The organism is Paramixta manurensis (assembly GCF_013285385.1).
Classification (GTDB): Bacteria; Pseudomonadota; Gammaproteobacteria; order Enterobacterales; family Enterobacteriaceae; genus Paramixta; species Paramixta manurensis.
Genome location: NZ_CP054212.1, coordinates 229,583 through 687,874 on the forward strand (window position 1 = coordinate 229,583; position 458,292 = coordinate 687,874).

Genomic DNA, 458,292 nt, shown 5'->3' on the forward strand with positions numbered 1-458,292 from the left:
CGTATAAGCTGGCGCGCAGCATCGCCTTCAAACACGCAATGTGTGATCAGCGTTTCGACATTCACCGGATAACCGGCCATTTGGACCAAAATAGCTTCGCGCTCCGGCGTTTGCTCTTTGGTCTCCGCCGTTAAGAGCTCACTGCATAATTTTCGGGCGCTGGTGTACCAGTTAGTGACGCTGTTTTCCAAAATATTCCGCATTGAGACCGGTAGGATCAGGCTGTGGACCAGGCTGCTACAAATAATCGCCACCGTAATCTCTTCAATACGCGACACCACGGTGTAGGTGATCGACAGCGGCGTATCTACATCAGGAAAGCCCATGATTGCGGCGCTGTATCCCGCCAGCATAAAAACGTAACTTTTTGGGGTCCGGTCATGCAGAGAAAAATAGAGACACACGGCTACCCAAATCGAGACACACAGGCTAAATAAGACCGGATAGAGCACGGTGGCGGGGTAAATCAGAAAGATAAACAGGCCGCCGAGCACGGTACCCAAAAAACGAAAAATCGATTTGGAAACCGTAGAGGATGAGTAAAGCTGTGAGGCTACATAAACGGTAGTGAGCGACCAGGCCGGCTTATCAAAGTTAAGCTCCAGCGCAATGTAAAAAGCGAGAAACGCGGCTAAACATGTTTTGAGTGAAAATAACACCGCACTCTTTGACAACCACTTCATACCGAACGAACCCATTATGCGGCCTTTTTTCTCATCATAACGGAAGTCGTCGCGTCAACCAGTTTAATTTTTTATACAAATTATTAAGACGCTAACGATTTGCCGGTCGCTTGGGTGTAACGCTATCCTGTTGGTTTTGCCAAGAGGGATTTAACCGTTTCGGTTGAGCCTCTCTCTGACGGAGACAAAACATGGCAGCAAACGGTGTAAAGTGGGCGCCCTGCGGGTTGCTATTGGCGTTGGGTATATTTAGCGCGACGTCGGCGCAGGCGGCCACGTATGGCGAACAGTTGGAAGGGTTTCACTACCCTTTTCCGCTGCAACATTTTTCTTTTCAATCACAGCAGCAGCCGCTCAGTATGGGGTTTATGGATGTGAAGCCGACTGCCGCTGCCAATGGACATACCGTGGTGTTAATGCACGGCAAGAATTTTTGCGGCGCGACATGGGAAGAGACCATCAAGGCGTTGAGCGCTCACGGTTATCGGGTAATTGCGCCGGATCAGATTGGGTTTTGTAGTTCCACTAAGCCGGCTAATTATCAGTACAGCTTTCAGCAACTGGCTACTAATACGCACCAGTTATTGCAGCATCTGGGCATTAAAAAGGCGATGATTGTCGGCCATTCAACCGGCGGCATGTTAGCGACACGTTATGCCTTGATGTACCCGCAGCAAACCGAAAAGCTGGTGTTAGTGAATCCAATAGGTTTGGAAGACTGGAAAGCGAAAGGGGTGCCGTATCGTACCGTTGACCAGTGGTACCAACGCGAGCTTAAGCTTTCGGCGCAGAGCATTAAGCAGTATGAACAGCAAACCTATTATGTTGGGCAGTGGAAACCGGCGTATGACAAATGGGTGGATATGCTGGCCGGGTTGAATAGCGGGCCGGGTCATCAAAAGGTGGCGTGGAATTCGGCACTCATCTACGACATGATTTTTACGCAGCCGATTTATTATGAGTTCGCTCAGATTAGCGTTCCGACGACGTTAATGATCGGTACGTCGGACACGACTGCGATTGGTAGCGATATCGCATCGCCGGCGGTGAAGGCCCGGCTTGGTCACTATAATGTGCTGGGTAAGCAGACGGCGAAAATGATTCCGCATGCGCGCCTGGTTGAGTTTCCCGGTATGGGGCATGCGCCGCAGATGGAAGAGCCGGAGAAGTTTAATCAGACTCTGCTGTCGGAACTGGCAGGCACGGCGCAATAGGGTATTGGAAAGGGCGCGAAAGCGCCTTATTCCAGTTGGTTAGCATTTTTTATCCGAAGAGTAATGCTTTCAATTAATTCTGCGAGGCTGGCGTAGCTTTCATAGGCCTCATCAATGGCAATACGATCGCGAGCTTCCCATCGTTCTGAAGACATATCGTAGACAAATAAATCCGTTCCCGTTGAGCCAATCAAAAGCAATGAAGCGCTTTCTTTTGTATTTGGCTCGTTGGTTCGGGAAGCACCATTGTTATATTCAAAGAAATTATTATGTTCATTTCGATAGCTGCGCAAACCGTAGATAGAAAAACCATCAATAGAAAAACCATCGATTAATGCCATAAGAGCTAGATACTGCTGCCAAAAGTCATCTAAATTAGCTCCGGTCTCCTCAATAGCCATCAGCGATGTGTGTTTGCCTGTATTGCCAGGATTAGCCGGATAACCCAACGTTTTTGCAATTATTTTTAATTCTTCGGCGACGCTAGCTAACGTTTTCTTCACCATTATCTTCATCCTTATGGATAGATCACGCCTTTGGGAATAGGCCATAAAACCTCTGTTTTCCCTCCAGCCGTCATCGCGCGAGAAATTTTTTGTTGCGCTGTTGTAAACATAACATGTTCGGGCGATTTTTTGATTAAAACAAGATTGCCGAAAGCGTTGGTTCCACTATCATCCAACGGGAACTTATGATGAACCTCCCAGTCAATAGGGTTATTCCCGTCACGCATTCTTTTAATATCGTCATTGCTAAGTTTCTTATGAACCTGTGGATTTTACGCTATGAATTTAAGAAACTTTTTACGCTCTCTGTCAAATTCACGCCTAAGCATGAGACGTTCCTCAGCAGGACGTTTGATATAATACATTTTCACTACCTCAATATTTTGCAGTAACGTCTTTTCTCCTTTATAACTCCCCAAAAAATGCTTTAATTTTTCCAATTCAGTAATCGATGCAGGGTGTACAGCGAGCCGTCCTGCTGCCAGTAAACTGCTCAAGGCTATCAGAGAGCCAGCCGTTTGTTGATTCAGAACTTGATCAAACCCTGCTGCGGCCTCACCGCCTAACTGACGGGCGGTTTCGGCGTACATCTGTGGATTCTGATGATAAATGCCGCCTGCGGCTAACAGGCGACCGGCCATTTTACTATTAATGGCGTTAAACGTTTGTGGTGACGAGGCCTGTTGAGGAGAAAAGTCTGATGTGGAGGCAGAACCGTAAGCGTAAACGGTAAATGATGTCGCCTGCGGCTTGCCGCCATGATGGCGATAGTCGCGACAAGCCACTGAATCACGATACGCCCGAATAATATGATCCGCGCCGCTTAATTCGAATAACCAGGGATGCCGACAAATCAACTGCCCCTGATCATCAATATAAAACAGCCGACCGGGCGCACTATAGCGATCAAGCATAATAACCTGACCGTGTAACACCATTCTTTTAAGACGTTCTTGCGCCAGTTTCCCGCCAGCAGGCTGATGAAGAGTTGAGAGTGATGAATACCGATGACGCATAGCGATAATATGAGGGCTGGTATTCTCATCGAAAAACTCATAATGATCGCAAATATAACGCCGTGCGATAATAGGCTGCGTGATTAACGCATAGCGCTCCGGCGCAAGATTATCACGTGGTAGATAAAAAAGATCACACCCAGGCAAACTGACGCTCATTACCGGTTCCTTTTGGCTGCGCTCAGATACAGGTATATTATATTTTTTCTATCGCTTTAGTAAGCCCAATTTTTATTAATAGAAAACGTTACGCTAATGGCTATTTAATAAAAATCCATTATTATGCGGAATAAATAAATCACGCCAGATGATAAGTTATTCTCAATACTACTCTCCGCCCAACGATTTGCGAAACCTTACGCCGATCGCTATGCTTTTAGCGCCCTAAACATTCGCTATTTCCTCCGTTTTCCAACCAAGGCACCGATCCTATGTCAGAAAAAAAGCCCATGCCGGTGTTTGACGGCCATAACGATCTCCTGCTGCGTCTTTGGCTACATGCGGCGACTACGCCACCTGAACAGCCCTTCTTTAACGGAGAGGCGGGCGGGCATATCGATTTTCCTCGTCTACGCCGCGGAGGAATGGTTGGCGGTCTGTTCGCAGTGTTCGTGCCACCGGCAGACTATGTGGCCCAGGCGCGTAAAGAAGCAGTGGGCAACCATCAACCGCTGGCCATCGTCGAAGCGCAGATCGCCATTTTACAGCGTCTGGAAAGCGCCGCTGAAGGACGCGCGAAAATTTGCCGCACGGTCGCAGAGATTGAACATTGCCTGGCAAATAATATCCTGGCAATGGTCATGCATATTGAAGGCGCGGAGGCATTAGATCCGGAACTGAAATTGTTGGACAGGTTCTGGCAACTCGGTCTACGTAGCCTTGGGCCATTTTGGAATACACCTAACCAGTTTGGTGTTGGCGTCAGCGGTGGCTTTCCCGGCTCGCCTGATAGCGGTGAAGGATTGACCGCCGCCGGGCGCGCGTTGCTACAACGCTGCAACCAGCTTGGCATTATGATTGACCTTTCCCATATGAATGAGAAAGCGTTCTGGCAAACGGCGGAGATTAGCCAGGCGCCGCTGGTGGCGACGCATTCCAATGCCCATGCTTTATGTCCACAGCCGCGCAACCTAACCGATCGGCAATTAGCAGCGATCGCCGCCAGTGATGGTTTGGTTGGGGTAAATTTCGGCACCGCCTTTCTGCGCGCCGATGGTAAACGGGACGGTAACACGCCAATAACAGAAATTGTAAAACATCTTGCCTGGCTGATCGATAAACTGGGCGAAGATCGTGTGGGTTTCGGCTCAGATTTTGACGGCATTAATGTGCCGGATGAACTGGGCGATGTTGCCGGTTTACCCTTGTTATTACAGGCTTTAACACAGGCAGGTTTTAGCGAGGCCGTTATCGAAAAGCTGGCGTGGCGTAACTGGTTACGCGTACTGAAGCAGACGTGGGGAAGGTAACATTTTTTTCTCCTGCCGTCCTCAGGCGTTGCTATGATTGTTACTCTGCTGCAACATCCTCGCTCATCAACGGGCCGATGTTGCTCGTGAACCGCGTCTGAAAGCGTACCTCGCCGACAGATACGTTATTTTTACCGCAATGAGGAGAGACAATATGAAGTGGACCAAACCTGAGTTTGTTGACCTGCGTTTAGGCTTAGAAGTAACCCTTTACATTTCTAACCGCTAATCTTCCATGCCCACAACTACACTGTGGGCATGTTTCTTTTTATCCTTTCGGTTTTCACATGCAGATTAAAGTTCTTGGTTCTGCCGCAGGTGGAGGTTTCCCACAGTGGAACTGCAACTGCAAAAATTGCCAGGGCGTGCGTAATGGCACGCTAAACGCCTCCGCGCGCACGCAATCATCCATTGCCGTCAGCGATAACGGTCAGGACTGGGTGCTGTGTAACGCCTCACCGGATATTTGTCATCAGCTTCGCGCGGCGCCGGAATTAAATAAACCCGAAGTGCTACGCGGAACCGGTATTGGCGCGATTATCCTTACCGATAGCCAGATCGATCACTGTGCCGGGTTGCTTAATTTACGCGAAGGGTGCCCGCATCAGGTCTGGTGTACCCCGGAAGTGCATGAGGATCTCACCACCGGTTTTCCGGTGTTTACCATGCTGTCGCACTGGAATGGCGGCCTGGTGCATCATCCGATTGTGCCTTCTGAGCCATTCAGCGTCTCGGTGTGCCCAACTATTCGTTTCACCGCCATTCCCTTACTTAGCAACGCGCCGCCCTATTCGCGCTATCGCAACCAGCCGCTGCCAGGACATAACATTGCGTTATTTATCGAAGATACCGCCAACGGCAAAACAGTGCTGTATGCGCCGGGCCTCGGCGAGCCGGACAACCACCTGATGAAGTGGCTGGAGAAAGCGGACCATCTGCTGATTGATGGCACGGTATGGCAGGATAACGAACTGGCGAATACCGGCGTGGGCCACAACACCGGCAAAGATATGGGGCACTTAGCGTTAGCGGAAGAGAATGGCTTAGTCAAACTGCTGGCCTCGCTACCGGCGAAGCGCAAGATTCTTATTCATATTAACAACACCAATCCCATCCTTGATGAAGACTCTGCCGAACGTCACATGCTGACGCGCCAGGGCATTGAGGTCAGCTGGGATGGAATGATGATTAACACCCAGGAATAGCCAATGAAACAGTCGCAACCGCTGTCGCCCGCCGAGTTCGAACAGGCCTTACGGGCAAAAGGCGCTTATTACCATATCCACCACCCGTACCACATCGCCATGCATAACGGTGAGGCGACGCGTGAGCAAATTCAAGGCTGGGTTGCCAACCGTTTTTATTACCAAACCAGTATCCCGCTAAAAGATGCGGCAATCATGGCGAATTGTCCGCACCCGGAAGTGCGCCGCAAATGGGTGCAACGCATCCTCGATCACGACGGCCAGGGAAATAACGATGGCGGTATCGAAGCCTGGCTACGGCTGGGCGAGGCGGTAGGGCTGGCGCGCGAAACTATCTTGTCGGAAGAGAGGGTGCTGCCGGGAGTTCGCTTTGCCGTCGATGCCTATGTCAATTTCGCCAGGCGTGCAAACTGGCAAGAGGCCGCCTGTAGTTCATTGACCGAACTGTTCGCTCCGCAAATCCATCAGGCACGGCTGGATAGCTGGCCGCAACACTATCAGTGGATTGAAGCGGAAGGCTATGGCTATTTCCGCAGCCGCCTGAGCCAGGCCAACCGCGATGTAGAGCACGGGCTGCAATTGGCGTTGGAGTATTGCGATAGCGTAGAAAAGCAGCAACGCATGTTAGAAATCCTTCAGTTCAAGCTCGATATTCTATGGAGCATGCTGGACGCAATGACCATGGCGTATGAACTGAAACGGCAACCGTATCATACCGTGACGCAACAGCCGGTATGGCACAAGGAGAGGTTACTGTGATGGAGATAACTTCGCAGCAGTTACCGGCGTTTCGCCGTGGTTTCCGGTTGCAGTGGGAGCAGGCGCAAAATAGCCATGTGATGCTTTATCCGGAAGGGATGGCGAAACTGAACGAGAGCGCGGCGGCAATTTTACAGTTGGTGGACGGCAAGCGCCGTATTGCTGACATTATTGCCGAACTGGAAGCGCGTTTCCCTGATGCGCAGGGCATCGGCGACGATGTAAAAGAATTTTTTGGTCAAGCTTATGAACAGAAGTGGATCATTTTCAGTGAGTGAACAAAAGCCGACGGTTAATCCCCCGCTCTGGTTACTGGCGGAGTTAACCTACCGTTGTCCGCTGCAATGCCCCTATTGCTCCAACCCGCTGGATTTCGCGCAGCAGGATCAAGAGCTCACCACCGAACAGTGGATCGCGGTGTTCAAACAGGCGCGCGCGATGGGCAGCGTTCAGCTCGGTTTTTCCGGCGGTGAGCCGCTGGTACGTAAAGATTTGGCGGAGTTGATCGCCGCTGCGCATGATATGGGGTTTTATACCAACCTGATTACCTCAGGCATTGGTCTGACCGAGAAGAAGCTGGATACTTTCGCGCAGGCCGGGTTGGACCATATTCAGATCAGCTTCCAGGCCAGCGATGAAACCTTAAACGCGGCGCTGGCCGGTTCGGCGAAGGCGTTTCAGCAAAAACTCGCCATGGCGAAAGCGGTGAAAAAACATGGCTACCCGATGGTGCTTAACTTTGTTTTGCACCGCCATAATATCGATCAGATCGATCGCATCATCGAGCTCTGCATCCAGCTTGAAGCCGACGATGTAGAACTGGCGACTTGCCAGTTTTATGGTTGGGCGCAGCTTAATCGTGAAGGTTTGCTGCCAACCCGCCAGCAGATTGCTAACGCGGAAGCGGTGGTGAAGGACTATCGCGCAAAAATGGCGGAGAGCGGTAACCTGGCCAACCTGTTGTTTGTCACGCCCGACTATTATGAAGAGCGGCCAAAAGGCTGTATGGGAGGGTGGGGCGCGATTTTCCTTAGCGTGACACCAGAAGGCACTGCGCTACCTTGCCACAGCGCCCGCCAGTTGCCGGTGGCGTTTCCGTCGGTGCTGGAGCATGACTTACAGCACATCTGGTATGAATCTTTCGGCTTCAACCGCTATCGCGGCTTTGACTGGATGCCGGAGCCCTGCCGTTCTTGTTCGGAAAAAGAGCAAGATTTTGGCGGCTGCCGTTGCCAGGCATTTATGTTGACCGGTAATGCCGACAATGCCGATCCGGTCTGCTCGAAATCGCCACACCACGGTAAAATCTTGGCGGCGCGTGAGCAGGCGAACTGCACCACGATGCAAATTAACCAACTGCAATTCCGTAACCGCGTTAATTCTCAATTGATCTTTAAGGGCTAAGATGTGCGACGCAGCGGATGAGGCGCAGTTAACGCTGGCAAACGGTCTGCGGGTACATCTGCATCACCAGCCACACGCGCCACGCGGCGCGGCATTAGTACAGATTGATGCCGGTAGCCACCATGAACCGGAAGCCTGGCCTGGTCTTGCGCACCTGTTGGAGCATATGGTGTTCAACGGCAGCGCGGCCTTTACTCACCATGCTCGTCTTATGGCGTGGGTACAGGCGGAGGGGGGGCGGGTCAACGCCACCACGCAAGCGGCCTCAACCGCTTTTTTCTTTGAAGTGTCGGCGGATAAGTTGGCCGATGGCGTGGCCCGCCTAGTGGATATGCTGGCGGCTCCGTTGCTGACGGAAGAGGCGTTGCGCCATGAAGTGACGGTGATCGACGCCGAGTATCAACTGCTGAAAAACCACGCGGAAACCCGGTGTGATGCGGCAACCGATTACGCCTTTGGCGCGCTACCGGCTATGCGGCGTTTTCATGTCGGCAATCAAGCGAGCTTTGGCGATGATATTCCCGCGTTGCGCCAGGCGTTATGGCATTACCACCAGCGTTTTTACCACGCGGGAAATATGGTTTTGTGGCTTCAGGGGCCGCAATCCTGCGCCGAATTGGCGGCGTTGGCGCAGCAGTTCGGGAGCGCGTTTGCCGCCAGTGCGCCACCCGCCGCGCCGTTCGCGTTGCCCGGGCCGATTAATTTACCCTATGGTTTTGCGCTTGCGTGCGCGGAAGGCGCAGCCTGTTTACGCCTGAGCTTTTGGCTTAGAGAGTGGAACGCGCGCGATGCCGAAGCGCTGATGCTGTTGCAGCAACTGGCGCTTGATGAATCTCAAAATAGCCTGCTGGCGGCGCTACGCGCTGCCGAACTCTGCGAAGAGATTCGTCTGCTTAACCCTTATCGCACCGCTCAGGCCGCTATTGTGACGCTGGAGTTCAGCCTTACCTCGCCCGATTACGCGGTGGCGCGTACTACGGAAGCCTGGTTTCTACATTGGCTGGCAATGTTACCCGCACTCTCATCCGCCCGGTTGTTACATTACGCGAGCCTGGCCCGGCGCGCTTTTTGGCGCCTGCCGCCGCTGGAACAATTGCGGCAGCGGGCGATGGGCTTTCCGCCACCGGCTAAAGCGGATGACATCCTGCTGAGTTGGTCGCATTTATTGCCGCAATTGACGGAGCGACAAATGACGCGTCTGTGGAGCGCGGAACAGGCCGCCACGCAGGAGGTGGAAACGCAAGGCTTTCGGCTACCAATGCGTGTGCTAGAGGAAACGCCCGCCAGCCTGCCTGTTCCGGTGCCGACGCTGGGCTTTTTTACGCCCGGACGCGCGCTAACGCCACCGACGTTACCGGACGCTTCGGTGCCATTAACCGCGATTGAGGTGCCAGGCGATCAACCGGTATTACTGCTACGCCCGGCGTTTGGCGCCATGGTTAGCGATGCGCAAGGGTATTTGATGCAGACGGCGTTACGCAGCGTGGCGGGCGACATACTGCATCGCGGCGGCCAGTTGCTGATGGCGGAACATCAGGGCGTTTGGTATTTCCAGATACGCGGCGAAGCGGCGTTATTGCCGGTTGCGCTGGCGGCCGCTATTGAATCATTAACCGCGTTGTCCGGGGCGGTTTACGCACAGGGTGAACGCGCCTGGCGGCGAGCGCAACGCGCAGATGTCTCGATTCGCGCCCTGCTTAGCCTGTTACCGCGCGTGCTCAGGAATGAAACACATGATGGCCCGCCGCTTGACGCTTTGCCACAACGCGGATGGGAGGCCTGCCTGGCTGGCGGTGATGATGCGCTGCGACAGCAACTGGCGCACCTGCTTTCACGTTTTCCCGGTCAAATAAATCAGCCGCAGGCCACCACTGCGATCCCGCCACCGGCAGGGCAACAACACTTGTTACCGGCGGTAGAGGGAGACGCGGCGTTATTACTGTTTTGCCCGCTAGTGGAAAATACCGCTGCCTGTCTGGCGGCATGGCGTCTGTTGGCCCTGGTGTACGAGCCGCTGTTTTTTCAGCGCCTGCGTGAGCAACAACAAGTGGGCTACGTGGTCAGTTGCCGTTTTCATCAAAGCGCCGATCGCGCGGGGATTTTGTTTGCGTTGCAATCGCCACGCTATGGTATTGAAGCGTTGCTGGCGTTTATCGAGCGCTTTTTGGCTGAGGTCACCCACGATCTTGAGCGCTTAAGCGAGGCGGCGTGGGAACAGAAACGCACCACGCTGCGTAATGCCTTGCGTGCTACAGCGGCAGATAGCTTAACGCGCGCCAGGGAATACTGGCAGAGAATGCGGCACGACACGCCTTCGATTAGCGAGGTGCAGCTTGCGCAATGCGATCGGGCCCAACTCCTGCATTACCACCAGCGCTTACGTGAACAGCCTGAATGCCGCGTGCAATTGGCCAGCGCGCCCGGTTTCTTACCGTAGTTTTCAATCGCGTGTGATTCCTTCTGATATTTCTGGATAAGCAAAGGACGATTGGTGGAGCGTGCAGAATTTCACCTCGATCGTGTCAAAAAACCAGATACACATCACATTTTTATCACGCTATTTCCTTACCTTCCGTCAGTAACTAATTATTAATCAAATGGTTAATCTTGCTTCCGTTTCGCTTGTGTGTACTTAGTGTGTAAAATTACACAGTGATCACACTTCCTCTGCGTGCCGCGTGCTTTAATTCTCTTCACATCGACACAGGAGAATAACCATGAAACATCTGATGATTTGCTGCGGCGCAGGCGTTGCCACCAGCACCGTGGCATTAAATAAACTCCAGGACTATCTGAAAAAAGAAAATCTGTTGGATAAAGTGCGTATTTCACAAGGGACGGTTGCTGAAGCCAAAACCCGCGATGATCTGGACTTCATCGTCTCCACCTCGCCAGTGTCGCTTTCTGTACCGGTGGTCAACGCGCTGCCGTTATTAACCGGAATGGGAACCGACGCGGTGTTTAGCCGTGTAAAAGAGTTAATTCTCGCCGAGGGTTAAGCCATGTTTATCATTGATTACATTGTGAATTTAGGGGCATCGGTCATGATGCCGCTCATATTCATTATCCTCGGCGTGATCTTACGCTTGCCGCTGACGAAAGCGATTAAAGCCGGGTTGATGGTGGGGATTGGTTTTATCGGCCTGAGTATCACGGTCAACCTGATGGTTGACTCACTGACGCCCGTCAGCCATGCCATTGTTGAGCGTTTTGGTCTTAACCTGACGGTATTGGACGTGGGTTGGCCAGCGGCTGCAGCGGTGGCGATGGGGACACGCGTCGGTGCATTAGTGATCCCGGTCTGCGTGGCGATTAATGTACTGATGTTGTACACCAAAACCACCCGGGTGCTGAACGTAGATATTTGGAACTTGTGGCATCATGCTTTTACCGGATCGCTGGTCACCATCATTACCAATAGCCTGTGGCTTGGCGTTTTCGCCGCCGCGCTGAACTGCATTATCACGATGGTGATTGCCGACCGTACCAGCGGCGATGTCGAAAAATACCTGAATCTCCCCTCTATCTCGGTGCCGCATGGTTTTTCTGCCTCATTTGTTCCTGCGGCTTGGCTGGTCAACGTCATTGTCGATCGCATACCGGGCGTACGCGATATTAAAATTGATACCGAAGTGATTCAGAAACGTTTGGCGCTGTTGGGCGATCCGGCCTCGCTGGGCGCGATTATTGGCGCACTGTTGGGGATTATTGCCGGTATTGAGGTTAAGGCGATTCTGCAAACCGCGATTACGATGGCGGCAGTAATGACCATTATTCCACGCATGGCGAAAATGCTGATGGAAGGGGTTTATCCGATCAGCGAACGCATTCAAGAGATTGCTCAGTCTCGCGCTGGTTCATTCGGGAAAATCGCTATCGGGCTTGATTCGGCGGTCAGCGTTGGGCATCCGGTTACCTTATCGGTTTCTATGTTAATGATCCCGATTATGCTGGTGCTGGCGGCTATCGTGCCGGGTAACCAATTCCTGCCTTTCGCCTCGCTTACCGGTCTGCCGTTCGCCTTTGTGTTGGTTACTGCGGTTTGCCGTGGCGACATGTTCCGCACCTTACTGACCGGTTTGCTGACCCTGAGCCTGGCGCTGTTAATTGGCACCAGTCTGGCACCGATTGTCACCAGTACGGCGGTCAGTACCGGTTTCTCATTACCGCAGGGCACCACCAGTATCAGTAGCGTGGATTATGCCGGTGCGATGCTGCCGTGGGTGATTATCCAGAGCTTCTACTTTAAAGCGATTGGGGTCGGTATTCTCACCCTGTTTACCGCGGGTTTGATGGTGTGGAACCGTCGCAAACTGGCGCAGGAAAATGAACAGATGGCGGATGCCGCCACGCAAACCGAGAAATAATATGTTTAGCGCAAATCGAGTGTTTACCGTAACTCAGGCCATCAGTCGGAACGACTTACTCAGCCAACTGGCGGATAGCCTGCAGGCCGATGGGCTGGTGAAAGCCAGCTTTCTGGAAGGCGTGCTGGCGCGGGAAAAAATCTATCCCACCGGTATTTATATGGAAACCCATAGCGTCGCCATTCCGCACACCGAGTTTGAACACGTCAATCACACCGGGTTCGCGATTGCTATCAACCAGGCTGGCGTGGAATTTCATCGCACCGACGAGCCTGAAGCGGTGGTGGTACCGGAGGTGGTGGTTATGATGGCCATCGCGCCGGATTGCGAAAAGGTGGCGATTATCCAATCGTTGTTTGCGTTACTGGCGGAAAGAGAGCGGGTTAACGATATCTGCAAAATGACGCCGGAGGCGATTGCAAAAGTGTTCACTGGCGCGGTTGTAACGAGCTAGAATACTCGGGTTATGCCTTCGCACGTGAAGCCGGCGCCGGAGCCCGAGGAGTCCAGGATGTTACGAATCAGCGATGTGATTGAGTTAGCGATGGTGAGTCGTAAAACCATCTATAACGCTATCAACAGCGGGCGGCTGAAGTATCAGTTGGTTGCGGTGGATAACCGTCAGGTTCGTATGTTTCGCGAGGAAGATGTTTTTGATGCATTTCCTCGCGCTAACCGTGGGATGACGCGCGAACAGGAAGTGCAGGCGCTACGCGAGGAAGTGGCCTCGCTGAAGTTTGCATTGTCCGAACTGCAAAAAGCGGTCGATGCGATGGACCCCGCCAGCCAATATGAAATGACCAGCATTAGCGGTCAGGTAAAAAAAGCGCCCGATCAAAAGTAGCGGGCGCTAATTTGTCCTACAGCAGGTTATTTTCCGCCAGTTCGAGCGCAAAGTAGCTGAAAATAATATCCGCACCGGCACGTTTAATCGCGCCCAGGCTTTCCAGTATTACATCACGTTCGTTAATCGCGCCAGCCTGACCGGCGAACTTAATCATCGCGTACTCTCCGCTTACCTGATAAGCCGCCAGCGGCAGTTCAGTACGATCGCGAATCTCACGCAGAATATCCAGATAAGCGCCGGCAGGTTTTACCATCAGTGAATCCGCGCCTTCGGCGGCATCAATTAATGACTCGCGAATGGCTTCACGGCGGTTCATCGGGTTCATCTGATAGGTCTTACGATCGCCTTTCAGCGCGGTGCCTGCCGCTTCACGGAACGGGCCGTAAAATGAAGAGGCAAACTTGGTGGAGTAAGACATGATGGCGGTATCGGTAAAGCCGGCTTCATCCAGCGCACGGCGGATTGCCGCAACCTGGCCGTCCATTGCGGCAGACGGGGCGATAAAATCGGCGCCAGCATGCGCGGCGACCACCGCTTGTTTTCCGAGGTTAACCAGAGTGGCATCATTATCCACGCCATGATCGCAGAGAACGCCGCAGTGACCATGCGAGGTGTATTCGCAGAAACAGGTGTCGGACATGACGATCATTTCCGGCACCGTCTCTTTACAGATGCGCGACATACGCGCCACCAGCCCATTTTCTTGCCAGGCATCGCTACCGGTAGCATCGGTATGGTGCGAAATGCCAAATGTCATCACGGAACGGATACCGGCTTTGGCAATGCGCTCAATTTCGTATGCCAGGCGTTTTTCAGGAATCCGCATCACGCCGGGCATCGCCTCGATTGGCTTATAATCATCCACGCCTTCTTCAACGAAAATAGGCAGCGCCAGATCATTGAGGCTTAAAGAGGTTTCCTGGAACAGGCTGCGTAGCGCGGCGCTTTTGCGCAGCCTTCTGGGGCGGTTAATCAATGAGAAGTCAGACATAATGGTGGCTATTGTGAAGAAAAAAGTAGCGTTAAGTTTACTCTTTTTTTGCCCGCGAGGTTGAACCATTGAGGGCAACAAGATGAACATTAATGGCTTTTTGCGTTGCGATTTGTGTCGCCATCGCGCCCGGCCAACGAGCGCGATGGGCGGTGAGAAAGCTTATTCGTTGATGTCTGGATGCTGCTGAATCAGATGCTTACGCTTCTCTTCCAGACGAGCGATCTCGTCATTAATATCTTCGATCTTGCTTTCAATATTGTCGTGATGCTCCTGCAAAATTTCCCGAGCTTCTTCAATATCCGAGGCTGCCGGCGTCGCGCCTTGCAGCGGTTTATTCGCCGTCTCTTTCATCATGACGCCGGTAATCAACCCGATAACCGCAAACACCATCAGGTAATAAGCGGGCATATACAGGTTGTTAGTGGTTTCTACCAGCCAGGCGATCACGGTAGGCGTCAGACCCGCCACCAAGATGGAGATATTAAACGCGCTGGCTAAGGCGCTGTAGCGGATATGGGTGGGGAACATCGCCGGTAACGACGAAGCCATGACGCCAGTAAACGCGTTGAGGATCACCGCCATAATTAACAGACCGGCGAAAATCAGCCCGATGACGTTGCTGTTAATCAACATAAAGGAGGGGATGGAGAACAACAGCAGCGCAATACTACCGATAATGACAAACGGACGGCGGCCGAAACGGTCACTCAGCAAACCCATTACCGGTTGAACAAACAGCATACCCAGCATGATGGCGATGATAATTAATACGCCATGGTCTTCCGAGTAATGCAGGTTATGCGACAGATAACTAGGCATATAAGTGAGCAACATGTAGTAGGTCACATTGGTCGACACCACCAGACCGATACAGGCCAACAAACTTTTCCAGTGACGTGTCGCAATCTCTTTAAACGACACTTTCGGCCCTTCGCGCAGACCTTCGCGATCGCCTTGCTCCAGTTTATCGACATGCTGTTGGAAGGCCGGGGTTTCTTCTAGCGCATGGCGCAGATAGAGCCCGATAATCCCCAGCGGCAGCGCAAGGAAGAACGGCAGGCGCCAGCCCCAAGCGAGGAAACGTTCTTCACCAATGATGGTTGAGATCAGTACCACCACGCCTGCGCCCAAGACAAAACCGGCGATGGAACCGAAGTCGAGCCAACTGCCCATAAAGCCGCGCTTACGGTCAGGTGAGTATTCGGCGACAAAGATTGACGCCCCGGTATACTCTCCGCCCACCGAAAAACCCTGTGCCATTTTGGCGAGCAGCAGCAAGATTGGCGCCCAGATACCAATGGATGCATGGGAGGGAATTAAGCCGATACAGAAGGTACTGATCGACATAATGACAATGGTAATCGAGAGGATTTTTTGGCGGCCATATTTGTCGCCAAGCATACCGAAGAACAGCCCGCCAAGCGGACGGATTAAAAAGGGAACAGAGAAGGTTGCCAGTGCGGCAATCATCTGTACGCCAGGATCGGCGCCGGGGAAAAAGACCTTACCGAGTGCATAAGCCACAAAACCGTATACACCGAAATCAAACCATTCCATCGCGTTGCCCAGAGATGCCGCGGTAATGGCTTTACGCAAACGCGCATCATCAATGATGGTGACATCATCTAACGCGATTGGCTTTACACGCTTCCTACGTAGCTTCATATAAATCGCCCTGTATTTTCTTACCGAAAAAGAAAAGTCCTCAAGGTCGCGGACCGATAGCTGAACCGAGTCAGACCGCGGCGTTGAGAAAATTAAACATAGACCACACGGGTCATCGCAAAAGAGCACATATTAAATAATTCCGTCAGGTAACGGATGCCCTTTCGCCACATAGTATATCGTCTGAGCACCCCTAATGTCATTTTTAGGCTGGAAACGCGCTGCCATGCGGGATGAAAACGGGGTAATTCGGCGCTTATCGCTATTCTGTTATGTTGCTGGCGCACGGCGTTCGCCGTCTGTCGATGGTGCAACGTTGCCTTTTATTTGTGCAGTCGTAGCGCCCGTCAGCCACCGGCCGTTGTGGTTGTTCGCGGGTTATATCTGGTGCTCCATCTTGTATCCATGTCGGTATCCACCTGCCCTGGCGCGGAGATCGGGCGCTTTTTTTACCTCGCTTTTCTCATTCTGGCCTGCTTTATGCACAGAGGTGGGTAACCCTCTCTGATTGATAAAGGTGCGCGCTAATGCAGGAGATACTGGATTTAGAAGCCACTGAACTGGCCCGGTTGATACGCCAACGCGAATTGTCCGCCAGCGAAGTTACGCAAGCCTCGGTTGCGCGTATGCAGCAACTGGAACCGACACTACACGCTTTTTGTACCCCAACCACCGAACAGGCGCTGGCGGATGCGCGAGCGCTGGATGAGAAACTGGCGCGTGGTGAGGCGGTTGGGCCATTGGCGGGGGTTCCGCTGGCGGTGAAAGATCTGATTTGCACCGCCGGGATAAAGACCACCTCTGGCTCGTATCTCTATCGTGATTTCGTGCCGGAAGAGGACGACATCGTGGTGGAGCGGGTTAGAAAGGCGGGCGCGATTATTCTGGGGAAAACCACCGCGCCTGAATTTGGCTACAGCGGCGTAGGGCATAACCCGCTATTTCCCTCACCGCGTAACCCGTGGAATACCGATCTGACGCCGGGCGGCTCAAGCGCCGGTTCTGGCGTGGCGTTGGCGGCTCGCATGTGTCCGCTGGCGCTCGGCAGTGATGGCGGCGGCTCGGTGCGCATTCCGGCGGCGCACTGCGGGATTTATGGGTTTAAGGCTTCAATGGGGCGCGTGCCGCTGTACCCCGGTTGTCGTGATGAGCGCTACCCTGGCGTCTCAAGTTGGGAGTCTTTAGAACACATTGGGCCGATGACGCGGACCGTTAGCGATGCCGCGTTGATGATGGCGACCATTGCCGGGCCGGATATGCGTGATCGTCACTCGATTCCGGCCGGAGATGTGGATTGGCAGGCGGCGACGAAGCGCGATATTAAAGGGCTGCGCATCGCCTATAGCGCCGACTGGGGTTACGCCGCCGTCGACCCGGAAGTACGGAAGATTGTCGGTAACGCGGCACGCGTCTTTGAGCGCGACCTGGGCTGCATTGTCGAAGAGGCTGATCCTGGTTTTGACGACCCTTCCGAGGCGTTTGCCGCACTGGTCGCGTTGGATACTGACTTGGCCGGATTACGCCGCCGGTTGCCGGAATACGGCAGCAAAATGTCGCCGCATTTGGTGGCGATGTTGAACCGCCACTGGCGTGCGGAAGAGTTCACCAACGCTATCACCACCCGTAAAGCGGTGGTGAATAGCCTGTGGCGTTTTATGCAGCGCTACGATCTGCTGTTGACCCCGACGCTCGCCACACCGCCGTTTCCTCTCAATATGCAAGGCCCGGAAATCATCGACGGACGCATGGTCGGCAGCCATCAATGGCTGGCGTTCTGCTTTCCGTTGAATTTAACCGGCCAGCCCGCCGCGTCGGTACCGGCAGGTTTTACCGCTTCAGGATTACCGGTTGGCTTACAACTGGTGGGAAGGCATTTGGATGATGCCACCGTGCTTGCCGCTAGCGCGGCATTTGAGCGCGCGCAGCCGTGGGGCGCTCATAAACCGGGCGTGCTTTAACGCACGCGCAACCGTTGACTCATTGACCTGGAATTCACTATGAAAGCAGATAAACAATCGAAGCTGGAGCAGGAGTTTGAACACGGACCGGTACCGCTCAGCCACCGTCATTCGACGCGCTCTGTTTCCGCCGTCTGGTTTGGTTTCCCGATGATCCTCACCAATGCGTTGTTTGGCGGCATCATCACTTGGCACCTGGGATTCTGGCCGGCGATTTACGCCATTTTGCTCGGTAACTTGGTGCTGTTTGGCTACGTGGGCGCGCTGAGCTATTTTGCCGGGAGTACCGGCCTGAACTTCGCCTTACAGGCGAAACGGACCTTCGGTAGCAAAGGTTACATTTTGGTCTCCGGCTTTTTATCGACGGTGGTAATTGGTTGGTACGCCTTCCAAACCGGCCTGACCGGTACGGTGATCCATGAAACGTTTGGCTGGAATGAGCTCGGCGTGAGCGCGTTCGCGATGGTGCTGTATATCGCTATCACTTTCCTTGGCGTGCGAGCGCTCTCCATGTTGGGCATGATTGCCGCGCCGATGTACGTGATCCTCGGGCTGGTGGCGCTGTGGTTAATTGCCGATAGCCACGATCTGAGCCAGATAACCCAATGGCACGGCAGTGAAGCCGTCGCCGGTGGAATGACCATTGGAACCGCCGTGACCATGGTGATTGCCGGTTTTGCCGATTCGGGTACCATGACCGCCGATTTTACCCGCTGGTCTAAAGACGGTAAGTCGGCTGTGATTGCCGCCTTCTCCGCCTTTCCGTTAGCGAATGTGATCTCCTATCTGTTTGGCGTGGTGATTGTCGCGGCAGGCGCCGCCGTCGATCCGCTGCAAAACGGCGGCAACTTCCTGCCGTTACTGATGGGCCATGGCCAGGCATTGTCGGCGATTGCTTTCCTGTTTGTGTTTATCAACCTGGGGTCGGTCTGTACGCATTGCCTGTATAACGGCGCGGTCGGTTTCAGCCATTTGTTCGGCAGCAAAATGCGGCTGTGGACGGTTATCCTTGGCGTCATTGGCGGCGCGCTGGCGCTGGCAGGCGTTTGGCACTACTTCCTGAACTGGCTCAGCCTGCTGGGCGTTGTGGTACCGCCGTTTGGCGCGGTAATGATTGTCGATTTGATTTTTATGGAGCAATACAGCCGTCTGCGTCAGGTACAAACATTCCGTGGTAGCGCCTTTGCCGCCTGGGCGGTGGGAAGCTTGTGCGCCGTGGTTGCTCATGTTTGGTTCCCGGCATTTGGTGAAGCCATTATCGGCCTGCTGACCGCCGCGTTGGCTTATACCGCACTGGTTAAACTCAACAGCAAAGTGCCGATGATGGCGCCAGGAGAAGAGAACAATGTCTGAAGGCTGTATTAATTCAACGCCCTATCGTTGGCCGTTTGACGGACAGTTTCGCGCCGACAATACCGCCTTGATCATTATTGATATGCAGACCGACTTTTGCGGCACTGGCGGCTACGTTGATACCATGGGTTATGATATTGCGCTAACGCGCGCGCCCATCGCGCCGCTACGCGCGGTATTACAGAGTATGCGCGCCGCAGGGTTTCCGGTGATCCATACCCGCGAAGGGCATCGGCCCGATCTGAGTGATTTACCGGCCAATAAGCGCTGGCGTTCACGACGTATCGGCGCGGAAATCGGCGTTGCCGGTCCGTGTGGGCGTATTTTAGTGCGCGGCGAGCCAGGATGGGAAATTATACCGGAGCTGGCGCCGCTGCCCGATGAGGTGGTGGTGGATAAACCCGGTAAAGGTTCGTTCTATGCCACCGATTTGGATTTGATTTTACGCACCCGCGGGATCCGTAACCTGATTCTGACCGGTATTACCACGGATGTGTGCGTGCATACCACGCTACGTGAAGCAAACGATCGGGGGTATGAGTGCCTGGTGCTGGAGGATTGCTGTGCCGCGACCGAGGTGGCGCATCACCGTGCCGCGATCAGTATGATCCATATGCAAGGCGGTATTTTCGGTGCCGTGGCGCAGTCGGCGGCGCTGCTGGATGCGCTGGGCACTTTGCCGACGGTGTAACGTTGTCGCTCGCTGTTGCCTATCAATCCGGCGTGCCCGGCGGCAGCGAGCCCTTTTTCGTAAGCCATGCCATTAAGGCTGCGCTATTCAGTGGGCGCGCATACAAGTAACCCTGAATATAATTTACCCCGTGGTTTTTCAAATACTCGAATTGCAATGGGGTTTCCACACCTTCGCCCAGCACCTCTAACGCCAGTTTATGACTGAGAGAGATGATGGCATCCAGCACCGGCGTTTCCCCCTCCAGCGACTCGATTGCATTGATAAAACCGCGATCGATTTTTAGGTAGTCGAGTTGGAAATTTTGCAAATAAGAGAGCGAGCAGTGACCAGTGCCGAAATCATCAATCGCCACCCGGATCCCTTCACGACGCAGCGTTGCCAGCTTATTGGCGACCTCCGGGCCTTCATGAATTAGACTACGCTCGGTCAATTCCAGCGTGATGATCATCTGTTTTTCCCGTAACCGCGCGGCAAATTGACGAATATCAGCCAGAAAATCAGGATGTTGAATATGCTCAGCCGCCACGTTGACGCCAAGATGAAAACCTGGCGCGACGGACCAGGTTTGTGCTTCATCGGCGATGATATTCAGTAGGTGGCGAGTGAGTGGAATGATCATGCCCTCGGCTTCGGCAGCGGCAATAAACATGTCCGGGCGGACCTGACGGCCATCATGGCGCTGCCAGCGCAGTAGTGCTTCCACCCCGGCGCAGCGTCTTTCCTCAACCTGCCAGACCGGCTGGTAATGCACCAAAAATTCACCGTTACGTATGCCTTTACGCAGCTCATCGCGCCATGACAGACGGTGTTTTAGCCAGTTAACGGCCAGCAACATGCAGAGCAGCGAAAGGATGATCGCCAGCGGTAAAAAAATGAAAAAAGCCTGACGCCAGTTTTTGAGGGCTTCAGCCTTCGACGAAGTGACGCTGACGCTAATCGGAAAACGTTGTGATTCGGCGCGGTAGGTAGAGCCAGAGAACAGCAGGTTGTCATCTGGTTCGACGTGGCCGGTTTGAATGGTGTAACCGCCGTTAACGCGCAACGTCAGTTGGTAACCGCGCTGAGCGCCGATGGCGCGCATGAAATCCATCAAATATTGCCCTTCAACCACCACATACACACCCTTCGAGGAGGGGAGTTGGTGCATGAACAACACTGCCGGACGATGGGGAACGCCGTAAGTTCCCCCGATGGAATACATCCAGTCATAAGGATGGGCAGGCATTTTCCCCAGAACCATCTGTGAGAGCGTGCCGGGGTTACGTCCAAAGGCGGAGGAGCAAGTGACATTGGGGCCGGAAAAGGTGCCTACCGCGCGGAAATAGGCCGACAGCGAACCGAGCTGTTGGATTTTGCGCATGGGATTCACGCACTTGTCATCAGTGTATTGCTTGAGTTGATTAATCATATCCCAGGCATTCTGGGTAACGGTTTCCGTTTGGGTAAGCAACGCGTCTGCCGCCGCCACTTGCTGGCGTTTTACATTTTGCTGTGCTTCAAAAAAGGTAAACAGTAAGCCCAAAACCAACGGTAACAGACCGGCAATTAGCAGTAATAACCCGCTGCTTTCGCGTTTGGTATGAGTATGAGCCACAGGTGTTCTCCCGAAAAGGGCAGGCCGTGGAGGCGGCCGGTGTTTCTTTATTATTACTGTCAGAATAGCATGCGGTTAAGGCGCACAAACATTATTCGTTTTTGCGCCAGGGGGGATGTTTTATGTCAATCTTTTAGCAATTTACCGCAATTTAGCCTTTCCAGCGTGAGGCGCGGATCAACGAACAGAAGTTACCCGCGACGAAATCGGGCTCTTTATCCGCAATCACGTCGGCCTTGACGTTACCAAAGGTGGTCTGCGGTTTGTGTTTAATACCGTCATAGAAGGCCTGAATAATGTCCTCTTTAAAGGCGGGCGTACGCGGATGGGCGGCAACGATTTGTTCACGCTCCGCTTCATCAAACTGGTGGTAGTTAATGCCCAACACGTCCATTTCTACACCGGCGGTTACCAGCGCGATTTCCGGCGCCATAAACTCCGGAATACCCGGCGTGGTATGCAGTGCGATCGCGGTCCAGACCTTATCAATATCTTGCTGCGCAATGCCATATTGCCGCATAAAGTCTTGTGCGGCGTTGGCGCCGTCAACCTCAAACCGTTTGTCGCAACTACAGTGCTGATGCGTTAAGCCCATATCGTGAAACATGCAGCCGATATATAACAGTTCCGCATCGGTCTTCAGCCCGCGATGCTGCCCTGCCAGCGCGGCAAAATAGTAGACGCGGCTGGAGTGATTAAACAGTAATTCAGATTCGGTATCGCGCACCAATTCTGTGGCTTCGCGCGCCATTTTACTTGCGGGAATGCGGATGCCGCGAATGTTCGGACTCATTATTTTCTCCTTCGGGGTTGACGTCATCCAGCATAAAAATCATCCTGTATGTCTTCAATGATAGGTTAAAGATGATTAGCGACATTTCGTTGATTTGCGACACTGGAATTTCTGATGCTAAAAACCATCGCGCTACTTGCCGTGCCTGGCGTACAGTTGCTGGATATTGCCGGCCCGTTAGATGTGTTTGCCGAGGCAAACCGCTATATGCAACGTGACATCTACCGATTGATAGTGATTGGTTATGATCAAGCGGCGATCGTGTCGTCATCGGGAGTGAAAATCGCGCCGGATATGACTCTCGCCGAAGCTAAAACCCACCATTTTGATTCATTTCTTGTCGCTGGCGCGCCAGCGGAACAGCAACCGGCGGCAGATGCCGGGCTTCAACACGCGCTACGCCAGGTTTGTCAACAAAGTCAACGCTTTGGATCGGTCTGCAGTGGCGCTTTGCTATTGGCTTCAACCGGGCTGTTGGATGGTCACCGCGTCACCACTCACTGGGCGGTGGCGGATACGCTGGCGGCCCGTTTTCCGGCGGTGAGCGTCGATACGGATGCGATTTACGTTTGTGACGGCCCACTGCGTACCGCCGCAGGCGTAACCTCTGGCCTCGATCTGGCGCTAAAAATGGTGGAAGAAGATTTGGGTCGCGAGGTCGCGATGGCAATTGCCGCCAGCCTGGTGATGTTTTTCCGTCGGCCGGTTGGGCAATTACACTTTAGCCGCCGGGGAGAGACGTCGTTAGCGGGGCGCTCTTCATTACAGGAGTTACAGCGCTGGGCGGTGGCAAATTTGGAACAGGTGCCGAATGTTAAGGCATTGGCGACGCATATGAACCTGAGTACTCGCCATATAACCCGGCTTTTCAGGCAGGCGCTGGACATTACACCGGCACAATGGCTGGAACGGGAGCGGCTGGCAACCGCGCGCCAGATGCTGGAGACGGGGGAACTGGCGACCAAGCAGATTGCCGCACGCTGCGGCTACTCCAGCGTGGACATTCTACGTCGCGCTTTTGTGCGTCAACTGAAGACCACGCCGGGGGAATACCGAAAATATTTTCGCCAGCAGCCGTAATGACCGCTGGCGCGTCTATTCGCTAAAAAATGTCTGTTTCAGCGCCAGTTCAACGCCACGCAATTCCGCCAGCCCTTTTAGCCGCCCAATCGCGGAATAACCAGGATTGGTTTTTTTGCCTAAATCATCCAGCATCTGGTGACCGTGATCCGGTCGCATCGGAATAGCGCGCGTCTCACCCTGCTGACGACGGCGATGCTCTTCCGCCAGAATGACCTTGATTACGCTGACCATATCCACATCACCAGCCAGATGCGCGGCTTCGTGGAAGCTTTTTGGGTTGTCTTCTCGTTGTGTCGAGCGCAGATGGGTAAAGTGGATACGGTTAGCGAAGGTTTCCGCCATGCGGACCAAATCATTATCCGGGCGTACACCGTAAGAACCGGTGCAGAAGGTGAAGCCGTTATGCCGCGAGTCGACGACTTCCGCCAGCCACTGCATGTCATCAATGGTCGAGACAATGCGTGGCAGGCCGAGAATCGGGCGCGGCGGATCGTCAGGATGGACGGCTAATACCACGCCAACCTCCTCGGCAACCGGCACAATGGCGCGTAAAAAGGTTGCCATATGTTCCCGCAGCCTGGCGTGATCGATACCTTGGTATTGCGAGAGCTGCGCCTGGAACTGCTCCAGCGTATATCCCTCTTCCGCACCGGGCAGCCCGGCAATAATATTGCGGGTCAGGGTGGTGATGTCAGTTGGCGTCATGGCGGCAAAATAGTCCGACGCCGCCGCCCGTTCTTGCGGGTCGTAATCCTGCTCCGCGTTCGGACGTTTTAAAATATGCAGTTCAAACGCGGCAAACGCCACCGCGTCAAAACGTAAGGCTTTCGCGCCGTCCGGCAACGTCCAGGCCAGATCGGTACGCGTCCAATCCAACACCGGCATAAAGTTATAGCACACCGTATCTACGCCACAGGCGGCAAGGTTACGAATTGATTGTTGGTAGTTGGCGATATATTTTTTATAGTCGCCACGCTGGGTTTTAATCGATTCATGTACCGGGATACTTTCCACGACTGACCAGGTTAAACCTTTTTCGGCCAGCAAAGCCTGCCGCGCCTTTATCTCTTCCACCGGCCAAACGTCGCCGTTAGGGATGTGGTGTAGCGCGGTAACAATCCCGGTTGCGCCCGCCTGGCGGGCGTCGTCCAGTGAAACCGGGTCGTTAGGGCCATACCAGCGCCAGGTGTGTTCCATAGGGCTACCTCAATTATCGGTTGTTCTGTTGCGGCCCACAGCCAGGGCCAGTGGATCCAGCATAATTACAATGCGTAAATAATAGGGTGATCTCGGTCTCAGCTTACGGCATGGCATTGCTGATTACCGCCGAGAAATCAGCTACTTGTTTACCCGAGGCCGTCCATCGCCTAGCAGAATCGCCAGCTTACCGCCGCCTGGCGTCGTTTCCATCAGAATCTTGCAGACGCTGGTCAGCGGTACCGATAGCAACATGCCGATCGGGCCGAGCAGCCATCCCCAAAAGATCAAGGATAAAAAGACCACCAGCGACGATAAACCTAATCTGCGTCCCATCAGGCGCGGCTCAAGAAAATTACCAAACACCATATGAATGGCACCGAATAGCGCCGCCACCAGTAAGGCATCATAGATATTGTTGAGAACCAACGCTTGAACAAAAGGCGGAATGCCAGCGATGATCGGCCCGATATTGGGAATAAAGTTGAGGATAAACGCCACGACTCCCCATAGCAGGGCAAATTTTATGCCCAACAGTTGCAGCACCAGCCAGACCGCCAGCCCGGTAATCAGGCTGATCAGCGTTTTTAGCGCCAGATAGTGCGTGACGCCTTTTAACGCTTTGTGCAGCCCGGCAATGCGTATTTTGGGGTTGATTAACGCGTTGCGGAGCTTATACGGCAAATGACGGACTTCGATCAGCATAAAAATCACCGTCATAATCAGTAGCAGTAAGTTAGTCATGGCGCCGGAAAATTGCGTTAAAACGGTGGTGGCAACGTCCATCACCGAGTTAGGATCGAGCCGGTCGACTAAAGCCTGCGGCGAGATATTGAGCCGAATATGCGTTGCCAGATGTTGCACCACGGTCAGTTTTTGCTCCAACATGACGCGGATTTGCGGATAAAGCTCGGTAAACTCATTCACCGAACTGGCCAGCATCGCGACCAGCATGGTGATGATAATTAACACCACTATCATCACCAGCGCGATTGAGACGCCCCGCCGTAATCGATGCCGCATTAAGATCGTCACCAGCGGGTTCAGTACAATGGCGAGGAAACTGGCCAGTAAAAAGGGAACGATAATTTCTGAAGCCGCACGTATGCCTGCCAGAATGACCACTAACGTTGCCATTTTTAGCAACATATTTTGGCCTATTTTTTCTTGCTGCGGTGCGGTCATGTCTTCTCCTGCTCATCTCTTTGGAAATAACAGTGTAGTTGCTGCCAGCGCAACGCCCTGATTTTAGGATTGCAGGAGAAGACTAACGCGTGGAACGGGTGAGTAAGGCCAACGCCAGTAACATGACACTCAGGCTGATAGCCATGGCGAGGCAAGCCATCGCCATACCTTGCCCGACCGAGCCCTGCTCAAATTGCCGCCAGATAAAAATAGAGACGGTTTGCGTACCCGCCGGAGCCAATAACAGAGAGGTCACCAACTCGCGAGAGGCGACGGCAAACACCATCATCATTGAGGCCAGCAGGCTGGGGAAGACCAGCGGCAAGATAATCAAACGTAGTGCTTGAGAGGCGCTGGCGCCATGCACACGCGCCGCAGGCGCCAGCGTCGCGCCGAGCTGTTTTAAGGCACTGCTAACGTAACGGACTGGCCACGGCAGAAATAGGCAACAGTATGAAAGCAGCAAAATCAGGCCGCTGTTATACGGTGAAATTGGCCAGAATGGACGATTCCACAGCAGAATCAGCCCCACGCCAATCACAACCCCAGGTAATGCCGCAGGCAGCAGAGCCAGCGCATCGATTGACGCCACTCCACGTACCTTTTTTTCCGCCACCATCCAGGCAATCAGCAGCCCTAAAAAGCCGGTGATGATCGCTGCGCCGAGCGCCAGGCTCAGGCTAGTACCCAGCGCCGAAAGCGCTTCGCCGCGCCATGCGAATAGCGCGCTAAAATGGCGTAGCGTCAATTGCGACAGATGTAGCCCGCCGGAAAGCGTTGCCAGAAAAGCGGTAATCATCATGGAGGCAATCGGCAAAACGAGGGTAATCAACGCGACGGCGCTAAAGATCAGTAATAACGGAATACGCCATCGACCGCCGCCGACATGTTGTTGCGGCATCGGCTTACCGGTGATGACCGTGACATCCTGCTGGCCGGTGAGGCGGCGTTGTAGCATAAACGCCGCCAGCGCCATCAGCATCAGTAACAGGGAGAGGATCGAGGCGCCGGAGAGATCGATCGGCCAGTCGGCGAGCTTCTCTTCAATGGCGACGGTCAGTACCGATACGCCAGCGCGCGAGCCGATGGCGGCGGGAACGCCATACTCTTCAACCGCCAGTGTGAAGGCCAGTAGCGCTCCGGCGACCAGCGCCGGTAGCGACATCGGCAAGGTGATATGCCAAAACGCACGCCATGGCGTGGCGCCATGCACACGGGCGACATCGGCCAAGCGTTGCCCACCTGCCAACATACTGCGTGAAACGGCAAAATACACCACCGGGAAAATATTGAAGGTCATGACCAGCACCATGCCAATACGACTAAATAAAATGTTGTTAGTTTCCAGACCGGTGAGTTGTTGCAGGTAACCGTTTTCCTGCAACGCCAGCATCCACGAGAGTGCTGAAATATAGGGCGGTGTCAGAAACGGGATCAAAAACAGGATGTCCCACAGGCGCGCCGCCGGTGGCGGCATCTGTGCGCGTAGCGCGCCAAGCGGCACACCGATCAGCAAGCTCATTGCCGCCACGCCGACGCCGCTACTTAGGGTGCCAAACAGCAGCGTGGGCAGGCGTGGATCCTGTAAGGTGGCAGGGAAGGCGCTGAGTATGCCGCGTAGCGATCCTTCGCCCAGCGCCGGGAACAATGCCTGTAGAAAAATAAATAACAGCGGCAGCGCGACCAGTAGCGTGAGTAACATTAAGGTGGTCGCTGGCAGCGCGTAACGTTTCACGCAGTTTTCCTCCGCCGGGTTTAGTGAGTATTAAACAGGGCATTAAAGCGCTGTAAAATTCCGGCGCGTTCGGAGGTACCATCGCTTTTCGCGGGGAGTATCTTCAAATCGCTAAACAGCGGACGTTTTGCCTGAATGTCGCTGCGTGCCGGCATCAGCCAGGCATCGGCCACCTGCTGCTGGCCTTCCGCCGACAGAACATAGTCGATAAAGGCTTTGGCCTGCTCGGCATGAGGGGTGCTTTTTAGGATCATCATCGGGCGTGGCGCAACTACGGTGCCGCTGGCGGGGAAAATCACTTTTACCGCTTCGCCGTTGGCAATATTGTTATAGGTTACGTAATCCACCGCGCCGAATACCGCCGCTTTCGCACCTTGTAACACCGGCATAACCGCTTGCGCGTTAGGGCCGGAAATAACCATACCGTTCGCTTTTAAGTCGGAAAAGAGTGTCCAGGCCCGATCGCCGAGGCTGTTTTGCAAACCAATCAAGAGATCGAGCGAGGCACCGGATAGGGCCGGATCAGGCGTGGTGACCTTATCTTTGAACGGCGCGCGGGTTAAATCACGCCACTCTTTCGGTTCTGGCGTACCGCTATTGCTGTTCCAGACAATCCCCAATGCAGAGATGCCCTGAGCCACATAGTCGGCGGTTTTAAACCTCTCGGGAACATGAGCGGCGTTCGGGCTTTGATACGGCATCAGCCAGCCGCGCTGCTGTAAATCTTCTGCCGTATCCCATGAGGCGGAAATTAAAATATCGGCCTGTGGGTTGGCTTGTTCAGCCTCGAGGCGAGCCATCACTTTGCCGGTGGTGGCCTGGAAGATATTGACCTTAACGCCGGTTTTTTTCTCATAACCGGCGGCTAAGTTTTTCGCCAGCGAACCAGGGCCAGCGGTATATACCGTCAACGCCTCGGCGTTATTCATCATCATCGCGGAAGTAAAAATCATGGCGGCGAGAGCACCTGTTTTACGTAATTGACCGGAGCGCATGGGGTTTCCTCAGAGCAGTGAGTAATGGAATCAATACGACCGTGTGCCAGTTGAACGATACGGTCCGCCATTAGCGCGGCTTCCTGCCTGTCGTGAGTGACGTAAACGGCGGTAATCCGTAACTGACGCAACAGTGCGGACATTTCCTCGCATAGTGATTGGCGTAGGAAACTGTCGAGGTTGGAAAGGGGCTCATCAAATAACAAGATTGCGGGTTCGCCGACGATGGCTCGCGCCAACGCGACGCGCTGTTGTTGGCCGCCGGAGAGATGCGCCGGTTTACGTGTGGCAAGGTCTGCCAAGCCCACGCGGCTCAGTGCATGTTCAACGCGCTGACGTTGTTCTTTCACCGGCAGGCGGCGCATACGCAGGGGAAAGGCGACGTTTTGCGCCACCGTCATATGTGGCCAGAGCGCGTAATCTTGAAACACCATACCGATATTACGCTGTTCGGGCGGTACCAGGTTGTGTGCGCTCGCTACGCGACGATCGCCGAACCAGATCTCGCCGCGCTGAGGTTGCAGCAGACCGGCCAGCAGTTTTAACAGGGTGCTTTTGCCGCAGCCGGATGGCCCCAACAGAGCAACGGTCGAACCGGCTTCAATGGTTAGCGAGAGGTTATCCAGCAGCGGCTGATCACCGAACGACCAACTGAGGCTACTGAGCATAATGGCGGTAGAGGCGCGCGTCATCGCCAGGCGCTCCGGCGTGTTAAAACCGAGACGCGACGCTCGCCCACCGTGACAGAGTATTGGCGGGTCATCAGATTGTTATCCTCTTTGGGATTTATTAGGCGCGAGTGTAGGCAGGTTTTATGACGAAGAGATGACGATAAAAGTCTGAGAGAAGAGAGGCAGCGCGTTACAGGACTGTGCGGCGCTGCCGGGGCGTATCAGGCGCGATGCCGTTATTTCAGGGTAATGGTATTAATCACATTCTCGGCGTCGGTTTGCGCCTGTTGCTGATTATCTGCCGGTAGCGTGATTTGCAGCGTCACCAGCTTACCATCGACCTTCGCCAGCACCACCGAAGACCAGGCGGTTTGGTTATTGGCGGAGATCACCGTATCCAACTGCTGCGCCTGCTGGCCTTTCAGAGTAATACCTTTGTTGGTCACCACCTGCAATTGCGGGTCACGATTGCGCTGTTGCTGCTCAAGGCGTTGCGCCAGCGTATCCAGGCCTTCATTGGTGTTATCACCTTCAATCACAATCAGTGCGCGCTGACCGGTTTCATCGGCATAGACATGCATGTTGTTCGCCTGGGTACCCAGTTTGCCGCTTTTGTCAGACATACCGGCAGGAAGGGTAAAGCTTAACTTGCCATCCATTAACGACACGGTCTGTGTTGACTGGCTGGCGCTGGCGCCGTTGTCACTGGCCGCGGCTTTATCATCTTTTCCATCGCAGGCAGCCAAACCGACCACCAGTAAACCGACTCCAATATATTTCGCTAAATTACGCATCAGGATCCCTTTATCTATTCGCGTACGGATTTTTAGGCCTCAATACAAACTGAATCAGTGAGTAAAATCAACCCAATCACTGTGTCAGGATCTTAGCCTGCCCTGATGCGTTTCACCATGTGCAATTAACAGAAATCAGGCGTGGCGGAGACGTTGCGGCGTTCCGCAATACGTTTCAGGGTTGCATTTAGCAGCACGCCATAGGCGGGCAGGAAGAAAATCATGCAGATAAGCACCTTGAAGCTGTAATCCACCAGCGCAATTTCTACCCAATTTTGCGCCATAAAGGGATCGGGGCTTTTATAGAAGGCGATGAAGAAGAAGGCCAGCGTATCGCTGATATTGCCAAGAAACATCGCCGATGCCGGCGCAACCCACCACTGCGGTAATTTACGCAGGCGGTTAAAGACATGGACATCCAGAATCTGACCCAGCGCGTAGGCCATGAAGCTGGCGCAAGCGATACGCGCGACAAATAAATTGACCTCGCGTAGGGCGGCGAAGCCCTGCCATTCACCCTGATAAAACAGTGCGGAAATCGCATAGGAGATAAATAATGCCGGGATCATCACCGCAAGAATGATACGTCGCGCCAGCGGCGCGCCAAAAATACGCACGGTTAAATCTGTCGCCAGAAAAATAAACGGGAAGCTGAACGCGCCCCATGTGGTATGGAAACCGAAGATCGAGATCGGCAGTTGCACCAGATAATTACTGGAGGTAATGACCAGCACATGGAATAACGAGAGCCAAACCAGCGCATGTAAGCGCTGACGCGGGGTAAACGGAATCATGATATCGCCTTTTTAAAGTGGGGTGAGGGAACCCGGATTAAAAACCTGTTGCGCCGCACTGTGGCCAAGCCAAGGCGCGTAAGCCGCGGCATCTTACCCTGTTAGCGGGGCAATGCAACGGTTAATTTTAACGCAAACGTTATCGGCCTGCATAGCTTGCGCAACCGACGAGCTGGCGTAAAATAGCCTGCAATAACGTTTTGCGCGACAGAGAGAATTATGAGCGACATTTTCGCCAATCCCGACCAAACCCTTGATGCGTTAGGCTTACGGTGCCCGGAGCCGGTGATGATGGTGCGCAAGGCCGTGCGGCATATGCAAGAGGGGCAAACTTTGCTAGTTATCGCCGATGATCCGGCGACAACGCGTGATATTCCCGGTTTTTGCCGTTTTATGGAACACACGCTGGTGGCCCAGGATACCGGGCAAACGCCGTATAAGTATCTGCTGAAAAAAGGGACCAGCACGTTGTAATCCCCGCCGTAGTGGTCGGTCTCTCCCGGCACTACGGCGGCTGATTTAGCGCTTATGCAGTAACCGTAACGCATTCGCCGTCACTAACGCGGTGGCGCCAGAATCTGCCAACACCGCCAGCCACAGCCCGGTAATCCCTAACAGCGTGGTGATCAGGAACACACCTTTTAAGCCAAGGGCAAGGGCGATATTTTGTCGAATATTGGCATGCGTCGCGCGTGATAAACGGATCATAGCGCTCAGCCCGGTTAGCCGATTATGGGTTAAAGCGGCATCAGCCGTTTCCAGGGCGACATCGGTACCGCCTCCCATTGCAATGCCAATGGTCGCCGCTTTCATCGCGGGCGCGTCGTTAATTCCGTCACCGACCATCGCCACCGCATAACGCTGATTCATCTCATTCACCGCCTGCACTTTATCCGCTGGTAGCAGACTCGCGCGAAACGCCAAGCCGAGTTGCCCGGCAATCGCTGCCGCCGCGCGTGGGTTATCGCCGGTCAGCATCACGCCGGTAATCCCTAAGGCGTTGAGTTCGGCAATCGCTTGCTGTGCATCGGCACGTAGCGTATCGCGCAGCGCAATGATGCCAATGGGCTGATCGTCCTGCACCACCATCACTACCGTTTTGCCGTCAGATTCCAGCGCGCTAATTTGGTGTTGCCGCGCGCTTTCCAGCGCCTCCCACTGCGTGGGCGCTATGATGCGGATTGCATGCCCGTCCACCCGCGCCTCAACGCCACGTCCGGGTAATGCCCGCTGTGCCGTCGCCTGAGGAAGAGGCTGATTTAACTGTGCCGCATGCGCCACAATCGCGCGCGCCAACGGATGTGAGGAGCCGCTTTCAACGGCGGCGGCACGGAGTAACACCGCATCTTGCGACTCATCAGTCCAAATCATCACATCGGTTACCGTTGGTTTGCCTTCGGTCAGAGTACCGGTTTTATCAAACGCGATATGACGCACCGCGCCGAGGCTTTCCAGCGCCGCGCCGCCTTTAATCAACGCGCCACGCCGGGTGGCGGCCGCCAGACCAGAGGTGATGGCCGCCGGTGTCGAAATCACCAACGCGCAGGGACAGCCAATCAGCAACAGCGTCAGGCCTTTATAAATCCACGCAGACCAGGCCGCGCTGAAGAATAGCGGCGGGATCAGCATCACTAACAACGCCATTAGCATGATGGCGGGCGTGTAATAACGGCTAAAGCGATCCAGAAACCGCTCTATCGGCGCTCGGTGCGTTTCGGCTTCTTCAATCAGATGTAAAATACGATCAATCGCGTTCTCGCCGGGCCGCGAAACCACCTTCATTTGTACCAAGCGATCAACGCTGGTGCATCCCGCCGCGACGTTATCGCCACGTTGGCGCTCAACCGGTATGGATTCGCCGGTTAATGCACTTTCATCGAAGCTGGCAGCGTCTGAAAGCAGCGTTGCATCGGCGGGTAAACGCGCGCCGGGGGCGACTTCAATCACATCGCCGGGCTGTAATTCCGCCGCCGCCACGTCTTCACGCCGCCCTTGCCGTAACCGAACCGCAGTGTCGGGCTTTAAGGCCATCAAGGCGGTGACGCCACGCCGTGCCCGACTCGCGGCAAATGCTTCAAGCCGTTCACCCAGTTGAAACAGAACCAATACCATGGCGGCTTCGGCGGTTGCGCCAATAAACAACGCGCCAACGGCGGCGATAGTCATTAAGGTTTCGATGGCGAAAGGAGAGCCGCTACGGATTGATTTAAGCGCGGTACGCGCCGGTGACCAGACGCCGACCAGGGTGGTAATCAGGAACGCTATCTGCCCGCCATCGGCAGTGATATGGCTCACCAGCCAACTCGCGAACACCAGCAAGACCAGTAACACCAGCGCGCGGTTTTCTTGCCACAAGCTGGTTTCCGCTGTGTTGGCCGTTTCGCCGCTGGCGGTCAGCGCAAAGCCAGCCTGTTTCACCGCCTGCTCAATGTCGTGACGAATATCTTCCTGTGCCTCAACCACCAGTTTTTCGGTGGCATACAGCACTTGCGCATGGGTGGTGTGGGCGAGTTTACCGACGGCAGTTTCAATTTTGCGGGCGCAGGCGGGGCAATCCATACCGCGAACCTGCCAGCTAAAGCGATGGGTGGCGCGCGGTATGTCGCCTTCGTCGTCGGGATCATCGCCCGAGGTGCAGCCGCCGTCGCTGCAACAGGCGGCGTCACTGCTGACGCTCACCGTTGATAAAGGGGTAATTTTCCCGATAACCGGGCGGGCCGGCGTGGTGCAACAGCCGGGTTGTTTAATTGCCCGGCGCTGGCTGCAGCCACAGGATTGATGTTGGTGCATAAAGCCTCCCGATGAGAATACGCGGTAATTGGCTACCGCTGACGCATCTTACACTCTGGAGTCCAGTCCAGAGTCAAGCGGCGTTTTCTCATCGGAAATTTAACGCGTCCTAAAACAAGTACAGCGAACGCACAATCATAAAATGCCCGGCGAAGTAACAGGCGGCGACAATCGCGCTATCGGCGGCGAAACGGCGGCGATAATGGCTAACAAACCAGACAATATTGGCTAAAAGTAACAATCCTGCGCCGACCACCAGCGAAAAACTGTAATCGGTCGGGCGGAAGTAATATTGTTCGGCGGCCAGCCAAACCATCACCAGTGTCATACCGATAAAGGTACAAATCGGCCAGCGTAGCTCTTCCAGTCGCGTCCAGAGGACGGCAATGACCAGCACGCCGATAATCAGCATGATCAGTGGGATCGGCCAGAAGAAACTCAGCGTCATGTTGCTGGCAAAACTGATGGTATACAGCAAGTGAGAAAGGAAAAACGCGCCAATAGCGTACAGCAAGCGCTGTCGCGGCAATAACGTCAAGGCATCGCCGATCAACGTGGCGAGGAGGCCCAGCAGAATCAGATAGTCAGTAGTATGCAAGGCTGGCGCTTGCCATGCCCAAGCCAATAAGAGCAACAGGGTCACGGGCTTAAACAGCCAGCGCTGCCACTGTGGACCACGATAGGAGGCGTCAACGTACAGCCAGCCGGAAAAAAGTACTGCCAAAAAAGACCACAACATAGTTTTTCCTTTTTCTTGTACCCGCCCGCTCAGACCAGCGTCCGAATACTTCAAGGCGTATAAGGTTACATTTCCTGAAAAGTCGATCTCAGTTTAGGTTACGGCTTTGCGATGTGACAATGGGAGCGCTCTGGTTGTATCCTTTCGGCCGGTTAAAATGTGTTAACGCGAAAACCGAGGAGAACGAGAGAAAATATGAGCAAGCCACCGCTAATTTTTTTTATCGTCCTGGCGATCATTGCCGTGCTTGCCACGCGCCAGTTTATTAAACAGCGGCGTGAAACGGCGGTGAACGATGCTTCGCCGGTACGTTCGTTGCCGGTTGAGGTGAAAACCAAACGGGAGTTCCCGTTCCCGAACCGGCGCACCCGGCAGCGAGAGGTGATTGCCGGTGAGACGATGCGCTACGAGGCTTGGTTTCATCCGTTAAACGGCGCGGGCGATTTTAAGCTTACGCTGAGTGCTAACGATTATCACCAAATGGATAAGGGCGTGAAGGGGGAACTGAAGGTGCAGGGTACGCGGTTCGTCTCTTTTACCCCACGTTAGGTTGGGAGCCCACGGGGCGATGTTGGCATCGCCCCGTGGGTTATTCATCGTTTACGACGGATTCTGTTTCTTCTGCCAGGCCAGCAATTCAAACACACCGAAGAAGAAGATCTTTGCTTGGGTAAACGCGCTCAGTTTTGGCGCATCCTTTGGCTGGGTAGCGCGTAACAACACTAATTGCAGTCCGTGCATCACCACCATGAAAAACAGTGCCACATCAATGAAGTACTTCAGCGGTTTGGGAAAGGGGTGCACCAGGTTCAGTAACAGAAAGCCCCATACAAACAACATCAGCACACGTCCAAGATTAAGCCACATCTTCCTTCTCCTGCTCGGTGCGTAGATATAAGCGGTAGGCGACCTGCCCGGCAATTTTCTCACGATGTAAATGCCAGCCAACCGGGACCGGCGGATTGCCGCTTTCGACTTCGCTTTCAATGTACACCAGCGCTTCATCCGCCAGCCAGCCATTCTGCTCTAGTAGCATTAGCGTTTGCGCCAGCAGCCCTTTACGAAAGGGTGGATCGATAAACACGATGTTATAGGGTGAGCCGGTTTGCGCCAACCAAGTGAGGGTATTGGTATGGATAACCTGCGCATTTTCCGCCTGCAACGTTTGACGGTTTTTCTCTAATTGTTGCGCCACCGGGCGTTCCAGCTCTAACAGGGTTGCGCTGGCGGCATGGCGCGATAACGCTTCGAGCCCAAGTGCGCCGCTACCGGCGAAGCAGTCGAGACAACGTGCCTGTTGGATATCCGGCGCCAGCCAGTTGAACAGGGTTTCACGCACCCGGTCAGTAGTGGGGCGTAAACCGGCGCTATCGGGCACGGGCAATTTTCGACCACGCCACTGTCCGCCGATAATGCGAATCTGTCCGGCGGCGTTTCCACGGGGTTTTTTATTCATCTTGCTCACAACTCGTCATAATTTGTTGCGTAGTTTAACGGGCGAAAGGGATTGAGGAAACGTTAAAAAGGAGGCGGGTGTGGCGCTGACGGGAAAGTGTTAGACTACCAAGCCGCGTGCCTTTATTGTTCGTGTTCCCACAATGTTTAGGCGAATCAAACGATCGCGGCGCTAAATTTTATCATTAATTTATTTTCGCAGCCCGGCGGATGAAATGGCCGGGTGTTAGCCATCGAGGAGTGTGGTTGCACAATGGCAAAAGATAAAAAACGTGGCTTTTTTTCTTGGCTGGGCTTAGGGCGTGACGAGACAACCGTGCCGCCAGCAGAACAAAAAGAAGCGTTGCAGGAGCAGCCTGAACAGGCATCGGAGGTTGAAGCGCTCCCGCCGGCCGAAACGGAGCGCCCCTCTGCTGAACCGATCGCTGATGAGAGCCATGAGAGCGTTGAAACCACGGAAACCGCCGTTCACCAAACGCAGCCGGAGGCAACGCCCGCGCCGGAGCCGCTAGTTGTCGACAGCGTGGCGGACATCCTTCCTGAGGATGAGGCGCCGCAGGCCGAGGTTGAAGAACCGCCGATTGAGATTGATGAGATCGCGGAAGAAGCGCCGTTAACCGCCGAAGCCGAAGAAGAGACGTTTTCCGTGGTGGACGAGCAACAAGCTGATGAAGCAGAAAGCGTCACGCTTGTCCCACCGCAACAGCCAACGCAAGAACAAGAGCGGCCTACGAAAGAGGGCTTTTTTGCGCGCCTGAAACGCAGCCTGGTTAAAACACGCCAGAATCTGGGTTCCGGATTTATCGGATTGTTCCGCGGTAAGAAAATCGATGACGATCTGTTTGAAGAGTTGGAAGAGCAGTTACTGATTGCTGATGTTGGCGTTGAGACGACGCGTCGCATTATCACCAACTTAACGCAACAGGCTAACCGTAAGCAGCTACGCGATGCGGAAGCGTTGTATGGCTTATTGAAAGCGGAAATGTCCACCATCCTGGCAAAAGTGGATGCGCCGCTCTCGGTGGCGGGTAAAGCGCCGTTTGTTATCCTGATGGTTGGGGTGAACGGAGTGGGGAAAACCACTACCATCGGGAAATTGGCGCGCCAGTATCAGGCGGAAGGTAAATCCGTGATGCTGGCGGCGGGCGATACGTTCCGCGCGGCGGCGGTTGAGCAACTCCAGGTGTGGGGGCAACGGAATAATATTCCGGTGGTGGCGCAACATACCGGCGCGGATTCGGCTTCAGTGATTTTTGATGCGATACAGGCGGCGAAAGCACGCGGCGTAGATGTTCTGATTGCCGATACCGCTGGGCGGTTGCAGAACAAGTCACATCTGATGGAAGAACTGAAAAAGATCACCCGCGTGATGAAAAAGCTGGACGTTGATGCACCCCATGAGGTGATGTTAACCATTGACGCCAGTACCGGGCAAAACGCCATTAGTCAGACCAAATTGTTCCATGAAGCGGTTGGACTGACCGGTATTACGCTGACTAAGCTTGACGGAACCGCGAAGGGCGGGGTGATTTTCTCCGTGGCCGATCAGTTCGCCATTCCGATCCGTTACATTGGCGTCGGGGAAGGTATCGAAGATTTACGGCCATTTAAGGCTGACGATTTTATTGAGGCACTGTTTGCCCGAGAGGACTAATTAGGATGATTCGCTTTGAAGAGGTCAGTAAGGCTTATCTCGGCGGTCGGCAAGCGCTACAGGGCGTAGATTTCCATCTGCGTCAGGGGGAAATGGCGTTTCTGACCGGACATTCCGGGGCAGGGAAAAGTACCTTGCTGAAGCTAATTTGTGGTATTGAGCGCCCTAGCGCCGGGCATATCTGGTTTAGCGGTCACGATATTAGTCGCCTGAAAAATAGTGAAGTACCGTTCCTGCGTCGCCAGATCGGTATGATCTTTCAGGATCACCATCTGCTGATGGATCGTTCGGTATATGACAACGTGGCGATCCCGCTGATTATTGCCGGTGCCAGCGGCGAAGATATTCGCCGTCGGGTATCGGCCGCATTAGATAAAGTCGGTCTGCTCGATAAAGCGAAAAGTTTCCCGATCCAGCTCTCCGGCGGTGAACAGCAGCGTGTAGGCATCGCTCGCGCGGTGGTCAATAAACCCTCGGTACTGTTGGCGGATGAGCCTACCGGTAACCTTGACGATGCATTGTCGGAAGATATTTTGCGGCTATTTGAAGAGTTTAACCGCGTCGGCGTCACGGTATTAATGGCGACGCACGATCGTGGCCTGATTGCGCGGCGTAACTATCGCGTCATGTCATTGAATCAGGGGCGTCTGCACGGAGGCACTCATGGTGAATAAACGTAATAAACGCGCGCCGGCGCCCAAAACGCGCCAACCGTCGAAAAGCAAGGCACTGAAGGGCGGCTGGCAAGAACAGTGGCGCTATGCCCTACGCGGCACGCTGTCTGATATGTGGCGTCAACCGCTGGCCACGCTGTTAACGGTGATGGTCATCGCGATTTCTCTGACCTTACCCAGCGTCTGTTATATGGTGTGGAAAAACGTCAGCCAGGCCGCAGCGCAGTGGTATCCGGCACCGCAACTGACGGTGTATCTCTCCAAGACGCTTGACGATACGGCGGCGGAAAATGTCATTGCCGTATTGAAGAAAGAGGATGGCGTCGACAAGGTCAATTATCTGTCGCGTGAGGAAGCCTTGGGCGAGTTCCGTAACTGGTCCGGCTTTGGCGGCGCGATGGATATGCTGGAGCAAAATCCACTGCCAGCGGTGGCGATCATTACGCCCAAACTGAACTTCCAGAACGATAAAACCATGCAAAGCCTGCGCGATCGGGTGCAGAAAGTGGATGGCGTGGATGAAGTGCGTATGGATGATAGCTGGTTTGCCCGCCTGGCGGCGCTGACCGGCTTGGTGGGGCAGGTGGCGACCATGATCGGTATTTTGATGGTGATCGCGGTCTTCCTGGTGATCGGTAACAGCGTGCGGCTGAGCATCTTCGCCCGCCGTGACACCATCAACGTGCAAAAACTGATTGGCGCGACCGATGGCTTTATTCTGCGCCCGTTCCTCTATAGCGGCGCGATGTTAGGTTTTTGCGGTGCGGTATTATCGTTAATTCTTTCCGAAGTGCTGGTGTTCCGGCTGGAGTCGGTGGTGGCGCAAGTCGCGTCGGTATTTGGTACCACCTTTACCTTAAGCGGCTTGTCATGGGACGAGAGCCTGCTGCTGTTGCTGATTTCGGCAATGATTGGTTGGGTTGCCGCCTGGCTGGCGACGGTACAACATTTACGTCGATTTACGCCACAGTAACCCACAGCAACGTTTTTTTGGTATAATCTTCCTCTGCTGCGTGAATGATGCCGCAGAGGACGTTTTCTTTGAATTCCCTCCCTCCGGCATTACTCAGTATTTCACTACCTGTTGTGTATAAAATATTCACCGTGTAAAATGAACTTGTGGATAACTTTATCATCAAAGTAGCACAGATAGCTTTCGAATAATGTCTGTGATTCACGTAGTGTATTCGGCTGCGTAATGGAATCGCGCGGCAACACTGTCTTAAACATGTGAGGGTTTGAATGACCAAAGAAATGCAAACTTTAGCTATTGCACCTCTGGGTAACCTGGAATCTTATATTCGGGCTGCCAACGTCTGGCCGATGCTGTCGGCAGAAGAGGAAAAAGCGCTGGCTGAACGGCTGCATTACCAGGGCGATCTGGATGCGGCTAAGACGCTGATCCTGTCTCACCTACGCTTTGTTGTTCATATTGCTCGTAACTATTCCGGTTACGGCTTACCGCAGGCGGATTTGATTCAGGAAGGGAATATCGGCCTGATGAAAGCGGTGCGTCGTTTTAATCCTGAAGTGGGCGTGCGTCTGGTTTCTTTCGCCGTGCACTGGATTAAAGCCGAAATTCACGAATACGTACTGCGTAACTGGCGTATTGTGAAAGTGGCGACCACGAAAGCACAGCGTAAGCTGTTCTTTAACCTGCGTAAAACCAAGCAGCGTCTAGGTTGGTTCAACCAGGATGAAGTGGAAATGGTGGCGCGTGAGCTGGGCGTAAGCAGTAAAGACGTGCGCGAAATGGAGTCACGCATGGCCGCGCAGGATATGACCTTCGATCCCACGCCGGATGATGAAGCTGGTGAAGGCCGTTCGATGGCGCCCATGCTTTATCTCCAGGATAAATCTTCTGATTTTGCCGATGGTATTGAAGAGGATAACTGGGAAAGCCATGCAGCGGATAAGTTAAGCGATGCAATGCAGGGGCTGGATGAACGTAGCCAGCACATTATCCGCGCACGCTGGCTGGATGACGACAATAAAATTACCTTGCAGGAACTGGCCGATCAGTACGGCGTTTCCGCAGAGCGTGTGCGTCAGCTTGAGAAGAACGCCATGAAGAAACTGCGAATGGCGATTGAAGCCTAACAACCCGCAGGGTTGAAAACAATGAACCGGAGCCATTGCGCTCCGGTTTTTTTATGCCTTAAGCGTCGGCTGCGGCAAGCTTAACCCCAAACGGTCGCGTAGCGTTCCAGGCGGGTATGCTTGATGAAAGACGCCGCGCTGCTGCAACAGCGGCACAACCTGCTCGGTAAAGCGCGTAAAATCGCCAGGTAGCAGCGGGAACATCAAATTAAAACCATCGGCGGCACCGGATTGAAACATCTCGGTTAAGCGGTCGGCGACGAACTCGGCATTACCGGCGACCGTCCACGCGCTGTCGCTTTTCAACAGGCGACGCCCCAATTCACGGATGCTCAACGTCGGATCATATTGCCGGACTTGCTCAAGATGGGTGCGAATGCCATCGAAATTATCGCTTTCCGGCAGCGGCGGGAGTGGTTGATCCGGATCGAACTGGCGCAGGTCGAGGCCGGTATAGCTGGAAACTAAATCAATGGCCATCTCATCCGGTACCAGGCCATCAATGAGCGCCTCACGCTGCCGCAGCTCTTCATCACTCTCCACCACAATCGGCAGTACGCCAGCAATAATCTTAAAGCTCTCTGGCGTTCTACCTACTTGTGCCAGCCGATGGTTAATATCCGCCCGATAGGCCAACCCTTCCTCGATAGTGCGCACAAAGGTGAAATGGAGATCGGCGTAACGGGTTGCCAGGGTTTTACCGGCTTCGGAGGAACCGGCCTGGACGATCAGCGGCTGCCCCTGCGGCGGACGCGGTACAGTGAGCGGCCCACGGACGTTGAAAAAATCACCCTGATGGTGGATGGGGTTAACCTTATCGGCTGCGGCAAAATGGCCGCTCTGCTTATGGTATAAAATGGCGTCCTCTTGCCATGATTGCCACAGGGCGGTCACCACACGGATAAACTCATCGGCACGCTGGTAGCGTTCATCGTGCTTAGGAACCGTGGTCAGGCCAAAGTTCGCCGCCTCTTCTGCCTGCCAGGATGTGACGACGTTCCAACTGGCGCGCCCGTTGCTGAGGAAATCGAGCGAGGCAAAATAGCGGGCGATATTATAGGGCTCATTGTAAGAACTGGAGGCGGTCCCCATCAGGCCGATATGTTTGGTTACCGCCGCCAGCGCCGAAAGTAATGTTAAAGGCTCCAGACGCGCATTGGCATAGTGCGTTACGCCACTGGGGATCGAGTCCCAAATCGCGACGTGGTCGGCCACGAAAATGGCATCCAACTTGGCGGCTTCCGCTTGTCGGGCGAGATCGGCATAAAAATCCAGGGTAAAAATTTCTTTCTCCGGCGCATCCGGATGCCGCCAGGAGAAACGATAATCACCCTGCGGATTATAGAAAAATAAGTTAAGAATCATTGAGCGAGCGGACATGGCATAGCCTCCGGGATTCACGATTTACTGATATGTGCGGCAACCCACGCAGCGGCGGCTTTTTCCGGCGCGACATGGTCAATATCAACCTGCTGATTAAGCTGGCGTAAATCGTCATTAGTGAGTTTGGCGGAAACCTGATCCAGCACTTCACGGATGTGCGGCGTCAGGCTGGCCTTACGCGCCAGCGGCGTGACGTTTTGCGCGGGCTGTTCATGCCGGTCATCCTCCAGCACTACCCAATTCTCTTTCGAGAGCAGACCCTGGGTTGAGATCACCAGCGCCACATCAATTCTGCCGCTATTCAGTGCCAGGCGGGTTAATGGCCCGGCAATATCCAGCGCGGTAAATTGTTTGAAGCGGATACCGTATACCTTTTCATAACCTGGCAGCCCGAGCGCGCGGGTTTTCAGTTCCGGCGGGCCGCCGATAATCAACTTGCCAGCGATTGGCGTCAGATCGGAGATTTTTTTCAGGTGATATTTTTGGGCGGTGGCGGCGGTCACCGCCAGGGTACTGATCGAGCTGGCGGCAGAAGGGGTCAGTAGCGTTAACCCGGTCGGCAAGGTTTTTTGCAGCGCCTGCGTTATTTGGTTGCTATTGGTGGCGGGCGTTTGCGGCGCATAGTAGCTCAGTAGCGAGCCAATATACTCCGGTACGATATCAATCTCGCCGTTTTGGAGAGCGGGTAGCATGATTTCGCGGTTGCCGAGGTTAAGCCGGGTTGCTACCTCGGTGCCGCTTTGTCGCAAGGCGGTAGCATAGATATTGGCAAGGATGAGCTGCTCAGAAAAGTTGGTTGAGCCGATGGTGACTTTTTCCGCCTGAGCAAACCCGCCGCTAAGCCCCAGTAATAACAGCGCAATCAACGGGCGCTGGCTAAATTTTCGCAATCTTTGAAAAGGCAATGTCATGGGTGATCCTTATTAGTTGAGTAAGCGCTCGCTAAGCCGCAGGGGTATCGGTTTTCAAAGCAAAGGCCGGGAAAAGTTTTTTCTGTCCGTGCGCCAGCAACGCTTCGCAGCACAGCGCCAATAGCGTAACCGCCAGTGAACCTGCCAGCACTTGCGGGATATCGCGTTGGCCCAACCCATCAATTAAGAAGCGCCCAAGTCCGCCTAATCCGGCGTAGGCGGCGATAGTTGCGGTGGCGATCAGTTGAACCAGCGAGGTGCGTATACCGGCAAAGATCAGCGGCAGCGCTAACGGAATTTCCATCTGCCACAGCCGTTGGGCGGCGGTCATGCCCATGGCCCGCGCCGCATCACGTAGCTGGGAATCGACTTGATAAACGCCCGCCCAGGCATTGGTCAAAATGGGCGGAATGCTGAGCGCCACCAAAGCGATAAAAACCGGCATATCGCCATATCCAATCAAGATAATCGACAGCAGTACCAGCCCGAGCGAAGGGATAGCGCGCCCCATATTAAACAGGTTGATCACCCAAGCTGCGCCACGGCGGCGGTGGCCGAGAAAAATACCTAGCGGCAAGGCAATTAAGCTGGCGATCAGCATACTGATTGCTACATACCAAAGGTGCTCCGCCAGACGGGGTAATAACCCATCGCTGCCGAGCCAGTGATCACGTACCTGTAGCCAGAGCCAGAGGTTGCTCAGTAACGTCATGTCCGGCTCCAGGGAGCGGCAATCCGCCCGAGCATGACGAATAATCCATCCAGCACGGTTGAAATCACCACCGTAAGCACCAGGCTAACCACGATCGGCGTGGCGAAACTGAGCGTAAAACCGGTCAGTAACAGTTGCCCTAATCCGCCCTGACCAATCAGCGCGGTCACGGTCACTAACCCGACCAGCGTCACCGAGGCGATACGTAGCCCGGCCAGCAGCGCCGGTACTACCAGCGGTAACTCAACGTCGAAAAAACGAAATAACCGCGTATAGCCCTGCGCGCGTGCCGCCTCCAGCACCAGCGGCGGAAGCTGAGATAAGCCGGTTAACACATTGCGGAGTAAGATCAACAGCGAATAGAGGGTGAGCCCAATCACCGAGGTGGTTTTTGACAACCCGGTGAGCGGCATCAGTAAGATAAACAGAGCCAGCGAAGGAATGGTAAACAGCAGCCCGGAAAGATAGAGCAGCGGCTGGGACAAGGCGGGCCAGCGTAGCGTCAGTAAAATAAACAGCAGCGTCAGCAGCGTACCAAACAGTAAGGCCAACCCAACCAGTTGTAGATGGTCAAGCAGCAAGGCGCCAATGGTGGCGCGGTTATCCATAATCCACTGCCAATCCATCAGCTTACCGCCTGTGGACCGTTTAACGAGTGACGTAGCGAACCGGTTGAGATGCCACCTTGATAGCGTCCCTGTTCGTCCAAATGCAACAGCAGGTCGGTAGGCGTGTGGACCAGTGCGGCTAACGCCTGGCGCAGCGTATCGCGCCCGCCGATGGTGTGGCTAACGGCGAGACGTTCTCCGTGCACGGAGAGCCAATAGAGCGGGCGTTGCTGCTGATCGATCACTAACCGCCACGCGCTGGGCAATGTTGGCCATGCCGTTTCAATGGGGCGTAGCGCTTCGTCGACCAGCGGCACATCATGGCGCGGTAAATGGGTGACCTGAAGCAGCCCAAGTCGTTTTAGCGTGGGGTCCGGGCCAATAAAACGTTCGACAAACGCGTCGGCTGGCGCCGCTAAAATACGCGCCGGGCTGTCGTACTGCACCAATTCGCCGCCATGGCGAAAGATGGCGATATTGTCGCCCAGGCGTATCGCTTCATCGATATCGTGCGTAACCAGAATAATTGTTTTATGTAAACGCTGCTGTAAATCCAGCAACTCGCCCTGCAGACGCTGGCGAACGACCGGATCGACTGCGGCAAAGGGTTCATCCATTAACAGAATCGGTGGGTCGGCGGCTAAGGCACGCGCCAACGATACCCGTCCCTGTTGCCCGCCGGAAAGCTGATGGGGATAGCGATCTAACATCGCGGTTTCCAGCCCCATCAATGCCACCAACTCCTCAATCCGTTGTTTTATCCGCGCGCGCTTCCAGCCTAACAGCCGGGGAACCGTGGCGATATTCCCGGCGACGGTTCGATGGGGGAACAGTGCGGCGTGCTGCATCACAAACCCAATGCGACGGCGAAGCGTAATGACGTCGCTTTGCTCAACCGGTACCTCATTAATCAGTACGCGTCCTTCATCCGGCAGATCAAGCTGATTAATCATGCGTAAGGTGGTGGTTTTACCGCAGCCGCTTGGGCCGACGAATACGCAGAACTCTCCCTGCCGAACATTGAGTGAAAGGCGATTAACGGCGGCATGTTGGCTACCGGGATAGCGTCGGGTGAGGTTTTCTAAACGGATCATGACTGCGCCTGCCTGGAGTTACATAAGAGCGTGAAGTCGCGCGCTATCGTAGGCGGCGCCCGGTTAATCAGCATTGAGTGGGTCGATTAGAGCAAAGATGTTTTGGTGGGGAAAATGACAAAAAGAGATAAGTTTTGCCGCCAGCGGCAATAAGCCGAGGCGCGATTGCGTTCCTGTTTTAGCTGCTCAACGTTTCTCTTTATTTGGCTTTATTTCAGTCTTTTCTGCGGCTTATTAGCTGAGTTACTAATGTAATCCTCTGTTTTACCGTTTATTATTTCGCCCATCGGACGTTTTATATCCAACCGCGCCGGTCCCCGGAGTGGGGCGAATAATAAAAGGACTTGTTATGCACCGCCGCATCACAGCACAGCTTCCGGTCGACGGGCTGCTTTTCTGGAAACTGGAGGGCACCGAGTCGCTCTCGGCCCCGTACGCCCTGACGGTTACCCTGCTGGGCAGCGACGCGCGCATTGAGCGTAAGGCGCTGCTCGGCCAGCCGGTCACCCTGACCATCCCCACGCAGTCGCTGCTCAGCGAACGCTACCTTAACGGCAAAATCACCCGCGTGGCGGTCAGCAGCCGTGAGCTCTCCGGCACGCGCTACGCGGTGTATGAGCTGACGGTGGAGCCGGACGTGTGGCCGATGCTGCGCGACCGCAACCTGCGCATCTTCCAGGGCCAGACGGTGCCGCAAATCATCAAAACGCTGCTGGGGGAGTATAACGTCACGGTGGAGGACCGGCTGACCGGGCAGTACCGCCTGTGGGAGTACTGCGTGCAGTACCAGGAGAGCAGCTTCGCGTTTATCAGCCGGCTGATGGAGCTGGAGGGGATTTACTACTTCTTCCGCCATGAGCAGGAGCGTAACGTGATGGTGCTGGCGGATTCGGCGCAGCAGCACCGTCCGTTTGCCGGTTACGAAAGCATTCCTTACCACGTGACGCCGTCGGGCGGGACGACGGATGAGGAGGGCATCGGGCGGTGGTCGCCGGAGGACCGGGTGACGCCGGGGATTTACAGCCTCGACGACTATGACTTCCGCAAGCCGAACGCGTGGATGCTGCAGGCGCGGCAGAACCCGGCGTCGCCACAGCCGGGGCAGACAGACGTGTACGACTGGCCGGGGCGTTTCACCGAGCACGGACACGGCGAGTTTTACGCGCGGATACGGCAGGAGCAGTGGCAGGCGGAGCATCAGCAAATCAGCGGCGTGGGCACCGCCATGGGGCTGGCGCCGGGGCACACCTTCACGCTGGTGAACGCGCCGTACCCGGGCGACAACGGCGAGTACCTGATAACCTCGGCGACCTACGGGTTTGAGGAGAACCGCTACGCCAGCGGCGGGGAGGGGACGACGGCGCACGAAACGACGTTTACGGTTATCCCGTCGGAGGTGACCTTCCGGGCGGCGGCGAAGACGCCGTGGCCGAAGACGCACGGCCCGCAGACGGCGAAGGTGGTGGGGCCGCAGGGGGAATCCATCTGGACGGACAAATACGGTCGCATCAAGGTGAAGTTTCACTGGGACCGTCTGGCGAAGGGTGACGACACCAGTTCGTGCTGGGTGCGGGTGTCAAGCGCGTGGGCGGGCCAGGGTTTCGGCGGGGTGCAGATACCGCGGGTGAACGACGAGGTGGTGATAGACTTCATCAACGGAGACCCGGACCGCCCGCTGGTGACGGGGCGGGTGTACAACGAGGCGAGCATGCCGCCGTGGTCGCTGCCGGCGGCGGCGACGCAGATGGGTTTTCTGAGCCGGTCGAAGGACGGAACGCCGGAGAACGCCAACGCGCTGCGCTTTGAGGACAGGAAGGGGGCGGAGCAGGTGTGGGTGCAGGCGGAGCGGAACCTGGACACGCAGGTGAAGCACGACGCGAGCCGCAGCATCGGGAACAACCACACGCACTTTGTCGGCGCGAATGAAGAGCAGCGTGTGGTGGCAAATCAGATGCAGGCGGTGAAGGGCGGTCGCGAAATTCTGACCGGTCGGGGCAAGCTGGACGCGGCGGTGGAGGAGTACGTGCTGGCGTCGGGCACCACGCTGCGGCTGGTGTGCGGCAGGAGCGCGATAGAGCTGCAGGCGGGCGGTCAGATAAACCTGGTGGGGACCGGCTTTAACCTGTTTGTGGAGGGGGACGGGCATATCACCACCAGCGGCGGCAGGCTGCACCTGAACACGGCGGGGGCGAAGCCGGGAACCGGGGCGCCGGGCGATGGTCATAAAGGGGATATTCAGGCGGCGGTGGCGTCAAAATTTACCCCGGAGAAGCCGGGGAAAGCGGTAGCGGCTCCTGCGCCGGCGGCAGCGCCTGCTCCGCAGAAAGCACAAGCGGCAAAAGCAATGCATAAGAAGCTGGATGATAAGGTGGTCAAAGCTATTATGAAATCAGAGGGGGAGACACATGTGCAGGGGGGAATTCCCGAAGCTTACGGTTTCCGCCGGGGTTTTGGACCAGCATATAATGAGGTGATGGCGGCGAGAAATAAATATGGTGTAGGCAGTGATGAGGAATTTGCTGTCGTTTCAAAGCATATGACGAAACGCGCTGTAGAGGCCGGTGCATTAAATTTTACCGATCCAGGTAAACAAGCTGCCGTAATGTCATTAGCACATATGCGCGGTGCCGGAGGCGCACAGGCGGTGTTAAACTCAATGAAAACAGGCGAAATCGTTAAGTCGGCAAAACTGTCAAATGCCGCAAAAGAGTATCTGGAACAGTTGAGCAGTGATGATTTTCAGCGTCAGCTAATCAAAGCACGTGAGTCATACGACGATACCGTTTATGGCGATACGATGACAAAAGTTAATGGTGTGAAAATGACATGGAGAGAGGCGTATGGTAAAGGACTTTCAACCCGTTATAACGAAGAAGCTGATAAGTTTCTTAAGTTATCAAATCAGTAGGCTGAGTAACTCAATGGAATATAAAGCGTTACGGGTTTGTTTATTATTATGCTCGCTGGCTTCTCCAGGCGTTTATGCTCAGCCTTATCAAGGTTTATCTGCGTTCTCCACGCCCGAAACCGGGGTAAATATTTTTAATGAACCCGGTTTAAGAGCTGATATTAAGGTACTTTTAAAAGAAAATTATCATCAATATATGGGTAACTTTGAGGCGTTTGCCGATCCGATAGTATTGGATGATGGAGGGTTGCTGATTGATGCCTGGCTACGCCATTTGCGCCTGCAGAATGCTTCCGCATTGGTAATTCGACCTGACGGGAGGCTTTATACCGCATGGGTGGTGCCCGATAACGCGAAAATTATGTATTTCACCAACGATCATAATATGAAGGGTATTCAGCCTGATATTGCTGAATGGGCGAAGCGATTCGAGGATATTTCTTTTCAGGACAGGGAGAGGCCGAAACCTTTTGTAGATGTTGTTCCCGATACTCGCTATTTCAATTCGTCAAATTTTTTAGTTAGAGTGAGATTAGTTTGTTCAGACCGATATAATATTTGTAACCAAGCTACCTATGTGGGGAAAAGTAAGAATGATGGCTCAACCGTTGCTTTAATGGGAGAGTCTATACGCAAGGATTGTGGGGAAACTGCCTGCCCGATAGAATCATACCGATTTGAAAATAAAAACACCCATAAGACCTATGTGATAGACGTAAAAGACTCAAGCTTAACCATTAGCACTAATGGTAATGTACTGGTACATGAAAAAGGAAGATTATCTGATAAATCCGAATAACAGGAACGAATGAAAGATGTTCACTATTTATTAGGTTCAATGGATTCGATGTCTGTTGATAGTGTTAAATTAAGAGAAAAAGAGGTGTCGTAAGCTGATAGAAAATAATTTCGTGCTAAAAAGATATTTAAAAGGATAATTGAATAGAGTGAGGGACTGCTTAGAGGCTGATTTATAATGAAAAAATATTGTGCTTTGCTTTTTTTATATTATTGGTGGTGGGGCTTCCTCTTAAGGCTAAAACATCGTTTGAAGGTGAATGGCGTGGCCATGTTGAAGAAACAGAGCAGAATACATCCTCTTCCATTTTTACTCTTCAATTAATACAATCTGGTAAATATGTTACCGGAAGATACTGTTATGTTGGACGGTCTGGAGCAAAAGAAGATTGCACCACTGATCGTGATAACTTGCATGGTATAATTAGTCAAGATAATCAGGCGTTGTTATCATTTTACTCACCTTCGGGGTTGGATATGGGGAGAGTAAAATTAATATTGTTGGAAGGGAGTATGACATGGGAAGTGCTTAACTATCCTGATCAAAGTGTTTTTTATTTTCCAATAAAATATACATTAAATTTTTATGGCAGCGCCAATATATAAAATGCTCCTATAGGATAGTACTATGAAGATTATTATAGCGGGTAGATTTGAAATCCTGACCGATAAGAATAAGCTGAATGCGGCAATGGTGTCGAAGTCTACATCTTAAATGAAAAGGGATAGTAGTAGCAATTTTAACCGATCTAATCGCGTAGATCGATGCTCTCGAGTGGTGTTGAAATGATGATAATGAAAAATATTTCCTTAGCTTTTTTATTTTTAATGCAGCCACTAATAGCAATGGCTGGCGATGCTTTTACCGGGCAATGGAAAGGTGACGATCTTAATCCTGCTACAGGAGAGATCGAAACATCTATGAATTTGTGGCTACAGGAAAAGGGGGCACATATTGTTGGGCGTTATTGCTTGATCTACAATAGCGGCGGTAAAATTGATTGTACTGATAATGATGAAAATAATATTCGGGGTGAGGTTGTTAATAAAAATACGGTTTTGATTAGCTTTAACTCATGGTTCGGTGGTCGGCCGGGTAAGGCAACGATAACATTGAAAGAAGATAAGGCGTTTTGGAACAAGCTGTCATTTTCTGATGGTGATAAAATATATGTTCCAAATCGGTTTATTCTAAGTAAGATCTCCAATGAATTCTCAAATGAGACTAAACAATATAAATTTAAAGCTGGAGATTATACGGCTAATATTATCAGCCCTTGCATGAGTAAGTTCACAGATTGTGATCGTGTAACCTTAATTCTTATTGGCCCTAACAATTCAGTTGTCAGATTAACTGGAACATCTATCAAAGAAAAGCAGAGTGAGGAAATAACGTATAAGTTTGAAAATTCGGAACAAGGAACTTACGTTGTTATTCATGGAGATACACTCTCGATAAAGAATAAAGGAAGTGCTGATTTAGTTCTTAAGGGCGAGTGGATAGGGAGATGACTATGTATACCAAAGCGTTTCTGGCATTATTATGCACGCTGGCCTCTCCAGGCGTTTATGCTCAGCCTTATCAAGGTTTATCTGCGTTCTCCACGCCCGAAACCGGGGTGAATATTTTTAATGAACCCGGTTTAAGAGCTGATATTAAGGCGCTTTTAAAAGAAAATTATCATCAATATATGGGTAACTTTGAGGCGTTTGCCGATCCGAAAGTATTGGATGATGGAGGGTTGCTGATTGATGCCTGGCTACGCCATTTGCGCCTGCAGAATGCTTCCGCATTGGTAATTCGGCCTGACGGGAGGCTTTATACCGCATGGGTGGTGCCCGATAACGCGAAAATTATGTACTTCACCAACGATCATAATATGAAGGGCATTCAGCCTGATATTGCTGAATGGGCTAAGCGATTCGAGGATGTTTCTTTTCAGGACAGGGAGAGGCCGAAACCTTTTGTAGATGTTGTTCCTGATGTTCTTTATTTTCACTCGCCCAAATTCTCAGTGAAAATTATATTTAGTTGTGGTGATCGATATCATATTTGTAATAATGTCGCTTATGTGGAGAAAAACAAAAGTGGCGGCCTTATAGTTGCTGTTATCGGGAAGGCTATACGTGATACTTGTGATGCCGTTGCTTGCCCGGTAAATTATTACCGATTTGAAAATAAAAACACCCATAAGATCTATGTGATAGACGTAAAAGACTCAAGCTTAACCATTAGCACTAATGGTAACGTACTGGTACATGAAAAAGGCAAATTATCTGATAAACCCGAATAACAGGAACCGGTGAAAGGAGGTCGTTTTACCGACCTTTAGAAAGTCCAAATCCCAATCCATAGCAACGTGTTGCGCCGTTGAATCACCGTGGTTCAGTACAGACAACGGCGACCAGAAGATCATAAAACCATCCTGAATGCCGGGAACCTGCTTCCGGCCGCACGCAAAGCAAGAATTTACACTTCGCTCTGGTAAACCCAACCGTCGGCCTGAGCGCGAAAACCACAAGCCTGCATAAAGGCGGCAATCACCTCCTGTGCCGCGCTACCATCATCCGCGACCCACCAGTGCGTGATTGACGGGTTCTGCGCTAACGCATCTTCCAGTAGATATTGCCCAACGCCGCGCCGCCGCGTAACTTCCCGCACCGTTAGATCATACAGCTTGCCCTGTGTCCCGCTGAGCTCCATACGCAACGCACCGAGCAGGCGCTCATTAAACCGTGCCGCATAGAGGCGGTGCGTGTCATCCAACTGGCGTTCAAGTTTCTCTATATCGGCTTGCGGCCAAATTTTCTGTAAATCAATACGGTCCTGAGCGCTAAATTGCCGCAACGGAATAATGGTGAGTTTCATCGTGTCGCCTGAACAAATTTCAAAGGCATATTGTAGCGAAATTGAGCGGGTTTTAGCGTGTAAGTTTTTCTGTACGAAAACAAGGCGAACTGTTTTTTGCAGCGGTCATTTTCCGAGTAAACAATTAAGTTAGTGAAAAATACTAGCATAACCCGCTAGCCTGGTGGCGAAATAGCCACCATTACTACCAGATAATTATGCTGTTCAAACCGCCGTTTTTTGAAGATGTCAGTTGATTTACAGAAGAAAACTCCTGTTTAATGGACTGAAAAATAAAGCCTTATCCATAAAAATAGTCGGATTATTTTCTTAACTCATTATTCCATAATAAGTTTTAGGTATTTTCCGATCAAAAAAATCAACACCGCAAACCACAACGACATAACAGATGGGGAAGTTCGGATGAAAATCAGTAAAGGTAGCGCGTTTCTGGCGGGATGTGTTGCGCTGGCTCTGGGTCATGCCGCAATCGCAAAAGATATTAAGGTCGCCATTGTGGGCGCCATGTCCGGCCCGGTCGCGCAATATGGCGATATGGAGTTTACCGGAGCGACTCAGGCGATTGCCAATATTAACGCTAAAGGCGGCGTGAACGGCAATAAGCTGGTGGCGGTAAAATATGATGACGCTTGTGACCCGAAACAGGCGGTCGCGGTTGCGAACAAAGTGGTGAATGATGGCATCCGCTATGTGATCGGCCACCTTTGCTCCTCTTCTACTCAACCGGCTTCCGATATTTATGAAGATGAAGGGGTGTTGATGATTACCCCAGCCGCTACCGCGCCGGATCTGACGTCACGTGGTTATCAATTAATTATGCGCACCACCGGGCTGGACTCCGATCAAGGGCCGACGGCGGCGAAATATATTCTCAGTAACATCAAGCCGAAGCGCATTGCTGTGGTACATGATAAACAGCAGTACGGCGAAGGCCTGGCGCGTTCCGTACAGGCGAGCCTGAAACAGGCTGGCGCCAATATTGTCATGTTCGAAGGGATCACCGCCGGTGATAAAGACTTCTCCACTCTGGTGGCGCGCCTGAAAAAAGAAAATATCGATTTTGTCTATTTCGGCGGTTACTACCCGGAAATGGGGCAGATCTTACGCCAGGCACGCGCTGCCGGTATGAACACCCAGTTTATGGGGCCGGAAGGCACCGGAAACGCCTCGCTGTCTAACATCGCTGGCGCCGCGTCGGAAGGGATGTTGGTGACATTGCCGAAACGTTATGACGAAGTCCCGGCGAACAAACCAATTGTTGATGCCATCAAGGCCAAGAAACAAGATCCTACCGGCCCGTTCGTTTGGACCACCTACGCCGCACTGCAATCGCTGGCAACCGGTATGGAGCGCAGCAAGAGTGAAGAGCCGGAAGCCATCGCTAAAGATCTGAAAACCGGCCAGCCGGTACCGACTGTGATGGGTAACCTGAGCTGGGACCAGAAGGGCGACCTGAAAGGCTTTGAGTTCGGCGTATTTAAATGGCATGCGGACGGCACCTCAACGGCGGTGAAATAAACCAGGCCAGTTTTCTTGCCCGGTTGATGGCGGGCGGCGCTTGTCGTTGTTTGGTATGAGCGCCGTCTTAGCAACCGGCCTGCGACAATGACGTCTGGTGGAAGTGCTCATCAGGCGTTTTTTGTTCCTTCCGCCAGCGGAAGGATTTGTAAGGGTTCAAAGGTATGTCCGAGCAGTTCCTCTATTTCCTGCAGCAAATGTTCAACGGCGTCACGTTGGGCAGCACCTATGCGCTGATCGCCATCGGTTACACCATGGTGTACGGCATTATTGGCATGATCAATTTCGCCCACGGCGAAGTGTATATGATCGGTAGCTACGTCTCATTTATCGTGATCGCCGCACTAATGATGATGGGGATTGACGTCGGCTGGCTGCTGATTGGCGCCGGTTTTATCGTCGCGATCGTCATTGCCAGCGCTTACGGTTGGAGCATTGAGCGGGTGGCGTATCGCCCGGTACGTTCTTCTAAGCGCCTAATCGCACTGATTTCCGCCATCGGTATGTCAATCTTTTTGCAAAACTACGTCAGTCTGACACAAGGTTCACGTGATTTGGCGCTGCCTAATTTGTTTAACGGCCAGTGGACGCTGGGCGAAAGCAACGGTTTTGCCGCCACCATCTCCACCATGCAAGTGGTTATCTGGCTGGTGACCTTCGTTGCCATGCTGGCGCTAACGCTGTTTATTCGCTATTCGCGCATGGGCCGCGCCTGCCGCGCCTGCGCAGAAGATTTGAAAATGGCTAGCCTGCTGGGCATTAATACCGACCGGGTGATTTCGCTGACCTTTGTGATTGGCGCGGCGATGGCGGCGGTCGCCGGCGTATTGTTGGGGCAATTTTATGGGGTGATTAACCCCTATATTGGCTTTATGGCGGGAATGAAAGCTTTCACCGCGGCGGTATTGGGCGGCATTGGCAGCATCCCCGGCGCGATGGTCGGTGGCCTGATCCTTGGGGTGGCTGAAGCGTTAACCTCTGCCTATTTAAGTACCGAATATAAAGATGTGGTCTCCTTCGCGCTGCTGATAGTGGTGCTGCTGGTGATGCCAACCGGCATTCTCGGTCGCCCGGAGGTGGAAAAAGTATGAAATCGATTAATCTGCTTAATGCGGTGATTTCAGCGTTGATGCTGCTGGTCTTAGCCGCGTTTTTTATGGGCATGCAGCTCGATCTTGATGGCACCCGCTTGGTGGTAAGCAACGCTGGCAGCGTTCGCTGGAACTGGATTGCGGTGGGTTGCGCGGTGGTCTTTTTCTTCCAGCTATTGCGCCCGCTATTCCAACGCGGCCTGAAAAAATTCTCTGGCCCATCGCTGGTGCTACCGGGTTTTGATGGCTCAACGCCGAAACAGAAACTGCTTGCGCTGGTGATGATCATCGCGGCGGTGATCTGGCCGTTTTTGGTGTCTCGCGGAACGGTGGATATTGCGACGTTAACGCTGATCTACGTCATGCTGGGATTAGGTTTGAACGTGGTCGTCGGGCTTTCCGGGCTGCTGGTATTGGGGTATGGCGGGTTCTATGCGATCGGCGCTTACACTTTCGCCCTGCTAAACCACTATTATGGGCTGGGTTTCTGGCAGTGCCTGCCGTTGGCGGGTTTAGTCGCCGCGTTGTTTGGTCTATTACTTGGCTTTCCGGTGCTGCGCTTGCGTGGTGATTACCTGGCGATTGTGACGCTCGGTTTTGGCGAAATCGTACGAATTTTGCTGCTGAACAACACCGATATTACTGGCGGCCCAAACGGCATTAGCCAAATCCCGAAACCGACCTTCTTCGGTATGGAGTTTAACCGCACTCCACGCGATGGCGGCTGGGATACCTTTCACCACTTTTTCGGTCTGAAATATGACCCCAGCGACCGCATTATCTTCCTCTATCTGGTGGCGTTATTGCTGGTGGTGCTGACGCTGTTTGTGATCAATCGCCTGCTGCGTATGCCGCTGGGGCGAGCGTGGGAAGCGCTGCGCGAAGATGAAATTGCCTGTCGTTCGCTGGGCCTAAGCCCAACGCGTATTAAGCTCACCGCGTTTACCATTAGCGCAGCATTCGCCGGTTTTGCCGGTAGCCTGTTTGCCGCACGCCAGGGCTTTGTTAGCCCGGAATCCTTTACTTTTGCTGAATCGGCGTTTGTGCTGGCTATCGTAGTTTTAGGCGGAATGGGTTCGCAATTCGCGGTTATCCTGGCGGCGATTTTGTTGGTGGTTTCACGCGAGCTAATGCGTGACCTGAATGAGTACAGCATGTTGGTGCTGGGCGGATTAATGGTGCTAATGATGATTTGGCGTCCGCAAGGTCTGTTGCCGATGCAGCGTCCGCATTTGAAGTTAAAGCGCGATGCTAAAGGAGAGCAGGCATGAGTCAGCCTTTATTAGCCGTTAATGGCCTGATGATGCGTTTTGGCGGCCTGTTGGCGGTGAATAACGTCGAACTGTCGCTGTATCCGCAAGAAATTGTCTCGTTGATTGGCCCGAACGGCGCGGGGAAAACCACGGTTTTTAACTGCCTGACCGGTTTCTACAAGCCAACCGGCGGCTCCATCACATTAGGTGAGCGACAAATTGCAGGGTTGTCCGGGCAAAAAATTGCCCGCATGGGCATTGTGCGAACCTTCCAGCATGTGCGCCTGTTCCGCGAAATGACGGTGATTGAAAACTTACTGGTAGCGCAGCATCAGCATCTGAAGAGCGGCGTCTTCTCTGGCTTGCTGAAAACACCGGGCTTTCGTAAAAGCGAGGGCGAGGCATTAGATCAGGCGGCAAAATGGTTGGAGCGCGTCGGGCTGCTGGAGATGGCAAACCGGCAGGCGGGCAACCTGGCATACGGTCAGCAGCGCCGTCTGGAGATTGCGCGTTGTATGGTGACCCGTCCGGAAATTCTGATGCTGGATGAACCGGCGGCGGGGTTAAACCCGCGTGAAACCCACGAACTGGATGAGTTGATTGCCGAGTTACGTCGCGAGCATCGCGTCTCGGTGCTGTTGATCGAGCATGATATGAAGCTGGTGATGGGGATTTCCGACCGTATCTATGTGGTGAATCAGGGCATGCCTCTGGCGAATGGCACCCCGGAAGAGATTCGTAATAACCCGGATGTGATCCGCGCATATTTAGGTGAGGCGTAATATGGCAAATCCAATGTTAACCTTCAGTAATGTCAGCGCGCATTATGGGAAAATTCAGGCGCTGCATCAGGTTAGCCTGCATATTAATCAGGGCGAGATCGTGACGCTGATCGGCGCTAACGGGGCGGGGAAAACCACGCTGCTGGGAACGCTGTGCGGCGAGCCGCGTGCGACAGAGGGCACCATTACCTTTGACGGCCAGGAGATTACCGACTGGCAAACCGCGCGTATTATGCGCGGAGCGGTGGCGATTGTGCCGGAAGGGCGCCGTGTATTCTCACGTATGACGGTTGAGGAGAACCTGGCGATGGGCGGCTTCTTCGCGAGCCGTTCACAATATCAAGAGCGGCTAAAACGTGTTTATGCGTTGTTTCCCCGGCTGGATGAGCGGCGAGTTCAGCGCGCCGGTACCATGTCCGGCGGCGAGCAGCAGATGCTGGCGATTGGTCGCGCACTGATGAGCCAACCGCGTTTGCTGCTGTTGGACGAGCCGTCGCTTGGCCTGGCGCCGATTATTATTCAGCAAATTTTCGACACCATCGAACAGTTGCGCCGTGAAGGGATGACGATTTTCCTGGTCGAACAAAACGCTAATCAGGCGTTGAAACTGGCCGATCGCGGTTATGTGCTGGAAAACGGCCATGTGGTGCTGTCTGACAGCGGCGAAGCGCTACTCAGCAATGAGGCGGTTCGTAGCGCTTATCTTGGCGCCTAATCCACCGGTCATTTCTCATGCTGCTGTGTAAATCGGCTGGCAGGAAGGTCGGTTTTTTATAGTTTTGCGCTGAAGCGCATCTGGCTGTACAGCTAGTCAGCGGGATAAAAATGTGAAAACATCCGTTTAGGTATTTATTATCTGTTACGTATAAAAGGAACTTATATGATTAACCGGATAACCGTTCTGTCATCCTCCGGAAGTGATTCGCTCTTATTCTGGAAGTTTAAAGGCGAAGAAAAACTCTCCACGCCCTTTCGCTTTCAGATTGATTTGTTGAGCGAAGATTTCACTCTCGATCGGCAAAAATTGCTGGGCCAGAATATAACTGTGGTGATCCCGGCACAACCAGCGGCCGAGCGCTATCTGAGCGGTAAAGTCACGGCAATTTCGGCGAGGTCGGAAGAGCTGGATGGCACGCGCTATATGGTGTACCAGGCGACCCTTGAACCGGATTGCTGGCCAATGATGCGCGATCGCAATTTCCGCATTTTCCAGCAGCAGAGCGTTCCGGATATTGTCAGCACCCTATTTTCGGAATACCAGGTAAAGATTGAAAGTAAACTGACGCGCAGCTATCGCCAGTGGGATTACTGCGTGCAGTACGCCGAAAGTAGCTTTCATTTTATCAGCCGGCTGCTGGAGCTGGAGGGCATTAGTTACCTATTCCGTCACAGCAAAGAGGGGCACACGCTGGTGCTGATGGACGATTATGCACAGGCGGAAGCATTTCCAGGTTATGAGGTAATCCCGTGGCATGCGCAAAACGGCGGCGTGGTGAACGAAGAAGGCGTCAGTCAGTTACTGGCGCGGCATATCGTCACGCCTGGTCTTTACAGTACCGATGATTATGACTTTCGTAAACCCCATGCCTGGATGCTGCAAACCACACAGAATCCCGTTTCGCCGACACCAGGGAAAATCGATGTTTATGATTGGCCTGGCCGTTTTGTCGAGCATGGCGATGGTGAATCTTACGCCCGTATCCGCCAGCAATCCTGGCAGGCGGAGCAGCAGCAAATGCAGGGCCGTGCCACTGCGACCGGAATTGCACCAGGACACACCTTTACGCTGATCCGCTCACCGAATGAGGCCGACAACACTCAGTGGCTGGTAGTGGCCGCGCGTTATGATTTTGCCGAGAACCAGTATGCTTCCGGCGATGTCGGGGAAACGCAACAACGTATCGACTTTACCGTCATTCCGGCAACAACCCAGTTCCGACCAGCCTCGGTCACCGACTGGCCACGAACCTATGGGCCACAGACGGCAAGGGTGGTGGGGCCTGAAGGTGAGTCGATCTGGACGGATAAATATGGCCGCGTCAAAGTGAAATTCCACTGGGATCGGCAAAGTCAGGGCGATGAAAACAGCTCCTGCTGGGTACGCGTCTCCAGCGCTTGGGCCGGGCAGGGCTACGGCGGAGTGCAGATCCCGCGTGTTGGTGACGAAGTAGTGGTCGATTTTATTAACGGCGAGCCAGACAGGCCGCTCATTATTGGCCGTGTTTACAACGAAGCCCGCATGCCGCCATGGGCGCTACCAGCGGCAGCTACGCAGATGGGTTTTATCAGCCGTTCCAAAGGCGGTTCGCCGGATAACGCCAACGCCCTGCGCTTTGAGGACAAACCTGGTGCCGAGCAACTGTGGTTGCATGCCGAGCGCAATATGGATACTGAAGTCGAAAATGACGAAACCCATGATGTCGGCAGCAACCGCACCAAAACCGTTGGCAAAGACGAAACAAGCCACATCAGGCAGAACCGGACTCACACCGTCGATGGCAATGAAACGATTACTGTGGGTCAGGATCGAAGCAAGACCATCAACGGGAATGAAACGACTACGGTGCAGCAGAATCGCACCGAGAACGTGGAGGGGAATGAAAGCCTGAGCGTGGCACAAAATCGTGATGAAACCATCACCGGTAACCATACCACGACGGTGAAAAGCAACAATACCGGCACCGTGGAAGGCAATCAGATGCTGACGGTAATACAGGATCGCACGCGCAGTGTACAGGGCAGTGAGAAAGTCAGCGTCAGCCAAAACCGCTCCCTACAGGTGACCGGCAACCAGACGCTGGACGTCAGCGGTAACCGTAGTGTCACCGTCAGCAGCAATGAAACGTGCACGGTGGCACAAAAACAGGAGGTGAATATTGGTGCCGGGCGCACGTTAAGTATCACCGGCGACGACACCCGTTTTACGCAAGGCAACGTGGTCGACAGCGCTACGGACACTTTCCACATCAACGTCGGCGAGAGCGGCATCCTGATAGATAAGGGAAGTGTGGAGATCGCCGCAGGCGGAGCGACCATCACAATTAATGCTACCGGGGTGACGGTCAATGGCAAGAAAATCCAGCTGAATGCCTGATAGGGAAGCCATGATGAACGCATCCAAAAACCCCTGTCAAAAAGTGATGAGCGAGCTGGAGTTAAGCTGGCTGGATGCCAGTGAGCATGCCGCCAGCCGGCTGTTTATCTGGCGCGTTCCGGCGAATGGCGAATCACTGCTGGACGGCTTTTTTGCCCTGCAACAGCACCCACAAGGGCGTTCATTGCCCGATCTGTTCCTCAGTATTAACACTCCTTTTGAAACCGGATACGGCTACAGCGACGCGTTAAGTCGCCAATTTGTTGAGCAATATGAAGCCACGCCCGATGCCGCTTTCTGGAACGCTGACCTCTGGTTACCCTGTTACAGCGCCGGACAGTTACGTGACTTGTTGCAGAATTTCGCTGAACAGTTCGCCAACGATTTCCGTCATTTGGTGTTGGTGTTGAAACCCTCTGCCGTTAGCGATGAAAGCGCGATGTTACGCTGGCTCAATAGCTGGCTGGAACAGGGCGTAGCTGCGCCCCGACTATTGTTGATTGACACCGTTGAACAGCCGATATGGCAACCGCTGCATGCCGCGAATCCACGTCATGTCTGGCTGATTGAGGATGAGATTGATGGAATGAGGGTGATGCACCAGACCGCGCAGCAACAGACTGATACCGATGTAGACCGCTTGCTGTTCCGTCGTTATCTGGCTGATGCCATGTTACTGCTGGAAAAAGGCAGCGCCGCGCAGGTAGCGGCACGCGGCAGCCTGGCGCTGACTATTGCCCGGCACCGCAGCTGGGCGGACCAGCAAGCGATGATACATAACCTGATTGCCGGCGGCTGGCTCAAAGGCGGCGATCGTGCGCAGGCGGTGGAACATTACCGACAGGCGCAAAATATCTCTGCCGAGGTGCCCGACGCAAGTATAAAAGGGCAGTTGCGTACGCAAAGCACCTTTGGCGAAGCGGGCGCTTGGTTCTCCGGTAAAGCGTATTTACAGGCAGCGAAAATGTATCGGCAGGCGGCGACAGAGGCGCAGGCTATCCCGCATCCTGTGTTTGAGATGGAAGGCTGGCGGATGTGCGGTTTTTGTCTCTGGCTGTGCGGGCATCGCTCAATGGCAATGGAGGAATACGCTCGCGCTATTCAGGCGGCGAAGCCGGTGCCGCTTCAGGAACGCGGGCAGACCACACTTCCGCTGGTATTCCAGGATTTACTGCGTATGTATGACAAACGGAGAACCGAAGCGCTTGAAGCCTGTGCCGCGCGCTGGCAGTCGGATAAGCAACAGCTTATTGCGCAGGCAGAAGCACTACTGCCGCCTGGGCCAGAGGTCGAACAGATACGGCAGGCCGACAGCTGGTTGCAACTACAACTTGAGACGACCTTTATGCGGATGCGTGAAGAGCGTGAAAACATTATCCGTCGCGGCGACGAGAGCTTTCGCCGCGTTGTCCTATTGGCGCGGGATAACCTGCATCCGTATTGGAGCGGCCTGCCGGATATTGCCCATCCATTTGATGCGCCACCCAACGAATGGCAACGTCTGCCCGCCTGGGGAGAGGGGGACGTATCGTTAACTGACTTTGCAGGAAGCAACCCTCTATGAGAAATCGCATTATCACTATTGTTGTCATCACCGTGCTGGCGCTGCTCTTTTTAAGCCTATCTGAGAGCGATCTGGCGGTCGAGGGTCGTACTTTCCTGCGTGCGCTGTTGCGCGCGATATTCTGAGGTTAAGTGATGCACTCTGGCGCCCATTTCGATCCCCAACTCGGGCTGGATATACACACCTATCCGTGGCCGTTGCCAACTCCACATATCGGCATCGTTTTTGATGTTTTCGACTATCTGCCACTGATTGGCACCACGGTTCACGTCAACAGTATCAAACGCGCCAGCGCTGGAACGAGCGGAATGGCGGTGCATATTCCTGTGGGTGGGGCGTGGCTCCCACCACTGCGCGCGCCGGGGGGCCCGCAGATTGACGACGAGCTGTTTATGGGCAGCAAAACCGTCTCGGTGGACGGCGAACCGTTTTCCCGCATTGGTATGCCGGTACTGAGTTGCAACATTATTGGTCTAATCCCGCCGCTTCGCCTCAAACGTACCACGAAATCGAAACCCCTTTCGCTGACGTTGCCGCTGACCTTTAACCTGGCGTTGCCCAATAATGTTATCGTCGGTGGGCCGCCCACTATCAACCTGATGGCGTTATTGATGCGTGCCGGGTTAAGTGGCCTGGGAAAAGGGTTTAAAAAACTGAAAAAAGGGCCACGGTGGCGGCTGTTTATGCAACGCTTCCGCAAGCTGCGCCAAAAGTTGTTCCGCAATATGGACCCCGGCTTCCTGAAATGCAGGGTGTTGCGCGCCGAGCCGGTGGATATTCGCGATGGTAGCGTCAGCTTGGATCAGCTGGATTTCTATCTGCCCGGAAGAGTGCCGCTGGAATGGACGCGCAGCTACACCTCATCCAATACAGAAATGGAAGGGGTATGCGGCTACGGCTGGTCAACCCCGGCAGATACCCGCCTTGAGATACTTATTGATGAAGGTGTTGCCCTGCTGACCCAGGCGGAAGGGATGACGCTGTTTACCGAATTGCCGCGGGCGAATGGCCGTGAACATGCCGTTACCGGCCTGCCGGACGGGAGCCGTCTGTGGTGTGAAAAGCACGGCGGTGAAGCGTATTGGCGAATCGAACAGGAGAGCGGACCAGAGCTGCATTTCAGCGGTAAACCAGGCGAGCTACCGGTGTACAAATTGGTGGATCGTAACGGTAATGGCTGGGAATTTGCCTGGAGCGGCAGGAAATTGCAGCACATTCGCGAGTTCAGTCACGCGGGGAGCACCGGACGCGAGATCCTCGTTTCTTGGCAAAACGATCGGCTGTTGGCGCTGCGTTTGCGCAATGCGCTGGATGGAGAGATTACCCCGCTTACCCGCTATGAATATGATGCAGACAACCAGCTTAGCGCCGAAGTTGATGCGCTTTCGCACCCGCGCCGCTTCTTCTGGCAGCAGCGTTATCTGGTAAGCCATGTGGATCGCAACGGCCAGGGATTTCATTACCAGTACGATGAAGCTCGGCGGGTGATTCATGCCTGGGGCGATGGCGGCGTTTGGGATTACCGCTTTGCCTGGCACGAGTTGCTTAATGAAGTGGAAATTTTCGATTCGGCAGGCTATATCTCGCGTATTACCTTTGATGAGAATGGCTTACCGATAGCCGAAATCGATCCTGGCGGCGGCAATACGATCTTTCGCTACGACGATTTTGGACGTACGGCTGAACTGGTGGAACCGGATGGAAGTACCTGGCGTTGGGAGTATGACGAACGGGGGCAGATGGTTGCCGAACACCTACCGGATGGTAGCATTGTGCAGGCGAGCTACGATGATTGGGGTGAGCTGATTGCGGTAAGTGATGAACAGGGCGCCAACTGGCGTAAGCAGTTCGATAACTGCGGTAACCTGGTCGCAGAAATTGATCCAACGGGCGTGACGTCGCGTTATCAATATGATGCGTTCGGCCAGTTGAGCTCGTCCTTGGTTCCTGGTTCTCCGCTAACCCATTATCACTACGATCGTTTCGGTTTTTTAAGCGCTGAACGCCCTGTAGACGGCGGAGTAACCCGCTTTCGTTATTCAGTACGCGGTACGTTGCAGGAGCGTATTGACGCCGATGGCGGCATAACCCGCTTCCACTGGGATATGAAAGACCGGCTGGTCGCCACCGTTGACCCGGTGGGAAATGAAGTGCGCGTCAGCTATGACCGGGAAGACGAACCGCTGCAATTTATCGACGAGCAGGGGCGCGTGACGCGTTTTCGCTATACCGGCACAGGAATGCTGGCGGCCAGTGAGACACCGGATGGCGCGGTGTTGGGTTATCAGTACGATGCAGAAGATCGTCTGGTAACGGTAACCAACCAGAATGGTCAACACTGGCAGTTCACCCGCGATGCGCTGGGCCGTGTCACGGCGGAGAGTGATTACTGGGATCAGATAACGCGCTATGGCTGGGATAGTGCCAGCCGGTTGATCAGCCGCGAAGATCCGCTCGGTCGTGAGGTTTGCTACGGCTATGACAGCGCGGGACGACTGAGAGAGCGACGTAGCAGCGATACTTTACAGGCGACGTTTCATTATGATCCATGCGGACGCATGGTGTTATGCGAAAATCCGTGGCGGCGACTGGCGTGGCGCTACGACAGCGCCGGGCGATTGCTGTGCGAGGAGCAGGACAGTTTCCAGCTTCGTTACGGCTACGACGAGCGCGGGTTGCTGGTCTCGCGTGAGAGTGACGGCGGCCACCGGGTGCGTTATGGCAGAGATGAACATGGCAGGTTGAGCGAGGTGCAACTTAATGATGATGCACCTATACGCTTCCGCTACGATGACTGCGGGCGCAAAGTCAGCGAGCAACTTTCCAGCGAGGTTGAGCGCCAATATGGCTACGACCATTGCGGACGCTTAACGTCACAGCAGGTGCTGCGAAACGATCTACCACTGTTCGCCAGCGGCTTTGCTTACGATCGCACAGGCAATCTGACGCTGCGTGAAGACACCCAGTGGGGCAGCGATCGCTATACCTACAATCCAGTAGGACGTCTGGTGGCGCACACCGCACCGGACGAGGTGCTGCGTCAGTTTGTCTATGATGCGGCGGGCAATCAGTTACACACTCAGATCCGCAATGTAGATGACAGTGCAGGCGGCTGGTTCCGCGAAGGACTCCACCAACAGACACGCTATGTGTTTGACCGCGCTGGCGAATTGCGTCAGCGCATCCATAAGGAGGGTGAAAAAGAGGATTTCATCTGGGATGATAACCGCCAGTTGATTGCTGTTCGTCAGGGTAATGCGCTGGTGCGTTATGGTTATGATGGTCTGGGAAGACGGGTTTTCAAACAAACCGCCAGTGAAACGCGCTGGTTCTACTGGCAGGAAGATGCGCTGGCGGGCGAGGCGGTCACCCTTACACAGGAGCCGCTGGTGGCTCTGAGCATCTTCGATACCGGCGGGCGGCTAAAGCGGCAGAAAGCGCAGGCGCAAATATTTAACACCATGCGTGAGTATCTCTACTACCCCGGCAGTTTCAGGCCTCTGGCACTATTGACGCAAGAACACGGTCAGAAACAGAGCTGGCACTATCACTGCGATCCAAACGGTGCGCCGGTACGGCTGACGTCACCGGGCGGGGAGATTGTCTGGGCGGAGAAAAGTGGCCCATGGGGTGAAAAAGGCGAGATCGGTACCTGCCAAATCGATAATCCGTTACGCTTCCAGGGACACTATTTTGATGTCGAAACCGGCCTGCATTACAACCGCCATCGTTATTACGACCCGGTGATTGCCGCCTATATCAGCCAGGACCCGCTAGGGCTTACCGGCGGGCTCAATGTTTATGACTACGTGATTGCCCCGCTGACGTGGGTCGATCCTCTCGGCTTAAAATGCTGGAGTACCGCGCGGCGTCATTATTGGAAAGCTGAAGCTAAAGCTGCGGCGAAAGGGAGTTATTCTCCGGTCAATATGTTACGCATGCGGCTGGGGCTGGCGCCGCGAATTCGGGTAGAGGAGTACCACTTTAAGACCCGGCGAATCCGAACACGAAATGTGTCACTGGAGCTTAACCACCTGCACTGGCCGCAACGGTCAGGTAAAAATATCGACCTTCCCTATAACCTGGAGAAGGTGACGCCTTGGGAACATGCCGCAAGGGATCCTTACAGGCACACTGGCTCCCGATTGATCAAAATTATTCAGGATGTTGGTAACTATACGGGACACTAAATATGACACTTAATGATTTCATGCATACTGAAAGCTACGAAGAATATCTGGATGCACTGGATCGGGTCCTGCCGGAAAAAATTGACCGCGTGACACCGATTCATGACTTCATTATTGAAGTGGATAATGAGTCTTTACAGCAGGCGAAGGTGAGCCTTGATGCGCTGGATGAGCTAATAAAAAATGACCGTGACAAAACCATCAACTGGATAGTAAAAAAGAATGACGCCTATTTAGAATCCGGCGGTGAAGATAACATCGTTAATAATGCTCCGCAGATTAATTTCCCGATTGGACATTTAATTGAGTATTACCTGTTAGCGTATCATCCTGATGGTCTGGTTGCTTATATCAAAGCAATAGGTATTCCAGGCGCAAAGAAGTATGCGAAAGAACTCAATGAGCTTTATGCAAGAATAAGTGGGTGAGGGCAACCGTACGAAAAATAAGATCCTCGTGTGGTCGGGTACGTTAGCCTACCAGCAAAGGTGTAGTGGCACAGTAAATTTGGCCACCTGATTATAGGTGATATTCTCACCGCAACATATAAATAGCGCGGCTTCTGCCGCGCTTTTTCTCGTCATCGCCCTGAAATCTTCCTGTCATCTGGCGGTTATCTCTCTGTCATTTTCCCGTGTCATGTTACGTCGCGAACATAAAATGCGTGAAATCGCGCGTACCTACAATGACACAGGAAACCGATATGTCCTCTTTCACATTGCGTCATACCTTGCCTGGCGTAGTTCTGGGGCTGGCAATCAGCGGCCAGGCGCTGGCTGTCACCGAAATACCGTTCTGGCATTCGATGGAAGGTGAGTTAGGGAAAGAAGTTGACTCTTTGGCACAACGTTTTAACCAGGCACATCCCGATTACAAAGTGGTTCCGGCCTATAAAGGTAACTATGAGCAAAGCCTGGCGGCGGGTATCGCTGCCGTGCGCACCGGTAAAGCACCGGCGATCTTGCAGGTTTATGAAGTCGGAACCGCAACCATGATGGCGTCAAAGGCGATTGAGCCGGTCTGGCAAGTCTTCAAAGATGCCGGGATCCCGTTTGATGAGTCACAATTTGTGCCGACGATTTCCGGTTACTACAGCGATGCACAGAACGGACACCTGTTATCTCAGCCTTTTAATAGCTCAACGCCCGTGCTGTATTACAACAAAGACGCCTTTAAGAAAGCCGGTTTAGACCCGGAGCAGCCGCCAAAAACCTGGCAGGATCTGGCGAAAGACGCCGCCGCCTTACGTAAAGCGGGGCTAAGCTGCGGCTATGCCAGCGGCTGGCAAGGATGGATTCAGATAGAAAACTTTAGTGCCTGGCATGCGTTGCCGGTCGCCAGCGAAAATAACGGTTTTAACGGCACTAACGCGGTGCTGGAGTTCAATAAACCGATTCAGGTTCGTCATATCCAGATGCTGGAAGAGATGAACAAAAAAGGGGACTTCACCTATTACGGTCGTAAAGATGAGTCTACCGCTAAGTTTTATAACGGCGACTGTGGCATGACGACCGCTTCCTCCGGTTCGCTGGCGGATATTCGTCATTACGCCAAATTTAACTATGGCGTCGGGATGATGCCTTACGACGCGACGGTGCCGAACGCGCCGCAAAACGCCATTATCGGCGGCGCCAGTTTGTGGGTGATGAAAGGTAAAGATGCGGCGACCTATAAAGGCGTGGCTGAATTTATGCAGTTCTTAATGCAACCGGAGATTGCCGCCGAGTGGCATCAGAAAACCGGCTATTTGCCGATTACTACCGCCGCGTATGATTTGACACGCCAACAAGGGTATTACGACAAAAATCCAGGTGCGGATATTGCGACGCGCCAAATGCTGAATAAGCCGCCGTTACCGTTCACCAAAGGCTTGCGCCTCGGCAATATGCCGCAAATCCGTACCATTGTGGATGAGGAACTGGAGAGCGTCTGGAACGGCAATAAAACGCCGCAGGCCGCATTGGATGCCTCGGTGGAGCGTGGTAATGCCTTGCTACGCCGTTTTCAGCAGCAAGTGAAATAATCTTGTCCGGGCTGGTTAATCCAGCCCTTTTTCACGTTTTGCCCGGAGCCCGCGTTTATGTCTTCACCGCGTCCCGTTTTTCGTACCAGCGCGTTGCCTTATCTGTTGGTGTTGCCGCAACTGCTGATTACCCTGATTTTCTTTATCTGGCCCGCGGGGGAAGCGTTGTGGTATTCGGTGCAAAGCGTCGATCCGTTTGGCCTGTCCAGCACCTTTGTTGGGTTGGAGAATTTTATCCGCCTGTTTTCGGATGAGTATTATCTCGCTTCATTTCGCACCACGCTTATTTTTAGCGGGCTGGTCACGGTTTGTGGCTTGGGGATTTCACTCTTTTTCGCCGCCTTGGTCGATTATGTGATACGGCTAAAACGCGTCTACCAAACGCTGCTTTTATTGCCCTACGCGGTGGCACCAGCAATTGCCGCCGTCTTGTGGATGTTCTTATTTAACCCCGGCATGGGGTTAATCACCCATGCGCTGACGCAAATGGGATACAACTGGAACCACGCGCAAAATAGTGGCCAGGCGATGTTTCTGGTGGTGCTGGCCTCGGTATGGCAGCAAATCAGCTACAACTTCTTGTTCTTCTTTGCCGCTCTGCAATCCATTCCGCGTTCGCTGGTTGAAGCTGCCGCGATTGACGGGGCCGGGCCGGTACGGCGGTTTTTTAATCTCTCATTGCCTTTAATTACGCCCGTGAGCTTCTTTCTGCTGGTGGTCAACTTAGTCTATGCCTTCTTCGACACCTTTCCGGTCATTGATGCCGCGACGCAGGGCGGCCCGGTGCAGGCCACCACTACCTTGATCTACAAAATTTATCGGGAAGGTTTTGCCGGGCTCGATCTTTCCGCCTCGGCTGCCCAGTCGGTGGTGCTGATGTTATTAGTGATTGTGCTCACTGTGGCGCAGTTTCGCTATGTAGAACGTAAGGTGCGTTACCAATGATTGAACATCGTCGCGGGCTGGATATTTTTAGCCATACGCTGCTGGTTTTGGGGGTGTTGTCGATTCTGTTCCCGCTGTATGTCGCGTTTGTCGCCGCCACGCTGGATAACCAACAGGTTTTTCAGGTGCCGATGACGCTGGTACCGGGCAACAGCCTATGGCACAACATCCAAACCATCTGGCAACAGGGCGTTAGCGCCAATAGCGCTCCGTTAAGCGTGTTGCTGTTGAATAGCACGGTAATGGCGCTGGGGATCACTATCGGGAAAATTACCGTTTCGATCCTTTCGGCCTTTGCGCTGGTTTGGTTTCGTTTTCCATTACGTAATCTCTTCTTTTGGCTGATTTTCATCACGTTAATGCTGCCGGTGGAGGTGCGAATTTTTCCGACGGTAGAGGTGATCGCCAATCTACATATGCTGGACAGCTATAGCGGATTGACGCTGCCGTTAATGGCATCGGCAACCGCGACCTTTTTGTTTCGTCAGTTTTTTATGTCGTTGCCGGACGAGTTGATTGACGCCGCGCGTATTGATGGCGCCAGCCCTATGCGCTTCTTCCGCGATGTGGTGCTGCCCTTATCACGCACTAATTTAGCGGCGCTATTCGTGATCACCTTTATCTATGGCTGGAACCAGTATTTGTGGCCGATTCTGGTCACCAGCGAAGCGAGTAAGGGCACCGCAGTGGCCGGTATTCGCAGCATGATCGCCTCTGGCGAAGGCACCACGCAATGGAACTTAGTGATGGCGGCAATGCTGCTGACGTTAATCCCGCCGGTAGTGGTGGTGATGGTAATGCAACGCGCGTTTGTGCGTGGGTTGGTTGAGAGCGAGAAATAAACGATGGCAGGCGTACGATTACAGGCGGTAACTAAGTCGTGGGATGGTAAGCATCAGGTGATTCAGCCATTAGATGTGACAATTCGCGACGGCGAATTTATGGTGATGGTTGGGCCGTCCGGCTGTGGTAAATCAACGCTACTGCGCATGGTTGCCGGGCTGGAGCGCGTGACCTCTGGTGACATCTGGATTGATTCACAGCGGGTGACTGAGCTGGAACCGAAAGATCGCGGCATTGCGATGGTATTTCAGAATTATGCCCTCTATCCACATATGACGGTGGAAGAGAATATGGCTTACGGCTTGAAAATTCGTGGTATGGGCAAAGCGCAAATTCGTCAGCGGGTGTTGGAGGCGGCACGTAGCCTGGAATTGGACGCGTTACTCGCCCGCCGCCCGCGTGAACTGTCCGGCGGTCAGCGCCAGCGTGTCGCGATGGGGCGCGCCATTGTACGCGAACCGGCGGTGTTTTTATTTGATGAGCCGCTGTCTAACCTGGATGCGCGCTTGCGCGTGCAGATGCGACTTGAGCTGCAGCAATTGCATCGTCGTTTGAACACCACTAGTCTGTACGTTACGCACGATCAGGTCGAAGCGATGACGCTGGCGCAGCGAGTGATGGTGATGAATAAAGGCGTACTTGAACAATTAGGTACGCCGGTCGAGGTTTATGAAAAACCGGCCACGCGTTTTGTTGCCAGTTTTATTGGTTCACCGGCGATGAATCTGCTTGAAGGCGGGTTAAATGATGACGGCAGCGGTTTTTTGGTCAGCGACACTCTCGTGTTGCCGCTGGCGAATGCCAGAGCCGGGTGGGCGAATCGGCGCTTGACGCTGGGTATCCGTCCCGAGCATATTCAACTCTCCACGCGTGAAGCAGGCGGTGTTCCGCTGGTGGTGGATACGCTGGAGATTTTAGGCGCGGATAATTTGGCGCATGGCAGGTGGGGGCAGAATGCGGTGGTGGTCAGGTTGCCGCATATAACCCGCCCGGTGCCGGGCAGTACGTTGTGGCTGTCGCTGCCGGATAACGCGCTACACTTTTTCGATTCTACTCATGGAATGCGTCTTGAATGACTAGCCAAGTTTGGCCTTATCCAAAGATTGTCGCCCATCGCGGCGGCGGAAAGCTGGCGCCGGAAAACACTCTCGCCGCCATTGATGTTGGCGCGCATTACGGTCATACCATGATTGAGTTTGATGCCAAACTCTCTCAGGATAATCAGATCTTTTTACTGCATGATGATACGCTCAATCGCACCAGTAACGGCCGGGGCGTGGCTGGTGAATTGCCGTGGCAAAGGCTGGTACAACTGGATGCCGGCGGTTGGTTTAACCCGCGCTTTCAGCATGAACGTTTACCGCTCTTATCCGAGGTAGCCGATCGCTGCCGTCAGCATGGCATGATGGCCAATATTGAGATCAAACCCACTACCGGTCAGGAACAAGAAACCGGGCGGGCGGTGGCGTTGGCGGCACGCGAGCTTTGGCAAGGGCAGACGGCGCCTTTACTCTCCTCTTTCTCTTATGCGGCGTTAGAGTCGGCGATGCAGGCCGCTCCGGAGTTACCGCGTGGATTGCTGTTAGAGAAGTGGCAAGCGGATTGGCGAGAGATGACCGAACGGCTTGAATGTGTCTCCATCCATTTAAATTATCGGGTACTGAATGCCGCCCGCATTGCGCAGCTAAAGCAGGCCGGGCTGCGCATTCTGGTGTATACCGTTAACCGCCCGGAACGTGCACGAAGCTTATTAGAACAGGGTGTTGATGCCATCTGTACCGATCGCATCGATACCATTGGCCCCGATTTTAGCTAGCCTCCTCCTGACGATGCCGACAGAAAAGTCCGGCATCGTACCCTGTTTACTGCGTATTGTTTTGATTCACTGGCGGCGCGGTGTTATTGCCCGGTTGTGAACGAATCACCCGTTGTTGCGCCTGGCTACGCTGGTCCTGCAACTGGCGTTGCATGTTTTGGCTTTGCCGTTGCTGGTCCTGGCGCAGCTGCGTCTGCTGCTGTTGCTGCTGCGTGCGCATCTGGTTCTGCATCCGCTGCTGGCTCTGGTTATAGCTACGGTTGGGATAATAATTATTGTTAGGCGAGTTCGCCATGCTGCTGAGCGGCAACAGGGCGACAAAAATCAAGGGCCATCTCTTCATCGTTCCTCCTTCATTTCCATCGTGATGCGACTCAACCGGATGTGTCGGCATGCTGTGGCCGGTTTTACCGCCTGCGATAAGTTTAACCTGGCTCACAGCGTTCAGCGCTAATCATTAGCCTAATTTGACTTTGTATTCGCTTTTTTGCTTGTTTTGTACACACTTAGAAGCGGGATATCTACTGTAAACAAGTATAAAAAAGAGGAAGGCAGGATGAAAAAGCTGGGTACAGCGCGACGTGTTTCCTGGTCGCTGATGGCATGTTTATTTATCTGGCAAGGAGGAGAAGCGCTCGCCGCCTCACCGCCAGTGTCTTACGGCGTGGAAGCGGATACTTTCCATCCGGTAAAAGCGCAACACGGGATGGTCGCTTCAGTCGATGCGACCGCCACGCAAGTCGGCGTGGAGATTTTACGCCAGGGCGGCAATGCGGTAGACGCCGCCGTGGCGGTGGGTTTTGCGCTGGCGGTCACCCATCCACAGGCCGGTAATCTTGGCGGCGGCGGGTTTATGATGCTACGTACCGCGTCTGGTCGCACCACGGCGATTGATTTTCGTGAAATGGCGCCGGGCAAAGCGAGCCGCGATATGTTCCTCGATGCGCAAGGCAATGCTGATAGCAAACTGTCGTTAACCTCACCGCTGGCGTCGGGAACGCCAGGTACGGTTGCTGGCTTTGCGCTGGCGGCGCAAAAGTATGGCACGTTACCGCTGAGTAAATTGCTCCAGCCAGCCATTGACCTGGCGCGTAAAGGGATCGTGGTGAACGATGCCCTCGCCGATGACCTGAACGTCTATGGTAAAGAAGTCCTGCTTAACCATCCAAATAGTAAAGCCATTTTCTTTAAAACCGATGGCACGCCCTATAAAAAAGGGGAACGCCTGATACAACGCAATTTGGCGCATAGCCTTTCGTTAATCGCTCAACAGGGGCCGAAAGCATTTTATCAAGGCGAAATTGCCGATGAGATTGCCGGCGAGATGGCGCAACATGGCGGGTTGATGGGTAAAGCGGATTTGGCAGCCTATCGGGCAGTAGAACGCCAGCCAGTGAGCGGCACCTATCGCGGCTATGAAGTGTTCTCGATGCCGCCGCCATCATCGGGGGGGATTCATATTGTGCAAATTTTGAATATCCTTGAAAACTTCGATCTGGCGAAAATGGGCTTTGGCAGCGCAGATGCGATGCAGGTTATTGCCGAGGCTGAGAAATACGCGTATGCCGACCGTTCAGAATATCTTGGCGATCCTGACTTTGTAAAAGTGCCGTCGCAAGCCTTGACCAGTAAGGCATATGCGAAAGCGATCGCACAAAAAATCGATCTGGCGAAAGCGCGTCCTTCCAGTGAAATTAAACCCGGTAAACTCGCGCCTTATGAAAGCAACCAAACCACGCACTTCTCAGTGGTCGATCGGCAGGGTAACGCCGTGGCAGTGACCTATACGTTGAATACCAATTTTGGTAGTGGGATTGTGGCCGGGAAGAGCGGCATTTTGCTGAATAACGAAATGGATGATTTCTCTGCCAAACCGGGTACGCCGAATGTGTATGGTTTAGTGGGAGGTGAGGCGAATGCCGTGCAACCGGCGAAACGCCCACTCTCCTCCATGTCGCCAACCATTATCGCGAAAGATGGCAAAACCTGGCTGGTGACCGGTAGCCCAGGCGGTAGCCGTATTATCACCACCGTGCTGCAAATGGTGGTAAACAGCATTGATTTTGGCATGAACGTTGCCGAAGCAACCAATGCGCCGCGTTTCCATCATCAGTGGCTGCCGGACGAGTTACGGGTTGAGAAGGGCTTTAGCCCGGATACGTTAAAACTGCTGGAAGCGAAAGGGCAGCATGTCAAAGTCGAACCAGCCATGGGCAGTACGCAGAGCATTATGATTGGCCCGGATGGCATGCTGTATGGCGCCTCCGATCCGCGTACCGTTGACGATCTCACCGCCGGCTATTAAGCCGCAGTCAGGACGGGCAGTATTACCGCTGCCCGTCTCTTTCTTGCCAAACGAAAGCCCTGATGAGCGTTAGCGCATTCAGAAACAGAATTCCATGATTGCGAAATGAAATTAATTGCAAAAACGGCTTTACAAACACGAATGAGAATGATTATTATTGCATTGCGTTCTCAGGTAGCCCTCCAGGCCACTTGTGAAGGCACGACATTGCTCACATTGCTTCCAGTATTTCTTAGCCAGCTCGGGTGCTGGCTTTTTTTTATCCTCATTTCCTGGCTTTAACTACTTCATTTTTTTTGAACAGAGAGATGAAGTTTTTCAGCTATCATCAGGTTAACTTCAGGCGCAGACTACGTAAAAAGATTGAGGAGAGTTGAACATGATCTATTTACGTAAAGCTGAACAACGCGGTCACGCCAATCATGGTTGGCTGGATAGCTGGCATACCTTCTCGTTTGCCGATTACTACGATCCCGATTTCATGGGGTTCTCCGCGCTGCGGGTAATTAATGAAGATGTGATCGATGCCGGAAAAGGCTTCGGTACGCATCCGCATAAAGACATGGAGATTCTGACCTATGTGCTGTCCGGCACTGTTGAACATCAGGACAGCATGGGGAACCAAGAGCAGATCCCGGCAGGCGAGTTTCAGATTATGAGCGCCGGTACCGGCGTTCGTCACTCAGAGTACAATGCCAGTAATAGTGAGCCGCTCCATCTGTATCAAATCTGGATTATTCCGGAGAAAAACGGCATTACACCGCGTTACGAACAACGCCGTTTTGCCGATATTGAAGGGCGTCAGTTGATCCTCACCCCGGAGGGTCGTGATGGGTCGCTGAAAGTGTACCAGGATATGACGTTATCGCGCTGGGTGCTGAAACCACAGGAGCAGGCGGACGTTGAGGTGGATGCCGCTCGCCGTATCTGGATCCAGGTGGTAAAAGGTAAGGTTAATATCAACGGTCAGCCGGTAAGTACCAGCGATGCACTGGCTGTCTGGGATGAAAGTCACTTGACGCTACAGGCGGATAGCGAGGCTGAAATCCTGATGTTCGATTTACCGCCGGTCTAACGTTGATGATAAAAATGGGCGCAGTTCTCGCGCCCATTTACTTCCGTTCTCCCCGCCGCCGCGTTTTTTTTGTAAACTCAACCTATTCCTCCATTCACCGCTGATAACGATGAAGAAAAAAAGACCCGTCCTACAGGATGTCGCCGATCGCGTTGGCATCACCAAAATGACCGTCAGCCGCTATCTACGCAATCCTGAGCAGGTATCCAGCGCGTTGCGGGAAAAAATCGCCGTGGCGTTGGATGAGCTAGGTTACATCCCGAATCGTGCGCCGGACATGTTATCAAATGCGACCAGTCGGGCGATTGGTGTGTTGTTGCCGTCGCTCACCAACCAAGTGTTCGCCGATGTGCTGCGCGGCATTGAAACTGTCACTGATGCGGCGGGCTATCAAACTTTACTGGGTCACTTTGGCTATAACCGGGAAAAAGAAGAAGGTCAGCTACGCTCTTTATTGGGCTGGAATATTGATGGCTTGATTCTAACGGAGCGGACACATACGCCGGGCAGTTTACGGATGATTGAAACCGCCGGGATCCCGGTGATCGAGATGATGGATTGTGTTTCTCCCTGCCTGGATATGGCAGTCGGCTTTGACAATGTGGAAGCTGCCCGTCAAATGACACACACCATTTTGGCTAAAGGGCATCGCCATACGGTATATCTCGGCGCGCGGCTGGATGAGCGCACTTTGCTAAAGCAACAAGGCTATGAGATCGCCATGCGCGAGGCGAACCTGGAACCGCGTAGTGTGATGATGGAGGAAGCCTCATCGTTCAGTGCCGGTACGTTGCTGCTGCGTGAGGCGCAACGGCGCTATCCGCAAACCGATAGCCTATTCTGTACCAATGATGATTTGGCGATAGGGGCAATGTTTGAATGCCAGCGCCAGGGGCTACGTGTGCCAGAGCAGATGGCGATTGCTGGTTTCCACGGGCACGATATTACTCAAGTGGTCACGCCGCGTTTGGCGACGGTGATTACGCCGCGTGAGCGAATGGGGGAAATCGCCGCCTCAATGTTATTGGCACGTATTAGTGGCGATCGCGATGCCAAACTGCCGGTGAATGTGGGGTTTGAAATAGCGGAAGGGGGCAGCATCTGATTTTGGCGCTTTTTTGAAGTCGCTCACAATTTCCGATGTTTCTGCCTGCAGTGGTTGCGTGTAAGAGCGCACGCCCTGACAATGCCGTTAGTAATGTTATCGGTAACATACTGTTTTCATCTGCGGGAGCCATAACAATGAAAACCCATCCTTCGTCGCATCATGTCTTTGTCTTGATGGGCGTATCCGGCAGCGGTAAGTCCGCCGTAGCCAACGATGTTTCTTACCAAATGAAGAGCGCGTTTCTGGACGGGGATTTTCTTCATCCGCGCGCCAATATTCTTAAAATGGCTGAAGGGCATCCGCTGGATGATAACGATCGTCGGCCTTGGCTGGAGTCGCTGAATGATGCGGCTTTTGCCATGCAGCGTACTAATGACGTCTCGATTATCGTCTGTTCCGCGCTGAAAAAAAGCTATCGCGATATTTTGCGGAAAGATAACCAAAATCTGTCGTTTATTTATCTTAAAGGTGATTTCGCCACCATTGAAGCGCGTCTAAAGGCGCGTAAAGGGCACTTCTTTAAAACGCAAATGCTGGTCACGCAATTTGAGACGTTAGAAGAGCCGGGAGCGGATGAGCCGGATGTGTTAGTCGTGGATATTAATCATTCTCTGGACGAGGTTGTGACTGCGACCATCGCGACGATCGAGGATGCGATCAAAAAGGATTAGCTGTTAATGAGTACTGCAACACTGGTTTTGACGGCAGTAGGTTCGGTGTTACTACTGCTGTTTTTAGTTATGAAAGCGCGTATGCACGCCTTTGTCGCGCTGATGGTGGTTTCCATTGGGGCCGGTCTGTTCTCCGGAATGCCTCTCGATAAAATAGCCGATACCATGCAAAAAGGGATGGGTGGTACGCTCGGCTTTTTGGCGATTGTGGTGGCGTTGGGCGCGATGTTCGGCAAAATTTTGTATGAAACCGGCGCGGTGGATCAAATCGCGGTGCGTATGCTGAAAGTCTTTGGTGAACATCGGGCGCATTACGCGATGGGCATCGCCGGTTTGATTTGCGCGTTGCCGCTGTTTTTTGAGGTGGCGATTGTGTTGTTGATCAACATCGCTTTTGCCGTCGCGCGACGCACCCATGACAATCTGGTGAAGTTGGTGATTCCGCTGTTTGCGGGCGTCGCGGCTTCTGCGGCCTTCTTGTTACCCGGCCCTGCGCCGATGTTGCTTGCCTCACAGATGCATGTTGATTTTGGCTGGATGATTTTGTTGGGGCTGTGCGCCGCCATCCCCAGCATGATTATCGCCGGGCCGTTATTTGGCCTGTTTATCAGCCGCCATGTGGAATTTACCCTGCCGACAGAGAATACACAGCCGGACGTTGAGAGTGGGAAATTACCGTCGTTTGGGTTTAGCCTGTCGCTAATTCTGTTTCCCTTAGTGTTGGTAGGGCTAAAAACCATTGGCGCACGGTTTGTCGCCGAAGGCACCTCACTGTATCAATGGCTGGAGTTTCTTGGACATCCGTTTACCGCCATTCTGTTGGCCTGCCTGCTGGCGATTTATGGCCTGGCTTATCGCCAGGGCATGGACAAAGAAAAGGTGATGCAAATTTGCGGCAGCGCGTTACAGCCAGCGGGGATTATTTTGTTGGTGATTGGCGCTGGCGGCGTGTTTAAGCAGGTGCTGGTGGATTCCGGCGTGGGGCCGGCACTGGGCCATGCGTTGACCGGCGCGGGTCTACCGATTGCGCTGGCTTGCTTTATCTTGGCCGCGGCGGTACGCATTATTCAGGGGTCGGCCACCGTCGCGTGCCTGACTGCGGTCGGTTTGGTGATGCCGGTGATTGAGCCGTTGCATTACTCCGGCGCGCAGATGGCGGCGTTATCTCTCTGTATTGCCGGTGGGTCGATTGTGTTTAGCCACGTTAATGATGCCGGTTTTTGGTTGTTCGGGCGTTTTACCGGGGCGACCGAAGGCCAAACCTTGAAAACCTGGACGCTGATGGAAACCCTTCTTGGCACAGTCGGTGCATTGGTCGGTATGGCGGCGTTTAGCTTGTTATCGTAATTAAAAGCAGGCGAGATAAACCTCGCCTGCTAAGAGGTACAGGCCGCATTGGCGGCCTGAAGCTTACGACCTTTATTGCCGCGTTTTACTGAGTCCGACCTGGTTCAATTGAGATTTCTTCCACAAATAAAAAGCCGGATTAGGCCCCCGTTCACTCTCCCAGCGCTCACCAAATTGGCTGCTTTCAACATGGTGATACCCCAGGGTAACCAGGTATTCTTTCAGAGCGACTTCGTTATCCGTATTGCTAAATACAATCGAACTGATCTCTGGTTTCCCACCATCTTGATGCTGCCAGGTGAAATAGTAATTATTAGAAATCCTTGGGGTGTTTTTAATCTCTTCATCAGTATAAAAAGAGTAAGTTAATCTATCGCTTTCTGTATATCCGGACGCTTTTTCAACTGTGGATACCATGTTGCAAGTAACCAGAATGAAAGCAATGAATAAGCACATAACGATTAGAATACATTTACTTATACTTTTCAAGGAACTCTCCAGGTACCTATTTCCGTTATTATACTTGCTTTATCAATGACTCGAACCACATCAGATGAAAAATCTGTAAAAGGTTCGATAGTTGTCATAAAACCAGGAAGGTTGCTTTTATAAGGTTTAAGCCTTGATAATTTATCGATTGGATCGGGAAAAAGCAATGGTCTAAAACCTGTGTTTTTGTAATCTCCTGGTGAGCCGTAATAGTCCCATCTTCTTAATGCTGACTCTTTACTTACTGGCTTAATTAGAGAAAAGTAATTCATCGGTTGGATGACATTATAAAAGCCTAAAAGATCTGAAACCATATCTTCAGCGCTAAAGCCGCTATCAGTATACCAGCTAAACCATGGCATGGATTGCCAACTCTCGAACAATGAGGCCGTTTGCATCATCATGGCAAGCGCGATGCTATGACGCTCAGAAAGAGAACGCCCTCTTTTTATATTCCATCGAATATGGCGGCCCGTACCAAAATACCTATTTCGCATTGTTTGCTCATAATGGATAAGATAATAATGAGAGCCAGTGGCTTCACCCTTTTGGAACTGAAACAATATATCCCTTATGTCATTTCCTAATGCATGCCCAAGATCAATCCATCCAAGAACCTCAGTATAAATAAGCCCTCTACTATTAGGTGTGTAAATGGTTGGATCGATAATATCGATTCTTTTACTCATGCTAATATCCTTATCGTCACTCAGTAAACTCTATTCCTTTTTAGATGTTTATCATGAAAGTTTTTCATCTACAAGCGCGTTTTGCTTAGCATGTGATGTAAAATATCTATGCTGATATTTAATTTTAATTAGGCAGGTAACTTAATTGAGTTACGCTAACCTTCAGTTTTAAATCTAGTTACACGATTTAAAATATATGTCGAAATAGCCGATAGTGAACCAAGCGATGTGAGTAGAGAAATGACAAAATCAGGGCCGCCGAAACGGCCCGTTAGGTCAATTTCACTCGAAGCGTTAAATCTTCAGATAGGCGCGGATGCCGTCCAAAAACATCTGCGTGGCCAACATAATCAAAATCAACCCCATCAGCCGCTCCAGCGCATTAACGCCCTTATCTCCCAGTAAACGCAAAAACAAACCGGAAAGCAGCAAAATGATCACCGTGGCGCCCCAGGCAATCAGTAAGGCGCCAACCAAATGCGTCATTTGCTGAGGATACTGGTGCGAAAGGAGCATCAGCGTCGCCAGCAACGAGGGGCCGGCGACCAGCGGAATTGCCAACGGCACCAGGAAAGGCTCTTCGCCGACCGAAAGACCGGTGCTGCTGCTTTCACTGGAGGGAAAAATCATCTTGATGGCGATCAGGAACAGAATTATCCCGCCAGAGATGGAGACCGTCTCGGTGCGCAGGTTCAGAAACGCGAGAATCTTTTCCCCGGCAAATAAAAACAGCAGCATGATTGCCAATGCAATCAGCATCTCGCGGATCAGAACAACCCGTCGGCGTTTAGGTTCTAGATGCTTTAAAACCGACATAAAAATCGGCAAATTGCCCAGAGGGTCCATAATAAGCAACAATAATATTGTTGCCGAAATCATTTCAGTCATTTTGTCTTTCTCTATGCCTTACCGCCAACCGACGGTTATAAGCGACATTGCTGAAAAAACTGCCGCTATCGATTTAATTCACTTGCCAGAAATGCTGCATTTTGTAAGGTTGGAGGATAGAGGTAAATCACATTTTGCATTTGGGTATCAAAAGATGAAATCTGTAGGGCTGGTTGGTTGGCGTGGCATGGTAGGTTCTGTCCTGATGCAACGCATGAGCGAAGAGCGTGATTTTGACGCGATTCGCCCGGTATTTTTCTCCACTTCGCAACATGGGCAGGCCGCGCCGAGCTTTGGCGGCCAATCGGCGGGCGTACTGCAGGATGCCACGGATATTGAGGCGTTACGCGCGCTGGATATCATCATCACCTGTCAGGGCGGCGATTACACCAATGATGTGTACCCGAAACTGCGTGCAAGCGGCTGGCAAGGCTACTGGATTGACGCGGCTTCTTCGCTACGCATGAAAGATGACGCGATTATTATTCTTGACCCGGTTAACCATCAGGTGATCCGTCAGGGGTTAGATAAAGGCATAAAAACATTTGTTGGCGGGAACTGTACCGTTAGCCTGATGTTGATGGCGCTTGGCGGTCTGTTCGCTAATGACTTAGTGGAATGGGCGTCGGTCGCGACTTATCAGGCGGCATCCGGCGGCGGCGCGCGCCATATGCGCGAGCTGCTTACCCAAATGGGGATGTTGCATGACCATGTTGCGAAAGAGCTTCAACATCCGGCATCGGCAATTTTGGATATTGAACGTAAAGTCACTGAAATGACGCGTTCCGGCGTGCTACCTACCGACAACTTTGGCGTCCCGCTGGCCGGAAGCTTAATTCCGTGGATCGATAAGCAACTCGACAACGGGCAGAGCCGTGAGGAGTGGAAGGGGCAAGCTGAAACCAACAAGATCCTCGCCACGCGGCAGATTATCCCGGTTGACGGTTTGTGCGTGCGCGTAGGCGCGCTGCGTTGCCATAGCCAGGCGTTTACCCTGAAGCTGAAAAAAGATGTCCCGCTGCCAGAGATTGAACAACTGTTGGCGAATCATAACGATTGGGTGAAAGTTGTGCCGAACGATCGCGAACTCAGCATGCGTGAACTGACGCCTGCCGCAGTGACCGGTACGCTTACCACGCCGGTTGGGCGGTTACGTAAATTGAACATGGGGCCGGAATATCTTTCTGCCTTTACGGTTGGAGACCAACTGTTATGGGGCGCTGCTGAACCGTTGCGCCGCATGCTGCGTTTACTGGTCGACTAACTCTATCTTGGGCGGCGTTCTGCCGCCCACTTCTGTCCTCGCGGTGGTTTCTTCCTCGCTTCTCCTCCCGGCTTTCACTCTGCTGTACTGAACGTGCCTTTTTATCTTTGCGGTTAATTATTTTTTGCAAACTTCACCGGCTTATGGCGGGCCTTGTCTATGCTTAAAAGTATTGCGCTGGAATTTGATGGGTTGTGCTTTCCGAACTGAATGTTATTGCGTGCTGCAAGGGGTATTTTCACCACCGGATGGCGGCCTCCTCGTTGATACGCTGATGGCTCAATAAAGAGTAGTGCATTCAATAATCTATTTTAATTCAATCGATTATTGCATCGTCTACCGGTATCACAGGAAGAAAGACATGTCAGAGCTACCCGATCGGCAAACGATCAATGCCATTATTTCCGGCTATTATGCCGACCCTTTTTCTCTACTGGGGATGCACCAAACCGAAGCGGGCCTCGAAGTCCGCGCATTGTTGCCGGACGCTTCGGAGGTTTGGGTAATTGAAACTAGCACCGGACGTAAATGCGTCCAGTTAAAATGCCTTGATTCACGAGGTTTTTTTTGCGCTGTGGTGCCACGGCGTAAGAATCTTTTCCGCTATCAATTGGCCGTAACCTGGCACGGCGAACAGAACCTGATTGATGATGCTTATCGCTTTGGCCCATTGCTCAAAGAGCTGGATAGCTGGCTATTGTCGGAAGGCACCCATTTGCGGCCTTACGAAACCCTTGGCGCACATGCTGATGTCATTGATGGCGTGACCGGTACGCGTTTTTCTTTGTGGGCGCCAAACGCGCGGCGCGTCTCGGTGGTCGGTGAGTTTAACTATTGGGACGGGCGCCGCCATCCGATGCGTTTTCGTGCGGAAAGCGGCGTCTGGGAGCTGTTTGTTCCGGCGGCCCGCAATGGTCAACTGTATAAGTTTGAGATTATTGATGCGTTTGGTCAGCTACGTTTGAAGGCCGATCCTTTCGCGTTTGAGGCGCAAATGCGCCCACAAACCGCCTCCATGATCTGTGGTTTGCCGGAAAAAGTCGAAATGCGCGCCGATCGGAAGGCCGCTAACGCTTTCGATGCGCCGATTTCTATTTATGAAGTCCATCTGGGCTCTTGGCGCCGCCATACGGATAATAATTTCTGGCTAAGTTACAAAGAGTTAGCCGAGCAGTTAGTTCCCTATGTGAAAGAAATGGGTTTCACCCATATTGAGCTGCTTCCGATTAATGAACATCCGTTTGACGGTAGCTGGGGCTACCAGCCTCTGGGAATGTACGCGCCAACCCGCCGTTTCGGGACGCGCGACGAGTTCCGCTATTTTATTGCCTGCGCGCATGAAGCTGGCCTCAATGTTTTGCTGGATTGGGTTCCTGGTCACTTTCCTTCCGATGATTTTGGTCTGGCGAAGTTTGACGGTACCGAACTCTATGAGCACAGCGACCCGCGTGAAGGTTATCAGCAGGATTGGAATACGCTGATCTATAACTTTGGTCGGCGTGAAGTCAGTAATTATCTGGCAGGCAATGCACTGTACTGGATGGAGCGCTTCGGGATCGACGGCTTGCGCGTGGATGCGGTGGCTTCGATGATTTATCGCGACTATAGCCGGGCAGAAGGCGAATGGATCCCCAATCATTATGGCGGACGCGAAAACCTCGAAGCGATCTCCTTCCTACGCTATACCAATCGTACTTTGGGCCATGCTGCGCCGGGCAGTATTACCATCGCGGAAGAATCAACCGATTTCCCCGGCGTGTCGCGACCGCCGGAAGCCGGTGGCCTTGGTTTTTGGTTTAAGTGGAACCTTGGCTGGATGCACGACACGCTCGATTACATGAAGCTTGATCCCGTCTACCGTTGCTATCACCACAATCTAATGACTTTCGGCATGTTGTATAACCATACCGAAAACTTCGTCTTACCGCTGTCGCACGATGAAGTCGTGCATGGTAAGCGTTCGATCCTCGATCGTATGCCGGGCGACGCCTGGCAGAAATTTGCTAACTTACGCGCCTATTACGCCTGGATGTGGGCTTTCCCCGGCAAGAAACTGCTGTTTATGGGCAATGAGTTCGCCCAAGGTAAAGAGTGGAACCATGATGTCAGCCTGGATTGGCATCTGTTGGAAGGGGAAGACAACTGGCATCACGGCGTACAGCGCCTGGTGCGCGATCTTAACCTGACTTACCGCCATTACACCCCGCTGCATCAACTGGATTTCGATCCGGACGGCTTCGAATGGCTGGTGGTGGATGATCATGAAAACTCAGTATTGATTTTTGTGCGCCGCGATCGCGCAGGTAATGAAGTGATTGTCGCCAGTAACTTTACGCCGGTGGTGCGTCACAACTATCGTTTTGGCATTAATCAGCCCGGCAACTGGCGTGAGGTGATCAATACCGACTCCGCGCATTATCACGGCGGCCAGGTCAGTAATGGCACTGTCGCCAGCCAGCCTATCGCCAGCCATCAGCGCCAACATTCGTTAAGCCTTTCATTACCGCCTCTGGCCACACTGTGGCTGGTAAGGGAGGCGGAATGAGCCATCTACAGGCGGGGAAACCGTTGCCGCAAGGTGCCAGCTACGATGGAAAAGGGGTGAATTTCACGCTGTTTTCACAACATGCGCAACGCGTGGAACTGTGCCTGTTTGATGCGCACGGAACCGAAACGCGCTATGACCTGCCGGCGCGAACCGATGACAGATGGCATGGTTATTTTCCGGCGTTAAAACCCGGCCAGCGTTACGGCTATCGCGTGCATGGCCCGTGGCAGCCTCGCGAGGGACATCGCTTTAATCCGGCGAAACTGTTGGTTGATCCTTGCGCCCGTGAGGTTGAAGGCGAGGTGACAGACGACGCGCTGTTTTACGGCGGCGAATGGGAGATTGATACGCGTGACAACGCCGCGATTGCGCCGAAAAGCGTGGTAGTAGCCGATGATTTTGACTGGGAGGAGGATGTTGCGCCGCGTGTGCCCTGGGGTAAAACGGTAATTTATGAAGCGCATGTGCGTGGCTTGAGCAAGTTACATCCGGCGCTTCCCGAAGCACTGCGTGGCACCTATGCGGCGTTGGGGCATCCAGTGATGGTGGAATATTTAACCCAATTGGGTATCACCACACTTGAACTGTTGCCGGTCGCGCACTTTGCCAGTGAGCCACGGCTATTGCGTTTGGGGTTAAGCAATTACTGGGGATACAACCCCTTCGCCCTTTGGGCGCCCGATCCGCGTTACGCATCGAAAGGCGCAAATGCGCGCCATGAGCTCCAGCAGGCAGTTAAAAATCTGCATGCCGTTGGCATTGAGGTGGTGCTAGATGTGGTGTTTAACCACACCGCCGAATTAGAGGAGATTGGGCCGACAATTTCTCAGCGCGGTATTGATAACGCCAGCTATTACTGGTTAACGGAAAATGGCGAATATCACAACTGGACCGGCTGCGGTAACACCCTGAATTTAAGCCATCCACAGGTTCAGGCATGGGCGCTGGATTGTTTGCGTCATTGGGTTGAAACCTACCATGTAGATGGCTTTCGTTTCGATTTAGCCACGGTCTTAGGGCGTGCGCCTGATTATCAGTCGCAGGCGGTCTTCTTCTCCGCCCTGCGTGCCTGCCCAATCCTGTCACAAGTCAAACTGATTGCTGAACCCTGGGATATCGGCCCGGGCGGTTATCAAGTGGGTCATTTCCCACCGCCATTTAGTGAATGGAACGACCATTTCCGCGACGCGATGCGGCGTTTTTGGCTCCACGGTCAACCTGACATGGGGGAGTTTGCCCGCCGGTTTGCCGCGTCCAGCGATCTCTTTCAACGCGAGGGGCGTTTACCCTCCGCAACCATCAACCTGATTACCGCCCATGATGGTTTCACATTGTGTGATGTAGTGAGTTTTGCACGCAAACATAATGAGGCTAACGGTGAAGATAATCGTGATGGTAGCAACGGTAACTTTAGCCATAACCACGGCGCAGAGGGGCTGAATGTCACGCAAACGGTGCTTGAGCGCCGCCGTCGCAGCGTACACGCGTTGCTCACTTCGCTATTACTGGCGCAGGGTACGCCAATGCTGCTGGCCGGTGATGAGCACGGCCATAGTCAGCATGGAAATAACAACGCCTATTGCCAGGATAACCCCCTGACCTGGTTGGATTGGCGTCATAACGATAACGGTTTATTTGATTTCACCGTCGCGCTAATCCAGTTGCGTCGCCGTATACCGGCGCTGACGCAGGACGTCTGGTGGCAAGAGGGCGATGGGAACGTTCAATGGTTGAGCGCCAGCGGGCAGCCACTGAACCATGAGGAGTGGGAACAGGGTGTGCATCGTATGCAGATCCTGCTTTCCGGGCGCTGGCTGATAACAATAAACGCCACTGAAGACGTGAGCGACATCGCACTACCAGACGGGGAGTGGCGCGCCATTCCTCCTTTCGCCGGGGATGATAACCCGATCCTGTCAACTGTCTGGCATGGACCCGCGCATGGCGTCAGCGTGTTCCAAAAGCAAGCATAAGGAGTCAGACATGGTTAAGTTAGAAAGCACCGAGCATCTGATGCTGGCAAGGCAATTGCCAGCGCAAACCGTCGCCCTGATCCTCGCGGGAGGGCGTGGCACGCGCCTGAAAGATCTCACCGCGAAACGCGCGAAGCCAGCGGTTCATTTTGGCGGCAAGTTCCGTATTATTGATTTTGCTTTATCCAACTGTCTCAACTCGGGCATCCGCCGCATCGGCGTTATTACGCAATATCAATCGCATACGCTGGTGCAGCATATCCAACGCGGCTGGTCATTTTTTAATGAAGAGATGAATGAGTTTGTTGATCTCCTACCGGCACAACAACGTTTCTCTACCGAACATTGGTACCGCGGCACTGCCGATGCGGTGACGCAAAATCTCGATATTATTCGTCGCTATAACGCGCAGTACGTGGTCATTCTGGCAGGCGATCACATCTATAAAATGGATTATTCGCGCATGTTGCTGGATCACGTGGCGAACGAGGCGAAGTGCACCATTGCCTGTTTGCCGGTGCCGGTTGCTGAAGCCAGCGCGTTTGGCGTAATGGCGGTGGATGACGAAAATAAAGTGGTAGATTTTGTCGAGAAACCTGCGCAGCCGCCGACGATGCCGGGTGATGATACTCAGGCGCTGGCGAGCATGGGCATTTACGTGTTCAACGCCGATTATTTGTATCAGTTACTGGAAGAGGATCTGCAACAGCCACAATCTAACCATGACTTCGGCAAAGACCTGTTGCCCAAGATCGTGGCCAGCGGTGAAGCCTACGCACACTCCTTTAACCTCTCCTGTGTGCAAAATGACAGTACCGCTCAGCCTTACTGGCGCGATGTTGGGACGCTGGAAGCTTACTGGCGCGCCAACCTGGATCTGGCCTCGGTTACACCGGATTTGGATATGTATGACCACGAGTGGCCGATCCGCACCCATATGGAACCCTTACCACCGGCTAAATTTGTCCAGGATCGTTCCGGCAGCCATGGGATGACGATGAATTCGCTGGTTTCCGGCGGCTGCATTATTTCCGGATCGGTCGTGGTGCATTCGGTGTTGTTCCCACGCGTGCGCGTCAATTCGTTTTGTAATATCGACTCTTCGGTGCTGTTACCGGATGTGGTTGTCGGGCGCTCGTGTCGCCTGCGTCGTTGCGTCATTGATCGAGCCTGCGTCCTTCCTGAAGGGATGGTAATAGGCGAAAACCCTGACGAGGATAGCCGTCGTTTCTACCGTTCAGAAGAGGGTATCGTGCTGGTAACGCGCGCGATGTTAGCCAAATTGGCTAATCACGCTAGCTAACCGACGAAAAAATAGTCGCAATCGACGCGAGGATCGCTCGATTACCGATAAAGGAGCCGAGAATGCAGGTTTTACACGTCTGTTCGGAGCTTTTTCCACTGCTTAAAACCGGCGGATTAGCTGATGTAGTTGGGGCATTGCCGGCAGCACAGATCGCTGATGGAACGGATACGCGGGTGTTGATTCCCGCCTTTCCCGACCTACGTAAAGGTATCACCGATACGCAAATCGTCGCTGAGCTGCACACATTCGCAGGCTTTGTTCGGCTGCATTTTGGACATTTTAATGGCGTTGGTATCTATCTGATTGAAGCGCCGGGGCTGTATGACCGCCCCGGTAGCCCGTATCACGACGAATCGCAGTTCGCGTATATGGATAACTACCTGCGCTTTGCGCTACTGGGTTGGATGGGATGCGAGTTAGCGTGTGGGCTAGACACGTGGTGGCGACCGGATATTGTCCATGCGCATGATTGGCATGCCGGGTTGGCCTGTGCTTATTTGGAAGCACGTGGACGGCCGGCGAAATCGGTATTTACCGTGCATAACCTGGCCTATCAGGGGCTATTTTCCGCGCATCATCTGGAGCAGATCCAACTGCCTGCTTCATTTATGAATATGCATGGGTTGGAGTTCTACGGACAGATTTCCTATCTCAAGGCCGGTCTCTACTATGCCGACCATATTACCGCCGTTAGCCCGACATATGCGCAGGAGATAACCCAGCCAGAGTTTGGTTATGGTATGGAAGCCTTGTTAGAGCAGCGCATGCGCGAAGGGCGATTAAGCGGCATCCTGAACGGCGTTGATCCGCTGATTTGGGATCCGGCGCATGACTTGTTATTGAGCGCCCGTTACAACCGGGAAACGTTAGATGCGAAGGCGGAAAACAAACGCCAATTGCAAATTGCTATGGGGCTAAAAGTGGATGAAAAAGCGCCCATTTTCGCGGTAGTGAGCCGCTTAACCCGGCAAAAAGGGCTCGATCTGGTACTGGAAGCATTGCCTGGCTTATTAGCGCAGGGCGGTCAGTTAGTGCTATTGGGCGCCGGTGATGCCGTGCTCCAGCAAGGGTTTCTGGCGGCGGCGGCTGAGCATCCGGGCAGCGTTGGCGTGCAAATTGGCTATCATGAGGCTTTTTCTCATCGCATTATCGGCGGCGCCGATGTCATTATGGTTCCGAGCCGTTTTGAACCCTGCGGATTAACGCAACTTTATGGGTTGAAATATGGCACGCTACCGTTGGTTCGTCGAACCGGTGGGTTGGCGGATACGGTGAATGATAGTTCGCTGGAAAATCTGGCAGACGGTGTCGCCAGCGGGTTCAGTTTTGAAGACAGTAACGCCTGGTCGCTGCTCCGTGCGATCCGGCGCGCCTTTGTGTTGTGGTCCCGTCCTTCACTGTGGCGCTATGTTCAGCGTCAGGCAATGGGGATGGATTTTAGCTGGCAGGTAGCCGCACAGGCTTACCGCGATCTCTATCAACGCTTGCTGTAACCAGAACTTGGGATACTAGTTTATGAATGCACCTTTCACCTACGCCTCTCCCACACTGACGGTAGAAGCATTGAAACACTCCATTGCCTACAAACTGATGTTTACGCTTGGCAAAGATCCCTCGGCCGCCAACAAACATGAATGGCTGAACGCCGCGCTATTGGCGGTGCGCGACCGGATGGTTGAACGCTGGTTACGTTCGAATCGCGCCCAACTGTCGCAGGATGTGCGGCAGGTCTATTACCTTTCGATGGAGTTTTTGGTGGGGCGTACGCTTTCCAACGCACTCTTGGCGATGGGGATCTACGACGATCTGAATAACGCACTGGAAGAGATGGGGCTAAATTTAGCGGATCTGATGGAGGAGGAGAGCGACCCTGGTTTAGGGAATGGTGGCTTAGGGCGATTAGCCGCCTGTTTTCTCGATTCGCTGGCGACGCTGGGTTTACCAGGGCGTGGCTATGGTATTCGTTACGATTACGGCATGTTTAAACAAAATATTATTGACGGACGGCAGGCCGAATCGCCGGATTACTGGATGGAATATGGTAATCCGTGGGAGTTTCAGCGGTTTAATAACCGTTATAAGGTGCGTTTTGGCGGGCGTATTCAACATGAAGGCACCCATAAAATCCGCTGGGTGGAAACCGAAGAAGTCCAGGCAATGGCCTATGATCAGATTATCCCCGGCTTTGATACCGATGCCGCCAATACGTTGCGGCTCTGGAGCGCGCAGGCGAGTAATGAAATCAACCTCGGGAAATTTAATCAAGGCGACTATTTTGCCGCGGTAGAAGATAAAAACCATTCGGAAAACGTCTCGCGGGTGCTCTACCCGGATGATTCAACCTACTCCGGGCGAGAATTACGCTTACGCCAGGAGTACTTTCTGGTTTCCGCTACCGTACAGGATATTTTGACCCGCCACTGGACGATGCATCAGACGTTCGACAATCTTGCGGATAAAATTGCCATTCACTTAAATGATACCCATCCGGTTTTAGCCATCCCTGAACTGATGCGGCTCTTGGTGGATGAACATAAGTTCACCTGGGATGATGCGTTCGAAGTGACCTGCCAGGTATTTTCCTATACCAACCATACGTTAATGAGCGAAGCGTTGGAGACGTGGCCGGTGGATATGATTGGTAAGATCTTGCCACGGCATTTGCAGATTATTTTCGATATCAATGACTATTTTCTGAAGACGATTCAGGAACACTATCCCGATGACTGGGATCTGTTGTCACGCATCTCAATCATTGATGAAAATAACGGGCGCCAGGTGCGTATGGCCTGGCTGGCTGTGGTGATCAGCCACAAAGTAAATGGCGTTTCCGAACTGCACTCCAACTTAATGGTGCAATCATTATTTGCCGATTTCGCTCGCCTGTTCCCGGGACGGTTCTGCAATAAAACCAACGGGGTGACGCCACGGCGCTGGCTGGCGCTGGCTAACCCGTCGCTCTCAGGCGTGTTGGATGAGACCATTGGGCGTACCTGGCGGACCGATCTTAGCCAGTTGGCGGAGATCAAACCGCAAATTGATTTTCCCGCGTTTATTGAGCAAGTGGCCGAGGCCAAGCTGGAGAATAAAAAACGGCTGGCGGAATGGGTGGCGAAGAACCTTGATATTGTGCTTGAACCGCATGCGCTGTTCGATGTGCAGATCAAACGCATCCATGAGTACAAACGCCAGTTGCTTAACGTTTTACATGTGATTACGCGCTATAACCGCATTAAAGCCGATCCCGATGCGGATTGGGTGCCACGGGTGAATATTTTCGCCGGTAAAGCCGCTTCGGCTTACTATATGGCGAAACATATTATTCATTTAATTAACGATGTGGCGAAGGTGATCAATAGCGACCCACAGGTGAAGAATAAGCTGAAGGTGGTGTTTATTCCCAACTACGGTGTCAGCATTGCCCAGGTGATTATTCCTGCCGCAGACTTGTCGGAACAAATTTCATTGGCCGGTACTGAGGCATCGGGCACCAGTAATATGAAGTTTGCCCTCAACGGCGCGTTAACCATCGGTACGCTGGATGGCGCGAATGTCGAAATGCGCGAACATGTTGGCGAGGAGAATATCTTCATTTTCGGTAATACCACGCCTGAGGTGGAGGCGCTGCGGCAGAATGGCTATAACGCTCGCCAATATTACGAAGAAGATGAAGAACTACGTCTGGCGCTAACCCAAATCGCTACCGGCGTATTCAGCCCGCAGGAGCCAGGGCGTTATCGGAATATTTTTGATTCGCTGGTGAATTTGGGCGATCACTACCAGTTATTGGCGGATTATCGGAGCTATGTAGATACGCAAGATAAAGTGGATGCGCTTTATCGCCAGCCGGAGGAGTGGCAGCGGCGCGCCGCGCTCAATATTGCCAATATGGGGTACTTCTCTTCGGACCGGACCATTCAAGAGTATGCCGATGAGATTTGGCATATTTCGCCGATCAGGTTATAACCTGCGACCTTAAGCATGAAAAAGGGAGCCAAAAGGCTCCCTTTTCTTATTTGTACTAGGATGCCAGAGACAGTGAAGGTTTCTTACCGTGCGTTTCCAGCCATGCGGCGATGCGAGATTGTTGTGCTTCATCCAGCCACATACCCTGCTTAGTACGGCGCCAAATGGCATCATCCAGTTTGCGTACCCATTCGTATTGTACCAGGTAACGCAGTTCCGCTTCGTAAAAGTCGTGGCCGAAATTTTCTCCTAAATCTTCAAGGCTTTTCGCCTCTTTGAGAAAAAGCTCGCTATTACTACCGTAGGTTCGGGCGAAATGACGCGCCATGCCTTCGGTAATAAACGGATAACGGCGGCGCAGGCTGGCGGCATAATCTTCGCGCGTACCGGCAATATCCCCACCGGGCAGCACGCAGCTTTTGGTCCAGGCCGGACCTGCGTTGGGGTAATATTTAGCCAGTTTTTCCATAGCATGTTCCGCCAGTTTCCGGTAGGTAGTCAATTTGCCGCCGAACACTGATAACAACGGAGCTTGACCACTTTCATCATGCACATCCAGCGTGTAATCACGCGTAATGGCTTGCGGCGAATCGGATTCATCGTCACACAGCGGGCGCACGCCGGAATAGCTCCAGACAATATCATCGCGCGTCAAAACCTGCTTAAAGTGGGCGTTATACACTTGCAGCAGATAGTCGGTTTCCTTATCGTCGATCTGCACATTCTGTGGGTCGCCTTTATATTCCACATCGGTGGTACCGATAATGGAAAACTCATCCATCCACGGGATCACAAACACAATACGATGATCTTCGTTTTGCAGAATGTACGCTTGTTTCTGCGTATGAACGCGCGGAACCACGATATGGCTGCCTTTAATCAGGCGAATGCCGTATGGCGACTTCAGTTTTAGGTTGTCATCAAAAAGCTGTTTAACCCATGGCCCTGCCGCGTTGACCAGGCCCTTTGCACGCCAGGTAAATGTCTTGCCGCTATCAATATCCTCGGCTTCAACTACCCAAATGCCAGCTTCGCGCCAGGCGCGCGTGACACGGGTACGGGTGCGTACTTCGCCACCTTGTTTCACCACTTCCTGTGCGTTGAGAACCACCAGGCGCGCATCATCCACCCAGCAGTCAGAATATTCGAAACCGCGCACAATCTCAGGTTTAAGTACCGAATCCGCGCCAAAACGCAAGCCCTTGCTACCCGGCAAACTGGTGCGTTTCCCTAAGTGATCGTACATAAACAGGCCAATACGGATCATCCATGCCGGACGTAAATGTGGACGATGGGGCAAACGGAAGCGCATTGGGAATGCAATGTGCGGCGCCATTTTTAGCAGTACTTCACGTTCAGCCAGCGCTTCACTGACCAGACGAAATTCGTAGTGTTCCAGGTAGCGTAAGCCGCCATGAATCAGTTTTGAGCTGGCAGAAGAGGTCGCGCAAGCCAGGTCCTGCGCCTCAAGCATCAGCACTGACAGCCCGCGTCCTGCGGCATCGGCCGCAATACCGGCACCGTTTATACCGCCGCCGATCACGATCAGATCTTTGGTTTCCACGTCATCTCCTTCGATGTTCGGAATCGTTCATTAATGTTCGTTTTCGAGCATTATATTAATCATAAACCAACATTGACGCCAGCGTTAACCGAATAAAAACATTTATGCGTGATGTAGGTAACATTAATCAACGAATAAAGGTGAATAGCCTTTGCATTTGCCGGGTTATTGCACGCCCGCTTCAGGGTACAATGCGGCTTATTTTCCGCGTGGCGATGAGGAAACCATGGAACAATTTGAATGTATTAGCGCACAGCAGGCGCAGGCCCATTTACAGCAGGGGCAGGCAATCCTGGTGGATATTCGCGATCCGCAAAGTTTTGAAGCGGCGCATGCGAGCGGCGCTTTCCATCTCACCAATGGTTCGCTGAATAATTTTCTGCAGCAGACCGATTTTGAGACGCCGGTGCTGGTAATGTGCTATCACGGCAATAGCAGTAAGGGCGCGGCGCAATATTTGATCGGGCAGGGGTTTGAACAGGTGTACAGCATTGATGGCGGCTTTGATGCCTGGCGTGCGCAGTTTCCGCAACTGGTTGAATCAGAACTAAGTTAATCCATTATACTGGGCGCCATGTTTCTACTACGTAATTAGAAGGCGGCATGCGCAATGAGGCGTATCACTGATTTTACCAATCCACGTTTGGCGCAGGCGTTTGTTGACTATATGGCAACACGCGGCGTCAAATTACATCTTGAGCAACAGCAGCATTACACGGTTTGGCTTGACGACGAATCGAAAGCGGAATTGGTCGAAAACGAACTCGCGCAGTTTATTCGCGATCCGTTTCATCCGCGTTATCAGGCCGCCAGTTGGCAAACCGGCAATACTGCAGGCGGGCTACGCTACCCGCGCTCATCAGTGATGGCGAACATTCGGGAACGGGCTGGTCCGCTGACCTTAACCATCATTTTTGCCTGCATAGTGGTTTATATTTTGATGCAGGTGGTGGGCGATCGGACGGTGATGTACTGGCTGGCCTGGCCGAATGGTAGCACGCAATATTTCCAAATCTGGCGCTGGTTTAGCCACGCGTTATTACATTTCTCTCTGTTACATATCGTGTTTAACTTGCTGTGGTGGTGGTATATCGGCGGGGCGGTGGAGAAACGTCTCGGCAGCGGGAAACTGTTCGTGATTACGTTGGTTTCCGCCTTGTTAAGTGGCTGGCTGCAGGCGAAATTTAGCGGTATTTGGTTCGGCGGACTATCCGGCGTAGTGTATGCGCTGATGGGGTATGCGTGGTTACGGGGAGAGCGCGATCCCGAAAGCGGGATTTTTCTCGAGCGCGGCTTAATGGCTTTCGCTATTCTGTGGCTGGTCATTGGTTACTTTGGCGCATTTGGGTTGGCGATCGCCAATGCCGCGCATGTGGCAGGTTTAGTGGTTGGGCTGGCGATGGCGCTGGTTGACACTTATCATCTGAAACGCCGGTAACGTTGCCGCTAATTTGCGCCTGCTGACAGGCAAGGCTGCCCTGTCGCCAGGTTTCTCACGGTGAGCCTTGAGCGCTCGCCTTATTATAAGAATAGCGCCTTGCGTGCCGTTTACAGGAGAGTGATGTGAAGCAGACGCAACGTCATGATGCCATTATTGAGCTGGTTCGTCGTCAGGGTTATGTGAGTACTGAAGAATTGGTGGAGCATTTTGATGTCAGCCCGCAAACCATTCGACGTGATCTAAACGATCTGGCCGATCAGAACAAAATCCAACGTCATCACGGTGGCGCCGCGTTGCCTTCCAGCTCTGAAAATACCGCCTGGCAAGATCGTAAAATGATGTGGTCGGCGCAAAAAGCGCGCATCGCGCAGCGTGTTGCCAGCCAGATCCCTGATGGCGCCACACTGTTTATCGACATCGGTACCACGCCAGAGGCCGTAGCGCATGCGCTGATGAATCATAACAATCTCCGGGTAGTGACCAATAACCTCAATGTGGCGCTGCTCTTGATGTCCAAGCCTGACTTTCGGGTCATTATCGCCGGTGGCGAGGTCCGTACTCGCGACGGCGGGGTGATGGGGGAAGCCACCCTGGACTTTATCTCTCAGTTTCGTCTGGATTACGGCATTCTCGGGATCAGTGGAATTGATATGGATGGCTCATTGCTGGAGTTCGATTACCACGAGGTGCGCACCAAGCGCGCGATTATTGAGAATTCACGTTGTGTGATGTTGGTGACCGACCATTCGAAGTTTGGTCGTAATGCGATGGTTAACCTCGGTAATATGGATTTGATTGATTATCTGTTTACCGATGAAGTACCGCCAGCAGGCGTGATGAAGGTCATTGAGCAGCACGAAGTGCATTTAGAGTTGTGTTGAATCACTTGCCGGGGCCAGAGTTCGCTGGCCCCTTTGAGGTATATTAAGACGCGACGCCCATTCCCATTAGCCACAGCAGTTGCTGCGCCTGTTGTACCGCTTCCTGACGATGAACCACCCCCAGTTTTTGATACAGATTACGGATATGAGTTTTAATCGTGGTGGGCGCTACATCCAACTCCCCGGCGATTTGATCATTGCTATAGCCGGAGTAGATCAGGCCGAGCACCTGCCATTCGCGTTGGGTTAGTGGACTGGTGCGAATCAACTCCGGCACCTGCGGATGGGTCAGTAAACGGGTGACAAAACTCTCATCAAAATGCGCAAATTTGTGGCGATGATGCTGATTAATATCACGCAAAATACGCTGTGCGCGCCGTTGTTCCAGCTCCGGCAGCGTGTTGAGTTGCAACAACTGGCGTAACTGTTGCGCCATCGCCTCGCCCTCAATCACAAAATGGCTGACAAAGCCGGTACGATTAGCCAACGCTAACGCTTCAATCAGCGCCAGTTGTGCCGCACTTTTACGATCGGTTTGCCAGTACAACAGATTGAGCAGCAATAAATTCCGATTCAGATCGCTGACCAGGTTGAGGCGGCGAGCGTTTTCATTCAGTTCGTCCAGCACCACCTCGGCTTCGGCGAAGTGGCCCAGCAGGATCTGCGCTCGGGCGATGTTACGCCATTGCCCCTGTAGAAAGTGATTATCCGCATGATCCGGTTTGGGCGTCAGACGCAGCCAGTTGGCGGCGGCGGTTTTATCCTGTGTCATCTGCCAGTAAAGCACGCGCGATTTATCGGCATTGGTGACCCAATCACTGTGATACTGGCCGTTGCCTAACAAGTTTTCACAGCGAACCAGATGGCGACGCGCATTATCCATATCCCCACGCGCTAACGCACACTTCGCCAGCATTGCCAGGCATTGCAGTTGTTGTTGTGGCTGGAAGTTTGTTAGCACCCGCAACCCTTTGCGTGCGGCGGCTTCGGCATCGTCGAGATGTGACCATGACCAGAGTAATTGCGCCCGGATACGCAACAAAAACTCGTGCATCGGTAGCTGTTCAAGCCCTTCTTCGTTGATCAGCGTAAAGGCCTTTTCCTGGGTTTCCCAGGCGGTTTGTAAAAAGCCCTGCGCCAGCAAAATTTCGCTTTGTTGCAGTAACGCCCACAGCGCGTAATGGCAAATATCGTAGTGACGCGCCATGCGATCGGTTTGCTGCATCATCGACAGTGCCGCTTCGAGCTGGCCCTGACAGTGCAACACTTCTCCTTTAACCGAGGTGGCCACAATACGGCTGTAGTAATTCGCCAGCGGGAGCGTCGCCAACGCCTGGTTTGCCAGGCGCTCCGCCTCTTCCGGCTTACCGGCATTAATCGCGACCTGGGCGCGCAGCGCATCGAACTCGGCGCTGAGAATGGCATCAATCGCAATTTGCTGCATCGCCATCTCTTGCTCGGCACGCGCCAGCAGCATATTCACTTCACCATAACGGTGCTGACTTTGCGACAACCACGCCTGTAATAAAATCAGCCTTGGGTTCTCTACCAGCAACTGCCACGGCAGGGCTTTTAACCCCTCCTCCAGTAGTGCTAACTCACTGTGATTAAACAGTGACCAGGCATGATGCAGCAAAATATCACGCAGCAGTAACGTATCGTTCGCCGCTAACGCGTGATGAATAGCTTCGCCGGCAAAACCCAGCGCCATCCAGCCTTCTGCCGCGCTGCGGTGCAACTTTTTCTGTTCGCCGCCCATCTCCCACTGACAGCGCTGGCGTAGAAAACTGGCAAACAGTGGATGGAAGTTAAACCACTCGCCGCTATCATCCATACGCTGTAGAAACAGCCCCTGTCGTTCGGTCTCTTCCAGCCGTAATTGCGCGTTCTCTTCACCGGTAATGCGGGTAATTAGCGCATCATTCATTGAACGCAGCACCGAGCTACGTAGCAGGAAGTTACGTGTGGTTTCATCAACCGAATCCAACACCTCATCCACCAGATAATCAGAAAGGTGGCTGGCGTTGATTCCTGCCAGGCGCTGCGCTGATTGATGAGTGGGCGTATTAGATTGCCGGGCGGATAGGGCGATTAATTGCAGTGCGGTAGCCCAGCCCGCCACTTCATCACACAGACGTTGCGAATCATCGGCATCGATAGGACGTTGTAAACGGCAATCAAAAAAGCTTTTCGCCTCTTGATGCGTAAACGCCAGCGACTGGCTATTAATTTCAAGCAGTTGCTCACGTACCCGTAAATTGGCGATCCCCAATGAAGGAAGGTTACGCGACAAAATCACTAACGTCAGATTTTCTGGCTGGTGGCGGATAAAAAAGCGCATGGCCTGATGGATGGCATCGTTAGTGATCAGATGGTAGTCATCAATCACCAAAAAGAGGGGGCGATGCCAATCCGAAAGCTCGACAAAGAGTTGGGAGAAAAGCGCGCTTAGGCTGGCGTACTGGCGTTTTTGCGCCAACGCTTCGCTACGCGTGCAGTGCCCGCCGGTCGCCTGCTGCATCGCCGCCATAAAATAGGTTGCGAAACGTTCAGGATAATTATCGCTTTCATCCAGTGAATACCAACCTAGCTCACTTTGATCGGCGGCCCATTGCGCGATTAAAGTGGTTTTTCCATAGCCTGCCGGACTGGTGACCAGCGCCAGTCGATAATGTGTAATGTTCGCGAGCCTTGCAATCAAACGCTCCCGAACAATGGTGTTCTGAAGCCGGAGAGGACGGCTGAGTTTCGATGGTATCAGCATGGCTAACACTTCACTGTGTGATGTCAAAAAAGGAAACAAACAGAATTATTTTACGGCGTGTAATTAATTACTTTCCCCCTGTAGGGGGCGTAATGCAAGAAGGCTAACTCACCGTTATTCATTAAGTTGCACCTCATCACATTTCCTTATCTTTTTTTTACGTTTTGCAGCACTAGCATTAATGAATGTTTCAGCCATACTCACTATTACTCATCATTTTTTTAGGCGATCTTCGTCCTGCTCGCCGATGGTTAGCGAGATTAAGCGTCAATTGCGCCGGATTTACCTACCCTCCAGACTGTAAATGTTGGCTTTTTTTTTACATATTTTGTGCTCATCGTCGCCTGGCGATGAGCTTTTTTTCAGGTTGGCGTCTTAACTTAACAGTGTTGACGATCACATTTTCCGCTACGCCCTACGGCTCATCCCCACCTAATTTCTGTGCGGGAGGATGCCCGGTGAAAATTCCCCCGTCAGCATGTGCGCATTGATGTTTTCGCGAACCTATTCACTTACTAAAAGAGATTTGTATGTCGCAGCAAAAATTCAACAAGGCACGTTTTGAGGCAGCGGTGACACGACAATGGCAACATCTCGGACTGAGCGCCGCTTCAGAGATGACGCCTCATCAATGGTGGCAGGCGGTGAGCGCCGCGCTGGCTGAATTATTGGCGGCTCAACCGACGGCGAAAAGCGCGAAAAATCAGCGCCACGTTAACTACATCTCAATGGAGTTTCTGGTCGGAAGGCTGACCGGTAATAACCTGCTCAACCTCGGTTGGTATGATGAGGTGAAGGCGGTGCTGGCAGAGCAGAATGTCGATTTGAGTCATTTACTGGAGGAAGAAGTCGATCCGGCACTGGGCAATGGCGGCTTAGGCCGGTTAGCCGCCTGTTTTCTCGACTCGATGGCCACCGTTGGGCAATCGGCGATAGGGTACGGGCTCAATTATCAATACGGTCTTTTTCGTCAATCTTTTGTCGATGGGCAGCAGCAGGAAGCGCCGGATAACTGGCGGCGCGATCGCTATCCGTGGTTTCGACATAACGCCGCGCTCGACGTGGTGGTTAACCTCGGTGGCAAAGTGGTTAAAAACGCTGAGGGAAATGCCTTATGGCAACCGGCAGTTACGCTGCGTGGGGAAGCATGGGATTTGCCGGTAATTGGTTATCGTAACGGTGTGACGCAGCCGTTGCGTTTATGGCAGGCGGCACATGCGCATCCCTTCGATCTTTCGCTGTTCAACGACGGTAAATTTTTACAGGCCGAACAGCAGGGCATTGAGGCGGAAAAACTGACTAAAGTACTCTATCCCAATGATAACCATCAGGAAGGTAAGCAACTCCGCCTGATGCAGCAATACTTCCAGTGCGCCTGTTCGGTGGCAGATATTTTACGGCGACATCACCTGGCCGGACGGCCAGTGACGGCGTTACCAGATTATGAAGTGATCCAGCTTAACGATACCCATCCCACCATTGCCATTCCTGAAATGCTGCGCGTCCTGCTTGATGAGCACCAACTCGCCTGGGATGATGCCTGGGCGATTACCAGCCGGGTTTTCGCTTACACCAACCACACACTGATGCCGGAAGCGCTGGAAAAATGGGATGAACGGTTGGTAAAAAGCCTGCTGCCGCGCCATTTCATGATTATTAAGGAAATTAACAAACGCTTTAAAAAACAGGTTGAACAACACTGGCCGGGCGACGAAGTCCTATGGGCCAAACTGGCGGTGGTGCACGATAAGCAGGTACGTATGGCGAACCTGTGTGTGGTCAGCGGCTTTGCGGTTAACGGTGTGGCGGCACTGCACTCCGAGCTGGTGGTAAAAGATCTGTTCCCTGAATATCACCAATTATGGCCGCACAAATTTCATAACGTGACTAACGGAATTACACCGCGTCGCTGGCTGAAACAGTGTAATCCGGCGCTCTCCTCATTAATCGATGAGACACTGAAGGTTGAGTGGGCGAACAACCTGGATGCGCTGAAAGGATTAGAAAAACAGGCGGATAATAAGGCGTTCCGGCGTCGCTATCGTCAAATTAAGCACGATAATAAAGTCCGCCTGGCGCAGTATATCCAGCGCTTGACCGGTATTGAGGTGAACCCGAATGCGTTGTTCGATGTGCAGATTAAGCGGTTGCATGAGTACAAGCGCCAACATCTGGGCCTGCTGCATATTCTGCATTGTTACCGTCAACTGCGTGATAACCCGCAACATGACGCGGTTCCGCGCGTCTTTTTATTCGGTGCCAAAGCCGCGCCCGGCTACTATCTGGCAAAAAATATCATCTATGCCATCAATAAAGTGGCGGAGGTGATTAATAACGATCCGCTAGTGGGTGACCGCCTGAAAGTGGTGTTCATCCCGGATTATCGCATTACCGCCGCAGAATTAATGATTCCGGCGGCCGATCTCTCCGAACAAATTTCCACTGCTGGTTATGAAGCCTCCGGCACCGGTAATATGAAGCTGGCGCTAAATGGCGCATTGACGATTGGTACGCTGGACGGCGCCAACGTTGAGATTGCCGAGCAGGTAGGCGAGGAGAATATCTTCATTTTCGGCAACACCGTGGATCAAGTGAAGGCATTAAAGGCCGACGGTTACGATCCGAAAAAGCGACGTAAAAAAGATAAACATCTCGATGGCCTGCTGAAAGAGTTAGAAAAAGGCGTATTTAGCGGTGGCGATAAGCACGCGTTTGAACCGATGCTGCAGAGTTTGACCAAAGGCGGCGATCCGTGGTTAGTGTTGGCGGATTTCGCGGATTATATTGCCGCCCAGGCGCGCGTAGAGGCATTGTGGCGCGATCCCGAAGCCTGGACGCGTGCGGCCATTCTTAACACCGCGCGTACCGGTATGTTTAGCTCCGACCGTTCGATTCGGGACTATCAGCAACGAATCTGGCAGGCAAAACGTTAACGCTAAGGACGGTGTATGGATTTGACTCAACTCGATAAGGCCGCCAGCGCGGCGGGTATCGCCGCCAGCTATATCAACGCGAAAGGTGAGCCTGAAACGATCAGCGTGGAAACCCGACAACAACTGCTGGCGGCAATGGGTAATCCGCGGCCGATTAGTGCCGCGCCGCTGCCAACGGCAAAAGTGTTTAGCGGGACGCAGAAACGCACTCTCCCGGTCGGCGGCAAGGGGCTATTCCGGTGGCATTTACAAACGGAGCGCGGCAAACAGTATCAGGGTGAGGTGCGCGGTGGTGAAACACTTAGCTTGCCGCCACGGCTAGCGCACGGCTATCACCATCTCACCTTAACGCAGGGCAAGCAGCAGTGGCCCTGTCGGGTAATTGTGGCCCCCAAACGCTGCTTTGAACCATCCGCCTTGCGCGAAGGGAAAAAGCTATGGGGCGCCTGCGTCCAGCTTTATACCTTGCGTTCGGAAAGCAATTGGGGGATCGGCGATTTTGGCGATTTAAGTCATATGCTTGATGCGCTGGCCGATCGTGGCGGCGCGTTTATCGGCTTGAATCCTATCCATTCGCTCTACCCGGCGAATCCGGAAAGCGCCAGTCCCTACAGCCCCTCTTCCCGGCGTTGGATGAATGTTATCTATATTGATGTTGAACAGGTCGCAGATTTTCAGCACAGCGCTGAGGCGCAGCGCTGGCGGCGGTTGCCTGAGACGCAACAGCGTATTGAGCAAGCACGCGCAAGTGAATGGGTCGACTACAGTGCCGTCAACAGCCTGAAGATAGAGGCGTTACGTCTGGCATGGCGGCAGTTCGCCACACGCCCGGAAGGGGATAAAACTCGCGAGCATTTTGAGCAGTTTATTACGCTTGGCGGCGGTAGCCTGTTTTATCAGGCGGCTTATGACGCGTTACATGCCGAAATGCTGAGTGCAGATCGCCATCGCTGGGGATGGCCGGTATGGCCCGAAGCGCTGCGGCACGCCGGTAACGATGCGGTACAGCAGTTTTGCCAGCAGCACCATGATGAAGTGCGTTTTTGGCTCTGGTTGCAGTGGTTAGCAAACCAACAGTTTGATGCCTGCTGGCAACTGAGTCAGCGCCGTAATATGCCGATTGGCCTGTACCGTGATTTAGCGGTCGGCGTGGCGGAGGGGGGCGCAGAGACGTGGTGCGATCCGGAACTTTACTGTCTGAAAGCCTCGGTTGGCGCGCCGCCCGATATCCTCGGCCCGCTGGGTCAAAATTGGGGGCTGCCGCCGATGGATCCCCATGTGATGGTGGCGCGTGGCTATCAGCCATTTATTGACTTGTTACGCGCTAATATGGCCAGTTGTGGCGCGTTGCGTATCGATCACGTCATGTCGATGCTGCGTCTCTGGTGGATTCCCTATGGCCTCACCGCCGATCATGGCGCTTATGTTTACTACCCGGTTGAGGATCTATTGGCGATATTGGCGCTGGAGAGCCAACGCCATCAGTGTATGGTGATCGGCGAAGATCTCGGGACGGTGCCCGCGGAAATTGTCGGCAAGTTACGCGATAGTGGCGTGTATTCCTGGAAGGTTCTCTATTTCGAACAAGAGGACAGTGAACGTTATCGTGCGCCGCAGGCTTGGCCCCGGCAATCTATGGCCAGCGCCACAACCCACGATCTTCCGACGCTACGCGGTTTCTGGGAGTCGGGAGATTTGCGTCTTGGCGAGACGTTGGGGCTCTACCCGGATAAGGTGATACTCCAGGGATTGCATCGCCAGCGCGATCGGCAAAAACAGGCATTGCTTGAGGCGTTACATCAGTACCGTTGCCTGCCTCTGCGTGCGAGGAAACGTGCGGCGCAGATGGCGATGACACCAGTATTGAACCGTGCGATGCAGCGTTTCATCGCGGTAAGCAATAGCGCGTTATTGGGGTTACAACCGGAAGACTGGCTGGATATGGAGATGCCGGTTAATGTACCGGGCACGGTGGATCAATATCGTAACTGGCGGCGTAAACTGAGTAAGACGCTGGAGGAGATTTTTGCCGATGCGCAGATTAACCGTTTACTGAAGGATATTGCTAAACACCGGGCCGCTTAGCCTGGCGCCAGCAAGCGGGGGAACAACATTTCCCCCGCACTGGAGATTAGTAGTAAGAGTGTTCGCCGTGCTGGTGCTCGGTTAAGTCGCGCACCCCTTTAAGTTCCGGGAAGGCAACCAACAACTCTTTCTCGATCCCTTCTTTCAGCGTGACATCAACCATTGAACAGCCGTTACAGCCGCCGCCGAATTGCAGAATGGCATAACCCTCTTCAGTGATTTCCATCAGCGACACGCGACCGCCGTGGCTGGCCAGTTGCGGGTTAATTTGCGCCTGCAACAGGTACTCAACGCGTTCAATCAATGGCGCGTCATCGGCGACTTTACGCATTTTGGCGTTGGGCGCTTTTAGCGTAAGTTGGGAGCCGAGATTATCGGTAACGAAATCAATCTCAGCGTCTTCCAGATACGGCGCGCTCAGTTCATCAACATAAGCTGACAGTTTTTCAAACTTCAGTTCAGTGTCCGTGGCCTCAACCGCATCTGGCGGGCAGTATGACACGCCGCATTCTGCGGTTGGCGTACCGGGGTTGATGACGAATACGCGGATCTGGGTGCCATCTTCCTGGTTTGACAGCAGTTTTGCGAAGTGCTCTTGCGCAGCATCAGTAATACGGATCATGGCGATTGCTCAATAGTTGACTAATTTAGTTGGTTATTATACGCCCAACACCGACGCTCTACAAGGTACGGCACAGGCACCAAATCTGGACGCTGGCAGCGCCCGCATGTATTAACAAACGGCTGATTTCCGCCGCCGTGCTACCGGTGGTGACCACATCGTCAATCACAGCGATATGGCAGCCACGCACCGCGATTTCAACCCTGAATGCGCCGAGTAAGTTGCGCCGCCGGGCGCGTGCCGGAAGCCGGTGCTGATGTTTTACCGCGCGAACGCTGCGTAACCCGGTTGGTTGATAGCGGCACCCCACCCAGCGAGCTAATGGACGCGCCAGCAGATCAGTTTGGTTAAAACCACGGCGCCACGCACGCGTTTTCGGTAAGGGAACCGCCAGCAAAATATCCGGGCGCACCAGCAGACGTTGCCTTCTGGCATCTAACCAGCTTAACAAAATCAAACGCGCCAGCATCACAGAGAGTGCGGTCAGGCGTAAAAATTTAAAGCGGATGAGCAGGGCGCTGAGCGGTGGCTGATAATTGCCCGCCGCAATCAACGCCTGCCAGGGAGGCGGCTGACGTAGACAGCGTCCGCAGGGTTGGCGCGCGTTTTCGGCGGCTAATCCACACTGCGGGCAACGCGCGGAACGACGTAATAGATTGCGCTGGCAAAACCCACAAATTCCTTGTTGTTGTAACCGTAACGGTAGCTGGCATAGCCAACAGCATCCTGGCATTGGTAGCATAGCGCCTCCGATGATGTGAAAGCAGGACAATAACCGATGACGCAGCTTTACTGGCAGACCGCAGGGGAAGGAAATGTTGATCTTGTGCTGTTACACGGATGGGGACTGAATGCCCAAGTGTGGCACGGCATTATTGATCGGCTGAGCGCGCATTTTCGTTTGCACTTGGTGGATTTGCCGGGGTTTGGTCGCAGCCACGGTTTTCCAGCGCTGACGCTGGATGAGATGGTGGATACGATACATTCGCAGTTGCCGGAGCGCGCTATTCTGCTCGGCTGGTCATTAGGCGGTTTGGTAGCGAGCCGTCTTGCACTACGTTTCCCACAGCAAGTCGCGGGTGTGATTAGCGTAGCTTCCTCGCCGTGCTTCACCGAACGGGATGAGTGGCCCGGCATTAAGCCGCAGACGCTACAGGGGTTTCAACACCAGCTTAGTACCGATTTTCAACGCACCGTTGAGCGGTTTCTGGCGTTGCAGACGTTAGGCACCGACAGCGCTCGCCAGGATGCCCGCACGCTAAAAGAGGCGGTACTTTCGCTACCGATGCCGGATGTTGCGGTATTGGAAGGCGGCCTTGAGATATTGCGCACTGCCGATCTGCGCGAGGAGTTAGACGCGCTGAAAGCGCCTTTACTGCGTATCTATGGCTACTTGGATGGGTTGGTGCCGCGCAAGGTGGCTTCATTGCTGGATGCACGCTGGCCTGCTAGCCAGTCGATAGTAATGGAAAAGGCGGCGCATGCGCCTTTTATCTCCCATCCTGAGGCGTTTTGCGACCACCTGCTGGCGTTTACACACCAGCAGGCGTAAGGCCGATTAATGGCATTGGCTGCCGCTGGCGCAGCCCTGGCACCGTGCCGTATTCAGCGTTTTAATCGCAATCATCTGCGGCGGCAGTTTTATCCGGCGCAGCAGCGTCACCAGCAGCAGATTAAACGCGACCACCAGGACTATTGCGATGCTGCTATAGCGCGGGTGCGCGCTAAACGTCGCCAACTGGTAAAACAGGGTCGCCAGCGAGTACGCAAGGTTCAGCCCCCATAAAATGGAGAAGGTCATCCAGCGGCGGCTACTTTCACGCGCAATCGCCCCCATTACCGAAACACAGGGCACATACAGCAGCACGAACAGAAGATAGCTAAAGGCGGCGGCATCGCTGGCAAATTTACTGCTCATCACGCCCATGGCGCCGCTCGCCATTTCACCATCGCCCTTACTGGCCTCAATTGGGTTACTTAGCACGCTGAGCGAGAAGGTTTCCTTCAGCCCTTGCCAGGTTTCATCCACCGCGCCGAGTAGCTCGTCGCGTAGGCTAAAAGCGGCAGGATCGAAAGGCGTATCATGCAGCGTTTCCGCGGTGTACAGCGTATTCAGTGTACCGACCACCACCTCTTTCGCCATCGCGCCGGTCACCAGCCCAACGGTAGCTTGCCAGTTATCATTATGTACGCCGATGGGCGCCAGCAGCGGCGTTACGCTACGGCTCACGGTGGCGAGCGCGGAATCATTGATGCTATCGACCGCTTTACCGCTAAACGAAAAGCTGTTTAGCGCGCCAATCAACATACTGGCGACCACAATCACTTTACCGGCGCGTAAAACGAACCCTTGCAGGCGTTGCCAAGTCTGTAACAGCAAACTTTTCAGATGCGGAACATGCCAGACCGGCAGTTCCATCACAAATGGCGAGGCATCGCCACGCATTAACGTATGCTTTAACAATAAGCCGGTCAGGATCGCCACCACAATCCCGATGATATACAGGCTGAACACCACCAACGCGCCGTTTTGGCCGAAAAAGGCAGCAGCGAATACAGCGAATATCGCCAAACGGGCGCCGCAGGACATAAAGGGCGCCATTAATACCGTAATCAACCGTTCACGCGGCGCATCCAGCGTGCGTGCACCCATCACTGAAGGCACATTACAGCCGAAACCGACAATCAGTGGCACAAAGGATTTGCCGGGTAAGCCCAGCGCCTGCATCAGCCGATCCATAACGAATGCGGCACGCGCCATATAGCCGGAATCCTCCATAAAGGAGAGAAACAGATACATCATGCCAATTTGCGGAACCAACGGCAGCACGGTATTGATACCGCCGCCAATGCCCTGCGCCAGGAATACCGTTAGCCAATCGGGCAGATGCAACGTATAGCCGAGCCACTGTACGCCATGAATAAAGATTGCTGCTGAACCGACATCAAACAGGGGTTGCAACGCGCCGCCGATATTAATCGCCAGCAGAAACATCAGATACATTACGAATAAGAAGATTGGCAGACCGAGCCAGCGATTAAGGATCACCCGGTCAAGGCGCTGAGATAAATGGTTTGGCAGGGCTAAATGGAGGTTACTGACTTCGGCGCTCAGCCGGGCGATGGCTTGATAACGCGCATCGGCAATCGCCAGGCCGCTATCGTGCTGCATCTCGCGCTGTAAACGCGTCAGCGTGGTTTGCGCGGCATCTCCCGCCTGCGAGCCGCTATAAATATCCCCCTCTAGCATTTGTACTGCCAGCCAGCGCCGCTGTTGCGCGCTGCGTTCCGCTGAAATATCGGCCGCTAAAGTCGCGATGGCGCGCTGTAGAAAACAGGGGTAATTGATCGCCACAGAGGGTTGCTGCTGCAGAGGAGTATCAATCGCCTCTTTGAGCGCGTCAATGCCTTGCCCACGGGTGGAAACCAGCGAAATCACCGGACAGCCCAGTTGCTTCGCGAGCGCCGGAATATCAATATCAATATGCTGGCTCGCAGCAATATCCAGCATATTCAGCGCCACAATGCACGGCACGCCTAACTCCAGCAACTGCAGCGTCAGGTACAAATTACGCTCAAGATTACTGGCATCCACCACGTTAATTACCAAGTCTGCCTGATTGCTGAGGATGTAATGGCAGGCGATTTGCTCATCAAGCGAGGTTTGCTGCGAAATGGTGGTCAGTGAATAGGTACCCGGTAAATCAACCAGTTGTACACGCTGTTGCGCGGTATTAAACCACCCCTCTTTACGCTCGACGGTGACGCCCGCCCAGTTGCCGACCCGTTGGCGAGCGCCGGTGAGCTGATTAAATAGGGTCGTTTTACCTGAGTTGGGATTACCAATCAGGCCGATAGTACAGGTTTTCATGGCGGTATCCGTTAATTCAGATTTTCTAACAGCAGAAAGGCGAGGTCTTTTTTACGCAGCATCAGGTTAACGCGGCGGGTTTCAATCTGAACCGGATCGCCAAGCGGGGCGACGCGAACGACGTCAAAAGTGGCGCCCGGCAGCATACCGAGCGACAGCAGCTTTTGGCGGTAAGCCGCGCCGACACCTGACGTAAAGCCGAGGATTTTATAGCGCTGGCGGGCAAGAAGTTGCATAAGGGGCTCCTGGTGACTGTCGCAAAGAACGACAATATTTAACCGGAGCAATTTTAATGATAACCATTCGCGTTGATGTTGACATAGAACAACAATGCAGCGTTCAGGCTAATGTGGAAGGAGGGAGGCTTGCAAGCCTCCCGAACCGGATAGGATTAGCGTTTTTTCCCAAAGGCAGCGGCTAATGCATCGCCCATTGCGCTATTACCGGCAGGCGTCGATGCCGTGCGTGGCCGCGCTTTACCGGGTGCCGGACGTGTATTGTCGCGTGTGCCGCTACGGTTACCGCCGCGCGCATTCCCTTCGCCTGGTTGCTCATCAAGCCGCATGGTCAGCGCAATACGTTTCCGCTGCAGATCGACTTCCATCACTTTCACTTTCACGATATCGCCCGCTTTCACCACCTTATGCGGATCGTCAACGAACTTATCGGAAAGAGAAGAGATATGCACCAGCCCATCCTGATGAACGCCAATATCCACGAACGCGCCAAAATTCGTTACGTTGGTCACCGCGCCTTCCAGCACCATACCAGGCAGCAAATCATTCATGGTTTCAACGCCTTCGGCGAATTGCGCGGTTTTGAATTCCGGACGTGGGTCGCGACCCGGTTTTTCCAGCTCTTTGATAATATCGGTCACCGTGGGTAAGCCAAAACGCTCATCGGTGAATTCTACCGCTTTTACCTCACGCAGCGTTTGCGGGTTCCCCATCAGATCCTGCAAGGCTTGCTGAGTGGCGGCTAAAATGCGTTCCACGACCGGATAGGCCTCCGGGTGCACGGTTGAAGCATCCAGCGGATTGTCACCATGATTAATACGCAAAAAGCCCGCGCATTGTTCGAAGGCTTTTGGCCCGAGACGGCTGACTTTTAATAGCTGCTGACGGTTCTGGAAGCGCCCATTGTCATCGCGCCAGCCGACAATATTTTGCGCCATCATTTTGGTCAAACCCGCTACGCGGGTCAGCAACGCCACCGAAGCGGTATTGAGATCAACGCCAACCGCATTCACACAATCCTCAACCACGGCATCCAGTTTTTTCGCCAATTGGCTCTGGCTGACATCATGCTGATACTGGCCCACGCCGATGGACTTCGGATCGATTTTAACCAGTTCCGCCAGCGGATCCTGCAAACGTCGGGCGATAGAGACCGCGCCACGCAGTGAAACATCCAAATCGGGGAACTCCAGCGCCGCCAATTCCGAGGCGGAGTAAACTGAGGCGCCCGCTTCACTGACGATGACTTTTTGCGCCTGGATGGCCGGGAATTGTTTCTGTACGTCGAGGAAAAAGCGTTCGGTTTCACGCGAAGCGGTGCCGTTACCAATCGCGACCAGTTCGACCTGATGTTTGATGCAGAGCGCGGCGACGCTAGCGGCGGCTTTCGCAGCCTGACCGGTGTGGGGGTAAATGGTATCGGTCGCAACCAGTTTGCCGGTTGCGTCAACCACCGCCACTTTTACCCCGGTACGCAAGCCGGGATCGAGGCCCATGGTCGCGCGCATACCGGCTGGTGCCGCCATCAGCAAATCATGTAGATTACGTGCGAAAACGTTAATGGCTTCATCTTCCGCTCGTTCACGGACGGTGCCCATCAACTCGGTTTCAAGGTGCAGCAGCACCTTAATACGCCATGTCCAACTCACCACCGCTTTGCGCCAACTGTCGGCGGCGGCATTATTCAGGCGCAGCGCCAGGTGATCGATAATAATTTGCTCGCCATGGCTCTCACGCGGCGGTTCATCAAACTGAGGGTCAGGATTAAGCGAGAGTTGCAGTACGCCTTCATTGCGGCCACGGAACATCGCCAGTGCACGGTGCGAAGGAACGCTTGATAGCGCTTCATGGTGATCAAAATAGTCGCGGAATTTCGCGCCTTGTTCCTCTTTCCCTTCCACCACCCGGGAAACCAGGTGCGCATTTTTCCACAGATAGTCACGCACCTTAGCCAGCAGTGCGGCGTCTTCGGCAAAGCGCTCCATCAAAATATAACGCGCGCCATCCAACGCGGCTTTGGTATCCGCGACGCCGTTATCGGGATTAACATACTCGGCTGCCAGCGTTTCCGGATCGTGCGACGGATCTTGCCATAACCTATCGGCGAGGGGTTCTAGCCCGGCTTCGATGGCAATTTGCCCACGTGTACGACGTTTAGGTTTGTACGGCAGGTAGAGATCTTCAAGTTCGGTTTTACTCAGGGTGCCATTAATCGCTTGACTGAGTTCATCGGTTAATTTGCCCTGCTCGGCGATGGATTTAAGAATGGATTGACGACGTTCTTCCAGCTCTCGTAGATAACCAAGCCGCGTTTCCAATTGACGTAACTGGGTATCATCCAAACCGCCGGTTACTTCTTTACGATATCGTGCGATAAACGGCACGGTATTCCCTTCATCCAACAGGCGGACGGCGGCTTCAACTTGTTCAGCCCGCGCCTGGAGTTCACTCGCAATAATGCGGCTCAGCGAATCATTCATCATCAGTTCACTATCTTGCTATCACAGGGTTGAGAAACAGGGGACAGTTATACGGATTGAAGACATAAATTGCCAGTCGCGAAGGTGGGTTTGAGATATATTCCGAAGCTTGGGCGGGCAGGCTTTGAAAACCGGAGCGCCGCCGCTAAGATGGAAAAATTTACCGCACAAGGCTTTTGACTGGATGAAAACGAAACTAATCACCCGGGGCGGTTACAATAAGCTGCGGGCTGAACATGACCATCTCTGGAACGAGAAACGCCCTGAAATTACCAAAATTGTGTCCTGGGCCGCCAGCCTTGGCGACCGGTCGGAAAATGCCGATTACACCTATAATAAACGCGTGTTGCGCCAGATAGATCGTCGGGTCAGATATTTACGTAAATGTTTGGCTGAATTAAAAATTGTGGATTATTCACCGCAGCAGGATGGCAAAGTGTTTTTTGGCGCCTGGGTTGAGGTGGAGAATGAACAGGGCGTCACGAAACGATTTCGAATTGTCGGGCCGGATGAAATCTATGGCGAAGTGAAGGATTTTATCTCTATTGATTCGCCAATGGCGCGTGCGCTAATTAAAAAAGAAGTGGATGATGAAGTGAATGTGCCGACCCCGGAAGGGATTAAAACGTGGTTCGTGAATGCGATTGAGTATGAAAAGACACTGGAAGAGTAATGTAGTCGGCGAGAAATGGTGTGAAGTTAAAGATAAGCTGCTGTTTAATATGCTTTGTAACAATTTCGGCTAGAATATAAACCAATAATAACTGTCACACTATCGCATCTTTTTTAACAATATCGGCTCAGGCAATTGCGCCTTTGGGAGTAGCGAAATGCAAGAAAATTACAAGATTCTGGTGGTCGATGATGATATGCGCTTGCGTGCATTGCTGGAGCGCTATCTCACCGAACAAGGCTTTCAGGTGCGCAGCGTAGCGAATGCCGAGCAGATGGATCGCCTGTTAACGCGTGAGTCTTTCCACCTGATGGTGCTTGACCTGATGTTACCGGGCGAAGATGGGCTCTCGATTTGTCGCCGTCTACGCAGCCAAAGCAACCCGATGCCGATCATTATGGTTACGGCAAAAGGGGAAGAGGTGGATCGGATTGTCGGGCTGGAAATTGGCGCCGATGATTACATTCCTAAGCCGTTTAACCCGCGTGAGCTTCTCGCTCGTATTCGCGCCGTGCTGCGCCGTCAGGCGAATGAGTTGCCGGGTGCGCCGTCGCAAGAAGAAGCGGTGATTGCATTTGGTAAATTTAAGCTCAACCTCGGTACCCGCGAAATGTTCCGTGAAGATGAGCCGATGCCGTTGACCAGCGGCGAGTTTGCCGTATTAAAAGCGTTGGTCAGCCATCCTCGCGAGCCGCTCTCGCGCGATAAGCTGATGAATCTGGCGCGTGGCCGCGAATATAGCGCGATGGAACGTTCTATCGATGTGCAGATCTCTCGTCTGCGTCGTATGGTGGAAGAAGATCCGGCCCATCCACGCTATATCCAGACAGTTTGGGGTCTGGGTTATGTCTTCGTGCCGGACGGCAGTAAGGCATGAGGCGATTCCGCTTCTCTCCCCGCAGTTCGTTTGCCCGAACGCTCCTATTGATCGTTACCTTGCTGTTTGTCAGCCTGGTAACGACCTATTTGGTGGTACTCAACTTCGCCATCCTTCCTAGTTTGCAACAGTTCAATAAAGTCTTGGCCTACGAAGTACGTATGTTGATGACAGACCGGTTGCAGTTGGAGGATGGTACGCAGCTTGAAGTCCCGCCTGCGTTTCGGCGTGAGATTTATCGCGAACTGGGTATCTCTTTATATACCAATGCAGCGGCGGAAGAGAGCGGGCTGCGCTGGGCGCAGCACTATAAGTTTCTGAGCGATCAGATGGCGCAGCAGCTTGGCGGCCCGACGGATGTGCGGGTTGAAGTGAATAAAAACTCGCCGGTTGTGTGGTTAAAAACCTGGCTGTCGCCGGATATTTGGGTGCGGGTGCCGTTAACCGAAATCCATCAGGGGGATTTTTCCCCACTGTTCCGTTATACCTTGGCGATTATGCTGTTGGCGATTGGCGGCGCCTGGCTGTTTATTCGGATTCAAAACCGTCCGCTGGTCGAGCTTGAACATGCGGCGTTGCAGGTGGGGAAAGGTATTATTCCGCCACCGCTACGTGAGTATGGCGCTTCGGAAGTTCGTTCGGTAACGCGTGCTTTTAACCAGATGGCTTCCGGCGTGAAGCAACTGGCTGATGATCGCACGCTGTTGATGGCGGGCGTAAGCCACGATCTGCGTACGCCGTTGACGCGTATCCGTTTAGCGACGGAGATGATGGCCGAAGAAGATGGCTATCTTGCTGAGTCGATTAATAAAGATATTGAAGAGTGCAACGCGATTATCGAGCAGTTTATCGATTATTTGCGTACCGGGCAGGAGATGCAGACCGAGCGCGCCGATTTAAATGGCGTGTTGGGTGAGGTCGTGGCGGCGGAGAGCGGCTACGAGCGCGAGATTGAGAATGCGGTGATGCCAGCCGAATTGCTATTGGACATCAACCCGTTATCCATTAAACGCGCCGCCGCCAATATGGTGGTCAACGCCGCGCGTTACGGTAATGGCTGGATTAAGGTCAGTAGCGGCAGCGAGTTACAACGCGCGTGGTTCCAGGTGGAAGACGATGGCCCCGGCATCAAACCCGAGCAGTTGAAGCACTTGTTTCAGCCGTTTGTACGCGGCGACAGTGCGCGCAGTACTAGCGGTACCGGGCTGGGGTTGGCGATTGTGCAACGTATTATTGATGCGCATCAGGGCGCGTTGGATATTGGCGTCAGTGAACGCGGTGGGTTACGAATTCGTGCCTGGTTGCCGTTGCCGGAGAGCGATACCACTGCCCTTGCGCCTGCCGGTGATTGAGAAGAAGAACAGGGCGCTGCCTTCGCGCCCTGGCTTTCTGCCGCAGCCGGCAACGCATCAGCCGACGAGCTTTTCTGGTTAATGCAAACCTATATTTGCGGGCCTGCCTTCACCAACGCTGCGCCTGCTGGCGTATCGGTATATTTATCGAAGTTATTAATAAAACGCTGTGCTAAATCCAACGCTTTCGCCTCCCATACCGCCGGATCGGCATAGGTCGTGCGTGGATCGAGAATGCGCTCATCTACGCCTTCCAGTGCGACCGGCACTTCGAGATTAAAGATCGGCAAGGTATGGGTTGTTGCCTGCGACAGTTCACCGCTCAAAATCGCATTGATTATCGCGCGTGTCTCTTTAATCGAAATACGTTTGCCGGTGCCATTCCAGCCGGTATTCACTAAATAGGCTTCCGCGTTGACCGCCTGCATACGCTTCACCAACACTTCCGCATATTGGGTTGGATGCAGGGTTAAAAACGCGGCGCCAAAGCAGGCGGAGAAGGTTGGCGTTGGTTCAGTCACACCGCGCTCGGTACCGGCCAGCTTAGCGGTAAAACCGGAAAGAAAATGATATTGCGTCTGTTCAGCATTCAGGCGAGAAACCGGCGGCAACACGCCAAAGGCATCGGCAGTTAAAAAGATCACTTTCTGCGCATGCCCGGCTTTAGAAACCGGCTTAACAATGTTTTCTATGTGGTAAATCGGATAAGAGACGCGCGTGTTCTCCGTCTTACTACCATCGTCGAAATCAATGCTGCCATCCTCGCGCACCACCACATTTTCGAGTAGCGCATCACGGCGAATGGCATGGTAAATTTCCGGCTCGGCCTGCCTGGAGAGCTTAATTGTCTTCGCATAGCAGCCGCCTTCAAAGTTAAACACGCCGTCATCATCCCAGCCGTGCTCATCATCGCCAATCAATTGCCGTTTAGGATCGGTGGAAAGCGTGGTTTTACCGGTACCGGAGAGACCAAAGAACACTGCCACATCGCCTTGTTCCCCAACGTTGGCGGAGCAGTGCATGGAGGCAATGCCCTTCAGCGGCAGCAGGTAGTTCATAATGGCGAATAACCCTTTTTTCATCTCGCCGCCATACCAGGTCCCACCAATCAACTGCACTTTTTCGCTGAGGTTAAAAGCGACAAAATTCTCAGAATGCAGCCCCTGATGCTGCCAGTCTGGATTGGTGCACTTCGCGCCATTCATCACCACGAAATCCGGTTCGAAGCTGGCGAGGCTCTCTTCATCAGGGCGAATAAACATATTTTTGACGAAGTGCGCCTGCCAGGCCACTTCGGTAATAAAACGTACGCTCAGGCGGCTATCAGGGTTGGCGCCGCACCAGGCATCCACCACAAACAGGCGTTTGCCGGAGAGTTGCCGGGTTACCCGTGTTTTAAGCGCTTGCCAGGTTTCCTGTGAAAGCGGCTGATTATCGTTTTTGCCTTTACCCTGGTCATTCCACCACAACGTGTTGCGCGTAGCGTCATCACGCACAATGTATTTATCTTTTGGAGAGCGGCCGGTAAAAATACCGGTATCGACGGCGATAGCGCCGGACTGGGTCAGCGTACCGCGTTCATAGCCCTCAAGGTCGGGCCGGATTTCTTCCTGAAAAAGCGTGTCATAATCGGGATTATGAACCACTTCAACCGTACCAGTGATGCCATAAGCGACGAGATCCTGTGCAGACAGGCCATTAGCGCGCATATTACTGCTCCTTTTAGCGGTTTTGGGTACTGCAGAGTGTCAGTACTTCGACTTCGCGGGTGCAAATGGAAGCGCGAGTGTCAGGAATACGCATCCAATCGCATCACAATCGCGCGCAGTGTACACGCGTCGGCGGGCAGAAAAAGAACCGAGCGGTAGAAATGAGAGACGAAACGATTTTTTGCTGCAAATCAGTGCAATCTTAGGCGATTTATATTGATTTATCGCAATTTTGATCGGGAAACGGCAGTGAATAGCGTGAGATGAGGAATTAACCGGAGCGGCAATCATACCGCTCCGCCGGGGATTAATGAACCTGGGCGCTACCGTCAGTAGAGTCGTTACGAATTGCCGCAATGTCCACCGCATCATACACATAGTGGTTGCCGCAGTAGTCACAGTGCATATCAATCTGACCATCTTCCACCAGAATTTGATCGACTTCCGCCTGTGGCAACGTTTTCAGAACTTCGCCGCAACGCTCACGAGAGCAACTGCATTTAAAATTGACGTTTTGCGGCTCGTATACCGTGACCTCTTCCTGATGATACAGACGCCATAACACCTCATTGGCTGGCAACGTAATCAACTCTTCGGTTTTGATGGTTTCAGAAAGCGTCGCCAAATGGTTAAAGTCTTCAATATTACCGTCTTGCGCAGGCAGAACCTGTAATAGCAAGCCGCCAGCGCCGGATTGCCCCTGATGCTCGCCGGTGCGAATAAACAGACGCGTCGGCAACTGCTCAGAGCGCATAAAGTAATCTTCTAAGCATTCGGCCAGTGTGTCGCCTTCCAGCCCGACAACGCCCTGATAACGCTCCCCTTGTTGCGGCGTAATGGTAATCACCAAATAGCCATTGCCCACCATCTCTTTTAGGCTGCTACCGGGAGCGATATCGCCTTGCGTGCGCGCCACACCTCGCATCTCTTGCCGATTATTGCCGTTGATAACCGCAAGATTTAGCGCGCCGTCGCCCTGGAGCTGCACGGTAATGTCGCCATCAAATTTTAATGTCGCCGTCAGCAGGCTGGTTGCCACTAACAGTTCACCTAACAGTTGCTGAACCGGCTGTGGATAATCGTGCCCGGCAACCATTTCGCGCCAGGTGTTGGAGACGTTGACCAGTTCGCCGCGCACGGCGTGGTTTTCGAACAGGTAACGATGTAGTTGATCTGGATGGGACATAATTATTCTCTCAGTGTGACGACAACTTACTCGTCGCCCGTCAATTTAAATTTCATCAGGTCGCGGCGCTCTTTTTTATCCGGGCGGCGATCCGGGTGCGGCATGCTCAACGCATTCATTTTGCGCGCCAATGCCACCTTTTCACGCTTTTCAACGCTTTGCTCGGTTTCACGATAAAGCTGTTGCGCCTCAGTCGCCGGCCCACGCCGTTCGGAAATGGCTAAAATAATCACGGTACGCTCATCGTTACCCTGGCGTAAGGTCAACTCAGCATTTAGCTCAACCGTTTTACTCGGTTTGCTACGTTGCCCGTTATAGTGAACCTTACCGCCTTCGATCATTTCACGCGCGATGGCGCGGGTCTTATAGAAACGCGCAGCCCACAGCCATTTATCGAGACGTACGGTTTCTGCGGTTTTCTCTTTCATCGCGGCTCCTGAATATTTTACGCCTGGCGTGTGTACCGATATTTTTTCAGACACTCTGAAGTATGGGCGGAAAATAAGAAATCAAGAAAGGGTAGCACAAAGATGCCGTCGTCTCAGAATAGCGGCCGCACGGCCTGTATTGGGGTTAAAGAGTGGTTGAAGCACTTATCGTAATACTGTTGTATTTCAATAATTCGTGTGCGATTACGATGAATACGTTTTAACGCGAGCAGACCATTAACAACGACGCTTACGCCTAATAGTAACAGCAGTAAGGTGGTGCCCAGATAGCGCCACAAGGTTAGCGCGCCCGGCTCACTATGTAGCGCGATATGTTGAGTGCCATTAGCATCAGTACTGATATTAGTAATAATGCCGCTGGCGCTGAACGGCGTATGTAGCAACATGCCAGACAGACGTTGTAGTTCGCGCCATTGGTCTACTGCATTGTAATCAAACAGCGAAACCGTAGGTTGTGGATGGTTGACCCACTGGCGCCCTTCATCGCTTACGATCAGGAAGCCGCCAGGCGGTGGGCTGTTTAACGCTTCCGCCGCCCGGTGTGTTTCACGATAAAAGAACGAAGAGGTGGCGGTGGTGACCAGGTTCTCTAACGCTTCAGCGCTAACCGGACGTAACAACACATTCATCCCATTCAGCGAACCGGAGTCAGCGCGGCGTACCAGGGTTTCCCAATCTTTGGCATTACCCAAATTAACCAGCGCGTTTTTTAAACGAACACAGTCTTGATCCTGGCTACACAGATCTTGCGTCTTTAGCACCAGATCGGAAAAATCATCCAGCAGAATCATGCCCGATTTTTGAATGGCGGTGGCTAATTGCGGGTTGAGTTTCGGATCGGTATTGGTTTGTGGATGCAACTGCTGGCTGGTGGTGGTCAACAACGCTGCCGCTTTATCAATCACGTCCGACTGCGGTTTAGGTAGCGGAGCCGCGTTATTCCAATAGACCGCCGAACAATCAAACGGCATGAAAGCATAACTACGATTGCTTTGGTAGTTGGCAGGAATCGAACACATACCGGTTCCCGTCACTTTTAGGCTATCACCAACGTGTAGCGTGTTTTTTTCCAGATCCGCCACTGTGCTGACCTGGATGCTATCGGTGCCTTTCAGCCACGCCATACTTAACTTAATTGGCATACTCAGTGGGATCCAGGTGACCAGCAGTACCAACACCAGCAGGGAACCGCACGCCAGCACCATATTCTTTTTCCAGCGCTGAATCGGGAAGTTATGTACTTCGTCACGCAGTGAAAGGAAACGCCCTTGACGAACTACATGGCGATTAAGGTATATATCCACCTCGGTCATCTGACCCAGATCATGGGCTACGTAAGGCTGCCAGTGAGCAGGGTAAATTAAGTCAATAATTCCTAAAGAGATATTGCTCATTTGCCCCTGGTTTGACTCACTAAATAATCCCCAACGTTTTGGTGCGCCGCGCAAGCAATGAATTTCGCGTAACTCTCGTTCTGCCGGACGGCGATAGAGGAACCACACGCTGACGGCGATTAGCGCGATACCTGCGGCAACCAGCCAGGGCATCAATAAAATCGGCGTAATCAGGCTGATAAAAAACAGCAGCAAGCCGCTGCTGATGGCAACGGCTTCTCGCGTCCCGTCAGAGCGCGACAACATATGTTCTTCGCGCGACTCTTTGCGTACGCTAAGTAATTCAATATGCTCGCTTTCTTCTTTACGAATGGAAGCGTTGGTTGCCATAGGACGCACGACTGGCGGCAACGCCGATTGCTCACCGGCATAATTTAGGAGCGAGTGACCGTTAAGCGAAATAACCAACGGAATGGTCTGCGTCTTAATCAGTTCAACATAGTTTTCTTCCGCAATGTACTGCTCCCAAAGCGGCGGCAGATGGACCTCTATCGCATCAAGGTAGTAACGCCACTTTTGCGGTTCATCGGTGGAGAGGCCGTAGCGCGTAATAGCGCGCGTGACAGGATAAACTTTATTGCTTTGCGAAGTGAGGGTCAGTTTTTCCGGCGAAGAACTGGTGCCGGTTGGCAGCACCACGCGCTGTTTTTTCGCCAGTGACTCCACGTAACGTTCTACGGCGATACGTTCTTCCGGCGTTAGATTGCGGTGTGGCGGATTGATAAACGGCAGTGGTTTCGCCAACGGCGGACGATGCCGCATAGCGTACCAGAAATAAACGCCTGCAATAATTGAGCAAGCAAGTATTACCACCAGGATGATGATTATTGTGCTCATTCTTTGCTCATTCCAGCCAAACAACTGCTGACACTTTGGATGCTCACTCCGAATTATCTTAGATATAATGGTTGATTCTGGCGGGGTTGGGCAACACTGGCAACCAGCCGGACAAATAAAATAATGCACAAAATCATAAAATTAGAATAGCGATATAACAAGCCCTGTCAAAATGTTACCTGTCGAAAGCGCATTTAAGTATCAGTTTTTTCCTGGTTTTTAGTGGCGATATTGACTTTTTATTAAAACTTTTTCTTAGCATTAACAATCATTTGTTATAAAAATTGAAATTAAAACGTGCGATGATTGGATTCCCGTTATGCCTGACGCACAATGGACGCGTGTACCGCGTTTTGAACCAATGGCGGCACGGTAAATTCACCTGGCGCGCTAATCCCTGGGGCAAAAATGACCAGACAATTACAGAAACCCACCATCCTGAACGTTGAAGCCGTCGCGCGGTCTCGCCTATTTACGGTTGAAGCGGTCGATCTCGCTTTCAGTAATGGCGCAAGGCGCGTTTATGAACGCATGCGCCCTTCCGACCGGGAAGCGGTGATGATTGTGCCCATTATTGATAATGAGGTCATTTTAATCCAGGAGTATGCGGTTGGTCTGGAGAGCTATGAACTTGGCTTTCCAAAAGGGCTTATCGACCCGGGTGAAACGGTGTTTGAAGCGGCAAACCGTGAGCTAAAAGAGGAAATTGGCTTCGGCGCCGAAGAGATGAAATCGCTCAGTAAGCTCACTATGGCGCCTTCTTACTTCTCCAGTAAGATGAATATCGTCGTGGCGGAGAAGCTTTATCCTGAATCGCTGGAAGGTGATGAGCCAGAGCCGTTACCTCAGGTGCGTTGGCCGCTTGATAACCTGCTGGCGCTGCTGGAAGAGCCGGACTTTCGCGAGGCGCGTAACGTTAGCGCACTGTTCCTGGTGCGGGAGTGGTTAGTGAAGCAGGGGCGTTTAGTTTACTGAGCGTAGTAAGCAATGAGAAAAGGGGCCAGCGGCCCCTTTTTTGTTAGTAATGGCGCAGTAGATCAGAACAATTCGTGACTTTCGCCGTTATCCATCAAGGTGGTGCCGACATCGTGTACCGAATATTCCGTGGGCTGCGTACCATTGATGAAATACTCTTGCCGGGTATTGCCACCCCCGTTGGCTAACTTACCGGTACTGCGATCAATGGTCACGGTCACCACGCCGTCCGGCGGCGTTAGCGGCTCAACCGGCACGCCATCCAGCGCGCTCTTCATATAATCATCCCAGGCTGGCTGTGCGCTCTTCGCGCCGCCTTCATAGCCGGAAATCTGATCTTTAATCATACCGGAGGCGGTGGTGCGCCCTAAATCACGGCGATGATCGTCGAAGCCAATCCACACCGAGGTGACGACGCCCGGACCATAACCCGAGAACCAGGCATCTTTTGAACTATTGGTGGTACCGGTTTTACCGCCGATATCATTACGTTTTAGATCACGCGATGCGCGCCAACCGGTACCCATCCAACCCGGTTCACCGAATATGTTCGAATTAAGCGCGCTTTTAATCAGGAAGGAGAGCGGCGTATTGATCACATGCGGCGCATACTGTTGCTCGCCATCCTGCTGCGCTTGTGCAGAGGTGACCTGCTCAAGCTGCGGTTGCGGTACTGCTACATTCGGACCTTGTTGCGAAACCGCGACGTTTTCCACGCTATCTTCGCTGAGCGCCACCGCTTTTTTGGTATCGCCATAAATTACCGGCAAATTGCACTGCGGGCAGGCGATTTTAGGTTTCACTTCAAACACGGTTTTACCCTGTTCATCTTCAATCTTACGAATGAAGTAAGGGTCGACCAGGAAACCGCCGTTGGCCATGACCGCATAACCGCGCACTAACTGCATCGGTGTGAACGAGGCCGAACCCAGTGCGAGGGACTCGGTATGCACAATATTTTGCGCCGGGAAGCCGAAGCGCTGCAGATACTCTGCCGCATAGTCAACGCCCATTGCGCGCATTGCACGCACCATCACCACGTTTTTCGACTCACCTAACCCCTGGCGGAGACGAATCGGGCCATCATAACTCGGCGGTGAGTTCTTCGGTCGCCAGTCAGAACCGGCACCGGCATCCCAACGTGAAATAGGAACATCGTTCAGGATAGAAGCCAGCGTCAGGCCGCGATCCATCGCTGCGGTATACAGGAAGGGTTTAATATTGGAGCCCACCTGGCGCAGCGCCTGCGTCGCACGGTTGAATTTACTTTGATTAAAGTCGAAACCGCCAACCAGCGCGCGAACCGCGCCATCATGCGGATCGAGTGAAACCAGCGCCGAGTTAACATCTGGCACTTGCGCCAGCCACCAATCGTTATCAACCTGGCGCACCCAAATTTGCTGGCCGGGTTGCACCACTTGAGTCACGGTTTTCGGCGTCACGCCCTGCAACGTATCGGACTTATAAGGCCGCGCCCAACGCATCCCTTCCATTCGCAAGGATACCGTACTGCCATCGCGCATCAGGGCGGTAGCTTCATCGTTATTTGCCGTCGTAACGACTGCCGGATACAACGGGCCATAGATCGGTAAATCTTTCAGCGATTTCAGAATTTCGCTACGTCCCCACGCTGCTTCACCCACTTTCCACAGCACGTTGGACGGGCCACGATAGCCGTGGCGCATGTCGTAAGCAATAACGTTATTGCGCACCGCATCTTGGGCAGCGGTTTGGAGCTTACGCGTCACGGTGGTGTAGACTTTGAAGCCATCGGTATAGGCATTGTCGCCGTAGCGTTTCACCATTTCCTGACGCACCATTTCACTTAAATAAGGTGCGGAGAAGACGATTTCCGGGCCGTGATAAACCGCGACCAGCGGTTCGTTGCGTGCCTGATCGTATTGCTGCTGTGTGATGTAATGCTGATCAAACATACGCGCCAGCACCACATTACGGCGAGCCAGCGCACGATCGTGTGAATACAACGGGTTAAAGGTTGATGGCGCTTTCGGCAAACCGGCAATGACGGCCATTTCGCCTAGCGACAGTTGGCTAACGTCTTTACCAAAGTAGACGTGCGCTGCCGCGCCGACACCATAAGCGCGGTAACCCAGATAAATTTTATTCAGATACAGTTCAAGAATTTCATCTTTATTGAGCAATTGCTCAATACGGATCGCCAGAAAAGCTTCCTTAATCTTACGCATCAGGGTGCGTTCAGGGCTAAGGAAAAAGTTACGCGCCAACTGTTGCGTAATGGTACTGGCGCCCTGCGATGCATGGCCGGAGACCAGCGCGACGCTGGCGGCGCGGAAAATACCAATCGGATCGACGCCGTGATGCTCATAGAAGCGGCTATCTTCGGTGGCGATAAAGGCCTTCACCATCTCGGGCGGGATCTGCTGTAGCGTCAATGGAATACGACGCTTCTCGCCATATTGGGCAATCAGCTCGCCATCCGCACTGTAGATCTGCATTGGTGTCTGGAGCCGAACATCTTTCAGCGTATTCACATCGGGTAGCTGCGGTTCAACATATTTATAGAGGCCGTAAACCGAGCCGGCTCCCAGCAAGATGCAACACACTGCAAGGATTAAAAAATACTTTACGAACTTCACCTGAGATTTCCCATTTAATGTCGTTTGGGCAGTTTATAAACAATCGCGCGGTAGTATAAAGGCAAGCCTGACGCTTTGATACGACCTTTTTATGTAACCGACGATATGGAGATCGCGCGAAAATGGCTTTTCAGACATGGCAAATTGGCCTGGATATCCAAAATGGGCAGCTTTGCGCCCTGGGTATCCAACGTCGACGTAACGGTTGGCAACTGCGTCACTGGTGGCAACATGCGTTGCCGGACGATACGTTAACCAACGGTATCCTGCAACGTGCGCCGGAACTGATCGCGTTATTGTCGCAGTGGCGGGCTCAGCTTCCGCGCTACTTTTCGCTGCGGGTCGGGTTCCCACCTCAGGGCGTGCTGCAGCGTCAATTCAGGTTACCTGCCGCATCATTACGCGAACCAGAGTGTAGTCGTTATGTTAGCGCGGCGGCGAGACGACTATTCCCAATTGCGCCTGAAATGCTGGCGTTGGACTACCGTGCTACCTCGGGTGACGAGATTAACATCACCGCCACGCGTAAGGAGACGCTGTCACAGTGGCTAGCCTGCCTGAGCGCGGCAGGTCTGTGCGCTGACATTTTTGAACTCACCCCAGCGGCGCTGTGGTCGCTGGCACAGGTACTGGAGCTACCGCCTAACGCGGTACTGGTACATCAGCTTTCCGACCATTGGTTGTGGTGTGGCAAAAACCCGACGACGCAGCCGCCAGGCTGGTGCTCAACCGCCAATGCGTCTGATATTTCGGCGTTACGCGCGAGCTATCTAGATAAACACTCCCTGATCTATTTCAGCGCCGACCGGCCTGGTTTACCGGCCGGGGTTGATGCGTTACGGCCACTGGAAGCATTACAGCTAATGCAGCCGCCGTTGCCGGTATATAGCGGCGTATTTTCATTGGCGATGGGCCTGGCGTTCAGGCCGGAGGACGCATGATGGTATGGGTCAATCTCCTTCCATGGCGTGAGGCACGGCTACTGCGGCGGTGGCGCCAATGGCGGATGTTAATCATAGGCTCGCTGGTCATCGCTTTAGCGGTAAATATTCTCTGGATTAGTGTGTTGGTAAGTACCAACAATCACTTGCAACGGGCTGTCAGCGAGGCTGGCGCAGCCCGGCAACAGGCGGATAAAGCGGCAAGGTATCGACAAGAGGCGTTGCAGCAGCAATTACAGCTACTCCAGCGGTGGCAGCAGAAGCAGCATCAATATCTGCAGTCTCAAGCGTGGCTAGATTTCGTCGAAAGGTTGGGGGGACGGTTACCGCAAAGTGTGTGGCTAACCGCGTTACAAAAAACGGCGGCGTCACTGCGTTTCGCTGGATTAAGCCTGTCAGTGGATGACATTGCGCTCTTGACTCGGCAGCTTGGTGAGTTGGGCTTATTTCGCCGCGTTAATGGCGGCGCGATTGAGCAACACACTTCCGGGGCGCTGAGTTTTACCTTAACCGCGATGCTGGAGGGGGAAAAGGAAGATGAATGAGTTACGCAGGCGTTGGCTATCGGCGCACTACGCGGTACGTAGTTTTACTTGGTTGGCGTTTATTGGCGGCGGCGGGTTGCTAACGTTTTGGCTGTGGATTCAGCCGCAGCGTGAGTTAGGGCAACAACTACGCCAGGAAGCACATCAATTAGCGCAGGCGTATCGGATACGTTTTGAGGCGCTACGTCAGCCGCCCTTATTGCACGACGTTTTGACAGAGAATACGCGCTTACGAATGTTGTTGAGCGAGAGGAGTAACCGGTTTTCGCTCACCGTTCTGTTGGCGCAGAGCGGGGGGGAGTTGGCGCACTGGCGGCCTGATGCCGCTGGAGGGATGTTGGGGCTACGGCTCAGTTGGGCACAGCTTATTCGCGTTTTTAGCTATCTGCATGGCGTGCGGCCGCTGCCGGATTATCCGCATTTCACAATCCAGCGTAGCGGTAACCAGTTGCTGGCTCAGTTTACCTTGCGTCTTACCGATGAAGAGTAATCTCCTCGGCTGTGGGTTGATGCTAATAGTCGGCGGCGCTGATGCTCGCGATCCGTTTGAGCCGCCCAGAACTGCGCGCTGCCAACAGACGGTTCCCGCGCTGAATGGCTGGCGTTTGCAGGGCATTATCGGTAATGGCGAGAGGTTTTTAGGCTGGCTCCGGTCGCCGGAAGGTAAGGTGGTGGTCGGGGCACCCGGGCGGGCGTTTCCACTTCCTTTTTGGCGCGTCACGCAGGTACAGGCGTTCAGCATTACGCTGATCGCGCAACAGAGCTGTCAGCCGCTGACGGTACAACTTCGACTACAGGATGTGAAGCATGAAGACAGGGATGGTGTTTCTGTTGGCGTGGCTGATATGGCCCGCGGTAGCACGGGAGAATGATCAACCGCTCTCGTTAGCGTTCGATAATGCGCCAGTCTCTGATGTTTTACAGGCGCTGGCTGAGTATCAACAGCTTAACCTGGTGATAGCGCCCGGTGTCGAAGGGCGGCTCTCGTTGCGTTTGCAAGCGGTTCCCTGGCGTCAGGCGTTGACGCTGGTGGCGCGCATGTCGCAGTTAGTGATTGAAACCGAAGGCAATGTATTGATGGTTTTTCCACACAGTTGGCAGCGTGAACAACAACAACGCCAGCAGGATGTTCGCGCAAAGGCACAGCAGAATCAGCCGCTTGGTAATCTCACGCTGGTGTTGCACTACGCCGATGCAGCAGCCATACGTGAAAATCTGCTCGCAGAACGTGAAAATTTAATGAGTCCACGCGGCAGCGTCATTGTCGACACGCGTACTAATGCCTTGTTAATACGAGACACGTCAGCGGCGCAGGAGGAAGTCGCGCGTTGGGTGAAAGCATTGGATGTGCCGCTCGAGCAGGTAGAGTTGGCGGCACATATTGTGACCATTGGTGAAGAGCATTTGCGCGAGCTGGGCGTGAACTGGGCAACCGGCGGCGCGGAGCAGATTAACCAGGCGCTAAGAAATCCGCATTTTGGCGTTGATCTGGCGGTTAATAACCCGGCAATGACCGCTGGGTTCACGCTTGGCCGGCTGGATGGTCGCTTACTCGATCTGGAACTGAGCGCGCTTGAACGAGAAGACCAGGTGGAAATTATCGCTAGCCCACGCTTGTTCACCTCACATCAACAACCCGCCAGCATTAAGCAAGGAACCGAAATTCCTTACGAAGTGGCGAATGGCAGCAATGGCGCAACCCGTATTGAGTTTCGCGAAGCGGTGTTAGGGATGGAGGTTACGCCATCGGTTCAGCCAAACGGGCGAATCTTACTGAAGTTACATTTGAGCCAGAATGTACCGGGGCGCACGTTGCGGCATGGCGATAGCGAAGTGCTCACCATTGATAAACAAGAGATTGATACCCAGGTAACCTTAAAAGATGGTCAAACGCTGGCGTTGGGCGGTATTTTTCAGCAACAGAAAAGTCAGGGGCGTAATGCGGTGCCGTTACTGGGGAAGATTCCGTTACTGGGGGCATTATTTCGGCATCAGATTGATGAGCGAAAACGGCGTGAACTGGTGATCTTTATCACGCCGCGTCTGATTCGTGACCCCTGATCGCTTTTCCACACACATCGGGCTTTACAACGCTTTTTTTCACGGATTGCGCGCATATGCGTTTGACGTAAGGGCGGAATTAGCTTACAAGGTTTAGCGATTTTGACTTTTGGGCCACGAAGCCTGGTACCTGAAGTAGATTACCGTTTTAGATCGCGTGGTCCAGGCGCAGCTTATGCCGCAGCGCGGTCATTAAAATAAAGCGGACTGAAGCGTCGGAGCCGGCGCGCAATGAGCAGGCAATTTATTCGGTTGCCAAACGACCTTGAGTATTGAGATAATTTTTCGTCTGACTCTCGCACTATCGCTCATGAGGTTTCAGTTCATGTCCCGCCAGCGTAAACGCGCTGAACGCGGGGTATCATCCACGAATGTCTTAGTAATACCGAAAAAATGGCAGAGAAACGCAATATCTTTCTGGTTGGGCCTATGGGTGCCGGCAAAAGCACTATTGGTCGTCAGTTAGCTCAGCAACTCAATATGGAATTTTACGATTCCGATCAAGAAATTGAGCGACGTACCGGAGCGGATGTGGGCTGGGTGTTCGACGTTGAAGGCGAAGCCGGCTTTCGCGATCGTGAAGAAAAAATCATCAACGAACTCACCGAGAAGCAGGGCATTGTCTTGGCGACCGGTGGTGGTTCCGTGAAATCCCGTGAGACGCGTAACCGTCTCTCCGCCCGCGGCGTTGTGGTCTACCTGGAAACCACTATCGAAAAACAACTGGCTCGCACACAGCGCGATAAAAAACGTCCTTTACTGCAGGTTGATTCACCGCCGCGTGAAGTGCTGGAAGCGCTGGCTGGCGAACGTAACCCGCTGTATGAAGAAATCGCCGATGTGACGATTCGTACCGACGATCAAAGCGCTAAGGTCGTGGCGAACCAGATCATTAACATGTTGGAAAAAAATTAACACGGCCTGCGGCCATAGCGAAAAGGTGTACAGCGTCATGGAGAGGATTACCGTCACTCTGGGAGAGCGTAGCTACCCAATTACCATTGCCGCCGGACTGTTTAACGATCCGGCTTCTTTTTGGCCGCTGAAAGCGGGCGATCGGACGATGTTGGTAACCAATCAGACGCTGGCACCGCTGTACCTTGAGCCCCTGCGCCAACGGCTTGAAAGCGCTGGTGTGAAGGTTGATCAAGTTATTCTGCCGGATGGCGAGCAGTATAAAACGCTGGCGGTAATGGAGCAGGTGTTCACCGCGCTGCTGGAGAAAGTGCATGGGCGTGACACGACGTTGGTCGCGTTGGGTGGCGGGGTAATCGGCGATCTGACTGGGTTCGCTGCCGCCAGTTATCAACGCGGCGTTCGCTTTATTCAGGTTCCCACCACACTGTTGTCACAGGTCGACTCTTCGGTCGGCGGTAAAACCGCCGTCAACCATCCGCTTGGCAAAAACATGATTGGGGCGTTTTACCAGCCAGCATCGGTGGTTATCGATCTGGACTGTTTGAAAAGCTTACCGCTGCGTGAGTTAGCGTCGGGCATGGCGGAAGTCATTAAGTACGGCATTATTTTGGACGGTGAGTTTTTCAACTGGCTAGAACAGAATCTTGATGCCTTAATGGCGCTGGATGGCGAGGCGATGGCATGGTGTATTCGTCGTTGCTGCGAATTGAAAGCCGAAGTAGTGGCCGCCGATGAGCGTGAGATGGGGCAACGCGCGCTGCTAAACCTTGGGCATACTTATGGTCATGCGATTGAAGCGCATATGGGCTATGGGAATTGGCTGCATGGTGAGGCGGTGGCCGCAGGGATGGTGATGGCCGCACGGACCGCAGAGCGCCTTGGGCAGTTTAGCGCGGCGGATACCGATCGGATTATCGCGTTACTTCGTCGGGCGGGTCTTCCGGTAAACGGCCCGGCAAATATGCCGGCGGAAGCGTATTTGCCGCATATGATGCGTGATAAGAAAGTGCTGGCCGGTGAGTTACGCCTGGTGCTACCTCTCGCGATCGGCAAAGCCGAGGTGCGCGGCGGTGTGGCACATGATATTGTTTTGGCTTCAATCGAAGATTGTCAGCCAGCCTGAATCACAGTGAGTCAGTTGTAAATGCCGGGTACAGGAAGGTATCGGTATATGCCGCTAAACGGGAGGAGGTTAAATGGACGAGTTTAAACCGGAAGACGAGTTAAAACCTGACGCCAGTGACCGCCGTCCGACGCGGTCACGCAAAACGTCTTCTGCGCCGAAAGTGCCGGTTTCACGTCAGCATATGATGATGGGTATCGGTATTTTGGTGTTGTTGTTACTGGTTATCGGCATTGGCTCCGCCCTGAAAGGGCCGAGCGACAGTTCGTCTTCTCAGCCGACCGCGGGCAATAACGCCGCTTCCGGTAACAATGCGGCTAACGGCAATGCGCCTGCTAATGCTAATGGTGGCGAGAAAAATATCGATCTCTCCGGCTCATCCTCCATGAGCGGCCAGACACCTGCTTCACCGTCCGGCGGCGAGAACGCTTCCGGCACCGCGGCGCAAAATACTCCTCCTCCTTCACCACAGGAATTGAGCGCGCCGCCGGTTTCCAACACGCCAACGCAAGCTGCGCCAGTGCAGGCGCCGCAAAACCAACAACGGGTTGAATTACCGGGCGATCTGAATTCCGCGTTGAATAATCAGCAGGGGCAGGTTGACGCTGCTACACAAGGTGCGGCCAATAGCAGCTCATTGCCGACCGCGCCGGCAACGGTAAGCGGCACGGCAGGTAATACCAACCCGCAGCCGGTGAATAAACCCGCACCGCACCATACGGCATCGCACAACACGAAACCGGCGGCAACGCATAAACCAACGGCGAACAAACCCGCCGCGCAGGCTCAACGCCCAACGGCTTCTGCTCACAATGCCAGCTCAGGTCATAGTAGCGTTAGCGCGGCCAATAGCGCAGCGCCCGGCGGTAGCTACACGCTGCAACTGAGTAGCGCATCGCGTCAGGATACCTTGAACGCCTGGGCGAAAAAGCAAAATCTCAGTGCTTATCATGTTTATCAGACCACCCGTAACGGGCAGCCTTGGTATGTGCTGGTTAGCGGTTCCTACGCGACACCTGCGGAGGCGAAACGTGCGGTTGCTTCGTTGCCTGCTGAAGTTCGTGCGCAGAACCCCTGGGTTAAGCCAGTTAGCCAGGTAAAAAAGGAAGCAGGTAAGTAGCCATTGAATGGCGGGGGCATCAAACCTACGCCGCGCGGCCAGATGAAGCTCGCTTTGTCTGACCGTGCTTATATTAGCTAAAGCGCAGATATGCTGTCGGTAAAACCACAGCCAGACGGGTAGAAGTAAGTAAAACGACGGCATGAAAAAACATCGCGCTTTTTTGAAATGGGCGGGGGGGAAGTACCCGCTATTGGACGATATTCGACGACATCTTCCACCGGGTGATTGTCTGGTTGAACCTTTTGTTGGTGCCGGATCGGTTTTTCTAAACACCGATTATCCGCGCTACATTTTGGCGGATATTAACAACGATCTGATTAACCTTTACGACATCGTCAAAACCCGTACCGCAGAGTTTATTCGCGATGCGCGTGTGCTGTTCACGCCAGAAGCTAACGATAGCCTCTTTTACTATGCTCATCGCAGCGAATTTAATGCCAGTAATGATCCCTATCGCCGGGCATTATTGTTCCTCTATCTAAACCGCCATTGTTACAATGGGTTATGCCGCTACAATCTCAGCGGCGAATTTAATGTTCCGTTTGGGCGTTATAGCAAACCCTATTTTCCGGAAGAAGAGCTGAATTGGTTTGCCGAGCAGGCGCAAAAAGCGACCTTTGTCTGTGAATCGTACGATGTTACGCTGAATAAAGCGCAGGTGGGGTCGGTGGTGTATTGCGATCCCCCCTATGCGCCGCTTTCTGCGACGGCAAACTTTACCGCTTACCACACCAATAGTTTCAGCCTGCGCGAGCAGCAGCATTTGGCTGAATTGGCGACAAAGCTGGCGCAGGAAAACCGTATTCCGGTGCTGATTTCGAACCACGATACCGTGTTGACACGCGAGTGGTATCAACAAGCCGTTCTTCATGTGGTGAAGGCACGGCGTACAATCAGCAGAAGTATTAATGGTCGCAATCAGGTTGACGAACTGTTGGCTCTCTATCGCTAGCGTTTTTCGTCCGCGACCAACGTATTTAGTCAGTGACCGCACTGGCGCACAAATTGGGAGAAACGGATGAAACAGTTTTTACTCGCTCCATCAATCTTGTCGGCAGACTTTGCCCGCCTGGGGGAAGACACGGCGAAAGCGTTAGCCGCTGGCGGCGATGTCGTGCATTTTGATGTGATGGATAATCACTATGTGCCGAATCTGACGATGGGCCCGATGGTGCTGAAAGCGCTGCGTGATTACGGTATCACTGCGCCGATCGATGTTCATCTGATGGTGAAACCGGTTGATAGCCTGATTCCACAATTTGCTAAAGCAGGCGCCAGTTTTATCACTTTCCACCCGGAAGCCTCTGAGCATGTCGATCGTACTCTGCAACTGATTAAAGAACACGGTTGTAAAGCCGGTCTGGTGCTTAATCCGGCCACCTCGCTCAGCGAGTTGGAGTACGTGATGGATAAGCTGGATATTATTTTGCTGATGTCGGTGAACCCAGGCTTTGGCGGTCAATCGTTTATTCCCGGCACGCTGAATAAGCTGCGCCAGGCGCGCAAGCTCATTGATGAGAGCGGTTACGATATTCGCCTTGAGGTAGATGGCGGGGTTAAGATCGACAACATTGCCGAGATCGCCGCCGCCGGTGCGGATATGTTTGTCGCGGGATCGGCGATTTTTGGCCATCCGGATTACAAAAAAGTCATTGATGATATGCGTAACGAACTGGAGAAGTCCCGTCATGGCTCATTTCACTAATATTCGTGGGTTGGCGTTCGATCTGGATGGGACGTTAGTCGATAGCGCGCCAGGCTTGGCGGATGCATTAGGCCAGGCTTTAAACGCTATGGACCTCCCGGCGCCGGGTGTGGAGCGCGTCTCCACTTGGATTGGTAACGGCGCGGATATTATGGTCGAGCGTACCCTTACTTGGGCGCTAAACCGTAAGCCAGAAGCGGACGAACAGCGCGATACACGCGTATTGTTTGACAAATATTATGCGGCAACGGTCAACAGCGGCAGTACCTTGTTCCCGCATGTGGCGGCTAGCCTGGAAAAACTGGCGGCCCATGACCTTCCGCTGGCAATTGTCACCAATAAGCCGACCCCGTTTGTCGCGCCATTGCTGGAGACATTGGGCATTGCCCGCTATTTCTCGCTGATTATTGGCGGTGACGATGTGGTGGCGAAAAAGCCGCATCCGGCACCGATTTTCCTTGTATTAGGCAAATTTGGCCTGTTACCGCAAGAGCTGCTCTTTGTCGGTGATTCGCGCAATGATATTCTGGCGGCGCAAGCGGCGGGATGCCCTTGCGTAGGGATGACGTTTGGCTACAACTACGGTGAGTCGATTACCACCAGTAATCCGAACCTTGCGCTGGACGATTTTAACGATCTTTTGCCCGCTTTAGGGCTGTAATTATCAGGATATAAAGTATGAGCAAACCCATCGTATTTAGCGGCGCACAGCCTTCTGGCGAATTGACCATTGGTAACTACATGGGTGCGCTGCGTCAGTGGGTCAATATGCAGGATGATTACCACTGCATATATTGTATTGTCGACCTGCACGCCATCACGGTACGTCAGGATCCGGTAGCGTTGCGTAAAGCGACGCTGGATACGCTGGCGCTGTATTTGGCCTGCGGTATCGATCCGGCGAAAAGCACCATATTCGTGCAGTCGCACGTACCGGAACATACGCAACTGGGCTGGATCCTGAATTGCTACACCTATTTCGGTGAGCTAAGCCGCATGACGCAATTCAAAGATAAATCCGCGCGCTATGCGGAAAATATCAACGCCGGGCTGTTTGATTATCCGGTACTGATGGCGGCGGATATTTTGCTGTATCAAACTAACCAAGTGCCGGTTGGCGAAGATCAAAAACAGCATCTGGAGCTGAGCCGTGATATTGCCCAGCGGTTTAATACCCTTTACGGTGAGGTGTTTAAGGTACCTGAGCCGTTTATCCCGAAATCCGGCGCGCGCGTCATGTCATTGCTTGAGCCGACCAAAAAAATGTCCAAGTCGGATGAAAACCGCAATAACGTGATCGGTTTGCTGGAAGATCCGAAATCAGTAGTGAAAAAAATCAAACGTGCGGTTACCGATTCAGACGAGCCGCCAGTGGTGCGTTATGACATTAAACAGAAAGCCGGGGTTTCTAACCTGCTGGATATTTTGTCTGCGGTGACCGGCAAGCCGATTCCACAACTGGAACAAGAGTTCGAAGGCCAAATGTACGGCCACTTGAAAGGGGCGGTTGCCGATGCGGTCTCTGGCATGTTAGGAGAGCTGCAGGCGCGTTACCATCAGTTCCGTAGTGATGAGGCTTACCTTGAGCAGGTGATGCGTGACGGTGCGAATAAAGCGCGCGCGCAGGCGCAAGAGACGCTGAAAAAAGTGTACCAGGCGGTGGGGTTTGTCGCCCAACCGTAAGGTGATGACGAATACTCAACTGTCAGTATTGATGCCCGCCCGCCTTCCGGCGCGCGGGCATTTTTTCGCTCAGAACCAGCGTAATTTCTCACGAAGCGCGACCACTTCACCGACAATGATCAAGCTGGGGCTTTTGACCTGGGTCGCCAGGCTTGCTAACTGCGTTAATTCCCCGCTCACGACCCGCTGGTTTACCGTGGTGCCGTTTTCGACCAGCGCAACCGGCATAGTGGTGCGCATTCCATGGGTTATCAATTGGTGTTGAATCTCAGCCGCCTGCGATAACCCCATGTAAAACACCAGCGTTTGATGATCTGCGGCCATTCGCGACCATTCCAGCGCGCCATTCTGCTGGAGATGACCGGTGACCAGGCGTACGCTTTGCGCATAATCACGGTGGGTTAAGGGGATACCGCTATACGCTGAACAGCCGGAGGCGGCGGTAATGCCCGGCACGACCGAAAAGGGAATATCGGCGCCCAGTAGCGCTTCCAACTCTTCCGCTCCGCGCCCAAAGATAAACGGGTCGCCGCCTTTAAGACGCACCACGCGCTTTCCGCGCTGCGCTTGTTGCAGCAGGATCTGATTGATTTCTTCCTGTGGCACGCAGTGAAAACCAGCGCGTTTACCGACGAAGATGCGCTCCGCATCGCGACGCGTCAGGTTCATGATCTCATCGGACACCAGCCGGTCATACACCACAATATCGGCTTGCTGAATTTGTTGCAGCCCTTTCAGAGTGAGCAAGCCCGCATCGCCGGGCCCGGCGCCGACCAGTACCACTTCACCACGATGTTCTAACGGCTCGCTAAATAGCGTTTCTTTGAGTTGTTCAACCCGTTGTTGATCATCATTAGCCAGCGATTGCGCCAGGCGATCGCTACTGAAGAGCTTTTCCCAGAAACGGCGGCGTAATGCGGGAGAGGGCAAAGTGGCTTTGACTCGCTGGCGCAAAGCACCGGCAAAATCGGCCAGTTTCCCCAAATGCTGCGGTAGCATTGCTTCCAGCTTTTCCCGCAGTAAGCGCGCCAGCACCGGCGCCCGGCCCCCGGACGAGACGGCGATCATTAACGGCGAGCGATCGATAATCGAGGGCATAATCACACTGGCGCTTTCCGGCGCATCAACCACATTGCAAAAAATACGTCGTGATTCTGCCTCGGCGCTCACCTGTTGATTGAGCGCTTCGTCATTGGTAGCGGCAATAACTAACCAACAATCATCGAGTAATTCAGGCGTAAAGGCATCGTAAATCAGAGTAACGCTGTGGGTCTGCCGCCAGTGGAGGAATTGTGGAGCAAACTCACGGGAACACACACGTAAATCCGCACCGGCATCCAGCAATAACCGGGCTTTACGCTCGGCAACCTCACCGCCGCCGATCAGCAGGCAGGCTTTACCGCGTAGTTGACAAAATAGGGGAAGAAAATCCATACGCACGCTCAGCAGAAAGCAGGGCTACAACGCCCGGAAAAGGCGACTTTTCGGTCGTAGGGCAACCTGAGGCTGCGATGACCGTATTAAGCGCTATTAAACTACAAACAGAGGCGTAAAGCATGCGGCACAGTCGCCCACCGAAGCGGGCGACCCATACCGGCGGTTTACGGTTAGAGATGTACTTCAACCTGGCCGTTATTTACTCGCACCGCATAGGCGGCAACCGAGTAATTTTCATCTTCCAGGCACAGGCCATCACTGAGACGGAAGCGCTGTTTTTTCAGTGGGCTGGCGACCCACAACGCCTGCTGGTGCTCGGCAATGATACCGCGTGACAGCACGCTCGCTTCGGCGAAGGGATCAATATTGCTGATGGCGTAGAGCTGTTCATCAGCGCGTGGGCGGAAAATCGCGACCTGTTTATCGCCCAAGAGCGCACAGACACCGGTAGCCGGTAAAATCTGCTCAAGTTTACAGACGGTTTGCCACTGGCTCATACATTTTCCTCCTCGGCGATGATTTTCACCGCGATGCGTTCGACAGGCCGCGCCGGGCGATGCTGTGCGCGCTCTGTGACCACTTGCACGTTTGGATCGCGCAGCGGGCTATTAATAAAGTGGGCAAACCGCGATTGCTGCTGTGGATCGTTAACGGTTTCAGTCCATTCACACACCACCGCCGCGCGCAGACGCGCGATTTCCGCTTCCAGATGGTCATTAAGGCCGAGTTTGTCCTCAACGATGACTTTGCGCAGATAATCAATACCGCCGTCGAGGCTTTCCAGCCACAATGAGGTGCGTTGCAGTTTATCGGCGGTGCGAATGTAGAACATCATGAAACGGTCAAGATAACGTACCAGCGTATCTCGATCGAGATCGGCGGCCAGCAAGTCGGCATGGCGAGGCTTCATCCCGCCGTTACCACAGACATACAGGTTCCACCCCTTCTCGGTGGCGATAATCCCGACATCTTTACCTTGAGCTTCCGCACACTCACGGGTGCAACCAGAGACGCCGAACTTCATTTTGTGTGGGGTACGAATGCCCTTATAGCGATTTTCCAGCTCAATACCAAACCCAAGACTGTCACCGACGCCGAAGCGGCACCAAGTGCTACCCACGCAGGTTTTTGCCATACGTAGCGCTTTCGCATAGGCATGACCGGTTTCAAACCCGGCATCAATCAGCAGTTTCCAAATCGCCGGTAGATCATCTTTTTGCGCACCGAACAGGCCCAGGCGTTGAGAACCGGTAATTTTGGTGTAGAGATTAAACTGCCTGGCGATAGAGCCAACCGCCACCAACCCTTCCGGCGTAATTTCTCCCCCGGCGGAACGTGGGATCACCGAATAGGTACCGTCCTTCTGGATATTGCCGAGGAAGTTATCGTTACTATCCTGCAATGGCGTGTGCTGCGGTTTCAGCACATATTCGTTCCAGCAGGAGGCCAGCAATGAGGCCACGGTCGGTTTACATACTTCGCACCCATAGCCGCTGCCATATTTGCTTAGCAACGCATCAAAGGTTTTGATCTCATCGACCCGGATCAGATGGTAAAGCTCTTGGCGTGAATAGGCGAAGTGCTCGCACAGGCTGTGGTTCACCTCAATCCCCTGGCGGCTCAATTCTGCATTCAGGACTTGGGTAATCAACGGTACACAACCACCACAGCCGGTGCCTGCTTTGGTTTCAGCTTTGATCGCCGCCACAGTATGGCAGCCTTTCATTACCGCGCTGACGATGTCGCCTTTTGAAACATCGAAGCAGGAGCAGATTTGCGCGCTATCCGGCAATGAGTCAACGCCGATAGCCGGTTTATCGCCGCCGGCATGCGCGGGAAGGATGAGAGAGTCGGGATGCTCCGGCAATTCGATTTGGTTCAACGCCAGTTGTAGCAGATTGCCGTAATCACTGGTATCACCCACTAACACTGCGCCCAGCAAGGTTTTATTATCCGCGCTCACCACCAGGCGTTTATAGATGGACTGACTTTCATCAAGGTAAACGTAGCTACGCGCGCCTTCGGTGCGACCACGCGCATCGCCGATGCCGCCCACGTCAACGCCAAGCAGTTTCAGTTTGGCGCTCATATCCGCGCCGCTAAATTGATTTTCACGGCCCAGTAAATGGTCGCAGGTTACCTGCGCCATCTTATAGCCGGGCGCCACCAGCCCAAAAATGCGATCGTTCCAGGCGGCGCACTCACCAATGGCATACACATCCGGGTCGGCAGTTTGGCAACTATCGTTAATGACAAACCCGCCGCGTGCGCCAACCGGTAAATCACACTGTTTCGCCAGTTTATCCTGCGGGCGAATACCGGTAGAGAACACAATAAAATCCACGTCTAGCTGGCTACCGTCGGCGAACATCAGTGTTTTACCGGTGGTGTCGTTATGGACAATTTCACGGGTATTTTTGCCGGTGTGAACCCGCACACCCATTTGTTCGATTTTTTGGCGTAACTGTTGGCCGCCCATTTCATCTAACTGTTCACCCATCAATACCGGGGCGAACTCAATGACGTGTGTCTCTATGCCGAGGTTTTTTAAGGCGCCAGCGGCTTCCAACCCTAACAAACCACCGCCGATTACCGCGCCGCGCTTGCTGCGACGGGCGCAGGCTTCGATGGCGTTGAGATCTTCAATGGTGCGATAAACAAAACAGTCATTCCCTTCGGCACCCTTGATTGGCGGCACCCACGGATAAGAACCGGTGGCGATAACCAGTTTGTCATAGCCAACGGTGCGACCACTGCTGGAGTGAATGATTTTTTCCTGGCGGTTTAGGGTGATGGCTCGCTCCCCTAACAGAATATTAACGCCATGTTTTTCGTAGTACCCTTCGCGTACCAGTGAGAGTTCTTCTGCGGTATGGTGTGAAAAATAAGCGGAGAGATGGACACGATCGTATGCCACTCGGGGTTCTTCACAGAAGACGGTTATCTCGAACTGACCGGTTTCAGCTTTATCGATTAACTCTTCAATGAAGCGGTGCCCCACCATGCCATTGCCAATGACGGCGAGTTTGACTTTGCTCATTTTTGCCTCAATTTTTCAATTATTGCGGCTACAATAGCGCGGTGAAAACAGCGATTATTGATGTGTATCAATTCAGCTTTCATATACCCACTAAGGAGTAACCGGTGAGTATTGGGATATTTATGATAAATAACGCTATTTTGCGTTCTTTCTGACCACCTTGTGGCCTGGAACCTGCGCAAGATTGAGGCAGGCTTCGATTCAGCGCCTGATATGAGTTGCCGGAGACACCTATGCATACTCCCCCATTACAATGGATTAATAATTTGCGTCTGCCTGGGCAACAAGGGCTGTGGCAAATCACGATTGAGCAGGGAAAAATTGCCGCCATCATTGCGCAACCGTCGCAAAAAATGACCAACGAGCACGGGCTGGATGCTGAAGGCGGGCTAGCCTGGCCGCCATTTGTTGAGCCGCATATCCATCTGGATACCACGCAAACGGCCGGCGAACCGGCATGGAATGAGTCCGGCACGCTGTTTGAAGGCATTGAGCGCTGGGCGGAGCGTAAGGCATTACTCTCGCACCAGGATGTTAAGCAGCGCGCGATACGCACGCTGAAATGGCAGATCGCCAATGGCATTCAATATGTTCGAACCCATGTAGATGTCTCGGACGCATCGCTGACGGCGTTGAAAGCCATGTTGGAAGTGAAACAGGAGATGGCGCCGTGGATTGATGTGCAGATCGTCGCCTTTCCGCAAGAGGGGATTTTGTCCTACCCCAATGGCGAAGCGTTATTAGAGGAAGCATTGCGTCTGGGCGCCGATGTGGTTGGCGCGATCCCCCATTTTGAGTTCACCCGCGAATATGGCGTGGAATCATTGCATAAAGCTTTTGCGCTGGCGCAGAAATACCAGCGGATGGTCGATGTTCACTGTGATGAAATTGATGATGAGCAGTCGCGTTTTGTCGAAACCGTTGCGGCATTGGCCCACCGCGAGGGAATGGGCGCGCGGGTGACCGCCAGCCATACCACGGCGATGCACTCCTATAATGGCGCTTACACGTCACGCTTATTCCGGCTGTTAAAACTGTCTGGCATTCATTTCGTTGCTAACCCACTGGTGAATATTCACCTGCAAGGGCGTTTTGACACTTACCCCAAACGGCGCGGCGTTACGCGCGTTAAGGAGATGCTGGAGGCCGGGATCAATGTCTGCTTTGGGCATGATGATGTGTTTGATCCCTGGTATCCGCTTGGCACCGCCAATCTGTTGCAGGTGCTGCATATGGGGCTGCATGTGTGTCAGCTAATGGGCTATGGGCAAATTGATGCCGGGCTCAATCTGATCACTCACCACAGCGCTGCCGCGCTGGGGCTGCAAGATTACGGTATAAAAGAGGGAAATAGCGCCAACCTCATTATCCTCCCGGCGGAGAGTGGGTTTGATGCCGTCCGTCGTCAGGTGGTGACGCGCTACTCTATTCGGCACGGGCGGGTGATTGCCGCCACGCAGCCGCCACAGTCATCGCTGTTTCTTGATCGGCAAGAGGCGGTTGATTTTCGCCGCTGATGTGCAAGGAAAAGTCCGGGACGGAGACCCGTCCCGGCCAGGATTAATGCGTCGTGTGTCCGTGGCTACGGTGTTTGGTCACAAAGCCCAACACCAGGCACATGACAAACACCACCGCGTACAGGCCATTTGCCGTGGCCAGTGCGGCGTGCGCGCCGCCTTTTGCCACGATCGGGCCGGTTACAACGAAGGTCAGCATGGTTCCTACGGTGCCACAAGTCAGAATAAAGTTGACCAGTTTCGGTGAAGATACCTTCGTCTGTAGCGAACCGAGCGTGATGATCGTGGTGTAGATAGCACTGGAGCTAAAGCCGAGGATCATAATAATCCACTTCAGCATTGAGGCGTCGTTACTGCTGACGAACCAGTACATCAACACGGTCGCCAGACCTGCCAGCACCATGACGATACGTTGCAGGTCAAAGAAACGCAGTACGAAGCTGAATACCCACATCCCCACCATGTAAGACGTCCAGAAATTTCCCACCAACTGACCGGCGGCGGTGATATCCATTCCCATGGTTTTAGTGGCGTACTCCGGTACCCACGAAATAAAGCCTAACTGACCGAGGATGTAGCACAGAGCGGCAATCGACAGGAACAGCACGCCGATACCCCATTTCTCTTTGGCTACCGGTTGCGCATTGACCGCTGCTTTCCGGCCTAAAACCGGGAATTCAAAGCACAGCGTCAGGATAAAGATCGCCACATAGATCAGGCCGATAAAGACATAAACCCAATACCACGGCAGGTGACGAGCCAATAGAACGCCGGCGATAATCGGAAACACGGTGCCCGCCATGCTAAAAAAGGAGTCGGTAAATAGCAGTCGCGAGCCGCGCTGACGGCCTTCGTACAGATGGGTAATTAAGAAGGTGCCGATCGACATCGTGATGCCGCTCACTACGCCCAAGACAAACATGCAGAGCGAGAAAATGCTTAAACTATGGCTGGTTGCCAGGCCGATAATTGCCAGCACCATCAGCACGAAGCCGAAAATCAGTTGGCGTTTAAGCGGCACGATCTCCATCAGCCAGGCATTAAGGAAGACGGCAACCAGAATCCCGGTATTAAGAAAAGTGAAAGTATTGCTCATTTGCGAAACGGGCAACTGGAAATAGTTGGCAATATCACCCAGTACCATGCCGGTGACGATCACCAGCGCGCCGGTTAGCGCGTAGGAGAAAAAGCTAATCCAGGTAAGGCCGATGCGGTTACGATTTGTCATGTGTTGGAAAACCTGTGAGCCAATGAAGCCTGCAGATAAATAAGCGCAGGGGAAGCGTGTGAAAGTGTAAATAGATTTGTGTCAGGATCAAACAATGAATGAAACACTGGCAATAGATTTCATGGTTATGTGACTCTAATCACTATTTGCCGGGCATCGGCCCGTGCCCGATGGTTAACGGCGGTTACGTAAATAATGGTAAAACGCTGGCTCTTGTATTACATGCTCTTTACAATCAATTTCGTTTTTGAGCTTGTTGGCCACAGTAAGGAATCTTTCATGTTGAAACGTACTTTGACAGCGGTAGCGGCGCTCCTTGCGCTGTCTTCAATTTCCGCCTCCTCTTTTGCCGCGGCAGGCGATACGCATGTATTATTGACCACCTCGGCTGGCAATATTGAACTCGAATTAAATAATCAAAAAGCGCCGATCTCGGTGAAAAACTTTGTCGATTATGTGAACAATGGTTTTTACAATAACACCACCTTCCATCGCGTGATCCCAGGCTTTATGGTGCAGGGCGGCGGGTTTACTACCGATATGCAGCAGAAACCGACCAACGCGCCGATTAAAAACGAAGCGGATAACGGCTTGCGTAATACGCGTGGCACCATCGCGATGGCACGTACCGCAGAGCAAGATAGCGCCACCAGCCAGTTCTTTATTAACGTTGCGGATAATGCGTTCCTTGATCACGGCCAACGTGATTTTGGTTATGCGGTATTTGGTAAAGTTATTAAAGGCATGGATGTGGCGGATAAAATCTCTCAAGTGCCGACCAAAGATGTTGGGCCCTACCAAAATGTTCCGGCAAAACCGGTGGTTATCCTCTCGGCGAAAGTTCTGCCGTAATCCATCTGGCGCCGCACTTGCTGTGGCGCTTCCCTTCGCGCTGTCTGCAGACCTGAATTTTGCTGCTTATACTTAGGGCATCCATTCAGTCGCGGAGGCAGCGATGTCAGCAAAACTGACCGACAAGCAGAAAGAGGCGCTCTGGCAACGGCGCCGTAATACGAACTTTCAGGCCAGCACCAGACTGGAAGGGTTTGCTATCGCCGAAGTCACGCTAAGCGCTGAACAGGCGCAGCAGCGGCTGCAGGAATTAAGGAGGCAGTATGGCGGCTAATGCGATGACGGAACGCGACCCCTATTTTTGGCACAGCGACAATGTGTTAAAAAACCGGCTCGATATTCATGATGCGGCGCAATTACAAAAAGCGGAACTCTCTTTTAGCGCATTGCGCGCGGCGACGATTGAGCTTGGCCCAAAAAATCCCGGCTTCCCCCATCTTCGCGCCATTCATCAGGCGCTGTTTCAGGATCTCTACGAGTGGGCTGGCGAAATCCGTTGCATTGACATTTATGTTGATGACACGCCGTTCTGCCACTACGAATACATAGAGCGCGAAGGGAATGCCTTAATGGAAAGTCTGGCGGCGGAGGAGCTGGAAGCACTGCCGCTTAAAGAATTTATCGCCAGGCTGGCACATTATTACTGCGAAATTAACGTATTACACCCTTTCCGCGATGGTAATGGCCGCGCCCAACGTCTGTTCTTTGAACAACTGATTATTCATGCCGGTTATGATATCGACTGGCGGCAGGCGGAACGGGATGCGTGGCTGAAAGCCAACCGGGATGGCGTTAAAGGGGATTTGCAAGGATTGACCGCTATCTTTGCCAAAGTGGTGAGCGAACCGGCGTAAAGCTGCGTAGAATAGCGGCGTCCTTGTTTTTGCCCGGAGTACCGATGCTGCTGCTGATCGATAACTACGATTCTTTTACCTGGAACCTCTATCAATACTTTTGCGAGTTGGGCGCTGAAGTGGTGGTACATCGTAATGATGAGATCACCCTTGAGGAGATTTCTGCGCTGCAACCGCGCCATTTAGTTATCTCACCTGGCCCTTGTACGCCAGACGAGGCGGGTATCTCGCTGGCGGCGATTCGTCATTTTGCCGGCCAACTGCCTATTCTGGGCGTTTGTCTTGGTCATCAGGCGCTGGCGCAAGCTTTTGGCGCCCGCGTAATACGCGCCAGGCAGGTTATGCACGGTAAAACCTCGGCGATTGCGCATAACGATAGCGGCGTTTTTTCCGGTTTAGCGCATCCGCTTACCGTAACGCGCTATCACTCGCTGCTGGTTGAGTGGGATTCGCTGCCAACCTGTTTTGAGGTGACAGCCTGGAGTCTGCGAGAAGGTAAACCCTATGAAATTATGGGCTTGCGGCATAAAACGTTGCAGCTTGAAGGGGTGCAGTTTCATCCTGAAAGTATCTTGAGCGAGCAAGGCCATCAACTGTTGGCGAATTTCCTGCGGCAATAAGTTTGCCTTTATCTGGTTTTTTATGCATATTTTATGATTATATTTTCATTCATCGATAATCATAAATCAGATGAGGTAACGAATGACGGCGGAAAAAATGGCGGTAACCCGGTCAACTTTCGATAATGTAATTTTGCCTGTTTATGCACCCGCGCAATTTGTGCCGGTAAAAGGGAAAGGAAGCCGGGTCTGGGATCAGCAAGGCAAAGAGTATATCGATTTTTCTGGTGGTATTGCGGTTACTGCGTTAGGCCATTGTCATCCTGCGCTGGTGGAAACGCTGAAAGCTCAGGGCGAAACCCTGTGGCATACCAGCAATGTTTTTACCAACGAGCCCGCGCTACGTTTGGCGAGTAAACTGATTGCCGCCACCTTTGCGGAACGTGTTTTCTTCGCCAACTCCGGAGCAGAAGCCAACGAAGCCGCATTCAAATTGGCCCGTTACTACGCGGCGAAACGCCACAGCCCCTATAAAAGTAAAATAATCGCTTTCCATAATGCTTTCCACGGACGCACGCTGTTCACCGTTTCGGTTGGCGGCCAGCCGAAATATTCCGACGGTTTTGGTCCGAAACCGGCCGATATCGTGCATGTGCCGTTTAATGATTTAGCGGCGGTAAAGGCGGTGATTGATGATCACACTTGTGCGATTGTGGTTGAGCCGATTCAAGGCGAAGGTGGCGTGATGCCCGCAACGCCGGCGTTCATGAACGGACTGCGCGAACTGTGCAATCAGCATAACGCGCTGCTGGTGCTGGATGAAGTGCAGAGCGGTATGGGGCGTAGCGGTAAACTGTTCGCCCATGAGCATTATGATGTGCAGCCCGATATTCTCACTACCGCCAAAGCGTTGGGCGGCGGTTTCCCGGTGAGCGCGATGCTGACGACTAATGAGGTTGCATCAGTGATGGCGCCGGGCGTGCATGGCACCACCTATGGCGGTAATCCGCTCGCTTGCGCGGTTGCCGAAACGGCGCTGGATATTATCAACACGCCAGAGGTATTGAGCGGCGTTGAAAGTCGTCGGCAGCAATTTGTTGATGGCTTAAAACAGATTGATGCCGCGCTGGATGTGTTTGAGGAAATACGCGGTAAAGGTCTATTAATTGGCGCGGTGTTAAAGCCTCAGCATGTCGGTAAGGCGCGCGATATTCTTAATGCGGCGGCAGAACACGGCGTGATGATCCTGAATGCCGGCACCGATGTTATTCGTCTGGCACCTTCGCTGGTGATTGAACCTGGTGATATTACGGAAGGCTTGGCGCGTTTCGCCGCCGCGTTAAAAACGGTGTTATAACCCGGAATAAGAGCCTGATGTTATTCAGGCTTTCTCAAACGCCTGACCAGCCATTGTCCGTGATGCGGCCTTTGGCTCCAGGCCAGCGATGAAATGGTATGCATCACGCTTAAATGACTCAAAATGCGTTTTACATGCCGCTCCATAATGGTGATTGGTCCTTCCTGCGGGTTTTCCGGCGCCTCCAGAATATTGGTATCGGAACCCGGCCCATCATACTCCAGCCGTTGTTGGCAACGCTGTAAGGCAATTTCGCACGACTGCAGGTAACGTTCCGCCAGCGTTGGCGTCAGCATAGTGTGCTCGCGCGCCAGAATCGTCATAGCGTTAATGTGCTCAACAATAAACTGGCTGTGAGTTACCCACAGTTTCATATCCGCCAGATAACGGTCGTTAAACCCCGGTTCCTGCATGGCCTGATTGAGTGAATTAAACAACGCGTTATGCGCCTGGTTGGCCCGCACGCGCTGCCAGGCCAGTTTCTCCGGCGCTTGCTCATCGCCTAATAATTGACGCAGCGCGTCCTGATAAGCGCCGAGCGCGTCGTGCGCATTCTGACGTAATAAGCCACTCTGCCACTGCGGCCAGAGCCAAATCATACCGGCAAAGGCAATCAGGCAGCCCATTAGCGTATCCATCAAGCGCGGCAGCAGGAATTGCGCGCCATTTAGCGACAACAGTTGTAATGAATACACCGCCGTTACGGTAAAACCGACCATGGACCAGCCATAGAATTTGCGCGTGAACAGATAACTGATCAGCGTGATCGCCAACATTATGCTTAACGTAATGGTTTCCGGTACCTCAAACCGCAGCGTGGCGGCGGCGATAACCAGCCCGGCAAAGGTGCCTAGCGCCCGGTGTTGGATACGAACACGCGTTGCGCTATAGCCATTCTGGCTGACAAACATAATCGTCATCAGAATCCAGTAAGGTTTGGGAATGTTAAACGACAACGCCAACGTACTACCAATCCCCAGCATGACCGCAAAACGTGCCGCCGTGCGCAGTGCGGCGGACTTGATCGACAGATAGCTACGTAACGCCGGTAGCAGCGGCAAACGGCGCTGCCGGTCCGCCATCAGATCGCGTGGATAGAGCGGGCGCTGTGTCCGCAACACGCGAGCAATGCGGCTGAAATGGTAATAGCAGAAGTTACCGACGGGGTTATCCGGATGCTGGCGGGAAATTTTCTCCAGCGCCTGCAAAGGTTTCTCCATCGTGAAACGATCGGGCAGCCGGTGGTAGAGAATGTCATCGGCCAGCTCGCGTAACCGGGCAGAGATCAGGTTGGCGTTCCAGCGGATCACCGCCTCAGCATGGCTCTGCTCTACCAGCTTTTGTACTTCTTCCGGTTGATGCAAGCTCACCGAAATATGTTCTTGTAGATCGAGCGCGACCTGAAACGCGCGCGTCAGGCGTTTATGGCTATTGTTTCGGTTGGCGGCCAACATATGCATTTGCTGATAGCACATGTTAATCAGGTCGACCGCTTTCTGCTGGCGCGCCAACAGCGGCGGCAGCGCTTTCTCCGGATCGGTTAAACGGGTAAGTAAGGTGTATTTCGCATCGCAATAGTCGGCGAGTTCACGATAGAGCAGGCTCAACGTTTCACGCATTGGTTGCTCTTTCCACAGCGAAAACCAGAACCAGTTAAAGAAGCCGTACCAAATAGTTCCGCCAATATAGAGAAGCGGTGGTGCCCAGATCGGCATGCGGCCGATCAGGCTGAGGGTAAAGATGGCGGCAATCAGTGAGGCCGGCAGTAGACGCGCATGGAGCGGGCTGATTTCTCCGGTCACGCCCAGTAATAGCGGCATGGCAAGCAAGATAGCCGGTAAGGGAATTGCGTGTTGCGTCAACCACTGGATTAGGAAACTGCTGGTGGCAAATAAGGTGCCGCCGACAATCAGGCGCTTAAAAAAGCGCTTATGCGGCGTATCCAGACCGGCAATATTGCAACAGGCAGGCACCAGCGAGAACAACAGACCCTGTTGTAAGTTACCAAATAGCCAGCCAATCGCGACCGGCAAACAGAGCACCAACGTTTGCCGCAACGCATAATTGACTTCAGGGTGATAAATTATTCGCCGCCACATCCGCTTATCACAGTATAAAAAAACGGCGCGATACCAGGTATCACGCCGTGGGTTTAGAGAGCTTAGCGCGTGCCGTAGACGACGATGGTTTTGCCGTGCGCGGAGATCAGATTTTGGTCTTCCAGCATTTTCAGGATACGCCCGACGGTTTCGCGTGAGCAGCCAACGATCTGGCCAATCTCTTGACGCGTAATTTTAATTTGCATGCCGTCCGGATGTGTCATCGCGTCGGGCTGTTTTGCCAGATTGAGTAAAGTTTGTGCGATACGTCCCGTCACGTCGAGGAAAGCGAGGTTACCCACTTTTTCCGATGTGACCTGGAGGCGACGCGCCATTTGCGAAGAGAGGCGCATGAGGATGTCTGGGTTAACCTGAATCAACTGACGGAATTTCTTATAGGAAATTTCAGCCACTTCACAGGCCGTTTTTGCACGGACCCACGCACTACGTTCCTGACCCTCTTCGAACAAGCCAAGCTCGCCAATGAAATCACCCTGATTGAGGTAGGAGAGGATCATCTCTTTGCCTTCTTCATCCTTGATCAGCACGGCTACGGCACCTTTGACGATGTAGTAGAGCGTTTCGGCCTTTTCACCTTGATGAATTAGCGTGCTTTTGGATGGATATTTGTGAATATGGCAATGTGACAGGAACCATTCGAGTGTAGGGTCTGTTTGCGGTTTGCCGAGAACCATTCGCTGTTATCCTCTGTTGTAATCGTGCCCTAAACACAGGGCAAAGTTCCCTGTTAGGCGTGGAAATATTCAAACATTTTCCTGGCAGGAAATTTTCCGGGCCTCTGTTTCGAGCTAAGCTCATCAAATTGTCCCGTTTTCGCTTTTAATGGCGAAATATTACAGCTTTGTTTGTAGCACAGCTTTAGGCTACTGTCTTCTGTTGTCTCGCTTCAGCATGACGGGAATCGTTGATGTTTGCCGTTTTATTCGGGTAAGCGTAGTCTGACATGTCAGAGAAAGGTTAGGAGGAAGTGCGATGCAGGCGCGAGTTAAGTGGGTTGAAGGGCTGACCTTTTTGGGAGAATCCTCATCGGGTCATCAGGTACTGATGGATGGGAACTCAGGCGATAAAGCGCCAAGCCCAATGGAAATGGTGCTGATGGCGGCGGGCGGCTGTAGCGCGATTGATGTGGTTTCGATACTGCAAAAGGGACGTAATGAGGTGGCGGATTGTGAAGTCAAGCTCAGCTCGGAGCGTCGGGAAGAAGCGCCGCGTATTTTTACCCATATCAATCTGCATTTTATCGTTAGCGGTAAGGCATTGAGCGATAAAGCGGTCGCGCGGGCGGTAGATTTATCGGCGGAAAAATATTGTTCGGTGGCTATCATGCTAGGGAAAGGCGTTGAGATTACCCATAGCTATGAGGTTGTGGCGTTGTGATCCTGCGCCAACGATAATGGGATGCCGGGGCCCGGCATCCTTCTGGCATTACTCGATTTTTTTGCCTTCCATCAGCCGTTTCACCAGCGGCGACATAATCAGCTCCATGGCCAGCCCCATTTTTCCACCCGGAACCACTAGCGTATTGATGTGCGAGATAAATGAACCTTGCAACATCGCCAATAAATAAGGGAAGTCGATATCTTCCAGACCCTGGAAATGAATCACCACAAAGCTCTCATCCAGCGATGGAATGCCGCGGGCAGCGAACGGGTTTGAGGTATCGACGGTGGGAACGCGCTGGAAGTTAATATGCGTGCGTGAAAACTGCGGCGTAATGTAATTAATGTAATCTTCCATTGAACGCACGACCGAATCCATCACCGCTTCACGCGAATGGCCGCGCTCACTGGTGTCACGTACCAATTTTTGGATCCATTCAAGGTTAACGATCGGCACCACGCCTACCAGCAAATCGACCTTATCCGCCACATTATGCTGTTGGGTTACCACGCCGCCATGCAGGCCTTCATAAAACAAGATGTCGGTAGGTTCTGGTAGCGGCTGCCAGGGCGTAAACGTACCCGGCACCTGATTCCACGGCACCGCCTCATCATAGGTGTGCAAATACTTGCGCGATTTACCGCGCCCATTCTCGCCATATTCGACGAAGGTTTGTTCCAGCAGGCCGAAATCATTCGCCTCCGGGCCGAAGTAACTGATGTGCCGCCCTAAATCACGCGCTTTGCGAATGGCCATATCCATTTCCGGGCGCGTATAGCGGTGGAAGCTATCCCCTTCCAGTTCAGCGGCATGTAAATCCAACTGCTGGAAAATCTTACGAAACGCGAGGCTGGTGGTGGTGGTTCCCGCGCCGCTTGAGCCGGTGACGGCGATAATCGGATGCCTGGCAGACATAATAAAGCTCCCTGTAGTAAGACGGGCGATGAGCATTGTTATCACGTTTAGCGCATCGGTGTCATCTTTGCCGTCGGGCGATGCTAAAAAAGCAACACGGTGACGCAAATTTGCTGCTTTAAACGCCTGGCAAAATTAACGAGACTGAGAAAAAAGCGGGAGAAAGAACATGAAAATGCCGTCGTCACGTTGGTGGTGGGAGTTATCCACGCGAGAGTTCAGTCAGCTTGAAATGGATAAAATCGTGGCGGTGCTGCCGATAGGCGCCGTTGAGCAGCATGGGCCGCATTTGCCGGTATGTGTCGATGCAGCAATCAATGCCGGCATCATTCAGCGGGCGATAGCGTTAATGCCCGCCGAGTTGCCGGTACTGGTGTTGCCCGCGTTAACCATTGGTAAATCAGACGAACACAGCAATTATCCCGGTACCTTAACCTTACCGTACGAGGTGTTGGGGCAAGTGTGGTTCGAAGTGGCAAAGAGCGCCTGGCGCGCCGGTATTGGTAAGCTGATTTTTTGGAATTCACACGGTGGACAGCCGCAATTGATGGAGATTGTTTGCCGTAAGCTACGCGCCGAACTAGGGATGTTTGCGGTCGGCGCCAGTTGGTTTCGAACCATCGACTCTTCCGATCTCTACAGTGAAGCGGAACGGCAACACGGTATTCACGGCGGAGAGTCGGAGACCAGTATCATGCTCCATTTGCATCCGGAGTGGGTACACATGGAGCATGCGGACAATTTTATTTCATCTTCGGTTGCGTGGGCGGAGAACGGGGGCATTTTAACGCCGGAAGGCGGCGTGAGTTTCGGCTGGATGGCGGAAGACCTCCATCCGTCAGGCACCACCGGTAACGCGGCGGCAGCCGATGCCGGGCGAGGAAAGATCGAAACGGATCGGGCGGCGCGGGCATTGATTCAGTTAATCGAAGAGGTGCGGGCGTTTGAGTGGCGCCAGGCACCTGAGCGTTAGCGGTAGATTCTGATGGCGTAACGATGGATTACGCCATCTGCGCCATCATATTCTTCATGGTTTCCGCCAGTACGCTGCCAATTGTACTGGTCCCGCGATCGTGGCCGATTAGCATCAGTGTTTGCATCTGTTGTGATAACTCCCGCACGGGAATATAGATTAACCGCCCGCTGCGTAGATCAAATTCAATATCGAACGGCGTCAAAAAGGTGAGCGCCTGATCCATCATCGCTGCCTGGCGCATCACCTCGATCGAGTTGGTTTCAATCACCGGGTGCGGCTCAATCTTGGTGCGGGCAAAAACTTCATTCAGATAGGGACGAATCACCATACTTTTATCCGCGATCGCCAGCGGGTGTGATATACAGTCGCTCAGACGCAGGCTGGTTTTATCCGCCAGAGGGTGACCGGGTGCCACTACCGCGCCCAAATGCCCGACCGCGCTGGCCAGAGTACGTAGCGTTGGTGGTAAGGAAAAATCAAACCCTAGTCCCAAATCGGCTTCGCCGGAAGCGACCGCATTGGTAATGTCCTCCCCGGTGGTTTTTTGTTGCAGCACTAACTTCACGCGTGGATTAGCTCGCCGGAACTCTGCCGCCGTGCGTGGGATCAGATTCGCGGCAAGGCCACTCATCATCGCGACTGTTACTTCCCCCCGGCGTAATCCTTTTAGTTCTTCAATCTTGATTTGCGCCCATTCCAGTTCCTTAAGGCTTTGCCGTACATGATGAATCAACGTTTCTCCGGCGCCGGTAAGGACCATTTTGCGCGGCAGACGCTGAAACAGCGGCGTACCGAGTTGCTGCTCTAACGCCAGAATCTGCCGGTTGATCGCCGACGCGGAAATATGGAGACGGGATGCGGCTTTTCGAATCGACCCGCTTCGTGCGACTTCATCAAGGTAGACCAACAGACGGTGCTGAAGCATGTTTCCTCTTTGCGTTGCTTTTTAGGCATCATTGAGTGCGAAAATCTGTGCTTTTAAGGTAACGAAAATCCCGGCATAACTGAACAAACTTTATGCTGAGGGGCAGAAAAAAATGACAGGTTTAACCCGTAGGGGATTTGCCAGGTTATTGGTTGGCGCGGTGTTATTACCCACGTTGACGCCGTTGTTATCAAACAAGGCATTGGCCGCGCCGGAAAAGGTAAAAATTGCACTGTTATTACCAGGTTCGGTTGCCGATGGTGGCTGGAGCATGCTGGCCTGGCAAGGGCTGATGTCGCTGAAAAAAGCGGGCTATGGCGTGGCGTACAGCGAAAGCGTACCGCAAGCGCAAATGGAGCAGGTTATTCGTGGCTATGCCGATGATGGCTACACCCTGATTATTGGCCACAGTTTTGAGTACGGATCGGCGTTTGCCGAGATAGCGCCGGATTATCCGGATACCGATTTCTTTGCTTCGACGTTTAAGCCGTCGGAAAACACGCCGCACAATGTGGAATACATCAACCTTGCCTATATTACGGCGGCCTACGCTGCCGGTGCGCTGGCGGCGTTGATCTCCGATAAGGGGAAAGCGGTTGGCTTTGTCGGCGGTGGGGATAACCCGACGCAGCAGGGTATGATGCGCGCGTTTATTGCCGGCGCCGAAAAAACGCGTCCGGGCGTGAAAGGGTTGGGCGTGGTGACCGGTGATTATGGTAACGCAGCAAAAGGCCGTGAGGCCGCGACAACCATGATTGGCAACGGCGCGGATGTGATTTGGCACGCGGCGGATGTGACCGGTTTAGGGGCATTACAGGGCGCGGCGGCGGCGAAGGTCAAAGCAATCGGCTGCTACGCCGATCAACGGGATGTCGCCCCGGCTTTCGTAGCTTGCAGTTTTAAGCAAAACCTCGACTGGATGGTAGAGCAGGTTGGCGAGTCGGTAGCAAAAAAGACCTTTTCCGGCGGACAAGAGTGGACGCCCAGCGTGGCAAAAGCCTGGTCGATTGTTCATGGCGATGGGCAGTTTAACAGTAAGTTGGTCAGCGCCAGCGCCTGGCAGCGTTTTCAAACGGTATGGCATGAATTAGACAGTGGTGCGTTGGTGCCAAAAGTATGACGCACAGGAGGCCGGTTTGAAGATGAGTCAGACCACTGCGCGTGTCGCACTGAACCATATCACTAAACGCTTCGCGCGCGTGACGGCAAATGACGACGTCTCTCTGTCGATTCAGGCGGGGGAAATCCATGCCCTGCTGGGAGAAAACGGCGCGGGGAAAAGCACCCTGGTGCAGATTATGTATGGGCTTTATCAACCCGATGAAGGGGAAATAGTGGTTGATGGGCGGCCGGTGCGGTTGCGCGACCCAAGTGATGCGATTGCCTGCGGTATCGGTATGGTGCATCAGGAGTTCATGTTAGTTCAACCGATGAGCGTGGTAGAAAATGTCATCCTCGGCTTGAAGGAGAGCGCCAGCGGCCGCCTTAATCTGCACGCCGCCGCTCGCCGCCTGCGGGTATTGTCGGAGCGCCATGGGTTGGACGTCGATCCTTGGGCAAAAATTCAGCACTTACCGATTGGCGTACAGCAACGTGTCGAAATTCTCAAATTACTCTATCGCGATGCGCAGGTATTAATCCTCGATGAACCCACTGCGGTATTAACGCCGCAGGAGAAAGAGGGGTTATTCGCAACCTTGCGTTCGCTGCGCGCGGAAGGGCGCTCAGTGGTGATTGTTACGCATAAATTATATGAAATTATGGCCATCGCCGATCGCGTTTCGGTGATGCGTGCCGGAAAAATGGTTGATACGGTGGCGGTCAGTGACACCTCTGAAACCGATCTGGCACGGCGCATGGTGGGGCGTGATGTGGTGTTACGCATCGCTAAACCGCCGCGTAAGGCCGGAGAAACGGTGCTGCATGTTGATAACATTGCGCTGCGCGATGAGAGCGGGAAACAGAAAATCTGGCGCGCCTCGCTGAAAGTGGCGGCGGGAGAAATTCTGGGTATTGCCGGCGTTGACGGGAACGGACAGTCGGAACTGGCCGATGCGTTGTTGAATCTACGCACCATTGAGGCCGGACGTATCTGGCTGGATGGCGAAGATATTACTGAATTTTCGCCCGCTGAACGGCGTGAAAAGGGGATCGGCTTTATTCCGGCAGACCGGCGCGGCGTGGGTTCCGTTACTTCGTTATCAATTACCGATAACGCCATCCTGGGCGCGCAACGAACCTTTACGCGTGCGCGCGGCTGGCTGCTTGATCGAGATGGGATGGCACGGCATGCGCGACGGATAATCGATCACTTCCAGGTCCGCACCCCCGATATCGCTTTTGAGGCGGGCAAACTTTCCGGCGGTAATTTACAAAAGCTGATTCTCGGACGCGAGGTAGCGCGACGCCCGCGTTTATTGGTTGTTGAACAGCCAACCCGTGGACTCGATGTCGGCGCGGTTGAAGCCGTGTGGCAAGGATTACTGGCCGCGCGTGAGCAGGGCTGCGCTATCGTCATGATTTCCGCTGAACTTGAGGAGATCATGAATCTTTCCGACCGGATTGCCGTGATGTATGGCGGCCAAATTGCCGGTGTGCTGGAACACAGCGAGGCGACGGCGGAAAACATCGGTGAGTTGATGGCGGGCGGAAAGACAGCCAAAGGGGGCCTCCATGAAACGGTTGCTTGAGCGGCGTCTCGCGCCGGTTGATTCCCCTGCGGCAATCGTCGCGATCACTGTTGGCGCGATGCTGGTGGCTTTTATCCTTGCCGGGCTGTTATTTATGCCTTTTGGTGGTAATCCACTGACCGCCTACGGATTTCTGTTTCGCGCAGCGTTTGGCTCAGTACGCGCGCTCGGTCTGACGCTAGTTCAGGGAACGCCGCTGACGCTGATTGCGTTAGCGACCATTGTTATCTGGCGTGCCGGATTGGGGTACATCGGTTTTGAAGGCTGCTTCCTGATGGGCGCGGCAGCGAGCAGTTGGATAGCGTTAGCTGGCACGCCGCAGGGCTTTCCCTTGCTATTGCCGCATTGGCTCTATTGGCCGTCAGTATTGGTCGCGGCGTTTGTCGCAGGCGCGCTATGGGCGGGGTGGGTTGGCGTACTACGTGTTCGGTTCGGCGGTAACGACGTTTTGATCTCGCTGATGGCGAACTATGTGGCGATTTTTCTGGTGCAATATTGGGTCTCCGGGCCGATGCGTGCACCGGGCGATTTGCCGCAAACGCCGCGTTTGCCAACTGAGAGTTGGTTGCCCTATCTGATGAGCGGAATGCGTGCGCATTGGGGGGCGGCAATCGCCTTGTTCGCCACGCTGTGGGTGTGGTGGTTAATTCGGGCAACCCCTGCCGGCTATGAAATCATTGTTAGCGGATTGAATCCAAAAGCGGCGCGTTATGGCGGAATTAATGTCGGAAAACGCCAGATGAGCGCGGTGTTGCTGGGAGGCGGACTGGCGGCATTGGCGGGGTTATGCGCCGTATTAGGCGTACAGCATCGTTTAATGGATGGGATGTCTGGCGGCGTGGGTTTTATCGGTGTGGTGGTGGCGTTACTGGCACGCCTCAACCCGTTGCTGGTTATTCCGACCGCGCTGTTATATGGCGGGCTTGAAGTCGGAGGAAGCGCCATGCAACGGCAAACCGGCTTACCGACCTCGGTGGTGCTTATTTTGCAGAGTCTGTTAGTTCTCCTGATCATTGCCGGTGACGTACTGCGTTATTATCGGCTGCGCTGGCCACGCCAGAAAACGGTTCAAACTCCGCTAACGGAGGAGCCGTCATGAATGGTTTATCACACATTGATGCCGCGTTTGTCGTGACCTGGCTGGCAGCGGCGGTCAGGCTTGCCGGGCCGGTGCTATTGGCCGCGTTGGGCGAGATCTACGCCGAGCGCGCCGGCGTCCTTAATATCGGTATTGAGGGCACTATCTTACTGGGCGCGTTGGGCAGCTACATGGTGGCAGTATTGAGTGGCTCAACGGCATTGGGCTTTCTCGCCGGTGGCGTTGTCGGCCTAATCGTCGGCCTGTTATTAGCGGCACTCTATTTACGGGCGCATGGTAGCCAAATTGTCGTCGGGATTGTTTTTAATATTTTGGCAGGCGGCGTGGCGACCTGGATTTATTCATTGGTCATGGGGAATACCTCCTCTCCGACCATTACTATGCTGGCGCCATATCCACTTCCACTCTTGTCCGCCATTCCGGGCATTGGCGCCATTGTTTTTAGCCAGCCGGTTCCTCTCTATTTGACCCTGCTACTGACGGGGGTTGCGCAATATGCTCTGTTTTATACCCGTTTCGGGCTCTCTCTACGGGCGGTGGGTGAAAACCCCGCCGCCGCGCATGCCGCCGGTCTGAACGTATTGAGAATTCGAACGTGGGGAGTGCTGCTCTCCTGCCTCGGTGCCGGTTTGGCGGGGAGCTATCTGGTGACCGCCCAAATCGGTTTGTTCCGCGACAACATTGTCAGCGGACAGGGGTTTATCGCGTTAGCGATTGTGATTTTCGGGCGCTGGAATCCGGTTAAGGCATTAGTTGCCGCCTTTATATTTGGCGCGGCAGACGCGCTGCAACTCTCACTGCAATTATTTGAAAGCGCTTTACCGCCGCAGTTGCTGTTGGCGCTGCCTTATCTACTCACTATCCTGGCCATGTCCGGCGTAGTAGGGCGCACGGTTCAGCCGGGCGCGTTAACCCAGCCTTATCGTAAGGAGTAAAGGATGAGCCATTTTCGTCTGACCAATGCGGCAGATGCGCAGGTATTTCGCATTAGCCCGACCGATACCAACTATTTTGCCGTGTTATTCGACCGCCAGCAGGATGAGATTGAAAATATTTTCGTGGTGGAGATTTTTACCGTGGGCGGCGCGACGCCGCCGAATGAACATACGCTGGCCCATGAGTTTTTCTATGTATTGCATGGCGAAGGCGTTGCGCGTTGCAACGGTAAGGAGGTCTCGATCCGCCAGGGCGATGCGTTACTGCTGCATCCGGGCAATGAACATCTGATTCGAAATACCGGTAGCGGCAAACTGTATACGTTAACCGTCATGACGCCCAATGAAGGATTTGCCGAGCTAATACGGAGCGGCGAGCCTATGGCGCTTGATGAGGAAGATTTGCGCGTGTTGAGCGGGAGTTAATATGAACGGAAATGCGCTGGGAAGCACGCCGAAAAACGCATGGCATGTTACTCCCACCTTGGTTGATATGATTCGCGCGCCGCTGGTTTCTCATCCCGTTACCCTCAGTAGTCGGGGGCGGCAAGTGAGGTTTGACCTGCAACGCAGTGCATTGGTGGTGGTGGATATGCAAAACGACTTTTGCCACGCAGAGGGTTGGCTGGCGCATATCGGTGTTGATGTGATGCCGGCGCGGGCGCCGATCGCCCCTTTGCAGCAGCTATTGCCGAAGCTGCGTGCTGAAGATATTCCTATTATTTGGCTGAACTGGGGCAACCGGCCGGATAAGCTGAACCTCAGTCCGGCACTGTTGCATGTCTATAATCCGCATGGTGATGATATTGGGTTAGGCGGGGCGTTACCGATTTCGGGCGCGCCGGTATTGCAGGCAGGAAGTTGGTCGGCGGCGGTTGTGGATGAACTGACGCCAGCGCCGCAGGATATTTGTATTGATAAATATCGCATGTCTGGCTTTCAGGATACGGTGCTGGATAGCGTGTTACGCAATCTTGGCATCAGCACGATTTTGTTTGCCGGCGTCAATATCGATCAGTGCGTCCTCTGTACGTTGCAGGAGGCAAATTTCCGCGGCTATGACTGTTTGCTGCTGGAGGAGTGTAGCGCGACCACCTCTCCATCCTATTGTCTGGACGCGACGCTTTACAACGTACAGCAATGCTTTGGGTTTGTGGTGAGCTCGGTCGAACTCAGCCACAAGCTTTAACCACATCTGGCGGGGTTAGCCGCGCAACGCGGCGCGCGGCATGATATTGATCGTTTCGTGTAATTCCGACCAGACCAGCACTGCCTCGCCGCTTTTTAACTGGCGGCGCACATCCTCGGTCTTGCGCTCCAGCGAGCGCTCCTGCTCGCCGTAGTCAGTCCCTTCGCGTAATACAAAGGATTCAATCAGGTTATCGAGCGTTTCAGGTGCCAGTTCTTGCCAGGGAATAATCACAGCGCAGTATCCAGATAATGAGAAAGCCATTGCGGGATGCGTTGTTCTAACCACATTTGTGGTTTCAACAGCGACCCGCCGACAAAACCGACGTGCCCGCCATGTTCGGTAAGCTGATATTCAATATTAGCAGGGAGTTGCTGTAAATCGGGGATCACTTCATCGGTCATAAAAGGATCGTCCTTCGCATGGATGATCAGTAGCGGCTTACGAATTTGCGGCAACAGCGGCATAGCGCTGGCGCGCCGATAATAGTCATCGGCGTTGACAAAGCCATGAGCACGCGCGGTAATCACATCATCAAAATCGCGTAATTTCTTCAGCGCGTTTAAACGCTCCAGGTCAATCGGTAAGGTGCCGGGCCACGCATGCAGCTTGCGCCGTGCGTTGAGTTTGAGTTGATTAAGCAAATAGCGCTGATAAACCCGCGAGAACCCCTGTTCCAGTTTCGCGCTGCAAGGCTCCAGCATTAATGGTGCGGAGACAATCACGCCAGCGTCTAATAGACAATCTTCACCCTGTTTGCCCATCAGGCAGGCCAGCATATTGCCGCCCAACGAAACGCCGACCGCAGCGGTCGGAACCTTTCCCCAGCATGTGTGTAGCCAGCGTAGGAAAAAGGCGGCATCTTCGGTTTCACCAGAGTGATAGATCCGCTCCATGCGATTGGGTTCGCCACTACAGCCACGAAAATGCATCACCACGCCGAGCCAGCCGCGAGCTTTCCATGCCTGTAACAGGCCATGAGCATAAGGACTATGAAAGCTACCTTCCAGCCCGTGAAACAGTACCGCGCGCGGTTTATGTTGTGCCAGCGCGGGATCTTCGCTCCAGGCTAAATCGACAAAATCCCCATCGGGGAGATCCAGCCGTTGCCAGTGAGGTTGGAGCGTAATATGCCGCCGGAATAGGCGTGGCAGCAGCGTTTGAAGATGTGGATTACGCATTCCGCGCATCGGTAAAAAATGAAAGTCACTTGAGTGATTAAAATTCATGTTGTCGGGGCTTGTACGATCCATATCACGCTGTTAGCTTCATCAGGTTAGCAATCTTTTGGGGTGAGGAGCACCCGTTTAATGGAACTCAGTCTATTTTTGTCGATGTTGGGCTTTTTGTGGGTGGCCGCAATTACGCCCGGACCTAATAATATGTTACTCACCGCTTCAGGCGCCAACTTTGGTTTTTTGCGCTCTTTTCCTCTAATGATCGGCATTATGATCGGCATGCAAGTGATGCTGCTGATGGTGGCGTTTGGCATTGGCGGATTAATCCTGCTTTATCCCTCTTTGCATCTGTTTTTGAAGATTGCCGGAAGTCTGTATTTACTCTGGTTAGCGTGGAAAATTGGCACGGCGGAGTACGAGCGTCTGGAAACTGGCGACGCCCCCGTTGCGCCAATGCCGTTTTGGCAAGGTGGGTTATTGCAACTGATTAACCCGAAGGCGTGGTTAATGGCGCTGGGCGCAGTGGCCAGTTTCAGTTTGGCGGGCGCGGGTTATCGTTCATCGGTGGTGGCGATAAGCCTCGGGATGGTGTTGGTTAATCTGGTCGCCGGTATTATTTGGCTGGGGTTTGGGTCGCTGATTGGCCGTATTTTACGTAGCCGCCGCGCGTGGGCGATTTTTAATATCGCCATGGGGTTGCTTACCGCTGCCTGTGTGCTGCTGATATGGCGTTAATTCCCCTTTTTCTGCTAAGTAATCCCGTACTTTTTCTAAGTTTTAAAAGTTATAAAGAATAATTTTTAATTACTTTATTGCATCATCTGCTCTCGGGTACAACGTGGTTATTACCACACGTAAACGGGGCAGATGATGGCGGGTAAATTTAGCAATTCTCTTATCGCGACGGCATTGGCACTGGCGGCGTTCAGCGCCAGCGCGGTTGATGTAACTGTCGCCTATCAAACCTCCGCCGAACCGGCGAAAGTCGCCCAGGCGGATGGCACTTTTGCTCAACAGAGCGGGGCGAAGGTGGATTGGCGCAAATTCGATAGCGGCGCCAGCGTGGTTCGCGCTTTAGCCTCTGGCGATGTGCAAATTGGTAATATCGGCTCCAGCCCGCTGGCGGTGGCTGCCAGCCAACAGGTTCCGATAGAAGTTTTCCTGCTGGCCTCACAGTTAGGTAATTCTGAAGCGCTGGTGGTGAAAAAAGGCATTACCTCTCCTCATGATCTGATCGGTAAACGTATCGCGGTTCCATTTATCTCCACCACGCATTACAGCCTGCTCGCTGCGTTAAAGCATTGGGGTATCAAGCCGGGTCAGGTGCAGATCGTTAATTTGCAGCCGCCGGCAATTATTGCAGCCTGGCAACGTGGCGACATTGATGGTGCTTACGTTTGGGCACCGGCGGTCAATGAGCTGGAAAAAAGCGGTACCGTGTTGACCGACTCTTCGCAAGTTGGGAAATGGGGATCGCCGACGCTGGATGTATGGGTGGTGCGCAAGGATTTTGCTGAAAAACATCCTGATGTGGTTACTGCGTTTGCCCGCAGCACGCTTGCCGCGCAAAAAGCCTTTCTTGATAACCCGCAGCAGTGGTTACAACAAAGCGATAATCTCCACAAGCTGTCTCGTCTCAGTGGCGTTCCCGCTGAACAGGTACCGGCGTTAGTTCAGGGGAACACCTATCTGACCGCAGCGCAGCAAGTACAGCAATTGGCGCAGCCGGTGGATAAGGCGATTATCGATACTGCCGAATTCCTTAAACAGCAGGGAAAAATACCGCAGGTGGCGAGCGACTATAGCTCGTATGTCACTAACCGTTTTGTTAAGCCGCTGGTTGCACAGTAAGGAGCCGCCATGCTTTCCGTCTCCCATCTTAACGCCCGTTATGCAGGGCACCAGGCGCTACAGGACATCAATTTAACCCTCGAATCCGGCGAATTGGTGGTGGTGCTTGGGCCTTCCGGCTGCGGCAAAACGACGCTACTCAACCTGATTGCCGGTTTCCTGCCGATTGAGTCTGGCAGCATTACCTTGAATGGCCACACAGTCACCGGGCCGGCGGCGGAACGCGGCGTAGTGTTTCAGCATGAGGGGTTACTGCCGTGGCGCAACGTACTGGATAACGTGGCGTTTGGTTTGCAGCTGGCTGGCGTGGAGAAGGCGCAGCGGCGCGCCGTTGCCCAACGGATGCTGAAAAAAGTTGGGCTGGAAGGGGCGGAAAAGCGGTTTATCTGGCAACTGTCCGGCGGTATGCGGCAGCGGGTGGGAATTGCCCGTGCATTAGCCGCCGACCCGCAATTGCTGCTGCTTGATGAGCCCTTCGGCGCGTTGGATGCGTTTACCCGTGAACAGATGCAAGAATTGTTGCTCCGGTTGTGGCGCGACAGTGGTAAACAAGTGCTGCTAATAACGCACGACATTGAAGAGGCGGTCTTCCTTGCCAGCGAACTCATTTTGCTTTCGCCCGCTCCCGGACGGATTACCGAACGATTGTCGCTGGATTTTGGTCGCCGTTTCGCCGCCGGAGAAGCCTGCCGTAGTATTAAATCCGATCCGGCCTTTATTGCACAACGCGAATATGTGTTGAGTCGGGTGTTTCAGCAGCGAGAGGTGTTCTCATGAGCTCACTGATCAACGATAAACCGGCTTCGCGTCGTCGCATCAGGCTCCGCTGGCCTCTTGCCCGCCAACTGACGCTAAGTTTTATCACGCTATTGGTACTGCTGGTGGTGTGGTGGGCCGTCACTGCGCTGGCATTAATTAGCCCGCTGTTTCTACCCGCCCCACAGCAGGTATTACATCAGCTGATCACCATCGCCAGCCCGCAAGGATTTATGGATGCCACGCTGTGGCAGCACCTCGGCGCCAGTCTGACGCGTATTTTAGTAGCGTTGTTTGCTGCGGTGTTAGTCGGCGTACCGGTCGGTATCGCGATGGGACTCAGTGAAACGGTACGCGGTATTCTCGACCCGCTGATTGAGCTGTATCGGCCGGTTCCGCCGCTGGCCTATCTTCCGTTGATGGTTATCTGGTTTGGGATAGGCGAAACCTCAAAAATCTTGCTGATTTATTTGGCCATTTTCGCACCAGTAGCGCTTTCCGCGCTGGCGGGAGTAAAAAGCGCGCAACAGGTGCGTATCCGCGCTGCGCAATCGCTGGGCGCTAACCGTTGGCAAGTGCTCTGGTGGGTGATTTTACCCGGCGCGTTGCCGGAAATTTTGACCGGTGTGCGGATCGGTTTAGGCGTGGGATGGTCAACGTTGGTAGCGGCAGAACTGATTGCTGCCACGCGCGGATTAGGTTTTATGGTGCAATCCGCCGGGGAGTTTTTGGCAACGGATGTCGTACTGGCTGGCATTCTGGTGATTGCCCTAATCGCTTTTACCCTTGAAGTAGGATTACGCGCCTTGCAGCGCCGTTTAACGCCCTGGCATGGAGAACAGTTATGAATGAACGTCTAACCATTACCGCGCTTGGCCCGTATATTGGCGCACAAATAACCAATCTTGATTTAACTCGTCCGCTGAGTGATGGACAGTTTGAGCAGCTATGGCACGCGTTAATCCGCCATCAGGTGCTCTTCTTTCGCGATCAGCCGCTAACGCCGGACCGGCAGCGTGCGCTGGCGGCGCGTTTTGGTGATTTACATATTCATCCGGTCTATCCGCATGCGGGCGAGGTGGAAGAGATCATTGTGCTGGATACGCATAATGACAATCCGCCGGATAATGATAACTGGCATACTGATGTCACCTTTATTGAAACGCCGCCCGCTGGCGCTATTTTAGCGGCGAAACAGCTACCGGAAACCGGCGGCGATACGCTGTGGGCCAGTGGTATTGCCGCCTGGGATGCGCTTTCCACGCCATTTAAGACGTTGCTGGCGGGCTTGCAGGCCGAGCATGATTTCACTAAATCATTTCCGGAATATAAGCATCGGGGGAGTGAAGAAGAGCACGCGCGCTGGAAAAAAGCGGTGGTGAATAATCCTCCATTACTGCATCCGGTGGTGCGTACTCATCCGGTAAGCGGTAAGCAGGCGTTATTCGTCAATGAAGGGTTTACTACGCGTATTGTCGGGCTGAGTCAGAAAGAGAGTGATGCGTTGTTGGGATTTTTGTTCGCGCACATCACTAAACCCGAGTTCCAGGTACGTTGGCGTTGGCAGGAGAATGATGTCGCTATTTGGGATAATCGCGTTACGCAACATTATGCCAACGCGGATTATCTCCCGGCGCGGCGGGTGATGCACCGGGCAACGATTTTAGGCGATAAGCCATTTTTTCGAGCAGAGTAAACGAACTAGGTCATCTCTCCCGTCAGGTTGCGAGAGAAAAGATGAATATCGACTCCCGCCTTCCGCCGATACAGGCGAGCTTTGCGCGCGCCTGTTGCAATAAACTCGCCGGTTTCTTCAAACATTTCTGATGCATCAAAGCGACGAATCAGGCTCTTACGTTGCACCGGATGACCAAGGATGGTTTCAATCACATCTTGTAGCTGCGACAAGGTAAATTCAGCCGGCAAGCAATAAACCGGCAACATGGAATACATGGTTTTTTGCCGTAACCGCAGGAGCGCTGCATCAATAATGGCGCGGTGGTCAAAGGCAATATCATAATGTGCAAGTTGTGAGAGTGGTAACCATTGTGCATCGGTAACCGTACTAATATGTGGCTGGCAATCGGCCCATGCAATGAGCGCAAACCAGGCGGTTGTCAGGCTCCAGCCGCGTGGATCGCGGTGTGGGCCGGAAAAGGTTTCCAACTGCTCAAGCCAGGGCGGCGTGACGCCCGTTTTCTCTGTGAGCTTACGTAACGCCGTGGCTCGCGTAGAATCATCCTGTTCCAAATCAATGAACCCGCCCGGTAATCCCCAATAACCCTGTTGTGGATGATTTGCCCGCTTTACCAGCAGGAGAGAAAGTTGTTGTTGGTATAAAGTAAACAACACACTATCAACCGTGACTATCGGCGTGGGAAAACGGGAGGGATCGTAATGAGCCAAATAGTCAGCTTCAGATTGCATGTTTTTTCTCTGGTTAACTGTCGCAAGGACAAAAACTAACGGATTAACAGATAAACTTCAAGATCGTAAATAAAAAATCAAATTAATATTGATATAATTCAATTAGTTATTTTTATTTTATTGCCAGGTTAAAAATTTATCTTGCTTGTTTGTGTCTCATGGACAATATTAAATGTGTCTTACGGACAATAATTAATGGAAAGGATTGAGGAGAGAACAAGATGAAAAACAACCTGCACATGACTCTCGATAACCGCTCGCTGGCACTGGATGTAGGACGTTTCCCGGATGGCGCGGTTTGGTTGAAAGTGAAAGATTCGCTACCCGCTCAGGCAAATACGCTGCGTATTCGGGCGGAAAGAATGCAAAACATGGATGATTTTATGCTGTTAGCGCAACTGGTTGACGCAGTACGTCACCAGTGCGACGTGACTTTTAGCCATCTTGAACTGCCTTATCTTCCTTACGCGCGGCAAGACAGACATATGCAACCTGGCGATAGTTTCGCGCTGAAAGTTTTTGCCGGGTTATTAAATAGCCTGAACTTTGACCGGGTGTTGGTGCTAGACCCCCACAGCGAGGCCGCCGCAGCGGCTATCAATCAGTTAGTGGCTATCCCGCAGCAACAATGTTTGGCGCAAAGCGCGAGCTTGATGGCGGCGCTGGCGCAAGGCGAAATGATGCTGGTCGCGCCGGATGCCGGCGCGTTGAAAAAAATTCATGGTGTCGCACAGACGGTTGGCGCAACAGAATATGGCATTCTCTCGAAGCAGCGTGACGTCACTACGGGCGCACTTACCGGCTTTTCTCTGCTGGCAGGTGATGTAAAAGGTAAAAATGTCCTGATTGTTGATGACCTGTGCGATGCTGGCGGGACATTTATTGGTTCGGCCCAAGTATTACGTGATGCTGGCGCGCGTAGCGTGAGCTTGTATGTCACTCACGGTATCTTCTCAAAAGGCGTTGAGCACTTGCTGCAACAAGGCATTGACCAAATCTACTGTACCACCTCTTACGCGACGGCTGATATAGCGCAAGAACGCGTAGAGCTTATTGATATCAATACTATTTTTAACGCCTAAGAGGACACGGAAATGTTAATCAACCCGATTTTAGCAATTGATGGTTATAAAGTTTCTCACCGTGAGCAGTATCCGGAAGGCACGACCCGCGTGTATTCCAACTTTACACCGCGCAGCGATCGTTATTTCACTTCGCCGGTCGCCGACGGCAAGCTGGTTTTCTTTGGGTTACAGGGGTTTCTGAAGTGGTTCATGGTGGATCTTTTCAATCACCAGTTTTTTGCTCAGCCGGAAGAAAAGGTGGTGGGCGAGTACCAGAAACTGATGGATAGTTACCTCGGCAAAGGTCAGGTATCGGTTGAGCATATTCGCGCATTGCACCAGTTGGGTTACCTTCCTCTGCATATTAAAGGGCTGGATGAAGGCAGCAAGGTCAGCATGAAAATTCCGGTGCTGACGATCACCAACACGCGTGATGAGTTCTTCTGGCTGGTAAATTACCTCGAAACGGTGTTGTCGGCTGAATTATGGAAAGCCTCCACGAACGCGACTATTGCTCATCACTATCGCAAAATTTGTCAGCAATGGGCGGCGAAAACCTGTGATGACAGTGGGCATCTTGATTTCCAGTGCCATGATTTTTCATTCCGCGGCATGTCCGGCTTACATGATGTCGCGCAGTCCGGCAGTGGCCATCTGGTCAGTTTCAAAGGTACGGATAGTATTCCGTCGATTGTTTACGTGCAGGATTATTACACCAATGGCGATGACTATTTCGTGGCGGCCAGCATTCCGGCGACAGAGCATAGCGTCATGTGTATGGGCGAGCAGGAAGGTGAGATTGCAACCTTCCGCCGTTTGATCGAAACGCTTTATCCCAACGGGTTTGTTTCGATTGTTTCCGATACGTGGGATTACTGGAAGGTGATCACCGAATATACCCGTGAGCTTAAAACCGCGATTATGGCGCGTGATGGTCGGGTCGTTTTCCGCCCTGATAGTGGTGACCCGGTGGAAATTCTGTGCGGTACCGGCGCGGATGATGATCACTCAGCCGACCGTTCTCCGGAACAGAAAGGCTCGGTAGAAGTGTTATGGGAAATTTTCGGTGGGACGGTAAACGAAAAAGGTTATAAAGTTTTGGATCCGCATGTCGGCCTGATTTACGGCGATTCAATCACGCTGGAACGAGCCAATGAGATCCTGCAACGCCTGGCGGCAAAAGGGTTTGCCAGCTCTAATGTGGTTTTTGGCGTGGGTTCTTTTACTTATCAATTCAATACGCGCGATACCTTTGGCTTTGCGATGAAAGCCACCTATGGCGAAGTTAACGGTGTAGGGCGAATGATTTTCAAACAGCCGAAAACCGATGGGGGTTTGAAGCGCTCTGCGCGTGGTTTATTGCAGGTTGTGGTTGATGAACAAGGCGAATTTCAACTACGCGATGAACAAACCCACCAACAGGAACAGGGCGGCGCGTTAAAGACGCGTTTTCTGGACGGTAAGTTGGTCAACCAGGAACATATCGACGTGATTCGCCAACGCCTTGCAGCGCAGTGTTAAACCGTTATATTTCAATAAAAACCGGTACGCGAGCCCTTTCGGCTGCCTACCGGTTTTCTGCTGTAGGCCGGTTAGGTATTTAGCAATAACTCCAATTGCTCTTGCGCCTCTAGCCACGCCATTTCACAGTTTTCCAGCTCGCTTTTCGCTGTCGCCTGATTATGCAAGGCGGCGGTGAGATCGCTTTTACGGCTCGGTTCATAAATGGTCGCATCACTGAGTTGTTCTTCCGTTTGCGACAACTGCGTTTGCCATTTTTCCATCTGCTTTTCTAGCTTTTCAATCGCTTTACGCAGTGGTTGGCTTTGTGTGCGCAGTTCGGCTTCCCGCCGCTTCTGATCTTTACGCGCTTGTGCGCTGTTGTTGCTATCCGCTTTCGGCGCCGCGTCTTGCTGCGCTTGCTGTTTTTGCAGCTCGGTTAGCCATTGCTGGTAATCTTCCAGATCACCCTCAAATACATCCACTTTACCGTCGTGTACCAGATACAGATCGTCGGTAGTGGAACGCAGAAGATGGCGATCGTGAGAAACCACCACTAATGCGCCTTCAAAATCGATTAACGCTTCGGTGAGTGCCTGACGCATATCTAAATCAAGATGGTTGGTCGGTTCATCAAGCAACAACAGATTCGGGCGTTCCCAAACCACCAACGCCAACACCAAACGCGCTTTCTCACCGCCGGAAAAGAAGCCGGTATGCTCTTTTACCTTATCGCCCTGGAAACCAAAGCCGCCAAGATAGTCGCGTAACTGTTGTTCCAGAACTTTTGGCGCCAGCCGCGCCAAATGCTGTAACGGGGATTCATCCGCGCGTAAGAATTCGAGTTGATGCTGGGCGAAATAACCGAGCTTGATCCCTTTTGCTAGCCCTATGTCGCCCTGCATCGGTGCTAATTCGCCCGCTAGCAGCTTAATCAGGGTCGATTTACCCGCACCGTTACGGCCAAGTAAGCCAATGCGCGAACCGGGAACCAAATTGAGTTTGATCGAGTTCAGGATAATGCGCTCACCATAACCGGCGCTGACTTTTTCCATTTTTAGCAACGGGTTGGGCAGGCTCTCGGGTGGGCGAAAGCTGAAACTAAAGGGATTATCGACGTGGGCAGGCGCAATCAATTCCATGCGCTCCAGCATTTTGATGCGGCTCTGGGCCTGGCGCGCTTTGGAGGCTTTCGCTTTAAAACGGTCGATAAAGCTTTGTAGGTGCGCCACTTTTTGCTGTTGATGCTCATACAACGATTGCTGTTGCGCCAGCTTAGTGGCGCGCTGGTGTTCAAACGCACTGTAGTTGCCGGTGTATTCGAACAGTGCTTGTTGCTCAATATGCAGGATTTTATCCACCACCGGGTCGAGGAAATCACGATCGTGAGAGATCAGGATTAGCGTGCCGGGATAGCTTTTTAGCCAGCGCTCCAGCCAAATGACCGCATCTAAATCAAGGTGGTTGGTGGGTTCGTCCAGCAATAGCAAATCGGAACGGCAAATCAGGGCTTGCGCCAGGTTAAGACGCATACGCCAGCCGCCGGAAAAATCACTCACCGGGCGCTGTAATTGTTCCTGACTAAAGCCCAAACCGTGAAGTAAGGTTGCGGCGCGAGCCTGTATGCTCCATGCCTGAATCGCATCCAGCTTGCCATGCAGTAAGGCAATCGCGTTGCCATTATTGATTTCGTTGGCATGACGCAATTCAGACTCAAGCTGACGATATTCACGATCGCCATCAATAACATAGTCAATGGCGGGGATCGGTAAGGCAGGCGTTTCTTGATTCACCCAAGCGAGCGACCAGGTGCCAGGGAAAGTCACGCTCCCGGCATCGGCGCCAATCTCGTTTTTGAGTAACGACAGCAGCGTGGATTTTCCACAGCCATTTTTACCAACCAGCCCCACTTTTTGTCCGGGGTTGATAGTGGCAGTGGCATTGTCCAGGAGCACGCGGATGCCGCGACGGATTTGTAACGAGGAGAATACAATCATAAAGCGAACGCGCCGTATCGTCAGATAATATGTTAATTTATTGTCATCATAATCAGAGTTTCGGAATAGCCGAATCTGTTGGTCGAGCATGGTAGCGGAAAATTCGCACTATGACGACGATTTGGAGGGGAATGATGTCGCAGCCGCCTAAAGTTCTGCTGCTGTATGCCCATCCGGAGTCACAGGATTCGATCGCGAATCGGGTCTTGCTGCAACCGGCGCAGCAGTTAGCTCATGTCACCGTGCACGATCTCTATGCACATTACCCGGATTTTTTTATTGATATCCACTACGAACAACAGCTATTACGCGAACATCAAGTGGTGGTGTTTCAGCATCCTCTCTACACCTACAGCTGCCCGGCGCTACTCAAAGAGTGGCTGGACCGGGTTCTCTCGCGCGGTTTTGCCAGCGGCGTGGGCGGTAATGCGCTGGAAGGCAAATATTGGCGCAGCGTGGTGACCACAGGCGAACCAGAAACGGCCTATCATCAGCATGGATTAAACCGTTATCCGTTGTCAGAAATCATGCGCCCGTTTGAGCTAACCGCACAAATGTGTCGTATGCACTGGATGACGCCGATGATCATTTATTGGGCGCGGCGGCAATCGCCGGAAACCTTAAAAAATTATGCGCGCGCGTATGGTGACTGGCTGGCTTCGCCGTTACCGCATGGAGGTATATAGATGGAAGGACAAACCCTGTTAACGGCGGGCGTGCTTTATCTGTTTGCCGCCGTGGTGGCGGTACCGATCGCCGCGCGGTTAGGCATTGGCGCCGTGCTGGGATATTTGCTGGCCGGTATTGCAATCGGCCCCTGGGGATTGGGGTTTATTAGCGACGTTGACGAGATTTTGCATTTTTCCGAGCTCGGCGTGGTGTTCCTGATGTTTATCATCGGTCTTGAACTGAATCCCGCTAAGCTCTGGCAGTTGCGCCGTTCTATTTTTGGCGTTGGGGCCGCGCAGGTCATTCTCAGTGCGGCGGTGTTGGGCGGCTTGCTATATCTCACCCATTTCGCCTGGCAGGCGGCGGTGATCGGCGGGATTGGCTTGGCGATGTCTTCAACCGCCATGGCGCTGCAACTAATGCGAGATAAGGGAATGAATCGCAATGAGTCCGGTCAGCTTGGCTTCTCGGTGTTGCTGTTTCAGGATTTAGCCGTGATCCCGGCGTTGGCGTTAGTGCCTTTGTTGGCCGGGACCGATAGCGGGCATACCGATTGGATGAAGGTCGGTATGAAGGTATTGGCGTTTGTTGGAATGTTAATTGGCGGACGTTTCCTATTACGTCCAATCTTTCGCTTTATTGCCGCCTCCGGCGTGCGTGAAGTGTTTACCGCCGCTGCATTGCTGTTGGTGCTCGGCTCGGCGTTATTTATGGATGCGCTGGGGTTATCAATGGCGCTGGGTACCTTTATTGCCGGGATCTTGTTAGCGGAGAGTGAGTACCGGCATGAATTGGAGATTGCCATCGAGCCATTTAAAGGTTTGTTGCTTGGGCTGTTCTTTATTTCGGTGGGGATGGCGCTCAACCTTGGCGTACTGTATACGCATATCGTGGCGATTGCTCTCGGCGTTTTGATCTTGGTCGCGATAAAAGCACTGGTGCTTTATCTGCTGTCGCGCATCTACGGTTTGCGCAGTTCAGAGCGGCTACAATTCGCCGGCGTATTAAGCCAGGGCGGTGAGTTTGCGTTTGTACTGTTTTCCGCCGCCTCCTCCGCCAAACTGTTTACCGGTGACCAACTGCCGTTGTTATTGGTGACGGTAACGCTGTCGATGATGACGACACCTTTGCTGATGCAGGGCATTGATCGTATTTTAGCGCGCCGTTTCAATGAGGGTGACGATAATGATGAGAAGCCTTTTGTTGAAGATGATAAGCCCCAAGTTATTGTCGTGGGTTTTGGGCGTTTTGGGCAGGTTGTAGCCCGCTTATTAATGGCCAATAAAAAGCGGATTACCGTCCTTGAGCGCGATATTAGCGCGGTCAGTCTGATGCGCAAGTATGGTTATAAAGTATACTATGGCGATGCAACCGAATTGGAGTTGCTGCGCGCGGCTGGCGCGGCCAGCGCCCAATCGTTAGTGATTACGTGTAATGACCCAACAGATTCGATGACGATTGTGCATCTGTGTCAGCAGCACTTTCCTCATTTGCAAATTTTGGCACGCGCGCGTGGTCGCGTTGAGGCACACGAATTATTACAGGCTGGTGTGACGCAATTCTCACGTGAAACCTTTTCCAGCGCGCTGGAGTTAGGGCGCAAGGCGCTGATGACTCTGGGTATGCATCCACATCAAGCGCACCGTGCGCAACAACACTTCCGCCGTCTGGATATGCGTATGCTGCGCGAGTTAATGCCAAGCCATGAAGACAGCGCGCAAATCTCGCGCGTGCGTGAGGCGCGGCGCGAACTGGAGGATATCTTCCAGACCGAAATGCAGCAGGAACGACGCCAGCTTGATGGTTGGGATGATGAGTTTCAATAACGGCAGGGCTTGATGCCATTGCCAGGTGGATAAACACAATGCGTAAACGTTTTATTGCCGGTGCGGTTTGCCCGCACTGTCAGGAAAAAGATACTCTCGCCATGTGGCGCGAAAACAACGTTGATGTGGTTGAGTGTGTGAAGTGTGGGCATCAGATGCGTGAAGCGGATAAACAGGTTCGCGATCGGGTTCGCAATAATGAACAAGTGATTGGGGTTTTTCATCCTGAGTAGCTTCATTGGGCAGCTTTTTTCACACCGGGCCTTACAGCGGCATTGAATTCCGCTACAATCGCCGGATGAACCTTTCTGGTTGGCTTTGTTACAGGTCAAAACCAGGCAGACAGGATCTCAGTTCTCAACGGTTAGGAGATATCATGAAAGTAGCAAAAGACCAGGTGGTCAGTCTGGCTTACCAGGTTCGTACAGAAGACGGTGTATTAGTTGATGAGTCTCCGGTGAGCGCACCGTTGGACTATCTGCACGGTCATGGTTCCCTGATTTCTGGTCTGGAAAAAGCGCTGGAAAATCATTCAGTAGGCGATAAGTTTGATGTGCATATCGCGGCTAATGAAGCGTATGGCCAGTATGATGAAAATTTAGTGCAACGTGTGCCGAAAGACGTCTTTATGGGCGTTGATGAGCTTCAGGTTGGTATGCGTTTCTTGGCGGAAACCGATCAGGGGCCGGTGCCGGTTGAAATCACCGAAGTGGAAGATGAGCACGTGGTGGTTGACGGTAACCATATGCTGGCGGGTCAGAACCTGAACTTTAACGTTGAAGTGGTTGCTATTCGTGAAGCGACGCCAGAAGAACTGGCACATGGTCACGTACACGGTGAGCATGATCATCATCACGATCATGACCACGACCACGACCACGGTCAGGGTGGCTGTGGTAACGGCGGTTGTGGCTGCCACTAAGCCCGCGCAACGTCAGGCTAACAAGAAAAAAGCACCGACCCTTCGGTGCTTTTTTTATCGATAAAATTTTACTCCAGTTTAAACACCAGCGCGGAGATCGGGGCCAAATTCAGGTCAGATTTGTCCTGCTGAATATGCAGCTCGCCTTGCTCCGCTTCGCCCACTACGCGTGAGGCGTGGCTAATTTTTATCGCGGGCAGTGAAACGTTGACCGGTTTATCGCTAGGGTTCAAAGCCACCAGATAGCGCTCATTGCCCGCCGAACGGAGATAAACCATCGGATAAGGTTGGGTAACACTGCTTACCAGACGCCACTCGCCATCAGCGGAAAGCGCCGCAGATGAAGCCCGTAATTTCAGCAGTTGACGGGTGTAATTGAGCAGAGATTTGGGATCTTTCTCTTCGGTAGCCACCGTTGGTCGTTGAGGGTTTTTATCAATCGGCAGATAAAGATTCCAGTAGTCAGTGCTGGAAAAACCGGCGTTTTTACCTTCATCCCATTGCATTGGCGTACGTGAACCGGCGCGGTTTTTAGTGGGTTTTCCTTGGCTGCCCTCTTTATTCCACAGGCCGGTTTGGAAACGCATACCAATTTCGTCACCGTAATAAATAAACGGCGTGCCGGGCATGGTTAAAAAGAAGGTCATTGCCACTTTTAACTGATCGACACTGTTACGATCGCCAGCATTGAGGCGCTGAATATCGTGGTTCCCGGTAGGCAGGCTGATATAGCTTTTCCCCTTTGTGGCTTGGTATTGCTCACGGTATAGATCGTACCAGGTTTTGATCTCACCTTTACCGTCTTTGGCAAAGTAGCTGACGGTGGGCTCAAATTCGCCGCCAACGCGATTAAAGAACAGTGAAGTGAAATTGTATTTTCCGGTATGCATCATAAAGTCGATATTAAAACCGGCGGCGGAAGACTCTTTGGGATTGCTCCATTCGGAGATGAGTACCGCATCAGGATAGTGAGTGTGATACCAAGAGGAGATATCTTGCCAGACGCTAATTGTGGCTTTCTTATCCGGATCGTTTTTAACGATACTGGAAGCCATATCAACGCGGAATCCGTCGACGCCTTTATCCATCCAAAACGCCATAATATTTTCGATCTCACGCCGTACCGCCATCGGACCGGGCGCATTCACCGGCTGTTCCCAGGCATGTTTGGGGTTAGGGTGAGCATAACCATAATTGAGCGCGGGCTGGGAAGCGTAGTAATTCTTAATGTACCAAGGTGCGCGCGGCGCATCGGTTTTCACAAAACTGTCTTCGCCGATCACTCCGCCAACCTGATCCTTCTGCTTGCCTTTTACGTCGTCAGGTACACGGTCAGGCCAGATGTAGTAATCGCTATAGCGGCGATCTTTGCCCTCGGCGGACTCCCTGAACCATGCATTTTGGTCAGACGTATGGCCGGCAACCAAATCAAGACAGACGCGTAGCCCACGTCGATGGGCTTCTTCAATCAGCCGGACTAAATCACTATTGCTGCCATAGCGCGGGTCGACTTGGTAAAAGTCGCTAATGTCGTAACCGCCATCTTTGAATTCAGACTTGAACAGCGGGTTAAACCATAACGTATTGACGCCGAGGGATTTGATGTAATCCAGTCGTTGAATCACACCCTGTATATCGCCGATACCATCACCGTTGGAATCTTGATAAGAGGGAGGGTAAATTTGATAAAAGATGGCGGATTTAACCCAGTGTGGCGCGGGGTTTTCACTGTATCCTAGCGTGGGGAAAAGCAGTAATGGAACTAAGGCAAGCGGTGAGAGTTTGCGCAAAAGAGTGTCTCCTTCCCGAAGGTAACGATGGGTTTTTATTCGTTAAGGAGTGTAAGTAAAAAATACCGTTCAGCGTGTTTTGTTAACCGGTCTGACCGGCTTACGTGAATTGCATCACGTTTTAAGCCGAGTCATCGGGCTTGTGGGTTCTTAAAGCGGCTTGGATCAATAGTGCGGCGGCGGGGTTTCTTCTGACTGAGAAGCGATCATAGAAGGCGCTGCTGCTTTTAGCTTATCGACCAACAGGCGGATTTGTTCACGCATTTTCGCCATTTCCAGCTCATGCTGAACCACGGTTTGATTGAGTTCCTCAAGGGTATGTTCCTGAAAAGCCAGTTTGCTTTCCAGCATCTCAAGCCGCTGTTCAAACATTGATTGTTGCATAGATTTTCCTCTTGTTACCGCGCCATTGGGCTGGGCAGGGTGAATCTTCCGATTCTACGGGGAAATGTGTTGCATTCACCAGGCAAAAGACTCTAATTTGCTCTGCACGGTTGAAAAAGTAGCGCCGCGCCGTTATCTCTGGTGAAACTTACCGACAAAACTGTAGTCGGAAGTAAGCTGAGTTATTCTGGCGAGCATGTTAAGTTGTCTCGCGCACAGTTAGTTATAGTACGGACCCTTGGTCCGCAACGTTTCCGAGGTGAGAGGCTTCGGTTTTGGAGAAATGGATGAAATCACTGTTTAAAGTTACGCTGCTCGCAACCACCATGGCTGTCGCATTAAATGCGCCGCTGGCGATGGCGGCAGATACCGCACCGGCTCAACAGGCTGCGCCTCAAGCACCGAAGAACGCGAATTTCAAAAATGACGATCAACAATCTGCTTACGCGCTTGGCGCGTCGCTGGGTCGTTATATGGAGAATTCTCTGAAAGAACAGGAAAAACTGGGTATTGCGCTGGATAAAGGTCAGTTGATCGCCGGTGTTCAGGACGCGTTTGCAGGCAAAAGCAAACTGTCTGACCAGGAAATCGAGCAGACGCTGCAAGCGTTTGAAACCCGCGTGAAGGGTGCCGCCCAGGCGAAGATGGAAAAAGACGCGCAGGAGAACACCGCAAAAGGTGAAGCCTTTGCGACTAAGTTTGCCAAAGAGTCTGGCGTGAAAAAGACCGACAGCGGTTTGTTGTATAAAGTCGAAAAAGCCGGTACCGGTGAATCGCCAAAAGATAGCGACACCGTGGTGGTTAACTATAAAGGTACGCTGATCGACGGCACCGAGTTTGATAACTCTTACAAACGCGGTGAGCCGCTCTCTTTCCGCCTTGACGGCGTGATCCCGGGCTGGACCGAAGGTCTGAAGCACGTGAAAAAAGGCGGTAAGATCAAGTTGGTTATCCCACCGCAGTTAGCCTACGGTAAAAACGGCGTGCCGGGTATTCCGGCTAACTCTACGCTGGTGTTTGATGTTGAATTACTGGATATCAAACCGGCACCGAAGGCAGATGCAAACGCACAGGCTCCGGCCGCGCCAACCGCAGACGGTTCTAAAGCGCAGTAACTGTCTCATTGTTTAGCCGCCGCGTCCTCCGCGGCGGTTTTATTTGCGCGATGGCGCATTCTTATCCCGACAAAGATCTGGTATAAGCTGCCGACATTTGCCAGACTAACGCTGCGCAAAATTCTGTAGATGAGTCTGCCCTGGCTGTGCTGAGACAGGCTCCAGCCACTTAGGGTGATGTCTTCCATGTCAAATCCATTCAATCCTGGCGATCTGATCGATTCAGATTTACTGGAACAGCGTCCGTTTGAGTCCACCGACCATGAAATCCTCAATTCTTATGAGGCGGTTGTTGATGGCCTTGCAATGTTGATTGGTTCGCACTGTGAAATTGTGTTGCACTCGCTGGAAGACCTGAAGTGCTCCGCAGTTCGTATTGCTAATGGCGAACATACCGGGCGGAAAATTGGTTCACCGATTACCGATCTTGCCTTGCGGATGCTGCATGATATGACCGGCGCCGACAGTAATGTTTCCAAAGCCTACTTCACGCGCGCCAAAAGCGGTGTTTTGATGAAGTCAGTCACCATCGCGATCCGTAACCGCGAAAGGCGCGTGATTGGTTTACTGTGCATCAACATGAATCTGGATGTTCCTTTCTCGCAAATTATGTCGACCTTTATTCCGCCGGAAGTGCCTGACGTCTCCTCTTCAGTGAACTTTGCCTCGTCAGTAGAGGATTTGGTGACGCAAACCCTTGAGTTCACCATCGAAGAAGTGAGTGCCGACCGTAACGTATCGAACAATGCTAAGAACCGGCAAATTGTTCTGAACCTGTATGAAAAAGGCATTTTTGACATTAAAGATGCGATCAATCAGGTTGCCGACCGGCTTAATATCTCTAAGCACACGGTTTACCTCTATATCCGCCAGTTTAAGAGTGGGGATTTTCAGGGGCAGGAACGTTAATGCATTACACGTTGCTGGTCACTGGCCCGGCTTACGGCACGCAGCAGGCCAGCAGTGCCTTGCTGTTTGCGCGCGCGTTGTTGGCGGCAGGGCACACGTTAAGTAGCGTCTTTTTTTATCGTGAGGGTGTGCTTAACGCTAACCAGCTTACCGCGCCTGCCAGCGATGAGTTCGATCTGGTGCGCGCCTGGAAAGCGTTACACGATGAGTCCGGTGTCGCGCTAAATATTTGCGTGGCTGCGGCGCTGCGGCGCGGTGTGACTGATGCGCAGGAAGCCACTAACCTTGCGTTGCCGGCCTCTAATCTGCAACCGGGCTTCCATTTAACCGGTTTGGGCGCGTTGGCTGAAGCGGCACTTAATTGCGATCGATTGGTGCAATTCTAATGAAGTCTATCGCCTTTGTGTTTACGCATGCGCCACATGGTAATAGCGCCGGGCGGGAAGGGCTGGATGCCGCGCTGGCTACCTCAGCGCTTAGCGACCAGCTTGGGATGTTCTTTATTGGCGATGGTGTCTTCCAGTTGATGGCAGGGCAGCGTCCGGCAGAGGTTTTAGCTCGCGATTATATTTCGACGTTTGGCGTTTTGCCGCTTTATGACGTTGAATGCTGTTATCTGTGTGCCGACTCGTTGGCGGAGCGCGGGTTACAGGCGCACGATAGCCGTGTGTTGGAGGTGGCGGTGCTGAGCGCTGCCGCACTACGTGCGCGGCTTGACGAGTACGACATCATCCTCACTTTTTAGGGGCGTTCCGATGCTGCATACTTTAATGCACTCACCCGCTCAATGCGATTTCGCGTTGTTGCTACGTATGTTAAAAGCCGGAGACGATCTGCTATTAATGCAGGATGGGGTGATCGCCGGGGTGCAGGGGAGCTTGGCGCTGGAAAAATTATTGCAGTCGCCAGCCCATCTCTACATTCTGCGTGAGGATGTTGATGCACGCGGGCTTTTTGCTCAAATTTCAAACAGTACGACACTGGTCGACTATACTGATTTTGTCGCGTTGACGGTAAAACAGCCGCAGCAAATGACTTGGTAAACACGGTTCGCCTGGTTATTTCTTGACACCTTTTAAGCTCAGCCCTAAAATTCTGCGTCCTCGTTATACTACGAGGTGATTTATTACGTGTTTACGAAGCAAAAGCAAAAACCAGGAGCTATTTAATGGCAACAGTTAATCAGCTGGTTCGCAAACCGCGCGCGCGCAAAGTTGCTAAGAGCAACGTGCCGGCGCTGGAAGCTTGCCCGCAGAAACGTGGTGTATGTACTCGTGTATATACTACTACCCCGAAAAAACCGAACTCCGCGCTGCGTAAAGTATGCCGTGTTCGCTTAACCAACGGTTTTGAAGTTACCTCCTATATCGGCGGTGAAGGTCATAACCTGCAGGAACACTCCGTGATCCTGATTCGTGGCGGTCGTGTTAAAGACTTGCCAGGTGTGCGTTACCACACCGTTCGTGGCGCGCTGGACTGCTCAGGTGTTAAAGACCGTAAGCAGGCTCGCTCCAAATACGGCGTGAAGAAGCCAAAGGCTTAATGGTTCTCCGTTAAGTAAGGCCAAACGTTTTAACTTAAATGTCAAACTAAACTCGTAGAGTTTTGGACAATCCTGAATTAACAACGGAGTATTTCCATGCCACGTCGTCGCGTTATTGGTCAGCGTAAAATTCTGCCAGATCCGAAGTTCGGATCAGAGCTGCTGGCTAAATTCGTTAATATCTTAATGGTAGATGGTAAAAAATCTACTGCTGAATCAATCGTTTATACTGCGCTGGAGACCCTGGCTCAGCGTTCTGGTAAAAACGAGCTGGAAGCCTTTGAAGTTGCTCTCGAAAACGTGCGCCCGACTGTAGAAGTTAAGTCGCGCCGCGTTGGTGGTTCAACTTATCAGGTACCAGTTGAAGTCCGTCCGGTTCGTCGTAATGCGCTGGCAATGCGTTGGATCGTTGAAGCTGCTCGTAAACGCGGTGATAAATCTATGGCTCTGCGCCTGGCGAACGAACTTTCTGATGCTGCGGAAAACAAAGGTACCGCAGTGAAGAAACGTGAAGATGTTCACCGTATGGCCGAAGCCAACAAGGCGTTCGCTCACTACCGCTGGTAATAGCCACGTAGTTGTTATTAACCCAGCGGGCGCTCAATTAGCCAACCCGCTGGGGTTTACTAACTTTGAACGTCCGAGAATCAGAGGAATCAAATGGCTCGTACAACACCCATTACACGTTACCGTAACATCGGTATCAGTGCTCACATCGACGCCGGTAAAACCACCACGACCGAACGTATTCTGTTCTACACCGGTGTTAACCACAAAATCGGTGAAGTTCATGACGGTGCTGCGACCATGGACTGGATGGCGCAAGAGCAGGAACGTGGTATTACCATCACCTCCGCAGCGACCACTGCGTTCTGGTCTGGTATGGCTAAACAGTTTGAGCCGCACCGCGTTAACATCATCGACACCCCGGGACACGTTGACTTCACTATCGAAGTAGAACGTTCTATGCGTGTTCTGGACGGCGCAGTAATGGTTTACTGTGCGGTTGGCGGTGTTCAGCCGCAGTCTGAAACCGTATGGCGTCAGGCAAACAAATATAAAGTTCCGCGTATCGCGTTCGTTAATAAAATGGACCGTATGGGCGCGAACTTCCTGAAAGTCGTTGGCCAGATCAAAACCCGTTTGGGCGCGAACCCGGTTCCGCTTCAACTGGCGATTGGTGCTGAAGAGAAATTCACCGGCGTTATCGACCTGGTGAAAATGAAAGCAATCAACTGGAATGACGCCGATCAGGGCGTAACCTTCGATTACGAAGATATTCCGGCTGATATGCAGGATCTGGCTGAAGAATGGCGTCAGAACCTGGTTGAGTCCGCAGCAGAAGCTTCTGAAGATCTGATGGACAAATACCTGGGCGGCGAAGAACTGACTGAAGAAGAGATCAAGAAAGCTCTGCGTCAGCGTGTTCTGAACAACGAAATCATCCTGGTTACCTGTGGTTCTGCATTTAAGAACAAAGGTGTGCAGGCGATGCTGGATGCGGTAGTTGAATACCTGCCGGCACCGACCGACGTACCTGCAATTAAAGGTATGCTGGACGACGGTAAAGATACGCCAGCCGAGCGTCATTCCGATGACAAAGAGCCGTTCTCTGCTCTGGCATTTAAAATCGCTACCGACCCGTTTGTGGGTAACCTGACGTTCTTCCGCGTGTATTCTGGCGTGGTTAACTCAGGTGATACCGTACTGAACTCTGTGAAATCCGCACGTGAGCGCTTTGGCCGTATCGTACAGATGCACGCCAACAAACGTGAAGAAATCAAAGAAGTTCGTGCAGGTGACATCGCTGCGGCGATCGGTCTGAAAGACGTGACCACGGGTGATACCCTGTGTGATCCGAACGCGCCGATTATCCTTGAGCGTATGGAATTCCCTGAGCCGGTTATCTCTATCGCCGTTGAGCCGAAAACCAAAGCTGACCAAGAAAAAATGGGTCTGGCTCTGGGCCGTCTGGCTAAAGAAGACCCGTCTTTCCGTGTATGGACTGACGAAGAATCTAACCAGACTATCATCGCCGGTATGGGTGAGCTGCATCTGGAAATCATCGTTGACCGTATGAAACGCGAGTTCAACGTTGAAGCGAACGTCGGTAAGCCGCAGGTTGCTTATCGTGAAACCATTCGCGATACCGTGAAAGATATCGAAGGCAAGCACGCTAAACAGTCTGGTGGTCGTGGTCAGTACGGTCACGTTGTGATCGATCTGTCTCCGCTGGAACCAGGTGGCCCGGGCTACACCTTTACCAACGACATCAAAGGTGGTGTGATTCCTGGCGAATACATCCCTGCGGTTGATAAAGGTATCCAGGAGCAACTGAAGTCTGGTCCTCTGGCCGGTTATCCGGTAGTGGACATTGCGGTGCGCCTGCACTTCGGTTCTTATCATGACGTCGACTCCTCTGAATTGGCGTTTAAACTGGCAGCCTCTTTGGCGTTTAAAGATGGCTTTAAGAAAGCAAAACCTGTTCTGCTTGAGCCAGTGATGAAAGTGGAAGTCGAAACGCCGGAAGACTACATGGGTGACGTTATCGGTGACCTGAACCGTCGTCGCGGTATCATCGAAGGTATGGATGACACCGCTACCGGTAAGACCGTTCGTGCTCAGGTACCGTTATCTGAAATGTTTGGTTATGCTACTGACCTGCGTTCTCAGACCCAAGGCCGTGCTTCTTACTCCATGGAGTTCTTGAAGTACGCTGAAGCGCCGAACAACGTCGCTCAGGCTGTTATTGAAGCTCGTGGCAAATAAGCTACAGTTTTAAAATATTGATCACATGCTCTCACCACAGGGTGAGAGCATAAAAGTAAGGAATATCGTCGTGGCTAAAGAGAAATTTGAACGTTCCAAACCCCACGTCAACGTTGGTACTATCGGCCACGTTGACCACGGTAAAACTACCCTGACCGCAGCTATCACCACCGTTCTGGCGAAAACCTACGGCGGTTCTGCGCGCGCATTCGATCAGATCGATAACGCGCCGGAAGAAAAAGCACGTGGTATCACCATCAACACCTCTCACGTAGAGTACGACACCCCGACTCGTCACTATGCACACGTTGACTGCCCGGGCCACGCCGACTACGTGAAAAACATGATCACCGGTGCTGCGCAGATGGACGGCGCGATCCTGGTTGTTGCTGCGACTGACGGCCCGATGCCGCAGACCCGTGAGCACATCCTGCTGGGTCGTCAGGTTGGCGTTCCTTACATCATCGTGTTCCTGAACAAATGTGACATGGTTGATGACGAAGAGCTGCTGGAACTGGTTGAGATGGAAGTTCGCGATCTGCTGACCCAGTACGATTTCCCGGGCGACGACACGCCGATCGTTCACGGTTCTGCACTGAAAGCGCTGGAAGGCGACGCCGAGTGGGAAGCGAAAATCATCGAGCTGGCCGGTTACCTGGATAACTACATCCCGGAACCAGAGCGTGCAATTGACAAGCCGTTCCTGCTGCCAATCGAAGACGTATTCTCCATCTCCGGTCGTGGTACCGTTGTTACCGGTCGTGTAGAGCGCGGTATCATCAAAGTGGGTGAAGAAGTTGAAATCGTGGGCATCAAAGACACCGCGAAATCAACCTGTACCGGCGTTGAAATGTTCCGCAAACTGCTGGACGAAGGCCGCGCGGGTGAGAACGTTGGTGTTCTGCTGCGTGGTATCAAACGTGAAGAAATCGAACGTGGTCAGGTACTGGCGAAGCCGGGTTCAATCAAGCCGCACACCAAGTTCGAATCAGAAGTTTATATTCTGTCTAAAGACGAAGGCGGCCGTCATACTCCGTTCTTCAAAGGCTACCGTCCGCAGTTCTACTTCCGTACTACTGACGTGACGGGCACCATCGAACTGCCGGAAGGCGTAGAGATGGTAATGCCGGGCGACAACATCAAAATGGTTGTTACCCTGATTCACCCGATCGCAATGGACGACGGTCTGCGTTTCGCAATCCGCGAAGGCGGCCGTACCGTTGGTGCGGGTGTTGTTGCTAAAGTTATGGCTTAATGCTGTAGCAGGTAGCGCCGGGCTTTGTCTGGCACTACGGCACACATAAAAAGAGCGCTTCGGCGCTCTTTTTTTATGCCAGCAAAAAATGTCATGGGCGGCTTGAGAACCAGTTAGTTATTGTAATGGCAACCATTCTCATTTACACTGTGATCATATTTTGTACTGGAGTGCGCAAATGTACGTTTGTCTGTGTAATGCCATTAGTGATAAAACGATCCGCGATGCCGTTCGTCGCTACCAGCCTCAATCTATTCAACACCTGCGTCAGCTTGTTCCGGTAGGAAAACAGTGTGGCAAGTGCATCCGCGCGACGCGTGAAATCCTGGATGAAGAGTTGCAGAACGTCCCGCAATATAAAGAGATTGCCTGAGATACCCCTCATTTTTGTCCTGATTTTTTGACTTCTTTTCAGGCGCATCTACGCTTCTAATTAACTGGAAGCGGAGGAAGCAAAATGAAGGGCGATACAAAAATCATAAATCATCTCAACAAATTACTTGGGAATGAACTGGTTGCGATCAATCAGTACTTTCTTCATGCGCGCATGTTCAAAAATTGGGGACTGATGCGCCTGAATGACGTTGAGTACCATGAATCCATCGATGAAATGAAACACGCGGACAAATACATCGAACGCATTTTATTTCTTGAAGGTATTCCCAATCTGCAGGATCTCGGCCGCTTACGCATCGGTGAAGATGTGGAAGAGATGTTGAAATCCGATCTGGTGTTGGAGCTTGAAGGGGCTAAAGATCTGCGCGAAGCGATCGCTTACGCCGATAAAGTTCACGATTATGTTAGCCGCGATATGATGATCGAAATTCTGGCGGATGAAGAACATCACATCGACTTTCTGGAAACTGAACTGGATCTGATTCAGAAAATTGGCATCCAAAATTATCTCCAGGCCCAAATCAAAGAAGAATAGTCATCACGTTGTAGCCTTTATGTTGAGCGATAAATACCAGCCATCCCGCAATTGCCAGGCTTGGGCCAAACGGTTGTGGGATGGTTTTTTGTTGCCCGACGCCGCGCTGAGAACGGTATAGCCAGCAAAGGATGCCGATGAGCGCCGCCAGTAAAGCCATCACCGGCAATGTTTGCCAGCCGCACCAGGCACCCAACGCGGCAAACAATTTCATATCCCCGCCGCCAATTCCTTCCTCGCCGCGATAAAGTAAAAACAGCCAACCCGGAAGCCAAAAGTAGAGATAACCGGCCACGGCACCGAGTATTGCATCATGTAGCGGAAAAGTGGGGAAGAAGGTATGGAATAACAAACCCGCCCACAGCAACGATAGGGTCAGTACATCAGGCAACAGGCAGTGACGCCGGTCGATTTCGCTGAGTAGAACCAGAAGCAGGCTGAACAGCGTGAGTGCAAGCAGTGGGGCGGGGCGGGGCTCGAGCGCGGCGAGCAAGACGAACAGCAGGGCAGTAAACAGTTCGCATGCAGGTAGAAAGCGAGGAATTGGCGCGCGACAAATGCGGCATTTGCCCCCCGAGCTGCACCAGCTTATCAAAGGGAGCAAATCACGCCAGGCCAGTATCCGATGGCAATGGAAGCAATATGAACGTGGCTTAACCAATACGGAAAACCATTGTTGCGCTGTTTGTTGCGGCTGAAAACGGTCAATAACCAGACCAGTAAAACTCCCCGCCATGGTACCGCTGAGTGCCGCAAGCAACGTGAATCGATCCATCTTTGCTCCTCCTCCCTTGAGTGATAGGCATAGCTTTGCACAGCGCCAATAAGCTTGTCATTACCTGAGGCCCTTCGATGCTTAGCGCTGCGAGAAAGCGCGCAGCAGATGAGGTAACGACAGGCAGGCGTACCGTTTTTTTCTGTACCGCACCCATTTCCAGCCGGTAGAAACGGCAAAGCGGGTTGCTTCCTGAGCAGATTTGCGTATAATGCGCGGGCCTGCAGATATTGTCAGGCGTGATTCAAGCAGAATCACAGGTCAGCCAGTGTACTGGGTTGCCTAACAATACTCCCAATTGGGGAGTTATATGCTGAACGATTACACTCCCCCATCAATCGTAATGGGTGCGAGGAGTAATTTTTTTCGTTTATAAATAATTGGAGCTCTGGTCTCATGCAGAACCAAAGAATCCGTATCCGTCTTAAAGCGTTTGATCATCGTCTGATCGATCAATCAACCGCGGAAATCGTTGAGACTGCCAAGCGCACTGGTGCGCAGGTTCGTGGTCCAATCCCGCTGCCAACTCGCAAAGAGCGTTTTACCGTTCTGATTTCCCCGCACGTTAATAAAGACGCGCGCGATCAGTACGAAATCCGCACTCATAAGCGTCTGGTTGACATCGTTGAGCCAACTGAAAAAACCGTTGATGCTCTGATGCGTCTGGATCTGGCTGCCGGTGTAGACGTGCAGATCAGCCTGGGTTAATCAGGTCATCGAGCGATTGAGAGGTTGAAACAATGATTGGTTTAGTCGGTAAAAAAGTGGGCATGACCCGCATCTTCACTGAAGATGGCGTTTCTATCCCCGTAACCGTAATCGAAGTTGAAGCAAACCGCGTTACCCAGATTAAAGCGCTGGAAAACGATGGTTACCGTGCTATTCAGGTCACTACCGGTGCTAAAAAAGCAAACCGTGTAACCAAGCCTGAAGCAGGTCATTTTGCTAAAGCTGGCGTTGAAGCTGGCCGTGGTCTGTGGGAATTCCGCACCGCTGAAGGTGATGAATATTCTGTTGGCCAGAGCATCAGTGTTGAAATTTTCGCTGACGTGAAAAAAGTTGACGTGACTGGTACGTCCAAAGGTAAAGGTTTTGCCGGTACTGTTAAGCGCTGGAATTTCCGTACTCAGGATGCTACTCACGGTAACTCCTTGTCTCACCGCGTTCCGGGTTCTATCGGTCAGAACCAGACTCCGGGCAAAGTGTTCAAAGGCAAGAAAATGGCAGGTCAGCTAGGTAATGAGCGCGTAACCGTTCAGAGCCTGGACGTAGTACGTGTTGACGCTGAGCGCAACCTGCTGCTGGTTAAAGGTGCGGTCCCGGGTGCAACCGGTAGCGACCTGATCGTTAAACCAGCTGTTAAGGCGTGAGGAGATAGGAATGGAATTGGTATTGAAAGACGCGCAAAGCGCGCTGACTGTTTCCGAAACTACCTTCGGTCGTGATTTCAACGAAGCGCTGGTACACCAGGTTGTTGTTGCTTATGCAGCAGGTGCCCGTCAAGGTACTCGTGCTCAGAAGACCCGTGCTGAAGTAACTGGTTCCGGTAAAAAACCGTGGCGCCAGAAAGGTACCGGCCGTGCGCGTTCAGGTTCTGTCAAGAGCCCGATCTGGCGTTCAGGTGGCGTAACTTTCGCTGCTCGCCCGCAGGATCACAGTCAAAAAGTTAACAAAAAGATGTACCGCGGCGCGCTGAAAAGCATCCTGTCCGAACTGGTACGTCAAGATCGTCTGATCGTTGTCGAACAGTTCTCTGTTGAAGCGCCGAAAACTAAGTTGCTGGCACAGAAACTGAAAGACATGGCGCTGGAAGACGTGCTGATCATCACCGGTGAACTGGATGAGAATCTGTTCCTGGCTGCGCGTAACCTGTACAAGGTTGACGTGCGTGATGCAGCAGGTATCGATCCGGTTAGCCTGATCGCCTTCGACAAAGTCGTTATGACTGCTGATGCAGTTAAGCAAGTTGAGGAGATGCTGGCATGATCCGTGAAGAACGTCTGCTGAAAGTACTGCGCGCGCCGCACGTTTCTGAAAAAGCGTCTACTGCGATGGAAAAAACTAATACCATCGTTCTCAAAGTTGCTAAAGACGCGACCAAAGCAGAAATCAAAGCCGCTGTACAGAAACTGTTTGAAGTTGAAGTCGAAGTCGTTAACACCCTGGTTGTTAAAGGGAAAGTTAAACGTCATGGACAGCGTATTGGTCGTCGTAGCGACTGGAAAAAAGCTTACGTCACCCTGAAAGAAGGCCAGAATCTGGACTTCGTCGGCGGCGCAGAGTAAGTCGGAGGAGAAGAACAATGGCAATTGTTAAATGTAAACCGACATCTCCGGGTCGTCGCCACGTTGTTAAAGTGGTGAACCCAGAGCTGCATAAGGGCAAACCTTTTGCTCCGTTGCTGGAAAAAAACAGCAAATCCGGTGGCCGTAACAACAATGGTCGCATCACTACTCGTCACATCGGTGGTGGTCACAAGCAGGCATATCGTATTGTTGACTTTAAACGCAACAAAGATGGTATCCCGGCAGTTGTTGAACGTCTTGAGTACGATCCGAACCGTTCCGCGAACATCGCGCTGGTTCTGTACAAAGACGGCGAGCGTCGTTACATTCTGGCCCCGAAAGGCCTGAAAGCTGGCGATCAGATCCAATCTGGCGTTGATGCTGCGATTAAAGCGGGTAACACCCTGCCGATGCGTAACATCCCAGTTGGTTCTACCGTGCACAACGTAGAAATGAAACCAGGTAAAGGCGGCCAGATTGCTCGCTCAGCCGGTGCTTACGTGCAAATCGTTGCGCGTGAAGGTTCCTACGTAACCCTGCGTCTGCGTTCTGGTGAAATGCGTAAAGTTGAATCTGACTGCCGCGCAACCCTGGGCGAAGTCGGTAACGCTGAGCATATGCTGCGCGTTCTGGGTAAAGCAGGTGCCGCTCGTTGGCGTGGTATTCGTCCTACCGTTCGCGGTACGGCGATGAACCCAGTCGATCACCCGCACGGTGGTGGTGAAGGTCGTAACTTTGGTAAGCACCCGGTAACCCCGTGGGGCGTTCAGACCAAAGGTAAGAAGACCCGTAGCAACAAGCGTACTGATAAATTTATCGTACGTCGCCGTAGCAAATAATTTTAGAGGATAAGCCATGCCACGTTCTCTCAAGAAAGGTCCTTTTATTGACCTGCACTTGCTGAAGAAGGTAGAGAAAGCGGTGGAAAGCGGAGACAAGAAGCCCCTGCGCACCTGGTCCCGTCGTTCAACGATCTTCCCTAACATGATCGGTTTGACCATCGCTGTCCATAATGGTCGTCAGCACGTTCCTGTTTTTGTTTCCGATGAAATGGTCGGTCACAAACTGGGTGAATTTGCACCGACTCGTACTTATCGCGGTCACGCAGCTGATAAGAAAGCTAAGAAACGCTAAGGCAGGAGGAAGAGATGGAAACTATCGCTAAACATCGCCACGCTCGTTCTTCTGCTCAAAAGGTTCGCCTGGTAGCGGATCTGGTACGCGGTAAGAAAGTGTCGCAGGCTCTGGAAATTTTGACGTACACCAACAAGAAAGCGGCTGTACTGGTCAAGAAAGTTCTGGAATCTGCCATTGCTAACGCCGAACACAACGATGGCGCTGACATTGATGATCTAAAAGTCACGAAAATCTTCGTTGACGAAGGCCCAAGCATGAAGCGTGTTATGCCGCGTGCGAAAGGTCGTGCAGATCGCATCCTGAAGCGCACCAGCCACATTACTGTGGTTGTGTCCGATCGCTGAGACTCTGGAGACTAGCAATGGGTCAGAAAGTACATCCTAATGGTATTCGCCTGGGTATTGTTAAACCCTGGAACTCTACCTGGTTCGCCAATACCAAAGAATTCGCTGACAACCTGGACAGCGACTTTAAAGTCCGTCAGTTCCTGACTAAAGAACTGGCTAAAGCGTCTGTATCTCGTATCGTTATCGAGCGTCCGGCTAAAAGCATCCGTGTGACCATTCACACTGCTCGCCCGGGTATCGTTATCGGTAAAAAAGGTGAAGACGTAGAAAAACTGCGCACGGTCGTCGCGAACATCGCTGGCGTGCCTGCACAGATCAATATCGCCGAAGTCCGTAAACCGGAACTGGACGCAAAATTGGTTGCTGACAGCATCACTTCACAGCTGGAGCGTCGTGTGATGTTCCGTCGTGCGATGAAGCGTGCTGTACAGAACGCAATGCGTCTGGGCGCTAAAGGTATTAAAGTTGAAGTTAGCGGCCGCCTTGGCGGTGCTGAAATCGCACGTACCGAATGGTACCGCGAAGGTCGTGTGCCGTTGCACACCCTGCGTGCTGACATTGATTACAACACCTCAGAAGCGCACACCACTTATGGTGTAATCGGCGTTAAGGTATGGATCTTCAAAGGTGAGATCCTGGGTGGTATGGCTGCTGTTGAACAACCGGAAAAACCGGCTGCGCAACCGAAAAAGCAGCAGCGTAAAGGCCGTAAGTAAGGAGAGTCGCTGATGTTACAACCAAAGCGTACAAAATTCCGTAAAGTGCATAAAGGCCGCAACCGTGGTCTGGCTGCCGGTACGGATGTTAGCTTCGGTACTTTCGGTCTGAAAGCTGTTGGCCGTGGTCGTCTGACTGCCCGTCAGATCGAAGCAGCACGTCGTGCTATGACCCGTGCAGTTAAGCGTCAAGGTAAGATCTGGATCCGTGTATTCCCGGACAAACCGATCACCGAGAAGCCGCTGGAAGTGCGTATGGGTAAAGGTAAAGGTAACGTGGAGTATTGGGTTGCCTTGATCCAGCCTGGTAAAGTCCTGTATGAAATGGACGGCGTACCGGAAGAGCTGGCCCGTGAAGCATTCAAGCTGGCAGCAGCAAAACTGCCTATCAAAACCACCTTTGTAACTAAGACGGTGATGTAATGAAAGCAACTGAGCTGCGTGAAAAAAGCGTTGAAGAGCTGAACACTGAGCTGCTTAACCTACTGCGTGAGCAGTTTAATCTGCGCATGCAGGCAGCATCTGGCCAACTGCAACAGACTCATCTGTTGAAGAATGTTCGCCGTGATGTTGCACGCGTTAAGACTTTACTGACTGAGAAGGCGGGTGCGTAATGACCGATAAAATCCGTACTCTGCAAGGTCGTGTTGTTAGTGACAAGATGCAGAAATCTGCTGTTGTTGCTATCGAGCGTTTCGTGAAACACCCGATCTACGGTAAATTCATTAAGCGTACGACTAAGCTGCACATCCATGACGAGAACAACGAATGCGGTATTGGTGACGTGGTTGAAATCCGCGAAACCCGTCCGCTGTCTAAGACTAAGTCTTGGACGCTGGTTCGCGTTGTAGAGAAAGCGATTCTGTAATAGAATCTGCCCTCTTTAAAATTGAATAAACGGCTCGCAAGAGCCGTTTATTTTTTCTACCCATATGCGAGAACCGGTGTTATAATGCCGCGCCCTCAATTATGGGGCTTTCTAACGACCTGTTTCTGGGTCCCGAAGTAGTAGTTGACATTAGCGGAGCACTAAAATGATCCAAGAACAGACTATGCTGAACGTCGCCGACAACTCCGGTGCACGTCGCGTAATGTGTATCAAGGTTCTGGGTGGCTCGCACCGTCGCTACGCAGGCGTCGGCGATATCATCAAAGTTACCATCAAGGAAGCAATTCCGCGTGGTAAGGTGAAAAAAGGTGATGTCCTGAAGGCGGTAGTGGTGCGCACCAAGAAGGGTGTTCGTCGCCCGGACGGTTCTGTCATTCGCTTCGATGGTAATGCATGCGTTATTTTAAACAATAACAGCGAGCAACCTATCGGTACGCGTATTTTTGGGCCGGTAACTCGTGAACTTCGTAATGAAAAGTTCATGAAAATTATCTCTCTGGCACCAGAAGTACTCTAAGGAGCGAGCAATGGCAGCTAAAATCCGTCGCGATGACGAAGTTATTGTGCTAACCGGTAAAGATAAAGGTAAGCGCGGTAAAGTAAAAAATGTCCTGTCTTCTGGTAAGGTCATTGTTGAAGGTATCAACCTGGTTAAGAAACATCAGAAGCCGGTTCCGGCCCTGAACCAACCAGGTGGCATCGTTGAAAAAGAAGCTGCAATTCAGGTTTCTAACGTTGCGCTCTTCAATACGGCAACTGGTAAGGCTGACCGTGTAGGCTTTAGATTCGAAGACGGCAAAAAAGTCCGTTTCTTCAAGTCTAATAGCGAAACTATCAAGTAATTTGGAGTAGTACGATGGCGAAACTGCATGATTACTACAAAGACGAGGTAGTCCAAAAACTCATGACTGAGTTTGGCTACAATTCTGTCATGCAAGTCCCTCGGGTCGAGAAGATCACCCTGAACATGGGTGTTGGTGAAGCGATCGCTGACAAGAAACTGCTGGATAACGCAGCAGCGGACCTGGCAGCAATCTCCGGTCAAAAACCGTTGGTCACCAAAGCACGCAAATCTGTTGCAGGCTTCAAAATCCGCCAGGGCTATCCGATCGGCTGTAAAGTAACTCTGCGTGGCGAACGTATGTGGGAGTTCTTTGAGCGTCTGATCACTATTGCTGTACCGCGTATCCGTGACTTCCGTGGCTTGTCTGCCAAGTCATTCGATGGTCGTGGTAACTACAGCATGGGCGTTCGTGAGCAGATCATCTTCCCAGAAATCGACTATGACAAAGTCGATCGCGTTCGTGGTTTGGATATCACCATTACCACTACTGCGAAATCTGACGATGAAGGCCGTGCTCTGCTGGCTGCCTTTGACTTCCCGTTCCGCAAGTAAACCAGGGTTACGTTCATGGCAAAGCAATCAATGAAAGCACGCGAAGTCGTTCGCGTAAAACTGGCTGATAAATACCGCGCTAAACGCGAGGAATTAAAAGCTATTATCTCTAGTGTGAACTCATCCGACGAAGAACGTTGGAATGCTGTTCTTAAGCTGCAGACTCTGCCGCGTGATTCCAGCCCGTCCCGTCAGCGTAACCGCTGCCGCCAAACTGGCCGTCCGCACGCTTTCCTGCGGAAGTTCGGGTTGAGCCGTATCAAGGTCCGTGAAGCCGCTATGCGCGGTGAAATTCCGGGTCTGAAAAAGGCTAGCTGGTAATTACCAATTGAATCACGGGAGTAAAGACAGATGAGCATGCAAGATCCGATCGCGGATATGCTGACCCGTATCCGTAACGGTCAAGCCGCGAACAAAGTTGCGGTCACCATGCCTTCCTCCAAGCTGAAAGTGGCAATTGCCAACGTGCTGAAGGAAGAAGGTTATATTGAAGAATTTAAAATCGAAGGCGACACCAAGCCTGAACTGGAACTGACTCTTAAGTATTTCCAGGGCAAGGCTGTGGTAGAAAGCATTCAGCGTGTAAGCCGTCCAGGTCTGCGTATTTATAAGCGCAAAGACGAACTGCCAAAAGTAATGGCAGGGCTGGGCATCGCTGTTATTTCTACCTCTAAAGGTGTTATGACCGATCGTGCAGCGCGCCAGGCTGGTCTTGGTGGCGAAATTATCTGCTACGTAGCTTAACGGAGGAAAGAATGTCTCGTGTTGCTAAAGCACCTGTCGTCATTCCTGCCGGCGTAGAGGTAAAACTCAACGGTCAGGTTATTTCGATTAAAGGTAAAAACGGCGAGCTGACTCGTACTATCAATGATGCTGTTGAAGTTAAACATGCTGACAACGCACTGACTTTCGCTCCGCGCGAAGGTTTTGTTGACGGCTGGGCACAGGCGGGTACTGCTCGCGCACTGCTGAACTCAATGGTTATCGGTGTTACCGAAGGCTTCACTAAGAAGCTGCAGCTGGTTGGTGTAGGTTATCGTGCTGCCATTAAAGGCAATCTCGTGAACTTGTCACTGGGTTTTTCTCACCCGGTTGATCACGAACTGCCTGCGGGTATCACTGCAGAGTGTCCGACCCAGACTGAAATCGTGCTGAAAGGCGCTGATAAGCAGATGATCGGCCAGGTTGCAGCTGACTTGCGCGCCTACCGTCGTCCTGAGCCTTACAAAGGCAAGGGTGTTCGTTACGCCGACGAAGTCGTGCGTACCAAAGAGGCTAAGAAGAAGTAAGGTAACACTATGGATAAGAAATCTGCTCGTATCCGTCGTGCGACCCGCGCACGTCGCAAGCTCAAAGAGCTGGGTGCTACTCGCCTGGTGGTACATCGTACCCCGCGTCATATTTACGCACAGGTAATCGCACCAAACGGTTCTGAAGTTCTGGTTGCTGCTTCTACTGTAGAAAAAGCTATCACTGAACAACTGAAGTATACCGGTAACAAAGACGCAGCGGCTGCAGTAGGTAAAGCTATTGCTGAGCGCGCGTTGGAAAAAGGCATCAAAGATGTTTCTTTCGACCGTTCCGGGTTCCAATATCATGGTCGCGTCCAGGCACTGGCAGATGCTGCTCGTGAAGCTGGCCTTCAGTTCTAAGGTAGAGGTGTAAGATGGCACACATCGAGAAACAAGCTGGCGAACTGCAGGAAAAGCTGATCGCGGTAAATCGCGTATCGAAAACCGTTAAAGGTGGTCGTATTTTCTCCTTCACTGCACTGACAGTGGTAGGTGATGGTAACGGTCGCATCGGTTTTGGTTACGGTAAAGCGCGTGAAGTTCCGGCAGCGATCCAGAAAGCGATGGAAAAAGCCCGTCGCAATATGATTAACGTCGCGCTGACCAACGGCACCCTGCAACACCCTGTTAAAGGTGTTCACACGGGTTCCCGCGTGTTCATGCAGCCGGCTTCAGAAGGTACCGGTATCATTGCCGGTGGTGCAATGCGCGCCGTTCTGGAAGTCGCTGGGGTTCATAACGTTCTGGCTAAAGCCTATGGTTCCACCAACCCGATTAACGTGGTTCGTGCAACACTGGATGGCCTGGCCAATATGAATTCTCCAGAAATGGTCGCTGCCAAGCGTGGTAAATCCGTTGAAGAAATTCTGGGGTAATGACCATGGCAAAGACTATTAAAATTACTCAAACCCGTAGTTCAATCGGTCGTCTGCCGAAACATAAGGCAACGCTGACTGGCTTAGGATTGCGTCGCATTGGTCATACCGTAGAGCGTGAAGATACGCCGGCTGTACGTGGTATGGTTAACGCGATTTCCTACATGGTTAAAGTGGAGGAGTAACAGATGCGTTTAAATACTCTGTCTCCGGCCGAAGGGTCTAAACACGCACCGAAACGTCTGGGTCGTGGTATTGGTTCTGGCCTCGGTAAAACCGGTGGTCGTGGTCACAAAGGTCAGAAGTCTCGTTCTGGCGGTGGCGTACGTCGCGGTTTCGAAGGCGGTCAGATGCCTCTGTACCGTCGTCTGCCGAAATTCGGTTTCACCTCTCGCAAAGCGATGATCACGGCGGAAGTTCGCCTGTCTGACCTGGCGAAAGTGGAAGGCGGTATCGTCGACCTGAACACGCTGAAAGCGGCTAACATTATCGGTATTCAGATTGAGTTCGCGAAAGTGATTCTATCTGGTGAAGTTTCTGCACCGGTAACCGTGCGCGGTCTGCGTGTCACTAAAGGCGCTCGTGCTGCAATCGAAGCTGCTGGCGGTAAAATTGAGGAATAAGTGAGCTCATGGCTAAGCAACCAGGATTAGATTTTCAAAGTGCCAAGGGCGGTTTTGGCGAACTAAAACGCAGACTTTTGTTTGTAATTGGTGCGCTAATTGTGTTCCGCATTGGTTCTTTTATTCCGATCCCTGGTATTGATGCCACTGTCCTTGCCAAATTGCTTGAACAACAGCGTGGCACCATCATTGAAATGTTTAACATGTTCTCTGGTGGTGCTCTTAGCCGTGCTTCTATCTTTGCTCTGGGTATCATGCCGTATATTTCGGCATCTATTATTATCCAGCTGCTGACCGTGGTTCATCCCGCGCTGGCAGAAATTAAGAAAGAAGGGGAGGCTGGTCGTCGTAAGATTAGCCAGTACACCCGCTACGGAACTTTGGTATTAGGTATATTTCAGTCAATCGGTATTGCTACCGGTTTACCCAATATGCCTGGCATGCAGGGCTTGGTTTTAAACCCAGGTTTTGCATTCTACTTTACCGCTGTTGTGAGCCTGGTCACCGGAACGATGTTCCTGATGTGGTTAGGCGAGCAGATTACTGAACGAGGTATCGGTAACGGTATCTCGATCATTATCTTCGCGGGTATTGTTGCGGGGTTGCCGCCGGCCATTGGCCATACCATCGAGCAAGCGCGTCAAGGCGACCTGCACTTCCTCCTGTTGCTGTTGGTTGCAGTTCTCGTATTTGCAGTGACCTTCTTCGTTGTTTTCGTTGAGCGTGGTCAACGCCGCATTGTGGTGAACTATGCGAAACGTCAGCAAGGCCGTCGTGTCTATGCTGCACAGAGCACACATTTACCGCTGAAAGTGAACATGGCAGGGGTTATCCCGGCGATCTTCGCTTCCAGTATTATCCTGTTCCCGGCAACCATCGCGTCATGGTTCGGGGGCGGTACCGGTTGGAACTGGTTGACAACTATTTCGTTGTATTTGCAACCAGGACAGCCGCTATATGTGCTACTCTATGCGACTGCAATCATCTTCTTCTGTTTCTTTTACACGGCGTTGGTTTTCAACCCGCGTGAAACAGCAGATAACCTGAAGAAGTCTGGTGCATTTGTACCAGGAATTCGTCCGGGAGAGCAAACGGCGAAGTATATCGATAAAGTAATGACGCGTTTAACTTTGGTTGGCGCACTGTACATTACTTTCATCTGCCTTATCCCGGAGTTCATGCGTGATGCGATGAAGGTTCCATTCTACTTCGGCGGTACTTCACTGCTGATCGTAGTGGTTGTCATCATGGACTTTATGGCTCAAGTGCAAACTCTGATGATGTCGAGTCAGTACGAGTCTGCATTGAAGAAAGCGAACCTGAAGGGCTACGGCCGTTAATTCAGGTGGCTGAGAAGTTACGGAGAGTAAAAATGAAAGTTCGTGCTTCCGTCAAGAAATTATGTCGTAACTGCAAAATCATCCGTCGCGACGGTGTTGTACGTGTGATTTGTAGCGCCGAGCCAAAGCATAAACAGCGCCAAGGCTGATTTTCACATATTTTTCTTGCAAAGTTGGGTTGAGCTGGCTAGATTAGCCAGCCAATCTTTTGTATGTCTATGCGTTTCCATTTGAGTATCCTGAAAACGGGCTTTTCAGCATGGAGCGCATAATGAAATTATAGGAGTGCATAGTGGCCCGTATAGCAGGCATTAACATTCCTGATCATAAACACACTGTGATCGCATTAACTTCGATCTACGGTATCGGCAAGACCCGTTCTCAGGCCATCTGCGCCTCTACGGGAATCGCTGAAGATGTTAAGATCAGTGAGCTGTCTGAAGAGCAAATCGACTTGCTGCGTGATGCAGTTGCTAAGTTCGCCGTTGAAGGCGATCTGCGCCGTGAAGTCACCCTGAGCATCAAGCGTCTAATGGACCTTGGTTGCTATCGTGGTTTGCGTCATCGTCGTGGTCTCCCGGTTCGCGGACAGCGTACCAAGACCAACGCCCGTACCCGTAAGGGTCCGCGCAAACCGATCAAGAAATAATCGGGGTGATTGAATAATGGCAAAGGCACCAGTTCGTGCACGTAAGCGTGTAAGAAAACAAGTCTCCGACGGCGTGGCTCATGTCCATGCTTCTTTTAACAACACCATCGTGACCATTACCGATCGTCAGGGTAACGCGCTGGGTTGGGCAACAGCCGGTGGTTCCGGTTTCCGTGGTTCTCGTAAATCTACGCCGTTCGCAGCCCAGGTGGCCGCAGAGCGTTGCGCAGAAGCCGTGAAAGATTACGGTATTAAGAACCTGGAAGTTATGGTTAAGGGTCCGGGTCCGGGTCGCGAATCTACTATTCGTGCTCTGAACGCCGCTGGTTTCCGCATCACTAATATTACTGATGTGACTCCGATCCCTCACAACGGTTGTCGTCCGCCGAAAAAACGTCGCGTATAACGCCCGTTTTTAGGAATGTTGGAGAAAGAAAATGGCAAGATATTTGGGTCCTAAGCTCAAGCTGAGCCGTCGTGAGGGCACAGACTTATTCCTTAAGTCTGGCGTTCGCGCGATTGATTCCAAGTGTAAGATTGAACAAGCTCCTGGCCAGCACGGTGCGCGTAAACCGCGTCTGTCTGACTATGGTGTACAGTTACGTGAAAAGCAAAAAGTTCGCCGTATCTACGGTGTGCTGGAGCGTCAGTTCCGTAACTATTATAAAGAAGCAGCACGTCTGAAAGGCAACACCGGTGAAAACCTGTTAGCTCTGCTGGAAGGTCGTCTGGATAACGTAGTTTACCGTATGGGCTTTGGCGCTACTCGTGCAGAAGCACGTCAGTTGGTTAGCCATAAATCTGTAATGGTAAACGGCCGCGTTGTTAACATCGCTTCTTATCAGGTATCTCCGAATGACGTTGTTAGCATCCGCGAGAAAGCCAAAAAGCAGTCTCGCGTGAAGGCCGCTCTGGAGCTGGCTGAGCAGCGTGAAAAGCCAACCTGGCTGGAAGTTGATGCGACTAAGATGGAAGGCACGTTCAAGCGTAAGCCGGAGCGTTCTGATCTGTCTGCGGACATTAACGAACACCTGATCGTCGAGCTTTACTCCAAGTAAAGCTTAGTACCAAAGAGAGGACACAATGCAGGGTTCTGTGACAGAGTTTCTAAAACCGCGCCTGGTAGATATCGAGCAAGTGAGTTCGACGCACGCCAAGGTGACCCTTGAACCATTAGAGCGTGGCTTTGGTCACACTCTTGGTAACGCACTGCGCCGTATTCTGCTTTCATCAATGCCGGGTTGCGCGGTGACCGAGGTTGAAATTGATGGTGTACTGCATGAGTACAGCACCAAAGAAGGCGTTCAGGAAGATATCCTTGAGATCCTTCTCAACCTGAAAGGGCTGGCGGTAAGAGTTCAGGGTAAAGATGAAGTTATCCTGACCTTGAATAAATCTGGCATTGGCCCTGTGACTGCAGCCGATATCACCCATGATGGTGATGTCGAAATCGTCAAGCCGCAGCATGTGATCTGCCATCTGACCGATGAAAACGCATCAATTAGCATGCGCATCAAAGTTCAGCGTGGTCGTGGTTATGTGCCGGCTTCTGCCCGAATTCATTCGGAAGAAGATGAGCGCCCGATTGGACGTCTGTTGGTTGACGCCTGCTACAGCCCTGTAGACCGTATCGCCTACAATGTTGAAGCTGCGCGTGTAGAACAGCGTACCGACCTGGACAAGCTGGTCATCGAAATGGAAACCAACGGCACTATCGATCCTGAAGAGGCGATTCGTCGTGCGGCAACCATCCTGGCAGAACAACTGGAAGCTTTCGTTGATTTACGTGATGTACGTCAACCGGAAGTGAAAGAAGAGAAACCAGAGTTCGATCCGATCCTGCTGCGCCCTGTTGACGATCTGGAATTGACTGTCCGCTCTGCTAACTGCCTTAAGGCAGAAGCTATCCACTACATCGGTGATCTGGTACAGCGTACCGAGGTTGAGCTGTTGAAAACGCCTAACCTTGGTAAAAAATCTCTTACTGAGATTAAAGACGTGCTGGCCTCACGTGGTCTGTCTCTGGGCATGCGCCTGGAAAACTGGCCACCGGCAAGCATTGCTGATGAATAACCCGATCACAGGTTAAGGTTTCACTGAGAAGGATAAGGTCATGCGCCATCGTAAGAGTGGTCGTCAACTGAACCGTAACAGCAGCCATCGTCAGGCTATGTTCCGCAACATGGCTGGCTCTTTGGTTCGTCATGAGATCATCAAGACGACCCTGCCGAAAGCGAAAGAGCTGCGTCGTGTAGTTGAGCCGCTGATTACTCTTGCCAAGACCGACAGCGTAGCTAATCGTCGTCTGGCATTCGCCCGTACTCGTGATAACGAGATTGTGGCAAAACTGTTTAACGAGCTGGGCCCGCGTTTCGCGAGCCGTGCCGGTGGTTACACTCGCATTCTGAAGTGTGGCTTCCGTGCTGGTGACAACGCTCCGATGGCTTACATCGAGCTGGTTGATCGTCCAGAAGCTCAAGCAGAAGCTGCAGCAGAGTAATCTGCTGTAACGTAAAAAAACCGGGCTTGCCCGGTTTTTTTATAACCAAATTCCCATCATTACTTCTCTCCCTTGCGTTATGCTATCCACTCGATTACTCGCAATAACGGCAAAATTTCATGTGGCTAATTGATCAACTTGCGGAACAGCACATTCGTGCAGCGCAGGAGAAAGGTGAGCTACAGGGGCTACCGGGTGAAGGCGCGCCGCTGGTCCTGGATGATGATAGCCATGTACCGCCTGAACTTCGTGCCGGATACCGGTTATTGAAAAACGCCGGATTTCTACCGCCGGAATTGGAAACACGACGCGAAGCCGTTGAGCTTGAAAAATTACTGAGCGGGTTGGATCCGCAAAGCGATGAGTATCATGTTAACGAACGTCGGTTGCGCTTGTTAGAGAGTAAACTCAAACAAGCGGGCATGAGTACCGAGTTTCTGCGTGGAGAGTACCGGCAGGCTTTACGTCAACGTTTTATACAGGAGGAATAATGTATCGGATTGGGCAATTGGCGAAACTGGCTGATGTAACGCCAGATACCATTCGTTATTACGAAAAGCAGCAAATGATGGATCATGAAGTACGCACCGAAGGCGGGTTTCGTTTGTACGGGGAAAATGACCTGCGACGTCTCCGGTTTATCCGCTACGCACGGCAATTGGGGTTTACGCTTGACGCGATCCGTGAGCTGCTATCCATTCGGGTTGATCCTGAACATCATACCTGCCAGGAATCAAAAAATATTGTTCAGTCGCGGCTTAGTGAAGTCGAGTCCCGCATCGCTGAACTACAGCATATGCAGCAATCCCTTCAGCGATTAAGCGCCGCTTGCTGCGGTAGTGAACACAGTAGCGCTTATTGTTCTATTCTTGAGGCGCTCGAGTCTGGGGCCGCCGGGCGCGAGTCTGGGCTTCATCATCATTGTTGATTTTTTATAGGCCAGCGCTTATATTTTCGCCTCCAAATACTAAGGAGTCTGTATGTCAGGTTATCAGCATAAAAAAGGTGTCATCCGTGATAATGCGCTTGAGGCGTTGTTACACGATCCGTTATTTCGCAGGCGTATTGAAGTGAATCAAAAAGGCAAAGGCAGCTATCGAAGGAAAGAGAAACATGCGAAGAAAGGCCATCAGGAGGCCAGTGGTAAAGTCAGCTTTACCACTGGCTTTCTGCTTTTTGCTGCGGATTTAATACTGCCTGCCTTCATCTTTGAAAGCAGGCGGCGGGTACAGGCTAAACGGCGAGTTGATCCAATTAGATTTTGGTATTCTGCTGCTTGAGCAGATCGCGGATTTCCGTCAGCAAAACTTCCTCTGCGCTTGGCCCTTCTACCGGTTTCTCAACTTCTTTCTTTTGGTACAGTTTATTCATCAGTTTAATGGCAACAAAAATAGCCAGCGCCACAATAATGAAGTCAAAAATCGACTGAATAAAGACACCATATTCCATAACCACTGCCGGCGTTGCGCCTTCTGCAGGTTTGAGTATCCAATGGAACTGCTTAAAATCGATACCACCAATCAATAGACCCAGTGGCGGCATAATAATATTTGCTACCAGTGAAGAGACAATTTTACCAAATGCAGCACCAATGATGACACCGACAGCAAGGTCAACAACATTACCGCGCATGGCGAAATCGCGAAACTCTTTGAAAAAACTCATAGTTATCTCCTTTCCTTTACCAACGCCTAAAGTTTAACAAACGCCTCACACTTTGCCATTGCTAATGTGTAATAAGCTAAATAATTGCTACCCGAAATAATCAAACTACGCCGATAGTCTGCCAAAAAAATATTACAGGAAAAACGGACTCGGCTGGAACAAGCGTTCTACATCCGGCACAAACTTTTTATCTGTCAGGAACATAATGACATGGTCGCCCTGTTCGATACGTAAATTATCATTGGCGATCATTACATCATCGCCGCGTACCACTGCACCAATAATGGTGCCTGGTGGAAGCTTAATATCATCGATCAAGCGGCCAACTACGCGTGACGTGGTTTCATCGCCATGTGCGATTGCTTCAATGGCTTCTGCAATACCGCGTCGCAATGAAGAAACGCTAACGATATCCGCTTTACGAACGTGGCCTAGTAGCGCGGAAATGGTGGCCTGCTGCGGCGAAATTGCAATATCGATCACGCTACCCTGCACTAGATCGACGTATGCACGCCGTTGGATCAATACCATAACCTTTTTTGCGCCCATCTTTTTTGCCAACATCGCAGACATAATATTGGCTTCATCATCATTGGTAACGGCGATAAACAGATCTACCTGATCGATATGCTCCTCGATCAACAGTTCCTGATCGGAAGCATCGCCATAAAACACAATGGTGTCCTGAAGGCGTTCGGCTAATTCAGCGGCGCGCTGAGGGCTGCGCTCAATCAGTTTCACGCTGTAGTTTTTCTCCAGCCGCTGCGCCAGACCAAAACCAATATTACCGCCACCAACCAGCATAATACGTTTATAGGGCTTCTCCAGCCGCTGGAGTTCGCTCATTACCGCGCGGATATGTTGACTGGCAGCGATAAAAAAGACTTCATCGCCCGCTTCGACGATGGTTGAGCCTTGTGGCCGGATAGGACGATCCTGGCGGAAGATGGCCGCCACACGCGTATCAATATGCGGCATATGTTCCCGCATAATCGACAGCGCATTACCCACCAACGGGCCGCCATAATAAGCTTTAACCGCCGCCAGACTGACTTTCCCTTCGGCGAAGTTAACCACTTGCAACGCGCCGGGGTATTCGATAAGGCGATAAATATTATCGATAACTAATTGCTCGGGCGCGATCAGATGGTCAATAGGTACCGCTTCCGGGACAAATAACTTTTCCGCATCGCGGACGTAATCCACGGCACGGATGCGGGCGATGCGGTTTGGCGTATTGAACAATGAATAAGCGACCTGACAGGCGATCATATTGGTTTCATCTGAACTGGTGACGGCAACCAGCATATCCGCATCTTCCGCGCCTGCTTCGCGCAGCACGCGTGGATGAGAACCGTGCCCCTGCACTACACGCAGATCGAATTTATCCTGCAATTGACGTAAGCGCGTCGGATCAGTATCTACTACGGTAATGTCGTTGTTCTCGCCTACCAGGTTTTCTGCCAACGTACCGCCAACCTGACCGGCGCCAAGAATAATTATTTTCATTGTCGTACCAGCTTATTCATAGCCGAAAATACCCGAGATTACGTGCCAAACTTAATTTTTTATTAGCTTAGCGTAAAAGAAACCATCACCGCCTTCAGGATGCGGAAAAACTTGTCGTCCAGGCTGAGGGTCATCACTGAGCGGTACCAAGCCCGCATCGGTGTGCCGGTTGAGAAATGCGCTGATTTGTAGATGGTTTTCTTCCGGTAAAATTGAGCAAGTGGCGTATAGCAACGTTCCACCAGATTTTAATCGCGGCCAGATGGCGTCCAAAATTTCTCGTTGTAGTGTGGCTAACTCATCAATATCTGTATTACGGCGCAACCATTTAATATCGGGATGGCGGCGGATAACGCCAGTGGCTGAGCAGGGCGCATCCAACAAAATACGATCAAACAGCCGTTCATCGCTCCATTTTTCCGGAGTCCGTCCATCTCCCTGACGTACTTCGGCCTGCATATTCAGGCGGCGAAGGTTTTCGCTGACACGCGCCAGACGCTGCGCATCGACATCCACCGCCAGCACTTCCGCACCCGGAGCGGCTTCCAGAATATGGGTGGTTTTACCTCCCGGCGCGGCGCAAAGGTCAAGAATATATTCGCCGTCCTGAGGGTCGAGTAGCGCCACACATCCCTGCGCGGAAGCATCTTGCACCGTCACCCAACCTCGTTCAAACCCGGGTAACTGGCTTACAGCGCTAGGTGTATCAAGGCGTAAGGCATCGGCGATATAGGGATGTGGTTCGGCATTTTTTCCGCTTTCACGTAATAGTGCCAGCCAGGCATCGCGGGAGTGATGTTGACGATTAACGCGCAGCCACATGGGTGGGCGCTGATTGTTCGCTTCGACAATTTGCTCCCAGTGATCCGGCCATGCTTGCTGGAAACGGGTCAACAGCCAGCCTGGGTGCAGGTACTGCTGTGGCCCGGTTTTCACGTTTGCCAATAACTCATCCTGTTGGCGTTGAAACTGGCGTAGCACACCGTTAATCAGCCCTTTCAACTGCGGACGCTGGAGCGCAACGGCACCTTCCACCGTTTCAGCCAAGGCGGCATGTGGCGGGATGCGGGTATAAATCAGTTGATATAACCCGACCATAATCAGGAAATGAATGGAACGTTGTTTGCCGGTCATCGGGCGCGCCATCAACGCGCCAATAATGCCTTCCAGTTGCGGCAGCGTGCGTAATACGCCAAAACAGAGTTCCTGCAGTAATGCGCTATCTTTTTCGGCGAGCTTTTTTTGCGCGGCAGGCAGCACAGTGCTGAGGGATTGTCCCTGTTCGATAACGCGCTCAATTGTTTGTGCGGCAAGGCTGCGGAGGTTGGACTGTTTTTTCATTCTAAGATCGCCATAAGTAGAAGCCCGACCAGAGCGTCGGGCGACGAGATCAGGACAGCAATGCGCCTTGGGTGAACCATTCACGGCGAGAATTGAGCAGGTCTTGTGCTTTCATCGCCTTTTTACCGGCAGGCTGAAGCTCTTCAAGGTTGAGTATACCGTCGCTAGTCGCGACCTGAATGCCCTGTTTATTTGCTGCCACAATGGTACCAGGGCATTGTCCTGCATGGTGTGGCAGCACGCTGGCTTTCCATACCTTTATGGGCTGATCGTCAACCAGAAAATAGCTGACAGGCCAAGGGTTAAAGGCGCGGATGCAGCGTTCCAATTGGGCGGCGGGGAGCGACCAGTCGAGACGAGCCTCTTCTTTACTCAATTTTTCCGCGTAGTTGGCCTGTGCATTATCCTGCGCTTGCGCGATCGCACTGCCGTTTGCCAACTGTGCTAATGTGGCGAGTAGACCTTGCGGCCCAATTTCAGCCAGTTTTTGGTACAGGCTAGCGCTGGTATCTTCGGCATCGATCGGACAGGAGAGCTTGTACAACATGTCGCCGGTATCTAAGCCAACGTCCATTTGCATAATTGTCACGCCGGTTTCTTGATCTCCGGCCCACAGCGCGCGCTGAATAGGCGCCGCGCCGCGCCAGCGGGGTAATAGCGAACCGTGTACGTTGATGCAGCCAAGACGCGGCATTGCTAACACCGCCTTCGGCAACAATAATCCGTAAGCCACCACCACCATCACATCCGCGTGGAGATCGGCAACCCATTGCTGATGCTCTTCAGGGCGCAGTGACTTGGGTTGGAAGACCGGGATATTGTGCTGTTGAGCCAGTAATTTTACCGGTCCTGGCGTGAGCTTATTACCACGCCCTGACGGGCGATCAGGTTGGGTAAACACGCCAACCACTTGATGCTCAGAAGACAGCAGCGCGTCAAGGTGACGCGCTGCGAAGTCAGGAGTTCCGGCGAAGATAATTTTCAACGATTCGGACACACTGTTCCCTTTGATAGACGGTTAAGCACGCGCATTCATACGCGCCAGTTTTTCCAGTTTTTGACGAATCCGCTGGCGTTTTAACGGCGAGAGATAATCAATAAACAATTTACCCACCAAATGATCCATCTCATGCTGGATACAAATGGCCAGCAGACCGTCAGTTTCCAACTCAAAGGGCTTCCCTTCGCGATCCAGAGCACGAATCTTTACCGTTTCAGAGCGCGGAACTAAGGCACGCTGTTCCGGAATCGACAGGCATCCTTCTTCAATACCCGTCTCACCGTGCTTTTCCAGCAACTCGGGGTTGATTAACACCAAGCGTTCATCGCGATTTTCCGACACGTCAATCACAATGATACGCTGATGGATATCCACCTGGGTGGCTGCCAGACCGATGCCTTCTTCGGCGTACATGGTTTCAAACATATCATCCACAATACGCTGAATATCCGCATTCACTTCTTTTACGGGCTGGGCGACGATGCGCAGGCGCTCGTCCGGATAATGTAATACCTGCAAAACTGACATAACTTTCCAGATCTGTATTCAAGGGGGAAAAGAATTATCACTATATTGTAGACATTTCACGTGCTGATTGACAGCATTCCTCGCCAGGCGCGCCGCCTTCCGGCGCTATCCGCATCAGGGAGAGTGGGATGATAGCCATGGAGATTTGGTTGCGCCTTAGCGCGATAAAAGGCTTTGGTGGTCAACGTGTTCTGGATGCCGCACAAGCATTGCTGAAACGGGCGGTGGTTGACAGAGAGGCATTAAACGCTGCCGGGTTGGACGAGCCTCAGGTCAGCCAGTTTCTAGCGTGTCCCGGTGCCGTGTTGGAAAGGACGTGGCGCTGGCTGGAAACGCCAGGACACCATTGCTTAACCGCAGATAGCGCGGCGTATCCTGAGCAGCTCCGCAATATTGCGAGCTTTCCTGCTTTACTGTTTGTTAATGGCGATCCGCAAGCGCTGAGCAGGCCGCAGATTGCCGTGGTGGGTAGCCGTGATTGCACTCACTATGGCCGTCAGTGGGGGAGTTGGTTTGCCGAAACGTTGGCACTCAGCGGTCTAACGATTACCAGTGGTCTGGCGCGAGGTATTGATGGCGTAGCGCATCGTGCGGCGTTGGCGGTGAACGGTCATACCGTGGCGGTATTAGGAAGCGGTTTACAGCAGCTTTATCCGGCACGGCATAAAGCATTGGCGCGAGAGATTGTTGATAACGGTGGTGCGGTGGTTTCCGAGTTTCCTCTGGATTTACCGCCTTTTGCGCATAATTTTCCGCGCCGTAACCGGATCATTAGCGGTTTGAGTTTAGGTGTGCTGGTGGTAGAAGCATCATTAAACAGTGGCTCGCTGGTTACCGCGCGGCATGCCATTGAGCAAAATCGGGATGTTTATGCATTGCCTGGCGCATTGGGCAATACCGGTAGTGAAGGCGGACATTGGTTGATTCAGCAGGGCGCATTATTGGTCGCGCATCCGAATAATATCCTCGAACAGGTACATAGCGGGCTTAACTGGCTACCTTTTTTGCCACAGGACGCAATATATTCGTCAGACAAAGTGGATGTTCCATTGCCATTTGCTGAGGTGTTGGCTAACGTAGGAGATGAGGTTACACCTGTTGACGTCGTCGCTGAACGTGCCGGCCAACCTGTGCCAGCCATCGTAGTGAAACTGCTTGAGCTGGAGTTAGCAGGATGGATCGCAGCTGTACCCGGCGGCTATGTCCGATTGAGGAGGGCATGCCATGTTCGACGTACTAATGTACTTATTTGAAACCTATATCCACAGCGAAGCAGAGATGCGCGTTGATCAGGATAAGTTGACAGATGATTTAACTGATGCGGGTTTTCATCGCGAAGATATTTATAATGCGTTGAACTGGTTGGAAAAACTGGCGGATTATCAGGACGGCCTCGTGGCGCCGATTCTTTTGGCGACCGATCCGCTCTCGATGCGTATCTACACCGAGGAAGAGTGCCAGCGCCTTGATGCGAGCTGTCGCGGTTTTATTTTGTTCCTGGAGCAAATTCAGGTGCTTAATCTGGAAACGCGAGAGATGGTTATTGAGCGAATTATGGCGTTGGATACGCTTGAGTTTGACCTGGACGATCTCAAATGGGTGGTGCTGATGGTGTTGTTCAACATCCCGGGATGTGAAAACGCTTATCAGCAAATGGAAGAACTTCTTTTTGACGCCAATGAGGGAATGCTGCACTGAAGCTGGCTTTCGTGTACTTAATGTTATGACTAAAACAGCGCTCTTCGCTGCGCGAAAACATGAACCCTGCCCCCAATGCGGGGCAGAATTAGTTATTCGTTCTGGCAAACATGGTCCTTTTCTGGGCTGTTCCGAGTATCCTGCATGTGACTTTGTACGCCCGTTAAAACCGCAGGCGGACGGCCATGTTGTTAAAGTATTAGACGGGCAGCTTTGTCCCGCATGTCAGTCGGAACTGGTGCTCCGTCAGGGGCGCTACGGGATGTTTATTGGCTGTAGCCATTACCCTGAATGTGAATATACCGACGTTATCGATCGCCCTGATGAAACGTCATTAGTTTGCCCGCAATGTCGGCAGGGCAAACTGGTTCAGCGTCGATCGCGGTTTGGTAAAACCTTCCACTCTTGCGAGCGCTATCCGGATTGCCAGTTTGCGGTTAACTTTACGCCGATAGAGGGGCAGTGCGAATATTGCCACTTCCCACTGTTAATAGAAAAGAAAACGGCACAAGGATTAAAACGTTTTTGTGCCAGCAAAGCATGCGGTAAAGCCGTGATGACAGGAACGCGTAGTGAATAAAGAAGTGACTGGAACACTCCCCTTTTGCGTTGAAAAACTCCGCCAAAATGCTGTGATCGCTTATCCCACGGAGGCGGTGTTTGGCTTGGGGTGCGACCCGGATGATGAAAACGCCGTGATGCGTTTACTGGCTCTAAAACAACGTCCGGTGGAGAAGGGGTTAATTTTAATTGCCGCTGATTATCAACAATTAGAACCCTACGTTTCTGATCGAGAGCTATCTGTTGAACAGCGCGAGCGTATGTTTGCACGATGGCCTGGGCCAGTAACGTGGGTGCTACCCGCGACGCCGCAAACACCGCGTTGGCTAACCGGGCGTTTTGATTCATTAGCGGTACGTGTTAGCGATCATCCTGGTGTTCAGGCGTTGTGTCGCGCTTTTGGTAAGCCGCTGGTTTCAACCAGCGCCAACTTAACCGGGCTGCCACCCTGCCGCACTGTTGATGAGGTGTTACAGCAGTTTGGCGCGGATTTTCCGGTAATGAAGGGTGAAACCGGTGGAAGGGATAATCCTTCTGAGATTCGTGATGTTATTAGCGGCGAGTTAATTCGACAGGGGTAAGCCTTAATGGAAACGTTTGTTGTATTTGGCAATCCCATCAATCACAGCAAATCACCGCTGATCCACCAAATGTTCGCTGAACAAACCGGTATCGAACATCCTTATGGTCGAGTTTGTCCTGCTGTTGATGGTTTCGGCGCAGCATTGAGCGCATTTTTCAAGGCTGGCGGGCAAGGGGCGAATGTCACGCTTCCCTTTAAGCAGCAGGCGTTTGAGCTGGCCGATCGGCTGACTGAGCGGGCGGCGTTGGCGGGTGCGGTAAACACACTGAAGAAAGAGTCGGATGGGCGTTTATTGGGTGATAATACCGATGGGATCGGTTTATTGAGTGATCTTGAACGCCTGGAAATGGTTAAACCTACCGATAAGATTTTATTGGTAGGTGCTGGTGGCGCCGCGCGTGGCGCGATTTTACCGCTCCTCTCGTTTGGTTGTTCGATTACCATTACCAATCGTACGCTGAGCAAAGCGGAACAACTGGCCACGGTCTTTCAGCATTCCGGCAGCGTGCAGGCATTGGCCGGTGAAAACCTGGCTGGGCATGCTTTTGATTTGATCATTAACGCGACTTCTAGCGGTGTGGGCGGTGAAATACCGGCTTTGCCTACCGAGCTTATTTCAACCAGTACGCGTTGCTACGATATGTTTTATCAGGCAGGTCGCACTCCGTTCCTACAGTGGTGCCTGCAACAAGGGGCGCAAAGTGTCGCCGATGGTTTAGGTATGCTGGTAGGACAAGCGGCACATGCTTTTTGGCTATGGCATGGTGTAATGCCAGAGGTGGATCCTGTGATTGTGCGCCTTAAACGTGAGCTGGCGTCATGAATCAGGCGATTCAGTTCCCTGACCAGGAGAGTTGGGATGAGCAACGGCAAGCGGTGTGTTTCCCTGCGCTGGTTAATGGCGTCATTTTGACCTGTGCCATTTCCCGCGAAGGTTTGTGCCGCCACTATGGCAGCGATGCCGCGCCATTAAGCCTTTTTAACGCGCATCGCTGGGATATTGAAGAACAGGCTGAGCGGTTGATCGCACAACAGCAGGAAGACGATCAGGGCTGGGTTTGGCTTTCCTGAGCCAGATAATCATCTTTCCAGCCGACATAGTTGTTGGCGGAGTAAAGTAAAGCTGCGATTTCTTGCTCGCTCAGTGGGCGGATCTGTTTAACCGGGCTGCCCACATAGAGATAGCCGCTTTGCAGACGTTTTCCCGGCGGCACCAAGCTGCCAGCGCCAATCATCACATCATCTTCGATAATCGCGCCATCCAGCAAAATAGATCCCATTCCGACCAAGACTCTATTTCCAATAGTGCAACCGTGCAGCATGGCTTTATGTCCCACGGTGACGTCCTCTCCAATGATGAGAGGGAAACCTTCCGGTTGTGAGGCCGATTTATGTGTGACATGTAGGACGCTGCCGTCCTGAATATTGGAGCGCTTTCCGATCAGCACTTTGTTGACGTCGCCACGGATTACCACCAGTGGCCAGATACCTACATCATCCGATAACGTGACGTCGCCCACCACGACGCTGCTGGCATCCAACATCACGCGTTCGCCTTGTTGGGGGTAATAGTGTTTAAACGGCCTTAAAACTGCAGACATACCTTCTCTCCCTTCTAATTCTTGTATTAGCGTAGTGTGTCTAGCGCGCTTTCATCAATGATATTGTGCGGTAATATTGCGCGGATCGTATGAGATCGCGGCGAAAAGAACGAAAAGTCAGCAACTAAAATAAAAGATCGAAAAAAGGCTTGTGCAAAAAATTCGGATCCCTATAATGCGCCACCACTGACACGGCACAACGGTCGCAGCGACCGGTTAAGCGTACCGGGTCAGGCGCAGGAAAACTTCTGAAAAACGGGGTTGACTCTGCGGGAGGAAAGCGTAATATACGCCACCTCGCGACAGGCGGTTAAGCCGCTGTTCGCACTGCTCTTTAACAATTTATCAGACAATCTGTGTGGGCACTCGCAGGATTGATATCGCAAGCATCTTCGGATGCAACAAAATATCAAGTCTTGAAGAGTGACTACTGATTTTATAAACAGTTTTAATTCTTTGAGCATCAGACACTTTTAAATTGAAGAGTTTGATCATGGCTCAGATTGAACGCTGGCGGCAGGCCTAACACATGCAAGTCGAACGGTAGCGGGAAGAAGCTTGCTTCTTTGCCGACGAGTGGCGGACGGGTGAGTAATGTCTGGGGATCTGCCCGATGGAGGGGGATAACCACTGGAAACGGTGGCTAATACCGCATAACGTCGCGAGACCAAAGTGGGGGACCTTCGGGCCTCACACCATCGGATGAACCCAGATGGGATTAGCTAGTAGGTGGGGTAACGGCTCACCTAGGCGACGATCCCTAGCTGGTCTGAGAGGATGACCAGCCACACTGGAACTGAGACACGGTCCAGACTCCTACGGGAGGCAGCAGTGGGGAATATTGCACAATGGGCGCAAGCCTGATGCAGCCATGCCGCGTGTATGAAGAAGGCCTTCGGGTTGTAAAGTACTTTCAGCGGGGAGGAAGGGGTGAAGGTTAATAACCTTTGTCATTGACGTTACCCGCAGAAGAAGCACCGGCTAACTCCGTGCCAGCAGCCGCGGTAATACGGAGGGTGCAAGCGTTAATCGGAATTACTGGGCGTAAAGCGCACGCAGGCGGTCTGTTAAGTCAGATGTGAAATCCCCGGGCTCAACCCGGGAACTGCATTTGAAACTGGCAGGCTTGAGTCTCGTAGAGGGGGGTAGAATTCCAGGTGTAGCGGTGAAATGCGTAGAGATCTGGAGGAATACCGGTGGCGAAGGCGGCCCCCTGGACGAAGACTGACGCTCAGGTGCGAAAGCGTGGGGAGCAAACAGGATTAGATACCCTGGTAGTCCACGCCGTAAACGATGTCGACTTGGAGGCTGTGAGCTTGACTCGTGGCTTCCGGAGCTAACGCGTTAAGTCGACCGCCTGGGGAGTACGGCCGCAAGGTTAAAACTCAAATGAATTGACGGGGGCCCGCACAAGCGGTGGAGCATGTGGTTTAATTCGATGCAACGCGAAGAACCTTACCTGGTCTTGACATCCACGGAAGAACGCAGAGATGCGTTTGTGCCTTCGGGAACCGTGAGACAGGTGCTGCATGGCTGTCGTCAGCTCGTGTTGTGAAATGTTGGGTTAAGTCCCGCAACGAGCGCAACCCTTATCCTTTGTTGCCAGCGATTCGGTCGGGAACTCAAAGGAGACTGCCGGTGATAAACCGGAGGAAGGTGGGGATGACGTCAAGTCATCATGGCCCTTACGACCAGGGCTACACACGTGCTACAATGGCGCATACAAAGAGAAGCGACCTCGCGAGAGCAAGCGGACCTCATAAAGTGCGTCGTAGTCCGGATCGGAGTCTGCAACTCGACTCCGTGAAGTCGGAATCGCTAGTAATCGTGGATCAGAATGCCACGGTGAATACGTTCCCGGGCCTTGTACACACCGCCCGTCACACCATGGGAGTGGGTTGCAAAAGAAGTAGGTAGCTTAACCTTCGGGAGGGCGCTTACCACTTTGTGATTCATGACTGGGGTGAAGTCGTAACAAGGTAACCGTAGGGGAACCTGCGGTTGGATCACCTCCTTACCTGAAGATACTTTCCCGCGAAGTGCTCACACAGATTGTCTGATGAAAAAGAACGAGCAGGATACCTTTATAGGCTTGTAGCTCAGGTGGTTAGAGCGCACCCCTGATAAGGGTGAGGTCGGTGGTTCAAGTCCACTCAGGCCTACCAAATTTGTACTCATGCTGCGTTGTGGCCCCGGCTCGCATAGTTGACTATGCGTCGCGGTACCACGCCTTGCCTGAGCACAAATTATCTTCTCCGGAAGAAAAGCACTCAGCCGAGTGGGTAGTAAAAAGGTCTCTGCAAGTGACTGTATGGGGCTATAGCTCAGCTGGGAGAGCGCCTGCCTTGCACGCAGGAGGTCAGCGGTTCGATCCCGCTTAGCTCCACCATATACGTCGTGAAATCCGATACTTCAGAGTGTACTGGCGACAGTATGCTGCGAAGTATTATGCTCTTTAACAATCCGGAACAAGCTGAAAATTGAAACGATGAATGACCGCAAGGTTGTTCACGAGTCTCTCAAATACTTACACCCGAAAGCGGTTCTGCTCCGAAGGAGTAACGAACGAGCTAAGTAAGGGCAAGGCGTCAGCGCGCAGCAGGGCGGAGCATACTGAAGTATGTGAGCATCTGCGAGCACTGCACAACGCGGCCCTTACGACGCGCAGTCGTTACGAAACCGGATGAGAAGGACGCCTGTGGGTTGTGAGGTTAAGCGACTAAGCGTACACGGTGGATGCCCTGGCAGTCAGAGGCGATGAAGGACGTGCTAATCTGCGAAAAGCGCCGGTAAGGTGATATGAACCGCTATAGCCGGCGATGTCCGAATGGGGAAACCCGGTGCACTTCGGTGCATCATCATGTCATGAATACATAGTGGCATGAGGCGAACCGGGGGAACTGAAACATCTAAGTACCCCGAGGAAAAGAAATCAACCGAGATTCCCCCAGTAGCGGCGAGCGAACGGGGAGCAGCCCAGAGCCTGAATCAGCTTGTGCGTTAGTGGAACGGTCCGGAAAGGCCGGCGATACAGGGTGACAGCCCCGTACACAAAAGCGCACTGGCTGTGAGCTCGATGAGTAGGGCGGGACACGTGGTATCCTGTCTGAATATGGGGGGACCATCCTCCAAGGCTAAATACTCCTGACTGACCGATAGTGAACCAGTACCGTGAGGGAAAGGCGAAAAGAACCCCGGCGAGGGGAGTGAAAAGAACCTGAAACCGTGTACGTACAAGCAGTGGGAGCCTCTTTATGGGGTGACTGCGTACCTTTTGTATAATGGGTCAGCGACTTATATTCTGTAGCAAGGTTAACCGTATAGGGGAGCCGAAGGGAAACCGAGTCTTAACCGGGCGCTAAGTTGCAGGGTATAGACCCGAAACCCGGTGATCTAGCCATGGGCAGGTTGAAGGTTGGGTAACACTAACTGGAGGACCGAACCGACTAATGTTGAAAAATTAGCGGATGACTTGTGGCTGGGGGTGAAAGGCCAATCAAACCGGGAGATAGCTGGTTCTCCCCGAAAGCTATTTAGGTAGCGCCTCGTGAATTCATCTCCGGGGGTAGAGCACTGTTTCGGCTAGGGGGCCATCCCGGCTTACCAACCCGATGCAAACTGCGAATACCGGAGAATGTTATCACGGGAGACACACGGCGGGTGCTAACGTCCGTCGTGAAGAGGGAAACAACCCAGACCGCCAGCTAAGGTCCCAAAGTCATGGTTAAGTGGGAAACGATGTGGGAAGGCCCAGACAGCCAGGATGTTGGCTTAGAAGCAGCCATCATTTAAAGAAAGCGTAATAGCTCACTGGTCGAGTCGGCCTGCGCGGAAGATGTAACGGGGCTAAACCATGCACCGAAGCTGCGGCAGCGAACGTATCACTTAAAACGTTTTGTAAGGCTTAACGATTGACGGAGCGCAGCGACGTCAATGCGTTCATTAAAGTCGAGGCGTTTTAGGGATACGTTCGTTGGGTAGGGGAGCGTTCTGTAAGCCGTCGAAGGTGGCCTGTGAGGGCTGCTGGAGGTATCAGAAGTGCGAATGCTGACATAAGTAACGATAAAGCGGGTGAAAAGCCCGCTCGCCGGAAGACCAAGGGTTCCTGTCCAACGTTAATCGGGGCAGGGTGAGTCGACCCCTAAGGCGAGGCCGAAAGGCGTAGTCGATGGGAAACGGGTTAATATTCCCGTACTTGGTGTTGCTGCGAAGGGGGGACGGAGAAGGCTATGTTAGCCGGGCGACGGTTGTCCCGGTTTAAGCATGTAGGCGGGCGTTCCAGGTAAATCCGGAAGGCCGTTAACGCTGAGGTGTGACGACGAGGCGCTACGGCGCTGAAGTAACAAATGCCCAGCTTCCAGGAAAAGCCTCTAAGCATCAGGCAACACGAAATCGTACCCCAAACCGACACAGGTGGTCAGGTAGAGAATACCCAGGCGCTTGAGAGAACTCGGGTGAAGGAACTAGGCAAAATGGTGCCGTAACTTCGGGAGAAGGCACGCTGTCGTTAGGTGAAGTGACTTGCTCACGGAGCTGAAGGCAGTCGAAGATACCAGCTGGCTGCAACTGTTTATTAAAAACACAGCACTGTGCAAACACGAAAGTGGACGTATACGGTGTGACGCCTGCCCGGTGCCGGAAGGTTAATTGATGGGGTTAGCGGCAACGCGAAGCTCTTGATCGAAGCCCCGGTAAACGGCGGCCGTAACTATAACGGTCCTAAGGTAGCGAAATTCCTTGTCGGGTAAGTTCCGACCTGCACGAATGGCGTAATGATGGCCAGGCTGTCTCCACCCGAGACTCAGTGAAATTGAACTCGCTGTGAAGATGCAGTGTACCCGCGGCAAGACGGAAAGACCCCGTGAACCTTTACTACAGCTTGACACTGAACACTGGTCCTTGATGTGCAGGATAGGTGGGAGGCTTTGAAGCGGGGACGCCAGTTCCCGTGGAGCCGCCCTTGAAATACCACCCTTTAATGGCTGGTGTTCTAACGTTGGCCCGTAATCCGGGCTGCGGACAGTGTCTGGTGGGTAGTTTGACTGGGGCGGTCTCCTCCCAAAGCGTAACGGAGGAGCACGAAGGTCAGCTAATCACGGTCGGACATCGTGAGGTTAGTGCAAAGGCATAAGCTGGCTTGACTGCGAGCGTGACGGCGCGAGCAGGTGCGAAAGCAGGTCTTAGTGATCCGGTGGTTCTGAATGGAAGGGCCATCGCTCAACGGATAAAAGGTACTCCGGGGATAACAGGCTGATACCGCCCAAGAGTTCATATCGACGGCGGTGTTTGGCACCTCGATGTCGGCTCATCACATCCTGGGGCTGAAGTAGGTCCCAAGGGTATGGCTGTTCGCCATTTAAAGTGGTACGCGAGCTGGGTTTAGAACGTCGTGAGACAGTTCGGTCCCTATCTGCCGTGGGCGCTGGAGAACTGAGGGGGGCTGCTCCTAGTACGAGAGGACCGGAGTGGACGCATCACTGGTGTTCGGGTTGTCATGCCAATGGCACTGCCCGGTAGCTAAATGCGGAAGAGATAAGCGCTGAAAGCATCTAAGCGCGAAACTTGCCCCGAGATGAGTTCTCCCTGACCCCTTGAGGGTCCTGAAGGGACGTTGAAGACGACGACGTTGATAGGCCGGATGTGTAAGCGCAGCGATGCGTTGAGCTAACCGGTACTAATGACCCGTGAGGCTTAACCTTACAACGCCAGAGGCGTTCTTGAGAGACGTGATTTTAGTTTTCAGCGAGTTTACCGGATAAAAGCATTTGCGGGAACGGGGGATAACGCGGCAGCAGAGCGTTATATTCGTTCCGTGCAGCAAGAATTTGCCTGGCGGCACTAGCGCGGTGGTCCCACCTGACCCCATGCCGAACTCAGAAGTGAAACGCCGTAGCGCCGATGGTAGTGTGGGGTCTCCCCATGCGAGAGTAGGGAACTGCCAGGCATCAAATTACAGTGTGCTGATATGGCTCAGTTGGTAGAGCGCACCCTTGGTAAGGGTGAGGTCCCCAGTTCGACTCTGGGTATCAGCACCAGTTTTTAGTTTTAGGGTTTAAAACGTTCGGCACGTAGAAAAGAATTTGCCTGGCGGCACTAGCGCGGTGGTCCCACCTGACCCCATGCCGAACTCAGAAGTGAAACGCCGTAGCGCCGATGGTAGTGTGGGGTCTCCCCATGCGAGAGTAGGGAACTGCCAGGCATTATATCAAGAACGAAGCCCCGTACTGACGTACGGGGCTTTTTTCGTTTTAACAATATCAACCCGGAGAGCTTTAAAAGGCCACCCGAGGCGGCCCGTTGGTAAGGTATCAATGAATCACTTGTGATAGAAAAGCGCGCGTACGTTCTGATTTAGGGTTAGCAAAGAACTCTTGCGGCGGCGCTTGCTCTACGATTTCACCGCGATCCATAAAAATCACCCGATCGGCCACGGTACGTGCAAAGCCCATTTCATGGGTAACGCACAACATGGTCATGCCATCTTCTGCCAGGCCAATCATCGTATCCAACACCTCTTTGACCATTTCCGGATCCAATGCCGACGTTGGCTCATCAAACAACATAATTTTGGGCTTCATACACAACGAACGCGCAATGGCTACACGCTGCTGCTGCCCGCCCGATAGCTGCCCTGGAAACTTATGAGCATGTTCCGCAATCCGCACCCGCTGGAGATAATGCATTGCTAACTCATCTGCTTCCTTCCGGGGCGTCTTGCGTACCCACGTTGGCGCCAGCGTACAATTCTGTAAAACGGTCAAATGCGGGAACAGATTAAAATGTTGGAAAACCATCCCCACTTCCGTCCGGACCTTTTCAATATTCCGCAAGTCGTCATTGAGATGGATACCATCGACGATAATCCTACCCTGCTGATGCTCTTCCAGATGATTAATGCACCGAATGGTCGTCGATTTCCCTGAACCTGAGGGGCCGCACAGAACAATACGCTCGCGTGGCTTTACGTTCAGATTAATGTCTTTTAAAACATGAAACTGCCCATACCATTTATTTACATTTTCGAGAGTGATCATCATCGCATCAGCAGAATGAGAGAAAGTTTGTGTCATGTTGAACCTCAGTGCGGCGTACGCCCGGTGTGAAAACGTTTTTCTAAATACTGGCTATAACGCGACATGCTAAAACAGAAAATCCAGTAAACCAGCGCAGCGAAGACATACCCTTCAGTTGACATACCGAGCCAAACCGGGTCGACAGTGGCCTGCTGCACGCTGCTGAAAAGATCGAATAGACCAATGATAATGACCAGACTGGTATCCTTGAATAACGCAATAATCGTGTTCACCAGGCCGGGAATGGTCAATTTTAACGCTTGAGGAAGAATCACCAGCCCCTGGGTTTTCCAATACCCTAATGCCAGCGACTCGGCGGCTTCATACTGGCCCTTGGGTAAAGCCTGCAAACCACCGCGGACCACCTCGGCCACGTAGGCAGATTGAAACAAAATCACGCCAACCAGCGCCCGCACCAGCTTATCGATATTGCTCCCTTCGGACATAAACAGCGGCAGCATTACCGAAGACATAAACAGTACGGTGATCAGCGGGACGCCACGCCAAAATTCAATAAATATCACCGAAAGCGTGCGTACCACCGGCATCCGTGAACGCCTTCCCAATGCCAGTAAAATCCCTAAAGGTAATGCGCCAGCGATACCCACCGAGGCAATAATCAACGTGAGTGTCAGGCCGCCCCACTGACGGGTTTCTACCCGCTCAAGACCGAGATAGCCACCGTATAGCAATAGCCATACGATCAGGGGATAGATAACTATCCAGCAAGCAATATAGCGACCACGGCGTGGAAGTTGGCGAATAAACATCGGGATCAGCGACAACAGACCAAGGACCAGAGTCAGATTAATGCGCCAGCGCAATTCATGAGGATAAAGTCCATACATAAATTGCCCGAAGCGTGCATGAATAAATACCCAGCAAGCGCCCTCTTTAGTGCAATCCGCGCGCGTGGCGCCGAACCAGTTAGCCTGAAAAATTAACCAGTTCAGTGCCGGTGGCAATATGCTCCAGAGAACCCACAGACAAAACAGTGTCAGCAATGAATTCGACCAACTGGAGAATAAGTTTTTACGCGCCCAAACAACCGCACGGGAGAGAGGATTGTTCGGGGCCGGTGGCGTTTCCTGTGTGGTAATAGTCATAACCGTATCCCTCTCTTACCGTTCAACCAGAGCGATTTTGCGATTGTAAATATTCATTAACAGCGAAATGGCGAGGCTAATAACTAAATAGACCGCCATAGTAATCGCGATGGTTTCAATCGCCTGACCGGTTTGATTCAGTACCGTACCGGCAAACAGTGAAACCATATCGGGATAGCCAATCGCAGCGGCCAACGAAGAGTTCTTCACAATATTCAGATACTGGCTGGTCAGGGGCGGAATGATCACCCGCATCGCCTGCGGAATAATCACCTGGCGTAGCGTAACCGGATTAGGAAGCCCCAGTGAACGAGCGGCTTCATGCTGGCCATAAGGAACTGACTGAATACCGGAGCGAATAACTTCGGCAATAAATGAAGAGGTATAAATCGACAGCGCCAACGTTAGCGCGGCAAGCTCGGGGATTAACGCAAAACCGCCCCGGAAATTAAAGCCGTGCAGCGCCGGAATATCCCAATGCATCGCGGCGCCGAACAGAACGTGGGCAATTAAGGGAAAGAGGATCAACATCACGATGGCTGACGGCCAGGTTCGGCGCAGTTTTCCGGTTTTCATTTGTAATTTACGGTTATATCGAAACAGGGCGATAATACCGATAATTGCTAATACCAGCGCACCGAGGAACGGCAGCGAACCCGGCGCATATTGCGGCCAGGGAATGTAGAGCCCACGGTTACTCACGAAAGCAATATCAAATGCGCTCAAAGCCTGACGCGGGCCCGGTAAATTGCGCAGCACGGCAAAGTACCAGAAGAAAATCTGCAGCAGCGGTGGGATATTACGAAAGGTCTCAATATAGATATTGGCGATTTTACGCAGTAGCCAGTTATCTGACAGGCGCGCCAAACCGATAAAGAAACCCAATATTGATGCAAACACAATGCAGAGGGCGGATACCAATAGCGTATTGGTTAACCCCACCAGAAAGACGCGCGCGTAGGTATCACCTTCGGAATAGTCGATTAGGTGCTGAACAATACCAAAACCCGCACTACGTTCGAGAAAACCAAACCCGGAAGTGATCCCTCGGTTATTCAGATTGATTACGGTGTTATGGATTAAATAGCCCACCACGGCGAAAACCACCACAATCGCGATAATCTGGTAAAGCCAAGCGCGAACCGCGGGATTAGAAAATGAAAAATCCCTTTTCACGGTTGAGCGATGAGACATGATGAAACCTCGGTCACGAAAAAGCTGGCGTGGGCGCCGCGTGAGCAGCGCCCGGTAGCGGTAGGATTTAGCGTACTGGCGGCGCGTATTGAATACCGCCGTCTTTCCAGAGGGCATTCTGGCCGCGAGCAATTTTCAACGGGCTATCTTTACCGACGTTACGATCAAAACTTTCCTTATAGTTACCAACCTGTTTGATAATGTTGTAAGCCCATTTATTATCAAGCTTCAGATCCTTACCAAAATCCCCTTCGGCACCCAACAAGTGTGCCATATCCGGGTTAGCCGGTTTCGCTGCTAATTGATCGACATTCTTCGAGGTGATGCCCATCTCTTCGGCATTTAACATGGCGTACAAAGACCATTTCACGATAGTGAACCAATCATCGTCACCACGGCGCACCAACGGCCCCAGCGGCTCTTTAGAAATGACTTCCGGCAGGACAATAAAGTCATCCGGTTTACCTAACTTGATGCGCAAGGCATAGAGCTGAGATTGATCGGATGCCAGCGTATCGCAGCGCCCGCTATCGAGCGCTTTCGCCGACTCATCGGAACGGTCAAAGGTCACCGGCGTGTACTGCATGTTGTTGGCTTTGAAGTAATCTGCCACGTTCAATTCAGTATCGGTACCGGCCTGGATACATACCGTTGCGCCATCCAGCTCTTTCGCGCTTTTCAGGTCAGCTTTTTTATGTGTCAGGAAGCCGATACCATCGTAATAGTTAACGCCGGCGAACATAAAACCCATGCCGCCATCGCGTGCCGAGGTCCAGGTAGTGTTACGGGAAAGGAGGTCAACCTCACCCGATTGTAAAGCGGTGAAACGCTCTTTCGCAGTCAACGGCGTGTATTTAACTTTGTTGGCATCACCCAAAACCGCAGCAGCGGTTGCACGGCAGACATCAACGTCAATACCGGTGAATTTGCCATTGGAGTCTGCGTAAGAGAAACCGGGTAAACCATCGCTAATGCCGCATTGTACAAAGCCCTTCTTCTTAATCGCGTCCAGCGTGGCACCGGCATGAGCCTGATTAACCACAGCGAAAAGAGAGGCGGCGGCAACCAAAGTGGATAACATCATCTTATTCATAAAGCATCCTGTGTGGCGTAATCGTTTTATTTTATGCAGCGCATTGTGTTGCGCGCTTTTCCTGTCTGTGGCGGTCAGCCATCCACGACTCTGCAAAGGCAATGCCAATGTTTGCAGAATCCTGAATTCTTTAGAAAGCTTTGCTAATAACCGGGAGTGATGAGAAAGTTTGTCTAATATGGCGCACCAGCAAGAGGCAAAGCGAGTCGAGTCGATCACAAATAGTGCAAAATAGTTTCACCACACTGGCGCAATGTGACCGAATGCGCACTTGTGGGCATGAGACAGGGAAAGGGGAAACAGAAAGGAGGAGAAAAACGCCTGTGAAAACTTTTTCGACAGGCTGATTGTTGAGATTAGTAGAGCGAGGCTGCGCCTGCAGGGCGAGTTTTAAAGCGACGATGTAACCAGAGATATTGGCTTGGAGCGCGCATAATTTCGCGTTCAATCACTTTATTCATATAGGCAGCGGCGGCCAACTCGTCATCCAACGGATAATCCAGCAGGCGAGGCTGAATAACCAGTTCGTACCCTTTACCGCACTCTTTGCGAATTAGCACCACGGTGACCATGGCGGGTTTTGCCATGCGCGCTAACATATAGGTTCCGCTAGTAGTGGCAGCTTGAGGAACGGCAAACAGCGGGGCAAATACGCTACCTTTTGGACCGTAGTCCTGATCGGGAGCGAACCATACGGCTTCACCCTGTTTTAGCGCTTTCACCATACCGCGTAAATCACGACGATCGATCATGGCTTTGTTCGAGCGTGTACGGCCCTTGGTCTGTACCCACTCCATTAATTTATTGTTGTGTGGACGATACATCGCCATCATCGGCTGGCATAAACCCATCGCGCGCCCGCCCAACTCAAGCGACATAAAATGTACGCCAATAATGAGCGCGCCACGCTGACTCTGCTGGGCACTTTGTAAATTATGCAGGCCATTGACGGTAAACCAGGATTTCACCCGTTCGTCAGACCAGAACCACGCCATGCCAGTTTCCATCAAGCCCATACCCAACGACTCAAAATTATTGATGATCCGTTTTTCGATGGTGTCAGGGCTCAAATCAGGAAAGCAGAGTTCCAGGTTGCGGCGGGTAATGCGTACGCGTCGCTTCAGGAAGCGCATTGACGTTCGACCCATCCAGGTGCCTAGCTTCTCCAGCAAAGGAAACGGAAGCTGAACCAGCATGAACAGCAGTCCCAGCCCAAACCAGGTTAACCAATACCTGGGATGTAACAGTGAGCGGGAAAATATCGGTGAGGATTTCATGATTCTCTCTTTATGCATGAGTGAGTGGAGTAGCGCATAAAGAACTGAATCAGTCGCGATACAGAACATCAGACATTGCTATGGCGCAGAAGTTGTTTGGTCGTGCCAATATTTACACAACCTGGACATTTCTGAAGGGTGGGCACAAAAAAGGCGCTGCTTGACGCGCGCCTTCCATCACGCTCATTTTAATCGCGATGAGCGGTACAAAAAACCAACACAGTTTACGTTGATTTCAGCTATTACACCATCAATTTGTTGTCGAGCGCAGTTAGTGCTGTTTGGCGGGAAGCCCCATTTTCGCAAGCGTTAAGGTTTCATCGGCACGCCCCCAGCCACCATCAGCAACCTCATCGATCAATACCATGGTGAAAGGGCGGACATCCTCACCGAAATACTCGACAAACATCGCGGTTGTTCGGTGAATGATCTCTTCTTTGCGCTCAGCATCCAGAATCCCTTCGGGAAATTTATAATTTACAAATGGCATCGTAATTCTCCTGTTGATGATGAAAAAGCGAGTCAGTCAGCCGTTCTGTCATTGGTCTGACATCGGCTGAGTAGAAGCCGAGATTACGGTTTCAATCCGTCTGAATAAATGTGTTATTTTTGACAACTTCATTCCATTTGAGATAACAATCATCATGGATCGTCTGGATGGATTAACGTTATTTGTTCGTATCGTTGAAACCGGTAGCTTTAGCCGCGCTGCGGATATGCTGGCTATTCCACGCGCGACCGCCACCTACGCTATCCAGCAACTGGAAGCGCGGCTTTCAACCCAATTGCTGGAGCGCACCACGCGTCAGGTGCGCCCAACACTGGATGGCCAAGCGTTTTATGAGCGCTGCGTCGCGATCCTCAGTGATATTGATGATGCCGAGTCATCGTTGCGTCATGTCGCGGCCAATCCACGCGGCACACTCCGGGTCGATATGAGCGGCACGCACGCGATGCGCATTGTGCTACCGCATATTGAGGCGTTTCACCAGCGTTACCCGGAGATTATGCTGGCGGTCAGCAGCGGCGATCGGCTGGTCGATCTGGTGCGCGAAGGAGTGGATTGCGTTATTCGGGCCGGGCATCCGCGAGATTCGACGCTGGTGGTGCGACGGCTGGCTTTGATGCCGCAAGTGATTTGCGCCAGTCCGGCCTATCTTGCCGCCGCTGGCGTACTCAACTCCCCCGGCGATCTGGCGCAGCACCAAGTGGTGGGCTTTATGTCTGGGGAGGGCGTAATTGATTACTCTATCGACCTGATAAACGGTGGGAAAACCGAATCTTTTACCGCCAGTGGTTGGATGGCGGTTAATGACGCTGAAAACTACGTGGTAAGTGCCTTAAGCGGTGCAGGGTTGATCCAACTGCCGCGTTTTCATGTTGAACAAGCGTTGCGTGAAGGACGGTTGGTTGAAGTGCTGGAGGGCTGGCAAAGCCCGCCAATGCCACTGTCGATACTGTATCCGTGGCGGCGGCATCTCTCCCCACGCTTACGGGTATTTATTGATTGGCTGATTGACGTCTATCGTCAACGTCTGCCTGAATGAGCGCTACCGCAGCGTTCTGTTTTAGCCGCGCGATAAATAAAAAAGGCGACTTATCTTTCGATAAAGCCGCCTTCAATCAGCAGATATACAGAAGAGAACCGTGCTAATGTTGCGCGGCATAAAGCGGAACTACGTAAGCACATCTATCCCTACATTGGGGAAATGACACTTTACGACTGTGGAACTCGTTACGGGATTTCAAGCACGAGTATTATTCGTGTTCAGGCGAATGTTACCGTCGCCGAACTGGTCAGCCGCTTTATGCTCTGGTGCGAAACGCAGGGCGAAGATATCAAAGAGACCGCCGGGAGCGTGTTTAACTGATACTTTTGCAAAATAGCCATTTGACCCGTACTACCTGTACCACATTGCCTGTAACCCGCACCCCACAAGGCTTTGAGTATGACACAGGTCATTTACTGACCTATGCCATTGCTATACCACCTGTACCATAATGAGCTAAGATGAGGTCAAATCGTTAGCAAGGAGCATATATGGATACGATTGAAGAGCTTAGCGGGACTTATTTTTACAAAGGGATGCCCAACCTCTCGGCGGGAGAATTATTCTTCTGGATATTTCTAGATAAAATTGATGAACAATACGGTATTCATGATTTAGTCGCTGTCAGTTGTATTATTCTTGGGTTACCATTACTGAAAACTCGAGCTAAACCAGGTGCGGCAACTAAGGGGACTTCGATAGCTTCCAAATTGTCCCGCCGTTATCTTGATATACATTTGCCATTCAGGCTTCCCACTATTACAAACAAAAGCATTAAACTTTTGAAGCCCATGTATGTCAATAATTTGGGGGCGTTTGTTGGAAGAACGGTGCCTGTAGTCGGCTGGCTGCTATTAGCAAATGATTTCGCCCGGATCACATTCAACACAACGACTACATATAATCGCATAGCTCGTGGTGATGATAAGGTATGGTAACTGAAAACGATGTACTCACTTTTTTTCAGGATGAGTTGCCAATATTAGGCTTGCTTCCAACTAAAGATAATGCCGTGGGAATGGATGACGTTCTTCAGGAATATACGGAACAAGAAGACTTGTTTCCTGCAATCGAGAAGTTCGAACGCCATTTCAGTGTTGATTTATCCTCAATGGATATGAGCAAGTATTATCCTTGGATAACTCCCTGGTTTTTCCGTAAATGGTTTACCAGCAAACCAGTTATTCAGACCAAAAAGCCACTTACAGTCAGGATGTTTGCCGAGTCTGCTAAAGCCGGAAAATGGATTTATGACTGAGCAACCGAATAAATAATTTTGTAGATTATTCGTACTCATGTTTACTCGTGATTGCCCCTATCTCTGATGAGGGTTTTCTTTGTATTTTTCATGTATATCTTGAGTAGTGGCACTCAGGCGTGTGCCGCAGCTGGCTGTTTGGTTTCCTTACCTTGACATGGGCTTCCTTTCCAGACGGCCACCCCATTCAACGCTGGTTTCACGTCTCAACACTTACTGACACGAGAAATCACGAGATGAAAAAATCGCTTGAACTCCACCAGGAGAAAATCGCCTTCAAAACCCAGATGCGTTCCGTCATGAATAAAGCCACTGAGGAAAAACGTAATTTGAACGCCGATGAGGGCAAACAGTTTGATGAACTGCGCGCCCAAGCCGAATCCCTTGATACTGATATTACCCGCCTTGAGGCACTGGCCGATGAAGAACGTAATCAGTCAGGCAAGCCAGCGGAATTATCTTGAGATTATCAGGAATATAAATTGCTCTAGATCACCACATTGCCGTCATGGAATAGGAAGAGTCTGTTTTGTTGTTTATAAGTGTATTGCAGGGCTTTTCCTGTTCAAACTTCTGGTGAAATATGACTGATAAATGGGCTGATTACCTTATTTCTAAAGTCCGGTATAACGATAAACACACTCACATTACCCATGTGTATGTGCACGTCGATAATGGAGACGCCGTTGGAGGAGGGACATCAGAAACACGGCAGTGGGTAGTGAATAAGATCGATAGCGGCTATACGTTTTACACCATTTTCAACGGTGATGACGGTAAGTGGAAGAAAGGTCAAAAAGTGGTCAAGGACCGTGTTAACGGGACTGATTACATTACTACTAGACCTAATGGCACATCCAAGGATAACTTAGAAAACCTTCCTGAGTACTAGACACTTTGGTTACTAAAAGCATAAAGCATCAGAATTGTTCTGGTGCTTTTTTTTCAGCCAAAGCTGTATAAACATTAATAAAAAAGGCGCTTCCCATGTCGGTTAGCGCCTTATTAAACAACAAGTTAACTGACGGTTATCAGTTCATGCCGTATTTTTTGAGTTTCTTACGCAGCGTACCACGGTTGATACCCATCATCAGGGCCGCACGAGTTTGGTTGCCACGGGTGTATTGCATCACCATGTCCAACAAAGGCTGCTCTACTTCAGCCAGTACCAGCTCATACAGGTCATTCACATCCTGACCGTTCAATTGAGCAAAATAGTTCTTCAGTGCCTGTTTGACCGAATCACGCAGTGGTTTTTGGGTAACCTGATCCTGTGAGTTAACGGTAGAAACGGTTAGTACGTCAGAATTTACGCGTTGTTCGAACATAGTTCTGTCAGCTCTTTATTTCGTTTACGCAAGTTTTTCGAAGTATGCCTCCAACGCCTCCAGCTGTTCGCTGGCATCCTCAATGGCGTTGAATGTGCGCCGAAACTGGTCGTTCGGGGCGTGCTCCTGGAGATACCAAGAGACGTGCTTTCGTGCAATACGGTATCCCTTGCGTTGACCATAAAAGTCGTGCAGTTGCCGTATGTGCTCGATAAGCAAGCGCTTAACTTCTGCCAGCGGCATCGGCGCCAGCAGCTCCCCAGTGTCCAGATAATGCTGGATTTCCCGGAAGATCCACGGTCTTCCCTGAGCAGCACGGCCTATCATCAGGGCATCAGCCCCCGTATAGTCGAGCACCGCTCTGGCTTTATGCGGGTCAGTAATGTCTCCGTTCGCGATAACCGGAATGGAAACGTTCTGCTTAACTGTCCGAATACTGTTGTACTCAGCTTCGCCGTTGAACAAACAGGCGCGCGTACGGCCATGAATGGTCAAAGCCTGAATACCGCAGCGTTCAGCCAATTGGGCAATCTCTACGCAATTGCGATTTTCCGTATCCCAGCCAGTGCGAATCTTTAAGGTGACAGGAACATCAACCGCATTCACTACCGCGGAGAGGATAGACTTCACCAAATCCGGGTATTGTAATAATGCTGAGCCTGCCATCTTGCGATTAACTTTTTTGGCCGGGCAACCCATGTTGATATCAATGACTTGAGCGCCGGATACCACGTTTATCCGTGCGGCTTGCGCCATCTCATCAGGATCGCAACCGGCAATTTGCACGGCGCGAATTCCGGGTTCGTCACTATGAACCATACGCAAACGGGACTTATCGCTCGCCCACACTTCCGGGTTTGACGACAACATCTCCGACACGGTCATCCCGGCTCCCATCTCGTAACAGAGCGTCCTGAAAGGCCTGTCGGTAATGCCGGCCATCGGCGCTGCTATCAGTCGATTACGAAGCTGGTGTTGTCCAATGCGCATGAAAAAGAAGTGACCATATCTGTTCGCAAGGCGGCGTATATTACGCATTTTTTAACGAAGATGAAAGGCCAAACTTTGAACAATTCATCATCATAGATCAATGAAAATCAGCTCAGGGCCACCGTATCGGCCATTTTACCTTTCTATACAAAGGGTTAAAAAATAACGATGAAATTGTATACAAAAATTTTTCTTTCATTGTTAACGCCAAAGCAACATAAAAGACGTCACATGCCGTGATTAACGAGACATGTGACGCTCTGATAGCGCTTTATGTAGTGAATAACGGTGTAACGCGCCGAATCATTATTCAACAATGATCCGACCATGCAAGGGTTGCAGTGGGCGATTATTGGCGTGCTTTAGCGCATTAACGAACATGCTGAGCTGTGAGGGCGATAACGTAACGTTATTGCGCATCACCAGCCAGGTTACCCCTTCGCTGCAGGGCGGCGTGGTTAGCGAACCGCTATAACGATAATAGTGTTTATCCGCCGGGAAAAGCGCGCTGAGGTTAAGCGGTTTTTGTAGCGCTTTAACGTCGTTTAACTTGGCCGGTAGGTTATTGAGAATGGCGGTGATTGCCGGATTTTCCGCCCCTTCAGTAAACATAACTGCCACTACCGCTAATTCGCCGTTTTGGTTGGCATGAACAAAGTGCGCTTCGAGTGGAAAAGTCTGCCCCTCAATACGGTTTTCGCTTGGCGTATGAAAATGAAACTGTTTGAGATGATACGCTTGGTTATCAAGCATAAAATCATCGTCATCATCGACGACGATTTGAACAGTATGACCATTATTGACGATAGACTGGCTTTTGGTGTGCAGATTAATTTCCAGCGCGGGAAGGTTGCCATTCACCGGCTGGCGAATATCAATGGGTGATTGGAATTGGCCGTTTTTACACATTTCCCAACTGGCGTTGAGATCGCCCCAGTGTTCGGGTGAGCCTTGACCTTCATATGACCAGTGGGTTGACGGCTTAGCGAGCGTGAACGGGGCAAAAAGAGAGAGTACCACGGCGACCAGATTTTTTGCTTTCATAATCCATTACATAATGAGTTAGTGATGACTCTACACGTACTGTATAGGCCCTGAAATAACCTTATTTCAGGGCTTGATTATAACGACAGTTACTAATACGCGTAAATATTACTACTATTAATAGTAAGGATAATTGATAAACAGTAAGGGTAACTAAGCGCCGCGAAGACCAGTAATGCGGCACCACTCTTCTTTCTCTTCCACCGGGTCGAGAATAAAAGCCTCGGCGTATGCTTCGCAGACGCTTTCTGCCTGGCTGGCTAAAATGCCGGAAAGCCCGAGATGACCGCCATTTTTCGGCAGCACGCGAATCAACGGCGCTAATTCACGCAGAGGGCCGGCAAGAATATTGGCGACCACGACATCAGCGCTAAGGTTGGCAGGCTGTTGATGTGGCAGATAGAGCGACAGGCGATCGTCAACGCCGTTACGCTGAGCATTATCACGGCTAGCCTGGATCGCTTGCGGATCGATATCAATCCCAATGGCCTGCGCCGCGCCAAGTTTCAGGGCCGCAATCGCCAAGATCCCAGAACCGCAGCCGAAATCGATCACCGTTTTACCTTCGAGATCGAGGCCGTCCAGCCAGGCCAGGCAAAGTGCGGTAGTCGGATGAGTACCGGTACCGAACGCCAGGCCGGGGTCGAGCATCACATTTACCGCGTTGGGATCCGGGACATCGCGCCAGCTTGGGCAGATCCAGAGACGCTTGCCAAAACGCATCGGATGAAAATTCTCCATCCATTCGCGTTCCCAATCTTTATCTTCGATCTGCTCAATCTTGTGACGAAACCCCTCGCCCAATAGCGGATGGTATTGCAAGCCGGCGACAACTTCACGCATCTCGGTTTCCGCATCAAACAAGCCAATGACATCGGTATCGCCCCATAAACGTGTTTCGCCGGGCAGCGGCTCAAATACCGGTGTGTCATGCGTATCCTGGAAGGTGACCGACACCGCCCCCTGTTCGATTAACGCATCGCCCAGCTCTTCAGCATGAGCGCCAGTGGTATTGATCTTGATTTGTATCCAAGGCATAGCAATTCTCTTTGTTTCTACAGGGTTGACGCGTCGTGTGGTGAAGCCGGCGAGCGCTCAAACTGGTTACCAATAATAAAGGCGATCAGACTGATGAGCAGAGCCGGGACAATCGGATGGAAGCCCGCGACCTGCACATTTAAACTGGCCAATAAAGTATATACCGCCGCGCCAACGATCATTCCGCTTAAGGCGCCGGCCGCATTGGCACGTTCCCAATACAACCCTAACACCAGCGGCCAGAGGAACACCGCCTCTAAGCCACCGAATGCCAGCAGGTTGAGCCAAATAATCATATCCGGTGGATTCCACGCGGCGAGCAATAGTAACAATCCAAGGATCAAGGTGACCAGACCGGAAAAATGACGTAACCGCGCCTCATTATCGATCTGTTGCGGCTGTAAGCGCAGATAGAGATCTTTGACGATGGTAGCGGAAGATTGCAAAAGTTGAGCGTTGATGGTCGACATGATCGCCGCCATTGGCGCGGCGAGAAAGATCCCGGCGGCGAACGGTGGCAGCACGGTGATCATCAGTGTTGGGATCACCAGGTCCGGTACGGTAAGGTTAGGCAGAATGGCCCGCCCTAATGCGCCCGCTAAATGCATTCCCAGCATCAGTACCGCTAACACAATGGTGCCGATAATCATGCCGCGATGCACGGCTTTGCTGTCTTTATAAGAGATGCAACGTACCGCGGTATGCGGCAGGCCGATGACGCCGAAGCAGACCAGTACTGAAAATGAAGCGAGAAAGGTGGGGTTAATAATATTATCGACGCCCTGTGGCGAAATCAGCCGTGGATCGATTTGCTGTAGTTTTGTTACGGCGGCATGCATACCGCCTGCGGCATGGATCACCGCAAATAGCAGTAAGAAGGTGCCGATCAACATCACCAGACCTTGCATCGCGTCATTCAATACGCTGGCGCGGAAGCCGCCAAAGGCGGTATAGAGCGCGATGGTGCCGCCAAAAATTAATAGCCCGGTGCTATACGGGATCCCGGCGGCTGTTTCCAGCAGGCGCGCGCCGCCAACAAATTGTACTGTCATGGCGCCGATAAAGGCGACCAGCAAGGCCAGGCTGGCCAGCCAAACCAGCAGCGGGCTGCGATAACGCGCGTAGAGCATGTCGTTGAGTGTAACCGCGTTATAGCGCCGGGCCAGAATAGCGAACTTCTTGCCTAACACACCTAACGAGAGCCACACGGTTGGCACTTGGACCATCGCCAGCAAGACCCAACCTAAACCATATTTGTAGGCGGCGCCGGGGCCGCCAATAAATGAACTGGCGCTAATATAGGTGGTGGTCAGCGTCATCGCCAGTACGAAGCCGCCCATAGAGCGGCTGCCGAGAAAATATTCTTGCAGGAAGCTGCCGCTACGGCGTTTGCGCATTGCATACACAGAGAGAAAGGCAACCAACACCAGATAGCCTAACAACGGCAGAATAACGTCGGTTTCCATGTTAATCCTCCAGTGAGATGTCGCGGAATAAGAGGCGAATCATAAGCCAGCAGAGAACAATAAACAGCAGTGGCGCAAACAGGCAGGAAAGTTCAAACCAGCGTGGTAAACCTGTTACGCCCGGAGTGTTCCCACCCAGCCAGGCGCTACCTGCCCACACGACCAGCCAGGCGATGGCGAGAAAGAGCGACCAACGCGCCTCTTTATGCGCCTGAAGAAAACGCGTATCCATAATTTGACCTTAACGGTTTACGCCGTGAGCCAGAAAGGCAAAAGGCCGGAAAAACCGGCCTTAAGCGTTACTCGCGGCGAAGATTACTTCTCTTGCAGCCCGAGTTTCTTCTCCAGATAGTGGATATTGGTTCCACCGTGCTGGAAGTTTTCGTCGGACATGATTTTCATCTGCAGTTCGACGTTAGTCTTAATACCATCAACAATCAGTTCCGCCAGCGCGTTTCTCATGCGCGCAATCGCCACATCACGATTTTCACCGTAAGTGATCAGCTTGCCGATCATGGAGTCGTAGTAAGGCGGCACGGTATAACCCGCATAAATATGCGATTCCCAACGTACGCCAAACCCGCCCGGCGCATGAAAACGGGTAATTTTACCCGGGCTCGGCAGGAACGTATTTGGATCTTCGGCGTTGATACGGCATTCAACCGCATGGCCCTTGATGGTCACTTCTTCTTGTTTGATCGACAGAGGCTGACCGGCGGCAATACGCAACTGCTCTTTGATCAAATCCACACCGGTGATCATCTCGGTAACCGGATGTTCAACCTGAATACGGGTGTTCATTTCAATGAAATAAAACTCGCCGTTTTCGTACAGGAACTCAAAAGTCCCGGCGCCGCGATAGCCGATTTCGATACAGGCTTTAGAACAACGCTCGCCGATATAGCGACGTAATTCTGCCGTGATACCTGGTGCCGGGGCTTCCTCGACCACTTTCTGATGGCGGCGTTGCATTGAGCAATCACGCTCCGCCAGATAGATGGCGTTGCCCTGACCATCCGCCAATACCTGAACTTCGATATGGCGTGGGTTTTCCAGGTACTTCTCCATGTACACCATGTCGTTGTTGAAAGCTGCTTTTGCTTCCGCCCGCGTCATGTTGATGGATTGTTCCAGGTCTTTATCACTGCGCACGACGCGCATACCACGCCCGCCGCCGCCGCCGGAAGCCTTGATGATGACCGGATAACCAATGCGCTTAGCGAAAGCGCGGTTCTTTTCCATATCATCATTAAGCGGGCCATCGGAACCGGGTACGCAAGGAACACCCGCTTTTTTCATCGCATTGATAGCGGAAACTTTATCGCCCATTAGACGAATGGTATCTGCTTTCGGGCCGATAAAAATAAAGCCGGAACGTTCAACCTGCTCGGCGAAGTCCGCATTCTCAGACAAGAAACCGTAGCCTGGGTGAATCGCCACCGCGCCGGTAATTTCCGCAGCGGAAATTAGCGCGGGAATATTCAGGTAGCTTTTTACCGACTGCGCCGGACCGATACAAACCGTCTCATCCGCCAGCAGTACGTGTTTCAGGTCGCGATCCGCGGTGGAGTGTACCGCGACGGTTTTGATGCCCAGCTCTTTACAGGCACGCAAAATGCGCAGCGCAATCTCACCACGGTTAGCAATTACAATTTTATCCAGCATGGTTCGCCTCGTTATTCGATGACGACCAGCGGCTCGTCAAATTCAACCGGTTGACCGCTTTCGACCAGGATCGCTTTCACGACACCGGATTTATCGGCTTCGATCTGGTTCATCATTTTCATTGCTTCAACGATGCACAGAGTATCGCCAGCGTTGACTTTCTGACCGACTTCCACAAATGCTTTCGCATCCGGGCTTGGCGTACGATAGAAAGTACCGACCATTGGCGAACGAACGATATGACCGCTCAGCTCAGGGGCAGACGCTTCGGCAACCGGCGCTGGCGCAGGTGCGACAGCGGTGGCCAGCGCAGGCTGCGGCTGGGGTACCGGCGCGGCATAAGCCTGCTGCATAACCGGGTAACCCATATTGGCAGGTGCACGACTGATACGAACTGACTCTTCGCCTTCAGAAATTTCCAGTTCAGCGATACCGGATTCTTCAACCAGTTCGATCAGTTTTTTAATTTTACGAATATCCATGAGTGTGGTTCCGTACTCTGTTTAATTTGAATTTGACAAGCGTTTTACCGCCGTCTGTAAAGCCCAGGAATAACCGTCGACGCCAAGTCCACAGATCACGCCGGCAGAAATATCAGAAAGATATGAGTGATGACGAAAGGGTTCACGGGCATGTACGTTGGAGAGATGCACTTCAATAAAAGGGATGCTCACCGCCAGCAGCGCATCGCGGAGCGCCACGCTGGTGTGGGTAAATGCCGCCGGGTTGATGACGATATAATCGACATTGCCTTTCGCCTCGTGAATGCGATCAATCAAAGCATATTCAGCATTAGACTGGAGATGGCTTAGCTTTACGTGCAGCGCATCCGCTTCCGCCGACAGAGAATTTACGATCTCCGTGAGCGTGGTCTTGCCATACTTCTCAGGCTCACGCGTGCCGAGAAGGTTAAGGTTGGGACCATTCAAAAGCAGAATGTGAAAATTATGCGCCATCTTGCTGCTATCTCCTGCAATAATCGAGGCAACGCGTAAAATACCTTGCGAAAGTCCATTTGTCACCCCTTCAGGAGTAAAATGGACATCACTACGCAATTGAAGCCGGGCATTATAACCATTTCGTTGCAATTCGCAGCTAAATACTGGTCTTATCTGCGAAGTTTATCAACGTGAGGGCAGGGTTAGCCTGTTGTTGTTTGCAAGATATGCGGGCCAGAACACAGAATCGGGGGCTATTTGGCGAACCATTTTAGATATTTTTTGTAGCGCCAAAGCAACAATAACGCGGCAATCAGAGCATAAATTATGGGTTGCGGTGACAAAATTTTCACTGACCAAAGGTAGTGAATCGGTGCCAAAATGGCAACCAGATAGATAAAGTTGTGCAGTTTCTGCCAGCGGCTGCCCATCTGGCGCTGTAGTTTCTGGAGGGAGGTTATTGCTAATGCCAGCAAGAGCAGCCAACTGATGATACCCAGCGTGAGGTAGGGGCGTGAAAGCAGTTCTGAACCCAGTAAATTGAGGTTACTGATCCCCAGTTCCAGCACCGAGTAGCTAATTAAGTGCAGCGTTGCCCAGGCAAAACACCACAAACCAAGCAGCCGCCGCGTTCGGATCAACAAAGGCTGTTTACCGTAACGTGCCAGCGGGGTAACCAAGAGGGTGCCGAGCAGGAATTTTAGCGCCATTCGGCCGGTAAAATGCTGAATGTCTTTCGCTGGATCGGCGCTAAACCCGCCGTGGCTGATGGCAAACAGCATCCACAATAAAGGAAGAAAACCCGCTAAATGTAACAGTCCCTTTAATAAAGTGACCTGTTTTGCGCTTAATCGCAGCCGCACTCAATAATTCTCCCGTAAATCAAGCCCGTGATAGAGCGACGCAACCTGTTCGGCATAACCATTGAAGAGTAAGGTTGGCTGGCGTTTAACGTCTAAAATACCGCTGGGGCCAATAAATCGTTCCGTCGCCTGTGACCAGCGCGGATGATCGACATGTGGATTCACGTTGGCGAAAAATCCATACTCATTCGGCGCAGATTGATTCCAGGTGGTGGGAGGTTGATTATGGGTGAGCGTAATTTTTACAATCGATTTAATGCCTTTGAAGCCATACTTCCACGGCACCGTCAGGCGGATTGGCGCACCATTTTGTGGCGGTAACCCTTTACCGTACACGCCGGTACTCAATAAGGTTAGCGGGTTCATCGCCTCATCCAGGCGTAACCCTTCGACGTAGGGATAGTGAAGGCCGCCGCCGATAAAACGATCCTGCTGGCCGGGCATTTGGTCGGGAGCATACAGGGTTTGAAAAGCGACAAACCGCGCGTTGCTGGTGGGTTGTGCGAGTGTCAGTAGTTTACCCAACTCAAACCCTACCCACGGGATCACCATCGACCAGGCTTCGACGCAACGCATCCGATAAATACGCTGTTCCATCGGGAAACGCTTAAAAATATCATCCATATCCAGCGTCAGCGGTTTGGCCACTTCACCATCAATCTGGATTTTCCAGTCGGTGGTTTTCAGGCTACTGGCATTCGCTGCCGGATCGGCTTTGTCTTGGCCGAACTCATAGAAGTTGTTATAGCCGGCAACCTTATTTTCTGGAGTAAGGGTAAGCTTCGCCTGCCATTGTGCCGGTTTACTGTAATGCAGGGGTGGGCCAGGCGGCGCAGGAGGGCGGTCATTCCCTTTAAACCAGGAGAGGAGATCGGCGTGCGCGACGGTGGGTAATGACAAGGCCGCCGCGCTCAGACCTAAGTTTTTGATAATTTCCCGGCGCTGTTGATTGAAGATGCTTTCCGGCGTTACGTCTGCTTCGGTCAGCTTATTGACGGGCTTCATTCACTGTATCCTCTGGCACGTTTTCAGGCATGAATACATCCTCTCACGTCGAAGAGACCGCCGAAAAACCGGGGTTCAGATTATGCATCTTCGCACTACCGATAACTTACGCTATTTTTACTAAAGTTCGACCGGTGTTTTCATTACGTAGCAACTTTTGCGCGGCTTCAATGGCGCCGGTCAGTGGAACTTCACGTGTGACCTGTTGATAAAAGCTCGCGGGCAGCGTTTTCACCAATCGCTTCCAGGCTTCGATACGACGCGCCGTCGTTACGCTGACTGAGTCAACACCCTGTAGGCGGACATTGCGTAAAATAAATGGCATTACGGTGGTAGGTAACGCGAAGCCGCCCGCCAAACCACACGCGGCGACCACGCCGGAATAGTTTATGCGCGCCAACACGCTCGCCAATACTTTGTCGCCGACGGTATCAATCGCGCCGGCCCATTGCTGTTTCTCTAACGGGCGTGTTTCTTGGGTAAATTCATCACGAGAAAGAAGGGTGGTTGCGCCCAACTGTTTCAGCAAGCTATGGGTGCTTTCGCGCCCGCTCACGGCCGCCACACGGTAGCCGAGCGCCGAGAGCAACGTTACGGCGGTGCTTCCTACGCCGCCGCTGGCACCGGTAACCAGCACCTCGCCGCTAGCGGGCGTGAGGCCGCCGTCTTCCAGCGCCATGACACAAAGCATCGCGGTCAGACCGGCAGTGCCGATAATCATTGCTTTACGGGCATCCAACCCTTCCGGCATCGGCACCAGCCAGTCACCATTGACGCGAGCCTGTTGCGCTAAGCCGCCCCAGTGGCTTTCCCCCACGCCCCAGCCGGTTAAAAGAACCGATTGTCCGACATGAAAGCGCGGATCTTCGCTGTGGTGTATGGTTCCGGCAAAATCGATACCCGGCACCATCGGGAACTGGCGAATAATTTTACCTTTGCCCGTAATGGCTAATGCATCCTTATAGTTGATGCCAGACCAGCTTACATCTACGGTAACATTTCCTGCCGGTAAGGCCGCGCTATCAAGAGCCTTGACGGCTGCCTGTGTTTTGCCCTCGTGTTGTTCAAGCACCAATGCCTGCATGGGAATCTCCTGAAATTGAGAAGGTGTGCGGATAAAAAACGTCTTTAGCGACTATACTCGCCAAAATCTATTGCGATCTGACTAACAGCAAATAATTACCCGATGGGGTATGTTATTTTGCCTGCTAGTGGTGTTTCAGCCCGAAGCATCATGCTCTTTCGCGGTCATTAACAATTTGGCGCTACGCTTTTGAACGTTAATGACGTTTTCATAACCGCAGTTAAAAGGCACAGGGATGCGATTAACGACCAAACTTTCTGCGTTTATCGGTTTATTCAGCGCACTGGCAATACTCTTAATGCTAGTCGGTTGTGCGTTTAGTTTCTTTTACCTGAATCGTGAACATGTGGGGCAGCGCGTGCAGACGCTGGCCACGGGTATCGATCAGGCTTTAATTCAGCAGCCCCTTGATCAGTTAACTCCGTGGCTAACCAAAGTCATGCCGCCGCTTGGCATTGAGAAACTGGATATTGTTGACCAAAACAGCACCCTATTTACATTGTCGCGTCACCAGAATGCATTAATCGATGACGTACCCAATCGCTTTCGCGACTACCATGTTAAATTGCTACACCATCCGGAACTCAGCGTTCATATCGTATTGCTTGACCCGGCCAACACTTGGTTTCGCTCCTATATTGGCGCGTCGACGGTTGCCGTGGTGCTATTGGTGGTACTGGTCATGGCGGTTTTGATGCTATTGACTCACCGTTGGCTCTATCGACAACTGCGTGGAATGGAGAGCCTTGAGGCGCGTGCGGAAAAGGTTATTACCGGAGAGCGCGCCAGCGTTGGGCGAGGTTCAATTCATGAGTGGCCACCAAAAGCCAGTAGTGCGCTTGATTTGTTGCTGGGGGATTTACAAGCCGCCAGTGAGCAACGCATCCGTCTGGATACCTTAATCCGTGCTTTCGCAGCTCAGGATGCCAAAACCGGCTTGAATAACCGACTGTTCTTCGATAACCAGTTAGCCACCCTGATGGAGGACGCGGAAAATGCCGGGGCGCACGGTGTGGTGATGATGATCCGCCTGCCCGATTTTGATCTGTTACGTGAACGCTGGGGGCATCCTGCGGTGCAGGATTATTTGTTCGCCTTAGTTAATATGCTCTCGACATTTGTGATGCGTTATCCCGGCGCGTTATTGGCACGCTACTTCCGTAGCGACTTCACCGTGTTACTACCCCATCGCACCTTAAAGGATGCGGGCAGCATTGCCGCGCAATTGATTAACGCCGTTGATTCGCTGCCGCCTACGCAAATGTTAGATCGTCAGGATATGATTCATATTGGTATTACTCCCTGGCGTAGCGGGCAGAGTACGCAGCAGGTGATGGAAAATGTAGAGTTAGCCACACGCCATGCAACGTTGCAGGGCGGAAATAGTTGGTCGGTTGGCGATGGCAGTGAAAATGATAATGGGCGCGGTAGCGTAAAATGGCGCACACTGCTGGAAAATACCCTGAATCGCGGCGGGCCAAGGCTATACCAGAAACCCGCAATCATGCGAGATGGCGCGGTCCACCATCGTGAAATCATGGCGCGTATCTTTGATGGCGAAAAAGAGCTGTTAGCCGCCGAGTTTACGCCATTGGTTCAACAACTGGGTCTGGCCGAAGCTTGGGACCGGCAGATGGTTTCGCGAATTATCGCCTTATCACACGCCTGGCCGCAGGAAACGCTAGCCCTGCCGGTGATGGTTGACTCATTATTACAGCGCTCTTTCTTGAGCTGGCTACGCGATATGTTGCTGCAATGCACTAAATCGCAAAGAAAACGCTTTTTATTTGAACTTGCTGAAGCAGATGTGTGTCAACACATCAATCGTTTGTCAGCGGTGTTTCGTTTGCTGCATGGCTTTGGTTGTCGCGTGGCGATAAATCAGGCTGGGCTCACGGTGGTGAGTACCAGCTACGTTATGCAGCCTGGCGTCGAGATGATTAAGTTGCATCCCGGATTGGTGCGTAATATTGATCGCCGTACCGAGAACCAACTGTTTGTAAAAAGTTTGCTTGAGGTGTGTAAAACCACGCCCGCCCGGGTGTTCGCCACTGGCGTGCGCAGCAAAGCCGAGTGGTTGACGTTGTCGGAGTTGGGGATTGGCGGCGGTCAGGGTGACTTTTTAGCGGCCTCACAACCCGTTAACAGCAATGTGAAAAAATATTCGCAAAGAGTGCGCGTTTAACCTGCCGTTGGCGGTGATTTCACGTAGAATGGCCGCGCGGTGGTGGTGCCGGCAGCGGTTTTACCTCGGTCAGCCGATGTAATACAGAAAATGTTAAAATTTATGACAGTTATATCCGCTTACCAGCCAAATTTGCCGGTTTGTAGCCGATTTTTAGGCGGAATCTTGTTGCTTCGCTTTTGTGGCTTCGCAACAAGCGCGTGATAGCGCAATTTTTCACCGAAGTAGAACGTTTTTGCGCCTTGTAGCTGCTTCGTGTGGTTGGTAAAGTAGGCGGATTTTATTTTCCGCCCCCAGCTTGCAGGATTATCCTTTAGTATGTTTAAAAAATTTCGTGGCATGTTTTCCAACGACTTGTCCATTGATCTGGGTACCGCGAATACCCTGATTTATGTGAAGGGACAGGGCATTGTACTGAATGAGCCCTCTGTCGTGGCTATCCGCCAGGATCGTGCCGGTTCCCCTAAAAGCGTAGCGGCTGTCGGTCATGACGCTAAGCAGATGCTTGGCCGTACGCCGGGTAATATTGCCGCTATTCGCCCGATGAAAGATGGCGTGATTGCCGATTTTTTTGTGACCGAGAAAATGCTGCAGCATTTTATCAAGCAGGTTCACAGCAACAGTTTTATGCGCCCCAGTCCGCGTGTGCTGGTGTGCGTGCCCGTGGGCGCCACGCAGGTTGAGCGCCGCGCGATTCGTGAATCGGCGCAAGGCGCTGGCGCACGTGAAGTGTTCTTAATTGAAGAGCCGATGGCCGCTGCGATTGGCGCAGGGCTGCCGGTTTCTGAAGCGACCGGTTCCATGGTGGTAGATATTGGCGGCGGCACTACCGAAGTCGCGGTTATCTCGCTCAACGGCGTGGTTTACTCCTCGTCTGTCCGTATTGGCGGCGATCGTTTTGATGAAGCTATTATTAACTATGTGCGCCGTAACTATGGTTCGTTGATTGGTGAAGCCACCGCTGAACGTATTAAACATGAGATCGGTTCCGCTTATCCGGGCGATGAAGTTCGCGAAATTGAAGTTCGCGGTCGTAATCTGGCGGAAGGTGTACCGCGCGGTTTCACTCTTAATTCTAACGAAATCCTTGAAGCGTTGCAGGAGCCGTTGACCGGTATCGTGAGCGCGGTAATGGTGGCGCTGGAACAGTGCCCGCCAGAGTTGGCGTCGGACATTTCGGAACGCGGTATGGTGCTTACCGGTGGGGGAGCGTTGTTACGCAACCTGGATCGTTTGCTGATGGAAGAGACCGGGATTCCGGTTGTGGTGGCAGAAGATCCGCTAACCTGCGTTGCGCGCGGGGGCGGTAAAGCGTTGGAAATGATCGACATGCACGGCGGCGATTTGTTCAGCGAAGAATAATCTGCCTGAGACAAGGGAGTGTTTGGCAAAACCATCACTCCCTTTTCTTGTTGTCGAGGAATACGCAGAGTTTATGAAGCCGATTTTTAGCAGGGGGCCATCCCTGCAACTACGCCTTTTTTTGGCGGTTATTGTGGCGATTGGCATTATTGTTGCCGACAGTCATATGGGGTCATTCACCCGGATCCGCAACTATATGGACACCGCGGTTAGCCCATTCTATTTTCTGTCCGATGGGCCGCAACGCGTTCTGGACAGCATTTCTGATTCTCTGGCTTCTCGCCAGCAGCTTGAGCGGGAAAACACAGCGTTACATCGTGAACTCTTTCTGAAAAATAGCGAACTGTTGATGCTGGGCCAGTATAAGCAGGAAAACGCGCGCCTACGTGAGTTACTTGGCTCGCCGTTACGTCAGGATGAGCACAAAATGGTCACGCGCGTGATCTCTACCGGTACCGACCCGTACACCGATCAGGTGGTGATTGATAAAGGCAGCCTTAACGGTGTCTATGAAGGCCAGCCGGTGATTAGCGATAAAGGCGTGGTTGGGCAGGTTATCGCGGTGGGCAAAGTTTCCAGCCGGGTGTTGCTGATATGCGACGCTTCGCACGCTTTACCGATACAGGTGCTGCGTAATGACATTCGGGTTATCGCGGCAGGTAATGGCTGTACCGAAGATCTTCAACTGGAGCATTTGCCAGGGAACACCGATATTCGCGTGGGAGATGTGTTGGTCACTTCCGGGCTCGGCGGTCGTTTCCCGGAAGGGTATCCGGTTGCGGTGGTCTCGTCGGTGAAAGTGGACACTCAGCGTGCCTATACCGTCATTCAGGCTCGTCCAACCGCCGGGTTGCAACGCCTGCGTTATTTGTTATTGCTGTGGGGGGCCGATCGTAACGGTGCAATGCCAATGGCGCCGGACGAAGTTCACCGGGTCGCCAACGAACGCCTGATGCAGATGATGCCGCAAGTTTTACCCCCAGCGGGTGAAATGGGGCCGCCGGCACCGCCCTCTGCCGATCCTACGGGGGGGACCGCGCCAGCAAGTAATGGCGCGCCGGCGTCGCCTGCCCGTGGAGGCCAGCCTTGAGTAGCTACCGCAGTCATGGTCGATGGGTGATCTGGCTCTCTTTCCTCGTCGCCCTGGTGCTGCAAATTATGCCGTGGCCGGAACAGATCTATATGTTTCGGCCATCGTGGTTGCTGCTGATTCTCATCTATTGGGTTTTAGCATTACCGCATCGGGTGAACGTTGGCACGGGCTTTCTGCTCGGTGCGATTATGGATCTTATCTCCGGCTCAACGCTGGGCGTGCGCGCGCTGGCGCTGAGTATTGTTGCCTACCTGGTCGCATTCAAATTTCAGCTTTTCCGTAACCTTGCGTTGTGGCAGCAGGCTTTAATGGTTATGGTGTTATCGTTAGCAATGGATGTGATTGTTTTCTGGGCTGAATTCCTGGTGATTAATGTCTCATTCAGGCCGGAAATTTTTTGGAGTAGCATCATCGACGGCATTTTGTGGCCCTGGCTATTCTTACTAATGAGAAAAATTCGCCGTCAGTTCGCAGTTCAATAAGGACGATTATGTTATCCCTCTATCTTGCTTCCGGTTCACCGCGTCGACGTGAACTGTTAACTCAGCTTGGCCTGCGTTTCGAGCTTATTACCACTGAGGTAGAAGAACAGCGCCGTGATGGCGAAACGGCAGAGCACTACGTGCGGCGGCTGGCAAATGAGAAAGCGCAGGCAGGCGTGGCGCGAGCGCCGCAGGATTTGCCGGTGCTGGGAGCGGATACTATTGTGGTGCTTAACGGCGAAATTCTGGAAAAACCCCGCGATGAACGCCATGCCGCCGCCATGTTGGCAAAACTCTCTGGTCAGACGCATCAGGTCATGACGGCGGTCACTCTGGCGGATAGAAATCATCAGTTAGATTGTCTGGTGACCACTGAGGTGACCTTCCGTACCCTCACCTCAGAGGATATTGCGCGCTATGTCGCCAGCGGTGAACCAATGGATAAAGCCGGTGCGTATGGGATTCAGGGCACTGGCGGAAATTTTGTCAGAAAGATTAATGGGAGTTATCACGCCGTGGTCGGATTACCGCTGGTTGAAACCGGAGAGTTATTCAGCCACTTTCAATCGTTGCGTGAGGTGAGAGGTCAAGATGACGGCTGAATTATTGGTTAACGTTACTCCGTCGGAGACGCGCGTTGCGTATATTGACGGTGGAATTTTACAAGAGATTCATATTGAGCGTGAGGCGCGGCGTGGCATCGTCGGCAACATCTACAAAGGGCGAGTAAGCCGTGTATTGCCGGGGATGCAAGCGGCATTTGTTGATATTGGCCTCGATAAAGCGGCGTTTTTGCACGCCTCCGATATCATGCCGCACACCGAGTGCGTGGCGGGAGAAGAACAGAAAAACTTCAGCGTACGCGATATTGCCGAACTGGTACGTCAGGGGCAGGATTTAATGGTGCAAGTGGTGAAAGATCCGCTGGGTACCAAAGGCGCGCGGTTGACCACCGATATTACGCTTCCTTCCCGCTACCTGGTGTTTATGCCTGGCGCCTCGCATGTTGGTGTATCACAACGTATTGAAAGTGAAAAAGAACGTGAGCGCCTGAAAGCTGTGGTGGCTGACTATTGCGATGAGCTTGGCGGGTTTATCATTCGAACTGCCGCAGAAGGCATTGGCGAGGAAGAGCTGGCGCAGGATGCGGCCTTCTTGAAACGTCTGTGGACCAAAGTCACCGAGCGTAAAAAACGCAATCAAACCCGCTGCCGGTTGTACGGTGAACTGGCGCTGGCGCAGCGTATATTGCGTGATTTTGCCGGCGCGGCGCTAGATCGTATCCGGGTGGATTCGCGTCTGACCTATGAGTTGTTGCTAGAGTTTACTGCGGAATATATCCCGGAGATGACCGCGAAACTGGAGCATTACAGCGGTAAACAGCCTATTTTTGATTTATACGATGTGGAAAATGAAATTCAACGCTCACTGGATAGAAAAGTTGAATTAAAATCAGGCGGTTACTTAATTATCGACCAAACTGAAGCGATGACCACCATTGATATTAATACGGGCGCATTTGTCGGTCATCGTAACCTCGACGAGACTATCTTCAATACCAATATTGAGGCCACGCAAGCGATAGCCCGTCAGCTACGGCTGCGTAATCTGGGCGGCATCATTATTATCGACTTTATCGATATGAGTAATGAAGAACATCGCCGACGCGTCTTGCATTCACTGGAAACCGCACTGAGTAAAGACCGGGTAAAAACTGGCATTAATGGCTTCTCGGCGTTAGGCCTGGTTGAAATGACCCGCAAGCGCACCCGTGAAAGTATTGAACATGTGCTATGTCAGGATTGTCCGGCTTGTAAAGGACGCGGCACGCTGAAGACAGTGGAAACCGTTTGTTATGAAATCATGCGTGAAATTGTGCGGGTGCATCATGCTTATGACTCTGACCGGTTCCTGGTTTACGTATCACCGGCAGTTGGCGATGCATTAAAAAGCGAAGAATCGCATGCGCTGGCTGAAGTGGAAATTTTTGTCGGTAAACAGGTCAAAGTACAAGTTGAGCCGCTTTACACGCAAGAGCAGTTTGACGTCGTAATGATGTAGGATTTGTTGATAAAAATGGGCGTCTTTTAGCCATTTCGCTTTCATAATGCGCTAAAAAAGAGATTTCGCTGGCTAATTTTGATGCGGAAGGCAAGGAGAGGTGTGTGAGGCTACTGCCGAGGATCCTGTTAATCACTGGTGCGACGTTGATTGTCATTGTCGCGCTACTGGTCAGCGCTTTGCGGTTGTTGATGCCGCATATGGATTCGTACCGTGCCTCAATACTTGATACCGTGTCTTCCGTCAGCGGTTTGCCGGTGAAAGCCAGCGCGTTGCGCGGACGTTGGGAAAATTTTGGCCCAACGCTGGATGCGCGCGATGTGAATATCGCTCTTAGCGATGGCGGCCAGTTAAAAATTGAGCGCGTGACACTGGCGCTGGATGTTTGGCAATCTTTGTTACACGCTCGCTGGCAATTTCGCGATCTGACCTTTTGGCAACTCGATCTCAATTCCCGCACGCCGTTTATTGACGCCGATAAGCAAAACAATACCTTCAAAGCCGGGCAACTTAACGATCTCTTCCTCCGGCAGTTTGACCATTTTGATCTACGCGATAGCCGGATCAGTTTTCTAACGCCTTCTGGTCAGCGAGCGGAGTTGGCCATCCCGCAACTCACTTGGCTAAATGAGAAAACGCGCCATCGGGCTGAGGGCGAGGTTAGCCTCTCCAGCTTAACCGGGCAGCACGGTGTGGTGCAGGTGCGCTTAGATCTCAGCGATGAGAAAGGGTTGTTAAATGACGGGCGTATCTGGATGCGTGCCGATGATGTGGATGTCAAACCCTGGCTGGGACGCTGGATGCACGATAACACCACACTGCAACGTGCCCGGTTTAGCCTCTCGGCGTGGGTCAATTTAAAAGAAGGCGAAGTGTATGACGGCGATATTTGGCTGAAAAAAGGCGGTGCCAGTTGGCAAGGTGAAAATCAACAGGCGCATCGTCTTGAGGTGGATAACTTAACGGCACATGTGGCGCGCTTTAATAGCGGCTGGGCTGTGAGTGTGCCGCAAACCCGCCTACGTACCGATGGCAGCGCATGGCCGAATGGGCATTTTTCTCTGTTATGGCAGCCGGAAAACGGCATTTTGCCGGGGCCAGACCATAATGAGGAGTTACGGGTTCGGGCGTCACAGTTAGATTTACAACATCTGGAGCCGCTGGTTTCGCTGTTTGCCCGGTTATCGCCGACGTTACAGGAAAACTGGCGTGCGCTACGTCCGCGTGGCGTTATTCAGGCGTTAGCGGTGGATGTACCGCTCAAACAACCGGAGCAAACGCGTTTCCTGGCGCAGTGGCAAGATCTGAGCTGGCAACACTGGAAACTGCTACCGGGCATGGAACACTTTAACGGGCGTCTTTCGGGAGGCGTAGCGCAGGGGCGGCTCGATCTCAATGTCAGCGACGCAACGCTGCCGTATGGCGACATGTTCCGGGCGCCGTTGGAGGTTGAACAGGCCACCGGAACGCTTGACTGGCAGTACAACCAGGATGCACTGAAGCTAGTCGGGAAACAACTGGATATCAAAGCCCTTTCTTTGCGTGCCCGCGGCGATTTTAGTTTTAGTCAGTCTAAGGGACAGGCGCCGCGTTTAGATATTCTGGCCGGTATCAATGTGGCCGATGCGGGTAATGCCTGGCGTTATTTTCCTGAACCCTTAATGGGTAAAGCGCTAACCAACTATCTCAGCGCGGCGATTCAGGGCGGAGAGGTTGAAAACGCAACCTTACTGTTTGCCGGTAACCCGAAACTGTTCCCGTTTAAACATAACGACGGCATGTTTGAAGTGTCGGTACCGTTACGACATTCTACCTTCGCTTTCCAGCCAAAATGGCCAGCGATTAATAATCTGGATATCGATCTGGATTTTATGAACGATGGGTTATGGATGAATGCGCGGCAGGCAATGCTGGGCAATGTGCAAGCGAATAATATCCATGCGGTTATTCCTGATTATGTGAAAGAAAAGCTGATTATAGATGGCGATATCAGTGGAGAAGGGCGCGACATCGGCAATTATTTTGAGCAAACGCCACTGAAATCCACGCTAGGCGCCGCGTTGCAAGAGTTACAACTCAGCAATAAAACCGAGGGGCATCTCAATCTGGATATTCCGTTGGATGGTGAGAAAGTGGTGGCCAGCGGTGACGTGCAGCTTAACAATAACGAATTGTTTATCAAACCGTTGAACACCACGCTCAAACAACTCAACGGACGTTTCCATTACCGCAACGGCAATTTAACCAGTGATGCCTTGCAAGCCCGTTGGTTTAATCAGCCGGTCGGCGTGACGTTCAATACCCAGCAAAACCCGAATGACTATCAAATAGGCGTAAATCTACAGGGTGACTGGCAGTTGGCGAAGTTGGACAGGTTACCGGCCGCAATTGCCAAAAAAGTGGATGGAAATGTGCCCTGGAAAGGGAATGTCGCGATTACTTTACCGTACAAAGGTAGCGCGCAATATAGCGTTGATGTGCAGGGTGATTTACAGAAAGTAAGCAGTCACTTACCTCCGCCATTAGATAAAACCGCAGGCCGTGCGGTGCCTGTTGTGGTAAATGCCAAAGGCGATCTTAAGCACTTTGATTTGAGCGGTTCAATTGCGAAACAGCACCGGTTTAATAGCCGCTGGCTACTGGAAAAACAGTTGCGGTTGGATCGCGGTATTTGGGTAAATGATGCGAAAACCACGCCGACGCTGCCCAACCAGAGCGGAATGGTGTTAAACCTGCCGCCGCTCGACGGAGGTGCCTGGCTGGGGTTGTTCGCGGGCGGAGGTCCGGGCAAAACGGGCGGGGTTTCTTTCCCGGGAAATATCACCTTACGTACACCGGCATTGACCTTGGCGGGACAGCAGTGGCATGACTTAGACGCGGTGCTGAGTCAGGGCGTCGCGGGAAGAAATGAGGTGACGCTAAAAGGACGTGAAATTAACGGTAGTCTAACGATGCCGAAAAGCGGCCCGTGGCAGGGGCATATCGCCCAACTCTATTACAACCCGCAGTGGCCAACCGGTAGCGCGGGTGCCTCACCGTTACCGCAGGATGCTTCCGATATTAATTTCAGTCGTTGGCCTGCGCTACAGCTTACCTGTGATGAGTGCTGGCTACGTGGGCAAAAATTCGGTCGTATGCGTGCGGATATTACTCCACGCAATGATGTGTTAGTACTCACTAACGGTTTGGTAGATACCGGCAGCTCGCGTTTAACGGTCAATGGCGAGTGGGTAAACCGCCCCGGCGATCGCCGTACTTCACTTAAAGGCCGATTAAAAGGCAGCAATATCAATAACGCGACCAACTGGTTCGGCGTTAATACGCCACTGCGCGATGCGCCATTTGATCTTGATTATGACCTGCATTGGCGCGCCGCACCCTGGCAGCCTTCCGTGGATTCGCTGAGCGGAGTGTTAAAAACCCATTTTGGTAAAGGGCAAATCGCTGATGTGAACACCGGCCGTGCCGGGCAACTTTTACGCTTGGTCAGTTTTGATGCCTTGTTGCGTAAGCTGCGTCTCGACTTCAGCGATACCTTTGGCGACGGTTTCTATTTCGACTCGATCAATGGCACCGCTTGGATACAGAACGGTGTGATGCGTACCGATAATCTACTGGTTGATGGGCTAGAGGCGGACATTGCCATGCAGGGCAAGGTCGATTTGGTTAGCCGCCAGATTGATATGGAAGCGGTGGTGGCGCCGGAGATTTCCGCCACCGTTGGGGTTGCCGCCGCTTTTGTGGTTAACCCGGTGGTTGGCGCAGCGGTGTTTGCTGCCAGTAAAGTCTTAGGGCCGTTGTGGAACAAGATTTCGGTGTTGCGTTACCACATCAGCGGGCCAATTGATAAGCCGCAAATTAACGAAGTGCTGCGAAAGCCGCGTGAAAAGAGCGCGAAGTGAATTTGACGGCGCTGCTGAATTGCCGCAGGCTATAACCATATTGTCACACAACGAGTGAGAAACGATGAGTCTGAATCTGGTAAGTGAGCAGTTACTAACTGCGAACAATATTAATCAGCAAGATCTTTTTACCCTTCTTGGGCAGCTTTCAGAACGTCGAGTGGATTACGCCGATCTCTACTTCCAGTCCAGCTACCATGAATCTTGGGTGCTGGAAGACCGCATTATTAAAGACGGTTCTTACAATATTGATCAGGGTGTTGGCGTCCGTGCGGTGAGCGGTGAAAAAACCGGTTTTGCCTATGCCGATCAAATTACCCTTAATGCCTTAACCCAGAGCGCGCAAGCCGCGCGTAGCATCGTGCGCGAGCAGGGGAACGGTAAGGCGCATACGTTGGCGGCGGTTAATCATCCGGCGCTTTATCCGGCGCTGGATCCTCTGCAAAGCTTAACGCGTGAAGAGAAAATTGCGCTGTTACATCGAGTAGATAGCGCAGCGCGTGCGGCGGATAAGCGCGTGCAGGAAGTCACGGCGAGTTTAAGCGGCGTCTACGAAATGGTATTGGTTGCCGCAACGGACGGCACGCTGGCGACGGATGTCCGTCCATTGGTTCGTCTCTCGATCAGCGTACAGGTCGAAGAAGACGGTAAGCGTGAACGAGGCGCCAGTGGCGGCGGCGGTCGTAGCGGTTATGCGTTCTTTTTGGCCGATGAAATGGGTGAAATTCGTGCGGAGCGCTGGGCGCGTGAAGCGGTGCGCATGGCATTGGTTAATTTATCCGCGGTCGCGGCGCCCGCCGGAACCATTCCGGTGGTGTTAGGCGCGGGTTGGCCGGGCGTATTGCTGCATGAGGCGGTCGGGCACGGCCTTGAAGGCGACTTTAACCGTCGCGGTACGTCGGTATTCAGTGGTCAAATGGGTAAGCTGGTGGCTTCTGAACTTTGTACCGTGGTGGATGACGGAACGATTGATGGTTTGCGTGGCTCGCTGGCGATTGATGATGAAGGCGTGCCGGGTCAATACAATGTATTGATTGAAAATGGCGTGCTGAAGGGCTACATGCAGGACAAACTGAATGCGCGACTGATGGGCGTTAAACCAACCGGTAACGGGCGGCGTGAATCTTATGCCCACTTGCCGATGCCGCGGATGACCAACACCTATATGTTGGCAGGGCAATCGACCCCGCAAGAAATTATCGAAAGCGTTGAATACGGTCTGTATGCGCCTAATTTCGGCGGCGGCCAGGTGGATATCACCTCCGGAAAATTTGTATTTTCTACCTCCGAGGCGTATCTGATTGAGCGCGGTAAAGTGACTAAACCGGTGAAAGGCGCGACGCTGATTGGCTCCGGGATTGAAGCGATGCAGCAGATTTCGATGGTGGGTAATGATCTGGCGTTGGATAAGGGCGTCGGAGTGTGTGGTAAAGAGGGGCAGAGCGTGCCGGTTGGCGTCGGGCAGCCGACATTGAAACTGGATAAATTGACGGTTGGCGGTACCGCTTAAACTGCTTCTTTACTGTAGTGAAGCCGGGTCTGACCCGGCTTTATTTTTTATATAAGTCGCTAATGCGTAGACTTTTAACAACACAAAAAAAATTTACCGCACAATGAGTAGTAAACTTATAGTCAGGCACGTTACTATAAGAGGCCGGGTCACCGTCTGGTTGCTCATCCCCGATCTGGATTACTTAATGCCAGCTATTCTTCATTAAGTAACGGTTCTGATTTTGTCTGACAGTTTATCTGTCGTCTGACTATCATCAATCAGTAACGTGAATACCACCTGCATTGCAGCGCGGGGCTTTGCTTTTGGCAGAACGGACTCACCCGGTACCGTTTGATTAAGGATGCAAGATGAGTGTACTCCCGGTTATTGTCATATTTGGGCTCTCGTTTCCGCCCATCTTTTTTGAAATTTTAGTGTCGCTATTGTTGTTCTGGCTGGTGCGGCGCTTACTGACGCCTAGCGGCCTGTATGATTTTGTCTGGCATCCGGCGCTGTTTAACACGGCACTTTATTGCTGTTTGTTTTACCTGGTATCCCGTCTGTTTGTCTGAGGTTTTAAGTGAAAGCTCTAATAAGAAAAATTTCGCGTTATGCCATCACCTGTGCGCTGGTCATCATCGCGGCCATCATTATTTTTCGCGCCTGGGCGTTTTATACCGAATCGCCGTGGACGCGTGACGCAAAGTTTAACGCTGATGTCGTCGCGATTGCGCCGGATGTAACGGGGTTAATCACCGATGTGCCGGTGCATGACAACCAATTGGTGAAAAAAGGTGATGTGCTTTTTATCATTGATAAACCCCGTTTCCAAAAAGCGTTAGATGAAGCGGAAGCCGACGTCGAGTACTACCAAACCGTCGCCGATGAGAAACGCCGTGAGGCCGCGCGCCGTAATAAACTGGGTATTCAGGCTATTTCGCGCGAAGCGGTTGATCAATCAAACAATGATCTGCAAACCACTGAACATCAGTTGGCGAAAGCGCAGGCCACACGCGATTTGGCGAAGCTGGATTTAGAACGTACCGTCATCCGTGCTCCTGCAGATGGTTGGGTGACCAATCTCAATGTCTATACCGGGGAGTTTATTACCCGTGGATCCACTGCGGTGGCGCTGGTAAAACAGCATTCATTTTATGTGCTGGCCTATATGGAAGAAACCAAGCTGGAAGGCATTCGTCCTGGTTTCCGGGCGGAAATTACTCCCTTGGGCAGTAACCGCGTTCTGCGTGGCACGGTGGATTCGATTGCGGCAGGTGTGACGAATAGCAGTAGTACTGTGGATGCGAAAGGGATGGCGACGATTGATTCCAACCTTGAATGGGTAAGGCTGGCGCAGCGCGTTCCAGTAAAAATTCGCCTTGATGAGCAACCCGGCAATCTTTATCCGTCGGGAACCACGGCAACCGTGGTGGTTACCGGTGAGAAAGATCGTAAAGAACGGCAGCAATCTCCACTGAGTAAATTCTTACACCGCTTGCGTGAGTTTGGTTAAGCGGAGGCATGGATGCAATTTGATCGGCTTCGTTTTCCGATAAAACTGACTTTTGCTATTGTTCTGGCACTGTTTGTCGGTTTCCATTTTAATCTGGAAACGCCACGTTGGGCGGTAATGACAGCGGCCATTGTGGCTGGAGGTACGGCGTTTGTCGCCGGGGGCGATCCGTGGTCTGGCGCGCTGCGTCATCGCGGTATGCTGCGTATTATCGGTACCTTTATTGGCTGTTTTGCTGCGGTGGCGATCATGATCGCCACCATCCGCGCGCCTGCCGTGATGCTGTTGTTGTGCTGCCTATGGGCTGGCGTGTGTGTGTGGCTCTCTTCGTTAATTAAAGTGGAAAACTCTTACGCTCTCGGCTTGGCTGGTTATACCGCGCTGATTATTGTGGTTAGCGTGAATGCTGGCAACGGCTCGCCCTTGCTGGCGCCGCAATTTGCGGTGGAGCGCTGTAGTGAAATTGTGATTGGGATAGTGTGCGCCATCTTGGCCGATTTACTCTTTTCGCCACGCACAATTAAAAAAGAGATTGATCGCGAGATCGAGACGCTCTTGCTCGATCAATACAAACTTTTGCAGCGTTGTGTCGCGCACGATGACAAAGAAGAGGTGGATAAAGCGTGGGGAAATTTAGTGCGGCGTACCACCGCGCTAAACGGAATGCGCAGCCACCTGATGATGGAGTCATCGCGTTGGCAGAAGGCCAACCGGCGCCTAAAAGCCCTCAACACGCTTTCGCTTACCTTAATTACCCAGGCATGCGAAACCTTTCTGATCCAGAATAACCGACCACATTACATTCCGCCGCAATATCGCCTGTTGTTTGAAAAAGAGATTAATAGCCTGGCGGAACTACACAAACATTTGAAAACGTTACGGCGCGTAATGAGCGCGGCGGGCAGTAAAAGTACGCCGGTGACGTTAGTCAGTTGGGTGGGAGCGGCAACGCATTATTTATTGTTGTTAAAAGGGATTCATACCAACAGTCGTATTAGTCGTATTGAGGCCGATGTGTTGAGCGGTGAGGTGGTGGTAAAGGCGCGTTCAGCAGAGACCCATCACGCGATGATCAACGGTATTCGTACCTTTGTTGCTACCGCGCTGGGCTCTCTGTTCTGGCTCTATACGGGCTGGACATCTGGCAGCGGCTGTATGGTGATGCTGGCGGTGATTACCGCGCTGGCGATGCGGGTGCCAAATCCGTTAATGATGGCGAAAGATTTTTTGTATGGCATGACGGTGGCTATCCCGCTCGGCGCGATCTGGTTTATGTTTGTGATGCCTGCCACTCAGCAGAGCATGCTCCTGCTCTCGATCGCCATGGGGTTGATGGCTTTTGTAGCCGGTATTTTTATTCAACGCCGTCAAATCGGGACGCTGGGCGCTTTTGTCGGCACGCTGAACATCCTGGTGCTGGATAACCCCATGCGGTTTGAGGTCAACGCTTTTCTGGATAGCGCGCTGGGTCAGGTGATCGGTTGCTTTGTCGCGCTGCTAGTGATCTTACTGATCCGCGATAAATCTAAGGGGCGCACCGGACGTAAACTGCTTAACCGCTTTATGTATGCAGCCGTTTCGGCGCTCACCACTAACTCGGCGCGGCGTAAAGAAAACCATCTTCCGGCGCTCTACCAGCAACTGTTCCTGTTGCTGAATTTATTCCCCGGCGATCTCAATAAGTACCGATTAGCGCTAACGCTGATCATTGCACATCAGCGTTTACGCAGTGCGGAAATCCCAGTAAATGAAGACTTGTCGGCATGGCATAAACAATTGCGTCATACTGCCGACCGGGTTATTGCTTCACGTAGCGATGATAGGCGTCGCTATTACTATCAGCGGTTATTGAGTGAGTTCGAGACTTATCAGCAAAAGCTCCTGCACTACAATGCGCCAATGGCTGTTGCTGAGCCTGTGCATCGTTTGGTTGATGTGTTGACGCGTTATCAGAATACGCTAATTCAAATCTAAATCTTCGGCCGGTCTTCCGGCCATTTGCATGGTTTTATCCCACGAAGCCGCTTGGTTCATAAAAAGCCTCCGTTTTGCCAACTATACTCAGATGTGAAAGCGTTAGCCTCTGCGCTAATGGCGTTCACTGGAAGTGAAAGCCCACATCGGTACGGGTTGTAATCATTCGGGCAGTGGTGCCCGGCTTAGCTTTGCGGAGCGGCCAGCATGAAAAAAGAGAGTTTCGATTTTGATGAGATAGTCGATCAGGCGCATTTTTATCGTCAATTTAATGAGCGGTTCACGTTGACGGAAAGGGCGGTGTTTGATTTGGATAGTCTATGGGATGTGGTAACCGAGTCATTATTACCGCTACCGGTGGAGATCGAGTTTATTAATTTGGGGTCGGGACAGAAACGCCGTTACGGCGCGCTGATTTTACTGTTTGACGAAGCTGAAGAGGAACTGGAGGGGCAATTCCACTTCAACGTTCGATAAAGGCAGTGGCAAAAAGGGCCCCGGCGAACGGGGCCAAAGGGTTCGTCAGTTGACGAGGAATTACTTATATAGCTCAGCAGTGGCGTGCCAGCTATCACCGGTGCGGGCTTCAATAATGCGATACGCACTGGCACCTTGTTGATCCGCTTTCTGTGAAAGCTGTTGGCGATAATCCATCGGTGAACCACCGACGCCGCTTACGGTAATAGTTCCCACAGATTGCAGATTTTCGGCCTGTTGGTTAGTGAGTAACTGTGCAGCGGAAGCGCCGAATGTTACCAGGGAAAGCAGGCTTAAGGTTGCAAGGGTTGTTTTGATTTTCATTTTTCATCTCCTCTTATAATCAACAACCTGCGGGCTACAACATAATGACCGGGTCGTCGATGTCGCACGGGCGGGCGCATAACCCGCGCCGTGGATATTATTTGTAAATTTCAGCGGTCGCGTGATAATTGCCATTGTTACGCGCTTCAATTACGCGGTAAGCGCTGGCGCCTTGTTCATCCGCTTTCTGTGACAGGCTCTGACGAATGCTCATCGGTGAGCCATCAATACCGCTAACGGAAATGGTACCGACAGATTGCAGGTTATCGTTGGAGACCTGTTGTTCGGTAACCAGATTGGCGGCGTTCGCGCCAAAAGAAAGTACGGAAGCCAGGCCTAAAGCAGCAATTGCAAATGTCATTTTCATGGTGATATCTCCTAAATAATGTGAGGCAACCGAAAGGGCTTAATCGCGTTTTTTATACTTGGGGTTGCCGGTTTTCATCTATGCCGTGGTAATAATTCGCTTATTTGTACAGTTCAGCCGTAACGTGGTAGTTACCATTGTTGCGTGCTTCGATAATGCGGTATGCCTTCGCACCTTGCTGATCGGCTTTTTCGCCCAGCGCTTGGTGGATATCCATCGGCGCGCCATCAATGCCGCTTATGCTAACGGTCCCGACTGACTGCATATCTTGAGCTTGTTCCGCATTAATCGATTCTGCTGCAAATGCGCCAAATGACAGGACGGAAAGAATGCTCAGGGTGGCAATAGTAGTTTTAACGTTCATGTTTATTTCCTCGTCTTCTGTTTTTATCTTTTTGTTTAGTGTGATTTGCATCACGAAAATAAGTATAGATCTAATAACGTGAGAAATTAATACTCTGCTAATAATTTTTTGAGGGGATACTTTGGTAGGGAACCACTTTTTAATAACCTATCGTTATAAAAAAAGCGTATATTTTGCCCACTTTATGTTAATTCCATGTAAAAACAGCAACATGTCGCACTTGAGCTATTCGTGCTCAATTTTGTGGTTGATCACGCTATGAGAAAAAAACTCGCTGGGAAGAACGGTGGGTTTTTAACGAAAAGGGAGCATTAACTGCTAAATGCAACGTAGTTTACGGATTAGCGGCTCGGATATTACCTGAGAGCGGCCGCATTTTAGAGAGGCCACTTGCCAGCGTAAAAAGGGTGAAAAAGTAACCGACAGGTTAACTGCCGGTTTCATTGCGGTGTCTTATAGCTCTTGTTCGAATAACACCAGAATGGCGTCGTAGAGCTGGCGGACGGTAAATTCACGCGCGGGCGTCATAAAAATGGTGTCATCCCCGGCGATGGTGCCGAGAATACCTTCCGCTTTACCGAGTGAGTCAAGCAGACGAGCGATTAACTGCGCCGCGCCAGGGCTGGTGTGGATCACGACCAACGCATCATTGTAGTCAATATCCAATACCAGGTTTTTCAGTGGGCTGGTGGTGGTGGGCACCCCTAATTCGGCCGGCAAACAATACACCATTTCCATTTTGGCGTTCCGGGTACGCACCGCGCCAAACTTGGTCAGCATACGCGAGACTTTAGACTGGTTAATATTGTCGAACCCTTCATCTTGCAGTGCGGCAACAATCTCGCCCTGAGAGCTGAATTTCTCTTCTTTAAGCAACGCTTTGAAAGCCTTAACCAGGTTTTCTTGTTTCGATGGGTTACGCATAGTCTACCGATATCAAAGTAAAATAAGGAGGCCCCGCCCGGCGGGTTATAGATTATTATGCATTTAAGTGAATGATTATGCAACTTTGCAGGCAGTAATTCCATTTAGCACTGCTGCGGGAGGCGCATTCTAACAGACTTTCTTCGCGTTGAGAATTTCTCCACCGCGCATAATGATGGGCGGGGAAGTGAAGAAATTGTTATAAAATTGATGTTGTTCTGGTGCATGTGTAGGGTGTAATGTAACCGCCGAATAATGTGCCTGCATGCTGCTACGATCGGCTCCAAACCTGTACGTAATGCGGTCAATCTCACCCGTTTACGGAGCGTCATAGATAATACGCCCGCAAAACGATGATACCGTCCTCGCTATTGCCTTCCAGGTCGATTATGGTCGTAACCAGATGGGTTCCCGGCACTTTTCTGCTCACAATAATAAGGAGTTTAGGATGAAAGTTGCAGTTCTCGGTGCAGCCGGTGGTATTGGTCAGGCGCTTGCACTTCTGCTGAAAACCCAGTTGCCCGCGGGTTCAGAACTCTCTCTGTATGATATTGCCCCGGTTACGCCAGGCGTTGCGGTAGATTTAAGCCACATCCCAACATCCGTTAAAATTGAGGGATTCAGTGGCGAAGATGCCACACCTGCATTGCAAGGCGCGGATGTGGTTCTGATTTCCGCCGGCGTGGCGCGCAAACCAGGCATGGACCGTTCTGATTTATTCAATGTTAACGCCGGCATTGTGCGTAACCTGATTGAGCAAGTGGCGAAAACCGCGCCGAAAGCGCTGATTGGTATCATCACCAACCCGGTTAACACCACGGTAGCGATTGCGGCCGATGTGCTGAAAAAAGCCGGTGTTTACGACAAAAACAAACTGTTTGGCGTAACCACGTTGGATATTATTCGATCCAATACGTTTGTTGCTGAGTTGAAAGGTAAACAGCCGACTGAGCTGAATGTGCCAGTGGTTGGCGGTCACTCAGGCGTGACGATTCTGCCGTTGCTGTCGCAGATTCCAGGCGTGAGCTTCAGCGAACAAGAAGCGGCAGATCTGACTAAACGTATTCAGAACGCGGGTACTGAAGTGGTTGAAGCAAAAGCCGGTGGCGGTTCAGCTACGCTCTCTATGGGCCAGGCGGCGGCACGCTTTGGTTTATCGCTGGTACGTGCATTACAGGGCGAAAGCAATGTCGTGGAGTGTGCCTACGTTGAAGGCGATGGCGAATATGCGCGTTTCTTCTCGCAGCCATTGCTGCTGGGCAAAAATGGCATTGTTGAGCGTAAACCTATCGGTACTTTGAGCGCATTTGAGCAGAAATCGCTGGAAGGAATGCTGGACACGCTGAAAAAAGATATTCAGCTGGGTGAAGATTTCGTTAAATAAGCCCGTCACTACTGTTGAACAATATCAAGGGAGCCTTATGGCTCCCTTCTTTGTTATTAATCGCCTGATTAATTCTGGATCGGATATTCCATTATCGTCACCGGCAAGGTGAGTTTTTGTCCGTTGCGGATAACCTGAACATTAATCACCGAGCCCGGACGGATTTCAGCCACCTGATCCATCGTTTCCTGGGCGGATATCGCCGGTTTACCGTTAACGCTAATAATGACATCGTTGGTTTGTATCCCGGCCCTGGCCGCTGGACCGCCGGCCGCCACATCACTGACGGTAATGCCCTGAATACGATCAAGGTTGCCACCCTGACCATGTAGCGGCGGCACTTCACGTCCGGTGATACCGATATAACCGCGAATAACCCGGCCATCGCGAATCAACTTATCCATAATTTTTGTGGCGAGCGGAGTAGGAATAGCAAACCCAATGCCTTCAGGCGTTTCGCCATCATTACTTTTATCGAACGAAAGGGTATTGATGCCCATCAGCTCACCCAGCGAGTTGATTAACGCGCCGCCTGAATTCCCGCGGTTGATAGAGGCGTCGGTTTGTAGAAAATTCTGTCGTCCTGAAGGGCTTAAGCCCACGCGCCCGGTGGCGCTAATAATCCCCTGCGTGACGGTTTGCCCGAGGTTATAAGGGTTCCCGACTGCCATCACGATATCGCCTACGTGTGCAGTACGCTTCGGATTAATCGGTATCACGGGTAAATTCGAGGCGGTAATTTTCAGCACTGCCAAATCTGTCAGGCTATCTGACCCGACCAACATGGCTTCTAAGAAACGCCCATCTTGCAACGCGACAATAATTTGATCGGCGCCATTAATCACATGACGATTAGTTAGAATGTACCCTTTTTCATTCATAATCACCCCCGAGCCGAGAGTGGTAATGCCGCGACTGTTGCCGCCGCCGCTGGCGCTGCGATTATAAACGTTAACCACGGCAGGAACGGCTCGGCGTACGCCCTGATTAAAGCTGAAAGGGGTCTCGTCCGCGCTGTTTTCTGGCGCAGATAATAATTTGCTGCCTGTCCTCAGCGCTGGCAAGGTCGCGAGGAGGATACCCGCAACGATCAGGCCAAAGACCACTGAACGCAAGAGTTTAAGAAACATGGTGATAAGTTATGCCGGGAAAGAACGGAAGGCAGGATAACATGAGTTGCGCGGACACACACGAGGTTGTGTCCGCGCCGTTATAGATAACGACCTAACGCAGCAGTAAATAGATACTTTCGTTTCCGCGTACTACGTTTAACGCCAGCACCGGCGGTTTAGCCGCCAATACTTTACGCATGTCGCTGAGGTTTTGAACCCGCGTACGGTTTACGGCAATGATCACGTCATCTTTTTGCAAGCCGACCTGCTCCGCCGGCGTGCCTTTAGCCACCGCATCCACTTTTATCCCTTTATTGCCATCTTTCAACTGCCCATCAGTCAGCGTCGCGCCCTGCAAGGCAGGAGACATCAGGGCGGCACTGGCCGTGGTCTGTGAGCTGGCATCAAGCTTAACGGTCACGGTCAGCGGCTTCCCTGCGCGCAGCAGGCCGAGCTTGACCTCTTGACCCGGCGGAGTGGTACCGATTTTCACCCGTAGCTCACCGAAGCTACTGATCGGTTTGCCCTCAATGGAGGTAATAATGTCGCCCGCTTTTATACCCGCATTGGCGGCGGCGGATTTCGGCATCACTTCAGAAACAAAGGCGCCGCGTTGTGCGTCAACATTAAAGGCCTTCGCGATGTCGGCGGTCATCTCGGTACCTTTAATGCCTAACTGCCCGCGTTTCACTTCGCCATACTTAATCAACTGCTGGGCCAGGTTGACTGCCATATTGCCTGGGATGGCGAAACCGATGCCAATATTACCGCCGCTGGAAGCGAGAATGGCGGTGTTAATGCCAATCAGTTCACCATTCAGGTTAACCAGCGCACCGCCGGAGTTGCCGCGGTTAATTGCCGCATCGGTCTGAATAAAGTTTTCCAGCCCTTCTAAATTAAGCCCGCTGCGCCCCAGTGCGGAGATGATACCCGAGGTCGCGGTTTGCCCCAGCCCGAACGGGTTACCGATCGCAATCGCGAAATCACCGACTTTGAGTTTATCGGAATCAGCCACTTTTATCTGAGTGAGGTTCTTCGCTCCCTGGAGCTGAATCAACGCAATATCGGTTTGCTCATCATGACCAATCAGTTTTGCGTCATATTCGCGTCCGTCACCGAGTTGCACACTGATCTTATCCGCGCCGTTTACCACATGGTTATTGGTTAACACGTACCCCTTCGCGGCATCAATAATCACGCCGGACCCGAGGCCTTCAAAAGGCTGAGGTTGACTATCGCCCGGCGCCTGACCAAAGAAACGTTTTAGCGGCTCGGGAATATCCTGACTTTGATCGTCAGTTGAAGTGCCTTCAACATGCACGCTCACCACTGCCGGTAACACCTTTTCCAGCATTGGTGCCAAACTTGGCAGCGGTTGACCCTGGATTTGAGCGGGAAGCGAAGCCACAGCCTGCGGCGCGGTGGCTAAACTCATGCCAATACTCAATGCTAACGCGCTTAACAATAATGATTTTTTCTTCATCGCTACGACGCTCTCGCTACAGAAAATGGGGGATAAATCGACGGTTACCTAACGCTTGTGACAGATTAACGGCCCAAGGGTTCGACGGCAGGCATCAATAATAAGAAGGGGGCGGCATGGCGCCCCCGAACAATTAATCGCGCGTCGGACGCTCGTTACGCAATAAACCTGATGCGCCGTCAGAGTAATCTCGCGGCATTTGTACCGGCGCCTGATCGTTATCTGCTTCCGCTTCGGTTAGTTGATAAGCAAACGGGTTTTTCTCACCCGGCAGATTCGGCAGCAGATCGTTAGAACCCTTCGCCATATGCTGATAAAGCTGACGGTAATCACGCGCCATGTTATCCAGCAATTCCGCGCTGTGGGCAAAATGGTTGGTCAGTTCTTCGCGGTAATCTGCCAACTCCGCTTTAGTTTTTTCCAGCTCATACTGCATGCTACGCTGCTCACGCAGCTTTTTGTTGCCAAACCGTACCGCAACCGCGCCGATAATAATGCCAATCACTAAACCAATCAGCCCGTATTCCCAGGTCATAATGACTCCCGTATTGTGTTCGTTGTTCCGTAGGGCGTTTCCACTTCAATAATAGCCACTATAACCGCTAATCTTATGGAAGTGGAATCCTGTGGCTGCATCGCTTAGTGTAGAACGGCCTTTTTTTCGACAAATTACCGCGTGACAGACTATTTTTTCAGGGAATGTGATTTAACCATGCAAACGACCTCTCCTTTAGTGCTCTACCAGCAAGCGTTACGTAACGATGGTTTTCAGGCCGATGACATTCAGCAGCAAGCTATTACTCGCTTAGACGGCATCCAACAAGCGTTGATTGGGGCAACGAGCGCAACGGGTACGCCAAAAAAAGGCTGGTTCGGGCGGCTAAATAAACTGATGGGTAAAGCAGAAAACCCTGCTCATGAACCGGTACGTGGGTTGTATATGTGGGGCGGCGTTGGGCGTGGGAAAACCTGGCTGATGGATCTGTTTTTTCAGTCTATTCCTGGCGAGCGGAAATTACGTCTGCATTTTCATCGTTTTATGCTGCGGGTGCATCAAGAACTGACCGAATTGCAGGGGCAAACCGATCCGTTGGAAGCGATTGCCGATGGTTTTAAAGCGCAGACCGATATCCTCTGCTTTGACGAATTTTTTGTTTCAGATATTACCGACGCGATGTTGTTAGGCACTTTGATGGAAGCGCTGTTTGCCCGTGGCATTACACTGGTGGCGACCTCTAATATTCCACCTGACCAGTTGTATCGTAATGGCCTACAGCGTGCACGTTTCTTACCGGCAATTGAGCAAATTAAACGCTACTGCGAGGTAATGAACGTTGATGCCGGTATCGACTATCGTCTCCGTACCCTGACGTCCGCGCACTTATGGATGCATCCACTCAACGATCAAACCACGCAGGAAATGGATCGGATGTTTATGGCGCTGGCGGGTAGCCGACGTAAGGATGCGCCAGTGCTGGAAATCAATCACCGCTCATTACCGACGCTTGGTACCGCAGAAGGGGTGTTAGCGATGGACTTTACCGCGCTGTGCGGGGAAGGGCGCAGCCAGCATGACTATATTGAGCTTTCTCGCCGTTTTCATAGCGTACTGCTGTTTAATGTTCCGGTGATGAGTCCGCGTATGGAAGATCAGGCGCGCCGGTTCTTGGCGTTGGTCGATGAGTTCTATGAGCGCCATGTTAAGTTGGTCGCCGCCGCAGAGGCGCCTTTACTGGAGATTTATCACGGCGAACGGCTGAAATTTGAATATCAGCGCTGTTTCTCACGCCTGCAAGAGATGCAAAGCGAAGAGTATCTGCGTCTGCCGCATTTACCGTAAATCGCCCGTTATTGACCGCGCCGCGCATGGCTTTTCTGGCGTTCGATTTTTATCGCAAAAATGTTCGACCTTTGGAGATGACTTCTCTATAATCTTGCGACCCCACGTTACGACAAGGTTTTTTTCCCAAAAACTTTGCTGCACCGGCAAAACTGTCCGAGGGGGTGGGCTTGCTGGTCGAGATGGTCGTGTGAGCCTCAACCGTTTATTCAAGCGTTTGGGATTTCACCAACGTGTAACTTAATTTGGGTAAGCTTTTAGATGAAAACTTTTACAGCTAAACCAGAAACCGTCCAGCGTGACTGGTATGTTGTTGACGCGACAGGCAAAACTTTAGGTCGCCTGGCGACTGAACTGGCTCGTCGTCTGCGCGGTAAGCACAAAGCGGAATATACTCCGCACGTTGATACTGGTGATTACATTATCGTTCTGAACGCAGAAAAAGTTGCCGTAACCGGTAACAAGCGTAGCGATAAAATTTATTACCATCACACCGGCCACATCGGTGGTATCAAGCAAGCGACCTTCGAAGAGATGATTGCTCGCCGTCCTGAGCGTGTGATTGAAATCGCGGTTAAAGGCATGCTGCCAAAGGGCCCGCTGGGTCGTGCTATGTACCGTAAACTGAAAGTTTACGCGGGCAACGAGCACAACCATGCGGCACAGCAACCGCAAGTTCTTGACATTTAATCGGGATTACAGGCAATGGCTGAGACTCAAAACTACGGCACTGGTCGCCGCAAAAGCTCCGCAGCTCGCGTTTTTATCAAACCGGGCAACGGTAAAATCGTTATCAACCAACGTTCTCTGGAACAGTATTTCGGTCGTGAAACTGCCCGCATGGTAGTTCGTCAACCGCTGGAACTGGTGGACATGGTTGAGAAACTGGATCTGTACATCACTGTTAAAGGTGGTGGTATCTCTGGTCAGGCAGGTGCGATCCGTCATGGTATCACCCGTGCTCTGATGGAGTATGACGAGTCACTGCGTGGCGAACTGCGTAAAGCAGGTTTCGTTACCCGTGATGCTCGTCAGGTTGAACGTAAGAAAGTCGGTCTGCGTAAAGCACGTCGTCGTCCTCAGTTCTCCAAACGTTAATCAACTCTGCTTCGGCAGCGTCGGTTACAGAAAAGCCCGGTGTTTACATCGGGCTTTTTTATGTCGCTTTGTCGGAAAAACATCATAAACGCGATGCTCCTCCGCATTTTGCCGTCAAATCTTTATACCACTCCCCACAAGCTGCCTAAAATCTGGTAAACTGTCTGTCACTTTGCGCCTGTTAGCCGGGCGGTTGTGCATAATAATCCCGTCTGGATACTGGATTGGCGCAATATCTGGCTACGTGCGGTTATGTCAAGCAGGTTAGTCGCTTTGCGGCGCGCTTTCGCAGTATTTTTCTGGATAAACTTGGAGGTTTTCATGGCTGTCGCTGCCAACAAACGTTCGGTGATGACGCTGTTTTCTGGCCCGATTGACATTTTTAGCCATCAGGTACGTATCGTGCTGGCTGAGAAAGGTGTCAGCGTAGAGATCGAGCAGGTTGAAACGGATAATCTGCCCCAGGATTTGATTGACCTCAATCCCTATCGTACCGTGCCAACGTTGGTCGATCGCGAGCTGACGCTGTATGAATCTCGCATTATTATGGAATACTTGGATGAGCGTTTCCCGCATCCGCCATTAATGCCGGTTTATCCTGTCGCCCGTGGTGAAAGCCGCCTGATGATGTACCGTATCGAGCAGGATTGGTATAGCCTGATGCGTGTGGTTGAAACCGGGTCCGCACAACAAGCGGAAGCGGCGCGTAAGCAACTGCGTGAAGAATTGTTGGCTATCGCCCCGCTTTTTGCACGCACGCCATTCTTCATGAGTGAAGAGTTTAGCTTGGTGGATTGCTACCTGGCGCCGTTACTGTGGCGTTTACCGCAGATGGGCATCGAACTGGTGGGCAATGGTTCCAAGGAACTGAAAGGTTACATGAACCGCGTATTTGAGCGCGACTCTTTCCTCGCTTCTTTGACCGAAGCAGAACGTGAAATGCGCCTGCAATCCAGGGGCTAATCGTTATGGAAATGTCACAACTTACGCCACGCCGTCCGTATTTACTCCGGGCGTTTTATGACTGGTTGTTGGATAACCAGCTCACGCCGCATTTGGTGGTGGATATAAATCTACCGGGCGTGCTGGTGCCCCTGGAGTATGCACGAGACGGCCAAATTGTGCTGAATATTGCGCCGCGTGCGGTAGGGAACCTGGAACTGGGGAATGACGAAGTGCGTTTTAACGCGCGCTTTGGCGGCGTTCCGCGTCAGGTTACCGTTCCGCTTGCTGCGGTGATGGCGATCTACGCGCGTGAAAACGGCGCGGGTACCATGTTTGAGCCAGAACCGGCCTATGAAGAAGGGGCGGAGAACGGTATCAATCAGCAGCAGGACGAAACGGTGATGTCGGTTATTGATGGCGATCGGCCAGATGATGCGGAAAATCACGAGGATGATAATCCTGATGACGATCCGCCGCCGCGTGGCGGACGGCCTGCTCTGCGGGTGGTGAAATAAGGAAAAACGGGCGATAGATAGCGCCCGTTTTTTTTCGCCTTAGACTGGGCAGGAGACCGGTATTTTGCCTCGATTGGCGTGTCGGTTAGGTATTAGACGTTAGATATTTTCACTATTTCTGGATAATTTAATCACATTAAATCGATAGTTATTGGAAAGATATACGATATTACCCACGCGATTAATTGCATAGTATAGACAAGTATAAGAGCGGAAATTTGTTGAAGTATCATCTTCTTCATATAGATGCAATTGCGAATTGAAGCATGGTAATTAATTATTCAGGAGTGGTTATGAACGTTCTAACATTAAACGATGTAAAAATGGTTTCGGGTGCGGGTAAAGATAATGGTTTGGCTATGAAGCACGTTGCTTCCCTACCGAAAATGACCTTACCGATCAGAGAAGGTGAAGTTAAATTAGAGTGGGCACCTATGGAAGAATATATTCCTCTTTTCCGTAATCTGCTGCCATTTTAATCCTGTTTTTAGCAGGTAGTAATATATCAGGTAGGATTAATTAAATATTTCGTTAATTCTTTTCTGAAGAAATAAACCCCGTTTTTAAACGGGGTTTATTGCTGAGCATTAAAATTAACGTGGCGTAATGCCTGCTACCTTTTACACTTCCAGGTAATCCATAATCCCTTCAGCCGCTTTACGGCCTTCTGCGATGGCGGTAACCACCAGATCGGAACCACGAACCGCATCGCCACCGGCAAAGATTTTCGGGTTACTGGTCTGGAATGCCTTTTCACTGCCTTCCGGCGCGATAATGCGGCCCTGAGAATCCAGCTCAACGCTGAATTTTTCCAGCCAGCTCATGTGATGTGGGCGGAAACCAAACGCCATCACCACGGCATCGGCGGGCAGAATATGTTCCGAACCGGGAATGATCTCGGCACGGCGACGTCCGTTAGCGTCTGGCTGACCCATCTCGGTACGCGCCATTTTCACCCCGCATACGCGCCCATTGCCGTTGATCTCAACGCCCAGCGGTTGCACATTAAACTGAAATTCCACACCCTCTTCACGTGCGTTTTTCACTTCGCGGCGCGAACCAGGCATATTCTCTTCATCTCGACGGTAAGCACAAATAACGTGTGTCGCCCCCTGACGTACAGAAGTACGCACGCAGTCCATAGCGGTATCGCCGCCGCCCAGTACCACCACACGTTTACCGCTCATGCTAACGTAGGGTTGCTGTTCGCTTTGCTCGAAGCCCATAGTGTGCTTGGTATTGGCGATCAGGAACGGCAATGCATCAAACACGCCCGGCGCATCCTCATTTTCCAGGCCGCCGCGCATTGACTGATAGGTGCCAACACCGAGGAAAACCGCGTCGTAATCATTGACCAGGTCGCTCATCTGTACGTCGCGGCCAACTTCGATGTTGAGATTAAATTCAATCCCCATCTCAGTGAACATTTCGCGACGGCGGATCATCACCTCTTTTTCCAGCTTGAACGCCGGGATGCCAAAGGTTAGTAGGCCACCGATTTCCGGATGGCGATCGAAGACCACCGCCTTAACGCCGTTACGCGTAAGCACATCGGCGCAGGCGAGGCCAGCAGGCCCGGCGCCGATAACCGCCACCCGCTTGCCGGTGGCTTTCACATGGGAGAGGTCAGGGCGCCAGCCCATCTCCATCGCCTTGTCGTTAATATAGCGTTCGATATTACCGATAGTAACGGCGCCAAACTCATCGTTCAGCGTACAGGAGCCTTCACACAGACGATCCTGCGGACAAACACGCCCACACACTTCCGGCAAGCTATTGGTTTGATGAGAAAGCTCGGCAGCCTCGATGATGCGCCCTTCATTAGCTAATTTCAGCCAATTAGGAATGTAGTTATGCACCGGGCATTTCCATTCACAATAAGGGTTACCGCAATCAAGGCAACGGTCCGCCTGCGCTTTTACCTGTCCATCGGAAAACGGTTCGTAAATTTCTACAAACTCAATAGTCCGAATTTTTAGCGGCTTCTTCGGCGGATCAACACGTTGCAGGTCGATAAATTGGTATACGTTTTGACTCATAAAAACCTCTTACTGCGCCTGCACCCGCAGCTCGGCTGCGGAACGACTACGGTGACCCAACAATGCTTTTACATCACTGGACTTCGGTTTAACCAGAGCGAATTTCGCCGACCAGTCTGGCCAGTTCGCCAGAATTTCCTCGCCGCGGCTGGAGCCGGTCTGCTGCACATGCTCGGTAATTAAACCTCGCAGATGCTCCTCGTGGATCGCCAGGTCATCAACGCTGAGAACCTCAACCAGCTCCGGATTAACGCGCTTACGGAACTCGCCGTCTTCATCCAGCACATAGGCGAAGCCGCCAGTCATTCCGGCACCAAAGTTAACGCCAGTACGACCCAGGATACAGACGATACCGCCAGTCATATATTCACAGCCGTTATCGCCGATACCTTCTACTACCGTAATAGCGCCGGAGTTACGTACCGCGAAACGTTCGCCCGCTCGACCGGCAGCGAACAGCTTCCCTCCGGTTGCGCCATACAGGCAGGTGTTGCCGGCGATGGTGGCTTCATGGCTGCGGAAAGCCGAGCCGACCGGAGGACGAATCGCCAGCATACCGCCCGCCATACCTTTTCCGACATAGTCGTTGGCATCGCCGGTGAGCGTCAGCTCAACGCCACCCGCATTCCAGACGCCGAAGCTCTGGCCTGCCGTGCCGCTGAAGTGCGCGCGGATTGGATCGGCGGCTAAACCTTGATCGCCATGCACTGCCGCAATCGCACCAGACAATGTCGCACCCACCGAACGGTCAGTATTACGAATATCAAAGTAAAACGTTTTGCTCTGTTTAGCTTCGACAAACGGCATCGCCTGGCTATGCAGCGCTTTATTCAACGCGCCATCATCAAACGGCGGGTTGCCTTCGGTGCAGTGCACCGCTTTCCCCGGCATAGGGTCGGCGGTTTTCAGCAACGCGGACAGATCAAGATTTTGCTGTCTGGCGGTAAAGCCTTCCAGTTCACTTAACAGGTCGGTGCGCCCAATTAAATCAACCAGCCGTTTCACGCCCAGTTCGGCCATCAGTTCACGGGTTTCGTGAGCGATAAACTCAAAGTAGTTGGTTACGCGATACGGTAAACCGTGATAATGGTTTTTGCGCAGCTTTTCATCCTGCGTAGCCACACCGGTTGCACAGTTGTTGAGATGGCAAATCCGCAAATATTTACAGCCCAACGCCACCATCGGCCCGGTACCGAAACCAAAGCTTTCCGCACCGAGAATGGCCGCTTTGACAATATCCCGGCCGGTTTTCAGACCGCCATCTACTTGCAGGCGAATCTTATGACGCAAGCCGTTGGCGACCAGTGCTTGTTGGGTTTCAACCAAGCCCAATTCCCACGGACAGCCCGCATATTTCACCGAACTGAGCGGACTGGCGCCGGTACCGCCATCATAGCCCGCGATAGTGATCAGATCGGCATACGCTTTCGCCACGCCGGTGGCGATAGTGCCAACGCCGGGTTCAGAAACCAATTTCACCGAAATCATCGCTTTCGGATTGACCTGTTTTAAGTCAAAAATTAGCTGCGCCAGATCTTCAATCGAATAAATATCGTGATGTGGCGGAGGCGAAATCAGCGTCACGCCGGGTACGGAGTAACGTAGTTTAGCGATATACGGTGTGACCTTGTCGCCCGGTAACTGACCGCCTTCACCCGGTTTTGCGCCTTGTGCCACTTTAATCTGAATCACATCGGCGTTCACCAGATAGGCCGGTGTCACGCCAAAACGACCGGAAGCGACTTGCTTAATGCGCGACACTTTATTGGTGCCATAGCGCGCCGGATCTTCGCCGCCTTCGCCAGAGTTGGAGTAGCCGCCAAGGCTGTTCATCGCTTCGGCCAGCGATTCGTGTGCTTCCGGGCTTAACGCACCGATAGACATCGCCGCGGTATCGAAACGCTTGTACAGCTCGCTAGCGGGCTCAACGTCATCAATACTGATCGACGCCCCGGTTCCTTGCAGCGCCAGTAAATCACGCAACGTCGCCACCGGGCGTTGGTTAACCAATTTGGCATACTGCTGATAATCGCTGTACTCCCCGCTTTGAACCGCTTTTTGCAGGGTGGCCACCACGTCTGGGTTGTACGCGTGATATTCGCCGCCGTGTACGTATTTCAACAGGCCGCCCTGATCCAGCGGACGACGCTGCAACCAGGCACGTTTTGCCAGATTCACCAAGTCTTGCTGGAAATCGGCAAAATTTGCTCCGCTAATCCGGCTGACGACGCCCTGGAAACAGAGCCCGGAAATATCGGCATGCAGGCCCACCGCTTCAAACAGTTTCGAACAGCGATAAGAGGCGATAGTCGAAATGCCCATTTTGGACATAATCTTATACAGCCCTTTATTAATGCCATTCCGGTAGTTCAGCATTAGCGTACGGTAATCTTTTTCGATCACGCCGCTGTCGGCCATTTTCGCCAGTGATTCATAGGCGAGATACGGATAGACCGCCGTGGCGCCGAAGCCGAGTAACACTGCGAAATGGTGCGGATCGCGTGCGCTGGCGGTTTCAACAATGATGTTGGCATCGCAACGCAGGTTTTTATCCACCAAACGTGACTGTACCGCGCCAACAATCATTGGCGCCGGAACCGGTAGACGTGTTTCGCTGATGGCACGATCGGACAGCACCAGCAAAACACTGCCGTTTCTGACCATTTTTTCCGCTTCATCACTTAGAGTGTGAATGGCGTTTTCCAGCGTCTTTTGTGCCGGGTCGAAAGTACAATCGAGCGTATCCGCGCGATAATATTCGCCTTCCATGGTAGTGAGCTGTTTGAAATCGGAGTACAGCAGAATCGGTGATTTAAAGCTCACGCGATGCGCTTGGCCTTCTGCTTCACAGAAGACATTCATTTCACGACCAATACTGGTCGCTAACGACATCACATGATTTTCACGCAGCGGATCGATCGGCGGGTTGGTAACCTGCGCGAACTGCTGACGGAAATAGTCATAAATAATGCGTGGGCGGCTGGAGAGCACCGCGAAAGGCGTATCATCGCCCATTGAACCGACCGCTTCCTGACCATTTTCGCCGAGTACGCGGATAATCTGATCCAACTCTTCACTGCTGTAAGCAAATTGCTTCTGGAAAGTGGCGAGTTGTACATCGTCCAGTTCGCGGCTGCCGACTTGATCATCCGGCAGGTCTTCAAACGGCACCAGACGCTTAACGTTTTTCTCCATCCACTCTTTGTAAGGATGGCGGCTTTTCAGGTCGTTATCGGTTTCTGCCGAATGCAGAATACGACCCGCGCGGGTATCGATAACCATCAGTTCACCTGGCCCGACACGCCCTTTTTCCATCACTTCATCGGGCTGATAATCCCAAATGCCTACTTCGGAGGCGCAGGTAATCAGCTTATCTTTGGTGATGACATAGCGCGCAGGGCGCAGACCGTTACGATCCAGGTTACAGGCGGCGTAGCGACCATCGGACATGACGATGCCTGCCGGACCGTCCCAGGGCTCCATATGCATGGAGTTAAAATCGAAGAAGGATCGTAACTCGGGATCCATATCCGGGTTATTTTGCCAGGCCGGCGGCACCAGCAAACGCATCGCGCGGATCAAATCCATCCCGCCGCTCAGGAATAATTCGAGCATGTTATCCATTGAGCTGGAATCAGAACCGGTCTCGTTAACGAACGGAGCGGCAGCCTGTAGATCGGGGATCAGCGGTGTCTGGAATTTATAGGCTCGCGCCCGCGCCCATTGACGGTTACCGGCGATGGTATTGATCTCACCGTTGTGCGCCATATAACGGAAAGGCTGCGCCAGCGGCCAGCGTGGTACGGTATTGGTTGAGAAGCGCTGGTGGAACAGGCAAATCGCCGACTCCAGGCGCAGATCCGCCAGGTCAAGATAGAACCTTGGCAGGTCGGCCGGCATACACAGGCCTTTGTAGATATTCACCTGGTTGGAGAAACTACAAATATAAAAATCTTTGTCATTCAGCGCTTCAATACGTTTTTCAATACGGCGACGCGCCATATACAAGCGGCGTTCCATATCACGCGGGCGCCAACCGGCAGGCGCGTTGATAAACAACTGTTCAATGCGAGGCAGAGAGGAGAGGGCGATTTCACCCAGTACGTCCTGATTGGTCGGCACATCGCGCCAGCCAACGATCGACAGGGTTTCACGCAGCACTTCTTCTTCGACGATTTGACGGCTTGCGCGCGCGCTTTCTTCGTCTTTATTAAGAAAGATCATGCCGACCGCATAGTTTTTGGCTAAACGCCAACCTTTCTCTTCCGCTACCACGCGGAAAAAGCGATCGGGTTTCTGTAATAACAGACCACAGCCGTCGCCGGTCTTGCCGTCAGCAAGGATCGCGCCACGGTGCTGCATGCGGGCCAGTGCGTGGATAGCGGTACGCACTACCTTGTGGCTAGGTTCGCCTTCTATATGGGCGATCAGGCCGAAACCACAGTTATCCTTTTCAAGGGATTTATCATACAACATATCAGTGAACCTCCCCAGGCTCTGCGGATTCCCGGTGCCGGCGGCGGGCGTAGAAAGGGCAGGCGACAGGCTTACGCGTTACTTACGTTTACCTGAGTTGTCGCCCCTCTTTTCATGGCCTTTGGCATCGGTGTCACAAGTATTGCGGACTTGCTTCAGAGGGAATCTCAATTACTGCATAAATATGACGAGTGGAACACCCGTCCAGAAAGCTTCCAGCGGATTTCCAACTTATCGGGAAAGCGAACAGAGGTCAAATACCGTTCTTACTGGTGGTTTTTAACAGCTTAAATCACTTATGTTATTGAATTATATTATTTATTGTTCCGATACTCTTACAGTTGGCACCTTCGTGCAAGGGGAATAAATGTGAACTGACTCACTATCGTGTAGGCGCTAAATCTCCGCACCATGCTGGTAATGATGATTATTGCAGTATTATCTGCTACTTAATGCCCTCTAATTGCAGGATGCATCTGTTTTTCTTATGACGGTCTATTTGAATTAAATAGCGGCTGATCATTAGTAAAATTAATCGTGCATAAAATGATTAAAAGCGCGCTAAAGATGAATGATTATTCGTTTGGAAAAAGCCAAGCCGACGAAAGGTTATCGCCATCACGTTGAAAAAACGCCTGTTGCTATGAGAAGTACATCAAGAAAAGCGGTCCTCAAGATTATGCAGTTAACGAAATTAGTCAATAGTTTTACCCAACGAAAATATAAACCGGCTGCCGCCGATTGCTGGCATTGCGCCCTTCGGCGGGAAATGCGATATGATTGGGGCATTGATCCGAAAGGAAGCTGTTATGAAGCAAATTCGCTTGTTGGCGCAGTATTACGTTGATTTGATGGTAAAACTGGGGCTGGTACGTTTTTCGCTGTTGCTGGCCTCGGCGCTGGTGGTGTTAGCCATGATCGTGCAAATGGCCGTCACCATGCTGCTGCGCGGTCATGTCGAAAGCATTGATATGGTGCGCTCGGTGTTTTTCGGGCTGCTCATCACGCCGTGGGCGGTTTATTTCCTTTCGGTGGTGGTTGAGCAACTGGAAGAGTCTCGGCAGCGTCTGGCGCGTCTGGTGGATAAACTGGAGGAGATGCGCAACCGCGATCTTGAACTTAACCAGCAGATGAAAGAGACCATCTCGCGGCTCAACCAAGAGATTGCCGATCGTATTAAGGCTGAAGAAGCGCGTTTGCAGGTGGTCGATAAACTAAAAGAGGAGATGGCGCGGCGCGAGCAGGCGCAAATCGAGCTGGAACAACAATCCTCTTTCTTGCGTTCATTTCTTGATGCTTCCCCCGACTTGGTGTTCTACCGCAATATTGATCAACAATTTTCCGGCTGTAACCGCGCAATGGAGTTATTGACCGGAAAAAGTGAAAAGCAGTTGATTGGTCTAACCCCGGATGAGGTTTACGACGCGGATACCGCCGTGAAGGTGCAGGAAACCGACGAGAAAGTGTTTCGCCATAATGTGTCGCTGACCTATGAGCAATGGCTGCAATATCCTGATGGACGTAAAGCCTGTTTTGAAATCCGCAAAGTGCCCTATTATGACCGAATTGGTAAGCGTAGCGGGCTGATGGGCTTTGGGCGCGATATTACCGAGCGTAAGCGCTATCAGGACGCGTTGGAGAACGCCAGCCGGGAGAAAACCACGTTTATTTCGACAATCAGTCACGAGCTGCGTACGCCGCTTAACGGCATTGTTGGCTTGAGCCGCATTCTGCTCGACACCGAACTGAACGCGGAGCAGCTCAAATACCTGAAGACCATTCACGTCTCGGCCATTACGCTTGGGAATATTTTTAACGACGTGATTGAGATGGATAAAATCGAACGTCGTAAAGTACAGCTTGATAACCAGACGGTGGATTTCACCGGCTTTCTGGCCGATTTGGAAAACCTCTCTGGCCTATTGGCGCAGCCGAAAGGATTAAAGTTTGTGCTCGCCCCTACGTTACCGCTACCGCATAAAGTCATTACGGATGGTACGCGTCTGCGCCAGATCCTGTGGAATTTAATCGGTAACGCGGTGAAATTTACCCGCGAAGGCGAAATCGTGGTACGTGTGACATACGAAGAGGACCAGCGGTTGCGCTTCGAGGTGGAAGATTCCGGGATGGGTATCCCACAGGATGAACAGGATAAAATCTTCGCCATGTATTATCAGGTAAAAGATCAGCATGGCGGTAAGCCAGCCACCGGCACTGGTATTGGCCTGGCGGTGTCACGACGCCTGGCGCAAAGTATGGGCGGCGATATTACGGTCCGCAGCGCTCCGGGTCAGGGCTCATGCTTTACCGTCACCGTGAGCGCGCCGCGAGTTGCTGAAGAAGTAGAAGATGAGCTACCGGAAGATGAAATGCCGCTGCCTGCATTACACGTTTTGTTGGTAGAGGATATTGAGTTGAACGTCATTGTGGCGCGTTCGGTGTTGGAAAAACTGGGTAATAGCGTTGATGTGGCGATGACCGGTAGCGATGCGCTGGCGATGTTTGCGAATGAAGAATATGACTTGGTGCTACTGGATATTCAGTTGCCGGATATGACCGGTTTTGATGTCGCGCGTGAATTACATCAACGTTTTACCGATCGCAGCCTACCGCCTTTAGTCGCACTCACCGCCAACGTGCTGAAAGACAAAAAAGAGTATCTGGATGCCGGCATGGATGACGTGCTAAGCAAGCCTTTAGCGGTTCCGGCATTAACGGCGATGATCAAAAAGTTTTGGGATTATCAACAGCAAGAGTACGGGGAGGGGAATCACGTGGATGAAGAAAAACTGGCCTTACTGGATTTACCGATGCTGGAACAGTATCTCGAACTGGTTGGCCCGTCACTGATCACCCAGGGTCTTGATATGTTCGAGCAGATGATGCCGGGTTATCTTGCGGTGCTGGATTCCAACATGATGGCGCGCGATCAAAAAGGCATTGCGGAAGAGGGGCACAAAATTAAAGGTGCAGCCGGTTCGGTAGGGCTACAACATTTGCAGCAGTTGGCAAAACAGATCCAAAGCCCCGAACTGCCCGCCTGGTGGGATAATGTGCAAGAGTGGATCGAGGAACTGAAGCGTGAATGGCAGCCTGACGTCGCGGTATTACGTGAATGGGTGAAACAGCGGGAAGCTGAAAAAAAATGACCCCAGCCGAAGCCGGGGTGCGCGAATACTGCGCCAACACCAGGGAAAAGGGTCACTCATGCCATTTTCAACGTTATAGTCAGCGGCACAAGCTAGGTATTGGATACTGCTCAGAAACACCTTAGCAAATCACATACAGCCTGTTACAAGATTCATTAAAATGTGTGATATGGAGCAGCGTTTCGACACAGAAAACATTAATTTGCTGACACAGTCAAGTAAGGAATTAATTTATGCGGTGTATTGGCGTAATTTTGAGCGGTTGTGGCGGATTAGACGGCAGCGAACTTTACGAAACCGTATTAACACTACTGGCAATTGAACGCGCTGGCGCTTCGGCGATTTTCTTGGCGCCGGAAATGGCCCAACCTCATGTAATCAATCATATTACCGGGGAACAGCAGTCGGAAGTTCGCCAAGTGTTGGTGGAAGCGGCGCGGCTGGCTCGTGGGAAGGTTTTCCCTATCGGCGATGCGGATCCCGCTCAGCTTGATGCGCTGATCGTACCAGGTGGCTTGGGGGCGGCAAAAATTCTTAGCGACTTTGCTTTGGCGGGTAAAAACGCCGTGATTGAGAGAAATTTGCAAAAGCTTACACGCGAAATTTATAAGCAGAGTAAACCAATTGGCCTCATTGGTATTGCATCGGTATTAGGAACAAAAATAGCGGATACAGCGGTACGCCTTACCATTGGAACCGATTCCGAACTGGCGGAAGTGATTGAAGAAATGGGGGCAATTTACGTCCCCTGTCCCGGGGATGATATTGTGGTTGATGCTGAGCATAAAATTATTACTACCCCGGCAGGGCTGCTAACCGGTTCGTTAAGTGAAACGGCACAGGGAATTGATAAGCTAGTGAAACACGTGATGGATATGACTGCATGAGTAAGCGTAAGGGCGTTTTATGGCCTCGCATCAAAAGCTGGGCATTACGCCTGATATTGACCGTGTTGGGCCTATGGATCGCCGGCATTTTGCTGTTTTCATTCCTGCCGGTACCGTTTTCTGCGGTGATGGTTGAGCGGCAAATCAGTGCCTGGTTGCAAGGGGATTTTCACTATGTCGCGCATTCCGATTGGGTCGGTAAGGGCGATATTTCGCCCTGGATGTCTCTGGCGGTTATCGCTTCGGAAGATCAAAAGTTTCCTGTTCACTGGGGGTTTGACGTTGATGCGATTGAATCGGCGCTGGATAAGGAAAATGGTCGGATACGTGGCGCGTCTACGCTCTCGCAGCAAACGGCTAAAAATATGTTCCTGTGGGATGGACGTAGTTGGGTGCGTAAAGGTTTAGAAGCGGGATTAACGGTCGGGATTGAAACTGTATGGACCAAACGCCGTATTTTGACGGTGTATCTCAATGTGGCGGAGTTTGGTGATGGCGTATTTGGCGTGGAGGAAGCCTCACAACGCTATTTTCATAAACCGGCGAGTCGTCTGACGATGGCGGAAGCGGCGCTACTGGCGGCGGTGTTACCGAACCCGATACGTTTTAGGGCGGATGCGCCGTCTGGCTATATCCGCCAACGCCAGCAATGGATTATGCGACAAATGCGCCAACTGGGCGGTGAAGGGTTCTTGCGCGCCAATAAATTGTTATAGCGGTCAGGCATCAGGCAGACCTGACCTGTAGGATGTATAGCGTTTCCGGCGAGGTTAATCCTCGTCGAATCCCGCATTGAATAGCTCAATCACCGCGTCGAGCGCTTGCTGTTCTTGCGGGCCGCTCACCTCCACCTCAATATGGCCGCCCTTGGCGGAGTCGAGCATCAAAAGCGCAATCACGCTGCTGGCTTCTGCCTCAGTGCCCGCTTCATTACGTAGCAAGACTTCCGCATCAAAACTTTGTACCAATTCAAACAGCTTCATCGCTGGGCGAGCGTGCATACCCAGCCGGTTTTTAATTTCAACGGTTTGCTTTACGGTCATGATTTGCGTTTTTCCAGCGTGCGATGACGAGACTGAACGTTTTTACCGCGTGAGCGGAAGTAGTCAGCCAACTGTTCGGCAATATAGACCGAGCGGTGTTTACCGCCGGTGCAGCCGATTGCGACTGTCAAATAGCTACGATTATTGGTTTCCAGCATCGGTAGCCACAGCTCAAGGTAGCTACGAGTTTGGTAAATAAAGTTATGCACTTCAGTATGTCGGTCAAGAAACGCGGCGACAGGGCGATCCAAGCCGGTCATCGGACGTAGTTTGGGATCCCAGTGCGGGTTTGGTAAAAAACGCACGTCAAACACATAATCGGCATCAATAGGAATACCGTGTTTAAAGCCAAAAGACTCAAACACCATGGTGAGTTCGCGCTCGCGCTTCCCAAGCAGACGGGTACGCAACATTTCCGCCAACTCATGTACTGACATTTCTGAGGTATCAATGATCAGATCGGCACGCGAACGCAGCGGCTCCAGCAGATCATTTTCTTCATCAATGGCGCTCTCTAGCGACAAATTTTTGCTGGAAAGCGGATGTAAGCGGCGGGTATCGCTATAGCGACGGATTAACGTATTACGATCGGCATCGAGAAACAGCAACTGGGGTGAAAAGCTCGCGGGCAAATGCGTGATGGCTTTCTCGAAGATCTCCGGCGATTCCGGCATATTTCGTACGTCAATGCTAACTGCAGCAGAAATATTACGCTCGGCCAGTGAGTTCGCCAAATCAGGCAGCAGCACTACCGGTAGGTTATCGACACAATAAAACCCCATGTCTTCCAGCGCGCGCAGTGCCACCGATTTTCCTGAGCCAGAACGACCGCTGACGATCATCAGCACCATTAAATTTTCTCCTGATTTAACCCGACAGCCCGGCGGAAAAGGCCGTGCTAGTCAGGCAAAACATTCGAGCGGGAAAGAATCAGGGATTCTCTCCCGGGCTCTCGGTAATAATTTCGTAGAGTTCTTCATCACTTTGCGCCGAGCGTAAACGACGGCAGACGGCTTTGTCGGCCAAACGTTTCGCAACCAGCGAAAGCGTGTGTAAGTGTGTTTTACATTGATCGGCCGGCACCAGTAAGGCAAATAACAGATCCACCGGTTGGTTATCAATCGCATCAAAAGCGATCGGTTGGTCGAGACGGATAAATACGCCAACCGCGCGCAGAGTGTCCTCTTCCAGTTTGCCATGCGGGATCGCAATACCATTACCGATGCCGGTACTGCCCATTTTTTCCCGGGTCAGAATGGCTTCAAAAATGGTTTGATGCGGTAAGTTAAGCTGCTTAGCCGCTAATTCACTGATAATTTCCAGTGCCCGCTTTTTACTCTGGCAATGTACGCCGCTTCGGGTGCAGGCGAGATTGAGGACAGAGCTGAGTTCCAGTGTGAGATCGTTGTTCATCATAGGTTCACTTACGTGTTCACATGCCTGGTGCATTGCACCACTTTACGCGCCTTACGACGAGAAAAGCAGCAACTAATTGGTGGCATTATGCCTTAATGAAAAATCGGGGCGAGAATCTCGCCCCGACAGGCCGAAAATTTTCGGTCACTGCAAGTCTCCGTTTACTTGCAGGAGCAGGTAAACCTGCCCGTCATCTTCATTATGCAAAGGTGAAGTTTAGTGTTGTTTTAACTTGTCTTTATATTTAGTCAACTGACGTGTCAGCTTATCGATTAGACCGTCAATTGCCGCATACATATCTTCTGCTTCTGAGGTGGCGTGCAGCTCACCGCCGTTAACATGCAAAGTGGCGTCGGCGATTTGCTGCACCTTTTCCACTTTCAGCACAATATGAACCTGATTGATCCGGTCAAAGTACTGTTCCAGTTTGGCAAATTTGCTATTCACGAAATCGCGTAGCGGTTCGGTTATCTCAACATGTTGCCCGGTAATATTGAGCTGCATAGTGTCTTCCTTCTCAGTAACGATTCAAACCAACTGTTTACGCTGATTCGATGGCGGGATAGATAAAGACTCTCGGTATTTAGCGACAGTTCGACGTGCCACCATAATGCCCTGATCAGAGAGTATTGTGGTGAGTTTACTGTCACTCAAGGGTTTCGCAGGATTTTCCGTCGAGATTAATTTCTTCACCAGCGCGCGAATCGCCGTCGAAGAGGCTTCGCCGCCGCCTTCGGTGTTGACGTGGCTGGAGAAAAAATATTTCAATTCGAAAATGCCGCGTGGGCTGTGCAAATATTTCTGCGTCGTAACGCGCGAAATCGTTGATTCATGCATATCGACGGCCTGAGCGATATCTGCCAGTACCATCGGGCGCATAAACTCCTCACCCTGTTCAAAGAACGCCTGCTGCTGTTCGACGATGCAGCGCGTGACTTTTAACAGCGTATCATTACGGCTTTCCAGGCTCTTAATTAACCATTTGGCTTCCTGCAAATGCGTGCGAATAAACTGATTGTCGCTATCATTACGGCTCGAACTACCGAGCGAAGCGTAGTGCTGATTGATTTTCAAACGGGGAACGCTATCGCCATTGAGTTCAACCACCCAACGGGTGCCATTTTTACGTACCAGCACGTCCGGAATGACATATTCCGGTTCACTGGTATTCACGGATTGGCCGGGTCGTGGGTCCAGCCCCTGAATAAGTTGAACGGCGTTTTTCAGCACATCCTCTTTCAGCCGCGTGACGCGCATTAGCGTGCGGAAATCGTGATTAGCCAGTAAATCAAGATGTTCACTGACAATCAAACGAGCCTCGCGGAGCCAGGGCGCATCTGCGGCATATTGCGAGAGTTGCACCAGCAAACATTCACGTAAATCACGCGCGCCAACGCCTACGGGATCAAAGCGTTGAATGCGTTTCAGTACTGCTTCGACTTCTTCCAGCGACAGTTCATCACTGCCAATGCTGTCACGAATCTCTTCCAGCGGCGCAGTCAGATAACCGGTATCATCGACGGCGTTAACAATGGATGTGGCTATCGCCCGGTCGGTATCGGTAAACGGCGTTAACTCAACTTGCCACATCAAATAATCTTGCAGGGATTGGGTGGTTTCACCTTGGTAAACCGGTAGCTCATCATCATGATAATCGGCCCCGGTTCCTGAAGGCGTACCGGCGGTATAAATTTCATCCCAGGTTGCATCCAGCGGTAACTCTTCCGGCATATCCTTTTGTTCAAGCGCTTCCCGGGTATCCAGCGCTTCATTTTCCTGATACTCGCGTGCATCCACTTCTTCGTGGAGGTCGGTTTGCTCAAGTAGGGGGTTACTTTCCAGCGCCAGTTGGATCTCTTGTTGAAGTTCAAGCGTAGAAAGTTGCAGCAAACGAATGGCCTGCTGTAACTGCGGCGTCATCGCAAGCTGTTGGCTTAACCTGAGTTGCAAACCTTGCTTCATATTCAGAATACAAATTCCTGAGAAAACATTCGGATAACAGACACCATATCAGAGTCTGAACTCTTCACCCAAGTACACTCGCTTAACTTGTTCATCCGCCAGTATTTCTTCCGGCGTGCCATGCGCAATAAGATGACCCTGGCTTACGATATAGGCGCGTTCACACACCGCCAGCGTTTCACGCACGTTGTGATCGGTTATCAGCACACCGAGCCCACTATCACGCAAATGTTCGATGATTTTTTTAATGTCGATGACCGAGATGGGATCGACCCCGGCAAAGGGTTCGTCTAACAGAATAAATTTCGGATTAGCGGCCAGTGCCCGCGCAATCTCGACGCGGCGCCGTTCGCCCCCGGATAGCGATTGCCCCATGTTATTACGCAGATGTTCGATGTGAAATTCTTCCATCAGCTCATCCGCGCGGTCATGACGCTGTTCGGTGGTCAGATCATCGCGCACCTGTAACACCGCCATTAAATTGTCATACACGCTTAGGCGACGGAAGATGGACGCTTCCTGCGGTAGGTAACCGATGCCGCGTCGCGCGCGCGCATGCAGTGGCAGAATACTAATATCTTCATCGTCAATAATAATACGCCCCGCATCACGCGGGACGATACCCACCACCATATAAAACGTGGTGGTTTTACCGGCGCCATTCGGGCCGAGCAAACCGACAATCTCGCCTGATTTAACTTGCAGGCTGACGTCTTCTACCACCCGGCGGCCTTTATACGCTTTCGCCAGGTTTTCCGCGATTAGTGTTGCCATACTAATTAGTTACTCTTCTTTTGGCCGTTAGGTTGGTTGCCTTTGTCCTGAAGCTGCGAAGGAACCAGTACGGTAGTGACGCGTTTACCGTTACCTTCACTGAAAGCCTGCATTTTCTGCTCTTTCACCAGGTAAGTAATTCGATCGCCTTTCACGTTACTATCAAGCTGTTCGATATAGGCATCGCCAGTTAACACCACCAGGTCTTTCGCCAGTTCATAATGCATTTTCTGTGCGTGACCTTGCACCGGCTTACCATTGTCCTGCAATTGGTAAAATGTTGCGGGGTTACCGTAAGCATCGACAATGGTCTTTTGGCTGTCGCCGCCTGGGCGCGTTACTACGACTTTATCTGCGGTGATTTTGATCGAGCCCTGAGTCACAATCACGTTGCCGGTAAAGGTGGCGACGTTACCCTGCAGATCCAGCGCCTGATTAGCGGAGTCAATATTCACCGGTTTATCCGAATCACCGGTTAAGGCAAACGCCGGAACGCTGGTGGCCAGCAAGGCACTGACGAGCAGTAGCTTAAGGCTGTTGTGGTGCATTTTGGATTTCATAATTGGTTTTGACCTTTTCAATCAACTCGGCAGTTTTCGTCCGTAAGTTCCCGCGCATCTTCATACCTGTAGAGGTAAAGCTGCTGCCATAAAGCGTAACCTGATCGTCAGAGGTGACATCTTGCGTCGCCAGGTTAACCTGAGCGTTATCGGTTTTGATGCGCTCAAGCTGTGCGTCTTTTGTCAGGCTGTTGACTTCTACATGCCCGTACAGATAAAGCATCCGGTCATTGGTCAGTTTGGCCTTATCTGCCCGTACTGACCACGTTGGGACTTTGTTTTCGTCGTAGGTTGTCATCACCGGATTATCAAACCAGCTTATCGCGTCAGCAGAAAAATAGGTCACCTTATCGGACACTAGCTTATAGCTTAGGCTGCCCGCAGGGTTGTAGACCACCGTATGCGAGTTGGCGCTGGTGTAGGTAGGCTCCTGACTATTGTCCGCCGCCGGATTTGCCCCGTCATCGGTATTGGTTAAATTCCAGCCGATCAAAATAATGGCAATTAATGCCAGTAGCAGCGTAATCCAACGCCTGGTTTTACTCATACCGATTGCCCTTTGGCATCATCAAACTTGTCCTGTGCGATCAAGATCAGATCGCAAATTTCACGTACTGCGCCACGTCCGCCGCCGATACGTGTCACATAATGCGCGCGCGGCAGCAGCAGTGGATGTGCGTCGGCCACCGCCACGCTCAGGCCGACTTTGGCCATCACCGGCCAATCAATCAGATCATCGCCAATATAGGCGACGTGTTGCGGGCTCAGCGACAGTTTATCCAGAAGTGCGTTGAAGGCCAAAAGCTTATCCGACTGGCCCTGGTAAAGATGCGTAATGCCCAGCGTCTTACAACGGTCTTCCATCAGTTTCGCGTTCCGACCGGTTATAATAGCCACTTCCACCGACGAGGTCAGCAGGCAACGAATACCATAGCCGTCGCGCACGTTGAATGCTTTCAGCTCCTCGCCGTTATTACCCATATAAATCAAGCCATCGGACATCACACCGTCGACATCGCAAATCAACAATCGAATTTGTTGTGCGCGTGACATGACCTGCTGGCTCACCGCGCCATAGCAGGTATCGATCATATCCTTATCCGAATTCATTACTGTTTTGTTCCTGTTTACACCACGCCAGCGCGTAGCATGTCATGCATATGAACGACGCCGACCAGCTGGTCGCCATCCGCCACCATTACTGATGTAATGTGTTTGGTTTGCATTAAATTTAGTGCATCCACCGCTAACATTGTGGGCCGCACACGAATCCCGCCTGGTGTCATAACACTGGCGATGCTGGCATTTTGAAAATCAATGCCCATATCAAACACCCGCCGTAAATCGCCATCGGTAAACACGCCGGAAATTTTCATTAAATCGTCAACAATGACCGTCATACCAAGGTTTTTGCGGGTAATCTCCAGCAGTGCATCGCGTAACGATGCATCTTGACTGATATGGGGTATTTCATCGCCGGTATGCATAATATCGCTGACGCGCAGCAACAATTTACGCCCCAGCGCGCCGCCAGGGTGTGACAGCGCGAAATCTTCTGCGGTAAAGCCACGTGCCTTGAGTAACGCCACGGCCAGCGCATCGCCCATTACCAGCGCCGCCGTGGTGCTGGAGGTAGGCGCCAGACCTAACGGGCAGGCTTCTTGCGGTACTTTAACACAGAGATGAATATCCGCCGCGCGGCCCATGCTACTTTCCGGGCGGCTGGTCAGGCAGATGAGAGAAACCTGTAGACGTTTGAGTACCGGAATTAGCGCCAAAATCTCGCCGGACTCGCCGGAATTGGAAATGGCGAGCACCACATCGCCAGGCCCCACCATGCCTAAATCACCGTGACTGGCTTCGCCCGGATGGACAAAAAAGGACGGTGTACCGGTGCTGGCGAAGGTCGCCGCCATTTTCTTTCCAATATGGCCTGACTTACCAATCCCCATGACCACGACTTTGCCCTGGCAATAGAACATCATTTCGCATGCCCGGCTAAAATCCTCATTAATGTATTGATCGAGCTGCTCCAGCCCTTGGCGTTCAATATCAAGAACGTCCTTACCGGCTTGTTGAAAGTCAAAACCCGGTTCAAGATTGATATGAGACATGGGTATTCAGTCCTTTATCCGTTGAGGCTAAATGGCGCCAGGTACAGTACCGCGACCCAGCTAATAAAACCGCAGAGTAAAATGATACCAGCCCGGCGCCCAATACGGCGACGGCGCTGTAGGCAAAGTAGGGTAAATAATGCGCTGACGCCCAGCATGATCCAGTAATCGCGCGTAAAGGCGTTTTCATCAATACTACCGGGGTAAACCAACGCCGGTAGGCCTGTCACAATCGCAATATTATAAATGTTTGAGCCGATAAGGTTACCTACGGCGATATCATCTTCGCCTTTTAATGCGCCTGCGATCACGGTCGCTAACTCCGGCAGACTGGTGCCGACCGAAATAAGGGTAAGGCCAATAACCAGTTCGCTGACGCCAAAATAGTTGGCGATCACCGTCGCATTGTCCACCACCATGCGCGTTGACATTGGCAGCATAATCAGCGCAACCGCCAGCCATAAAAAGGCGACCCGGTTGCCGGCATCGTCGCGAGGCAACTCGGCCAATTGCTCGCGCGTCAGCGTATCGTTATTCTCGCGCTCTGCCCGACGCGCAATGCGAATAATAAACAGAAGGTAAAGTACCGCGATGGTAATCAACACCACGCCATCGAGGCGACTAAGCTCACTATCAAACAGTATGGCACCGCATAGTAACGTCACCAGCAGCATTAACGGCAGTTCACGTCGTACCAGATTCGAATGTATGGTGAGGGGATGAAGCAGGGCGGCTCCGCCGAGGATCAGCAAAATATTGGTAATGTTAGAGCCCATCGCGGTCCCCACCGCGATATCCAGTTGTCCGTGCGCTGCGGCGGAAAAGGAGACAATCAGTTCAGGCAATGAAGTTCCAATGCCAACCACGGTCATTCCGATAATCAGCGGCGGAACGCCAACAGAACGGCACAATATGGCAGCACTGAACACCAGTCGATCGGCACCATAGACCAGTAAAACTAAACCGATGACTAACAGCGCGGTAGCTAAAAGCATGAAGAATCCTTTGATCGGATACACTTGTCCGTTATGTAACGTGACGTTTTCCGGGCAGAGCAACGTAGAATGGCGATGATTTTGACGGTCTGTGAGCAAAAAGTAAAACGTATGCCGGTTTTCGCCACACATTGGCGGTAAGTTTCTGTAAAAGTGTGGTCTGATGCCTGCTTTACGCTACTATCGACAGTAAATTAGTACGCCTGATACCGGGAAAGAGGTGATGATGAATCAGGGGCAAACGAATTTGGTCGAGGTCCGCAACGTGAGCTTCTCACGCGGAGAGCGGTCGATATTCGATAATATTTCGCTGACGGTCCCGAAGGGAAAAGTAACGGCCATTATGGGGCCTTCAGGTATTGGGAAAACGACATTGCTGCGCCTCATTGGCGGTCAGTTGCAGCCCAATGGGGGTGAAATCTGGTTTAACGGTGAAAATATCCCCGCTTTATCGCGCTCTCGCTTATATGAAGCGAGAAAAAAAATGAGCATGTTGTTCCAGTCTGGCGCACTGTTTACCGATCTAACCGTCTATGAAAATGTCGCCTGGCCATTGCGTGAGCATACGCGGCTACCGGCGCCGCTATTGCACAGCACAGTAATGATGAAGCTTGAAGCGGTAGGGCTGCGCGGGGCGGCGTATTTAAAACCTTCGGAACTCTCTGGCGGGATGGCGCGCCGCGCGGCGCTGGCGCGCGCCATCGCGTTGGAGCCTGAGCTGATTATGTTTGACGAACCCTTCGTGGGTCAGGATCCGATTACGATGGGCGTGTTGGTGAAACTGATCGATGAATTGAACCACTCACTCGGCGTGACCTGTATTGTCGTTTCACATGATGTGCCGGAGGTCTTGAGCATTGCTGATTACGCCTATATTGTTGCCGGACAAAAAATTATTGCTCAAGGAACGACTCAGGCGCTAGAGGAAAACGATGATGCTCGCGTACGTCAGTTTATTGACGGCATTGCGGATGGGCCGGTGCCATTTCGTTTTCCTGCCGGAGATTATCTGACGGATCTCACCGGCTCGGGGAGTAACTAAACTGATGTTTCTACGTGCGCTGTCATCCTTTGGAAGGCGTGGAATTAATACCTGTGCGGCATTTGGTCGGGCAGGGCTGATGCTGTTTCATGCGCTGGTGGGGAAACCCCAGTTTCGTAAGCATGGGCCATTGGTGATCAAACAACTATATAGCGTAGGTGTGCTTTCGTTATTGATTATCGTGGTTTCCGGCCTGTTTATCGGCATGGTGCTTGGCTTGCAAGGGTATTTGGTGTTAACCACCTATAGCGCCGAAACCAGCCTTGGTATGCTGGTGGCGCTTTCGCTGTTGCGAGAGTTAGGCCCGGTGGTCACTGCGTTGCTGTTTGCGGGCCGTGCCGGTTCTGCGTTGACGGCGGAAATTGGCTTGATGAAGGCGACGGAGCAACTGTCTAGCATGGAAATGATGGCGGTTGATCCATTACGTCGGGTGGTTTCGCCGCGCTTCTGGGCGGGGTTCATTAGCTTGCCGCTGCTGGCGCTGATTTTCACCGCGGTAGGGATTTGGGGCGGTTCGCTGGTTGGCGTAAGCTGGAAAGGTATTGATCCCGGCTTTTTCTGGTCGGCAATGCAAAGCGCAGTCGACATACGAACCGATATTCTTAACTGCGTGATTAAAAGCGCCGTCTTTGCCGTGACGGTGACGTGGATTGCGCTGTTTAACGGTTATGACGCCATTCCGACCTCGGAAGGGATTAGTCGGGCTACAACGCGTACCGTGGTGCATTCATCGCTGGCGGTGCTCGGTCTGGATTTTGTGCTGACGGCACTGATGTTTGGGAACTGAAGCAATGCAAACCAAGAAAAGTGAAATTTGGGTAGGTGCGTTTATGCTGCTGGCGCTGTTAGCAGTCATTTTCCTCTGCCTGCGCGTGGCCGATCTCAAGTCGCTGGGTACTGAGCCCACCTGGAAACTCTATGCGACTTTCGACAATATTGGCGGCCTGAAAGTCAGTTCGCCGGTAAAAATCGGTGGTGTGGTTATTGGGCGTGTTACCGACATTTCTCTCGACCCCAAAAACTATTCGCCGCGCGTTACCATGGCAATTGACGATAAATATAACCAGTTACCTGATACCAGCTCATTGGCGATTCGTACCCAAGGGTTATTAGGTGAGCAGTTCCTGGCGCTGAACGTCGGTTTTGACGATCCGGAAATGGGGACTGCGATCCTGAAAGATGGCGATACATTGCGTGACACCAAATCCGCGCTAGTGCTGGAAGATTTGATTGGTCAGTTCCTCTATAAGAGCGGGAACGGCGATGACAAGAATAAGCAAGAGCAGAACGCGCCGCCATCGGGTGCGCAACCTGCTCCTGCCGCACCGGAACAACCATAAGAGGTCAGATATGATTAAACGTTTTTTGATGGTCGCGCTGCTGGCGATAGCGCCGTTAGCGGCGACTGCTGCCGATCAAAGTAACCCGTATAAGCTGATGAATGAGGCGGCGGCTAAAACTTTTACCCGCTTAAAAAACGAGCAACCTAAAATCAAGCAGGACCCGAACTATCTGCGCGACGTTGTAAAACAAGAACTACTGCCGTACGTACAAATCAAGTATGCAGGTGCGCTGGTATTGGGCCGTTATTATAAAGAAGCTACCCCGGCGCAGCGCGAAGCCTACTTTAAGGCGTTTGGCGATTACCTGGCGCAGGCCTATGGGCAAGCTTTAGCGCTGTATAATGGCCAAACTTATCAGGTTGCGCCTGAGCAGCCGATTGGCGACGCCAACATTGTCGCGATCCGGGTGACCATTATCGATCCAAACGGCCGTCCTCCGGTTCGTCTGGATTTTCAGTGGCGTAAAAACACCCGTACCGGTGACTGGCAGGCATATGACATGATTGCCGAAGGGATCAGTATGATCACCACCAAACAAAATGAGTGGAGCGATACGTTACGCCAGAAAGGCATTGATGGCCTGACTGAGCAGTTGAAATCGTACGCGGCGCAGCCGATTACGTTGGATAAGAATAAGCAATGACCGGGCAATTGCGTTGGCATGTTGAGGGGCAGACACTGTGCCTGCAAGGCGAACTTGATCGTGAAACGCTAATCTCGCTGTGGCAGCAACGCGAGACGGTAATGAAGCAGATCGACATTATCGACGTGTCGGCGCTGGAACGGGTTGATTCTGCCGGGTTGGCGCTGTTGGTCCATCTCCGGCAGATGGCGCAGCAGCCTGGTAAAACACCGCTCTTTAACGGCGTGACGGATAAATTGCATTCGTTAATTACGCTGTATAACTTACAGCAGATCATTGTTTCTGCTGCAAAACCACAATAGTGGTGGTGAAGCATTCCACTAGCCCCTGCTTTGGCAGGGGCTTTTTGCTTATTTAAGATAAATGCGCTTTCAACTAAGATGTCAGCCTGTTTATCATCAACCGAATTAGAAATGATATGGAAAATAGTGAAATTCAGTCCGTGCTGATGAGCGCGTTACCCTTGCAAGAAGTGCATGTCACCGGTGATGGCAGCCATTTTCAGGTTATTGCCGTGGGTGAAATGTTCGGCGAATTGAGCCGGGTAAAAAAACAGCAAACCGTGTATGCGCCATTAATGGAATATATTGCAGATAATCGCATTCATGCGGTTTCTATCAAAACCTATACGCCGGATGAATGGGCGCGTGACCGTAAACTAAACGGTTTTTAAGCTGCTCGCGCGGCCATCGCGGGCGGTGGCCCGGCATCAGCCTTTTGAGTATCTGACGACAGAGAACAGTTGCAATGGATAAATTTCGTGTGCAGGGTCCGACCCGGCTCAGTGGTGAAGTGACAATTTCCGGTGCTAAAAATGCCGCGCTGCCGATCCTGTTTGCCGCTTTATTGGCTGAAGAGCCGGTAGAAATCCAGAATGTCCCCAAACTGAAGGACATCGATACCACCATGAAGCTGTTGAGCCAACTGGGGGTGAAAGCAGAACGTAATGGTTCCGTGCATCTGGATGCTAGCGATGTCAGCATCTACTGCGCGCCTTATGAGCTGGTGAAAACCATGCGCGCTTCAATTTGGGCGCTTGGGCCGTTGGTGGCGCGTTTTGGTCAGGGGCAGGTTTCGTTACCGGGCGGCTGCGCAATCGGCGCGCGTCCGGTGGACCTTCATATTAGTGGGCTGGAACAGCTTGGTGCAGAAATCAAGCTGGAAGAAGGGTATGTCAAAGCCTCGGTTGATGGCCGCCTGAAAGGCGCACACATCGTGATGGATAAAGTTAGCGTTGGCGCAACGGTAACCATTATGAGTGCAGCCACGCTGGCAACCGGCACTACGGTGATTGAGAATGCGGCGCGCGAGCCGGAGATTGTCGATACGGCGAATTTTCTCAACACATTAGGCGCTAAAATTTCGGGCGCCGGTAGCGATCGTATTACTATCGAAGGGGTTGAGCGGCTTGGCGGCGGCGTGTATCGCGTCCTGCCTGATCGTATTGAAACCGGTACTTTCCTGGTCGCGGCGGCAATTTCCGGCGGTAAAGTGGTGTGCCACAATACACGCCCGGATACGCTGGATGCGGTATTGGCTAAGCTACGCGAAGCAGGTGCCGATATTGAAACCGGTGAAGATTGGATCAGTCTCGACATGCACGGTAAGCGTCCGAAAGCGGTCAACGTTCGCACTGCCCCGCACCCTGGCTTCCCAACCGATATGCAGGCGCAGTTTTCATTACTGAACCTGGTGGCGGAAGGGACCGGCGTGATCACCGAAACCATCTTTGAAAACCGTTTTATGCACATCCCTGAGTTGATCCGGATGGGAGCGCATGCCGAAATTGAGAGTAATACGGCCATTTGCCACGGCGTGGAAAAGTTATCGGGCGCACAGGTAATGGCGACGGATCTGCGTGCTTCCGCCAGTTTGGTCTTGGCGGGCTGTATTGCGGAAGGTATTACGCTGGTTGATCGTATTTATCATATCGATCGTGGCTATGAGCATATCGAAGATAAGCTGATGGCGATGGGCGCCAATATTGAGCGCGTGAAAGGCGAATAATCCGCTAACCCGCGCGATCTGAAAACTGGCCCTGATTTGGCAAATGCGAAATCAGGGCTTTTTCATGGGTAAGAAACATGCTGGATCAGGAGGTATGCGTCCGGCGGATCAATTTTTTCCGATCGATCATTTGGTGTGTTTCCGGATCGAAATAGCGGCTCGGCCAGATCTTGGAAGGATGAACTTCGATCGCCTCCGCAATAATCCATTCTCCTTTCGGCCATGGACGTGTCAGGGCGTTTGCCAACGTTGACGAGCTAAGCCCCGCCTCGCGAGAAACTGCCGCCATCGTGGTCCCTTTTTTGCGTAATGCGGCGATCACATCCGCCGGATGCCAGTCTCTATTCCTTACGTTTGCCATTATCTTCTCCTTTTGCCTGTGCAATTTTTTGGAAACAATAGATGTAAAATTTACTCTTACTGACTGTTAAGTTTAAGAGTAAGCATTATTACTAAATGAAATCATTGAGTAATATGCTTTAATTACGATGGTTTTATAGCAGATAGTTTCCATAAGTTTCCAGTAAAATTTGTGTGAGGGTGTGGAATTGTGTTTTTTATCGCAAAAGGGCTGAAATGAGTGAAAGGTGAAGTGGGGCAGGAAAGAGAGGGATAAGGAGCCGGGCGACACTAGTCGTCGCGCGCCCGGCTGGACGAGCTTAATATTCGCGTTGTACTGACATATGCGCCAGTGCTTCAAGAGCGCTACGCCACGGAGATTCCGGCAGCGCACTGAGAGCGGAAATCGCTTTATCCGCTTCCTGCTCAGCCCGCTGACGCGTCCATTCCAGTGAACCGCATTGACGCATGGTTTCCAGAACAGGATCCAGCAAATGGCGCCCGTTACCTTCTTCAATGGCTGTACGGATCATTGCCGCTTGCTCGGCATTGCCATGCTGCATGGCATGCAATAGCGGGAGCGTGGGTTTACCTTCACTCAAGTCATCGCCGACATTTTTACCCAGTGTTTGTCCATCTGCGCTGTAATCAAGCAGATCGTCAATCAATTGGAAAGCGGTACCGATGTAACGCCCATAATCCTGTAACGCTTTTTCCTGTGCTTCGTTAGCACTGGCCAGGATGGCGGAAGATTGCGCGGCGGCCTCAAACAGGCGTGCGGTTTTGCTGTAAATGACCCGCATATAGCTTTCTTCCGTAATATCGGGATCATTACAGTTCATCAACTGCAGTACTTCGCCTTCGGCGATGACATTTACCGCTTCTGACATCAGCTCCAGTACGCGTAACGAGCCGAGGCTCGTCATCATCTGGAACGCGCGGGTATAGATAAAATCCCCCACCAGCACGCTGGCAGCGTTACCAAACGCGGCATTTGCCGTGGCTTTACCTCGGCGCATGTCAGACTCATCAACCACGTCGTCATGCAGCAACGTCGCGGTATGGATAAATTCTATTAGCGCAGCGATGGTGACGTGTTGTTTACCGTCATAACCGATTGCGCGCGCGGCAAGTACCGCAATCATCGGACGGATGCGCTTACCGCCGCCGCTGATAATGTAATATCCCAACTGATTGATGAGCGAAACATCTGAATTCAGCTGTTCAAGGATGGTCTCGTTGACGGCCGCCATGTCTTGCGCGGTTAATTCATTTATCTGTTCTAAGTTCATCAGTCTGTTCAGCTATTGCTCTGTCCACTGCTATGATAAGCGTCTTTATTCACGCCTGCGGCAAGTAATGTATTACAGATTGTACTTGAAAAACGAGGCCGGTGAACGTTAACAATGAGGCTGCGTTTTTTTTCTGCAATCCGTTGAAAAGTGCTCTTGTCAACGCGAGGGTTTTTGCGTAGAATTCGCGCCCTATTGTGAATATTTATAGCGCCGCCTGAAAAATTAAGAGGGCTGGTGCGGAAAGCGGAGTTTTATATGTACGCGGTTTTCCAAAGTGGTGGTAAACAACACCGAGTAAGCGAAGGTCAGACCGTTCGCCTGGAAAAGCTGGACATCGCAACCGGTGAAACCATTGAGTTTGACCAGGTTCTGATGATTGCAAATGGCGATGACGTTAAGATCGGTGCCCCGTTAGTTTCAGGCGGCGTGATCAAAGCAGAAATCGTTGCTCACGGTCGTGGCGATAAAATTAAAATCGTTAAGTTTCGTCGTCGTAAACACCACCGTAAGCAGCAAGGCCACCGTCAGTGGTTCACTGATGTGAAAATCACTGGCATTAGCGCCTAAGAGGAGATCGGATAAATGGCACACAAAAAGGCTGGCGGCTCCACACGTAACGGTCGCGATTCCAACGCAAAACGTCTTGGCGTTAAGCGTTTCGGTGGTGAATCAGTTCTGGCTGGTAGCATCATCGTTCGTCAGCGTGGTACTAAATTCCATGCTGGTAGCAACGTAGGCTGTGGTCGTGACCACACCCTGTTTGCAACTGCAGACGGTAAAGTAAAATTCGAAGTTAAAGGCCCGAACAACCGTAAATACATCAGCATCGTTGCTGAGTAAGGTTTTCGTGCTGCGGGCCGGCTGAACCAGGCGGTACGCATTAACGAATTGAAGCCCCGCAGAGATTGCGGGGCTTTTTACATTCTGGTTTTTAATTCAGTGCGGCAGGACATCGAAAGATGAAACAGCAAGCGGGAGCAGGTATCGCACTGGCGTTGGTCACAGCAATGTGCTGGGGTTCGCTACCGATTGCCATGAAGCAAGTGTTGACGACGATGGATCCTTTCACCGTTGTTTTCTACCGTTTTCTGCTGGCGGGTTTAGGGCTGCTGCTGATTTTATCTCTGAAACGGCAACTGCCGCCGCGGCGGATTTTTACCCGCCCGCGTTGGTTGTTAATGGTGGTGGTCGCTACGGCAGGTCTATTGGGCAACTTCGTGTTGTTCAGTTCTTCGCTACGTTACCTAAGCCCAACGGCGTCGCAGGTCATCGGTCAGCTTGCACCGCCGGGAATGATGATTGCCAGCGTCTTTATTTTAAAAGAGAAAATGCGTCCCACGCAGATTGTCGGTGCGTTGATGCTGATGTGTGGGCTGGTGATGTTTTTTAACACCAGTTTGCTCGAGATTTTTACCCGACTCACCGATTATACCCTGGGCGTGATTTTTGGCGTTGGCGCCGCAAGTGTTTGGGTAATCTATGGCGTTGCTCAAAAAGTCCTGCTACGACGCCTGGCTTCACAGCAAATCCTGTTTTTGCTGTACACTTTATGTACTCTTACGTTACTGCCGTTAGCTACGCCGGGCTTAATTACGCAACTTACCGGCTGGCAACTGGCATGCCTGCTTTATTGCGGCCTGAATACATTAGTGGGTTATGGCGCGTTGGCGGAAGCGTACGCACGTTGGCAGGCCGCGCAGGTCAGCGCACTGGTCACGTTAACGCCGCTGTTTACGCTGCTATTTTCTGAATTATTGTCACTTGGCTGGCCGGACTTTTTTGCCGTACCGATACTCAATTTATTGGGCTATATCGGTGCAGTGGTGGTGGTGGCTGGCGCAATGTTTTCCGCAATTGGTCATCGCTTATGGCCTCGGCGGACCGAGCCTGTTCCGGTGCCTCCGCTCCGGACGCCAGGCGAATGATTTACGGAGAAGTAAAATGAAGTTTGTTGATGAAGCGACGATTTTGGTTGTCGCAGGCGACGGTGGGAATGGTTGTGTGAGTTTCCGCCGTGAAAAGTATATCCCGAAAGGGGGCCCGGACGGCGGCGATGGCGGTGATGGCGGCGACGTTTATTTAGTGGCGGACGAGAATCTAAACACGCTTATCGATTATCGTTTCGAGAAATCTTTCCGTGCGGAACGCGGTCAAAACGGCCAAAGCCGCGACTGTACCGGTAAACGTGGTAAAGACATTGTCGTTAAGGTGCCGGTAGGGACGCGCGTTATCGATCAGGGAACCGGTGAAACGCTGGGCGATATGACGCGCCATGAGCAGAAACTGATGGTCGCCAAAGGCGGCTGGCACGGTCTGGGCAATACGCGTTTTAAATCTTCGGTTAACCGTACCCCACGTCAAAAGACGATGGGGACACCGGGTGAGAAACGTGACCTGCAATTGGAATTAATGCTGTTAGCCGATGTGGGTATGCTGGGCTTGCCAAATGCGGGTAAATCTACCTTTATCCGCGCGGTATCGGCAGCGAAACCCAAAGTGGCCGACTATCCGTTTACTACCTTAGTGCCGAGTCTCGGCGTGGTACGTATGGATAGCGAACAAAGCTTCGTGGTGGCCGATATTCCCGGTCTGATCGAGGGCGCAGCAGAAGGCGCTGGGTTGGGGATCCGCTTCCTGAAACACCTTGAGCGTTGTCGTGTATTGCTTCATTTGATCGATCTGGCGCCGATCGATGAATCCGATCCGATAGAAAATGCGCGTATTATCCTCGGCGAGTTGGAGAAGTACAGCGAGAAGCTGTATCAAAAGCCACGTTGGTTGGTGTTCAACAAAGTTGACCTGATTGATAGCGCTGAGGCTGAAGCGCGTGCGAAGGCGATTGCCGATGCATTGGGTTGGACCGAAAAATACTATCTGATTTCCGCCGCGAACCGTTCAGGTGTGAACGCTTTGTGTTGGGATGTGATGTCATTCCTCAACGCCAATCCGAAAGAGGCGGAAGAGGAAGAGAAGAAACCAGAAAAAGTCGAATTCATGTGGGATGATTACCATCGTGATGCGCTGGCACAGGCTGAAGAAACCATTGAAGACGACGAAGAGTGGGATGATGATTGGGATGAGGACGACGATGAAGGCGTTGAAATCATCTACAAACGTTAACTGACTTCCGCGAAGCGTAAAAAAGGACGAAATCTCGTCCTTTTTTTATAGCTGTCCGGGCAACTGGCAGCGCGCTTCCAGCCCACTGCGATCATGCCGGTTACACAGCGTCAGCGCACCATGATGAATTTGTAGAATGCGCAGAACGATATTTAGTCCTAAGCCGCTGCCGCCATAACGTTGGTCCATACGGCGGAAAGCTTGAGTCAGATCGCTGGCGGCGGCTTCATCAATACCTGGCCCTTCATCGCGAATAGTAACCAGACTCCCCTTGGCCTGACTCTCTACTATTACGTCGATGGTGCTTCCCTGCGGGCTATAGCGCGACGCATTCTCCAACAGGTTGCGTAGCATGAGGCGTAATAAGACCGCGTCACCCTGCACGTTGAGCGATGTATTGTAGGGCCAGATGATGGTTTGCTCGCGTCGGCTAACCAGTTCTTCCATTTCCAGCTTTAATGGCTCAATGATGTCATTTTGCCAGTACAGTGTTTGGTAATGGCCGCTGGCCAACGCTTGCCCGGCTCGCGACAGCATCAGAAGCTGCTCAATAACATGCATCAGTTGATCAATACGTGAGACCAGCACCGGGCCTTGCTTCACGCCTTGCTGTTCCAGCAACTCAAGATGTAAACGTAAACCGGCCAATGGCGTACGGAGTTCGTGGGCCGCATCGGCGGTGAACAAGCGCTCTTGCTGAAGGGTATGATCCAGCCGTGAAAGAAGCTGGTTTACCGCACCAGTGACCGCAACAATTTCGTCCATATCTGAAGAGAGCGGAAGCGGCGCTAAGTTATCGGCAGAGCGTTCAGCCAGGCTGGTTTGCAACGAGCGAAGGGGGCGGATAATCCAGCTAATGGCCCAAAAAGAAAGCAGAAGCGTGAAGCCAACCATCACCAATGACGGCAATAACAACGACGCAATCGCCTCACGAATTTCATTCTCAACGTGTTGATTGCGCGCCCGTGCAGTAAGCGTTTCATTCACCAGAAAACCGATTTGTTCACGGCTTTCATGCCATAGCCAAATAGCGCTCATCACCTGGCAGGTGAACAAAATCAGCGCCAGCATAATCAGTAAACGCCGACGCATGCTTTTCATTCGCGTAATTCCAGACGATAGCCGACGCCACGCACGGTTTTAATGCGGTCTTTCCCCAGTTTGCGGCGCAGATTGTGGATATGAACTTCAAGGGTATTTGAGCTGGTATCATCCTGCCAGCTATACAGATCCTGTTGCAGCGTTTCGCGGTGGACAGTTTGGCCGATCCGCATCAAAAGCCGGGTAAGCAACGAAAATTCTTTGGGCGTAATTTCCACCGGCTGTTGTTCAATAAACACCTGTTGTGAGGAGAGGTTAAGCCGAATATCGCCATGCTGTAGCTCATTATCGCTACGTCCCTGATAACGGCGAATCAACGCCCGTACGCGCGCTTTTAATTCAGCCAGCGCAAAGGGCTTCACTAGGTAATCATCGGCGCCGGCATCCAGACCACTGACGCGATCTTCCAACGCATCGCGGGCGGTAAGAATCAATACTGGTAAATCAATGCTCTGTTTACGCCATTGGCGCAATAACTCCGCGCCATCGCGATCCGGTAGACCGAGATCAAGCACGGCCAGGCTGTATTGCCCGCTACGCATCCAGGCATCGCCTTGGCTGGCATTATTGGCGCAGTCAACTGCATAGCCCTCGCCGGTCAGGGCAAGGGCTAAACCTTCTTGCAATAACATGTCGTCTTCAACAATCAGTATCTTCATGTCGATCAGTTATTCCGGTAGATGTCCTTATACAGGCGGCTTTCAAAGCGCACCAACGGGATACGCCGCGTGCGTTGATCCTCCGGCGGAACCGCATAGCCGGAGAGGTACTGCACGAAGGCCAGACGTTGACCGCTGGCAGTAGTAATGAAGCCGGCCAGGTTATACACGCCCTGTAACGAGCCGGTTTTCGCCGATACTTTGCCGTCGACTCCCGCTTCGTGTAGGCCGCCACGATAACGCAAGGTTCCATCGTAGCCTGCCAAAGGTAACATTGAAATAAAGTTTAGCTGCTGGTCGTTTTGCGCAATATATTGCAACACTTGCATCATGGTGGCTGGTGAAATAAGGTCATGACGCGACAGACCCGAACCATCCACCTGGATGGTGTTCCCTAAATCCACATTGGCTTTCTGCCGCAGTATACGCCTGACCGCATCTGAGCCTGCCCGCCAAGTGCCGGGCACGTTGAAATAGTGATGACCGATGGTGCGGAAAATGGTGTCGGCATACATATTGTCCGAACGTTTTAGCATGCTTTTCAATAGATCGTGCAGCGGCGCGGATTGTGTCTGTGCCAGCACGGTACCTGCGGCGTTGGCGCGTGTTTGTCGCACTAGATGACCGGTATAATCTATCCCCGCCTGCTGTAATTCATTTTTTAAGATCGCACCGGCCCATGCCGCACCATCCTGTACCGCAAACGCCAACGGTAGCGGCTCCGCGCGCTGAGTCATGCAACCGGTAAGCGTATAGCGGTTAAGCTCGCCGGGTACCACATCCAGTTCGCAGTAAGGCGCATCGGGCGACCCTTTGGCGAGAGTGCGAACCTCGCTAAACATATTGGCCGGGTAATAAGATGCCACGCGAATGAAGGCGTTATCGTCCGCTTTCTGCGCGCTATATAGCGAAACGGAAAAGCAGTTTTTGTCCACAATAGCCGCGCCAGGCGGCGCGCTAAAGCACTGTGTCAGATCGTTCCACGGCCAGCCGGGGGCTTTATCGTGGCTGGCGAACACGGAAGTATCGATAACCAGGTTACCCTTGATATGCGTGACGCCTTGTTTTTTCAGGACGGCAACCATATTACGCAGATCTTGGCGTGATAGCGTTGGATCGCCGCCAAAGCGCGCAATGAGATCGCCATCCAGCGTATCGCCTGAGACCGCGCCTCTGCTCTCGAGCGTGGTCTGGAAACGAAAGTCCGGCCCCAGTTCGAGCAGGGCGGCGAGGGCGGTAACCACTTTCATGGTACTGGCCGGTAGCGCCATTTGCTTACTGTGATAGTCAATCAATGGCGTTGATGCGCCAGGCTTTTGTACAATTAGCGCCAGGTTGGCGCCATCCGGTAAATATTGTGTGTACTCTTCGACAGGAGCCGCGTTGGCTTGCAGTATGAACGCACAGGTTAATCCGGTAACTAGTCGTGAAAATCGCATAATCTCGCGGTAACTGACGGGTGAAGCCGTCATACTACGGTGCATCGAGGTGGAAAGTAAACGATGACCCATAAGGAACTCTGGGGTAAAATACGTATCAAAATGCAAAATCGAATCCTGGCCTGGGGTGCGCTCCGGGTCAGGTTTCTTTTGTTTGTAAATCGACAGCAAGCGCCGCAGAACGCTTTTTTCTGCAGTTAACCTGTCAGGATGACATCAATTCAAACAGGATAGATTACGAGGTATTGAGATGAATCAGATTCCGATGACGTTAAGGGGCGCGGAAAAATTGCGCGAAGAGCTCGAAGAGCTGAAAACCGTTAAACGCCCCAGAATTATTGCCTCAATTGCTGAAGCGCGTGAACATGGCGATTTAAAAGAGAACGCTGAATATCACGCGGCGCGAGAAGAACAAGGTTTCTGCGAAGGGCGCATTCAGGAAATTGAAGCGAAGCTTTCCAACGCACAAGTGATTGATGTGACGAAAATGCCGGCCAATGGGCGCGTGATTTTCGGCGCAACGGTTCAGGTTCTGAACGTAGACACTGATGAAGAGTTTACTTACCGCATCGTAGGCGATGATGAGGCGGACTTTAAGCAGAACCTTATTTCCGTTAACTCACCGATGGCGCGCGGGCTGATCGGCAAAGAAGTTGACGATGTCGCTCTTATAAAGACGCCGGGTGGCGATGTTGAATATGAAATTCTAAAGGTAGAGTATATCTAGCGCCGTCGACGCCGCTCTTTCTCTCTTGCCTGTCAGGCTGATGTGCGTTTTCGTCGCCCGGCGGGAGAAAAGCGACGCAGTATTGTAAAGAAAGGAAAAAGGCCGCGCTGCGGCCTTTCATCCCATGCTGGAGCATGGCACTTTCTCCTCGCTGAGCCTTACCGGTTTCACCCACTAAGGAACAACAGGATAAAGGCCTGAATTAACGCGGCAACGTAATCTTACGTTCGCTGGTTGGGCGATACAGCACCAGCGTCTTGCCGATAACCTGCACGTTACTCGCACCTGTTTCACGCACAATGGCCTCAACCACAAGGTTTTTCGTTTCACGATCTTCAGTGGCGATTTTTACCTTAATGAGTTCATGATGCTCAAGCGCTTGTTCGATTTCGGCCAGCACGCCTTCAGTCAGGCCGTTATTGCCCAACATGACCACAGGTTTTAGCGGGTGAGCCAGACCTTTCAGGTGCTGTTTTTGTTTGGTACTCAGATTCATCGTATTTTTTTACTTACTTTGGGATTGAAAACGGGTCATTCTACCGCCATCTCTGGTATATCACCAAATCAGTACGACTGATTTGCGCGGTTATTTATCGCGGCAATGAAGAATAGTTGGAAAAAGTATGACAGGTAAAAAGCGTTCGGCCAGTTCCAGCCGCTGGCTTCAGGAACACTTTAGCGATAAATATGTGCAACAAGCACAGAAAAAAGGGCTGCGTTCGCGCGCCTGGTTTAAACTGGATGAAATACAGCAAGGCGATAAGCTGTTTAAACCGGGGATGACGGTGGTTGACCTCGGTGCTGCGCCCGGAGGCTGGTCACAATATGTGGTCACGCAGATTGGAGCGAAAGGGCGTATTATTGCCTGTGATATTTTACCGATGGATCCAATCGTTGGAGTCGATTTCCTTCAGGGTGATTTTCGTGAAGAATCGGTAATTAGCGCGTTGATGGAACGTGTGGGCGACGAGAAAGTTCAAGTCGTCATGTCAGATATGGCACCCAACATGAGCGGTACACCTGCCGTTGATATTCCCCGGTCAATGTATTTGGTTGAATTGGCGCTGGAGATGTGTCGCGATGTGTTGGCGCCAGGTGGTAGTTTCGTAGTGAAAGTATTTCAGGGAGATGGCTTCGATGAATACCTCCGGGAAATTCGCTCCCTGTTTACGAAAGTGAAAATTCGTAAGCCGGACGCTTCACGTTCACGTTCGCGTGAAGTGTACATTGTAGCGACAGGGCGCAAACTATAACTCAAACACTTGGAGGTGCGGTCAATGCCGTGGTGATTCCAAGTGCGAAGGATATATAGTACCCTACGCTGTCTGTTAACACAGTTGTAATAAGAGGTTAATCCCTTGAGTGACATGGCGAAAAACCTAATTCTCTGGTTAGTCATCGCAGTAGTGCTGATGTCGGTATTCCAGAGCTTTGGGCCCAGCGAGTCGAATGGCCGTAGGGTTGATTATTCGACCTTCCTGTCGGAAGTGAACCAGGATCAGGTCCGCGAGGCGCGTATTAACGGGCGTGAAATCAACGTTACCAAAAAAGACAGTAATCGATACACGACCTACATTCCTGTCAACGATCCCAAGTTGCTCGATAACCTGTTGACCAAAAATGTGAAAGTTGTCGGTGAACCGCCGGAAGAGCCGAGCCTGTTGGCCTCGATCTTCATCTCTTGGTTCCCGATGCTGTTACTGATTGGCGTCTGGATCTTCTTCATGCGACAAATGCAAGGCGGCGGCGGTAAGGGGGCAATGTCCTTCGGAAAAAGCAAAGCCCGTATGCTGACGGAAGATCAGATCAAAACCACCTTTGCCGATGTGGCAGGGTGCGATGAGGCGAAAGAGGAAGTATCTGAGCTGGTTGAATACCTGCGTGAACCGAGCCGTTTCCAAAAGCTGGGCGGTAAAATTCCTAAAGGCGTGCTGATGGTCGGGCCGCCGGGTACCGGTAAGACGCTGCTGGCGAAAGCGATCGCTGGCGAAGCGAAAGTGCCTTTCTTTACGATTTCTGGTTCTGACTTTGTTGAAATGTTTGTCGGCGTCGGGGCTTCCCGTGTGCGTGATATGTTTGAGCAGGCGAAGAAAGCGGCGCCGTGCATCATCTTTATTGATGAGATTGATGCGGTAGGCCGTCAGCGCGGTGCAGGTTTAGGCGGTGGTCACGATGAGCGTGAGCAAACGCTGAACCAGATGCTGGTTGAGATGGATGGTTTTGAAGGTAATGAAGGCATTATTGTGATTGCCGCGACCAACCGTCCTGACGTGCTGGACCCGGCGCTACTTCGTCCGGGGCGTTTTGACCGCCAGGTCGTGGTTGGTCTGCCAGATGTTCGTGGTCGCGAGCAGATCCTGAAAGTGCATATGCGTCGTGTGCCGCTGGCAACCGATATTGATGCGGCGATTATCGCCCGTGGTACGCCGGGCTTCTCGGGTGCGGATTTGGCTAACCTGGTAAACGAAGCAGCGCTGTTTGCCGCGCGCGGCAATCGCCGAGTGGTTTCGATGGTTGAGTTCGAAAAAGCCAAAGACAAAATCATGATGGGTGCGGAGCGTCGCTCCATGGTGATGACTGAAGCGCAGAAAGAGTCCACGGCTTACCATGAGGCGGGGCACGCGATTATTGGTCGGTTGGTTCCCGAACACGATCCAGTGCATAAAGTCACTATTATTCCGCGCGGTCGCGCATTGGGGGTAACGTTCTTCTTACCGGAAGGCGATGCGATCAGTGCCAGCCGTCAGAAACTCGAAAGTCAGATTTCAACGCTGTACGGCGGTCGTTTGGCGGAAGAGATTATTTACGGAGCGGAGCGTGTTTCTACCGGAGCGTCTAACGACATCAAGGTAGCCACTAACCTGGCGCGTAATATGGTTACCCAGTGGGGCTTTTCGGAAAAATTAGGTCCATTGCTGTATGCGGAAGAAGAGGGCGAAGTGTTTTTGGGGCGTTCAGTTGCCAAAGCCAAACATATGTCTGATGAAACCGCGCGTATTATCGATCAGGAAGTGAAGTCGCTGATTGAAACGAATTACCAGCGCGCACGTCGTATTCTAAACGAAAATATGGATATTCTTCACTCGATGAAGGATGCGTTGATGAAATATGAAACTATCGACGCCCCGCAAATCGATGACCTGATGGCGCGCCGTGAAGTGCGTCCGCCAGCCGGTTGGGAAGATCCTAACAGCACCAATAATTCAGATAATAACGGTACGCCGAAGGCGCCGCGTCCGGTTGATGAACCGCGTACGCCGAATCCGGGCAACACCATGTCTGAGCAGTTTGATAAGTAAGCGTTGCGGCTTACGCTTGAAGAAAACCCCGGCTGGTCCGGGGTTTTTTACATCCAAAAAACCGGTCATCAACAGGAGAGTATCAAGATGAAGTTGTACGCCAGAGATTCCATACTGGATTTGTCACATCCCCACGTTATGGGCATCCTAAACGTTACGCCTGATTCTTTCTCCGATGGTGGCAAACACCACGCCCTGATCGACGCGTTAACACATACCAATGAAATGGTGAATGCCGGGGCGACGATTATCGATGTTGGTGGTGAGTCGACGCGGCCGGGGGCTGCGGAAGTTAGCGTTGATGAAGAGTTGGAAAGGGTCATCCCAGTGGTGGAGGCGATCGCGCAGCGCTTTGAAGTGTGGATATCCGTTGACACTTCGCGACCAGAAGTTATGCGCGAATCCGCACGAGTAGGCGCTCACCTCATTAATGATATTCGAGCATTGCAGGAACCCGGCGCGCTGGAAGCGGCGGCGGAAATCGAGTTGCCGGTCTGCTTAATGCATATGCAGGGTGATCCGCGCACAATGCAGCAGGCGCCGCATTATCAGCATGTGGTGCGCGAGGTGGATGACTTTTTTTCACAACAGATCGCACGGTGTGAAGCGGCGGGGATTAAAAAATCACAGTTGTTGCTCGACCCGGGCTTCGGTTTCGGTAAAAATCTGAGCCACAATTACCAGTTGCTGGCGCAGCTAAGTGAGTTTCATCATTTTGAGTTGCCGCTGCTGGTAGGAATGTCACGCAAGTCGATGATTGGACAATTACTGAATGTGGGCCCGTCCCAGCGGCTTACCGGGAGCCTGGCTTGTGCGGTGATTGCCGCCATGCAGGGGGCGCACATTATTCGCGTACATGACGTGAAAGAGACCGTGGAAGCGATGCGAGTCGTCGAAGCAACAAAATCAGCGAAGGAATAAAAACGCATGAGTAACCGTAAATATTTTGGCACCGATGGTATCCGCGGCAAAGTGGGTGAATCGCCGATTACCCCTGATTTTGTGCTTAAACTGGGCTGGGCCGCAGGTAAAGTGCTGGCGCGTCATGGCTCGAAAAAAATTATTATTGGCAAAGATACCCGTATTTCGGGCTATATGCTGGAATCCGCACTCGAAGCTGGCCTGGCGGCGGCAGGCTTATCCGCCGCCTTCACCGGGCCGATGCCGACCCCTGCCGTGGCTTATTTGACACGCACTTTTCGCGCTGAAGCGGGGATCGTAATTTCTGCCTCACACAACCCATTTGATGACAACGGCATTAAGTTTTTCTCCATTGAGGGCACCAAACTGCCTGATGCGGTGGAAGAAGCGATTGAGCAGGAGATGGAAAAACCGATCACCTGTGTAGAGTCTGCCGAATTAGGGCGTGCTAGCCGTATTGTCGATGCGGCCGGACGCTACATTGAATTTTGTAAAGGGACTTTTCCCGGCGAGTTGAGCCTGAATGGTTTAAAAATTGTCGTCGATTGCGCCAATGGCGCAACTTATCATATCGCGCCGAATGTGTTGCGCGAACTGGGCGCGACGGTGGTTGCCATCGGTTGTCAGCCGGATGGCGTTAACATCAATCAAGAGTGCGGCGCAACCGATGTGCGTTTGCTTCAGCAGCGAGTGTTGGCGGAAAAAGCCGATCTTGGCATGGCGTTCGATGGCGATGGCGACCGTATCATGATGGTCGATCATCTTGGCAATAAAGTCGATGGCGACCAGATTCTGTATATCATTGCGCGTGAGGGTTTACGTCAGGGGCAACTACGCGGCGGCGTCGTTGGCACGCTGATGAGTAACATGGGGCTAGAGCTGGCGTTAAAACAGTTAGGTATTCCGTTTGCGCGCGCGAAAGTCGGCGACCGTTACGTGCTGGAGAAATTGCAAGAAAAAGGCTGGCGCCTGGGCGCCGAAAACTCTGGGCACGTCATCTTGTTGGATAAAACCACCACTGGTGATGGTATCGTCGCAGGTTTGCAAGTGCTTACTGCAATTGTACGTAACCATATGAGTTTGCACGATCTGTGCAGCGGTATGAAACTGTTGCCACAAATCCTGGTCAATGTGCGCTTTAGCGGCGTTAACGATCCGCTGGAAGATGAGCAGGTTAAAGCGGTTACCGCTGAAGTTGAAAAAGAGCTACAGGGGCGCGGACGGGTATTACTGCGTAAATCGGGAACCGAACCCTTGATCCGAGTAATGGTTGAAGGCGAAGATGAGCAGCAGGTTACCGCCTTAGCGCACCGTATTGCCGACGCGGTGAAAGCGGTATAATCCGCCTGGGCGGTGCTTAGCCGCCTGATTTGTCGCTTTTTTCCGCAATCAGCATCGGCGCATAAAATTGCGCTTGCGCAGGCTGTGTGACTTAGATAGTATTCACACCCGCTTCAGGTGGGTGTTAACGACAGCATTCATCTAACTGGTTTGAAGCTATTGATGTACGGTTACCGTGCAAGGAAACAGGTTGATTATGTACGAAGCTCTTCTGGTAGTTTTCCTTCTTGTGGCGATTGGCCTGGTAGGTCTGATCATGCTGCAGCAAGGCAAAGGCGCAGATATGGGAGCCTCCTTTGGCGCAGGCGCTTCTGCGACGCTGTTCGGTTCTACAGGTTCTGGTAATTTCATGACCCGTATGACGGCGGTGTTGGCGACGCTGTTCTTCATCATCAGCTTGGTTCTGGGTAATTTGAACACCAATAAAACAACTAAAGGCAGCGAGTGGGAAAATCTGTCGCAGCCGGCGCAGTCACAACAACAGACTGCACCAGCGAAACCGGCAGCGCCGAATAGCGATATCCCGCAGTAAAGCCAGCAGTTGTAAAGCTTTCGACGCGGCAGAAAGCCGCAGTCTTAGAAGTGCCGAGGTGGTGGAATTGGTAGACACGCTACCTTGAGGTGGTAGTGCCCGATTGGGCTTACGGGTTCAAGTCCCGTCCTCGGTACCAAATCTCAGTATGACTTGCATTTTTAGCAGGTTCGGCGTAACATTCGCCACGTTTTCGGACGCGGGGTGGAGCAGCCTGGTAGCTCGTCGGGCTCATAACCCGAAGGTCGTCGGTTCAAATCCGGCCCCCGCAACCACTTTCCCTTAGAGTTCTTTTTCAAATATACTGTATGCATCAGCCGGCGCATTGACAGCGAGTTTTGAAAAAAATTCTTTTGGATTGTGTTCCGAGCCGCGTTAGCGGCATACAGGGTCCAGTCGCATTAAGCCCCGATCTTTCGGGGTTTTTTGTTATCAGGAAATTGCAATACTGGGCTATTAAGCCCTTTTTTTATGTCTTGGGGGTGGGCTTGTCCACATTAGAGCAAAAATTAACAGAGATGATTTCAGCACCGGTAGAAGCGCTTGGCTACGAACTGGTCGGTATCGAGTTCATTCGTGGTCGCACATCTACGCTGCGCATCTATATTGATAGTGAAGAAGGCATCACTGTTGACGATTGTGCTGATGTCAGCCACCAGGTAAGCGCCGTAATGGATGTTGAAGATCCGATTACCGTGGCTTACAACCTTGAAGTTTCCTCGCCGGGTCTCGACCGCCCGATGTTTACCGCTGCGCACTATACGCGTTTCACTGGCGAGGAAGTGAGCCTGGTGTTGCGTATGGCCGTACAGAACCGCCGCAAATGGCAGGGCATCATTAAATCTGTTGAGGGTGAAATGATCACGGTTACCGTCGAGGGTAACGATGAAGTATTCGCGCTGAGCAATATTCAGAAAGCGAATCTGGTCCCCCACTTTTAAAAGTTCGGATTGAGGCTAACCAGGATGAATAAAGAAATCTTAGCTGTTGTAGAAGCCGTTTCTAACGAAAAAGCCCTGCCGCGTGAGAAAATCTTCGAAGCGCTGGAGAGCGCACTGGCCACTGCGACCAAGAAAAAATACGAGCAAGAGATTGATGTGCGCGTCAGCATCGATCGTAAAAGCGGTGACTTTGATACCTTCCGCCGTTGGTTAGTGGTGGAAGAAGTGACCCAGCCGACGCGTGAAATCACGCTGGAAGCGGCGCGTTTTGAAGATGAAAGTTTCAATCCCGGTGATTTTGTTGAGGACCAGATTGAGTCGGTTAAATTTGATCGTATCACGACGCAAACCGCAAAACAGGTCATCGTGCAAAAAGTGCGCGAAGCTGAACGCGCAATGGTGGTCGATCAATTCCGTGAGCAAGAAGGCGATATCATCACCGGTGTGGTGAAAAAAGTTAACCGCGACAACATCACCCTTGATTTAGGCAATAACGCTGAAGCGGTGATTCTGCGTGAAGATATGCTACCGCGCGAAAACTTCCGTCCGGGTGACCGTATTCGCGGCGTCCTCTATGCGGTGCGTCCTGAAGCACGCGGCGCGCAACTGTTCGTTAGCCGTTCCAAACCGGAAATGTTGATTGAATTGTTCCGCATTGAAGTGCCGGAAATCGGCGAAGAAGTGATTGAGATTAAAGCGGCTGCGCGCGATCCGGGTTCCCGTGCCAAAATCGCGGTGAAAACCAATGACAAACGTATCGATCCGGTCGGTGCTTGTGTCGGTATGCGCGGTGCGCGCGTACAAGCAGTTTCTAGTGAGTTAGGCGGAGAACGTATCGATATTGTGCTGTGGGATGATAATCCAGCGCAGTTCGTGATTAACGCCATGGCGCCTGCCGATGTAGCCTCTATTGTGGTGGATGAAGATAACCACACCATGGATATCGCGGTAGAAGCGGGCAATCTGGCGCAGGCAATTGGTCGTAACGGGCAAAACGTGCGTTTAGCCTCTCAACTCAGTGGTTGGGAACTGAACGTCATGACGGTCGATGACCTCCAGGCGAAGCATCAGGCAGAAGCCCACGCGGCGATTGATGTCTTTACCAAACATCTCGACATTGATGAAGATTTCGCAACCGTGCTGGTCGAGGAAGGCTTCTCTTCTCTGGAAGAGTTGGCCTACGTTCCGATCAACGAACTGTTGCAAATTGATGGTCTGGATGAAGAAACCGTAGAAGCACTGCGTGAACGTGCGAAAAATGCGTTAACCACTCTGGCATTGGCAAAAGAAGAGAGCCTGGGCGACCGTAAACCTGCAGAAGATCTTTTGAATCTGGACGGTATGGATCGCACTTTGGCCTTTAAACTGGCGGCAAAAGGTGTTTGCACGCTGGAAGATCTGGCCGAGCAGGGTGTTGACGACCTGACGGATATCGAAGGCCTGAATGATGAGACGGCCGGCGCGCTAATTATGGCTGCGCGTAATATCTGCTGGTTCGGCGATGACGCGTAATAACAGGAAGGAACAGCATGACAGATGTAACCGTAAAATCGCTGGCCGCAGAAATTGAGACCCCGGTAGAACGCCTGGTACAGCAGTTTGCTGATGCAGGGATCCGTAAGTCTGAAACTGATTCTGTGACCCAGCAAGAGAAAGAAACCTTACTGACGCACTTGAATCGTGAACACGGCAGCGCGTCAGGTTCGAGTAAACTGACCCTGCAGCGCAAAACGCGCAGCACCTTGAATATTCCAGGCACCGGGGGTAAAAGTAAGTCGGTGCAAATCGAAGTCCGCAAAAAGCGCACCTATGTAAAAGGCGATGCTGAGGCTGAACAAGCTCAGGCAGAAGCAGAAGCGCAGGCGCAGCGTGAAGCGGAAGAACAGGCTCGCCGTGAGGCGGAAGAAAAAGCCAAACGCGAAGCCGCGGAAAAAGCGAAGCGTGAAGCCGAAGAGCAAGCGAAACGTGCGGCGGTGGAAAAAGCCAAACGTGATGCAGCGGAAAAAGATAACGTGAGCAACCATCAAACCGACGAAGTAACCCGGGCAACACAGTCAGATAAAGCCCGACGCGAAGCGGAAGCCGCAGAGCTGAAGCGCAAAGCCGAAGAAGAAGCACGTCGTAAGCTCGAAGAGAATGCGAAGCGTGTTGCAGAAGAGGCACGCAAAATGGCTGAAGAAAAAGCAAAAGATTGGGAAGCGGCGCCTGCCGAGGCGGAAGACTCTACCGATTACCACGTAACCACCTCTCAGCACGCCCGCCAGGCAGAAGATGAAAATGACCGCGAAGTTGAAGGCGGTCGTGGACGCGTTCGTACCACCAAAGCGGCGCGCCCGAAAAAAGGCAATAAACATTCTGAAGCGAAAACCGATCGTGAAGAAGCCCGTGCGGCAATTCGCGGCGGCAAAGGCGGTAAGCATCGCAAGCCGAGCTCATTGCAACAAGGCTTCAACAAACCTGCGCAAGTGGTTAACCGCGATGTGGTGATTGGTGAAACTATCACCGTAGCCGAACTCGCCAATAAAATGGCCGTGAAAGGCTCGCAGGTTATCAAAGCGATGATGAAGATGGGCGCGATGGCGACCATTAACCAAGTTATCGATCAGGAAACCGCTCAGTTGGTCGCGGAAGAGATGGGCCACAAAGTGACCCTGCGCCGTGAGAACGAGCTGGAAGAAGCGGTAATGAGCGATCGTGATACCGGCGCTGCCGTGGAATCTCGCGCTCCGGTTGTTACTATCATGGGTCACGTTGACCACGGTAAAACCTCGCTGCTGGATTACATCCGCTCAACCAAAATCGCTTCTGGCGAAGCTGGCGGCATTACTCAGCATATCGGTGCTTATCACGTTGAAACTGATAACGGTATGGTGACCTTCCTTGATACCCCGGGCCACGCCGCGTTTACCGCAATGCGTGCGCGTGGTGCGCAGGCGACGGATATCGTTATTCTGGTGGTTGCCGCTGATGATGGCGTGATGCCACAAACTATCGAAGCTATCCAGCATGCGAAAGCGGCCGGTGTGCCGGTAGTGGTAGCGGTGAACAAGGTGGATAAACCTGAAGCCGATCCAGATCGCGTTAAAAATGAATTGACCCAGTACGGCATCATCCCGGAAGAGTGGGGCGGCGAAAATATGTTCGTTAACGTATCGGCTAAAGCCGGTACCGGTATTGACGATCTGTTGAACGCAATCCTGCTGCAGGCGGAAGTGTTGGAACTGACCGCTATTCGTAAAGGGATGGCAAGCGGCGTGGTTATCGAATCCTTCCTGGATAAAGGTCGTGGTCCGGTTGCAACGGTGCTGGTGCGTGAAGGTACGCTGAATAAAGGCGATATCGTACTGTGTGGCTTTGAATATGGCCGTGTTCGCGCAATGCGTGACGAACTGGGGCATGAAGTGTTAACCGCCGGTCCGTCTATCCCGGTTGAAATTCTTGGCCTGTCCGGCGTTCCTGCCGCAGGTGATGAAGCGACCGTGGTGCGTGACGAGAAAAAAGCGCGTGAAGTGGCGCTGTATCGTCAGGGCAAATTCCGCGAAGTTAAACTGGCGCGCCAACAGAAATCTAAACTGGAAAACATGTTCGCTAACATGAGTGAAGGTGAAGTTTCTGAATTGAACATCGTGCTGAAAGCCGACGTTCAGGGCTCTGTTGAAGCGATTTCCGATTCGTTACTGAAACTGTCTACCGATGAAGTGAAAGTGAAAATTGTCGGTTCCGGCGTAGGCGGGATCACCGAAACAGATGCAACGCTGGCTGCAGCCTCTAACGCCATCCTGCTCGGCTTTAACGTGCGTGCCGATGCTTCGGCTCGTCGCGTGATTGAAGCGGAAAGTCTGGATCTGCGTTACTACTCCGTCATCTATAATCTGATTGACGAAGTTAAAGCGGCAATGAGCGGTATGCTGGCACCGGAATACAAACAGCAAATTATCGGCCTTGCCGAAGTTCGCGATGTGTTCAAATCGCCGAAATTTGGTGCGATTGCCGGTTGTATGGTGACCGAAGGTATCGTCAAACGTCACAACCCAATCCGCGTGCTGCGTGACAACGTGGTTATCTATGAAGGCGAGCTGGAGTCACTGCGTCGCTTTAAAGATGATGTTAACGAAGTCCGTAATGGGATGGAATGTGGTATCGGCGTGAAGAACTACAACGATGTTCGTGCTGGCGATAGCATCGAAGTGTTCGAAGTGATCGAGATTAAGCGTACCATCGCTTAATGTTCGCACCACGCGTGACTATTTTGGGAGGCCTGCGTGCCTCCCGAATTATTTGGAGAGTATGACTATGGCGAAAGAGTTTGGTCGCCCGCAGCGTGTCTCGCAGGAGTTGCAGAAAGAGATCGCGATTATTTTACAACGTGAGATTAAAGATCCGCGCCTGGGCATGATGGTAACCGTGTCTGGCGTCGACGTATCCCGCGATTTAGCCTATGCCAAAGTGTTCGTCACCTTCCTTAATGATAAGGATGAAGACGCGATTAAGGCGGGCCTGCGCGCATTGGGCGACGCATCTGGTTATATCCGCACTCTACTGGGTAAAGCCATGCGCCTGCGTATCGTGCCGGAGTTGACCTTCTTCTACGATAATTCGCTGGTTGAAGGGATGCGGATGTCAAACCTTGTCACTAACGTAGTGAGAAACGACGCCGAGCGTCGCGGTACTGCGGAAGAGGACAAGGAGGAAGAGTAATGAGTCGCCCTCGTCGTCGTGGACGTGATATTCATGGCGTGTTGTTATTGGATAAACCTCAGGGCCTGTCCAGTAATGACGCGTTGCAGAAAGTGAAACGTCTGTTTAACGCCAATAGAGCCGGGCATACCGGCGCGCTTGATCCACTGGCGACCGGTATGTTGCCGATTTGCCTTGGCGAAGCCACTAAGTTTTCCCGTTACTTGCTTGACTCAGATAAACGTTATCGCGTAATTGCGCGCCTTGGGCAGCGTACCGATACCTCTGATGCTGACGGTGCGGTGATTCAGACGCGTCCTTTGCAGTTTACCAGCCAGCAGTTGGAGCAGGCGCTGGAGAGTTTCCGGGGCGAAACTCTGCAGGTTCCCTCGATGTATTCAGCGCTGAAACACCAGGGGCGCCCGCTGTATGAATATGCGCGTCAGGGCATTGAAGTACCGCGCGAGGCGCGCAGCATCGTGGTGTATGAGTTGCAATTTATTCGCCAGCAACAGGATGAGCTGGAGCTGGAAATCCACTGTTCGAAGGGAACCTATATCCGCACCATCATTGATGATCTCGGCGAAAAGTTAGGCTGCGGCGCGCATGTAATTATGTTACGTCGTCTGCAAGTGGCTACCTATCCGCTAGAACGCATGATCACGCTGGAGGCGTTAAATGCGTTGGCGGCGGAGGCCAGCGAGCAGGGGCTCGCGCCGGGTGAGAAGTTGGACGCATTGCTAATGCCGATGGATAGTCCGGCCGCTGCTTTTCCTGAAACGAATCTATCTGGCGTGGTCGCCGCCTATTTCAGGCAAGGCCAGCCGGTACAGGCCGCCGGGTTACCGTTAACAGGTTTGGTGCGAGTAACCGAAGGCGATGAACGCAAGTTTATCGGTATGGCGGAGATTGATGATGCCGGGCGTCTGGCGCCGCGTCGCCTGGTGGTTGAATATTCTGATTGAGTCATTTGCCATCGCATCTGGCTGAGAGTAGAATAATGCGGCTTTACATGGGGTCGCTGAATTAGAGATCGGCACCCTTACATTCATTTAAATTTTGGAGTTTTACTATGTCTCTAAGCGTAGAAGCTAAAGCAGAGATCGTTGCTAAATATGGTCGTGGCGCTAATGACAGCGGTTCTACTGAAGTTCAGGTAGCCCTGCTGACTGCTCAGATTAACCACCTGCAAGGTCACTTTTCTGAGCACAAAAAAGACCACCACAGCCGTCGCGGTCTGCTGCGCATGGTATCCCAGCGTCGTAAATTGCTGGACTACCTGAAGCGTAAAGACGTTGCACGTTACACCAGCCTGATCGAAAGCCTGGGTCTGCGTCGCTAAGTCTGAAGAATCTGTTCAACGGGGCGATTGCGTTAACCTGCAAAAAAACATCACTGAAGAACAGATTTGTGCGAGTTTCGCTAAAAAGGGGCCTTTGAGGCCCCTTTTTTCAAGCAGGCGGCAGCAATCCTGCACAATTTAATGTATTGTTGCTGAGTGTGATCTTCAGTTGCAGAGGTTCGCGCGGCTAATGAGAGGCTTTATCCTCCATGAGAGAGAGGAGTAAAGGTTGTCATTAGTCGCGAGGATGCAAATGAAGGTTAAAAATCCACAGTTGGTGCGTTTTTACGCGCTGGCTAAGCGTTAAGGATATTATTTTGCTGAACCCGATCGTACGTAAATTTCAATATGGTCAGCATACCGTAACATTAGAAACCGGTATGATGGCGCGCCAGGCAACGGCTGCCGTAATGGTAAGCATGGACGACACCGCTGTGTTCGTTACCGTTGTTGGTCAGAAAAAAGCGAAACCCGGCCAGGATTTTTTCCCGCTGACCGTTAACTATCAAGAACGTACCTATGCCGCTGGCCGTATCCCGGGCAGCTTCTTCCGTCGTGAAGGCCGTCCGAGCGAAGGCGAAACGCTGATCGCGCGTTTGATTGACCGTCCGGTTCGTCCGCTGTTCCCGGAAGGCTTTGTCAATGAAGTGCAAGTTATCGCCACTGTGGTATCGGTAAACCCACAGGTTAACCCGGATATCGTGGCGATGATCGGCGCTTCTGCGGCGCTGAGTCTGTCTGGTATTCCGTTTAACGGTCCGATTGGTTCCGCACGCGTCGGTTATATCAATGACCAGTATGTACTGAACCCGACCGTTGATGAAATTAAGCAAAGCAAACTGGATCTGGTGGTTGCCGGTACGCAGGGCGCGGTGCTGATGGTGGAATCTGAAGCGGACGTGCTGAGCGAAGAGCAAATGCTCGGCGCAGTGGTGTTCGGTCACGAGCAGCAGCAGGTGGTTATTGAGAACATTAACTCGCTGGTAGCCGAAGCGGGCAAACCGCGTTGGGAATGGCAGCCAGAGGCCGTGAATCAAACGCTGCATTCGCGTATTGCCGCATTGGCGGAATCGCGTTTGAGCGATGCTTATCGCATCACGGAAAAACAAGAGCGTTACGCTCAGGTTGATGTTATTAAATCCGAAACCATCGCCGCCCTGTTGGCGGAGGATGCGTCTCTGGATGACGCTGAAATCAGCGATATTCTGCACGCGATTGAAAAGAACGTGGTTCGTACCCGTGTTCTGAATGGCGAGCCGCGTATTGATGGCCGCGAAAAGGATATGATCCGTGGCCTGGATGTGCGTACTGGCGTGTTGCCGCGTACTCATGGTTCCGCGCTGTTTACGCGTGGCGAAACGCAAGCATTAGTGACCGCGACGCTGGGCACCGCGCGTGATGCGCAGAACCTGGATGAGCTGTTAGGCGAACGTACTGACAACTTCCTGTTCCACTACAACTTCCCTCCGTATTCCGTTGGTGAAACCGGGATGGTAGGGTCGCCGAAGCGTCGTGAAATTGGTCACGGCCGTCTGGCGAAACGTGGCGTATTGGCGATGATGCCGAAACTGGAAGAATTTCCGTACACCGTACGTGTGGTATCGGAAATTACTGAGTCCAACGGTTCCTCTTCAATGGCTTCGGTGTGCGGCGCTTCTTTGGCGCTGATGGATGCCGGTGTGCCGATCAAAGCCGCCGTGGCGGGTATCGCAATGGGTCTGGTCAAAGAGGGCGACAAATACGTCGTGCTGTCTGATATTCTCGGCGACGAAGACCACCTCGGCGATATGGACTTTAAAGTAGCTGGTAGCCGTGATGGGATTACCGCGCTGCAGATGGATATCAAAATCGAAGGTATCACGCGCGAAATCATGCAGGTTGCGCTGAATCAGGCGAAGGGTGCGCGTATGCATATCCTGGGCGTGATGGAGCAGGCGATCAGCACGCCGCGTGGCGATATCTCTGAGTTTGCGCCGCGTATTCATACCATTAAGATCAATCCGGACAAGATCAAAGATGTGATTGGTAAAGGTGGTTCGGTCATCCGTGCGTTGACTGAAGAAACCGGCACCACCATTGAGATCGAAGACGACGGTACGGTGAAAATCGCCGCAACCGACGGTGATAAAGCGAAGCATGCGATTCGTCGTATCGAAGAAATCACCGCTGAGATCGAAGTGGGACGTATCTATAACGGTAAAGTAACCCGTATCGTTGATTTCGGTGCCTTTGTGGCTATCGGCGGCGGTAAAGAGGGCCTGGTACATATTTCTCAGATCGCAGACAAACGCGTTGAGAAAGTGACTGACTATCTGCAAATGGGTCAGGAAGTACCGGTCAAGGTACTGGAAGTAGATCGTCAGGGACGCGTTCGTTTAAGCATCAAAGAAGCGACAGAGCAAACCCAGCCGGAAGCAGCGGCTGTGGTTAATCCTGAAGCGGAGTAAGCGTTAGATCACTGGTTCTCCCCCATTGTGAGGGGAGAACAGTTTCATCGCGAGGTCAGGATACCTTGTGCAGGACAGGCGGATGGCAGGATGTTCATCCCAATGTTGGTATTCGGGAGTGGGAAATGAAGCCTTTTTTGCGCTGGTGTTTCGTTGCGACAGCTCTAACGCTGGCAGGATGCAGCAACTCGGATTGGCGTAAGAACAACGTGATGGCAGTTCCTCTGCAGCCGACACTGCAACAGGAAGTGATCCTGGCACGCATGGAACAAATTCTTGCCAGTCGCGCCCTGACCGATGATGAACGCGCACAGCTATTATATGAGCGCGGAGTGTTGTATGATAGTTTAGGTTTGCGGGCACTGGCGCGAAACGATTTTTCGCAAGCGCTATCCATCAGACCGGATATGCCTGAAGTATTCAATTACTTAGGCATATATTTAACGCAGGCGGGCAACTTTGATGCCGCCTATGAAGCGTTTGATTCTGTACTTGAGCTTGATCCAACTTACAACTATGCGCATTTAAACCGTGGTATCGCCCTCTATTACGGCGGTCGATACAAGTTAGCGCAAGATGATCTGCTGGCGTTTTATCAAGACGATCCTAACGATCCTTTCCGTAGCCTATGGCTATATCTCGCCGAACGCGAGATAGATGCCGACAAAGCGAAAGTCGCGCTGAAACAGCGTTATGACAAAGCGGCAAGAGATCAATGGGGATGGAATATTGTCGAGTTCTACCTGGGCGACATCAGTGAAAAAACGCTGATGGAACGTCTCAAGGCGGACGCAACGGATAACACCTCGCTCGCTGAACATCTCAGTGAAACTAACTTCTATTTAGGTAAGTACTACCTAAGTCTGGGGGAGAAGGACGACGCGGAAGCGTTGTTCAAACTGGCGGTCGCAAACAACGTAAATAATTTCGTTGAGCACCGATACGCATTGTTGGAACTGGCGCTGTTAGGCCAGTCGCAAGACGATCTGACAGAATCTGACCAGCAATAGCTGACGAACAATTTTAGCCCATTTTTTTAAAAGTCATCGCCTTACCGGGTGAGGGCCTTTTTGTTCGTCGAATCATCTAATTTGAGCCGGTTCACACTTTTCAATGAAAATGACTGAATATTTTCACGACGAGTTATGTAGACTGGCCGCCGCAATCTAAGAGGCACGTGTACTACATGACTGATATCCAAACCACTTTTGCTGACCTTGGCCTGAACGCCGACATCCTCGAATCACTGAACGGTATGGGCTACGTTAAGCCATCCCCAATCCAGGCTGAGTGTATTCCTCACCTGCTGGCGGGCCGTGATGTGTTAGGTATGGCGCAGACCGGGAGTGGTAAAACCGCAGCTTTCTCGCTGCCGCTGTTAAACAACATTGACCCTGCGGTCAAGGCACCGCAAATTCTGGTGCTGGCCCCAACTCGCGAACTCGCGGTTCAGGTAGCTGAAGCCGTGACCGAATTCTCTAAACATATGCGCGGCCTGAACGTCGTGGCCCTGTATGGCGGCCAACGTTATGACGTGCAACTACGCGCTCTGCGCCAAGGCCCACAGGTTGTGGTTGGTACGCCTGGCCGCTTGCTGGACCATTTGAAACGCGGCACGCTGGATCTCTCTAGCCTGCGCGGTTTAGTGCTGGATGAAGCAGACGAAATGTTACGTATGGGCTTCATCGAAGACGTTGAAACCATCATGGCGCAGATCCCGGAAGGTCATCAGACCGCGCTGTTTTCAGCGACCATGCCGGAAGCTATTCGTCGTATTACCAAACGCTTTATGAAAGATCCGCAGGAAGTGCGGATCCAATCGAGCCTGACCACGCGTCCGGACATTAGCCAGAGCTACTGGACCGCTTACGGTCGTAAAACAGATGCGCTGACTCGTTTCCTCGAAGCGGAAGATTTTGATGCGGCGATTATTTTCGTGCGTACCAAAAACGCAACCATGGAAGTGGCGGAAGCATTGGAGCGTAGCGGTTATAACAGCGCCGCGCTGAATGGTGACATGAACCAGGCGCTGCGTGAGCAGACCCTGGAGCGCTTGAAAGATGGTCGTCTGGATATTCTGATCGCGACAGACGTGGCGGCTCGTGGTCTTGACGTTGAGCGTATTAGCTTGGTTGTTAACTACGATATCCCGATGGATGCGGAATCATATGTTCACCGTATTGGCCGTACCGGTCGTGCGGGGCGCGCAGGCCGTGCGTTGCTGTTCGTTGAGAACCGCGAGCGTCGTCTGCTGCGTAACATTGAACGCACCATGAAGCTGACGATTCCTGAAGTGGAATTGCCCAATGCAGAACTACTGAGTCAGCGTCGCTTGGCTAAGTTTGCTGGTAAAGTTCAGCAACAACTGGAAAGCAGCGATCTTGATCAGTACCGCGCGCTGTTAGCTAAGCTGCAACCGGAAGATGAACTGGATATGGAAACGCTGGCTGCCGCATTGCTGAAAATGGCGCAAGGCGAACGTCCGCTGATCCTGCCGCCGGATCCGGCTCCGCGTCCGCGTCGTGAATTCCGCGAGCGTGATGATCGTCGTGGCGATCGTCCGGAGCGTGGCGCACGTGATGGCGACCGTCCACGTCGTGAGCGCCGTGAAGTTGGCGATATGGAACTGTATCGTATCGAAGTGGGCCGTGATGACGGTGTTGAAGTTCGTCACATCGTCGGCGCGATTGCCAACGAAGGCGACATCAGCAGCCGCTACATCGGTAACATTAAGCTGTTTGCATCGCATTCGACCATTGAGCTGCCGAAAGGCATGCCGGGCGATATCCTGCAACACTTTACCCGCACGCGTATTCTCAACAAGCCGATGAATATGCAACTGTTGGGTGACGCGCAGCCGCGTGAACGCGGAGCAGAGCGTCGTCCGGCTGCGGGCGGACGCGGCGGTTTCTCCGGCGAGCGTCGTGAAGGTGGCCGTCGTTTTAGCAACGATCGTAACGATCGCGGCGGCGAACGTCGTGGCGGTGGTTTCAACCGTGATGGCGGTAACCGTGGCCCGCGTCGTGATGAAGGCGGCAACGCGCCGACCCGTCGTCGTGATGCGTAATCGCCAGCATTAAGTAAGTAGAAAAAAACCAGCCGTCCGGCTGGTTTTTTTATTATCTGTAACGGACGATCTTTATCGTTTAACGACCACCAGTAATCAGCACCCGCTCACCGCTCACATAAGCCGACTCATCCGATGCCAGAAACAACGCGACACGCGCCACATCTTCCGGTATGCCAAAGCGCCCAAGCGGTGTGGCTGCCAGCAGCTTAGCCTTTAACTCAGGATTAATCGCTTTAGTGGCTAACAACCCTTCGGTGAGAATACAGCCCGGCGCCAGAGCGTTAACGCGAATATTCCTTCCTCCCAATTCACGCGCCAGCCCTTGGGTTAACGTATCAATAGCTCCTTTAGTGGATGCCCATAATGTCATTCCCACCGTTGCGTCCTGGCTATCCAGCGCGCTCAGGTTAATGATACAACCGCCGCGATCGCCAAATGCACGGGCCGCCTGCTGGCACATCAACATCGTCCCCAATACATTTACCGCGAAAGCGCGCTGCATCTGCGCTTCCGTCATCGTCTCAAAGGGGCCGTAATGAAAGATACCGGCATTATTCACCACGATATCCAGCGCCCCATAACGCTCCAGCGTGACGGAAACCAGGCGTTTCACTTCATCCGCGCGTGAAATATCGGCCTGCACCGCAATCGCTTCGCCGCCCATCCCTTCGATATCGCTAACCACATCCGCTGCGCCGACCTCATCGGATAAATAATTCACTACGACGCGTGCCCCGACGGAGGCGAAGTAGATAGCGATACCCGCACCGATACCTTTTGAGGCGCCGGTCACTAACGCAATCTTGCCTTCAAGTGCTTTCATCATGCTCCTCCTGACCCGGTTTAGCGGCTTGGTGTCTTTAACAAAATATGCTATTTATTGCCCATCAGGAGTTAGCGCAATCCTGCAAGCTTTTTGCACAATCCTCCAAATCTGGCCGCCGCTTATTCTTTCCCGCCGCGGCTTGCGTAGAATGAAATATCCCTTTCCTCCAACCTCTACGGGCTTTCTCAATGAATCCATCGTGTTCGCAATGGCAAGAACTGGTCAGCCTGGTAGGCCGGTTTATTACCGAAGATGGCCGGAAAAATACGGCGATTGATTTTCTCTCGTTTGGGCGTAGTTCCGAGCCTGCGCATCCGGTCTATGTATCGCAATGGGCTAGCTTCGCGTTGATGGCGCAGGGCAGTAAAACCATTCGGCTGAGCGATGAGCTGTATCACTATGGGCCGGGGGATTTATTGCTGGCAACGATGAACATGCCGGTACGCTCATGCCTGACCAGCGCCACGCCGGAAAAGCCTAACTTGGGTGTGGTTATCTCGATCAATGAAGAGCGTCTACACGCGTATTTGGACAAACTGCGCCTGAATGAAACGCTGCCGCTAGGGAAAACCGAGCGAGGGATTACCGTGAATAAAGTCTCAATGGAACTGCTGGATGCGGTACTGCGGTTGATCAAACTGCTGGAGCGTCCACAGGATATTCCCGCGCTGGCGCCGTTGATCGAGCAGGAAATATTTTATCGGCTGCTAACCGGGCCTGAGGGCTCCCGCTTGTTAAATATGATCATGACCGAGCGGCCAGGTAACAAAGTGGCGAAGGCCGCGCGCTGGCTACGGGAGAATTTCCATCAGCCGCTGAAAGTTGAACGCCTGGCAAGTAGCGTCGGCATGAGTATCTCTTCGCTGCATCACCATTTCAAAGCAGTCACCGCAATGACGCCGATGCAATACCAGAAACAGTTACGGCTAAACGAGGCGCGACGCCTTATGTTACTAGAAAGGGTGGATGCCGGTACCGCCGGTTACCGCGTGGGATACCAAAGCGCCTCGCAATTTAGCCGCGAATACAGTCGCTTTTACGGCGCTTCACCGGCGCGCGACATCAAAATGTTGGCGGTCGAGGCCGGGACGAATCGCCCCGGCCAGTGATTACATTTCGCTGGCGGCCTGGGCGGCTAACTCGAAGGAGTGTAAACGCGCTTCGCGATCGAATATCTGGCCATTGATCATGACTTCATCAGCCTGTGTTTCACGAATCAATGCAGACAGACCCTGACGCACTTTCTCTTTATCGCCCACCACGGACATACTGAGCGCCTGCTGTACGCCGTATTGTTCAGAAGGCGACCAGATATTATCCATATTCTCCACCGGTGCGGGCAGCGGCCCCGGTTTACCTTGGCGCAGATTAATAAACTGCTGCTGCATAGAGGTAAATAAGAAACGTGCGTCGCGATCGCTATCGGCGGCGACCACGTTAATACACACCATGGCATACGGCTTTTCTAAACGCGCGGAGGGCTGGAAGTTGCTGCGATACAGGTGTAGTGCCTGGAAGAGCATATCCGGCGCGAAATGGGAGGCGAAGGAGAAAGGCAGGCCAAGCTGCGCCGCCAACTGAGCGCTGTACAGGCTGGAGCCCAGCAACCAAACCGGAATCTTAAGCCCTAAGCCAGGCACCGGCTGCACCGGGAATGGTTCACCGTCTTCGGCATCAAACCAACGGATCAACTCTGCGACATCATCCGGAAAACTGTCCGGCTGGCCGTTACTCAGATGGCGCCGCAATGCCATCATGGTTCGCTGATCGGAACCCGGCGCGCGGCCCAGCCCCAAATCAATACGCCCCGGATAGAGCGACTCCAGCGTACCGAACTGTTCAGCAATCACCAGTGGCGCATGGTTTGGCAGCATCACACCGCCGGAACCGAGATGCAGCGTCGTGGTATGAGCCGCCAGATAGCCGATCAGCACCGAGGTAGCGGCGCTGGCGATACCCGTCATATTATGGTGTTCTGCTAGCCAGTAGCGGTGATACCCAAGCTTTTCCGCTAGCTGAGCCAGCGACAGCGAAGTTTGAAAGGCCTCCCGGGCAGAAGAACCTTGTGGAATCGGCGCCAGGTCAAGCACCGAAATCGGAACGGTTTTTTTCTCAGACATATCGACTCACTTGTTCGTCTGTGCTGGCAGGCGAATAGCTTCGCCTGCTAATGATGCACCTCAGTATTGCCGATCATTACCCATAATAAAACTGCATTTATTTTTAGGGTTTTTATTTAACAAACGTTAATTAAAGTTAGTTTGGCTGTAATGCCAGGCCAGCAATATTGTGCCAATACCCATTACAATCATTACGTTGCGCCATCATGAGCGGCGTTTTTCCCTGCTCATTCGCGCGGAAACGGTCAATCATGGTCAACGTTTGCGGCGTTTCCGGCGACAAGCGAATGATGTCCACCAAACCCTGCATACCAATAAGATCGTTACCCAAGTTATAGCAGTAGCCGCTCATGGTTTGGATACCGTTTAGCACGAACACTTGCTGATTTTCTTGTGACAGCACCCGGCGCCCTTGTGGATAGCGAATACAACAGGTTTCACATTCATCTTTTGGGCGGTTTTCCGAACGCGCGGTAAAGCAGCGCGCAGAGTAAGCTAACGGTAAATAGCCATAGCTAAAGACTTCCACTTCAAACTGTCGACGTATTCCCAGCTCATCACATTGGCGCAACACGTTAACCAGCCAATCGCGTGACAGCTCAACCGGCATACACCAGCGCATCATGCCCTGTTTCAACAGTAGGCGTAGTGTGACCGCGTTATAGCAGTTCAACGCATGCCCGGCGACAAAGGGTAAGGTTTTTTCCGCCGCCATATTGACGGTGCCGAAATCATTCGCTTCAATCAGAAATTCGCCGTTATCGACAAAGCGCTTAATTTCACTCAGTTCTGACGGCGATTGCACCAGCGACAACGTGCTAAGCACTACTTGCTTGCCGCTACCGGCCAACTGGCGCGCAATCTCAAGCCAGTCGCCAAATTTGGTGGCGCGCCGTTTACTGCAAACCGCCTCACCGAGATAAATTACATCAGCACTGCTGGAAGCCGCCGCTTGATAAAAGTTCTCTAACTCACTCTTCGGCCAGTACCATAACACTGGCCCTAATGCATATTTCATTGCCTTTCCTACTGCCATTTGCGATGGTAAGCGCCGAGCGTGGTCTGGGTGCCTTCTGACAGCGCGCCCAATTCTGTCATCCAATTTTGCTGTACGTTAAAGTGCGCCGGATCGCTAGCACAACGATCGATCGCCTGACGCCAAATCTTCGCCACTTGCGCCACATAAGCCGGACTACGCTGGCGGCCTTCAATTTTTACCGAAGCGATATTGGCCTGCATTAGCTCGGGCAGGAGTTCGAGGGTATTCAGGCTGGTCGGTTCTTCGAGCACGTGGTAACGATTGCCGTCCACCTGATAACGCCCTTTACAGAGCGTGGGATAGCCCGCATTTTCTCCGGCATCGTAGCGATCAATCAGTACCTCATTGAGCCGCGACTCCAGGCCGTGCGGCGTCTGTTGCCAACGCACAAAACGCGCCGGTGAGCAGGCGCCCACTGTGTTGGGCGACTCCCCGGTCAGCCACGAAGAGAGATAGCAACGCCCCTCTGCCATAATGCACAGGCTACCGAAGGCGAAAACTTCCAGCGGAACCGGCGTCACGCGCGCCAACTGACGCACCTGATGGATTGATAGCACCCGCGGCAATACCACGCGTGCAACGCCAAAATGCCGCTGATAAAATTTTACCGCCTCCAAATTGGTAGCTGAGGCTTGAACGGAAACATGGCGTTCAATGTGTGGATAGCGCTCGGCGGCATATTCAAGCATCGCTAAATCGGCCAGAATCAACGCATCGGCGCCGATGTCCGCCGCGCGGTCAACGGCATTTTGCCAGCGAATATAACCATCGGGATGTGCAAAAGTGTTAATGGCGATATGGAGTTTACGCCGGTGTTGATGCACAAAACGCGATGCCTCCTGCAGGCGCTTATCCGTAAAGTTTAGCCCGGCGAAGTGGCGGGCATTGGTATCATCTTTCAGGCCAATGTAGACAGCATCCGCACCGTTCTCGATGGCTGTCTTTAGGGCGGGGAGGTTTCCCGCAGGGCAAAGAAGTTCCATGATTTCTCTCAGGAATGGCTGATAACAGCCCCCGAGTGTAGACAAGCTGCTGACGACAAATTTTGATTTAAGGCAGCGAATGGCGTATTGATCGGGTAGCAGGAAGTAATTGACCTTACCTTCGCACATTTTGTTGATCCAACTTGTCCGATGACTTTTCCTGGTGTGGCAAAATAGCCGAAATTTTTCGTAAGGAGTGAAGAACTGTGTTGAACCAGCTTCGTGCGCAATGCGTTAGCAAAGGCCCGGCAATGTTGCGATTTCCGTTGCGGCTGACCCCTTTCACGGTAAAAAAAGTGGTGCTGCAACAACTCCTGAATTGGCAATTTCGTCATGCGGTAGAAGAAGGTGAGTTAGACTTTTTAACCGGTCGCTGGCTGGGCGTGGAGATCACCGATCTGGCACTCAACTGGGCGGTCAGTCTGGATGACGAAGGGCGGTTACAGGTCGCCCTCCGTGAGCAGGCGGATGTCTGGTTTCGCGGCAATGCCAATGATTTAGTGTTGGTCGCGGCGCGCAAAGTGGATCCGGATACGTTATTTTTTCAGCGTCGTTTAGTGATCGAAGGCGACACGGAGCTGGGGCTGGAAGTGAAAAATTTGATGGATGCGATTGACCTGGATGCCATGCCGGGGCCTTTGCGCATCGGATTATTGCAATTGGCTGATTTTGTTGAGGCCGGATTGAATGAGGACGCGATATCCCAAGGGAATCGCGCAGGTGAGTCATGTTAATTCGTACGGAAATAGGGGTTGATGCCGCAGGTATCGATAGCCTGCTACGCCGCTGCTTTGCCACCGGCGCGGAAGCGGATTTAGTGCATCAACTACGTGAAGACGGTCAACTGACCCTTGGCGTGGTAGCCACCGATGATGAAGGTCAGGTCTTGGGATACGCGGCTTTCAGTCCGGTCACCTTGCAGGATGAAGATCGGGGATGGGTGGGGCTAGCGCCGCTGGCGGTTGATGAAAGCGTTCGTCAGCAGGGGATTGCCCGGCAATTGGTGTATGAAGGGTTGGACTCGCTGAACGAATTTGGCTATGCCGCCGTGGTGGCGTTGGGCGACCCGGCGCTGTTTGGGCGCTTTGGTTTTTCCCCCGCCGCGCGTCATCAACTGCATTGTAAGTGGCCCGGCACCGAGGCGGCTTTCCAGGTGCATAAACTGGCCGATAATGCTTTTGAGGGTGCCAGCGGTTTAGTGGAGTATAGCGCGCACTTTAATCGTTTCGATTAGCTAACCACGTCTCCAGTGAAACCGGCTGTTGCTCAATCAGCCGAAGCTTCTCCCGGCGCGTTAGCTGTTTCACCTGATATTCCAGCCGGGATGCGCTGGCGCGATCGCCCGCCTCACAGCTAAACAGCAGATGTAAAGGCCCCTTACCGCGCAGCGCCTTGGCGCCTTTACCGCTCTGATGCTGCTGAAACCGCCGGGCAATATCATTTGTAATGCCGGTATAGAGCGCGCCTGCAGCGGTACTCAGGATATAAAGCCGCCAGCTTGCAATGCCCGCCTTCTCCATCTTGTTTCCCGTCGTTTTGGTTTCGGGCATTCTAACGGTATTCAAAACTGTGTGCCATATGGCACAGTATTGCCTTTACCTCCCGGCGGAGAGCGCTATTTTGTCCGATCTGAACCACATTCTGGGTTATCTCAAAAAACAGCATGTCCTTTCGCTCTGTGGGCGCAGTGAGGACGATCTATGGTGCGCCAACTGCTTTTACGTGTTTAATCAGCAACAGATGGCGTTTTGGATCATGAGTGAAACGCATACCCGGCACGGTGAGTTGTTGGTTGCCGATCCGCGCGTGGCGGGCACGGTTAACGGGCAGACACGCACCGTCATGTTGATTAAGGGCGTCCAGTACCGTGGGCGAGCGTCTCTCCTGCAGGGCGCGCAGGAAAGTGAGGCGCGAGCAGCCTATTGCCGCCGCTTTCCGGTGGCGCGCAGCGCATCCGCGCCGTTATGGGCGATTTCGCTGGATGAGCTAAAAATGACCGATAACACGCTGGGGTTTGGCAAAAAAATGATCTGGCGGCGCGAAGCTGGCCCGGCAGAGCCAGCTTGCTGAGGCGCGAGGATTAGGTCGTCGCGTTTAGGATACGTAATGATTCGCGGTTAAAGGCGGGGAGATCATCAGGGGTTCGGCTAGTGACCAGTTTGTCGTCATCTACCACGACTTCTTTATCATAAAAATCAGCGCCCGCATTTTTGAGATCAATCGCAATGGCTTTTACGCAGGTCATTTTGCGACCGCGCACGCCGTTCGCGCTAATCAATAATTGTGGGCCATGGCAAATGGCGAATATCGGTTTGCCGCTGGCGACAAAGGTTTTGGTAAAATTGACGAAGCGATCGTCACCACGCAGGCTATCCGGCGAGTGCCCGCCTGGTAGTAGCAAGGCGTCAAATTCAGCAGGGTCGACATCATCAATGCCTTTATCAATCTTAACCTGCGCTTCACCTTGCTTACCGGTCACGGTTTTACCGGCCTGTACATCAATGGTCACCACTTGATGGCCCGCCTGAGTATACGCTTGTGCCGGAGAGGTAAATTCAGAGTCTTCAAATTCATCGGTTATTAGTACCGCAACTTTCTTGCTCATTTTTCCTCCTGGTTGTCCGGGGTTACGGTTTAAGTCTGGTTGAGTATGCTAAGAATGCAACGTCATGCCACGGATTTATCTGGTAAATAGATAATAAACAGCGGGTTGGTTAGGCTGTCGGTGGTAACAAGCTGTGTCTATCCCCGGAAAAAAGGGGGGGGTGCCGAAAGGAATCGCGGTAAAACGTAAACCGGGTCGCAGTGACGAATAAAAAATTCGTGTACTATCGCACTCTATCGCCGGTTCTCCACCGGGTCGTTATTCAGGTTGAATACGGACGCTAATCATGTCGCAACTTACCTCTTCTCGCACCGGGCTGGCGCGCATTGCCTGGTGGAAGCCGCTGCTCTTTTTGGTGGTAGTGGTCGCCGGTCTTTGGTATGTCAAATGGCAACCCTATTATGGCAAAGCCTTCAGCGCCGCTGAAACGCACAGTATTGGTAAATCTATCCTCGCTAATCCGGCGGCGCATCCCTTTCGCGCAGCCTGGGATTATGCGCTGATCTATTTTCTCGCCGTCTGGAAAGCGGCGGTGCTTGGCGTCATTTTGGGCTCATTGGTGCAGGTTTTGATACCGCGTAACTGGTTACTAAAAACGTTAGGATCACGGCGGTTTTCTTCTACGTTGTTCGCAACAGTGCTTTCATTGCCCGGCATGATGTGCACCTGCTGCGCGGCGCCAGTAGCGGCGGGGATGCGTAAATCATCGGTTTCGGTTGGTAGCGCACTGGCGTTTTGGCTGGGTAATCCGCTGCTTAATCCTGCTACGTTGGTATTTATGGGCTTCGTGCTTGGCTGGGGATTTGCTGCAGTACGTTTGGCGGCAGGGCTGGCAATGGTGCTGGGTATCGCCAGCGTGGTGCAAAAATTGACGCCTGCTGCCACGGTCACGCTTGATGCGCCGCTAGCTGGCGCCATTGTGGAGCAAGACGAAGGATCGTTTATTGGGCGTTGGGCCAGTGCGCTGTGGATTTTGTTCTGGAACACCATTCCGCTGTATATCATCGCGGTGCTGGTTCTTGGTGCGGCACGCGTATGGCTGTTCCCACACGCTGATGGCGCGGTCGGCAACACCTTGTGGTGGGTGATAGCGATGGCGATTGCGGGCTGCCTGTTTGTGATCCCCACGGCGGCGGAAATTCCTATCGTGCAGACGATGCTGGTCGCCGGTATGGGTATTGCGCCAGGCTTAGCGCTGCTGATGACTTTACCGGCGGTGAGCGTGCCGTCATTAATGATGTTGCACAAAGCGTTCCCGGCGAAAGCACTGTGGTTAACGCTCGGGCTGGTGGCGTTAAGCGGAATCATCGTTGGCGGCGTGGCGCTGGTGGTTCTGTGACGTTAACCGATTAACGTAGGTAATGGATCACCTGATTGCTGCTGCCGCGCCACGGCAGCATGGGGTCTTTCAACGCTTGAATAAATTTGCCGTCTACCAACACATTAATTTCATCCACTACCTGTCGCTGCGCGGCACTGAGTTGATCAAGGCTATAGCCGGTCCAAAGCCAGATGTCTTTATCCGGACACTCACGCCGCACGCGTTTTACCAGACGTAAAACATCCGGCACGTTAGCCGGATGCAAGGGATCGCCGCCGGAGAGCGACAGCCCCTGGCGTGGGATGCGCGTATCGCGCAGATCGCGCAGTAGCCGCTCTTCCATCTGAATCGTAAACGGAACGCCAGAATTAAGTCGCCAGGTGCTTTTGTTATAGCAACCTGGACACTGATGCTCGCAGCCCGCGACAAACAACGTACAACGTGTGCCGGGGCCATTTACGATATCAACCTCGTAATATTGGTGGATGTTCACCCAAGCTGCCCATTGTCGAGATGTTTGACCCGTCGTTTCACTTCTTCCTGTTTACCAGCATTGAAGGGCCTGGCGTCCGGGCTGCCCAGATAGCCGCAGACGCGACGTGTGACTGAAACACGCGCAGCATCGTGGTTGCCGCATTTCGGGCAGGTAAACCCTTTGCTGGTACAGTCAAACTCACCGGTAAACCCACACTCATAGCACTCATCAATCGGCGTGTTGGTGCCGTAATAGGGCACCCGGCTATAGCTGTAATCCCAGACATCTTCCAGCGCTTTAAGGTTGTGCTGAATATTGGGATATTCGCCGTAACAGATAAAACCGCCATTCGCGAGCGGTGGATAGGCCGCCTCAAAGTCGATTTTGTCGTAGGGATTCACCTTTTTCTCCACGTCGAGGTGGAAGCTGTTGGTGTAATAGCCTTTATCGGTAACACCTTTCACGATGCCGAACCGGGCGGCATCCAGCCGACAGAAACGGTCGCACAGATTCTCGCTGGGCGTGCTGTAGAGGCTAAAGCCGTAGCCGGTTTCCGCTTTCCAGCTCTCTACCGCAGCGCGTAAACGCGTGACAATCGCGACAGCTTTCTCGCGTAGCGCCGGGCTGTCATACAGATGAATCGCGCCGCCGCTCAGCGCATTAATGGTTTCATGCAGGCCGATGTAGCCCAGTGAAATCGAAGCGCGCCCGTTTTTAAAGATACCGGCTACGTTATCGTCTGCCTGCAACCGCACGCCACAGGCGCCTTCCATATACAAAATCGGCGCCACGCGCGCTTTGGTATTTTCCAGGCGCACAATACGTGTCATCAGCGCTTTTTTCGCCAACGCCAATCGTTCATCCAGCAATGACCAGAAGCGAGACTCATCACCGGCCGCCTCCAACGCAATACGCGGCAAATTCAGGCTAATCACACCGATGTTATTGCGGCCATCGTGAACCTGCTCGCCATTCTCTTCATAGACGCCGAGGAAACTACGGCAACCCATTGGCGTTTTAAATGAGCCGGTAACCTTAACGACCTGGTCATAATTAAGAATATCGGGGTACATACGTTTACTGGCGCACTCTAATGCCAACTGTTTTATATCGTAATTAGCATCGCCGGCATGGCGGTTAAGCCCCTCGCGTACCGCAAACACCAGCTTAGGAAACACTGCGGTTTTGTGATTTTTACCTAAACCGGCAATGCGGTTTTGCAAAATAGCGCGTTGGATCAGACGTGCGGACCAACTGGTGCCGAGGCCAAAGCCGAAGGTAACAAATGGCGTCTGACCATTGGCGGTATGCAGAGTGTTGACTTCGTACTCCAGCGACTGAAAGGCATCAAAGCACTCTTTTTCAGTGCGAGTATGCGCGTAACGCTCTTTATCGGTAATTTGCCACTCATCGGCCACCGCGCGATGTTTGGCTAAGCTAGCCTCAACAAATGGCGCCAGCACTTCGTCAATACGATTGATGGTGGTGCCGCCATAAATATGGCTGGCGACCTGAGCAATAATTTGCGCGGTCACCGCCGTGGCGGTCGAAATTGATTTTGGCGGCTCAATCTCGGCATTGCCCATCTTAAAACCGTGGGTCAGCATGCCTTTTAGGTCAATCAACATGCAGTTGAACATCGGGAAGAACGGCGCGTAGTCCAAATCGTGATAGTGAATCTCGCCGCGCTCATGGGCGCTGACTACCTCGCGCGGTAAGATATGCTGCTGCGCGTAATGCTTCGCCACAATACCGGCGAGCAGATCGCGTTGAGTAGGAATAACCTTGCTGTCTTTATTGGCGTTTTCATTTAACAGCGCCGGGTTACTTTGTTCGACCAGACCGCGAATGGCTTTGTTCAGCTTGCCGCGTTGTTCGCGGGCAATATCACGATCATGGCGATACTCAATATAAGTTCGGGCCAACTGCGGGTAGCGCCCAGCCATCAGGAGGTTTTCTACCGCATCCTGAATTTCGTGAATATCGACCCGATCGCGGCCCGCCACTTTTTCACTGACCTGCTGTGCGACGCTGGCGCAATAATCATTATCGTTAATCTGCGCGGCCTGCGCTGCGGCCATAATCGCGTCACATATCCGTTGTTGATCAAAAGCCACCTGACAACCATCGCGCTTCACCACCACCGTTGTTAGCACCGTCGATCTCCCTTTGAAAAGTCTATATGTAGAATGTGGTGTGCATAGTAAACGCTATATATGGTGTTTGCGCTCAATTTAACTGTGCTTTTATTGATATAAAGCAAAGATTGAAAGACACGGCTGAAAAGTTAAACGGCGGGCAAAAAATGGCAGGAGAGGAGGAGAGAAATGCAGCGCGCGAAGCGCTGCCGCGTTAAGTTACGCTAATGCCGCCAGCAACAGATCGATGGTCATCATAACGCCATAGCGTGCGTGAATAGCGGAAGTGGGCAGGGTTAAACGCTGGTGTGAGAGTGCCGCTAACGGATTATCCTCGGTGGTGAAGGCAATAATCGGTAACCCCCGGCGGTGCGCTTCGAGAGCCGCGCTTTGCAGAGACGCATCCGCCGTACCGCTGGCGAACACCACCAACGCATGGTCGTCATTGAGCGTGGCGGCGGTCATACGCATTAAATTCTCTTCATGACAAAACGATGCGGCAATCCCTTTTTCCATCAGTTGATACTGAAGTTGCGCGGCGCAGGCACTATCCTGCGCGCCACGAGCGAAAATATGGACGCTACGCGCCTGGCGTAAGGTGGTGGCGGCCTGGCTAAAAGCCTGATGCGGAATCTGCAATAACTGCTGGCGCAAAGTCTGCTGCACCTCGCTCAGATAACGTTCCCACTCAGCGGGCAGCGCGCTGGCGGTTTCCTGGACGGGTAAATAGCGTGAATGTGCTGCGCTGGCCTGCGCCAGCTTCATCCGCAAATCGCGGATATCTTCGCAGCCAACCGATTTGGCAAACCGTGTAATCGTCGCCGGACTGACGCCCGCCTGGGTGGCGAGTTGTTCAATGGTGGCGGAGGCGGCGAAGTTCACATCCTCCAACACGCAGCGCGCCACGCGCGCTTCTTGTTGGCTCAGTTCATTTAACCGATGGCGAATTTGAAAAAGAATATCGCTAAAATCCTCGCGCCCAATTGAACGGGCAAAGCGCTTTAACAGGTCCGGCCCAATGCCGGCTTTCGCCGCCAGTTTTTCCAGCGTGGTGGTGGTGGCGTAATCATGATCGCCGGAGATGGCTGGCTGTACGCTGTTTTCATCCGGGTGTGGATGGCTTAGCGCACGTAGCTGGCGCAGAAAATCATCCAAGTCTTGACAGCCTACCGAACGCGCAAATACCGAAAGTGTCTCGGTACTGACGCCCGCTTTAGCGGCCAGCTCCTCCAGCGTAGCCGTAGAGGAAAAACGCAGGTTATCAAGGACGAAACGCGCCACGCGCGTCTGCTGCGGCGGCAGATGCTTAAGCCCGCTCTGAAGTTGCCAGACAATATCCATACGTTGTTTCGCCCCTTACCTAACCTTGTTGATAGTCTCTATCTTGCCATGAAAATATTTTTCATCGGCAATTTTTTACGTTTTACACCGAAATTTTAATTTAATTATTTGAAAAATAATGATTTTAATATTTTCTGTATTCGTCGTGGTTATTAAAAAATAAACCGCGATCACATTGATGAAAAAAATTTTCATACTCAATTTTTTATATCGTTATGATTATTAAACGGTTGTCGGAATTATCACAAAAAGCGATGACGTCAGGGTATTTACAGGGCCAAAAGCTTCTGTTTTATATTTGAGCAACGTAAGCCTAAGAGGAAAAGTTATGCGAATTGTACTCTGCTGTGCGGCGGGAATGTCCACCAGTATGTTGGTGAGCAAAATGAAAGCTGAAGCGCAAAAGCGTGACCTTGATGTGCGGATTGATGCGGTGCCGGTCGCCGAATTTGAACGCATTATTACCGATGCCGATGTGGTGTTATTAGGGCCACAAGTGCAATTTGAAGCCCCGCGCCTGCGGGAGTTGGCCGCGCCGCTGGGCAAACCGGTCGCGGTGATCGATATGATGGATTACGGCACGATGCGTGGCGACAAGGTGCTGGATAAAGCGTTGACGCTACTGGCCTAACTTTTTCCGGCACGCCGCCGGAGCCTTTATTTATATATCACTTTGCGATGCGTGGTTGATGCCGCATGCGGCTTCGTGCATCCCAAATTTCGTCAAAGAGGAATTTTTATGGAGCTGGAAAACGTGATTATGGAACTGCTGGTGCATGCGGGGACCGCGCGTAGCCACGCATTATCCGCGCTACAGCAGGCGCGCCACGGTGATTTCGCCGCGGCAGAACAGGCGATGGACGAATCAAAAACGGCGGTAAGCGCCGCCCATCGGATGCAAACCGCCTTAATCGGTCTGGATGAAGGCAGCGGTAAGCTTCCGGTGACCCTGATTGCCGTACACGCCCAGGATCACTTAATGAATGCAATGGTTATTCAAGATTTGGCGACCGATATTATCGCGCTGTATCGCCGTTTACCGGAAACAGGAGTATCTCATGTTTAAGATTGCGGTTATCGGCGGTGGCAGTAGCTACACGCCAGAATTAATGGAAGGTATTATCCAGCGTTATCAGGAGGTGCCGGTTAGCGAACTGGCGCTGGTGGATGTTGAGTCGGGGCGGGAAAAGGTCGAAATTATCGCCGCGCTGACCAGGCGGATGTTGAAGCGTAACGGCCTGGAGCAGGTGAAAGTTAGCGTACATTTCACGCTGGATGAGGCAATAAAAGGCGCGCGTTTTGTCCTGACGCAGTTGCGCGTGGGGCAACTGGCGGCCCGTGCGGCAGATGAACGCCTCGGCCTACAGTACGGCATGCTTGGCCAGGAAACCACGGGTGTAGGCGGCTTTGCTAAGGCGCTGCGTACCATTCCGGTTCTGATGGAAGTGGCGCGTAAAGTCGAAGCGTTGGCGCCGGACGCCTTTATCATTAACTTCACCAATCCTGCCGGCATCGTTACCGAAGCGGTGTCCCGCTACAGTAAGGCGAAAATCATCGGCCTGTGTAATGTACCGGTTACCATGCACCATATGATTGCCGATATGTTACAAGCTAAACGCGAAGAGGTGGCGTTACGTTTCGCCGGGCTAAACCACATGGTTTGGGTGCATCAGGTCACGCAGCAGGGGCGGGATGTAACGGCCAAAACCATCGAACTGTTGTGTGATGGTAACGCCTTGTCGATGAATAACATCAAAGAGATCCCCTGGCCGCCAGCCTTCTTACGCGCATTGGGCGCCATTCCTTGCCCTTATCATCGCTACTTTTACCAGACGCGCGCCATGCTGGAAGAGGAAGTGGAAGCGGCGCAATCCAATGGTACTCGTGCTGAGCAAGTGATGAAGGTTGAAGCGGAGTTATTCGCCTTGTATGCCGATCCCCATCTTGACCACAAACCAGAACAACTCAGCTTCCGCGGCGGCGCATTTTACTCGGAAGTAGCGGTTGAACTGATCCAGGCCATCCATAACAACAGCGGTAAGGAGATGGTGGTCAACTGCCGTAACAATGGCGCTATTCAAGGGCTGCCGAACGATGCGGTGGTAGAAACCAACTGCCTGATTGACGCCCAAGGCGCTCACCCGCTGAGCTTTGGCCCGCTGCCTCCGGCGATGAATGGTTTAACGCAGCAGATAAAAGATTTTGAGCGTTTGACCATCGAAGCGGCGGTTCATGGCGATCGCGCTAGCGCGTTATTGGCGCTGGTCACCAATCCGTTGATTGGCAACCTGGCGTCAGCCGAAGCGTTATTGCAGGATGTGCTACGGATTAATCAGCCGTGGTTGCCGCAATTTAACTGAGCGCACTATAACAATAACGTCGGCTAAGCACGACGGTAAGGGGTGACTATGTCTACTAATCAATCACTGATCGAGCGTTATGTTTTACCGGCTGCGTTGAAAGTGGCCGGTCAGAAACATGTGTTGTCGGTACGCGACGGTATTATTCTCAACATGCCATTTATGTTGATTGGGAGTTTTTTCTTAATCTTCGCTTATTTGCCCATTCCGGCGTGGGGGCACGTGATGGCCGGTGTCTTTGGTGATGCCTGGCGCGATAAGCTGTTGTATCCGGTGAAGGCCACTTACGACATTATGGCGATCCTGTCGAGCTTCGGCATTGCCTATCGGCTGGCGGAAAAGTACCGTACCATCGATCCGCTAACCAGCGGCGCCATGTCGCTGGTGGCGTTTATGATGACCATTCCACAGCACACGCTTTTCGCCCCGGTAGAAGGCGCGGCGCAAAAAATCGTCGATGGCGTGATCCCGGTTAACTTGATCGGTAGCCAGGGGTTATTTGTCGCCATCATTATTTCGCTGCTATCAACGGAGATTTACCGTTTTGTTAGCGGGCGTAATTTAGTCATCCGTATGCCGGACGGGGTGCCTCCGGCGGTCGCAAAATCTTTCCTCGCGTTGATCCCCGGTTTCTGCGTATTGGCGATTGTGCTGGCATTGCGTCTGGCGGTGGAAGCCTCACCGTTTGGCGATGTGAATAATATGATCGCCACCATCATTGGTATTCCGATGCATCACGTAGGCGGTACCCTGCCGGGTATGATCTTCTCGGTTATTCTGATTGGCGTGCTGTGGACGCTTGGCCTACATGGCGATGCCATCGTGCTGGTATTTATCCAGCCGGTTTGGCTGTCGAACATGACGGAAAATCTTGATGCCTTTCAACATAACCTGCCGATCCCGCATATTATCACGCAGCAATTTTATGACCTGTGGATCGCGCCCGGCGGCACCGGCGCGTTGTTAGGATTGGTGCTATTTATGCTGTTGCGCAGCCGTAGCGTGCAGATGAAACAATTGGGGAAAATTGCCGCGCCGGGCGCGTTATTCAACATCAGTGAGCCGATGGTGTTTGGCATTCCGTTGGTGATGAACCCTTACTTTTTCCTGCCATTTATTTTAACGCCGGTGGTGCTGGTGCTGGTTTCTTACTTTTCCATGTCGACCGGGTTAGTCGCACCGCCTGCGGGTATTGCGTTACCGTTTACCACACCGATTTTCGTCAGCGGTTATTTGGCCACTGGCGGCCATATTTCGGGAACGATATTACAGGCGGTAAACCTCGGTCTTTCGTTGGTGATTTACTATCCCTTCTTCCGGGCCTGGGATCGGCTGAAATTGCGCGAAGAGCAACAAGCGACCGCGGTTGCTGCGGCAGAAACCCACACTTCGGGCGCAACGCACGCGTAATCAGATACCCGGCGTTCAGGCGCCGGGTAACCTCTCAGCGAGCTTTCTGATACCACCATACCGCTTCATACGGGCGGAGCATCATCTCACCCGGAACGGTATGGCTATCTGGATAATTTCCCGCCAAAATCTCCCATTCGCCCTGGAAGGGTTCAGGGTGCCAGGACTGCGCCTCGCGACTAAAATTACTCACCACGATCAGCATCTCGCCCTCATAGCAACGGCGGTAACACCACAAATAAGGATGGTCCGGCAGCAAATCGGTGTAATCACCCCACGTGAGAATCAAATGGGTTTTACGCAACTGAATCAGCTTTTGATAGGTGTAAAACACCGAATCCGGGTCTTCAATCGCCGTGGCCGCATTGACCGTTTCATAATTCGGGCTCATGCCAATCCACGGCGTCCCGTCGCTAAACCCGGCATTTTCACTGGCGTCCCACTGCATTGGCGTACGGCCGTTATCGCGCGATTTGCTGGCGAGGATAGTCAACAAGTTTTCACTGTCGCGCCCCTGTGCGCGCAACTCGGCATACATGTTATGGCTCTCAATATCGCGATAGTCGATAATCCGGCTGAAATGTGGGTTAGTCATGCCGAGTTCTTCGCCCTGAAAGATGTAAGGCGTGCCCTGCATGCCGTGTAGCGCCATCGCCAGCATCTTGGCGGATTGAACACGGTATTCGCCTTCATCGCCCCAGCGCGATACCACGCGCGGTTGGTCGTGATTACACCAAAACAGCGCATTCCACGCTTGGTTATGCATACCCTGTTGCCAATGGGTAAAAATGCCTTTCAGCGCGACCAGGTCAAGCGGCGTCAGCGTCCACTTTTGTCCCTGGTAAAAATCCACTTCTACATGGTCAAAGCTAAACACCATTGAGAGCTCTTGCCCATCCAGCGCGCCGTAACGCTGGCAGTGCTCCAGCGTGGCGGAGGACATTTCGCCCACCGTCATCAGCTCGCGTGGACGAAAAACATCACGGCTCATCTCCTGCATATATTCATGGATACGCGGCCCATCGGTATATAACCGCAAGCCATCGCCGTGCGGATCATCGGGAAAATCCTGATGTTTTGACACCAGATTCACCACGTCGAGGCGTAGCCCGTCAATGCCGCGATCGGCCCAGAAATTAACGATCTGTTTTAACTCGGCGCGCACATGTTCGTTCTCCCAGTTCAGATCGGCCTGCTCCGGCGCCCACAAGTGCATATAGTACTGACCGCTTTCCGGGTGCCAGCGCCATGAGGAGCCGCCAAACTTTGAACGCCAGTTATTCGGCGGCTCATTAGGCGTGCCGTCGCGCCAGATATAGTAGGAACGGTACGGGCTCTCTTTATCCAGCGCCTCATGAAACCAGTGATGTTGAGTCGACGAATGGTTAAACACCATATCGAGGATCACACGCAGGCCGCGCTGGTGCGCTTGCTCCACCAAATTATCGAAATCATTCAGCGTGCCATAGGCCGGATCGATGGCGGTATAGTTCGCTACATCGTAGCCATTATCCACCTGTGGTGAGATATAAAATGGGGTAAGCCACAGCGCGTCAACACCGAGTAATTTCAGATAATCAAGGCGCTGGATCACACCTGCTAAGTCGCCGGTGCCGCTACCGGTCGTGTCCTGGAAACTCTTCGGATAAATTTGATAGATGACGCCATTTTGCCACCAGGGTGGAATTTTATTCATTGCTCAATCCTGATTATCAGGCGAATCACGCCGCCTGGTTTATCAACCGTTGTTAGTGTTATTCGCTGTTCCCTAAGGTTAGCCACTTACTGGCGGTTCGGGACGCTGTACCGATCAGAATGGGTCGAAAAAATAGGGCTAGCGTGGCGGTAGGCAGCACAAAAGGCGTGGCGACACGCTCTGGCGCGGGAAGCGGTGCAGCAACCGATTAAGTAAATTCACTGATAAGGTTGTTGCAAAAATTTACGAAGTGGTCATTTTTTAGCCTTTTCAGGCTTGCCGGGCAAGATGAATTGTGGTTAATGAGTGGGGTTTCCGCTATGCGGGTTGCCTTTTTAAACATGGAGTTATTTATGCCGCTGCGTCGCGCCACGCTTATTTCATCGTTACTGTTTTCCTGTTGTGGGTTTGCATCAACGGTCGGAAGTTTACCGCTCATGCCATGGCCACAGCAGGTGGAACAACCAGCTCAAAGCGGCAAATTAGTCCTGACTCCGCAACTCACGCTACAGATTAACGGCGATAATCTGGATGGCGCTCGCGAGCGCTGGCTGGGGCGGATTGCGCGGCAAACCGGCTGGCCGATAATGACCGATGCGTCAGTGACGAAAAATCCCACCATTCGTATTGATATTGCCCGGGCGGTAGCGGTTATCCCGGGTGTGGATAACGATGAAAGTTATCGCCTGGATGTGACGTTGAACGGCGTTGTCCTGAAAGCTAATACGCGTTTTGGCGCCATGCGCGGCATGGAAACCTTGTTACAGTTGATTCAAAACGACAGTGAAAATAGTGCGATTCCGTTAGTCAGTATTCGCGACCGACCACGTTTTCCGTGGCGCGGCGTATTGATCGATTCTGCCCGCCACTTTATGCCGCTGGCAACGATTAAACGCCAGATTGATGGCATCGCCGCCGCGCGCATGAATGTGTTGCACTGGCATCTTACCGATGATCAAGGGTGGCGCTTTGCCTCAACGCACTACCCACAGCTCCAGCAAAAAGCCAGCGACGGGCTGTTCTACACGCAGGATGAGATGAAAGCCGTGGTGCGTTATGCCGCCGAACGCGGCGTACGCGTGGTGCCAGAGCTTGATATGCCAGGCCATGCATCGGCAATCGCGGTGGCGATGCCGCAGTTAATCAGCCAGCCGGGGCCGTATGCGATGGAACGTGGCTGGGGCGTGTTCAAGCCGCTATTAGACCCGTCGAATGAAGAGGTGTATCGCGTTATTGATACGCTCGTCGGCGAAATGGCGGAGATTTTCCCCGATAGCTATCTGCATATTGGCGGCGACGAAGTCGATCCCACGCAGTGGAACGCATCGCCAAAAATTCAGCAATTTATGCATGATCACGGGTTAAAAGATGCGCATGCCCTGCAGGCTTATTTCAATCGCCGGGTGGAAACGATCCTTGAAAAACATCATCGGCAGATGATTGGCTGGGATGAAATTTATCAGCCCGAACTGCCGCACAATGTTGTGATCCAATCCTGGCAAGGGCAGGATGCGCTAGGCGAAGTGGCGAAAAAGGGCTATCGCGGTATTCTCTCCACCGGTTTTTATCTCGACCAGCCACAATCCGCCGCTTATCACTACCGCAACGAAATTTACCCGCAGGGGCTACAAGGCCGCGACCAGCAACAACCGGGGGAAGAGGCGCAAAGCTGGCAATTTACCTTGCCGCGCTTAAAAGGCAGCCCGGTAGAAGGCAGTTTTACGCTGATCGATGGCAAACAGGGATGGCGTGGATTTATCGATTTTGCCGGTAAGTCCCGGCGCATGGTGCGTGAAGTTAACTGGCTGGCGCCGCATCAGGTGACATTCCGCGTTGATACCTGGATGGGCGAAGTGCAGCCGGTGGTCACGCTGGCGCAGGATAAGCTCACGGGCTATATGCTGGTGAGCAACGTGCGTTATCTGACACAGGGCGAAAAACTCACACAGACGCCAGCCGGAATTCAGCCTGCGGTGCCGGATGCGCAACAGCGCGCCAATCTGTTGGGCGGCGAAGTCGCGATGTGGGCGGAAAACGTCAACGCCGATTTGCTGGATGTGAAACTGTGGCCGCGTACCTTCGTGGTGGCCGAGCGCCTATGGTCAGCGCAAGAAGTGACCAATGAAGAGAATATGTATCAGCGTTTGGCGGCGGTGGACCGGTGGTCGGTCGTGTCGGTTGGCCTTCAGCAACATAGCGAAATGCAGCGGCAATTGACGCGGTTGGCGAATACGACCGACACGATTCCGCTACAAATTTTCGCCGAGGCGCTGGAACCGGCGGGTTATTACACGCGTCAGCACCTCAAATTTCAGGCCGGGCATTATAACGCGCTGGAGCCGTTAAACCGGCTGGCGGATGCGTTACCGGCGGAAAGCGAGGCGGTGCGCATACTGGATACGCAGGTCGATACGTTGATTAATGATCGTGGTAACCGGCAGGCGGCGCAGGCTATCTATCAGCAACTGGCGCGTTGGCAAACCGCGATTCCGCAGGTGATGCCTTTGCTGGCCGGTAATTATCAGCTTAAAGCGCTGCAACCGACGGCGCAACGCGTGGAAGAGATTAGCCGTATCGGCATAGCACTGGTTGAGGCGATAGAGCGGAACCAGACATTTGGCGCGCGGGATATGGCGGCGATGCATAAGACACTGGATGAAGCCGCGCAGACGCAGGATGAAGTGGTGATTGCGTTGGTATATCCGGTAGAGAAGTTATTACGTTCGTTTAAATAATGCGTTGAGCGAGGGTAGTGCGGTAGAGGCCAGGAACCCCTGGCCCACCGGCGCTTAACGGCGAACCGCAATCGCCTCAATTTCAATCTTCACATCTTTCGGCAACCGGGCCACTTCCACGCAAGAACGGGCCGGGAACGGCGCGGCGTGTTCGCTAAAGAAGGCTTCATAGGTTGCATTCACCGTGGCGAAGTCATTCAAATCTTTGACAAACACCGTGGTTTTCACAATATCGCCCACTTTTAAACCCGCCGCCTCAACGATCGCTTTCACGTTTTCCAGCGATTGGCGCGCCTGAGCAGAAATATCGTCGGATACCGCGCCGGTTTTCGGATCGACCGGGATCTGCCCGGACGTGATGATCATGCTGCCCAGATCCACGCCCTGAACGTAAGGGCCGATAGCCGCGGGTGCGTTTTCCGTACTGATTTCGCGAGACATGATTTCTCCTTTACTTATCTGAAAAAGACAGCCAATGCGGCGCTGCCGGTAGCCGCCCATTATAGGGCCAGCGGGGGCGATTACCAGTTTGCCAGCACCACATGATGCGCAAACTCTTTCTCACAATATTTGCACTTCAGATAGATATCTTCAGGACGCTGTTTCACTGCGAAGCTGGAGTTAACCGGTTCGCTGCGGCTAATACAGTTACCGTTCGGGCAGGTTAACACTCGCTCAATGGTTTCCGGGAGCGTGGGCGAAATCTTCCCCACTACCTCATATTCATCAATACGGTTGACCGTGGCGTGCGGCGCGTAAACGGCCAACTGATTAATTTGATCGTCGGTTAAGAAAGTGTTCTCGATTTTAATCAGATCCTTGCGCCCCAACTCGCCGGAAGGCAGGTTTAGGCCAATGGTAATACGCTGATCGGTTTCGGTAAGGCGAAACAGCGACAGAAGTTTAAACCCAATTTGCGCCGGGATATGGTCAATCACCGTGCCGCGCTTAATTGCCTCAACCTGCAGTTTATTATCTTGCGTCATGATCATTCCCCTTACAGAACCTGTTCGCTATTCAGTACCAGCGCTAACAGCGCCTGACGTGCATAAATACCATTGCCTGCCTGCTGGAAATACCAGGCATACGGTGTGGCATCCACATCGGTGGTGATTTCATCAATGCGCGGTAGCGGATGCAGCACTTTCATATGGTCGCGCGCGCCGGCCAGGTCGGCGGCCCGTAGAATAAACTGCGCTTTCACATTGGCGTATTCTGATGGGTCGAGACGCTCTTTTTGTACGCGCGTCATATACAGAATATCCGCCTGCGGAATCACCTCTTCAATGGTGTCGTGGCGGCTCCACGCAATCCCTTTTTCATCCAGCATGTCGGTAATGTAGGAGGGCATTGCCAGCGCATCCGGGGCAATAAAGAAGAAGCGGTTACCTTCGAACTTCGCCAGCGCTTGTGCTAACGAGTGTACGGTTCGGCCATACTTCAGATCGCCGACCATCGCGATATTCAGGTTGCTCAGGCGGCTCTGCGTTTCCTGAATGGTAAACAGATCGAGCAGGGTTTGCGTCGGATGCTGATTAGCGCCATCGCCCGCGTTCAAAATCGGGATGCCGCCGGAAAACTCAGTTGCCAGCCGCGCCGCGCCTTCTTGCGGATGGCGCATCACGATAGCATCGACATAGGTACCAATCACCGAAATGGTGTCAGCCAGCGTTTCGCCTTTTTTCCCGAGCGAGGTATTGCTGCCATCGGCAAACCCCACTACCGAGGCGCCCAGGCGGTGTATTGCGGTCTCAAACGACAGGCGCGTGCGGGTAGAGGCTTCAAAGAAACAACTGGCAATAACCTTATGTTTCAGTAACTCCGGTTGCGGGTGTGCTTTCAGGCTGGCGGCGGTTTTTAGCACCAGTTCCAACTCTTCCCGACTGAGATCATTGATGGAAATAATGTGTTTTTTATACAGCGGATTGGCCATAAGTCACTCTCCTCGCGGCGGTCGGCAGTGGATGACGGGCGAAAAAAAAGCCCCTGAAATAAGGGGCTTGATATGATCGGTTGGGCAACGGAAGGAAAAAGGCTTAGCGCCTGCTATCAGGCGCGGTTGAGCGGTGATGTCAAAGGTGCTCAGTTGCATAGGTCCTCCCGGCAAATTGTCGGGCATTATACGCAATCAGCGCCGCGCATCAAGTGAAAATCCCACGCCAGGTAAACGTTTGCCTCTGGCTGACGCACCGCGCCGGGTTCGGCGCGGCGGTGTAGATTATGGTTGCGTTAAGGTCGCGACCATTACCGCTTTAATGGTGTGCAGACGGTTTTCCGCCTGATCGAAGACGATACTGTGCGTGGACTCAAACACCTCATCGGTGACTTCCATGCCGCCATGCAGATCATATTGCTGCGCCATCTGCTGCCCGAGCGTCGTCTGGTCATCATGAAAGGCGGGTAGGCAGTGTAAAAACTTCACCTGCGGATTGCCGGTCTGTTTTAGCATGGCCATATTGACCTGATAATCACGCAGCAGAGCAATACGTTCACGCCAAGTCTCTTTCGGTTCGCCCATTGAGACCCACACATCGGTATAAATGAAATCCGCGCCTTTGACGCCTTCGGCAATCGCTTCCGTCAGGGTGATTTTTCCGCCGGTCTGCGTGGCGGCCTGGCGGCAGGCTGCCACTAATTCAGCATCTGGCCAGCAGCTTTTCGGCGCCACCAGGCGTAAATCCAACCCGGCCAGCGCCGCGGCTTCCAGCATTGAGTTGCCCATGTTATTACGCGCATCGCCCACATAGACCAGCGTCATTTCATGCAGAGATTTTTGCGGCAAATGTTCCTGCATAGTCAGTAAATCAGCCAGCAATTGGGTCGGGTGAAACTCATTGGTTAAGCCATTCCACACCGGCACCCCGGCGTATTGCGCCAGCGTTTCTACCACTTGCTGACCGTGACCGCGATACTGAATGCCGTGGTACATGCGCCCCAATACACGCGCGGTATCTTTAATTGACTCTTTATGACCAATTTGGCTTCCGCTAGGGCCAAGATAAGTGACATTTGCACCCTGATCGTATGCGGCAACTTCGAAAGAGCATCGGGTACGAGTCGAGTCTTTTTCGAAGATGAGCGCGATGTTTTTACCGGTCAGATGTCGCGTTTCTTCACCTTTCTTTTTAGCGGTTTTTAATTCAGCGGCAAGCGCCAGCAGGGCGGTCAGTTCTGCCGGGGTAAAGTCCAGCAGTCTGAGGAAAGCGCGTTGAAAGAGTTGACTCATACGGTACTCCATGTCGGGCAATTAAATGAATTAAAATTCAATTTAACCGTATGAATATTCATTTTCAACCCCACGCTAAAGAAACTTTCTGTTTTGTGTAGTGGCGCGAAGAGCAGTGTGGGAAAATAATAAAATTGATTGCCACACACAGAGGACTGAATCATGGCATACGAAGAATTGCTGGAAGAGCAGCGCGAAGAGACGCGGCTGATTATTGAAGAGCTGCTGGATGATGGTAGCGATCCGGATGCGCTCTACACCATTGAGCATCATCTCTCCTGCAACAATTTCGATTCGCTGGAAAAGGCCGCCGTTGATGCTTTCAAGCTGGGTTATGAAGTTACCGACCCGGAAGAGCTGGAACTGGAAGATGGCACCACCGTGATGTGCGTGGATATTCTGAGTGAGCTGGCGCTCAATGCTGAATTGATTGATGTCCAGGTTGAGCAACTGGTGAACATGGCGGCGAAATACCATGTTGATTATGACGGGTGGGGAACCTATTTCGAAGATCCTGATGCCGAAGAGGACGACGAAGAGGGCGGCACCTATATTGATGAAGATGATGACGGCGTCCGTCACTAATCATGAATTAACTTCCGGGCCGGTGTTTCGCCGGCCTGACTTGAACCGATTAAAAATGTCGTCATGACTTATAGCGATCTTCTTACCCCTATTCATCAGTTTCTGCAGTGCCGTACGCCCCAGTCGTGGATAGAAGCGGCGCGCAAGCCGGAAAACTTGCCGTTGCTGCTCACCGACCATCTGATTTGCGAACTGAAGGCGGCGCAAACCGCCACCTGGCTGATTCGTAAATATGTTGCCGATAAACCGGGCGCAGAAGCGTTGCTTGCCTGGATGCAGCCTTACGAGACGTTTGTGCACGGGCAACAACAGTACGATACTGATTTTTTAAACGCGCATAAAAACCTGTCGAAACGCATTCTGTCGCGCCACGATGTGCCGTGGGGCGATGAATTGTTGGAAAAGATGGTGTTGCTGATTAAAGAGGAGCTACACCATTTTTATCAGGTATGGGAAATTATGCAGTCGCGCGGTATTCCTTATATTCGCATTACCGCCAGCCGTTACGCGAAAGGGTTGATGCGTGAGGTGACGACGCATGAACCGGATACGCTGGTGGATAAACTGATCTGTGGCGCTTTTATTGAAGCGCGCTCCTGTGAGCGGTTTGCCAGCCTGGCACCGTATCTGGATGAGGAACTGGAGAAGTTTTATCTGTCATTGCTGCGTTCTGAGGCGCGCCACTATCAGGATTATCTGGCGTTGGCGGCACGCATTTCGCCAGTAGAGATTAGCGCCCGGGTAAGAAAGATTGGGGAAAACGAGGCGAAGCTAATTTTGGCGCCGGATAACGCGTTACGGTTTCATAGCGGGGTGCCTGCTTTTTCGGCGTAATGTAGGTACGTTGCGTTTATGGGGTGGCTGGTGTGTCACCTCTTTTTGCCAAATGAACGATTATATGTTTCCGCAATAACGTGAAAAAATCTTTAATTGGATTAAGACATAATTCCGGTGAAAACTGTGTTTCAAAGCTTGCGTCAAGATTGTGGCTGAACTTACATTCGAAGTCATCAATTTCAATAAGTAACTCATGGAGTACATTATCGGAAACATGTTCAATATAGTATTTTATGATGCCTTCATCAGAGATGTCTGGGCCGTTGATGATATCGTAGTCTTGGTTAAAGTAGCCACCAAGTAGCGATCTCAGATAAGGGTAGTCGCTCATGATTTACCTACGGTAAAGGGTAAGAAGTGAGTATATAAAAAGGTTTTCCATTGTATTCTTACGAATCATTATGCCAAACATAGCTGTAAGCGACCGAAAAAGCGCCAGTACCAAAAAGCGAATAAAATAACCGTCATCACAATCAAATATAATGTACGATGTTTTTTTCGTAGGGTTAGCCAAATAAAAGGTAGCAGCAGCATCAACGTCAATGGTGCGGTGAAAGCCCGAATGTCATCAACCATAAATATCCGATACGCATCACATAGCGTCTTGACTTCATCGCCATCAATATATTGCTCTTCTTTAAAATAAGAGAGGTAAGCAATCATAAATATACTCAATAAAAACCAGAGCGTAGTGATGGTGAATTTTTTCCAGTTCATTCTTTTATTCCAAGGATATGATTGAGCGTCTTTTTCTTCTCTAATATTCTTCTGCCATATGAGCTATATTCACGCATCGGGTCTCCCTTAGATGCATGAATAGAATCTATAAAATCTTGTTTGATGCGTTGGGTTCCCCGATTATATCGTGAGCCAGCTAAAATGATTTGCTCATCATTTAATATTTCTGTATTCGTGTTTGGATAATCAGCAAAGATTAGTTGCTTCAAATGTTGAGCAACAATTCGTAAATTAAACTCATTATTTAATAAACAGGTAGAAAGTTGAAACTGCTGTAAAGAACTTAGTTGAGAAGGATCAAGCCCTAATGTTTCGGCTACGGCTCTGAGTTGTATCGCCACCGCACCAACTGAGACAGCATTTGACCATTTATTATCGGTATTTATCAAAAATTCAATAAGTTGTCTAAATTGTAGAACACCATAACCCTTAAGCCTTTCCGGAGTGCCTCCGACTTCTGCTGCTGCTACGCCAGCCAGTAAAAAGGGCGGTATTTTCTCTTCCCTTGCTATTTTAATTATACGGCTTCTATTATAAACCAGAAAAGAAGCTTTATAAGCCCATAGGTAGTTTTCGCCGGTAAGGAAACGGTGATTGTTTGGTAAAAACCAAAATCGCATAAAATCAATCCCGTTCCAATGTGGAAACCCTTCGTTATCTACCTGACAAAACATATTCATCGCGCCTCCTGGCATAATTCCCTAATTTTTTATTATTTATTTTTTTCTCGATGAACTGTCAAGAGGTTATACTGAATTTGTGATGTAAGGTTGGTTTTTATTCACAACCTTTTCAGCATCCGCACTTCGCAATCAACATGACCCGTACACCCCATTGGGCCGCTAATATGCTCAAAACCTAACTGCTCATACAATTTAATGGCACGTGTCAGGCTACCGGTCGTTTCCAGATAGCAGCGGGTAAAACCGCGCTCACGGGCGAAATCCAACGCCCGTAACGCCAATTGCCGCGCCAAACCAAGACCGCGCACCGGCGCCAGGAAATACATCTTTTGCAGTTCACAAATATCCGGTTCGCTACATTGTAAAGGCGCAACGCCGCCGCCGCCGACCACTACACCATCCAGTTCGATAATCCAGTAAGCGCTGTTCGCCGCGCTATACAGTTCAAACAGCCGATCAAGCTGCGGATCGGAAACGGTATAGCCTTTATCCGCCGTCAGGCCAAACTCGGCCGAAACTGTGCGGATCACTTGAGCAATAGCCGGATTATCTTCACCGGTTATTGGACGGACGCGCAAATTGAGCTGAGCCGCGGTAGTCATGATAGTTCACTCTTTCGCTGACATAATCAGGCCGGGACATGCCCGGCCTGGAAAAGGATTAAACAGGGCAGTGATTACAATGCCGCAATTACCGCCTGCTGTTCAATCAGTTTGGCTTTCGCTTGCTCAAATTCCGCCATCCGGTCGCGCTCCTTCGCCACAACCGCCTCTGGCGCTCGTGAGACAAAGCCTTCATTAGAGAGTTTTCCGGCGATTTTCGCGATCTCGCCTTCCAGGCGCGTCACCTCCTTCACCAGCCTCTCCAGTTCGGCGGCTTTATCTACCAGACCGGCCATCGGAATCAGCAACTCAGCGCCTTCAACCAGCTTAGTGACGGAAACCGGGCCTTTATCGTCGGCTGCCAGTAGCGTGATAGCACTGAGACGCGCCAGCGATTGCAGGAAGCTGCGGTTATCATTAACCCGACGCTGTACTTCCGCACTGGCGCCGCGCAGCAGCACATCCAGCGGTTTACCCGGCGCGATATTCATTTCGGCACGGATATTACGCACCGCGACAATCGCTTGCTTCAACCATTCGGTATCGGCAATTGCCGCCTCATCGACGCTTTCCGCCGACCAGGTCGGGAACGGTTGTAGCATGATGGTATCGGCGGTAATGCCTTTCAGCACTTTCACGCGCTGCCAAATAGTCTCAGTAATAAACGGAATAATTGGATGCGCGAGGCGTAGCAGCGCTTCCAGCACCGTTACCAGCGTATGGCGCGTGCCGCGCAGTTCCGCTTCGCTACCGCCGTTCATCACCGGTTTGGTTAACTCCAGATACCAGTCACAGAACTGGTTCCAGGTAAACTCATACAACGCACTGGCCGCCAGATCGAAACGGTAGTTATCCAGCGCCTCGCGGTAGGTTTTCACCGTTTGGTTAAACTCAGCCAGAATCCAGCGATCCGCCAGCGAAAGGACCTTATCGCCGCCGTTGAAACCGCAATCCTGCTCCTCGGTGTTCATCAGCACAAAACGGCTGGCGTTCCACAGCTTGTTACAGAAGTTGCGGTAACCTTCCAGACGCTTCATATCCCAGTTAATGTCGCGCCCGGTAGAAGCCAACGCGGAAAGCGTAAAGCGTAGTGCATCGGTGCCGGTAGGTTCAATACCGTTCGGGAACTGCTTCTCGGTACGCTTACGAATTTTTTCCGCCAACTGCGGCTGCATCATATTGCCGGTGCGTTTCTCCAGCAGCGCTTCCAGTGAGATACCATCCACCATATCCAGCGGGTCGATAACGTTACCTTTCGACTTGGACATTTTCTGGCCTTCTTCATCGCGGATCAGACCGGTCATATACACGGTCTTAAACGGCACCTGCGGCTTACCGTTTTCATCCTTAATAAAGTGCATGGTCAGCATGATCATGCGTGCGATCCAGAAAAAGATAATATCGAAGCCGCTAACCACTACGCTGGTAGGGTGGAAGGTGCGCAATGCTTCAGTATTTTCCGGCCAGCCAAGGGTGGAGAAGGTCCACAAACCGGAAGAGAACCAGGTATCCAGCACATCTTCATCCTGATGCAACGCCACGTCTGCGGCGAGCTGGTTTTCGCTGCGCACCTCTTCTTCGCTGCGACCGACATACACATTACCGTGGTCGTCATACCAGGCCGGGATACGGTGCCCCCACCACAGTTGGCGCGAAATACACCAATCCTGAATATCGCGCATCCACGAGAAATACATATTCTCGTACTGCTTCGGTACGAACTGAATATCACCCTGTTCAACGGCTTCAATCGCCACTTTTGCCAGCGGAGCAGTACGGACATACCACTGATCGGTCAGCATCGGCTCAATGACCACGCCGCCGCGATCGCCATAGGGAACGGTCAGATCGTGTGGTTTCACCTCTTCCAGCAGACCTAATTCATCCACGGCGGCAACCACCGCTTTACGGGCCGCGAAACGCTCCAGGCCGCGGAATGAGGCCGGGATCGCGTGGTCGTAAACCTCAGACTCTTCGCCGTTGGTATCGTAAACCTGCGCGCTGTCGCGAATATCGCCGTCAAACGTCAGAATATTAATCATCGGCAGTTTGTGACGACGACCAACTTCATAGTCATTAAAATCATGCGCCGGGGTGATCTTCACGCAGCCGGTGCCTTTTTCCATATCGGCGTGTTCATCGCCAACGATCGGAATACGGCGATCAACCAGCGGTAAGGTGACGAACTTACCGATCAGATCTTTATAACGCGGATCTTCCGGGTTCACCGCCACGCCGGTATCGCCCAGCAAGGTTTCCGGACGCGTCGTGGCGACCACCAGATACGCTTTGCCATCTGCGGTGCGCGCGCCGTCCGCCAGCGGGTAACGGATATGCCACATGGAGCCTTTCGACTCGCGGTTTTCTACTTCCAGGTCGGAAATCGCGGTACGCAGTTTCGGATCCCAGTTCACCAGACGCTTGCCGCGGTAGATCAGGTTTTCCTTGTAGAGACGAACAAACACCTCTTTCACCGCGTTAGACAAGTCGTCGTCCATAGTGAAGCGTTCGCGCTCCCAGTCTACCGAGTTGCCGAGACGCCGCATCTGGCGCGTAATAGCGCCGCCAGACTCCGCTTTCCACTGCCAAATTTTGTCGATAAACGCCTCGCGCCCATAATCCTGGCGCGTTTTGCCCTCTTCAGCGGCGATCTTACGCTCTACCACCATTTGCGTCGCAATACCTGCATGGTCGGTACCCGCCTGCCAGAGGGTGTTTTTCCCCTGCATGCGCTGATAACGGATCAAGGTATCCATAATGGTTTGCTGGAAGGCGTGACCCATATGCAAGCTGCCGGTGACATTCGGCGGCGGGATCACGATGCAGTAGCTTTCCTGGCGGGTATCGCCATTAGGTTTGAAATAGCCCTGCTTTTCCCAGTGCTCGTAAAGCGGCTGCTCGATATCTTGCGGGTTATATGTTTTTTCCATTTCTACTTATGTCGTTTGCGGCTGCGGCGGCGTTGCCGTATTCAAGTGGAAGCCGACGCTGCGATAGGCTTTATAACGGTCGCGCGCCAACTGTTTCAAAGATTCTTCGTAAGGTACGAAGTCTATCACTTCATGGAAAGCGGTGGCAAAATCTGCAAACTGCGGCAACAGGCTAATTAAGAGATCGCGCGGCGCATTACCGCGGCGCTGCGGCCAGGCTAGCTCAACCGGCGCGCCGTAGCGCGGCCCTTCGCCAGCCAGATTATGCGGCACAAAGGCATTGGCCGGACGTTGCCATAACGCTTCATCCAAACGTATTGCTTGTTGTTCATCTTCGCAGGCAATCAACACGCGTTTACCGCGGCGCCAATGCGTTTCCGCTAGCTCACAGACTAATACCTCAAGCGGGCGGAGTCCGTCGATCGGCGTCTCGGATTCCAGAAGATAGAAGGTCGCGTTTTTCATGATGCTGCCAATTATATGCGATGGGTTCCGCCGTCGGAGGCAAGCAAGCCTGCCTCCGAGGGAAAAGAGAGAGACTTAATCGTCGCCGTTTAGCCCGGCACGGTTCAACAGGAACTGTGACAGCAACGCCACCGGACGACCGGTTGCCCCTTTCGCTTTGCCCGAACGCCAGGCGGTACCGGCAATATCCAGGTGCGCCCAGTTATATTTACGCGCAAAGCGTGCCAGGAAACAGGCTGCGGTAATCGCGCCGCCAGGACGACCGCCGATGTTTGCCATATCGGCAAAATTCGACTCCAATTGTTCCTGATATTCATCCGCCATGGGCAAACGCCACGCGCGATCACCCGCCTGTTCGGACGCGCCAATCAGCTCATGCGCCAGCGGATTATGGTTCGACATCAGGCCGCTGATATGGTGGCCCAGCGCAATCACGCAGGCACCGGTCAGGGTTGCGATATCAATCACCACTTCCGGTTCAAAACGTTCAACGTAGGTCAGAGCATCGCACAGGACCAGGCGGCCTTCCGCATCGGTATTTAACACCTCTACGGTTTGGCCAGACATAGTGGTCAGCACGTCGCCTGGACGGAAAGCGCGCCCGCCAGGCATATTTTCACAGCCCGCCAGCACGCCAACTACGTTCAGCGGTAGATTGAGTTCCGCCACCATCCGCATCACGCCGTAAACCGAGGCGGCGCCGCACATATCGTACTTCATCTCATCCATGGCTTCCGCCGGTTTGATCGAGATGCCGCCGGAATCAAACGTCAACCCTTTGCCAACCAGCACAATCGGTTTGCTGTCCGGATCCGGATTACCTTTGTACTCAATCACCGACATCAGCGATTCATTCTGCGAGCCGTTGCCCACCGCCAGGTAAGCATTCATGCCCAGCTCTTTCATCTGCTGCTCGCCGATTACGCGGGTAGTGATATTTTTACTGTAGGCATCCGCCAGTTGGCGCGCCTGCGAAGCCAGGTAGGCGGCATTGCAAATATTGGGCGGCATATTGCTCAAATCTTTCGCTGCCTTCACCCCGGCGGCAATCGCCAAACCATGCTGAATCGCACGCTCGCCGCTGGTCAGTTCACGGCGGGTTGGCACGTTGAACACCATCTTACGCAGCGGGCGACGCGGTTCGGTTTTATTGCTTTTTAACTGGTCGAAGCTGTAAAGCGTTTCTTTCGAGGTTTCTACCGCCTGGCGCACTTTCCAGTAGGTGTTGCGCCCTTTTACATGCAGTTCGGTCAGAAAACACACGGCTTCCATTGAACCGGTATCATTCAGCGTGTTGATGGTTTTCTGAATCACCTGCTTATACTGGCGCTCATCCAGCTCACGCTCTTTGCCGCAGCCAATCAACAGAATGCGTTCGGAAAGAATATTGGGCACGTGGTGCAGTAACAGCGTTTGACCCACCTTACCTTCTAATTCACCACGACGCAGTAGGGCGCTGATATAGCCATCACTGATTTTATCCAGTTGCTCGGCAATAGGTGACAGCCGACGCGGTTCAAAGACGCCGACAACGATGCAGGCGCTACGCTGTTTTTCCGGGCTACCGCTTTTTACACTGAACTCCATGCACTCTCCTGAATCTTAAAGACAACGGCGTCTGCTGCGGCTAGAATGTAGCGCTTTCGTGACAGCCATACCGTTGCGTAACGACGTTTAGTAAACGGACGTCAGATTGAGTTTCGGTGACAATTGTAGTTTTTCGCGTCACCTAAACGCTTATGTCATACAATATTAGCTATGACGACGGCCATTGATGAGAAAAAATGGCGGATAAGCGTTGAAACTATCGATTTTCCTGCAAAAAGACAAGTTTTCACAGGCGTACTAAGCGTGATCATCATTAGATATCTGGTTCGGGAAACGCTCAAAAGCCAACTGGCGATACTCTTTATCCTGCTGCTGATCTTCTTTTGTCAGAAGCTGGTCAGGATCTTAGGGGCTGCCGTGGACGGTGACATCCCAACAAATTTAGTTCTGACTCTGTTAGGTCTCGGCGTGCCGGAAATGGCACAGCTCATTCTGCCGCTGAGCCTGTTTCTGGCCATTTTAATGACCCTTGGCCGGCTCTACACCGAAAGTGAAATTACGGTGATGCACGCCTGCGGCCTGAGCAAAATGGTGCTGGTTAAGGCGGCATCAATCTTAATGTTGCTGACGGTGGTCGTGGCGGCAGTCAATGTGGTGTGGCTGGGGCCGTGGTCTTCACGTTACCAAAGTGAAGTCACGCAAAATGCCAAAGCCAACCCCGGCGCGGCGGCGCTGGCAGCCGGGCAATTTCAGCAATCCAGCGATGGAAACAACGTTCTGTTCCTTGAAAATGTGAAAGGCAATCAGTTTGGTCATGTTTTCCTCGCACAACTGCGCCCTAAGGGCAATGCGCGGCCATCGGTGGTGCTGGCGGACAGCGGGCATTTGGAGCAACGGCGCGATGGTTCGCAGGTGGTGACGCTGGATAAAGGCACGCGCTTTGAAGGGACCGCGATGCTGCGTGATTTCCGCATTACCGACTTTACTAATTATCAGGCGATTATTGGTTATAAACCGGCGATTCTCGATCCGAATGACGCCGATCAGGCTGATTTTAGCAGTTTGTTACACAATTCTTCGCCGGAGTTTCGTAGCGAATTGAGTTGGCGTGTCACGCTGGTGTTTTCGGTGATCGTGATGGCGCTGATGGTGGTGCCGCTCAGTGTGGTTAACCCGCGTCAGGGGCGGGTGTTGTCGATGTTGCCGGCGATGCTGCTATATCTGATTTTCTTCCTGTTACAGAGTTCGCTGAAGTCTAACGGGGCCAAAGGGAAACTCGATCCGATGATCTGGATGTGGCTAATTAACCTCGGTTATCTGGCGTTGGCGGTTGTACTGAACCTGTGGGATACGGTGCCGGTGCGCCGAATACGCGCCCGCTTCGTGCGTGGAGGTTCCGTATAATGTTTGGCGTTCTTGACCGTTATATCGGTAAAACCATCTTTAACACCATCATGATGACGTTGTTCATGCTGGTGTCGCTGTCCGGCATCATCAAGTTTGTCGACCAGTTGCGAAAAACCGGGCAGGGCGCCTATTCCGCGCTTGATGCTGGCTACTACACATTGTTGAGCGTGCCGAAAGATATTGAGATCTTTTTCCCGATGGCCGCGCTGCTCGGCGCGTTGTTAGGGCTTGGCACCCTGGCACAGCGCAGTGAGTTAGTGGTAATGCAGGCCTCGGGGTTTACCCGCGTACAAATTGCGCTTTCGGTGATGAAAACCGCGATCCCGTTGGTGCTGTTAACCATGGCGATCGGCGAGTTTGTCGCACCGCAGGGTGAGCAAATGGCGCGTAACTACCGTGCACAGCAAATCCTTGGCGGTTCATTGGTTTCCACACAGAACGGCCTGTGGGCGAAAGATGGCAGCAGCTTTATCTACATTGAACGGATCAGAGGCGATAGCCAACTGGACGGTATCAGTATCTATAACTTTAACGATCAGCGGCGTTTGCTAAATGTACGTTACGCCGCCAGCGCTAAATGGGATAAAAAAACGCGCGCGTGGAAGTTGTCGCAAGTGGATGAGTCTGATCTGAATAATCCGCAGCAAATCGCGGGTAAACAAACCCTGAGCGGCGAATGGAAAACTAATCTGACGCCGGATAAGCTCGGTGTGGTGGCGCTTGACCCGGATGCGTTATCAATTCGCGGCCTGTATAACTACTCGAAATATCTACACCAAAGCGGGCAGGAGGCGGGGCGTTATCAGTTGAATATGTGGAGTAAAATCTTCCAGCCGCTCTCGGTCGCGGTGATGATGCTGATGGCGTTATCGTTTATTTTCGGCCCGCTGCGTAGCGTTTCGATGGGTGTGCGCGTCGTTACCGGGATTAGTTTTGGCTTTCTGTTCTACGTGCTGGATCAGATTTTTGGCCCGCTCAGCCTGGTGTATGGCATCCCGCCAATCTTGGGCGCGGTGCTGCCCAGCGCTTTGTTCTTTGCAATTAGCGTGTACATGCTACTTAAACGACGTTAAGAGCAGGCTCGTTCAGTGAGGGTTTCATCCTTCGGTGAACGAGCCGGTCGTTCCCTTCCCGGTGGTGTTCCCGCCATAACAAAATAAATACCCCTTCCGTTTCGCTTATTAAAAACTTTTATTGTTTATTTGACAGGTAGCCGTTTAAATTTCCCTGCTAACAGCCTATTTTCTCGCGGGTTATTGTTGTTGGACATAATGATAATAGACTGCTATGAAAAATAATCTATTTACATTTTATTTTCACTAGCTGTTTTAGAACATAGCTAACTCTATTTTAATATCCAGGCTATGCTTAAAAATAAGCATCCCGGTGTGATGGTTGTTTTTTGATTTTAATTAACCAATGAATTATTTGGGGAGCAGAATGGCTTCATCTGAAAATAAAAACCATGAAGCACAAATATTGCCGCGAGTGGAAGAGCAGGCGGAGTTGCGCACCACACGCATAGTAGATAGCCGTACCCTTGTGAGCCGTACCACCGTCACCGATGAGGCGTTGCTGGAAACCGAGCTCCAACGCAATGAAGTTGAAATTAAGCATGTTGAGATAAATCAACCCGTTGATGAAAATAATATTCCGAACGTGCGTCAGGAAGGCGATGTTTTAATTATTCCTATGATTGAAGAACAGGTGGAAATTATTCGTCATCATGTATTGAAAGAAGAAGTTCACATTCACAATATAAATAAAAAAGAGCCTTTTAAACAGAAGGTTATTTTGCGGCGTCAGGAAGTAACAATTAGCAAGGATGAAAAGGGCGAAAATCAGACTTAACTTTAAAAGAGGAATATCAAATGGCACATGAAAAAATTGTTACGGCGTTCAGTCAGATACAACAAGCGGAAGTAGCAAAAGAAAAATTGCTCACTGAAGGTATCGCAGAAAAGAATATCGATATTATTTCTGGTGAGCGACTGCGGGTGAAAGATAAAGAAATCCGTCACCCAAGCTTTTGGCAGCGTCTGTTCGGTGATGACGTAGATGATAGCTATGCCAGCGAATATAGCCGTGCATTGCAAACCGGCGGCGTGCTATTGACGGTGCGCGCCGACAAAGAGGAAGCCGGTCGTATTGAAGCGTTGCTAGATCAGTACGCCACCAATTACGCTTCTGGCGCTGGCGCTGATGTAACGGCGGGTGCCGGGTTAAACGATGATCGGCGGGAGTTTTTAGGCGAAACGGATGATAGGGTAGCGCCTCCCGCCGGGCTGCAGGCTAACCGGGATTTCGCGGGCGAAACCGACGATCGCCAAACCTCACCGGCACTAAGCGATCAGGCGTTTGATAGTCACGGGGAGGAATTAACGCCTAATGACGAACGTTTGATTGCGCGAGACGAAGGTTTCCCGGTAAGCGGCGAAGCACTGCCGACCGACGCCGAACGCGAAAGTTTAAAACTAGCGGAAGAACAGGTGGAGATTGGTAAACGTCAGGTGAATGATGGCACGGTTAGACTGCGTCGTTATACCGTTGAGGATCACGTGGCTGAAGACGTTTCGCTTTACGATCAACACGCCGAAGTGTTTCGTAATGCGGTAGACGATCCTGCCTACCTTAACGAGGTTGATTGGTCGGACAAAACCATTGAAGTGGAAGAGTCACATGAAGTGCCAACGGTAAGTAAGAGCGCTTACGTTAAAGAAGAAGTCGGTATCCGTCGTTCAGAAACAGAGCGGGTGGAGACCGTGAAGGATACCGTTCGTCGCCAAGAGGTGGATATTGAACAGGGCCGGGATGAAGATGAACTCCTACGTAAAGACGATGACTTTCCGCGTAAATAACCACGGAGAGACGGGCACGCTTCCCTGTTCCGTTATCCATCAGGGGCGCCGCACAATGCGCGGCGCCTCCAGCTTAGGCAAGCGGTAAACGGATGTTTGCCTCTGCGATATACTCCTGCACTATCTCATCAAAATCGGCATTAGCGCTAAAGCCCAGCCGCTTCGCATAAGTGGCGTGAAAATCACCCGGCCATGAATTAACAATTTTCTCTACCTGCGGGTCGTGCTGGAACGTAATCTGTTCCACCACCCCATCGCCTGCCACCCGGCGCAACGCGGCAATCATCTGCTCCACCGTCACCGATAACCCGGTCATATTGATCACGCGCCCCTGATCCAGCGCCCCGGCATTGAGTTCATGGCCCTGAACTAACGCCGCGATTGCGCGAGCCGGAGAAAGTAGCCACAGGCGCGTATCCAGCGCAACCGGGCAACGTGCCGCTTCGCCATTAAGCGGCTCGCGAATAATCCCACTGGCGAAGCTGGATGCCGCCTGATTCGGTTTGCCGGGGCGAACCACAATGGTTGGCATCCGCAGGCTACGGCCATCAATCCAACCGCGGCGGCTGTAATCAGACAGCAGCAGGTCGTTCATCGCTTTTTGCACGCCATAAGAACTCTGTGGCCGCCACACCTGCTCGTCCGGGACTTGCGCGGGTAAACTACCGCCAAATACCGCCACCGAACTGGTGATCACCATCTTCGCCCGACGTTGCTGTTGACGCAGCGCCTCCATCATCTGGCGCGTGGCATCGAAATTGATGGTCATGCCCAATTCAAATTCCTGCTCGGCCTGGCCTGAAACCACCGCCGCCAGATGGAACACCGAATCAAACTCTTCCTCGAACAGCGTGGCAAGAAACGCTGCATCGCTAATATCGCCACTGCGTACCGTCAAGCGTGGGTCTTGAATATCGCTCAGGGCGATGCGATCACAAGCGACAATGCGCTGAATATCGTGTCGCTGCCCGGCGCTGTCGGTCAATTGACCGCGTGTCAGTAACGCCTGAATCAGTTTTTTGCCGAGAAAACCTGCGGCGCCGGTTACTAATACCTTCATGTCATACCTCGTAAATTAACGATTCACCATCCGAGCGGGAATCAGGAAAACGGCCGCCGCGCCAACAAACAGCGTCGCGGAAATGATCAACACGCCAGCCAGCGTCGAATGGGTAAGGTCGCTTAAAATGCCCATCAAATACGGCGCAACAAAACCGGCCAGGTTACCGAAGGAGTTGATGAGTGCGATACCGACCGCCGCCATCGAACCGCCGAGAAAAGCGGTGGGCAGGCTCCAGAATAGCGGTAGGGTACTTAATCCCCCGGCGGCGCCAAGCGTCAGACCAATCATGGCGACAATCAGGTTGTCGCTAAACAGCGCGGAAATCACCATTCCTACGCCGCTCATTACCGCAATAAACGCCAAATGCCAGCGACGTTCGCGATGTTTATCGGCGCTATGTGAGGCAACTAACATGGTCACAATCGCGGCGGCATAAGGAATCGCGGTGAGTAAGCCAACGGTGAAAATATCGGTTACCCCGGCGTTATGAATTAGCGTCGGTAGCCAGAAACCGACGGTATAAAACCCGGCGATCAGGCAGAAGTAGATAAAGGTCAGTAGCCAGACTTTTCGGTTGCGGAAAACCGCCCATGCGCTGACCGAACCGTGCGATTCATGCTGGGCGCTATCTTCCGCCAGTCGCTTAAGCATCAGGCTCTTTTCGTCGGCGCTCAGCCAGTTGGCCTGCTCAATGCGATCGGTTAACCAGGCCAGGACAAACAGCCCGATAAACAGGGAGGGAACGCCCTCAATGATATACAGCCATTTCCAGCCTTCCAGACCGTGGCTTCCGTTGAAATACTCCATAATCCAGCCGGAAAGCGGGCTACCAATCACGCCGGAAATCGGTACTGCGGTGGCGAACAACGCAAACATTCGTCCGCGCCGCCAGGTCGGGAACCAGAACGACAGAAACAGAATGACGCCAGGATAGAAGCCTGACTCTGCCACACCGAGCAGGAACCGTACCAGATAGAATTGCAGCGGCGTGGTGACGAAGGCGGTGCAGGGCGCAATCACCGCCCAGGAGATAAGGATTGCGGCAATCAGTCGGCGTGCGCCGAATTTATGCAGCGCCAGATTAGTCGGGATCTCAAAGCCGAAATAGCCGAGGAAAAAGATCCCGGCGCCCAGCCCGTATACCGCATCGGAAAAGGCCAGATCGTTCGACATTTGTAACTTAGCGACCCCGACGTTAATGCGGTCGAGATAGGCGACGATATAGCACAGCATTAACAGCGGCAGGATGCGCCACATGGCTTTCTTCCAGACGCGCGCTTCGTCGGGCGCGACGGCGGTAACGTCATGTGTCATTGAGGAGGAGAGTGTCATAATTATTAGGCCTCAAATAAAAGCGGGTCAGAGTGTAGGTAAGGCGTGATTACAGCCAGGGTTTTACCCAGCCAAGGCCAGGCAGCGTGCCATTCGCAGGGTGATATTCCGCTGCGATATAACCGCGATAATTCACCTCACGCAGTGCGTTAAACAGCCACGGATAATCGGTCTCGCCGCGATCGGGTTCATGGCGATCGGGCACCGAGGCGATCTGTACATGGCCGATGCGCGCGTTAAGCGTGGTGATCAGGTTGGTCAGGTTGCCGTCGACTAACTGGGCATGGAAGAGATCCAACTGGACGTAGACATTTGGGCGCTGCACCGCGTCGCATAGCGCCAGGGTTTGCCACTGGCTGGAAAACAGATAGTTTGGGCGAACCTGTGGACTGAGCGCTTCCAGCATAATATTGACGCCAAGTTCGGCGGCGCGGTCGGCGGCATAACCGACATTGGCGAGAAAGGTTTCCCGGCACTGTTCGGCGTTAAGCGCTGGCGTCACAACACCTGCCATGACATGCAGCGAAGGGCATTCAAGCGCGCGGGCGTAGGCCAATGCTTGGTCAATATCGCGGCGTGCTTCCGCTTCGCGCCCAGGCAGCGCCGCTACGCCCCATTCACCGGCGGCGGTATCGCCCGGCGGCGTGTTAAATAGCACCAGTTGCAACTGATGCGCATCAAGCTGGCGCTTAATCTCTTCGGCGGGATAGTCGTAAGGAAACAGGAATTCCACCGCGCGAAAGCCGGCTTCAGCGGCAGCGGCGAAACGTTGCAGAAAGGGCAATTCGGTAAATAACATTGAGAGGTTGGCGGCGAACTTAAGCATGATAAGCGCTCCGTAAGGTGGCTATTTCTTCCGCGGTTAAATAACGTACCGGCCAGGTTTCCAGGGTGAAGAACAGCCTCGCTGCCGCCTCCATCTCTTCCAGATTATCGGTCGCGTCGCGCAGGGTGTTGCCGGTCACTACCGGCCCATGGTTCGCCAATAAAAACGCCCGGTAGTGCGGCGCCAGTTCGCCGAGATGCTCGCCAATTTGCGCATCGCCGGGGCGGAAATAGGGAACCACTGGAATATCGCCCACTCGCATCACCACATAGGGCGTGCACGGCGTCATGGCATTTTCCGGGTTCAGATTATTCAGGCAGGACAGGGCGGTAAGATAGTGGCAATGCAGGTGTACCACCGCGCGACACGCCGGGTTTTGGTTATACAACGCGAGGTGAAAACTCACCTCTTTTGAGGGTTTTTTACCGCTTAACCAGTTGCCGTCGAGGGTCACTTTTGACAGATCTTCCGGCAGCAGTTCGCCAAGGCAGGAACCGGTTGGCGTGGCGAGGATCGCACCATCGTCCAACAAGACCGAGAGGTTGCCGGCAGAACCAGTGGCGTAACCGCGTTGGTAAAAGGAGCGGGCGATAGTCACCATTTCCTGGCGCTGTTGTTGTTCAGTCATAACGGCGTCTCCTGACGTTGTGCGCGCGAAAAGAAGTCAATGTCGCCGAAATTACCGGATTTCAGCAGTAACCAGAGCGGCGCATCTAACGCTCTGATCCACGGCACGCCGGGTGATACCGCCGGGCCAATATGGAAGGCATCAATGCCCAATGCCTGCGTAATGGCGCTGGAGGTTTCACCGCCAGCGACAATAAAGGTGCGCACATTGGCCTGATACAATGCCACCGCCAGCAGCGCGAATAACTGTTCGATCGCCGCGCTACTCTTTTCCACCCCAAATTTTTGCTGAATAGCGTTGAGCGCCGAGGGCGAAGCGGTGGCGTAAATCAGCGGCGCTGGCGCTTCCGGCAGTGCCAGCACCTGCTCACACAGAGTGTGCGCATAGGTTTCAGGGCGTACCGCGCCGGTTAACAACGGCTCCACCTCTATTGCGATAGCGGGGCCATGTTCACGGTAATGCGCCACTTGTTGATTGGTGCGTTCGGAACAGGAACCGGCGAGGATGACGCTACGCCCGCTGCGTTGCCAGCGTGATTGCTGCACGGGCGCAGTGGCGTGATCTTTTTTCCACTGCCGCGCCAGACCAATCGCTAATCCGGAACCGCCGGTGACCAGCTTCAGGTCGGCGACCGCTTCGCCCTGAACCACCAAATGGTGTTCATTCAGCGCATCCAATACCGCGTAGCGATGGCCTGCCTGGCGTAGATCGGCGAGTTTCGCCTTCACCGCTTGCGCACCACGCTCGATCACCTGATAGTTGACACAGGCGGCGGTGCCCTGGCCCTGAGCGCTGATTAAACGTGGTAAATAGCTATCGCGCATCGGCGTTATCGGGTGATTGCGCATCCCGGACTCTTCCAGCAGGACTTCCCCAACAAACAGATAGCCTTGATAGACACTGCGTCCATTCACCGGCAATGCTGGCGAGATGACGGTAAAGGATTGCGCTAAAGCGCCCAGCAACGCATCCGTCACCGGACCGATATTGCCACGCTCAGTACTGTCGAAGGTGGAGCAATATTTAAAATAGAAATGGCTGCATCCCTGCTGTTGTAGCCAACGCAGCGCAGCCAGCGCCAGGCTCACCGCCTGTTCGGCGGGGCAAGATCGCGATTTGAGGCTGACCACCAATGCATCAACCGGTTGGCTAAAATCCTGGGTCGGGCAGCCGTTAAACTGCACGGTTGTCATACCGTTATTCACCAAAAAACTGGCAATATCGGTGGCGCCGGTAAAATCATCCGCTATTACGCCAAGCTTCATTGAATGGGGTTCTCCGCCGGGGTAACCGCAATCTCTGCGGTGTGAAAATAAGTGAAATGATGTTGTTTAACGTTAAGTTAAAGCATGATGTGGAGCAATGTTGTGCGTTTCATCACATTTAAGTACATTAGTTCACAATAAATAACATTGGCGTGGCAAGCTACAGCATCAGGTAACAACATGAATACCATCAGGAAAACGATGAGGTGTGAAAAAATGTTGTTTGTCTGGCAGACAGACGCCAGAATAAGAAGTGATCACCGGAGGGAGTAACAATCGCAATGCTGCCAATTGAACGACAACAGCAAATTCTACAAACCGTGACCGAAAAAGGGGTGGTAAGCCTGACGGAACTGATGGAGTGCTTCCAGGTTTCGCATATGACTATCCGCCGTGATATTCAGAAGCTGGAAAGTGTAAACGCGATTGCGATTGTCTCGGGCGGCATTGCGTTACCGGAGCGGCAACGTCTGTTAGCGGAGCCTTCTCATCAGGATAAAACCATCCTGTATCCGCGCGAGAAAGAGGCGATCGGGGCCGAAGCGTTACGTTTGATCCCGGCGAACAGCAGTATTTATCTCGATGCGGGCACCACCACGCTGGCGCTGGCGCACGCTCTGGCGGGGCGCGATGATTTGTTGATTGTCACCAATGATTTTGTGATTGCCGCCTTTATTACCGAGCACACCCGCTGTCAGATGATCCATACCGGCGGCACGCTATGTCGGGAAAACCGTTCCTGTGTCGGCGCGCTGGCGGCGGAGATGCTGAAAAACCTGTTTATCGATATTGCGTTTATTTCCGCTTCGTGCTGGAACCAGCGCGGTATCTCGACGCCCAATGAGGATAAAGTGGCGGTGAAAAAAGCGGTGGCGGCAGTGAGTAGCCAGCGCGTTCTACTGGCGGATGCATCGAAATACGGCAAGATCGCTAACTACCTGGCGCTACCGCTGACGGCGTTTGACGCGATTATTAGCGATAGCCATCTCCCCGCCGCCGCCGCACTGGCCATCCGTAACGGCGGCGCAGCCCTGAGCCTGGCGGGTGAATAACCGGCGAGGTTACTTAAAGCGCGCCTCGTTAAGCCGCTGTTTCATCTCGATAAACGCCTGCTGATGTGCGCCATCACGGCGCAGGGCGACCGCGGTAGATAGCACATCAATAATCACCAGGGTGGCAATGCGTGAGGTCATCGGCGTGTAGAGACTGGTGTTTTCCAGCGTTTCCACCACGAGAGAGACATCGCAGTAGGGCCGCAGCGGCGCCTGGTCCGAACCGACAATGCCCAACACATGAGCGCCTTTCTCGCGAGCGGTGCGGGCAACATCCACCAGTGAGCGCGTGGTGCCGGTATTGGAAATCAACACGCAAACATCGCCGGGTTGCAGCATTGACGCCACCATGATCTGCTGATGAAAATCCACCTCGGCGCCGCAAGGCACGCCAAACAGCGGAAACTTTTGTTGACCGTCGCGCGCCACAATCCCGGATGCGCCAAAGCCAAAAAATTCAATGCGTTTTGCCGCCGCCAGCAGATCAATCGCTGCGCTAACCGCCTGCTTATCAAGGTGATAGCGCGCCCAGTCAAGGCTGGTGAGCGTGTAGTCGAAGATTTTCTCCACCACCTTATCCGGCGTATCGCTACCCTGCAGCTCGGAATGGGTGGCAGGCATCCCCAGCGCGAGGCTCTGCGCGAGCCGTAATTTAAAATCAGGATAGCCGCTGCAGCCAATGGCACTGCAAAAACGCAAGACTGTCGGTTGGCTGACTTCGGCGCGCGCCGCTAATTCAGCCACGGTATCGTTAAGGATCAGCCGTGGATCGTCCAGCACTACCTCGGCCACTTTACGATCGGACTTGCGCAATTCCGGCCGCAGGGTACGGATAACTTCAAGAATATTTTGCATCGGTTCCCGAACAAGGCTGTGGTCTTGTGCCATTAATCTGTCCCTGAGCCGCGAGGCTCGTTGGTAACGTTATACTCGGTGTGCAACTTTGCCCGCAGAAGGGTCGGCACGGCGATCCGGCTGCTATAGCGGTCGATTTCCGCCGGATCCGCGCTATTAAAATCAAACAAACCGTAATGATGGGCGATCATATACCGGATGTCACATCGCTGGCAAAGTTGGTGTGCTTCCTGCAAGGAGAGGTTACCAGGCACGCCTTGCGCGCTGAGCGCGGCCCGCCGCCCGTTAACCGGTAGCAGCGCCAGATCAATCTTCAGCGCGCGTAACTCCTCCTGCTGGCCGTCAAACGGCACGGTATCGCCAGAGTGAAAAATACGTAGCCCCGCCATTTCGATCATATAGCCGAGAAAACGATAGTTGCCCGCCGCATCCTGCTCTAACGTTTCATGGCTGGCGCGGGTGGCCGTAATGGTCATGCCGGGAGATGGCGAAACCCGTTCCCCGGCACTGATGGCGCACAGCGTTTGCGGCGCTTTACCGCAGCGTTCGGCGGCTAGCGCTAACGAAGCGCGCGGCGCCACAAAGGTTGCTTGCGGTGCCGCCAGCGCCAGCGGCGCAAGGGTTTCCGGGTCCATATGATCGCTATGGTGATGCGTAATCAGCACCAGCGTGGTCGACGCCAGTTGTTCAGGTTGCAGTGGCGCATCCATCATACGGCGGTGCGGCAGCGGGCGTCCGCGATACTTATGCGCCAGGTAATCCGACAGGTAAGGATCGATAACGACACAGTGCTGCTGGCTACGCAGCACAAAGCCCGCTTGCCCGAGCCAATAAATGACCACGCCGGTTGACGGCGGCGGCAGAGCGAGCCGCGCCGCCAGTGTTCCCTCAAATGTCGTACTGCGACAAAGCACCGTCATGAGGGCACCCGTTGTAAAGCGGTCAGAAGATTAGCCACCGCCATCTCGGTGGCACGCTCGACGCTTTGGGTGGTAAAACCGCCGATATGGCTGGTAGCGATCACGCCGGGATGCCCGGCCAGCGCCAGCGACTGCGGCGGTTCTTGTTTAAACACATCGGTCGCGTAGGCGGTCAGCTTACCGGCATCCAACGCGGCGATAATCGCCTCATCATCCACCAGCGCCGCGCGCGCGGTGTTCACCAAAATAGTGCCGTGCGGCAGGCGGCTCAGCACCGCAGCGTCAATCAGCGGCGAGCCATCGGCAGGCGGCGGGCAGTGCAACGTGATCAGCGTCGCCTGAGCAAAAATCTCTTCAAGGCTGGCCCACTGAAACTGCTCAGGCGGTAGAGAGAGCGTCGGGCGCATCGGATCATATCCTAGCACCCGGCAGCCGAGCGCGCAGGCAAGACGCGCCACTTCACGCCCGATGGCGCCGCAACCGAGCACCCCCAGCACCTGACCGCGAATTTCATTCCCTTGATGGCGCGGCCACTGGCCGGTTTTAATGCCGCTGCTGGTGGCATGAATATGGCGCAAACTGGCAAACATTAAACCGATCGCCAGTTCCGCCACGCCTGAAGCATTGGCGCCTTCGGCGGTACAAACCTGAATCCCACGCTGCTGTAGCGTCGGGAGCGGCAAATTATCGACACCAACGCCGTTACGGCTGATAACCCGCAACTGCGCGGCAGCCTCAATCACCTGCGGCGTAACCGGTTCAACGCCCGCCAGCCAGCCGACACAACCGGGGAGCTGGTTTAATAACTCCTGCTCATCCGGCAATTTGCCCGGCGAGGAAAACACCACCTCATATCCGGCATGCGTGAGCCGGTTTAAGGCCGGATGCCCGGCGCTGGTCAGCGAACGCGGCGTGACTAAAATACGGTTCATTTGCCATGCCCTCCGCTGGTTAAACCAGAAGCGTGCGCCGCCTGCGCGGAGAGGGCGCTAAACGCCTCGCCTTGTACCGCCTCGTCCGGTAACTCAAACACTTCGGCAATCACCTGCGTCCAGCCATGAATAAAGTAGCGCCAGCCATCTTCGATATGCAGTTGTTGCGCGGCCTGCTGTGCATGCGCTTGCTGTAAAAACAGCAAATCGCCGCGATAGTTTAATTCCCACACCCAGGCTTGCGGCGGAAAACGGGCCGCGTCACCGATCGGCGAACCCGGCAAATCTTTCCCCATCCCGGTGGCGTTAATCACCAGTGAGCCGGGGCGTAGCGTCGCCAGTAACGCATCGTTTTGTTCTGCCGCCGTGACCTGGTGATATTCCACCGCAATATCCGGATTAAATGCCTGATGCAGACGGGCCAACTCTTCCAGCCGGGCGGCGCTGCGATCGCTGACAATAATGCGCGCCGGTAGATCGCGGCCGCGATCGCGTTGCATTAAATACCAACTGATCGCGATACAGGCGCCGCCCGCGCCGAGGATCAGCACGTCACGCCATTGATCGGTAAACGCCTGTGGCGGTAAAAAGGCCTCCAGCGTCAGCCCGGAGGAGAGGGGATCTTTGGCGTAGCAATGCAATTTGCCGTGATGTTTAGCCAGGCAACTGGTTTCACCCAGCAACGCGGCCAGCGGATCGATACCATCGAACAGGTCACGACAATGGGTAAACAGATCGATCTTATGGGTAGTGACCAGCGCGCCGAGCGACAGCGGATCCTGTTTAATAAACTCGACCGCCTGGCGATAGTCCGCCGCTGGCGCGCCAGGCGGAAAATCGATCCCTTTAATCACCGCGTTTTCCAGCCGGAGAAAATCAGCCCATGCCGGAAACACCTTCATAATTGAGCTACTGCCGGTAGTGACGCCAATAAAATAGAGCGTCGGCTGGCGGGCGGGGGTTAGCGTTAGCATGTGGAGGCCTCCCGTACTTGCTGCACGATGGCCCGCGCCGCTTTGGCATTGCGCGTGATCTGGCTGAAGTTCCCCTGACGAATATCTTCGCTACGTGCGATCCAACTGCCGCCAACCGCCAACACAATCGGTAGCCGTAACCAATCGGCGAGCGTATTTTCACTGATTCCGCCGGTGGGAATAAACCGCAGACCAAGATGGGCGAAGGGCGCATAGATGCCTTGTAACGCCGCCGGGCCACCCGCCAGCCCGGCCGGGAAAAATTTCGCCACCTGTACCGGATAATGGGTCGCCAGTGACAAATCGCTCGGTGTCATAATCCCGGGCGCAAAGGGCATCCCCTGTTGCTGCGCGGCAGCCAGCACTTGAGCATCAATACCTGGCGCGAGGCCGAAAGCCGCGCCGCTACGTTGGGCAATCTCCACCGAGGCTGCATCCAGCAGCGTACCGGCGCCAACCAGTAATTCCGGGCGTTGTTGTCGCATCAAGGCAATAGCCTGCGCCGCGTCCGGCGTGCGAAACGTCACTTCCGCCAGCGGCAGCCCGCCTTCCAGTAGCGCATCAGCCAGTGGGATCGCATCCTGGGCATTATCAATGGCGATCTCCGGGATCACGCCCAACTGTTCAATCGTGATAAAGGGGTTATGCATCAGGCGGCTCCCTTACAGCGTGGTCTGAAACAGGCGCGCAACCTGTTGAGGAGAACGTGGCTGATAATCGGCATTATCCACTGCCTGCCAGCCGCCGTGACCATCATCAACAATGCGCGTTTTCATGCCGCCGGAGCGGGCGATGATTTCATAGTCCTGGCCGGAATCAGCCGGGTAAGCGAACACCATCACCAGATCTTCCGCGCCGACATTGACGGAGCGGTGGATCCAGTACGGCGGCACATAACAGATGCTCTGTGGACCGATCGCCACAATCCGCGTTTCGCCCGCCGGGGACTCCATCAACATCACGCCGTGACCGCTTTGCCCGTAATAGATCTCGGGGCGATCGGCCTGCGCGTGGATATGGCCGCGCGTCAGGAAGTATTCATTGCCGATCTTACCGGGGCTCATGCGCGTCACGCCAAAGATCAGATCGCCATGCTGCGCGTCGGGCCGGCGTTCGGTGACTTCATATACCACCCGGTCGCCTGCCACGCTTGCCTGGGTGGCGAAAGCATCGCCATCGGCATACAACCCGGCGAGATCATTCAGGCGCTTCTGATAGTGCCCGCTGCCGTTATCCATCACGCCGGCGGAGAGGTCGACCTGGCAGCTTACGGGTTCACACATTTTCATCGTGAGATTGCTCCTGTTAATGCACTTTTGGTAATAAAAGTACCTTATAAGGATTTTAATCACATGAATAATGTTATTTAAAGCGTTATTTTTGTGATTTTGCGCAAATAATTACCATTATTGGTTTTAGTTGTTATTTGTTTGGTAATAATAATACATAAAAAGGCGAGTCAGTCGATAAAACATAACAAGCGTTACGGTTTGCCTTTTTACCGTAATTCCCAGGAGAACATCATGCGTATGCCCTATCGCCTCACCTGCTATGCCCTTGCCCTCAGTGGTCTCCTTGCCGGGAGTGCCCGCGCCGCCGACGACTGCCTGGTCGGCATTTCTATGTTCACCCTCGGCGCGCCTTACTACTCCGCCGCGCTGGACGCCGCCTCGAAAAAGGCGCAAGCGATGGGCTGTAAAGTCACCACCGCCGACGGTCAGAACGATATGTCGAAACAAATCAGTGATGTTGAAGACATGGTGGCGCGCGGCGTTAACGCCTTAATCATCGACCCGCGCGATCCGGAAGGGTTGGTACCGGCAGTCAATGCCGCCAGCGCCGCCGGTATCAAAGTGGTGGTGGTGGATAGCGCACTCAATCCACGCGCCAACTACGTCACGCTGGTGCAATCTTCTAACGACCAAAACGGTCGGCTGATTGGCGCCTGGCTAGCGAAGAAGATGAAAAGCCAGCCGATGAAAATTGCGCTGATTTCCGGTTCGAAAGGCAATGTGGTCGGTGAAGAGCGCCGCCTGGGCGTGATACGCGGCCTGACGGAAGCACAGTTGCAACAGAGCGGAACCGCCGGTTTTCAGATTGTCGGCCAGGGCTGGGGTGATTGGACGCAAGAGGGCGGCCTGAAAGCGATGGAGGATCTGCTGGTCGCGCACCCGGATATTAACGTGGTGTTCGGCGAGAACGATTCGATGGTGCTCGGCGCGCGCAAGGCGCTGGAACAGGCCGGTAAGCTGGATCAGGTGACATTGCTGGCGGCGGCGGATGGGCAGAAAGAGGCCTACCGCCTGATTAAAGAAGGCAAATATGGCGCCACCGGCCTGAATGACCCGAACCAAAGCGGCACGCTGGCGGCACAGTACGCCATTGAAGCGTTACGCGGCAAGCTACCGGCGGATTTCCCCAAAATTTATTACACCAAACCCGCGGCGGTGACCAAAGAGAACGTCGACAAATTCTATAAGCCGAATTCTATTTTCTGATTTTATCGCGACGGTGGGGTAGCCCTGCCGTCGCTCTAAGCGGGGGAGTTTCATATGGTTCAGTCATTGATTGAGCTGCGTGACATCACCAAAGCCTTTGGCGGTATTCATGCGCTGGATAAGGCGCAACTGCGGCTAGCCGCCGGAGAAGTGCATGCCTTACTGGGGGAAAACGGTGCCGGGAAATCGACGTTGATGCGCGTGCTTGGCGGCGAAATTACACCCGATAGCGGCGAAATCCTCGATAACGGCGAGCGTATTCAGATTAAAGGCCCGCGTGACGCAATGGCGCGCGGCATCACGCTTATCCACCAGGAGATGGCGTTGGCGCCGGAGCTGACGGTGGCGGAAAACATTTTTTTGCACGCGCTGCCGGGGTTTATCTCTTGGCCGAAGCTACGCGCCCGGGCGGCAAATATTCTGCGGCGTTTAGGGTTTGATATCGATCCCGCCGCGGTGGTTGGCAGCCTGAGCGTGGCGCACCAACAAGTGGTAGAAATCGCCCGCGCGTTGTCGCAGCACGCACGAGTGATTGTTTTTGATGAGCCCACCGCCGTGTTGTCCACGCAGGATGCGGATCGGTTACTGGAGATAATCGGCGACCTGCGCAGTACCGGAGTGGCGATTGTGTATATCTCGCACCGGCTGGATGAAGTGTATCGCATTGCCGATCGGATGACGGTGCTGAAGGATGGGCAGTGGGTCGCGACGAAAACCCCGCAGGAGTGCCCAATCGGTGAAGTGATCCGTCTGATGGTAGGGCGGCCGGTCGACCAACTGTTCGGCGAACGGAAAACCCGTGAGGCAGGGCGCGAAGTGCTACGCGTACATCGCCTGACGGCGCGCAATAAAGTGCGGAACGTCAGTTTTAGCGTCAAGGCTGGCGAAGTGTTGGGCCTCGGCGGGCTGGTAGGCTCCGGGCGCACCGAAGTGGCGCGGCTGATTTTCGGCGCCGACCGGTGCGATAGCGGCGACATGTTCCTGAACGGCAACAAAATCCGCATTAGTTCGCCACGCCAGGCGGTCAACGCCGGTATCGCGCTGGTTCCGGAAGACCGTAAAGGGCAGGGCGTGGTATTGGATATGGCGATTAAGGCCAATATCACCATGGCGAATGCGACGGGCGTGGTGGCGCCGCTCGGTTTTATTCAGCCGGGGCGCGAGCGGCAGGTGGTCGAGAAACTGGCGCAACAGATGCGTTTGAAAAGCGCCGGTATCGATGCGCCAGTCTCCTCACTTTCCGGCGGCAACCAGCAAAAGGTGGTGCTGGCGAAATGGTTTAACCACGGCGGCCAACTGATCATTTTGGATGAGCCGACACGCGGCGTTGACGTTGGCGCGAAACGCGAAATTTACCAATTGATTGAGCAGCTTTCCGAACAAGGGCTGGCGGTAATTGTTATCTCCTCTGAACACCATGAACTGTTTGGCCTGTGCGATCGGGTGCTGGTGATGTCGGAAGGCGCCATCTGCGGTGAACTTTGGCCGGACGACTATTCAGAAGAAAACCTACTTTCCATGGCGATGATGAATCATCCCTCACTTTCACATGCGGAGAATGCCTGATGAGCTCCCTTTCAGTTAACGCCACGGCGCGCAAAAACAAGTTTGACGCCGGTGAGTTTTTTCGCCGCTACGGCACCACGATTATCTTTTTAGTGCTGGTGATCTGCGCCGCCTCGCTCTCCTCCTCTTTCTTTAGCGAACGCAACATTATGAACGTGCTACGCCAGGTCTCCGGCACCGGCATTATGGCGGTTGGCATGCTGTTGGTGATTTTGACGCGTGGCATTGATTTGTCGGTTGGATCGATTGCCGCGCTCGGCAGCGTGATGTCGGCCATTGTGGTTTCGCAATACAGCGCGGGCGCCTCGATCGCCGCAGTGCTACTGACCGGCGTGGTCTGCGGGGCGATTAGCGGCTTTCTGGTAGCTTACCTGCGCCTGCAACCGTTTGTAATGACGCTGGCGATGATGGCGGTGGCGCGCGGGATTGCGCTGATCATCTCTAACGGCCAGCCGATCATGATGGGCGAGCAGGGCGATGCGATCACCGCGTTCGGCACCACCGCTTGGTTTGGCATTCCGCTGCCGGTGTTATTAATGCTGGTCATCTTCGCCGCCGCTGCGGTGTTGCTCAATATGACGCGCTTCGGGCGGTTGGTAAAAGCCATTGGCTCCAATGAGGAAGCGGTACATCTCTCCGGCATTCCGGTGGCGCGTTATGTGCTGGCGGTGTACGCCATTTCCGGCGCGCTGGCGGCACTGGCGGGCGTGATTATCACCAGCCGCTCAGGCGTGGGGTCGGCGACCGTCGGCGTGGGTGCCGAGTTGGATGTGATTGCTGCCGTTGTGATTGGCGGCGCTAGTCTGGCGGGCGGGCGCGGTGGGGTATTTAACACCTTGCTGGGTGTGCTGGTGTTCGGCGTCATCGGCAACATCATGAACCTGATTAACGTTCCCGGCTATCACCAACAGGTCTGCATGGGGGTAATTATCGTGATTGCCATGCTGTTGCAAAAAGGCACCGGCTGGCTGAAACGCTAAACGCGAGGGGAAGAGAATGAAAGATCTCTATCTGGCGATTGATGTCGGCACCGGCAGCGTTCGCGCCGCATTGGTTGATGGCGCGGGCCAACTGCTGACTATCGCCAGCCGTGAGCAGGAGCAGATGGTCCCGCAATATGGCTGGTCGGAACAGTCGCCGTTGGCGTGGTGGCAAGGGGTGGTGGAAAGCATCCGCACCGTACTGACCCGCTATCCCGACGCGCGTGAGCGTATTGCCGCAATTTGTGCCTGCGGGCAGATGCATGGCACTGTGCTGTTAGATGAGGACGGGCAACTGGCCAGCCCGACGGTAATGTTGTGGAACGATAAACGCAGCGCGCCGCAGGTACGGGCTTTTGAACAACGCTATGCCACGAGCGACTATTTAGCGCATAGCGGTAACCCGGCAACGCCTGCCTGGCCTGGTTTTAAATTGCAGTGGCTGCGTGATAACCAGCCGCAGGCGCTGGCGAAAACCGCTGCCGTGCTGATGCCGAAGGATTACATCAATTTCCGGCTGACCGGCGAACTCTCCCAAGACCGCACCGAAGCGTCTTGTAGTTTTATGATGGACCCTTCCAGCGGGCAGTGGTCACAGTCGATGCTCGATCGGCTTGGGTTGAACGCGGCCATGTTGCCGCCAATCCGCGACGCACACGAAATACTGGGCGAACTGTTACCGGCGGTGGCGCAACAAACCGGCCTGCGCGCCGGTACGCCAGTGTTAGTAGGCGGTGGCGACTATCCGATGGCATTACTGGGTTCCGGCGTGACCCGGCCCGGTCTGGTTTCCGACAGTACCGGCACCTCGTGCATTATCACCGCCATTGCGCCGCAGCCGTTGCTGGATGCGGAAATCTCCAACGTGGCGACCTGTGTTGGCGACTGGGGGCCGTTTGTGTTGCTGGAAACCGGCGGCGACGGCATGCGCTGGGCGCGCCGCGCCTTTCACGATAACACCCTCAGTTATGCCGATATCAGCCAGTGCGCCGCCGAGGCGCCCGCCGGATCGCAAGGGCTGTTTTTTCTGCCTTATCTGGCCGGGGAACGGTTGGGCGCCCATCGCAATGCGCGCGCGCAGTTCTTTGGCCTTGCGGCCAACCACCGGCTGGCGCATCTGCATCGCGCGGTACTAGAGGGCGTCGCGTTCGCGGCGGCACGCCATATCAACATCATGGAGCAGGCGTCCGGGCAGCGTCTGGAGCGAGTGGTCGCCTCCGGCGGCGGCGCAAAATCGGCGCTGTGGCTAAAAATCAAAGCCAGCGTCTACGGCATTCCGCTGGTGGTGCCGCAAGAGCCGGAGTGCAGCGTGGTTGGCTGCGCGGCGTTAGCAGCGGCGGCGGTTGGTCACTTCGCCAGCCCACAGCAGGCGGCGGAACAGTTTGTTCGCTACGGCGATGAGGTTTATCCCGACCCGGCGTGGCAAGCGATATACCAGCGAATGCAGCCGGTGTTTAACCGTATCTATTTCAATAGTCAGGCGTTATATGACGAACTGGACAGCCTCGGGCTGTAAGCGCGTAGACATTCAAGAGGGCACTATGTATCTGGAAAAGTTTGATTTAAGCGGCAAGCTGGCGGTGATTACCGGAGCCGGGCGCGGTATCGGCCTCGCGATTGCCGAGGCGTTGGGCGAAGCGGGCGCGCGGCTAGCGATAACCGATATTAATCAGCAACGTATTGAGCAGGCTGCCGCCGGGTTGCGCGACAAAGGGTATGCGGTTGATAGCTATGTGCTGGATGTGACTCAGCCGCAACAGGTTGAGCAACTCAGCGCCGCAATGGCGGAACAGTATGGGCGCATTGATATTTTGGTTAATAACGCCGGTATCTCGATCTGCGAGCCCGCGGAAACCATGAGCGACAGTGATTGGCTGAAAGTGATCGACGTGAACCTGAACGGCGTGTTCTGGTGCTGTCGCGCGTTCGGCAAACCGATGCTGGCGGCGGGGAGCGGCACGGTGGTCAACATCGGTTCAATGTCCGGCTATATCGTTAATCGCCCACAGGAGCAGTCGCAATACAACGCTTCTAAAGCGGCGGTTCATCACTTAACCCGTTCGCTGGCTGCCGAGTGGGCCGGGCGCGGTGTACGGGTGAACGCGGTGGCGCCAACCTATATCGCCACCGAAATGACCTCCTACGTCAATGAAGATCCCGAGATGCATCGTCACTGGATCGGCGGCACGCCGATGCAGCGGCTTGGGCGCCCGGATGAGGTGGCGTCGGTAGTGCTCTTCCTGGCCAGCGAAGCGGCCAGCCTAATGACCGGTTCAATTGTGTTAGCGGATGGTGGCTATGTCTGTTGGTAACGCGGTAAACGCAACAATTCAAGGCGCACGGTTTCCGGGGCGCTACTTACAAGGGGCGGGCAGTTTGGCGCGTTTGGGCGAGGAGGCGGCGCTGTTCGGACAGCGTGTGCTGCTGATTGTTGATCGCGGTATTTATGCGCGTTATGTCGAACGGATCCGCGCTGCATGCCAGAACCTGGACCACATTGCCCTTGAACAACACGGTGGCGATTGCACCGAAGCGGAGATTGCGCGGCTGCGACAAATCGCGCGCGATGCCGATGTCGACGTGGTGGTGGGATTGGGCGGCGGGAAAACGCTGGATACCGCCAAAGCGGTGGCGTGGCATCAATCCTGCGCCAGCATTATTGTGCCGACCATCGCCGCATCCGATGCGCCCTGTAGCGCGTTGGCGGTGATCTATAACCCGGACGGCAGCGTGGCGTATGACCTGTTTCTGCCGCGTAATCCCGACTTGGTGTTGGTCGATACCGCGCTGATCGCGCAGGCGCCGCCGCGTTTCCTGGTGGCGGGCATGGGCGATGCGTTGGCAACCTTCTACGAGGCGGAGGCCTGCCGTTTAAGCCACGCGAAGAATCCGTTTGGCGTTCACGGGCTGCCGGTGGCTTGGGCGCTGGCGCGTCAGTGCCGTGATACGTTGTTTGAGTTTGGCGCGGCGGCGCTGGAACAGTGCCGACAACAGCAGGCCGGTGAGGCGTTGGAACGTATTGTTGAGGCCAATATTTTGCTCAGCGGGTTAGGCTTTGAATCCGGCGGGGTGGCGGCGGCACACGCGATCCATCACGGGCTGTGCGAGTTGCATGCCACCCATGACTACCTGCACGGCGAAAAAGTCGCGCTCGGGGTCCTGGCTGAACTGCGGCTGCAACAAGCGCCGGAGGCGGTATGGCAACAGGTGTTCGATTTCTGCCAGCGCGTTGGCTTACCGACCTCACTGGCGCAGTTGGGGATTACCGATCCCGACGAGGCGCAACTGCGGCAGATTGCCGAACGCGCCTGCCGTCAGGGCGAGATTATCTATAACGAACCCTTCCCGATCTCGGTTGAGCGGGTGGTGGCGGTGTTGGACACTTTACGCTGAGTTTCGGGAGCCAGATATGCATGACTTTTTAGCCGATTTTCGTCACGACCTGTTTCATCGCCGCACGGTGGTAGTTTCCGGCGGCACCAGCGGTATTGGCCTGGAGATTGCGCGTGGGTTTAGCCAACTGGGTGCCACCACTATCGCCACCGGCAGTTCCGCTGCCAAATTAGCGGCGCTGCGCGATAGCGATGATGCGCAACGGATTGATTTTCGCCAACTGGATGTCGGCAATACGCAGCAGGTTGACGCGCTGTTCGCCAGCCTACCGCAGTTAGATCTGTTGGTTAACGCGGCGGGAATCGCGCGCCCGGAGCAGGAGTATCAAGAGGCGGTGTTTCAGCAGGTGATGGACACCAACCTGACGAGCGTGATGCGTTTGACCAGTGCCGCGCTACCAGCGCTGAGCGCGCGTCGCGGTAGTGTGGTCAACGTCGCTTCGATGCTGAGCTATCTGGCCGATGCCAGCGTACCGGCTTATTGCGCCAGCAAAAGCGGCGTGGTGGGACTTACTCGCGCGCTGGCGCATCGCTACGGCCCGCAGGGCGTGCGGGTGAATGCCGTCGCGCCCGGTTATCATCGTACCGAAATGACACGCCCGCTGTGGGATGACCCGACGGCGGCAGAGCATATCCGCCAGCGCACCGCATTGAAGCGCTGGGGCGAGGCGGAGGATTTGGTTGGCGCGGTTATCTTTTTGTCTAGCGATGCGGCGCGTTATATCACCGGCGTGACGCTGCCGGTGGATGGCGGTTATGTGAGTGGGATGTAGCGGGGCAGAGCGCCTACTGTAAGCGCGGATGGTTAAGGGCCACTCGATGGCCCTTAACTTGCTCGTTCGGAGGCGAGAGAGACGCCGTTGCTTTTAAAAGATCGCTCAACGGAGCGCATAGCTGACGACTATAACGGTGCCCACCACGCGACCAATACCGGCAACTGCGACAACAAATACAACACCAACCCAATGGTCCCGCCGACCAACGTCCCGTTGATGCGGATAAATTGCAGATCCTTACCGATATTCACCTCAATCTGCCGCGACATATCACGCGCATCCCAACTTTTCACCGTATCGCTAATATGACGGGTTAAAAATGCCGCGAAATCGGGCGCGACGGTGCTGGCGGCCTGCTCCATATGCTGATTCAACGAGGCGCGCAACGCGTGATCGTGTTCCAGCGTCTCGCCCAGCCACTGGCCCGCTTCGGTAATGCGTTGCTGCACCGCGGAGTTCTCGCTGCTTAAATCGACCTTCAGCCAGTTACGTAACTCCCCCCACAACTCGCCAATATAGCGATTAAGCGATTCATCATCCTTCAGCCAGCTTTTTAACGTCTCGGCGCGATCGGCCAGTTGCGGATCGGTTTTCAGCCGCACAATCAGCCGTTCAACCGCGCGATTAAAGCCCTGGCGAATTTCATGATTGCGATCCTGCACCACCTCATCCAGCAAACTATTCACCGCGCCGGAAACCAACTCCGCGCTATGTTCGCCAAGCCATTCGGTCGGTAACACTTTGGCTTTTAACGGATGCTCCCGCTTCAGCCAACGCACCACTTGCCCGGCGATAAACGCCCGTGACTCCGGCTTATTCATCAGGCGCAACAACTGCTCGATCGCCGCATCCAGCAGCGCCTGATGACGGTTATTACGCGTCAGGCTTTCCAGCACCAACGCGCTCGACTGCGAAAGGTCAACCTTATCAATCGCTTTATGCGCCGCGCGCCGGATAAATTGCTGGATACGCGCATCATCGGTTAAGTCGAGAAACCCGCGCATCACCTGCAGTAAATGGCGCCCAAGCCGCTGCGCATTCTCCGGCGCGCTGAGCCAACCGGCAATCATCTGCGCCGGATCGTGACGGCGGATCAGCGCCAGCAGCGATTGGGTATCAAGAAATTTTTCCTGCACAAAACGCCCGAGATTATCGCCAATGCGATCTTTATTGCGCGGGATAATGGCCGTGTGGCGGGAAATAAACGGTACCGGCACGCGGCGGAATAGCGCCACCACCGCGAACCAATCGGCCAGTGCGCCAACCATGGAGGCTTCGGCGATGGCTTTCACGCCGTTGATCCAAAAGTTCGGCGCCAGAAAGAGGGTAATGATAAACGCGCCAGCCGCCAGGCACAGCAGCAGCAGCGCAAGACGTTTGACGCGTTTTAGTTCGGCTTCTTTATCCATTCCGTCAGTTTAGCGTTTTCTGCCGCCGAGGATGCTGCCCAATACACCACGAATAATCTGATTGGTGATTTGACGAGTGGCGGTTTTCGCCATGGTTTGTACCACGCCATCATGCTTGCCGCCGCGCGGGCCGGTGCGACCAAATAAAATCTCCTTCAGGCCGCCTAACACGCCATCCTCTACCGCGACCGATTGCCCTTTGGCGGGCGGCGCGTTCTCCTGCACGCTGGCGTTTTGCACCCCTTTTTGCAGCATTTCATAGGCCGATTCACGATCGACCGCTTCATCATATTTCCCGTACAGCGGCGAGTGATTGATCAAACCGTTACGCTCATCGTCAGTGACCGGCCCCATACGCGAACCGGGCGCAATCACCATGGCGCGTTCCACCATCGACGGGCTACCTTTCTCATCGAGGAATGAGAGTAGCGCTTCGCCGGTGCCTAGCGCCTGAATGGCGGCGACAGTATCAAACGCCGGATTCGCACGCATGGTTTGCGCGGCAGTTTTCACCGCCTTCTGATCTTTCGGCGTGAAGGCGCGCAGCGCGTGTTGGACACGGTTGCCCAACTGGCCCAATACGTTATCCGGAATATCGGCGGGGTTCTGCGAAACGAACCAGACCCCGACGCCTTTTGAACGGATAAGACGAATCACCTGCTCTATTTTATCCAGCAGCACCTGCGGCGCGTCGCTAAACAGCAGGTGCGCCTCATCGAAAAAGAACACCAGCTTCGGCTTCTCTAAATCACCGGCTTCCGGTAACTGTTCATATAACTCGGAGAGCAGCCACAATAGGCTGGTGGCGTACAGTTTCGGCATTTGATACAGCTTTTCCGCCGCCAAAATATTAATCACGCCGCGCCCTTGTTCATCGGTACGCATCCAGTCTTTAATATCCAGCATCGGCTCGCCGAAGAAATACTCCGCGCCTTCCTGCGCAAGCGACAGTAATCCACGCTGAATAGCGCCGACCGACGCGCTGTTAATGTTGCCGTACTGCGTCTGGAACGATTTGGCGTTATCGCCGATATACTGCGTCATTGCGCGCAGATCTTTAAAATCCAGCAGTAATAGCCCCTGATCGTCGGCGATACGAAAAATAATTTGCAGCACGCCCGACTGCACCTCATTTAAATTCAGCAGACGCGCCAGTAACAGCGGGCCAAGATCGGACACCGTGGCCCGTACCGGATGCCCTTTCTGCCCAAAAATATCCCATAACACCACCGGATTATCTTGCGGCGCCCAGTCGGTCACGCCAATCGCCGCTAGCCGCGCCTGCAGTTTTTCTGAACTGACGCCTGCTTTGGCAACACCGGTTAAATCCCCTTTCACATCGGCCATAAACACCGGCACACCGATGGAGGAGAACGATTCCGCCAGCTTTTGCAGCGTAACGGTTTTACCGGTACCGGTGGCGCCGGTAATTAATCCGTGGCGGTTAGCCATACCGGGCAGGATTGCGAGCTGTTGCTCAGTGGTTTGGGCAATAATCAGCGGTGTAGTCATCGGTTACGGTCCATTTCGTCTTTCGCGCGCGACGCGCATCAATATCGGCGGTCGCCACCAGGCGGCGACCGGGGTTAAATTCTGTTTACATCATAGCAACCGGCACGCGGTTTAGCCTGCCGCCGGCAGCGCATAACAAAACCGGCCAGCGATAACTCACTGACCGGTACACAATAAACATTTCAGTATACGAGGGGTTAGCCCGCGAGGAACGCTTTGCCCTGCTTCAGCACGACGTCACAGGCTTTGGTTTTCACTTTCTCGCCGAGCGGGGTGTTGCTCAGGCTTTTCAGATCCAACGGTTGGCCGTTGCCGGTATTCAACAAACCGGCCAGGCCTTGCTGATAATCGGTCTGCTTAGCCTGCTCGGTTTGGCTGGCGAGGCCCAGCTTATCCATCACTTTATCTTTCACCGACGCGGCGCCGTTATCGACCACGTTATGCTGCACGCAGTACTGCATAATCCCGGCGGCGTTAGACATATTATTTGAACTGACGGCTTTATCGCCGCCGTTCAGCAAGCCAGTAAGCGAAGAGAGCGACAGCCCACCTTGTGATGACCCCGCCGCCGCGCCTGAACTGCCTTTGTCCTGAGTCAACTGTGATGCCGCACTGCTGAGCTGATCTTGCCAGCTTGCCGCCATTGCAGAACCCGCCGCCAGCGCCGAGGCGACGCCCAGCACCATTACCATCCGTTGAACTGTCTGTTTCATTGTTAACCTCATGTTCATCCAGCTACATCAACCGCGATGTACCTGATATTCCAGCTTTTCGGACTCTTATTCGCGGTGAGAGTTCCGATAAATTAATTTGGCTTAAGGATTCCGCCGCACTTTGAGAATTGTCCGCAAAAATAGCCCGGCTAATCGACCCCATAATATTGCACCGGATAACGCCGACCATTGAGCTGCACATCGCGCCACGGCTTCTCGACGGTGCTGAGCGGGCCGTGACGAATAGCACGGTCAAACCCTGCGCCATCGTTATCGGGTGTGATTTGCCCGATCTGCCGCCATTGATCGTGTTGCTGTGTGAAGATATGTACCGCGTGCTGATCGCGGTCATACAACAACACCTCGACCTGGCCATCATTATTCAGGTCCATCGCCCATGCCATGCAGGATGAGGACGCCACTACGCAGGTTCGCACCAAATAGCTATTATCGCCGCTGATACTTTGCCACCAACTCTCCGGCGGCGGCGGGCTATCGGCTCGCAGGGTAATGCGTTGACGTAACGTGGCGCCATCCAGATCTGGCGGATTAAGACGGTCATTACCCGATAGCAACTGCGCCAACATACCGCGCGTGAGCTGCGGATCCTCCAGCCACTGCGGATGCGCCTGCAGTGCCAGCAATGCCTGATGCCCACGCCGACCGGCACGGCTAAACAGATACAGGTCGCCGCCATCCGCCCGCGCCGCGCCAGCCTCGAAACGCGCAAGCTGCTGTTTCACCGTGATGCGATACGGATCGATCGCCGGACTGTGCAATAACAACCACAGCAACGCCATCAGCCCCAGTATCACCACGCTCAATGCATCGATACGCGCGGCGGCACGACGGCAGCGCAGCCAGGCGACGCCGAACGACCAGAGCAGGGCAATTACTACCACCACCGCGGCATCAATACGCTCTGGCGTCCAGCCATACTGCGCCACGCGCAGCCACAGCGCATAGGCTGCCAGCAACGCAAACAGCGGCGTTAATAGCTGCGCCAGCATCACCATATTGTTTAGCCAACCGGGATAGTTCAGTGCTCGCGCGCCGGGTGAACTGACCACCGCGCTCATTACCATCATCACTAACGCCATCGCGCTTAATAAGAAGGTGGCAGAGACGCTATGAGGGATAATGGTTAGGCCGGTAAACGGCAGAAAGGCGAGAAACAGCAACGAAATCGCCGCATGCAGCGGCAATACCGCACTGGCTAACAGGGTGACAAAGCGACGAAACACCTCGCTGGCGGCCGGCAGCCCGCGACACAGCACAATCCCCGCCGCGATGGCGAGACCGCTGGCGATGGGTGGGAAGATCGCGTTATCGAAAAACAACCACTCAAACCAGCGGATTTCAATCAACGCAAACAGCCGACTCCAGAACAGCAAAATCAACCAGAATAAGCCGGTTAACAACGCGGTTGCCGCCACGGTAAAGGTATTACGCCACAGTGACGCGATTACCGGGCTAACGCCGCGTTCGTTAAGCGCACGCGCTTGTAAAAACGGCATCAGTAAAAACAGCCAGAAGAAAATTATCGATACCAACTCGACCGGAAACTCGTCCGCATGCTGCCCGGCAAAATTCCAGCGCAGCCAGCCGGTGATTAATGCCAGAAAAGGCGTCACGCTCAGCGCCAACAACCACGGCGCGGCGGTAAGAAAACGCGTGACGGTAAATGCCAGTACGCTGGTAAAACCGCTCGCCAGCACCAATGGATAGACCACGCACGCGGCCCCGGTTGGCAATTGCAGCAACGCGGCCCACAGCGCGCCGGTTAACAGGCCGATGAATAAGATTCCCCACCGTGTCGTGGAGGGAAGTACAGAGGGTAGCAGCATACAACAATCCTTTGCGATAAGCAGAAACCTGCAACTGGCTGAAAAGACGCAACATCGCCCCAGCCGCCATCCCGGATAATAGCCTGACAGGTTGACATTGGCTATTTTTCCAGCGGCTAGACGGCGTTATGGACGGTTAGCGGGAGGGAAGAACCGGCTTTAGGTAGCAAAAAGACGATTTTTTCAGCATTCAGCGCATCAACCCACGGATTAAGGTTGCGCCGGGTGGCGGTAACGGTATAATCCCCAACGTTTTCCGCATACCTCTTCGTGCCGAAGTGGCGAAATCGGTAGACGCAGTTGATTCAAAATCAACCGTAGAAATACGTGCCGGTTCGAGTCCGGCCTTCGGCACCATTGTGGAAAAATCAGTCACCTTCGGGTGGCTTTTTTTATGTCCATAATCTTCCATTAACATCCATACTTAATTGTTAAATAAATGATTTTTACTTATCTGCCCATTCTCTGATTTACCTGTTATATCCACACTGGTCTTTTTTCGTCCATTGACATCCGGATGATTTGGGGGTCAAGATGAGGGTCAGTTCACTTCGATTAAGAGTTGACCCCCAATTATGGCCCTGACAGACGTTGTAGCCCGAACCGCAAAGACTCGCGAGAAAGCTTACAAACTCGCGGATGCACATGGTCTGTACCTGTTGATAAGCCCTGGCGGCTCTAAGCGCTGGTATCTCAAGTACCGCTTTGCAGGTAAGGAGAGCCGGATTGCTTTCGGTGCCTATCCGCTGATCTCGCTGGCGAAGGCCAGAGAGAAACGTGACGAGGTGCGGTTGCTGCTTGCCGATGGCATCAACCCGGCAGAAAAACGGGAAGGGGAAAAGGAAGAAGCGCAGGCCGCGCTGATTACCTTTGAGAAGGTCGCGAGAGACTGGCACCGAAACATCAGCCAAAACCGCTGGTCAGAAACCCATGCCGGACGGGTATGGCGCGATATGGAGCGCAATATATTGCCAGCGATAGGGCATCGCCACATTGCGGATCTGAAAACCAAAGATTTACTGGAACCACTGAAAGCCGTGGAGCAAAACGGACATCTCGATTTAGCGTCACGGCTACGCCAGCGGGTGACCGATATTATGCGCTATGCGGTGCAGAACGATCTGATAGAGCGCAATCCTGCTCAGGATCTCTCCGGGGCAATAGCGCCGCCGAAGGCAACTCATCGTCCGGCGTTGAAGCTGGATAAGCTGCCGGATTTTCTGGCAAGGATTGACGGTTATAAAGGGCGAGCGTTAACCACACTGGCCTTAAAGTTCACTCTGTGCGTTTTTATCCGCTCCAGTGAACTACGTTTTGCCCGCTGGACTGAAATCGATTTTAAACGCGCTATGTGGACGATTCCGGCTGAACGTGAAGCGATCCCCGGGGTAAAACATTCTCAGCGCGGGGCCAAAATGCGCACTGAGCACTTAGTGCCGTTATCCCGTCAGGGTTTGGCTTTGCTGAAAGAGATTAAGGCCATCAGCGGTGGCCACGAGCTGATATTCCCCGGCGATCGTCGTCCGACTAAACCGATGAGTGAAAACACCGTCAATAATGCGCTGCGGGTTATGGGATATGACACCACTACCGAACTGTGCGGGCATGGTTTCCGCACGATGGCCTGTAGCGCCCTGGTTGAGTCCGGGCAGTGGTCGCGGGATGCGGTCGAGCGGCAAATGAGCCACCAGGAGCGCAATGGCGTGAGGGCGGCTTATATCCATAAAGCCGAACATATAGAAGAACGGCGGCTGATGCTGCAATGGTGGGCGGATTATCTTGATGCGAATCGGGAAGGGTATGTGGTGCCGTATGAGTTTATGAGGGGATGAGTTTTATGTGCTCATAATTTAACCTGCAATTATTTTATGGATAAAATGCTATGCTATTCGAAAAGATAAAAACGTATTTTCTTTATATAATTTTATCAGTGTTTTTAATTACTAATATTTTTCTTGTTAAGCACGAATTCATTTTTAAAAAAACATTTATTTTGTTGTTTCTTTTTTTGACGGTGGTTGTTTGTTTCTATAAAAAGGATGAATTTAGAAGAATAATATATTATTTTGTTTATTTTAATAATGACAAGCTTGTCAAGAAAATTTCAGGAGGATTATCATTACTAGCCTGGTTGTTCTTTTTATCATCTTTTTTCTTACTAAACATTGGTCTTGTATGGTTTGCGAGATGGTTTATTCTGGCATTTATTATATTTGTCGTTATTAGCGGTGTTTTTACCTTTTATGACCTTGAACGTGGAAATAGTGTTATTTTTAGTAAGCTGAAAATTGTGTTTGTCAGTGGTGTATCCTTATTGTATTTCATTACAAGTACATATGCGGCTAGCTATTTTATGCAAATGAGCAATATGGATATAAGTGATTCTCCGTTGCTTGAGTTTGGATGGAAGATTGCTTTTTTTGCTATTTATTTTTTCATGTTCTTACAACCAGTTTCATACGGTATTTTTCTGTTAGTATCAAATAAATTAAAAGGGCATCAGTTGATGACTATTTTTGGAGTCATCATGTTAACATCATTACTGTTGTTTTCTGTACCTCGCTGGGCTGAGAATTTTGTAGTAGTCGTGCTCGATTGGGCTACCAGTAGTGAATGGCACACTAATGCAAAATGTGGTTCTTTAAATATTAGTAATTCAACAGAACGCTATTTCGGGTTTAATACAGACAAGTACACAGTCTATTTCTCTAATCGTGATGGGAAGTGGGGGTTTGAAGAAATTAATTGTATTAAAGATGATAAAAACCAAGACTCATCAAAACGTGTTCTTGTAAGTCAATCAAAGATGCCTAAATGGTTTAAAGAATAAAGAATTTTACAGATACCATCCATCAATTACCTGCGCATCTACCTTTACACCGCTCCAGCCCCTTCTTGTGGGGGGCTGGAGCTAATACTTCTTATGTGACTAATTTTTCTTCGCCTTAGAGTAATCAAGAATCGTTTCCGCCAGATCGTCTTCCACCGCATAAAAATAGCAGGCGGGAATATTCATAACCGATGCTAACCGACAGGCCAGTTCAAAGTCCGGTGTGTGTACACCGCGCTCATATTGATTCATGCGGGCACTCGCTGTCGCTTCATCGACTCCTGCAAGAATTCCCAGTCGTTCCTGTGACAGGCCAGCCTTTAAACGTGCAGCTTTTAAGCGATGAGGTAACATGAGAATCCTGATTTTTTTGCGTAACTTGCCGCGATTCTCATCTGTGTGTCTTGAAAATATACTAAGTAATACTTAGTATTTGGTGTGTGTGGTTACTTGGGATCTTAATGGAGAAAGGTATGACATCACATCATGACTGGCATCAGGCAGATATCATCGCCGCCTTACGTAAGAAAGGCACTACGTTGGCCGCGCTATCGCGTTCTGCGGGGCTTAGTTCTTCAACACTCGCCAATGTGCTTTCTCGCCCATGGCCAAAAGGAGAATGGCTTGTGGCTACGGCGCTGGACGTGCATCCTGCGGAAATCTGGCCCAGCCGTTATTTTGATGATTCTGGTGTTCTACTGGACAGAAAAATACGCATAAGGAAAAAATTGAATGAAAAGGATGAGCAATCCATTGTTGGATAAATCGACAGTAACTGTTTATTTTTCAAGCGAATACCTGCATGTACAGGTCAAGGGAAAAGCACGGCTAAATATCCCACTCAAAAACTTCCCTCGCCTTGAACGCGCTACGGCAAAACAGAGAGATAATTTCACCCTTAGCTATGGCGGTGGTATACATTGGGAAGATATTGATGAGGATATCAATATTGAGGCGCTTTATGCGGGCGCTATCAGAGATATGACTAATCGGTAAATGACGATGTGCGGTATGGATTCAGATATCGGTTAGATCCCGGACTGACGAGTATTCACATATTCCAGTATTATTTCCGCGAGATCGTCCTCCACTGCATAAAAATAGCAGGCGGGAATATTCATAACAGATGCTAACCGGCAGGCCAGTTCAAAGTCCGGCGTGTGTATACCGCGCTCATATTGATTCATACGGGCACTGGCCGTCGCTTCATCTATCCCGGCAAGAATCCCCAACCTTTCTTGTGACAGACCAGCCTTTAAACGGGCGGCTTTTAAGCGATGAGGTAGCATAAGAATCCTGATTTCTAACGTGTCCTGTCACGATTCTCATCTGCGCTTGTTAAAAATATACTAAGTAATACTTAGCTGTTGATGTTGTATGTTTGCTCGGTTCTTAATGGGGGAAAGTTAGCAAATAATCCCCCACATTCCCCCCATTTGGGGATGGATCACGCTTTCCCCCACGTAATTTTTATAGTTATGCAAAAAATGATTGTTTATGAGTAGGTTAAATCATTCCCCCACTTTGCGCGTATAGACAGACGGGAAGTGGGGGAAAATCCTGGACAGGATGACCAGATATCCGTTCGCCCCCACTTTCCCCCGCTTAATCCCCCATTTTGTGGCGATGCGGCAATGGCGTAATGTGCTCGCCATCCAATGTGATCAGACCATCCTTTTCCAGTTTATCCAGCCAGCGGGTAAACTTTTTGGATACATCAAATCCCATCGCTTTCATATCGTCCCTGACTAATGCGCGGGTGCAGCTATCTCCGCTGGCCGTGCGCGAACGAATGGCCTGCCATAGGGCAAAATGATTTTCCGTCAGCCGCGAAATGCCGATCAAATCAGGGTCGCAGGTAACATCATTTTCCCTGGCCTCACGGCCTTCATCGTTCAGCACCAGCGAGGTGATCCGATCGCCATCATCATCCACGTATAAATCGACGGAATGCAGGTCATAAGCGCGACGTGGCGGCTCTTCGGCATCTTTCATCTTGGTGCAACTGAGTATCAATGCACCACCGTCGCCTTCACGGCGCACATTAAACTCCACATCCAGCGCCGCCCGGAATGCGCTGGAGCCGCGTGCGCCTTTATCCTGATCTTTGCCGGAGTGGTGAATGATCAACACCGTAGCCTGTGTGGCCGCTTTGATATAGTCGCATCCCTGAATAAATGCACCCATGTCTTTAGCGGCGTTCTCATCTGAGCCGCCGAAGCAGCGGGCGAGGGTATCCAGAATGATCAGGCGGATCGGCATACCGGTTGCGGCCTTAACATCTTTGGCGGCTTGTATCACCTGTTGCACGCTCTCCGGGCTGGCAGGAAATACCGGGCAATCGATGCGATAAAGCGCATCAATCGGGCTGCCGCCGTTAAGTGTTTGTTCCCATGCCCGGATACGGCGGGGGACGCCGATCCCACCTTCACCAACAACATAAATAACGGCTCCCTGCGTGACCGGTTTACCTGCCCACGGCTTACCGGCAGCGATATGGCATCCCCATGATACTGCCAGGAAGGATTTGTAAGAGCCGCTGGCACCGTAAGCGCTGGCAACGGACGAGGCTGGCAAATATCCCTTAATCAGATAGTCCTGTTGGGTGTCAAAGCCGTCAGAACCTTTACGCAGAGGAAGCGAGGTTTTAAATTCTGCTTCGGTATCGGTTACGGATTTACTCATCGTTTCGCTTCCCTGCTTGCTGTATTCCCTCGCGTTTGCTGATACGTTCAGCAATCCAGTCATTCACTTCGCTTTCCAGCCATGCCACGGAGCGGGAACCAATTTTGACTGCCGGAGGAAAATTGCCCTGGCTAATCAGAAGATAAATCCATGATTTCCTGAAGCCGGTTCTTTCCATCACTTCTGATAAGCGCAACAGCTTGAAATTTGTCATCGTCAGTCCTCCTTCCTGGTGTAAACACGCTCAACGTAACGGCCCCGACTATCGCCGTGACCGAGATCCATTGACGTCAGCGCCCTTGCCTCACTGCGGGAGAATCCTTGTGACAGGTAATAACGAATGGCATCCTGCGCCCATGCGTAGCGCAGGCTATGTGGGGAGTAGTGGCCGGTCAGCCCTAACCGCGTAGTATGAGAGCGCCAGAAGTTCATGGCAGTTTTCAAATCTGGTTTGTCGATTAGCTTGCCATTACGTGTTTTAGTAACCAGCAGAGCCTCTTTTACCGCCTGCTGGATAGCATGACGGTCGATGATCCGCGTTGCACGTGGTCTGCCGCCTTTAGTGCCAAAAACAATGGTGAGCGTTGATTGATTGCGTTCAAGCTGTTTTTCCCATGTTTTCAGCGAACTGGCGCATTGCACGGCTTCTTGTGAGCGTAGCCCCAGCAACCGGGCAAGCTGAAGGGCGCAGGTAAGCCCCCGGTCATGCTGCCGTGCGCTGCGCAATACGGTCTGAAATCGCTCATCCGGGATGGCAAATTTCGTCCCTGCACGACTTGCTCCGCTTAATCCCAATGCTTTATTCGTTAAACGTGTTGATGTAACGAGCTTTTCCCTGCCGGCCAGACGAAACACCGTGCGTAACGCCGACATGTCGTTATGCAGAGTACGAACAGCGATACCTGTTGCCCGGCGATCGGCAATATAGCTTTCGATATGTTTAGTTTTCAGATGCTGAATATCACGAACCTGGATATTAAGTGCGATCAGGTGCCGACAAAATCGGTCAATAATGCGGGTACGATCGTGGACAGTTTTAAAGCTGCCACCGACCTGTTTCGCCAGCATCTTCATTTCACGGCTTAATTTACTCATAGCGAACTTCTCTCAATTTCAACGAGCTGCATTTCTCTGGCGCGTGGGCTAAATGGCAGAAACAATCAACATTGAACTGCCCTGAACGATACCTGTGCGCCAGAGCGGGCAGCAGTTGAGGTATTGTGGGGTGTCGGTAATGCACTCTGTGCAGCCTCCTGCGATGCAGGTATCCCCTCAGGCCGTTGGCCTGCCTCGGTATCGGTTCAACTCTCCTGTAAAAAGTGGTCGGTTCGGTTCCCGAACTTGTGTGTCAGATTCATAGCTGGTTGAGTGAAGTTGCCTGCCTCAAAGGCTGAGGTTGGTTCGTGCTGTGGCGTCACTTTCATGCGTTAACACGCAAAAAGTGACGCCACGTATTAGCGCGCAGCAGGGCAGGCGCATGCAGATGCCTGACGGCATAGCAAGGCGCAGCCAATAGCGTTTAATACGTGCCAGAATTGAGGTACAAAAAACCCGTCAGTACGGGATGTACCTGTCGTTAAGCAGGTGATGATACTGCTGTCATCGCAGGCAAAAGCTGTTGCCTTGCTTGCAGCAACTCATTCACTGAGGAGAAGACCGAATACAGCATTCTTTACAGATAATGCCGATCGGCGAGGAAACGCTCGTTATTAGCCGTCTCTTGAGTTTAAGGAACCTTTATCGTCACGTCATAGGTGCGTTTTTGTTGACGACGCCTGCTTTCAAAGGTGAGCAGGTTTACCGCGTCCAGAGTTGTCTTTCAGGTTACGACAACTTTCTTTGTGGTCGCCCGAAGGCGTCAGTCTCAGACCACACTCCATTCCATATGACTTTGGCTTGTGACCACCCGAAGGCGTTTCTCACAGGTCACTCGTATCATCCTGATACTGGAAACATTGGCTGGCTGTCGTTGACAGCGGGTATGCGTGGTTAAAAATACGGCAAAATCATGTTGGCTTCAAGTGCTTTGCATCAGTGAAAAAAGGGAGTAACCTAGCACCAGGTGCTATAGTTAAGGTTACAGGATGTCAGCCTGATGCGTGTATTCAAAACAAAATGGTTCAGCAAGGCGGCTAAATCTCACGCCATCAAAGATAGTGAATTATGCCAGGCTATTGAGGCGGCGATGCAAGGTAAGGCTGACGACCTCGGCGGGGGAGTTTACAAGAAGCGGCTGAACCAGAATCGCGATCGCGCCATTATCCTGGCGAAAGGTGGAGAGCACTGGTTTTACACGTTCCTTTATGCCAAGCAGGATATGGCAAACATTGATAATCGCGAACTGGCCGGATTCCGCGAGTTAGCAAAGCACTACGCTGCCCTTGCTGATGAAAAGATTACGGCACTGATTAAGAGTAAAGAACTGGTGGAGATTTGCCATGACTGCAAAAAGTAAATTCAAGAGTCCTGCATTTGAGGCCATCCACAGCGCGGCTGCTGGATTATTCAGCGTTGATGCCATCCCGCAGGAAACGATGCGCAACTTTGATAAAGCGTGCCTTAATAACGTGGACGATCTGCAACCTGTTGAGATTAAGGCATTGCGCGAGAAGCTGAACGTCAGCCAACCGGTTTTTGCCAGTTATCTGAATACCAGTGTGTCAACGGTGCAGAAATGGGAAAGTGGTGTAAAGCGTCCAAGTGGATTATCGCTGAAACTGCTTACTGTGGTGCAGAAGCATGGGTTAAAGGTGTTGGTATAATCTGTATTCAAAAAATGATTATATATAATTTGGTAATTAAATTGATTTTTAATGAAAATATAGATTCATATTTGAATATATTAATTGAAAGTGTTTTTGTTGATTTCTTTCAATTGATTTTGTGAAATAACTCTGAAAAAATCACATACATTTAAGGGGTAGTAGATGGAAACCAATCCTGATGGATATATCTCTTTCATGAAGCCAGGAAGTAAGAAATGGCTGCCGTTAGATGATAACTCATTCATTTTTTGGCGAGATCAGAAAATTGATATTGGCTTAGACCTGATTGGTGATAATGATGACGTTATACCTTCAGCACCACTAACGGATTCAGATAAGGACATTATTAAAGATAACCGAAATTATTTTAATGATATTCTACTTCGCTCTCTCCAGTTACCAAATTTATCATTCTTTGCCGGTAGTGGTACTTCTTTAGGGGAGGTAGGTGGTCCAAGCATGTGGGATCTGTGGGTTCAAGCTATGTGGAAGAACCCATCAGCAAAAAAAGATGATGTTGATTATGGCTGCCTGAAAGAAACGGCTTCTAATGTATGTGATAAAGTAAAATATTCTGAAAAAGAATATCCTAATATCGAACATTTCTTATCACAATGTGATGCTTATTTAGCATTTCATAACGATAAAATCGTGTCTGATTTTTTAAATGAAGTTAAATCTATAATATTAGAACAATGTCAAAAATTCATAATTACGGGAAAAAGCAATTTATCATCATATATGATGTTATTGCAGAAAATGGCGAGACGTCGAGTAAGAGATCCTCGATTAAAAGTCTTTACCACAAATTATGATATGACTTTTGAAACATCTGCATCTGATCTTGGTATGATGGTAATTGATGGGTTTTCATATACGGGGAAAAGAAAATTCGATGGTAAATATTTTAATTATGATGTTATAAAAAGGGATGAGAATGAGCACGAATTTATAGAGGGTGTTTTTCAGTTATATAAACTACATGGTTCAGTTAGTTGGTCGAGAAGTGATGGTGGAATATATGAGAATAATGAGCCATCAGCAAGTTCTGCATGTTTAATTTATCCTGCAAAAGGAAAGTATCAGCAAGCATTTATACAGCCACACCTTGAGTTGTTGTCAAGATTTCTTGATTCATTAAGGGTCAAAAATAGTTGCTTAGTGATTTCTGGTTTTGGGTTTAATGATGACCATCTTTCAGAACCTATTTACTCAGCTATAAAATCAAATCCTAGCCTGAGATTAATTGTTGCTGATTTTAAGTGCGCGACACACATTGAGAATGATGGGAGGAATGGCTCAAGTAAATATTGGAAACTCTTTTCAGAATTAGCATTGAATGGGTATGATATATTTTTCGTAAATGCCTCATTTAAGGATTTTGTTCGCTTGATACCTAACTTAAAAGCATTGACTCCTGCTGACCAGTTAGCAAAAGCAATAAAGCAAGCAGGGGGAGAACAATAGTGGAAAATCAAGATTTTATTTCTACAGGAATACTGCGTAGTGATCTAAAGGTTGGCGTTGTATCTTCGGTTTCAGCTCAGACGGTCAGAGTAAATCTGACTCATGCAGGAAGTGTAAGTGGAAGTTATATTCATGGAAATAGATATGGTAAAGGTGAGGTTGGTGAAATATTATTAATTGAAGGTCAGCAGTCAATCATTCTAGGTCGGATGATTGAAGTGAAACTACCTGAAAGAGATCGTAATGAGGTTTCTGAACGTTCAACAGGGAAAGATAATATTGATGCAATAGGCTACATACAACTACTTGGTTCTATTGATATATCAGATCTGAAAGTAGAGTCTGGTATAAAATCATTTCCTAGACTCGGGGATAGAGTTTTTTCTGCACCATTAGAGTTTATCTCACTAATTCCTGAGTTAATAAATAAAGGAATTAATGAAGCAGATGATAATAACATTTCTATTAATTTAGGTGTGATTTCTGGTGGGATAGATAGTTTTGTTCGAGTTACTCCTGAGAAGTTATTTGGTAGGCATTGTGCTATCTTAGGGGCAACAGGAGGTGGTAAAAGCTGGACAACATCCAAGATCATAGAAGAATGTTCAAATTATAAAGGTTCAAAAATAGTTATCATAGATGCTACAAGTGAATATAGATCTTTTGATTCAGATAATGTCATCCACTATCATATTGGTAACCCCTTAAATTCTCATAATAATTCTATCGAATTTCGGATACCTCCAACTGATTTTGTTGAGTCAGATTTTATCGCAATGTTTGATCCTTCAGGTAAGGTTCAGGGACCAAAATTAAAAGAAGCCATCAAAAGTTTACGTCTAGTTACACTTGATCCAAGGATAGCAACTAATGGGGTTTTAATTAAAATAAATCAACCTAAAACAGATTACCGAAGGGCATTAAACACTAGTGGTAACTCCAAGTTGGTTGATAATCCATCCCAACCATTTGATGTGACAAAAATAATACCACAAATAATTCAAGAATGTTGTTGGGATAATCAAGATTCGTGGGGGGCGGCTAATAATGATCTTGGTTATTGCTCATCACTTCTTACTAGAATTCAGGCTGTCATTTACTCACCTTCTTTAAAGTCAGTATTTCATGGGGATGAAACTCTTAGTAGTCTTGGTGAGGTTTTTGATGATTTTTTAAATGGAGATAAAAGAGTTTTACGTCTTTGTCTTAGTGATGTTAGTTATGAGTTTTATGCCCGTGAGATATTAGCTAATGTTATAGGAAGAAAGTTGCTTACGTTAGCTAGATCTGAATCCTTTCGAAAGCAGCCATTATTAGTTATCGTTGATGAGGCCCATAATTTCTTAGGTAAAAGAGTTGGCTCAGAGGATCACTCAGTAAAGTTAGACGCATTCGAAATGATTGCTAAAGAAGGTAGAAAATATGGCCTGAATATATGTCTTACAACGCAGAGGCCAAGAGATATTACTGAAGGGGTTTTAAGTCAAATTGGAACGCTTCTCGTTCATCGATTAACTAATGATCGAGATAGAGAGGTTGTTGAAAGGGCTTGTGGAGAAATTGACAGAGCTGCGGCAGCATTTTTACCCAGTTTAAAGCAGGGAGAAATTGCTCTTGTTGGCGTCGATTTTCCTATCCCTATGACAATACAGATAGGAAAACCGGTATATCCTCCAAAATCTGATTCTCCTAGTTTTCAAGATATTTGGAGCAAAAATTAATCAAATTTATATGGTGCGAGGTATTTTGGGGGTCAGATTGGTGGTCCATTTTATTTTTAATTAAAATTAATCCATGAAAATTAGTACATTATATGATAATGACGAGTCCGGCCTTCGCACCATCGGAATGCAAACCAAGTCGCTTAAAGCGGCTTTTTTTGTGCCTGAAATCCAGTATCCGCAAGGCTTTCCTCGCTTTTTCACTCAACCTAAGTCAACCTGATTCAATCTACATCAACTTACTGATGCGGGTACAACTGCGGGTATATCCCGGTTCGATAATGTTTCTACCCACATAGAACCCTTGAAAGGATACTCATCATGGCTCTGAGTGATGTGAAAGTTCGTTCGGCTAAGCCTGAAGCAAAAGCCTATAAACTTACTGACGGTGAAGGCATGGTTTTGCTGGTTCACCCTAACGGCTCCAAATACTGGCGGCTTCGTTATCGCTTTGGTGGTAAGGAGAAGATGCTGGCGCTGGGCAAATACCCCGAAGTCTCGCTGGCGGATGCCAGGGCTCGCCGGGATGAGGCCCGTAAACTATTAGCTAATGGCGTCGATCCTAGTGAGAGCAAGAAAGCCGTTAAGGTAGAGCAGGAGCAAGAGGCGATAACGTTTGAAGTGGTTGCCAGAGACTGGCATGCCAGCAATCAGAAATGGTCGTCATCGCATAGCGCTCGTGTATTGAAAAGTCTGGAGGATAATCTCTTTGCTGCTATCGGTAAGCGGAACATTTTGCTGCTATCGGTAAGCGGAACATTGCGGAACTGAAGACACGAGATTTGCTAGTACCCATTAAGGCTGTGGAATCATCCGGACGACTCGAAGTTGCCGCCCGTTTACAACAGCGAACTACCGCGATTATGCGCTTTGCTGTGCAGAGCGGCATAATCGACTATAACCCCGCGCAAGAAATTGCCGGTGCAGTTGCTACGGCGAAAAGACAGCATCGCGCTGCACTAGAGCTTAATCGCATTCCTGAACTACTTCATCGCATTGATCACTACTCTGGCAGACCGTTAACTAGGTTGGCAGTGGAACTCACTTTGTTGGTCTTCATTCGTTCGAGTGAACTGCGTTTTGCTCGCTGGTCAGAAGTGGATTTTGAAACGGCCATGTGGACGATACCAGGAGAGCGTGAGCCTCTGGAGGGGGTTAAACACTCTCAGCGCGGCTCAAAGATGAAGACACCGCACCTTGTTCCTTTGTCGCGACAAGCTCTCGCTATTTTGGAAAAGATCAAAAGCATGAATGGAAACCGAGAGCTGATCTTCGTTGGCGATCACGATCCGCGTAAGCCGATGAGTGAGAATACGGTGAACAAGGCTTTGCGAGTGATGGGCTATGACACGAAAACGGAAGTATGTGGACATGGCTTTAGGACTATGGCGTGTAGTTCTTTGATTGAATCGGGATTGTGGTCGAGGGATGCGGTGGAGCGGCAGATGAGTCATCAGGAACGAAATTCTGTGCGAGCGGCTTACATCCATAAAGCGGAGCATCTGGGGGAGCGTAGGCTAATGCTGCAGTGGTGGGCGGATTATCTGGATGCTAACCGAGAGAAAGGGGTGAGTCCTTTTGATTTTGGAAAAGTTAATAATTAATTAGGATAAAAAGTACTATTTTTAAATAGTTTTATTGAAAATATCTTATATAAATATTACTCTCAACTAGCTTTTTAAGCTAGTTGAGAGTGCCATATCTTTATTCTTTCTCTAGTTAATGTCTGATTATGTCCACATCAGCATGGCATTTAATTGTGGCGAGATGGTTTCTTTACAGGGATGTATTTAGATCTCTACCATTCTCAATGCGGATGTGGTTTTTTATTTTAATATAATAATTACAGTATCGTATATATTCGTAAAGAGTGCTTTTAATACTAAAGATGAAATTAAGTTAAAGCATATATAGTTACGAACATACTGTTAGTCTCTATAAATGTTTTCTAGGTGATAACTACTAATCTAAGGCATCATATTTTTTAGGGAGACTAAGCCATTTTGGGGGTATTACCGGGCTGAATGTTGACTATCATTCAATCTTTATACTCATTTCTTTGTCATGTATCTCTTTGAGAGAGCTTGTGTTCCGGGTATCATTTTGTGAAATGGATTCTAAAACTGAGTTATGCCAAGGCATATTTGCATCATGGCTAAGATACTTTCGAGGGTTTTCATGTCCAATACTAACTTCTTTCAAACGGCTGCCTTTATCTGGTCGATCGCTGATCTGCTTCGTGGTGACTTTAAGCTGCCTCAGTACGGGCGCGTGATTCTGCCTTTTACGCTGTTACGTCGACTTGAATGCATATTAGCTCCTACCAAAGAGGCTGTGGTTGCGGAAGCGGATAAGCTGAAGGCCAGCCCGTTGCCGGAAGAAGGGCGTGAGAAGTTTCTGTTAAGGGCTACCAATGGCCTGTCATTCTTTAATACCTCGCCGATGGATCTCAGCAAGATGGGGCAAAAGGACATTAAAGAAAACCTGGAGAACTACGTTCAGTGTTTCTCAAAGGATGCGCGTGAAATCTTTGAGTATTTGAAATTCAGCGAACTTGTTGGCCTGCTGGATGATGCAAACCTGCTATTTAAAATCGTTAAGAAATTCGCCACTACTGACCTGAGCCCGAAAGCCATCTCCAACCATGAGATGGGCCTGGTGTTTGAAGAGCTGATCCGCCGCTTTGCGGAGAGTTCAAACGAGACCGCCGGTGAACACTTTACTCCACGCGATATTGTGCGCTTAACCACCTCGCTGGTGTTTAAGGAAGATGATGAGGTGCTATCTAAAAACGGCATCATCCGCACGATTTATGACCCGACGGTGGGTACGGGCGGCTTCCTCTCTTCCGGCATGGAATATGTGCACGAGCTGAACCCGAACGCGGTGATACGTGCTTTTGGCCAGGAGCTGAACCCCGAGTCTTACGCCATTTGTAAGGCTGATATGCTGATTAAAGGCATGGACATGAGCCGAATCAAGTTGGGCGACACACTTTCTAACGATCAACTGCCACAGGACCGGTTCGACTACATGCTGTCTAACCCGCCGTTCGGTATGGACTGGAAGAAGATTGAAGGGGAAATTAACGACGAGCACCAGCAGAAAGGCTTTAACGGTCGCTTTGGCCCCGGCCTTCCGCGCGTGTCTGATGGCTCGCTGCTGTTTCTGCTGCATCTGATTAGCAAAATGCGCGATAGTGATATAGTCGATAGCTCGGTGAGCAACGGCGGGCGTATTGGCATTATCCTTAACGGCTCGCCGCTGTTTACCGGCGGTGCTGGAAGCGGTGAGAGTGAAATTCGCCGTTATATTCTGGAAGCCGATTTGCTGGAAGGCATCGTCGCGCTGCCAACGGATATGTTCTACAACACCGGCATCGCGACTTACGTCTGGATTCTGTCGAACAAAAAAGTAACTGAGCGCCAGGGCAAGGTTCAGTTGATTGATGGCACTAACCTGTGCGGCAAAATGCGTAAGTCTTTAGGTTCTAAGCGTAACCTGATGAGCGAAGACGATATCAAACTTATCACTCGCATCTTTGGTGAATTTGAAGTGGTGGATGCAACTTCTCTTAAAGAGTTGGGCCTTGAGAAAGCGCCGGAGAAAAAATCAAACCGTGACCGCCAGCCTATCACCGTTAAAACCGAAGCGCCAAAAACCTTTGCCAGCAAAATCCTGAGCAACACCGATTTTGGCTACCGCCGCCTGACTATCGAGCGTCCTCTGCGCCTGTCGGCACAGGTAACCGATGAGGCTATTACCACCCTGCGCTTTGCGACCAAACCGCTTAACGCACCGATGAAACGCCTGTACGATGAGTTTGCTGCACAATGGCAAGATGATAGCTATGGTAACTTTGCCGATATCGAAGTTGAAGCTCGCGCTATTATTAAGTCTGATTTTACTGATCTAAAAGAGAAGCATATTAAAGATCTACTGGACAGTAGAATGTGGCTAGCACAACGCGAATTGATGCATAAAGCACAGCAAATTCAGTTAGCGTTGGGTGCTAAAGCGGGCGGCAAAGAGCTGGTAAGTAATGACTTTAATGAGTTCCAGCTAATTCTTAATGATGCGATTGGAACCTTAGGCGTTAAATTGAATGCGAGAGAAAAAAAACAGTTTATCTCCGCTATTACCAGTAAAAATCATGCGGCAGAACCCGTGGTAAAAGAGGAATTAAAAGAGATTGCCCAACCGTTGTATGGCGCATTTGAATATCGAGGCTGTGTAGTATTATTTGAACCAGACGAAGATCTGCGTGATAGCGAAAACGTGCCCTTAAATTCAGCTATTGCCACTAGCAGTTTGATAGAAAACTATTTTAAATCTGAAGTTCTACCGTATAGTTCTGATGCGTGGATTAACGCCAGTAAACGAGATGATAAAGATGGCGATGTAGGTATAGTTGGTTATCGCATCAACTTTAAATCCTATTTTCAAAGGGATTATTCTAGGGATAAATTACTTCAAGGATCTCCAATCCGTTTTAAAGAAATTGTGAGGCTAAGTGATAATGGGCTTTATGTTCTAGAATCATTTACAGGGAAAATTATAGAATTCTCTAGCTTAAGTGAAAAAAGAAAGATGCTTAACCCTACTCGTTTTGATTTTCTTCACGAAACACTCCTTCCTGAGTTTTACAATCTTTTCTTACAGCAAGAGGAAGGTAGGGATTGGCTTGATAGTAATTTCATGTCTAATTCAGGGGTGTCAAGACACATATATATATCAGCGTGGTTGAATACTCGATTCTCACTTCCGCCAATAGCAAATCAGTCGAAATTAATAGATTTTCAAAGCGAGTGTGAAGCTGTATTGACACGGGTAAACTTACTTAAAAACTCAGTTTTTTCTAATTTTCAATCTTCACGAGAACAATTGTTACCTTATTTGAGTGTCGCTAGTAGATATGAGCAGGAATTTTCCTCTATGTTGCCCACACCTTTAGCAATACTTTGGGAACTTGCTGAATCTAAGTTTAATGAAAGAGAAAGGTGCGAGGCCTTCATTAAGTTCTTTGAATACCTTGGAATATATTTAGTTTCATTCATTTTTGGACAAAGCAAACCATCAAAAGGAACCTTCTACAAAAGAAAAAAAGAGTTGTCAAGTATTACGATGGGTTTTGGCTACAATAGACTTAGCGAGTATAAAAAGAAAATAGATCCTAGTCTCGGTATAGAAAATTTAGTATGTTGTGATGAGGTAATTAATATTCTTCATGAAGCTACAGACCTGCGAAATGATATCTCACATAGAGGATTACCCTCAGCCGCGGCTGTAACTAAGGCAAAAGAAACTGTTCAACGTTTAAATCAGGCTATGCAACTTGAACATCGAGAATTTTTCGAAACGACTACGCTTATTAAACCAATACAAGCAAAATTTGATGGCATTGGATTTTTGAACGAGGTGGAAGTGCTTAAGGGGTTAGGGCTTAATCCAAGTAGAACTGCACAATTCAAGACTTCTGAACCTATGATTTCCGGCGAGTTGTATCTTGCACATAGTGATTTGACAGTTAATGAAAACATAGCTGTGACAAAAATGTTTCCTTTGATGGTGATGAGAGAGATTTTACCGGAAAGTGATATAATGGCTTTTTACTTCTACAGTGATTTACAAGAAGATAAACTCCGCTTTGTTTGTCCTTACCCTAATGTTACAACGTACACTCTCCTCGAACAAAACACAATTATAGATAACTTAGAGTGAGTAATCTCAATATCGATTTATATGGCCGATATTTAATAGGCCTATGTTGATATAAATGTCGAGTCGCCCGAATCTAAAACTATTAATATATTTTATTTCAAGTGGCTTGTGCTTCTGAAAAATAGACTCCACTTGTTACAAAAGAGATGACTTATTGATAATAAAAAGCACCTCCTCAATATTTAGTGTAAGCTCTCATTCGAAATGTTGGTGATGATGCTCATAAATAAAAGACAAAACAGACTTTTGAAGTGTTAATTTTATAAGTTAATGCGTATTCAATTTTTTAACAAATTCGAACTAGTGCAGACTTTCCGCAGATGGATCTGCATTAATATACCCAATAATTATAAGCCAAGGGCATTTTATTCAACTTAGCTCTGTGTTCGCGCCAATTTGGTAAGTGCATGTTAATCAGAGCGGTAAAACGCTCATTGTGCTTGCGTTCGTGTAGATGAACTAGCTCGTGAACCACAATGAATTCAAGGCATTCGGGAGGTTTTTTCACCAGTTCGAGATTGATCCAGATACGTGCGGTTTGGGGGTTACAGCTACCCCATTTAGTCTTCATTCGCTTGATGCCAACAAAACTGGCTTCAGCCTTTACTTCTTGCTGCCATTTTGCCATTAACTTAGGCAGCCTTTGTTTTAAAATACCGCGATACCACTGGTTGAGAACTGCTTCCCGCTGGGCCGTATCATAATGTGGGGGTACTTTCATTCGTATCCAGCCACCCTGTAATTTCACTTCAGCGGGCTTATCCACTAAAACTACATCCAGCCGATATCCTCTTCCCCAAAGGTAGTGTGTTTCGCCACTACACATTTCTCGTTCACTCTGGCGCGGCTGAGCCTGAAATTGTGCTTGCTGCTGTCGGATCCATACTAGCCTTCTGACAACAGCCATCCTGATAGCTGTGTCTGACAGAGAGACGGGAGCTGATACTCTTACTCGGCCATCCGGAGGCAGTACACTGATGTGCAAGTTTTTGATTGGCTTACGCTGCAAATCGAGAGTGAGCTCACCAAAGGTAACCAATGGCATCAGCGATACTCCTTCTGTGCCTTCACTAGGGCCATTACATCGGCGACCGTCACAGAATAACCTTTGATCTCTTCCGCGATAGCGAAACTAATCTCGCGTTCTTTAAAACGATCCCCATACCAGTCGGCCTTTTTGGTATGACGGACTGCAGCATCTATCTTTGTCACCAAGACTTCATCCTGCCCGAGGTTGTCAAACAACGCTTTCTTGGCGAGGGTATCAATACTTGCTGGATAAGTACTTTTACTACCTGACTGCGGATGTTTAACCTGCTTCGCCAGTTCACGTACGTGCTCCAGATACTCCTGATAGGAGATCGCTTGTTGACGACGAAGTGCGATCAGTTCATCAAGCAACACCGACATTTTTTCGTAGTATTTCGGGTTTACTGGGTTTTCATCAACAATGGTTCTGCGAACGTTATTTTCAATCGCTTCAGCCATCGCCTCCTGGTTGCCACGCATGTCGGCTGGAAGTCCATCCAGTGCTTCTTCTCCGCGTTCAATAATCAACTCAAGCAGCCCTAGTTCCTCAAAATCCATAAGGGTTTCACTAGGATCGGCATCTACCCAAAGATCCAGCATCTGCCGCATACCTGGCTCGAACTGCTTCATGTCCACGAAATCGCCACTGGCTATTTTTATTTCGTCGCGGACTTTTGTATAAAACTCAACATCAATGCGGATTTGATTTGCCTGCTGCTCGCTATAACCAGCATCTGTTAGCTCACCTGCCAGATTGGTAAAAGCACGGATAAGCTTCGCCACGGATTGATACAATGTTAGACGTAAAGCTTCTTTCTCAGATAACTGCTCTATCGACGCCCCTGATTCCCCACAAAAATAATGCTGATAATCAAGTTGATTGCGTGGCATTTTTACTGGTTCGCAAAGGGTGCGAACGGCATCCAGAGCACCATCAAGATCGATTTTGGCTTGTTGCAAACGATCTTTCAGTAACCCGGCTACATCTTCTTTGTCGTAGCCGTCAAAGGCTTCTGCGGTGTAGTCCTGAACGGTTTTTTCCAATGAGCGGAAAAGGTCTTTATAGTCGACAATATAGCCGTATTCTTTATCCTCACCATCCAACCGGTTAACGCGACATATCGCCTGGAAAAGGTTGTGGTCGGCCATTTTCTTGTCGATATAGAGGTAAGTGGCTGACGGGGCATCAAAGCCAGTCAATAACTTATCAACGACTATTAGAAGGCGCATCTGGCCCGGTTCTTTGATGAAGCGTTGTTTGACCTCTTTTTCGAAATCACTAACACGTTTGGCTGCTTCAGCCTCAGGTTGTTCAAAATATTCCGCAAGCATTTTGCGGTAGATGTTGTACTTGGCTAGTTTCTCAGTCAGTCCTTCACCGCTCTCTTCGCCTTTAATCTCACTGGCATTTGGCTGGTAGCTCGTCACAATCGCACATTTACCGGCAAAACCTGCGTCACTAAACATCTCATAGCATTTGCAGGCCTGATAGACGCTGGAACAGACCAGCATGGCGTTACCTCGGCCGTCGGCGAGCCGTGGTTTTTGTTCAAAATCGAGAAGGATGTCAGCCACAATCTGTTCCAGCCGCGTGCGGCTCGACAACAGCTTCTGCATCGAAGCCCATTTCTGCTTGAGTTGCTGTTGGCCAAGGCGAGCAAGTTTAGATGTCTTAGCATCAAACCACTGGTCGACTTTTTTCTGAGATTTGACCCGCTGATCAATGTCACGAGCTTCGTAGCGCAGGTCCAGTACAACCCCATCATTGACTGCTTCATCAAATTTATAAGTGTGGATATAAGGCCCGAAGACCTCCACTGACTTCTTTTTATCTTTCTTCATCAGCGGGGTACCGGTGAAACCGATAAATTGTGCATCTGGCAAAATGCTTGTCATTGCCGCATGCAATTTGCCGGATTGGGTTCGGTGGCACTCATCCACAAACACGAATAATTTTCCCTTAGGGCTAAAATCGGCAGGGATATTTCGTTTTATTTGTTCGATAAAATCGTCCGTGTCAGCGTCTTTGTCATCCTCCTCCTGACGACCAAACTTATGCACTAACGAGCATATAAGCCAGGGCTTGGTTTGATTCAGGCGAGTCACCAGGTCCGCACCGCTCCGAGTGCGAAGGATCTCTTCTTCCACACCGTTAAACACTTTCTCGATCTGTTCATCAAGTTCTGTACGGTCGGTAATGATTAAAACTCGGCTATCGGTAATATTTTCTCTGATCCACTTTGCCAGCCAAACCATTGTCAGGCTTTTACCGCTGCCCTGGGTATGCCAGATAATCCCGCCTTCATTGCGTTGAATAAACGGTTTTGTTGCAGTGACGCCAAAATATTGGTTATGACGGCAGGTTTTTTTCACTCCAGCATCGAAAACGATAAAGTCGTGGATCAATTCCAGCAGGCGCTGTTTATTACATATCTGAGCCAGGTGACGATCAAGCATGTAGGCGTGAGGTGATTCCGCGGCTTCTTTCCATTGAAGGTAATATTTCTCCGGCGTTTCGATTACACCATAGCGAAGCCCTTCTAAATCATTACCGGCCATCACCAGTTGGATGGTAGTGAAGAAGTTGCGGATGAAGGCTTTTTGCTGATTATCGAGGTTTTGGCGGATGCCCTCTGAAACTGACACTGTAGAACGTTTTAGCTCAATGACACCAAGCGCAATACCATTAACATACAGCACCAAATCCGGGCGCTTTTTATTTTCACCGTTGTAGGTCACTTCTTCAGCTATCGCAAAATCATTGGCTTCTGGATTTTTCCAGTCCACCAACCACACGGTTTGATTCTGCTCACCAGCACCTTCTTTATCCTTCACTCCGTAGCGTAGCAGGCGATACACCTCTTTGTTTGCATCATAGAGGATACGGCCTTCACCGAGGCTTGCGGCTCGATCCAGTTGCCGTAATGCTCGGGCGATTAGGACTTCTGAAACGCCGCGCTTTGTTAGCCAGGCAGAAACTAAGCTTGGTTCGATGTTCCGGTTGTCTTCTCTTTTGTGCCAGTTACCAAGATAGTGATAACCGAGATGATCGGTGAATAACTGGATAACACGTTTTTGTGTCATGCGTTCACGTTGACCAACACTGTTCATAACACCTCCCTAAATACGCTATCACTACCACTGGTTAACACTGCCAGCATTTCCGCTTCGTGAGTGGCGATTTCTTCTTCCCCCCACTGATTGTTCTTCTTCATCAGCTCCATCATGGCGAGCAGTTTCAGACTATCAATTTCATTACGTTCAAGGCTCGCTTCGAAGTACTCTTGCTTTTGTTTTGGCTGGAAATTACTAAGTCGCGAATTCTTGCTGTGGCTAATCAGGCTAAGGTTGCCGAAGGAATGCAACGATGTATCTGGTAATGTCCTAAAGCCATCCATGGGGTGCTGAGGGTAGAAATGCTCTAATGAACTTCGGAAGGTAAATTCAAAACGTTTCACTACCTCAGCTTTATTTCTGTCACGACACCACAGTAAGTAGTCCAGGTAATTGAATACCAAGTTGTTTGCTATCATACCAAAGCGCATTTTCTTCTGAGTCTTGTCCGACAGTTCCACAGGATGGAGAGGTGCTTCTTTACCGTAGATAATCTCAAAATATGATTTTGGTTCTTGTTCTGCCAGGAAGTTTTGAAAGACAAACGCGGAGGCGAGATGCTCCAGATAACCGAGGTACTTCCTTGCATCTATCTGGTTTTCAGCGGAATGGGCATTAAACAGATAGTACAAAGCCGCATTCAACCAGTGTTTATAAACCAGAGTAGGGGTTGAAACGTGGAATGCGGAAAGCAGCATCAGAATCTGTCGGTTGATGTCTACATAGCTACCATCATCTTCATTAAACGTATTGGTATAGCTGCTGCTCTTTTCCGAATACCAACGCAGGCGCTTCAAACTCCAGCTATCGCTACCTTTCGCGAACTCTCGTTTTATCACGAACTGATCAAAAAGGTATTTGCATTTGAGAAGTGCAAAGACGAAATCCTGTACCGCTTTAACCGGGTCATTCTGCTTTAACAGTCGAAGTTCGAACTGGTCGATTAATTGTTTGTCATCTAGCGGAACATCCACTCTGTCCTTTTCAGTTTGGCTACAGACACGCAACACATGTAGCAGGAAATTGGAGAAATTGATAACACTATTAAAACGCTCTGAGCTACCTTCATCTTCTTCACCTCTATCACCACTTAAGGTTGAAGATGATTTGATAATGTCAGCCAGTGTGCGGTTTGTTTGGTTTTCTCTTGTGCCAAGCTCCGAAGTCGATGGGATAAGCATGCCAGCTAGAGAATTAAAATCAGCAGGCACAAATTGCCCCCAATTTTCCTGCCCAAATAATTGATGACGTTCGGCTGGTGTAAAACCGTACTGGACATAACGTTCCATGTTGGAGCAAGCATCCCAAACTCGTGAGAGGGTGTTCAGGCTGCTCTGCCGAGCTTGCTGGTCCGTTATCTCGTTTAGCACAGCCATCAGTCGCGCTTTCACCACTTCATGTTTTTCAAGTTGCTCGCCTCGGTTGTTCATCACCTCAAAAAAATGATTGAGGTCGGTATCAGCAGGCACTTCTATTCGGGCAATTTGTACATGGTCTAGCAGATAGGTACAAAAATGAGTTAATGACTCACCAACTAATTTCAAGTCGCGTAGAACCTTGCCAATAAGTTCGTAGCCTTTGATCAGCCCTTCATTAAATTCCTTGCTCCGCAGTTTATGTGGTTCGACGCCTTGCCAGAGCCGAGCAAAGGTTTCGCCAGACTTAGGTCTGCTCTCAAACCCTAAGTTAATCCCTTGGTACCAGCTCATATCCAGCGTGGATCCCGCATGTTTTTTTAACCAGTTAGCAAGAAGGGATAGGGTAGTGAAACGTTGCTGCCCGTCGATTATCTCTGCGTCCCCATCAGGACGAGTGAATACGACTAACGTACCGATGTAGTAAGTTTGAGGGTATAGGCTATGCAGGCTTTTTTGCTGGTAGTCGAGTATGTCCTGCACAAGTTGAGTGATCTCACCTTCTCCCCAGGCATAGTTACGCTGGTACATGGGGATAAGATAACGAGATACATCACCCAGCAATGATCTGACAGTAAAGGATGTTACCTTTGCATCACTCATAGTAGTTCATCTCCTTGAACAGCCTCACCAGCTCGTCTTGCTCATGGTTACCGGTACGGCGGTTATTATTATTTTCTGAAGCCCGAATTGTGAGTAATGGTATAGATAGCACATCACCAGGTACTCTGGCTTCTTTGATTACCCGGAACAGATTATTTTCCAGCACGTACTTATCCATAGTTGCTAGCTGTACCACCTGCTGTCGGATTCGGCATCTGTAGGCCCAGATAAAGCTTTTTTCAATCGCTGCAGATAACGACTGCCCACCAAATTTGTCGATATAAAAGATCAGAGCACAATCAAACATAGTGCGTATATATTGATCCCCTGTTCGATAGCGATTTCGATAGCTATTTAACGTTCTTAGTATCTTAGTTGCCATTTCACCAAGGACTATGCCCTGAATCATTAACGGCTTTTGAGTATGAGTGCTGGCATGCTCACTGGAGATAATTGCCGATACCTGTTGCTGGTAGTGTTCTGCCATTTCGAAAAAACGTCTTCCATTGATAACCATTTGATCCAGATGGAAAGGGAAACGCATTTTCTGGCCATCAATCTTGCGCTGATACTGATTGTTATAGTCATCTACAAAATGGTGAGCTATGCGCAAAGATTCCACATAAGGGTACTGACCAATCTGATCAAGGTTGATCCCTTTGAATAGACCGACTTCATCCTTACCAAAGAAACGAGCTGAATTTCCCTGCGACCACTGACGTACTCTGTAGAGATAGGCTGCGAAAAGATTAGCCAGGTCATCGCTGGGTAATCCTTCCCAATGGGCAACGGAAGCAGCTTTCAGTTCTACCTCATGGCTGGCGAATTCACGTAGATGGAAGGCTTTAAGCAGATCGTGTGGATCCAGATCCCGCCCTCGGGCATTTTGTGAGTCGAAGAACTGAAAGGCTTCAGACAGGTCAGTCAGCACAAAGACCACCAACTGGCAGCGGTTGAGGAGAAAATCAATATGTTGCTCGCTGAATTCTCGATGGCTAACCCTACGTTTTAGCTCCTGATAATTCTGGTACAGATTGTATTCCGATATCTGACTGGCAAAGCGTTGCCGTCCCATAAAACCTTCAACGGAGGGCTTTAGCTGGGTTAGCGCTTCTTGCAAATCCTGACGTTCCAATTTAGCAAGTCGGGTTTCGATAATGGCCCATATAGATAGTATTAATGTCAACGTTCGTTGCTGGCCATCGACGATATCGAGCATGTTTTCTTCATCGCTCTCAGTGTGATGAAACACTACTGAGCCCAACCGGTAAGCCGATTTATCAAGATGGCTATCAATATCCGCAAACAGTTCGCTGATATTTTTCACCGTCCATTTATAAGGACGCTGATAGGCTGGAATGGTTACGTCAGTCAGGCTTAATAGACCCTTGACCGACAGAACTGTCTTATCAAGGGTATGTTTCATGGCTGGTGATCCAATGATAAACGGATGCGTCCGGTCAGCAGCTGTTGCATCATTCCTTGTTTTATATCGCGGACCTTGGCTAGTTTTTTTTCTAATGTAACGAGTTCAGCGTCCATATCTGAGAGGACGGTGGCTATGGCGGTTTGTTCTTTTAATGACGAGGGAATAGCCACTTTAAAACTATGGGCATCATTTCGATTTAAGGTTGGTACCCCGGAACCACTTGCAAAGCGTTCAAAACCGATATATTTAAAAATATAGTAGACAAACTTTGAGTCTGATTTAATGAATTTTGTAACCCAAAGCGATGTATTATGAGGCCAAAAATCGCACTCTATGTGGTGAACTTTGCCCAACGTCCCGGATCTACCTGTAACCACACCTGGACCTTTAACTTGGAAATGATTATGAGTGTTAACTATGCCGTTTGAATATACTACTGGATATAATCCTTCACTTCTTTTACTGGCCGGTAAATCAAAACCTCTTTGCAATGGGGCAAACTGACCTATTTCGCGCTCTTCCCAATCCTCCGGGATATGCCCTAGATCACTAAATTTATATCCTTTGATAGTTCCATCAGGATGTTTAGCAAATTGTGTTAAGCGAATACGACCAGTTAGCAGTTGCTGCATTGTAGCAGTTTTGATAGCTTGTTTTTTTTCGAGTAATCGTTCAAGTGCATTTATCAGAGCATCGGTATCGGAGATTACAAGGGCGATAGCCGTTTGTTCATTCTTGGGTGGTAATGTTATTTTCATATCAGCAATCATTTCTCTACGGACAGAGTCTACTGATGATTTTGCAGTCATCGACATTATTCTGTCGTAAAAGTAATTGCTAAAAATTATATAAAAGAAGTAGCCGTCAAGTGTTTCTTTAAAATTGTACATTAAATAGACGCGCTGATGGAAATCAAACTTTCCCTTTAAATAGTGAAATATTTTACCTGTTCCGACTCCATCACCTGCAGTTAAAACTCCCTCCCCATCAAATGAGTAAGAATTTATTTTTTCTATAGTCTGAGAGCGGACGAAAAATGGATATGTACCATCATCCACCTTATCTTGTGTATTTTTCTTTCCGGTTGTGATTGATAACAAATGACCTATTGAATCAACCCCCCAATCTTCAGGAATAATACCGACCTCGGTCTGCTTATAACCAGTTGGAATGGTCTTTCTATCCTGCATTTTTACTACTTTACTCATCATTCCCACTCCAGCCCCATCGCTTTCAGATGAGCAGCAACTTTTGACTCCAGCGCAGAAACGTTTTGCGTAAGATCCGGCAAAGCTGAGCTATACCTCTCCTCCAGTTCTTTTATACGATTTGCCAATCGCTGCGTGACATGCTCAATCTCCGTTTCTAAAGCACCAGCAAGACTAGCCTGCCATTTATCGCGTACAAGCAGAATTTTAATGTCGTTATCATTTAGTTTTGGATAATAACTAAACACCTTAAAATCCATTTTTTCTTGCGCATCTTTATGCGCTTTTTTTGCTCGGGTTTCGGTATCAAACAATATCTGAGCGGTTTTCAGGGCTGCCTTTTCTTCTTTATCAGTTGCGACTTTAAGGCGAGCCTTAACACTAGCAGTTGTTACTTTTTCTTTGTCGTTCATCGCATCAGCAAGTAGCCCATTTTCACCGCTGTTTTCTTCAAGGAAACTTTCCAGTGCTTGCACTGCTTCGTCATAAGCCATCTGCAGTTGCTCAAGCTGTTGTTGCTCGGTAGCAAAATAGCGAGCCACTAAAAGGGCAGGCGGCAACAGTTCAGCCTTATACTTCGTCTTACCAATGACCAGATCCGGCGTTTCTTTGAGTTTTTCACCTTTTTCCGCAACCAGCTCACGTAATACTTTTCCTGCCTGCCAGCCATCCTGACTAAGGACATAAACGTCGTCCTGCATCACATCCATCCAGTAGTCCATTAGTAACTGATAGATTGCATAGTTCTCGAGCAGAGGAGTATCTGTCGTGGCTTCTGAAGCATAAGCAGCGAGCAGTCGCTCGCCAATTTCTTCAATTAGCTGTTTCGGGGAGTCACCACGAGCAATTTCTTCAAGCTGACAACCTGCAAACCACTTTTCGAAGGGGATCAGTGCTCCAGCTCTGAAAGCGGCAAATTCCGGGTGTGCCAGGATAGTGGTCTTTACTTCACTTGCTTCGACTCGAGCATTGCTGTATCCAGGCCGGGCAGGTTCGAACAGATCCTGACGTAAAGTTGGGAAAATTTTCCAATAAGCACTGAGAGCATCAATGTCGCGATCGGGAATGCCACCAGCCAAATGGCCAGAAAGGTCATGTAGATCTTCCGGATCGCTGCTGTCGATATAGCGAGGGATATTGAGGTTGAAGTCGTTGGCCGCGATTTCTGACAGCGGTACCATGCGACTGAAGCGGGGAATTTCCTGTTCACGATTAAATGCATCGACAATCTTATGGATGTCCTGGGCGCGTAGGCGATTTTTATTGCCGTCCTTAATAAAGCCCTTACTGGCATCGATCATGAAGATGCCTTGTTGACTCTCGCCATTAGCATTGAACGCTCTGGCTGGTGCGCCTTCTTTATCGACGACGATGATGCATGCCGGGATGCCCGTGCCGTAGAATAAGTTAGCGGGCAGGCCAATGATGCCTTTGATATAACCCTGCTTGAGCAGATTTTCACGAATACGCGCTTCGGCATTGCCCCGGAACAGAACGCCGTGAGGTAAGATCACAGCACCTTTGCCGGTGCTCTTAAGGCTTTTGATAATGTGCAACAGGAAAGCATAATCGCCATTCTTTTCTGGCGGGATACCCCAGACAAAACGGTCAAAAGGATCGTTCGCAGCATCCAGTCCGCTCGTCCAGTTTTTGTTGGAAAAAGGGGGGTTGGCTACAGCAAAGTCGAAGGTTCTCAGATTATCGTTGCCATCTTTCCAGTGTGGATCTGCCAGGGTGTTACCTTTCCAGATTTTAGCGGTAGCGTTGTCATGAAGGATCATGTTCATGCGTGCTAGTGCGCTGGTTGCATAATCCATCTCTTGGCCATAAATGGTTAGCCCCTTGGAACCTGCTTCGTCACTGGCTTTCAACAACAGTGAGCCTGAACCACAGGTAGGGTCATAAACGATAGCGTCCTGTGGTGTCTGTTTGCTAATGCCAATCACTTTCGCCAGAATGCGTGACACCTCTGCTGGGGTGTAAAATTGCCCCTTGGATTTACCTGACTCTGTAGCAAAATGACGCATCAAATATTCGTAGGCATCGCCCAATAGATCGTCTCCTTCAACGCGGTTGGCAGAGAGATCCAACCCTTCAAATATCGCCACCAGCTTGGAAAGGCGGTCGATCATCTCCTTGCCTTTACCCAGCTTGTCCTCATCATTGAAGTCAGCGATGTCTATAACACCTTTCAGGTCGTTAGCTTCAGCGAGTAATCTGATGGTTATGTTAATTTTCTCGCCAATTTCTTTGTTGCCCTTGAGGGCAACCATATCGTCGAAACTTGCACCTTCCGGCACTTCAATCATCGCGTAAGGGTTGCCCTTAGCTTTGTCAGAGACGTACTTCATAAACAGTAGGGTCAACACATAGTCTTTGTACTGTGAAGCATCCATTCCGCCACGCAACTCGTCGCAGCTCGCCCAAAGGGAGGAGTAAAGTTCGTTCTTCTTGATAGCCATATGGTGTCCGGTGAAAGCAATGCATGTAACGCGGCAAAGAGGTGACGACACAATCGTCCAAATAGTTTCTGCCCCGTAAGAATTTACGAGAGAGTTTATCAAGTTGGTGGGGCTTCGACCATGGACGTCTGTACATCAAATTAAGATATTGCGGTAGATAAAAAGGTAAGTTTCACTTACGCGTGAAGTAGGGAGATTATGGTAAAGAGCTACTTGGAAGGGGCAGCACTACATGTAGTCTGTAGTGGAAGATACGGATAAAGTGTTCCTATATCAATGAGAAGGGTATTTTTATTGAGAAATAGCGGACAATATTCTGTCTCAGCTTACCTGCTCTACACCACTAATCCGTGTTACTTCTTTCTAAAATACCCATTTACTTTATGTGTCTATATTGACACATGTTTTTAAACAGGGTAGCGTTATTTTACTGTATTTAAATACAGTAAAAGGACTTAAGGAGTGTGACATGAGTAGCGATCAAGGAACAATGAATGTAACAGGTGATGCCGGACGCGGTGTTCCTGGGGTGGCGGTGACGGTAAAGGAAATGGCGGCGGCAATGGCCGCGATGGGGCGTCAGGTAACCAGGGAGGGAGTATAACGGATGCGCTCAGGAAGGCCGGAGACGCATTGGCTCGCGCGGCACGCATCAATCCTGCGGATTTCAGTATGTATTTTATCGAGGATGATCGTATCAGGGGGGGGCCCGGCTTGCCAGAGTAGGGGTCGGAGATAGCGTATCGCCAGCAGTGGTAGATCTTGGCCCGGTACCGAAAAGTCTGCTTGATCCCAAAGGAAATAGTGACAGAAATAACCTTAATGACCGATGCAGCCTACCTTCTTTATATCAAGGAAATATTAGCAATGCGCGTATAGCTGAACTAAAAAAGGTTATCGCTGATAATGCGTATTTGGCAAACAGTAAACAATCTGGCCGGAGGATCAGTAAGGCTCGGGATGCCATCTGGAGATCAGAAACTGAAATTGCCATGATTAACTTGGTGCGTCAGAAACAAGCCGAGGAAAAAGCGTCCAATGGGAAAGATGCGCTGAATAAAGCCAGCACGTTAGTTGCTGATATGGGAGAAAAAGTCGGTGCGTATCTCGGCCAAAAATATAAGTTTATAGCGAATGAGATCGCGAGCGATATAAAAAACTTTCAAGGGAAAAGAATCCGTAGCTTCAATGAAGCAATGAAATCCCTAAATAAGGTCACTCAAAATCCTGAAATGAAAATCAACCGAAATGATCGGCAGGCGATAGTTAATGCATGGAAGCATATCAATGCCGCTGACATGGCGAACAAACTCGGTAATCTCAGCAAGGCATTTAAGGTTGCCGATGTGGTAATAAAAGTAGAGAAAGTGCGCCAAAAAAGCATTGAAGGATACGAAACCGGTAACTGGGGACCGTTACTGCTAGAGGTTGAGTCTTGGGTGGTCAGCGGTATAGTAGCGGGTGTGGCGCTGGCGCTGTTTAGCAGTATGGTTTCTTTATTTACAGTCGCTGGCACTTTCCCGGCAACTGCTATCATGATTCTCGGGATATTAAGTATTAGCTGGATGGCATCATACATTGACGAAAAATTAGTGGATAAAATAAACCATCAATTAATTCGAAACGTATATTAATAAAAAAGGAGAGGATATTATCCTCTCTCCTTTAATACCTTATAAGTGCCAATCGAAAACCAAAAAAACATAATTGTAAAAACATAAATTATTGAGTATAAGCTAAGGTAAAAGAAGGTTAAAGTACAGTCATTGGCTGACATAAGACGAAGTAGCCTTCCTGATGTTGAAATTTCATGATTACAGAACAAAAACAGATAAACATTAATAGCATAAAATATGTAGTAAAAAATGAGCCCCTGTATCATTTTTGCCGTTGGCGTATCCTTTTTAACCGGCATTGCGCGGAATGCGGTTAAAACAAATAAACACGCAATCACCGGTGCGGATTTTGTATAAACGTCCATCACCTTACTGAGTAATAAATTTTTCGCTGACACTACTGCCGGAAGGTTGCCGGTACGGTCTGATATGGCATAAAGAATCGGAGACGCCGGGTCGTTCAGGTAGATTCCAAAAATAATCAGAAAAGGGATCAGTGCAATTGCCAGAATAAACAGCATCTTTTTAGCGGTTCTGTTTCCTTCATCCATATAATGGTACTTTTTCATCGTGTTTCCCTCACTTTTTTTGAACGGATGAGCCTTCGCATATTAACCTGGCATACCCTGTTTGAAAACGGAAACATAGTGTATGTTAAGCGACTCTCACACGGATTGATAACTACTGAACGTAAAGGAAACATATCTTATTGATATGTTGATGATTTTTTTATAGATAATCTAGAGTATATCCTTAGGAAGTAAAGAACATCCGTAGATGTATTTTAGAAAATAATAAATTACCTCTCTTCGGTTTTCTAATTACGCTAAGTTTTTAGTGTTTCACTTTACTCGAACAATTAAATCATGATCGCTTATCAGCAAGCAAATTAATCTAATAAGACAGAGGTATTGCTACTGTGAAATTCAAATGGCGTGATTAAAAGAATTTATTGATATATTTATCACGTTTTTATCGTATTAATATTGGATTGTTCAGCAACTGAGCGTTATGATGCGCGAAAAGGACAAAAGGAATTGTTATATGCTTACAGGATCACGGAAGAAAGTCATTGAAGAGGGGAGTTTACTACGCCTGATTACATTGGGTGAAATTACGATGGCAAAGCGTGTCTTCGGTAACGCAATTGCCTATAACCGTGTCTGGATTCACTGCGATAGTTATCTCCCTTTCGGTTTGCAACACCCTGATTATGCTATGACGCCAAACGGTGAAATTTGGTTTAGAAAAAAACTTTATAAGCCGGATTTTTCATTAGTGAGTATAGATGTAATCGATAAATGGGTATTCATCCATGAATTAGGTCACGTCTGGCAGTATCAAACAGGACAATGGGTCAGATTAAGAGGTGCTTTTAGCTGGATGGCTAACTATACCTATGACCTGGAGAAAGAAAAATTGACTGACTACTCTTTAGAACAGCAGGCATCAATCATTGCGGATTACTGGCTACTGTTGGTTTATGGTATCGATGAGTGGAAATACCATCAAAATCCTGTGCGCATCGGGAAATATAGAGGTAATTGCTCGTTGAGAGATATTCCGCGCCTTTATAGGAAAATAGTGACAGGTAAAGTATGAGAATTCATAGAATATGTAGTATGATCATACTGACATGTTTACTCTCCGGCTGTCCGGGGCCAGGGGACAGAGTTCCACCAAAACAGCCCGCTAATGTTACAATGAGAAATAATCACCTATGTATTATTGTCTCTACTCAGCCAGGCGAGCAGGTTGCATCTGTTCAGATCTCTGATGGGAAGAACAACAATTTACGCAAGTTATTAAATGATCCAATTAGTGTGGCTTCCGGGCAGTGCCTACCGACATTTGGCTATGATTTCAAGCCTGGCCATGATTATGTTGTCTACTATACCGTTGAAAAGAATAACCTTGACGAAGCGAAGTATTTCTTTGCTGAGTTTTCTATAAATAGCCGCGGTCTGCAGCAGGTTAGCTCTCCTGCTGAAAAATAGTTACGACCAAACGTCATTGTAGGGTGGCAGTAGGCTGATGTTGATCTTACCTGTCAATGATGAGCACACGACGAAGTGAGTATGCTCTTAATCAGAGGTTGCTCATATGATAAAACCACCAGCAATTAGTAAGAAGTCCTGTAAACAGCATAAGCCAGGCATGGCAGCCTCACAGGGTCTGGAAGGTCGCATGTGCCGTCGTAGCAACCTTGTGACTTGGCTCTCTCTGTGATGCCAGCGCTCCGTTTCTGTTCACCTGGCAGGCCCCAGTCATGCTCATTCCCCCCCTCTCTCCTTGACCCACGACAAAGCGCCGCCGCCATCCGCCGCTCTATAATCAGGCCCGTTTGTCTTCTCACTGGTGTGATTTATGGCGTATCAACTGAATCTGGATTGGCCGGCGTTTTTAGAGAAATACTGGCAAAAACAACCTGTAGTATTAAAAAATGCCTTCCCGAACTTTATTGATCCGATCACGCCAGATGAGCTGGCCGGTTTGGCGATGGAACCGGAGGTTGATAGCCGTTTAGTGAGCCATTTCAATGGCGAATGGCAGGCCAGCCACGGGCCATTTGAGCATTTCGATGGCTTGGGTGAAACTGGCTGGTCGTTACTGGCGCAGGCGGTGAACCACTGGCATATGCCTTCCGCCGAGTTGGTGCGCCCGTTTCGCGTATTGCCGGATTGGCGGTTAGACGATCTGATGATCTCTTTCTCGGTGCCGGGCGGCGGCGTTGGGCCACATATCGATCAGTATGATGTCTTTATCATTCAGGGCATGGGCAGCCGCCGTTGGCGGGTGGGCGACAAGTTGCCGATGCGTCAGTTCTGCCCGCATCCGGCTTTGCTGCATGTTGATCCGTTTACGCCCATCATTGATGAGGATTTAGAGCCGGGCGATATTTTGTATATTCCGCCGGGCTTTCCGCACGATGGTTTTACGCATCAAACCGCGTTGAATTACTCGGTGGGTTTTCGCGGGCCAAACGGTCGCGATTTGATCAGCAGCTTTGCGGATTATGCGCTGGAAAACGATCTGGGCGGCGAGCACTACAGCGATCCGGATTTAACCTGTCGGGCGCATCCGGGGCGGGTCGAGGAGTATGAGTTGGATCGCCTACGCGCCATGATGATGGCGGTTATCAATCAGCCGGAGGCGTTTAAGCAATGGTTTGGTCGTTTTGCTACCACGCCGCGTCATGAGCTGGATATTGCTGCTGTGGAGCCAGCCTGGCAGCCGGATGAGGTGCTTGAGGCGTTGCAGGGCGGCGAAACGCTGGTGCGCCTGAGCGGCTTGCGCGTTTTGCAGGTTGGCGAGCGCTTCTTTATCAATAGCGAGCGTCTGACAATGGTGGATAGCCATGCGGCGGACGCGCTGTGTCGTTATACCGAGCTGGGTAAAGAGCAATTGGGCGATGCGTTGCAAAACCCGGCTTTCGTGGCTGAGCTGACCGGGCTGATTAATCAGGGTTACTGGTATTTTGCCGAGTAAATCCGTCGCTAAACGCTACTCGCCAGAGCCTCCTGCTGCCACCCGTCGCGCGGTGGCAATCATCTTTTTAATTGAGGGGATACGCTCTCGCTTACGGTATAGCAACCAGATAGCCGAGGGGATTTCCGGCGGCGCGATCGGCTGACAAATTTTCCCGATCCCTGTGTAAGACATCAGCCTTACAAGGCTAATTTGCCTCATTTTATGACATGGTTGCGTCCGTGGAGCGACACAACTTCTGGTATTGTCAAAATTAGCGCGAATAACGGAACCTCGCTGGAATTTAGGGGGGAAGAAATAGTGAAAGTTTTAAAGTGGGCCTTCCTCTCTATGCTCGTCGTCGCGATCCTTTGCTGGTTAGTCGTTCGGTTTATTGCTTCCGATATTAATGAAAAGACGACCTATACTGAAAAAGACTTGTTCAACTATTTTGTGTTGACTGATAGAGATATTAATCAGGCACCACGCATATCTTCTGATTACTATTTTGAATCCCAACCGGGAGATGGTTATGCGCCATCGAACGCGATTATTTTTAAAAATGTCGCCGATGTCAGCCGATTAAGGGATTACCTGCAAAGCCTGGGCTACAGTAAAGAACCACGCAGGCTTGGTGAGAACGAGGTTTGGTCAAAATCGACCTCACCTAACGGTAACCTATTTTATCTCTCTTTTAATCGAGTTAGCGGACAAGCAGTTCTGACCAAGGTTACTAATCGCTAGCCCCATTCTGAATGAGCGCGTCTGGTCGTGTAGATGAGAGAGACTGCTTATAAAAAACTGCACCTTAGTGAGTTGGGGACCCAACTTTTGGGGTGCAGTCCACTTATGGGCCTTAACTCGCTCGCTTTTCAGGCGCGAGATATGTATTAATTTTTAAAGGTATCTTTGTGAAAAGCCAGGCTGGCCTAATCCCTATACGCCGCGCTATGAAAATCAATCTCCCACTGCAATACTTTACCGTACAACACTGACAACGCCTGCCGCTGTTCCTCATTTAACCGCTGCGCACAGCTATCCAATTCCGCTTTCAGCCAGCTTGCCTGCTGGAAAAACTCATCCTCGGCATGCATCTCCACCCAACGGCGCACATCGGCATCTTGCTGCGGCTGCGCGCTAACGCGCAAGCACCAGTGGTAATACATCCACTCGGCGCCAAACATCAGGGTGATGATCTCTTCATAGCTGCCTTGCTGCGCGACATTTAGCATGCCGTCGCGAAAGCGCAGTACGCCGGGCAGGGAATCCGGATAATCGGCGGGATTGACCGCACGCTGCGCCAGCACCTGTTCAAACCAGGCGATTTGCGTATCTACCAGCGCATTTAATACGCCAATCAGCCAACGTTGCTGGCGGATACCCGGCGCTTTACTGACCGCCAGCGCAAAGATGGCAATCGCGGTGGCAACAAAATTGCCTTCAAATACCAGATAGCGGTTAAAGACCGTCTCCGGCAGCCGGTCATGCTCAATATCGACCACAAAACGGTGCTGCTGCATGGCCTCCCACGCGGCGTGGTGTTCGCGCAGCAAACGATCGCTAAACCCTTCCATTACGCCTCCTCTAAGGCTGACTGCGCAACAGACATAAAGTGTTTTACCCGTGCCAAATCAACGTCGTTCCACCACACGCCATCCACTTTTAGCGTGCTGGCGACGATCACGCCCTGGGTGCGCTCAAGGATCTGGCAGACATTATCCGGCGTTACGCCGGAGCCAACCAGCAGCGGCAAACGGGTTGCGGCGCCAATTTCATCAATCTCACTCAAGGTGGCGCTGTCGCCGGTACGCTGGCCGGTAGCAATCACCGCGTCCGCTTCGAAGAAATCGACATCGCGCGTCAGCTCCTGAATCGAGCGGTCGGCGACGATGGCGTGGCTGCCGTGTTTCACGTGGCTATCGGCGAATACGCGAATATGCTCTGCGCGAAGCTGGCTGCGGTAGCGCAATGCTTTTGCCGCCGCGCCTTCAATAAAGCCCTCATTGGCGATATAGGCGTTAGCCCATTGATTAACCCGCACAAAATCCGCGCCGCCCGCCAGCGCGGTAGCAAAGGCCGGGATCGCGGCGTTAGCCAGTACGTTAATCCCTAACGGTACGCCAAAACGCTCACGAACTTTTTCCGTAATCACCGCCATTAGCGCGGAGGTCTCCGGGCCAATATCTTCCGGTTTAGAGAACGGAATATCGCCGTGGTTTTCAATAATTAAACCATGTACGCCACCGTTAATATAATTCTCTGCATCGCGTAGCGCCCGCTCGATAATTTTATTTACTGCCTTGCCGCTATATTTTGGTGTGCCGGGGAAGGGATCGCAATGTACTACACCAATGACAGCTTTCTTGCGTGAAAAAATAGCTTGTATTGCGTCGGTTTTTTCTGCTGAGATAGAACCCATCTTCTTCATCCTTTTAAGGAAATACTATGCGTGTTTATGTCACCGGTAATATTACCGTCGATGAAACTTGGGCGATCGCGGATATTCCGCAAAAAGGTTCATCGATTCATGGCAATAAAGTCTCGCAAGATATCGGCGGTAAAGGCGCGAATCAGGCGATTATTTTATCGCGCTGCGGAATAGATACCCGATTAATTGCCGCCACCGGGAATGACAGCAACGGGAAATGGATCCGCGAGCAAATAATTAATGAGCCATTAAGGCTGCTACCCACTGAATATTTTTGCCAACATAGTGATACCTCAATCATTTTAAATAGTGCCGATGGCGATAATGCGATTATTACCACTACCGCCGCCGCGGATGCATTTAGCCTTGACGATATCGTGCCGCATCTGGCGGATGCCTCCGCGGGCGATATTCTGCTGCAACAAGGCAATTTCAGTTTCGAAAAAACCCAAGCCCTGTTTCAACTGGCGAAAACACGGGGTTTAACCACCGTCTTTAACCCTTCACCGGTCAATCCTGACTTCGCTCAACTCTGGCCGCTGGTGGATATTGCGGTAGTGAACCAGTCGGAAGCGGAACAACTCCAGCCTGACGGCGTCCCCACGGTGGTGATTACCCAAGGCGCCGAGGGCGCGTGGTTACATCACGGCAATCAGCGCCAGTTCTGCCCGGCGACGCCAGCCCAGGCATTGGATACCACCGGCGCCGGGGATACGTTTCTTGCTGTTATGCTGGCATCGGCGCTACTGCGCGGCGTATTGCCCGATAGGTTAGCGCTTACTCACGCCAGCCAGGCTGCCGCCATCACCGTCAGTCGACGAGGAACCTCAAGCGCTTTTCCTCGTCGTGCCGAACTGGCCGCACTGTTAAACTCAGGCGCCGAGTAGGCGCTATTTAAACAGCGAACGGTAACTATCCACGTTCGCTTTCGTCACCACCGTCGCCGGTACTAAAATGGTTTTCGGCACCTTGTTGCCTGCGTTCAGGGTGTTCAGCGCTTTGAGCGCCTCCGCCCCCATTTTCTCCGGGTCTTGCTGCAATACTGCCGCCACATAGCCGCCATCAATGCCGGCAATGGCTTTTGCCGTCAAATCCCAGCCGAATACCTTAATATCGTTCTGCCGACCCTGGTTTTCTACTGCCGCAATCGCTCCCAGTAATGCCGGTTCTCCGGTGGCATAAATTGCCGTCAGATCCGGGTTGCCGGTAATCAGGTTTTCTGCCGCGGTCATCGCGTTGTCCTGAATATTTTGCCCATCCACCACGTCGGCGACGGTGATCGCTGAATTACTCTTAATGGTTTCCTCAAAGCCTTTTTGACGTTGGTTCTGGATCGCCGAATTTAGCGCACCAACAATGCCGAGCCTGGCTTTGCCGCCCATCTGTTTTTGCACGTAATCGACAAAGTATTTACCCAGAATCTTACCGCCTTCGACGTTATCAACGCCGACTTGCGCCGCCTGCGGTCCGGCGGGGAGCACGGCATCAATCGCGATAACCGGAATTTTAGCCGCTGCCGCTTCTTTCACTGCTGGCATAATGCCGTTAACATCAATGGCATCCACTAAAATGCCTTTTACGCCTTGCTGAATATAGTTTTCAATCGCATCATTTTGCGCAACGGGATTATCGGTGGCGTTAAAAATCACTAATTGTTTGCCGCTGGCTTTTGCCGCATCTTGCGCGCCTTTATTCATTAAATTAAAAAACAGTGCCTGCTGGTTTATTTGTACTAAGGCATAAGTCGGGGCGGCGTTCGCCAGAGAAATAAAGCTACTTGCGGCCAGTAATGCCGTTGTCAGAGCAATGCCACGCAGTTTTCCGGTGTTAAATAACATCATCGTATCCTCGTTGAGAGAAGGTGATAATCAATCTCTCTCTGCTGTCGTCACGCAGAGAAATAATTTCAGGCAAGGCGGCATTGGCGCGGTTTTCTTTCGGCGAGCGAGAACCGATAAGCATACCGTTGCCGCAGGCGGCGACCTGAAATCTGTCATCTGACTGTTTTTGGCGGGCAAATATCGTATGAATAGCTGACGGCAGCGGAAATAATCCGTGCTGCAGCGTAAACCGACTCGACCTTATTTCGGCAACCGATCCATTTCGGCGCGCGACTGAAACAGGTGAAGCAGGGGTGGGAATAACTCCCGGGTAATGCGGTAAACTGTTTATACAATTCTCCGCCGCTCAATTTTTGTCAAGCGTTTATTTTATCGCCGTACCGGCCAACGAAAGTGCTGTATCAGACGCGCTTAACTATGTTACAGATAGCCCTCTTCAGGAGAAATGGCGTGTCGAATGAGTACTAAACGCGTGTTGTTATCAGATGTAGCCAAGCTGGCCGGGCTGTCGAAAGCCACGGTCTCACGCTATATGAATCACAGCATCGTGCTGCCGCAGGAAACCATCGAACGCATTGAAGCGGCAATTCGCCAACTGGATTATCGCGGTAACAGCCTGGCGCGCCGCCTGAGCAAAGGGGACAGCGAAACCCTGGGGTTAGTGCTGCCGGATATCACCAACCCGTTCTTTGCCGAACTGGCCGATGCCGCGGAAGAAGCCGCCTCCGCCCGTGGTTACAGCCTGGTGCTGTGTATCACCCGTAACAATCCGGATAAGGAGTGCCAGTTTATTCGCTGGCTGGATACCTGTCAGGTAGATGGCCTGCTGTTTACCACTAACCGCCCGGATAACGGCTTGTTGCGTAAAGAGATTCAGCGTCATCAACGTATTGTGCTGCTCGATGAAGATATTCCCGGTAGCCGCGTGCCGAAAGTGTTTGCCGATAACGTGCAGGGCGGGCGCATCGCCACTGAAAAGTTGATCGCCGCTGGTCATCGCCACATCGCTTTTATCGGCGGGCCGGATGAACTGATGAGCGTGCGCGAACGTTATCAGGGTTTCTGCACCGCGATGAAGCAAGCCGGGTTAAGTTGGCCGCCGGAGTGGGTGATGTTTGGCGATTATCAGCGTGAATTCGGTCAGCAGGCGCTGCGGCGGCTGTTCAGCGGCGCACGCCGTCCAACGGCGGTGTTTGCCGCCAGCGATTATCTGGTGCTCGGCTTGTTGGATGGCCTACGCGCTTGTGGATTGCAGGCGCCGGAGGCGCTATCCCTGGTTGGCTTCGACGATGCTAACTATGCCGATTTCACTCAGCCGCGCATTTCTACCATCCGCCAACCGGCACGCGAACTGGGCCGCACGGCGGTGGACATCATGCTGCGCCTGCTTAACGGCGAAGCAAATATCCCGCAGGAAACCCGTTTACCGGTCGAGTGGATTAGCCGCGATTCTATTCGGGTTTGTTAACTGTGTCCCAAAATGGCGCAAAAGTGCACATTTATGGAGCAAAAAACAAACAATTCTCTAACGTTTAGTTATAATCAGTAAACCGGTTTACTAACGGGTTGCATTTAAAAACGTTAAATTACAGTGAGTTAAATCGGTAGTGCGCAGGCGGTTTTGCGTCCTGGCACGGATGCTGCAATGTTTTACCTGGCGAAAAAATATCATTTGTCGCGTAGGGTCTGGTTGCAACAGCAATACTTCTGACTGGCAGGTAAACCGGTTTACAAGGCTGTAAACCGTGCCGGATGGCGGTGTTGCCGCAATCAGACCCACGTTCCCCTGCGATAGCAATGGGAGTTATCAGATGCAGCAGCCACAAACTGCCCCGGCGCGGGTAGAGATGATTAACATTACCAAGACCTACGGGTCGATACGTTCGCTGCGCGGCGTCAATTTGCAACTGGCGCCGGGCGAAGTGTTGGGTTTGGTTGGCGATAACGGCGCCGGAAAATCCACGCTGACTAAAGTGTTGTCCGGCGCGGTGGTGCCAACCAGCGGCACCATTCGTATTGATGGCGAACAGCAGCATTTTACCAACCCGGCGGATTCGCGCCGTTGCCATATCGAAATGGTGTATCAGGATTTATCGCTGTGCGACACGGTGGATGTAGCCGGTAATTTATTTATGGGCCGTGAACCGATGAAGTCGATGCTCGGCGTTCCGTTTCTTGATCAAGCCAAAATGCATGCCGATGCGCGTGAGATGCTGAAAGGACTGGGGATTTCGATTCCCGACACGCGGTTATTAGTCCGTAATCTTTCGGGCGGTCAGCGCCAGGCCATTGCCATTGCCCGCGCCGCCGCGTTCGATCCGAAAGTGCTGATTATGGATGAGCCCACCGCCGCGTTAGCGGTCGCGGAGGTTGAGGCGGTGCTGGAGTTAATTCGCCGCGTCTCGGCGCGCGGCGTCAGCGTAATTTTGATTACCCACCGGCTACAGGACCTGTTTCTGGTGTGCGACCGAATTATGGTGATGTACGAAGGCACCAATGTGGCTGATCGGCGGGTCGCCGATACCAGTCTGGGCGATATTGTTAACCTGATTGTCGGCGAGAAGTTTACCGCCCACTCTGCGGCGACACACTGAGGTAACAGGATGAGTATCATGAACTTAAGCGGCTCTCGCATGATCCGGCATTCGCTGCCGCGCCGTCTGCTACATAGCCATTCAGGCGTGATCAGCATCGCGCTGTTTTTTGTCTTCTGCTGCGTCGTGTTCTCGCTGATCACCAGTAATTTTCTTAGCGGCACTAACTGGCTGAATATTATTCGCCAGAGCGCGCCGTTACTGATTGTCGCTACCGCGATGACGCTGGTGATCACCACTGGCGGGATCGATCTGTCGGTTGGTTCCACGCTGGCGCTGGTTGGCGCGCTCTCCGCCTTTGCCCTGAATAACTGGGGGCTGCCGTGGCCGGTAGTCCTGCTTGGCGGCCTGGTGCTTGGCGGCGTGGTAGGCGCGATTAACGGCTTTTTTATCGCTTATGAAGGGATCCCGGCGTTTATTGTCACCCTCGCGACCCTGGCAGTAGTTCGTGGCGTGGCGTTGTTGATCACCCAGGGGTATTCCATTCCAATCCCGGCCGACAGTCTGTTTACCTTTATGGGCCGCGCCTGGGTGTTGGGAATGCCGATGCCGGCGCTGATCGCCATTTTGGTGCTAATTGCCGGACATATCGTATTGAATCATATGCGCTTTGGTCGCTATGTCACCGCCATCGGCGCCAATGCCGAAGGCGCACGCCGCAGCGGAATTAATACCAAAGCGGTGACCATGAAGGTGTACATCATTAGCGGCATGGCCGCCGCGCTGGCCGGTATGATTATTACCGCGCGGCTGGGTAGCGGCTCCTCCAACCAGGGTGAAGGCTTTGAGTTGCAAGTGATCGCCGCCGTAGTGCTCGGCAGTACCAGCCTGTTCGGCGGTTTCGGCACCATTATCGGTACGCTGCTTGGCGCGCTGTCGATTGCGATTATCCAAAACGGGTTGATCCTGTCGCATATCTCGCCGTTCTATACCCAGATCGCCACCGGCACCATTATCTTGCTGGCTATCTGGCTAAATACCCGCATTCTCAACCCCACCCGCGCCGCCGCGAAAGGATAGCCGATGAACGGATCGATTTTTCGTCATCCGCAGCCGTTGCCGGTCGGCGTTGGCAGTGGATATGTGATGACCGTGCTCGGCCCGCTGCCGCTCGGCGAGATGGGCGTAACGCTGATGCACGAGCATATTTTGCTGGATGCCTCCGGTAAATGGGTACCGCCCTGTTGCTGTAGCGATCGCCATGTCGCTGAAATGCCGGTGAAAATAGAAAACCTCGGCGAGCTGGCGCTTAATCCGCTGATGAGCCGCGATAACTGCCAACTGTTTGATGTCGATGTCGCGATAGAGGAGCTGATGAAGTATCGCGCGCTCGGCGGCGAAACGGTGGTTGATCCCACCAACATTGGCATTGGTCGCGATCCAAAAGCGCTGCAACGCATCGCCCGGCTGACCGGGTTGAATATCGTGATGGGAACCGGCTTATATCTGGAGCCATCGCACCCCGAATGGGTAAGAGCCATCAGCGTCGAGCAGTTGACCGATAAGCTGATTTACGATGTTGGCGGGGCGGAAGAGAAACCGGAAGTGATTGCCGGGCTGATTGGCGAAATCGGCGTTTCCAGCCGGTTCACCGCCGATGAGGAAAAATCGCTGCGTGCGGCGGGGCGAGCCAATGCCGCCACCGGCGTGCCGATTGAGGTGCATCTACCAGGTTGGGAACGGCTAGGCCACAAGGTGCTGGATATTCTCGAACAAGAGGGCGCCAATCTGCGCCATACCGTGCTGTGCCATATGAATCCCAGTTTCGCCGATAAGCGTTATCAGCGCGAACTGGCGCAGCGTGGCGCTTTCCTTGAATACGACATGATCGGCATGAGCTATTACTACGCCGATGAGTCGGCGCAATCGCCTTCCGATGAGGAGAATGCGCGGGCGATTTGTGAGCTGATCGAGGATGGCTTCATTGAGCAAATTTTGTTGTCGCAAGATGTGTTCCTCAAAACCATGCTGACCCGTTACGGCGGGCACGGTTATGGCTACATCCTCAAACACTTTGTTCCGCGCCTGAAACGCCACGGCGTCAGCGGCGAACAGCTTGAAACACTAATGATGGCCAATCCGCAGCGTGTATTTGGCGGATAACGGGAGAAGAATAATGCAAAAAAATATCTTACTGGTTGGCGAGTCCTGGACCAGTACCTCAACACATATTAAAGGCTTCGATCAATTCGCGACCGCGACCTGGCACAGCGGAGCGACAGATTTTCTCGCCGCGCTGGCGGATAGCCAGTATGCCGTGACCCATATGCCTGCGCACGCGGCGGCGGCGGAATTTCCAACCACCCTGCAGGCATTGCAGCAGTGGGACGCGATTATTCTGTCGGATGTCGGTGCGAATACCTTGTTGCTGCACCCGGATACCTGGCTGAAAAGCCGCCGTACCGCTAATCGCCTAACGTTGATTCACGATTATGTCGCGGCGGGCGGTGGGTTAATGATGGTTGGCGGCTACTACAGTTTTCAGGGCATCAACGGCGGCGCGCGTTACCGTAACACCGCAGTGGAAAAGGTGCTGCCGGTACGCTGCCTGGCTTGGGATGATCGCATTGAAACGCCCGAAGGGTGTTATGCCGAAGTGCAGGAAGCGCATGCGGTGTTGAATGATTTGCCCGGCGAGTGGCCGTGGCTGCTGGGGTATAACGAAGTTGAAATGCAGCCGCAGGGGAAACTGTTAGCCACCGTGGCGGGTAGCGGGCATCCGCTACTGGCGGTGCGTGACTATCAGCAGGGGCGCTCGCTGGTATGGACCAGCGATATGTCCGCCCATTGGCTACCCGAGGAGTTTGCCCAATGGCCGGGTTATCGCCAACTGTGGATCAACTGTCTTGACTGGCTAACGGAACGTGCCTGATGGCAGACACCGAGACTCTGGCACTGACGCAGCGGTTACTGAGTTTTAATACGGTTAATCCGCCCGGTGATGAAGCGGATTGTATGCGGTTTTTAGCCGGATGGCTGAGTGAGCGCGGGTTTGACGTTACGCTCACTTCCTTTGGCACGCAGCGTTACAACCTGATCGCTCGTTTGCCGGGGCAGGCGTCGGGTAAGCCGTTGGCGTTTACCGGCCATCTGGACACGGTGCCGCTGGGCAACGCCGCATGGCAATACGATCCTTTTGGCAGTCAGATCGATGGCGATCGTTTGTATGGACGCGGGGCGAGCGATATGAAAGCGGCGGTGGCCGCTTTTGCCGTGGCCTGTGTACAGAACCAGGCGGCGATCCGCGCCGGGCAAGGCGTGGTTTTATTACTTACCGGCGGGGAAGAAACCGGCTGCGACGGGGCGCGTGCGTTGATCGATTCCGGCGGGCTGCCGGCGGTCGGCGCGTTAATTGTCGGCGAACCCACCGCCAACTATCCGGTCATCGGCCATAAAGGGGCGTTATGGTTGCGTTGTGAAACGCGCGGCAAAACCGCGCACGGGGCGATGCCGGAACTGGGTATTAATGCGATTTATCTGGCGGCGGATGCGCTAAATAAACTGCGCGACTTTTCGCCGGGCGCGGCGCATCCACTGATGAAACATCCCACCCTGAACGTTGGGCGTATTGAAGGCGGGTTAAATATTAATTCCGTGCCGGACCGCACGCGCTTTGAGGTCGATATTCGTACCGCGCCAAATTTGCAGCACGCCATGATTCGCCGCCGATTGACTGACATGTTAGGAGTGGGAGTCAGCGTGGAAACATTGGTTGATCTACCGGCGGTGCTGAGCGCCAGCGAGGATGGGTGGATTGACGCGGTTTATCGCTGTTGCCAGCCGTTACATGCGGCCCCGCTGGAACCGCGCATCGTGCCCTATTTTACCGACGCTTCACTGTTGTTACCGGCACTGGGTAACCCGCCTTGTATCATTCTTGGCCCCGGTGAACCGGCAATGGCGCACCAAACCGATGAATACTGTTTACTGAGCCGCCTGGCGGAGGCGGAATGGCTTTACGGCAGGTTAATTATTGAGCACGGCGGCGTGGCGTGACAATAATTTGTTAATTGTATGTTTTGTGATTGTTATTGCAGTACGACGATATTTAATTGTACTACAATTTTTTCGCCGGTAGCCGCGCGGATACCGGCTTTTTGCTGAGGTTATATCGGGCGTCGCATCAACACAGTGCCTACCAAGGTGATGCGGCGATAAAAAAGATAATCACCAGGTCCTGCCATGAAAAAACACGCCATCTTTACCACATCGCCCGGAGCGGTTACGCCCTCTGCGCGTCACGAACTGTACCTTATATTATTGTGCGGATTAGCGCTCTGTGTTCCCATCGCCTGGGCCAGTCATGGCGTCATCGCCTTACCGTTTGCCGGGCGTCTGTTGGGCGCCGCTGCCTGCGTATTAGCGCTGAACCTGGTCGCGTACGGGGTCAAAACTGCTCGTCTTCGTCGGGTTAAGCGAGGGGGCGTATGAGTGGCTTCCGGTTACCCAAAGGCGCGCGCGCCAGTTGGATCATGTTATTTCTGACCTGGTTACTGTGGTTAATGAACGCCAATGACCGTGAAATCATGTTCCGCGTGCAACCAGCGATTATTAGCGAGTTTCATTTATCCGGTGTGCAGTGGGGCTATCTGGTCAGCGCTTTTTTCCTCGCTTACGCGTTGGTTGCGCTCCCGGCGGGCATCCTTGCCGATAAGTTGGGGCGCGGTTGGAAGCGTAAACGCAGCCAGTGCTGGTATATGGTAATTTTTACTACCCTCTCTATTTTGGTCGGGATTAAAGCGACCTGCCTGCATCTGTGGCAGTTTGTTTTGTGGCGCGTGCTGGGCATGGGCGCGGCTGGCGGGGCGGAAGTCACCAATGTGGCGCAGTGTTCAGAATACTGGCCGCGTGAGCATCGCGGGTTTGCTTTGGGCCTTCACCATACTGGCTATCCGGTTGGCGCGTTGCTGGGCGGCCTGGCCGCGAGCTGGATCTTAACGGCGTTTGGGAGTGAGAGCTGGCGGCTGGTGTTTTTATTGACGCCGATTATCGGCTATTTGCTGGCGTTAGCGCTGTGGATGTACGCCACGCCGGTCACCTGGCAGCAGGTTAATGATTATGCGCGCCAGCAGGGGATGACGCCGCCGGATGCGGAGCAGAGCGAATCGCAAACCTTACGCCAGCAACTGACCGAAACACGTCAGGTGTTGGGAAACCGCCACGTGTTATTGACGGTGATCGGTTCGGGATTAATTACCTTTTCGCAAACGCTTGGGCTGTGGTTTCTGGCGCCTTACGTGGTGTTTACCATGCATCAGCACGATACGTTTGGCGCGATTATTGGCGTGGTGCCCTATATTACCGGCTGGTTTGGTCAACTGCTGTTTGGCTACATCTCCGATTATATTGGCCGTCGCAAAACGCTGATATTTCTCTCGCTGTGGTATGCCATCTGCGTGTTTGCGCTGATCTTCATTTCCGGCGTCAGTATGCTGTGGGTCATTTTGCTGCTGTGGGGGCTGGGTCTTAACGCCGTGTTCCCGGTGTATTACGCCATGATGGCCGATCATGCGCCAAAAGCCTCCGGCTCAGCGATGGGGCTGCTGTTGATGTTGACGTTTCTCGGCACGCTACCTGCCTCGCCGCTGGCCGGTTGGCTGATTGACCATTTTGGCGGCTGGAACCACGCTGGCGGTTATTTGGCCGGTTTTGCGGTTGGCTCTGCTGCCGCGCTACTCGCCGCGATTCTGCAATTTTTTACCCGTGATAAAGCGCCTGAGCGTGCGGCGGGTTAAACGCCGCCTCTGCCACGGTTACCTCCCTTCAGCGGCAGATAATGTCGCGTTCGCTGCGCGGGGCGAGCTGAGCCTCACCCCGCCTTACCCTGAAAAAGCTTAGACAATGGTGCGATTTTTTAGCTTAATTTGTTATTAAGTATTTCTAATAAAGATACCGCTTGTAATCAGTTTGCCTAATGTTTGAACATTTTGACGCTTGTTTATACGCTTTTTCTTGTCTTGTTTCTTTATGTTACATTTGGTTTCTTTTATGTATAAATATTGCACGTTGAACTTTATTTATTTTCTATAACCATAACTTTTTTTTACTTTGCCCTCTTTCTCTCCTGTGTTAAATATTCCTGCGTGGCGCAAGGCCATTGCAAACGCAATAACAAATATAAGATTTGGAGACAGGGTAATTCATGAGCAAGTTGAAATCGTCAATTTTGATTGGCGGCGTTGTGCTGTCGGCGTTATCCGCTGCAGCCCATGCGGAGATCGTGGTTTTAGATAAGAACCCACAAAGTGATTCTTTACTGGCGCCATTAAGTTTACAGGTCGGCGGAAGTATTCGTCCGGAATGGATTTTTAATAATGGCCCGGAGCCGGGTTATTATAAAAATGGTCACGATGGCGGCACCCGTTTTCGTTTTGGCGCGGATTATAAATTAACGCAAGATACCTCTGTTATTGGTTATTACGAGTGGGGCGTAGACTTAGCGCACGCGCTAGACTGGGACGGCCACTATAATACGGACGGCAAGCGTGATTACCAGCGCCAATCCTATGCCGGGATTAAAGATGATCGTTACGGTACTTTGACCTACGGCCATCAGTGGGGCATCTACTACTCCGTCATCGGCGTGAAAAGCGACGTGTGGGATAACGATGGTCATGCAGGCGCGACCGGCATTGGCGTGAATGGCGATTTCGATGGGGCTAACCGTCCGAAAAACAGCATTAAATATACCAATGATTTTGGCCCGGTTAAGTTATATGCCAACTATTTATTACCGGAAGACGAAACCTGGATTGGTAATAACCAAACCTATCGCCGTAATAATGGCGGTGGTTTAGGTCTGGATTATAATTTGACCAAAACGCTAACCTTTAGCGCCGCATATAGCGAGACTGATGCGACAATTAAGGATAATGCATTTAATAAGAAAGATTATCATCAGCAGATTTCAGGGACGGCATTAACCTGGCAACCGAATAACTGGTATATTGTGGGTACCGCCAGTTATTATAAGGACTTTGTACCGAGCACCCGTGAAAATACCGTTTCACACTATTTCGCTGGTAGCGGTTATGGTTTGGAAAGCTTTGTCGGTTACACCTTTAATATCGATAAACCATTCCTGAAATCTATTCAGCCTTACGTGGCGGCAGACTCCCTGCGCCTGAAAGGGGATGAAGATTTCCATGCCAACCATGTGTACTTAGGCGCGGGCACCACCATTGGTTACGGTCTCTCGGTCTATGTCGAACGTACGCTGGCAAACAGCTCAGACGGCGAACCGGATTCAACCTGGGTTACCGTGTTCTACGATTTCTAATCGCAGATCGCTTTCAAGTCTGTAGTGCGGGCCGGCAGCATACGTTGTCGGCCCGTTTGTTTTTCAACGCCAGACCGCTAATCCCCCCTGAGCCACAGAATTGTCTTATAATGTGGAGGATTTTTTCTGCCAGGGATGTAACGTTATTCAATGAAAAACTTCAATTTTGTTTACTGGCGCAAGATGCTGTTTTGTCTCGCGTGGTTATTCTCATTCCCGGCGTTGGCGGTTAATTGCCAGCGTGCGGCGACACTGATTGAAAATACCCTCTGTAGTAGCCCTGAATTGCGCTGGCTGGATGATAATTTGCAGCAACGTTATCAACAAGAAATCATTACCAACCCCCAGGTTATCTGGCAACAACAACAAGAGTGGCAAAAAGCGCGCGATGCCTGTGTTAGCAATGTGTGTTTACAGCGCGCCTATTTACAACGTATTAGCGGCTTATCACAAGCCGATCGTAGCCTTAAACTTGAGGGTAGCTGGTGGAATAAAAGCGCGCCAAACGGCAATGGCGGGGTGCTCACCTTCTCCCGCGTTTCGCGCTGGGGTTATGAAATGAGTGCCACCTCTTGGGCTGGAGTGAACCGCGTTTCGCTTACCGGTGAAGGGCGGTTATTTTACGGTATTAGTTTGGTGGATAACCTGCAAGATGCCAGGGATTGTCGCATTTTGGTGATTCCGCGTGCGGACGGCACGTTGGATGTCAGCAGTAATAGCGACTATGGCTGCAAAATTTTTGTGCCACAGGGCATTATGTTGGACGGTATCTACGTGCGCGCAGATAGCGATCCTCGCCCGGCGGCAAGCTTATTGACCTTAGGTATTTTCCCTACGCGCGAGATGGATGATCGCTTTCGGAAATTGGTCGGGAATGATTACGAAAACTATGTGAAAACCGCCAATTCGTATGCGTACAGTGATGATCTTGATAATCAGGGCGCGACGGTGATGACCTTAGCGGTGAAAGGTATGGCAAACCGTAAGGCGGCGCTAATTCGTTACACATCCAGCGGTAAGATCTGGGCGATGCGGGTTGAGCCGACGCCGGATAATCATTTGAAATTTATCTATGTCACTACCGAGGCGGATAAAACGATGATGCCAAAAACCCTTTCGAGTTGGCGGCAGAATTTTCCAGGCTGATCGCCGGCGCAGCGGGGCGCGTTTTACGCGCCCAACTGCCCAACCACCTTCAACTCAATCTCATCCGGCACTTCGTTATACGACAAAATATGTAACCCACTGGCGAATAACCGCCCGTAGCGCGCCAGCAAAGGCCGTAATTGCGGCGCAACCAATAACACCGGCGTCAGATTCTGTGCCTTCAGGTTTTCAAAAATAACCGGCATATTGGTTTGTAACTGCGTCAAAATATTCGGATCAACCGGGAAGCTATCCAGCGCCACTTTCCCTGCCTGCTGCGCCTGGTTCAGCGCACCGAGCAATAAGTTTTCCAGGCCGTTCTCCAGAGTGAAGGCAGACAGGCGTTTCTTTTCCTGAACCAGCGCCGCCACAATGGCGCGGCGCAGTGCGTAACGCACATCTGACGCCAGCAGCAGCGGATCTTTGGTGACGGCGGCGCTTTCCAGTAAGGTGGTGGCGATGGTGACAATATCTTTTAGCGATACCTGTTCAATCAACAGCAGGCGATAGACGCGCAATAACTGGCTAAAATTCAGCGCGTTATTTAAATCTTCCGCCAGCTTGGGCGCCAGTTGCGCCAGACGTTCGTTTAACTGGGTAATATCGTCGTAATTGAATAAGTCCGGCAGGCTTTCGCGCGCCACCTTATTCACGTGCGTTGCCACCACACTGGCGCAATCCACCACCTGATAGCCAAGATTCAACGCGCGTGCTTTATGTTCCGGGCTGATCCACACCACCGGTAGCCCCCAGGCGGGATCAATATCAATCACTCCTTCAATTTCGCCATACTGCTCGGCGGTGGCAATCGCCATCAGACGGTCGGCGTGTACTTCGCCGGTCGCGCTACGAATACCGTTAATATGAATAGCGTATTGCGCGGGTTTGAGACGAAAGTTTTCGCGGATACAAATTTCCGGTAGCAGAACGCCGCTGGTTTCCGATACCACCTGGCGCACGCCACGCATACGCTGCGTGAGTGGGCTCCCTTTGGCTTTATCCACCAGGGTGACCAGCTTATAGCCGAGATTCAGGCCAATCGGTTCAATCACCGGGATACTTTGCCAACTGACCGGATGCTCATCGTTTTCGCCGAGTACATCAGCAATCGCCGCCATATCGGTTACCGGCTCGGCATCTTTTACCTGTTTACTTTGCCGCCAGGCGGTGAACGCCAGTAAGCCGGTAAAAATGAAAAACACCAGATGCGGCATCCCCGGCACTATCGCCAGCACAAACATCACCATCGCGGCGGTGTACAGCGTGCCGGGGCGGGATAGCAGTTGGCGCTTGATGTCCGCCGACATTTCGCCGCCGTCGCTGACGCGGGTAACAATGATCGCCGCCGCCGTGGCTAACAGCAGGGAAGGGATCTGCGCGACCAACCCATCGCCGATAGTCAGCAGGACATAGACCTCGAAGGCGTGGCTAACGTCGAGATTGTATTTAAAAATACCGATGCAAATGCCGCCGATCACGTTGATCGCTAAGATCATGATGCCGGCAATCGCATCCCCACGGACAAATTTAGAGGCGCCATCCATCGCGCCGTAAAAGTCCGCTTCGCTGGCGACCTCTTTCCGGCGAGTACGCGCCTGTTCCTGATTAATCAACCCGGCGTTGAGATCGGCATCAATCGCCATCTGTTTGCCCGGCAATGCATCCAGGGTAAAGCGCGCCGAGACTTCGGAAATGCGCTCCGCTCCTTTGGTCACCACCACAAAGTTGATGATCATCAAAATGACAAACACCACGAAACCGACCACGAAGTTACCGCCGATCACCACCTGGCCGAAGGCTTCAATCACTTGCCCGGCAGCGCCTGCACCCTGGTGACCATTCAGCAATACCACGCGGGTAGAGGCGACATTGAGGCACAGCCGCATGAGGGTAGTAATCAACAAAATGGTTGGGAACAGGGCAAAATCGAGCGGGCGTTTACTGTTAACGCTCACCAGCAATACAATCACCGCCAACACGATATTAAAGGTGAAGAGCAGATCCAGCAGCAGTGGCGACAGCGGCAGAATAACCATCGCCAACATGCTTAACAGTAAAATCGGCACGCCGATATTGAGTTTTCTCAACGCGGCTAAACGGCCAGTAAGCTTAGGAGTTGCCATGGGTTTCCATTACCTCTTGCGGAATCGGGATGCGGGTATTTAACTCGGGTTTATCGCCCTGGCCGGCGCGCCAGGATTTTAATTGCATCACATAGGTCAGCACGTGGGCGATAGCGCGGTAGAGCGGAGCGGGGATCTGCTGATTAACCCGTGTGGTGTGGTAAATCGAACGCGCCAGCGGCGGGAATTCGACCACTTCGACCTGATGTTTTTGCGCCACCTGGCGGATATATAACGCCACTTCATCAACGCCTTTCGCCACGATATAGGGCGCGGCGGCTTTAGTGGCATCATATTTCAATGCCACCGCAAAGTGGGTGGGGTTAGTGATCACCACATCGGCCTCCGGTACCGTGAGGTTGATCTGCCCGATGGCGAACTGGCGCTGCAACTGACGGATGCGTCCCTTAATCTGAGGGTTACCGTCATTGTTTTTATGTTCTTCCTTCACTTCCTGTTTGGTCATCCGCATTTTTCGGGCGAACAAGAACTTACTGAGCGGAATATCAATCAGCGCGAATAGCGTAATGATGATGACGAATTTCAGCATGATGTCATGGTAAAGCGCCATGCCGCGGCTAACCGCTTGCCATAGCCACAGCATTTGTAGCGAGAGCAGGGATGTCAACTCGCTATGAATGGTGTTGTACAACACCGCCAGCAGCACCGCGCATTTCGCCATCATTTTGAGCACATCGGTTAAATGGCTTGGGGAACATAGCCGCTTAATTCCCGCCAACGGGCTCAGTTTTTTTATATCCGGCATGAGTTTCGTCAGCGTAAATTGCCAACCACCCGGTACCAGCGAGGCAACAATCATACTGAGTGGGATCGGCACCAGCGTGAGAATAAACTTCATCAGAATCAACACATGCGTCAGTAGAAACTGATGTAACGCGCCGCTGTCATCAAGCCGCCCGGCCATCATGCCAACTGCGGTAAAAGAGGCGCCAATAAGCTGCTTATACCAGGGCAAAAAAGTCGTCAGAGTAATAAACGAGGTAATTAATCCGGCGGCCATCGTCACATCTTTCGAGCGGGGAATTTCCCCCTTTTCTCGCGCCTTTCTTAGTTTACCGGCGGTGGCCTTTTCGCTTTTTTCGCCGCTGCTCCCGGACATCAGGCCCCCCGCAGACGATCAAGCTGCGCCAGGATTTCATTGGTCAGGTGCAGATAGTGGTCGGGAATATGGCTAACCAGCAGCCCGAGGCAGAACAGACCGAACAGCATACTGATCGGAAAACCGAGGGAAAACAGATTCAGCGTCGGGGAAACGCGGTTCAGCAGGCCAAACACCCCTTGCACAATCATCATGATAAATACCGTCGGCATTGCCAGCAGTAGCGCGCTGGCAATTAACCAGCCGACCCCGCTGGTGACAAAACGTAGCGTGGGCGTGGTGATCGCCTGGCCCGGCGGCCAGTAAGTAAACCCTTTGTACAGCACGGTAACCAACAATAAGTGGCCGTCCATAGAGAAAAAGATCAGGACGCAAAAGACAAAAATAATCTGCGCGATCACCGTGGTGGAGACGCCATTGCTGGGATCGTTCATGACCGCCATACCGAGGCCCATATTAAACGAGAGAATATGACCAGCGGTCTGTAACGCGATAAACACCCACTGCATGATGGTGCCAAACAAAAATCCCCACAGGATCTGCTCGCCGATCAATAACAGCGCCTGCATCGACAATAACGAGGTCAGATGGATCGGATGCGCCAGCATCGGGGTGATCACAGCCGCCAACGCCAGCGCCGCGCCAATACGGACTTTGCGCGTCAGGGATTTTTGGTCCAGTACCGGACAAAAGTGTAGAAACGCGTAGATGCGGATAAACGGCAGGAAACCCGCCAGTAGCGGCGCGATCAGATCGCTAATCGAGATCCCCATTTAGCCCACCAAATGCGCCGCCTGCTGGAAGATCAGTTGGGCGAAGTCGATCAGTTGGGTGATCATCCATTTCCCGGCAAAAATCAGCACCAGCAGCGTGGTCACCAGACGCGGTAAAAAACTCAGCGTCTGTTCATTAATTTGCGTGGTGGCCTGGAAGATACTGACCATCAGGCCTACCAGCAGGCTCGGCACAATTGCCACCATCGAGATGATTAACACCAGCTTGACGCCTTGGGCGACAATATCGCCCGCGATATCGGTCGTCATCATAATCCGGCCCCTTGAATGCTGCCAGCCAGCGTACCGACGATCATCGACCAGCCGTCACAGAGCACAAACAGCATTAATTTGAACGGGAGCGAGACGATAAGCGGCGATAGCATCATCATCCCCATTGCCATCAATATGCTGGCGACAATCAGGTCAATCACTAAAAAGGGGATATAGATCATGAAGCCTATCTGGAAGGCGGTTTTCAGCTCACTAAGTACAAAGGCGGGCACCACGATAGTGAGATCTTGCTCCTCCGCCGCACCGCGTGCGTTAGCGATGGTCATGATCTGCTCCAGCGCTTTGGTATTGGTTTGCGCCAGCATATATTTTTTCAGCGGAACCGTGGCGCTACCGAGCGCTTGCTTCAGGGTAATCTGGTCGTTCTGAAAGGGCACGATGGCATCGTGATAAATATGTAGGCCAACCGGGCGCATGACCAACATGGTTAATGCCAGTGCGATACCGGTCAACACTTTGTTCGGCGGGCTTTGTTGTAAGCCCAGCGCCTGACGTAATACCGCCAACACAATGATGAAGCGGGTAAAGCTGGTCATCATCAGCACCATGATCGGGATCAGCCCGAGCAGGGTCATCAGAATCAAAATTTCAATTTTGACGTTATAGTCTTGTCCGCTGGCGGTTTGCGCGGCGCTAAATAGCGTCACCGCACCTTCTTGCGCCAACGCCTGCGGAATGCAGAGTAACAACCCGCACAGCAGTAGCACGCGTCGGAACCAGACACCGGTCAACAGCGCGCGGTTCATAACACCAGCTCACCTAATTCTTTGTTATTAAACTCGATAATGCGCAGACCGTATTTATCATTAACCACCACCACTTCGGCCTTGCCGAACAGGATGCCGTTAACTTTAATATCCAGCGGTTCGCCAGCCATTTTATCTAACTCAACAATGGATTCGTTATTCACTGCCATCAGTTCCGCCAGTGAAATTTCTACCGAAGCGACTTCCAGCGTCAGAGTGACCGGAATCCGGCTAAACAGCGATAGCTTGCGCTTTTTCTCCAGCAGCGCGCCCTCTTCGGCAACCGCGCCGCCGGGCAGCGCTGTCGCCGGAGATAAATCGAAATCCAGGTTCAAGTCCTGGGGCAAGTCATCCGTATGCTCACTCATAGTGCTCATGGTTCCTGTCGGTAAATTCAGAGAAGTAAAGTTTGCTGCGATCTTCTGCGATGACGGCGGTAAACAACGGTTGTTGGCCAACCAGCAGCGGGAAACGCTCCGGTAGCGCGATCGGTAAAATATCGCCCGGCTTCAGTTTTGCCAGGTCGGCTACGGTCAGCGAAACCTGCGCAAGTCGGCCAATCAGTTTGACCGGCAGCGTTGACACCATATTCTCCAGCCGCTTCGGCGCGAAGGTGTCGAGTTGCTGCGCGAGATGCTCATGCCCCTGATGGCCTAGCGAAGCCAGCAAGGCATCGACATGCGCGCCATCCAACAGCAATGAAAAGTGCCCTTCCTGATCGCCTTCAAGCGCAAAGGTGACGCGATACGACCAATGGCTAATTAATGACGCCGGATCGGTTTTGATCTCCAGCGCGTCGGCAAAGACATTGCCGTTTAAAATTAGCTCTGCCATTTCCATTGCTAATTTACTCCGCAACCTTTCCTCCGTTTTGGTCACCGGCGTGTTGTGAAGTTGCGGTGTTTCTTGACACTCTCTGGCTAAGCCATAAAAGTCGTGCAGAATATTCAGTAGCAATTCCCGCTCAATCTGAAAGGCGATATGACCAAGGCGGGTTGACATCACCTGCGAATATTTTTGCGTTGAATCCATCTCGAACGTCATTTTCTTTAAAGCAATATTGACGCGAAATTTCTTCAAAAAATAAATGCTGATATGCGCATCCAGCAAATCGAAACGATTGTTAAATATTTGTGGCACTCGATGCCACGGACGACCGAGTTTGTTCGCTTTGAGTTCGATCACTTCTGCCAGGTTAGCGTGATTGTAAATTCGAATTTTATTAGTTATTGCCCGCATAGGTTTACCTGAGTAAATGAAGTGAGCTTTCCGAATAAACAGAGAGCCGACCTAATGGTTCCTTTCGATGAGAATGACAAATGGGTTGCGCTAAAAAAATAAAATTTAAGTTGTCGTGTTCACATGTCGCCTGTACTTAATGTCAACATCAAAATGTCTATTTTTTCAATCTTCACAAAAGGAGATGAATTAAACCCGTTTTTTAGATGGGCTGCAAGATTGTATGGGTTATTAATCGCTTAATTTTTAGCGGTTAATAATGGTTAAATTAATGTTTAATTTATTGAATTTTATAACTTTATTTTTTAATACGCTATTAAAGCTAGCGTTGCGCTCCTCCCTCGGTATACTTCGCGTTTATTCCTAATCTGCTGGTGATTTTATTCTCACATACTGACGTTCAGCATGTAGAAAAATAGTGGTTTGAATGTCGATATTTATAACCTCATTTAAACAGTCAGATTACTTCATATCCTTTGCCGTTGAATTTCACACTGAAAAGAAAATCGCTCTTCAGTGACTCTTCATCGGCGTGATTTACCGATGTGCTGTTTAACCGGAAAGTAGATGCCGGCATTAACTGCAATGGAGCGACACTGATGACGAACATGATTATGCAACAGGATAATTCATACGACGGTAAATATATCGCCCACGCGCCAGCCAGCGTTAATCTCTTTTCGTTGGCGCAACGCGTCGCCCGCTTTAATGTTCCGGTATTAATCACGGGTGAAACCGGAACCGGCAAAGAGTGTGTGGCTAAATACATCCACCAACATGCTTTTGGCGAAGAGGCTCCCTATATCGCGGTTAATTGTGCGGCCATTCCAGAGAATATGCTGGAAGCGATTCTGTTCGGTTATGAGAAGGGCGCGTTTACCGGGGCAATAAACAGCGTGCCGGGTAAGTTTGAAATGGCGAATGGCGGCACATTATTGCTCGATGAAATTGGCGATATGCCGCTGGCGCTGCAAGCTAAATTGCTTCGCGTATTACAAGAACAAGAAGTGGAACGGTTGGGAAGCCATAAACGTATCCCACTGGATATCCGTTTGATTGCCGCCACTAATAAGGATCTGGAAAAAGAGATTGCCGAAGGGCGTTTTCGTCAGGACCTCTACTATCGCCTCTCGGTGGTGCCCATGCATATCACGCCGCTGCGTGAGCGCACTGAGGACATTATCCCGCTGGCACATATTTTTATTCATAAATACCGTGCGTTTAGCCAGCCACAGGCCCGTTTAACGCGTGATGCCTGTGTGGCGCTACAACAGTATGCGTGGCCGGGAAATGTGCGTGAACTGGAGAACGTGATTCAACGCGGCATGATTATGTCGCCGGATGGTGAAATCTCGGCGGCCTGCTTTGGCCTCACGGCAATGACGCCAGCGCTTACCTCTGTGACAGCCGACGATACGCTGCTCAGCGCCAGCGGTACACAACCGATTAAACAGCGCGGACGTCTGGCCGAGTACCAATACATTGCCGATTTGCTGAAGCGTTACGAAGGCAATAAAGCGCGTACCGCTGAATTCCTCGGCATTACGCCACGCGCATTGCGCTACCGGCTAGCCTCCATGCGCCAGAAGGGATTCGACTTTAGTTTTTGCTCTCATAATCTGCCCGGTTAAGCGGGTGACACGGATACACCATGAACAAAATTGATGCCACTGGCATACACACTGCGCAACGTCAGTTGATTCAGCAAATGCAGCAGGTGAGCGCGCAAGCGGGGGCCGCCAACATCGCCCCCGCCAACCGGGTCAGCGATAACGCGGTTTCCTTCGGTAGCGTGTTGAATGACGCTCTCGACCATGTCAACGCCCAACAACAGACGGCTAGCGCCAAACAACACGCGGTGGAGATGGGCGAAAGCGACGATCTGACCGGGGCAATGCTGGAAAGCCAGAAAGCCAGCGTCTCTTTCTCTGCCTTGATACAGGTACGTAACAAACTCACCAGTGCGCTGGATGAGTTGATCAACGTGCCGCTGTAAGGATCGACTGTGCCTGAACAACTGAAAAAGATCATTGCCGCCTTACCCATGGCGCAATTGCGCAAATGGGCGTTACCGGCGGGCGGTGCGCTGGTGGCGCTTCTGTTAGCGCTGGCGCTGCTATGGCGTGGCGATAGCCATTACACCGCGCTGTTTGGATCGCAAGAAAATATTCCGGTTTCGCAGGTTATTGAGATCCTTAGCGGCGAAAAAATTCCTTACCGTATCGAACCGGAAAGCGGCCATATCCTGGTGGCGGAAAGCAAACTCCCGCAGGCGCGTATGGCGCTGGCGGCGAAAGGCATTGCCGCATTGCGCCCGGAAGGCTATGGCTTGATGGATAAAGAGGAGATGCTCGGTAGCAGCCAGTTTATCCAGAACGTTCGCTTTCGTCGCAGCCTGGAGGGCGAGTTAGCGCAAAGCATTATGGCGATTGACGCGGTGGAAAATGCCCGCGTACATCTGGGCATCAGCGAAGCCAGCTCCTTTGTATTGAGTAATCGTCCGCAAAGCCGCGCCTCGGTGATGGTACGGCTGAAATATGGTCAGCATCTGAACGATGAACAGGTCGCGGCCATCGTTAACCTGGTTGCCGGTAGCGTGCCGGGGATGGAAGCAGCCAGCGTGCGGGTGGTCGATCAGCAGGGTGAGTTGCTGAGCGCCGATCTGGATCAGGACACCGCCGTTGCCGGTAATAAACGCATCAATGAACGCGTACAGCAGATTCGCCAGCAAACCGAACGCAATATTACCAACCTGCTTAATTCGGTGGTCGGGCCGAGCAATTTCCGCGTCAGCGTGGTGCCGCAAGTCGATTTTAGCCAGGTTGATGAAACGCAAGAGCGTTATCTCGGCGAGCCGCGGATCAGCAATGAAAATATCCAGCAGGAAAATACCACCGATGAGCTGGCGGTCGGCATTCCGGGGTCATTAAGTAATCGTCCGGCAGCGCAGGCCAACAACAATAACAATCAACCAGCGTTATCCACACGCAACCAGGCGCAGCGTCAATACGCTTGGGATCGGGATATTCGTAGCGTGCGCCATCCCGGCTTCAAACTGGAAAAATTATCGGTCGCGGTGGTGTTAAACCAGGCGGCGCCAACGCTCGCGGAGTGGAATAGCGAAAAACAGACGCAGCTTAACCAGTTGCTGGCAAATGCCGCCGGTATTGATGCGCAACGCGGCGATGTGATGACGCTCAGTCTAATGCATTTCACCGCTGCCGACACGGTATCCGAGCCAGTTGAGGCCTGGTGGGAAAAACAATCCACCATTGATTGGGCAATACGCGGCGGCATCGGCTTGCTGGCGCTATTGGTAGTGGTGTTTGGCATTCTGCCGTTGCTACGCCGGGTCGCGCGTTCGCCTGCCGCCTCGACGGCAGGAACGGCAACGCTACCGTCAGAAAGTGGCTTTATTGATGATGAAAATAGCGATAACCGTGACGAAACGACGCTCAATGCCGCCTTATCGCGTAGCGCTTTCCAGAATGAAGACCATTTACCGGCGCAGAGCTCCGGCCTGGAAACCAAGATTGAACACCTACAAATGCTGGCCCGCAGCGAAACCGATCGGGTAGCGGAAGTGATTAAACAGTGGATTATCAGCAATGAGCGAAGCACCAACAAATCGTCCTAATAATAAGCCAGCCGGTCGTTCGCGCCTTGAGCAGGCGGCGATTCTGCTGCTGAGCATTGGTGAAGAGGCGGCGGCGACCGTCATGCAAAAATTCACCCGTGAAGAGGTGATGCGCCTGAGTGAAACCATGGCGCGTTTGCATGACGTGAAAATGACCCAGGCGCGTGACGCGCTGAACCACTTCTTCAAGGAGTACCGCGAACAGAGCGGTATCAACGGTGCCTCGCGTAGCTATCTGCAGGGCATTCTGGAGAAGGCGCTGGGCGGTGAGATTGCCCGTAGCGTAATCAACGGCATCTATGGCGATGAAATCCGTTACCGCATGGCGCGTTTGCAATGGGTGGATACGCCACAACTGGCGGCGTTGATTGCCCAGGAACACCTACAACTACAAGCGGTGTTTCTCGCCTTTCTGCCGCCAGACGTGGCCGCGCTGGTTCTGACGCATCTTGATGACGCGCGCCGTGAAGAGATCCTGTTCCGTATTGCCCGGCTGGATGATGTGAACCGTGACGTGGTAGATGAATTGGATCGGCTAATTGAACGCGGCGTGGCGGTGTTATCGGAACACGGCTCGAAGGTAAAAGGCATTAAACAGGCGGCCAATATCGTCAACCGCATTGCCGGTAATCAGGAAGGGCTGCTTGAACAATTACGCGAACGCGATCAAGAGGTGGTTGAGGCGCTGAAAGACGAAATGTATGAGTTCTTTATCCTCAGCCGTCAAAACGCCACCACTTTGCAACGTTTGCTGGAAGAGATCCCGATGGAAGAGTGGGCCCTGGCGCTGAAAGGTACCGAACCGGTACTGCGTAACGCAATTTTTGATGCGATGCCGAAACGTCAGGCGCAACTGTTGCAGAACACCACCAATCGGCTGGGGCCGGTACCATTGAGCCGCATTGAACTGGTGCGTAAAGAGATTATGGCGACGGTGCGTGAGTTGGCCGAAGAGGGCGAAATTCAGGTGCAGTTATTTGCCGAGCAGACGGTGGAGTAAGCCATGAAAGAGCCGCAAATCACGCGTCCGGTGCGAGTACATAAATTCCCGCCGCTGCGCAAAACCCGCCTTAACGCACGCCATGCGGCGCAACCACTGGATACGGCGGAGTATCAACAGCGGCTGGAGCAGGGCTTTCAGGAAGGGGTAGATAACGGTTATCAGCAAGGGCTCGAACAGGGGCAGGAACAAGGTTATCAGTCTGGCTTGCGGCAGGGTTATGACGAAGGGCTGCGGCAGGGGCGTGAGGAGGGCAATGCCGCCGGGCGCGCGCTGTTTGCCGACGCCGCGGTGCCGTTCAATGCGCTGCTTGGCCAACTTCAGCGTGTGCTGGAGGAGCATGAGCAACGCCGTCGTACCGAGCTGCTGCAACTGGTGGAAAAGGTCACGCGACAGGTGATCCGGTGTGAACTGGCCCTCCATCCAACCCAGCTATTGGCGCTGGTAGAAGAGGCATTAACCAGCCTGCCAGAGACGCCGGAACGGGTAAAGGTCTGGCTAAATCCACAAGAGTTCGCCCGCCTGAGCGAGGCCGCGCCGGAGAAAGTGCGTGAATGGGGCATGAGCGCGGATGAAAACCTTGAGCCGGGCGAGTGCCGTATTGAAACCGACACCAGCGATATGGACGTCGGCTGTAGCCATCGTCTGGATCAGTGTATGGAGGTGTTGAAAAACACCCTAACGACAGGCGCGGCGGATGAATCAACCGAGTGATGTCGATAAAGCGCTGGCCTCGCTGGAGAGTATAAATCTGGCGCGGGTCGCCGGACGATTGACGCGCGTGACCGGCATTTTGCTGGAGTGCGTGGGCTGCCGTTTAGCCGTTGGGCAGCGTTGCCGGGTAGAGCAGGCGGACGGTGCATTAATCGATGCGCAAGTGGTGGGTTTTGACCGCGAGGTGACCTTTCTGATGCCGTTTAAACATCCCACAGGGTTGATCGCTGGCGCACGGGTATTTCCGGCCAAAAAAGAGCAACAGCCACTGATTGGCGACAGTTGGCTTGGGCGGATCGTTAATGGTTTAGGCGAGCCGATCGATGGTAAAGGGCGGCTCGGCGGCGACACGCCGCTGATGCAGCAACTGCCGCAGATTAACCCGCTGACGCGTAAGCCGGTTGACACGCCGCTCGATGTTGGCGTACGGGCGATTAACGGTTTGCTCACCATTGGCAAAGGCCAGCGGGTTGGGTTAATGGCGGGCAGCGGCGTCGGAAAAAGCGTGCTGTTGGGCATGTTAACCCGTTACACCCAGGCGGATGTGGTGGTGGTTGGGCTGATTGGTGAGCGCGGGCGTGAGGTGAAAGAGTTTATCGACCACGCACTGCAAGCCTCGGGTATGGCGAAATCAGTGGTAGTTGCCGCACCGGCCGATGAGTCACCGCTGATGAGGATGAAAGCCACCGAAATTTGCCATGCGATTGCTACTTACTATCGCGACCAGGGCAAAGATGTGCTGCTGCTGGTGGATTCCCTGACGCGCTATGCAATGGCGCAACGTGAAATCGCCCTGTCGCTTGGCGAACCACCGGCGACCAAAGGCTATCCGCCCTCGGCCTTCGGCGTGATCCCCAAATTGGTTGAAAGCGCCGGGAATAGTGAAAGTCACGGTTCCATGACCGCCATCTACACGGTGCTGGCGGAAGGCGATGATCAGCAGGATCCGATCGTCGATTGCGCCCGCGCAGTGTTGGATGGCCATATCGTACTAAACCGTGTGTTGGCGGAGGCGGGCCACTATCCGGCGATAGATATTGGTCAGTCCATCAGTCGCTGCATGAGTCAGGTCACGCCAAAAGCCCACCAACGGGCGGCGCGGGTACTTAAGCAGATGGTCGCCGATTATCAGGCGATTAAACCACTGATTCCATTAGGCGGCTATGTGGCGGGTGCCGACGCCGACGCCGACCGTGCGGTGCGTTTGCAGCCTGCGGTGGAGGGGTACTTATGCCAGGAGGTGGATTTTTGCGCGCCGCTGGCGCAGTCGATTAGCGACCTTGAGGCGTTAAGTCACGCCTGAACCTGTTCGGAGAAGAGCGATGCCAACCAGCAAAATGATTAACGTACTAGAACGGTTACGCCAGATGCGCGAGCGTGAAGTGAATGAGCTGACCGGGCAGTTGGCTCGCCAGCGGCAGTTGTGCCAGCGCTACCACAATAATATCACCGCGCTAAACAACCTTTGTCATCAGGGGCTGCCCGAACAGGAAGGCGCGGTGCAATTGATGAATCAAAGCCGTTACAAAACCAACATTCAGCGCGTTATCGCCTGGCAGGAGCAAGAGCAGGCGCTGGCCGATCTTAAAGCGCAACGGCTACGGCAGGATCTCACACAACAGGCTTGCCGTGAAAAAACCGTCGATGTGGTGTTACAGCAACAGCGTGAAGCATTGGCGCGCGCCCGCGCCGGACGCGAGCAGAAGGCGACGGACGGGCTGGCGTTACAGAGCTGGTTACGTAATCAACCAAAAAATCGCTAACGTATTGAATAAGGATAGGGTGTGAAAGCAGGTCAATCTGTGGGAAATCCGCTACTGGCTCGTCTGATGGCGCGTACGGCGGCCTCTACGCGTACCACCGATGCGGCGTTACCGTTTGTCAGCGTCGTGACGCCAACCTGGCAGCGCCGCGCTTTCCTGCCGTATCTGATCTATATGTTCCAGTATCAGGATTATCCTGCCGACCGGCGTGAACTGGTGATCCTTGATGATTCGCCGCACAGTAACCAGGACCTGATCGATGCGTTAACCGCCGCCGGGCATCACAGCGGGCAGATACGCTATTACCATGTTGCACAGCGGATGAATCTGGGGCAGAAACGCAACCGTCTCAATCAACTGGCACGCGGCGAATACATTATCTGCATGGATGATGATGACTACTATCCGGCGGATAAGATCAGTTACACCATCGGGGAGATGCAGCGTAATAATGCCCTGTTTGCCGGTTGCGATCGCATACCTATCTGGTACAGCCACATTAACTGCATCTACACCACCGGTTCTTTTGGCGACCGTCATGCGCTGAACGGCACCTTTGCCTATCATCGCCGCTTCCTGAAAAAGCACCGTTACGACGATGATCTGAATTTGGCGGAAGAGGGCAGTTTCCTTAACGGCTTTACCGTCCCGGTGTTACAGCTTGATCCGTTGCGATCAATTTTATGTATTTCCCACCACACCAATACCTTCGATAAAGACTTCATTATGGCCAACTGCGAACGCCTTCCGCAGCGGCTGGAGGAATTGGTGACGGATCTGCGGCTGCGCCAGCACTATCTACGTCTTCATCAGGCGCCGGGACGCAGCAAAATTCAGTGGGATTTTTTCCCGCATATTGTGATCAACCCGCTGTCGCGCTGTGAAGAAACCCAACGTCAGCTTTGTCAGACGCTACGGGAGCTAGGCGTAGCGGAGCAGCAACTGGTGCTCTGGACATTGCCATTGGAAGACGAACCGTTGGCCAGCAGCCATCTGGCGATTGCCCAATATGCGCAGGCGCAGGGCTGGACGAACTATCTGATACTGGATGACCGGATAAGCCTGGTGCGCCAGCAAAAAACCGTGGATGCGCTCAACCGCCTGCTGCAGGCGCTCGGCGGTTTGAAATGGGACGTGGCGTTGCTGGGCGCGCGGTTGTTGCGGCTGTTCGAATTAAAAAGCCTGCCGGGCGCGGTGCGCGCGATGGAGGCGGAATTGCCGGTGGCTTATGCGGTGAATCAACCCTATTACGCCACCCTGATTGAGAACCTGGCGCAAGGGCTGGCATTGCAACAGTTGCACCCGGCGGAGCCGCGCTTTGCGTTGGATAATTACTGGAAGCCGCTGATGCAGAGTGACCTGTGGCTGGCGCTCTATCCCGGCCTGGCTTATCGCCATAGTGATGAGCACGGTAATGATCTTACTGCCGAATTTTTCCGTAAACGAAAACCCGATTAAACCAACCGGCCCGCTGCGGGTTGACGACATTTTCCCCCAGGAAACAACACTATGGTTATTGAAACTTACACCCCAGAGTTCGTACTGCGCATGCAGGCGCAAGGGAGCGGTTGTGCGTGCCAGCACTGCCAAACTGAAGCGGCGTTGACGGAGTTACGCTGGCAAAATCACATTCGTCATAGCGCACAACTGGCGTGTGACAGCGTCGCCCGTGCGATGCTGTTTACTCCTGAGGCATTTATTTTACACCGTACCGACTCGCCGGTTTCGTCGGCGGGGGAAGCGTTATGTGAACAGCAACAAGTGATGAACCAATGCTGTATTAATCTGCTGATTGCGCCCCAGTTGCGAGTCACCGAAAAACTGTATGCCTGCGGCGTGTTTCTCAGTAAAGCGCAAAAAATGATTGCCGCCGGCGCCGATGACGCCGCGTTGATCGATAGCTGCCAACAACTGCTTGAGATGGCGGTGCAGGGAAGTTTGCAGCCACAATTCGCCAGCCTGCCGCCGATTGAAAAATATAAATTGGCGCAGCTTCGTCAACTGAGTGAACGCCCGCTGGATGCGGCGCTCGATCCGCTTACCGGCATGGCGCTGGTACTGAAATTGAATGAGTTAAAAATTCTGTCAGACGATTATTTAGCGGAGACGCTACAACAGATTGACGGCGATGAAGAGGCCACGGCATTTCTGGAGCAACATCCCTCAGTCTGGCTGAACTACTTTCTGTACCGCTGTTATCACGATGTGTTCCCCGGTAGCGACAGCGCGGCCTATGCCACGGTTTTTTTATCCTGGTGTGAAGATTACTTTTCACTTAAGGCGTTGTGCAGCCTGTTGTGCCAAAGCTATTGCGAACTGGATGAGGAGACGTTAGCCGCGGTATTTGCCGCCTGGCAGCGTGCGCGTACCGGCCAGGTTAGCACGGTAAGCGAGGTTGATCGGTTGTTGATTGGGTTGTCGCTACTGTCATGAACATTGATAGACAACGTCAGACTGAGCGGGTGGTGATCACTTTCGGCACCTTTGATGTGTTTCATATTGGTCATTTGAACATTCTGCAGCGTGCGAAAGCGCTGGGCGACCGGCTAGTGGTCGGCGTGTCGTCGGATGCCTTAAATCTGCGGAAAAAGCAGCGTGCGCCTATCTATAGCCAGACAGAGCGGTTAGCGATTGTCGGTAATATGAAACCGGTGGATGAAGTGTTTCTGGAAGAGTCGTTAGAGGCCAAAGCAGCCTATCTGCAACAGTATCAGGCCCACGTGCTGGTGATGGGCGATGACTGGCTCGGGCGTTTTGACCATCTACGGGCGTGCTGTGAGGTGGTCTATCTACCGCGTACGCCGTCTATTTCGACCACGTCGATTATTGAAGTGGTGCGGTCTGTTTCTGGAGGACAAGGTGACTGACGAAGCCACACCTGATTTATTGGCGATAAAAACGCAATATGTGTCGCGCCTACGGGCGATAGCACAACGCACGGTAAAAAAGCGGTTAATTCTGTTTTTTGGCCGGGAAAGCTTTTCCGATAACAGCAAATACCTCTATTTGCATATGGTCGAAAACTATCCTGATGCTGAGGTTATCTGGTGTAGCGCCGAATCGGAGGTGATTGAGCAATTGCGGGAACACCAATTGCCGCATTGCGATTTGAGCGGAGATTTGCAGGAGGTCTTTACGCTGTTGCTGCATGCGGCGGTTGCGATCTTTTGCGTAAACCCTAGCCAGAGTCTAGTAGCGAACGATCTGCTGTTCGCCTGTTTGGCGGGCACCACGCAGATTCAACTGTGGCACGGTGTATCGGTGAAAAAGTTGTTGTTACAGTTAACACCCTATTTATCGGTATTGGATGAGCCATTTTGTCGTCCGCTGGCATGGGCGTCACGGGCGGATTATGTGCTGAGCCCTTCTGCGAATCTGGATGCCTACTGGCATCAGGTGTTTGGCGTAAAAACCTTACTGCGCGGCGGCTTTCCGCGTAATGAGGTCATTTGTCGCCCGGCGACGGCGCAGGAGCTAATTGGCGCGCACTTGCCGCCTGCGGCTGAAGCGGCTCTCAACGGGAAGCGACGCAAGTTATTGCTGGTGCCTACCTGGCAGCGCGGCAAGCCGACGCCGCTTACCGAAGCCGGTTTTTTAGTCCGTCTGGTTAACTGCGCACGTAAGCATAATATTGATATCTTTTTCAAGGTTCACCCGCTCTATATTCATCAGCCGGCGCTGACTAATCGGCAGGTCGATCGGTTGTTTATTTTGCCTGCCGGGGTAGATTTATATCCGCATCTGGCGCGCTTTGATCTATTGATGACCGACTACTCTTCGATCATGTTTGATTTTCTGTTGACCGGTAATCCGGTGATGGCACTGGATATTCAGCAGGGCGACCATCAGCGGTTTGAGCCGGATTACAGTTTGCTGCCGCCGCACGATGAGTTTCGTCACTGTTTTGTGCCGGAGAGTGTGGAAACGGTATTGTTAGCCGCTTTGCGGCAGGATGATAAGCAGGCGGCGCGAGCGGCGCTGGCGTATAGCTTGTTTGGTGTAGCGCCCGGTGAGTATCAGCCGGTTAATGCGGCATTGATGGCGAAAGTTGACCGTATTTTGCAGCAGAAGTGCGCAGAGGATGGCCGGTTTGAGGTGATGTGAGTGGCGGCGGGAATGCCCGCCGCCAGCACTCTACGGGACTGTTACTCAGGTTCCGCTCCAAAAAGTCCGATGGTGAATTTTGCGGCTTCGCACCTATCGCTTGATAGAAAAGAGCCGCATGTTACCTATAACAGATTGCTGATAAAAATACGGCTAATAATCTAACATCGACTCAGGTTAAGTTTAATAAACTATTTAACATCATAAGAAATATCAGTCGTTGTTGCATCACTGCTTATTCTTGATTTTAAAGCATGGGCAACAAGACTATTATAACTTTTCTTATCAACAATAAAGAGAATACCTATAAGGAAAATCGCCATGAAGACCAGAGCGCTGGAGAATGCAACAGGAAATCCATAATGTGAAGCAATCGCGGTGAGAATAAGTGAATTACATGCTCCCATGACGTTTAGTACACCGTTGAAAATTCCATACACTACACCCGTCGATACCTGATTCGGTGAAATATCAATGATATTTACCGCCCATGCACCGACGGTCATATTCATAAATAATTGTACCGCTCCAATAAGCACGGCGGTTACTTCACCATATCCTGTTTTGGCTGTTATAAGGGATAGTACAACACAACAGGCAGCAACAAACATGGGGGCAGCAGTTCCTATGCGCCGGGCAGTAAGACGATTATAGCGGCGTACCAGCCCATCATTAAATGGCCCTGATAGTAAAAACCCAACAAATCCCATAAAAGCACCAAGGCTTGACCAAACAGCACTTTTTAAAATATCCATATGGAAGGTATAAAAAAGATAACTGGGCACCCAATTTAAAAAAGTAAATAATATATAACCAAAAGTGAGATAAACCAGAAGCATTCCTATTCCAGTCCTCGAAAGGAAAACGGACTTAATGCCAGGCCAATCAATTTTTTCTTCATTACTCTTAACTTGATTACCTATGACATTTAATTCTTCCAAACTTACGCGAGGATCATTAGCTGGAGTATCACGAACAATCCAAACCCAGAAAGGTAATAGAATAAGGCCTGCAACACCGAAGATTATGAATGACCATTCCCAGCCTAGTTTTACTATAATTAAACCAACCAGAATACTGCCAATTGCCGGGCCTAAATATTGACCAGAGCCCGCGAGGGTGTATGCTGTAGAACGGCCTGATGGTGGCGCCCAACTGTTAGCAGCTTTCGCATTGAAAGGCCAGATTGGAGATTCCCCAGCCCCCATTAAGCCTCTTATGATAAACCAACCTGTTAAAGATCCTGCAAAAGGTGAGGCAATAGTAAATAATGACCACCACCCGAAAGCAACAAAAATACCCCACCTAAGCCCAAGCTTATCCGCTATCCATCCCCCGGGGAAATTAAATAATGCGTAAACCATTCCCCAGACAAACGTTATATCTCCTATATCAGCAAGAGAAAACCCTAAATCTTTTCTTATGTTTGGTATGGATACGGAAAAATTAACTCTATCCATATAGTTTATTGCTATGACGAGAAACATCATAAAAACTACCAAATAACGGCGTTTAGTCACAATATAGCTCCCAAAAATCAAATAAAGAATAATTGTAATCTTTTGCTGAAAATATTCGAGTGACGTAAAACTTCACAGCAAAGAAGTACTCTGTTTAATTGATCTTTTCCGTGCTTATCATCACAAAATTAGCTTTGGCACGTAAGTTCTATATGCTCATTTTCTGGTTTTAAAAACTGGCGTTAGCAACTAAAGCAGGTTCACTTTAAAAAATGAAACGATTAAACTATTTTAAGTAAAGGCTAGGATAGAGGAAATGACAACCCACCATAAGAATAAAAAATTGCAAGACTAATAATGTAACAAATTGGGAAATTTATTACCTTTGCAAAGTAAATATTAACAGGCTGTGCATCTCGCGAATTCAGATAATAAGTGAAAATGTAAGCATCTCGCATAATGGTACCATTCACATTCAGGGGTCTTCCGGCATACTGATAAAGGTTCCAGCCACCTGCAAGCCCTATCGGGTTATCGGAACAATTCCGACACCATTATACCTTTCTGAAGCGCTAACTGAAAAAACTTCATTTTTAAAGAGTATTACTCGCCATTTTAACATCCTGCTAACCCCTACGGTGTATTGGTCAGGTGTTATTATTTTTCATTTCCCCATCGCACAACGCACGAATATGCTCAGGTGTGCTCTTTCTGTAAAAAATACTTCTCTTTAGTCCATAACTTCCATATTTAATGCATTTCATTAAGTTACCATCATCTATGAAGAAATTTTCATCTTCAAGAAAATTATCTATTACAGCCTCAGAAAAATAATTTGGTATATTATTTATGGCTATTTCGAATATAAATTTTCTAGATTCTATATCCATATCTTTAAAATATATTACGACAGAGGGATATCTATCCCATTTTTTTGCACAAAGAAAAAACTCCTTTTCACTCATTTGTTCATGTAAAATTATTTTAGCAGCCATGTTTTTTCAACTCCTGCTTCCATACTTTGGTATCTTTCTTTGACAGGCTGTCAACTTGCGGACCATTATGAGCTTTAAAAATATTGCCATCTTTGTCGATAACTAAATTTTGGTCATATATATGACCATGCGGTGTACTTGGCCAAGGATCCACATCATTCGCATGAACACGGATAATATAACCACCAATCTTAACTGTCCATAGCCCCAGCGGGTCTGTATGAGTTAACGGATTCGGTGCATACTGGTATAGGTTCAGCCCACCTGTAAGTCCTATCGGATCCTGCGTCGTAAACCTTCCCACCTGCGGGTCGTAATACCGAAACAGATTATAGTGCAGCCCTGTTTACTCGCCACATCCCTGTGGCTCGCTCCTACGGAGCCAGCACGACGTGCTGTTCCAATTTGCTCCCGGCAAATTGGTCGCTGTCAGCATACTGCTTGGCATAGCGCATTGGCTGATGCGACAGGGCGGTCTGCCGGGCGAGGCGGGATTTGAGACCGGCGCACATCTTACAGTTAAATGATCTTACCCAGTAATAGTGGACAGTGATGAAGTGGATGAGCTGAAGCATGAGCAGGAAACGCTGCGCCAGTAGCTAAGAGAGATTAAGCAGGCTAACCGCGAGATGCAGGACGCTACGGGAAATGAAGGTTTAAAGTTTACCTAACTGGTAAATATAAAAATAGCCGGAAGGATTATAATAATCGCTTCCGGCTTTATTTCTGATATACATGCTACTATATTTCTGTTAAAATGTCTTTAAGCAAAAATCACTATCTAAAAAACAATATTCTAGCCAACAACCAGATTCTCTACTATATCCTTGCAATATAAAAATATTCTCTTCAATAGATATTTTTTGGATATGTTCAAAAAACTCTAATTTATGTATGAGTAGTTTTTTTTCTTCAAAACTATCACCCGAGTTATTTGAAATAAAGACCTTTGCTTCAAAAAAAGACCAATTGAAAACTGACAGGCTAATATTACTAATATACTTTTTTTTCTCTAAATCATAAACCGAATCAAAATATATCTTAATTTCATTAGAAAATATTTTAGTATCCAGAATATTACAATCTGCTGTTTCTATATGCTGTACATTCATTATTTAACAACCTGTCTTATTATGAGCAGTAGGTGATTTTGAATCAACAATGTTGCCGTTAATGTCCAAAGAGTTCCCTGCTTTATCATATAAATGCGCATGATCATATAATATTACTTTATCAGGCGGGTCTAATCTAACCGCTGTTGTCCCTGCATCTGTATATTTCCACTGTGCGAATGTACCATCAGGAGATCCGCCTTTCCATGAAATGTTTTCTGCATTCGATAAAATATCGCTAATCTGTTTTTTCGTCATATTAGCAAGATCAAGACCAACGAGTGGATTGTCAGATAATCCAAGCGGATCAATCCATCCCAGCGGGTTCGGCGCATACTGATAAAGGTTCCAGCCGCCTGCAAGCCCTATCGGATCCTGCGTGGTAAACCTTCCCCCCACCTGCGGGTCGTAATACCGGAAAAGATTATAGTGCAGCCCTGTTTACTCGCCACATCCCTGTGGCTCGCTCCTACGGAGCCAGCACGACGTGCTGTTCCAATTTGCTCCCGGCAAATTGGTCGCTGTCAGCATACTGCCCGGCATAGCGCAGCGGCTGGTGCGACAGGGCGGTCTGCCGTGCGAGACGGTGAAAGCCTTCCGTCTGGCGTTTAACCTCACCGAAGCTGCCATAGTGCCCGCTCCAGCGCAGTTCGCCGTTTTCACCGGTCACCTCCAGCGGTGCGCCGTTCAGATCGGCGCTGAACCAGTAAATCTCTCCCCGTTTATCCTCAGCCAGATGGTCAACGCGCGCCAGCGGGCTGTATGCCTCGTTCGGGTCGTAAATATAGGTCCGGCACTGACCGTTCTGCTGCTGCTCCTGCAACAGGCGGTAGCCCTGCCACAGGAAACGGGTCTCAGACGTCCCGCGCTGCGTGGTCACGGTTTTTCGTGTGCGGCGGCCCAGCACGTCATAATGGTAGCGTGCCGTAAAGCGGCCTTCCGGGCCGGTGCCGTCTGCCTGTATCAGCCGGTTTTCCGCGTCGTACTGGTAGTGCTGTTGATACAGGCCGCTGTGACGGCTGACGAGGTTTCCCCACCAGTCGTATTTCATAAACAGGTTCTGCCAGTGCGTCAGGCGATTCTCCGTTAGCGGCAGGGCAGGCAGACCATCATCCGGCAGCAGGTTATCCGCAGCGTCGTAGCGGAACGTCCTGGTGCTGTGACCCGGACGGGCTTCGTAATGCCTGAGAAGACGACCTTCCTCATCATAGCCATAAATTGTGTTGCCACGCAGCGTGTCACTGATGTCTGACACTTCTCCCCGCCCGGTGTAGTTAAAGGCGCGTTCAAAGATTGTCTGTTCCGGCAGGTCGGGCGTTAATCCGCCGATACTGCGTTGCCGGGTACGTCTGCCCAGGCTGTCATACTGCTGGGTCTGCTCACGCGTCCCCTGAGTGCGGGAGACTTCGCGGTGCAGGCGGTCTCGGGTGAATTCGCTGATAATTTGCTGATTAAAGCGCACGGCGCTGACGTGGCCGGAACCGTAGTACAGCCAGCTTATCTGCTGTCCGCCGGGCAGGGTCAGCGCGGTAAGGTTGTCCAGGGCGTCATAGTCGTAATGCAACTCACCGCTCACGCCCCGCTCACCGAGCAGTTTTCCTGCCGCATCAAAGGAAAACTGAATTTCATCCGCTTCAATCCCTTTTTCCATGCCCTCTGCAGTGGGTGTGCGTGTCAGCCCGGCAAGCTGCCCGCCGGGGTTGCGCCGGTAGCGGTACTCTGCGTCACGGGTGGTGCGCCCGGTGAGCAGGCCACTGTTGTCATAGCTGAACGTCTGCATGCGGCGGGGAATGCCGCCGTCGTTATCCGGTCTGCCGCTTTCCAGCAGGGAACTGAGCAGCCCCCGTTCGTTCCACTCCATCTGCCGGGATGTATTATCCGGGCGGACTTCACTCAACGGGCGTCCGGTCGGGTCATACGTAAACCGGTACTCACCGCCGTTGCCGTTTTCCAGCCGCAGCAGGTTGCCCCGGGTGTCGTAATGCCAGCGAAGAATAATGCCGTTGCGGTCGGTCCGGCTGAGGGGCTGCCCCAGGTGGTTCCAGGTCCAGGTGACTTCGCTTTCCAGCGGGTCACGCCAGGCGGCGAGCTGTCCGCGTTCATTCCACCGCAGCGTTTCACGGCTGCCGTCGGCGCGGATAAGCGCGGTAAGCTGACCTGCGTCGTTCCACTCGCGACGGATGACGTTACCTTCCGCGTCCTCGCTGCTGACAAGCTGACCGAAGCGGTCATACGTAAAGCGGGTGATGCTGCCGGAGCAGTCGGTGCGTTGTGTCAGCAGTCCCTGACGGTTCCACGCCAGCAGCACGTCACCACCGCTGGCGTCGGTAATGCGTTCCGGCAGCGTCTCTTCGTCGTCCGGATAGTGATACGTGGTGGTGTGACTGAGCGCGTCGGTTTCCGACAGCAGGCGGCCCCTGAGGTCATACGTGGCCTGTGTGGCGGTGCCGTCCGGATACTGCGTCAGGGCTATGCGGTCGGTGTTACGGAACCAGTAATATTTTGTCGTGCGGTCAGCCGGGTCGGTTTCGGCTGTCATGCGACCGTAGCGATCCCATTGACTGCGACGCATGGCCCCGTCAGGCAGGACCACGTGGCAGAGTTCACCGTCCTGATAAACGAAGCTGGTCTGGTGACCGTCATAATCCGTAAAGCGGGCGACGTTGTCATCATCATCAATAAGCCACTGCGCCCGGGCGCCGTCCTCGCGGCGCGCCATCCGCCAGCCGCCGGTAAAGTCGTAGTCAAAACCCAACTCTTCACCGGCGTTGTTGCGATACGCAATCACGCGCGGCAGTCCGTCAATACTCTGCCACAGATATTCACTCAGCAGACCGTTGCTGTCTTCATGGCTGCGCAGCAGGTCCGTGCCGTCGCCATCGTCATACCAGCCAAAGCGACGGCGTACCTGACCGCCGCGCCCGGTGACGCTAATCAGCCGGGCCTTATCGTCATAGCCGTAGCTGACCAGGCAGACCTCATCCTCCAGCCAGGCACCGGACAGGCGAACCTGTCCGCTGACAGTGATGTAGCGGCACACCACGCGCTGCCCGGCGCTGTTGGTCAGGGCATGCAGGGTATGGTCGTCGTTCCATTCAAAGATAATGTCGTTGCCGCACGGTTCGGTAAGGCGCAGCGGCAGGAAAGGGGCATCGGTTTTCAGTGGCTGAAAGTGCCAGCGCTCGCCGCTGATGTCATACACTGACCAGGTATCATCCTGATGGTGTTCCAGCCAGCGCTTCTCCGGTTCACAGAAGGTACGGCTTCCTTTTGGCACGCGCGGGAAGGAGACATAATCGCCGGACGGCGCACGCCATACCAGCCCGTCCTGATAGCGCTCGAGGCGGGTTTCCTGGAACAGGCTCCAGCCGCGCCCCAGTACGCTGTCGCCGGGGTTACCGCTGCGCCAGTAGCGCTGCCAGCGTACCGGCAGGCGGGAGGGTAAAACGAAGTCCAGCTCGTCATCCCCGGAAAGGAACTTCTGCCCGCTGACGATATCCACCGGGCGGGCGATAATCCCCACGGCGGCAGCGCCGGTCATCAGCACGCCGGCGCGGCAGGCGACGCGGGCCAGCTTATTAATGCCGGGAATTTTACTGAACAGCTTCGCCAGCGCCCCGGCTTTCGCGGCTCCTCCTGCGCCACCGACAAGACCGGCGAACAGCAGGGTGAGGTCAGAGGCTTTACAGAGCCATTCGGGGACTTCTGAGGCAACCGGCAGGGTCTGCTCCGGCGGGCCGCCGATAATCACGTTGCCGGAGCCGGTCATGACTTTGCCGCCACAGGTGGTCTGGTCACCGGTACGGGAAGCCGGCAGGCCGTTGATATAAACCCGCGAGGAGCCTTCGGCTATCTGCTGTGCGCCACCGTCCTTAGCACATTCCACCATGCTGTTAGTGGCAATGGCGGCGGGTCTGCCGTTAGTGAATACGTTATGCGAGCCGGTGACAATAACGCCTTCCTTCTCCATACTGGCGGCTCCCGCATCCGCAATGCTGTCGCGCGCCGCTGTGGCCAGTTCCCCTGTCAGCCAGCCCACCGCCAGGCTGGCCCCCACCAGCAGCGCGCCAATGCCCAGACAGGAGGCGCCAAGTCCGGCCACCATCAGCGCACCGGCCGCGATACCGCCTGCGGCGGCAATCAGGCCACCGACAATCGTTCCTGCAATCATCCCTGCCAGCGCACGGGAATGACCGATATCGTCCCCGACGCGTGCTGCCTCAAACATAACAACCTTCCTTAACTGTTACGCGTTAAAACAAAAGCTGGCGAGCAGCGCCTGAAAGTGCTGATTGTCCGTGTCGGTCAGTGTGGTGTTACCGGTCATGGTGAACACCAGAATATGGTTTTCAGCGGTGTTAAATACCGCCTGTTGCTGAAACATTCGTCTGCCGTCACGCAGATAACTGGCGTGAACGCATTCACCGTGCAACAGGTTATTGTAGTGGCACAGTAAATTTGGCCACCTGATTAAAGGTGATATTCTCACCACAACATAAAACAGGTGACTTAATGAACAAGAAAACTAAGCGTACTTTCACCCCTGAGTTCAGGCTGGAATGTGCACAGCTGATTGTTGATAAGGGCTACTCATATCGACAAGCCAGTGAAGCGATGAATGTCGGTTCTACCACTCTTGAGAGCTGGGTGCGCCAGCTCAGGCGAGAGCGGCAGGGGATTACGCCCTCTGCAACTCCCATTACTGCAGAGCAGCAACGTATTCGCGAGCTGGAAAAGCAGGTTCGCCGCCTGGAGGAACAGAATACGATATTAAAAAAGGCTACCGCACTCTTGATGTCCGACTCACTGAACGGTTCACGATAGCCGCCAGACTGAGTGACAGCCACACGGTTGTCAGCCTTTGCTCCGCGCTGGAAATACACCGTAGCAGTTACCGGTACTGGCGAAAACGACGCGATACTGTCAATCCGGCGCGAGTCAGGTTGTACAGCGAAATACGCCGGGCGTGGAACCAGAGCCGGGGCTCAGCAGGCGCACGCACGCTGGCTGAAATGCTGGCTCAAAATGGCGTTCCGATGACCCGTTACCGTGCCGGGCGTCTGATGAAATACCTGAACCTGAGCAGTTGCCAGCCCGGAAAACATCAGTACAAAAATGCCCGTCAGGAGCATACCTGCCTGCCGAATCTGCTCGAGCGTCAGTTCGCTGTACCGGAGCCAGACCGGGTATGGTGTGGAGATATTACGTATATCTGGGCTGGAAATCGCTGGTGCTATCTGGCGGTTGTTATGGATCTTTTTGCCCGCAGGGTTATCGGCTGGAGTCTGTCAGCGAATGCCGATACCGCACTGATAAGAAGTGCTCTGCGGATGGCCTATGAGACGCGTGGTCAACCGCGTGATGTCATGTTCCATAGCGACCAGGGAAGCCAGTATACAGGCCTTAAATATCAGCAAGTTCTCTGGCGTTACAGGATAAAGCAAAGCGTCAGTCGTCGGGGGAACTGCTGGGATAATAGCCCCATGGAACGCTTCTTCCGTAGTCTGAAAACAGAATGGGTGCCGACGAATGGTTACGCAGGTAAGGATGAGGCCCGGCGACAAATCGGCGGTTATATCCTGAATTACTACAATAGCGTCAGACCTCATCATTACAACGGGGGGCTGACGCCGGAAGAATCAGAGAACCGATACCGTTCTTACTGTAAAACCGTGGCCAGTATTACTTGACCACTACATATCGCCCAGAACGACAGGCACGCGTTCTGCCTGCTTCCAGCCTTTCAGATGCTTTGCCATTAACGCTAACTGACGGTTTATGTAGTCCGGCAGGCGCTCTTCATCATTGAGCGTGTCGCGGGAAATATTAAAGGCGGGTGCACTGCCACCCGGCAGGGTGAAAACGTTCATCGTGCGGTCCTGATACTGGTCAGGGAGGGTAATTCGGCCTTCGGTAAACAGGCAGGTGGCGTGGTTCTCAGACATAAAGCAGCTTCCCTGTGCTTCAGAAAAATTTAAGTCTGCCACAGTCTGCCTGGTTTGACTATCTTTCACCCAGCACAACGCCGCTTAACCGGCTAAAACAACCGCTCGCGCAGGCTGTGCAACAAGAAATGGTCACCGTCTACGCCAGATTGATTAAGCAATTCACTAATCACATCCGCCGCGCGTTCTCCGGCTTTTCCGTCCTGAAACGCATCGCAGACTTGCCAACGATACGCCTCCATCTCCGGCCACGTTTGCCGGTCGCTCAACGCCTGGCGTAACTGTGCAAGAGAATTGACGCAGGGTAAGAATTGCCGCACGGTCTGATCGGTACTGTGGCTATCGGAAAGGGTGCGTTGGTTGTGCAGCAGGGGAGCCAAACCGGCCCATTCCAGCAAAATGGTTTTTTTACCGGCGTGCAGCGCGTCGAAGATAAACCCGCTGTTATCGGTTATCACGTAATCGGCGGCGGCCAGCAGGCTGAATGAGGAGGCCGGCAGCATATTTTTACGAAAATAGCGGGTTGCCAGCGCCAGCGATTTCGCCTCTTCCGCCCGGAACTGCGTACCGTGGTGGAGTTTAACCAGCAGCGTCACTTCTGACTGTAGACGATTAAGTGTCTCAGCCCAATGTGGCAAAGAACAGAGTTCGCCAAATGTGGGGGCGTACAACACCACCGGGCGCGTTTTTTGCCGAGCCAGCATCTCGGCCAGGCTAGGATCCCAGCGACGATTATGCCAATCGTCAAAGCGCGGATTGCCGACCAGACGCGCGTTCCCGGCGATATTGACGCGCTGTTGCGTATGCATGGCATAACAGAGAATGCCGTCATAAAAGGCATTCCACCAGGCGTGGCCCCAGCGATCTTTCGCCAGGCCATACATGGCGCGGACATTGATCGGCGCGAGATTTTTTATCAATGGCGTGTAGTAGGGGCTGACCAGGCAGGAGAGTGAGACTGGCTGATAGTGTAACGTTGAAAGGCGTAAGATCGGTAAGTCAGGCCGCGCGAGTTTTTTCAGAAAACTCACCATCTCGCTGACGAAAGCGGGCTGAATCACATCGCTAATCACTAACGCGCAGGGAATGCCTCGTTCCTGTAAGGCCGCGATAATGTTCTTATACACCTCGTAATGAAACGAAGTTTCCAGATAAAACCCAACCGGATGCGCGCAATTCGCCATCTGCTTGCCCATTAACGTGAATAGAGATAGTCATGGGTCTCGCGCGCGTCGCCCAACACCGATTGCATCACCTCCTGCTGCATAGTGAGCAGTAAGCCATTACGTTCGTTAAGCGTTTGGCACGTTTGGGCCGCCTGCTTTAAGGACTGCCACCGTTGACCGATGGTCGCAGCCAGGGTTTGCGGCAAGCGAGAGATCAAAAAGCGCATTCCCTGGGCGTCGCCCGGCAAATTTAACGCCCGCAGCGCGGCCGCGCGCTGACGAGAAGAGGCGCTAAGTTGGGCGTAATACGCCATTAATTGCTGGTTAATCTGTTCGGTTTCTTGCGCCCGACAGGCGATCATCGCGGTACGTTGTTTAGCAAGCAACTGGCTCAATTGATGATAACTTTCGCTATCTTGCGTAATACCGGCGAGTAAATTTTTTACCAGCTGATGTTTATCCTGCGGCGCCAGCGCGCCAGATTCCACGTTCATTATTTTCCTGTTTATTGTGACTAACCGTCAGCGCGCAAAAAATTCCCGCATCGCGTGGGACAATTGCTCGCAATCCACCGGATAATTGCCTTCACGGATGGCGGTTTTCAGCGCATTCACTTTATCGTTGTCGACTTCCGACAGCGTTTTCAGTTCGGCTTTCGCGTCATTTAGCATCATGCTGCTCTGTGTTTCCGGCTCGTTACGGGAGATGGGCGTGGTCGCACGAGTTGAGGACGCGATGCCCGGGTTCTCCTGAGATGTAGACAGAGAGAGGCGGGAAGCCGTAACTGGAGACGCATCAATTTTCATCATAACCTCGGCGTGCTAAGAACATTTTTCGACAATCATTGCCGGTTATCGAAACTAAGCGACACCGTGATGCGGAAACTTAAATTCCGCATTACGATTGTCCAGGCGCGTACAGCATACGCACCACGCCAGCCTGATCGACCACCGCGCTGACCACGATTTTGCTACTCAGGTTGCGGACTTTAATCATATCGCCTTTACGCCCTTTTTTTAGCGCTTCGCCCATCATCCTTGCTTCTACGCCATCTTGCTCGGCAATCATCAACACTTTCTGACCGCGATCGACCAACAGCGGGCTATCTAGCTGCGAAGGCGCGATGACCTGCATATCCCGGATGCGTTTTTTGACCGTCAGGCCGATGGCCTCATCGGGATCGATAAGGTAACCGCCGCGGCTACTGGTGATATTGCGTTTTTTCAACTCAATGTCTTCCGCGCGGACGTTGCTGCCGCGTTCGAGCGTATTTTTCGCCACCACCACCGGTAAATAGATATCTGGCTTCACGGTAACCGCGAGCTCCCAACTGCTATTGCCTTCACAACGGATGTCATAACGCAGACGCGCTAAATCCAACCGATCGCCTTGGGGCAACGCGACGCTTAACGGGCGTGAGCAAGGGCGAAAACTGCTGACTTCCGCCGGAATGAAGACGTTGAGTTTGCTGTGAAAATTCCGCCAGTTTTTCTGCTGTGCGACCCGATTAATATCGCTGGAGGCGGCCTCAACCGCGCGCTGATAGACCTGTTTGCGCGCGCTGTTAGACGTCATCGGCTTTACCGCCAGCGCCGGGGGAAGGGCGGCAAGCCATAACCACAAAATGCCGCCGAGGCGGAAGATATTTTTCCGCCGGAGAGTCAGGATACTCATAGAAGCCTCGTCGATTCAATTACTTAAAAATTGGCACGCTAATTGCTTAATGCGCGTGATGCGACGAGAACCTTGAGGAGGAAATGATGGGGATTAGTTTTGACAAGGCATTAGGTGTTCATCCTGCCGCACTGCAACTTCGTCTTGCGAGGGCTGAGTTGCTGTCGGCGAACCTTGCCAATGTGGATACCCCGAACTTCCAGGCTAAAGATATTGATTTTGCCCGTGAGATGCAACGTTCACGTTCAGAAAGTGCGTTTGGTCATGCGCCGCAGGTGAAGTATCGCGTGCCTTATCAACCATCCCGCGATGGCAATACCGTTTCGCTGGATGTCGAGCAGGCCGAGTTCTCGAAAAATACGCTGGAGTATCAAACCAGCCTGGCGTTTCTCAATTCGAAAATTTCCGGTCTGAAAAAAGCGATCGAAGGGAAATAACCCATGTCATTCAATGATATTTACCGCGTGTCCGGCTCGGCGATGACCGCCCAAACCGTGCGCCTAAATACTATCGCCAGTAACCTGGCTAACGCGGAATCCCCGGCAGCCTCCGCCGCAGCGGCGTATAAAGCGCGTCGCCCGGTATTCGCGGCGATTTACCAGAACGATGAGTTGATGGGCAACCGTGCGCTCAGCGGCGCGCGCGTTCAGGTAATGGATGTGGTGGAGAGCGGAGGATCGGTGATGCGTCATGAACCGGGCAATCCGTTAGCTAACGCACAAGGAAATGTGTTTTATCCGGACATTAATGTCGTGGAAGAGATGGCCGACATGATGTCGGCGTCACGCAGTTTTGAAACCAACGTTGAGGTGCTCAATAGCGTGAAAAGTATGCAGCAAAATCTTTTGAAACTGGGTGAGGTGTAAGCATGAGCGTAAGTGGCGTACAGAATTCAGCTAACGACAACAGTGCTTACGGCGGCGTCGCCGATAACGGCGGCAGCGATCTTAATGGCCTGTTCTTACAACTGTTGGTGGCGCAGATCCAGAATCAGGACCCGCTTAATCCTACCGATGGCACCGAATATGTCAGCCAACTGGCGCAGATGTCGCAGGTGCAGTCGATGGAGAACATGAGTTCGATGATGAGCCAGAACTCGACGCTGATCGACAACTTGCAAGTGCTTAGCACGGCGGGGCTGGTGGGTAAAAGCGTGATGGTGCAAACCAATAAGATTGAGGTCAGCGATCAAACGGTTGAAGGGCGCTTAACCTTGGCCCATGCCGCCAACACCGTCACGGTGTCGATAAAAGATGCCAGCGGTAAAGAAACCTCTCTCGAATTGGGCGCACAAGAGGCCGGGCAGGTGAATTTCTCTATCGACCCGCAAGAACTCGGCCTCGCGCCGGGTAACTACACCCTGTCAGTGGTGACGGATACCGGTGAGAAAAGTGTCCCGCTGGAGATTTCCGGCACGGTAAATAATGTGCGCATCCCGCTTGAGGGCGGTGCGGCGCTGTTAAATATCCCCGGTTTAGGGGAAGTGCCGTATTACCAGATCAGTCAGTTTGGCGGTAACGCCGATAGCAACAAAGCAGCGTAAGGAACGCAAACACAATGAGTTTTAATATTGCCAATACCGGCCTTAACGCCATTACCGAGCAGTTGAACGCCATCAGTAACAATATCGCCAACTCCGGCACCGTCGGATACAAATCCATGCGTGCGGAGTTTGCCGCCATGTATGCCGATTCACAGGCGATGGGCGTTGGCGTAAGTAACGTTTCACAGAGCATCTCACGCGGCGGCAGCCTGATGGCGGGCAGCAGCAATCTTGACCTGGCCATCTCCGGCAACGGTTTCTTTACCGTTCGCGACAATGAAGGGAACACGGTCTACACCCGCGCCGGCTACTTCGGTACGGATAATGATGGGTTTCTCACCAACAACCTGGGCATGAAGTTACAGGGCTACCCGGTTGATGCCAATGGCGTTTTACAGGTCGGGACCATTAGCGACCTGCAGATTAAAAGTGGTTCTATTCCGGCGAAAGCCACCGATTCGCTGGACTTCGTTGCCAATATAGATGCGCGTGCAACGCTGCCTGAACGCGCCGATTTTGATCCGGAAGATCCCAAATCCTACAACAACACCTACACCACCCAGGTTTACGATTCACTCGGTCGTGAACACAGCCTGTCGCAATATTTTGTGAAAAAGGAGGATAACACCTGGGAGGTGTATTACTACCTCGACGGCAACGCGTTGAATAAAGATGCGCCGACGCAAATGACCTTTACCAGTCAGGGCGTGCTGCAAGAACCGGCGGATAAAGTCAACCTGACGGCGGATATCGGCGGCGCGGCCGGTTTGAATATCGCGCTGGATTATAGCGGCACCAGCCAGTATGGCTCGGAATTCTCGGTGACGAAAAATAACGCTTCCGGCTACGCGGCGGGTGAAAAAAATGGCGAGCAGATTGATGAAGATGGCTCGGTTTATGCCACCTACAGCAATGGGCAACGCATGTTACAGGGCCAACTGGTGCTGGCGAACTTCACTAACCCTAATGGTTTGGCATCCAGTAATGGTACCAGTTGGACCGCGACCACCGCCTCCGGCACGGCATTGCTGGCGGCACCGGGTAGCGGGCTGAGCGGCACGATTCAATCGGGTGCGCTAGAAGGATCGAACGTCGATCTAAGCGGTGAGTTGGTTGGGTTAATGACCGCGCAACGTAACTACCAGGCCAACACCAAAATTATCTCCACCAACGACAGCATGATGAATGCGCTGTTCCAGGCGCTGTAGGAGTAATTCATGGATCGGCTGATTTATACCGCCGTCAGCGGCGCCACGCGTAGCCTGACGCAGCAAACTATTCACGCCAATAACCTGGCGAACGCGGCAACCGACGGTTTCCGCGCCGATCTTGAACGGGCGGGTAGCCAGCAGGTAGCCGGTTATGGGTACGATTCGCGCTATATGGCAGGTAGTGAAAATGGCGGTGTAGATATGACCGCCGGTACGTTGACGGAAACCGGACGTTCGCTGGATATCGGCATCAAGGGCGATGGGCTTATTGCCTTACGCGATGGGCGTCGCGAGGTCTATACCCGCAACGGCCACCTTGACGTCGATCCGGAGGGCAACCTGACGGTTAATGGTTTACCGGTCTTGGGCGAAGCGGGGCCGATAACCTTACCGCCGTTCTCCTCGGTGTCAGTTGGAGAGGATGGCACGCTGACCGTGATCCCGGATAACGGCGATTTTATGGCGTTGCAGGATGTTGACCGTATCAAGTTAGTGAACGTGCCCGCCAACCGGCTCAGTAAAAATAATGACGGTTTTTTAGTCAGTAACCGTCGTGCGGAACCGCGTAGCGAAGCGGTCAGCGTGGTCGGTAAGCACCTTGAAACCAGTAATGTTTCGGCGATGAACGAAATGGTGTCGACGCTATCGCTGAGCCGCCAGTTTGAGGCGCAAATCAAGATGATGAAAGTCGCAGATACGTTGGCGCAGGCGGGGAACCGCCTGATTCGCGGCAGTTAATAAGGAGCAGAGATGAATCCTGCATTATGGATCAGTAAAACCGGGCTGGCCGCGCAAGACGCGAAAATGAGCGCCATCTCGAACAACCTGGCGAACGTGAATACCACCGGTTTTAAACGCGACCGCGTGGTGTTTGAAGATCTGTTCTACCAAAACGTGCGTGCGCCGGGTACCCAGCTTGACCAGAACAATATGACGCCAACCGGCATTCAGTTCGGCAGCGGGGTAAAGATCCTCGGTACGCAAAAAGAGTTCACCACCGGCAATATCCAGGTCACCGATCAGGATCTGGATATTGCCATCACCGGACAGGGCTTTTTGCAGGTAGAAACGCCGGATGGCGATATTGCCTATACCCGGGCCGGTAATTTGAAAATCAACAATGATGGCACGCTGACCAATGCTCAGGGGCTGCCGCTGATTCCACAGATTGAACTGCCGGATCAGACCAAAAATATCACCATTGGCAAAGATGGCACCGTGACCGCCACCGTCGCCGGTGAGACCGATCCGGTTGAAATTGGGCAAATTACGCTAGTCAATTTCGTCAATCCGGCCGGTTTAGAAGCCATTGGCGGCAACCTGTATCGCGAAACTGCCGCCAGCGGCGAAGCGGTGGAAGGCGTGCCGGGCGAAGATGCGCTAGGGCAGATTGAACAAGGCTCGTTAGAAGGCTCCAACGTGAAAGTGGTGGAGGAGATGGTGGATATGATCACCGTTCAGCGTGCCTATGAAATGAACGCCAAAATGATCTCCGCTGCGGATGACATGCTCAAGTTTGTCAGCCAACAGTTGTAAGCAGCGAGTACCCGGTCAGATACGGCAGGCCCCGATCAGGCAGCGTATCTGGCCTTGGATCCACGATCCCAGATTCAACACGAGGAAAACACAATGAAAACAGGGCTGATGCTAACAGCCATCTTGCTGCTTAGCGGCTGTGAAAGCCCGACCTGGATGGTGCAAAAAGATGACGCCGCGTTCGCGCCGCCGGAAGAGTGGGTACAACCGACGCGGCAAATCAGCGGCGGCGGCCTTTATCAGAGCAACTATAACTGGTCACTTACCCCAGACCGGCGAGCTTATCGGGTCGGCGACATTTTAACCATCCGCCTGGAGGAGTCTACGCAGTCCAGCAAACAGGCGAAAACCAACTTTGGCAAACGTAACGATATTGAGATGGGGGCGCCCTCGGTATTCGGTAAAACGCTCGACAAACTGAGCGGCTCAGTCTCGGGCGATCGTAACTTTAACGGCAGCGCCTCTTCACAACAGCAAAATATGCTGCGCGGCGCCATCACGGTGGCGGTTCATCGCGTATTACCTAACGGCGTGCTGCTGATTAAAGGCGAGAAATGGCTGACGCTCAATCAGGGCGATGAATATATGCGTGTTAGCGGCATGGTGCGTTCTGAAGATATTGAGCGTGACAATAGCATCTCCTCACAACGCATTGCTAACGCACGAATTTCTTATTCCGGACGCGGCGCGTTGAGCGACGCGAACTCGGCAGGATGGTTGACGCGTTTGTTCAATCATCCGCTGTTTCCTATTTAATCCAGGAGCAACAGGTGCGTCATATTTTTCTTAAAGGATGGTTGCTTATCGCCACTCTGCTGGTGCTGCCGCCGGTCATGGCGCAGCGGTTAGGTGATCTGGTCGACATTCAAGGGGTGCGCGGCAACCAACTGGTGGGTTACAGCCTGGTGGTGGGGCTGGATGGCACTGGCGACCGCAATCAAGTGAAATTTACCAGCCAGTCGGTGACCAATATGTTGCGTCAGTTTGGCGTGCAGCTACCGGCAAAAATCGATCCCAAGGTGAAAAATGTCGCCGCCGTCGCCATTAGCGCGACATTGCCGCCAATGTATGCGCGTGGGCAAACGATCGACATTACCGTTTCCTCCATGGGCGATGCCAAAAGCCTGCGCGGCGGCACGCTGTTGCTAACGCAGCTACATGGCGCAGATGGCGAAGTGTACGCGCTGGCGCAGGGCAATGTGGTGGTTGGCGGCATTAAAGCTGAAGGGGACAGCGGTTCCAGCGTGACGGTGAATACGCCGACCGTGGGGCTGGTGCCGAATGGCGCGACGATTGAGCGCGAGATCCCAAGCGATTTCCAACAGAACAATACCGTCATGCTGAATTTGAAACGCCCGGGTTTTAAGACCGCCAATAATATTGCCGTCGCCCTTAACCAGGCGTTTGGCGGTAATACCGCCAGAGCGCAGAGTGCGACTAACGTGTCGGTTACGGCACCGCAGGATGCCGGCGCGCGCGTGGCTTTTATGGCCATGCTGGAGGATGTACAGGTTGATGCCGGTCGCCAGCCGCCACGGGTGGTATTCAATGCGCGTACCGGTACGGTGGTGATCGGCGAAGGCGTGGTGGTACGCGCGGCGGCGGTTTCACACGGCAACCTGAGCGTCAGCATTCGGGAAAGCCGCAATGTTAGCCAACCGAATCCATTCGGCGGCGGCGAAACGGCGGTGACGCCGGAAAGCGATATTCGTGTGGCTCAGGGTAAAGGGCAGATGGTGTCTATCCCAGCCGGTACTAGCCTGCGCACTATCGTTAATACCATTAACAGTCTTGGTGCTTCGCCGGACGATACCATGGCGATTTTGCAAGCACTGCATGAAGCCGGTGCGTTAGACGCCGAGCTGGTGGTGATTTGAGGTTAGTGTGCGTGAAGGAGAAAGCATGATCGATTCTATTAGCCGTGGCGCGGTGACCGCCGATTTTATCGGGAGCAAGCGCCCACAGGGGCTGGAGCAGGCGGCAGAGCAGTTTGAAGCGATGTTTTTGCGCAATATGCTGCAGGCGATGCGTAAAAGCACCGATGTCCTGGCCTCGGAAGACGGTATGTTCAGCAGTAAAGAGTCGCGTAACCTGCGTGATTTTTATGATGACGCGCTGGCGCAAAATTTAGCCAGCCAGCGTAGTACCGGCATCGCCAGTTTATTGATTCAGCAATTGTCGCCGCTGGTGGAAAAATCAACGAGTAGCAGTTAAGAATTTGGCTCACAGCGTCGCTTTGTAGCAGTAGATAATGCAATGCGCAGGAAAGTTTTATGGACATGATTAACATTGGCTACTTTGGTTCACTGGCGGCCCAGGCACAGTTAAACGTTACGGCAATGAATATCGCCAACCAGGCGACGCCGGGTTACAGCCGCCAGCGGGCCGATCTAGCGGCTATCGGCCCGATGGGCAATGCCGGAATGACGCCGGGGAATGGTGTTGAAGTGACCGGCATCCGCCGGATAAATGATCAATACACCACCGGGCAATTATGGCGTGCCACCAGCGGCTCAGCCTATTACGGGATGAGCCAGCAATACTTTGATGGGCTGGAAAGCATGCTCGGCACCTCAAGCACCAGCCTGGGCAACGGATTGGATAGTTTCTTCGCCGCCTTGAGCGAGGCCACTACCCAACCGGATAGCCCGGCGTTGCGCCAGCAAATGATCACCGAGGCGAACTCAATGGCGACGCGCTTTAACAGCGTCAGTGACTATATTGCCAAACAGCGCTCGGACCTGCGTAACCAACAGAAAACCACCGTGGAAAGTATTAACACGCTAAGCAGCGGTATTGCAGATTATAATAAAAAAATCATGGAGATGGAGTCGAGCGGCGGTAACACTAATACGCTACGCGATCAGCGTGATGAACTGGTCCGCCAACTTAGCGCACAAGCTGACGTGCGCGTGGCGGAAGCGGGCGATGGCTCGTTTACCGTCACGCTCAACTCCGGCCAACCGTTGGTCAGCGGGCGCAGCGCCGGTCAGCTCAATATTGGCGTCGATGATGATGGCGCTTCGCAAATGACGATTACCTTCGCCGGTACTACCTCATCAACCTCTTTAGATTGCGGTGGACAGCTTGGCGCCCTGCATGACTATGAAACCGGTACGCTGGAGGAAATGGAAGCCTCAGTGCGCGGCATGGCTTCTGCACTGGCGGATGCCTTTAATAATCAACTGGCGCAAGGTTTTGATCTGGATGGCAATCCGGGGAAACCGCTGTTTACCTTCGATCCCACTAATCCGAACGGCATGTTGCAGGTGAACGATATTGGTTGGCGTGAGCTGGCGCTCTCCAGCGACCCGGATGCACCGGGTAATGGCGACAACCTCAAAGCGCTGATCGAACTGAAAAACCAGAAAATGAGTATACCGGATATGGGTGACATCAGCTTGAGCGACGCCAGCGCCAGTATTATCAGCACCATTGGCAGCGCCAGCCGACAAAACCAAACCGAACAGACTGCCGCCGATGCGTTATTGGACCAGGCGACTAATCAGTGGCTAAGCGTCAGCGGCGTGGATACCCAAGTCGAGGAGGGCGTGAATCTGATCAGCTACACCCAAGCCTACTCCTCCAATCTAAAAGTGATTTCGACCGGTAACCAGATTTTTTCCGATATGTTGGCCCTGTTCTGAGTGAGATAAGGATAAATAATGCGTATTAACAGCCAAATGATGGCGAACTCTATGGTTTCAACGCTACAAGCCAATCTCAGTAGAATGAGCAAGCTGAATCAACAGATTGGCGGTCAGACGCGGTTAATCGTGCCCTCGGATGATCCGATTGCCAGCACCCGCATGGTACAACTGAACCGGGAGCAGGCGGCGATTACGCAGTATCAAAGCAATATTGTTCGTTTGTCGGGCAATTTATCGACGCAGGAAACGCAGGTTAACGCGGTCAGTAACCAGGTGTTATCGATCCAGGATACCTTGCTGGCGGCCTCTAACGGCACCCATTCAGCCAAGGATATGGAAGGATATGGGCAGGAAATCGATTCGATGATCGACAGCCTGGTCGCGTCAATGAATACGCGTAATGAAGATGGACGCTATGTCTTCGCCGGCACCAAAAACGACCAGCCGCCCGTAGTGTACGATGAGGAGAGCGGCCAATATATTTATCAAGGGAATGACGGGACGCGTTCCACTACCGTGGCGAATGGCGTGGATATTCAGGAAAATACGCCGCTATGCCAGGCCTTTGGCGATGGCAGCGATCCGATGGCGTTGCTGAATCAACTGAATGATCTCAGCAAGAAAATGAAAGATCCAACGCAAAACCAGGCTGATTATCAGGACGAAATAAACCGTGCGTTAAGTAATGTCAAAAGCACCTCTGATACCATTTCTGGGCTGTTTACTGACTTGGGCGGCAGGCAGAACCGCCTGACAATGCTCAGCGACGCGCATACCGATACTGCCGCGGCGAATGAAAACGTGATGCACGATCTCTCCGATCTGGATGTGGGCGCGCCGGTAGAATTTCAGCAATATTATGTTGCTTCGCAGGCGGCAAATAAGGTGTATTCGA

449 protein-coding genes, 6 tRNA genes, 4 rRNA genes and 6 pseudogenes (2 of these 465 only partly in view) are annotated in these 458,292 nt (G+C 52.2%); 288 read left to right on the forward strand and 177 right to left on the reverse strand.

Annotated features, from left to right (window positions below; translation table 11 throughout):
- Positions 1-683, reverse strand: the 5' end (the start) of a protein-coding gene (locus PMPD1_RS01075) for an FUSC family protein (protein WP_173632319.1). It extends 1,375 nt beyond the left edge of the window; only the first 683 of its 2,058 coding nucleotides appear in the window; it begins with the start codon at positions 681-683; its stop codon lies off the left edge, out of view.
- A gap of 191 nt (positions 684-874) precedes the next feature.
- Between PMPD1_RS01075 and PMPD1_RS01080 the strand changes: the two genes are divergently transcribed.
- Positions 875-1,897, forward strand: a complete 1,023-nt coding sequence (locus PMPD1_RS01080; protein ID WP_173632320.1) for an alpha/beta fold hydrolase — start codon at positions 875-877, stop codon at positions 1,895-1,897.
- Between the two features lie 26 nt (positions 1,898-1,923).
- Here the strand turns inward: PMPD1_RS01080 and PMPD1_RS01085 are convergent, their stop codons facing one another.
- Genes PMPD1_RS01085 through PMPD1_RS22640 form a run of 3 tightly spaced genes read right to left on the reverse strand, consistent with a single transcriptional unit; the run spans position 1,924 to position 3,578 of the window.
- Positions 1,924-2,403, reverse strand: coding sequence for a YrhA family protein (locus PMPD1_RS01085; RefSeq protein WP_173632321.1), 480 nt, complete (start codon positions 2,401-2,403; stop codon positions 1,924-1,926).
- Positions 2,404-2,414: 11 nt separating this feature from the next.
- Positions 2,415-2,630, reverse strand: coding sequence for an HNH endonuclease signature motif containing protein (locus tag PMPD1_RS22635; RefSeq protein WP_354292737.1), 216 nt, complete (start codon positions 2,628-2,630; stop codon positions 2,415-2,417).
- Between the two features lie 45 nt (positions 2,631-2,675).
- Positions 2,676-3,578, reverse strand: coding sequence for a DUF8093 domain-containing protein (locus PMPD1_RS22640; RefSeq protein WP_354292739.1), 903 nt, complete (start codon positions 3,576-3,578; stop codon positions 2,676-2,678).
- Positions 3,579-3,850: 272 nt separating this feature from the next.
- Between PMPD1_RS22640 and PMPD1_RS01095 the strand changes: the two genes are divergently transcribed.
- From PMPD1_RS01095 to PMPD1_RS01145, 11 genes are all read left to right on the forward strand, one after another.
- Complete coding sequence (locus tag PMPD1_RS01095) at positions 3,851-4,888, forward strand: dipeptidase (protein WP_173632322.1); 1,038 nt, start codon at positions 3,851-3,853, stop codon at positions 4,886-4,888.
- 154 nt (positions 4,889-5,042) lie between these two features.
- Complete coding sequence (pqqA, locus tag PMPD1_RS01100) at positions 5,043-5,117, forward strand: pyrroloquinoline quinone precursor peptide PqqA (RefSeq protein ID WP_173636075.1); 75 nt, start codon at positions 5,043-5,045, stop codon at positions 5,115-5,117.
- 58 nt (positions 5,118-5,175) lie between these two features.
- Positions 5,176-6,093, forward strand: a complete 918-nt coding sequence (pqqB, locus tag PMPD1_RS01105) for a pyrroloquinoline quinone biosynthesis protein PqqB (RefSeq protein WP_173632323.1) — start codon at positions 5,176-5,178, stop codon at positions 6,091-6,093.
- A 3-nt stretch (positions 6,094-6,096) separates the two neighbouring features.
- On the forward strand, positions 6,097-6,852 hold the full coding sequence (gene pqqC / locus PMPD1_RS01110; RefSeq protein ID WP_173632324.1) for a pyrroloquinoline-quinone synthase PqqC: 756 nt from the start codon (positions 6,097-6,099) through the stop codon (positions 6,850-6,852).
- A complete protein-coding gene (gene pqqD, locus PMPD1_RS01115; RefSeq protein WP_173636076.1) occupies positions 6,852-7,130 on the forward strand; it encodes a pyrroloquinoline quinone biosynthesis peptide chaperone PqqD in 279 nt (92 codons plus the stop codon). The genes pqqC and pqqD overlap by 1 nt, the downstream gene beginning before the upstream one ends.
- The gene (pqqE, locus tag PMPD1_RS01120; RefSeq protein ID WP_173632325.1) at positions 7,099-8,256 is read left to right on the forward strand and encodes a pyrroloquinoline quinone biosynthesis protein PqqE; all 1,158 of its coding nucleotides are present in this window, start codon (positions 7,099-7,101) and stop codon (positions 8,254-8,256) included. The genes pqqD and pqqE overlap by 32 nt, the downstream gene beginning before the upstream one ends.
- 1 nt (position 8,257) lies before the next feature.
- Positions 8,258-10,693 (forward strand): pyrroloquinoline quinone biosynthesis protein PqqF, encoded by a 2,436-nt coding sequence (pqqF, locus tag PMPD1_RS01125; RefSeq protein WP_173632326.1) that lies wholly within the window; start codon positions 8,258-8,260, stop codon positions 10,691-10,693.
- A 280-nt stretch (positions 10,694-10,973) separates the two neighbouring features.
- Positions 10,974-11,255 carry a PTS sugar transporter subunit IIB gene (locus PMPD1_RS01130; protein WP_173632327.1) on the forward strand — a complete coding sequence of 94 codons (282 nt, stop codon included), beginning with the start codon at positions 10,974-10,976 and terminating at the stop codon, positions 11,253-11,255.
- Positions 11,256-11,258: 3 nt separating this feature from the next.
- Positions 11,259-12,623, forward strand: a complete 1,365-nt coding sequence (locus PMPD1_RS01135) for a PTS galactitol transporter subunit IIC (RefSeq protein ID WP_173632328.1) — start codon at positions 11,259-11,261, stop codon at positions 12,621-12,623.
- Between the two features lies 1 nt (position 12,624).
- Positions 12,625-13,077, forward strand: a complete 453-nt coding sequence (locus PMPD1_RS01140; RefSeq protein WP_173632329.1) for a PTS sugar transporter subunit IIA — start codon at positions 12,625-12,627, stop codon at positions 13,075-13,077.
- Positions 13,078-13,134: 57 nt separating this feature from the next.
- Positions 13,135-13,467 carry a helix-turn-helix domain-containing protein gene (locus PMPD1_RS01145; RefSeq protein ID WP_173632330.1) on the forward strand — a complete coding sequence of 111 codons (333 nt, stop codon included), beginning with the start codon at positions 13,135-13,137 and terminating at the stop codon, positions 13,465-13,467.
- Positions 13,468-13,483: 16 nt separating this feature from the next.
- On the opposite strand, the gene hemB is transcribed toward PMPD1_RS01145, so the two are convergent.
- Positions 13,484-14,461: a porphobilinogen synthase gene (gene hemB / locus PMPD1_RS01150; protein WP_173632331.1), complete on the reverse strand. Its 978-nt coding sequence runs from the start codon at positions 14,459-14,461 to the stop codon at positions 13,484-13,486.
- Between the two features lie 162 nt (positions 14,462-14,623).
- Complete coding sequence (gene proP, locus PMPD1_RS01155; protein WP_173632332.1) at positions 14,624-16,129, reverse strand: glycine betaine/L-proline transporter ProP; 1,506 nt, start codon at positions 16,127-16,129, stop codon at positions 14,624-14,626.
- A gap of 527 nt (positions 16,130-16,656) precedes the next feature.
- Between proP and PMPD1_RS01160 the strand changes: the two genes are divergently transcribed.
- Genes PMPD1_RS01160 through biuH form a run of 3 tightly spaced genes read left to right on the forward strand, consistent with a single transcriptional unit; the run spans position 16,657 to position 20,131 of the window.
- Positions 16,657-18,087, forward strand: a complete 1,431-nt coding sequence (locus PMPD1_RS01160; protein WP_173632333.1) for an amidase — start codon at positions 16,657-16,659, stop codon at positions 18,085-18,087.
- A gap of 39 nt (positions 18,088-18,126) precedes the next feature.
- Entirely contained in the window at positions 18,127-19,440 is a 1,314-nt protein-coding gene (locus PMPD1_RS01165; RefSeq protein ID WP_173632334.1) for a purine-cytosine permease family protein, read from the forward strand.
- Positions 19,433-20,131: a biuret amidohydrolase gene (gene biuH / locus PMPD1_RS01170; RefSeq protein WP_173632335.1), complete on the forward strand. Its 699-nt coding sequence runs from the start codon at positions 19,433-19,435 to the stop codon at positions 20,129-20,131. Before PMPD1_RS01165 ends, biuH begins: the two co-directional genes overlap by 8 nt.
- A gap of 22 nt (positions 20,132-20,153) precedes the next feature.
- Here biuH and PMPD1_RS01175 read toward each other — a convergent pair whose 3' ends face one another.
- Both PMPD1_RS01175 and PMPD1_RS01180 read right to left on the reverse strand, forming a co-directional pair.
- A complete protein-coding gene (locus tag PMPD1_RS01175; RefSeq protein WP_173632336.1) occupies positions 20,154-21,728 on the reverse strand; it encodes an EAL domain-containing protein in 1,575 nt (524 codons plus the stop codon).
- Between the two features lie 151 nt (positions 21,729-21,879).
- Complete coding sequence (locus PMPD1_RS01180) at positions 21,880-22,521, reverse strand: HD domain-containing protein (RefSeq protein ID WP_173632337.1); 642 nt, start codon at positions 22,519-22,521, stop codon at positions 21,880-21,882.
- 114 nt (positions 22,522-22,635) lie between these two features.
- Between PMPD1_RS01180 and PMPD1_RS01185 the strand changes: the two genes are divergently transcribed.
- Complete coding sequence (locus tag PMPD1_RS01185) at positions 22,636-23,601, forward strand: GlxA family transcriptional regulator (protein ID WP_173632338.1); 966 nt, start codon at positions 22,636-22,638, stop codon at positions 23,599-23,601.
- Between the two features lie 15 nt (positions 23,602-23,616).
- Here the strand turns inward: PMPD1_RS01185 and uxuA are convergent, their stop codons facing one another.
- The 7 genes from uxuA to PMPD1_RS01220 all read right to left on the reverse strand — a co-directional run bounded on the left by uxuA (position 23,617) and on the right by PMPD1_RS01220 (position 30,975).
- Complete coding sequence (gene uxuA, locus PMPD1_RS01190) at positions 23,617-24,801, reverse strand: mannonate dehydratase (protein WP_173632339.1); 1,185 nt, start codon at positions 24,799-24,801, stop codon at positions 23,617-23,619.
- Positions 24,802-24,942: 141 nt separating this feature from the next.
- Entirely contained in the window at positions 24,943-25,986 is a 1,044-nt protein-coding gene (locus PMPD1_RS01195) for an AI-2E family transporter (RefSeq protein WP_173632340.1), read from the reverse strand.
- An 82-nt stretch (positions 25,987-26,068) separates the two neighbouring features.
- Positions 26,069-27,688, reverse strand: a complete 1,620-nt coding sequence (locus PMPD1_RS01200) for an ABC transporter permease (RefSeq protein WP_435529728.1) — start codon at positions 27,686-27,688, stop codon at positions 26,069-26,071.
- A gap of 53 nt (positions 27,689-27,741) precedes the next feature.
- Positions 27,742-28,716, reverse strand: coding sequence for an ABC transporter substrate-binding protein (locus PMPD1_RS01205; RefSeq protein ID WP_435529704.1), 975 nt, complete (start codon positions 28,714-28,716; stop codon positions 27,742-27,744).
- Complete coding sequence (locus PMPD1_RS01210) at positions 28,671-29,408, reverse strand: ABC transporter ATP-binding protein (RefSeq protein WP_173632342.1); 738 nt, start codon at positions 29,406-29,408, stop codon at positions 28,671-28,673. Before PMPD1_RS01210 ends, PMPD1_RS01205 begins: the two co-directional genes overlap by 46 nt.
- A 215-nt stretch (positions 29,409-29,623) precedes the next feature.
- Positions 29,624-30,181 (reverse strand): DcrB family lipoprotein, encoded by a 558-nt coding sequence (locus tag PMPD1_RS01215; RefSeq protein ID WP_173632343.1) that lies wholly within the window; start codon positions 30,179-30,181, stop codon positions 29,624-29,626.
- A 125-nt stretch (positions 30,182-30,306) separates the two neighbouring features.
- Positions 30,307-30,975 carry a 7-cyano-7-deazaguanine/7-aminomethyl-7-deazaguanine transporter gene (locus PMPD1_RS01220; protein WP_173632344.1) on the reverse strand — a complete coding sequence of 223 codons (669 nt, stop codon included), beginning with the start codon at positions 30,973-30,975 and terminating at the stop codon, positions 30,307-30,309.
- Between the two features lie 219 nt (positions 30,976-31,194).
- On the opposite strand from PMPD1_RS01220, the gene tusA reads away from it, so the two are divergent.
- Positions 31,195-31,449 carry a sulfurtransferase TusA gene (gene tusA / locus PMPD1_RS01225; RefSeq protein ID WP_173632345.1) on the forward strand — a complete coding sequence of 85 codons (255 nt, stop codon included), beginning with the start codon at positions 31,195-31,197 and terminating at the stop codon, positions 31,447-31,449.
- A gap of 45 nt (positions 31,450-31,494) precedes the next feature.
- On the opposite strand, the gene PMPD1_RS01230 is transcribed toward tusA, so the two are convergent.
- Both PMPD1_RS01230 and PMPD1_RS01235 read right to left on the reverse strand, forming a co-directional pair.
- Complete coding sequence (locus PMPD1_RS01230; protein ID WP_173632346.1) at positions 31,495-33,765, reverse strand: zinc/cadmium/mercury/lead-transporting ATPase; 2,271 nt, start codon at positions 33,763-33,765, stop codon at positions 31,495-31,497.
- 109 nt (positions 33,766-33,874) lie between these two features.
- Entirely contained in the window at positions 33,875-34,504 is a 630-nt protein-coding gene (locus PMPD1_RS01235; RefSeq protein WP_173632347.1) for a lysoplasmalogenase, read from the reverse strand.
- Between the two features lie 195 nt (positions 34,505-34,699).
- On the opposite strand from PMPD1_RS01235, the gene PMPD1_RS01240 reads away from it, so the two are divergent.
- Complete coding sequence (locus PMPD1_RS01240; RefSeq protein WP_173632348.1) at positions 34,700-35,053, forward strand: DUF2500 domain-containing protein; 354 nt, start codon at positions 34,700-34,702, stop codon at positions 35,051-35,053.
- A 51-nt stretch (positions 35,054-35,104) separates the two neighbouring features.
- On the opposite strand, the gene PMPD1_RS01245 is transcribed toward PMPD1_RS01240, so the two are convergent.
- Together PMPD1_RS01245 and rsmD are read right to left on the reverse strand one after the other, a co-directional pair.
- A complete protein-coding gene (locus tag PMPD1_RS01245; RefSeq protein WP_173632349.1) occupies positions 35,105-35,371 on the reverse strand; it encodes a DUF1145 family protein in 267 nt (88 codons plus the stop codon).
- On the reverse strand, positions 35,361-35,960 hold the full coding sequence (gene rsmD / locus PMPD1_RS01250) for a 16S rRNA (guanine(966)-N(2))-methyltransferase (RefSeq protein ID WP_173632350.1): 600 nt from the start codon (positions 35,958-35,960) through the stop codon (positions 35,361-35,363). The genes PMPD1_RS01245 and rsmD overlap by 11 nt, the downstream gene beginning before the upstream one ends.
- A 252-nt stretch (positions 35,961-36,212) precedes the next feature.
- On the opposite strand from rsmD, the gene ftsY reads away from it, so the two are divergent.
- The 4 genes from ftsY to rpoH all read left to right on the forward strand — a co-directional run bounded on the left by ftsY (position 36,213) and on the right by rpoH (position 40,387).
- Positions 36,213-37,613, forward strand: a complete 1,401-nt coding sequence (ftsY, locus tag PMPD1_RS01255) for a signal recognition particle-docking protein FtsY (protein WP_173632351.1) — start codon at positions 36,213-36,215, stop codon at positions 37,611-37,613.
- A gap of 5 nt (positions 37,614-37,618) precedes the next feature.
- Positions 37,619-38,287, forward strand: coding sequence for a cell division ATP-binding protein FtsE (ftsE, locus tag PMPD1_RS01260; RefSeq protein WP_173632352.1), 669 nt, complete (start codon positions 37,619-37,621; stop codon positions 38,285-38,287).
- Positions 38,277-39,260, forward strand: a complete 984-nt coding sequence (gene ftsX / locus PMPD1_RS01265; protein WP_173632353.1) for a permease-like cell division protein FtsX — start codon at positions 38,277-38,279, stop codon at positions 39,258-39,260. Before ftsE ends, ftsX begins: the two co-directional genes overlap by 11 nt.
- A gap of 269 nt (positions 39,261-39,529) precedes the next feature.
- On the forward strand, positions 39,530-40,387 hold the full coding sequence (rpoH, locus tag PMPD1_RS01270) for an RNA polymerase sigma factor RpoH (RefSeq protein WP_173632354.1): 858 nt from the start codon (positions 39,530-39,532) through the stop codon (positions 40,385-40,387).
- Positions 40,388-40,438: 51 nt separating this feature from the next.
- On the opposite strand, the gene PMPD1_RS01275 is transcribed toward rpoH, so the two are convergent.
- Genes PMPD1_RS01275 through PMPD1_RS01295 form a run of 5 tightly spaced genes read right to left on the reverse strand, consistent with a single transcriptional unit; the run spans position 40,439 to position 45,095 of the window.
- A complete protein-coding gene (locus tag PMPD1_RS01275; protein ID WP_173632355.1) occupies positions 40,439-41,767 on the reverse strand; it encodes an NtaA/DmoA family FMN-dependent monooxygenase in 1,329 nt (442 codons plus the stop codon).
- Between the two features lie 17 nt (positions 41,768-41,784).
- Positions 41,785-42,681, reverse strand: a complete 897-nt coding sequence (locus PMPD1_RS01280) for an ABC transporter substrate-binding protein (protein ID WP_173632356.1) — start codon at positions 42,679-42,681, stop codon at positions 41,785-41,787.
- 31 nt (positions 42,682-42,712) lie between these two features.
- A complete protein-coding gene (locus PMPD1_RS01285; protein WP_173632357.1) occupies positions 42,713-43,393 on the reverse strand; it encodes an ABC transporter permease in 681 nt (226 codons plus the stop codon).
- Positions 43,390-44,022, reverse strand: a complete 633-nt coding sequence (locus PMPD1_RS01290; protein ID WP_173636078.1) for an ABC transporter permease — start codon at positions 44,020-44,022, stop codon at positions 43,390-43,392. Before PMPD1_RS01290 ends, PMPD1_RS01285 begins: the two co-directional genes overlap by 4 nt.
- Positions 44,019-45,095, reverse strand: coding sequence for an ABC transporter ATP-binding protein (locus PMPD1_RS01295; RefSeq protein ID WP_173632358.1), 1,077 nt, complete (start codon positions 45,093-45,095; stop codon positions 44,019-44,021). The genes PMPD1_RS01290 and PMPD1_RS01295 overlap by 4 nt, the downstream gene beginning before the upstream one ends.
- Before the next feature lie 349 nt (positions 45,096-45,444).
- On the opposite strand from PMPD1_RS01295, the gene PMPD1_RS01300 reads away from it, so the two are divergent.
- The 5 genes from PMPD1_RS01300 (at position 45,445) to PMPD1_RS01320 (ending at position 51,095) form a co-directional block, all read left to right on the forward strand.
- Positions 45,445-48,003 carry a type VI secretion system Vgr family protein gene (locus PMPD1_RS01300; RefSeq protein WP_173632359.1) on the forward strand — a complete coding sequence of 853 codons (2,559 nt, stop codon included), beginning with the start codon at positions 45,445-45,447 and terminating at the stop codon, positions 48,001-48,003.
- Between the two features lie 13 nt (positions 48,004-48,016).
- Positions 48,017-48,802: a hypothetical protein gene (locus PMPD1_RS01305; protein ID WP_173632360.1), complete on the forward strand. Its 786-nt coding sequence runs from the start codon at positions 48,017-48,019 to the stop codon at positions 48,800-48,802.
- 188 nt (positions 48,803-48,990) lie between these two features.
- A complete protein-coding gene (locus PMPD1_RS01310; RefSeq protein ID WP_173632361.1) occupies positions 48,991-49,407 on the forward strand; it encodes a hypothetical protein in 417 nt (138 codons plus the stop codon).
- A 180-nt stretch (positions 49,408-49,587) separates the two neighbouring features.
- Positions 49,588-50,313, forward strand: a complete 726-nt coding sequence (locus PMPD1_RS01315) for a hypothetical protein (RefSeq protein WP_173632362.1) — start codon at positions 49,588-49,590, stop codon at positions 50,311-50,313.
- 2 nt (positions 50,314-50,315) lie between these two features.
- Complete coding sequence (locus tag PMPD1_RS01320; protein WP_173632363.1) at positions 50,316-51,095, forward strand: hypothetical protein; 780 nt, start codon at positions 50,316-50,318, stop codon at positions 51,093-51,095.
- A 176-nt stretch (positions 51,096-51,271) separates the two neighbouring features.
- On the opposite strand, the gene panM is transcribed toward PMPD1_RS01320, so the two are convergent.
- On the reverse strand, positions 51,272-51,670 hold the full coding sequence (panM, locus tag PMPD1_RS01325) for an aspartate 1-decarboxylase autocleavage activator PanM (protein ID WP_173632364.1): 399 nt from the start codon (positions 51,668-51,670) through the stop codon (positions 51,272-51,274).
- A gap of 402 nt (positions 51,671-52,072) precedes the next feature.
- Here panM and PMPD1_RS01330 point away from each other — a divergent pair, with 402 nt between their 5' ends.
- The 15 genes from PMPD1_RS01330 to ugpQ all read left to right on the forward strand — a co-directional run bounded on the left by PMPD1_RS01330 (position 52,073) and on the right by ugpQ (position 70,789).
- Positions 52,073-53,188, forward strand: a complete 1,116-nt coding sequence (locus PMPD1_RS01330; protein ID WP_173632365.1) for a branched-chain amino acid ABC transporter substrate-binding protein — start codon at positions 52,073-52,075, stop codon at positions 53,186-53,188.
- Between the two features lie 164 nt (positions 53,189-53,352).
- A complete protein-coding gene (gene livH, locus PMPD1_RS01335) occupies positions 53,353-54,279 on the forward strand; it encodes a high-affinity branched-chain amino acid ABC transporter permease LivH (protein WP_173632366.1) in 927 nt (308 codons plus the stop codon).
- Positions 54,276-55,550 (forward strand): high-affinity branched-chain amino acid ABC transporter permease LivM, encoded by a 1,275-nt coding sequence (locus PMPD1_RS01340; RefSeq protein WP_173632367.1) that lies wholly within the window; start codon positions 54,276-54,278, stop codon positions 55,548-55,550. The genes livH and PMPD1_RS01340 overlap by 4 nt, the downstream gene beginning before the upstream one ends.
- Positions 55,547-56,314: a high-affinity branched-chain amino acid ABC transporter ATP-binding protein LivG gene (livG, locus tag PMPD1_RS01345; RefSeq protein ID WP_173632368.1), complete on the forward strand. Its 768-nt coding sequence runs from the start codon at positions 55,547-55,549 to the stop codon at positions 56,312-56,314. Before PMPD1_RS01340 ends, livG begins: the two co-directional genes overlap by 4 nt.
- Before the next feature lies 1 nt (position 56,315).
- Positions 56,316-57,029 (forward strand): high-affinity branched-chain amino acid ABC transporter ATP-binding protein LivF, encoded by a 714-nt coding sequence (livF, locus tag PMPD1_RS01350; RefSeq protein ID WP_173632369.1) that lies wholly within the window; start codon positions 56,316-56,318, stop codon positions 57,027-57,029.
- Between the two features lie 165 nt (positions 57,030-57,194).
- On the forward strand, positions 57,195-59,408 hold the full coding sequence (locus PMPD1_RS01355) for a type VI secretion system Vgr family protein (protein ID WP_173632370.1): 2,214 nt from the start codon (positions 57,195-57,197) through the stop codon (positions 59,406-59,408).
- 13 nt (positions 59,409-59,421) lie between these two features.
- On the forward strand, positions 59,422-60,972 hold the full coding sequence (locus tag PMPD1_RS01360) for a hypothetical protein (RefSeq protein ID WP_173636079.1): 1,551 nt from the start codon (positions 59,422-59,424) through the stop codon (positions 60,970-60,972).
- Positions 60,969-61,097 carry a hypothetical protein gene (locus PMPD1_RS22645; RefSeq protein ID WP_354292741.1) on the forward strand — a complete coding sequence of 43 codons (129 nt, stop codon included), beginning with the start codon at positions 60,969-60,971 and terminating at the stop codon, positions 61,095-61,097. Before PMPD1_RS01360 ends, PMPD1_RS22645 begins: the two co-directional genes overlap by 4 nt.
- Before the next feature lie 9 nt (positions 61,098-61,106).
- Positions 61,107-65,162 carry an RHS repeat-associated core domain-containing protein gene (locus tag PMPD1_RS01365; protein WP_173632371.1) on the forward strand — a complete coding sequence of 1,352 codons (4,056 nt, stop codon included), beginning with the start codon at positions 61,107-61,109 and terminating at the stop codon, positions 65,160-65,162.
- 2 nt (positions 65,163-65,164) lie between these two features.
- On the forward strand, positions 65,165-65,590 hold the full coding sequence (locus PMPD1_RS01370; RefSeq protein ID WP_173632372.1) for a hypothetical protein: 426 nt from the start codon (positions 65,165-65,167) through the stop codon (positions 65,588-65,590).
- A 275-nt stretch (positions 65,591-65,865) separates the two neighbouring features.
- Positions 65,866-67,185 (forward strand): sn-glycerol-3-phosphate ABC transporter substrate-binding protein UgpB, encoded by a 1,320-nt coding sequence (gene ugpB, locus PMPD1_RS01375; RefSeq protein WP_173632373.1) that lies wholly within the window; start codon positions 65,866-65,868, stop codon positions 67,183-67,185.
- A gap of 57 nt (positions 67,186-67,242) precedes the next feature.
- Positions 67,243-68,130, forward strand: a complete 888-nt coding sequence (ugpA, locus tag PMPD1_RS01380; protein ID WP_173632374.1) for a sn-glycerol-3-phosphate ABC transporter permease UgpA — start codon at positions 67,243-67,245, stop codon at positions 68,128-68,130.
- Positions 68,127-68,972 carry a sn-glycerol-3-phosphate ABC transporter permease UgpE gene (gene ugpE / locus PMPD1_RS01385; RefSeq protein ID WP_173632375.1) on the forward strand — a complete coding sequence of 282 codons (846 nt, stop codon included), beginning with the start codon at positions 68,127-68,129 and terminating at the stop codon, positions 68,970-68,972. Before ugpA ends, ugpE begins: the two co-directional genes overlap by 4 nt.
- A 3-nt stretch (positions 68,973-68,975) precedes the next feature.
- Positions 68,976-70,049, forward strand: coding sequence for a sn-glycerol-3-phosphate import ATP-binding protein UgpC (locus PMPD1_RS01390; protein WP_173632376.1), 1,074 nt, complete (start codon positions 68,976-68,978; stop codon positions 70,047-70,049).
- Positions 70,046-70,789 carry a glycerophosphodiester phosphodiesterase gene (gene ugpQ, locus PMPD1_RS01395; protein WP_173632377.1) on the forward strand — a complete coding sequence of 248 codons (744 nt, stop codon included), beginning with the start codon at positions 70,046-70,048 and terminating at the stop codon, positions 70,787-70,789. The genes PMPD1_RS01390 and ugpQ overlap by 4 nt, the downstream gene beginning before the upstream one ends.
- Positions 70,790-70,835: 46 nt before the next feature.
- Here ugpQ and PMPD1_RS01400 read toward each other — a convergent pair whose 3' ends face one another.
- Positions 70,836-71,132: a DUF2756 domain-containing protein gene (locus PMPD1_RS01400; RefSeq protein WP_173632378.1), complete on the reverse strand. Its 297-nt coding sequence runs from the start codon at positions 71,130-71,132 to the stop codon at positions 70,836-70,838.
- Positions 71,133-71,345: 213 nt separating this feature from the next.
- On the opposite strand from PMPD1_RS01400, the gene ggt reads away from it, so the two are divergent.
- The 5 genes from ggt to gntU all read left to right on the forward strand — a co-directional run bounded on the left by ggt (position 71,346) and on the right by gntU (position 77,295).
- Positions 71,346-73,094, forward strand: a complete 1,749-nt coding sequence (gene ggt, locus PMPD1_RS01405) for a gamma-glutamyltransferase (RefSeq protein WP_173632379.1) — start codon at positions 71,346-71,348, stop codon at positions 73,092-73,094.
- Positions 73,095-73,473: 379 nt separating this feature from the next.
- Complete coding sequence (locus PMPD1_RS01410; protein ID WP_173632380.1) at positions 73,474-74,169, forward strand: pirin family protein; 696 nt, start codon at positions 73,474-73,476, stop codon at positions 74,167-74,169.
- A gap of 109 nt (positions 74,170-74,278) precedes the next feature.
- Complete coding sequence (gene gntR, locus PMPD1_RS01415; protein ID WP_173632381.1) at positions 74,279-75,274, forward strand: gluconate operon transcriptional repressor GntR; 996 nt, start codon at positions 74,279-74,281, stop codon at positions 75,272-75,274.
- A gap of 137 nt (positions 75,275-75,411) precedes the next feature.
- Positions 75,412-75,948, forward strand: coding sequence for a gluconokinase (gene gntK, locus PMPD1_RS01420; protein WP_173632382.1), 537 nt, complete (start codon positions 75,412-75,414; stop codon positions 75,946-75,948).
- Between the two features lie 6 nt (positions 75,949-75,954).
- Positions 75,955-77,295 (forward strand): gluconate transporter, encoded by a 1,341-nt coding sequence (gntU, locus tag PMPD1_RS01425; protein ID WP_173632383.1) that lies wholly within the window; start codon positions 75,955-75,957, stop codon positions 77,293-77,295.
- A 72-nt stretch (positions 77,296-77,367) separates the two neighbouring features.
- Here the strand turns inward: gntU and PMPD1_RS01430 are convergent, their stop codons facing one another.
- The 3 genes from PMPD1_RS01430 to PMPD1_RS01440 form a co-directional block, all read right to left on the reverse strand.
- A complete protein-coding gene (locus tag PMPD1_RS01430; protein ID WP_173632384.1) occupies positions 77,368-77,712 on the reverse strand; it encodes a hypothetical protein in 345 nt (114 codons plus the stop codon).
- Positions 77,713-77,780: 68 nt separating this feature from the next.
- A complete protein-coding gene (locus PMPD1_RS01435) occupies positions 77,781-78,473 on the reverse strand; it encodes a hypothetical protein (RefSeq protein ID WP_173632385.1) in 693 nt (230 codons plus the stop codon).
- A 294-nt stretch (positions 78,474-78,767) separates the two neighbouring features.
- On the reverse strand, positions 78,768-79,361 hold the full coding sequence (locus PMPD1_RS01440) for a YhgN family NAAT transporter (RefSeq protein ID WP_173632386.1): 594 nt from the start codon (positions 79,359-79,361) through the stop codon (positions 78,768-78,770).
- Positions 79,362-79,515: 154 nt separating this feature from the next.
- On the opposite strand from PMPD1_RS01440, the gene asd reads away from it, so the two are divergent.
- The 6 genes from asd to glgP all read left to right on the forward strand — a co-directional run bounded on the left by asd (position 79,516) and on the right by glgP (position 90,418).
- Complete coding sequence (gene asd / locus PMPD1_RS01445) at positions 79,516-80,625, forward strand: aspartate-semialdehyde dehydrogenase (RefSeq protein ID WP_173632387.1); 1,110 nt, start codon at positions 79,516-79,518, stop codon at positions 80,623-80,625.
- A gap of 361 nt (positions 80,626-80,986) precedes the next feature.
- A complete protein-coding gene (glgB, locus tag PMPD1_RS01450) occupies positions 80,987-83,170 on the forward strand; it encodes a 1,4-alpha-glucan branching enzyme (protein ID WP_173632388.1) in 2,184 nt (727 codons plus the stop codon).
- Entirely contained in the window at positions 83,167-85,146 is a 1,980-nt protein-coding gene (glgX, locus tag PMPD1_RS01455) for a glycogen debranching protein GlgX (protein WP_173632389.1), read from the forward strand. The genes glgB and glgX overlap by 4 nt, the downstream gene beginning before the upstream one ends.
- 10 nt (positions 85,147-85,156) lie before the next feature.
- Complete coding sequence (gene glgC, locus PMPD1_RS01460; RefSeq protein ID WP_173632390.1) at positions 85,157-86,449, forward strand: glucose-1-phosphate adenylyltransferase; 1,293 nt, start codon at positions 85,157-85,159, stop codon at positions 86,447-86,449.
- A gap of 62 nt (positions 86,450-86,511) precedes the next feature.
- Entirely contained in the window at positions 86,512-87,945 is a 1,434-nt protein-coding gene (gene glgA / locus PMPD1_RS01465) for a glycogen synthase GlgA (protein ID WP_173632391.1), read from the forward strand.
- Positions 87,946-87,967: 22 nt separating this feature from the next.
- Positions 87,968-90,418, forward strand: coding sequence for a glycogen phosphorylase (glgP, locus tag PMPD1_RS01470; RefSeq protein ID WP_173632392.1), 2,451 nt, complete (start codon positions 87,968-87,970; stop codon positions 90,416-90,418).
- 55 nt (positions 90,419-90,473) lie between these two features.
- Here glgP and glpD read toward each other — a convergent pair whose 3' ends face one another.
- Entirely contained in the window at positions 90,474-91,982 is a 1,509-nt protein-coding gene (gene glpD, locus PMPD1_RS01475) for a glycerol-3-phosphate dehydrogenase (RefSeq protein ID WP_173632393.1), read from the reverse strand.
- Between the two features lie 226 nt (positions 91,983-92,208).
- On the opposite strand from glpD, the gene glpE reads away from it, so the two are divergent.
- The 3 genes from glpE to PMPD1_RS01490 all read left to right on the forward strand — a co-directional run bounded on the left by glpE (position 92,209) and on the right by PMPD1_RS01490 (position 94,304).
- A complete protein-coding gene (gene glpE, locus PMPD1_RS01480; RefSeq protein WP_173632394.1) occupies positions 92,209-92,538 on the forward strand; it encodes a thiosulfate sulfurtransferase GlpE in 330 nt (109 codons plus the stop codon).
- Between the two features lie 54 nt (positions 92,539-92,592).
- Entirely contained in the window at positions 92,593-93,420 is an 828-nt protein-coding gene (gene glpG / locus PMPD1_RS01485; protein WP_173632395.1) for a rhomboid family intramembrane serine protease GlpG, read from the forward strand.
- 125 nt (positions 93,421-93,545) lie between these two features.
- Entirely contained in the window at positions 93,546-94,304 is a 759-nt protein-coding gene (locus tag PMPD1_RS01490) for a DeoR/GlpR family transcriptional regulator (protein WP_173632396.1), read from the forward strand.
- Positions 94,305-94,347: 43 nt separating this feature from the next.
- Here the strand turns inward: PMPD1_RS01490 and malT are convergent, their stop codons facing one another.
- Complete coding sequence (malT, locus tag PMPD1_RS01495) at positions 94,348-97,068, reverse strand: HTH-type transcriptional regulator MalT (RefSeq protein ID WP_173632397.1); 2,721 nt, start codon at positions 97,066-97,068, stop codon at positions 94,348-94,350.
- A gap of 530 nt (positions 97,069-97,598) precedes the next feature.
- Here malT and malP point away from each other — a divergent pair.
- Both malP and malQ read left to right on the forward strand, forming a co-directional pair.
- The gene (gene malP, locus PMPD1_RS01500; protein WP_173632398.1) at positions 97,599-100,001 is read left to right on the forward strand and encodes a maltodextrin phosphorylase; all 2,403 of its coding nucleotides are present in this window, start codon (positions 97,599-97,601) and stop codon (positions 99,999-100,001) included.
- A gap of 15 nt (positions 100,002-100,016) precedes the next feature.
- Positions 100,017-102,086, forward strand: coding sequence for a 4-alpha-glucanotransferase (gene malQ, locus PMPD1_RS01505; protein ID WP_173632399.1), 2,070 nt, complete (start codon positions 100,017-100,019; stop codon positions 102,084-102,086).
- Between the two features lie 46 nt (positions 102,087-102,132).
- Here malQ and nfuA read toward each other — a convergent pair whose 3' ends face one another.
- Together nfuA and gntX are read right to left on the reverse strand one after the other, a co-directional pair.
- On the reverse strand, positions 102,133-102,708 hold the full coding sequence (gene nfuA / locus PMPD1_RS01510) for a Fe-S biogenesis protein NfuA (protein WP_173632400.1): 576 nt from the start codon (positions 102,706-102,708) through the stop codon (positions 102,133-102,135).
- Between the two features lie 58 nt (positions 102,709-102,766).
- The gene (gene gntX / locus PMPD1_RS01515; protein ID WP_173632401.1) at positions 102,767-103,450 is read right to left on the reverse strand and encodes a DNA utilization protein GntX; all 684 of its coding nucleotides are present in this window, start codon (positions 103,448-103,450) and stop codon (positions 102,767-102,769) included.
- 36 nt (positions 103,451-103,486) lie between these two features.
- Here gntX and bioH point away from each other — a divergent pair, with 36 nt between their 5' ends.
- Positions 103,487-104,260 carry a pimeloyl-ACP methyl ester esterase BioH gene (gene bioH / locus PMPD1_RS01520; protein WP_173632402.1) on the forward strand — a complete coding sequence of 258 codons (774 nt, stop codon included), beginning with the start codon at positions 103,487-103,489 and terminating at the stop codon, positions 104,258-104,260.
- 6 nt (positions 104,261-104,266) lie between these two features.
- Here bioH and feoB read toward each other — a convergent pair whose 3' ends face one another.
- From feoB to PMPD1_RS01535, 3 genes are all read right to left on the reverse strand, one after another.
- Positions 104,267-106,579, reverse strand: coding sequence for a Fe(2+) transporter permease subunit FeoB (feoB, locus tag PMPD1_RS01525; RefSeq protein ID WP_173632403.1), 2,313 nt, complete (start codon positions 106,577-106,579; stop codon positions 104,267-104,269).
- 11 nt (positions 106,580-106,590) lie between these two features.
- Positions 106,591-106,815, reverse strand: coding sequence for a ferrous iron transporter A (feoA, locus tag PMPD1_RS01530; RefSeq protein ID WP_173632404.1), 225 nt, complete (start codon positions 106,813-106,815; stop codon positions 106,591-106,593).
- 155 nt (positions 106,816-106,970) lie between these two features.
- Positions 106,971-109,298, reverse strand: a complete 2,328-nt coding sequence (locus PMPD1_RS01535) for a Tex family protein (RefSeq protein ID WP_173632405.1) — start codon at positions 109,296-109,298, stop codon at positions 106,971-106,973.
- A 181-nt stretch (positions 109,299-109,479) separates the two neighbouring features.
- On the opposite strand from PMPD1_RS01535, the gene greB reads away from it, so the two are divergent.
- The 3 genes from greB (at position 109,480) to envZ (ending at position 112,197) form a co-directional block, all read left to right on the forward strand.
- Positions 109,480-109,968 carry a transcription elongation factor GreB gene (gene greB, locus PMPD1_RS01540; RefSeq protein WP_173632406.1) on the forward strand — a complete coding sequence of 163 codons (489 nt, stop codon included), beginning with the start codon at positions 109,480-109,482 and terminating at the stop codon, positions 109,966-109,968.
- Positions 109,969-110,125: 157 nt separating this feature from the next.
- Complete coding sequence (gene ompR, locus PMPD1_RS01545) at positions 110,126-110,845, forward strand: osmolarity response regulator transcription factor OmpR (protein WP_001157751.1); 720 nt, start codon at positions 110,126-110,128, stop codon at positions 110,843-110,845.
- On the forward strand, positions 110,842-112,197 hold the full coding sequence (gene envZ / locus PMPD1_RS01550; RefSeq protein ID WP_173632407.1) for a two-component system sensor histidine kinase EnvZ: 1,356 nt from the start codon (positions 110,842-110,844) through the stop codon (positions 112,195-112,197). The genes ompR and envZ overlap by 4 nt, the downstream gene beginning before the upstream one ends.
- Before the next feature lie 89 nt (positions 112,198-112,286).
- Here envZ and pckA read toward each other — a convergent pair whose 3' ends face one another.
- From pckA to PMPD1_RS01570, 4 genes are all read right to left on the reverse strand, one after another.
- Positions 112,287-113,906 carry a phosphoenolpyruvate carboxykinase (ATP) gene (pckA, locus tag PMPD1_RS01555; protein ID WP_173632408.1) on the reverse strand — a complete coding sequence of 540 codons (1,620 nt, stop codon included), beginning with the start codon at positions 113,904-113,906 and terminating at the stop codon, positions 112,287-112,289.
- A 307-nt stretch (positions 113,907-114,213) separates the two neighbouring features.
- Positions 114,214-115,092 (reverse strand): Hsp33 family molecular chaperone HslO, encoded by an 879-nt coding sequence (gene hslO / locus PMPD1_RS01560; RefSeq protein WP_173632409.1) that lies wholly within the window; start codon positions 115,090-115,092, stop codon positions 114,214-114,216.
- 26 nt (positions 115,093-115,118) lie between these two features.
- Complete coding sequence (hslR, locus tag PMPD1_RS01565; protein ID WP_173632410.1) at positions 115,119-115,520, reverse strand: ribosome-associated heat shock protein Hsp15; 402 nt, start codon at positions 115,518-115,520, stop codon at positions 115,119-115,121.
- 113 nt (positions 115,521-115,633) lie between these two features.
- On the reverse strand, positions 115,634-117,772 hold the full coding sequence (locus PMPD1_RS01570; RefSeq protein WP_173632411.1) for an intracellular growth attenuator family protein: 2,139 nt from the start codon (positions 117,770-117,772) through the stop codon (positions 115,634-115,636).
- 408 nt (positions 117,773-118,180) lie between these two features.
- Between PMPD1_RS01570 and nudE the strand changes: the two genes are divergently transcribed.
- Positions 118,181-118,747, forward strand: a complete 567-nt coding sequence (nudE, locus tag PMPD1_RS01575) for an ADP compounds hydrolase NudE (RefSeq protein ID WP_173632412.1) — start codon at positions 118,181-118,183, stop codon at positions 118,745-118,747.
- A gap of 62 nt (positions 118,748-118,809) precedes the next feature.
- On the opposite strand, the gene mrcA is transcribed toward nudE, so the two are convergent.
- Positions 118,810-121,365 (reverse strand): peptidoglycan glycosyltransferase/peptidoglycan DD-transpeptidase MrcA, encoded by a 2,556-nt coding sequence (mrcA, locus tag PMPD1_RS01580; protein WP_173632413.1) that lies wholly within the window; start codon positions 121,363-121,365, stop codon positions 118,810-118,812.
- A gap of 122 nt (positions 121,366-121,487) precedes the next feature.
- Here mrcA and pilM point away from each other — a divergent pair, with 122 nt between their 5' ends.
- From pilM to trpS, 12 genes are all read left to right on the forward strand, one after another.
- Entirely contained in the window at positions 121,488-122,306 is an 819-nt protein-coding gene (gene pilM / locus PMPD1_RS01585) for a pilus assembly protein PilM (RefSeq protein WP_173632414.1), read from the forward strand.
- Complete coding sequence (locus PMPD1_RS01590) at positions 122,303-122,851, forward strand: PilN domain-containing protein (RefSeq protein WP_173632415.1); 549 nt, start codon at positions 122,303-122,305, stop codon at positions 122,849-122,851. Before pilM ends, PMPD1_RS01590 begins: the two co-directional genes overlap by 4 nt.
- Positions 122,844-123,341, forward strand: a complete 498-nt coding sequence (locus PMPD1_RS01595; protein WP_173632416.1) for a HofO family protein — start codon at positions 122,844-122,846, stop codon at positions 123,339-123,341. The genes PMPD1_RS01590 and PMPD1_RS01595 overlap by 8 nt, the downstream gene beginning before the upstream one ends.
- The gene (locus tag PMPD1_RS01600; protein ID WP_173632417.1) at positions 123,331-123,723 is read left to right on the forward strand and encodes a HofP DNA utilization family protein; all 393 of its coding nucleotides are present in this window, start codon (positions 123,331-123,333) and stop codon (positions 123,721-123,723) included. Before PMPD1_RS01595 ends, PMPD1_RS01600 begins: the two co-directional genes overlap by 11 nt.
- Positions 123,659-124,912, forward strand: a complete 1,254-nt coding sequence (gene hofQ, locus PMPD1_RS01605; RefSeq protein ID WP_435529705.1) for a DNA uptake porin HofQ — start codon at positions 123,659-123,661, stop codon at positions 124,910-124,912. Before PMPD1_RS01600 ends, hofQ begins: the two co-directional genes overlap by 65 nt.
- Positions 124,913-125,305: 393 nt before the next feature.
- Positions 125,306-125,827 carry a shikimate kinase AroK gene (gene aroK / locus PMPD1_RS01610; protein ID WP_173632418.1) on the forward strand — a complete coding sequence of 174 codons (522 nt, stop codon included), beginning with the start codon at positions 125,306-125,308 and terminating at the stop codon, positions 125,825-125,827.
- Between the two features lie 37 nt (positions 125,828-125,864).
- Positions 125,865-126,953, forward strand: coding sequence for a 3-dehydroquinate synthase (gene aroB / locus PMPD1_RS01615; protein WP_173632419.1), 1,089 nt, complete (start codon positions 125,865-125,867; stop codon positions 126,951-126,953).
- A 73-nt stretch (positions 126,954-127,026) separates the two neighbouring features.
- Complete coding sequence (locus PMPD1_RS01620) at positions 127,027-128,073, forward strand: SPOR domain-containing protein (RefSeq protein WP_173632420.1); 1,047 nt, start codon at positions 127,027-127,029, stop codon at positions 128,071-128,073.
- A 142-nt stretch (positions 128,074-128,215) separates the two neighbouring features.
- A complete protein-coding gene (gene dam, locus PMPD1_RS01625; protein ID WP_173632421.1) occupies positions 128,216-129,028 on the forward strand; it encodes an adenine-specific DNA-methyltransferase in 813 nt (270 codons plus the stop codon).
- Positions 129,029-129,094: 66 nt separating this feature from the next.
- Entirely contained in the window at positions 129,095-129,781 is a 687-nt protein-coding gene (rpe, locus tag PMPD1_RS01630) for a ribulose-phosphate 3-epimerase (protein WP_173632422.1), read from the forward strand.
- Positions 129,765-130,442 carry a phosphoglycolate phosphatase gene (locus PMPD1_RS01635; RefSeq protein WP_173632423.1) on the forward strand — a complete coding sequence of 226 codons (678 nt, stop codon included), beginning with the start codon at positions 129,765-129,767 and terminating at the stop codon, positions 130,440-130,442. Before rpe ends, PMPD1_RS01635 begins: the two co-directional genes overlap by 17 nt.
- A 17-nt stretch (positions 130,443-130,459) precedes the next feature.
- A complete protein-coding gene (trpS, locus tag PMPD1_RS01640) occupies positions 130,460-131,464 on the forward strand; it encodes a tryptophan--tRNA ligase (RefSeq protein ID WP_173632424.1) in 1,005 nt (334 codons plus the stop codon).
- Between the two features lie 69 nt (positions 131,465-131,533).
- Here the strand turns inward: trpS and cysG are convergent, their stop codons facing one another.
- The 3 genes from cysG to nirB form a co-directional block, all read right to left on the reverse strand.
- Positions 131,534-132,898: a siroheme synthase CysG gene (gene cysG, locus PMPD1_RS01645; protein WP_173632425.1), complete on the reverse strand. Its 1,365-nt coding sequence runs from the start codon at positions 132,896-132,898 to the stop codon at positions 131,534-131,536.
- A gap of 173 nt (positions 132,899-133,071) precedes the next feature.
- Positions 133,072-133,398: a nitrite reductase small subunit NirD gene (gene nirD, locus PMPD1_RS01650; protein ID WP_173632426.1), complete on the reverse strand. Its 327-nt coding sequence runs from the start codon at positions 133,396-133,398 to the stop codon at positions 133,072-133,074.
- On the reverse strand, positions 133,395-135,941 hold the full coding sequence (gene nirB / locus PMPD1_RS01655; RefSeq protein WP_173632427.1) for a nitrite reductase large subunit NirB: 2,547 nt from the start codon (positions 135,939-135,941) through the stop codon (positions 133,395-133,397). Before nirB ends, nirD begins: the two co-directional genes overlap by 4 nt.
- Positions 135,942-136,174: 233 nt before the next feature.
- On the opposite strand from nirB, the gene PMPD1_RS01660 reads away from it, so the two are divergent.
- Positions 136,175-137,458, forward strand: coding sequence for a cytosine deaminase (locus tag PMPD1_RS01660; protein ID WP_173632428.1), 1,284 nt, complete (start codon positions 136,175-136,177; stop codon positions 137,456-137,458).
- Positions 137,459-137,501: 43 nt separating this feature from the next.
- On the opposite strand, the gene tsgA is transcribed toward PMPD1_RS01660, so the two are convergent.
- A complete protein-coding gene (tsgA, locus tag PMPD1_RS01665; RefSeq protein WP_173632429.1) occupies positions 137,502-138,686 on the reverse strand; it encodes an MFS transporter TsgA in 1,185 nt (394 codons plus the stop codon).
- 279 nt (positions 138,687-138,965) lie between these two features.
- On the opposite strand from tsgA, the gene ppiA reads away from it, so the two are divergent.
- From ppiA to argD, 5 genes are all read left to right on the forward strand, one after another.
- Entirely contained in the window at positions 138,966-139,538 is a 573-nt protein-coding gene (gene ppiA, locus PMPD1_RS01670) for a peptidylprolyl isomerase A (RefSeq protein WP_173632430.1), read from the forward strand.
- A 103-nt stretch (positions 139,539-139,641) separates the two neighbouring features.
- Positions 139,642-139,812 (forward strand): YhfG family protein, encoded by a 171-nt coding sequence (locus PMPD1_RS01675; protein WP_173632431.1) that lies wholly within the window; start codon positions 139,642-139,644, stop codon positions 139,810-139,812.
- Positions 139,802-140,392: a putative adenosine monophosphate-protein transferase Fic gene (locus tag PMPD1_RS01680; RefSeq protein WP_173632432.1), complete on the forward strand. Its 591-nt coding sequence runs from the start codon at positions 139,802-139,804 to the stop codon at positions 140,390-140,392. Before PMPD1_RS01675 ends, PMPD1_RS01680 begins: the two co-directional genes overlap by 11 nt.
- Before the next feature lie 44 nt (positions 140,393-140,436).
- Complete coding sequence (locus PMPD1_RS01685) at positions 140,437-141,012, forward strand: aminodeoxychorismate synthase component II (protein ID WP_173632433.1); 576 nt, start codon at positions 140,437-140,439, stop codon at positions 141,010-141,012.
- A gap of 82 nt (positions 141,013-141,094) precedes the next feature.
- The gene (gene argD / locus PMPD1_RS01690) at positions 141,095-142,309 is read left to right on the forward strand and encodes a bifunctional acetylornithine/succinyldiaminopimelate transaminase (protein ID WP_173632434.1); all 1,215 of its coding nucleotides are present in this window, start codon (positions 141,095-141,097) and stop codon (positions 142,307-142,309) included.
- 20 nt (positions 142,310-142,329) lie between these two features.
- On the opposite strand, the gene PMPD1_RS01695 is transcribed toward argD, so the two are convergent.
- Positions 142,330-144,408 carry a YccS/YhfK family putative transporter gene (locus tag PMPD1_RS01695; protein ID WP_173632435.1) on the reverse strand — a complete coding sequence of 693 codons (2,079 nt, stop codon included), beginning with the start codon at positions 144,406-144,408 and terminating at the stop codon, positions 142,330-142,332.
- Positions 144,409-144,470: 62 nt separating this feature from the next.
- Complete coding sequence (gene crp, locus PMPD1_RS01700) at positions 144,471-145,103, reverse strand: cAMP-activated global transcriptional regulator CRP (protein WP_017803012.1); 633 nt, start codon at positions 145,101-145,103, stop codon at positions 144,471-144,473.
- A gap of 298 nt (positions 145,104-145,401) precedes the next feature.
- On the opposite strand from crp, the gene PMPD1_RS01705 reads away from it, so the two are divergent.
- On the forward strand, positions 145,402-145,806 hold the full coding sequence (locus tag PMPD1_RS01705) for an OsmC family protein (protein ID WP_173632436.1): 405 nt from the start codon (positions 145,402-145,404) through the stop codon (positions 145,804-145,806).
- A 48-nt stretch (positions 145,807-145,854) separates the two neighbouring features.
- On the opposite strand, the gene PMPD1_RS01710 is transcribed toward PMPD1_RS01705, so the two are convergent.
- Positions 145,855-146,724, reverse strand: coding sequence for a phosphoribulokinase (locus tag PMPD1_RS01710; protein ID WP_173632437.1), 870 nt, complete (start codon positions 146,722-146,724; stop codon positions 145,855-145,857).
- 169 nt (positions 146,725-146,893) lie between these two features.
- Between PMPD1_RS01710 and PMPD1_RS01715 the strand changes: the two genes are divergently transcribed.
- Entirely contained in the window at positions 146,894-147,697 is an 804-nt protein-coding gene (locus PMPD1_RS01715; protein ID WP_173632438.1) for a creatininase family protein, read from the forward strand.
- Between the two features lie 28 nt (positions 147,698-147,725).
- Here the strand turns inward: PMPD1_RS01715 and PMPD1_RS01720 are convergent, their stop codons facing one another.
- Positions 147,726-148,625, reverse strand: a complete 900-nt coding sequence (locus PMPD1_RS01720; RefSeq protein WP_173632439.1) for a LysR family transcriptional regulator — start codon at positions 148,623-148,625, stop codon at positions 147,726-147,728.
- A 112-nt stretch (positions 148,626-148,737) separates the two neighbouring features.
- Here PMPD1_RS01720 and PMPD1_RS01725 point away from each other — a divergent pair, with 112 nt between their 5' ends.
- Genes PMPD1_RS01725 through PMPD1_RS01750 form a run of 6 tightly spaced genes read left to right on the forward strand, consistent with a single transcriptional unit; the run spans position 148,738 to position 154,538 of the window.
- On the forward strand, positions 148,738-149,745 hold the full coding sequence (locus PMPD1_RS01725) for a BMP family protein (RefSeq protein WP_173632440.1): 1,008 nt from the start codon (positions 148,738-148,740) through the stop codon (positions 149,743-149,745).
- 22 nt (positions 149,746-149,767) lie between these two features.
- Positions 149,768-151,315, forward strand: a complete 1,548-nt coding sequence (locus tag PMPD1_RS01730; protein WP_173632441.1) for an ABC transporter ATP-binding protein — start codon at positions 149,768-149,770, stop codon at positions 151,313-151,315.
- Positions 151,299-152,414: an ABC transporter permease gene (locus PMPD1_RS01735; RefSeq protein ID WP_173632442.1), complete on the forward strand. Its 1,116-nt coding sequence runs from the start codon at positions 151,299-151,301 to the stop codon at positions 152,412-152,414. Before PMPD1_RS01730 ends, PMPD1_RS01735 begins: the two co-directional genes overlap by 17 nt.
- Positions 152,411-153,349 carry an ABC transporter permease gene (locus PMPD1_RS01740; RefSeq protein ID WP_173632443.1) on the forward strand — a complete coding sequence of 313 codons (939 nt, stop codon included), beginning with the start codon at positions 152,411-152,413 and terminating at the stop codon, positions 153,347-153,349. Before PMPD1_RS01735 ends, PMPD1_RS01740 begins: the two co-directional genes overlap by 4 nt.
- A 3-nt stretch (positions 153,350-153,352) precedes the next feature.
- Complete coding sequence (locus PMPD1_RS01745; RefSeq protein ID WP_173632444.1) at positions 153,353-153,775, forward strand: cupin domain-containing protein; 423 nt, start codon at positions 153,353-153,355, stop codon at positions 153,773-153,775.
- A gap of 1 nt (position 153,776) precedes the next feature.
- The gene (locus tag PMPD1_RS01750) at positions 153,777-154,538 is read left to right on the forward strand and encodes a cysteine hydrolase family protein (RefSeq protein WP_173632445.1); all 762 of its coding nucleotides are present in this window, start codon (positions 153,777-153,779) and stop codon (positions 154,536-154,538) included.
- A 15-nt stretch (positions 154,539-154,553) separates the two neighbouring features.
- On the opposite strand, the gene PMPD1_RS01755 is transcribed toward PMPD1_RS01750, so the two are convergent.
- Both PMPD1_RS01755 and PMPD1_RS01760 read right to left on the reverse strand, forming a co-directional pair.
- Positions 154,554-154,772: a YheU family protein gene (locus PMPD1_RS01755; RefSeq protein ID WP_173632446.1), complete on the reverse strand. Its 219-nt coding sequence runs from the start codon at positions 154,770-154,772 to the stop codon at positions 154,554-154,556.
- Positions 154,769-155,791 (reverse strand): hydrolase, encoded by a 1,023-nt coding sequence (locus tag PMPD1_RS01760; RefSeq protein ID WP_173632447.1) that lies wholly within the window; start codon positions 155,789-155,791, stop codon positions 154,769-154,771. The genes PMPD1_RS01755 and PMPD1_RS01760 overlap by 4 nt, the downstream gene beginning before the upstream one ends.
- Before the next feature lie 57 nt (positions 155,792-155,848).
- On the opposite strand from PMPD1_RS01760, the gene PMPD1_RS01765 reads away from it, so the two are divergent.
- The 5 genes from PMPD1_RS01765 (at position 155,849) to tauD (ending at position 160,019) form a co-directional block, all read left to right on the forward strand.
- Complete coding sequence (locus tag PMPD1_RS01765; protein WP_173632448.1) at positions 155,849-156,451, forward strand: LysE family translocator; 603 nt, start codon at positions 155,849-155,851, stop codon at positions 156,449-156,451.
- 135 nt (positions 156,452-156,586) lie between these two features.
- A complete protein-coding gene (gene tauA, locus PMPD1_RS01770) occupies positions 156,587-157,567 on the forward strand; it encodes a taurine ABC transporter substrate-binding protein (protein WP_173636081.1) in 981 nt (326 codons plus the stop codon).
- Positions 157,568-157,576: 9 nt separating this feature from the next.
- Entirely contained in the window at positions 157,577-158,344 is a 768-nt protein-coding gene (tauB, locus tag PMPD1_RS01775) for a taurine ABC transporter ATP-binding subunit (RefSeq protein WP_173632449.1), read from the forward strand.
- Entirely contained in the window at positions 158,341-159,171 is an 831-nt protein-coding gene (gene tauC / locus PMPD1_RS01780; RefSeq protein WP_173632450.1) for a taurine ABC transporter permease TauC, read from the forward strand. The genes tauB and tauC overlap by 4 nt, the downstream gene beginning before the upstream one ends.
- On the forward strand, positions 159,168-160,019 hold the full coding sequence (tauD, locus tag PMPD1_RS01785; protein WP_173632451.1) for a taurine dioxygenase: 852 nt from the start codon (positions 159,168-159,170) through the stop codon (positions 160,017-160,019). Before tauC ends, tauD begins: the two co-directional genes overlap by 4 nt.
- A gap of 5 nt (positions 160,020-160,024) precedes the next feature.
- Here the strand turns inward: tauD and PMPD1_RS01790 are convergent, their stop codons facing one another.
- A complete protein-coding gene (locus PMPD1_RS01790; RefSeq protein ID WP_173632452.1) occupies positions 160,025-160,750 on the reverse strand; it encodes an NUDIX hydrolase in 726 nt (241 codons plus the stop codon).
- Positions 160,751-160,971: 221 nt separating this feature from the next.
- Here PMPD1_RS01790 and prs point away from each other — a divergent pair, with 221 nt between their 5' ends.
- The gene (gene prs / locus PMPD1_RS01795) at positions 160,972-161,832 is read left to right on the forward strand and encodes a ribose-phosphate diphosphokinase (RefSeq protein WP_173632453.1); all 861 of its coding nucleotides are present in this window, start codon (positions 160,972-160,974) and stop codon (positions 161,830-161,832) included.
- A gap of 12 nt (positions 161,833-161,844) precedes the next feature.
- Positions 161,845-163,335, forward strand: coding sequence for a nicotinate phosphoribosyltransferase (locus tag PMPD1_RS01800; protein ID WP_173632454.1), 1,491 nt, complete (start codon positions 161,845-161,847; stop codon positions 163,333-163,335).
- A 71-nt stretch (positions 163,336-163,406) separates the two neighbouring features.
- Here PMPD1_RS01800 and PMPD1_RS01805 read toward each other — a convergent pair whose 3' ends face one another.
- The gene (locus PMPD1_RS01805; RefSeq protein WP_173632455.1) at positions 163,407-165,311 is read right to left on the reverse strand and encodes an ABC transporter ATP-binding protein; all 1,905 of its coding nucleotides are present in this window, start codon (positions 165,309-165,311) and stop codon (positions 163,407-163,409) included.
- 134 nt (positions 165,312-165,445) lie between these two features.
- Here PMPD1_RS01805 and kefG point away from each other — a divergent pair, with 134 nt between their 5' ends.
- The 4 genes from kefG (at position 165,446) to slyD (ending at position 168,728) form a co-directional block, all read left to right on the forward strand.
- Positions 165,446-165,997 carry a glutathione-regulated potassium-efflux system ancillary protein KefG gene (kefG, locus tag PMPD1_RS01810; protein ID WP_173636082.1) on the forward strand — a complete coding sequence of 184 codons (552 nt, stop codon included), beginning with the start codon at positions 165,446-165,448 and terminating at the stop codon, positions 165,995-165,997.
- The gene (kefB, locus tag PMPD1_RS01815; RefSeq protein ID WP_173632456.1) at positions 165,998-167,806 is read left to right on the forward strand and encodes a glutathione-regulated potassium-efflux system protein KefB; all 1,809 of its coding nucleotides are present in this window, start codon (positions 165,998-166,000) and stop codon (positions 167,804-167,806) included.
- Positions 167,807-167,844: 38 nt separating this feature from the next.
- Complete coding sequence (locus PMPD1_RS01820; RefSeq protein ID WP_173632457.1) at positions 167,845-168,039, forward strand: YheV family putative zinc ribbon protein; 195 nt, start codon at positions 167,845-167,847, stop codon at positions 168,037-168,039.
- A gap of 143 nt (positions 168,040-168,182) precedes the next feature.
- Entirely contained in the window at positions 168,183-168,728 is a 546-nt protein-coding gene (gene slyD / locus PMPD1_RS01825) for a peptidylprolyl isomerase (RefSeq protein ID WP_173632458.1), read from the forward strand.
- A 68-nt stretch (positions 168,729-168,796) separates the two neighbouring features.
- Here the strand turns inward: slyD and PMPD1_RS01830 are convergent, their stop codons facing one another.
- Entirely contained in the window at positions 168,797-170,518 is a 1,722-nt protein-coding gene (locus PMPD1_RS01830) for an alpha-amylase family glycosyl hydrolase (RefSeq protein WP_173632459.1), read from the reverse strand.
- A gap of 165 nt (positions 170,519-170,683) precedes the next feature.
- Positions 170,684-170,902 carry a protein SlyX gene (locus PMPD1_RS01835; RefSeq protein WP_173632460.1) on the reverse strand — a complete coding sequence of 73 codons (219 nt, stop codon included), beginning with the start codon at positions 170,900-170,902 and terminating at the stop codon, positions 170,684-170,686.
- Between the two features lie 287 nt (positions 170,903-171,189).
- Here PMPD1_RS01835 and fkpA point away from each other — a divergent pair, with 287 nt between their 5' ends.
- Positions 171,190-172,017 (forward strand): FKBP-type peptidyl-prolyl cis-trans isomerase, encoded by an 828-nt coding sequence (gene fkpA, locus PMPD1_RS01840; RefSeq protein WP_173632461.1) that lies wholly within the window; start codon positions 171,190-171,192, stop codon positions 172,015-172,017.
- 5 nt (positions 172,018-172,022) lie between these two features.
- On the opposite strand, the gene PMPD1_RS01845 is transcribed toward fkpA, so the two are convergent.
- A complete protein-coding gene (locus tag PMPD1_RS01845; RefSeq protein WP_173632462.1) occupies positions 172,023-172,205 on the reverse strand; it encodes a hypothetical protein in 183 nt (60 codons plus the stop codon).
- On the opposite strand from PMPD1_RS01845, the gene PMPD1_RS01850 reads away from it, so the two are divergent.
- The 10 genes from PMPD1_RS01850 to bfr all read left to right on the forward strand — a co-directional run bounded on the left by PMPD1_RS01850 (position 172,204) and on the right by bfr (position 179,424).
- Positions 172,204-172,926 (forward strand): helix-turn-helix transcriptional regulator, encoded by a 723-nt coding sequence (locus tag PMPD1_RS01850; protein WP_173632463.1) that lies wholly within the window; start codon positions 172,204-172,206, stop codon positions 172,924-172,926. The genes PMPD1_RS01845 and PMPD1_RS01850 overlap by 2 nt on opposite strands.
- Entirely contained in the window at positions 172,926-173,312 is a 387-nt protein-coding gene (gene tusD, locus PMPD1_RS01855; protein ID WP_173632464.1) for a sulfurtransferase complex subunit TusD, read from the forward strand. The genes PMPD1_RS01850 and tusD overlap by 1 nt, the downstream gene beginning before the upstream one ends.
- Positions 173,312-173,671 (forward strand): sulfurtransferase complex subunit TusC, encoded by a 360-nt coding sequence (gene tusC / locus PMPD1_RS01860; RefSeq protein WP_173632465.1) that lies wholly within the window; start codon positions 173,312-173,314, stop codon positions 173,669-173,671. Before tusD ends, tusC begins: the two co-directional genes overlap by 1 nt.
- Positions 173,672-173,681: 10 nt before the next feature.
- Positions 173,682-173,969 carry a sulfurtransferase complex subunit TusB gene (tusB, locus tag PMPD1_RS01865; protein ID WP_173632466.1) on the forward strand — a complete coding sequence of 96 codons (288 nt, stop codon included), beginning with the start codon at positions 173,682-173,684 and terminating at the stop codon, positions 173,967-173,969.
- A gap of 125 nt (positions 173,970-174,094) precedes the next feature.
- Positions 174,095-174,469, forward strand: coding sequence for a 30S ribosomal protein S12 (rpsL, locus tag PMPD1_RS01870; RefSeq protein ID WP_075182598.1), 375 nt, complete (start codon positions 174,095-174,097; stop codon positions 174,467-174,469).
- A 96-nt stretch (positions 174,470-174,565) separates the two neighbouring features.
- Positions 174,566-175,036: a 30S ribosomal protein S7 gene (gene rpsG, locus PMPD1_RS01875; protein ID WP_013510774.1), complete on the forward strand. Its 471-nt coding sequence runs from the start codon at positions 174,566-174,568 to the stop codon at positions 175,034-175,036.
- Between the two features lie 93 nt (positions 175,037-175,129).
- Entirely contained in the window at positions 175,130-177,238 is a 2,109-nt protein-coding gene (gene fusA, locus PMPD1_RS01880) for an elongation factor G (protein ID WP_173632467.1), read from the forward strand.
- A 70-nt stretch (positions 177,239-177,308) separates the two neighbouring features.
- Entirely contained in the window at positions 177,309-178,493 is a 1,185-nt protein-coding gene (gene tuf, locus PMPD1_RS01885) for an elongation factor Tu (protein WP_173632468.1), read from the forward strand.
- A gap of 178 nt (positions 178,494-178,671) precedes the next feature.
- Positions 178,672-178,866, forward strand: a complete 195-nt coding sequence (gene bfd, locus PMPD1_RS01890; protein ID WP_173632469.1) for a bacterioferritin-associated ferredoxin — start codon at positions 178,672-178,674, stop codon at positions 178,864-178,866.
- 84 nt (positions 178,867-178,950) lie between these two features.
- On the forward strand, positions 178,951-179,424 hold the full coding sequence (gene bfr / locus PMPD1_RS01895; RefSeq protein ID WP_173632470.1) for a bacterioferritin: 474 nt from the start codon (positions 178,951-178,953) through the stop codon (positions 179,422-179,424).
- On the opposite strand, the gene PMPD1_RS01900 is transcribed toward bfr, so the two are convergent.
- Positions 179,411-180,199, reverse strand: coding sequence for a prepilin peptidase (locus tag PMPD1_RS01900; RefSeq protein WP_173632471.1), 789 nt, complete (start codon positions 180,197-180,199; stop codon positions 179,411-179,413). The genes bfr and PMPD1_RS01900 overlap by 14 nt on opposite strands.
- 396 nt (positions 180,200-180,595) lie before the next feature.
- On the opposite strand from PMPD1_RS01900, the gene rpsJ reads away from it, so the two are divergent.
- The 31 genes from rpsJ to PMPD1_RS02055 all read left to right on the forward strand — a co-directional run bounded on the left by rpsJ (position 180,596) and on the right by PMPD1_RS02055 (position 195,528).
- Positions 180,596-180,907, forward strand: a complete 312-nt coding sequence (rpsJ, locus tag PMPD1_RS01905; protein ID WP_001181005.1) for a 30S ribosomal protein S10 — start codon at positions 180,596-180,598, stop codon at positions 180,905-180,907.
- A gap of 32 nt (positions 180,908-180,939) precedes the next feature.
- Positions 180,940-181,569 (forward strand): 50S ribosomal protein L3, encoded by a 630-nt coding sequence (rplC, locus tag PMPD1_RS01910; RefSeq protein WP_173632472.1) that lies wholly within the window; start codon positions 180,940-180,942, stop codon positions 181,567-181,569.
- 10 nt (positions 181,570-181,579) lie between these two features.
- The gene (gene rplD, locus PMPD1_RS01915; RefSeq protein ID WP_173632473.1) at positions 181,580-182,185 is read left to right on the forward strand and encodes a 50S ribosomal protein L4; all 606 of its coding nucleotides are present in this window, start codon (positions 181,580-181,582) and stop codon (positions 182,183-182,185) included.
- Positions 182,182-182,484, forward strand: coding sequence for a 50S ribosomal protein L23 (gene rplW, locus PMPD1_RS01920; protein ID WP_000617546.1), 303 nt, complete (start codon positions 182,182-182,184; stop codon positions 182,482-182,484). Before rplD ends, rplW begins: the two co-directional genes overlap by 4 nt.
- Positions 182,485-182,501: 17 nt before the next feature.
- Positions 182,502-183,323, forward strand: coding sequence for a 50S ribosomal protein L2 (gene rplB, locus PMPD1_RS01925; protein ID WP_173632474.1), 822 nt, complete (start codon positions 182,502-182,504; stop codon positions 183,321-183,323).
- 16 nt (positions 183,324-183,339) lie between these two features.
- Entirely contained in the window at positions 183,340-183,618 is a 279-nt protein-coding gene (gene rpsS / locus PMPD1_RS01930; RefSeq protein WP_004929772.1) for a 30S ribosomal protein S19, read from the forward strand.
- Positions 183,619-183,632: 14 nt separating this feature from the next.
- Complete coding sequence (gene rplV, locus PMPD1_RS01935) at positions 183,633-183,965, forward strand: 50S ribosomal protein L22 (RefSeq protein WP_173632475.1); 333 nt, start codon at positions 183,633-183,635, stop codon at positions 183,963-183,965.
- 17 nt (positions 183,966-183,982) lie between these two features.
- Entirely contained in the window at positions 183,983-184,684 is a 702-nt protein-coding gene (rpsC, locus tag PMPD1_RS01940) for a 30S ribosomal protein S3 (RefSeq protein ID WP_038629758.1), read from the forward strand.
- A gap of 12 nt (positions 184,685-184,696) precedes the next feature.
- The gene (gene rplP, locus PMPD1_RS01945; RefSeq protein ID WP_008927134.1) at positions 184,697-185,107 is read left to right on the forward strand and encodes a 50S ribosomal protein L16; all 411 of its coding nucleotides are present in this window, start codon (positions 184,697-184,699) and stop codon (positions 185,105-185,107) included.
- On the forward strand, positions 185,107-185,298 hold the full coding sequence (rpmC, locus tag PMPD1_RS01950) for a 50S ribosomal protein L29 (RefSeq protein ID WP_024966580.1): 192 nt from the start codon (positions 185,107-185,109) through the stop codon (positions 185,296-185,298). The genes rplP and rpmC overlap by 1 nt, the downstream gene beginning before the upstream one ends.
- The gene (rpsQ, locus tag PMPD1_RS01955; RefSeq protein ID WP_010618568.1) at positions 185,298-185,552 is read left to right on the forward strand and encodes a 30S ribosomal protein S17; all 255 of its coding nucleotides are present in this window, start codon (positions 185,298-185,300) and stop codon (positions 185,550-185,552) included. Before rpmC ends, rpsQ begins: the two co-directional genes overlap by 1 nt.
- Positions 185,553-185,718: 166 nt before the next feature.
- Positions 185,719-186,090 (forward strand): 50S ribosomal protein L14, encoded by a 372-nt coding sequence (rplN, locus tag PMPD1_RS01960; RefSeq protein WP_173632476.1) that lies wholly within the window; start codon positions 185,719-185,721, stop codon positions 186,088-186,090.
- Positions 186,091-186,100: 10 nt separating this feature from the next.
- Entirely contained in the window at positions 186,101-186,415 is a 315-nt protein-coding gene (gene rplX, locus PMPD1_RS01965; protein ID WP_173632477.1) for a 50S ribosomal protein L24, read from the forward strand.
- A 14-nt stretch (positions 186,416-186,429) separates the two neighbouring features.
- The gene (gene rplE / locus PMPD1_RS01970; protein ID WP_031376676.1) at positions 186,430-186,969 is read left to right on the forward strand and encodes a 50S ribosomal protein L5; all 540 of its coding nucleotides are present in this window, start codon (positions 186,430-186,432) and stop codon (positions 186,967-186,969) included.
- 15 nt (positions 186,970-186,984) lie between these two features.
- A complete protein-coding gene (gene rpsN, locus PMPD1_RS01975) occupies positions 186,985-187,290 on the forward strand; it encodes a 30S ribosomal protein S14 (protein WP_067709941.1) in 306 nt (101 codons plus the stop codon).
- A gap of 30 nt (positions 187,291-187,320) precedes the next feature.
- Positions 187,321-187,713 (forward strand): 30S ribosomal protein S8, encoded by a 393-nt coding sequence (gene rpsH, locus PMPD1_RS01980; protein ID WP_020322766.1) that lies wholly within the window; start codon positions 187,321-187,323, stop codon positions 187,711-187,713.
- A gap of 11 nt (positions 187,714-187,724) precedes the next feature.
- Positions 187,725-188,258 carry a 50S ribosomal protein L6 gene (gene rplF, locus PMPD1_RS01985; RefSeq protein ID WP_173632478.1) on the forward strand — a complete coding sequence of 178 codons (534 nt, stop codon included), beginning with the start codon at positions 187,725-187,727 and terminating at the stop codon, positions 188,256-188,258.
- 9 nt (positions 188,259-188,267) lie between these two features.
- The gene (gene rplR / locus PMPD1_RS01990) at positions 188,268-188,621 is read left to right on the forward strand and encodes a 50S ribosomal protein L18 (RefSeq protein WP_072933456.1); all 354 of its coding nucleotides are present in this window, start codon (positions 188,268-188,270) and stop codon (positions 188,619-188,621) included.
- A 14-nt stretch (positions 188,622-188,635) separates the two neighbouring features.
- Positions 188,636-189,136: a 30S ribosomal protein S5 gene (gene rpsE / locus PMPD1_RS01995; RefSeq protein ID WP_052902745.1), complete on the forward strand. Its 501-nt coding sequence runs from the start codon at positions 188,636-188,638 to the stop codon at positions 189,134-189,136.
- Positions 189,137-189,141: 5 nt separating this feature from the next.
- A complete protein-coding gene (rpmD, locus tag PMPD1_RS02000) occupies positions 189,142-189,321 on the forward strand; it encodes a 50S ribosomal protein L30 (RefSeq protein WP_173632479.1) in 180 nt (59 codons plus the stop codon).
- A gap of 3 nt (positions 189,322-189,324) precedes the next feature.
- The gene (rplO, locus tag PMPD1_RS02005) at positions 189,325-189,759 is read left to right on the forward strand and encodes a 50S ribosomal protein L15 (protein WP_173632480.1); all 435 of its coding nucleotides are present in this window, start codon (positions 189,325-189,327) and stop codon (positions 189,757-189,759) included.
- A gap of 8 nt (positions 189,760-189,767) precedes the next feature.
- Positions 189,768-191,099 carry a preprotein translocase subunit SecY gene (gene secY, locus PMPD1_RS02010; RefSeq protein ID WP_173632481.1) on the forward strand — a complete coding sequence of 444 codons (1,332 nt, stop codon included), beginning with the start codon at positions 189,768-189,770 and terminating at the stop codon, positions 191,097-191,099.
- Between the two features lie 32 nt (positions 191,100-191,131).
- On the forward strand, positions 191,132-191,248 hold the full coding sequence (gene rpmJ / locus PMPD1_RS02015; RefSeq protein WP_004160566.1) for a 50S ribosomal protein L36: 117 nt from the start codon (positions 191,132-191,134) through the stop codon (positions 191,246-191,248).
- 143 nt (positions 191,249-191,391) lie between these two features.
- The gene (gene rpsM / locus PMPD1_RS02020) at positions 191,392-191,748 is read left to right on the forward strand and encodes a 30S ribosomal protein S13 (RefSeq protein WP_173632482.1); all 357 of its coding nucleotides are present in this window, start codon (positions 191,392-191,394) and stop codon (positions 191,746-191,748) included.
- Between the two features lie 16 nt (positions 191,749-191,764).
- The gene (rpsK, locus tag PMPD1_RS02025; protein WP_004160563.1) at positions 191,765-192,154 is read left to right on the forward strand and encodes a 30S ribosomal protein S11; all 390 of its coding nucleotides are present in this window, start codon (positions 191,765-191,767) and stop codon (positions 192,152-192,154) included.
- Between the two features lie 31 nt (positions 192,155-192,185).
- Complete coding sequence (gene rpsD / locus PMPD1_RS02030; protein ID WP_173632483.1) at positions 192,186-192,806, forward strand: 30S ribosomal protein S4; 621 nt, start codon at positions 192,186-192,188, stop codon at positions 192,804-192,806.
- A 25-nt stretch (positions 192,807-192,831) separates the two neighbouring features.
- The gene (locus PMPD1_RS02035; RefSeq protein WP_007891688.1) at positions 192,832-193,821 is read left to right on the forward strand and encodes a DNA-directed RNA polymerase subunit alpha; all 990 of its coding nucleotides are present in this window, start codon (positions 192,832-192,834) and stop codon (positions 193,819-193,821) included.
- 40 nt (positions 193,822-193,861) lie between these two features.
- Positions 193,862-194,248: a 50S ribosomal protein L17 gene (rplQ, locus tag PMPD1_RS02040; protein ID WP_003850180.1), complete on the forward strand. Its 387-nt coding sequence runs from the start codon at positions 193,862-193,864 to the stop codon at positions 194,246-194,248.
- A gap of 119 nt (positions 194,249-194,367) precedes the next feature.
- Positions 194,368-194,739 carry a DnaJ family domain-containing protein gene (locus tag PMPD1_RS02045; protein ID WP_173632484.1) on the forward strand — a complete coding sequence of 124 codons (372 nt, stop codon included), beginning with the start codon at positions 194,368-194,370 and terminating at the stop codon, positions 194,737-194,739.
- Positions 194,739-195,176 (forward strand): Zn(2+)-responsive transcriptional regulator, encoded by a 438-nt coding sequence (zntR, locus tag PMPD1_RS02050; RefSeq protein ID WP_173632485.1) that lies wholly within the window; start codon positions 194,739-194,741, stop codon positions 195,174-195,176. The genes PMPD1_RS02045 and zntR overlap by 1 nt, the downstream gene beginning before the upstream one ends.
- 52 nt (positions 195,177-195,228) lie before the next feature.
- Positions 195,229-195,528: an alternative ribosome-rescue factor A gene (locus tag PMPD1_RS02055; protein ID WP_173632486.1), complete on the forward strand. Its 300-nt coding sequence runs from the start codon at positions 195,229-195,231 to the stop codon at positions 195,526-195,528.
- On the opposite strand, the gene mscL is transcribed toward PMPD1_RS02055, so the two are convergent.
- From mscL to def, 5 genes are all read right to left on the reverse strand, one after another.
- Entirely contained in the window at positions 195,503-195,913 is a 411-nt protein-coding gene (mscL, locus tag PMPD1_RS02060) for a large-conductance mechanosensitive channel protein MscL (protein ID WP_173632487.1), read from the reverse strand. The two genes, PMPD1_RS02055 and mscL, sit on opposite strands and share 26 nt — an antisense overlap.
- Before the next feature lie 132 nt (positions 195,914-196,045).
- Entirely contained in the window at positions 196,046-197,422 is a 1,377-nt protein-coding gene (gene trkA / locus PMPD1_RS02065; RefSeq protein WP_173632488.1) for a Trk system potassium transporter TrkA, read from the reverse strand.
- Between the two features lie 51 nt (positions 197,423-197,473).
- The gene (rsmB, locus tag PMPD1_RS02070) at positions 197,474-198,763 is read right to left on the reverse strand and encodes a 16S rRNA (cytosine(967)-C(5))-methyltransferase RsmB (RefSeq protein WP_173632489.1); all 1,290 of its coding nucleotides are present in this window, start codon (positions 198,761-198,763) and stop codon (positions 197,474-197,476) included.
- Between the two features lie 49 nt (positions 198,764-198,812).
- Positions 198,813-199,760 (reverse strand): methionyl-tRNA formyltransferase, encoded by a 948-nt coding sequence (fmt, locus tag PMPD1_RS02075; protein WP_173632490.1) that lies wholly within the window; start codon positions 199,758-199,760, stop codon positions 198,813-198,815.
- Positions 199,761-199,781: 21 nt separating this feature from the next.
- The gene (gene def, locus PMPD1_RS02080; protein ID WP_173632491.1) at positions 199,782-200,291 is read right to left on the reverse strand and encodes a peptide deformylase; all 510 of its coding nucleotides are present in this window, start codon (positions 200,289-200,291) and stop codon (positions 199,782-199,784) included.
- A 128-nt stretch (positions 200,292-200,419) separates the two neighbouring features.
- On the opposite strand from def, the gene dprA reads away from it, so the two are divergent.
- The 6 genes from dprA to PMPD1_RS02110 are packed head-to-tail and all read left to right on the forward strand — an operon-like array spanning position 200,420 to position 204,204.
- Positions 200,420-201,544 carry a DNA-protecting protein DprA gene (gene dprA / locus PMPD1_RS02085; RefSeq protein ID WP_173632492.1) on the forward strand — a complete coding sequence of 375 codons (1,125 nt, stop codon included), beginning with the start codon at positions 200,420-200,422 and terminating at the stop codon, positions 201,542-201,544.
- A complete protein-coding gene (smg, locus tag PMPD1_RS02090; protein ID WP_173632493.1) occupies positions 201,516-201,989 on the forward strand; it encodes a DUF494 family protein Smg in 474 nt (157 codons plus the stop codon). Before dprA ends, smg begins: the two co-directional genes overlap by 29 nt.
- Before the next feature lie 25 nt (positions 201,990-202,014).
- Positions 202,015-202,569, forward strand: a complete 555-nt coding sequence (locus tag PMPD1_RS02095; protein WP_173632494.1) for a DNA topoisomerase family protein — start codon at positions 202,015-202,017, stop codon at positions 202,567-202,569.
- Entirely contained in the window at positions 202,562-203,131 is a 570-nt protein-coding gene (gene tsaC / locus PMPD1_RS02100) for an L-threonylcarbamoyladenylate synthase type 1 TsaC (protein WP_173632495.1), read from the forward strand. Before PMPD1_RS02095 ends, tsaC begins: the two co-directional genes overlap by 8 nt.
- A 6-nt stretch (positions 203,132-203,137) precedes the next feature.
- Positions 203,138-203,956 (forward strand): shikimate dehydrogenase, encoded by an 819-nt coding sequence (aroE, locus tag PMPD1_RS02105; RefSeq protein WP_173632496.1) that lies wholly within the window; start codon positions 203,138-203,140, stop codon positions 203,954-203,956.
- Positions 203,953-204,204: a DUF1488 family protein gene (locus PMPD1_RS02110; RefSeq protein ID WP_173632497.1), complete on the forward strand. Its 252-nt coding sequence runs from the start codon at positions 203,953-203,955 to the stop codon at positions 204,202-204,204. The genes aroE and PMPD1_RS02110 overlap by 4 nt, the downstream gene beginning before the upstream one ends.
- Here PMPD1_RS02110 and PMPD1_RS02115 read toward each other — a convergent pair.
- Positions 204,180-204,734 carry a gamma carbonic anhydrase family protein gene (locus PMPD1_RS02115; protein WP_173632498.1) on the reverse strand — a complete coding sequence of 185 codons (555 nt, stop codon included), beginning with the start codon at positions 204,732-204,734 and terminating at the stop codon, positions 204,180-204,182. The two genes, PMPD1_RS02110 and PMPD1_RS02115, sit on opposite strands and share 25 nt — an antisense overlap.
- Before the next feature lie 475 nt (positions 204,735-205,209).
- Here PMPD1_RS02115 and PMPD1_RS02120 point away from each other — a divergent pair.
- From PMPD1_RS02120 to rrf (PMPD1_RS02150), 7 genes are all read left to right on the forward strand, one after another.
- Positions 205,210-206,751 (forward strand): 16S ribosomal RNA (locus PMPD1_RS02120).
- Between the two features lie 71 nt (positions 206,752-206,822).
- Positions 206,823-206,899, forward strand: a tRNA-Ile gene (locus tag PMPD1_RS02125).
- 148 nt (positions 206,900-207,047) lie between these two features.
- Positions 207,048-207,123: transfer RNA gene (locus PMPD1_RS02130), tRNA-Ala, on the forward strand.
- A gap of 320 nt (positions 207,124-207,443) precedes the next feature.
- Positions 207,444-210,433: ribosomal RNA gene (locus tag PMPD1_RS02135) — 23S ribosomal RNA — on the forward strand.
- Positions 210,434-210,562: 129 nt separating this feature from the next.
- Positions 210,563-210,678: ribosomal RNA gene (gene rrf / locus PMPD1_RS02140) — 5S ribosomal RNA — on the forward strand.
- Between the two features lie 15 nt (positions 210,679-210,693).
- Positions 210,694-210,769, forward strand: a tRNA-Thr gene (locus tag PMPD1_RS02145).
- A gap of 48 nt (positions 210,770-210,817) precedes the next feature.
- Positions 210,818-210,933: ribosomal RNA gene (rrf, locus tag PMPD1_RS02150) — 5S ribosomal RNA — on the forward strand.
- The 16S, 23S and 5S rRNA genes sit together here with 3 tRNA genes alongside, the layout of an rRNA operon.
- 109 nt (positions 210,934-211,042) lie before the next feature.
- On the opposite strand, the gene PMPD1_RS02155 is transcribed toward rrf (PMPD1_RS02150), so the two are convergent.
- The 6 genes from PMPD1_RS02155 to PMPD1_RS02180 form a co-directional block, all read right to left on the reverse strand.
- The gene (locus tag PMPD1_RS02155; protein WP_173632499.1) at positions 211,043-211,804 is read right to left on the reverse strand and encodes an amino acid ABC transporter ATP-binding protein; all 762 of its coding nucleotides are present in this window, start codon (positions 211,802-211,804) and stop codon (positions 211,043-211,045) included.
- Positions 211,805-211,812: 8 nt separating this feature from the next.
- Positions 211,813-212,913 (reverse strand): amino acid ABC transporter permease, encoded by a 1,101-nt coding sequence (locus tag PMPD1_RS02160; protein WP_173632500.1) that lies wholly within the window; start codon positions 212,911-212,913, stop codon positions 211,813-211,815.
- 15 nt (positions 212,914-212,928) lie between these two features.
- On the reverse strand, positions 212,929-214,107 hold the full coding sequence (locus tag PMPD1_RS02165) for an amino acid ABC transporter permease (protein ID WP_173632501.1): 1,179 nt from the start codon (positions 214,105-214,107) through the stop codon (positions 212,929-212,931).
- A gap of 67 nt (positions 214,108-214,174) precedes the next feature.
- A complete protein-coding gene (locus PMPD1_RS02170) occupies positions 214,175-215,200 on the reverse strand; it encodes an amino acid ABC transporter substrate-binding protein (RefSeq protein ID WP_173632502.1) in 1,026 nt (341 codons plus the stop codon).
- Between the two features lie 356 nt (positions 215,201-215,556).
- A complete protein-coding gene (gene lpxP, locus PMPD1_RS02175; protein ID WP_173632503.1) occupies positions 215,557-216,477 on the reverse strand; it encodes a kdo(2)-lipid IV(A) palmitoleoyltransferase in 921 nt (306 codons plus the stop codon).
- Between the two features lie 271 nt (positions 216,478-216,748).
- Positions 216,749-216,967 (reverse strand): tautomerase family protein, encoded by a 219-nt coding sequence (locus PMPD1_RS02180; RefSeq protein ID WP_173632504.1) that lies wholly within the window; start codon positions 216,965-216,967, stop codon positions 216,749-216,751.
- A 154-nt stretch (positions 216,968-217,121) separates the two neighbouring features.
- Here PMPD1_RS02180 and PMPD1_RS02185 point away from each other — a divergent pair, with 154 nt between their 5' ends.
- The 6 genes and pseudogenes from PMPD1_RS02185 (at position 217,122) to PMPD1_RS02210 (ending at position 220,177) form a co-directional block, all read left to right on the forward strand.
- Positions 217,122-218,024 carry a LysR family transcriptional regulator gene (locus tag PMPD1_RS02185; protein ID WP_173632505.1) on the forward strand — a complete coding sequence of 301 codons (903 nt, stop codon included), beginning with the start codon at positions 217,122-217,124 and terminating at the stop codon, positions 218,022-218,024.
- A 75-nt stretch (positions 218,025-218,099) separates the two neighbouring features.
- Positions 218,100-218,216: pseudogene (locus PMPD1_RS02190) on the forward strand (hypothetical protein); the annotation flags it as partial.
- 302 nt (positions 218,217-218,518) lie between these two features.
- Positions 218,519-218,965, forward strand: coding sequence for an STM2901 family protein (locus PMPD1_RS02195; RefSeq protein ID WP_173632506.1), 447 nt, complete (start codon positions 218,519-218,521; stop codon positions 218,963-218,965).
- Positions 218,959-219,285 (forward strand): DUF1493 family protein, encoded by a 327-nt coding sequence (locus PMPD1_RS02200; RefSeq protein WP_173632507.1) that lies wholly within the window; start codon positions 218,959-218,961, stop codon positions 219,283-219,285. Before PMPD1_RS02195 ends, PMPD1_RS02200 begins: the two co-directional genes overlap by 7 nt.
- 236 nt (positions 219,286-219,521) lie before the next feature.
- Positions 219,522-219,740: pseudogene (locus tag PMPD1_RS02205) on the forward strand (phage major capsid protein); the annotation flags it as partial.
- A gap of 128 nt (positions 219,741-219,868) precedes the next feature.
- Complete coding sequence (locus PMPD1_RS02210; RefSeq protein WP_173632508.1) at positions 219,869-220,177, forward strand: DUF3892 domain-containing protein; 309 nt, start codon at positions 219,869-219,871, stop codon at positions 220,175-220,177.
- Between the two features lie 139 nt (positions 220,178-220,316).
- Here PMPD1_RS02210 and fis read toward each other — a convergent pair whose 3' ends face one another.
- The 12 genes from fis to acuI all read right to left on the reverse strand — a co-directional run bounded on the left by fis (position 220,317) and on the right by acuI (position 230,706).
- Entirely contained in the window at positions 220,317-220,613 is a 297-nt protein-coding gene (gene fis, locus PMPD1_RS02215; RefSeq protein WP_000462905.1) for a DNA-binding transcriptional regulator Fis, read from the reverse strand.
- A 24-nt stretch (positions 220,614-220,637) separates the two neighbouring features.
- Positions 220,638-221,603 (reverse strand): tRNA dihydrouridine synthase DusB, encoded by a 966-nt coding sequence (gene dusB, locus PMPD1_RS02220; protein WP_173636083.1) that lies wholly within the window; start codon positions 221,601-221,603, stop codon positions 220,638-220,640.
- A gap of 306 nt (positions 221,604-221,909) precedes the next feature.
- A complete protein-coding gene (locus PMPD1_RS02225) occupies positions 221,910-222,647 on the reverse strand; it encodes a carbonic anhydrase (protein WP_173632509.1) in 738 nt (245 codons plus the stop codon).
- A 153-nt stretch (positions 222,648-222,800) separates the two neighbouring features.
- Positions 222,801-223,685: a 50S ribosomal protein L11 methyltransferase gene (prmA, locus tag PMPD1_RS02230; RefSeq protein WP_173632510.1), complete on the reverse strand. Its 885-nt coding sequence runs from the start codon at positions 223,683-223,685 to the stop codon at positions 222,801-222,803.
- 17 nt (positions 223,686-223,702) lie between these two features.
- A complete protein-coding gene (gene panF, locus PMPD1_RS02235; RefSeq protein ID WP_173632511.1) occupies positions 223,703-225,151 on the reverse strand; it encodes a sodium/pantothenate symporter in 1,449 nt (482 codons plus the stop codon).
- A gap of 1 nt (position 225,152) precedes the next feature.
- Positions 225,153-225,383: a YhdT family protein gene (locus PMPD1_RS02240; protein WP_173632512.1), complete on the reverse strand. Its 231-nt coding sequence runs from the start codon at positions 225,381-225,383 to the stop codon at positions 225,153-225,155.
- Positions 225,384-225,466: 83 nt separating this feature from the next.
- On the reverse strand, positions 225,467-226,816 hold the full coding sequence (gene accC / locus PMPD1_RS02245) for an acetyl-CoA carboxylase biotin carboxylase subunit (RefSeq protein ID WP_173632513.1): 1,350 nt from the start codon (positions 226,814-226,816) through the stop codon (positions 225,467-225,469).
- An 11-nt stretch (positions 226,817-226,827) separates the two neighbouring features.
- Positions 226,828-227,298 (reverse strand): acetyl-CoA carboxylase biotin carboxyl carrier protein, encoded by a 471-nt coding sequence (gene accB, locus PMPD1_RS02250; RefSeq protein WP_173632514.1) that lies wholly within the window; start codon positions 227,296-227,298, stop codon positions 226,828-226,830.
- Positions 227,299-227,319: 21 nt separating this feature from the next.
- The gene (aroQ, locus tag PMPD1_RS02255) at positions 227,320-227,772 is read right to left on the reverse strand and encodes a type II 3-dehydroquinate dehydratase (RefSeq protein ID WP_173632515.1); all 453 of its coding nucleotides are present in this window, start codon (positions 227,770-227,772) and stop codon (positions 227,320-227,322) included.
- A 236-nt stretch (positions 227,773-228,008) separates the two neighbouring features.
- Positions 228,009-228,611, reverse strand: coding sequence for a protein-methionine-sulfoxide reductase heme-binding subunit MsrQ (gene msrQ / locus PMPD1_RS02260; RefSeq protein WP_173636084.1), 603 nt, complete (start codon positions 228,609-228,611; stop codon positions 228,009-228,011).
- A gap of 6 nt (positions 228,612-228,617) precedes the next feature.
- On the reverse strand, positions 228,618-229,622 hold the full coding sequence (msrP, locus tag PMPD1_RS02265) for a protein-methionine-sulfoxide reductase catalytic subunit MsrP (protein WP_173632516.1): 1,005 nt from the start codon (positions 229,620-229,622) through the stop codon (positions 228,618-228,620).
- A 106-nt stretch (positions 229,623-229,728) separates the two neighbouring features.
- Positions 229,729-230,706 carry an acrylyl-CoA reductase (NADPH) gene (acuI, locus tag PMPD1_RS02270; protein ID WP_173632517.1) on the reverse strand — a complete coding sequence of 326 codons (978 nt, stop codon included), beginning with the start codon at positions 230,704-230,706 and terminating at the stop codon, positions 229,729-229,731.
- Positions 230,707-230,941: 235 nt separating this feature from the next.
- On the opposite strand from acuI, the gene csrD reads away from it, so the two are divergent.
- The 12 genes from csrD (at position 230,942) to PMPD1_RS02330 (ending at position 247,247) form a co-directional block, all read left to right on the forward strand.
- On the forward strand, positions 230,942-232,891 hold the full coding sequence (gene csrD, locus PMPD1_RS02275) for an RNase E specificity factor CsrD (protein ID WP_173632518.1): 1,950 nt from the start codon (positions 230,942-230,944) through the stop codon (positions 232,889-232,891).
- Positions 232,892-233,209: 318 nt separating this feature from the next.
- Positions 233,210-234,253: a rod shape-determining protein MreB gene (mreB, locus tag PMPD1_RS02280; RefSeq protein WP_003855260.1), complete on the forward strand. Its 1,044-nt coding sequence runs from the start codon at positions 233,210-233,212 to the stop codon at positions 234,251-234,253.
- A 73-nt stretch (positions 234,254-234,326) separates the two neighbouring features.
- Positions 234,327-235,343 (forward strand): rod shape-determining protein MreC, encoded by a 1,017-nt coding sequence (mreC, locus tag PMPD1_RS02285; RefSeq protein WP_173632519.1) that lies wholly within the window; start codon positions 234,327-234,329, stop codon positions 235,341-235,343.
- Positions 235,340-235,828, forward strand: a complete 489-nt coding sequence (gene mreD, locus PMPD1_RS02290; RefSeq protein ID WP_173632520.1) for a rod shape-determining protein MreD — start codon at positions 235,340-235,342, stop codon at positions 235,826-235,828. Before mreC ends, mreD begins: the two co-directional genes overlap by 4 nt.
- A gap of 8 nt (positions 235,829-235,836) precedes the next feature.
- The gene (locus PMPD1_RS02295; RefSeq protein WP_173632521.1) at positions 235,837-236,430 is read left to right on the forward strand and encodes a Maf family protein; all 594 of its coding nucleotides are present in this window, start codon (positions 235,837-235,839) and stop codon (positions 236,428-236,430) included.
- On the forward strand, positions 236,420-237,889 hold the full coding sequence (gene rng / locus PMPD1_RS02300; protein WP_173632522.1) for a ribonuclease G: 1,470 nt from the start codon (positions 236,420-236,422) through the stop codon (positions 237,887-237,889). The genes PMPD1_RS02295 and rng overlap by 11 nt, the downstream gene beginning before the upstream one ends.
- Before the next feature lie 104 nt (positions 237,890-237,993).
- The gene (yhdP, locus tag PMPD1_RS02305) at positions 237,994-241,791 is read left to right on the forward strand and encodes an AsmA2 domain-containing protein YhdP (RefSeq protein ID WP_173632523.1); all 3,798 of its coding nucleotides are present in this window, start codon (positions 237,994-237,996) and stop codon (positions 241,789-241,791) included.
- A gap of 64 nt (positions 241,792-241,855) precedes the next feature.
- Complete coding sequence (tldD, locus tag PMPD1_RS02310) at positions 241,856-243,301, forward strand: metalloprotease TldD (RefSeq protein WP_173632524.1); 1,446 nt, start codon at positions 241,856-241,858, stop codon at positions 243,299-243,301.
- A 350-nt stretch (positions 243,302-243,651) separates the two neighbouring features.
- Complete coding sequence (gene aaeX / locus PMPD1_RS02315) at positions 243,652-243,855, forward strand: p-hydroxybenzoic acid efflux pump operon protein AaeX (protein WP_173632525.1); 204 nt, start codon at positions 243,652-243,654, stop codon at positions 243,853-243,855.
- Between the two features lie 8 nt (positions 243,856-243,863).
- Positions 243,864-244,796: a p-hydroxybenzoic acid efflux pump subunit AaeA gene (gene aaeA / locus PMPD1_RS02320; RefSeq protein WP_173632526.1), complete on the forward strand. Its 933-nt coding sequence runs from the start codon at positions 243,864-243,866 to the stop codon at positions 244,794-244,796.
- A gap of 12 nt (positions 244,797-244,808) precedes the next feature.
- Positions 244,809-246,770 (forward strand): p-hydroxybenzoic acid efflux pump subunit AaeB, encoded by a 1,962-nt coding sequence (gene aaeB / locus PMPD1_RS02325; protein ID WP_173632527.1) that lies wholly within the window; start codon positions 244,809-244,811, stop codon positions 246,768-246,770.
- 207 nt (positions 246,771-246,977) lie between these two features.
- Positions 246,978-247,247, forward strand: coding sequence for a barstar family protein (locus PMPD1_RS02330; RefSeq protein ID WP_173632528.1), 270 nt, complete (start codon positions 246,978-246,980; stop codon positions 247,245-247,247).
- A gap of 60 nt (positions 247,248-247,307) precedes the next feature.
- Here the strand turns inward: PMPD1_RS02330 and yhcN (PMPD1_RS02335) are convergent, their stop codons facing one another.
- The 4 genes from yhcN (PMPD1_RS02335) to argR form a co-directional block, all read right to left on the reverse strand.
- Entirely contained in the window at positions 247,308-247,571 is a 264-nt protein-coding gene (gene yhcN / locus PMPD1_RS02335) for a peroxide/acid stress response protein YhcN (protein ID WP_173632529.1), read from the reverse strand.
- Positions 247,572-247,668: 97 nt separating this feature from the next.
- The gene (gene yhcN / locus PMPD1_RS02340; RefSeq protein ID WP_173632530.1) at positions 247,669-247,938 is read right to left on the reverse strand and encodes a peroxide/acid stress response protein YhcN; all 270 of its coding nucleotides are present in this window, start codon (positions 247,936-247,938) and stop codon (positions 247,669-247,671) included.
- Positions 247,939-248,038: 100 nt separating this feature from the next.
- On the reverse strand, positions 248,039-248,302 hold the full coding sequence (gene yhcN / locus PMPD1_RS02345; RefSeq protein ID WP_173632531.1) for a peroxide/acid stress response protein YhcN: 264 nt from the start codon (positions 248,300-248,302) through the stop codon (positions 248,039-248,041).
- A gap of 453 nt (positions 248,303-248,755) precedes the next feature.
- Positions 248,756-249,226, reverse strand: coding sequence for a transcriptional regulator ArgR (gene argR / locus PMPD1_RS02350; protein WP_173632532.1), 471 nt, complete (start codon positions 249,224-249,226; stop codon positions 248,756-248,758).
- A 448-nt stretch (positions 249,227-249,674) separates the two neighbouring features.
- Between argR and mdh the strand changes: the two genes are divergently transcribed.
- Positions 249,675-250,610 carry a malate dehydrogenase gene (gene mdh, locus PMPD1_RS02355; protein WP_173632533.1) on the forward strand — a complete coding sequence of 312 codons (936 nt, stop codon included), beginning with the start codon at positions 249,675-249,677 and terminating at the stop codon, positions 250,608-250,610.
- A gap of 68 nt (positions 250,611-250,678) precedes the next feature.
- Here the strand turns inward: mdh and degS are convergent, their stop codons facing one another.
- The 3 genes from degS to zapG all read right to left on the reverse strand — a co-directional run bounded on the left by degS (position 250,679) and on the right by zapG (position 253,740).
- Positions 250,679-251,740 carry an outer membrane-stress sensor serine endopeptidase DegS gene (gene degS, locus PMPD1_RS02360; protein ID WP_173632534.1) on the reverse strand — a complete coding sequence of 354 codons (1,062 nt, stop codon included), beginning with the start codon at positions 251,738-251,740 and terminating at the stop codon, positions 250,679-250,681.
- Between the two features lie 94 nt (positions 251,741-251,834).
- Positions 251,835-253,205, reverse strand: a complete 1,371-nt coding sequence (gene degQ / locus PMPD1_RS02365) for a serine endoprotease DegQ (RefSeq protein ID WP_173632535.1) — start codon at positions 253,203-253,205, stop codon at positions 251,835-251,837.
- A 133-nt stretch (positions 253,206-253,338) separates the two neighbouring features.
- Positions 253,339-253,740 (reverse strand): Z-ring associated protein ZapG, encoded by a 402-nt coding sequence (gene zapG / locus PMPD1_RS02370; protein ID WP_173632536.1) that lies wholly within the window; start codon positions 253,738-253,740, stop codon positions 253,339-253,341.
- Positions 253,741-253,917: 177 nt separating this feature from the next.
- On the opposite strand from zapG, the gene zapE reads away from it, so the two are divergent.
- The 6 genes from zapE (at position 253,918) to PMPD1_RS02400 (ending at position 258,082) form a co-directional block, all read left to right on the forward strand.
- Positions 253,918-255,045, forward strand: coding sequence for a cell division protein ZapE (gene zapE / locus PMPD1_RS02375; protein WP_173632537.1), 1,128 nt, complete (start codon positions 253,918-253,920; stop codon positions 255,043-255,045).
- A 261-nt stretch (positions 255,046-255,306) separates the two neighbouring features.
- A complete protein-coding gene (gene rplM, locus PMPD1_RS02380; protein WP_006121722.1) occupies positions 255,307-255,735 on the forward strand; it encodes a 50S ribosomal protein L13 in 429 nt (142 codons plus the stop codon).
- Between the two features lie 15 nt (positions 255,736-255,750).
- A complete protein-coding gene (gene rpsI / locus PMPD1_RS02385) occupies positions 255,751-256,143 on the forward strand; it encodes a 30S ribosomal protein S9 (RefSeq protein WP_173632538.1) in 393 nt (130 codons plus the stop codon).
- Between the two features lie 321 nt (positions 256,144-256,464).
- A complete protein-coding gene (sspA, locus tag PMPD1_RS02390; protein ID WP_173632539.1) occupies positions 256,465-257,106 on the forward strand; it encodes a stringent starvation protein SspA in 642 nt (213 codons plus the stop codon).
- A 5-nt stretch (positions 257,107-257,111) separates the two neighbouring features.
- On the forward strand, positions 257,112-257,603 hold the full coding sequence (gene sspB / locus PMPD1_RS02395; protein ID WP_173632540.1) for a ClpXP protease specificity-enhancing factor: 492 nt from the start codon (positions 257,112-257,114) through the stop codon (positions 257,601-257,603).
- Between the two features lie 293 nt (positions 257,604-257,896).
- Positions 257,897-258,082: a hypothetical protein gene (locus PMPD1_RS02400; protein ID WP_173632541.1), complete on the forward strand. Its 186-nt coding sequence runs from the start codon at positions 257,897-257,899 to the stop codon at positions 258,080-258,082.
- Positions 258,083-258,223: 141 nt separating this feature from the next.
- Here PMPD1_RS02400 and PMPD1_RS02405 read toward each other — a convergent pair whose 3' ends face one another.
- Together PMPD1_RS02405 and gltB are read right to left on the reverse strand one after the other, a co-directional pair.
- Positions 258,224-259,642 carry a glutamate synthase small subunit gene (locus tag PMPD1_RS02405; RefSeq protein WP_173632542.1) on the reverse strand — a complete coding sequence of 473 codons (1,419 nt, stop codon included), beginning with the start codon at positions 259,640-259,642 and terminating at the stop codon, positions 258,224-258,226.
- A gap of 9 nt (positions 259,643-259,651) precedes the next feature.
- Positions 259,652-264,118 (reverse strand): glutamate synthase large subunit, encoded by a 4,467-nt coding sequence (gltB, locus tag PMPD1_RS02410; protein WP_173632543.1) that lies wholly within the window; start codon positions 264,116-264,118, stop codon positions 259,652-259,654.
- A 571-nt stretch (positions 264,119-264,689) separates the two neighbouring features.
- Between gltB and PMPD1_RS02415 the strand changes: the two genes are divergently transcribed.
- The 4 genes from PMPD1_RS02415 (at position 264,690) to mtgA (ending at position 268,870) form a co-directional block, all read left to right on the forward strand.
- On the forward strand, positions 264,690-264,965 hold the full coding sequence (locus PMPD1_RS02415; RefSeq protein ID WP_173632544.1) for a hypothetical protein: 276 nt from the start codon (positions 264,690-264,692) through the stop codon (positions 264,963-264,965).
- Positions 264,928-267,267 carry an aerobic respiration two-component sensor histidine kinase ArcB gene (gene arcB / locus PMPD1_RS02420; protein WP_173632545.1) on the forward strand — a complete coding sequence of 780 codons (2,340 nt, stop codon included), beginning with the start codon at positions 264,928-264,930 and terminating at the stop codon, positions 267,265-267,267. The genes PMPD1_RS02415 and arcB overlap by 38 nt, the downstream gene beginning before the upstream one ends.
- 233 nt (positions 267,268-267,500) lie before the next feature.
- Positions 267,501-268,154, forward strand: a complete 654-nt coding sequence (gene elbB, locus PMPD1_RS02425; protein WP_173632546.1) for an isoprenoid biosynthesis glyoxalase ElbB — start codon at positions 267,501-267,503, stop codon at positions 268,152-268,154.
- Positions 268,151-268,870 (forward strand): monofunctional biosynthetic peptidoglycan transglycosylase, encoded by a 720-nt coding sequence (mtgA, locus tag PMPD1_RS02430; protein ID WP_173632547.1) that lies wholly within the window; start codon positions 268,151-268,153, stop codon positions 268,868-268,870. The genes elbB and mtgA overlap by 4 nt, the downstream gene beginning before the upstream one ends.
- Before the next feature lie 54 nt (positions 268,871-268,924).
- Here mtgA and npr read toward each other — a convergent pair whose 3' ends face one another.
- The 11 genes from npr to PMPD1_RS02485 all read right to left on the reverse strand — a co-directional run bounded on the left by npr (position 268,925) and on the right by PMPD1_RS02485 (position 277,018).
- The gene (gene npr / locus PMPD1_RS02435; protein ID WP_173632548.1) at positions 268,925-269,197 is read right to left on the reverse strand and encodes a PTS phosphocarrier protein NPr; all 273 of its coding nucleotides are present in this window, start codon (positions 269,195-269,197) and stop codon (positions 268,925-268,927) included.
- Positions 269,194-270,048 (reverse strand): RNase adapter RapZ, encoded by an 855-nt coding sequence (rapZ, locus tag PMPD1_RS02440; protein ID WP_173632549.1) that lies wholly within the window; start codon positions 270,046-270,048, stop codon positions 269,194-269,196. The genes npr and rapZ overlap by 4 nt, the downstream gene beginning before the upstream one ends.
- A gap of 79 nt (positions 270,049-270,127) precedes the next feature.
- Positions 270,128-270,610, reverse strand: a complete 483-nt coding sequence (ptsN, locus tag PMPD1_RS02445) for a PTS IIA-like nitrogen regulatory protein PtsN (protein WP_173636085.1) — start codon at positions 270,608-270,610, stop codon at positions 270,128-270,130.
- A gap of 219 nt (positions 270,611-270,829) precedes the next feature.
- Positions 270,830-271,117, reverse strand: a complete 288-nt coding sequence (gene hpf, locus PMPD1_RS02450) for a ribosome hibernation promoting factor (RefSeq protein ID WP_173632550.1) — start codon at positions 271,115-271,117, stop codon at positions 270,830-270,832.
- A gap of 24 nt (positions 271,118-271,141) precedes the next feature.
- The gene (gene rpoN / locus PMPD1_RS02455) at positions 271,142-272,575 is read right to left on the reverse strand and encodes an RNA polymerase factor sigma-54 (protein WP_173632551.1); all 1,434 of its coding nucleotides are present in this window, start codon (positions 272,573-272,575) and stop codon (positions 271,142-271,144) included.
- A gap of 48 nt (positions 272,576-272,623) precedes the next feature.
- Positions 272,624-273,349, reverse strand: a complete 726-nt coding sequence (gene lptB / locus PMPD1_RS02460; RefSeq protein ID WP_173632552.1) for an LPS export ABC transporter ATP-binding protein — start codon at positions 273,347-273,349, stop codon at positions 272,624-272,626.
- A 5-nt stretch (positions 273,350-273,354) separates the two neighbouring features.
- A complete protein-coding gene (lptA, locus tag PMPD1_RS02465) occupies positions 273,355-273,909 on the reverse strand; it encodes a lipopolysaccharide ABC transporter substrate-binding protein LptA (protein WP_173632553.1) in 555 nt (184 codons plus the stop codon).
- The gene (lptC, locus tag PMPD1_RS02470) at positions 273,878-274,456 is read right to left on the reverse strand and encodes an LPS export ABC transporter periplasmic protein LptC (RefSeq protein ID WP_173632554.1); all 579 of its coding nucleotides are present in this window, start codon (positions 274,454-274,456) and stop codon (positions 273,878-273,880) included. Before lptC ends, lptA begins: the two co-directional genes overlap by 32 nt.
- Positions 274,453-275,019 (reverse strand): 3-deoxy-manno-octulosonate-8-phosphatase KdsC, encoded by a 567-nt coding sequence (kdsC, locus tag PMPD1_RS02475; RefSeq protein ID WP_173632555.1) that lies wholly within the window; start codon positions 275,017-275,019, stop codon positions 274,453-274,455. The genes lptC and kdsC overlap by 4 nt, the downstream gene beginning before the upstream one ends.
- Before the next feature lie 17 nt (positions 275,020-275,036).
- Positions 275,037-276,023 (reverse strand): arabinose-5-phosphate isomerase KdsD, encoded by a 987-nt coding sequence (kdsD, locus tag PMPD1_RS02480; RefSeq protein ID WP_173632556.1) that lies wholly within the window; start codon positions 276,021-276,023, stop codon positions 275,037-275,039.
- Between the two features lie 14 nt (positions 276,024-276,037).
- Positions 276,038-277,018 (reverse strand): calcium/sodium antiporter, encoded by a 981-nt coding sequence (locus PMPD1_RS02485; RefSeq protein ID WP_173632557.1) that lies wholly within the window; start codon positions 277,016-277,018, stop codon positions 276,038-276,040.
- A gap of 226 nt (positions 277,019-277,244) precedes the next feature.
- Here PMPD1_RS02485 and mlaF point away from each other — a divergent pair, with 226 nt between their 5' ends.
- The 7 genes from mlaF to murA all read left to right on the forward strand — a co-directional run bounded on the left by mlaF (position 277,245) and on the right by murA (position 282,053).
- The gene (mlaF, locus tag PMPD1_RS02490) at positions 277,245-278,060 is read left to right on the forward strand and encodes a phospholipid ABC transporter ATP-binding protein MlaF (protein WP_173636086.1); all 816 of its coding nucleotides are present in this window, start codon (positions 277,245-277,247) and stop codon (positions 278,058-278,060) included.
- Positions 278,061-278,064: 4 nt separating this feature from the next.
- Positions 278,065-278,847 carry a lipid asymmetry maintenance ABC transporter permease subunit MlaE gene (mlaE, locus tag PMPD1_RS02495; protein ID WP_173632558.1) on the forward strand — a complete coding sequence of 261 codons (783 nt, stop codon included), beginning with the start codon at positions 278,065-278,067 and terminating at the stop codon, positions 278,845-278,847.
- Between the two features lie 4 nt (positions 278,848-278,851).
- Positions 278,852-279,400: an outer membrane lipid asymmetry maintenance protein MlaD gene (gene mlaD, locus PMPD1_RS02500; RefSeq protein WP_173632559.1), complete on the forward strand. Its 549-nt coding sequence runs from the start codon at positions 278,852-278,854 to the stop codon at positions 279,398-279,400.
- Positions 279,401-279,410: 10 nt separating this feature from the next.
- On the forward strand, positions 279,411-280,046 hold the full coding sequence (mlaC, locus tag PMPD1_RS02505; protein ID WP_173632560.1) for a phospholipid-binding protein MlaC: 636 nt from the start codon (positions 279,411-279,413) through the stop codon (positions 280,044-280,046).
- The gene (gene mlaB, locus PMPD1_RS02510) at positions 280,043-280,348 is read left to right on the forward strand and encodes a lipid asymmetry maintenance protein MlaB (RefSeq protein ID WP_173632561.1); all 306 of its coding nucleotides are present in this window, start codon (positions 280,043-280,045) and stop codon (positions 280,346-280,348) included. Before mlaC ends, mlaB begins: the two co-directional genes overlap by 4 nt.
- 116 nt (positions 280,349-280,464) lie before the next feature.
- On the forward strand, positions 280,465-280,719 hold the full coding sequence (ibaG, locus tag PMPD1_RS02515; RefSeq protein WP_173632562.1) for a BolA family iron metabolism protein IbaG: 255 nt from the start codon (positions 280,465-280,467) through the stop codon (positions 280,717-280,719).
- A 74-nt stretch (positions 280,720-280,793) separates the two neighbouring features.
- The gene (murA, locus tag PMPD1_RS02520) at positions 280,794-282,053 is read left to right on the forward strand and encodes a UDP-N-acetylglucosamine 1-carboxyvinyltransferase (protein WP_173632563.1); all 1,260 of its coding nucleotides are present in this window, start codon (positions 280,794-280,796) and stop codon (positions 282,051-282,053) included.
- Between the two features lie 85 nt (positions 282,054-282,138).
- Here murA and PMPD1_RS02525 read toward each other — a convergent pair whose 3' ends face one another.
- Together PMPD1_RS02525 and ispB are read right to left on the reverse strand one after the other, a co-directional pair.
- Complete coding sequence (locus PMPD1_RS02525; RefSeq protein WP_173632564.1) at positions 282,139-282,414, reverse strand: helix-turn-helix domain-containing protein; 276 nt, start codon at positions 282,412-282,414, stop codon at positions 282,139-282,141.
- A gap of 298 nt (positions 282,415-282,712) precedes the next feature.
- On the reverse strand, positions 282,713-283,684 hold the full coding sequence (ispB, locus tag PMPD1_RS02530) for an octaprenyl diphosphate synthase (protein WP_173632565.1): 972 nt from the start codon (positions 283,682-283,684) through the stop codon (positions 282,713-282,715).
- A 258-nt stretch (positions 283,685-283,942) separates the two neighbouring features.
- Here ispB and rplU point away from each other — a divergent pair, with 258 nt between their 5' ends.
- The 4 genes from rplU (at position 283,943) to cgtA (ending at position 286,807) form a co-directional block, all read left to right on the forward strand.
- On the forward strand, positions 283,943-284,254 hold the full coding sequence (gene rplU / locus PMPD1_RS02535; RefSeq protein WP_173632566.1) for a 50S ribosomal protein L21: 312 nt from the start codon (positions 283,943-283,945) through the stop codon (positions 284,252-284,254).
- Positions 284,255-284,269: 15 nt separating this feature from the next.
- Complete coding sequence (gene rpmA, locus PMPD1_RS02540; RefSeq protein ID WP_009092448.1) at positions 284,270-284,527, forward strand: 50S ribosomal protein L27; 258 nt, start codon at positions 284,270-284,272, stop codon at positions 284,525-284,527.
- Between the two features lie 119 nt (positions 284,528-284,646).
- A complete protein-coding gene (locus PMPD1_RS02545; RefSeq protein WP_173632567.1) occupies positions 284,647-285,612 on the forward strand; it encodes a DMT family transporter in 966 nt (321 codons plus the stop codon).
- 16 nt (positions 285,613-285,628) lie between these two features.
- Positions 285,629-286,807: an Obg family GTPase CgtA gene (gene cgtA, locus PMPD1_RS02550; protein WP_173632568.1), complete on the forward strand. Its 1,179-nt coding sequence runs from the start codon at positions 285,629-285,631 to the stop codon at positions 286,805-286,807.
- Positions 286,808-286,852: 45 nt separating this feature from the next.
- On the opposite strand, the gene pmrB is transcribed toward cgtA, so the two are convergent.
- Genes pmrB through dacB form a run of 3 tightly spaced genes read right to left on the reverse strand, consistent with a single transcriptional unit; the run spans position 286,853 to position 290,006 of the window.
- A complete protein-coding gene (gene pmrB / locus PMPD1_RS02555; RefSeq protein ID WP_173632569.1) occupies positions 286,853-287,908 on the reverse strand; it encodes a two-component system sensor histidine kinase PmrB in 1,056 nt (351 codons plus the stop codon).
- Positions 287,905-288,567 carry a two-component system response regulator PmrA gene (gene pmrA, locus PMPD1_RS02560; RefSeq protein WP_173632570.1) on the reverse strand — a complete coding sequence of 221 codons (663 nt, stop codon included), beginning with the start codon at positions 288,565-288,567 and terminating at the stop codon, positions 287,905-287,907. Before pmrA ends, pmrB begins: the two co-directional genes overlap by 4 nt.
- 5 nt (positions 288,568-288,572) lie before the next feature.
- The gene (gene dacB, locus PMPD1_RS02565; RefSeq protein WP_173636087.1) at positions 288,573-290,006 is read right to left on the reverse strand and encodes a serine-type D-Ala-D-Ala carboxypeptidase; all 1,434 of its coding nucleotides are present in this window, start codon (positions 290,004-290,006) and stop codon (positions 288,573-288,575) included.
- 250 nt (positions 290,007-290,256) lie between these two features.
- Between dacB and greA the strand changes: the two genes are divergently transcribed.
- Complete coding sequence (gene greA / locus PMPD1_RS02570; protein ID WP_173632571.1) at positions 290,257-290,733, forward strand: transcription elongation factor GreA; 477 nt, start codon at positions 290,257-290,259, stop codon at positions 290,731-290,733.
- Between the two features lie 202 nt (positions 290,734-290,935).
- On the opposite strand, the gene yhbY is transcribed toward greA, so the two are convergent.
- Entirely contained in the window at positions 290,936-291,229 is a 294-nt protein-coding gene (yhbY, locus tag PMPD1_RS02575) for a ribosome assembly RNA-binding protein YhbY (RefSeq protein WP_173632572.1), read from the reverse strand.
- Between the two features lie 127 nt (positions 291,230-291,356).
- Here yhbY and rlmE point away from each other — a divergent pair, with 127 nt between their 5' ends.
- The 17 genes from rlmE to PMPD1_RS02660 all read left to right on the forward strand — a co-directional run bounded on the left by rlmE (position 291,357) and on the right by PMPD1_RS02660 (position 309,300).
- Positions 291,357-291,986, forward strand: coding sequence for a 23S rRNA (uridine(2552)-2'-O)-methyltransferase RlmE (gene rlmE / locus PMPD1_RS02580; RefSeq protein ID WP_173632573.1), 630 nt, complete (start codon positions 291,357-291,359; stop codon positions 291,984-291,986).
- 114 nt (positions 291,987-292,100) lie between these two features.
- Positions 292,101-294,032, forward strand: coding sequence for an ATP-dependent zinc metalloprotease FtsH (gene ftsH, locus PMPD1_RS02585; protein WP_173632574.1), 1,932 nt, complete (start codon positions 292,101-292,103; stop codon positions 294,030-294,032).
- An 87-nt stretch (positions 294,033-294,119) separates the two neighbouring features.
- Positions 294,120-294,953, forward strand: a complete 834-nt coding sequence (gene folP, locus PMPD1_RS02590) for a dihydropteroate synthase (protein ID WP_173632575.1) — start codon at positions 294,120-294,122, stop codon at positions 294,951-294,953.
- Positions 294,954-294,959: 6 nt separating this feature from the next.
- Entirely contained in the window at positions 294,960-296,294 is a 1,335-nt protein-coding gene (gene glmM, locus PMPD1_RS02595; RefSeq protein WP_173632576.1) for a phosphoglucosamine mutase, read from the forward strand.
- 196 nt (positions 296,295-296,490) lie between these two features.
- The gene (gene secG, locus PMPD1_RS02600; RefSeq protein WP_173632577.1) at positions 296,491-296,826 is read left to right on the forward strand and encodes a preprotein translocase subunit SecG; all 336 of its coding nucleotides are present in this window, start codon (positions 296,491-296,493) and stop codon (positions 296,824-296,826) included.
- Positions 296,827-296,878: 52 nt separating this feature from the next.
- Positions 296,879-296,965 (forward strand) — tRNA-Leu (locus tag PMPD1_RS02605).
- Between the two features lie 59 nt (positions 296,966-297,024).
- Positions 297,025-297,101 (forward strand) — tRNA-Met (locus PMPD1_RS02610).
- Positions 297,102-297,314: 213 nt separating this feature from the next.
- A complete protein-coding gene (rimP, locus tag PMPD1_RS02615) occupies positions 297,315-297,767 on the forward strand; it encodes a ribosome maturation factor RimP (protein WP_173632578.1) in 453 nt (150 codons plus the stop codon).
- A 24-nt stretch (positions 297,768-297,791) separates the two neighbouring features.
- Positions 297,792-299,279 (forward strand): transcription termination factor NusA, encoded by a 1,488-nt coding sequence (nusA, locus tag PMPD1_RS02620; RefSeq protein ID WP_173632579.1) that lies wholly within the window; start codon positions 297,792-297,794, stop codon positions 299,277-299,279.
- A gap of 17 nt (positions 299,280-299,296) precedes the next feature.
- Positions 299,297-301,993, forward strand: a complete 2,697-nt coding sequence (gene infB, locus PMPD1_RS02625; protein ID WP_173632580.1) for a translation initiation factor IF-2 — start codon at positions 299,297-299,299, stop codon at positions 301,991-301,993.
- A gap of 67 nt (positions 301,994-302,060) precedes the next feature.
- A complete protein-coding gene (gene rbfA, locus PMPD1_RS02630) occupies positions 302,061-302,465 on the forward strand; it encodes a 30S ribosome-binding factor RbfA (RefSeq protein WP_173636088.1) in 405 nt (134 codons plus the stop codon).
- Complete coding sequence (truB, locus tag PMPD1_RS02635) at positions 302,465-303,409, forward strand: tRNA pseudouridine(55) synthase TruB (protein ID WP_173632581.1); 945 nt, start codon at positions 302,465-302,467, stop codon at positions 303,407-303,409. The genes rbfA and truB overlap by 1 nt, the downstream gene beginning before the upstream one ends.
- A 107-nt stretch (positions 303,410-303,516) precedes the next feature.
- The gene (rpsO, locus tag PMPD1_RS02640; protein WP_010615981.1) at positions 303,517-303,786 is read left to right on the forward strand and encodes a 30S ribosomal protein S15; all 270 of its coding nucleotides are present in this window, start codon (positions 303,517-303,519) and stop codon (positions 303,784-303,786) included.
- A gap of 317 nt (positions 303,787-304,103) precedes the next feature.
- Positions 304,104-306,233: a polyribonucleotide nucleotidyltransferase gene (gene pnp / locus PMPD1_RS02645; RefSeq protein ID WP_173632582.1), complete on the forward strand. Its 2,130-nt coding sequence runs from the start codon at positions 304,104-304,106 to the stop codon at positions 306,231-306,233.
- Positions 306,234-306,358: 125 nt separating this feature from the next.
- Entirely contained in the window at positions 306,359-307,243 is an 885-nt protein-coding gene (gene nlpI, locus PMPD1_RS02650) for a lipoprotein NlpI (protein WP_173632583.1), read from the forward strand.
- Positions 307,244-307,346: 103 nt separating this feature from the next.
- Positions 307,347-307,403: a protein YrbN gene (gene yrbN / locus PMPD1_RS02655; RefSeq protein WP_173636089.1), complete on the forward strand. Its 57-nt coding sequence runs from the start codon at positions 307,347-307,349 to the stop codon at positions 307,401-307,403.
- 16 nt (positions 307,404-307,419) lie between these two features.
- Entirely contained in the window at positions 307,420-309,300 is a 1,881-nt protein-coding gene (locus PMPD1_RS02660) for a DEAD/DEAH family ATP-dependent RNA helicase (RefSeq protein ID WP_173632584.1), read from the forward strand.
- A gap of 79 nt (positions 309,301-309,379) precedes the next feature.
- Here the strand turns inward: PMPD1_RS02660 and PMPD1_RS02665 are convergent, their stop codons facing one another.
- Complete coding sequence (locus PMPD1_RS02665) at positions 309,380-310,126, reverse strand: SDR family NAD(P)-dependent oxidoreductase (RefSeq protein WP_173636090.1); 747 nt, start codon at positions 310,124-310,126, stop codon at positions 309,380-309,382.
- A gap of 191 nt (positions 310,127-310,317) precedes the next feature.
- On the opposite strand from PMPD1_RS02665, the gene PMPD1_RS02670 reads away from it, so the two are divergent.
- The gene (locus PMPD1_RS02670; RefSeq protein WP_173632585.1) at positions 310,318-311,238 is read left to right on the forward strand and encodes an AraC family transcriptional regulator; all 921 of its coding nucleotides are present in this window, start codon (positions 310,318-310,320) and stop codon (positions 311,236-311,238) included.
- On the opposite strand, the gene PMPD1_RS02675 is transcribed toward PMPD1_RS02670, so the two are convergent.
- The 3 genes from PMPD1_RS02675 to ubiU all read right to left on the reverse strand — a co-directional run bounded on the left by PMPD1_RS02675 (position 311,239) and on the right by ubiU (position 314,271).
- Positions 311,239-312,249, reverse strand: a complete 1,011-nt coding sequence (locus PMPD1_RS02675; protein WP_173632586.1) for a luciferase-like monooxygenase — start codon at positions 312,247-312,249, stop codon at positions 311,239-311,241.
- 136 nt (positions 312,250-312,385) lie between these two features.
- On the reverse strand, positions 312,386-313,267 hold the full coding sequence (locus tag PMPD1_RS02680) for a U32 family peptidase (RefSeq protein ID WP_173632587.1): 882 nt from the start codon (positions 313,265-313,267) through the stop codon (positions 312,386-312,388).
- 8 nt (positions 313,268-313,275) lie between these two features.
- Positions 313,276-314,271 carry a ubiquinone anaerobic biosynthesis protein UbiU gene (ubiU, locus tag PMPD1_RS02685; RefSeq protein ID WP_173632588.1) on the reverse strand — a complete coding sequence of 332 codons (996 nt, stop codon included), beginning with the start codon at positions 314,269-314,271 and terminating at the stop codon, positions 313,276-313,278.
- 206 nt (positions 314,272-314,477) lie between these two features.
- Here ubiU and ubiT point away from each other — a divergent pair, with 206 nt between their 5' ends.
- The gene (gene ubiT / locus PMPD1_RS02690; protein ID WP_173632589.1) at positions 314,478-315,005 is read left to right on the forward strand and encodes a ubiquinone anaerobic biosynthesis accessory factor UbiT; all 528 of its coding nucleotides are present in this window, start codon (positions 314,478-314,480) and stop codon (positions 315,003-315,005) included.
- On the forward strand, positions 314,999-315,505 hold the full coding sequence (locus tag PMPD1_RS02695; RefSeq protein WP_173632590.1) for a GNAT family N-acetyltransferase: 507 nt from the start codon (positions 314,999-315,001) through the stop codon (positions 315,503-315,505). The genes ubiT and PMPD1_RS02695 overlap by 7 nt, the downstream gene beginning before the upstream one ends.
- Here the strand turns inward: PMPD1_RS02695 and PMPD1_RS02700 are convergent.
- Positions 315,489-315,791, reverse strand: coding sequence for a GIY-YIG nuclease family protein (locus PMPD1_RS02700; RefSeq protein ID WP_354292745.1), 303 nt, complete (start codon positions 315,789-315,791; stop codon positions 315,489-315,491). The two genes, PMPD1_RS02695 and PMPD1_RS02700, sit on opposite strands and share 17 nt — an antisense overlap.
- A 100-nt stretch (positions 315,792-315,891) precedes the next feature.
- On the opposite strand from PMPD1_RS02700, the gene PMPD1_RS02705 reads away from it, so the two are divergent.
- On the forward strand, positions 315,892-316,341 hold the full coding sequence (locus PMPD1_RS02705) for a YhbP family protein (protein ID WP_173636092.1): 450 nt from the start codon (positions 315,892-315,894) through the stop codon (positions 316,339-316,341).
- A gap of 10 nt (positions 316,342-316,351) precedes the next feature.
- Here PMPD1_RS02705 and PMPD1_RS02710 read toward each other — a convergent pair whose 3' ends face one another.
- Positions 316,352-316,876 carry a type 1 glutamine amidotransferase domain-containing protein gene (locus PMPD1_RS02710; protein WP_173632591.1) on the reverse strand — a complete coding sequence of 175 codons (525 nt, stop codon included), beginning with the start codon at positions 316,874-316,876 and terminating at the stop codon, positions 316,352-316,354.
- 286 nt (positions 316,877-317,162) lie between these two features.
- On the opposite strand from PMPD1_RS02710, the gene PMPD1_RS02715 reads away from it, so the two are divergent.
- Positions 317,163-318,215, forward strand: coding sequence for a permease (locus PMPD1_RS02715; RefSeq protein WP_173632592.1), 1,053 nt, complete (start codon positions 317,163-317,165; stop codon positions 318,213-318,215).
- A gap of 10 nt (positions 318,216-318,225) precedes the next feature.
- Here PMPD1_RS02715 and nrdG read toward each other — a convergent pair whose 3' ends face one another.
- The 3 genes from nrdG to PMPD1_RS02730 all read right to left on the reverse strand — a co-directional run bounded on the left by nrdG (position 318,226) and on the right by PMPD1_RS02730 (position 322,151).
- Positions 318,226-318,690: an anaerobic ribonucleoside-triphosphate reductase-activating protein gene (nrdG, locus tag PMPD1_RS02720; RefSeq protein WP_173632593.1), complete on the reverse strand. Its 465-nt coding sequence runs from the start codon at positions 318,688-318,690 to the stop codon at positions 318,226-318,228.
- Positions 318,687-320,828: an anaerobic ribonucleoside-triphosphate reductase gene (gene nrdD, locus PMPD1_RS02725; RefSeq protein WP_173632594.1), complete on the reverse strand. Its 2,142-nt coding sequence runs from the start codon at positions 320,826-320,828 to the stop codon at positions 318,687-318,689. The genes nrdG and nrdD overlap by 4 nt, the downstream gene beginning before the upstream one ends.
- Before the next feature lie 201 nt (positions 320,829-321,029).
- Positions 321,030-322,151 (reverse strand): MurR/RpiR family transcriptional regulator, encoded by a 1,122-nt coding sequence (locus tag PMPD1_RS02730; protein ID WP_173632595.1) that lies wholly within the window; start codon positions 322,149-322,151, stop codon positions 321,030-321,032.
- 328 nt (positions 322,152-322,479) lie between these two features.
- On the opposite strand from PMPD1_RS02730, the gene PMPD1_RS02735 reads away from it, so the two are divergent.
- The 4 genes from PMPD1_RS02735 (at position 322,480) to celB (ending at position 325,921) form a co-directional block, all read left to right on the forward strand.
- On the forward strand, positions 322,480-322,782 hold the full coding sequence (locus PMPD1_RS02735) for a PTS sugar transporter subunit IIB (RefSeq protein WP_173632596.1): 303 nt from the start codon (positions 322,480-322,482) through the stop codon (positions 322,780-322,782).
- A gap of 108 nt (positions 322,783-322,890) precedes the next feature.
- Positions 322,891-323,217: a PTS lactose/cellobiose transporter subunit IIA gene (locus tag PMPD1_RS02740; RefSeq protein ID WP_173632597.1), complete on the forward strand. Its 327-nt coding sequence runs from the start codon at positions 322,891-322,893 to the stop codon at positions 323,215-323,217.
- Positions 323,210-324,511: a 6-phospho-beta-glucosidase gene (locus PMPD1_RS02745; RefSeq protein ID WP_173632598.1), complete on the forward strand. Its 1,302-nt coding sequence runs from the start codon at positions 323,210-323,212 to the stop codon at positions 324,509-324,511. Before PMPD1_RS02740 ends, PMPD1_RS02745 begins: the two co-directional genes overlap by 8 nt.
- 48 nt (positions 324,512-324,559) lie before the next feature.
- Positions 324,560-325,921: a PTS cellobiose transporter subunit IIC gene (celB, locus tag PMPD1_RS02750; RefSeq protein ID WP_173632599.1), complete on the forward strand. Its 1,362-nt coding sequence runs from the start codon at positions 324,560-324,562 to the stop codon at positions 325,919-325,921.
- A gap of 34 nt (positions 325,922-325,955) precedes the next feature.
- Here celB and treC read toward each other — a convergent pair whose 3' ends face one another.
- Positions 325,956-327,617: an alpha,alpha-phosphotrehalase gene (gene treC / locus PMPD1_RS02755; protein WP_173632600.1), complete on the reverse strand. Its 1,662-nt coding sequence runs from the start codon at positions 327,615-327,617 to the stop codon at positions 325,956-325,958.
- A 353-nt stretch (positions 327,618-327,970) separates the two neighbouring features.
- Here treC and PMPD1_RS02760 point away from each other — a divergent pair, with 353 nt between their 5' ends.
- Entirely contained in the window at positions 327,971-330,352 is a 2,382-nt protein-coding gene (locus PMPD1_RS02760) for a beta-N-acetylhexosaminidase (protein ID WP_173632601.1), read from the forward strand.
- 54 nt (positions 330,353-330,406) lie between these two features.
- On the opposite strand, the gene ridA is transcribed toward PMPD1_RS02760, so the two are convergent.
- The 4 genes from ridA to argF all read right to left on the reverse strand — a co-directional run bounded on the left by ridA (position 330,407) and on the right by argF (position 333,578).
- Positions 330,407-330,793 carry a 2-iminobutanoate/2-iminopropanoate deaminase gene (gene ridA / locus PMPD1_RS02765; protein ID WP_173632602.1) on the reverse strand — a complete coding sequence of 129 codons (387 nt, stop codon included), beginning with the start codon at positions 330,791-330,793 and terminating at the stop codon, positions 330,407-330,409.
- An 80-nt stretch (positions 330,794-330,873) separates the two neighbouring features.
- Positions 330,874-331,338: an aspartate carbamoyltransferase regulatory subunit gene (gene pyrI / locus PMPD1_RS02770; protein WP_173632603.1), complete on the reverse strand. Its 465-nt coding sequence runs from the start codon at positions 331,336-331,338 to the stop codon at positions 330,874-330,876.
- 11 nt (positions 331,339-331,349) lie between these two features.
- A complete protein-coding gene (pyrB, locus tag PMPD1_RS02775; RefSeq protein ID WP_173632604.1) occupies positions 331,350-332,285 on the reverse strand; it encodes an aspartate carbamoyltransferase in 936 nt (311 codons plus the stop codon).
- Positions 332,286-332,570: 285 nt separating this feature from the next.
- The gene (gene argF / locus PMPD1_RS02780) at positions 332,571-333,578 is read right to left on the reverse strand and encodes an ornithine carbamoyltransferase (protein WP_173632605.1); all 1,008 of its coding nucleotides are present in this window, start codon (positions 333,576-333,578) and stop codon (positions 332,571-332,573) included.
- Positions 333,579-333,740: 162 nt separating this feature from the next.
- Here argF and rraB point away from each other — a divergent pair, with 162 nt between their 5' ends.
- Both rraB and miaE read left to right on the forward strand, forming a co-directional pair.
- Positions 333,741-334,163: a ribonuclease E inhibitor RraB gene (rraB, locus tag PMPD1_RS02785; RefSeq protein ID WP_173632606.1), complete on the forward strand. Its 423-nt coding sequence runs from the start codon at positions 333,741-333,743 to the stop codon at positions 334,161-334,163.
- Between the two features lie 63 nt (positions 334,164-334,226).
- Positions 334,227-334,997, forward strand: a complete 771-nt coding sequence (miaE, locus tag PMPD1_RS02790) for a tRNA isopentenyl-2-thiomethyl-A-37 hydroxylase MiaE (RefSeq protein WP_173632607.1) — start codon at positions 334,227-334,229, stop codon at positions 334,995-334,997.
- A 16-nt stretch (positions 334,998-335,013) separates the two neighbouring features.
- Here miaE and PMPD1_RS02795 read toward each other — a convergent pair whose 3' ends face one another.
- The 7 genes from PMPD1_RS02795 to pepA all read right to left on the reverse strand — a co-directional run bounded on the left by PMPD1_RS02795 (position 335,014) and on the right by pepA (position 342,005).
- The gene (locus PMPD1_RS02795; RefSeq protein ID WP_173632608.1) at positions 335,014-335,331 is read right to left on the reverse strand and encodes a contact-dependent growth inhibition system immunity protein; all 318 of its coding nucleotides are present in this window, start codon (positions 335,329-335,331) and stop codon (positions 335,014-335,016) included.
- A 68-nt stretch (positions 335,332-335,399) separates the two neighbouring features.
- Positions 335,400-335,717, reverse strand: coding sequence for a YjeO family protein (locus tag PMPD1_RS02800; RefSeq protein ID WP_173632609.1), 318 nt, complete (start codon positions 335,715-335,717; stop codon positions 335,400-335,402).
- Positions 335,714-336,418: a hypothetical protein gene (locus tag PMPD1_RS02805; protein ID WP_173632610.1), complete on the reverse strand. Its 705-nt coding sequence runs from the start codon at positions 336,416-336,418 to the stop codon at positions 335,714-335,716. Before PMPD1_RS02805 ends, PMPD1_RS02800 begins: the two co-directional genes overlap by 4 nt.
- A 101-nt stretch (positions 336,419-336,519) precedes the next feature.
- Positions 336,520-337,023: a GNAT family N-acetyltransferase gene (locus PMPD1_RS02810; RefSeq protein WP_173632611.1), complete on the reverse strand. Its 504-nt coding sequence runs from the start codon at positions 337,021-337,023 to the stop codon at positions 336,520-336,522.
- Between the two features lie 74 nt (positions 337,024-337,097).
- Positions 337,098-339,953: a valine--tRNA ligase gene (locus PMPD1_RS02815; protein ID WP_173632612.1), complete on the reverse strand. Its 2,856-nt coding sequence runs from the start codon at positions 339,951-339,953 to the stop codon at positions 337,098-337,100.
- 6 nt (positions 339,954-339,959) lie between these two features.
- Positions 339,960-340,418, reverse strand: coding sequence for a DNA polymerase III subunit chi (locus PMPD1_RS02820; RefSeq protein WP_173632613.1), 459 nt, complete (start codon positions 340,416-340,418; stop codon positions 339,960-339,962).
- A gap of 75 nt (positions 340,419-340,493) precedes the next feature.
- Positions 340,494-342,005, reverse strand: a complete 1,512-nt coding sequence (gene pepA / locus PMPD1_RS02825; RefSeq protein ID WP_173632614.1) for a leucyl aminopeptidase — start codon at positions 342,003-342,005, stop codon at positions 340,494-340,496.
- 264 nt (positions 342,006-342,269) lie between these two features.
- On the opposite strand from pepA, the gene lptF reads away from it, so the two are divergent.
- From lptF to PMPD1_RS02845, 4 genes are all read left to right on the forward strand, one after another.
- The gene (gene lptF, locus PMPD1_RS02830; protein ID WP_173632615.1) at positions 342,270-343,370 is read left to right on the forward strand and encodes an LPS export ABC transporter permease LptF; all 1,101 of its coding nucleotides are present in this window, start codon (positions 342,270-342,272) and stop codon (positions 343,368-343,370) included.
- Positions 343,370-344,446, forward strand: a complete 1,077-nt coding sequence (lptG, locus tag PMPD1_RS02835) for an LPS export ABC transporter permease LptG (protein WP_173632616.1) — start codon at positions 343,370-343,372, stop codon at positions 344,444-344,446. The genes lptF and lptG overlap by 1 nt, the downstream gene beginning before the upstream one ends.
- Before the next feature lie 367 nt (positions 344,447-344,813).
- On the forward strand, positions 344,814-345,224 hold the full coding sequence (locus PMPD1_RS02840; RefSeq protein WP_173632617.1) for a DUF2382 domain-containing protein: 411 nt from the start codon (positions 344,814-344,816) through the stop codon (positions 345,222-345,224).
- 20 nt (positions 345,225-345,244) lie between these two features.
- Entirely contained in the window at positions 345,245-346,231 is a 987-nt protein-coding gene (locus PMPD1_RS02845; protein WP_173632618.1) for a YsnF/AvaK domain-containing protein, read from the forward strand.
- Between the two features lie 73 nt (positions 346,232-346,304).
- Here the strand turns inward: PMPD1_RS02845 and denD are convergent, their stop codons facing one another.
- Genes denD through otnK form a run of 5 tightly spaced genes read right to left on the reverse strand, consistent with a single transcriptional unit; the run spans position 346,305 to position 351,345 of the window.
- On the reverse strand, positions 346,305-347,291 hold the full coding sequence (gene denD / locus PMPD1_RS02850; protein ID WP_173632619.1) for a D-erythronate dehydrogenase: 987 nt from the start codon (positions 347,289-347,291) through the stop codon (positions 346,305-346,307).
- 15 nt (positions 347,292-347,306) lie between these two features.
- The gene (locus PMPD1_RS02855) at positions 347,307-348,626 is read right to left on the reverse strand and encodes an MFS transporter (RefSeq protein WP_173632620.1); all 1,320 of its coding nucleotides are present in this window, start codon (positions 348,624-348,626) and stop codon (positions 347,307-347,309) included.
- 49 nt (positions 348,627-348,675) lie between these two features.
- Positions 348,676-349,452 (reverse strand): 2-oxo-tetronate isomerase, encoded by a 777-nt coding sequence (gene otnI, locus PMPD1_RS02860; protein ID WP_173632621.1) that lies wholly within the window; start codon positions 349,450-349,452, stop codon positions 348,676-348,678.
- Positions 349,445-350,080, reverse strand: a complete 636-nt coding sequence (otnC, locus tag PMPD1_RS02865; RefSeq protein ID WP_173632622.1) for a 3-oxo-tetronate 4-phosphate decarboxylase — start codon at positions 350,078-350,080, stop codon at positions 349,445-349,447. Before otnC ends, otnI begins: the two co-directional genes overlap by 8 nt.
- Positions 350,077-351,345 carry a 3-oxo-tetronate kinase gene (gene otnK, locus PMPD1_RS02870; protein WP_173632623.1) on the reverse strand — a complete coding sequence of 423 codons (1,269 nt, stop codon included), beginning with the start codon at positions 351,343-351,345 and terminating at the stop codon, positions 350,077-350,079. Before otnK ends, otnC begins: the two co-directional genes overlap by 4 nt.
- A gap of 281 nt (positions 351,346-351,626) precedes the next feature.
- Here otnK and PMPD1_RS02875 point away from each other — a divergent pair, with 281 nt between their 5' ends.
- On the forward strand, positions 351,627-352,397 hold the full coding sequence (locus tag PMPD1_RS02875) for a DeoR/GlpR family DNA-binding transcription regulator (protein ID WP_173632624.1): 771 nt from the start codon (positions 351,627-351,629) through the stop codon (positions 352,395-352,397).
- Positions 352,398-352,406: 9 nt separating this feature from the next.
- On the opposite strand, the gene PMPD1_RS02880 is transcribed toward PMPD1_RS02875, so the two are convergent.
- From PMPD1_RS02880 to PMPD1_RS02905, 6 genes are read right to left on the reverse strand one after another with little or no spacing between them, the layout of a single operon-like run.
- Positions 352,407-353,285 carry an SIS domain-containing protein gene (locus PMPD1_RS02880; protein ID WP_173632625.1) on the reverse strand — a complete coding sequence of 293 codons (879 nt, stop codon included), beginning with the start codon at positions 353,283-353,285 and terminating at the stop codon, positions 352,407-352,409.
- Positions 353,285-354,172, reverse strand: coding sequence for an MBL fold metallo-hydrolase (locus PMPD1_RS02885; RefSeq protein ID WP_173632626.1), 888 nt, complete (start codon positions 354,170-354,172; stop codon positions 353,285-353,287). The genes PMPD1_RS02880 and PMPD1_RS02885 overlap by 1 nt, the downstream gene beginning before the upstream one ends.
- The gene (locus tag PMPD1_RS02890) at positions 354,169-355,104 is read right to left on the reverse strand and encodes a phosphoglycerate dehydrogenase (RefSeq protein WP_173632627.1); all 936 of its coding nucleotides are present in this window, start codon (positions 355,102-355,104) and stop codon (positions 354,169-354,171) included. Before PMPD1_RS02890 ends, PMPD1_RS02885 begins: the two co-directional genes overlap by 4 nt.
- A complete protein-coding gene (locus PMPD1_RS02895; RefSeq protein ID WP_173632628.1) occupies positions 355,101-356,078 on the reverse strand; it encodes a shikimate dehydrogenase family protein in 978 nt (325 codons plus the stop codon). The genes PMPD1_RS02890 and PMPD1_RS02895 overlap by 4 nt, the downstream gene beginning before the upstream one ends.
- Positions 356,072-356,728: a bifunctional 4-hydroxy-2-oxoglutarate aldolase/2-dehydro-3-deoxy-phosphogluconate aldolase gene (gene eda, locus PMPD1_RS02900; RefSeq protein WP_173632629.1), complete on the reverse strand. Its 657-nt coding sequence runs from the start codon at positions 356,726-356,728 to the stop codon at positions 356,072-356,074. The genes PMPD1_RS02895 and eda overlap by 7 nt, the downstream gene beginning before the upstream one ends.
- Positions 356,729-356,740: 12 nt before the next feature.
- Complete coding sequence (locus PMPD1_RS02905) at positions 356,741-357,367, reverse strand: glucose-6-phosphate isomerase (protein ID WP_173632630.1); 627 nt, start codon at positions 357,365-357,367, stop codon at positions 356,741-356,743.
- Positions 357,368-357,601: 234 nt separating this feature from the next.
- On the opposite strand from PMPD1_RS02905, the gene PMPD1_RS02910 reads away from it, so the two are divergent.
- Genes PMPD1_RS02910 through PMPD1_RS02940 form a run of 7 tightly spaced genes read left to right on the forward strand, consistent with a single transcriptional unit; the run spans position 357,602 to position 365,287 of the window.
- Positions 357,602-358,576: a sugar ABC transporter substrate-binding protein gene (locus tag PMPD1_RS02910; RefSeq protein WP_173632631.1), complete on the forward strand. Its 975-nt coding sequence runs from the start codon at positions 357,602-357,604 to the stop codon at positions 358,574-358,576.
- 54 nt (positions 358,577-358,630) lie between these two features.
- On the forward strand, positions 358,631-360,142 hold the full coding sequence (locus tag PMPD1_RS02915; RefSeq protein WP_173632632.1) for a sugar ABC transporter ATP-binding protein: 1,512 nt from the start codon (positions 358,631-358,633) through the stop codon (positions 360,140-360,142).
- The gene (locus PMPD1_RS02920; protein WP_173632633.1) at positions 360,142-361,122 is read left to right on the forward strand and encodes an ABC transporter permease; all 981 of its coding nucleotides are present in this window, start codon (positions 360,142-360,144) and stop codon (positions 361,120-361,122) included. The genes PMPD1_RS02915 and PMPD1_RS02920 overlap by 1 nt, the downstream gene beginning before the upstream one ends.
- A 16-nt stretch (positions 361,123-361,138) precedes the next feature.
- The gene (locus PMPD1_RS02925) at positions 361,139-362,638 is read left to right on the forward strand and encodes a xylulokinase (protein WP_173632634.1); all 1,500 of its coding nucleotides are present in this window, start codon (positions 361,139-361,141) and stop codon (positions 362,636-362,638) included.
- Positions 362,610-363,434 carry an SDR family NAD(P)-dependent oxidoreductase gene (locus PMPD1_RS02930; RefSeq protein ID WP_354292747.1) on the forward strand — a complete coding sequence of 275 codons (825 nt, stop codon included), beginning with the start codon at positions 362,610-362,612 and terminating at the stop codon, positions 363,432-363,434. Before PMPD1_RS02925 ends, PMPD1_RS02930 begins: the two co-directional genes overlap by 29 nt.
- Complete coding sequence (locus PMPD1_RS02935) at positions 363,421-364,515, forward strand: glycerol dehydrogenase (protein WP_173632635.1); 1,095 nt, start codon at positions 363,421-363,423, stop codon at positions 364,513-364,515. Before PMPD1_RS02930 ends, PMPD1_RS02935 begins: the two co-directional genes overlap by 14 nt.
- Before the next feature lie 16 nt (positions 364,516-364,531).
- Positions 364,532-365,287 carry an SDR family NAD(P)-dependent oxidoreductase gene (locus PMPD1_RS02940; RefSeq protein WP_173632636.1) on the forward strand — a complete coding sequence of 252 codons (756 nt, stop codon included), beginning with the start codon at positions 364,532-364,534 and terminating at the stop codon, positions 365,285-365,287.
- 128 nt (positions 365,288-365,415) lie between these two features.
- Here the strand turns inward: PMPD1_RS02940 and PMPD1_RS02945 are convergent, their stop codons facing one another.
- The 4 genes from PMPD1_RS02945 to PMPD1_RS02960 all read right to left on the reverse strand — a co-directional run bounded on the left by PMPD1_RS02945 (position 365,416) and on the right by PMPD1_RS02960 (position 370,771).
- A complete protein-coding gene (locus PMPD1_RS02945) occupies positions 365,416-366,699 on the reverse strand; it encodes a DUF445 domain-containing protein (RefSeq protein ID WP_173632637.1) in 1,284 nt (427 codons plus the stop codon).
- A gap of 9 nt (positions 366,700-366,708) precedes the next feature.
- The gene (locus tag PMPD1_RS02950) at positions 366,709-368,211 is read right to left on the reverse strand and encodes a helicase HerA-like C-terminal domain-containing protein (protein ID WP_173632638.1); all 1,503 of its coding nucleotides are present in this window, start codon (positions 368,209-368,211) and stop codon (positions 366,709-366,711) included.
- Between the two features lie 197 nt (positions 368,212-368,408).
- Positions 368,409-368,924 (reverse strand): YjjA family protein, encoded by a 516-nt coding sequence (locus PMPD1_RS02955; protein WP_173632639.1) that lies wholly within the window; start codon positions 368,922-368,924, stop codon positions 368,409-368,411.
- Positions 368,925-369,073: 149 nt separating this feature from the next.
- Entirely contained in the window at positions 369,074-370,771 is a 1,698-nt protein-coding gene (locus PMPD1_RS02960; protein WP_173632640.1) for a DUF4153 domain-containing protein, read from the reverse strand.
- A 272-nt stretch (positions 370,772-371,043) separates the two neighbouring features.
- Between PMPD1_RS02960 and PMPD1_RS02965 the strand changes: the two genes are divergently transcribed.
- The 3 genes from PMPD1_RS02965 (at position 371,044) to PMPD1_RS02975 (ending at position 373,601) form a co-directional block, all read left to right on the forward strand.
- Positions 371,044-371,128 (forward strand) — tRNA-Leu (locus PMPD1_RS02965).
- A 218-nt stretch (positions 371,129-371,346) separates the two neighbouring features.
- On the forward strand, positions 371,347-372,603 hold the full coding sequence (locus PMPD1_RS02970; protein WP_173632641.1) for a tyrosine-type recombinase/integrase: 1,257 nt from the start codon (positions 371,347-371,349) through the stop codon (positions 372,601-372,603).
- Positions 372,604-372,653: 50 nt separating this feature from the next.
- Complete coding sequence (locus tag PMPD1_RS02975) at positions 372,654-373,601, forward strand: hypothetical protein (protein ID WP_173632642.1); 948 nt, start codon at positions 372,654-372,656, stop codon at positions 373,599-373,601.
- Between the two features lie 99 nt (positions 373,602-373,700).
- Here the strand turns inward: PMPD1_RS02975 and PMPD1_RS02980 are convergent, their stop codons facing one another.
- Positions 373,701-373,955: a helix-turn-helix transcriptional regulator gene (locus PMPD1_RS02980; RefSeq protein WP_173632643.1), complete on the reverse strand. Its 255-nt coding sequence runs from the start codon at positions 373,953-373,955 to the stop codon at positions 373,701-373,703.
- A gap of 119 nt (positions 373,956-374,074) precedes the next feature.
- Between PMPD1_RS02980 and PMPD1_RS02985 the strand changes: the two genes are divergently transcribed.
- The gene (locus PMPD1_RS02985) at positions 374,075-374,365 is read left to right on the forward strand and encodes a helix-turn-helix domain-containing protein (protein WP_173632644.1); all 291 of its coding nucleotides are present in this window, start codon (positions 374,075-374,077) and stop codon (positions 374,363-374,365) included.
- Complete coding sequence (locus tag PMPD1_RS02990) at positions 374,334-374,597, forward strand: DUF2442 domain-containing protein (protein WP_173632645.1); 264 nt, start codon at positions 374,334-374,336, stop codon at positions 374,595-374,597. The genes PMPD1_RS02985 and PMPD1_RS02990 overlap by 32 nt, the downstream gene beginning before the upstream one ends.
- Positions 374,598-374,629: 32 nt before the next feature.
- On the opposite strand, the gene PMPD1_RS02995 is transcribed toward PMPD1_RS02990, so the two are convergent.
- From PMPD1_RS02995 to PMPD1_RS03010, 4 genes are all read right to left on the reverse strand, one after another.
- Positions 374,630-374,890 carry a helix-turn-helix transcriptional regulator gene (locus PMPD1_RS02995; RefSeq protein ID WP_173632646.1) on the reverse strand — a complete coding sequence of 87 codons (261 nt, stop codon included), beginning with the start codon at positions 374,888-374,890 and terminating at the stop codon, positions 374,630-374,632.
- A 316-nt stretch (positions 374,891-375,206) separates the two neighbouring features.
- Positions 375,207-376,286 carry a helicase RepA family protein gene (locus PMPD1_RS03000; RefSeq protein WP_173632647.1) on the reverse strand — a complete coding sequence of 360 codons (1,080 nt, stop codon included), beginning with the start codon at positions 376,284-376,286 and terminating at the stop codon, positions 375,207-375,209.
- Entirely contained in the window at positions 376,279-376,500 is a 222-nt protein-coding gene (locus tag PMPD1_RS03005) for a helix-turn-helix transcriptional regulator (protein ID WP_173632648.1), read from the reverse strand. The genes PMPD1_RS03000 and PMPD1_RS03005 overlap by 8 nt, the downstream gene beginning before the upstream one ends.
- Before the next feature lie 2 nt (positions 376,501-376,502).
- Complete coding sequence (locus PMPD1_RS03010) at positions 376,503-377,381, reverse strand: integrase domain-containing protein (RefSeq protein WP_173632649.1); 879 nt, start codon at positions 377,379-377,381, stop codon at positions 376,503-376,505.
- Positions 377,382-378,381: 1,000 nt separating this feature from the next.
- On the opposite strand from PMPD1_RS03010, the gene PMPD1_RS03015 reads away from it, so the two are divergent.
- From PMPD1_RS03015 to PMPD1_RS22840, 6 genes and pseudogenes are all read left to right on the forward strand, one after another.
- Positions 378,382-378,741: a type II toxin-antitoxin system RelE/ParE family toxin gene (locus PMPD1_RS03015; protein ID WP_095104212.1), complete on the forward strand. Its 360-nt coding sequence runs from the start codon at positions 378,382-378,384 to the stop codon at positions 378,739-378,741.
- A complete protein-coding gene (locus PMPD1_RS03020) occupies positions 378,725-379,048 on the forward strand; it encodes a helix-turn-helix domain-containing protein (protein ID WP_173632650.1) in 324 nt (107 codons plus the stop codon). The genes PMPD1_RS03015 and PMPD1_RS03020 overlap by 17 nt, the downstream gene beginning before the upstream one ends.
- Before the next feature lie 165 nt (positions 379,049-379,213).
- The gene (locus PMPD1_RS03025; protein ID WP_173632651.1) at positions 379,214-380,518 is read left to right on the forward strand and encodes an SIR2 family protein; all 1,305 of its coding nucleotides are present in this window, start codon (positions 379,214-379,216) and stop codon (positions 380,516-380,518) included.
- Positions 380,518-382,239, forward strand: coding sequence for an ATP-binding protein (locus tag PMPD1_RS03030; RefSeq protein WP_095104208.1), 1,722 nt, complete (start codon positions 380,518-380,520; stop codon positions 382,237-382,239). The genes PMPD1_RS03025 and PMPD1_RS03030 overlap by 1 nt, the downstream gene beginning before the upstream one ends.
- Positions 382,240-382,560: 321 nt before the next feature.
- Positions 382,561-383,843, forward strand: a pseudogene (locus PMPD1_RS03035) (tyrosine-type recombinase/integrase).
- A gap of 574 nt (positions 383,844-384,417) precedes the next feature.
- A pseudogene (locus tag PMPD1_RS22840) lies at positions 384,418-386,682 on the forward strand (type I restriction-modification system subunit M); the annotation flags it as partial.
- Positions 386,683-388,291: 1,609 nt separating this feature from the next.
- Here the strand turns inward: PMPD1_RS22840 and PMPD1_RS03045 are convergent.
- Genes PMPD1_RS03045 through PMPD1_RS03070 form a run of 6 tightly spaced genes read right to left on the reverse strand, consistent with a single transcriptional unit; the run spans position 388,292 to position 399,220 of the window.
- Positions 388,292-389,005: a M48 family metallopeptidase gene (locus tag PMPD1_RS03045; protein WP_173632652.1), complete on the reverse strand. Its 714-nt coding sequence runs from the start codon at positions 389,003-389,005 to the stop codon at positions 388,292-388,294.
- Positions 389,005-392,100: a type I restriction endonuclease subunit R gene (locus tag PMPD1_RS03050; RefSeq protein WP_173632653.1), complete on the reverse strand. Its 3,096-nt coding sequence runs from the start codon at positions 392,098-392,100 to the stop codon at positions 389,005-389,007. The genes PMPD1_RS03045 and PMPD1_RS03050 overlap by 1 nt, the downstream gene beginning before the upstream one ends.
- Entirely contained in the window at positions 392,097-394,121 is a 2,025-nt protein-coding gene (locus PMPD1_RS03055; protein ID WP_173632654.1) for a DUF262 domain-containing protein, read from the reverse strand. The genes PMPD1_RS03050 and PMPD1_RS03055 overlap by 4 nt, the downstream gene beginning before the upstream one ends.
- Positions 394,114-395,547, reverse strand: a complete 1,434-nt coding sequence (locus PMPD1_RS03060) for a DUF262 domain-containing protein (protein ID WP_173632655.1) — start codon at positions 395,545-395,547, stop codon at positions 394,114-394,116. Before PMPD1_RS03060 ends, PMPD1_RS03055 begins: the two co-directional genes overlap by 8 nt.
- Positions 395,544-396,761 (reverse strand): restriction endonuclease subunit S, encoded by a 1,218-nt coding sequence (locus tag PMPD1_RS03065; protein ID WP_173632656.1) that lies wholly within the window; start codon positions 396,759-396,761, stop codon positions 395,544-395,546. The genes PMPD1_RS03060 and PMPD1_RS03065 overlap by 4 nt, the downstream gene beginning before the upstream one ends.
- Entirely contained in the window at positions 396,758-399,220 is a 2,463-nt protein-coding gene (locus PMPD1_RS03070; RefSeq protein WP_173632657.1) for a type I restriction-modification system subunit M, read from the reverse strand. Before PMPD1_RS03070 ends, PMPD1_RS03065 begins: the two co-directional genes overlap by 4 nt.
- Positions 399,221-399,689: 469 nt before the next feature.
- On the opposite strand from PMPD1_RS03070, the gene PMPD1_RS22655 reads away from it, so the two are divergent.
- Positions 399,690-399,824 carry a hypothetical protein gene (locus PMPD1_RS22655; protein ID WP_354292749.1) on the forward strand — a complete coding sequence of 45 codons (135 nt, stop codon included), beginning with the start codon at positions 399,690-399,692 and terminating at the stop codon, positions 399,822-399,824.
- Positions 399,825-399,972: 148 nt separating this feature from the next.
- Positions 399,973-400,854 (forward strand): colicin-like pore-forming protein, encoded by an 882-nt coding sequence (locus PMPD1_RS03075; RefSeq protein WP_354292751.1) that lies wholly within the window; start codon positions 399,973-399,975, stop codon positions 400,852-400,854.
- A gap of 17 nt (positions 400,855-400,871) precedes the next feature.
- On the opposite strand, the gene cui is transcribed toward PMPD1_RS03075, so the two are convergent.
- The gene (gene cui / locus PMPD1_RS03080; protein WP_173632658.1) at positions 400,872-401,405 is read right to left on the reverse strand and encodes a colicin immunity protein Cui; all 534 of its coding nucleotides are present in this window, start codon (positions 401,403-401,405) and stop codon (positions 400,872-400,874) included.
- A 475-nt stretch (positions 401,406-401,880) separates the two neighbouring features.
- On the opposite strand from cui, the gene PMPD1_RS03085 reads away from it, so the two are divergent.
- From PMPD1_RS03085 to PMPD1_RS03100, 4 genes are all read left to right on the forward strand, one after another.
- On the forward strand, positions 401,881-402,438 hold the full coding sequence (locus PMPD1_RS03085; RefSeq protein WP_173632659.1) for a type IV secretion protein Rhs: 558 nt from the start codon (positions 401,881-401,883) through the stop codon (positions 402,436-402,438).
- A gap of 20 nt (positions 402,439-402,458) precedes the next feature.
- Positions 402,459-402,833, forward strand: a complete 375-nt coding sequence (locus PMPD1_RS03090) for a putative T6SS immunity periplasmic lipoprotein (RefSeq protein WP_173632660.1) — start codon at positions 402,459-402,461, stop codon at positions 402,831-402,833.
- Between the two features lie 370 nt (positions 402,834-403,203).
- Positions 403,204-404,325, forward strand: coding sequence for a ribosomal protein uL16 3-hydroxylase (locus PMPD1_RS03095; RefSeq protein ID WP_173632661.1), 1,122 nt, complete (start codon positions 403,204-403,206; stop codon positions 404,323-404,325).
- Between the two features lie 300 nt (positions 404,326-404,625).
- A complete protein-coding gene (locus PMPD1_RS03100) occupies positions 404,626-405,048 on the forward strand; it encodes a hypothetical protein (protein WP_354292753.1) in 423 nt (140 codons plus the stop codon).
- A 185-nt stretch (positions 405,049-405,233) separates the two neighbouring features.
- Here the strand turns inward: PMPD1_RS03100 and PMPD1_RS03105 are convergent, their stop codons facing one another.
- Positions 405,234-405,878, reverse strand: coding sequence for a TenA family protein (locus PMPD1_RS03105; RefSeq protein WP_173632662.1), 645 nt, complete (start codon positions 405,876-405,878; stop codon positions 405,234-405,236).
- The gene (locus PMPD1_RS03110; protein ID WP_173632663.1) at positions 405,878-406,723 is read right to left on the reverse strand and encodes a BtpA/SgcQ family protein; all 846 of its coding nucleotides are present in this window, start codon (positions 406,721-406,723) and stop codon (positions 405,878-405,880) included. The genes PMPD1_RS03105 and PMPD1_RS03110 overlap by 1 nt, the downstream gene beginning before the upstream one ends.
- Before the next feature lie 26 nt (positions 406,724-406,749).
- Here PMPD1_RS03110 and PMPD1_RS03115 point away from each other — a divergent pair, with 26 nt between their 5' ends.
- On the forward strand, positions 406,750-407,619 hold the full coding sequence (locus tag PMPD1_RS03115; RefSeq protein WP_173632664.1) for a ribokinase: 870 nt from the start codon (positions 406,750-406,752) through the stop codon (positions 407,617-407,619).
- A gap of 3 nt (positions 407,620-407,622) precedes the next feature.
- Here the strand turns inward: PMPD1_RS03115 and PMPD1_RS03120 are convergent, their stop codons facing one another.
- Together PMPD1_RS03120 and PMPD1_RS22660 are read right to left on the reverse strand one after the other, a co-directional pair.
- On the reverse strand, positions 407,623-408,573 hold the full coding sequence (locus tag PMPD1_RS03120) for an ABC transporter substrate-binding protein (protein ID WP_173632665.1): 951 nt from the start codon (positions 408,571-408,573) through the stop codon (positions 407,623-407,625).
- A complete protein-coding gene (locus PMPD1_RS22660; protein WP_354292755.1) occupies positions 408,560-408,694 on the reverse strand; it encodes a hypothetical protein in 135 nt (44 codons plus the stop codon). Before PMPD1_RS22660 ends, PMPD1_RS03120 begins: the two co-directional genes overlap by 14 nt.
- Positions 408,695-409,018: 324 nt before the next feature.
- Between PMPD1_RS22660 and PMPD1_RS03125 the strand changes: the two genes are divergently transcribed.
- The 10 genes from PMPD1_RS03125 (at position 409,019) to PMPD1_RS03170 (ending at position 419,592) form a co-directional block, all read left to right on the forward strand.
- On the forward strand, positions 409,019-410,041 hold the full coding sequence (locus PMPD1_RS03125) for a LacI family DNA-binding transcriptional regulator (RefSeq protein ID WP_173632666.1): 1,023 nt from the start codon (positions 409,019-409,021) through the stop codon (positions 410,039-410,041).
- A gap of 379 nt (positions 410,042-410,420) precedes the next feature.
- Positions 410,421-411,167: an ATP-binding cassette domain-containing protein gene (locus PMPD1_RS03130; RefSeq protein WP_173636096.1), complete on the forward strand. Its 747-nt coding sequence runs from the start codon at positions 410,421-410,423 to the stop codon at positions 411,165-411,167.
- Positions 411,168-411,185: 18 nt separating this feature from the next.
- Positions 411,186-412,187, forward strand: a complete 1,002-nt coding sequence (locus PMPD1_RS03135) for an ABC transporter permease (RefSeq protein ID WP_173632667.1) — start codon at positions 411,186-411,188, stop codon at positions 412,185-412,187.
- A gap of 3 nt (positions 412,188-412,190) precedes the next feature.
- Positions 412,191-413,270, forward strand: coding sequence for a phosphotriesterase family protein (locus PMPD1_RS03140; RefSeq protein ID WP_173632668.1), 1,080 nt, complete (start codon positions 412,191-412,193; stop codon positions 413,268-413,270).
- Between the two features lie 13 nt (positions 413,271-413,283).
- Positions 413,284-414,039, forward strand: coding sequence for a glutamine amidotransferase (locus PMPD1_RS03145; protein ID WP_173632669.1), 756 nt, complete (start codon positions 413,284-413,286; stop codon positions 414,037-414,039).
- Positions 414,039-415,163: a M20 family metallopeptidase gene (locus PMPD1_RS03150; protein WP_173632670.1), complete on the forward strand. Its 1,125-nt coding sequence runs from the start codon at positions 414,039-414,041 to the stop codon at positions 415,161-415,163. The genes PMPD1_RS03145 and PMPD1_RS03150 overlap by 1 nt, the downstream gene beginning before the upstream one ends.
- A gap of 186 nt (positions 415,164-415,349) precedes the next feature.
- The gene (locus tag PMPD1_RS03155) at positions 415,350-415,598 is read left to right on the forward strand and encodes a hypothetical protein (protein WP_173632671.1); all 249 of its coding nucleotides are present in this window, start codon (positions 415,350-415,352) and stop codon (positions 415,596-415,598) included.
- The gene (locus PMPD1_RS03160; RefSeq protein ID WP_173632672.1) at positions 415,595-416,902 is read left to right on the forward strand and encodes an MFS transporter; all 1,308 of its coding nucleotides are present in this window, start codon (positions 415,595-415,597) and stop codon (positions 416,900-416,902) included. Before PMPD1_RS03155 ends, PMPD1_RS03160 begins: the two co-directional genes overlap by 4 nt.
- 407 nt (positions 416,903-417,309) lie before the next feature.
- The gene (locus PMPD1_RS03165; RefSeq protein ID WP_173632673.1) at positions 417,310-418,446 is read left to right on the forward strand and encodes a porin; all 1,137 of its coding nucleotides are present in this window, start codon (positions 417,310-417,312) and stop codon (positions 418,444-418,446) included.
- Between the two features lie 150 nt (positions 418,447-418,596).
- Complete coding sequence (locus PMPD1_RS03170; protein WP_173632674.1) at positions 418,597-419,592, forward strand: lysozyme inhibitor LprI family protein; 996 nt, start codon at positions 418,597-418,599, stop codon at positions 419,590-419,592.
- Positions 419,593-419,615: 23 nt separating this feature from the next.
- Here the strand turns inward: PMPD1_RS03170 and PMPD1_RS03175 are convergent, their stop codons facing one another.
- From PMPD1_RS03175 to PMPD1_RS03205, 7 genes are read right to left on the reverse strand one after another with little or no spacing between them, the layout of a single operon-like run.
- Positions 419,616-421,715, reverse strand: coding sequence for a flagellar biosynthesis protein FlhA (locus PMPD1_RS03175; RefSeq protein WP_173632675.1), 2,100 nt, complete (start codon positions 421,713-421,715; stop codon positions 419,616-419,618).
- Positions 421,702-422,835, reverse strand: coding sequence for a flagellar type III secretion system protein FlhB (gene flhB / locus PMPD1_RS03180; RefSeq protein ID WP_173632676.1), 1,134 nt, complete (start codon positions 422,833-422,835; stop codon positions 421,702-421,704). The genes PMPD1_RS03175 and flhB overlap by 14 nt, the downstream gene beginning before the upstream one ends.
- Positions 422,835-423,608: a flagellar biosynthetic protein FliR gene (fliR, locus tag PMPD1_RS03185; RefSeq protein ID WP_173632677.1), complete on the reverse strand. Its 774-nt coding sequence runs from the start codon at positions 423,606-423,608 to the stop codon at positions 422,835-422,837. The genes flhB and fliR overlap by 1 nt, the downstream gene beginning before the upstream one ends.
- The gene (gene fliQ / locus PMPD1_RS03190) at positions 423,609-423,881 is read right to left on the reverse strand and encodes a flagellar biosynthesis protein FliQ (RefSeq protein WP_173632678.1); all 273 of its coding nucleotides are present in this window, start codon (positions 423,879-423,881) and stop codon (positions 423,609-423,611) included.
- Positions 423,878-424,648 carry a flagellar type III secretion system pore protein FliP gene (gene fliP / locus PMPD1_RS03195; protein WP_173632679.1) on the reverse strand — a complete coding sequence of 257 codons (771 nt, stop codon included), beginning with the start codon at positions 424,646-424,648 and terminating at the stop codon, positions 423,878-423,880. The genes fliQ and fliP overlap by 4 nt, the downstream gene beginning before the upstream one ends.
- Complete coding sequence (fliN, locus tag PMPD1_RS03200) at positions 424,645-425,016, reverse strand: flagellar motor switch protein FliN (RefSeq protein ID WP_173632680.1); 372 nt, start codon at positions 425,014-425,016, stop codon at positions 424,645-424,647. Before fliN ends, fliP begins: the two co-directional genes overlap by 4 nt.
- On the reverse strand, positions 425,009-425,887 hold the full coding sequence (locus PMPD1_RS03205; RefSeq protein WP_173632681.1) for a FliM/FliN family flagellar motor switch protein: 879 nt from the start codon (positions 425,885-425,887) through the stop codon (positions 425,009-425,011). The genes fliN and PMPD1_RS03205 overlap by 8 nt, the downstream gene beginning before the upstream one ends.
- A 599-nt stretch (positions 425,888-426,486) precedes the next feature.
- Here PMPD1_RS03205 and PMPD1_RS03210 point away from each other — a divergent pair.
- The 11 genes from PMPD1_RS03210 to PMPD1_RS03260 are packed head-to-tail and all read left to right on the forward strand — an operon-like array spanning position 426,487 to position 437,105.
- Positions 426,487-427,518, forward strand: coding sequence for a sigma-54 interaction domain-containing protein (locus PMPD1_RS03210; protein WP_173632682.1), 1,032 nt, complete (start codon positions 426,487-426,489; stop codon positions 427,516-427,518).
- Between the two features lie 20 nt (positions 427,519-427,538).
- Entirely contained in the window at positions 427,539-427,883 is a 345-nt protein-coding gene (fliE, locus tag PMPD1_RS03215) for a flagellar hook-basal body complex protein FliE (RefSeq protein WP_173632683.1), read from the forward strand.
- 48 nt (positions 427,884-427,931) lie between these two features.
- Positions 427,932-429,524, forward strand: a complete 1,593-nt coding sequence (fliF, locus tag PMPD1_RS03220; RefSeq protein WP_435529729.1) for a flagellar basal-body MS-ring/collar protein FliF — start codon at positions 427,932-427,934, stop codon at positions 429,522-429,524.
- Positions 429,496-430,524: a flagellar motor switch protein FliG gene (locus tag PMPD1_RS03225; RefSeq protein ID WP_173632685.1), complete on the forward strand. Its 1,029-nt coding sequence runs from the start codon at positions 429,496-429,498 to the stop codon at positions 430,522-430,524. The genes fliF and PMPD1_RS03225 overlap by 29 nt, the downstream gene beginning before the upstream one ends.
- A 3-nt stretch (positions 430,525-430,527) precedes the next feature.
- Positions 430,528-431,238, forward strand: a complete 711-nt coding sequence (fliH, locus tag PMPD1_RS03230) for a flagellar assembly protein FliH (protein ID WP_173632686.1) — start codon at positions 430,528-430,530, stop codon at positions 431,236-431,238.
- Positions 431,222-432,541 (forward strand): flagellar protein export ATPase FliI, encoded by a 1,320-nt coding sequence (gene fliI, locus PMPD1_RS03235; RefSeq protein ID WP_173632687.1) that lies wholly within the window; start codon positions 431,222-431,224, stop codon positions 432,539-432,541. Before fliH ends, fliI begins: the two co-directional genes overlap by 17 nt.
- Positions 432,542-432,560: 19 nt before the next feature.
- Positions 432,561-433,001: a flagellar export protein FliJ gene (fliJ, locus tag PMPD1_RS03240; RefSeq protein ID WP_173632688.1), complete on the forward strand. Its 441-nt coding sequence runs from the start codon at positions 432,561-432,563 to the stop codon at positions 432,999-433,001.
- A 21-nt stretch (positions 433,002-433,022) separates the two neighbouring features.
- The gene (locus tag PMPD1_RS03245) at positions 433,023-434,459 is read left to right on the forward strand and encodes a glycosyltransferase family 2 protein (protein WP_354292758.1); all 1,437 of its coding nucleotides are present in this window, start codon (positions 433,023-433,025) and stop codon (positions 434,457-434,459) included.
- Positions 434,460-434,510: 51 nt separating this feature from the next.
- The gene (locus PMPD1_RS03250; protein WP_173632689.1) at positions 434,511-435,434 is read left to right on the forward strand and encodes a tRNA-ribosyltransferase; all 924 of its coding nucleotides are present in this window, start codon (positions 434,511-434,513) and stop codon (positions 435,432-435,434) included.
- Entirely contained in the window at positions 435,431-435,868 is a 438-nt protein-coding gene (locus tag PMPD1_RS03255) for an FAD synthase family protein (protein WP_173632690.1), read from the forward strand. The genes PMPD1_RS03250 and PMPD1_RS03255 overlap by 4 nt, the downstream gene beginning before the upstream one ends.
- Positions 435,861-437,105, forward strand: a complete 1,245-nt coding sequence (locus PMPD1_RS03260; protein ID WP_173632691.1) for a CDP-glycerol glycerophosphotransferase family protein — start codon at positions 435,861-435,863, stop codon at positions 437,103-437,105. The genes PMPD1_RS03255 and PMPD1_RS03260 overlap by 8 nt, the downstream gene beginning before the upstream one ends.
- Positions 437,106-437,296: 191 nt before the next feature.
- On the opposite strand, the gene PMPD1_RS03265 is transcribed toward PMPD1_RS03260, so the two are convergent.
- From PMPD1_RS03265 to PMPD1_RS03295, 6 genes and pseudogenes are all read right to left on the reverse strand, one after another.
- Entirely contained in the window at positions 437,297-438,625 is a 1,329-nt protein-coding gene (locus PMPD1_RS03265) for an MFS transporter (RefSeq protein WP_173632692.1), read from the reverse strand.
- Positions 438,626-439,212: 587 nt separating this feature from the next.
- Positions 439,213-439,560 carry a hypothetical protein gene (locus PMPD1_RS03270; protein WP_173632693.1) on the reverse strand — a complete coding sequence of 116 codons (348 nt, stop codon included), beginning with the start codon at positions 439,558-439,560 and terminating at the stop codon, positions 439,213-439,215.
- 202 nt (positions 439,561-439,762) lie between these two features.
- Positions 439,763-439,906, reverse strand: a pseudogene (locus PMPD1_RS22845) (RHS repeat-associated core domain-containing protein); the annotation flags it as partial.
- Positions 439,907-440,312: 406 nt separating this feature from the next.
- A complete protein-coding gene (locus PMPD1_RS03280) occupies positions 440,313-440,672 on the reverse strand; it encodes a hypothetical protein (RefSeq protein ID WP_173632694.1) in 360 nt (119 codons plus the stop codon).
- A gap of 3 nt (positions 440,673-440,675) precedes the next feature.
- Positions 440,676-444,900 (reverse strand): annotated as a pseudogene (locus PMPD1_RS03290) (PAAR domain-containing protein).
- An 18-nt stretch (positions 444,901-444,918) separates the two neighbouring features.
- Positions 444,919-445,164, reverse strand: a complete 246-nt coding sequence (locus tag PMPD1_RS03295; RefSeq protein WP_354292762.1) for a DcrB-related protein — start codon at positions 445,162-445,164, stop codon at positions 444,919-444,921.
- Here PMPD1_RS03295 and PMPD1_RS03300 point away from each other — a divergent pair.
- Positions 445,149-446,362, forward strand: a protein-coding gene (locus PMPD1_RS03300) for an IS3 family transposase (RefSeq protein WP_173632695.1) whose coding sequence is annotated in 2 segments (ribosomal slippage) — positions 445,149-445,443 and positions 445,443-446,362 — 1,215 coding nt in all. Because the reading frame shifts where the segments join, the coding sequence is not laid out codon by codon here. The genes PMPD1_RS03295 and PMPD1_RS03300 overlap by 16 nt on opposite strands.
- A 3-nt stretch (positions 446,363-446,365) precedes the next feature.
- On the opposite strand, the gene PMPD1_RS03305 is transcribed toward PMPD1_RS03300, so the two are convergent.
- The 5 genes from PMPD1_RS03305 to flgA form a co-directional block, all read right to left on the reverse strand.
- Positions 446,366-446,617: a DcrB-related protein gene (locus tag PMPD1_RS03305; RefSeq protein ID WP_173632696.1), complete on the reverse strand. Its 252-nt coding sequence runs from the start codon at positions 446,615-446,617 to the stop codon at positions 446,366-446,368.
- Positions 446,618-446,709: 92 nt separating this feature from the next.
- Positions 446,710-447,801, reverse strand: coding sequence for a CDP-glycerol glycerophosphotransferase family protein (locus PMPD1_RS03310; protein ID WP_354292764.1), 1,092 nt, complete (start codon positions 447,799-447,801; stop codon positions 446,710-446,712).
- Positions 447,802-447,812: 11 nt separating this feature from the next.
- Positions 447,813-448,277: a flagellar protein FlgN gene (gene flgN, locus PMPD1_RS03315; RefSeq protein ID WP_173632698.1), complete on the reverse strand. Its 465-nt coding sequence runs from the start codon at positions 448,275-448,277 to the stop codon at positions 447,813-447,815.
- Positions 448,278-448,304: 27 nt separating this feature from the next.
- Positions 448,305-448,592, reverse strand: a complete 288-nt coding sequence (gene flgM, locus PMPD1_RS03320) for a flagellar biosynthesis anti-sigma factor FlgM (RefSeq protein ID WP_173632699.1) — start codon at positions 448,590-448,592, stop codon at positions 448,305-448,307.
- 88 nt (positions 448,593-448,680) lie between these two features.
- Positions 448,681-449,457, reverse strand: a complete 777-nt coding sequence (gene flgA, locus PMPD1_RS03325; protein ID WP_173632700.1) for a flagellar basal body P-ring formation chaperone FlgA — start codon at positions 449,455-449,457, stop codon at positions 448,681-448,683.
- 86 nt (positions 449,458-449,543) lie between these two features.
- Between flgA and flgB the strand changes: the two genes are divergently transcribed.
- The 11 genes from flgB to flgL all read left to right on the forward strand — a co-directional run.
- On the forward strand, positions 449,544-449,894 hold the full coding sequence (flgB, locus tag PMPD1_RS03330) for a flagellar basal body rod protein FlgB (protein WP_173636100.1): 351 nt from the start codon (positions 449,544-449,546) through the stop codon (positions 449,892-449,894).
- 3 nt (positions 449,895-449,897) lie between these two features.
- Positions 449,898-450,323, forward strand: coding sequence for a flagellar basal body rod protein FlgC (gene flgC / locus PMPD1_RS03335; RefSeq protein WP_173632701.1), 426 nt, complete (start codon positions 449,898-449,900; stop codon positions 450,321-450,323).
- Positions 450,324-450,325: 2 nt separating this feature from the next.
- Positions 450,326-451,000 (forward strand): flagellar hook assembly protein FlgD, encoded by a 675-nt coding sequence (gene flgD / locus PMPD1_RS03340; RefSeq protein WP_173632702.1) that lies wholly within the window; start codon positions 450,326-450,328, stop codon positions 450,998-451,000.
- A 14-nt stretch (positions 451,001-451,014) separates the two neighbouring features.
- Positions 451,015-452,208 carry a flagellar hook protein FlgE gene (gene flgE, locus PMPD1_RS03345; protein WP_173632703.1) on the forward strand — a complete coding sequence of 398 codons (1,194 nt, stop codon included), beginning with the start codon at positions 451,015-451,017 and terminating at the stop codon, positions 452,206-452,208.
- Positions 452,209-452,217: 9 nt separating this feature from the next.
- A complete protein-coding gene (locus PMPD1_RS03350) occupies positions 452,218-452,949 on the forward strand; it encodes a flagellar basal body rod protein FlgF (protein ID WP_173632704.1) in 732 nt (243 codons plus the stop codon).
- 12 nt (positions 452,950-452,961) lie between these two features.
- Positions 452,962-453,747: a flagellar basal-body rod protein FlgG gene (flgG, locus tag PMPD1_RS03355; RefSeq protein WP_173632705.1), complete on the forward strand. Its 786-nt coding sequence runs from the start codon at positions 452,962-452,964 to the stop codon at positions 453,745-453,747.
- A 93-nt stretch (positions 453,748-453,840) separates the two neighbouring features.
- A complete protein-coding gene (flgH, locus tag PMPD1_RS03360; protein WP_173632706.1) occupies positions 453,841-454,503 on the forward strand; it encodes a flagellar basal body L-ring protein FlgH in 663 nt (220 codons plus the stop codon).
- 77 nt (positions 454,504-454,580) lie between these two features.
- Positions 454,581-455,624, forward strand: coding sequence for a flagellar basal body P-ring protein FlgI (locus PMPD1_RS03365; protein WP_354292871.1), 1,044 nt, complete (start codon positions 454,581-454,583; stop codon positions 455,622-455,624).
- A gap of 25 nt (positions 455,625-455,649) precedes the next feature.
- Positions 455,650-455,961: a rod-binding protein gene (locus PMPD1_RS03370; protein WP_173632708.1), complete on the forward strand. Its 312-nt coding sequence runs from the start codon at positions 455,650-455,652 to the stop codon at positions 455,959-455,961.
- A 59-nt stretch (positions 455,962-456,020) separates the two neighbouring features.
- The gene (flgK, locus tag PMPD1_RS03375; RefSeq protein ID WP_173632709.1) at positions 456,021-457,394 is read left to right on the forward strand and encodes a flagellar hook-associated protein FlgK; all 1,374 of its coding nucleotides are present in this window, start codon (positions 456,021-456,023) and stop codon (positions 457,392-457,394) included.
- An 18-nt stretch (positions 457,395-457,412) separates the two neighbouring features.
- Positions 457,413-458,292, forward strand: partial view of a flagellar hook-associated protein FlgL gene (gene flgL, locus PMPD1_RS03380; protein ID WP_173632710.1) — the 5' portion only. The gene runs 35 nt beyond the window's last position; 880 of the gene's 915 nt are visible here — the first part of the coding sequence; its start codon is at positions 457,413-457,415; the stop codon falls past the right edge of the window.

Coding starts and splice junctions, on each gene's coding strand:
- rplU (WP_173632566.1), top strand. CDS start 283,943: ATGTACGCGGTTTTCCAAAGTGGTGGTAAACAACACCGAGTAAGCGAA.
- arcB (WP_173632545.1), top strand. CDS start 264,928: ATGAAGCAAATTCGCTTGTTGGCGCAGTATTACGTTGATTTGATGGTA.
- PMPD1_RS01620 (WP_173632420.1), top strand. CDS start 127,027: ATGGACGAGTTTAAACCGGAAGACGAGTTAAAACCTGACGCCAGTGAC.
- envZ (WP_173632407.1), top strand. CDS start 110,842: ATGAGGCGATTCCGCTTCTCTCCCCGCAGTTCGTTTGCCCGAACGCTC.
- flgB (WP_173636100.1), top strand. CDS start 449,544: ATGGGGATTAGTTTTGACAAGGCATTAGGTGTTCATCCTGCCGCACTG.
- fliE (WP_173632683.1), top strand. CDS start 427,539: ATGAACAAAATTGATGCCACTGGCATACACACTGCGCAACGTCAGTTG.
- PMPD1_RS03050 (WP_173632653.1), bottom strand. CDS start 392,100: ATGAACAGTGTTGGTCAACGTGAACGCATGACACAAAAACGTGTTATC.
- PMPD1_RS01230 (WP_173632346.1), bottom strand. CDS start 33,765: ATGCACCAACATCAATCCTGTGGCTGCAGCCAGCGCCGGGCAATTAAA.
- PMPD1_RS22635 (WP_354292737.1), bottom strand. CDS start 2,630: ATGCGTGACGGGAATAACCCTATTGACTGGGAGGTTCATCATAAGTTC.
- flgK (WP_173632709.1), top strand. CDS start 456,021: ATGGACATGATTAACATTGGCTACTTTGGTTCACTGGCGGCCCAGGCA.
- PMPD1_RS03120 (WP_173632665.1), bottom strand. CDS start 408,573: ATGATGTTATTTAACACCGGAAAACTGCGTGGCATTGCTCTGACAACG.
- PMPD1_RS02920 (WP_173632633.1), top strand. CDS start 360,142: ATGAGCTCCCTTTCAGTTAACGCCACGGCGCGCAAAAACAAGTTTGAC.
- PMPD1_RS01595 (WP_173632416.1), top strand. CDS start 122,844: ATGAATGAGTTACGCAGGCGTTGGCTATCGGCGCACTACGCGGTACGT.
- PMPD1_RS01760 (WP_173632447.1), bottom strand. CDS start 155,791: ATGGATCGTACAAGCCCCGACAACATGAATTTTAATCACTCAAGTGAC.
- rpmJ (WP_004160566.1), top strand. CDS start 191,132: ATGAAAGTTCGTGCTTCCGTCAAGAAATTATGTCGTAACTGCAAAATC.
- rplM (WP_006121722.1), top strand. CDS start 255,307: ATGAAAACTTTTACAGCTAAACCAGAAACCGTCCAGCGTGACTGGTAT.
- ugpA (WP_173632374.1), top strand. CDS start 67,243: ATGTCTTCACCGCGTCCCGTTTTTCGTACCAGCGCGTTGCCTTATCTG.
- PMPD1_RS02840 (WP_173632617.1), top strand. CDS start 344,814: ATGGCTTCATCTGAAAATAAAAACCATGAAGCACAAATATTGCCGCGA.
- PMPD1_RS01705 (WP_173632436.1), top strand. CDS start 145,402: ATGCAGGCGCGAGTTAAGTGGGTTGAAGGGCTGACCTTTTTGGGAGAA.
- aaeB (WP_173632527.1), top strand. CDS start 244,809: ATGCAATTTGATCGGCTTCGTTTTCCGATAAAACTGACTTTTGCTATT.
- flgN (WP_173632698.1), bottom strand. CDS start 448,277: ATGAACGTGGAATCTGGCGCGCTGGCGCCGCAGGATAAACATCAGCTG.
- PMPD1_RS02195 (WP_173632506.1), top strand. CDS start 218,519: ATGGATACGATTGAAGAGCTTAGCGGGACTTATTTTTACAAAGGGATG.
- PMPD1_RS01410 (WP_173632380.1), top strand. CDS start 73,474: ATGATCTATTTACGTAAAGCTGAACAACGCGGTCACGCCAATCATGGT.
- uxuA (WP_173632339.1), bottom strand. CDS start 24,801: ATGGAACACACCTGGCGCTGGTATGGCCCTAACGACCCGGTTTCACTG.
- lptG (WP_173632616.1), top strand. CDS start 343,370: ATGTTTGGCGTTCTTGACCGTTATATCGGTAAAACCATCTTTAACACC.
- ftsH (WP_173632574.1), top strand. CDS start 292,101: ATGGCGAAAAACCTAATTCTCTGGTTAGTCATCGCAGTAGTGCTGATG.
- PMPD1_RS01095 (WP_173632322.1), top strand. CDS start 3,851: ATGTCAGAAAAAAAGCCCATGCCGGTGTTTGACGGCCATAACGATCTC.
- PMPD1_RS01800 (WP_173632454.1), top strand. CDS start 161,845: ATGTTAATCAACCCGATTTTAGCAATTGATGGTTATAAAGTTTCTCAC.
- PMPD1_RS02995 (WP_173632646.1), bottom strand. CDS start 374,890: ATGCTACCTCATCGCTTAAAAGCCGCCCGTTTAAAGGCTGGTCTGTCA.
- pqqB (WP_173632323.1), top strand. CDS start 5,176: ATGCAGATTAAAGTTCTTGGTTCTGCCGCAGGTGGAGGTTTCCCACAG.
- PMPD1_RS03060 (WP_173632655.1), bottom strand. CDS start 395,547: ATGAAACATACCCTTGATAAGACAGTTCTGTCGGTCAAGGGTCTATTA.
- aaeX (WP_173632525.1), top strand. CDS start 243,652: ATGAGTGTACTCCCGGTTATTGTCATATTTGGGCTCTCGTTTCCGCCC.
- PMPD1_RS03140 (WP_173632668.1), top strand. CDS start 412,191: ATGAACGGATCGATTTTTCGTCATCCGCAGCCGTTGCCGGTCGGCGTT.
- PMPD1_RS01680 (WP_173632432.1), top strand. CDS start 139,802: ATGGCGGCTAATGCGATGACGGAACGCGACCCCTATTTTTGGCACAGC.
- proP (WP_173632332.1), bottom strand. CDS start 16,129: ATGAAGCTACGTAGGAAGCGTGTAAAGCCAATCGCGTTAGATGATGTC.
- mlaC (WP_173632560.1), top strand. CDS start 279,411: ATGATTAAACGTTTTTTGATGGTCGCGCTGCTGGCGATAGCGCCGTTA.
- pckA (WP_173632408.1), bottom strand. CDS start 113,906: ATGCGCGCTAATGGCCTGTCTGCACAGGATCTCGTCGCTTATGGCATC.
- PMPD1_RS03025 (WP_173632651.1), top strand. CDS start 379,214: ATGGAAACCAATCCTGATGGATATATCTCTTTCATGAAGCCAGGAAGT.
- PMPD1_RS02165 (WP_173632501.1), bottom strand. CDS start 214,107: ATGTCTCATCGCTCAACCGTGAAAAGGGATTTTTCATTTTCTAATCCC.
- PMPD1_RS02695 (WP_173632590.1), top strand. CDS start 314,999: ATGTTAATTCGTACGGAAATAGGGGTTGATGCCGCAGGTATCGATAGC.
- malP (WP_173632398.1), top strand. CDS start 97,599: ATGTCGCAGCAAAAATTCAACAAGGCACGTTTTGAGGCAGCGGTGACA.
- dprA (WP_173632492.1), top strand. CDS start 200,420: ATGATAGCCATGGAGATTTGGTTGCGCCTTAGCGCGATAAAAGGCTTT.
- PMPD1_RS01735 (WP_173632442.1), top strand. CDS start 151,299: ATGAAACGGTTGCTTGAGCGGCGTCTCGCGCCGGTTGATTCCCCTGCG.
- glpG (WP_173632395.1), top strand. CDS start 92,593: ATGAGGCGTATCACTGATTTTACCAATCCACGTTTGGCGCAGGCGTTT.
- PMPD1_RS01305 (WP_173632360.1), top strand. CDS start 48,017: ATGGAATATAAAGCGTTACGGGTTTGTTTATTATTATGCTCGCTGGCT.
- livG (WP_173632368.1), top strand. CDS start 55,547: ATGAGTCAGCCTTTATTAGCCGTTAATGGCCTGATGATGCGTTTTGGC.
- PMPD1_RS03145 (WP_173632669.1), top strand. CDS start 413,284: ATGCAAAAAAATATCTTACTGGTTGGCGAGTCCTGGACCAGTACCTCA.
- malQ (WP_173632399.1), top strand. CDS start 100,017: ATGGATTTGACTCAACTCGATAAGGCCGCCAGCGCGGCGGGTATCGCC.
- nfuA (WP_173632400.1), bottom strand. CDS start 102,708: ATGATCCGTATTACTGATGCTGCGCAAGAGCACTTCGCAAAACTGCTG.
- PMPD1_RS02875 (WP_173632624.1), top strand. CDS start 351,627: ATGCTGCCAATTGAACGACAACAGCAAATTCTACAAACCGTGACCGAA.
- nusA (WP_173632579.1), top strand. CDS start 297,792: ATGAATAAAGAAATCTTAGCTGTTGTAGAAGCCGTTTCTAACGAAAAA.
- rpsC (WP_038629758.1), top strand. CDS start 183,983: ATGGGTCAGAAAGTACATCCTAATGGTATTCGCCTGGGTATTGTTAAA.
- rbfA (WP_173636088.1), top strand. CDS start 302,061: ATGGCGAAAGAGTTTGGTCGCCCGCAGCGTGTCTCGCAGGAGTTGCAG.
- rpoN (WP_173632551.1), bottom strand. CDS start 272,575: ATGAAGCAAGGTTTGCAACTCAGGTTAAGCCAACAGCTTGCGATGACG.
- fliI (WP_173632687.1), top strand. CDS start 431,222: ATGAATCAACCGAGTGATGTCGATAAAGCGCTGGCCTCGCTGGAGAGT.
- pqqF (WP_173632326.1), top strand. CDS start 8,258: ATGTGCGACGCAGCGGATGAGGCGCAGTTAACGCTGGCAAACGGTCTG.
- trpS (WP_173632424.1), top strand. CDS start 130,460: ATGAGCAAACCCATCGTATTTAGCGGCGCACAGCCTTCTGGCGAATTG.
- PMPD1_RS02545 (WP_173632567.1), top strand. CDS start 284,647: ATGAAACAGCAAGCGGGAGCAGGTATCGCACTGGCGTTGGTCACAGCA.
- hpf (WP_173632550.1), bottom strand. CDS start 271,117: ATGCAGCTCAATATTACCGGGCAACATGTTGAGATAACCGAACCGCTA.
- PMPD1_RS02810 (WP_173632611.1), bottom strand. CDS start 337,023: ATGACTACCGCGGCTCAGCTCAATTTGCGCGTCCGTCCAATAACCGGT.
- PMPD1_RS22640 (WP_354292739.1), bottom strand. CDS start 3,578: ATGAGCGTCAGTTTGCCTGGGTGTGATCTTTTTTATCTACCACGTGAT.
- truB (WP_173632581.1), top strand. CDS start 302,465: ATGAGTCGCCCTCGTCGTCGTGGACGTGATATTCATGGCGTGTTGTTA.
- PMPD1_RS02955 (WP_173632639.1), bottom strand. CDS start 368,924: ATGAAACAGACAGTTCAACGGATGGTAATGGTGCTGGGCGTCGCCTCG.
- PMPD1_RS03105 (WP_173632662.1), bottom strand. CDS start 405,878: ATGGAAGGGTTTAGCGATCGTTTGCTGCGCGAACACCACGCCGCGTGG.
- pyrB (WP_173632604.1), bottom strand. CDS start 332,285: ATGGCCAATCCGCTGTATAAAAAACACATTATTTCCATCAATGATCTC.
- cui (WP_173632658.1), bottom strand. CDS start 401,405: ATGAAAAAGTACCATTATATGGATGAAGGAAACAGAACCGCTAAAAAG.
- PMPD1_RS03165 (WP_173632673.1), top strand. CDS start 417,310: ATGAGCAAGTTGAAATCGTCAATTTTGATTGGCGGCGTTGTGCTGTCG.
- PMPD1_RS01240 (WP_173632348.1), top strand. CDS start 34,700: ATGAGCAAGCCACCGCTAATTTTTTTTATCGTCCTGGCGATCATTGCC.
- PMPD1_RS02115 (WP_173632498.1), bottom strand. CDS start 204,734: ATGTCTGCAGTTTTAAGGCCGTTTAAACACTATTACCCCCAACAAGGC.
- argR (WP_173632532.1), bottom strand. CDS start 249,226: ATGCGTAACCCATCGAAACAAGAAAACCTGGTTAAGGCTTTCAAAGCG.
- rpsD (WP_173632483.1), top strand. CDS start 192,186: ATGGCAAGATATTTGGGTCCTAAGCTCAAGCTGAGCCGTCGTGAGGGC.
- pqqC (WP_173632324.1), top strand. CDS start 6,097: ATGAAACAGTCGCAACCGCTGTCGCCCGCCGAGTTCGAACAGGCCTTA.
- pmrA (WP_173632570.1), bottom strand. CDS start 288,567: ATGAAGATACTGATTGTTGAAGACGACATGTTATTGCAAGAAGGTTTA.
- rsmD (WP_173632350.1), bottom strand. CDS start 35,960: ATGAATAAAAAACCCCGTGGAAACGCCGCCGGACAGATTCGCATTATC.
- PMPD1_RS02935 (WP_173632635.1), top strand. CDS start 363,421: ATGTCTGTTGGTAACGCGGTAAACGCAACAATTCAAGGCGCACGGTTT.
- rpmC (WP_024966580.1), top strand. CDS start 185,107: ATGAAAGCAACTGAGCTGCGTGAAAAAAGCGTTGAAGAGCTGAACACT.
- pqqE (WP_173632325.1), top strand. CDS start 7,099: ATGAACAGAAGTGGATCATTTTCAGTGAGTGAACAAAAGCCGACGGTT.
- PMPD1_RS01600 (WP_173632417.1), top strand. CDS start 123,331: ATGAAGAGTAATCTCCTCGGCTGTGGGTTGATGCTAATAGTCGGCGGC.
- rpmA (WP_009092448.1), top strand. CDS start 284,270: ATGGCACACAAAAAGGCTGGCGGCTCCACACGTAACGGTCGCGATTCC.
- rplB (WP_173632474.1), top strand. CDS start 182,502: ATGGCAATTGTTAAATGTAAACCGACATCTCCGGGTCGTCGCCACGTT.
- pilM (WP_173632414.1), top strand. CDS start 121,488: ATGGCTTTTCAGACATGGCAAATTGGCCTGGATATCCAAAATGGGCAG.
- panF (WP_173632511.1), bottom strand. CDS start 225,151: ATGGAAACCGACGTTATTCTGCCGTTGTTAGGCTATCTGGTGTTGGTT.
- mreC (WP_173632519.1), top strand. CDS start 234,327: ATGAAGCCGATTTTTAGCAGGGGGCCATCCCTGCAACTACGCCTTTTT.
- pyrI (WP_173632603.1), bottom strand. CDS start 331,338: ATGACGCAAGATAATAAACTGCAGGTTGAGGCAATTAAGCGCGGCACG.
- mlaE (WP_173632558.1), top strand. CDS start 278,065: ATGTTTCTACGTGCGCTGTCATCCTTTGGAAGGCGTGGAATTAATACC.
- ispB (WP_173632565.1), bottom strand. CDS start 283,684: ATGAACTTAGAACAGATAAATGAATTAACCGCGCAAGACATGGCGGCC.
- ugpQ (WP_173632377.1), top strand. CDS start 70,046: ATGACTAGCCAAGTTTGGCCTTATCCAAAGATTGTCGCCCATCGCGGC.
- PMPD1_RS01745 (WP_173632444.1), top strand. CDS start 153,353: ATGAGCCATTTTCGTCTGACCAATGCGGCAGATGCGCAGGTATTTCGC.
- PMPD1_RS03225 (WP_173632685.1), top strand. CDS start 429,496: ATGAGCGAAGCACCAACAAATCGTCCTAATAATAAGCCAGCCGGTCGT.
- rplO (WP_173632480.1), top strand. CDS start 189,325: ATGCGTTTAAATACTCTGTCTCCGGCCGAAGGGTCTAAACACGCACCG.
- cysG (WP_173632425.1), bottom strand. CDS start 132,898: ATGGATTTTCTTCCCCTATTTTGTCAACTACGCGGTAAAGCCTGCCTG.
- PMPD1_RS02665 (WP_173636090.1), bottom strand. CDS start 310,126: ATGAAAGCACTTGAAGGCAAGATTGCGTTAGTGACCGGCGCCTCAAAA.
- lptC (WP_173632554.1), bottom strand. CDS start 274,456: ATGAGTAAAACCAGGCGTTGGATTACGCTGCTACTGGCATTAATTGCC.
- livH (WP_173632366.1), top strand. CDS start 53,353: ATGTCCGAGCAGTTCCTCTATTTCCTGCAGCAAATGTTCAACGGCGTC.
- PMPD1_RS03250 (WP_173632689.1), top strand. CDS start 434,511: ATGGTTATTGAAACTTACACCCCAGAGTTCGTACTGCGCATGCAGGCG.
- fliN (WP_173632680.1), bottom strand. CDS start 425,016: ATGAGTGAGCATACGGATGACTTGCCCCAGGACTTGAACCTGGATTTC.
- PMPD1_RS02990 (WP_173632645.1), top strand. CDS start 374,334: ATGAAAAGGATGAGCAATCCATTGTTGGATAAATCGACAGTAACTGTT.
- PMPD1_RS02930 (WP_354292747.1), top strand. CDS start 362,610: ATGACGAACTGGACAGCCTCGGGCTGTAAGCGCGTAGACATTCAAGAG.
- PMPD1_RS02880 (WP_173632625.1), bottom strand. CDS start 353,285: ATGGCACAAGACCACAGCCTTGTTCGGGAACCGATGCAAAATATTCTT.
- greA (WP_173632571.1), top strand. CDS start 290,257: ATGAATCAGATTCCGATGACGTTAAGGGGCGCGGAAAAATTGCGCGAA.
- PMPD1_RS01315 (WP_173632362.1), top strand. CDS start 49,588: ATGATGATAATGAAAAATATTTCCTTAGCTTTTTTATTTTTAATGCAG.
- gntR (WP_173632381.1), top strand. CDS start 74,279: ATGAAGAAAAAAAGACCCGTCCTACAGGATGTCGCCGATCGCGTTGGC.
- glgP (WP_173632392.1), top strand. CDS start 87,968: ATGAATGCACCTTTCACCTACGCCTCTCCCACACTGACGGTAGAAGCA.
- glgX (WP_173632389.1), top strand. CDS start 83,167: ATGAGCCATCTACAGGCGGGGAAACCGTTGCCGCAAGGTGCCAGCTAC.
- PMPD1_RS03210 (WP_173632682.1), top strand. CDS start 426,487: ATGACGAACATGATTATGCAACAGGATAATTCATACGACGGTAAATAT.
- ptsN (WP_173636085.1), bottom strand. CDS start 270,610: ATGAACAACGATCTCACACTGGAACTCAGCTCTGTCCTCAATCTCGCC.
- pmrB (WP_173632569.1), bottom strand. CDS start 287,908: ATGAAAAGCATGCGTCGGCGTTTACTGATTATGCTGGCGCTGATTTTG.
- PMPD1_RS03365 (WP_354292871.1), top strand. CDS start 454,581: ATGGCGCAGCGGTTAGGTGATCTGGTCGACATTCAAGGGGTGCGCGGC.
- ftsY (WP_173632351.1), top strand. CDS start 36,213: ATGGCAAAAGATAAAAAACGTGGCTTTTTTTCTTGGCTGGGCTTAGGG.
- glgA (WP_173632391.1), top strand. CDS start 86,512: ATGCAGGTTTTACACGTCTGTTCGGAGCTTTTTCCACTGCTTAAAACC.
- PMPD1_RS01440 (WP_173632386.1), bottom strand. CDS start 79,361: ATGACTGAAATGATTTCGGCAACAATATTATTGTTGCTTATTATGGAC.
- rplV (WP_173632475.1), top strand. CDS start 183,633: ATGGAAACTATCGCTAAACATCGCCACGCTCGTTCTTCTGCTCAAAAG.
- otnI (WP_173632621.1), bottom strand. CDS start 349,452: ATGCTTAAGTTCGCCGCCAACCTCTCAATGTTATTTACCGAATTGCCC.
- malT (WP_173632397.1), bottom strand. CDS start 97,068: ATGCTGATACCATCGAAACTCAGCCGTCCTCTCCGGCTTCAGAACACC.
- aroE (WP_173632496.1), top strand. CDS start 203,138: ATGGAAACGTTTGTTGTATTTGGCAATCCCATCAATCACAGCAAATCA.
- tusA (WP_173632345.1), top strand. CDS start 31,195: ATGAGCGACATTTTCGCCAATCCCGACCAAACCCTTGATGCGTTAGGC.
- PMPD1_RS01195 (WP_173632340.1), bottom strand. CDS start 25,986: ATGACCGCACCGCAGCAAGAAAAAATAGGCCAAAATATGTTGCTAAAA.
- PMPD1_RS01720 (WP_173632439.1), bottom strand. CDS start 148,625: ATGCTTCAGCACCGTCTGTTGGTCTACCTTGATGAAGTCGCACGAAGC.
- mreB (WP_003855260.1), top strand. CDS start 233,210: ATGTTTAAAAAATTTCGTGGCATGTTTTCCAACGACTTGTCCATTGAT.
- rsmB (WP_173632489.1), bottom strand. CDS start 198,763: ATGAAAAAACAGTCCAACCTCCGCAGCCTTGCCGCACAAACAATTGAG.
- PMPD1_RS01280 (WP_173632356.1), bottom strand. CDS start 42,681: ATGACATTGCCTTTTCAAAGATTGCGAAAATTTAGCCAGCGCCCGTTG.
- PMPD1_RS01355 (WP_173632370.1), top strand. CDS start 57,195: ATGATTAACCGGATAACCGTTCTGTCATCCTCCGGAAGTGATTCGCTC.
- elbB (WP_173632546.1), top strand. CDS start 267,501: ATGCGGTGTATTGGCGTAATTTTGAGCGGTTGTGGCGGATTAGACGGC.
- PMPD1_RS01435 (WP_173632385.1), bottom strand. CDS start 78,473: ATGAGTAAAAGAATCGATATTATCGATCCAACCATTTACACACCTAAT.
- crp (WP_017803012.1), bottom strand. CDS start 145,103: ATGGTTCTCGGCAAACCGCAAACAGACCCTACACTCGAATGGTTCCTG.
- rplR (WP_072933456.1), top strand. CDS start 188,268: ATGGATAAGAAATCTGCTCGTATCCGTCGTGCGACCCGCGCACGTCGC.
- nirB (WP_173632427.1), bottom strand. CDS start 135,941: ATGAGCAAAGTCAAACTCGCCGTCATTGGCAATGGCATGGTGGGGCAC.
- fliQ (WP_173632678.1), bottom strand. CDS start 423,881: ATGATGACGACCGATATCGCGGGCGATATTGTCGCCCAAGGCGTCAAG.
- PMPD1_RS02960 (WP_173632640.1), bottom strand. CDS start 370,771: ATGCTGCTACCCTCTGTACTTCCCTCCACGACACGGTGGGGAATCTTA.
- lptA (WP_173632553.1), bottom strand. CDS start 273,909: ATGAAATCCAAAATGCACCACAACAGCCTTAAGCTACTGCTCGTCAGT.
- PMPD1_RS01850 (WP_173632463.1), top strand. CDS start 172,204: ATGTCAAATCCATTCAATCCTGGCGATCTGATCGATTCAGATTTACTG.
- PMPD1_RS03350 (WP_173632704.1), top strand. CDS start 452,218: ATGGATCGGCTGATTTATACCGCCGTCAGCGGCGCCACGCGTAGCCTG.
- acuI (WP_173632517.1), bottom strand. CDS start 230,706: ATGCAGGCATTGGTGCTTGAACAACACGAGGGCAAAACACAGGCAGCC.
- infB (WP_173632580.1), top strand. CDS start 299,297: ATGACAGATGTAACCGTAAAATCGCTGGCCGCAGAAATTGAGACCCCG.
- kdsC (WP_173632555.1), bottom strand. CDS start 275,019: ATGAATTCGGATAAGGATATGATCGATACCTGCTATGGCGCGGTGAGC.
- PMPD1_RS22645 (WP_354292741.1), top strand. CDS start 60,969: ATGAGAAATCGCATTATCACTATTGTTGTCATCACCGTGCTGGCGCTG.
- PMPD1_RS03070 (WP_173632657.1), bottom strand. CDS start 399,220: ATGGCTATCAAGAAGAACGAACTTTACTCCTCCCTTTGGGCGAGCTGC.
- tauA (WP_173636081.1), top strand. CDS start 156,587: ATGGCGGGTAAATTTAGCAATTCTCTTATCGCGACGGCATTGGCACTG.
- PMPD1_RS01695 (WP_173632435.1), bottom strand. CDS start 144,408: ATGTGGCGGCGAATAATTTATCACCCTGAAGTCAATTATGCGTTGCGG.
- sspA (WP_173632539.1), top strand. CDS start 256,465: ATGGCTGTCGCTGCCAACAAACGTTCGGTGATGACGCTGTTTTCTGGC.
- bfd (WP_173632469.1), top strand. CDS start 178,672: ATGTACGTTTGTCTGTGTAATGCCATTAGTGATAAAACGATCCGCGAT.
- PMPD1_RS01765 (WP_173632448.1), top strand. CDS start 155,849: ATGGAACTCAGTCTATTTTTGTCGATGTTGGGCTTTTTGTGGGTGGCC.
- PMPD1_RS03085 (WP_173632659.1), top strand. CDS start 401,881: ATGCTTACAGGATCACGGAAGAAAGTCATTGAAGAGGGGAGTTTACTA.
- eda (WP_173632629.1), bottom strand. CDS start 356,728: ATGCATAACCCCTTTATCACGATTGAACAGTTGGGCGTGATCCCGGAG.
- glgB (WP_173632388.1), top strand. CDS start 80,987: ATGTCAGAGCTACCCGATCGGCAAACGATCAATGCCATTATTTCCGGC.
- tauB (WP_173632449.1), top strand. CDS start 157,577: ATGCTTTCCGTCTCCCATCTTAACGCCCGTTATGCAGGGCACCAGGCG.
- PMPD1_RS02035 (WP_007891688.1), top strand. CDS start 192,832: ATGCAGGGTTCTGTGACAGAGTTTCTAAAACCGCGCCTGGTAGATATC.
- PMPD1_RS03305 (WP_173632696.1), bottom strand. CDS start 446,617: ATGTCTGAGAACCACGCCACCTGCCTGTTTACCGAAGGCCGAATTACC.
- tusD (WP_173632464.1), top strand. CDS start 172,926: ATGCATTACACGTTGCTGGTCACTGGCCCGGCTTACGGCACGCAGCAG.
- PMPD1_RS01370 (WP_173632372.1), top strand. CDS start 65,165: ATGACACTTAATGATTTCATGCATACTGAAAGCTACGAAGAATATCTG.
- npr (WP_173632548.1), bottom strand. CDS start 269,197: ATGACCGTAAAGCAAACCGTTGAAATTAAAAACCGGCTGGGTATGCAC.
- PMPD1_RS03090 (WP_173632660.1), top strand. CDS start 402,459: ATGATCATACTGACATGTTTACTCTCCGGCTGTCCGGGGCCAGGGGAC.
- PMPD1_RS03280 (WP_173632694.1), bottom strand. CDS start 440,672: ATGAATGTACAGCATATAGAAACAGCAGATTGTAATATTCTGGATACT.
- PMPD1_RS01160 (WP_173632333.1), top strand. CDS start 16,657: ATGCAGGAGATACTGGATTTAGAAGCCACTGAACTGGCCCGGTTGATA.
- fis (WP_000462905.1), bottom strand. CDS start 220,613: ATGTTCGAACAACGCGTAAATTCTGACGTACTAACCGTTTCTACCGTT.
- biuH (WP_173632335.1), top strand. CDS start 19,433: ATGTCTGAAGGCTGTATTAATTCAACGCCCTATCGTTGGCCGTTTGAC.
- fliH (WP_173632686.1), top strand. CDS start 430,528: ATGAAAGAGCCGCAAATCACGCGTCCGGTGCGAGTACATAAATTCCCG.
- PMPD1_RS02200 (WP_173632507.1), top strand. CDS start 218,959: ATGGTAACTGAAAACGATGTACTCACTTTTTTTCAGGATGAGTTGCCA.
- ugpE (WP_173632375.1), top strand. CDS start 68,127: ATGATTGAACATCGTCGCGGGCTGGATATTTTTAGCCATACGCTGCTG.
- PMPD1_RS03065 (WP_173632656.1), bottom strand. CDS start 396,761: ATGATGAGTAAAGTAGTAAAAATGCAGGATAGAAAGACCATTCCAACT.
- ggt (WP_173632379.1), top strand. CDS start 71,346: ATGAAAAAGCTGGGTACAGCGCGACGTGTTTCCTGGTCGCTGATGGCA.
- PMPD1_RS01730 (WP_173632441.1), top strand. CDS start 149,768: ATGAGTCAGACCACTGCGCGTGTCGCACTGAACCATATCACTAAACGC.
- PMPD1_RS02180 (WP_173632504.1), bottom strand. CDS start 216,967: ATGCCATTTGTAAATTATAAATTTCCCGAAGGGATTCTGGATGCTGAG.
- PMPD1_RS02155 (WP_173632499.1), bottom strand. CDS start 211,804: ATGACACAAACTTTCTCTCATTCTGCTGATGCGATGATGATCACTCTC.
- PMPD1_RS02225 (WP_173632509.1), bottom strand. CDS start 222,647: ATGAAAGCAAAAAATCTGGTCGCCGTGGTACTCTCTCTTTTTGCCCCG.
- PMPD1_RS03270 (WP_173632693.1), bottom strand. CDS start 439,560: ATGGCTGCTAAAATAATTTTACATGAACAAATGAGTGAAAAGGAGTTT.
- PMPD1_RS02295 (WP_173632521.1), top strand. CDS start 235,837: ATGTTATCCCTCTATCTTGCTTCCGGTTCACCGCGTCGACGTGAACTG.
- PMPD1_RS01200 (WP_435529728.1), bottom strand. CDS start 27,688: ATGTTACTCACGCTACTGGTCGCGCTGCCGCTGTTATTTATTTTTCTA.
- denD (WP_173632619.1), bottom strand. CDS start 347,291: ATGAAGGTATTAGTAACCGGCGCCGCAGGTTTTCTCGGCAAAAAACTG.
- dam (WP_173632421.1), top strand. CDS start 128,216: ATGAAAAAACATCGCGCTTTTTTGAAATGGGCGGGGGGGAAGTACCCG.
- hslO (WP_173632409.1), bottom strand. CDS start 115,092: ATGTCCCATCCAGATCAACTACATCGTTACCTGTTCGAAAACCACGCC.
- murA (WP_173632563.1), top strand. CDS start 280,794: ATGGATAAATTTCGTGTGCAGGGTCCGACCCGGCTCAGTGGTGAAGTG.
- PMPD1_RS01235 (WP_173632347.1), bottom strand. CDS start 34,504: ATGTTGTGGTCTTTTTTGGCAGTACTTTTTTCCGGCTGGCTGTACGTT.
- argF (WP_173632605.1), bottom strand. CDS start 333,578: ATGAGTCAACTCTTTCAACGCGCTTTCCTCAGACTGCTGGACTTTACC.
- hemB (WP_173632331.1), bottom strand. CDS start 14,461: ATGTCTGACTTCTCATTGATTAACCGCCCCAGAAGGCTGCGCAAAAGC.
- ftsE (WP_173632352.1), top strand. CDS start 37,619: ATGATTCGCTTTGAAGAGGTCAGTAAGGCTTATCTCGGCGGTCGGCAA.
- PMPD1_RS01790 (WP_173632452.1), bottom strand. CDS start 160,750: ATGCAATCTGAAGCTGACTATTTGGCTCATTACGATCCCTCCCGTTTT.
- kdsD (WP_173632556.1), bottom strand. CDS start 276,023: ATGTCTCATATCAATCTTGAACCGGGTTTTGACTTTCAACAAGCCGGT.
- PMPD1_RS03175 (WP_173632675.1), bottom strand. CDS start 421,715: ATGGCAACTCCTAAGCTTACTGGCCGTTTAGCCGCGTTGAGAAAACTC.
- ftsX (WP_173632353.1), top strand. CDS start 38,277: ATGGTGAATAAACGTAATAAACGCGCGCCGGCGCCCAAAACGCGCCAA.
- rpsE (WP_052902745.1), top strand. CDS start 188,636: ATGGCACACATCGAGAAACAAGCTGGCGAACTGCAGGAAAAGCTGATC.
- greB (WP_173632406.1), top strand. CDS start 109,480: ATGAAAACGAAACTAATCACCCGGGGCGGTTACAATAAGCTGCGGGCT.
- PMPD1_RS01245 (WP_173632349.1), bottom strand. CDS start 35,371: ATGTGGCTTAATCTTGGACGTGTGCTGATGTTGTTTGTATGGGGCTTT.
- PMPD1_RS01900 (WP_173632471.1), bottom strand. CDS start 180,199: ATGGATCGATTCACGTTGCTTGCGGCACTCAGCGGTACCATGGCGGGG.
- PMPD1_RS02240 (WP_173632512.1), bottom strand. CDS start 225,383: ATGGATACGCGTTTTCTTCAGGCGCATAAAGAGGCGCGTTGGTCGCTC.
- PMPD1_RS01820 (WP_173632457.1), top strand. CDS start 167,845: ATGCGTAAACGTTTTATTGCCGGTGCGGTTTGCCCGCACTGTCAGGAA.
- PMPD1_RS02890 (WP_173632627.1), bottom strand. CDS start 355,104: ATGAACCGTATTTTAGTCACGCCGCGTTCGCTGACCAGCGCCGGGCAT.
- flgH (WP_173632706.1), top strand. CDS start 453,841: ATGAAAACAGGGCTGATGCTAACAGCCATCTTGCTGCTTAGCGGCTGT.
- argD (WP_173632434.1), top strand. CDS start 141,095: ATGACGGCGGAAAAAATGGCGGTAACCCGGTCAACTTTCGATAATGTA.
- PMPD1_RS02740 (WP_173632597.1), top strand. CDS start 322,891: ATGGAGCTGGAAAACGTGATTATGGAACTGCTGGTGCATGCGGGGACC.
- PMPD1_RS03110 (WP_173632663.1), bottom strand. CDS start 406,723: ATGGGTTCTATCTCAGCAGAAAAAACCGACGCAATACAAGCTATTTTT.
- PMPD1_RS02700 (WP_354292745.1), bottom strand. CDS start 315,791: ATGGAGAAGGCGGGCATTGCAAGCTGGCGGCTTTATATCCTGAGTACC.
- PMPD1_RS03170 (WP_173632674.1), top strand. CDS start 418,597: ATGAAAAACTTCAATTTTGTTTACTGGCGCAAGATGCTGTTTTGTCTC.
- ibaG (WP_173632562.1), top strand. CDS start 280,465: ATGGAAAATAGTGAAATTCAGTCCGTGCTGATGAGCGCGTTACCCTTG.
- PMPD1_RS01300 (WP_173632359.1), top strand. CDS start 45,445: ATGCACCGCCGCATCACAGCACAGCTTCCGGTCGACGGGCTGCTTTTC.
- PMPD1_RS01845 (WP_173632462.1), bottom strand. CDS start 172,205: ATGGAAGACATCACCCTAAGTGGCTGGAGCCTGTCTCAGCACAGCCAG.
- tldD (WP_173632524.1), top strand. CDS start 241,856: ATGAGTCTGAATCTGGTAAGTGAGCAGTTACTAACTGCGAACAATATT.
- aroK (WP_173632418.1), top strand. CDS start 125,306: ATGGCAGAGAAACGCAATATCTTTCTGGTTGGGCCTATGGGTGCCGGC.
- PMPD1_RS01165 (WP_173632334.1), top strand. CDS start 18,127: ATGAAAGCAGATAAACAATCGAAGCTGGAGCAGGAGTTTGAACACGGA.
- PMPD1_RS02710 (WP_173632591.1), bottom strand. CDS start 316,876: ATGAGCAAGAAAGTTGCGGTACTAATAACCGATGAATTTGAAGACTCT.
- PMPD1_RS01750 (WP_173632445.1), top strand. CDS start 153,777: ATGAACGGAAATGCGCTGGGAAGCACGCCGAAAAACGCATGGCATGTT.
- cgtA (WP_173632568.1), top strand. CDS start 285,629: ATGAAGTTTGTTGATGAAGCGACGATTTTGGTTGTCGCAGGCGACGGT.
- yhcN (WP_173632529.1), bottom strand. CDS start 247,571: ATGAAAATCAAAACAACCCTTGCAACCTTAAGCCTGCTTTCCCTGGTA.
- PMPD1_RS02845 (WP_173632618.1), top strand. CDS start 345,245: ATGGCACATGAAAAAATTGTTACGGCGTTCAGTCAGATACAACAAGCG.
- PMPD1_RS01715 (WP_173632438.1), top strand. CDS start 146,894: ATGAAAATGCCGTCGTCACGTTGGTGGTGGGAGTTATCCACGCGAGAG.
- PMPD1_RS01710 (WP_173632437.1), bottom strand. CDS start 146,724: ATGTCTGCCAGGCATCCGATTATCGCCGTCACCGGCTCAAGCGGCGCG.
- rplN (WP_173632476.1), top strand. CDS start 185,719: ATGATCCAAGAACAGACTATGCTGAACGTCGCCGACAACTCCGGTGCA.
- PMPD1_RS02980 (WP_173632643.1), bottom strand. CDS start 373,955: ATGTTACCTCATCGCTTAAAAGCTGCACGTTTAAAGGCTGGCCTGTCA.
- PMPD1_RS02675 (WP_173632586.1), bottom strand. CDS start 312,249: ATGTCTGAGAAAAAAACCGTTCCGATTTCGGTGCTTGACCTGGCGCCG.
- PMPD1_RS02415 (WP_173632544.1), top strand. CDS start 264,690: ATGATTATTCGTTTGGAAAAAGCCAAGCCGACGAAAGGTTATCGCCAT.
- PMPD1_RS02760 (WP_173632601.1), top strand. CDS start 327,971: ATGCCGCTGCGTCGCGCCACGCTTATTTCATCGTTACTGTTTTCCTGT.
- dusB (WP_173636083.1), bottom strand. CDS start 221,603: ATGCGCATTGGACAACACCAGCTTCGTAATCGACTGATAGCAGCGCCG.
- rlmE (WP_173632573.1), top strand. CDS start 291,357: ATGACAGGTAAAAAGCGTTCGGCCAGTTCCAGCCGCTGGCTTCAGGAA.
- tusC (WP_173632465.1), top strand. CDS start 173,312: ATGAAGTCTATCGCCTTTGTGTTTACGCATGCGCCACATGGTAATAGC.
- PMPD1_RS03255 (WP_173632690.1), top strand. CDS start 435,431: ATGAACATTGATAGACAACGTCAGACTGAGCGGGTGGTGATCACTTTC.
- PMPD1_RS03045 (WP_173632652.1), bottom strand. CDS start 389,005: ATGCCATTGGTTACCTTTGGTGAGCTCACTCTCGATTTGCAGCGTAAG.
- def (WP_173632491.1), bottom strand. CDS start 200,291: ATGTCAGTTTTGCAGGTATTACATTATCCGGACGAGCGCCTGCGCATC.
- rpsJ (WP_001181005.1), top strand. CDS start 180,596: ATGCAGAACCAAAGAATCCGTATCCGTCTTAAAGCGTTTGATCATCGT.
- flgA (WP_173632700.1), bottom strand. CDS start 449,457: ATGAGTATCCTGACTCTCCGGCGGAAAAATATCTTCCGCCTCGGCGGC.
- PMPD1_RS01390 (WP_173632376.1), top strand. CDS start 68,976: ATGGCAGGCGTACGATTACAGGCGGTAACTAAGTCGTGGGATGGTAAG.
- PMPD1_RS02970 (WP_173632641.1), top strand. CDS start 371,347: ATGGCCCTGACAGACGTTGTAGCCCGAACCGCAAAGACTCGCGAGAAA.
- PMPD1_RS01135 (WP_173632328.1), top strand. CDS start 11,259: ATGTTTATCATTGATTACATTGTGAATTTAGGGGCATCGGTCATGATG.
- rpsS (WP_004929772.1), top strand. CDS start 183,340: ATGCCACGTTCTCTCAAGAAAGGTCCTTTTATTGACCTGCACTTGCTG.
- ubiU (WP_173632588.1), bottom strand. CDS start 314,271: ATGGAACTTCTTTGCCCTGCGGGAAACCTCCCCGCCCTAAAGACAGCC.
- rplW (WP_000617546.1), top strand. CDS start 182,182: ATGATCCGTGAAGAACGTCTGCTGAAAGTACTGCGCGCGCCGCACGTT.
- PMPD1_RS01835 (WP_173632460.1), bottom strand. CDS start 170,902: ATGCAACAATCAATGTTTGAACAGCGGCTTGAGATGCTGGAAAGCAAA.
- PMPD1_RS01185 (WP_173632338.1), top strand. CDS start 22,636: ATGCTAAAAACCATCGCGCTACTTGCCGTGCCTGGCGTACAGTTGCTG.
- yhcN (WP_173632530.1), bottom strand. CDS start 247,938: ATGAAAATGACATTTGCAATTGCTGCTTTAGGCCTGGCTTCCGTACTT.
- flgC (WP_173632701.1), top strand. CDS start 449,898: ATGTCATTCAATGATATTTACCGCGTGTCCGGCTCGGCGATGACCGCC.
- feoB (WP_173632403.1), bottom strand. CDS start 106,579: ATGAAAACCTGTACTATCGGCCTGATTGGTAATCCCAACTCAGGTAAA.
- PMPD1_RS01295 (WP_173632358.1), bottom strand. CDS start 45,095: ATGATCCGTTTAGAAAACCTCACCCGACGCTATCCCGGTAGCCAACAT.
- PMPD1_RS01340 (WP_173632367.1), top strand. CDS start 54,276: ATGAAATCGATTAATCTGCTTAATGCGGTGATTTCAGCGTTGATGCTG.
- PMPD1_RS03155 (WP_173632671.1), top strand. CDS start 415,350: ATGAAAAAACACGCCATCTTTACCACATCGCCCGGAGCGGTTACGCCC.
- bfr (WP_173632470.1), top strand. CDS start 178,951: ATGAAGGGCGATACAAAAATCATAAATCATCTCAACAAATTACTTGGG.
- celB (WP_173632599.1), top strand. CDS start 324,560: ATGTCTACTAATCAATCACTGATCGAGCGTTATGTTTTACCGGCTGCG.
- PMPD1_RS02800 (WP_173632609.1), bottom strand. CDS start 335,717: ATGAACTGGAAAAAATTCACCATCACTACGCTCTGGTTTTTATTGAGT.
- gltB (WP_173632543.1), bottom strand. CDS start 264,118: ATGTTGTATGATAAATCCCTTGAAAAGGATAACTGTGGTTTCGGCCTG.
- PMPD1_RS02330 (WP_173632528.1), top strand. CDS start 246,978: ATGAAAAAAGAGAGTTTCGATTTTGATGAGATAGTCGATCAGGCGCAT.
- PMPD1_RS03095 (WP_173632661.1), top strand. CDS start 403,204: ATGGCGTATCAACTGAATCTGGATTGGCCGGCGTTTTTAGAGAAATAC.
- tauD (WP_173632451.1), top strand. CDS start 159,168: ATGAATGAACGTCTAACCATTACCGCGCTTGGCCCGTATATTGGCGCA.
- mlaD (WP_173632559.1), top strand. CDS start 278,852: ATGCAAACCAAGAAAAGTGAAATTTGGGTAGGTGCGTTTATGCTGCTG.
- PMPD1_RS01285 (WP_173632357.1), bottom strand. CDS start 43,393: ATGACGTTACTGAGCAACCTCTGGCTCTGGCTACAGGTACGTGATCAC.
- PMPD1_RS02680 (WP_173632587.1), bottom strand. CDS start 313,267: ATGAAATATGCATTAGGGCCAGTGTTATGGTACTGGCCGAAGAGTGAG.
- PMPD1_RS02715 (WP_173632592.1), top strand. CDS start 317,163: ATGTCGCAACTTACCTCTTCTCGCACCGGGCTGGCGCGCATTGCCTGG.
- rplF (WP_173632478.1), top strand. CDS start 187,725: ATGTCTCGTGTTGCTAAAGCACCTGTCGTCATTCCTGCCGGCGTAGAG.
- secY (WP_173632481.1), top strand. CDS start 189,768: ATGGCTAAGCAACCAGGATTAGATTTTCAAAGTGCCAAGGGCGGTTTT.
- trkA (WP_173632488.1), bottom strand. CDS start 197,422: ATGAAAATAATTATTCTTGGCGCCGGTCAGGTTGGCGGTACGTTGGCA.
- livF (WP_173632369.1), top strand. CDS start 56,316: ATGGCAAATCCAATGTTAACCTTCAGTAATGTCAGCGCGCATTATGGG.
- sspB (WP_173632540.1), top strand. CDS start 257,112: ATGGAAATGTCACAACTTACGCCACGCCGTCCGTATTTACTCCGGGCG.
- dacB (WP_173636087.1), bottom strand. CDS start 290,006: ATGCGATTTTCACGACTAGTTACCGGATTAACCTGTGCGTTCATACTG.
- rpmD (WP_173632479.1), top strand. CDS start 189,142: ATGGCAAAGACTATTAAAATTACTCAAACCCGTAGTTCAATCGGTCGT.
- ompR (WP_001157751.1), top strand. CDS start 110,126: ATGCAAGAAAATTACAAGATTCTGGTGGTCGATGATGATATGCGCTTG.
- tusB (WP_173632466.1), top strand. CDS start 173,682: ATGCTGCATACTTTAATGCACTCACCCGCTCAATGCGATTTCGCGTTG.
- PMPD1_RS01330 (WP_173632365.1), top strand. CDS start 52,073: ATGAAAATCAGTAAAGGTAGCGCGTTTCTGGCGGGATGTGTTGCGCTG.
- PMPD1_RS02525 (WP_173632564.1), bottom strand. CDS start 282,414: ATGGCAAACGTAAGGAATAGAGACTGGCATCCGGCGGATGTGATCGCC.
- ugpB (WP_173632373.1), top strand. CDS start 65,866: ATGTCCTCTTTCACATTGCGTCATACCTTGCCTGGCGTAGTTCTGGGG.
- PMPD1_RS03160 (WP_173632672.1), top strand. CDS start 415,595: ATGAGTGGCTTCCGGTTACCCAAAGGCGCGCGCGCCAGTTGGATCATG.
- mlaF (WP_173636086.1), top strand. CDS start 277,245: ATGAATCAGGGGCAAACGAATTTGGTCGAGGTCCGCAACGTGAGCTTC.
- PMPD1_RS01365 (WP_173632371.1), top strand. CDS start 61,107: ATGCACTCTGGCGCCCATTTCGATCCCCAACTCGGGCTGGATATACAC.
- PMPD1_RS03125 (WP_173632666.1), top strand. CDS start 409,019: ATGGCGTGTCGAATGAGTACTAAACGCGTGTTGTTATCAGATGTAGCC.
- PMPD1_RS03115 (WP_173632664.1), top strand. CDS start 406,750: ATGCGTGTTTATGTCACCGGTAATATTACCGTCGATGAAACTTGGGCG.
- fusA (WP_173632467.1), top strand. CDS start 175,130: ATGGCTCGTACAACACCCATTACACGTTACCGTAACATCGGTATCAGT.
- rapZ (WP_173632549.1), bottom strand. CDS start 270,048: ATGGTGCTGATGATCGTCAGCGGTCGTTCTGGCTCAGGAAAATCGGTG.
- rpe (WP_173632422.1), top strand. CDS start 129,095: ATGAAACAGTTTTTACTCGCTCCATCAATCTTGTCGGCAGACTTTGCC.
- bioH (WP_173632402.1), top strand. CDS start 103,487: ATGACGCAGCTTTACTGGCAGACCGCAGGGGAAGGAAATGTTGATCTT.
- PMPD1_RS22655 (WP_354292749.1), top strand. CDS start 399,690: ATGAGTAGCGATCAAGGAACAATGAATGTAACAGGTGATGCCGGACGC.
- PMPD1_RS02795 (WP_173632608.1), bottom strand. CDS start 335,331: ATGAGCGACTACCCTTATCTGAGATCGCTACTTGGTGGCTACTTTAAC.
- PMPD1_RS22660 (WP_354292755.1), bottom strand. CDS start 408,694: ATGCTTATCGGTTCTCGCTCGCCGAAAGAAAACCGCGCCAATGCCGCC.
- zapG (WP_173632536.1), bottom strand. CDS start 253,740: ATGACCTGGGAATACGGGCTGATTGGTTTAGTGATTGGCATTATTATC.
- PMPD1_RS03005 (WP_173632648.1), bottom strand. CDS start 376,500: ATGACAAATTTCAAGCTGTTGCGCTTATCAGAAGTGATGGAAAGAACC.
- asd (WP_173632387.1), top strand. CDS start 79,516: ATGAAATCTGTAGGGCTGGTTGGTTGGCGTGGCATGGTAGGTTCTGTC.
- prs (WP_173632453.1), top strand. CDS start 160,972: ATGAAAAACAACCTGCACATGACTCTCGATAACCGCTCGCTGGCACTG.
- PMPD1_RS02730 (WP_173632595.1), bottom strand. CDS start 322,151: ATGGATATTGTCTGGCAACTTCAGAGCGGGCTTAAGCATCTGCCGCCG.
- prmA (WP_173632510.1), bottom strand. CDS start 223,685: ATGCCTTGGATACAAATCAAGATCAATACCACTGGCGCTCATGCTGAA.
- kefB (WP_173632456.1), top strand. CDS start 165,998: ATGGAAGGACAAACCCTGTTAACGGCGGGCGTGCTTTATCTGTTTGCC.
- PMPD1_RS02805 (WP_173632610.1), bottom strand. CDS start 336,418: ATGAATATGTTTTGTCAGGTAGATAACGAAGGGTTTCCACATTGGAAC.
- PMPD1_RS02945 (WP_173632637.1), bottom strand. CDS start 366,699: ATGGATAAAGAAGCCGAACTAAAACGCGTCAAACGTCTTGCGCTGCTG.
- PMPD1_RS01215 (WP_173632343.1), bottom strand. CDS start 30,181: ATGCGTAATTTAGCGAAATATATTGGAGTCGGTTTACTGGTGGTCGGT.
- gntU (WP_173632383.1), top strand. CDS start 75,955: ATGAGTACTGCAACACTGGTTTTGACGGCAGTAGGTTCGGTGTTACTA.
- miaE (WP_173632607.1), top strand. CDS start 334,227: ATGACTTATAGCGATCTTCTTACCCCTATTCATCAGTTTCTGCAGTGC.
- ridA (WP_173632602.1), bottom strand. CDS start 330,793: ATGTCTCGCGAAATCAGTACGGAAAACGCACCCGCGGCTATCGGCCCT.
- fliP (WP_173632679.1), bottom strand. CDS start 424,648: ATGAACCGCGCGCTGTTGACCGGTGTCTGGTTCCGACGCGTGCTACTG.
- treC (WP_173632600.1), bottom strand. CDS start 327,617: ATGAATAAAATTCCACCCTGGTGGCAAAATGGCGTCATCTATCAAATT.
- nudE (WP_173632412.1), top strand. CDS start 118,181: ATGACCAGACAATTACAGAAACCCACCATCCTGAACGTTGAAGCCGTC.
- rpoH (WP_173632354.1), top strand. CDS start 39,530: ATGACCAAAGAAATGCAAACTTTAGCTATTGCACCTCTGGGTAACCTG.
- lpxP (WP_173632503.1), bottom strand. CDS start 216,477: ATGAAATCCTCACCGATATTTTCCCGCTCACTGTTACATCCCAGGTAT.
- PMPD1_RS01085 (WP_173632321.1), bottom strand. CDS start 2,403: ATGGTGAAGAAAACGTTAGCTAGCGTCGCCGAAGAATTAAAAATAATT.
- PMPD1_RS01805 (WP_173632455.1), bottom strand. CDS start 165,311: ATGATTGTATTCTCCTCGTTACAAATCCGTCGCGGCATCCGCGTGCTC.
- otnK (WP_173632623.1), bottom strand. CDS start 351,345: ATGAAGCTTGGCGTAATAGCGGATGATTTTACCGGCGCCACCGATATT.
- PMPD1_RS02905 (WP_173632630.1), bottom strand. CDS start 357,367: ATGAAAATGTGTGAACCCGTAAGCTGCCAGGTCGACCTCTCCGCCGGC.
- PMPD1_RS01590 (WP_173632415.1), top strand. CDS start 122,303: ATGATGGTATGGGTCAATCTCCTTCCATGGCGTGAGGCACGGCTACTG.
- aroB (WP_173632419.1), top strand. CDS start 125,865: ATGGAGAGGATTACCGTCACTCTGGGAGAGCGTAGCTACCCAATTACC.
- PMPD1_RS03020 (WP_173632650.1), top strand. CDS start 378,725: ATGACTGCAAAAAGTAAATTCAAGAGTCCTGCATTTGAGGCCATCCAC.
- fliJ (WP_173632688.1), top strand. CDS start 432,561: ATGCCAACCAGCAAAATGATTAACGTACTAGAACGGTTACGCCAGATG.
- accC (WP_173632513.1), bottom strand. CDS start 226,816: ATGCTGGATAAAATTGTAATTGCTAACCGTGGTGAGATTGCGCTGCGC.
- rplQ (WP_003850180.1), top strand. CDS start 193,862: ATGCGCCATCGTAAGAGTGGTCGTCAACTGAACCGTAACAGCAGCCAT.
- mdh (WP_173632533.1), top strand. CDS start 249,675: ATGAAAGTTGCAGTTCTCGGTGCAGCCGGTGGTATTGGTCAGGCGCTT.
- PMPD1_RS01130 (WP_173632327.1), top strand. CDS start 10,974: ATGAAACATCTGATGATTTGCTGCGGCGCAGGCGTTGCCACCAGCACC.
- pqqD (WP_173636076.1), top strand. CDS start 6,852: ATGGAGATAACTTCGCAGCAGTTACCGGCGTTTCGCCGTGGTTTCCGG.
- nlpI (WP_173632583.1), top strand. CDS start 306,359: ATGAAGCCTTTTTTGCGCTGGTGTTTCGTTGCGACAGCTCTAACGCTG.
- kefG (WP_173636082.1), top strand. CDS start 165,446: ATGTCGCAGCCGCCTAAAGTTCTGCTGCTGTATGCCCATCCGGAGTCA.
- zntR (WP_173632485.1), top strand. CDS start 194,739: ATGTATCGGATTGGGCAATTGGCGAAACTGGCTGATGTAACGCCAGAT.
- PMPD1_RS03000 (WP_173632647.1), bottom strand. CDS start 376,286: ATGAGTAAATCCGTAACCGATACCGAAGCAGAATTTAAAACCTCGCTT.
- mlaB (WP_173632561.1), top strand. CDS start 280,043: ATGACCGGGCAATTGCGTTGGCATGTTGAGGGGCAGACACTGTGCCTG.
- PMPD1_RS02815 (WP_173632612.1), bottom strand. CDS start 339,953: ATGGAAAAAACATATAACCCGCAAGATATCGAGCAGCCGCTTTACGAG.
- PMPD1_RS02110 (WP_173632497.1), top strand. CDS start 203,953: ATGAATCAGGCGATTCAGTTCCCTGACCAGGAGAGTTGGGATGAGCAA.
- fliF (WP_435529729.1), top strand. CDS start 427,932: ATGGCGCAATTGCGCAAATGGGCGTTACCGGCGGGCGGTGCGCTGGTG.
- PMPD1_RS02940 (WP_173632636.1), top strand. CDS start 364,532: ATGCATGACTTTTTAGCCGATTTTCGTCACGACCTGTTTCATCGCCGC.
- PMPD1_RS02670 (WP_173632585.1), top strand. CDS start 310,318: ATGAATCCATCGTGTTCGCAATGGCAAGAACTGGTCAGCCTGGTAGGC.
- PMPD1_RS03370 (WP_173632708.1), top strand. CDS start 455,650: ATGATCGATTCTATTAGCCGTGGCGCGGTGACCGCCGATTTTATCGGG.
- PMPD1_RS01275 (WP_173632355.1), bottom strand. CDS start 41,767: ATGTCCGCTCGCTCAATGATTCTTAACTTATTTTTCTATAATCCGCAG.
- PMPD1_RS02855 (WP_173632620.1), bottom strand. CDS start 348,626: ATGACACTCTCCTCCTCAATGACACATGACGTTACCGCCGTCGCGCCC.
- mscL (WP_173632487.1), bottom strand. CDS start 195,913: ATGAGTTTTTTCAAAGAGTTTCGCGATTTCGCCATGCGCGGTAATGTT.
- rplE (WP_031376676.1), top strand. CDS start 186,430: ATGGCGAAACTGCATGATTACTACAAAGACGAGGTAGTCCAAAAACTC.
- rplC (WP_173632472.1), top strand. CDS start 180,940: ATGATTGGTTTAGTCGGTAAAAAAGTGGGCATGACCCGCATCTTCACT.
- hofQ (WP_435529705.1), top strand. CDS start 123,659: ATGAAGACAGGGATGGTGTTTCTGTTGGCGTGGCTGATATGGCCCGCG.
- glgC (WP_173632390.1), top strand. CDS start 85,157: ATGGTTAAGTTAGAAAGCACCGAGCATCTGATGCTGGCAAGGCAATTG.
- msrP (WP_173632516.1), bottom strand. CDS start 229,622: ATGAAGCCCGTCAATAAGCTGACCGAAGCAGACGTAACGCCGGAAAGC.
- nirD (WP_173632426.1), bottom strand. CDS start 133,398: ATGAGCCAGTGGCAAACCGTCTGTAAACTTGAGCAGATTTTACCGGCT.
- flgD (WP_173632702.1), top strand. CDS start 450,326: ATGAGCGTAAGTGGCGTACAGAATTCAGCTAACGACAACAGTGCTTAC.
- aroQ (WP_173632515.1), bottom strand. CDS start 227,772: ATGGCGCATAATTTTCACATTCTGCTTTTGAATGGTCCCAACCTTAAC.
- PMPD1_RS02045 (WP_173632484.1), top strand. CDS start 194,368: ATGTGGCTAATTGATCAACTTGCGGAACAGCACATTCGTGCAGCGCAG.
- PMPD1_RS01140 (WP_173632329.1), top strand. CDS start 12,625: ATGTTTAGCGCAAATCGAGTGTTTACCGTAACTCAGGCCATCAGTCGG.
- PMPD1_RS01725 (WP_173632440.1), top strand. CDS start 148,738: ATGACAGGTTTAACCCGTAGGGGATTTGCCAGGTTATTGGTTGGCGCG.
- PMPD1_RS03015 (WP_095104212.1), top strand. CDS start 378,382: ATGCGTGTATTCAAAACAAAATGGTTCAGCAAGGCGGCTAAATCTCAC.
- PMPD1_RS01675 (WP_173632431.1), top strand. CDS start 139,642: ATGTCAGCAAAACTGACCGACAAGCAGAAAGAGGCGCTCTGGCAACGG.
- PMPD1_RS02735 (WP_173632596.1), top strand. CDS start 322,480: ATGCGAATTGTACTCTGCTGTGCGGCGGGAATGTCCACCAGTATGTTG.
- PMPD1_RS02985 (WP_173632644.1), top strand. CDS start 374,075: ATGACATCACATCATGACTGGCATCAGGCAGATATCATCGCCGCCTTA.
- degQ (WP_173632535.1), bottom strand. CDS start 253,205: ATGAAGAAAAAATCATTATTGTTAAGCGCGTTAGCATTGAGTATTGGC.
- PMPD1_RS01430 (WP_173632384.1), bottom strand. CDS start 77,712: ATGGTATCCACAGTTGAAAAAGCGTCCGGATATACAGAAAGCGATAGA.
- PMPD1_RS02170 (WP_173632502.1), bottom strand. CDS start 215,200: ATGAATAAGATGATGTTATCCACTTTGGTTGCCGCCGCCTCTCTTTTC.
- PMPD1_RS01635 (WP_173632423.1), top strand. CDS start 129,765: ATGGCTCATTTCACTAATATTCGTGGGTTGGCGTTCGATCTGGATGGG.
- PMPD1_RS02910 (WP_173632631.1), top strand. CDS start 357,602: ATGCGTATGCCCTATCGCCTCACCTGCTATGCCCTTGCCCTCAGTGGT.
- PMPD1_RS01740 (WP_173632443.1), top strand. CDS start 152,411: ATGAATGGTTTATCACACATTGATGCCGCGTTTGTCGTGACCTGGCTG.
- PMPD1_RS01535 (WP_173632405.1), bottom strand. CDS start 109,298: ATGATGAATGATTCGCTGAGCCGCATTATTGCGAGTGAACTCCAGGCG.
- PMPD1_RS03010 (WP_173632649.1), bottom strand. CDS start 377,381: ATGAGTAAATTAAGCCGTGAAATGAAGATGCTGGCGAAACAGGTCGGT.
- PMPD1_RS02485 (WP_173632557.1), bottom strand. CDS start 277,018: ATGCTTTTAGCTACCGCGCTGTTAGTCATCGGTTTAGTTTTACTGGTC.
- rpsL (WP_075182598.1), top strand. CDS start 174,095: ATGGCAACAGTTAATCAGCTGGTTCGCAAACCGCGCGCGCGCAAAGTT.
- gntX (WP_173632401.1), bottom strand. CDS start 103,450: ATGCTACCAATGCCAGGATGCTGTTGGCTATGCCAGCTACCGTTACGG.
- PMPD1_RS01400 (WP_173632378.1), bottom strand. CDS start 71,132: ATGAAGAGATGGCCCTTGATTTTTGTCGCCCTGTTGCCGCTCAGCAGC.
- rplX (WP_173632477.1), top strand. CDS start 186,101: ATGGCAGCTAAAATCCGTCGCGATGACGAAGTTATTGTGCTAACCGGT.
- PMPD1_RS02745 (WP_173632598.1), top strand. CDS start 323,210: ATGTTTAAGATTGCGGTTATCGGCGGTGGCAGTAGCTACACGCCAGAA.
- flgE (WP_173632703.1), top strand. CDS start 451,015: ATGAGTTTTAATATTGCCAATACCGGCCTTAACGCCATTACCGAGCAG.
- PMPD1_RS01205 (WP_435529704.1), bottom strand. CDS start 28,716: ATGCGCTCCGGTCAATTACGTAAAACAGGTGCTCTCGCCGCCATGATT.
- PMPD1_RS02405 (WP_173632542.1), bottom strand. CDS start 259,642: ATGAGTCAAAACGTATACCAATTTATCGACCTGCAACGTGTTGATCCG.
- tsgA (WP_173632429.1), bottom strand. CDS start 138,686: ATGACAAATCGTAACCGCATCGGCCTTACCTGGATTAGCTTTTTCTCC.
- PMPD1_RS02055 (WP_173632486.1), top strand. CDS start 195,229: ATGTCAGGTTATCAGCATAAAAAAGGTGTCATCCGTGATAATGCGCTT.
- PMPD1_RS02950 (WP_173632638.1), bottom strand. CDS start 368,211: ATGACTACACCGCTGATTATTGCCCAAACCACTGAGCAACAGCTCGCA.
- feoA (WP_173632404.1), bottom strand. CDS start 106,815: ATGCAACTTCTTGCCCGCCAGCGCTATAAAATCCTCGGCTTTACGTCA.
- PMPD1_RS03150 (WP_173632670.1), top strand. CDS start 414,039: ATGGCAGACACCGAGACTCTGGCACTGACGCAGCGGTTACTGAGTTTT.
- PMPD1_RS02925 (WP_173632634.1), top strand. CDS start 361,139: ATGAAAGATCTCTATCTGGCGATTGATGTCGGCACCGGCAGCGTTCGC.
- PMPD1_RS01180 (WP_173632337.1), bottom strand. CDS start 22,521: ATGAGTCCGAACATTCGCGGCATCCGCATTCCCGCAAGTAAAATGGCG.
- ppiA (WP_173632430.1), top strand. CDS start 138,966: ATGTTGAAACGTACTTTGACAGCGGTAGCGGCGCTCCTTGCGCTGTCT.
- gntK (WP_173632382.1), top strand. CDS start 75,412: ATGAAAACCCATCCTTCGTCGCATCATGTCTTTGTCTTGATGGGCGTA.
- PMPD1_RS01685 (WP_173632433.1), top strand. CDS start 140,437: ATGCTGCTGCTGATCGATAACTACGATTCTTTTACCTGGAACCTCTAT.
- fliR (WP_173632677.1), bottom strand. CDS start 423,608: ATGGGGATCTCGATTAGCGATCTGATCGCGCCGCTACTGGCGGGTTTC.
- PMPD1_RS01220 (WP_173632344.1), bottom strand. CDS start 30,975: ATGATTCCGTTTACCCCGCGTCAGCGCTTACATGCGCTGGTTTGGCTC.
- secG (WP_173632577.1), top strand. CDS start 296,491: ATGTACGAAGCTCTTCTGGTAGTTTTCCTTCTTGTGGCGATTGGCCTG.
- PMPD1_RS03310 (WP_354292764.1), bottom strand. CDS start 447,801: ATGGCGAATTGCGCGCATCCGGTTGGGTTTTATCTGGAAACTTCGTTT.
- panM (WP_173632364.1), bottom strand. CDS start 51,670: ATGAAACTCACCATTATTCCGTTGCGGCAATTTAGCGCTCAGGACCGT.
- PMPD1_RS02210 (WP_173632508.1), top strand. CDS start 219,869: ATGACTGATAAATGGGCTGATTACCTTATTTCTAAAGTCCGGTATAAC.
- PMPD1_RS01210 (WP_173632342.1), bottom strand. CDS start 29,408: ATGACGCGCGCCTCTACCGCCATTATGCTCAGTAGCCTCAGTTGGTCG.
- rpsO (WP_010615981.1), top strand. CDS start 303,517: ATGTCTCTAAGCGTAGAAGCTAAAGCAGAGATCGTTGCTAAATATGGT.
- flgM (WP_173632699.1), bottom strand. CDS start 448,592: ATGATGAAAATTGATGCGTCTCCAGTTACGGCTTCCCGCCTCTCTCTG.
- folP (WP_173632575.1), top strand. CDS start 294,120: ATGAAGTTGTACGCCAGAGATTCCATACTGGATTTGTCACATCCCCAC.
- flhB (WP_173632676.1), bottom strand. CDS start 422,835: ATGTCCGGGAGCAGCGGCGAAAAAAGCGAAAAGGCCACCGCCGGTAAA.
- degS (WP_173632534.1), bottom strand. CDS start 251,740: ATGTTTCTTAAACTCTTGCGTTCAGTGGTCTTTGGCCTGATCGTTGCG.
- pepA (WP_173632614.1), bottom strand. CDS start 342,005: ATGGAGTTCAGTGTAAAAAGCGGTAGCCCGGAAAAACAGCGTAGCGCC.
- rraB (WP_173632606.1), top strand. CDS start 333,741: ATGGCATACGAAGAATTGCTGGAAGAGCAGCGCGAAGAGACGCGGCTG.
- PMPD1_RS01360 (WP_173636079.1), top strand. CDS start 59,422: ATGAACGCATCCAAAAACCCCTGTCAAAAAGTGATGAGCGAGCTGGAG.
- slyD (WP_173632458.1), top strand. CDS start 168,183: ATGAAAGTAGCAAAAGACCAGGTGGTCAGTCTGGCTTACCAGGTTCGT.
- PMPD1_RS02160 (WP_173632500.1), bottom strand. CDS start 212,913: ATGACTATTACCACACAGGAAACGCCACCGGCCCCGAACAATCCTCTC.
- otnC (WP_173632622.1), bottom strand. CDS start 350,080: ATGACTGAACAACAACAGCGCCAGGAAATGGTGACTATCGCCCGCTCC.
- rng (WP_173632522.1), top strand. CDS start 236,420: ATGACGGCTGAATTATTGGTTAACGTTACTCCGTCGGAGACGCGCGTT.
- yhbY (WP_173632572.1), bottom strand. CDS start 291,229: ATGAATCTGAGTACCAAACAAAAACAGCACCTGAAAGGTCTGGCTCAC.
- lptB (WP_173632552.1), bottom strand. CDS start 273,349: ATGGCAACACTAATCGCGGAAAACCTGGCGAAAGCGTATAAAGGCCGC.
- PMPD1_RS02820 (WP_173632613.1), bottom strand. CDS start 340,418: ATGAAAAACGCGACCTTCTATCTTCTGGAATCCGAGACGCCGATCGAC.
- PMPD1_RS01145 (WP_173632330.1), top strand. CDS start 13,135: ATGTTACGAATCAGCGATGTGATTGAGTTAGCGATGGTGAGTCGTAAA.
- PMPD1_RS02400 (WP_173632541.1), top strand. CDS start 257,897: ATGAACGTTCTAACATTAAACGATGTAAAAATGGTTTCGGGTGCGGGT.
- PMPD1_RS01320 (WP_173632363.1), top strand. CDS start 50,316: ATGTATACCAAAGCGTTTCTGGCATTATTATGCACGCTGGCCTCTCCA.
- PMPD1_RS02885 (WP_173632626.1), bottom strand. CDS start 354,172: ATGACGGTGCTTTGTCGCAGTACGACATTTGAGGGAACACTGGCGGCG.
- PMPD1_RS01080 (WP_173632320.1), top strand. CDS start 875: ATGGCAGCAAACGGTGTAAAGTGGGCGCCCTGCGGGTTGCTATTGGCG.
- smg (WP_173632493.1), top strand. CDS start 201,516: ATGTTCGACGTACTAATGTACTTATTTGAAACCTATATCCACAGCGAA.
- PMPD1_RS02095 (WP_173632494.1), top strand. CDS start 202,015: ATGACTAAAACAGCGCTCTTCGCTGCGCGAAAACATGAACCCTGCCCC.
- PMPD1_RS03055 (WP_173632654.1), bottom strand. CDS start 394,121: ATGAGTGATGCAAAGGTAACATCCTTTACTGTCAGATCATTGCTGGGT.
- PMPD1_RS03130 (WP_173636096.1), top strand. CDS start 410,421: ATGATTAACATTACCAAGACCTACGGGTCGATACGTTCGCTGCGCGGC.
- mtgA (WP_173632547.1), top strand. CDS start 268,151: ATGAGTAAGCGTAAGGGCGTTTTATGGCCTCGCATCAAAAGCTGGGCA.
- glpE (WP_173632394.1), top strand. CDS start 92,209: ATGGAACAATTTGAATGTATTAGCGCACAGCAGGCGCAGGCCCATTTA.
- zapE (WP_173632537.1), top strand. CDS start 253,918: ATGCAAACGACCTCTCCTTTAGTGCTCTACCAGCAAGCGTTACGTAAC.
- rpsQ (WP_010618568.1), top strand. CDS start 185,298: ATGACCGATAAAATCCGTACTCTGCAAGGTCGTGTTGTTAGTGACAAG.
- PMPD1_RS01660 (WP_173632428.1), top strand. CDS start 136,175: ATGCATACTCCCCCATTACAATGGATTAATAATTTGCGTCTGCCTGGG.
- PMPD1_RS01570 (WP_173632411.1), bottom strand. CDS start 117,772: ATGAGCACAATAATCATCATCCTGGTGGTAATACTTGCTTGCTCAATT.
- rplP (WP_008927134.1), top strand. CDS start 184,697: ATGTTACAACCAAAGCGTACAAAATTCCGTAAAGTGCATAAAGGCCGC.
- rpsI (WP_173632538.1), top strand. CDS start 255,751: ATGGCTGAGACTCAAAACTACGGCACTGGTCGCCGCAAAAGCTCCGCA.
- hslR (WP_173632410.1), bottom strand. CDS start 115,520: ATGAAAGAGAAAACCGCAGAAACCGTACGTCTCGATAAATGGCTGTGG.
- PMPD1_RS02895 (WP_173632628.1), bottom strand. CDS start 356,078: ATGCTAACGCTAACCCCCGCCCGCCAGCCGACGCTCTATTTTATTGGC.
- fkpA (WP_173632461.1), top strand. CDS start 171,190: ATGAAATCACTGTTTAAAGTTACGCTGCTCGCAACCACCATGGCTGTC.
- PMPD1_RS02915 (WP_173632632.1), top strand. CDS start 358,631: ATGGTTCAGTCATTGATTGAGCTGCGTGACATCACCAAAGCCTTTGGC.
- glmM (WP_173632576.1), top strand. CDS start 294,960: ATGAGTAACCGTAAATATTTTGGCACCGATGGTATCCGCGGCAAAGTG.
- yhcN (WP_173632531.1), bottom strand. CDS start 248,302: ATGAACGTTAAAACTACTATTGCCACCCTGAGCATTCTTTCCGTCCTG.
- rpsG (WP_013510774.1), top strand. CDS start 174,566: ATGCCACGTCGTCGCGTTATTGGTCAGCGTAAAATTCTGCCAGATCCG.
- rpsH (WP_020322766.1), top strand. CDS start 187,321: ATGAGCATGCAAGATCCGATCGCGGATATGCTGACCCGTATCCGTAAC.
- tauC (WP_173632450.1), top strand. CDS start 158,341: ATGAGCTCACTGATCAACGATAAACCGGCTTCGCGTCGTCGCATCAGG.
- PMPD1_RS03135 (WP_173632667.1), top strand. CDS start 411,186: ATGAACTTAAGCGGCTCTCGCATGATCCGGCATTCGCTGCCGCGCCGT.
- rpsN (WP_067709941.1), top strand. CDS start 186,985: ATGGCAAAGCAATCAATGAAAGCACGCGAAGTCGTTCGCGTAAAACTG.
- PMPD1_RS02660 (WP_173632584.1), top strand. CDS start 307,420: ATGACTGATATCCAAACCACTTTTGCTGACCTTGGCCTGAACGCCGAC.
- PMPD1_RS03205 (WP_173632681.1), bottom strand. CDS start 425,887: ATGCGGGCAATAACTAATAAAATTCGAATTTACAATCACGCTAACCTG.
- rpsK (WP_004160563.1), top strand. CDS start 191,765: ATGGCAAAGGCACCAGTTCGTGCACGTAAGCGTGTAAGAAAACAAGTC.
- PMPD1_RS02185 (WP_173632505.1), top strand. CDS start 217,122: ATGGATCGTCTGGATGGATTAACGTTATTTGTTCGTATCGTTGAAACC.
- accB (WP_173632514.1), bottom strand. CDS start 227,298: ATGGATATTCGTAAAATTAAAAAACTGATCGAACTGGTTGAAGAATCC.
- PMPD1_RS02975 (WP_173632642.1), top strand. CDS start 372,654: ATGCTATTCGAAAAGATAAAAACGTATTTTCTTTATATAATTTTATCA.
- flgG (WP_173632705.1), top strand. CDS start 452,962: ATGAATCCTGCATTATGGATCAGTAAAACCGGGCTGGCCGCGCAAGAC.
- rplD (WP_173632473.1), top strand. CDS start 181,580: ATGGAATTGGTATTGAAAGACGCGCAAAGCGCGCTGACTGTTTCCGAA.
- csrD (WP_173632518.1), top strand. CDS start 230,942: ATGCGATTAACGACCAAACTTTCTGCGTTTATCGGTTTATTCAGCGCA.